Source organism: Geobacter sp. SVR, assembly GCF_016865365.1.
In the GTDB taxonomy this organism is placed as follows: Bacteria; Desulfobacterota; Desulfuromonadia; order Geobacterales; family Pseudopelobacteraceae; genus Pelotalea.
The window spans coordinates 2,183,187-2,644,559 of the sequence record NZ_AP024469.1; the positions used below are offsets into that span (position 1 = coordinate 2,183,187).

Consider the following 461,373-nt stretch of genomic DNA (forward strand, 5'->3'; position numbering starts at 1 on the left):
ATCGAGGAGATCGCCCGCCAGACCAACCTTCTGGCACTGAACGCCGCCATTGAAGCGGCCCGTGCTGGCGAGCACGGCAAGGGTTTTGCCGTGGTCGCCTCGGAGGTGCGCAAGCTGGCGGAGCGGAGCCAGGCTGCCGCCGGCGAAATCAGTACCCTTTCCACACGCAGCGTCCAGGTGGCGGAGACTGCTGGTGAGATGCTGAACAAGATGGTGCCTGACATCCAGAAGACGGCCGAGCTTGTGCAGGAGATATCTGCCTCCAGCCGGGAGCAGGACAGCGGTGCCGAGCAGATCAGCAAGGCCATCCAGCAACTGGACAGCGTCATTCAGCAGAACGCCTCCGCCTCCGAGGAGATGGCCTCCACCTCGGAAGAACTTTCGGGGCAGGCTGAGCAGCTCAAGGATGCTATCGGCTTTTTCCGCATCGACAGCAGAATGCAGGTTGCCGCTGCGCGCCGTCCCGTGCGGACGGCGGTGCGGATCGCGTCGGTGGTGAAGGGTTCGGACAGGTCCTCCGGGAGGGAATTTTCGGGGATTGCCCTGGATATGGGGAGCGGCCGGGACCATCTGGACGACGAATTCGAAAGATTTTAACGGCTTTTGAAGTAAAATTTTATTACTGGTCAGGCTTTGCCATGATAATGTGTCGAAACCGGATCGTCACCCGCAATAGCCCGTCATGGGCGGATTGGTGATGCATCTGTTGATATCTAATTATGATGGGATGTCAGGAGCATACCAGTGACGGCTGCCAGTCAAACTATTCTTCTTGTTGAGGACGATCCCGGACACGTTGAACTAGTCCGTTACGCATTCGCAACATCTCCGGATGTGATGGAGCTTGTCGTGGCCGGTTCTGTTGCTTCCGCCTGCGAACATCTGGAAGTATCGATGCCGGCCGTGATCCTCTGCGACTACCGGTTGCCCGACGGTACCGGTCTGGAAATTCTGCGGCGTCATGCCGTGCCTGCCGAAAGGTATTTGCCCAGGCCCCCTTTTGTCCTGCTGACGAGCCATGGCGACGAAGTTATTGCCGTGGAGGCGATGAAGGCCGGTGCGACCGATTATATCGTGAAAAGCGATGTGTCGCTTTCCTCGCTTCCCGGTCTGTGCCGCGCACTTGTCCGCGAACATTGCCTGAGAGTGGAAAAGGACCGGGCGCAGGAAGAATTGCGCGAATCCGAAGCCCGCTTCAGATCGATCACTGAAACCGCTGCCGATGCCATCATCTCCGTGGATGAAGATGGCAGGATCATCTTCTGCAACCGGTCAGCCGCTGACATGTTCGGGTACGAGCACACTGATCTGCCCGGGCGGTTATTGGAGGTACTGATACCGGAGAAATCGAGAAAAGCACACCGCGCCGGTGTTGCTGCCTGGAAAGCGGCCGGGGGGGGCTGCTCGGCTGGTCAGATCAGCACAATGGCTCTGAGGAGTGACGGCAGGGAATTTCCGGTACAGTTCTCCCTGTCGAGCTGGACCGGCCAGGATGGCGCCTACTGCTACACCGCCATAATCCGCGACATTACCACACTGAAGCATGCTGAGCAGATGCGGCAACTCTCGGAACAGCGGTTCCGGGAGGTACTCAAGAATATCAACCTGGTCGCAGTGATACTTGATCCCCTCGGGAACATCGAATTCTGTAACGATTTCCTTCTCGATCTCACGGGCTGGAAACATGACGAGGTGATCGGGACGGACTGGTTCGAGCGATTCGTTTCTACCGACATGCGGGCCACCCGTAAAGGGCTTTTCACGTCGGGCATCCTGAACGGGGATTTGTCGTACAACCTGGAGTACCCGATCCTGTGCCGCTCCGGGGCCAGCCGCACGATCGTATGGAACAGAACCTTGCTGCGCAATGCGGATAACGTTGTTGCAGGTGTTGCCAGCATCGGTATCGACATAACGGACAAGCAGCAGTTGGAAATTCAGTTGCGACATGCCCAAAAGATGGAGGCAATCGGGCAGTTGGCCGGCGGTGTTGCTCACGACTTCAACAACATTCTCACCGTCATTCTCGGGTACTGTACCCTGATGAGGCAGAATGCCGTTGCCGATTCTGAAACGCGTTTCAATCTGGACCAGGTCATCGTCTCGGCCGAACGTGCCGCCAACCTGACCCAGGGGTTGCTGGCCTTCAGCAGGAAGGAAACCCTGAATTCCCAGCCCCACAACCTCAATGAAATCGTGCGAAATCTTCAGCGATTCCTGATCCGGATCATCGGCGAGGATATCCGGCTTGAGTCGGTCTGCTGCGATAAGCCGCTCAGGGTGTTCGTCGATCAGGCGCAAATCGACCAGGTCCTGATGAACCTGGCGACCAATGCCCGTGATGCGATGCCCAAAGGGGGATTGCTGAACATAACCACGTCGGAGTGTGATCTCGATGCCGCCTTTGTGGAACGCCACGGTGAAGGGGTGCCGGGACGCTATGCCCTGATAACCGTTGTGGACACCGGCAGCGGCATGGATGAAGAGATCCGCAAAAGGATCTTCGAACCTTTCTACACTACCAAGGATGTGGGCAAAGGGACCGGTCTGGGGCTCTCCATCGCTTACGGCGTCATAAAACAGCACAACGGCTTCATCACCGTGTCCAGCGAACCCGGCCGGGGCACGACCTTTAAAATCTATCTGCCTCTTCTGGGGCAGGAACCGGTGGCGCACGGGAGGGATTATTCAGCACCCAGTCTCGGCCCGGGGGGGGAAACCATACTGGTGGTCGAGGATGAACCTGCGGTCCGCAAAATTGTGGAAACGGTCCTCAGGCAATTCAATTTCGAGGTTATCCTGGCAGTGGACGGTCAGGATGGCATCGAAAAATTTAAAGCCAACCGCGAGAAGGTCGAGCTGGTTCTGATGGACATCATCATGCCCGGGCTCAACGGTCGCGAGGCGGCCGAGAAAATCCAACAGCTCAAGCCGGGGGTGAAAATTCTGTTCATCAGCGGTTACACATCCGACATCATCCGGCATCGCGGAGATATGGACGATGGTGCCAACATCCTCATGAAACCGGTTCAGCCGATTGCGCTTCTGCGAAAGATCAGAGAGATACTAGGTAGTTGATGACGGTTGTTTGAAGAATCACACGAAGAGCACGATCCGGCGCCCTGAGTGCCGAAATGCCGCAACCGGTGTGGTTTTCGGACGTTGACAGATTTGTTGCGGTGCATGGTAGAAGTGCCTATCGAAGAACGGAGTGCCGTCTCCGTGGTGCCGGTTCGCCCCGCACTCCTCCCGGCACTCCGGCGGCAGAGCGACAGAAAAAAAGATCGGAGGACTAATTATTATGAAGAAGATACTGATTTCCTGCGCGACCACACTCGCACTGCTCCCTTCCCTGGTTGTGGCGGCTGCGTCCCCCCCCCTTCCGAAGGGTTACGTGCAATGGCAGAAAAGCGAGCGTAAGGTGGTAACCGAGAAAAGCTCGCTCTTCTATGGCATTCACTACATCTATGCCGATAAAAAGGCCATGCAGGGCTATCGGGCAGGTAACCGCTTCCCGGAAGGAAGCACGATCGTCGTGGACTTTTACAACATCAAGGATGGTTCTCCGGAGGATGGCGCCAAAAACATGGTCGTCCTGATGCGCAAGGATAAGCGCGTGAAAGAAACCGGAGGGTGGCTGTTCGCGGGATACGGTGCAGACGGAAAACCGAGCGGAATGAATCCGGTCACCACCTGCTTCGGTTGCCATAAGAAGGATGCCGCCGAGAAGGACTACGTCATTTCCACCATCAAAGATTTCAAAGTCAAATAGTGAAGGCCGGAGCAGGCATGACGGACGGTATCAGGTCACTGAACGGCGAACCGGCCAGGATCCTTGTCGTGGATGATGAAGAGGGGATTCTCTGCATACTTGCCCATCACCTCGGTAAATATGGCGCCCCGGTCCGCACGGCCTCCTGTCCGGCCGAAGCCTATGACGTCATAAGCGAAAGCGAATTCGACGTCATTCTGACCGATGTGACCATGCCGGGTGAAGACGGCATCACCTTTCTGGGAAAGGTGCACGAACGCTTGCCTGATGTGCCGGTCATCATCATGACCGGATACGCCAAACTTCAGTATGCTGTCGATGCCATCAAGAACGGCGCTTTTGATTTTATTCATAAACCGTTCGATTTTGCCCATCTCGACTCAGTGATTGCCAAGGCCATCAAATTCAGCTATTTGCGGCGCCTCGAGAGAAACTACAATGCAGAGCTTGAAAAGACCGTTATCCGGCGCACCAATGAACTGAAAGAAACCCTTGCGGAACTGGATGCCGCCAGGGAGGCGCTGTTCACGGCAACCCAGCAGAAAAACCGTTTCATGTCAACGATCACCCACGAGATGCGGACCCCCATGAACGGAGTTATCGGTGCGCTGGAACTGTTGATGGATGAAGAGCTGACAGGCTCCCGGCGCGAGTATGCCGTGCTTGCGCGGCAGGCCTCCGACAACATGCTTGACCTGATCGACCGGCTGCTTTCCTTTGCCGATGGTACGACGCGTTCCCCTGTCGTGCCGAATGCCTGGATGGATATCGCCGGCACCATCGGGGCGGTGGCACGTGAGCATCGCCCGCAGTTCGCCGCCAAGGGGCTGGCATTCGACGTGCTGATTGACTCCGCGTTGCCGGAGCGGATCATGTGCGACCGGGAAAAGTTGTCGCGTCTGCTGGATATCCTGCTGGGGAATTCCCTCAAATTCACCGAGCAGGGCTTCGTCCGGCTGGATGTTTCGGAGCAGAACAAGGACGGGAGGGGCGCCGTCCGTTTCTGCGTGAGCGACAGCGGTATAGGCATACCTGAGGACATGCTTGAGCGCATCTTCGATCCCTTTACCCAGGTGGACAGTTCGCTGACACGCCGGTACGGCGGTGCCGGGCTCGGACTCAGCATCGCGCGCCAGATCTCGCTGCTACTCAATGGCGACCTCAGCGCCACCAGCGTTGAGGGACAGGGTAGCAGTTTCCATTTCCTGATGCATGTTTGACGAATCTGCACAGTGGCTGTTCAAAGGAGAAGCATGTGAAATGCCTGATAGCAGAGGATGACTTCATTTCCCGCCGAATACTGAAAGACCTCCTGAGCGGTCATTTCGACTGCGACATCGCCATCAACGGGGAAGAGGCCGTGGCCTCCTTCCGCCTGTCCCACGAGGGCAGGCGCCCCTACGACCTGATCTGCATGGATATCATGATGCCCTCCATGGATGGACAGGAAGCCCTGCGTCAGATCCGGCAGTTCGAGGTTGAAATGGGAGTTCCCCAGCCCCATGAGGTCAAGGTGATCATGACCACTGCCCTGGATGACCCCCATAGCGTGATCTCTTCCTATTACCGGGGGGGAGCGACCTCATATCTGGTGAAGCCCATCACGAGACAAAAATTGATGCAGGAATTGCGGCAACTCCAACTCATTACCTGAAACCCTACAGGAATCCGAAATGTCTTCAACGCCCCTACAATTCTCTACCGGTTCCCCTTCATCCCAGCCCGATCATACCGATGTGCTGGCTTCGTGGAAGATGAAGGTTTTGCCTTCCATCGATACTCTTCGCATGGTAGCAGGAACGACTGAAGATGAATTCCTGCAGATCGGTTCCCAGTTACAGGAATTTTATCTCCGCTCATCGGAGATCGCTTCGATGGCCAATCAACTGGTTGAAACCGTCTCGGGTGAAAGAGCCCATTCGGTTGTTGCCAGGCTCCGTGAAATGATCGCGGACATGGGGGCCTACTTGGCCGGCGAGCGCGAACAAAGCCAGGCCAATTATGCTGTTCTGGAGAAGATCTCCGGACTGCTTGACCAGGTGTCCCAGCCACTGGAGGGATTCCAGAAGATGTACAAGGTGCTGCGGATGCTGAGTACCTCCACCAAGATCGAGAGCGCCCGCATTGGCGAGAAGGGCAGCGGTTTCCTCACGCTTGCGATGGATGTGGAAAAACTCTCCCACTTGGTCAATGACAAATCGGGAAATATCCTCGCTCATCGCCAGGGACTGATAACCATCATCAACGACGACCTGCGTATTGTACGATCGACTGAATCCTCCCAAGGCAGCGAGGTCAATTCCGTTCTGAACAATATTTCGGCCTGTCTCGAGCAGTTGAGCGCGGTCAACGAACAGTGCAGCCGCTCCGGGGAACTCATCTCCTCCGTTTCCGGCGAAATTTCGCGGAACATAGGCGAAGTGGTGGCTTCCCTGCAGGCGCACGATATGACCAGGCAGCAGATCGAGCATATTGTCGAAGCGCTGGAGGTGTTGACCGCCGATTATGAGGCCCAGGGGGAGCGTACGGCAGAGGCTGGACAATACCGCGGCCTGGTAGTTGAAACAGGCGATGTATGCGAACTCCAGGCAGCTCAGCTGAGTCATGCCTCTGCGGAGCTGTCCGCGGCGGTCGATTCGGTGAGGGAAAATCTGCTCGATATCGCCAGCAAGCAGTCGCACATGACGACACAAACCCTGTCCGTTACCGGTGCGGCAGGTTCTTCGGGACATTCTTTCATCGAGGAGATGCGCCGCGGACTTTCGGCCGTAACAGCGGTGCTTGCCCGATGCGCTCAGTCGGACCGTGACATGTCGGCTACTATGAAGAGCGTTGCGGAAACCATCGGACAAATTACCGGCTTTGTCACTGATATCGAAGACATCGGTTCCGAAATCGACCTGATCGCACTCAATTCGCAGATAAAAGCAGCCCACACGGGCACCGAAGGGGCGGCCCTGGGGGTGCTGGCCGAGGCGATCAAGCGGCTGTCGGTGGATGCGGTTGCCCAGACCGAATCGGTTTCGCAGATACTGATCAGAATCAACGAGGAAACCGGTCATCTTTTTGAGGACGCCGGGGACGACGATCAGATTTCCGCAGCACGGATAACCGCTCTGGAAGAGGATCTGACGAAGGTTCTGGTAACCCTTGAACACATGAATGCCGAGCAGGAAGAACAGCTTTCCGCTCTGAACGGGAAGGTCCTGAGCCTGGGCAGGGATATTGAAAGAACGACCTCCGGCATCAATGCCCACGAAAAGGCCGCGGCCATGACGGGAGAAGTACTTGCCACCCTGGAGGAAATCAAGGTCCAGGCCAGGGAGCGTGAGCCGGCCAGCACCGAATTCAAGAACAACCTGCGCCACTTGCAGGAGCGTTACACCATGCAGAGCGAACGGCATATCCACGAAGCCATCGCTAAAAGCCGGGCCGGTGGGGCAGGCAGGGAGCCTGTCGCGGTGCAACGGACCGAGCCGAACGGCAGCGAAGCGGAATTTGGTGATAATGTGGACCTTTTTTAGGAATTGGCTGAAGGGATGCAGCTTTTTGATTTTCTGTGACTTGCACAGGCGCGGGAGAAGATGATGAAAGATCACAAGATCGTTAAGCATTCGGCAGCCGACGGATCATCTGTGACCGTATCCCTGAACGGCACCCTGAATATCGAGGATGCGGCCGAATTCCGAGAGGTGCTGACTGCGGCCCTTCGCGATGCCCCGACGGTCCTTCTGGATGCCCGGCAGCTCGTCCAGGTGGATATATCCATTCTTCAGATTATCTGTTCCGCCTGCAGGACGGCGGCCGAAGGGCGTCTTGCGTTTCAGCCGGAAGACGGACTGCCCGACAGCATACGGACATTTGTCGGCAATATCGGCGCGCGGATGGGATCAGTCTGCAGCCGGAACAACAATGAACCCTGTACATGGTTTGGAGGAGGGAAGCAATGAGTAAGGTTATCATGACGGCCGATGACTCGGCCAGTGTGCGTCAGATGGTGTGTTTCACGCTCAAGCAGAACGGTTACGATGTCGTCGAGGCGGTGGATGGCAGGGATGCGCTTGCCAAACTGGCCGGTCAGAAGGTCGACATGCTGATTACTGACCTCAACATGCCCAACGCGAACGGCCTCGACCTGATCAAAGGCGTGCGCTCCGGCGGGATCAACAAGTTTATCCCCATCATCATGCTCACCACGGAATCCCAGGACGCGAAGAAAAGCGAGGGCAAGGCGGCCGGGGCAACGGGCTGGATCGTCAAACCTTTCAAACCCGAACAGTTGATCGCCGTGGTCAAAAAAGTTCTCGGTTGAGCGAGCGTACCACCTCGAAAGCTGTACTTTGAAAGGCTGCCATGATTGAACAGCACATCGCCACGTATCGTGAAGAGGCCGATGAACTCCTGTCCGAATTGGAAACATCGCTTCTTGAGCTTGAAGACACTCCCGAGGACATGGAGCTGATCGGACGGGTTTTCAGGGCCATGCATACGATCAAGGGATCGGGGGCCATGTTCGGCTTCGACGAGATAGCAGCCTTTACCCACGAGGTTGAGACCGTCTTCGATCTGGTGCGCAACGGAAAGATGGCGGTGTCCAAACACCTGCTCAACCTGACTCTGCGCGCCCGTGACCATATCAAGACCCTTCTGGATTCTTCAGCGGATCAGAATGGGGTGGACCGTGACGAAGGCGCGGCGATCATCGATGGTCTGCGGCACCTTGTACCGCCGAGTGTCGTCGATGCGCCAGTGGATGCCAGGCACGAAGTGTCCGGAGGCGAACAGCCCGGAGATCTGCAGACCTGGCGCATCCGTTTCAGGCCGAATCCGGAAGTGCTTCTGTGTGGCGCCAATCCGGCAGGGCTCCTGGAGGAACTGTCCGCGCTGGGCAGCTGCCATTTTGTTGCGCATCTGGATAATGTCCCCTCCCTGGAAGACCTCAACCCGGAACATTGCTATATTTACTGGGATATCATCCTGACCTCCGCATGCGGAATCGATGCCATCAGGGACGTGTTTATCTTCATCGAGGACGACTGTGATCTGAAGATCGACATGGTGGATGACGGCGGTTGCACCGACAGCGACGACAGTTACAAGAAACTGGGCGATATCCTGGTGGAACGGGGGGATCTGAGTCGGGCGGAGATGCAGAAGATCCTGGGCATGCAGAAACGCTTCGGAGAACTGGCGGTTGCCGCCGGCATCGTGACCCCCGACAAGGTCGAATCGGCACTGGTCGAGCAACAGCATGTCAAGAGTGTACGTCAGGAACGTGCCATTCAGGAGTCTGCCGGCAGCATCCGCGTGCCGGCAGACAAGCTGGACCAGTTGGTGAACCTCGTGGGAGAAATGGTGACGGTACAGGCCCGTCTCAGCCAGGTTGCCGCACAGCAGAGCAATTCCGATTTCATATCCATTGCCGAGGAGGTTGAGCGGCTGACCAATGAGCTGCGCGATACTGCGCTCAATATCCGCATGCTTCCGATCGGGAGCACCTTCAGCAAATTCAAACGGCTGGTGCGGGATCTCTCCCAGGAATTGGGCAAAGAGATCGAGATGGAAACGGAAGGGGCCGACACCGAACTCGATAAAACGGTCATTGAGAGGTTGAACGATCCGCTGGTGCATCTCATCCGCAACAGTATCGACCACGGTATCGAGATGCCCGAGGTCCGCAGCGCACTCGGCAAGCCGACCCAAGGAACCGTGCACCTGGGAGCGATCCATTCCGGCGACAGTGTATTGATCACCATTCGTGACGATGGAGCCGGACTGGACCGGGATGCAATCCGTGCCAAAGCGGTCGAGCGCGGGCTGATTTCAGCTGCGGCCGAACTGAGCGACAATGAAATCTACAACCTGATCTTTGCCCCGGGATTCTCCACAGCAGCCAGGATCACCAGTGTATCAGGACGCGGAGTCGGGATGGATGTGGTCAAAAAGGCCATCGAATCCCTGCGGGGAACCATCGATATCACCAGTGTCAAAGGGCTCGGGAGCACCATCACTCTCAAGATCCCCCTGACTCTGGCCATTATCGAATGTCTGCTGGTTCGGATCGAAGACAGCTACTTCGTTATGCCGCTTGCGATGGTCGAGGAGTGCGTCGAGCTGACGAGGGAGGATATCAGGAACTCCCATGGCCGCAATCTGGCCAATGTGCGCGGCGAAATCGTCCCCTACATTCTGTTGCGGGAGCAGTTCGAAATCGGGCAGGATCGGCCGGACATCGAGCAGATCGTGATCGTCAGGATCAACGGAGCGAAAGCCGGATTTGTGGTGGATAGCGTCGTGGGTGAGCACCAGACGGTGATCAAGACGCTGGGACGCATGTACCGTGATGTCAAGGGAATCTCCGGCGCCACCATCCTGGGTGACGGAACCGTGGCGCTGATCCTTGATATGGGGATGCTGTTGCGTTTGGCTGAGATGTTTGAACAATCGTTATCAAGGTAGAGTCCAGCATGCCTGCTTCCCTTTTTCACTCGTGTGCGATATGACCTTTCACGGTAAATCTTCCGCAAGCCCCGGATTGCCAGCGACGCTCAAGGACCGTGAGTTCAAGCTGTTCAGCAGGTTTATCTATGAAGAGGCCGGTATACGGATGCCTCCGGCAAAGCAGACGATGCTGGAGGCGAGGCTGCAGAAACGGCTCAAGGCGCTGGGACTCGGTTCGTTCGAGGCCTACGCGGATCATGTCTTCAGTGGTGGGGGCAGGGGAGACGAGCTGATACATCTGATCGACGTGGTTACCACCAATAAAACCGATTTTTTCCGGGAATCGGCACACTTCGATTATCTGGTGAAATCGGCGATTCCTGCCCTCATGGAAACCCGCGGATCGGGAATGCACTCGCCGTTCAGGATCTGGAGTGCCGGATGTTCCACCGGCGAGGAGCCCTACACCCTGGCCATGGTTCTGTCGGAATTCTCCGTGGCCGCCCCCGGTTTCCGCTCCTCGATACTGGCCACCGACATATCGACCGTCGTCCTTTCCAAGGCGCGTGACGCTATCTATGCCGAAGACCGGGTCGATACGATCCCGCTGAATCTCAAGAAGAAATATCTGCTGAAAAGCCGGGACCGGCAGAAATCGCTCGTGAGGATCGGACCCCAGTTAAGAGCGATGGTGGAGTTCAAGCGTTTGAACTTCATGGAGGATTTTGGTCTCCCTGAACAGATGGACGTCATTTTCTGCCGCAATGTCATCATCTATTTCGACAAACCGACCCAGGAACGGCTTTTGAACAGGTTCAGCCAGCAGCTTGTCAAGGGGGGCTACCTGTTCCTGGGGCATTCGGAAACCCTCAACGGCCTGAATGTACCGTTGCAGCCGGTGGCTTCGACCGTGTACCGCAAGACATGACGCAATCAACCGGCCGGAATTGCAGAGGCCGATGGAGCCGGCCGGGCAGAGCGACCGCCCGCAGATTTGCAGTGTGATGGATGCATATGCACCCTAAGATAAAAGTTCTCATTGTGGACGACTCGGCCCTGGTCCGGCAGGCCCTGACCGAAATCCTCTCGTCGGATGCCCGGATCGAGGTCATGGCCGCTGCACCTGATCCGTTCGTTGCCGCCGAGAAGATCCGGACCTGCGTTCCGGACGTGATCACGCTGGATGTGGAGATGCCCCGCATGGATGGCCTCACTTTCCTGCAGAAGATCATGTCGCAACATCCGATTCCGGTGGTGATGTGCTCGACCCTGACCGGGGCAGGCAGCGAATCCGCGCTGAAGGCCCTTGAATATGGTGCCGTCGACATCATCGTCAAGCCCAAGCTCGGTACCAGGCAGTTCATCGAGGAATCCCGGGTCAGTATCTGCGACACCGTCAGGGCCGCTGCCATGACCAAAGGCAGGATCAGGCCGGTGCACAGGCGTGAAATTTCACCCAAACTCACGGCCGATGTCATCATTGAAAAACCGAGCAGCAAGGCAATGATCCAGACAACGGAAAAGGTGGTTGTCGTGGGGGCATCGACCGGCGGGACCGAAGCGTTGAAGTTGTTTCTGGAAATGCTGCCCGAGGATGCGCCCGGCACCGTGATCGTGCAGCATATGCCGGAACATTTTACGGCCGCCTTTGCCAGGCGATTGGACGGTCTCTGCCGTGTGAGCGTCAAGGAAGCTGCCGACAATGACTCTGTTGTCCGCGGCCGGGTACTCATCGCTCCGGGTAACCATCATGTTTTGCTCAAGCGCAGCGGAGCCAGGTATTATACGGAGATAAAAGAGGGGCCGCTCGTATCGCGGCATCGCCCCTCGGTGGATGTACTCTTCCGCTCCGCCGCCCGCTATGCGGGCAAGAATGCGGTTGGCGTCATCATGACGGGCATGGGGGACGACGGCGCCCGCGGCATGAAGGAAATGTTCGATGCCGGCGCCATTACTCTTGCGCAGGACGAAGCGAGTTGTGTAGTCTATGGAATGCCGCACGAGGCGGTCAAACTGGGAGGGGTCCATAAGATTATGCCCTTGCAGGATATTGCCGCCGAAGTATTGCGCTGCTGTTGCTGAAATCCCCTGAACTCGCGACGCCGGAGCGCGTTCCCTTGATTCCACCGGGAGAATGATGAAAGACTCGCAGGATAAATTCTTTATCGGTCGCCAGCCGATTCTGGACCGCAAGCAGGAGATCGTGGGGTTCGAACTCCTGTTCCGGTCGGCGGACGTGAATTTTGCCGAATTCCAGAGCTACTCCCATGCCAGCGCCAGTGTGATTACCGGTGCGCTGGCGACCTTCGGCATGCAGGAGGTACTGGGGGGAAAGCTCGGTTTCATCAACGTTCACCTCGGCCTGCTTCTTTCCGAGATGCTGGAGTTGTTGCCGGTCGACCGGATCGTTCTCGAACTCCTGGAAATCATCGAGCTGGACGACGAAGTGGTCAAGCGCTGCCGCGAGCTCAAGAAGCTCGGGTTCAGGCTCGCCCTGGACGACCACAGCTATTGCCCCGAGTATGAAGAGATCTATGGCATCGTCGATATCGTCAAGATCGACATTCTGCAGACCTCCCTGAAAGAACTGCCCGAGATCGTGAGCAAGCTGCGCCGCTGGCCGGTGCAGATCCTTGCCGAAAAGGTCGAAACCGTGCAGCAGTTCGAAGCCTGCTTCGAGATGGGATTCGACCTGTTCCAGGGCTACTTCTTCGAGCGCCCGGTAGTCCTGAACAAACGGCGCATCGATGCATCCTCCATCGCCATGCTGAAGCTCCTGCAGCAGCTCACCCTGGAAGCTACGCTGGCCGAGATAGAGCAGACTTTCAAGGAGAACCCGGGTCTTTCCTATAACCTGCTGCACTTGGTCAATTCGGTGTTTATGGGGATGCGGGAAAAGATAAAGACGCTGCGTCATGCCATCGTAATGCTCGGCACCAGTCACTTGCGGCGATGGATCCAACTTTCGCTTTTTGCGGGGAACGACTCGCGGGGGATCAATCATCCCCTCCTGGAGATGGCGGCGGTGCGCGGGCGCCTGCTGGAGATACTCGTGATGCAGAAAGGCTTTCCGGTCGAGTATGCCGAGGCTGCTTTCATGACCGGCATTCTGTCGCTTCTGGATGTGTTGTTCGAGATGCCAATGCAGGAGTTGGTCGAGAGCCTGAATCTGACGGACGAGGTTGGCAATGCCCTGCTGCGGCGAAAAGGGCCTTTGGGGGGATTGCTGGACCTGGTTGAGAAGGTGGAAGTCACCGATTTCAGGGCCGTGACACCGCTGCTCGTACGCTGCCAGGTAACGCTCGACCAGTTGGTGGCTGCCCAGTTGGAGGCCTTCAGCTGGCGTGCAAAGGTGCTGGCCGGCTGGACTTTGGCAGAATGATCCTGTAAATCCCGCTCCATTTCCCCCTCCGCTTCCCGACTTTTCCTGCCTTGACACCCCCAGGCTTTTGATGTAGCTTAACACGTCCTACCGCAGGACGATCTGTTGGTTCTATGAGAATGCTTCTTCACTCTCTTCACAGGTAATTATCCACATGGACATCACTGCAGTAATCCCCGCCCGGTACGCTTCGACGCGTTTCCCGGGCAAGGCACTGGCGGAAATCGCCGGTAAGCCGATGATCCAGCACGTGTACGAGCGTGCCTGTTCTGCTTCCCTGGTCAGCAGGGTCATTGTTGCCACGGACGATCAGCGCATTCAGCAGGTGGTAACCGACTTTGGCGGATTGTGTCTGATGACGCGGCCGGACCACGAAACCGGCACCGACCGGCTGGCTGAAGTCGCACAAGGGCTGAATGCCGACATCATCGTCAATGTTCAGGGGGATGAGCCGCTGATCGCCCCGGAAATGATCGAGCAGGCCATCCGTCCGTTTCTGGACGACAGCACCCTGCGCATGAGCACGCTCAAGACCCGCATCAAATGTCTGCATGATTTTTTGAGTCCCAACGTTGTCAAGGTCGTCACCGACCAGCAGGGGGATGCGCTGTATTTCTCACGTTCTCCGCTGCCGTTTTTCCGGGACAAGTGGCAGGACCTGAAGGACGAATCTTTTGCCAGCGGAAAACTGCTCTGCTACAAACACGTCGGCCTGTACGTCTATCGCCGTGACTTTCTGATCGAATTCGCGGCCATGAAGCCGACCTTCCTGGAAATATCGGAGAAGCTGGAACAGTTGCGCGCCGTAGAAAACGGGGTGCGCATACGCGTGGTAGAGACGGAATTCGAATCCATCGGCGTCGATACTCCCGATGACCTGGTCAAGGCCAGGGAACGCTTCAAGGCAGGTTTTTAAAATTTTTTCGCAACAGGAGCAGTCAGCATGAAAACCAAATTCATCTTCATCACCGGCGGAGTCGTATCCTCCATCGGAAAAGGGCTGGCGGCCGCATCGCTGGGAGCGCTGCTGGAGGCGCGCGGACTGCGGGTCACCATGCAGAAGCTCGACCCCTACATAAACGTCGATCCGGGGACCATGTCCCCCTTCCAGCACGGCGAGGTTTTCGTAACCGACGACGGAGCCGAAACAGACCTCGACCTGGGGCATTACGAGCGCTACACCAGTGCCCGGCTTTCCAAGAAAAGCAACTTCACCACCGGACAGGTCTACTTCTCGGTTATCGACAAGGAGCGCCGCGGCGATTACCTGGGGGGGACCGTCCAGGTGATTCCCCACATCACCGATGAAATGAAGTCCAAGATCATCGATAACGCCAAGGGGGCAGACGTCGCTATCATCGAAGTCGGCGGCACTGTAGGCGACATCGAATCGCTCCCTTTCCTTGAGGCTATCCGTCAGTTCCGTCACGATCTGGGCGCCGGCAACACCCTTTATATCCATGTCACACTGGTACCGTACATCCGTTCGGCCAGCGAACTGAAGACGAAGCCGACTCAGCATTCGGTCATGGAGCTGCGCAAGATCGGCATTCAGCCAGATATCCTGCTGTGCCGCTGCGAGCGCGAGCTGCCGCATGAGATGAAGAAGAAGATCTCCCTGTTCTGCAATGTCGAGGAGGAAGATGTCATCCCCTGTGTGGATTCCGAGCACATCTATGCGGTGCCCCTGGCATTGAACAAGGAAAAACTCGACGACCGCGTAGTAGAAAAACTCAACATCTGGACCAAGGCGCCCGACCTGACCCAGTGGCAGGACGTGGTGGAAACGCTGCGCCATCCCAGCCATGGCGAGGTGCGCATCGCAGTGGTCGGCAAATACGTCAATCTGACCGAATCCTACAAATCCCTGGCTGAAGCCCTGACCCACGGCGGCATTGCCAACGATTGCCGCGTCTACCTGAAGTATATCGATTCCGAAAAGATGGAACGGGACGGCATCGACGGCCATCTGGACGATGTCGATGGCGTGCTCGTGCCGGGCGGCTTCGGAGAGCGGGGCACCGAGGGAAAAATCAAGGCGATCGAGTATGCCCGCACCAACAAGATTCCGTTCTTCGGCATCTGTCTCGGCATGCAGATGGCAGTGGTGGAGTTCGCCCGCAACGTGTGCGGCCTGAAAGAAGCCTGCTCCAGCGAGTTCAAACCTGACGGCGCCGCTCCGCTGATCCACCTGATGGAAGAACAGAAAAGCGTCAGCAAGAAGGGGGGCACCATGCGCTTGGGAGCAAACCCCTGCTCGCTCACCAAAGGGACCGTGGCGTACGAGGCATACAACAGCACCGAAATTTCGGAGCGCCATCGCCACCGTTACGAATTCAACAACAAGTATCGCGAACTGCTGACCGGCAACGGGCTTGTCCTGTCGGGCGTTTACAAGGACAAGGATCTGGTCGAGGTGGTCGAGATCAGCGATCATCCCTGGTTCCTGGGATGCCAGTTCCATCCTGAATTCAAGTCCAAGCCGCTGGTTCCCCATCCATTGTTCAAGGCCTTCATCGGTGCGGCTCTGACGCATCGCAACACGAGGTAAACCGTGACCCGCGAGATTGTAATCGGAAATGCGAAGATTGGCGGAAACCGCCCCCTGGCACTGATTGCCGGGCCCTGCGTGATAGAATCGGAAGAGGCCACCCTGAGGCATGCCGAACGGCTGATGGCCATCTGCAACGGCGTGTCCATGCCGCTGATCTTCAAGGCGTCCTATGACAAGGCCAACCGTACCTCCATCGGGGCCTTCCGGGGCCCCGGCCTGCACGAAGGGCTGCGGATCCTGGCCCGGGTCAAGGAGTCCCTGGGGCTGCCGGTACTCTCAGATATCCACTCCATTGAGCAGGTCGCTCCTGCCGCGCAGGTGCTGGATGTGCTGCAGATCCCCGCTTTTCTCTGCCGCCAGACCGACCTGCTGGTGGCGGCCGCCAACAGCGGACGGGTCGTGAATGTCAAGAAGGGGCAGTTCCTGGCCCCTTGGGATATGAAGAATGTGGCTGGCAAATTGGCTGCTTCGGGCAATGAGAACATCATCCTCACCGAGCGCGGCGTATCGTTCGGCTATAACAACCTGGTGGTGGACATGCGCAGCTTCCCGGTCATGCGCTCCAGCGGCTATCCGGTGGTGTTCGACGCAACCCACAGCGTGCAGTTGCCCGGTGGCCAGGGGGCAAGCTCCGGCGGGCAGCGCGAATATGTAGAATACCTTTCGCGGGCTGCGGTGGCCACCGGCATTGACGGTATCTTCATGGAGGTGCACGAAAATCCGGAGCAGGCTCTGTGCGATGGCCCCAATTCGATCGCGCTGGACGATCTGCCGGCGCTGCTCAAGACTCTCAAGGCCATCGATGCTGCCATCAAATGATTCCATCTCCGCACAGCAGGGGCACCCCTGAAAAAACGGGACATCGTCTTCACGGCGATGTCCCGTTTTGTTTTGTATGCCCTGCACGCTTCAGTGCCTGCCGCATTCTGGTATAATGCTATCGGCTGCATAATGGGTTTTTTCGCATCCCACCCGTGACTTCTAGGGGTTCAGCAGATATCTCGAAAACGGTAAACCGGCATGAAGAAGAAACCTGACAATTCTGCGGCTGCCATACTGTCCCGACGCCTGGACTCGCTGCTCGACGCCAGGAAGGCCTGCCTGAAACACGACGATCTCGAAACCGTGCATGATCTCCGTGTGGCCACGCGCCGGATGCGTGCCGCTCTGCAGCTGTTCGAGCCATTTTCGCCCGAGCCTGTCAGGGAGATCTACCTGCCGGTCCGGGAACTGACCCGGGAAATAGGACAACTTCGCAATCTGGACGAGGCTTTGCTCTTTTTTCTGGATGAGATCGGCCTGCCGGGAGAGGGGAAGGAGTGTCCGGATCTTGTGAAAAGGCTGCGGGCACAGCGCATGCAGGAAGCGGCCCGAGTGCGGAAACAGCTGAAGGGACTGGGTCTGGCTGCGCTGAAGCACGACCTGGAACTGGTCGCTGCCCGGTTGCCGCTTCCGGAATCCTGCAATGGTGGTTCCCGCAAAGGCGCGACCTCTTTGGCGGGGTTTCTTTCGCAGTCGGGCGTCGCCCTTTTTGAGGACATTCATCACCTGTTGCCGATGTCGGTCATGGCCGAGGCTGTCGAGGTCCGCCACAGGCTGAGAATTGCGATCAAGCGCTGGCGGTATTTCCTGGAGATCGTGGCAGAGTTGACCCGGATCGATTATGCCACTGTTCTGGAAACGCTGAAGGAATACCAGACCCTGTTGGGCCGGCTCAATGACCTGTCGGTATTTGCCGCGCTTGTCCGGGAAGGGGGGCTCGACAGCCGTGAACAGTCCAGGTTCGACAGCGTCAAAGACGGTTGGAGCACCCGGCTTTTTGAAGATTTCCAGGAATTGCTGGAGCGGAAGCCGCTTCGGTACGTATTCCTCTACCAGTGAGGCCCGAGATGAAAAAGACACGGCTGGCAGCCATAGATATAGGTACCAACTCGATCCGCTGTATCGTGGTGGAAGTCGATCAGCAGGGCAGGTTCACGGTGCTGGATGACGAAAAGGCCACGGTCCGCCTGGGGGAGAATCTGGGCAGGAGCGGGGCTATTTCGCCTGCGGCCTGCGGCCGGGCCGTGGAAGCTATCTCCCGCATGCGCATGCTGATCGACGGATTCAAGGTCAGCGAGGTGGAAGCCATTGCCACCAGCGCCATCAGGAACGCCTCCAACGGACGCGACTTGGTGGAAGAACTGAGCCGCCTGCTGGGCCGGGAGATAAAGGTCATCTCCGGCCAGGAGGAGGCGGAACTGGCAGCCATTTCGGCCCTGCACAATTTCGAGATGAGCGGCAAACGCTACGTCATGATCGATATCGGCGGCGGCAGTGTCGAGCTGGTGACGGCGCTGGGAAGCCACATCGAGGAGTGTTTTTCCGTGGATCTGGGGGCGGTGCTGATGACGGAGCAATTCTTCACCAGCGACCCGATCAGGAGCAGCGATTACCAGAAATTCCGGCGGCATGTCAGAACCGTGCTCAAGAAGACCTTCAGCGGCGAGAAGATCAGCGCCCAGAACATAATCGGCTCCGGCGGGACCATCACCTCGCTGGGGAACATGGTCATGAGCATGCGCCGCCAGACTTTTTCCTCGGTGCACGGCTACGAAGTGCTGCGGTCCGAGGTGGTGCATCTGCTGGCAATGCTGATGCGCAAGGATCTCAAGGCCAGAAGGAGCCTGCCGGGGCTCAATCCGGACCGTGCCGACATCATTGTGGCAGGCTGCGCCGTGGTGGACGAGCTGATGCGCTTTTTCGGCGCCAACCAGCTCAGGGTCAACGAGCGCGGTATCCGCGAGGGGCTGATCATCAGGACCATCAAGCGGCTGGGACTGATACCGGACAGTACCCCGGCGCGCACGTGGCGCGATTCGGTGCTGGAATTCGCCAGGTCCTGCCATTACGATGAACCGCATTCGCGGCACGTGGCTTCATTGTCCCTGGCGATCTTCGATCGGCTGGCACAGGAGAACGGCCTGAAAAAGACCGAGCGCAGGCTGCTGGAGGCAGCTGCCCTGCTGCACGACAGCGGCTATTTCATCGGTTACACCAGCCACCACAAGCATTCCTATCACCTGATCCGTCATGCCGAACTGTTCGGACTGACCCCGCGCGAGCGTGAGATCATCGCCCAGGTTGCCCGCTATCACCGCAAGGCCCTGCCAAAGAAAAAACACCTCGAATTCAGTAAGCTCAGTGAAAAAGACCAGCTCATTGTCAGCCGTCTGGGGGGCATTCTGCGGCTGGCCGACGGTCTGGACCGCCGCCGGAGCGGCCTGGTCGAGGTGGTGGATCTGAGCCGGTGCGGCAGCACTTACACCTTCAGATTGTCGGGTACTGAGGATATTACGGTTGAGATCTTCGGAGGCAATGCCAAACGTGACCTTTTCGAAAAGGCCTTCGGCGGAGCGGTGGTCTTTGTCACCGGCTGAAGAGACAGGGGGGCAGCAAAATTGAAAAGGCTGAAATGGGGTGCCATTTCAGCCTTTTTTGCGTCTGTTGTTCGAGCCTTGCTTCAGGTTATTGTTTTGTGGCCAGCTCCAGCCGGGCAAGATATTCCAAGGCTTCCTGATCGTTCGTGCCGCACATCTCCGCCGCAGGTTGCAGACTGAGGCAGACTGCCGGGCGTTCCGCCCGGCCGAACAGCCAGCAACGGTTGTCCGGGCTCAACTGGACGCAACGCATGCCGGCCGGTTTGCCGCTGCTCATGCCCGGGATCGCCGACGAGATCGACGGGGCGATGCAGCAGGCGGCACAGCCGACGCGGCAATTCATGGTGCAACTATTCTGATAACGTTGTTGTTGCTGTCCGACACGTACAGGTTGGTGCCGTCGGTGGTGATGCCGGTCGGGCTGTAAAAAATTCCGAGACCACTGTCGCTATAGCCATTCGTGCCTTTCGTGCCGGCGATCGTCACGACTTCGCCGGACGCCTTGTCGATCCTGCGGATGGTGTTGCCGGCGGATGCGCCGCCGATCAGATTGCCGTCCGTCACATACAGGAAGGTCCCGTCCGTGGTGATGCCGTTGGGTTGCGTGAAGGTCGCCACATTTTTTGCGCCATCCTGTTCGCCGACATGGCCGGCAAGGCCCGTGAGAGTTGTAACGATGCCCGTGGCAATTTCGATTTTGCGGATAGTGCTGTTGTTGAAGTCCGCGACAAAGAGATAGGAACCATCGGTGGTGATGTGGGACGGCAGGTTGAAACGGGCGCTGGAACTGGTGCCATCCGCGTACCCCGCAGTGTGTGGAGAACCCGCTAGGGTGCTGACCGTATAGTTGGATGCCGATACGGATGTTGCGGTCGGAAGTACGATCTTGCGAATGGTGTGGTTGAAGGTGTCGGCCACATAGAGATTGGTGCCGTCGCTGGTAATGCCGCCGGGCGATGCAAAGGTTGCCACGTCGCCGGTGCCGTCCGTTGTTCCGGCGCTCCTGGTGGTCCCGGCTATGGTTATGACCGCATGATTAGAAGTTTTGATTTCGATCCTGCGGATGTCGTTGCTTCCGGAATCGGTGACGTAAAGATAATCGCCGTTGACGGTTATTCCTGTGGGATAACTGAACTGAGCCTGAAGCCCCGTGTTCGAGTCGCCATATCCGGCTTGTCCGATCTTGCTGCCGGCGATGGTCTCCGTTTCAAGGGTGACGATGTTTATCCGGCGGATGCAGTGGTTGTTGTAGTCGGCTACGTAGAGGTAAGTCCTGTCGGTTGTGATGCCGACCGGGTGGTTGAATTTGACGGGACCTTCGGATGTGTCGGACAATCCCGTATTTGGAGGCGGAACTGTTGAGTTGGGCGGGACGGTGCCTATCGTTGCAAGGGTGGAAGAGTTATTAGCGAACGCAAGTGTGGTTCCCTGGATTGCCCCCCCTAGCTGAAGCTTATTGCTGTCGGGAATACCGTCAAGATAGGCTTGCGCGGTGCTCTGGTCAAAGAAGAACCGGGTGACGGTACTGGTGGTGTTGCCAGTAGGATTTTTTTCCGAAACTAGCCAGTAGGTATCACTCCTTTGTATCAGAAAGAAATGGTGAGTCGGTGTCCCGTCCTCGCTGAGGACCAGGCTTCCGTTCAAAAGCTGCCAACTGCCGGTCTTACCTTGGGGGATATTATCCCAGGTCGCGCTGCCGGTGCCGTCTCCAGACAATTGGTAGGCGGTATAGCTATGGCTGGTCGCGGATGTGCTGTATAATGTTTTACCGCTGAGGTCGGCGTTTGTGAAACTGACGGTGGAAGTAAAAGTTGCATTGCTCGTGTTCGATCCGCCGCAACCGGCAAGCAAGCCCATAAACAGTAGCGCAAATACGGCCGTTAAACATCTTTGCATGTAGCCCCCCTTGTTCTTCTTCCGGGCCTGCCCGGAAATTCGCCTACTATACACGCTTCACCGGCCTATTCCAATACTTTTGCCGCTGCCGACAATGTCGTCGTGTCTTGAAAAGCATTGGAAACTGCTGCAAACTTGGTAGAAGCGACGTATTTAGGTAACCCATACTGCCTTGTATGACACGGTGGGCATGGTGCTGCGAGATCGGATATGACTTCATCGGCTGATAGACACGGACATGGATCGGTAGCCGGATTGCGCGTGGTGGCGTTGCTCGAAGGGGCCAAGGGTGTATTGGTCCTGCTGGCGGGGTTCGGGTTGTTGGCGCTGGTCCACCAGGACCTTCATCAGGCTGCGGTGGAGCTGGTACGGCATATCCATCTCAATCCGGCGCGGCACTATCCGACGGTTTTCATCGACCTGGCCGGACGTGTAACGGATGGGCAACTCTGGGCAGCGGCCTTTGCGGCCATGAGCTATGCCGTTATTCGTTTTGCAGAAGCGGTCGGCCTGTGGCTGCAGCGCCGCTGGGCCGAGTGGTTCGGAGTCCTGACCGGCGGAATGTATATCCCCATCGAGATCTACGAGGTGTTCCGCAAGGTGAGCTGGCCCAAGCTGACCGTACTGATCGTCAATGTGGCAATCGTCCTTTATCTGCTGCTGGTGCTGGCGTTGACCCGAGACCGCTGAAGCGGATCAGGGACAAGTTTCCGCGGCTGAAGGCATCCTGAACCGATGCACTGTCCACAGTTTCGGTCCGCAGGATGGGCACGGAGTTTGCGGAACCTAAATGAAAATGCCTGTGTAAAGCGGTTGACGTCTTTCCCATTCATCTGTATAAACAAAAAAAACTTCTATTTCCCAGAAGGAAGGGTGGAATGATGGACAGACACCGTGCAGGTGCTATCCTCAAGGAATTGCAGCTCAAAACAACTCCCAAAAGGGTGGAGGTAATGCGCCTTCTGGCGGCGGAACCCTCCTTCCTGTCGGCCGATGATGTCTGGCAGCGCCTCAAGTCGTCTTTTACCCATATCGGGCTTCCAACGGTCTACCGCATCCTGGACGAGCTGACCGGGGCAGGCGTCATCACCCGCATCTTCCTTCCGGACCGCAAGCAGTATTATTTTCTCTGCACCAACCAGGAGCATCATCACCATTTCGTGTGCGAATCGTGCCGCCGGGTGGAGGATGTGGAGCAGGAGCAATGCGGACTGGATGGGCTCGCACGTGAGATTAGCCGGCGTTCCGGTGCCCGCGTTACCTCCCATATACTTCAGATCAACGGCGTGTGCGGAACCTGCCTGAAAGAAGGAGCAGCGGTATGAAGAAAACTTCCGCTAAAAGAGAAAGCAGCCGCATGTATCCGGTTGCCGGACTGTTGCTGTGCGTGGCCCTTCTGCTGATCGTCGCATCCGGCTGCTCCCGCAGGGAGTCCGCCGAACCGGCGGGAGCGCCCGGCCGGCTGAGGGTCGTGACAACCCTTTTCCCGCTCTACGATTTTGCCAGGACCATTGCCGGCGATAAAGCCGAGGTAAAACTGCTGCTGCCACCGGGCGTTGAGCCGCACAGTTTCGAGCCCCGGCCTGACGACGTGGTGCGCATTGCCAAATCCGGACTGTTCATCTACACCAACCCTTACATGGAGCCGTGGGCCGCGACGGTGCTCAAGAGTGTCGACCAGCAGAAGCTGAGGGTTGTGGATGCCGGCGCCAACGTGAGCTACCTGAAGGCCTCCGGGGAAGCAGAAGCTGAACATGAACGGGACGGACACGCACACGTAGGTTCGCTGGACCCCCATGTCTGGCTCGATTTCGAAAACGCCCGCAAGATGGTTGACACAATACTGGCGGGTTTCGAGGTTGCGGACCCTGCCAATGCGGTTTATTACCGGCAGAATGCCACCGGGCTGAAGGAACGCCTGGCCGACCTCGACAAACGATACCTCGCTGGCCTGGCGAACTGCGCCACCAGGACCTTCCTGCATGGCGGCCATTTTACCTTCGGCTATCTCGCCCATCGCTACGGACTTCGGTATTCCGCCCTCAGCGGCCTTTCGTCCGAGTCGGAACCATCCGGAGCGAGAATGTCCGCCATGGTGCAGCAGATCAGGAAAGCGGGGGTACATTACCTGTTTGCCGAAGAGCTGCTTTCGCCGCGCATGAGCGAAACCCTGGCCGCCGAAGCGGGGGTACAGGTGCTCAAGCTGCATGGCGTCCATAATCTGGGGCGGGAGGAGTTTCAGCGCGGAGCGACCTTCATCGGACTGATGGATGAAAACCTCGTCAATCTGCAAAAGGGGCTGGGATGTCGAGTGCAGTAGTCGCCACGGAAGGGCTCAGTTGCAGCTACCGTATCGGCCGGGTGCTGGAGGATATATCTTTCACGGTCGCTGCCGGGGACTATGTGGGTATCGTGGGGCCTAACGGTTCCGGGAAGAGTACCCTGGTGCGCGCCCTGATGGGGTTCTGCGCGGTAAGCGAGGGCAAGGCATCACTGTTCGGCATGCCGTGCGGACGCTTCACCCAATGGGGCAGGATCGGCTATCTGCCTCAGACCCTGGGCGTGTTCAATCCTGTTTTCCCTGCCACAGTGGCTGAGACGGTCAGTCTCGGCCTGTTGTCGCTCAAACGCTTTCCGCGCAGGTTGTCGCGGGCCGACCGGGAAAAGGTGGCCGACACATTGGAGGAACTGGGTGTGCATGACCTGCATGACAAACTGATCGGCGAGCTCTCCGGCGGGCAGCAGCAGCGGGTCATGTTGGCCAGGGCGCTGGTGAACGCCCCGGAACTGCTCATTTTGGACGAACCCACGGCGGCCTTGGACCCTGAAACCAGGGAACGTTTCTACCGCATCATTGGCGATCTGAACCGTAACAAAGGGGTTACCGTGCTGCTGGTGACTCACGATACCGGAACAATCGGCGGGCATGCCTCGAAGATGCTGTACCTGGACAAGCGGCTACTATTTTACGGAGGGTTCGACGAGTTCTGCCAGTCGCCTGCCATGTCGGACCTCTTCGGAGAGCATTCCCAGCACCTGATGTGCCACCGTCATTGAATATGAGTCTGACAGAGATCCTATCATACGGTTTTATCCAGCGTGCGCTTCTGGCAGGGACGCTGATCGCCCTGCTGTGCTCGGTGCTGGGGGTGTTTCTCGTGCTGAGAAGACTGTCCCTGATCGGCGACGGCCTTGCCCATGTCACCTTTGGCAGCACCGCCATCGCCCTGGCAATGAAACTTTATTCAGCCTCCTCGCTCCTGGTGTCTCTTCCCGTGGTGCTGCTCTCGTCGCTGGGTATCCTCAAGCTGACTGAAAAGGCGCGTCTGAACGGCGATGCGGCCATCGGCATCGTCTCGGCCCTGGGGATTTCCGCCGGGATCATACTGGCAAGCGTGGGGGGAGGGTACAACGTCGATCTGCTGAGCTATCTGTTCGGCAACATTCTTTCCATCAGCCGGGCCGAGGTCTTTATCGCTGCGGGATTGTCCTGCATGGTAATGGTGCTGTTGTCGCTTTTTTACCATGAACTCCTGGCGATTACCTTCAGCGAGGAACTGGCCGCCACATCCGGCATACGCTCCAACGTCATCAACGCCGTACTGGTCCTTTTGACCGCGCTTTCGGTGGTGCTGGCCATGAAGCTGGTCGGCATCATGTTGATCTCATCGCTGCTGATCCTGCCAGCCGCTTCGGCCCTGCAACTGGCCCGCAGCTTCAGGGCCTGTCTGCTGCTGGCCGCCCTCCAGGGATGCTGCTCGGTGGTGGCCGGCATCTTCGTCTCGTTCGTCACCAATCTTCCCACCAGCGCCACGGTGGTCATGATCAATCTCGTCTGCTTCGGAAGCGCGTTTCTGGCCCGGCGACTGCTGAGCCCTGCCGGGAGCAATTGACTCCGTCCCATCCCGCAACGATGACACTCAACATCCGGCCTGCAGAAGAAAGCCTCTGCCTTCTCCCCTTGGAGTTCTTCAGGGCAGGTGGCGTCCTCTGCGCCGATCCGTCTGCGCAGCGCCCCTCCGGGGCATAACGGCGATGCAGCGGATCAGGCAGGTTTCAGGGGAACAGGTCAGCCTCCCGGAAGAGGCGTCCCTGGCTGTCTTTGGCCGACAGGGAGGGAGTTCCCTGCAAAGGCCATTCGATGGCCAGGTCCGGGTCGTTCCATGCGATGCAGCGCTCGTGTTCCGGAAACCAGAAGTCGGTGGTAAGGTACAGGAATTCGGCATATTCGGACGTGACGCAGAAACCATGGGCAAAGCCGGGTGGCACCCACAGTTGGCGCTTGTTCTCGGCCGAAAGAAACGCCCCGAACCATTGGCCGAAGGTCGGAGAACTGCGGCGGATATCCACGGCCACATCGAATACCTCGCCCAAAATTACCCTCACCAGTTTGCCTTGGGGATGCTGGATCTGGTAATGCAGTCCGCGCAGAACCCCGCCGGCCGAACGTGAGTGGTTGTGCTGCACGAAATCCACATCCAGGCCGGTGGCTGCCTGCAATGATTTCCGGTTATAACTCTCGAAAAAGAACCCGCGCTCGTCGCCGAATACCTTCGGTTCGATGATGAGCACATCGGGTATGGTGGTCGGGGTGATGTTCATTGCAGGAAACTTCCCTTTGAATTTTTTCTCTGGCTGTTCCGGTGCCATTGTGGAGCAATGCCGGGTAAAAAACCGGGCTGCAGCCATTTCGACGTCCCAGAGCCCGTTCCCTGAAAAGCTGCCGCAGCAAACCGGGCAACGGCACTGACGGACCGGACCCCGAAAGAGTCCCACTTTTCTAGCAAATAAGAGCCGAATGCCGCAAGAGATTCTTTTCGGCTAAATACAGACCAGAGTTGGATTTTTGAAAAAAGCGGAGTATATTAGTTACCATGATTAAATCGACTATTCTTACCAACGGTGTCAGGGTCATCACCCATCGCGTCGAGCATATGCATACCGTTTCCATTGGCATCTGGGTGGCCAACGGTACCCGTCATGAGTCCCTCGAACACAACGGCATCGCCCACTTCATCGAACACCTTCTCTTCAAAGGAACGGCCCGGCGCACGGCCCGGCAGATCTCACTGGAGATCGATTCCATGGGGGGCATTCTCAACGCCTTTACCGGGCACGAATACGTCTGTTACTACGCCAAGGTCCTGGCAAAATTTCTCCCCCGCGTCACTGATCTCCTGACGGACATATTTCTCGCCTCAACCTTCCCGGCAGAGGAGCTGGAGCGGGAACGCAAGGTGATCCTGCAGGAAATCAAGATGCGTGACGATCTGCCTGACGAATACATTCACGACCGCTTCCATCAGAGCTTCTGGAACGGTCATCCGCTGGGGCTGTCGATCCTCGGCAGCGAGGAGACCGTAGGGGGCATGTCCCGCCAGGACATCATGGACTACAAGGAGAGCCGCTACCGCCCGGAAGACATCATCATCTCGGCTGCAGGCAATATCGGGCATGAGGAACTGGTCGGGCTGATGGAAAGGGCCTTTTCCACCGTGACTTCGAACTGGTCGCCCCAGGAGCATGACTTTGTGCAGCCGTGCGGCCGCCAGGTCAATCTCTGTCAGCGCGACCTGGAGCAGACACTGATCTGCCTGGGGACGCGCGGGCTTTCACAGGACCATCCCGACCGGTTCGCCCTGTTCCTGCTCAACACCATATTGGGTGGCGGCATGAGTTCGCGGCTGTTCCAAGAGGTGCGCGAGAAGAAGGGGTTGGCCTATTCGGTCTACTCATATGTCATTTCCCATGCTGATACCGGCTCGCTGGTCGTGCATGCCGGAACCGAAAAAGAGCATTGTCGGGAAACCATCGCCATTGCACTGGAAGAGATGGGACGCCTCAAGCGGGAGCCCGTTCCGCACGATGAACTCGATTCGGCCCGGGAACAGCTGAAGGGCAAACTGCTCATGTCTCTGGAAAGCAGCGACAGCCTGATGACACGCCTGGCGAAAAACGAGATCTACCTGAAGCGGCACCAGTCGGTGGAGGAAATTCTGGCCGGATTCGACAAGGTGACCTCAGAGGACATTCAGCGCTTGGGAAGCGAGTTGTTCGATGGAGAGTGCCTCAACCTGGAAGTGATGGGCAAAACCGATGAGATGGGCCTGACGGTCGACATTCTGCAGCTCTGATCGGACTGCGGCGCCGTCTGCGGACAAGCGGCAACTGGATCGCAAAGCCTCCCCTGGCAGAACCGGGGGAGGCTTTGCTTTTCACCCCCGCCCGGTATGACCGAACCCTCCTGCGCCCCGGGCGCTCTCCTGGCTGAATTCCTCCACCACCTCCAGGGCAACCTGGGTCACCGGCACGAACATCATCTGGCAGACGCGTTCGCCTGGCTCGATCGTGTAGGGTTGGTGTCCGCGGTTGTGAATGCCTATTCCGATCTCCCCCTGATAATCGGAATCGATCACGCCGACGGTATTGGCCAAGACAATGCCGTGCTTGATGCCAAGGCCCGAACGGGGCACCAGGAGCGCCACCAGCCCTGGATCGTGAATGCTGATGGCTATGCCGCTGGGGATCATACAGGTCTCTCCCGGCTGCAGGGTGTGCGGTTCGCTCAGGCAGGCGCGCAGGTCCATGGCAGCCGCCCCACCGGTGGCGTAGGTTGGAAGCGGAATCTGCGTACCCACCAGCGGGTTCATGATTTTGGTTTCAATTTTATGCCTGTTCATGTAGATTTCCATAGTTGCGGTGGCGGTGAGTGATGCCGCGACAGAGTAACAAAGAACTGTGAAATTGACACCCGAAATCTGGATCGAAGAAGGAATCGGTGGGGAGGCTGCACTGAAAATTCTCCGGTCCGGTCGGAAGGAACTGAATGAGAGATCCGCGCATTGTCCAATTCGCCGAGGTGCTTGTCGATTATTCCACTCGCGTCAAAAAAGGAGATGTGGTCCTGATCAACGCCGCCGGGCTGGAAGCGGCGCCCCTGGTGAAGGAACTCCATGCGCTCTGCCTGAAACGCGGCGCCCGGTATGTCGAGTACACATTTTCCGTTCCGGAGATCGACCGCACTTTCTACAATCTGGCCACAAAGCAGCAACTGGCCTATTTCCCGCAGCATAAGCTGGACTTCTTCAAAACGGTGACCGTGTACATCGGCATCGCTGCCGGCAATAACTCCATGGTGATGGCCAATGCCCGCCAGGATGCCATGGTGGCCTACCAGAAGGTCGTCAAGCCCCTGATCGACCAGCGCGTCAAGCATACCCGCTGGGTTGTCACCCGCTTTCCGACCCACGCCGCTGCCCAGGAAGCCAGGATGAGCCTGGATGAGTACGAGGACTATCTCTTTTCCGCCTGCTGCATCGACTGGGTGAAAGAGTCACGCAAGCAGGACAAGCTCAAGAAGCTGATGGACAGGACCGATCAGGTCCGCATTGTGGCGCCCGATACCGACCTGCGCTTCAGCATCGCCGGCCTGCCGGGCATCAAGTGCGACGGTCGCCTCAACATGCCGGACGGCGAGGTGTTCTCGGCACCGGTGAAGGATTCGGTTCAGGGCCATATCACCTACAACTGTCCCAGCATTTATCAGGGCAAGGAATTCAATGCCGTCCATTTCAAATTCAAGGATGGCAGGATTGTCGAAGCCACAGCCGACGGCGGGATGACCGGTCCGCTCAACAAGATTCTCGATACCGATGCCGGCGCCCGTTACATCGGCGAATTCTCTCTGGGGATCAATCCCGGTATCCGTCAGCCGATGCGCAACATCCTGTTCGACGAGAAGATCTTCGGCTCGATCCACTTCACTCCCGGCGAGGCCTACGATGAATGCGACAACGGCAACCGTTCCGCAGTCCATTGGGACCTGGTCAGGCTGTTGACCGATGGGGGCGAGATCTGGTTCGACGGTGTCCTGATACAGAAAAACGGCCTGTTTGTGCACAAAGACCTGCTGGAGCTGAATCCGCTGTAAAGAGACCGATACATGACCGATCAGAAAAATCCGATAATTGAATTCGAGCACGACGATTTCGAGTTTGCCTCCATGGAGGAAGAACTCCAGGTTGACGAACGCTGCCAATCGCTGCTCTACAGCTTCTACCAGTACCTTCAGGCCAGTGGCATGGCCCCGGAGGCAGCCTCGGAACTGGCCTTCAGCGCCGACTATTACCTGCGGGATTACCTGCTCGACTTTGCCCGGCAGAACGTGATGCGCCCCAAGCCAGGCATTGTCAGGCTCTTTGCGGCCACCTGGTTCGTGACCCATACTCTCGACCCGGAAATGAAGGTGCTCGAACGTCATCTGGAGGCGATTCGCCAATTCTACCGCTTTCTGCACGGCCAGCATTTCATCTCGGTCGAGGAATTGGCCGGTATCGAGCACGAGGCGGCGCAGTTGGACTATTACCGCCAGCGCATCGAAAGTTTCCTGGCGATCCATGGTGACGGTTATTTCGCCTGGGAGGCCGAGTGTCCGCTGCAGGCCGATTTCCTGAAACAGGATGTGCAAAACCATGGCTAAGACATCCAAGCAGATGACAGTGACGATCCTGGACCAGGAGCATGTCAGGAAAGACTGGTTTTTCGACTTTGCCGGAGAACCCTTCGAGCTCTTCTTCAGCGGCTTGGCCAAGGAAATGCGGAAGATGGGGGTGCTCCTGCAGAAGGTCCACAACCAGGACGTCCGGATCACCGTCAACAGTTACGCCGACCTCCTGAACGCGGTCAAGATTTCCTCTCCCGAAGACGGCCACACCAACCAGTGCGTCGGGCATATCGTCGGCAAGAGCGAAAAGCTGGATATCATGGATGATATCCGCACGGCTGTGCGCCGCGTTGCGTTTGCCCCGGAAACCATAGCCCCGGCCAGCGAATTCAGAAAGGTATGCCACAACTGTGGTTGCGGGTGTTGAGCCGGTATGAACGTCTCTACCGATAAATTCGATGCCCTGGTGGAAAAGATCGAACGTCTCATCGATCGGCTGGCGCCCGATACAGCCGTTTCCCCTGATTTCGACAACTGCTTCGCTTTTCGCTGGGAAGGCTCGGGAGAAACGGGGGGACTCATTGGGGTTGCCAACCCCCATCTCTACGACCTGAACGATCTGGTGGGGGTCGATGACATCCGCGACGAAGTGGTCCGCAATACGGCCCAATTCGTCGCTGGAGTGCCGGCCAACAATGTACTGCTGTGGGGCGAGCGGGGCTGCGGTAAATCGTCGCTGGTCAAGGGGCTGTTGAAACCTTTTGCCCCCGGCGGCTTGCGGATCGTGGAGCTGAAACGTTGGGACATCATGTCGCTGCCCCGGATCGTTTCGCAGTTGAGAGGCGTTCCCCGCTACTTCATCCTCTTTTGCGACGACCTCTCTTTTGACGAAGGGGAGGGGGATTTCCGGGCCCTGAAGACGCTGCTGGATGGCGATATCGAAGAACGCCCGGCCAACGTCCTGATCTATGCCACCTCAAATCGCCGTCACCTGATGCCTGAGCTGACGCGCGATACCCGTGGAGACAGCGAAATCCATCCCGAGGAGGCGGAGGGGGAAAAACTGGCCCTGTCCGACCGCTTCGGCCTCTCTTTCGGCTTTTACCGTTTGAGCCAGGACGAATATCTCTCCATTGTCCGGCATTACGCCGAACGGCGAAACCTTCCATTGACAGATGAAGAACTGTGCGATAAGGCCTTGATGTGGTCGCTGGATAGTGCCAGGCGAAGCGGCCGCTCCGCGCGGCAGTTCATCGATGACCTGGAAGGCCGGCTCCGCGTGCGGGAGCTGAACCTGTCCGTTGATTCACGCGGAACTGTCCGTTCTCCAACGGCGAAGAAGAAATCGCTGTAAACCCCTGCGCCATTTTCCGAAGGAGACAGTACGCATGTCCACTGCCATCATACCGGAAACCGTCAGGAAGCTGCTGGCCTCCCAACCCATCGAGCTGCCCATTTTCCATCCGGTGGCCCTCAAGCTGCAACAGATGCTGTCCACCTGCGATTTTACCATCGACGAAGTTGCCCTGGTCGCCAATGAAGACATGGCCCTGGCCAGCCAGATGCTCAAGATGGCCAACTCCCCCATGTACATGGGGCGCACCCGGGTCGCCACCATCAAGGAAGCGGTCATCCGCCTGGGGGCCCAATCCGTCACCAATATCGCCCTGGCAGCCTCTCAGGCGACTGCGCATGCTTCCGGCAATCCAGCCCTTGACCGGTACATGAAGGCTCTTTGGCAGCACAGCCACGGCTGCGCCCTTGGCGCCCGCTGGGTTGCCCTGAATTGCGGAATGCGCGGCACTGCCGATGAGAATTACCTGGCAGCGCTCTTGCACGATGTCGGAAAGCTCTACCTTCTCAAGTCGATCGAGCGTCTGGTGGATGCCGGGGTTATCAGTTCCCTGTTCGACGATGAACTGATAATGGAGATTTTCGAAGCCATGCATGTTGAACAGGGATTGCGGCTGGTACAGCACTGGAATTTCCCCGGCATGTACTGCGACGTCATTATGTCGCATCACGCCGAGGAATGGGATGCGGCAAACAGGATGCTGGCCATGGTCCGTTTCGTCAATCTGGCCTGCCGCAGAATGGGCCTGGGGCTCAAACATGAGCCGGGGCTGGCGCTGATTGAAACGCAGGAAGCACGGATCCTGGGCATCGGCGAGTTTCAGATTGCCGAGTTGCTGGAGCTGCTGGAAGAAAGCAGGGATGCGGAAGTATAGTTTCAGGTAGGCTGATGCCTGTCGGCAATGTGGGTTGGATTTTGTCAGACTTCAAATCGTTCATACAGCTTCTGCGGCCGCGTCAATGGCTGAAGAACCTGATGCTGTACTTCCCCCCGTTTCTGGGGGGAACTCTGCTACAGCCCGGAACGGCTTTCCGCGGAATACTTCCCTTTGTCGCGTTCAGCATGGTTTCGAGCGCAACCTACATCGTCAACGATACCTTTGATTATCGCAACGACCGCCATCATCCGGAAAAATGCAAGCGCCCGCTGCCTTCGGGCCGTGTTTCGATCCCGGCCGCGCTTGTATTGGCGGCATGCCTCGCCTCAGGCGGCATCGGCCTGGCCAGTCTGTCATACTCTCCCGCCTTTCTGATCATCCTCTGTCTCTATCTCGGCATTTCAGTGGCGTATTCGTTCCGGCTGAAGGACATTCCGCTGGTCGACATCTTCTGCATCTCTGCCGGTTTTCTGCTGAGGCTCGAAGCGGGAGGCGCCGTTTTCGGCCTCGCCATCTCGCAATGGCTGTTTCTGAGCGTGTTTCTGCTCTCGATTTTTCTCAGTTCCGGCAAGCGTATTGCCGAGAAGCAGAAGTTGGCCGGCGGCGCTGTACTGCATCGCAAGGCGTTGGATGGATATCCTGCTGGACTACTGGATGCGATCATGCAGATGAGCGGCGGGGCTGTGCTGGTCACGTACACCATGTATGCCATTTCCCGTCATTCCTCTCTTTTGGTGTACACCGTCCCCTTGTGCTGCTTCGGCTTGTTCAGGTACTTGCTGCGCATCCGGAGAGGGGAGGGGGGAGACCCGACCGAGTCCCTGACAAAGGATGTCCCCTTGTTTCTCGTGGGTCTGATCTGGGCTATCATGGTGGGATGGGGGATTTACGGCCGATGAGAGATGCCTTTCTGCGCACGCTGTACCGTCTGTTCCCGTTCGATTTGCGTGGCGACTGCCCGGTGCCTCCATCGCGTGAGGGAATACGGATTTCCTGCATTATCAATTTTTACGGCCGTCTCGATCTTTTGAACGGCATCCTTCATTCCCTTGCCCAGCAGCAGTATGACAGAGAGCTCTTTGAAGTCGTGCTGGTCGAGGATCGTAATGGAACCGAAGCCGGACGACACCTTGCGAAAGATTTTAGCTCCTCACTGCAAACGGTCTATCTGCCGCTGGACAAGAATTTCGGGAACATGGGCTATTCAAGGAACTATGGTCTGCGTCATTCCCGGGGCGAGATAGTTCTTTTTCTCGACGACGACACGGTCCTGCTGCAGCAAGATTTTCTTGAAGTACTCGATGATGAATTCAGACGTAAACCAAGGGCAGACGCGATAATTCCTCATGGTCACGCCAGCTTTGCCTTGATCGAGGGGCAGTATGACCATCATGATCCCTACTTCATGACCAGTCGTTGTACTGCGTATCGACGGCAGGTCCTTGCGGAGCTGGGAGGATTTGTGTCGCACTTCGTGGGTCAGGAGGATGTGGAGTTCGTTGTCAGGTTTCTGCTGGCGGGTAAAATTTCCATCTGTGCAGCTGGCTTGAATTACTTTCATCCCCCCTTGTTGGTCCCCAATTTTCGCAAGCCCAAAGCTGTAGGCCACTCCTTCTATCGCCTGAAAGCGCGTTATCCGGTCTTGCTGTGGCTGCTGGTCCTGATCAATTGTTCACGCCATGCGCCGCTGTATCTCCTGCCTGCCAGGCGCTGCCGGGAGATGGGACGGTTTGGGATCGGGTTTCTGGCGGGGGTGCTTGTTTCGCTTTTCAAAAAAGAAGGGTTTCACTACAATTAACGCATGGAACAGATGGAGATTCTGATAAAACCCGACATGGGGGCGCGTAACTACTGGCGGGACATCTGGCGCTACCGCGAGCTTTTTTTCTTCCTGGCCTGGCGCGACATTCTGGTGCGCTACAAGCAGACCGCCATCGGCATTGCCTGGAGTGTGCTGCGTCCGCTCCTGACCATGCTGGTCTTCACCATCGTCTTCGGAAAGCTGGCCAAGCTCCCCTCCAACGGCGTGCCATACCCGATCATGGTTTATACGGCCATGCTGCCATGGCAGTTCTTTGCCAACTCCCTTACCGAGAGCAGCAACTCGCTGATCGACAATGCCAATCTGCTGAGCAAGGTTTACTTTCCCCGCCTGATTGTCCCGGCCGGCTCGGTTATCGTCAGTATGGTGGATTTTCTAATCTCCGCGGCCATCCTGAGTGGGCTGATGGCATGGTATCGTTTCATCCCCGATGCGAGGATCCTGTTTTTGCCCGTATTCTTCATGATGGCATTCATGGCCTCCTTTGGCGCTGGTTTGTGGCTCTCGGCCCTCAACGTCACATACCGTGATTTCCGCTATGTCGTCCCGTTTCTGGTGCAGTTCGGGCTCTACATCTCGCCGGTCGGCTTCTCCAGCGCCATCGTACCCGAAGAGTGGCGCCTCCTTTATTTCCTCAACCCCATGGTCGGTGTTATCGATGGGTTCCGCTGGGCTCTGCTCGGGGATGCCTTTCCGGTGAACTGGCCCGGCCTGGGTCTTTCCTTCCTGCTGGTGATGCTGATCCTAATGGGCGGCGTATGCTATTTCCGCCGAATGGAACGCAGCTTTGCGGACGTGGTGTAGCGCATGTCCACTGTTATCACCGTAGAAAACCTGGGCAAGAAGTACCTCCTGAACCACCAGTCCGGCCGGCAGCCCTATGTGGCTCTGCGCGACGTGCTCAGTGATGGCATGAGGAGCTTGAGCCGCAAGCTGCTGGGAAGCGGCGCTGGCACCTCACACGGTGCCGGGAGGGAAGAGTTCTGGGCGCTCCGGGACGTCTCCTTCGAGGTCAGGCAAGGAGACCGGATCGGCATCATCGGCAGAAACGGCGCTGGCAAATCCACGCTGCTGAAGATATTAAGCCGCATCACCGAGCCGACCACCGGCAGCATACGGATAAAGGGGAGGGTGGCTAGCCTGCTGGAGGTAGGAACCGGATTTCATCCCGAACTGACCGGCAGGGAGAACATCTACCTCAACGGCGCCATCCTGGGGATGAGCCGGGTCGAGATCAGGAAAAAGTTCGATGAGATCGTTGCTTTTGCCGAGATAGAGAAATTTCTCGATACGCCGGTGAAGCGCTATTCTTCGGGAATGTACGTGCGGCTGGCATTTGCGGTGGCTGCCCATCTGGAGCCGGAGATACTGGTAGTGGACGAGGTTCTGGCGGTTGGGGATGCACAGTTCCAGAAGAAGTGCCTGGGGAAGATGGAAGATGTGTCGGCAAGGGAAGGGCGAACGATCCTCTTCGTCAGCCACAACATGGCGGCAGTCGGCCAACTCTGCGACCGTGGGCTCTGGCTGGAACGCGGCACCATAAAGAGCATGGGGACTGTGTCTAAGGTCGTGGACGCGTATCTTTCAGACGGTGACGCCGCTGCCGGTGTTCGCATCTGGAGCGGCAGCGAATCTGCTCCCGGCAACGAGCGGATTTCACTTCTCGTGGTCCGGGTGCGCGACCATCTCGATGAGGTTTCGGCCCAACTTGATATGGAACATTCTTTCTCGGTGGAACTGGAATACCAGATCCACGCCCCTCATGCCCAACTCCGTACCGGCTTCTGGATCTATACAGCCGAAGGGGTACTGGTCTTCGTAGCCGGCGACAACGAGGATCCGGCCTGGCGGGGAGTGAAGCGTCCGGGAGGACGCTACCTGAGCCGTTGCCGAATTCCGGCCATGCTGCTTAATTCCGGACGCTATTCTGTGACGGTAGCCGCCGATATCCAGGGCTCCGAACTTCTCTTCCTGCAGCACAACGTGCTGAGCTTCCAGGTCGAACAGACAGGACCGACCGTCCTTGACGGCGCTCAGCGTTCACCCGGCATTGTTCGCCCTTCCTTGGCGTGGCGTGTGGAGCGGATGGGCGGAAAGTGAAATGAGCATGCCCAGAATCGTTCTCATCGACGTGGGCGGATGGCAAGGGGGGCTCGGTCGCGGAGTTCACTACCCCAATATCGGCATCGCCTATCTCGCAGCCGCTCTCCAGAGGGCGGGCTACGGCGTGACGGTGCTCGACCTGAATAACGAATATCTAAGCGAAGAGGAGATCCTGACATCCCTGCAGTCGGGCCAAGCGGACTTGGTCGGTCTATCGGTGAAAACCGCCACTATGGGCAGCGCTCGCCGGCTCGGCGCCCTAATCAAGTCCCGCTACCCCCGGCTACCGCTGGTGGTTGGGGGGCCCCATGCCAGCGTCGCCACGACCGAGATTGCAAAAGAACCGTGGGTTGACTACCTTCTCGTGGGGGAGGGGGAGCTTGCCTTGGCGGAGCTTGGCTACCGGGTTGCGGGGGGGATGCTGACCGAGGGGGTGACGGGAGTCGTTTTCTGTCGCACCGACCATCCCTTACCGCCCTCTGTCCCGGCCCGGGTGCCCTGTCTGGATGACCTCGAGTATCCCGACTTCTCGGTTTTCGGCAGCGGCGTGATCGAGGCTGTCCGCCAAAGCTACCCCATCATCACCAGCCGCGGCTGCCCTTACCAATGCACCTACTGCAGCGTGCGCAAGATCAGCGGCTCCACCGTCCGCTACCGCTCTCCCGAGGCGGTAGTGGACGAGCTTGACCGGGCACGGCAGGAGTACGGCATTCGCGGGTTCGAAGTGGTGGACGATTCCTTTAACGTCGACATGACGCGTTCGAAGGATATCTGTCGGCTGTTGATCGAGCGGGGGCTGGTCATGCCCTGGAGCTGTCCAAACGGCATCAGGGCTGACAGGATCGATGCCGAGCTTGCCACCCTGATGGCGCGCTCCGGTTGTCTGGCTGTCATGATCGGCATTGAGAGCGCTGATCACGATGTGTTGGCGGCCGTAAAAAAAGGGGAATCAATCGAGGCCATCGAGAAGGGTATCCGCGTTCTCAAGGAGGCGGGGCTTGGGGTGGGGGGCTTCTTCATCATCGGCCTGCCCGGCGATTCCTACCGGGCGCAGCTGCGTTCGGTCGACTTCGCTCTCAAGCACGGCATCAGCGCCCATTTCAACATGCTGGTCCCCTATCCGGGAACCGAGGTCTACGACTGGGTCGTCTCCCACGGCCGTTTCCTCGAACCTGGCAGCGGGGGGATGCACTTCAGTGACTCGAAAGTACGGCCGGTTTTCGAAACCGACGGTTTCACTGCCCGGGAACGGCAGCGTGCCTACGAGATGGCCCATACCCGCCTGCGGCGTTTCGATATGCTGATCCCGCACACGGTCCCTGTCTGGCGTCGCCGGCTGGAGGTGGCACGGCTCATGCTGCGTTACGACGCCGGCTCGCTCTTGCCTGCGGCCGTCAAGGCCATGGTTCGCGCCGCGATCGGCTCCCGCAACGTCGCTACGCAAAGGGAGGATTGATGATCTACTTGGTGAATCCCCCTTGTCCTCCGGGATCGGTCTCCAACAAGGACACCATGGGAGGGCTGGGACAGCTGTATCCGGCGGGCACCCCGACCATCATGCCCCCCATCGACCTCCCCTATCTCGCTGCCCTTTTCAGAGAGCACCGCCTCTCCTGCGTCACCCTCGACTGTCTCGGCTCCGGGATGGACGCGGGCGACCTGCTCCTGGCCTTGAAAAGAAACCGGCCGCGCCTGGTGGCTCTGCGCACTTCCCTGCCGAGCCTGGAGTGGGACTTGAAGCTGGCCGAACTGATCCGGACGGTTGTTGATACCGAACTGATCATGTTCGGACCCTGCCTGAAGTACCTGGGGGAACTGGCGCTCCGCGACGGTCATGTTGATGCGGTGGTGCCCGGGGAAGCGGAATTGGTCTTGCCCAAACTGGCCGCTGCACCCCCGGGTTCGCCGGTGGCCGGGGTGGTCCGCCGCGGTTCTGCTGTTGTGGACGACGGCGGTCGGATCGAAGACCTGGATGCGCTCCCCTTCCCGGCCTGGGATCTGCTCCCGTACCATAATTACCACTGTCTCGGGCTGGTCCGCAACCTTCGGCCCTTCGTGACCGCGCTCTCCAGCCGGGGCTGTCCGCACGGTTGTGCCTACTGCCCTTATCCGGTCGTGCAGGGGAGGAAGATAAGGCTGAGATCGGCGCAGAACGTGGTGGAAGAGTTGGTCTGGCTGGATCACGGTCTCGGCGTCCGGGCCGTCCTCTTTCGCGACCCAGAGTTCGCTGTCAGCAGGGACCGCGTGGCGGCCATTTGCGAGGGAATGCTTCAGCGCTCCCTTACGCTTTCCTGGCGTTGCGAGACAAGGATCGAGAATCTCGACCCGGAACTCCTCTCCCTTATGGCGCGGGCGGGATGCGTCGGTATCAACCTGGGGGTCGAAAGCGCCAATGAGGAGATCCTGCGCGGGGTTGGCCGCAAATCCTTTCCCTATGAAAAGGCCCGCACCCTGATCGATTGCTGCCACAGACTCGGGATCGAGACGTTCTGTTTCTTCGTGCTGGGTCTCCCCGGCGAGAGCTGGAGGTCGGCGCTTGCCACCATCGATTACGCCCTGGCACTGGCCCCCCGGGCAGTACAGTTCACCGTGGCTACCCCCTATCCCGGAACAGGACTTTGGGAGTGGGCCTCCGGCCACGGTTTCATCGAGGAGGGCAGTTTCAGTGCTCTGACCGGTTACGAGGCGACTATGAGGACGGAGCACCTGCGGATTGACGAACTGGCCTCGCTTAGGGATTACGCTTACCGGGCCTGGAGTATGCGAGGGGCTGCTCCCTGGTTCCGGATCGCGGGGTGCGTAAGAAACCTCAGCCACGAACTGAAAGCAGCTGCCTCATTTCTGAGGGAGCGCCGTGAGGTGAGGGCAAAATCTGTAGCGTGTGGTACGGGAGTTACGAATGGCTAGCAGCCGGGTGGTCGTCATCACCGGTGCCGGCAGCGGCATTGGGCGGGCCACCGCGCTGACCTGCGCTGGAGCGGGGACGGTGGTCGCGGTCTGCGGCCGCTCGATGCTCCCCCTCCGGGAGACAGCATCTCTGGTGGAGACTGCGGGCGGTGCGGCCCGGGCCTATGCCGTTGATGTCAGGGAAACGGAAAGCGTGCGGAAAATGGTCAAGGCGGTGGTCCGCGAATTCGAACGGATAGACGTCCTGGTCAATAACGCCGGCGTCATAGCCGCCAAGCCTTTTCTGGCCTCGAGCGATCAAGAGTGGAACGAGCAGATTGCTATCAACCTGACCGGCACCTACAATTGCTGTCGCGCCGTACTCCCCTCCATGGTGGCCGCTGGGGAGGGAGTGATCGTCAACATCTCTTCCGTCCTCGGCCGGATAGGCATCGCCGGCTATGCAGGCTACAGCGCTTCCAAATTCGGCGTTATCGGTCTCACTCAGTCCCTCGCCGACGAATACCGCGGGTCGGGTATACGGGTCTATGCGGTATGTCCAGGGGGAACCGACACCCCGCTTCACCGTAGTGTGGTCGGTGATGAGGAGGCGAAAAACGCCATGGCCCCTTCGCGTGTCGCCGGGGTGATCGTCGACCTCTTTGATCCCTCCCCGGCACTTCCTTCAGGGAAAGAGGTGGTGGTGGACGACCGGGCGGTCAGGACGCCTTGGATGAAGCGTTTCCTGGAGAAGGTTTGGCACCGGTGAAAGTCCTGGTGGTCTCCAATATCTACCCGCCGTACTTCGTGGGGGGCTACGAACTCGGCTGCTGCAATCTCGTTGAAGCCCTCATCGAGCGGGGGCATGAAGTGCGGGTGCTGACCAGCACCTACGGGGTCAACCGCGAACTTGTCCAGCCCCCCATTTACCGTCTCTTGCGGATCGACTTCGACCGGCTTCCCTCTTTCCCGAAGGTGGTGCGCAAAGAGGCAGCGAACCAGCGCCATTTCCGCCGGCTCTGCGTGGAATTCGTTCCGGATATTGTCTTCTGCTGGAACATGTCCAACATTTCTTTGTCGATCGCCGCCATTGCCGGCGATCTGAAGATCCCGGTCAGGTACTATCTCTTCGACAACTGGCTGGCCACCTGCGAGTTGGACCAGTGGTTCCAGTACTGTCGCTTGTTGGCCCCATTGAGACCTCTGCTTAAGGTACTCCTGCCGCGGTTGAGGTTCCTTGTCCCTGAGGCCCCCTGTCCCCTTGACGGAGCCATCTTTGCCAGCAGCTACCTGAAGGAGGTTGCGCACCTCATGGGTAAGGAGATAACGGCGGCACCTGTTGTCCATTGGGGTGTTCCAGTGCCCGCCCTGCCGGAGGTCACTCACTCCTCGCCGGCTTCCATGCTGTACGTCGGGCAGGTGGTGCCCCTCAAAGGTGTTCACACCGTGGTCGAGGCGGTGGGGATACTGAAAGAGGAACATGGCGTCTCCTCAATCTCCCTCACCGTGGTGGGCGACACCGGCTTCGACCCGGAATACGTTCGCCATCTGGAGAAACTGGCCGAGCGCTATGGTATCTCCGACAGGGTGCGCTTCACCGGGAAGGTCGCTCCGCAAGAGGTGGGGGGATATCTGAACTCGCACGGGCTGTTCGTCTTTCCTTCAGCTTGGGATGAGCCTTTCGGCATCTCACAGGTGGAAGCAATGGCGGCCGGTATGATCGTTCTGGGGACCGCCACAGGCGGCAGCGCCGAGATCATCAAGGATGGGGTAAATGGCCTGCACTTCGAGCGGGAGGATTGCCGGGACTGCGCCCGCCAGATCCTGCGCCTGCTCGAAGACCCGGAACTTTGCAGGCGATTGACAGCTGGGGGGCGCGCGTCGGTAGCCGGAGACTTCAATTTTAGCCGGGTGGTGAATGACCTGGAGCGCCTGCTCGAAGACAGCCGGCGCACTACCACCGGCCGCATGGCCGGTTCCGGGAGGAGCACGACCGGTACCGCCCCGGTTACGAAAGCCGAAGCGGGCGACCTGGTGCAGTGTGCCACGATCACCTTTCACAAGGTTCTTTCCACCCTGATCCTGGCCTGCGTAAGGCTAAGGAGGAAGGGCGCGTCTGAACCGGCGGCGGCAGGCATCACCCTTTTCATCACCCCTGGCGACGCCAGCGACCTCATCCTGGCTCTTCCCTTCCTGCGTGGCTATGCAGAGAGGTTCCCGGACCGGAAGCTCATTGTAGCGGTCAGACCCGAGGTTGTCCCCCTCGTGGCCGGTCTTCCCATCATCGACGAGGTAATTCCCTTCCCGGTGACCGCTCCGGCAGGATGGCAGCGGATGACCCGCGGTCACCTCAGTTGGTGGTGCTATGGGATGAGACTCCCTGCTCTCCTCTCGGGAAAGGTCGGTACGGCCGTCTCCCTCGGATGGAGAAAAGACGCAGCCGGCGCTGCTGGCGCTACCGTGCTGGCGGCGTTGAAGGTCGGACGCAAAATCGGCTTCCGGGATGCCGGTGATGGGCTTGGCAGACAAGTTCTCGATTTCTTCGTCGCTGACGGCCCTGTGCGCCGTTACCCGTGGAGCGGGGTGGCCGCCATGAACGCCCTCTTTGCCTCGCTCGGCGTGACTCTGGACTCCGACTGTCTCACCGCGGTGCCGACCGGCATGGACACCCTGCCTGACGAGGTCGCCGAATTCGTCCGGTCCGCTCCCGGTCCCGTCGTCGTCATCGCCCCGGGAGGTGACTCGTTATGCTGCTGGCCGGTTGAGCGCCATGCCGAAATCGGCCAGTGGCTGCAGACGGAATACGGAGCATCGCTGTTGATTCTGGGCCTCGAGTTCGACCTGAGACGATGTCACGAGTTGCATCGGCAGCTTCCTGCCGGCCGGAAATTCCTGCTCGCGGGCCCCATGTCCGCCGATGAACTCTTTGCAGCCTTGTCTGGAGCATCTGTTGTCATCGGTAATGACAACTGCTTCTTCTACGCCGCTGCTCTCGCCGGGAGGCCGGCGGTTGGCATCTTCGGCCCGACCTCGAACGATCGCCTCGAACTGGGGGGCGGGAGACAGCAAATCGTGCGCACATTCCTCCCCTGCAGTCCCTGCGGTTGCGACTGCCTCTATGACAGGCCTCGCTGCCTGGACGGGGTGGACACCGAGAGAGTTAAAAGGGCCGTGAGAGGCAGGATTTTCGCCGAGCACTACGGCGACACACTCCCTTCCCGCAAAGAAGCGGGATCTGCCGAACCGGGCTACATGCCACCATGCACGGAGAATTAAATGGGAATTTTCACCACCGTTTCAAGGCTGCTTCGAGAACTGAATCGGATGAGATCCTCTGACGGCCGTCCCGACATGAGGCAGCTGTTCCTTCACATGAGGGACATTGAGGTCATGAAGCTGAACATGAAGAACCTCGGCTACCAGTTGGGCCGTACCATGCAGCCGTACCTGGACAACATCCCCTGCGCCGACCAGCCGGCACGGTGGAACTTGGTCAGCAAGGCCTGCACCCAGGGCGATGTCGAAAGCCCCTGGTTCCGTTACTGGTGCAAGGAACTGAAGATCACCCCTTTCTACCACCGGAAACTGTGGGAATTCGCTTTCCTGCTTCAATCCCTGTATGACCAGGACTTCCTGGTACCGGGAAAGAGCGGCATCGGGTTCGGCTGCGGCGAAGAGCCTTTAGCCTCCTATTTTGCCTCCAAGGGGGTTGATGTCCTGGTTACTGATCTGGAACTCGAGAGAGTCCGGGGAGCGGGATGGGTGGAGACCGGCCAGCATGCCAGCAGTCTTGAGAGCAGCTATCATGCGGATCTCTGCAGCCGGGAACTCTTCGACCGGCATGTCCGCCACGCCTACGTTGATATGAATGCAATTCCCGCCGATTACCACGGGTGCTTCGATTTCTGCTGGTCGGTCTGCGCCATGGAGCACCTCGGCTCCATTTGCCAGGGGCTGGACTTCGTCGATAATTCCTTGAAGGTATTGAAGCCGGGCGGCGTCGCCATCCATACCACCGAGTACAACTACCTTTCCAGCGAGAGTACCGTCGACAATATGCCGACCGTCCTGTTCCTGAGGAGACATTTCGAGGAATTGGCACAACGGCTGAACTGCGCCGGGCATCTGTGCTTCGGCCCCTCCTTTGAGATTGGCAATGGTGTTCTCGACCGGTTCATCGATCTCCCCCCTTATGCGTTGGGTGAAGGACTGATCAGGAAGGAACAATGGTCGGAGGTGAACCAGCTCGCCCATCTCAAGCTTGCCATCGAGGGGTATGCCTGTACCTGCTTCGGCATCCTTGTCAGGAAAGGGAACCACGCCGGATGATCGACCGCGGCGTTCGATATTATGTCGACTGCACCGAGACGGTATGCTGTGGACTCAACACCGGTATCCAGCGCACTGTGCGCAACATCATCGCCCGACAGTCCCTGATCCGCGAACGCACCGGTTTGGAAGTGGTACCGGTGGTTTCCTTCGAAGGAACGTTTTATCGATATCACGCCGACCGTGACCGCAGGATCTTTGCGCCGCTGGTGAGCAGGATTCTGGGCGCGGGACGGGATTTCATCGACCGGCTTTTTTTCCGAGAGAAGGTCAACATCGATGGCGTGGCGCCGTTGCCGTCCGCAGGTCCGCAGCACCATCTCGCCCGGGAGCAGGCGCACCGCCGAATCATCGAGTCGTTCCGAAAGGTGATGCCAGTTCTTTTCCACTGTGCCTTCTGGCTTGACAACGGCATCGACTTCCATGGAAAGGCGGAGATTGCGGGTAAAGATGTGATCTTCTACCCCGATGCTTTCTGGTATCGATCTACCCATCTCACCTTCTCCCGCTACCGTGCACTCAAGATATTGCTGCTGCACGACATCATTCCCTTGGCGGCCCCTACCGATTGTGATCCACTTTACTCTTTCTCGTTCCGGAGAAACCTCGCAGGGATCGTGCGCGAGCTTGACGGAATCGTCACCATTTCCCGCTCCGAATTGGTCCACATCGAGCGCTACCTGGACACGATGGATTGCCGGCGCCCCTTGCTCATGTACAACTACTGGGGGGCCGATTTCCTGTCCGCCGGGACGGAACAGGTCGTGAGGGAGGAGTTCCGGCATGCTTTCGCAGCAGCGTCTGTCTTCGTCATGGTCGGAAGTATTGAGCTCCGGAAGAACCACAAGATGGTCCTCGATGCCTTTGATGAATTCTGGCGGCAGGGGGGCGACGCCTCGCTGTGCGTCATCGGGAAAGCAACCTCCCACTGCCGAGACGTCAAACAGCGCATCGATCGTCATGAGCTCCTCGACAGCAAATTATTCCGTTTCGAGAACGTCACCGATGCTGAACTCGCTTACGGGTACCAGAACTGCGCCGCCTTGATCTTTGCCTCGCGGGCGGAGGGGTTTGGGCTGCCCCTGGTCGAGGCGATGTGGTACGGCCGGCCGGTCATCGCCAGCGATATCCCCGTCTTCCGCGAGATCGGTGGGGATTATCCCCGCTATTTCGGCCTGGAGGATGTCCAGGAACTGGTCCGGCAACTCCACGAAACTATTCGGAGTGAGGAGCCCCCGAAGCCGAAGAAATGGCTGACCTGGGATCAGTCGGTGCTTAACCTCTTCGAGAAAATCGCCTCTATGGCGGAACAAGCGGCAGCCGGAAGGACGACGTGAAGATACTGATAAACGCCACCTGCATCGCGACAGCGCGCGCCACAGGCATTGAGCGTTTCGCCCTGCACATCGCGCGTGAGCTCTGCCAGATCGATCCGTCGGTGACGGTGGTGGCTTCGGAGCCGCTGACGGGAATCCCGGATGTGGTGATCCCGAAGGAGTTGGCAGTTTCCCGCTCGCTGCTCGGACGTAGGGAATTCCTTTTCCGCGCGGCGTGGGACCAGACCGTCTTTCGTTCCACGGTCGCCCGCCACAACCCCGACTTGATCTTCTTTCCGATCCAGGACGGCATGCTGGCCCCGCCGGCAAAGCAGGTGGTGACCGTCCATGACTTGCATTACCTCCACTTCCGGCAGATGGGCGATTGCAGCAATGAAATCGGGGAACTCAGGAGACGAGTATTTAGCAGCAAGATGCCGAAGATTTTTGAAGCTTCGGCAGCCATCGTTGCGGTGTCCCAGTCAACCGGCACCGATCTGGTCCAGCATTTCGGCCTGCGGCCGGATCAGGTTACGGTGGTCCACAACGGCTACGACGAGGAGAGGTTCCGGGTTATCCACGAGGTACAGGCGGTATTAAGCCGGCTCGGCCTGCAGGACAAGGCGTACCTGCTCTTCGTGGGGAGCATCCTCAGGCACAAAAATATTGAAAGAGTGGTCGAAGCCGTGGCCAAAGCCAATACCGGACTCGCCCTGGTGGTCGTCGGTGCCAACAAGGACGATGCTTACCTGCGGGCGGTCCAGGCGCGGGCGAGGGAGTGCGGGTTGGACGACAGCATCTTCCGGTATCTCGAATATGTGTCGGACCAGGACCTCCCCGTGCTGTACCGTGGAGCGCTCTCCTTCGTCCTTCCGTCGCTCCACGAGGGATTCGGGGTTCCGATACTGGAGGCTATGGCCTGCGGCACACCGGTTGTTACCTCCAATTGCTCGGCCATGCCCGAGGTCGCAGGGGATGCGGCCGTCTACTGTGATCCCCTCTCCGTCGACAGTATTGCCGATGCTGTTCGTGCCGTGGTATGGAACCAGGAGCTCCGGAACGCCCTTACTACACGCGGCTTTGAGCGAGCCTACATGTTCCGGTGGCGTCGGTCCGCACAGAGGCTGTACCGGTTATTTGAGGAGGTTGTCCACTCGTGAAGATTATCGTTCTAGGCGCCGGCCCCTGCGGCCTGGGCGCCGCCTATCATCTCGATAAACTCGGCCATAACAGCTGGCAGCTCTTTGAGCGCAACTCGAACGTTGGTGGCCTATCTGCCTCGTTCATCGACGATAAAGATTTTACCTGGGACATCGGCGGCCACGTCCTTTTTTCCCACTACACCTATTTCGACAAGGCCGTTGCCGAGGCTTTGGGAGACGCATATTACGAACACCAGCGGGAGAGTTGGATTCGCATCCTGCAGACCTGGGTGCCGTATCCGTTCCAGAACAATGTCCGCCATCTCCCGACCGAGGCCTTGCAGGAATGCGTTGAAGGGCTGCGTAAGCTGCAGGGAGATCCATCACAAACAACCAACTTCCGAGAATGGATGGACACGATCTTCGGCAGCGGCATTGTCAAGTTCTTCATGGAGCCTTACAACCGCAAGGTGTGGGGCGTGGTGCTGGAGACAATGTCGAAGGAGTGGATCGCCGAGCGAGTGAGTGTCGTGGATCTGGGCCGCATCGAGCGTAATATTACCGAGCAGCGTGACGACCTGAGTTGGGGGCCGAACAATACCTTCAAATTTCCGAAACAGGGGGGGACCGGCGCCATCTATGAGGGAATTGCCAGGCCGCTCGGGGACAGGATCCATCTGAACCACGAGATGGTGTCGATCGATCCGGATGCCAAGCGGGTCAGCTTTGCCAATGGACGTGTGGAACCGTACGATGTACTGATCAACACGCCGCCCCTGGATTTGCTCGTCGCAGCATGCTGTGCACTTCCTGAAACGGTACGGGCTGCTGCGGAAAACCTCGTACACAACAGCGGCCTGATCGTGGGATTGGGGATTGAAGAGCGGCGGGATGACAGCAAGTGCTGGATGTACTTTCCTGAAAGTAACTCCCCCTTTTATCGGGTAACGAACTTCCATAATTACTCCCCTTTCAATGTGCCCGGAGGCGATACGAGGCGCTATTCCTCTCTGATGTGCGAAACCACCTATTCCTCTTATAAATCGGTGGATAAGGCAGACATTGTTGATAGAACGGTTCAAGGATTGCACGCCAGCGGCATGATCGATGGGCCGCAGATACAGCGGATCGTCAGCCGCTACCTGATCGATATCCCGTACTCCTACCCGGTGCCGACCCTGGGACGTGACGGTGCGCTCTCCATGATCCAGCCCTGGCTCGAATCAAGGGATATCTATTCCCGTGGACGCTTCGGAGCCTGGAAGTACGAAGTGGGCAACATGGACCATTCCTTTATGCAGGGAGTGGAGGTTGTTGAGCGTCTGTTTGCCGGCGGCAACGAGCCGACCCTGAACGGCCGGGTGTGATGACAAGCCGGATTGCACTGCTCAAGGCTGTTGATGCGCTCCTTGGGCGCCTAGCAGTGCCGCTGGCGACCCTCTGTTCCCCCAGAGCACAACGATCAGAAGCGATCGGTTCCATCCTCCTCATTCGCCCCGGCGGCATAGGCGATGCCGTACTTCTGATCCCTGCGATTCAAGCGATCAGAAAGAAATTTCCCTCAGCTGACATCACGGTATTGGCCGAGCGCCGCAACGCCGCTGCTTTCCAGCTCTGCTCCGAGGTAAACAGGGTCCTCCTTTATGATCGTATTTCCGACTTTCTTGCCGTACTCCGCACCACCTATGACGTGGTCATCGACACTGAGCAGTTGCATCGTCTCTCGGCAGTGGTGGCCCGCCTGACCCGGGCACCGGTCTCGATCGGCTACGGCACCAACCAGCGGTCCCGTCTGTTCACCCATTCCATTCCGTATTCCCACGACACGTACGAAATCGATAGTTTTCTGGGAATGCTGGAGCCGTTGGGGATCGGACTGCATGGGGTTCCGGAACGCTTCCTGGCTGTGCCGGACAATGCCCTCCGGACGGCGGCTTCATTGCTGGAGTCTCTGGCCGGCCGGCCGTTCGCGGCTCTTTTTCCCGGCGCCAGCATTCCGGAACGCAGATGGGGGGCGGACAGGTTCCGGCAGGTAGCGGAGAGGCTGGCCGCCTTCGGGATTCCGGCGGTGGTGGTCGGGGGAAGGGAGGATCGGGAGCAGGGGGAGGAGATTACTGCCGGTGGGATGGGACTGGACCTGGCGGGGCGGACCTCGTTGTCCGAAACCGCGGCGGTGCTTCAGGAGAGCACTTTGCTGGTGAGTGGTGATTCGGGAATATTGCACCTGGCGGTGGGGCTGGGAAAGCCGACCGTGTCACTGTTCGGGCCGGGCAGAGGGAAAAAATGGGCTCCCAGGGGCCATCATATCGTGATCAACAAAGAGCTTCCCTGCTCTCCCTGTACCACCTTCGGCACCACCCCACCGTGCTGGAACAGCGTTCAGTGCATGCGCGATATTGCGGTGGACGAGGTGTTCAACGCGGTGATGATGCTGCTGGCCGCGGAAAGTGCGCTCCCTTCAGCGTGCTGCAAAAAAGAGTGGATCGTGGTTCAGAACAACATCAAGCGCTGATGGGGGCAGGTTCGCAGAGGTTTTCGCTGCAGTTCGCCTCGCCACCACACGTGAAGCAGTAGAATTTCGGGTCACTGTTGACCCTGGCGATCTCCTCCAGCAACCCGTTGCTGCGCAGCATGCACAGGTGTCCGTGATGATCTGCCCCGCATCTGCATTTGACCTGGTTTTCCATGGCTGTTTCTCCTTTCGTTTTGTCGGCATGGCCGGTAAAATTATTCCACCCTAGCAGAAAATGTGGTAGAAAGAAACGTTTGCCATCCCTCACACAAGGATACGACGCGATTTATGGCATTTTCTCCCACATCCATTCTGGTAACCGGCGGCGCAGGCTTCATCGGTGCCAACTTCATCCACTCTTTTATCACCAATAACCCCGCCTGCAACGTCGTAAATCTGGATTGCCTGACCTATGCCGGCAATCTCAAAAATCTGGCGGCGGTCGAAAATCACCCCGGTTACCGTTTCGTCAAGGGGGATATCGGCGATGCAGCCCTGGTGGCAAGCATCCTGGCCGAACACCGTATCGATGCCGTGGTGCATTTTGCCGCCGAGTCCCATGTGGACCGCTCCATCAGCGGGCCCGAGATCTTCGTACGTACCAATGTTCTGGGGAGCCAGGTGCTGCTGGAGGAGAGTCGCAAACACTGGCAGTCGGGCACTGTCGCGGATTTTCGTTTTCTGCAGATTTCCACCGACGAAGTGTATGGTAGTCTGGGGGACACCGGTTACTTCACCGAGGAGACCCCCCTTGCCCCCAACTCCCCCTATTCGGCCAGCAAAGCCGGGGCCGATATGCTGGTGCGGGCCTACCACGAAACCTACGGCATGCCAACCCTCAACACGCGCTGCTCCAACAATTACGGCCCCTATCATTTTCCCGAAAAGCTGATCCCGCTCATGATCCACAACATCATCAACAGGAAGCCGTTGCCGGTCTACGGTGATGGCCTGAATGTGCGCGACTGGCTGCATGTCCGCGATCACGCCGCCGCCGTGGAAACGGTGCTGAAGCAGGCCGCTCCCGGTTCGGTCTACAACATCGGCGGCAACAACGAGTGGAAGAACATCGATATCGTCAACCTGGTCTGCGACCTGCTGGACGGGCGCCTGGGGCGTCCGACAGGGGAAAACCGCAGCCTGATCACCTTTGTCAAGGATCGCCCCGGCCATGACCGGCGTTATGCCATCGATGCCTCGAAACTGAAGCGTGACCTGGGGTGGGAGCCGGCCTATACTTTTGAGCGTGGCATCGCCGAAACCATCGACTGGTACCTGGCCAACCAGGAGTGGGTGAGTGAGGTGACTTCCGGCGCGTACCGGGAGTATTACGCCCGGCATTACGAAGGAGCTGCACAATGATCCTGGTGGTTGGCTGCAACGGCATGCTGGGGCGCGACCTGATGACGCTCCTGGGGGAGAAGGCCCGTGGTGTGGACTTGGGTGAGATCGATATCACCGATCTCGAATCCACCGAGCGCACTCTGACGGCACTGCACCCTTCGGTAGTGATCAACTGCGCCGCCTATACCGATGTGGATGGCTGTGAAACCAATGCTGAAACCGCCATGCAGGTCAATGGCGAAGGTGTGGGGTACCTGGCCATGGCCACCCGCGCCATCGGGGCGAAACTGGTACAGGTCAGCACCGACTATGTCTTTGACGGCGGCAAGGGCACTCCCTATCAGGAAGATGACCTGCCACGCCCCCTGAATGTCTATGGCGAGTCGAAACTGGCCGGCGAGATGAATGCCGCCTTCAATCCCGATCACCTGATCGTGCGCACTCAATGGCTGTATGGCCTGCACGGCAAGAACTTCGTGGAAATCATGCTAAAATTGGCAGGCGAGAAAGACCAGCTCGCGGTGGTGGACGACCAGGTCGGTTCTCCCACCTGGACGGTCGATCTGGCGCGGGCCATCGTGGCCCTGGTCGATAACGGGTGTCAGGGCATCTACCATGCCGCCAATGAGGGTTTCTGCTCGTGGAACGAGTTTGCACGGGCTATTTTCGAGGAGGCCGGTCTGACCGTAACGGTCAACGGCATGACTACCGAGCAGTTGAACCGGCCTGCCCGCAGGCCGCTCTACTCGACGCTGGACTGCAGCAAGCTGCGACAGGATACCGGAATAGCGCTCCGGCCCTGGCGCGAGGCACTCCGTTCGTATATGGCTTCGAGAACAAATAAACACTAGGAGAGAGAGCATGGAACGGGGAGAACGCCCCTGGGGCTCATATCTGGTGCTGGATGAGAATACCAGCTACAAGATCAAGCGGATCGAGGTCAAGCCGGGCGAACGCCTGTCGCTGCAGAAACATCATCACCGCAGCGAGCACTGGATCGTGGTATCCGGTATTGCCAAGGTGACCTGCGGCGAGCAGGAATTTTTCGTCAATGTCAACGAATCCACCTTTATTCCGGTTGGGAAGCAGCACCGCCTCGAGAACCCGGGCAAGATCCCCCTGGTGATCATCGAGGTGCAGAGCGGCGAGTATCTGGGAGAAGACGACATCGTCCGCTTCGACGATGACTACAACCGTTGCGAGGTGCATGCTGAACTGTAGGATGCCCCCGTTTTACCGGCTGAGCTTTTCGCTTATCGGGTTGCTGATCATTTTCACGGCGTTGCTGGCCGGCTGCGCAGCCTCTTCCACCGCTGTCATGGATGAGGAGATCGTTACCAACGAGAAGCCGATGGCGACGTACAAACGGCTGCTTCTGAGCGATTTCGAGCTGGATCCCGAGTTGTACACCGACCTCCCGGAGGCCGGTCCGGGTGAGCGGGAACGCAGATACGCCCAAGTTCCGGCACAGTTGACCGACCAGGTCCAGCGTTATGTGAAATCGCGGCATATCTACGACTCGGTGTCCCGGGATGAGCTGCTTTCCCCCACCACCCTGGTGCTGAAAGGCAGGTTCACCAGGATGGGGCGATTCCGTATTTCCATTGAAGCCATGCTTCTCGATGGAGCTTCCGGTCAGGAGGTGGCCTATTTCCGCCAGACCCTGTGGGATGTCTTTGACACCACCGAAGCGGTCGGGCGGCTGGGGCACGAGATCGCCGATTTCATCGACCGGATTCAGTATAAGTAGAGTTGCCCCCTGCCGGGCCTCGTTCATCAATCGAGACCGGCAATTTCTTCAACGGAGGCTGTCGTGTATATCGTTATTCTCGCAGGCGGATCAGGAACGAGATTCTGGCCATTATCGAGGGCTGCCAGGCCGAAACAGCTGATTTCGATCACCGGCGACAGGACCATGCTTCAACGCACGGTGGAGCGGGTGCTGCCCCTCAAGCCGAAGCGTATTCTGATCGTTACCAATGTGCTCCAGGCAGCAGAGACGGAACGGCAGGTGACCCATTATCGTGGCGTCGCCATCGATGTGATCGCTGAGCCATGCGCCAGAAATACGGCCCCGGCCATCGGCCTGGCAGCGACCATCATCGCTGCCCACGATCCGGCCGGCTTGATGGTCGTGCTGCCGGCCGACCATTTCATCAGGAATGAAGAGGCCCTGCGCGAAACGCTCGAATCCGCGGCCCATGCCGCTCGGAACGGGTACCTGATGACGCTGGGAATCATGCCGTCCCGCCCCGAAACCGGATACGGCTATATCGAGGCCGATATGGACCTTCGCGGGAGCGGACCGTTTCCGGTGCGGCGTTTCGTTGAAAAGCCCCCCCTGGAGCAGGCCATCCGCTATCTGGACGAAGGCAATTTCTTTTGGAATAGCGGCATGTTCGTCTGGCGGGCCGATACCATCCTGAGCGAAATCGCGGCCCACATGCCTGCACTGGGACAGGCACTGGCCGGAATCACCTTCAACGGCGATGTCTGGGAACTGTCGGACCTGGACAACCAGATCGAGGCTGTCTACAGCGGAGTTGAAAACACCTCGATCGATTACGGCGTGATGGAGCGCTCCGAGCGGGTGCAGGTCGTGCCGGTGGAGATGGGCTGGAGCGACGTGGGCAGTTGGAGCGCCCTGCCCGAAGTGGTGGAACCGGATGCCGCAGGAACGGTATGCATCAATGCCGCCGGCATGGTTTCAATCGATTCGAGCGATTGCCTGATATATGCCGATAAACAGATGGTGGCTGCAGTTGGTGTCAATAACCTGATAGTGGTTTCAACCCCCGATGCACTGCTGGTCTGTGAACGAGACCGCGCCCAGGAGGTCAAAAAGGTGGTGGAGGAGCTGAACCTCCGCGGCAGCAGCACCTTTCTGTAATCACGAGATACCGTTCCGCTGAAAAATCCCTCACCCCGGTGACGGATTTTTTAGTGCCATTATTGTCAACTTTCGTCTCATAGTTTGGTTAACCACTGGTGATGCCCATGCGCGATTCCATACATGATGAACTGCAGCAGATACGTAGCCGGGGACTGTACCGGGCGACACGTCTGATTCAGGGGCGGCAAACGGCCCGGGTCACCCTGGAGGGGGGAGAGGTGCTCCTGCTCTGTTCCAACAACTACCTCGGTCTGGCGGAGCATCCCGCGCTTGCGGAGGCCTCCGTCCGGGCGATCCGGAGCTTCGGAGCCTCCGGCGGCGCCTCGCGCCTCGTTTCCGGCACCATGGAACTGCACGAGCAGCTCGAGTCGACCGTGGCCGCTTTCAAGGGGACGGAATCCGCTTTGGTCTTTAACAGCGGCTATGCGGCTAATACCGGTATAATTCCGGCGCTGGTCGGGCGCGGGGACGTGATCTTCAGCGACCGCCTCAATCATGCCAGCATCGTCGATGGTGCTTTGCTCTCCGGAGCCCGGTTGGTGCGGTATCCCCATAATGACGTGAATGCTCTGGCCCGGCTGATGACGAAACATCGCGGTAGCGGGCGCTGCCTGATTGTGACTGACGGCGTGTTCAGCATGGATGGCGATCTGGCTCCGCTCTCCGCTCTGGCTGAACTCAAGCATCGCCACGACGCCCTGCTGATGATCGACGATGCCCATGGCTGCGGCGTGCTGGGGGCAGGGGGCAGGGGCTCTGCCGAGCTTTTGGGGGTGATGGAGGAGACAGACATCCATGTGGGCACCCTCGGCAAAGCCATGGGGAGTTTCGGCGCCTATGCGGCGGTTTCTTCCGAGATGCGCGAGCTGCTGATCAACCGTGCCCGCAGCTTTATCTTTTCAACCTCGCTGCCCCCTGCGGTACTGGCCGCATCCGTGGCCGCACTGGAGATTGTGGCCTCTCCGGAGGGAACGGGCCTGAGGAAGAGGCTTTGTGACAATGCCGTCCTGTTCAGGCAACTGTTGGCCGGGCACGGATTCGCGGTCGGCGACAGCAGTACGCAAATCATTCCGATCATGTGCGGAGATGCGCAGGTTACCATGAGATTTTCAGAGGAACTGCTGCATGAGGGGGTGTTTGTCCAGGGAATTCGTCCTCCCACGGTGCCTGCCAACAGCTGCCGGCTGCGTTGTACGGTCATGGCCACCCATTCCCGCGAAGATCTCACCTGGGCTGCCGGGCGGATTGCAGCGGCAGGCCGGCGTCTGGGGGTTGTCTGATGGCCTGGTTCGCTGCTCGGGACGGAAAAGGCCTGTGGTACGAGGATCACGGCCAGGGACCTGCGGTGGTGCTGCTGCATGGCTGGTGCATGTCATCTGCGATATGGCAGCTTCAAGTGCAGTCCCTTTGCCGTTCGTTCCGTATCATCGCCCCTGATCTGCGCGGCCACGGCAGATCGGAATATGACAGTGGCGACTGCAGTCTGGCGCAATTTTCCGAGGATACGGCCGCGCTGATTCAGTATTTGGATCTGGAGCATGTTTTTCTGGTCGGGTGGTCGCTGGGGGGGCAGGTGGCGCTGGAGGCCACCCGGCTGGTGCGGGAACGCTTGGCCGGCCTGGTACTGGTGGGTGCAACTCCCTGTTTCACCGCCTCGGAGAGTTTTCCACATGGCCTGGGACGGATGGAGGCCGACGGCATGGCGCTCAAGGTCAGGCGCAATATCGTACGGGCGCTGGAAGGGTTCACGGCGCGCATGTTCTCTGCCGGGGAGCTGGACGAGCCGCAGCGTGCCGAGCAGGTACGCCGGGTACTGGACCGGGTGCCTGTCCCCGAGACGAGCGTTGCCCTGGAGAGCCTCCAGTCCCTGGCTGATGCCGATCTGCGGCCGCTGCTTTCTGCAATCGATCTGCCGACGCTGATCATCAACGGCGATATGGATCGGATCTGCCTGCCGGCAGCATCCGATTACCTGGCTCGTCATATTCCTACCAGCCGGCAGGTGATCCTGCCGGGGGTCGCGCATGCGCCCTTCCTGAGCAGGCCGGAGGAGTTCAACGACCACCTGAGCCGGTTCATCTCGGAGGTGCTGTGAACACGGGGGCCGCAAAGGAAAGGGTCGGCAGCTCTTTTCATCGTCAGGCCGCCGAATACGACCGTCATACGGTTGTACAGAAGCGGGTGATTGCCCGCCTTGACGAATTGATTGCACATCATGCGTCCAGAGAGCCCTTGCGGTTGTTGGATATCGGCTGCGGAACCGGCGGCCTGCTGGCTGCCATGCAGAAGCGTTATCCGCTCTCCGGCCTGTGCGGCCTCGATCTGGCCTTCAACATGTCCCATATGGCATCCTCCCGTTTCGACGGGGCTGCCCTGATCGTTAATGGCGATGCTGAACGGCTTCCTTTTTGCGATCAGGCCTTTGACCTGGTCGTCTCCGCCTCCACGCTGCAGTGGGTGCCGCGACTGGACCGCTGTTTTCGGGAGTTCCACCGAGTGTCGAGTGGAGATGGGCTGATATGCGTTGCCTTCTTTGGAGAAAAGACCCTGTGGGAGCTTCAGGCAAGCTACCGGGAAGCGCTGAGGCGCGGCGGCATCGAGGAGCGCAGTAGCAGGCTGCGCCGATTCATGACACGGGACGAAGTGGCGCAGGCGCTCTCGGGACTCGGCTTCAGACAGCTGACAGTGACAAGTGAAATCGAGCTGGAGCAGCATGCCGATGTTCCCGATCTGCTGCGCGCCATCAAGGGGACCGGGGCCGCTACACCGGCAGGGAGCGCTGCGGGGGGCTTGGGATGGCGCAGGGTGCTGAACGATATGGCAGATATCTACCGGTCGAGATTCATGCAGAACGGGAAGATACCGGCCACCTACGAAGTCATCTACGTCATCGCACGCGGCTGAACGGATGAAATTCCGGCTTTTATCAGCCCTGGCAACAGCGTGTGAATTTCAGGTACCCGACAGGTAGAGGGACTCGCTGAAATGGCAGGCGGCATGGTGAGAGGGGAGCTTTTCATCCAGCCCCGGCGTTTGCCGGCGGCAGATATCCTGGGCATAGCGGCAGCGGGGATGAAAGCGGCAGCCGGAAGGTATAGCGAGCGGAGAAGGGATGTCCCCCTGCAGGAGCAGCCCCTTCTCGTCCTGTTTCCGGTTGATCTTGGGAATGGCCGAGATGAGCGCTTCGGTATAGGGGTGCAGACAGCGGCGGAACAGCATCGATGCAGGGGCGCTCTCAACGACGATGCCGAGGTACATGATGATTATCCGGTCGCAGATGTGCCGCAGTACGGAAAGGTCATGGGAAATGATCATCAGCGACAGGTCGTAGGCCGACTTCATCTCCTGCAGCAGATTGATGATCTGGGCCTGGATGGAGACATCCAGCGACGATACCGGCTCGTCGGCGATGATGATTTCGGGGGAGGCGGCCAAAGCGCGTGCGATTCCGATGCGCTGGCGCTGGCCTCCGGAGAATTCGTGCGGAAAACGGTTGATGTGTTCCGCGGGAAGACCGACCTTTGCCATGATGTCCTCGACCGACCCGCGCCGCGATGCGGCATCCCCCGAGCGTGCGATTACCAGCGGCTCGGCAATGATGTCGCCGACGCGCATGCGGGGATTCAGCGAGGAGAACGGGTCCTGAAAGATCATCTGTGTCTGGCGACGGAAGTCTGCCCGTGCTGCGGACGATAACCCCGTAACAGTGGTGCCGTGGTACTGCACCTGCCCACCGTCCATTGTGACCAGCCCTGCCAGGATCTTGCCCAAGGTGGACTTGCCGCAGCCCGATTCCCCGGCTATTCCCAGGATCTCTCCTCGCCGCAATTCAAGAGAAACACCGTCCAGAGCGGTCAGCATGCCGGCGGGCGCCGTCAGCCCGGCTGTCACTTTGTAACGTTTGCGAAGATCTTCTCCGCTGAGTACGCTTTCGTATTCCGTAGTCATGGCAGATTCCAGCAGCGGACATGGTGTCCGGGGGATATCTCCCGGAGTTCGGGCAGTTCCTGCCGGCATTCTGGCAAGGAAACAGGACAGCGGTCGCAGAAACCGCAGCCCCGGGAAGCGGCCGTGATTCCGGGGGGCTGCCCGGCCAGCGTGGCCAGGGGCTTGCCCGGTTCGGCATTCTGGGGAAGGGATGCCAGCAAGGCCCGGGTGTAGGGGTGCCCGGGATGACGGAGCAGTTCCGCGCTGGGGGCAGACTCCACGATGCGCCCCGCGTACATGACGCAGGTGCGGTCGGATCGTTCCGCCACAATCCCGAGATCGTGGGTGATCAGGAGTATTCCCATGTCCACGGAACGGCGCAACGAGTCGATCAGTTCCAGGATCTGGGCCTGGATGGTCACATCCAGGGCGGTGGTCGGCTCATCGGCGATCAGCAGGGCCGGGTCGCAGGCCAGGGCCATGGCGATCATGACCCGCTGGCGCATGCCGCCGCTTAACTGGTGGGGGTAATCCCGCATACGGTCGCCTGCTGCGGGAATGCCGACGACCTGGAGCAATTCCGTGGCTTTTTCGGCGGCTTTGGTACGGTTCAGGGCACGATGCAGTCTGAGCGGTTCCGTAAGCTGGTCTCCGATGCGCAGAACCGGATTCAGCGAGGTCATGGGTTCCTGAAAGACCATGGAGATGCGGCTGCCCCGGATCGAGCGCATGTCCTGATCGGCCAGGGAGAGAAGGTCGCAGCCGTCGAAGGTGATGCTTCCCGACCGGATGAACCCCGGCGGGGGGACCAGACGCATTACAGAGAGAGCGGTCATGGATTTGCCCGATCCCGATTCACCCACCAGCGCAACCGTCTCCCCCTTTTCAATAGAGAAGCTCACTCCGTTGACGGCGGGAAGGGGGCCAGCAGCGGTCCTGAAGCAGGTATGCAGGTTGTCGATGGAAAGCAGGGACATTGTGGGATTCCTGAAAGTCATATCCGCGTGTGTTTTGCCGCTTCAAGCATCCCGGTCGGGAAGATGACCGGCGAATAGTACCACCTTCCGCCGTACCGGGGCAACTCTTACTCGCACGGTAGGTGCGGTGGGTACAGAAGGGCTTTTGCTCCTGCGAGCCGGTCCTGCCCTGCCCGATTCGGCAGACAAGCTGCTTAGCACCCATGGATGAAGCTATCTCAGCGAAGGCACCCTGAGAAACGGATCGTCCTCGGTCGCGAATTCTGCAGTTCTGCGTCTGGCTCACCACTCCGGCATTCCGATAAGGCAACCCGCTGCCAAAACAAAAACATTAATGAAATTAAACCGAGGCAGCCATCAAAAAAATTGACATGATGCCGGTATATGTGATTGTATCACCAAGTTTTGCGGTTATTACTGATGCGTATATCATTGTTGATAATAGTGGCTCTTGCCGTTGTTTTTCTAGGAGGGGATCTGCACCTGCAGGCCGCCGTCGCTCCCAGTGAAACGATACGCGTTGCCATTGTCAAAAATGCAGGCACCGTGGTTGTCGACGGCGACGGCCTGCTGGCTACGCGCGAAACCGGCGAGGCGGTGGCGCTTGTTCCTCCGGTCAGCATCACCGGTGGAAGGGACCAGCTGATTGTCAACGGCACCGCGTTTCGCCAGCTCACCTTTGCTGCATCTTCAGCGGTAAAAATCAACGGCAAGCCTTATCGCGGCATGGTTGAGATTCTTCCCGGCGAGAAGGGACTGCTGGCAGTCAACCAGCTGCCCCTGGAAGATTATCTGGTCGGCCTGATCAACTGCGAGATATCATCGGCATGGCCCATCGAGGCGGTCAAGGCCCAGGCGGTGATTGCCAGAACCTACGCCCTCAACCGCAAGGCGGCTCGTAAGAATGCGGTGTATCATCTTGAATCGTCCGTCATGGACCAGGTGTATGATGGTTGCCTGATCGAAGACAGCCGGGCGCGACGGGCCGTTGAAGAAACTGCCGGAGAAGTGCTGACTTACAACAAATCGATCATTCAGGCCTTCTATCACTCCAGTTGCGGCGGAAAAACGGAAGCTGCGGAGAATGTATGGGGAGCATCGGTGCCATACTTGAAAGGGGTCGAGTGCGAATACTGCCTGACCAACCCCTCGACCTCCTGGGAACAGAAGCTCACCTTGAAGGATATCGACGAGAAGCTCAGAGCCGCCGGCTACAAGGTAACGGGGGTGACCGACCTCAGGCCCGGACCTCGTAACGAACGGGGGCGTTTGCGGAATATCAGGGCAGTATCCGGCCAGGGTGAGGTTGCCATCAGCGGCGATCAGTTCCGCAAGGCCATCGGTTATGGTATCATTAAAAGTACCAATTTCGTGGTGAAGGTCGCCAACGGAGAAGCGGTCTTTTCCGGCTACGGCAACGGCCACGGCGTCGGACTGTGCCAGTGGGGTGCCAAACAGCGCGCCCTGGATGGATTCGGATACGCCGAAATTCTGACGTACTACTATCCCGGCACCCAGCTGAAAAGGTTCTTTGAAATTAGCTGACAGGTATCATTGCATGCTCGTTGCAGAATTTGATTATCATCTCCCGCCGGAGCTGATCGCCCGCGTTCCATCCCCGCAGCGGGGCGCTTCCCGTCTGATGCACCTGGAGCGGCAGAGCGCTGCCGTTGGCCACGACATTTTCACCAACATTCCGTCCTATCTGAGGCCATCGGATCTGCTGGTGATGAACGATACCAGGGTGATTCCTGCCCGCCTTTCCGGCCACAAGGCGACCGGCGGGAAGGTTGAGATCTTTCTCCTGCGCCGCGATGACGGCTTGTCCGAGAGCTGGATATGTCTCATCCGCCCTTCCCGAGGCATCAGGGACGGTCAGGAAATCACATTTGCATCCGGCATGGCAGCCCGTGTGTGCGGGCGCAGAGATGCCGAAACCTGGCGGGTCGAATTCCGGGGAGATGAACCGTTCCCTGCTTGGCTGGAGCGCGAGGGGCAGATACCCTTACCCCCCTATCTTCTGCGGGAAGCCGACCATCTGGACCGGGAGCGTTACCAGACAGTGTTCGCCCAGGTTCCGGGGGCCGTTGCCGCACCCACGGCCGGACTCCATTTTACCCGGGAGCTCTTGAATGATCTTGAACAGACGGGTATCCAATCGGTCTTCCTGACCCTGCATACCGGTTTGGGGACGTTTCAGCCGGTCCGCACCGAGCGTGTGGAAGATCACCGCATCCACACCGAATATTACTCGATTCCCCAAGGCACAGCAGACGCGATCTCCGCGACGCGAGAGCGGGGCGGGCGGGTGATTGCGGTGGGAACCACAACCGCCAGAACCCTGGAATACGCTGCCGACGGTCAGGGGGGCGTCCGAGCCGGCCAAGGCGAGGCTGACATTTTCATCTATCCCGGCTACCGTTTTACTGTTGTCGATGCACTTGTCACCAATTTTCATCTGCCGGAATCCACGCTGCTCATGCTGGTATCGGCTCTGGCCGGCAAAGACTTCGTGCTGGCCGGCTACCGGGAGGCGATCGAGAGAGGGTATCGCTTTTACAGCTACGGCGATGCTATGCTCATCACCTGAACCTCCTTCTCTTATAGGCTACAAACGCTTTACAATTCCCGCTTTCAGCAGGTGATTCTTTGTCTGTTTCAAACTTTACCGTTCTTCATCGCGATGCATCCTGCAGGGCGCGTCTCGGCTCTCTGAAAACCGCTCATGGAGAGATAGAAACCCCGATATTCATGCCGGTAGGGACCAACGCCACGGTCAAGGCCATGACCCCCGAAGATCTGCTGGCGATCAATGCCCAGATCATTCTGGCCAATACCTACCACCTGTACTTGCGGCCCGGGCATAGGTTGGTGGAGAATCTCGGCGGACTGCACCGCTTCATGAACTGGAAGCGCCCGATTCTCACCGACAGCGGTGGATTTCAGGTGTTCAGTCTGGGAGACCTGCGCAAGATCAGCGAGGATGGGGTCAAGTTCCAGTCTCATCTGGATGGTTCCTACCACGTACTGACGCCTGAGTTGGCGACACGCATCCAGGAGGCGCTGGGTGCCGATATTGCCATGTGTTTCGACGAATGCCCTCCCGCCACTGCGGCTTACAACTATGTGGAGCGTTCACTCGAAATGACCACCCGTTGGGCCCGTCGCTGCAAAGAGGCCCATCGGCGCGAGGACCAACAGCTGTTCGGCATCATCCAGGGGGGCATGCACAGTGATCTGCGGGCCCGCAGCCTGGAGCAGATCTGTTCCATCGGTTTCGACGGTTACGCCCTGGGGGGGCTGTCCGTCGGCGAGGAAAAGGAGGCCATGTACGCGGTCATGGACTGCTGCGCTCCCATGATGCCTGATCAGTCTCCCCGATACATCATGGGGATCGGGGCTCCGGAGGACTTGGTCGAGGCAGTGTGGCACGGGTATGACATGTTCGACTGCGTTATGCCGACCCGCAACGCCCGCAATGGCATGCTCTTTACCAGCCGGGGGCGGATCAACATCAAGGCCAAGATCTACGAGGAGGACCAGGGGCCCCTAGACCCCGAGTGCGGCTGTCATGTCTGCCGGACCTACAGCCGCGCTTACCTGCGTCATCTTTACCGTGCCGGTGAAATCCTGGCCTCCAACCTGAACACGTATCACAATCTGTATTTTTACCTGGATCTGATGCGGCGAATGCGGGAGGCCATCCGCAGCAACAGCTTCTCTGAATTCCGAAGGGAATATTACAGGAAACAGCAGGCAGACTAGGATCTTAAAGGAGGATAGTTCTATGTTGGGTTTAGCGTTTGCAATGGCAGGTCCCCCGGGTGGGGCAGCAGGGTCTACCGGCGGTATGGCTGCATTCCAGCAGATCATTCCGTTGGTGTTCATGTTCGCAATTTTCTACTTTCTGCTGATCCGTCCCCAGCAGAAGAAGGCCAAAGAGCACAAGGCGCTGCTTGACGCTATCAAGAAGGGTGATATTGTTATCACCGCCGGCGGCGTTCACGGTAAGGTAACTTCCGTGGATGACAACATCGTTTCCCTTGAAATCGCCACCGGAGTCGTCATCAAGATCAACAAGCCTTATATCGCCTCGATCAAGAGGGATTAGCTTCCCGAGATCCGCCACCATGGCGGCTTCTGACGATGACCTGCACCGCAGGCCTCCTGCGGTGCATTATGATATGCAAACATATTCGAAGGGAGACCGAGGTTCATGCCGAAAGGAACTGGCTGGCGCATTAGCCTGATATTCATCTTCGTTCTACTGTCGTTTCTTTATCTGACACCGACACTGGCGAGCAAACTGCCGACGTGGTGGACGGGGCTGCTGCCCAAAGACAAGATCCATCTGGGTCTCGATCTTCAGGGGGGGACGCACCTGGTGCTTGAAGTCGACACGCAGAAGGCGGTCGAAGGATCTCTGGATCTCGTGGCCACCGATCTGGAAGATACCTTGACCGGTAAAAATCTTCACTTCAAGCGGATTCAGCGCACCGGTGCCGATAAAGTCAGCATCGTGGTGTACGAAAAAGGAACCGGCGAAGCAGTTCAGAAGCTGATCAAGGATAAATACCCCGGTTATGAGCTGAGTCCCCCCCATGATGAAGGTGGTTTCGTGGCCCTGGATCTCCGCATCGGCGAGAAGGATGCCCAGGACCGCAAGGACAAGGCGGTTGCCCAGGCACTGGAAACCATCCGCAACAGGATCGACCAGTTCGGCGTTTCGGAACCGGTTATTCAGCGTGAGGGCATCAACCACATCGTTGTGCAGCTCCCCGGCATCAAGGATCCCCAGCGGGCCATCGATCTGATCGGCAAAACCGCCCGACTGGAGTTCAAGTTGGTTCGGGAGGACGTATCCCCCTCGTCGTCAGCCGTTCCGGAAGATGCCGAGGTTCTCAAGGAAAAAACCGTTGACCCTGCCACCGGCGCTGTCAATGAGGTGCCCTTTGTTCTGCAGAAGAAATCGCTCATAACCGGTGATCTGCTGACCGATGCCCAGGTGCGCATCGATTCCCAGTTCAACCAGCCCTATGTTGCCATCGAATTCAACTCCCTGGGCGCCAAGCTGTTCGATCAGGTTACCGCTGCCAATGTGGGCAAGCGCTTTGCTATCGTACTGGACAACAACATCTACTCCGCCCCGGTTATCAGGGAGCGTATCTCCGGCGGCAGCGCGCAGATTTCGGGCAACTTCACCGAAAAGACCGCCGCCGACCTGGCCATTGTCCTGCGGGCAGGCGCTCTTCCCGCTCCGGTCAAGATCATTCAGAACGTAACGGTCGGCCCCTCCCTGGGACAGGACTCGATCAAGAAGGGCTTGTACGCCGGTCTGATCGGTGTGGTGCTGGTCGTGCTGTTCATGGCCGTGTACTACGGCTTGTCGGGTATGGTGGCCAACTGGGGCATGGTGCTGAACGTCATCTATCTGATGGGAGCGCTGGCCGCTCTGGGTGCCACCCTGACCCTGCCGGGCATTGCCGCCATCGTGCTCTTGATCGGTATGTCGGTTGACGCCAACGTGCTTATCTTCGAGCGCATCCGCGAAGAGCTCAAGCTGGGCAAGAGCCCCAAGGCTGCTCTGGATGCCGGCTACGACAAGGCTTTCCTGACCATCATGGACTCCCACATCACCACACTGATCACCGCGGCAGTGCTGTTTCAGTTCGGTACGGGCCCGGTGAAGGGATTTGCCGTTTCCCTCAGTCTCGGTGTCATCATCAACCTGTTCACCTCGTTGATTGGCACCAAGGTGGTGTTTGACACGGTTCTCTACAAATGGAACGTCAAGAAATTGAGCATATAAGGGGGAACACCGTTCATGGAACTTCTGGGCAAGACCAACATAGATTTCATCGGAAAACGTAAGATCTCTTTTATCATCTCGATCATTATTTCGATCATCGGCATCATCGGCATCATCCAGATCGCCCGCGGCACTGCCAACATGGGGATCGACTTCGCCGGGGGCACCTCCATTCAGCTCAAATTCGCCAAGCCGATGTCGATTGCCGAAGCACGCAAGGCATTGCATGAGAATGGCATTGCCAAAGCCGACCTTCAGGAAATCAAGGAGGGCAACAAGCTGTTGATCAAGATCGACAGGCACGCAGGCGCCGCGGTCGGCAAATCTGCAGACGTTGTCCAGGAAGCTTTCAAAAAGCACTCCCCGGACAATGCCTTTACCGTGGAGAGTTCCACCGAGATCGGTCCTTCCATCGGGGATAAGCTGCGCAAAGATACGCTCGTGGCAGTCGTCATATCGTTGATCTGTATCGTGCTCTACATTGCCTGGCGTTTTGACTTCAAATTCGGCATCGGGGCGACCCTGGCAACCACGCACGACTGCCTTGCCATGTTCGCCGTTTTCTATCTGCTGGACAAAGAGATCAATCTGCTGTTCATTACCGCAGTCCTGACGATTGCCGGCTATTCCCTGACCGATACGGTGGTTGTTTTCGACCGCATCCGCGAGAACCTGCACAAGAATCTCAAGGGGGCCATGGAGAAAATCTTCAACGACAGCATCAATGAGGTGCTTTCTCGTACGATTGTTACCTCCCTGACTGTTCTGCTGGCGTCCGCCTCACTGTTTTTCTTCGGCGGCGAGGTGATCCATGACTTCGCCCTGGCACTGCTGATCGGCCTGCTGGTCGGCACCTATTCCTCGATCTTCGTTGCCAGTCCGATCGTCGTGTTGCTGGAGAATCGCGCCTTGGCCAAACATGGCCAAAAGGCATAACAGCGCAATAGCCCAGAGGGGGAGCTCATATTGAAAAAAGAAACTATTCTGATAGCAGTCGTTGCCCTGGTTGTCGGGCTTTTGGGTGGATACCTGGTATTCAGCATCGGTAGCGCCGGCAAGGTGCAGCAGGGTAGTCCCGCAATTCCGGCAGGGGCGGGCTCGCCCACCGACTATTCCCGCCGCATCGCGGAAGCGGAGAAAATAGTTGCTGCAGATCCCAAGAACCTGAACGCCTGGATTTCGTTGGGAAATGACTACTTTGACACCGAACAGGCCCAGAAGGCGATCAACGCCTATGGCAAGGCCCTGGAAATCCAGCCCAATAACCCCAATGTTCTTACCGATCAGGGGGTCATGTTCCGCAAGGTGGGCTGGTACGACAAGGCTCTGGCAAATTTCGAAAAGGCCCAGAAGATCGAGCCGAACCATCTTCAAAGCCTGTACAACATGGGGGTGGTCTATGCCTCCGACCTGAAGCAGCCGGACAAGGCGATCCAGACATGGAACCGCTACCTCAAGATCGACTCCAACAGTGCCACAGCGGTGCAAATCAAGAGCATGATCGCTCAACTGGGGTCCGGGGGCGCAGCGCCGGGCAAACAATAATCGACCGATCCCCCGCACTCCGGGGGATTTTTTTTTGGGCGCCGGCTGACCTGCAGCTGTTCGCCCTTATGTTTTTAATGCATAAATGGAGGGTTCGGGAGTGCGGAAACGGTGGATACTCAGAAACGGGGCGGGTGATTCAATGGCGGTTTTGGCCGGAACGGCCGGGAGCGGGATCCACCCGCTGCTCTCGGCCATCCTGGCTGCCCGGGCCGTTGTTTCCCCGGAGGATGTCGGCCGTTTTCTTGCCCCGGCCCTGGCGGACATGCATGACCCTGCCCGCATGAAGGGCATGGCGGCAGCCGTTGACCGGCTGCTTGCCGCATGGCGCAAACGCGAAACAGTCTGCATCTACGGCGATTACGATGTGGACGGCATCACCGGTACCGCCTTGCTGGTCTCCTTTCTGCGAGAGGCAGGTTTTATCTGCCACTACCATATCCCCAATCGTTTCGACGACGGCTACGGGATAAACGCTGCGGCTGTCGAGCAGATCGCGGCTGGCGGCGCCCACCTGATCGTCTCCGTGGACTGTGGTATCACGGCAACGGAAGAAGCGGCCCTGTGCCGCCGGCTCGGGATAGACCTGATCATTGTCGATCACCATCTTCCGGGCGAGCAGATTCCCGATGCCGTGGCTGTCATCAATCCGCTTCAACCCGGCTGCGATTATCCCTTCAAATCCCTGGCAGGAGTGGGAGTGGCCTTCAACCTGCTGGTCGCCCTGCGTTCGGCGCTGCGGGAACAGGGGGCCTTCGACGCGGCGAGTGTTCCCGACCTGCGCCGTCGGCTCGATCTCGTGGCCCTTGGCACCATTGCCGATGTGGTGCCGCTGGTCGGCCAGAACCGCATCTATGCCTTTCACGGACTCAAACTGCTTTCCACCACAACGGCGCCCGGGCTCCTGTCACTCAAGCAGGTGGCCGGCATAAAAGGCAGCGTCAGTTGCGGTCAGGTCGGTTTTCGGCTGGCACCGCGCCTGAACGCGGCCGGACGCATGGAATGCGCCGTTCCGGGGGTTGAGCTGCTGCTGGGCAATGACCTGCAGGAGACGCTTAATCTTGCCTCGGATCTCGATGCCGCCAATGCCGAGCGCCAGGCGGTCGAGCGGAGCATGCTCGAAGAAGCGATCGCCATGGTCGAGGATGCCGGCGATTCTTCCGTCCGCCGCAGCATCGTGCTGGCCAGTACGACCTGGCATGAAGGGGTTGTGGGTATTGTTGCATCGCGGCTGGTCGAGCGCTATCATCGTCCTACGGTCCTGATCGCACTTACCGAAGATGGCCACGGGAAAGGATCCGGCCGGAGCATTCCCGGCTTTCATCTGCTCGATGCCCTCACACTCTGCGCTTCCCACCTGAAGCGCTTCGGCGGTCATCGCTACGCCGCGGGCATCGGTCTTGCGGCAGACCAGGTGGCCAGCTTCGCCGATGCCTTCGAGGAAATCGCGTCGCGCCTGCTGGCCGACGAGGATCTTGTTCCACGGCTGGAGATCGATGCCGAGGTGCAGCCCGGTGATGTCACTGCGGAACTTGCCGGCGAATTGAAACGGCTGGAACCTTTTGGCGCGGGCAATCCTGAACCGGTCCTGATGATGCGGGGAGTTACGGTTTTTGAAAGGCGGGAAGTGGGGGAAGGGCATCTGCGCCTGCGTCTGGGACGTGCGGGGCGCTCCTTTGCCGCCATCGGCTTCGGCATGGCGAAACACGAGACAACAGGGTTGGTCGACATCGCTTTCTTTCCGGAAATGAACGTGTGGAACGGCAGTTCGAGCCTTCAGTTGCGGCTCAAGGATCTGCGGCCGGCGGAGTGACCATGCAGCGTGAGGAACGATTCGACAGTGCCGACCGCATCATCAGGATCGGCTTCTGGGTTAACCTGGTATTGATGGTCTGCAAACTTGCCGCCGGGCATTGGGGGCATTCGGATGCCGTTTTTGCCGACGGCATCGAAAGCGCCTGCGATTTTGTGGCCATTTTCTCCACCATGGTTGCGCTCAAGCTGGGGCGCAAGCCCTTCGACGCACAACATCCATACGGGCATGGCCGGGCCGAGAATCTTTCGGCACTGCTGGTTTCCCTTGCAATCATCCTCACCGGCTGCTGGATTCTGGCCGATTCCGTTCATTCGGTTCTTCACCGGAAGTACCAGTCTCCCAATGTCATCGCCGTTGCAGCCGCCTTTCTGACCATCATTACCAAGGAATGGTTGTACCGCTTCACCCTCACCACAGGCAAACACCTGGAGAGCCCGTCCCTGCAGGCGCTTGCCAAGGACCACCGCAAGGACGCCATCACATCGGTCGCCACCCTGATCGGGGTTGCCGGCGCCTTTTGCGGGTACGGTGTCATGGACCCGCTAGCCGCCGGACTGACCTCCTTCGTGATCCTCTATATCGGCTACCAGGCCTTTCGCGAGGCGTCCCACGACCTGATGGACGGCAGCGTTCCTCCCGATTTCATCACCGAAGTGAGCCGGCTGGCGGAAAGCGTGGAGGGGGTGGAGCAAGTCCACGACATTCGTGCCCGGCGTTCGGGACAGTACATGATCATCGATCTCAAGCTGGACATGGACCCTGACATGACGGTCAAACATTCCCACGCCATCGCGACCCACGTAAAGAAGCTGATTTTCGACGGTTTCCCCAACGTTGGCGACGTCATGATTCATATCAATCCGCATGATGAAGAACACGAAGACCTGATCCGGCTGTGAAGGCCATTACCCCTTGCCCATGAACCATAAGCTCCCCATCGATGAAGTTCTGCCCGAACTGCTGAGTACCTTGCGAAGCCGCACCGCCTGCGTGCTGCAGGCGCCCCCCGGGGCCGGCAAGACCACCCGGGTGCCGCTGGCGCTGCTCGACCTGATTCCACCCGAAGCGGGACGCATCGTCATGCTCGAACCGCGCCGGCTCGCTGCCGTCAACGCTGCCGGGTGGATGGCCAGCTTCCTTGGGGAGCGGGTAGGGGAGACCGTCGGGTACTCGATCCGCTTTGACAGCCGGGTATCGACATCCACGCGGATCGAGGTGGTCACCGAAGGAATTCTTACGCGCCGGATCCAGAGCGATCCGCTGCTGGAGGGGGTGGCGGCCGTCATATTCGACGAATTCCACGAGCGCAGCTTTCAGGCGGATCTGGGGCTGGCGCTCTGCCTGGATGTGCAGCGCCAGGTCAGGGACGATCTCAGGATACTGGTCATGTCGGCCACGCTCGAGTGCGAGCCGTTGGCGCGGCTGCTGGGGAATGCTCCGGTGATCACTTCCAAGGGGCGTACCTTTCCGGTGGAGGAGGTTTTTCTGGAGGACCAGCCTCGCGGTCCCCTGCCTCCAAGAATGGCGGCAGCCATAGGGAGAGCCCTGGCCGAGACAGGCGGTGACATTCTGGCGTTTTTGCCCGGTGCGGGTGAGATCCGCTCCTGTGCCTTGCGTCTGGAGGAGATGGGGCTGCCGGGGAGAGGTATTGCGGTGCTGCCCCTGTACGGAGATCTTCCCTTTGACCGGCAGCAGGCTGCCATCCAGCCCGGTCCACAGCGTCGGGTGGTGCTGGCCACCAGCATCGCCGAAACCAGCCTGACCATCGAGGGCATTGAAACGGTCGTCGACAGCGGCCTTTCCCGGCGCCTGCGCCACGACCTGAGTAGCGGCATCAATCGTCTCGTGACGGTGCGTGAATCGCGGGCTTCAGCCGAGCAGCGCAAGGGCAGGGCGGGGCGTCTGGCTCCGGGCGTCTGCTATCGGCTGTTCAGCCGCCATACCTACAGCGCCATGGTGCCCCAGACCCCGGCGGAGATCCTGGAGATGGATCTCGCCCCCTTGGTGCTGGAGCTGTCTGCCTGGGGCATGACGGAACCGTCGCAGCTCTCTTGGCTCGATCCTCCGCCGGCAGCGGCACTGGCGGCGGCGCGTCGGCTGCTGAGCGAACTTTCTGCCGTGGACGAGGCGGGACGGATTACCGCCACGGGCCGTGCCATGGCCGGGTTGCCGCTGCATCCGCGTCTGGCCAGGCTGCTGGTGCGCTCGAAGGAAATCGGTTGTCCGGAGTTGGGATGCGATCTGGCCGCCCTGCTCTCCGAACGGGATATTGTCCGGCGCGGGCCGGCAGGCCTGTACGCTTCGGGGCATATGCCGGACATCGGCGAGCGGCTGAGGTTGCTGAGAGAATGGCGCAGCAGCGGCCGGGGGCCCTCAATCGCGGACAGCGGAGCGCTGGCGGCAGTTGAGCGTGTATCGCGTCAGCTGCTGAAGCTACAGGGAAACATATCCCGACAACCCGTGGGCAATGAGCAGGATGGACCTGTCAGCCGCCTGCTGCTGTCCGCCTATCCCGACCGGGTGGGAATGCTGCGTGCGAACGACGGCACACGCTATCTGATGGCCAATGGCCGCGGTGCCCGTCTGGCCGACGCGCTCTCCGCCATTCCCGAAATACTGTTGGTCGCGGTGGCGGTCGATGGGGGGGAGCAGGGGGAGCAGGGGGAGGGGCTGATACATCTTGCTGCACCGGTTTCAGAGGAAGTGCTGCGAAGCGAGCTGGCAGACCGGATCGAGCGGAAGGACTCGGTTTCGTGGGACAGCCGCGAAGGACGGGTGATTGCGGTCAGGCAGGAGTGTCTCGGTGCGCTGCAGCTCTCTTCCCGGGCCTTCGCCCCCCCTGCCGAATCGCTGGTGCCGGTAATTGTCGAAGTGGTACGCGCCTCATTGCTGGGCCTGCTGACACGAGCAGACGGTTTCTATCAGTTTCAGGCACGGGTAATGATGCTACGGCGCATGTTTCCGGCGGATGGCTGGCCCGACCTGTCCGATACCGCTCTACTGGATACGCTCGACATCTGGCTTGCTCCGGCGCTTGGCGGCATCCGTACGGCCCAGCAACTGGCAGCCGTGGACTGCACGACAGCGCTGGGTACAGCGCTGGACTACCGGCAGCGTCAGGCATTGGAACAACTGGCTCCGACCCACCTGACCGTGCCGAGCGGGTCACGCATCAGGATCGATTATTGCGCAGGGGAACTGCCGGTGTTGGCGGTGAAGCTGCAGGAATTGTTCGGCCTGGCCGAAACGCCCACCGTGGCGGCCGGCAGGGTGGCTGTTCTGCTGCACCTGCTTTCGCCGGCCGGCCGGCCGCTGCAGGTGACAGGAGATTTGAAGGGATTCTGGGACGGCTCCTATCACCAGGTCAAAAAGGAGATGAAGGGGCGCTACCCCAAGCACCCCTGGCCCGATGACCCCTGGAGCGCCCCTCCCACACGGCGCGCGAAGCCGCGCGGATAAACGAAACGTTTTTACAGGGATATACAGGATCGACAGGATGAAAAAAACACTGCCTGTCCGTATAACACCGAAAAAATGGTAGCCCGGAAGGCGAATACCCGTCTCTCTTGCTGGTTCTTCGTATATCCACGATCCCTTCTATCCTGTTCATCCCTGTTAACCGGTCTTCAATCCGAATTTCCACTCCCTGGCATATTTACCCTGTATCGCCTCCACAGCCCGGTCGGGATTGGCGGACAGGTGCCGCAAAATGGCGAAGACGGATTCACCGGCCTGTGGCTTGTCGAGAGCTGCGGCGACTTCGTCGGCAGACAGGGAGTGCTTCTCCCGCGCCAGGGTGGCTACAACCTCGCTCTGCAGTGAGATGACCGCACCGGCAGCTTTCTTGCCGGCTTCGACACCGGGCTGGTGGTAGGCATTGATGTTGATCAGGCTGGCATAGAGGCCGACGCTGCGCTCGAACAGGGCGATCAGGACACCGATGGTCCTGGCGTCGATCGTGTCCACGGTAATCGTCATCGATTCGCGCCCTTTCTCGTACAAGGCAGTGCGTGTACCCTGCAGGAACCCGAACAGGTAGTCGCCGCTGGTGATTCCCTCCTCTACCTCGATCGAGGCCTCTTCCCGGTCCCGCAGAACTTCGATGAAGGTGACAAAGAAGTTTGCCACCCCTTCGCGCAGTTGCTGCACGTAGGCATGCTGATCGGTGGAGCCTTTGTTGCCGTAGACGCTCAGCCCCTGGCAGACCCGGTTGCCCTGCAGGTCGAGTTCCTTGCCGAGGGATTCCATGATCAGCTGCTGCAGATAGCGGGAGAAGAGCAGCAGGCGGTCCTTGTAGGGCAGCATGACCATGTCCTTGTCCCCTCTGCCGTTGGTGGCATGATGCCACATCAGCGCCATCAGGGCTGCCGGATTGCTCCGAGTTTCCTGCCTGCGGGTGATCTCGTCGCAAAGCCGGGCACCCTCCAGCAGAGCGGTGATATCGATACCCTGCAGCGCGGCAGGCAACAATCCCACGGCCGAGGTGACCGAGGTGCGGCCGCCGACCCAGTCCCACATCGGGAAACGCTCCAGCCATCCCCCAGAGCGGGCCAGGCTGTCGAGCTCGCTGCCCTCACCGGTCACAGCCACGGCGTGGCGCGCAAAATCAAGCCCAGCCTTGCGATAGGCGGCCTGTGCCTCCAGCATGCCGTTGCGGGTCTCCTTGGTGGAACCGCTCTTGGAGATGACGATCGTCAGCGTCCGTGCCAGGCTGGAGCCCAACTCGCCAAAGACGCGATCAATGCCGTCCGGATCGGTATTGTCAAGAAAACGGGGCTCCATCCGGTTGTTGCCGTTCGAGAGCGCATCAGCCACGAACTGGGGGCCGAGGGCCGAACCGCCGATTCCGACCACCAGCAGGCGGGAAAAGGACTGACCATCGGCAGCCGTGATGCGGCCGGCATGGACATCCTGGGCAAAGGTCCGTATCTTGCGTACGGTAGCCTCGATCTCTTCCCGGATGGAGGCGTCGGGCGCCAGGGAGGGATTTCTCAGCCAGTAGTGCCCCACCATGCGGTTTTCATCCGGGTTGGCAACGGCTCCCCCCTCGAGTGCCGCCATGTCGGCGAAGGCACGCTGCATGGCGGATTCCCTGTCGCCAAGAAAACCGTCGGAGAAATTAATTCTGCTGATATCGAGCGCAAGTCCGATGTCAGTGCAATCGCAAAGATATTCGTTGTAACGGTCCCATAGATCCGTTTTTCCCATCGGGCGCCTCCAGGGCATGGTGTTGTGTACCGTCATAGCTCCAGTCGCTGAATCGGTAAAAAAAAGGCGGGGTTGCCCCCGCCTTTGTGGTGAACCACAGCAGTTATTTCTTGATGTTGTAGAAGACGTCGTGTCCCTTGAAAAGGGCGCAGGTATCGAGCTCGTCCTCGATGCGCAGCAGCTGGTTGTACTTTGCGACGCGATCGGTGCGGCAGAGCGAACCTGTCTTGATCTGGCCGGCATTGACCGCCACTGCCAGGTCGGCCAGGGTGGTGTCCTCGGTTTCGCCCGAACGGTGGGAGATGACCGTGGTATATCCGGCACGTTTGGCCATTTCGATCGCCTCCAGGGTTTCGGTCAGAGTACCGATCTGATTCAGCTTGATCAGGATCGAATTGGCAATGCCCTGGGAGATGCCTTCCTTGAGGATTTTCGGGTTGGTGACAAACAGGTCGTCACCCACGATCTGAATGCGCTTGCCGAGACGTTCGGTGAGTTTCTTCCAGCCCTCCCAGTCGTTTTCCGCCATGCCGTCCTCGATCGAGACGATCGGGTACTTGTTGACCAGGTTCTCATAGAAGCTGACCATCTCGTCGGCGGTCTTGATTTTCTGGGCCTCGTTCTCCAGTGTATATTTACCGTCCTTGAACAGTTCGGACGAAGCCACATCCAGCGCCAGAACCACATCTTCTCCCGGCTTGTATCCGGCCTTGACAATGGCTTCCATGATCACTTCCAGGGCTTCCTCGTTGGATTTGAGGTCAGGGGCGAAACCGCCTTCGTCGCCCACGGCGGTGTTGTAGCCCTTGCCCTTGAGCACGCTCTTCAGGGCATGGAAGATCTCGGCACCGATGCGTAGCGCTTCGGCGAAACTTTTCGCACCGGCAGGCATGATCATGAACTCCTGGATGTCCACGTTGTTGTCGGCATGGGCGCCGCCATTGATGATGTTCATCATCGGCAGCGGCAGTTCCCGTGCGCCGGCTCCGCCGATGTACTTGTAGAGCGGCTGGCCTGCCTCGTCGGCGGCAGCCTTGGCCACGGCCAGGGATACCCCGAGGATGGCATTGGCACCGAGTTTGCTTTTATATTCGGTGCCGTCCATCTCCAGCATCTTCATGTCGATGCCGACCTGATCGTCGGCGTCCATGCCGATCAGCTCGTCGGCAATCACATTATTGACATTATCGACAGCCTTGAGAACTCCCTTGCCCAGATAGCGGGACTTGTCGCCATCGCGCAGCTCGAGCGCCTCGCGTTCGCCGGTGGATGCCCCGGAGGGAACGGCGGCCCGTCCGAAAGCTCCGGACTCGAGGAAAACCTCAACCTCGAGGGTCGGATTGCCGCGGGAATCGAGGATTTCTCTGGCATAGACATCTACAATTTCACTCATTACTGCCCCCTTGCATGGAATTATCTGGAGTGGTCCAAACCTGGAGTCACCGACCAAATCACTCTGTTGTATATCACAGAAATGGCAAAAAATCACCACGCCGATTAAAAATAATCAAGTAGATACGACGAATGAATGTCCCTGTATGTATGGGGATTGGAGTGATGAGCACCTGAGGCGGCAAGCTGGATGGATGGACGGACCCGAGGAGGCTGTTCTTTGCGAGATGTGCTGAGAAATATTGTTTATTGGTCTGCTCGGCTGTATAATCGATCCTGTTTAAGGTTTTGCATTAATATGTATATCATAAGTATTTGTAATATTGCTTGTTTATATATATAATCCACCGATTGAAGAAGTCCGATTTATCTTTGAAGCAGAGGATGTCGAATACATGATACCCAGAATACTGGTCGTCGATGATGAATTGAGCATGCGGGAATTTCTCTGCATATTGCTGGAGCGCGAAGGATATGAAGCCGTTGTGGCGCCGGATGCCGCAGAGGCGCTGTTGCTATTGGAAAACAACCTGTTCGACCTGATCATCTCGGATGTTCAGATGCCCGCCTTGAACGGCATCGAGCTCTTGGCCCGGGTCAAGGCCATGTCTCCCGATACGGCCGTATTGATGATGACCGCCTTCTCTGCTGCCGAGCAGGCGGTGGAGGCCATGAAACTGGGGGCTTACGATTACATTGCCAAGCCCTTCAAGGTCGAGGAAATCAAGGTCCTGATCCGGAATGCGCTGGAGAAGACCACTCTGAAGCGCGAGAATTTCGTTCTCAAGCAGACCGTTCTGCAGCGCGACAACTTTTGCGGCATCATCGGCTCCAGCCCCAGGATGAAGGAGATATTCGCCTTGACCCAGAAGGTGGCTCCCAGCAGCAGTTCGGTCATGATACAGGGAGAGAGCGGCACCGGTAAGGAACTGGTGGCCCGTGCCATCCATGACAGCAGTCCGCGCAGTGCCAAGCCTTTCGTGGCGGTCAACTGCGGAGCTATTCCCGAAACCCTGATGGAAAGCGAACTGTTCGGCCATAAAAAAGGGGCCTTTACCGGCGCGGTCAGCGACCGGCCCGGGCTGTTCGAACAGGCCCAGGGGGGCACGCTATTTCTGGACGAGATCGGCGAGCTGCCGCTGCTGATGCAAACCAAGCTGCTGCGGGTCCTCCAGGAACGGGAATTCAGGCGGGTAGGGGGGACCGAGGTGCAGAAGTCGGATGTCCGCATCCTGACCGCCTCGAATCGCGATTTGCAGGGACAGATCAAGGAGGGGGGCTTTCGCGAGGATCTGTTCTATCGCATCAATGTGGTGCAGATCTTCCTGCCCCCCTTACGGGAGCGGATCGAGGATATCCCGATCCTGGTGGATCATTTTTTCCACAAGTTCGCCGGTGCCGCCCCATCGGGAGACATTATCACCCCGGCAGCGCTCAAGGCGCTGATGAACTATCAATTTCCCGGGAATATCCGCGAACTGGAAAACATAATCGAGCGCAGCCTGATCCTCGATCCGTCCATTGTTGCCGAGGGAAACCTGCCGAAACAGGTATTCTCCGGCCAGGGTGCCGATGCCACTTCCGGGGTGGATATCCCGGCGGAAGGCATGCAACTGGAACCGCTTCTGGAAGATATCGAAAAGCAATACCTGCTGAAGGCGCTCGAAAAGACCGCCGGAGCCAAGAAAAAGGCGGCGGAGCTACTGGGCATGTCGTTCCGCTCCTTCCGCTACCGCCTCGCAAAATTCGGGCTGGATGCGGGCGAAGAGTGACAAAAACCGTCAGTGGGAGTGACGCTATTATGTACCAGATCACCGACAGGTTTTGTGAGACAGTGGTAGAGGGCTAACTATTTCAGGTACTTGAAATGTGGTCAGCGGTTGGTCTGCTTATTGCTCTAATAATCGAAGAAACTGTTTTAATGCAGTTGAAAAGGCTCTTCATGCAAGAGAAACCATTGAAAGGAGAAAGACATGCTTAACAAACTCAGGAACAAAAAAGGCTTCACCCTGATTGAGCTCTTGATCGTCGTTGCGATCATCGGCATCCTGGCCGCCGTGGCCATCCCGCAGTTCTCGGCTTACCGTCAAAAGGGGTATGACTCCGCCGCCCAAAGCGATCTGAGGAACCTCAAAACTCAGATGGAAGCATCCTACGCCGACAACAATGGCTATCCGGGTGGCCTGTAATTCCGTGTAGTGATTTTTTAGATGGTTTAAAAAAATATGAAAGGAGTTTCATTATGAAAAAAATTGCTGTTTTTACGGCGTTGAGTATGCTTGCGGCATCCTCGGCTTTCGCTTTGGAAATTACCTCAGCCGGTACCTCGATCGGCGGTGGTCTCTACAAACCTTCCAACGGCGTGAGCGTGAAAGTGTTTACCAACGGCACTGCCTCGGCTATGGACGGCACAGCCTACGCCGCTGGCTCCGCCAATGTGAAGGGTAAGAAGGAATACGCAACTAACAATACCGATCCCAAGCTCTATTCAAAAGATGCTGCCACTGCCGGTACTTCCTCCATAACCGTATCCACCTGGACAGCAGACAATTCTTGGACAGCCCAATAATTTAAAAGAGTTTGCAGGCTAACGAAAGGGGGCTTTTGAAGCCCCCTTTTTCATACAGAACCCAATGCCACCTAAGTCTCCATACCCAATTGCCACGTATCTCCAGTGCCTGTTCATTACCTTGGTGGTCCTGACGTTTTTCTCCCCCACCATATTTGCTGAGTTCAGCAATATTGATGACCTTGAGATGATCAATGGCATAAGGAGTATCAAACATTTCGATCTTGCATCGGTTCTTGTTCCCCGGGCGGATGGGGGCCTCTATTACCGTCCTGTCATACTCCTGAGTTTTCTCTTCGATCGCTTTGTATTCAATCTCAGCGCCCTTTTGATGCATCTGCACAATGTCTTGATCCACCTGGTAAACTCTCTACTGCTCTTCTTTATCTCCCGCCGCGTTTTAGGGAGGGAAGTGGCAGAAACATCGTTGTTGCCATTGGCTGTTACATTGCTGTTCGGGCTCCATCCTCTGTCAACAGAATCCGTCAATTGGGTCTCAGGCCGCACCGATCTGCTTTCCGGCTTTTTCCTGTTGTTGGCAACGCTTTGCCTGCTGTGTTACCGCGAGACAAGCTTCCGATTGCACGTATATGCTGCCATGCTGTGCATCGTATTGGCCACCCTAACGAAAGAGTTCGCCCTGGCGTTTCTTCCTGGCGCAGCGTTTGTGCTCGCCGCCCACGACTCTGCAGACAATAAGACCGGGGCGTTGCAGCGTAATGTCCGCCGGATAATTCTGACCACAGTGATCATAACTACGTCTGTCGCGGCACTGTTCTTTGCCTTGCGTCTGGTGGCGTTTTCTACCAACTCGTCCCGCATCGCTATGACGCTCAGGTTTATTCTGGTCGATCCGCTGCACACGGCCAAGGTTTTTATGGGTGCCTTCGCCTTTTACCTTAAAAAAATATTCATTCCCTGGCCGCTCAATTTTGCCATCGTCGAAATCGACCCACTATACGAGCTTCTTGCAATTCCGCTTCTGGTCATTTGCCTGTTTGTACTTATCAAGCGGAATATGGCATCGTCTCTCTTTCTGACGGGGGTGCTCCTCTTCACTCCATCCTTTGTGATCGCATTCAACCAGATCGCCTGGACTCCCTATGCCGAGCGCTATGCCTATCTATCAACGGCTTATGTTGTTCTAAGCGTGGCGTTATATAGTGTGAACCGGTGGGGGGAACAGCTCAAGCAACTCATGATTCCTGTCGTTGCCTTTCTGTTATGTATTGGGGGGGGAACGACCTTGGTAAGAAACATCACTTGGCAGACAAATTCTTCATTGATACATGATACGGTAGTAAAATCCCCCGATGTCGCAAACATTCGGCTTCTCTATGGTGCGCAACTTGCCGAGCGCGGGCAGTTAGATGAAGCGTTGAACCAGTTCGAACAGGGGAAACGCCTGCCTGGCTTGGGGTATGACGAGCGATTCGATCTGAACATTGCCGCAATCCTGCTGGAACGTCATCAGAGAGATGAGGCCATTGCACTGCTTGAGGAGGCCGTGAAACGATCGAAAGGGAGGTCCGAACGACCGATGCGGGAGCTGCTGACACTGCTGGACAAGAAATTGGTCAGGTCGCGGGATGTCATGGAGCGAGATATGCTTGGAAAGCGCATCATATTATTACGTAAGGATATCTACCGTCTTACCCATGATGCTACAGAATTTGATGGCATGCGCGATACGGCGCACCTCATTGGCGATACTGAGCTTGAACGCCGGTTTGCAAAGCTGTCTGAACGTTCGCCGAACAAACAACCATAATGTGGAGGTCTGGGCCGGATGATTGAAGTTATCAAAATCAGCCTCAAGGGTATTTTCCGCGACCGTATTTTTCATGGCATCATGGCATTGGCCGTGCTCTTCCTGTTCATCCCGTCTGCCGCCTCGCTCTCCATGCGCCAAGTGACGGAACTCTCCATCACCCTTTCGCTGTCGTTAATGTCTTTCATAATGCTACTTTTGGCCGTTTTTTTGGGGGCGACTTCCATCTGGAGGGACATCGAGCGACGCTACACCTTCAGTGTGCTGAGTCTGCCGATTAGCCGCAGTGCCTACTTCGTAGGACGATTCTGCAGCATTGCTCTATTTTTGCTGTTGACCGCGCTGATTCTGGGCTGTGCCACCTTTTTGGTGGTTACGGTTGCTTCGTCTATCTATCCTCCAACGAAACCTTTGTCGTGGTATGCCCTTGCTACGGGTGTCGTTTTCAGTTCGCTCAAGTACATTTTGTTGATTGCTGTCGCCATGCTACTGTCCACCATCAGCACTTCCTTTTTTCTGCCGGTATTCGGAACGCTCTGTGCCTATCTGGCAGGCTCTATCACTCAGCAGGTCTATGACTTCCTCCAGACACCTTCCGCGATGAAGGCGATTTCGCCGTTTGTGAAACAGGCTGCTTTGTTCTTTTACTACCTGCTACCGAACCTCAGTGCATTTGACTTTAAGGTTAACGCCATCTACTCCCTTCCGCTAAATGCCGGAGGACTGCTGGTAACGGTGCTCTATTTTGCCATCTACACAGCGGTTCTGTTGGCGGCAGGCGCGATCCTCCTGGGGCAGAGAGAGCTGAAATGAGCAATATGCTCCGCCCTTCAATTATCCTGCTGTTTGCACTGGCATGTTACGGGACCGTTCTGGGACCCTTCAGCACCTATATGAAACAAAAACCGGTGGAGGAGAAGCTGGGCTATGTGCCCAGTGCCCAACTGCTCCGTTATCTTAGCGCCGACCACGAGGAGTTTTTGGGGGCGTCGCTGGTCATGAAGGCAACCATGTACTTCGGGGGAATAGTTGAGAAGCAGCAGGCCAAGGTCATTGTTGCTCCCCCGGATTATCAGGGCATGTCACGTCTGCTCCATGGTGCCGTGCAGTTGGACCCCTACAACATGGATGCCTACTATTTTGCCCAGTCTTTTCTTACCTGGGATGCAAAACAGTACAAGCTTGCCAACGAGCTGCTGGATTACGGCATGAAATACCGCACCTGGGACTGGTATCTTCCCTTTTTCGCCGGTTTCAACAACGCCTATTTCCTGAAGGATTATGCCGCGGCAGCCAAATATTATAAACTTGCCGGAGAGCTTTCCGGCTCTGACCTGTCGAAGCTTCTGGCTGGCCGCTACATGCAGGAGTCCGGGCAGACCGAGCTTGCCATCGGCTATCTTGCGGCCATGGAAAAGGGGGAGAAGAACGAGGCCCTGAAACGGAATTATCAGGTGCGGCTGAACGCGTTCCGTGAGGTGCGCCGGATCGAACAGGCGCGGGACAAATTCAAGGAGATAAAGGGCAGGCGGCCGGCAACGATCGAACAATTGACGCAGGAAGGCTTTCTCGTTCCCCGGCCGGTTGATCCGTACGGCGGACAGTTCTACCTCGAACCAGACGGTAAGGTGGCGACCACCAGCAAGTTCGCCTTCGTAGGACAGAAAAAGGCAATCAACGAAAATCCCGGGGAATCAGATGAACGCCATTGAGATAAACGGACTTTGCAAGCAGTTCATTGCCAAACGCAGGGCCGAGGTCGATGCCCTGAAGGAGCTCTCTCTGTCCATGGAGGAAGGAGAAATTTTCGGCTTCCTCGGTCCCAACGGCGCCGGTAAAAGCACTACCATCAAGTGCCTGATGGGGCTGATCCGGCCGACTGCCGGCACCGCAACGGTCATGGGGGAGCGGATCGGAACCGTTGAATCCCGGCAAAAGGTGGGTTTCCTGCCGGAGAACCCGGCCTTTTACGATTACCTCTCGGCCGAGGAGTACCTCCGGTTTGTCGGCAGGACCTTCAAAATGCCTGAGGAGCTGCTGGCGCGCAGGATGGACGAAACGATCAGGCTGCTGGAGCTGTGGGATGCCCGCAAACGCCCCATGCGCGGCTACAGCAAAGGGATGGTGCAGCGGGTGGGGCTGGCCCAGACGCTGATCCATGATCCCGAAGTGTACATTCTGGATGAACCCATGAGCGGCCTGGATCCCCTCGGCCGTGCGCTGGTAAAAGAGATCATTCTTGACCTGAAAAAACGGGGCAAAAGCGTCTTTTTCAGCACGCACATCACCGATGACGTGGAGAAGGTGTGTGACCGGGTAGGGGTGATCGTTCAGGGGAGACTGATGGCTCTGGACAGCGTTGAAAACATCATGCGCAGCGGCATTGAGGGATACATCGTCCAAACAAGGGCTGACCGGGGAAATCACCAGGTATTGGCAGGATTTGAGCGTCTGCGGGGCAGCGACCTGTTTCTCGAATACCTCGTGCCGGCCTCGCAGTTCAACCGTTTTGTCGAGCTGACGGGACAGAATTCTGTGGAGATCACGCTGATAGAAACGAAGCGGAAGGATCTGGAAGCGTTCTTCCTGGAAATAGTGGAAAAAGAAAAAGGGAAGGCTTGAAGCGCCTTCCCTTTCCCTGCTTGAATCGAATTAACTCTCTATTCGCGGAAACAACGCCTCTGCCTTGGTAATGGTGCATCCTGCCTGCAAGCCACCCCACACCAGACCCGTCTTGTCGATCTCTCCCCCGCAGCCCAGACTCTGCAAGGCCTTTGCGGCTGTGCCGGGCATGAATGCCGAAACAAGGGTGTGCACGATCCGTTGTGACTCCAGCAGGCAGTACATGACCGTTGCCAGACGCCCCCGCTGTGCCGGGTCCTTGGCCAGGACCCAGGGGGCCGACTCGTCGATATACTTGTTGCCTGCCGAAACCACCTCCCAGATCGCCTGGAGCGCCTTGCTGAAGGCCAGATCGTCCAGGCAGCCGTTGACGGTAGTCAGCATCTCCTCGGTCTTCTGTTTCAGGGCAGTATCGATCTCCGTCAGGGCTTCCGGGGCAGGCAGGACACCATCGAAATACTTGACCGCCATGGCGGTGGAGCGGCTGAGCAGGTTGCCCAGATCGTTGGCCAGGTCGGAATTCAGCCTCTGCACCAGTGCAGTGTGGGAGAAGTCGCCGTCCAGGCCGAAGGGTACCTCGCGCAGCAGGAAGTACCTGACAACGTCCACACCGTACTTGTCGATCAGCATGTTCGGCTCGACCACGTTCTGCAGGCTCTTGCTCATCTTCTGCCCCTCGACAGTCCACCAGCCGTGGGCAAAGACCTTCTCCGGCAGGGGCAGACCGGCCGCCATCAGGAAGGTGGGCCAGTAGACTGCGTGAAAGCGCAGGATATCCTTGCCGATCAGATGCACATTTGCCGGCCAGAAACGCTCATATTCGGTGGTCTGGTTCGGATAACCCAGGGCGCTCATGTAGTTGGTCAGAGCATCGAACCAGACGTAGATCACGTGCTTCTCGTTGCCCGGCACCGGGATACCCCAGGTGAAGGTGGTACGCGATACCGACAGGTCGCGCAGCCCTTCCTTCACGAAGGAGATGATCTCGTTGCGTTTGCTTTTGGGCTGGATGAATTCGGGATTGGCCTCGATGTGCGCCAGCAGGGCTTCCTGATATTTGCTCATCCTGAAAAAGTACGATTCTTCCTTCAGCTTTTCCACCGGCCGGTTGCAGTCGGGACAGCGGTCTTCGATCAGCTGGGTTTCGGTCCAGAAGGTTTCGCAGGGGGTGCAGTACCAGTCCTCGTATTCCCCCAGGTAGATGTCCCCCTTCTCCATGATGTCAGAGAATATGTGCACCACCCCTTTTTTATGCCGCTCCTGGGTGGTCCTGATGAAATCGGTGTTGGAAATCTCCAGGCGCTCCCAGAGGGCCTGAAAGCGCTTTACTACCCGGTCCGCCAACTCCAGCGGAGTCTCGCCGGCAGTGGTGGCAGCCTTTTCCACCTTCTGCCCGTGCTCGTCGCTGCCAGTCAGAAAGTAGACGTCGAAACCCATCATCCGCTTGTAGCGGGCCAATACGTCTGCTGCCACGGTAGTATAGGCGTGGCCGATGTGGGGAACGTCGTTGACGTAGTAGATAGGCGTGGTGACGTAGAATGCAGGCTTCATGGTAAACTCCCGGGAAATAATATGGAATAAAGTGTAGTGTTATGGCTTCCGATTGGGGGTGCTGCCATCCGAAGGGGCTCCCCCGCCGCCGGGCTTGCGGTGCCCATGTTTGCGGGACCGTTTTTTCCGTCCCTGTTTGGGCTGTGTCTCGGCCGGTTGGGCAGCTCCTTCGGCAGGAGCGGCCGCTGCAGCCGGTTTCTGCTCTTCGCGCTGGACAGGCGCTGCCGCGGGGCGCTCCGTGCGGCGGTCACGCCCTTTTTGCTGGCCACGTCCGCCGGAAGCGGCTTCGCTGCGCTGGGGGGGAACATCGGCAGCCGCAGCCTCTCCGACGACCTCTCCCTTTTTGACGGTGACGAGTTTGCCGTCGTCCAGCTTGAGGGTGATAGTGCCGGTCAGTATGTTCATCTTGTCCACCACGCCGGCAACGGATTCGGTCCTGACCCGTTTTCCGCATTTGGGGAGGGTCTTGCGCAGGCAGCAATACGTCTCGTATTCGTAGTCCAGGCAGCAGAGCAGGCGCCCGCACTGGCCCGAGATCTTGTTCGGATTGAGCGCCAGGTTCTGTTCCTTGGCCATCTTCACCGAAACCGGCTGGAAATCCCGCAGCCATGAGCAACAGCACAACTCGCGGCCGCAGATGCCGATGCCGCCGACCATCTTGGACTCGTCCCGTACGCCGATCTGGCGCATTTCAATGCGGGTATGGAAGGTATGGGCCAAGTCCTTGACGAGATCCCTGAAATCGACCCGGCCATCGGCGGTAAAGTAAAAGATCGCCTTGCTGCCGTCGAAAAGATACTCCACCCGGACCAGCTTCATTTGCATGTTGCGTTCCATGATGCGTCTGTTGCAGAAGGCGTATGCCTCCTTTTCCTTGCGACTGTTCTGCTCGAGGAGACTGATGTCTTCCGGGGTGGCTATGCGTTTTATGCTGAGCAGGCCGGCAGCGTCTTCAACCGGGCGCTCCACCGGAGCGCCGACCACCGAGGCGATGCCGAGCCCTTTCTCGGTCTCCACGATCACCTTGTCGCGCGGAGCGATATCGAGATCACCGGCGTTGAAGTCGTACAGCTTGCCGGCAGCGGTGAATTGTATGGTAACTATGCGTGGCAATGATTCCTCCTTGGATTGGGCTGCAACCAGCCGAAAGCGGAATCCGGTCAGGCGGCAGTGGCCCCGGCCATTTTCATCATGAGATGATCCAGGGCGAGTTTGGCGTTGGCATTGCGCTGCACGGAGCGGCGTGTTGCCAGGATGTCGTCTGCAAGTTGCATGGTCTTCTTCAGTCCCATGCGGCCTGCAAGATTCTGCAGGGCCGGACGGACAGCGCTATTGGTGATCTCCTGCTGTCCGGCCGCTAGATAGATCATGTCCCTGGCAAAGGAAAGCAGCATGTCGAGCATCTCGAGGGTGCCTTCGCGGTTCCCGCTCAATTCCTCGGATGCGTCGAAGACCGTCGCTATCCGCTCAAGGGAGATGCCGCACAGGTGTTTCAGAACCAGTTCCCTCCGTGCGGTGAGCGCATCATTGTCGAACCCCTGTGCCCGCTGCATGCTCCCTTCGGCCAGCGGAGCCAGGAGCGAGGCCGAGGCGGCATCCATGCCCTGTTGTTCCAGCAGCAGCCTGACATGTTCCGGGGACAGCGGGGCGAAGCGTATCAACTGGCAGCGTGACCGGATGGTCGGCAGCAGCATGTCGGCATTTTCGGTCAACAGGATGATGATCGCGTTACCCGGAGGCTCTTCCAGGGTTTTCAAAAAAGAGTTGGCCGAACTGACGTTCATCCGGTCGGCCGGCTCCAGAATGCAGGCCTTGCGAGGAGCTTCATAGGGCCTCAGGGCCAGGTCGCGCTGCAGGTCCCGCAGTTGGGCGATACTGATGTCACGCTTGTCGGGTAACGGCTCGATCAGGTGAATGTCCGCGTGATTGCCGGCAGCTACCTTTCGGCAGGAAGGGCAGACACCGCAGGCATCGTCGTCAACCGCACCGCAAAACAGGGCCTGGATCAGGGCCAGGGCGGTCTTTCTGCGGCCGCAGCCGGACGGTCCTTCGAAGACATAGGCGTGGGAAGCTTTGCCGGTGCGGATGGCCCGGCGGAATATCTCCACAACCCTTTCATGTCCGACGATGTCAGCGAATGGCATGAGCGAGCACTTCCAGCTTGTTGCGTACCTGCCCGACGATTGATTCGGAAATGGCGGCGATGGTGCCGCTGCCGTCGATTTTCAGGACACGCGACGGTTCCAGGCGGGCCAGCTCCAGGTAACCGTTGCGGACCCGCCGGTGGAATTCCAGCGATTCCAGTTCGAATCGTTCCTCCCGGGGGCCGGCTGATGCCTCTATCCTCTGGCGGGCCCGTTCGAGACCGGTCTGCGGATCGCAGTCAATCAGCACTGTCAGGGCCGGAACCAGGGACTGGCAGGCCAGATCGTTGAGAAGGTCGATGGTTGTGCGATCGATGCCGCGCCCGGCGCTCTGGTAGGCGATAGTGGCGTCGGTAAAACGGTCGCACAGCACGATGCTGCCCTCGGCCAGGGCCGGCTTGATCACCAGGGAAACATGCTGTGCCCGTGCGGCGGCATACAGGAGGAGTTCGGCCAGAGGGAGCAGTTCACGGTTGTCGGCATCCAGCAGTATCGCGCGGATTTTATCGGCAATGGCGCAGCCTCCCGGCTCCCGCGTCATGACGACCCGGTACCCCAAGGATTCGAGGTATTCCCCCAGCAGCCTGATCTGAGTCGTCTTGCCACACCCTTCGATGCCTTCGAACGTGATGAAAAAGCCCACTGATAGCTCCGGATGGTTTTCTTTAAACGATTAATTATAGGGCAAGCAATGCTGGCTTGGCAACTGATTTCAGGTGCAACGCATCGGGGCAGAGAAACGCGATGCGAATGCCCCGGCGAGTTTAGATTGCCAAATTTTTGGGGCATGACTATAGTCGCACTCTTGGAGGTACATGATGGAGATCGACTTCGACAATCTCGAACAGCTCCTCGAACACAGATTCTCGGATCGCCGGCTGGCCAGCCAGGCGCTGACGCATCCCTCGTTCCAGCACGAACAGAGCGGAGCAGGGGAGGGAGACTATCAGCGCCTCGAATTTCTGGGGGACTCGGTCCTTGGCATGGTGCTGGCCGAAACGCTCTATCTGCGCCTGCCGGATCGCAGCGAGGGGGATCTTTCCCGCAGCAGGTCCAGGATGGCTGACCAGGACTCGCTGGCTTCCGTTGCCAGAGGGGCCGGAGTGGGGATGTTCATCCGGCTCGGGCGGGGCGAGGAACAGACCGCGGGGCGCGATAAGGACTCCATTCTGGCCGACGTACTCGAAGCGCTGATCGGAGCGGTTTATCTGGACGGCGGTCTGGAGGCGGCACGCCGGCTGGTTCTCCGCTTGTTCGGTGACCAGCTCGAAAAACCGGGCGATGCCCTGAAAATAAACGATGCCAAGAGCGAACTCCAGGAAGTGCTGTCTGCCCGGCAGTTGCCGGCGCCATGTTATCGGTTGGTGGGTGAGTCCGGTCCCCCCCATTGCCGCCAATTCCGTTTCCAGGTGTGGCTGGGTGAATCCGTTGCAGGGGAAGGAAGCGGCCGGTCCAAGAAGGCGGCCCAGCAGGCCGCGGCTGTCCAGGCATTGGAGAAGCTGCTGACGCCGGACAATGGGCAAGCATGAGCAGGATCACGGTTCCTTTTTTCATCAGCCATCAGGGATGTCGGCATGCCTGTGTTTTCTGCGATCAGAGGACCATTTCCGGCAGTCAGGGAGCTCTTCCGAACCGCGATGAAATGCTGTGCCGGATAGCAGCCTGGCGCTGTTCCGGGGGAGACCGGCCGCTGGAGGTCGCCTTTTTCGGCGGTTCATTTTCCGCGCTGGACCGTGCCGACCAGTGGCGCCTGCTGGAGCCTCTGCAGTCGCTGATCGAAAACGGTGCTGTTAGCGGGGTCAGGATCTCCACCCGCCCCGATGCGGTCGACGCCGAAACCGTTGTTTGGCTGGCCGAACGGGGGGTCACGACCATTGAGCTGGGTGTCCAGTCCATGGATGACGGGGTGCTTGAGGCTGCCGGCCGCGGTCATCGGGCGGAAGCTTCCGAGGCTGCTATCCGCTGCGTCAGGGCCGGTGGACTCGCTGCTGGGGCGCAGCTCATGCCGGGGTTGCCGGGGGACACCCCCGCACTGGCGCTGAGTTCGCTGGAAAAGGTAATGGCAGCCGGTGCCGGCTTTGTCCGTCTGTATCCGGTGGTGGTGCTGAAAGGAACGGAACTGGCCCGCCGCTATCTGGCCGGAGAGTATCGTCCCCTCAGTGCCAGCGAAGGGATAAGCTGCTGCAAAGTGCTGCTCTGGACAGCCATGAAACGCGGAATCGAGATAATCAGGATCGGGCTGCAGGCCGATCAGGGGCTGAATGCCGAGACCGTGCTGGCCGGCTGCTGGCATCCTGCCCTGGGGCAGTTGGTGCGCTCCGAGCTTTACTTCGATCTACTGGTCCGATTGGCGTCCGGTCTGGACCGCAGCCAGCCGATCACGGTGAAATGCCACCCTTCGCGAGTGTCGGACGTGATCGGTCAAGGGCGGTCGAACGTGATCCGGCTACGGCAGCAGGGACTCGACGTCCGCACCGTTCTGCCCGAACCGGCTTTGACTCCGCCTGAAATCGAACTTTTGAGTAAACAACCCAAGAAAGGTTCCCTACTGCATGATTTGGTCTATTGATTACGAACGCGGGCCGCGGGAGGCAAACCATGCCTGAACTGCCCGAGGTGGAGAGTACCGCCCAGGCTCTGCGGGAGAGCCGGCCCGGTCTGTCGGATCGCCGGATAGAGGAGGTGCAGGTTCTGTGGCCTGGAGTACTGCAGGATGTTTCTGTTCACGATTTCGAGCGGCGACTGCTGCATGCCCGGTTCACCTCCGTCGGCCGGCATGGCAAATACCTGCTCCTGGGGCTGCGGAGCAAGGAGGGAAACGACTCCTTTCTCGTCGTCCACCTGCGCATGACCGGCAGGCTTTACCTGGTTGCGGCTTCCGAGGCGATCGCACGCCATACCCGCCTTGCCATTCTGCTGGATCAGGATATGGCATTGCGTTTCGACGATCCGCGTAAATTTGGCAGGGTTTGGCTGGTGGAGAATGCCTCCGCTGTGGTGAGCGGACTGGGACCCGACGCCCTGACGGTCAGCTTCGATGACTTTGCCGCCAGGATGGAGGCCTGCCGGCGGCAGATCAAGCCGCTGCTGCTGGACCAGTCCGTCCTGGCAGGCATTGGCAACATCTATGCCGATGAGATCCTGTTTCGTGCCGGCCTGCACCCGCTCACTAACTCCGGAGAGCTTACCCGTGAACAGGTACGGCTTCTGTACGAGATGATCATCGCGGTACTGCAGGAAGCGGTGGCAGCCCAGGGGGCCAACATCGACGGCGTATTCAAGGCGGGACAGTTCGTGGTGAACGTTTACGGCCGGCACGGTTCGGAGTGCCGGATCTGCGGGAACAGGATCGTCAAGCTCAAGGTAGGGCAGCGCGGGACCCATATCTGCACCCACTGTCAGGGGCATGGCAAACCACGTTGACTTTAGGGCCAATGGTTGCTACATGGAAGTGGAAATTTCCGGAATAAACGCGCGATCATCATTCATCCTGCTGACAAGGAGGGGGCTATGAGGTTACGGATTCTGGGCAGCGCCGGTGCTGAACTTCCCGACTTCAGGCCTCCGGCCTTTCTGATCGACGAGCATCTGCTGCTGGATGCCGGGACGATCGGCTCGGTGCTGACCGAGGAAGATCAGTTGAAGCTTCGGAATATCTTCATCACCCATTCCCATCTCGACCATATCCGCGGTATCCCGGCGCTGGCGGACAACATCATCATCAGGAACCTCGATCGCACCGTCAACATTTTTAGCACCCAACCGGTCATTTCCGCCCTGCGCGACCACCTGTTCAATGGTGTCATCTGGCCTGATTTCACCAGGATTCCCACTCCTGAACATCCGGTGCTGTGCTTCAATATGATCGTTCCCGGGCAGGGCAATGATGTCGCGGGCTATTCGATCACTGCTGTAGAGGTGCACCATACCGTTCCGGCTGTCGGTTACATTGTTGCCAAGGATGGCGTTAGCTTGGCCTACACTGGCGATACTGGTCCGACCGACATTTTCTGGCGCCATGTTTCCGGTGCCGATGCCCTGATAGTCGAGGTATCCTTTCCGGACAACATGGAAGAGCTGGCCTTGCTGACACAGCACCTGACCTGCTCGTTGCTGCGCCGGGAACTGAAAAAGATCGGAACGCTGCCGCGCCGCGTACTGATTACGCATCCGAAACCCCAGTATTACGACACCATCAAGCGCGAGATCGAAAACCTGGGGATGCCGGAAATCGAGCTGCTCCACGACGGCGCGGTTTTCGACCTCTGATGTCCGCCTCCGGCCGGGGCGCCCGGCCGTCAACCGGTTGTTCAGGCGATCGCCATGATCCTGCCGCAGATTCACTCCTCTCCTGTTGGGATCGGAAGTTAGTTTTTTCAGCCTTGCTAAAATGGCTGATTGGCTGTAAAATTTGTAAGTTTTGAATGACTTGACGTGGAGGGATTGTAATGTTCAGTGAAGCGGGTAAGACAAAATTCCAGGTTGACCTCCGCCAGCACTTGCGCGACCAGAACATCAGCGGCAACCTCGTTCATCTGATCTGCGAGATTGCCGAGGCCAGCAAGTACGTGATCAATGCGGTGCGTACCGGTGATCTCGGTGTGGCCGGCACCTCGAATCTCTATGGTGAGGAACAGCTCGCGCTGGATGTTCTTTCCGACCGCATCATGCGCAAGCGTCTGCAGCACTCCGGAGTCGTCTGCAATATCGCCTCGGAGGAGATGGAGGAGATTTTCCAGGTTTCCAGCAACCCCCAGGGAATGTTTTCCGTAGCATACGATCCCCTCGACGGTTCATCGTTGGTGGACGTCAATCTCGCGGTTGGCACCATCGTCGGCATCTACCAGGGCTGCGACCTGCTCCAGCCCGGCCGCAAGATGGTCGGGGCCATGTATATTCTGTACGGACCGCGGGTTTCGCTGGTCTATTCGGTCGGCAAGGGGGTCTACGAATTCACCATGAACCAGCTGATGGAGTACACCCTGACCCGCGAGCAGATCCAGATGAGGCCTTCCGGCGATATCTACTCCCCCGGCGGGCTGCGCAAGAAGTATAGCGAACCCAATGAACTCTTCATTCGCTACTTGGAGGAGAAGGGTTCAAAGCTGCGGTATTCCGGCGGTTTTGTTCCCGATATCAATCAGATACTGATGAAGGGCAAGGGGCTTTTCATGTATCCGGCCCTGAATGACAGCCCCCATGGAAAGTTGCGGCTGCTGTTCGAACTCAATCCGATGGCATTTCTGCTGGAGCAGGCCGGCGGCATGGCAACCAACGGCGAAGTGCCGATACTCGACATCGTACCGAATGGCCTTGACCAGCGCTGTCCGATCTATATCGGTTGCCGGGAGGATGTGCAGAAGGCGGCTGAGTTCCTGAACGGTCATGGCTAGGCAACCAAAGGAACCGGGAATGGAAGAAAGAAACGAGATGGAGACGCCTGTCAGTCAGGCGCAGCGGCTTTGCAGCGAGATACAACTTTTTGATCTGTGCGAGCTTGAGCGGTGCGGCCATAAAAACGGAAGGTTCTGCACGGATACGAACCTACTGGCCAAATTCGAACGCATTTCGGAAGAGGAGACATACAGGATCGAACCCGGCCAGGAGCAATCCGACGACGATGATTGCAGCGGTGACTATGATGACGATTTTGATGCCAGCTGCGAAGGAGACGATGAGGACCGGTGGGAAGAGTGATGTGCTGACAACGGAAAGATACGGAAAAGGGGAGCGGATAATCCGCTCCCCTTTTTTTGTGCCCTGAAATTCTCCCTCAGGAAGTCCGGCTTGGATCAGTCGAACTTCTTGCCGGCGCATTCCTCCCAGCGCGAGCGAGGAACCGATAAAAAGAGTTCGGCGATTGCGGGATCGAACTGGCTGCCGCTGAATTTGCGGACCTCGCTGATAACGGCGTCGAAGGGAAGCGCCTGGCGGTAGGGACGATCGGACGTCATGGCATCCAGCGTGTCGACCAGTACGAAAATGCGGGATCCCAGCGGTATCTGTTCTCCCTTGAGCCCCTTGGGATAACCGGAGCCGTCGAAGCGTTCGTGGTGGCTGAGGATGATCTCCGCAGGTGTTTTCAAAAAGTCGATCTCGGAGAGAATGGCGTACCCGATCAGAGGGTGCCTGCGCATTTCGCGCCATTCATCTTCGTCCAGCTTGCCCGGTTTCAGCAGGATATTGTCGGAAATGCCTATTTTTCCGATATCGTGAAGCAGCGCTCCCTTGGCCAACTGCTCGAGCTCAATTCCGGAAATGCCGAGCATGGACCCCATCAGCTTGGAATAGTTCATGACCCGTTCGGAATGGGAGCCGACCTCCTTTTCGCGCGCATCGAGCGCCTTGACCAGGGCGGTCAGGGTGTTGTCATAGGCAAGGTGGAGATCATGCATCGTCTGCCGCAACTGTTCGGTCTGCTCTAATACCTTGAATTCCAGGCCGATCTGATAGTTTTTCTTTTCTATCGACAGGTTGCGCTTGTCGAGCATGTTTCTGACCGTCAAAATGACCCGGGTGATGTTGAACGGCTTGGAGATGTAGTCGTCCGCCCCAAGATGGATGCACTCCATCGCGGTATTCATATCTGACAGGCCGGTGATCATCAGTACGGCAATTTCGGAATCCACCTTCTTGAGGTCCCGGAGAAGTTCCACTCCGCTTCTTCCCGGCATCATGATATCCGAGATGACAAGATCGATATCCTTTTGGCCCAGGATGGAAAAGGCCTCGTCGACGTTTGCTGCCAGATGGCAGATATACCCTTCCTGAAAGAGTGCTGAAGCAAGCAGCTCCCTGATCATCTCTTCATCATCTACTATCAGGATCTGTTCGCGCATGGGCGGCTCCGTGAATTGGGGATCGATGAGTCGATCGTAAGGTGGCGTTCAGACTGAATGTTCGTTGTCGCAGCGGTCCTATCTTTAGCATTCAATTGACCTGTTTTCAAGTAGCTTTAGATGTGTTATACCGCTTCCAGTGCTGACCGGCACATGCGGCTGCAAGCCCTTTCCGCTCATTGATTCGGGAGGCGGTATGATTAGGCATTCGTGCGTCGTTCTGAGCCACAGTATCCTCGGTGCGGTGCTGTTCCATAGAGCCGCTGCTCGAATGCCGGCTGCATCGGCATCAGCAGGGGCATCGGACCGCGGTTGACATATGCTTCCGGAATGGCCGCTGCTCATTCCGTTCCTGGCCCTGACCGCCGGGCTCTGCACGAGCGATGCCTTCGGCATCCTGCTTCCTTTTGCCCCTGTGGCAGCATCATTGTGCTGCTTGGTACTATCCTGCTTTATCCGTTCCCGCCTGGCACTTGCCTCATGCACCTTCGTCTTCTTTTTCGCCTGCGGTTTGCATGCCCTGGTTCCCTACAACACGCCTGAACCGTCATCCGTTGCCATCCGTGAACATGCCTCCCGTTCCCCGGTAGTGGTCGAAGGGGTCATCAGCGATCGCCCGGTTGCAACAGCAACCGCCGGCAGTTTCGTAATGCGTACGGAGCGTGTTTTTCGGGATGGGCTGTCGCTTCCCGCCAGTGGCAACCTGATGGTCCGGATCGTGTCCGGTGAGACGGAACTGATGCGGGGCGACAGGGTCCGCCTGTCAACCGCGATTACGATACCACACCGTCTGGGGTTGCCGGGGGAGTTCGATTATCCCCGTTTCCTGGCTTTTCATGAAATTGCCGCTGTTGGCCGTGTTGCCACGCCTGAAGAAATCGTACTGATCCGTGGAGCTGAAGAGGATTCGCTGCTGCGCCGGATCGATCAGGCATCACGTCGTCTGGGTGATTTCATCCGCAGCTCCGTAACGGACAGCAGCGTTTCATCGATCCTGACCGCGCTGCTGACAGGAGACCAGAGACGGATCCCGCAGCCGTTGGCCGACGCCTACACGCGTGCCGGCGTCAATCATATACTCTCCATTTCGGGCTTTCATATCGGGATCATCGTCCTGTTCATGGTGCAGGTCTTCCTGTGGCTGGCCACCCGCTGGGAGATCCCGCCCCTGTACTGCAACCTGAGGCGTGCCGTGCTGTTGCTGACGCTGCCTGCCATGGTTGCGTACCTTCTGCTGACCGGCTCCGCACCTGCCACGGCCCGGGCGGTGGTCATGCTGGCGGTTTTTGCGCTGGCCCTGCATGTCGAACGGGAGTCGGATCCACTCAATGCATTGCTGATTGCGGCCATGCTGCTGGTAACGGCACATCCCCCCAGTGTGTTCGATATCTCGTTCCAGCTCTCGTTTCTGGCGCTGTGGGGCATCGTCCTTGCCCTTCCTCCGGTCATGGCCCGCCTGGACGGCATCAAGCCGGGCTGGCTGCGGGCCTTGATCCAGTTCGTGGCAGCCTCCTGCGCCGCGTGCGGTGCCACTGCGGTGCCGGTGCTGTTTACCTTCCACCAGGCCTCACTGAACGGTATCGTCTCCAATTTCCTGATCGTTCCGCTTCTGGGGTATGGCGCCGTATTGGGCGGTTTCTGCGCCCTGCCGCTCGTGCCGGTTTGCGCACCCGCTGCGGACCTGCTGTTGTGGCTGGCCGGAAAGCTGGTGCTGCTTTCCAACAGCCTGGTCCTGATGTTCGCCAAATTGCCGCTGCTGCATTTTTACGGCATCACGCGGCTGGACATGGTTCTGTTCCTGGCATGCATGTCCGTGATGAGCTTCCTGCACTCGGTGCGCGTCCGGCTGGTCGCGTGCTCATCTCTGATTTTCATGGCTGTCACGGGCCATATGCTGGCCCCCTCGCCGTACGATGGCCGCCTGCACGTCACCATGCTCAGCGTGGGGCAGGGGGAGGCACTGCTGATCCGTTTCCCCGACGGTGGCACCATGCTGATGGATGGAGGGGGGTATCTGCGCGACGACGGGCCTGACTTCGGAGAGCGTGCCCTGGTTCCGGCCCTCTTCAAGCTGGGGGTGACACGTATCGATCGCATGGTGATGAGCCACAGCCATCCCGATCACATCGGCGGCCTGGCTGCAGTGGTCGGTACGATGCCGGTGGGTGAATTCTGGGAAGCGGTCAGGGGAGGGGCCGGTGCTCAATATGAGCGATTGCGCGAGATCCTGGCCTCCCGGCAGGTGCCGCTGCGGCGTCTGGCTGCCGGCAATGAGGTCACCCTTCCGGGCCATGTTTCGATACAGGTCCTGTCGCCGCCGGCTTCTCTTCCGTCTTATACTCTCCAAGAGCCCGACGACCGGGACCTGAACGAGGATTCACTGGTACTCAGGCTTCGCTACCGCGCCGTCAGCATACTGTTGACCGGCGATGCCGGCTTCGCCGCAGAAGAAGGCATGCTCCGCAGCAATGCCGACCTGGCTGCCACGGTGCTGAAAGTGGGCCATCACGGCAGCCGTTTCTCCACCTCGGAAAGGTTTCTGAATCGGGTAGCCCCGGGCCTGGCACTGATCTCCGCCGGAAGGAACAACACTTTCGGGTTGCCTGCACCGCGAACGACCGAACTGCTTCGGAAGCGCGGTATCCCCACCTACCGCACCGACCGGGACGGCACCATCGAACTGGTCAGCGACGGAGCCGGCTGGCAGGTTGCCACGCCATACCGTCCGGATTGAGCATTCCCCTGGCAATGGAATCGTCGGATCCTTGGGAACCCCGTTTCGGGCGGCTGAGGCTGTGCCGTCTGCAAGGATTCAGATTTGACACCGCCTGTCCAAATGGGGTACAAACACGGGAAAAGACCAATGTTACAGCCTGAACGAGTTTGCCTGATGGATAGAATCCTGGTTGTCGAGGAAGACAGGTTTTTTCGGGAGAGATACGCACAGCTGCTCGAGAGCCATGGCTACGGCTTCGATTGCGCCGCGTGCGGAAGCGATGCCCTGAAAATGCTGTCATGCCACCGCTACGGTCTCGTGATCATGGAGCTGGCCATGCCGGATTACAGCGGGCTGGAATTCCTCTCCATCGTCAAGGGAAGCGACCCTTCCACTGACGTCATCATAGTTACCGGCAACGCCAATCTCGAATCGGCCATTTTTGCCCTCAAGCACGGCGCCCGTGACTACCTGATCAAGCCGGTCAACAGCGACGAGTTCCTCCATTCCGTGGCGCTCTGCATGGAGCAGCGCCGTATACTGGATGAAAACGAAGAACTCAAGAGCATGCTGCACCTGTTTCAGACCAGCCAGACCATTGCCGGATGCCTGGAGATCGAACGGGTGTACCATCTCGTGTTGGAAGCGATTGCCCGGGAAATCGGCGTCTGCCGCGGTTTCGGGCTCTTTCTGGGACGGCACGGCCTCGAATTGATCGAGTCGAAAGGCATTTCGGAAACGGTTGCCGAGCATTTCCGGGATATTATTGTTCCCACTATCTCCAAGTGCCCTGCCGAGAATCATGTCCTGACCCGGTTGCGCTTCGATGAACCGCCCGAACTGCGACTGGCTGAAACCGGCATCGAGGAGGCCTACCTGATTTTCCTGTGCAGCAAGGAGGTGCTGCACGGGATCATAGTCGTGTTCAACGATCCCGCTACCCCTTTGCCAGGCGTGGCGGGGAAGAAAAAGAACATCCTGTTTCTGCAGGAACAATCCCTGCGCGCCTTCGAAAACGCCAGCAGCTATTCACTGGCCAAGGACATGCTGTTTATCGACGATCTCAGCGGACTGTTCAACCAGCGCTATTTCGAAGTGGCCCTGGACCGCGAGCTGAAGAGGATCGAGCGATACAAGTCGCAGCTTGCCGTGCTCTTTCTGGATGTCGATTGCTTCAAGCTGGTCAACGATACCCACGGTCATCCGGTCGGAAGCCGCATTCTGAAGGAGATGGGGGCCCTTTTGAAGAGATCGGTCCGCGACGTGGATGTGGTCATCCGCTATGGGGGAGATGAATTCACCATCATCCTGGTGGAGACCTCCCCGGAAGCCGCCGGTATCGTGGCCGAACGCATCCGCAGCCTGATCGCCTCCCATGAGTTCACGGTGGATGGGGAGCGACGGATTCGGCTGACCTGCAGCATCGGCTACTCCTGTTGCCCCGACGATACCACCAGCAAGCAGGACCTGCTGAGGATGGCCGACGATGCCATGTATGTCGGCAAGAAGATCGGCAAAAACTGCGTTACCCGCTATACCGGAACCCCCTGACATACTGATCCCACCGTTGCGAGGAGCATATGGCCATAACGGCAATCAAAGGTTTTAACGACATTCTGCCGGAAAATACCGGCAGATGGCAGTATATCGAGCAGGCAGCACGCCGGGTTTTCGAGTTGAACGGCTTTTCGGAGATCCGCGTTCCGATCATGGAAAAGACCGAGCTGTTCTGCCGTTCGATCGGTGATGCGACCGACATCGTCGAGAAGGAGATGTACACCTTTACCGACAAAGGGGACAACAGCGTCACCCTTCGCCCGGAAGGCACGGCCGGGGTGATGCGGGCACTGATCGAGCACAAGCTCTACGCCCAGGACCCGGTGACGAAGCTGTATTACCTGGGGCCGATGTTCCGCTACGAGCGCCCGCAGAAGGGGCGCTATCGCCAGTTCCACCAGATCGGGGCCGAAGTGACCGGTGTCAACGACCCGCTGGTGGATGCCCAGGTTCTGAACATGCTGTGCGCATTTTTCAGTGAAATCGGATTGCACGAGCCCACGCTGCAGATCAACTCGCTCGGGTGCCCCGAGTGCCGTCCCGCCTATCGCGCCGCGCTGCTGGCCTTCCTCGAGGGGCGTCTGGACCAGCTCTGCGCCGATTGCCGGAGACGTTTCGTCACCAATCCGCTCCGTACCCTGGACTGCAAGGTGCCGGGCTGCGCCGAGGCGACCCAGGGGGCGCCCGCGATGCTCGATCATCTGTGCGGCAATTGCGGCGATCACTTCGGAAGCGTGCGGCATTACCTCGATTCCACCGGCACCCGTTACAGCATCAACCCCCGTATGGTGCGGGGGCTCGACTACTATACCCGCACCACCTTCGAGCTCGTGACCTCCCAGCTCGGTTCGCAATCGGCCGTGGCTGCCGGCGGGCGTTATGACGGCCTGATCTCGCAATTGGGCGGGCCGGCTATCCCCGGTATCGGCTTTGCGATCGGTATCGAGCGCGTGGCGCTGCTTTTGGGGGAGAGGGATTTTTCGCGCCGCCCCGACCTGTTTATCGCCACCATGGGGAGTGGAGAGCGGTTCGCTGCATTCGGGTTGATGACAGGCCTGCAGAAGCTGGGAGTCCGGGTGGAGATGGATTACGAAGGCAAGAGCCTCAAGAGCCAGATGCGGCGGGCGGACAAGCTCGGGGCGCGTTACAGTGTCGTGCTGGGTGAGAATGAGATTGCTTCCGGCAAGGCCTCCTTCAAGCTGATGGAGACCGGGGAACAATTTGAGGCTGCCCTGACGGCCGAGGCGGTCAGGCAGATCATACGTTAGCCCGCCTTGGGCCTGCTGGTTCGTAAAAAACGGGCTGCTTCCGACGGAGGCAGCCCGTTTTTCTGTTTTGGTTTCAACTACGGAGAAAAGAGAAAGCCAAGTACGTTCCCTACGCGATTCCCTTCAACTCTTCGATCAATCCTGCCAGGAAATCATAGCCCTTCTGCCAGAAGCCCCCTTCCGTGATGTCGATGCCGGCGATCCGGGCCGTATCGGCAGGGGAGAGCGATCCTCCGGACTCCAGCAGGCGCCGGTAACCGGGCTTGAAGGCGTCTCCTTCTTCGCGGTACTTCTGGTACAGCGCCAGAACCAGCAGCTCAGCAAAGGTGTAGGAGTAACAGTAGAAACGGCTGTGAATGAAATGGCTGATGTAGCTCCAGCCCCAGCGGTAAGCGGGGATCATTTCGACCGACTCGCCGAAAAGCTTGCCGTTTTCCTCGAGCCAGATCGCGGCCACCCGGTCATTGGAGAGCAGTCCGGCCTTGCGCTCGTTGTGCAGACGCAACTCGAAGCGGGTCAGCACGGTCTGGCGGAAGGTGGTGGCGATGATGTCCTCGATCTTGGCGCATAAGAGCGACCTGCGCACCAACTGGTCGCTCTCCCGGTCCAAAAGCCAGCGGGTCAGCAGCATTTCACCGAAGACGGAGGCTGTTTCCGCCAGCGGCAGGGGGGCGTGATAGTTTAGCATGGTCTGCTTCTGAGAGAGAACGAAATGCAGGCCATGGCCGGCTTCGTGGGCGATGGTCGCCAGGTCCCGCAGCGTACCGGTGTAGTTCAACAGCAGAAATGGGGGCGCTTCGGGAGAGATGCCCATGGCAAAGGCGCCGCCGGTTTTACCGGTGCGGGGCAGGATATCCACTCGCCGTTCATCGAAAAAATCGGAGACGATCCGGCCGAAGTCCCGATCATAACCGGCGTAGGAGGCCGCCACCATTTCTCGTGCCTCTTCAAAGGGGTACTTCCTCTCGCTCTCCGCCACCGGAGCATAGATATCGCAGTTGCGGATCTTGTCCATTCCCAGCATGCCTGCCTTCAGGCGGAAGTACTCCTGGGCCAGTCCGTAGTTGGCTTCGGTCACCGACATCAGGTGTTCCACCGCCTCGTCCGGAATTTCATTGCCGATGTTGGTCGGCTGGATCGGCGTCCGATAGCCGCGCAGCTCCATGTCCTGCCCATGATCGAGCGCCATGTTGTTGAAGACCGAGTTATAGACGATGCCGTGTTCGCCGTGCCGCTCCAGGAACAGCGTCAGGGCACGGAAGCGGACATCGGGAGAGGTGTGGTGCAGCAGGGCCAGCAGCTCTTCGCCGGTAAACTCCCGCTCCTCGCCGTCCAGTTCCATCCGATAGGTGAACGATGCCGACAGTTCATCGAACAGCTTGGTGAAGGCGTTCACGCCGGTCAGATCCTTGCGGGTCAGCAGCCGTTCCTCGTTTTCCTTCAGCATGTAGGGACGGAATTTGCGGATGCCGCGCAGAAAGTGGACGTAGTTGGCAGCCTCCGGCAGGGCGCACAGCGATTCAAAGGCATTTTCTTCCAGGTTCATCAGCTCCAGATCGAAAAACAGCAACTGCTGCGACAGGCTGCTGCTCAGCTCTGAACAGCGCTGGGAAAGGGCGCGGTTGGTATCGCTGGCCGAGTCGGCGGCAAACAGCAGATGGGCGTAACAGAAAGGTTTCGACATGCGTACCTGCAACGCCTCGTACTCCTGCACGGCAGCCAGTATCTCCCTGCTGCCGAGAGTGGCGATCCGCTCGAAGTGGCGCGAGCGGAAATCCGCAGCCAGTCCCGGGAAAGAGGCGAGCTCGGATTCCAGTTCGGGAGAGTCGGGTGCAGGGTAGAGCAGGGCGGTGTTCCATGTTGGATCAGTGATGGGCATGGTGATAGTCTCCGTGAAGTATGGTGGCAGCGGGATTTTCTCTTGATGAGGGTACTACAGGTCCCGGAGGGCGTCAAGACTGCCTCCGGAGGCTGTCCGGCCATTGGGCAGGTTCAGGCGTTTCCTGACTTTGACAGCAGATGCCGTGAAAAGGAGTCCCGGCTGTTCCGGCGCACCAGCATAGGCACAAGATATCGTTTCCCGGGCCTGTTTCTTCGGTTATCAGTAATTTTTTGTTGCATCTCGGGGCGTCGATTCATACAGTAACGATCACTTCTATCGAAAAAACCACTGAAGGTGATTGTTGTGACATTGAAACAGCTCGAAGTATTTCTTGCCGTTGCCGAGACCCGCAGTTTCTCTAAGGGGGCGGAACGGTCCTGCATTACGCAATCCACTGCCAGCCAGCATATCCTTGCCCTTGAGGACGAATTGCAGATCAGGCTTTTCGACCGCGGCCGGGGAGGGGTCCATCTGACCGAAGCGGGCAAGCTGTTTTTCGAGCGGGCCGACAGAATCCTGGCTGAGTGCGAAAACTCCCGGCTGGCGATCAGTCGGTTTCGCGGCATGGAGGATGTGGTGCTGAAAGTCGGAGCCAGCAACATTCCCGCAACCTGTCTGATACCGGGTATGCTGAGCCGCTTCCAGGAGGCCTGCCCCCGGGTTCGCCTGGAGGTGATGCAGGGGGACAGCCGCTGGGTTGCGCGTCAACTTGTCGAGGAGACCATCGAGCTCGGTTTTACTGGTGCGCGATCCGATGACGAGCGACTTCAGTTCGAACCGATAGGGGAGGATTCCGTCATATGTGCCGTTTCGCCTTGTATGGCGGAGTCTGCCGGCTATGGCCTGAGCCAGTCGGAACTGTGTCAGGTACCGTTGGTTGTACGGGAACAGGGATCCGGAACACAGCAGGCGGTATATGAAGCGCTGGCCGATGCCGGCATCCGGCGCGAAGCGTTGCGGACAGTTGCCGTGCTCGGCAGCAACGAGGCTGTCAGGCGGGCTGCTCTGAACGGTACCGGCTACGCTTTTGTATCCAGCATCTCGGTTGCCGAAGATATTGCCAGAGGAGTGCTGGTTACGGTCACCATCCCAGGGCTTTCCATTACCAGAAAATTCTACGCAGCGCGCCGCGCCGGCAGGGAACTGTCGCCTGCCGCTGCAGCACTCTGGCAGTTGATGCTGGCATAGATAAAGGTTAGCGGAAATATCGATAGAAATGTTTTTTTGATTCGATACTACCAATTTGACTGCAGTTGACATTGCTGTAGACTTACCGGGTCGGTATCTCATGAGGAGGAGATCTAATGACGGATATCACTCGGGAGGATTTTATCAAGACAATGGGAGTCGGGCTCGGAGCTGCCGTCCTCGGTGGGATGACGGCCATTCCCGGTCAGGCGGCCCAGGGGGAAGCGAAAAAGTACATCGTGACCGTTACCAGCGGCGGCAATAATCCCAATCGGGCCATTCTGGCGCTCTTGATGGCCTGGACGGCTCTTGACAAGGGTTATGGTTCTGTCCATGTCTGGATGACCCTGGAAGGGGCCGAACTGGCTGTAAAGGGCAAGGCTGAAAGGATTGAATCCCCGATCTTCAAAAAATTCGGCAGCGCCGCAGAACTGATGCAGAAACTTAAAGGCAAGGGGGCAACCTTCGGTGTCTGTCCCCCCTGTGCCGAATACGCGGGGGCTGTTGGCGCAGAAAAATTCGATTTCATCGAAAAACAGGGAGCCGACTGGCTGATGAAGAATGCTGCCGAGGCTGTGGTTGCCTGGATGTAATTACCGTACCGTTTATCACTGGCGCCGTTATCAACCGGGGCATGGGATGAAATTCCCATGCCCCGGTTGGTTTCCGGCTGTGCTTTTCGTATTGCATCAATAGTCGAAGACAATGGCATTGACCTGTGCAGCAATGCGGATCATGCTGCAGTTCTGTCGCGCAATTGCCGATAGGTATGAAAGGAGGTCACGGCCATGGAACTATCCCGCATTGTACAGCAGTATGCTCCTGCCTTGAACCAGTCCGAACGTGGCCTGGTTTCCGCTTTGGACGACGCCCCCTCGTCGGTTGCGGCAGAGCGTTACGAGCAGCAGATAAAGGCGCTGGCCGATGCCCGCACCATCATCAAACAGATGCCGGACAAGAAAAGCGCCGACCGCCAGAACAAGGCCGAAAAGATCCGGATGCTCAAGGAACGTCTGAAGATGCTGAAACAGATGATTCCGTTCATGAGTCCTGCGGCTGCCAAGTCGCTGAAGGCTGAACTGCAACAAATCGCCGCCCAGTTGTCGTCGCTGGCAGCGGATGGCAGCGGCGGCACCGGCGGCACCGGCGAGCTTGTCACGGGAGTTTCGGGAGATTCCGGTACCATGACGGCGGTCGCGCAAACCGGCGCATCCGAGGCGGCAGATGCCGGAGAGGGTGCAGCTGTCGAAGACGCCCCCGCGGGTGAAGATGCCGCTGTGGACGATGACGGACAGCAGCCGGAAGAGACTGCCGGTGAGACCGGCAACGGCGAACCGGCCAGAACAGCGGGCGGAAGCCGTCAGATGCAGGAGGAGATGGAAGAGTTGAAGCGGCTGTACCGCTCGGTACGGAACATGGTGCAACGCAAGTTGCAGCAGGCCGGTGATAAGGGCGGGCCGCTGCCAAACGGCCCACCCCCGCTTCAGGCCTACGCACCCCTGCCGGAAGCCGGCAGCACCGTCCGGATCAGGGCATAGCATCTGCTCACTGGCGGATGGGGCACCGCTGACGGCCCTCTTCGGCCGCTTCGTGGCGCGGGAAAGCCCGAATTTCTTCCCTTGGCAAAGCCGTAACCGCGGTGATAGAGTGGGCAGAAAATGACGGCGAGGAAACCATGAACGAATTGATCTTCATGCTGCTGTTTTTCGGAACCCCCGGCATCATTGGTTTCGTAATGGCAAAAAGGCGGGGCAAGAATCCGTTTTTGTGGGGTGTGCTGTGCGGGGTACTGCCTTTTTTTCTGATGGTGCTCAAGATGCAGTTCAAACTGCTGGATAAGCCCAAAGGCCCCCAGTCTCCATGAGCGGCAACCTCCCGCCGCTTCCGGCAGTTATTTGATGCAGACCCTCCGCACTTCCTTCAAGTCGGTCAGGCCCTGCAGGCTTTTGAGAATGCCATCCTGTTTCAGGGTCGTCATTCCGTCCGCAACAGCCTGACGTCTGATCAATTCAATTTCCGCCTTGCGTTTGACGAGCGTCTTCATCGCCTCGGTCCCTTCCAGCAGTTCGTGCAGGCCAAGGCGCCCCTTGTAGCCCGATTCCCCGCATTTGGAACATCCGACCGCCCGATGCAGCCTGATCCCGCCCGGATCGATACCGGTGTTCCTGAATTCTTCGACGCCATATTCCGTGATCAGCTCTTCCAGCTCGGCCTTCTCCGGTATGTACTCACGTTTGCAGGCAGTGCAGAGCCGGCGGGCCAGCCGCTGGGCCAGGATACAGAGGATCGCGTCTGAAAAGCTGAAAGGGTCCAGGTCCATGTCCAGCAGCCGGGTGACGGTTTCGGGAGCCGAGTTGGTGTGCAGCGTTGAAAAGACCAGATGACCGGTGAGTGAGGCTTCTACGCCGATCTCGGCCGTCTCCCGGTCACGCATCTCGCCTACCATGATTACATCGGGATCTGCCCGCAGAAAGGAGCGCAGGGCCGCGGCAAAGGTGAAGCCGATCCGGGGATGTACCTGTACCTGACGCAATCCGCGCTGGGTGATCTCCACCGGATCCTCAGCAGTCCAGATCTTTGTCTCCGGGGTATTGATGACCGATATGGCCGAATGAAGCGTGGTGGTTTTGCCGGAACCGGTTGGACCGACCACCAGAATCAGGCCGTAGGGCTGATTGATGCAAGCTTCAAGAACGCGGGCATTGCGCCCGGTCAGCCCCAGTTTGTCGAACGGGAGCGCCTCGCCCGATGCCAGCACCCGCATGACCACATCCTCCAGCTGACCGGCGGTGGGTACCGTGGCTACCCGCAGTTCAACATCGAGCGGTCCGAACTTCTTGAAATCGATTTTGCCGTCCTGGGGTTTGCGGCGTTCGGATATGTCCAGCCCGCACATGATCTTGATGCGCGAGGGCAGGGCATACTTGTACTTGTAAGGGATGTACTGATAGACCTTGCAGCGTCCATCGATGCGCATCCTCACACGCACGTCCTCCCTGCCGGGAAACGGTTCGATGTGGATATCCGAGACACGGTTGTGGACCGCGTCCATAATGATCTTGTTGACCAGTTGAACGATGACGCTGTCCTGTTCCGATACCTTCTGTGATTCCGATTCCATTTCCGGTTCATCGCCGGCATCCAGTTTGTTGAGCAGATCGTTGATGCTGCTGCCAGTCCCCGCTGCCCCCTGGTATCGGTAAAACAGGTTGATATAGCTCTGTATATCGTCCCGGAATGCGCCGATATAACTGATCCGCTTATATTCAGGGTATACGAACTTGATCGTATCCTGGCGGCCGAGGTCGGTAGGGTCTTCCATGATGACGTGCAGGATGCCGTTTTCGATCCGGTAGGGCATCCACAGCTCTTTGACCAGCCGCTCAGGTTTGACCCGTTTGAGCAGATTGTCCTCCAGCGGAGGCGATGCAGGGTCGTAAACGACGAATTCGGTGCCGAAATAAAAGGAGAGGTTTTTGGCCATATCCTCCCGGGAAACGCCGAATTCGCGCATCAGCACGGAATCCGTCCCGGTCTTGGCGGTTTCTGGGTTGGCCGCCGCTTTCTCCAAGGTCCTGTCATCCACCAGGTTTTTGTCCAGCAGGTAATTGTAGCGGGCTTTCTGGCGGGCAACTTTGGTGGTCACCGAGAGGCGGTAGATGTTGTGGACGGCAATGGAAAGCGAGGTGGCCAGTTCCGTTGCATAGCTGATATCGGTGTCGTTGAAGAAGGAGCCGTCATTCTTGTTGATGATCTGGATAACCCCGATCAGCATCTGCTGGAACTTCATCGGTACACACAGCACCTGTCTGGTGGTGAACCCGCTTTTTTTGTCCCAGCTGTCGTCGAATTTCAGATTGCTGCCGATCATCCTGAGTTCGTGAAGATCGTAGGCGTTTTTGACGTTTACCACCGTGCCGGTGGTGGCGCAGTAGCCGGAAAGGCTGGTGTCGCTGATCGGCACCACGATCTGCCGCACCTCCGGTCCGGTCTTGACCTTCGAGATCAGCAGGTTGCGCTGGTTGTCGGAAAGATAGATCGTGATCCGCTCGGCACGGAAAAGAGGGGCGATGCTGTCCTTGATGGTGATCAGAATGGTATTGAGGTTGTCAGCGGAATGGATTTCGTTGATCTTGTCCATCAGCCGTTTACGATATTCGAGCTGCTGTCTGAGAATATCCGTTTCCTGAGCCATGGCACGTCCCCGTTACCCGAAGTAATCAGAAAAGTTTCGACAGATTAGCAGATTTGGACCAATTAACAAGTGCAAATGAGTGTGCCGGGCCGGGATTCCGCGTGAAACGGACGCAATTAGTGCCCGGAATCGATGATTTTTTCAGCCCTCGGGCTGCGACGGTGTTTACATCTGCCCGGAGCAGATGGTAATCTGAAGCCCTAGCCCTACGGCGAATACCACCGCTTCGCTGAAGCGCTGCACAGAGAGATGATTCCGGAAAACCTCTTCGGACGGATAGCATACAGGGCGAAAAAACAAACTGAAATGAAAGGTATAAAAAATGCGGAAAGAGTCATTGAAATTTCTGGAAAAACTGCTTGATGCTCCCAGCCCTTCCGGTTACGAACAGCCGGCTCAGCGGGTCTTCCGTGAGTATGTCACTCCTTTCTGCGATGAAGTCACCACCGATGTCATGGGCAATGTCTTTGCGCGTGTTGCGGGCAAGGGCAAAAACCTGCCGCGGGTAATGGTGGTGGGGCATACCGACGAGATCGGGCTGCAGGTCAAGTACATCGATGACAAGGGTTTTCTGTTTTTTGCCGCCGTGGGAGGGGTGGATGCCCATCTTACCCCCGGCAAACGGGTTGCCATTCACACAGCTACCGGCCCCCTGGCAGGGGTGATCGGCAAAAAACCGATTCACCTGATGGATGCCAAGGACCGGGAAACGGTGGTCAAGTTGGAATCCCAGTACATCGACATCGGTGCCACGGATAAAAAGGAAGCCCAAAAACTGGTCAGGGTCGGAGATGCTGTCACGTTCGAAAGTTCCTTTACCCGTTTGCACGGCGACCGGGTGGCTTCGCGCGGTTTTGACGACAAAGCGGGGTGTTTCATCGTGGCCGAGGTGCTGCGCCTGGTGAAGGGGAGCGGGAAAAAGCTGAACGTCGATCTGTACGGCGTTTCCTCCGTGCAGGAGGAGATTGGTCTGCGCGGCGGCACCACCAGCAGTTACAGCGTCAACCCCGATGTGGGCATTTGCGTGGAGGTGGATTTTGCCACGGATCAGCCGGATGTCGAAAAGAAGCACAACGGAGAGGTGGCGCTCGGCAAGGGACCGATTCTTCCCCGGGGCGCAAACATCAATCCCCGGTTGTTCGACCTGCTGAATACCACTGCCGAACGCGAGAAAATAGCTGTGCAGCATACCGCCATTCCGCGTGCCACCGGAACCGATGCCAACGTGATGCAGATCACCAGGGGAGGGGTCGCTACGGCGCTGGTCAAGATTCCTCTTCGCTATATGCATACTCCGGTGGAAACCATTTCACTGGCCGACCTGGAAAATGCCGCCCGTTTGATCGCGGCAGCTCTGGAGCAGATCTTGTCGCGCGAAGAATTCATTCCGCAGTAGTCCGGAAAAGGAGCATGCCGGACCAGGCAGCAGTGAAAAGCCGGTGGCCTGCCGCGGCCGGAAAGGTGCTGGCAAAATTCCTTTTGTAAGTCCATTTTAACTTGACTGGTCGGCGTCGCTGTACTAACTTCTGAAAAATTATCCAGTTGCAAGGAGTTTGTAAAATGCCCTACGAGAAGCTGCAGGAAGGTCTGACCTTTGACGATGTTCTCCTTGTACCGGCCCACTCGATGATTCTTCCGCGCGACGCCAACCTGGCTACCCGCCTCACCCGCAACATCCTGCTGAATATCCCGCTGTTAAGTGCCGCCATGGACACCGTCACCGAGGCACGCACCGCCATCTGCATGGCACGTGAGGGGGGTATCGGCATCATTCACAAGAACCTGTCGATCCAGGAACAGGCTTTCGAGGTGGACAAGGTCAAAAAGAGCGAGTCCGGGATGATCGTCGACCCGATCACCATGAGGCCCAACCAGAAGATCAGCGAAGCGCTGGACATCATGCAGCGCTACCGTATCTCCGGCGTACCGGTCACCAAGCCCAACGGCAAGCTGGTCGGCATTCTGACCAACCGCGACTTGCGTTTCGAGACCGACTACGAACTGCCCATCTCGGCCCGCATGACCAAACGCAACCTGGTGACCGTTGCGGTCGGCACCACCTTGGAACAGGCCCGTGAACACCTCAAGCACACCCGGGTCGAAAAACTTTTGGTGGTGGACGATGAACGCAACCTGAAAGGGTTGATCACCATCAAGGACATCGAAAAGGTCAAAAAGTATCCCAACTCCTGCAAAGACAGTCTCGGGCGCCTGCGGGTCGGCGCTGCCGTGGGGCCCACGGCCGAGATGGAAGCTCGCATGGATGCCCTGATCAAGGCCGGGGTCGACGTGATCGTTATCGATACTGCACACGGCCATTCCCAAGGAGTGATCGATGCCGTGGCGCGTGCCAAGAGCACTTTCCCGAACTGTGAGATCATCGCCGGCAACATCGCCACGGCCGAGGCGGCCGAGGCCCTGATCAAGGCCAAGGTCGACGGCATCAAGGTCGGCATCGGTCCCGGATCGATCTGCACTACCCGTGTTGTTGCCGGGGTCGGGGTGCCGCAGATAACCGCCATTCACGAATGTTCCCGTATGGCCCACAAGCATGGCATACCGGTGATCGCCGACGGCGGCGTCAAGTACTCGGGAGATCTGCCCAAGGCCATCACGGCCGGAGCCGACAGTATCATGATCGGCTCACTGTTTGCCGGAACCGAGGAATCTCCCGGGGACACCGTGCTCTACCAGGGGCGTACCTACAAGACCTATCGCGGCATGGGCTCCATCGGGGCCATGAAGGACGGCAGCAAGGACCGCTATTTCCAGTCCGAGGTCGGCGATGATGTCAAGCTGGTGCCGGAAGGGATCGAGGGGATGGTTCCGCTGCGCGGACCGCTGTCGGCCAACATCCACCAGTTGCTGGGGGGGCTGCGTTCCGGCATGGGCTACACCGGCTGCGCCACGATTCAGGAGTTGCAGGAAAAGGGGCGCTTCATTCGCATTACCGGCGCCGGCCTGAAAGAGTCCCATGTGCATGATGTGACGATCACCAAGGAAGCGCCGAACTATCGCGTAGGGAATTAGAAAGATAGATTTAAACCACTGAAAATCGAGAGCAATGGAACGCAGAAAAAGCCGGATCTTGGCGGATACCCGCGGATAAATATACCGAGTTGATGGAAATCCGCGTAAATCCGCCGTTCCATCATGAAAGTTAACAATGACCGACATACACCGTGAAAAGATCCTGATCCTCGATTTCGGTTCCCAGTATACCCAATTGATTGCCCGGCGTGTTCGCGAAGCGCATGTCTACTGCGAACTACACCCCTTTGACATGGACCTGGACGCCATCCGCGCCTTTTCACCGTCCGGCATCATCCTGTCCGGCGGCCCCAAATCGGTCTACGAGCCGGGAGCGCCGAGCGTGGCGGAAGAGCTGTTCGAGCTGGGAGTGCCGGTGCTGGGAATCTGCTACGGCATGCAGCTGATGAGCCGGCACTTTGGCGGCGAGGTCGTGCCGGCCGGCAAGCGCGAGTTCGGCCACGCCGACCTGCTTGCCGCCGGACAGCCAGGGCCATTGTTTGACGGCTTCTTTGCCGAGGGCAAGAGTCCGGTCTGGATGAGCCACGGTGATCACGTTGCCCGCGTGCCTGCCGGTTTCGAGGTTGTTGCGGCCACCGCCAACGCGCCGGTTTGTGCCATCCAGGATGCATCCCGGCGCTTGTATGGCGTTCAGTTCCACCCGGAGGTCAACCACACTCCCCGCGGCGAGCTGTTGATCGACACCTTTGTCCGTAAGATCTGCGGCTGCGGCGGACTCTGGACCCCGGGACAGATCATCGAAGATGCCGTTACCCGTATCCGGCAGCAAGTCGGCCACCAGCGGGTCATTCTCGGACTTTCCGGCGGCGTGGATTCTTCAGTGGCAGCCGCCCTGATTCACCGCGCCATCGGGGATCAATTGACCTGCGTCTTTGTCGACAATGGACTTCTGCGGCTGGCCGAGGGTGATCAGGTTATGGCCACCTTTGCCGAAAATCTGGGTGTCAAGGTGATCCGGGTGGATGCCGAGGAGCGTTTCCTGGCCGCTCTGGCCGGAGAGAGCGATCCCGAGAAAAAGCGTAAGATCATCGGCGGCCTGTTCGTGGAGATCTTTGACGAAGAGGCGAGCCGGATCGCGGACGCCAGCTGGCTGGCACAGGGGACCATCTATCCCGACGTGATCGAGTCGGCCGGAGCAAAGACCGGCAAGGCCCACAACATCAAGAGCCATCACAACGTCGGCGGTCTTCCCGAACACATGAAACTCAAACTGCTGGAGCCGCTGCGCGAACTGTTCAAGGACGAGGTGCGTGCCATCGGTGAAGAGTTGGGGCTGCCGCACCAGATGGTATGGCGCCATCCCTTCCCGGGACCGGGGCTGGGTGTACGCATCCTGGGAGAGGTCAGGAAAGAATACGCCGATATCCTGCGCCGCGCCGATGCCATTTATATCGAAGAGCTGTATGCGGCCGGACATTACCACAAGATCAGCCAGGCCTTTGCCGTATTCCTGCCGGTCAAGAGCGTCGGGGTCATGGGGGATGGCCGCACCTATGAATACGTGATCGCACTGCGGGCTGTGGAAACCAAGGATTTCATGACCGCCGGCTGGTATCCGCTGCCTTACGAGGATATGGCGCGGATCAGCGGCAGGATCATCAACGAGGTCAAAGGGGTCAACCGGGTTGTCTACGATATCTCCAGTAAACCCCCTGCCACGATCGAGTGGGAATAGCGGATCGTTGAAGGTTTCGGAGTCCCGAATCCGATTCATTACTGCTGAGCGTACCGGGAATGGCCGAGGCAACACCTGCTGTCTGCCGCGACTTTTCCGCGCGCTCCATGCCGTGAAAGACGTCCGGTGGTCTGATTGCAGCGCCGGCGGGCGCATGTGCCAAATTGAAGGGGGGAAGCAGATGAAGCGCTTTGTCATCGAATGTGCCATAGCCGTACCGCCTGCCGCGAGCTTAGCCCCCACGTTTCGATCCGGCTTTCACGCCGGAACCGTTTGTCACCTCACCGATCATCTTTCCATCAGTTTCAATCATCAGCCGGTCCATCCGATAAAAGCTATATGCCGCCTTGACGGCAGTCTCCTGAACGTATCCCGGAGCGGTTTGAACGCTCCGCACCTATCCGAAGGAGTGGACAATGGAAGTTAAGCCGCGGTACGTCGACAACCCGGTGACGGGCTTCATTACCTGGAGTATCGTCTGGGGAGTTGTGGCTGTCCTGGTCGGTGTCCTGATTTCGCTGCAATTGATTTGGCCGCAGCTCAACGTCCCCCCCTATCTGACCTATGGACGTCTGCGCCCGATCCACACCAATGCCGGCATCTTCGGCTGGGGCATCGGCAGCTTCATCGCCCTGTTCTTCTACATCACCCAGCGCCTGACCCGCACTCCGTTATGGAGCCCCAAACTGGCCAGATTCACGCTCTGGCTGTTCAATATCGGCATCGCCTCCGCCGCGGTGACCCTGGCCATGGGCATGAACCGGACCAAGGAATACGCCGAGTTGGAATGGCCTCTGGCGATCGTGGTGGCCATCATCTGGGTGCTCTTTTCGGTCAATGTGTTCATGACCATCTACAAGCGCAAGGAAGAGCAGATGTACATCTCGCTCTGGTACATCATGGCCACGCTGGTCGGTGTTACGGTGCTGTACGTGATCAACAACCTGGGGATGCCGCTCAATCTGTTCAAATCCTACTCGGCCTTTGCCGGCACCAATGATGCCAACGTGCAGTGGTGGTACGGCCATAATGCCGTGGCCATGGTGCTGACCACTCCCCCACTGGCGATCTTCTACTACTTTCTGCCCAAGGTCACCGGCAATCCCATTTACAGCCACCGCATGGGCATTATCGCCTTCTGGAGCCTGATCTTCATGTATCTCTGGACCGGTGCCCACCATCTGCTCTGGACCCCGGTACCCGACTGGATCCAGACCCTGGCAATGGCTTTTTCGATCATGCTGATCGCCCCTTCCTGGGGAGCGGTTTTCAATGGCTACCTGACCATGAACGGGCAATGGCAGCAATTGAAGGACAACTACCTGGTCAAGTTCCTGATTGCCGGCATCACCTTCTACGGTTTGCAGACCCTCCAGGGCCCCATGCAGTCGGTTCGAAGCTTCTCCGCCTTCATCCACTACACGGACTGGGTGCCGGGCCATGTCCATATGGGGGCGCTGGGCTGGGTTTCCATGGTGTTGTTCGCAGCCATCTATTACGTGGTCACCAGGGTGAACGAAACGGAGATCTACAGCGAGAAACTGGTCAGCGTGCATTTCTGGCTCGTCTTGGCCGGACAGCTGGGATTCTCCATAACCATGTGGATCGCCGGCGTGCAGCAGGGAAGCATGTTGCTGGCAACCAACCCCGATGGCACGCTGCACTACAGTTTCATGGAGACGTTGATTGCAACCTATCCCTACTACAAGATGCGCTCTCTGAGCGGCTTGATCTACCTGGCGGGTCTGGCAGTATTCGTTTACAACATCTGCATGACTGCCAGGAAGGGCGCACGGGCCGCCTTACCGGCTTCAACCACTGAATCGGGCATCAGCACCGTTTCTTCATCCTGAAACGAGCGGGGGACACCACCATGCTGGAAAAGAACCCTGTTGTCTTCATCATACTGGCTTTTGCCGTGATCATGGTCGGCACGATCGTCACCATGATCGCCCCCTTCAAGTGGATCAACGGCCCCGGTGACAGCATCGCCGAGGTCAAGGCCTACACTCCGCTACAGCAGGAGGGGCGCGATATCTACATGAGGGAAGGGTGCAACAATTGCCATTCCCAGACTGTCCGCACGCTGGCCTCCGATGTGGAGCGGTACGGAAACGGCGCCGGTTATTCCCGGTCAGGGGAATTCGCTTACGACCGGCCCTTCCTGTGGGGATCGCGCCGCACCGGGCCGGACCTGGCGCGCATCGGGCTCAAGTACCCCGATGCCAAGGGGGCCTGGCACCGCAAACATATGGAGAACCCCCAGTCAGTGGTGCCGGCCTCCAATATGCCTGCGTATGCCCATTTGAACGTGCCGCTCGACACCACCTATTCCGAACGGAAGATGAAGCTGCTGGGATTTCCCTACACCCAGGCGGATCTGGACGAACTCAAAGGCAAGACCGAGATGGATGCCATTGTCGCTTACATGCGTAAACTCGGTACGGACGTGCCGGTCAAGACCAAGACGGCTGCTGCCGCGGCGACCGGCGAAAACCCGTACCGCGAGCTGAAACCGATCGAGGCTGAGGCGAAAAGTCTCTATGCCAGGGAGTGTTCGGCCTGCCACGGTGAGAAGATGGAGGGGGTAGTAGGACCGAAATTGAAGGGAATTCGCCTGGGCGATCCCGAGTTGTTTGCAGTCATTGCCAACGGCAGAACCGACAAGGGCATGCCGGGCTTTCAAGGAACGCTGGGCGAGCAGCAGGTCTGGAAACTGGTTACCCTGATCCGGCAGGGACGCGACTGATGGCCGGGGTCGGGCTGCTTTCCATCACTGCTTTTTTGCTGGCTGTCTTGCTGGTGATTGTTGTGATGTCGCTGCGGAAGGAAAGCAAAAAACGTCTGGAAGCCCCGAAGTACCGCATGCTCGAAGAGGAATAAACGGAGGAGTCGCAGCCATGTCCGAACAGCACGATTATGATGGCATCAGGTATAGGGAGGAACAGCGTTCGCCCGCGGTATTCCGGGTGCTTTTCGTTGTCCTGGTACTGTGGGGAGCTGCCTTCATCGGGTATTACCTTTTCAGCGGGTGGAGTTCCCAGGCCGAGGCCGAAGCCGATCGTACTGCCCGTGAAGCGCGCAAAAAAGGGGCAGCCGCCAGCCCGGACAACAAAGCTGCTCAGGGAAAACAGCTGTACGCAGCCAACTGCGCCGCGTGCCACGGAGAAACTGCCAAGGGGAGCGTGGGGCCCGATCTGACCGCGGCTGCCTACAAATATGGAAAATCAAAAACAGAGATCTCCCGTTCGATCGGCGAAGGGCGCCCCGGTGGCATGCCCGGTTTCGGCAGCCAACTCGATAAGGAGCAGATTGAAGCCCTGGCTGAATATCTGTTGTCTCTGAAATAAAAAGAGGGGATTTTTGAGCATGGATATCATATCGTTCGAAGAAATCATGTTTACCATCATGTCTGCAACCCAGGACACCTTCAAAAGCTACATGAACATCGATCTGTTGGCCGGAAAGGTCGAGCGGCGCGTTGATCCGGTTGATTCCGACGTGACCGGGATCGTCGGAGTGGCGGGTGGCCGCGTCGGGTACATTATCGTAGCCACGGACAAGAAAAGCGCACAACTCGTTGCCAAGGAACTGCTGATGGTGGACGAGGCCGACGACGAGTGCATCCGGGATGCGGTAGGGGAACTGGCCAACAACGTGGCCGGGGCCTTCAAGACCAAGTACCACGAACATTACGGCAACGTGGCCTTGGGTTTTCCCTTGGTCATCTCCGGTCAGCTGCGCACCATTTCAGAACCTCCTGACCCCGACGAGGGGGCCAGCATCAACGTGCAGTGCAAGGGGGTTACCATTCCCTTTACCACTGCCAATGGCAGCGTTACGCTGAAAGTCATGGTGTACATGTAGGATCGCCGGCGGTCTGCGCCGCGGGTGGGACAAGGAATCATTCGTGCAGGAAATTCTGGAACGTTACGGGATGTTGCTGCAGGAGGTGGACAACTGGCTGGCCACCTGCCTGGCAACACAGGGAGGGTCGATCGCCTGTCGGAGCGGATGTTCCGCCTGCTGCCGCGGGCTTTTCGACATTACCATACTGGATGCACTGTATCTGAAAGCCGGCTTCGACCGTCTGCCTCCTGACCGGCAGAGCAGCATCAGGCTGAAGGCGAAGGCGCGTCTGGATGCCATCCAGGCCGGGTGGCCCGCTTTCAGTCCGCCCTGGGTGTTGAACACCCTGCCGGAGCCGGAATGGGACCTGATCATGCCGGATGACGACGAAACTCCGTGTGTGATGCTGTCGGAAGAGGGGCAATGTCTTGTCTATGCCCACCGCCCCATGACCTGCCGTCTCAACGGCATCCCTTTGATCGACGTCAGTGGTGAAGAGCTGTTCGATGAATGGTGCACGCTCAATTTTACCGATATCGATCCGCGTACGCTGGAGGAATTGCGTCATCCGTTCAGGGAACTCTTTGCCCAGGAACTGCTGCTGTTTCGCGAGTTGACCAAGCGATTGCTGGGCAGGCCGGTCAATGAACTGGACACCGTCATTCCCGCCGCAGCTTTCCTCGAATCCAACATGCTGAGCAGGCTGAGCGGCGACCTGCCTGCGGACAAGGATCAATAGGCGACACCGTACTCCTTCATGCAGGTGATGAATCGGAAAGCCCTTTTTACCCGTGATACGATCCGCATCGGTTTCAGGGGTTTGGGAATGAAATCGATGCAGTCCGATTCCACTGCCTTTTTCTCGTCCTCGCCGGTGGCCAGCGAGGTCAGCATGATCACCGGCAGCTGCTCGGTCCGGAAATCGGCTTTGAGTGTTCTCAGGACTCCGAAGCCATCCAGGCGGGGCATGATGGAATCGCAGATCACCAGATCCGGTTCGAACTCCACCGCCAGGTTGAATGCCTTGAGCGGATCGCTGGTGGACTTGATGTTGAAGCCTTCGGTCAGGAGCGCCAGTTCGATGATCTGGGCATCTTTCTCATCGTCGTCCACCACGAGGATCTTGCGGCGCGGATCCGCATCAGAGCCTGTTTTTCGGTAGTAAAAGGAAATGGCAGCCATCAGGTCGTCACGGGTTGCCAGTACCGGGACGATCTTCAGGTTGTTCCTCTTGGACAGAAGGTCCATAGTCTCCAGGTCGAACGGGTCGTTTACCGCCAGGTACAGGACGTTTTCCGCCAGCTTGAGCGGGAATGCAAGTTTCATGAGCGCAATTTCGGCGGGAACGAGATCAAGCAGGGTCTTGCTGAAGTGGTGACTGACAATCCTGGCAACCTTTTTGAACCCGAACTGGCGGGAAAGCGACTGGATCAACTCCTCCTGGTTTATGACCCCCATCTCTTCCAGGATCTCACCCAGTCTACCGCCGATGTTCTTCTGGCGCTCCAGAGCCCGTCCAAGGGTAACCGGCGTAATGATGCCGGCCTCGACCAACAGGTCTCCCAGATGTTTCCTGATGTCCATACGCCCACCTCTCGTGGCGCTTAGAATCTGCCGCACCGGCATATTGCCGTACATTTTTTAATTTACCCCATTTTTATCACCTGTCTAATTGCCCGGTCATTTTATCGAACCGGCCGACACGATTTCGGATCATATGGAACAGCAGGAATATCAGGCGTTGAAACCCATGGTACTCAGGTGGGGCGGCAGACTGGCAATGGTGAGTGCCATTCTGACGCTCCCGCTGTTCGTAATCTCCCTGCAACTCGATGCGAGAGGGGGACGATCCATCCTGATCGCCCAGTTGTTGATGCAGATTTCAAGCACCCTGATTTTTGTGGTGCTGACCGGCCTGCTGCGCAGTTTTCTCGTGAGAAACTGTTTGTTTCGGGGAGCCGACCGGCCGTTGTTTTTTCTGATACTCTTGAATTGTGTCTATGCCGCCTTTTCTTCGATGGCGTTGCTTGATCCCCAGAGCAAGGAACAGTTCCAAACCGTTTTGATGACGCTTGTGGTGGCGCTTGGAATGCTCCAGGCGCTGTTCGGCTATCTGCTGAGGCGGATGGAAAACGATCTGGGGGGCTTTAAGCGCGCATTTTCCAGTCTGAATGTATTTACCGGGGTCTGTCTGGCATCGCTGGTGCTGATTCCAGTCGGCGTCCTGGCCAGCGCGGTTGCCGATGTCATGCTTGCAACGATCTTCTTCCGGGAGGTCGACCGACAGGGGCATCTGCCGGAAGATTCTCCCGAGCCATGAGTAGCTTGATGAGTAGATTGATCCTTGAATCTAACGGAGGTTGATATGGACCAGAAGGCCTGGACACCTGCAGATCTGTTGCAACTTTCAGGGGGATACTGGAGCATCTGCGCTCTCCACACCGGTGTGAAACTGGATCTCTTTACCAGACTGACGGATCGTCCCCTTGGTGCCGCCGAACTGGCAGGCCAGCTCGAAGTCGATGCGCGCGGACTGGGGATGCTGCTCGATGCGCTGTCTGCCATGGCCCTGCTGGAGAAGAGGGGAGGCTCCTATGGTGCGTCACCTTCTGCCGCCGAGTACCTCAGCCGTTCCTCCTCCAAGTACCTGGGCCATATCATCATGCATCACCACCACCTGATGGATGGCTGGCTGCATCTCGATCAGGCCGTGAGAAAAGGGGGGGCTGTTCGGGAGAGCGTATCGCGTTGCGGAGACGAGAGCTACCGCGAGAGTTTCCTGATGGGCATGTTCAATCTGGCCATGCAGCTGGCTCCCCTGGTGGTGAAAGCAGTCGATCTCGGCGGACGGCGGCGCCTGCTGGATCTGGGGGGAGGTCCCGGGACCTACGCCATCCATTTTTGCCTGCAGAATCCCGCCCTGACGGCAGTTGTCTATGATCTCCCCTCAACCCGCAGGTTCGCCGAAGAGACCATTGCCCGTTTCGGGCTTGGCGAGCGGATCGCCTTCAACGACGGTGACTTCATCAACAGCGGCATCGAAGGACGCTACGACGTGGCCTGGCTGTCGCATATCCTGCACGGGGAAAGCCCTGACAGCTGTGCCGTGATACTGAGGAAGGCGATTTCGGCCTTGGAACCGGGGGGCATCATCCTGGTGCAGGAATTCATCCTCGAAGATACCAAGGATGGCCCCCTGTTCCCTGCGCTTTTCTCACTGAACATGCTGCTGGGGACACCTGCCGGGCAGGCCTATTCCCAGGCAGAGCTGCTGGACATGCTGGCCGCGGCCGGTGCCGTCGACCTCCGCCGGTTGCCGGTCGACTTGCCGAACGGTGCCGGGATCATCGCCGGCAGCGTACCGGCAGCCTGACGATCGATATACGGTTATATCCATGAAAAAACAGAGGCCCGTGGAACAAGGTTCCACGGGCCTCTGAACGCCGTATATCGAATTTTCTATCGGGCGGCCTTGACCATCAGGTCGCTTACCAGGCGTGTGAAGCGCAGCGGGTCTTTGATGGGGGACCCTTCGGTCAACAGGGCCTGGTCATAGAGCAGTTCGGCATAGTCATTCAGACGGCTGTCCTGCTGGTTGCCCTTGAAGATATCCGCCATGACCCGTATGATCGGGTGATTCGGGTTCAGCTCAAGTACGCGCTTCGACTCGGGCACCGGCTGGTTCATGGCCTTGAGAATGCGCTCCATGTTGGCGTTCATGCCGTATTCATCGGCCACCAGGCAGCAGGCGCTGTCGGTCAGACGCTTGGAGAGCCGCACGTCCTTGAGGCTGCTTTCCAGCTGCCCTTTGATGAACGAGAGCAGGTCGCCGTATTCCTTGCGGGCTTCCTCCTGTTTGGCCTCCTTTTCCTTTTTTTCCTCTTCGCTGTCCAGATCCAGGTCGCCCCGGTCAACCGCCTTGAGCTTCTTCTCCTTGTATTCCTGCAGGCTCTGAACGACCCATTCGTCCACCGGATCGGTCATGAACAGTACTTCGTATCCCTTGGCCTTGAAAACCTCCAGGTGCGGTGAGGTTTCGAGCGCAGCCCGATTGTCGCCGGTGATATAGTAGATCTCCTGCTGGGACGCCGGCATGCGCTCGGCATACTCCTTCAGCGAGGTGTAGGCGCCCGCCTCGGTGGCAGTGCTCTCGAACAGCACCAGTTCCTGCAGTTTCTCCTTGTTGGCATAATCGAAATGCAGCCCTTCCTTGAGAACCGGCCCGAACTCCTTCCAGAAGGTCACATAGTCGTTAAAGCTCTTTTCCTTGGATTCAGCCAGCGTCGAGAGCACCTTGCCGACCAGGTTTTTCTGGATGCGCTTGATCTGCACATCCTCCTGAAGGATTTCGCGGGAGACGTTCAGCGGCAGGTCGCTGGAATCGACCACACCCTTCACGAAACGCAGGTAGTCGGGAATCAGCTCTTCGCAGTGGTCGGTGATGAAGACCCGTTTGACATAGAGCTGCAGCCCCTTTTTACGGTCCGACATGAACAGGTCGAACGGCTTCTTGGCAGGCAGGTAGAGCAGGGCCTTGAATTCGCTGATTCCCTCGGCCGAGAAGTGGATCGTGCTAAAGGGATTCTCGAAATCATGAGAGATATGTTTGTAGAATTCCTGGTATTCTTCTTCGGTAACCTCGCTCTTCGGCCTGGTCCAGATCGCCTTCATGGAGTTGAGGGTCTGTTCCTCGGTCTTTTCGATGGTTCCGGCGCCTTCGATCTCCTTCCCGTCCACACCTTTGGGGGTCTCGCTGCGGGTGATGTCCATCACGACCGGATACTGGATGTAGTCGGAGTATTTTTTGACGATGGAACGGATCTTCCACTCATCGAGATACTCCTTGAACTCCTCTTTCAGATGAAGCGTGATCTCGGTGCCGCGCTGCTCTTTCGTGATTTCCTCGACAGTATAGCTGCCGTCGCCGATCGATTCCCAGCGGCAGCCTGCCTCGGGTGCCCCCGGCTTGCGGGTTTCCAGCACCACCCGGTCGGCCACCATGAAGGAGGCATAGAAGCCTACGCCGAACTGGCCGATCAGTTCCGGGCTGTCGCCGGCGGACTTGTCCTTGAGCGCCTGCATGAAGGCCTTGGTGCCGGAGCGGGCGATGGTGCCGATATTTTCCTCCACCTCGGCCATGCCCATGCCGATGCCGTTGTCACGGATGGTGAGGGTGCCGGCGTCCTTGTCCGGGATCAGCTTGATCTTCCAGTCGCTGTTGCCCTCCAGCAGGTTTTCGTTCGAATGCGATTCGAAGCGGATCTTGTCGATGGCGTCGGAAGCATTGGAGATCAGCTCACGCAGAAAGATGTCGCGATTGGAATAGAGCGAGTGGATCACAAGATCGAGAAGCTGTTGAACCTCGGTCTGGAACTGTTTGGTGGTCTTGGACATGCCGCAGGTTTCTCCTTGATGGTATGAATTTGAATTTCCATAATTTAAGCACTGCCAGATCATTTTTCAAGGGGGGTGGAGTGAATGGCGGAAAATCACCCGCTATCGTTCGTGCCGCTGTTCAATTTACGGCCAAATGGGGATGCAGAGAGGGAAGGGGATGTGCGGCCGCGGGGCGGACTGTCTGCCCCGCAGCCGGAAGAGTAGCGTGCCGAAGGTTTTACTTGCTCAGTTTCTTTCTGATGGCCTCCACCACATGATAGGCATCGTTAATGGCGGTGTAGATCAGGTTGGGATGCCGCTCTTCGGTGATGGCTCCTTCGCTGATTTTCATGTACGAAGGGGATATGGCCCCCCCGATTACGTACACTCCCTTGCGGGTCGACTCGAATTCGGAGGTCAGAAGCGCCAGGCGCTCCCCTTCCTTGGCGATTTTGCACACCCCGGCGGTGCAGGCGATCATCTGGATGCCGATCTTGTCAAAGATCGGCATCGGCCCTTGGGAGCCGATACAGGCAATGACGTTCTGCATCGGAAAGCTCATGGCATGGTAGAGATCAATGCCGTCGGCCTGCTTGAACTCGTTGATCCGGATCACCAGCCGGTCGACCCCCTCTTCGTCGACTTCGCCGATACGAGGCATGGCCCCGGGCAGCAGGCGGATGTTGCCCCCCAGCAGGATCTCTTCACCCAGGCGCTGGGCTGTTTCCTTGTTGACGTCGAAGGTTTCGGCCTTGTGAGCCCAGTATACGGGCTGGGTATCATTGACCTCGCGTTTGGCTTTGAGAATGCCGGTTATCACGTCGGCAGCCGTGTTGCCCCCGCCGATCACCAGGGTCTTGATGCCGATATATTTGCTGGCATCTTCGACATTTTTGGCAACCATCTTGGCATCCCCATATACCGAAAGTTCCCGGGGAATACTGCTGCCGAATGCCAGCACAACCTTCTTACCCTTGAAGTTGCCCTTGGAAGTATGAACGGTCAATCCGTCCCGCCCATCCTTGATCTCCTCGAATACCGCTTCGGTCTGTATATTCAGGTTCTCGTGCTGGACAAAATGCTGCACGTACTGCAGGTAGCTTTCAACCGTAACAGGTTTGTCAGGCGGTCTCAACTCCTCGACCAGAAAGGGCTCCGGAGCGTCCTTGGGTTTGGAGGCATACACCAGCTTTCCTTCGGGATACGTATTGGCTATACCCTGGAAAGCCGCCTTGCCCGACTCCAGCACCAGATAGGACAGGCCATTTTTGTGGCAGAGATACGCAGTGGCAAGCCCTGCCGGACCGCCACCAATGATCAAAACATCATAGATAGTGCTCATGTTTCCTTTTCCTTCTGTGAGTGAAATACTGCTTAGTTCATAGCATGCCGGCGGATAAAGATAAAGAGTCTAATGACGCGGACCCCTCCGGCATAAAGTGGTTTTTGTTTTCCGGAGGTTGGGGTAGAATATGACAATAATCTAAGGAGGTTTCCATGAGAGATAAAAACTGCAAAATGGCTGCGGCAGCTTTTCTGATGGTGGCAGGGGGGATAATCGGAGCGGGTCTGGCTCTTGTGCTGGCACCGCAATCCGGCGAGCGCACCCGTCGCGACTTGGCCCGTGCTGCCCGCAAGGTCAGGCGCAAGACGGATCAAACGGCGGACGAGCTGGCTGAAAACATCAACGAACTGGTGGATTCCATCGGTAATAAGGCCGATGATCTGGTGGGAAAAGGGAAAGATGTCGCCGGTACGGCGCGCAAGGAGCTGATCAGGTTGATCGAGGAGGGGGCATCGCGGCTGGAGAAGTTCCGCACCAAGCTGAGCAGGATGTGATCAGGGTCTGGACAAGGGAGAAACCGACCCTTCGGGAATCGCCGGAGACGGGAAGGGAGTGGCATGGCCTTTCGTCTCCCGGGAACGTTGCTCGGCCGGATCAACCGGTTTTTGTTGCGGTTCCCGGGGGATGGACTCTTTGTTTTTCGTTTCATCAGGTTTGGCCGGTCGCAGGAACGAAATGTCGCCGTAGTAGCCTGCCGTTGATTCGCCGGTGTTGTCCGTGTCGGTCATCAATGCGACTGCGCCGATCCTGGGGGGCTCTTCTCCGAAAAATTTCCTGTAGTCCTGGTAAACATTGCGTTGATGGGAAATCCAGCGCCCGATGGCTTCGTCTCCGGAATCAACGGCAACAGTGATGATGTTCTTGGTGAACGGGCTGGCAACATGTTCTCCCTTTGTCAGTTTGTTGGCCCAGACATAGCAGATTGCGCGGGTTTCGGAGAATATCCCGCGCGGGAAAAGTACATAGATTCTGGCGGAAAAATCGTCCCCTTCCTTTGTCCTCTCGTCCCCTTTTGCAATGGTGTGATCGACCTTCCAGGACCATTTGAGGAGCGGGTACTCCTTCGGATCGAGCTTCAGCTTGTAGAGCATACCTGAGGCCGATTTCGCGCTGTGTGCCGCCAGGAAGGAGCGTTCGTTGTCTTTTGCGAGGCGATACACGGTCTTCGGCTTGAAAATGCCGATGGTCTGCTCTTTCCAGCCCTCCATATCGCCGCTGCTGAATTTTCCGAGATGGATTTCACTTTCAAGTGCACCGACCGTAAAAGACAGCTGAAGGAAGAGTATGCAAAGCAGCGCGATTTTCATTCGGCCCTTGAGGAGAGAGAACCGGTATCACCCGGGGCTGGCATCAGCTGGCTGAAATACTCGATCGACAGGAACCGCTCCGATGCCCGGGGCTGGATGGCGGAGCTGAAGCGGCTCACGTACACCAGGTACCTGATGCCGAAGCGTTCCGCGGTCGAAAGATTGGTTTCGCTGTCCTCGCCCAGCATGGTGCGGTTCGGTTCGTAGGTGACATGCCGTTGAAGCGCTGCCCAGAAACGGTCGTCTTCCTTGGGAAGCCCCACTTGGTGCGCCGAGATGACCCCGTCAAAATAGGGGCCGAGCAGTGTCTTCTTCATCTTCAGGTTCAGGGTTTTGGAATGGGCATTGGTGACCAGCCAGACCTGCTTGCGGTGTTGCTTCAGAAACAGCAGGAATTCAACCACAAAGGGATGCACGGCGATCAGGTGCTGGACCTCCTCCTTGAGCAGGGGGATATCGAGGTGCAGGCGGTCCGACCAGTAGTCGAGGTCGGTCCAGTTGAGCGTATTTTCCTGGGACCTGAACATGGCATAGAGGTGCTGGCGCGCATATTCCAGCGTGACGTTATGCCGGGCTGCCCAACGTTTTGGCACATGTTCCAGCCAGAAGTGATCGTCGAAATGCCTGTCCAGCAGCGTGCCATCCATATCCAGCAGCACGGTGTCGATCGTGTTCCAGTCAAGCGGCATGTATTCCCCTTGCAGAGTCGGATAAGCTCCCGCCAATTATTGCAGGCTAAAGCGTCCGTTCAACAATACGCAAGTCATGAAATTTGTCAAGACGGGGGTGGAGGTATCCCTTCAGCCTCATCCTGCCGGGTAGTCCGATCTGAACGGCATCACACGGCCGACGGCCCGGTGGCGGAATTTCCCTCTTTTGTTGACTTTCCGTTTGCCGGGCAGGTATAATTAAAAATTTCGTTATGACAAAGAAACGACTCTACATAGAAACGTTCGGATGCCAGATGAACGTGAACGATACCGAACGGATCGTCGCCATGCTGGCCGATATCGATTATCTGTCCACCGATGCCGTCTCCGAAGCGGATCTGATCCTCTTGAACACCTGCAGCGTGCGCGGTGGAGCAGAGGAAAAGGTCTACCGGCGGCTGGAAAACCTGCGCGTATTCAAGAGGTCCAAGCAGGGCCTGGTCATCGGCGTGGGGGGCTGCGTGGCCCAGCAGGAGGGGGACGAACTGCTCCGGAAGCTTCCCTGGGTGGACCTTGTGTTCGGAACGCACAACCTGCACCTGCTGCCCGATCTGGTGCGCGCCGCCGAAAACGGTGAGCGCCGCTGCGAAACTTCCTTCATCGACAATGAACAGCGGCTGGACCTGTTTCCCCCGGTCGGGGGCGTTTCGCGCCACAGCAGCTTCGTTACGGTCATGCAGGGCTGCGATAACTTCTGCTCCTACTGCATCGTTCCCTATGTGCGCGGCCGCGAGATCAGCCGCCGTTCCGGCGAGATTATCGAGGAGGTCGAGCGGTTGAGCGCTGCCGGTGTGCAGGAGGTCGTGCTGCTGGGGCAGAATGTCAACTCCTACGGCCTGAAGACAGAGGGGGAGCCGAGCTTCGCCGGTCTGATCCGGCGCATTGCAGCCATCGACGGCATCCGGCGCATCCGCTTCACCACCTCCCATCCCAAGGATATGTCAGCAGAACTGATCGCCTGTTTCAGCGATGTTCCCAAGCTGTGCGGTCAGGTACAATTGCCGGCGCAATCGGGCAGCAACGCGGTCTTGAAGCGCATGAACCGCGGATATACCCGGGAACAGTACCTTGAAAGGATCGCAGCGCTCAAGTCGGCCCGGCCCGGCATTGCCATCACCGGCGACATGATTGTCGGCTTTCCCGGCGAAAGCGAGGCCGATTTCGAAGAGACACTGAGCCTGATGGAGGAGGTGCGCTACATTGACCTGTTCTCCTTCGTCTATTCGCCTCGCCCCGGCACCAAAGCCGCGGAGCTGACCGAGGAGATCGGCCGGGAGGAAAAGCTGCGGCGGCTGGATCGGCTCCAGGAGCTTCAGCGCCGGATCACCAACGAGATTCAGGAGACCTTTCGGGGCAGCCTTCAGACCGTGTTGATCGAAGGGGAGGGTAAGCGTGCCGGGCAGGTTTCGGGCAAGACCGAAAGCGGCAGGACCGTGAATCTTGCCGGCGAACGCAGCCTGATCGGCAGATTCGCCGACGTACGCATTATCGAGGTATATCAGAACTCGCTTCTGGGTGAACTGCTGCAGTGCCGCGAACCCTGATATTTCCCTGAATCGATGCCGTCGCATCCGAAATGCTTCGCTCCGCCACACTCAGGCAAAGCCTCTCAGACAGGCGGAGGTTTGAAACGTCACTGATTCAGGATTTTTTCCGAGAGGGAAGTCATGTCAATCGAAACCACAACACCGGCAGCACCGTCCAATTTTCTCCGCACCATCATCGAGGATGATCTCGACACGGGCAAGCACCAGAATGTGGTGACGCGCTTTCCGCCGGAGCCGAACGGCTACCTCCATATCGGCCATGCCAAGTCGATTTGCCTCAATTTCGGCCTGGCCCGGGATTTCGGTGGACGGTGCCATCTCCGCTTCGACGATACCAATCCGGTCAAGGAAGAGGTGGAGTACATCGAATCGATCAAGGAGAGCGTCCGCTGGCTGGGCTTCGACTGGGGCGAACACCTCTATTATGCTTCGGACTATTTCGAGCAGCTCTACCAGTGGGCCGAATACCTGATCGGGCAGAGCAAGGCCTATGTTGACGATCTGTCTGCTGATGAAATGCGGACCTATCGCGGCACCCTGACTGAACCGGGCACGGAAAGCCCCTTTCGCAATCGCAGCGTCGCAGAAAATCTGGACCTGTTCCGCCGCATGCGGGCCGGCGAGTTTCCGGACGGCGCCAAGGTTCTCAGGGCCAAAATCGACATGGCCTCTCCCAACCTGAACCTGCGCGACCCGGTCCTGTACCGCATCAGCCATGTTCCCCATCCGCACGTGGGGGATGCCTGGTGCATCTATCCGATGTATGATTTCGCCCATGGACAGTCCGATGCCATCGAAGGCATCACCCATTCCATCTGTACGCTGGAGTTCGAGGATCACAAGCCGCTCTACGAATGGTTCCTGGACAATCTGCCGGTGCCGGCCCGGCCGCGGCAGTACGAGTTTGCCCGACTCAACCTTACTTATGCAGTGATGAGCAAGCGCAAGCTGCACGAGCTGGTCACCAGCGGGACCGTCAGCGGATGGGACGATCCCCGCATGCCGACCCTGATGGGCCTCAGGCGGCGCGGCTACACCCCCGAATCGATCCGTGCCTTCTGCGAGCGCATCGGTGTTGGCCGGAGCGACTCCTGGATCGACATGGCCATCCTTGAGGAGGCTGTGCGGGAGGATCTGAACGAGCGGGCGCCGCGTGCCTTGGCTGTTTTACGGCCGCTCAAGGTGGTGATCGACAATTATCCCGCCGGAGAGGTGGAGGAGTTCGAGGCAGCCAACCATCCCCAGAAGCCGGAGATGGGCAGCCGCACGGTCACCTTTTCGCGTGAGCTGTTCATTGAGCAGGACGATTTCTGCGAACAGCCCCCCAAGGGTTTCTTCCGCATGACTCCCGGTGCGGAGGTGCGTCTGCGCTATGCCTACATCGTGCGCTGCACGAGCGTCGTGAAGGATGAAAACGGCGCAGTGACCGAGGTACACTGCGAATACGATCCGGCCTCCCGGGGAGGTTCGGCGGCTGATGGCAGGAAAATCAAGGGCACCATTCACTGGGTTTCCGCTTCGCACTCCCTGGAGGCGGAGGTGCGGCTGTTCGACCGTCTCTTCACCGATCCCAATCCCGACCGGGGTGGGGCGGACTACAAACAGTTTCTCAATCCGCAGTCGGTGGAGGTTGTTTCCTCCGCCCGGCTGGAGGCAGGCCTGGCTTCCGTTGACGGCGATGTCCGCCTCCAGTTCGAGCGCCAGGGCTATTTCTGCCTCGACTGCAAGGATTCCCGGCCCGGAAGCCCGGTTTTCAACCGCATCGCAACCCTGAAGGATACCTGGACCAAGAAGTAGAACTTAAGGAATTCGAGTGTAAAACCATGAAAAACAATGTATTCAAATCCGGCTTCGTGTCGATCGTGGGGCGACCCAACGTGGGAAAATCCACGCTGCTCAACAGCATCATCGGCGAGAAGATCGTCATCACCTCGGACAAGCCCCAGACCACCCGCAACCGCATCCAGGGTATTCACAACATCCCGGAAGGGCAGATCGTCTTCATCGACACTCCCGGCATCCATACCAGCCGGTCGCGACTGAACAGGAGCATGGTTGATGCCGCCCTTTCGGCCATCAGCGGAGTCGACCTGCTGCTGCTGGTGGTGGAGGCTACGACCCCGGTCGACTCGCCGCTGGTCAAGGAGGTGCTGTCCGGCGTCAGGACGCCGGTTGTGCTGGCGCTCAACAAAATCGACCTGCTGCCCGAGAAGGACGTTCTGCTGGAAAAGATCTCCGCCTGGTCCGGCGTCCATCCTTTCCGCGAGATCGTGCCGATCTCGGCCGGAGTAGGGGATGGCGTCGAACATCTGGTCAAGACCATCACATCATACCTGCCCGAAGGACCGGCGCTTTTCCCGGATGACATCCTGACCGACATGCCGGAGAAGTTCATCTGCGGCGAAATGATCCGCGAGAAGGTCTTCCGGCTGACCCATGCCGAGATACCCTATTCGACCGCCGTCGAGGTGGAGAGCTTCAAGGAACGCGAAAACGGCGTGGTAGCCATTACGGCCGCCATCATCCTGGAGCGTGAAACCCAGAAGGGCATCATCATCGGGCGAAAAGGGGAAATGCTCAAGCGCATCGGTACCCAGGCCCGGCAGGATATCGAACGTCTGCTCGGCACACGGGTTTTCCTGGAACTGTTCGTAAAGGTGGTCGAAAACTGGAGCGAGCGCACCTCCAAACTGAGGGAGCTGGGGTACGAATGAAACCGATTGTAGCCATTGTCGGACGCCCGAACGTGGGGAAGTCCACCCTGTTCAACCGCCTGCTGGGGCATCGCCGCGCCATTGTGGACGATACGCCCGGTGTGACACGCGACCGCAACTACGCTGTCATCACCCGTTTTGAAAAGCCTTTCATACTGGTCGACACCGGCGGTTTCGAGCCTGTCACCGAGGACAGGCTTCTCCAGCAGATGCGCGAGCAGTCCCGATTGGCCATGGACGAAGCGGATGTCATCATTTTCATGATGGATGCCCGTACCGGCCTGACGCCGGCCGACGTGGAAGTGGCCACCATGCTGCGCCGGGTGAAAAAGCCGGTCTTCTACGTCGTCAACAAGGTGGACGGCGACAAGTTGGAAAATGAATCGGCCGAGTTTTACTCCCTGGGCGTTGGCCAGCTTTTCACGATTTCAGCCGAACATAACCGCGGAGTCACCGATCTGGTGGAAAACCTGCAGGAACTGTTTCCTGCTGCTGCTTCCTCCGGGGACGATCAGGAGATTACCCGCATCGCCGTGGTGGGACGCCCCAATGTGGGCAAGTCCTCCCTGGTCAACCGGCTGCTCGGTTTCGAACGGGTGGTGGCAAATCCTACAGCCGGCACCACCAGGGATTCGATCGACACCCTCTTTACCTGCAATTCCAAGCCCTACCTGCTGATCGACACCGCCGGCATCCGCCGCAAGGGCAAAACGACCCAGAAGCTGGAAAAATACAGCGTGGTGGATGCCCTGCGCAGCATCGAGCGGGCCGATGTCGTGCTGGTGGTTCTGAACGCTGAAGAAGGGGTCACGGAGCAGGACGAGCGGATTGCGGGGTATGTTCATGAGGCCGGGAAGGGCTGCGTCTTTGTGATCAACAAATGGGATACCGTCGCCAAGGACAATTCCACCTTCGGCCGCTACGTGGAGAAGGTCAGAACCGGCTTCAAGTACCTGGCCTATGCCCCCATGGTTTTCGTTTCAGCCCTGACCGGACAGCGCACCGGCAAGATCATCGAATCGGTGGATGACGTCATGGAGCAGTACAGTCGCCGCGTTACCACCTCGGATCTCAATCGCGTGTTTTCGGAGGCTACCGAAAGCCACCATGCCCCTCTGGCTCACGGCAGAAGGGTCAAATTCTATTTTGCCACCCAGGTGGCCACCCGCCCCCCATCTTTCGTGATATTCACCAACCAGCCCGATGCAATCCATTTTTCGTACGAACGCTATCTGGTAAACAAGTTTCGGGAGGCCTTCGGTTTCGATGGAACCCCCCTGCGCCTGATCTTCAGGGGACGGGACAGGGAAGGTGCTGCCAGAAACCCGCGCAAAGCTGCATAAGGGCTTTACTTGCCGCGGTTGATCGGCTATTATTTCCGAGTTTTACGCAGCGGTTGACGCGCGTAACGGACATCCGGCCGCGATCCCGGGATCAACACCAGGAGAGCGGCGCAGCTACGATTGTCAGCGGCCGGATACCGGCACGTGAAAGCCGGCACTCCCAGGAAAGGTCCACCGCACGTATGAAGACAATTTTGATCGCCGACGACTCCAAGGCCATGCGGGCCTTGCTGGTCTCCAGCATCGAATCACTGGGCGATTTCAATATCGTGGAAGCATCCAACGGTTTCGAAGCCTTGAGGCTTCTGCCGCGCGAGAATGTCGACCTTATTCTCACCGACATCAACATGCCGGACATAAATGGCCTGGAACTGATCAGCTACCTGCGCACCAACTCAAATTACCTCGATATTCCCGTAATCATCATTTCCACCGAGGGCAGCCAGAAGGATATCGACAAGGGCAAGCTCCTCGGGGCCAACGAGTATGTCGTCAAGCCCTTTGACCCCGCCAGGATCCAGGAATTGGTGAAGGGATTCCTGTGCCCCGGCACGTGACCTGTTTCCGTTCGCGGGGACAGGCTTGAGCAATCCTGTTTCATAAACTCCGGCCGTTTGACTGGTTTACCTCCATGACTCTGGGCTCATCAGCACATAAAGCGGTCAAGGACTTCCTGGCAGAGGCCGAGGAAATCACGGACCAACTGGGCAGCGAGCTGGCCGATCTGGCTGACAGGGCCGACAGCGGAGACTTCAATCCTGACCTGCTCAATTCCATATTTCGCGGAGCCCATTCCCTCAAGGGGCTGGCGGGCATGTTCGGCTTCAGCGAAATCTCGGAGTTGTCCCACAACATGGAAAACCTGCTGGACTGGCTGCGTCTCGGGAAGCTGAAGCTCGAGCCGCCGGTGATTTCCGTTCTTTTCGAATCCCACGAGTTGCTCAATTCCATCATCCGCAGCCTTGCGGATCAAAAACCGGATACCCATGCCGACGGGATAGCTGCCTGTGTGGCCAGAATCAATGCCTGCCTGTCTCCCCCCGAACAGCAGCCCGAAGCGTCGCCCCTCCTGCAGCTCGGTCTGTCCGAACGGGTGCTTGCTTCGCTGACAGAGTATGAGGAACACCGCCTTCTGGACAACTACGACAGGGGCCGGAACATCTTCCGCATTCACACATCCTTCGATCTGACCACGTTCGACGTCGATCTGTCCCTGGTTTCGGAGAAGCTCAAGTCCTGCGGGGAAATCATCAGCACCCTTCCCAGCACCGATGGCACCATGGACACCAGCATCGATTTCGACCTGCTGTACGGTACGACCGGGGAAGCCGAAGAGCTGGAACAGCTGGTTGAAAATTACAGCATCAACATCGTGTTATTAGGCAAAAAACCGCTGGCGGAACCGGAAACGATTCCGCCGGAGCCGAACCTGTCATTGCCTGTGGTGTCCCCGGCAGAACAGACCATGGCTCCGCCGCCCGCTTCAATCAATCCGCCGCCTGCTCCGGCAGGGGGGGATGACTCCTCGTCGGCAAAAAGCATGAGCCGCACCGTACGTGTGGATATCGGCAAGCTGGACGATCTGATGAACATCGTCGGTGAACTGGTGCTGGCCCATTCGTCGATCGCTTCCCTTGCCACCCGGATGCGCAACGAGGGTTTTTCCCGTATGGCGATCGAACTGGGCAAATCTGCCAAGGGGCTTGAGCGTAAACTGACCGACCTGCAGAAAGGGGTCATGGAGATCCGGATGATTCCGGTCGGCCAGTTGTATGAAAAAATGTCCCGCATCGTGCGCAAGATCTCCCGTGAGCAGGGCAAGAAGGTGGAGCTGAAGTTCCACGGCGCTGAGACCGAGCTCGACAAACTGATCGTGGAGGATATTTCCGACCCGATGATGCATATCATCCGGAACGCCATCGATCACGGGATCGAGCCCCCCGAACAGCGCCTGGCCCTGGGCAAGGACGAGAAGGGCACCATTACCATCGCCTCCTACTCCAAAGGCAACCATGTCGTGATCGAGGTCCAGGACGACGGCGGCGGTATCGACGTTCAAAAGATCAAAACAAAGGCGCTGCAGAAGGGGCTTGTACACGATGTCGGCACCGTCTCGGACAAGGAAGCACTGGATTTCATCTTCCTGCCCGGTTTCTCCACCACCGATCAGATCAGCGAGGTGTCGGGACGCGGGGTCGGAATGGATGTCGTCAGGAACAACATCACCTCCATTTCGGGCATGGTCGACATCGAAACCAGCCAGGGGGCAGGGACCCGCTTCATCATCACCTTGCCGATCACCCTGGCCATCATCAAGGTGCTGATCATCTCCTGTGCCGGGAGGACCTATGCCCTGCCGATCACCTCGGTGCTCGAATCGCTGATCCTCCACGAACGGGATATAAAGTCGGTCGAGCGCAAAGAGGTCATCCAACTGCGGGAAACGACCCTTCCACTGCTCAGGCTCGATGCCTTTTTCGGCATCGGACGCCAGGAGAGGCGTCCGGACGAATTTTACGTGGTGGTGGTAGGGGTCGCCGAAAAACGGCTGGGTATCGTCGTGGATGACCTGCTGGGGCAGCAGGATATCGTCATCAAGTCCCTGGGCGAATCGTTCAAGAAATTCCGCGGCATTTCGGGGGCTGCCGACCTGGGTGACCAGCGTACCATCCTGGTGCTCGATGTGGGGGGGATGATTGCCGAAGCCATGAAGAGCGGTACCTGATCATGTACAAACGTTACTTCGGGTTTACGGAAAAGCCTTTCAGCAAAACGCCTGACCCTCGTTTCCTGTTTTTCAGCAGAGGCCATGAAGAGGCCCTGGCCAGACTGGAATTCGTTGTGGAGGAACGGGAGATCGCCGTTCTGACCGGTGATATCGGCTGCGGCAAGACCACCATTTCCCGTGCCCTGATGGATAGGCTCGGTGACAGGTACCGCTTCTGTTACATCGTCAACCCGCGTCTGAATGCGCTCGAATTCCTGCGCGCCACGGCCCGGCTGCTGGACGTTGAAAGGCCGGCCGCCTCCAAGAACGAGGTGCTGGAGCAGATAAATGCCGTTATCTACGATCACTATCTGAAAGGTATCTGTCCGGTCATAGTGGTCGATGAGGCCCAGATGATCGCAGATGCGGAAGTATTCGACGAGATCAGGCTTCTGACCAACTTTCAGCTGGATGCCCATAATCTCCTGGCCGTGGTTATCATGGGGCAGCCCGAACTGCGCAGCATGCTTTCATCGCCGCGTTTCGAGCCGCTTCGTCAGCGAATCGCACTCCATTACCACCTCTGCCCGCTTTCGCTGGAGGAAACCATGGAATACCTCGATTTCAGGCTGGAGATGGCTGGCGGGGAGGCGGGCCTGTTCACCCCCGATGCCGTGCAGAAGGTTTACGAGCTGACCGGCGGAGTGCCGCGCAAGATCAATTCAGTGGCCACCAATGCCTTGCTGGTGGCATACGGAAATGATGCCGCCCTGATCGACTCCGCCATCATAAACGAAATCAAAGATGAAATGATGATGTAGGCAGGGGATAATGGATCTGGCCAAAATAAGAAAAAAAGCCCGCCAGCAGGAACGGGCGCCGCTGCCGGAACGTCCCGCCCTTTGCCAGCCGGAGGTGTCGGAACTCCTGCCGCTGCCCGAGCCGAGGGAGATGCCCGTACCGGTACCGGAGATGGCGTTTGTCAATGTCAATACGCCCGCCGTGCCCGACGCTCCGGCCGTTGCGAAAAAGCCTCGCAGAAGAACGGTATCCGATCCGGTTGCGCTCCTGCTTGCCGGGAGGGAGGCTGCCGGCTGCGATGAGGATCTGCAGGCTGTTTCCAGTGAATTATCCAACGCACCGATCGAAGAATACGAAGAATTTCTCTGCATCCGGGTGGCTGACGAAACGTACGGCATCAACATCATGCAGATCAAGGAGATCATAAAACCGAGGCCGGTAACCGAAGTGCCCCGGTCCCCCTCCTTTGTGTCCGGGGTGATTTCCCTGAGAGGCGTGATTACCCCGATCATCGATCTGCTCGTCCGTCTCGGACTCGACAGGGAATCCGCCACCGGGAAAGAGCGGGTGGTGGTGGTCAAAAACGGCAACGAACTCTGCGGCCTGATGGTGGATGAGGTCACCAAGGTGGTCCGCATCCCGAAGAACAGCTTTGAAGCCGCTCCGGCCGTTCTCGAAGGTATTGACCGCGATTTCGTCAAGGGAATCGGCCGTGCAGAGGGGCTGATGATCATACTGCTCCATATCGAGGCGATCGCCGATATAGACCTGATGTAGCCACTGACGAGGGCGCTTTCCGAATGGAGAGACCGGCGGGAACGCCTTTGGGACATGACCACGTTCATTTCGCTAGCAACCAACTGAAGATGGGCCGGAGCATCTGCCAAGGCATGAACAAAGAACTCACGGAAATACAGCTGGCCTGTTTCAGTCTGGGTGAGACCCTCTTTGCCGTGGATATCATGCGCATCAGGGAGATCGTACAGCCCCAGAGGTTGTCATGCCTGCCCGGTTCCTCCAGCATGGTGGAAGGGGTCATCAATCTCCGCGGAAACATCATTCCGGTCATGAACCTGCGCCGGCGTTTCGGCCTGCCCCCGGTCCCGGAAGACAAGCCGGCCAAGTTTCTGATCGTGTCGCTCGCACGGCAGGCCCTGGCGCTGGTGGTTGACGAAGTGCTGGAAGTCATCGCGGTGCCGGCCGGCGATATAAAGCCCCCCCCCGATGTGGACGAGGGGGTCGGCGCCGAATGGCTGCTGGGAGTCTGCCTGTCGCAGGAGCGCCTGTTCATGATTCTGGACATCGATTCGCTCCTGGGATAATGGGACCAGGTTACGGTGTCCCGGCAGACGCTGGTTGATTTTTCAGGACATTTTGCGAATCCGTGGCTCTGACCGTGTCACGGATTCGGCGGTATTCTGCAAGGGAGCATTCTGGTGGAGAGTCACGCGGATATACGACAGGCCCTGAGATCGTCGGATGAAGAAACCCGGCGGGAGGCTGTGCATGCCCTGAGGGGAAAATCCTTGTCTGAATCCCGGGATGCCCTGTTTGTCGGCTTGGCCGATGTCAGTTGGAGAGTCCGCAAGGAAGCGGTCGACGTATTCGTTGCTGCCGACCCGGAAGAGGCCTGCATAACCGATCTGTTGGAGTTCCTGCGTAACGGCGACAACGCCGGCCTGAGGAATTCCGCCGCGGAAGCCATCATCAGGCTGGGGCTCCGCGCTGCAACACCGCTGATCGGGATGGTGCACGATGATGAGGCGGATGTCCGCAAATTCGTGGTCGATGTCATGGGAACAATCGCCGACGCCGGTTTTGTGCCCGTTCTGCTTGCCACCCTTTCGGACCCCGATGTCAACGTGGCTGCCGCAGCTGCCGAGCATCTGGGCAACATCGGCGATTCGAGCGTGGTCCCCGCGCTGATCGACAGCATTATCGGCAACGATGCACTCATTTTCCGCTTCAGTGCTCTGACCGCCCTGGGAAAGCTCTCCTCGCACCTGGCAGTCCCGGCAGAGATCATTGCGCTGGCGAAACAGGATATTCTCCGCGCCAGTGTCTACGAATGCCTCGGAAGCATCGGCGACGATTCGGTCGCGCCTATCCTTCTGAAAGGCTTCCGGTCCCGTCAGAAAAGCAGCCGCAGATCAGCCATCACGGCCTGGTATCGGATATTTTCACGTTCAAGCGTTACCGCGCGCGCAGTCATGGAGAATTCCCTGCTGAATCTGAAGGGAAGCACCGTGCTGCCCTTGCTGATCGAGTCATTCGATGCCGAGGACGCCGGCCTGGCCGAGGCGGTGACGGCTATATTGGGAATAACGGGCGACACGAGAAGCGCCACCACGCTGCTGAACGCCTTTGCAAACGAGCGTTATACCGGCATCGCCCTGACTTCATTGAAACGGCTGGGTGAGGACGGCCTGGCTGCACTCCTGACGCTGTACCAGGAGGCGGACGAGGTTTCCCGTTCCGCCATCTGTACCGTGGTGGGCGAGTTGGCGTGTCCGACCGGCAGCGACGTTATCCAGGAGGCATTGGGCGATGCCTCCCCCATGGTCCGCAAGGCTGCGGCCTCGGCAGCCGGCAGGCTCGGCATGACCGATTGCATTTCGACCGTCGTATCTCTGCTGGAGGATTCGGACCCAGAGGTCACCTCCGTCGCCATTGCCTGTCTCAAGCATCTGGCCGCTCTCGACCGAAACGCCATTCAGAACGTAGTCAGGGAACTGGGGGTATCCGATCAGGCTGAAAAGCGCCGCAATGCTGCCGTTCTGAGCGCCACGCTGGGTGACGGCGATACCCTTTCCCTGCTGGTAAAGGATGAAGATCCCGGCGTGCGGCAGATAGCGGTATCGGCGATCGGCTCCCTGCATCTGCCGGTGCATTGCAGCGTTCTTCTGCTCGCATTGGTCGACGAAGACCCGGATGTCCGCATTGCGGCCGCGGAAGCGTTGGGGGAGGTCGGTGGGACCGAGGTCGTGGAACCCCTCGTCCATGCCATGGAAGACGAAGACTGCTGGGTGCAGTGTGCGGTGCTGAGAGCCATTGCCGGAATCGAGCAGGACCGCGCCTTTTCGGTGATGGAATCTCTGGTTCCGCATGCCGAAGAGCTATTGATGGTCACCTGCCTGGAACTGCTGGAATCGATCGGAAATCGCGCGGCATTCGAGTTGGTAGAAACGGTGCTCGACCATCCCGATCATGAGATCATGATGCAGGCGGTCGGAATTCTTACCCGCCAAGGTGGAGAGTGGCTCGGTTCCAACGCGGAACGGCTTTTATCGCACCCCAATCATGCAGTCAGAGCCGCCTGGATAGATCTGGTGGCCGGTCTCCCCGCTGAGGATGCCCGGCATTTTCTCTCACGTGCCGAAAAGATAGAAAACGATCCCCAGCTCAGACTCCGGATCGTACGCCTGCTGGAAAGCCTCACATGACACTCGCTCCGTGCACGGCACAACTGATGAGTGACGAAGAGTTCCTGCTGTTTCGCGACAGCATCTACAAACATTGCGGCATCTACTTTGACGAGGATTCTAAATACCTGCTGGAAAAGCGGCTCTCCCGGCGCCTGACGGCTCTCAACATTGCAACCTATCGGGAATATTATCAGTTCTTGAAGTACAACCGCAGAAAAGATCAGGAAATGATGGATATCATGGATATCCTCACCACCAATGAAACCTATTTCTTTCGCGAATCGTACCAACTCAAGGCTTTTACCGATGAAATCATCCCGGAGTTGATCAAGACGAAGTCAGCCAAGGGAGATCATACCCTGCGCATCTGGAGCGCCGGCTGTTCCACCGGCGAAGAACCCTATACGATTGCCATGCTGATCCGCGATATTTCGGCGCTGCACGGCTGGAACATAGAAATTATCGGTACCGACATCAGCCAGCGCGTATTGCAGCACGCCCGGCGCGGGGTCTACGGCAAGACTTCGTTTCGCGCAACCGATGACTGGTACCTGAAGCGCTTCTTTCAACAGCAGGATGACGGCCAGAGGGTGACTGATGAAATCCGGGAGCTGGTGACCATCAGCCATCTCAACCTGTTCGATACGCACCGTATGATGATGCTCGGCAAAATGGATTTGATTTTCTGCAGGAATGTCATAATTTATTTCGATCTGGCAGCTAAAAAAAAGGTAGTCGAATCATTTCATAAAACCCTCTTTGATGGAGGTTTTCTACTTCTTGGGCACTCCGAGTCACTGATGAACATTTCCACACAATTCACACTGCGTCATTTCAAGAATGACATGATCTATCAAAAGCCCGAAAGGTCCGCACCCGGGGGGCTGTCGTGAAGAATATCAGGGTCGTGGTCGTCGACGATTCGGCCTTCAGCAGGCGCACCATCACCAAGATGCTCGACCGCATCGAAGGGGTCGAGGTGGTGGGGTATGCCATCAATGGGGAAGAGGGCATCCAGAAGGTGATCGCCCTCAAGCCTGACTTGGTTACCCTTGATCTGCAGATGCCCAAGATGGATGGCTTCACGCTGCTGCGGATTTTGACGGCCAGGTTTTCGGTCCCGGTCATTGTGATCAGTGCGCTCAGCGGGGCTGAAGAGGTGTTCAAGGCGCTGGAACTGGGAGCCTTCGATTTCATTGCCAAGCCGTCCAGCAGTGCCTCCACCGATCTTCTGACGATCCGCGGGGACCTGCAGCAGAAAGTCCTGCAGGTACTGAACCTCAAGCCCGGACGCCTCCGCCAGCACCAAGTACCCCTTCCCGAGGGTGAACAGCCTGAGCAGCGTCAAGACTTTCATCCCGCCCGCAGTGTGGAGAACAAGCGTCCGGTCAGTGTTGTTGCCATAGGTGCTTCAACGGGGGGGCCTCCTGCCTTGCAGGGCATTTTTTCCTCGTTTGAAAAGCATTACCCCTTTGCAGTCGTTGTTTCGCAGCATATGCCGGCCGGCTTCACCCGTGCCTTTGCCGAACGTCTCAACCGGAACTGCGCCTTTACGGTGAAAGAGGCGGAAGATGGCGATCCGGTGCTGCCCGGTCATGTTCTTATCGCTCCCGGGGGAAAGAACCTCCTTTTCGAACACCGTGGAGGAGAGGTGACGGCCAGGGTAGTGTCTCCCACGCCGGCCGACCGCTTTATCCCGTCCGTGGATGTCATGTTCGAGTCCTGCGCCTCGATCTTTCGCGACCGCCTGGTGGCCGTGGTCCTGACCGGCATGGGAAACGACGGCAGCAAGGGCATTCTGTCGGTCAAGCAGCAGGGAGGGTACGTTATTTCAGAATCAGAGGAAAGCGCCGTGGTTTTCGGGATGCCGCGCGAGGCTATCGCCACCGGCGTTGTCGACCGGGTGGCGCCGCTGCGGCATGTAGCCCGCGAAATCCTGGCCAAATGCGTAGTGGAATGATCAGGCTGCCGCGACCGGCTCTGCCGAGCCCGAGCAGCGTGAAAGTGTGATATGTTCTTATGAAAACAGAAAGGAAGGATACAGCTGTGGAGCAGAAGTACAATCCGTCTGAAGTGGAACAGAAGTGGCAGCAGCAATGGGAGCAGGCTTCGACCTTTACCGTCGGCGAGGATCCCGGCAAGAAGAAATACTACCTGCTGGAGATGTTTCCCTATCCCTCCGGCAGGATCCATATGGGGCATGTCCGCAATTATTCCATCGGTGATGTAGTCGGCCGCTTCAAGCGCATGCGGGGATTCAACGTCCTGCACCCGATGGGATGGGATGCCTTCGGCATGCCGGCGGAAAATGCCGCCATTCAGAACAAGAGTCATCCCGCCAAGTGGACCTATGAAAACATCGCCTATATGCGGGGCCAGCTGAAGAAGATGGGGCTTTCCTACGATTGGAACCGTGAACTGGCCACGTGCGATCTGGACTATTATCGCTGGGAACAGAAGATCTTCCTGGAGATGTTCGAGAAAGGGCTCGCATACAAAAAAACCTCCTTCGTGAACTGGTGTCCCAAGTGCGAAACCGTGCTGGCCAACGAGCAGGTGGAGGATGGTGCATGCTGGCGCTGCGACAACGAAGTTGTACAGAAGGAACTGGATCAGTGGTTCTTCCGCATTACCGACTACGCCGAGGAGCTGCTGAGTTTCACCGATCAGCTTCCCGGATGGCCCGAACGGGTGCTGGTGATGCAGCGCAACTGGATCGGCAAAAGCTTCGGGTGCGAAATCGATTTCCCTCTGGAAGGCATGAGTGATGCCATCAAGGTTTTCACCACCCGGCAGGACACCGTGTTCGGTGCCACCTTCATGTCCCTGGCCCCCGAACACCCCCTGGCCATGGAACTGACCACCCCTGACAGAAAGGCGGCGGTGGAACGCTTCATCGAATCGGTTGCCAAGACCGATCGCATGAAGAGGACCGCCGAGGACTTCGAGAAAGAGGGGGTCTTCACCGGTACCTACTGCATCAACCCGCTTACCAAAACCCGCATGCCGGTGTACCTGGCCAACTTCGTCCTGATGGACTACGGTACCGGCGCGGTCATGGCGGTTCCCACCCATGATCAGCGCGATTTCGAATTCGCCAGGAAATACTCCCTGCCCCTTCAGATCGTCATTCAGCCGGGCGAAGGCCAGGAACTGGAGACCGCCTCAATGACCGCGGCCTTCACCGAACCCGGGATCATGGTGAACTCCGGCACGTTCGACGGCATGCGCAGTGAACAGGCCAAAGAGGCCATTGCCGATTTCCTGGAACAGCAGGGGCTCGGAAAGAAGACGGTGAACTTCCGCCTGCGCGATTGGGGCATCTCACGCCAGCGGTACTGGGGCAATCCTATTCCGGTCATCTATTGCGATTGCTGCGGAGTCGTGCCGGTGCCGGAAAATGATCTGCCGGTCCGGCTTCCGATGGATGTGGAATTCAGCGGGGAAGGGGGCAGCCCCCTGGCAAAGCTGGACTCCTTCGTCAATGTGCCTTGCCCGCGCTGTGGCATGCCTGCCCGCCGGGAAACCGACACCATGGACACCTTCGTGCAGTCTTCCTGGTATTTCCTGCGCTACTGCTGCCCCGATTTTAAGGAAGGCCCCCTTGACCGCAAGCGGGTCGATTACTGGATGTCGGTCGACCAGTACATCGGCGGCATCGAGCATGCGGTTCTTCATCTGCTGTACGCCCGTTTCTTCACCAAGGTGCTGCGCGATCTCGGCTACATTACCTGCTCCGAACCGTTCACCAACCTGTTGACCCAGGGAATGGTCATCAAGGATGGGGCAAAGATGAGCAAATCCAAGGGCAATGTCGTCGATCCCAATGCCCTGATCGAGCGTTATGGCGCCGACACGGCCCGGCTGTTCTCGCTGTTTGCGGCACCGCCGGAAAAGGATCTCGATTGGAGCGATCAGGGGGTCGATGGCTCTTTCCGCTTTCTCAACCGCGTCTGGAGGCTGGTCCACGACCGGCTGGACCTGATCCGCAATGCCGGACCGGTCGATGTGAATACCCTCGCTGCCGAGGAACGCACCCTGCGGCGTGCGGTGCACAAGACGATCCGCAAGGTGACCGAAGACATCGAGGAGCGTTTCCATTTCAACACCGCCATCGCTTCGGTCATGGAGCTGCTGAATACCCTGCAGGGTTCGGAACTTGCGACGCCGCAGGCCGGGTCCGTGATGAAAGAAGCGCTGGACAGCATGGTCATGCTGCTGGCACCTTTTGTTCCCCACATCACCGAAGAGCTATGGCAGCGCCTCGGCCATGCCACGCCGCTGTCTGAAACTGCCTGGCCGGAGTACGACCGTTCTGCCGTTGTGGATGAAGAAGTGCTGGTGGTTGTCCAGGTCAACGGCAAGCTGCGTTCGAAAATCACCGTTGCCGCCGGGACCGATGAGGAAGCCTTGAAGGCCCTGGCGCTTGCCGACGAAAAGGTGCAGCCGTTCCTGCAGGGTGTCCAGGTTCGCAAGGTGATCTGCGTTCCCGGAAAACTGGTCAATATCGTGGTAGGGTAGGGCCGGCATGTCTGCGGGAAGAGTTACGTCCGCTTTGGCCATCTGCAGAGTCCTGCTGGTGCTGTGCGTTGTCATGGGATGCTCGGGGTGCGGTTACCGGTTTATCGGATCCACCGATCAGCGACTGGCCCCCGATCAGTCCCTGTGGGTAGCCTTCATCGGCAATGACACTGTCAGCCCTACGGCCCAGACCGTCATCCGCCGCGCACTTCTTGATGTCTCCCATGCCCAGCGGGGGATGAAGCCCGCCGGCAGCGAGTCTGAGGCCATGATCGTTGTAACCGGCGCCTTGCGTTCCTATACCACGACTGCCATATCCTATACGGCTGCCGACAGGGCCAGGGAATACCGGTTGTTGATCAATGTGGAGCTGGAAGTGCGTCGCAAGGGCACTGCCGCTCCGCTCTGGAAAGGCATGCTCCAGGCTTTCCAGGACTACCCTGCCAACGACAATCTCGCTCTGCAGAGAAACTCGGAAGAGGCCGCGCTGGCTGCGGCCTCGACCGTGCTTGCCCAGAGGTTTCTCGTTACGGTGGAACAATCCTACTGATATGACTGCTCAGGAACTTGAATCAGCCATCCAGAAGGACAGACTTCCCGCGGTCTGTTATCTGTACGGGGAGGAGTCCTTCCTGATCGAGAGGATGGCCCGCAAACTGCTCGAACGGGCCATCGACCCCTCGCTCAAAGACTTCAACTGCAATGTCTATTACGGCAACGAGTCCAAGGGCATCGAGATTGTCGATGCCGCCCAGACTCTGCCGATGTTCGCCGAGCGCAGGGCCGTGCTGGTAAAACGGGCAGAGCTGTTGAAGGCCGATGCACTGGAGACTTTGCTCCCGTATGTTCGCAATCCCGTTGCCAGCACCTGCCTGATATTTACCGGTCTCAAAATCGACCAGCGCAAGAAATTCTTCCTCGAACTGAAGAAACTGGGGGCGCTGGTGGAGTTCAAGCGCCTGTACGACAACAAGCTGCCCGGCTTTATCGCTGCCGAAGCGGTTGCCCTCGGCAAGCCGATTGAACCGGCGGCGGCTGAACTGCTGGCGCTCCTGATCGGCAACAATCTCCAGGAACTCTCCTCTCAGATTGAAAAACTGGTTGTCTATTGCGGTAACAGGCAGAAGATCACCCTGGATGACGTTCGCAGCATTGCCAGCAGCAGCAAGGCTTTTGACGCTTTTGAGCTGGCTCGCTTCCTCGGAACGAAGGATCTCAGGAATGCGCTGAAGAGCCTGGATGCCCTTTTTCGCAACGGCGAGGAGATTCCCCTGGTGATCGGGGCGCTTGCCCGGCATTTCAGGCAATTGTGGCGGGTGAGGGAGTTGTTGGATCGCAGGGTAGCCCAAGCGGAGATCGGCCGCGAAGTGGGAATAAATGCCTATTTTATCGGAGAGTACCTGCAGCAGGCGAAGAACTTCAGGAAAGACGAGCTGAAGAACGTCTTTGAAGGGCTCTACAATTGCGATATTTCGTCAAAGACGGGGGGCAATGCCTACACGCTCATGCATGCCCTGGTAGTGACGATTTGCACCAGAGCGGGAGCATAGGGACGCAACGGCTTTTAAAGCGTGCCGGTTTCGGAGTGGCAAACACAGCTGGCAGAACTGAAAAAGGGGACATCCTCAGTGGAAGTCCCCTTTTTGTATTCAATCGAATTGAAGGCTGTTAGCCGAGGGTGTTGACCAGTTTGGTCAGGCGCGATACGTTGCGCGAGGCGGTGGAAGCGTGGATAACGCCTTTGGATGCAGTTTTGTCGATAACGGGGATTGCTGCGTTCAGTGCTGCGACTGCGGCCTCCTTGTTCTTGGCTTCGACCGCTTCGCGTACCCGCTTGATATATGTTTTCAGTGTCGAGGAAACGTGCCGGTTACGGGCATTTTTCTTGGCATTCTGCTTGATCCTTTTGATTGCCGACTTGTGATGTGCCAAACTGCACCTCCAGTAAACGCAATTGCGTTGATTTGATTGAGTTAAAGTAGTTTTATTACCCTAATAGCCGAGGCATGTCAAGGAAATTTATGACGGGATTCGCACCTGTCGTCCCTCCACGCTGATTCTGTCGTCAGCGAAGAGTCCAATGGCTTCGGGGAAGATGCGATGCTCTTCCCGTTGAATGCGTGCAGACAGGGTCTCCTCGGTATCGTCCTGTTCGACCGGGACGACCGACTGAAGGATCACCGGTCCGGTGTCGGTGCCGCAGTCGACAAAATGCACCGTGCAGCCGCTGAATTTCACACCGTAATCGAGGGCCTGTTTCTGGGCATGAAGACCGGGGAAAGAGGGCAGCAGGGCAGGGTGGAGATTCATGATGGCATGGGGGAAAGCGCTCACCATAACCTCGGACAGAATCCGCATGAAACCGGCCAGCACGACGAGCCGGACCCCGTGTTCCCGCAGGATCGCGACCAGGGCTGCATCATATTCCCGACGATTTGCAAAGCCGCGGTTGTCGTGGATTATGGTCGCTATGCCGTGATTGGCGGCACGCGTCAGGGCAAAGGCCTCGGGATTGTTGCTGATCACGCAAACGATCCTGGCGTTCAGTTCGCCAGCCTCGATACGGTCGATGATGGCCTGGAGATTGGATCCGTTCCCGGATACCAGAACGGCCAGCTTGAGGGGCTCTCTGGCAACCATCACGATTCCACCAGTTTGGTGCTCTCGCTACCTGCGGAACAGGGGGTGATCTGTCCGATTACCCATGCCTGCTCTCCCAATCCGTGCAGCCGGTCGATCATATCCTCCGCATCATGCTCGGCCACCGCCAGCACCATGCCGATGCCCATATTGAAGGTGCGGTACATCTCCTCAAGTTCGACGTTGCCTGCGTCGCGCAGAATGTCGAACAGTTGGGGGCGTTGCCAGCTTGAGAGGCGGATGGATGCACAGCAGCCTTTCGGCAGGATGCGCGGGATATTTTCGAGAAGCCCGCCACCGGTGATATGGGCGATGCCGTTGATGGTGAAGTCCTTGAGCAGGTTCAGTATGGAACGTACGTAGATCCTGGTCGGCCTGAGCAGCTCTTCGGCAACCGAGTGTGTTGTTCCGGGAAAGGTATCGTCAATGGAGAGTCCCAGGCGCTCGAAAACCAGCTTGCGGGCGAGCGAATAGCCATTGCTGTGGAGGCCGCTGGAGGCGATGCCGATCAAGCGGTTGCCCACGGCAATGCCGGAGCCGTCGATGATGCTGTCGCGATCTGCCACCCCAACGGTGAATCCGGCGATGTCGTATTCGCCGTCCTGATAAAAACCGGGCATTTCAGCGGTTTCTCCGCCGATCAGGGCGCACCCGGCCTGCCGGCAGCCTTCGGCGATGCCTTTGACGATGTCGGCGGCCTTTTCGGGGAGCAGGTGCCCGGTGGCCAGATAATCGAGGAAAAAGAGCGGTTCAGCGCCCTGGACGATGATATCGTTGACGCACATGGCGACCAGGTCAATTCCGACCGTGTCATGTTTGTCTGCCAGGAATGCGATTTTCAGCTTGGTGCCGACGCCATCGGTTCCGGAGACGAGCACCGGGTTCTTGTACTTGGAGGTATTCAGCGAGAAGAGCCCTCCGAAGCCACCCAGGTCGGTCATGACCTCCGGTCTGAACGTCGACTTGACCAGCGGCTTGATCATGTTGACGAAGCTGTTGCCGGCAGCGATATCCACTCCGGCGTCTTTATAGGTAATTCTCTGATCGTTCAAGGTGATACCTCCGCTTTAGGAAAGAATCTTTGTAAAACATGGTGCTGTAAAAGTCAATTTCAAACTGCCCTCTTACTCCGGAGGACAGGAATAAACTTGACAAAATATGCTGTTTTGGGATTATTGAGGCACTATGCGTTCACACCTCGCGGGTACTGCCATACGTCTGTTCATGGTTATCCAGGCACTGCTGGTGCTGTCTCCCCCGGAAGGTTGTGCCGACATCTACAAATACGAGGACAGCGAAGGTGTTCTTCATTTTACGGATGCCCCTACCGACAAGCGTTTCGTGATTTTCATGCGGGACATCAAGAAGGACAGGGAACTGCGCACCCGTTTGAAGCTCTCCCAGAATGCCAATCCCGCAGAATACGAACAAATCATCAAGACCTGCTCGGAGAAATACGGTGTCAGCGCCCCGCTCATCAAGGCCGTCATTCACGCCGAGTCAGGCTATAACCCCAATGCCGTTTCGCACAAAGGAGCCAGCGGCCTGATGCAGCTCATGCCCGGCACCGCCAAGTCACTCAAGGTGAGCAACAGCTTCAATCCCCGGGACAATGTCGAAGGGGGGGTAAAATACCTTCGTTTTCTGCTGGATACCTTTCGGGGAGATGTCTCCCTGGCCCTGGCAGCTTACAATGCCGGGCTGAACAAGGTGGCCAAGTTCGGCGGGATACCTCCCTATGCCGAAACCCGCACCTATGTGGACCGGGTACTGTCCTACATGCAATCATACCAGGCAAACTGAACGATGACACCACGACAAAACCACCCCATTCTCAACCTTCCCAACATTCTGACCATGATGAGGATTGCCGCCATTCCCCTGATGGCCGGGCTTCTCATGTCCCCGAGCAGGCAGGCCGGATTCTGGGCGGCAGCAGTCTTTGCCCTGGCTTCGATTACCGATTGGCTGGACGGATACTTGGCTCGCAGAATGGGCATCGTAACTGTCTTCGGAAAGTTTCTCGATCCTATCGCGGACAAGCTGATCGTGATGGCTGCCCTGATCATGATCTTGCCGTATGGACGGGTGCCGGCCTGGATGGTGCTGGTCATTCTGGGGAGGGAAATCATTATCACCGGCCTGCGGGGAATCGCCTCCAGCGAGGGCATTGTCATTCAGGCCAGCGATTTGGGGAAGTATAAGACAATATTCCAGATCGTCGCCATTCTGGGATTGCTGCTGCATTACAACTACAACTGGCTGTTCGGCATCGGGCATCCGCTGCTGCAGGTGGACATGCACAATGTCGGCATGTTCTACCTCGCGATTGCGACGTTGCTGACGATCTGGTCGGGGGTAGATTACCTGGCAAAGTTCTTCAAAGTAATCATTCGCTGACAAAGCGGAGGCTAACGGTTCGACCTGCCCAGGGGAATTTCGAATTTTTCCGTCCCGAACATGAACTGAACGCGGTCGCGGTAGATATTCTCCACTCTCACCCCCTCAATCAAAGAGCCCCTCGAAACCGGAACATTGTTGATCATCGCCACACTGTCGATGCCATCCTGAAAAGCGATGCCATTGACCTTCAGTGCCGGTACCTGTCCGGTCATTGCGGAACGGATTTCAACCGGTGGCTTTACCGTCAGGGGGCGGGGCCCGGCCGAGGATGGTGCACCCTTTTCAGCAGGTGCCTGCTCCGCCCGGACCGGTTTCGCCTGCGCTGTTCTTTTGCCTGTATCCCGGGAGCCGGGGATGTGAGATATCTCTGCGGCGCCCGTCACCGTGCCGGCAGGTACAATCACCGGGTCAGGTTGTATGCGTTCTACCGGCACCGTCTGTGCCGAGCGATCCGAGTTTCCGGCGCCCTTCCGATTCGGCGCGGGTGGCGATACAGCGGGTTCCACAGGAACACCTTTCAGATGCAGATAGGTGACAGCACCGCCGCAGCCGAACAGGAACATGGCGATCAGGCCAAGTTTGAGGGGCGAGAGGCGGGGCCGTTCAGCGGTGCGCAGGATTTCCGCGTCGATCCTGAGGGAATCGGCCTGGCGCAGGGCTTTTTCGTCTTCCAGTTTTTTTAGCGCCTTCAGGATTGAGCTCATGGTTTCGGCGCACCTCTTTTCAGTGATGGGATCGCGTGAGCCGAGTCGTATATCGAGAGCGCTGCCAGCGTCAGCTCGCCGACGGAATCGTTGGCAGGAATACCCCGGGAACGCTGGAACTCGCGTACCGCAGCGATGGTGGCGCTGCTGTAGTCTCCGTCGATCGGATGGCGGTAAAAGCCGGCCTGCTTCAGCAGCCGCTGCAGGGCGCGTATTTCGAACTGTTTCTCCCCAGGCTCTATGATGTTGGGTATTTGCCCGTAATTTCTCCAGAGCAGGTAGTAGGTGCCACCGGCAATCCGTGCCAGATCTTCTTTTCTGATCGTACCGCCCGATGAAGGTTGTGGCGAGGTGGCCAGTGAATCCCTGTCCACGGATGTCACCGCCAGGCAGTAGTTGCCGAATTCACCGGGAATCCTGGTGGTTGCCAGCACGGGAAGGTCGAAGCGCAGGGCATCCTCCAGTTCACCTTTGAAGGGGGTGAGCTGCAGGTTTCTTTTGGCGGCAAGGCGGGCGAACATGCCCGGAACGCTCAAATGCCCTTTCATTACTTTGATGGGGGGGGCGTCCCAGCGCGCCATAAGGGCATTGAATGCGAGGATATGCGCATCGTTCTGGTTGCCGGCCAGCAGCTCCTTTTCCAGATTTGTGGAGGAAGTGACCACTGAGGCGGGTGCAGGGGGCGGTCCTGCCGGACTGCCGGTCAAAACGGCCGGAGTGACCGGCATGGTTGCACCAGCCGTCTCTTTTTTGCCTGATCCGGCCGTGGTGGAAGCGTACTCAAACAAGGGGCGGCCAGCAAACCAGCCCATGGCCGACACGGTCAGAAGCAGCGCCACGATGCCGGCACATGCCAGGGACAGGCGCCGGCTCCGGCCGGGATGGAGATTTTCCCAGATGGCCCGGGCAACGGTAGCTGCGGAAATGGTCCGGCGCTCATCACCATAAGCGACCAGAAGAGACCTGTCACAGACGATGTTGATCATCCGTGGAACGCCGCGGGTGTAGAAATAGATCAACTTGAGGCCTGCTCGACTGAAAGCCACGCCACCGGTTTCCCCGGCCACTTCCATGCGATGCCTGATATAGGCCCGCGTCTCGTCCTCGGTCATGGATTGGAGCTTGTAGCGGACCGCTATGCGTTGATTGAGCTGGCGAAGTTCGGGGCGCTCCAGAAGATGTTCCAGTTCCGGCTGGCCGGCCAGAATAATCTGTATGAGCTTGTCGTCTTCGGTTTCCAGATTGGAGATCAGGCGGACCTGTTCCAGCACCTCGGCCTGCAGGTTCTGGGCTTCGTCTATCACCAGGACCACGGTCTGTCCTTCGCGGTTCTCTGCCAGCAGGAAACGGTTGAGGGATGCGATCAGCTCGTTGGAGTGTTCGCTGCCTGAGTCGATGCCGAACTCCTGGTTGATGCTGCGCAGCAGCTCGGTACCGGTCATGCAGGGGTTCAAAATCAGGGCGCTGCGGTAATGATCGTCCTGCAACTGCCCCAGCAGGGTTCTCAATGCCGTGGTCTTGCCGGTACCGATTTCGCCGATCAGCTCTATGAACCCGTAGTGGTTGTTGATGCCGTACAGCAGGTGGGCAAAAGCTTCCTTGTGGTTTTTACTGAGGAAAATAAAGCGGGGATTGGGCGTCAGCGTAAACGGTTTTTCGTTGAATCCGAAGTATTTGGTATACATTGGTTACCGTTCTGGCTCAGATTGCCTGACACTATAAGATGGATATACTCCAATAAAATCTTTTTGTTTTCAAGACAAAAGCTTGTACATTTGGCAGCCGCTCCAGATACGGGGCGGGACCAGTGACAGCCCCGGGAAACTCATAATCCATGCGATATATAGCATTCAAGCCGGCAATACCCGACAGCATGATCCAAAACAGTCTGGATTCATCCGACCTGCGGAGGGTGGTTGCAACCTACCCCTTCCGCATTTCCGGTTACTATGCCGGCCTGATCCGGTACCAGGATGATCCGATCTGGCGTCAGTGCATCCCGGATGTCCGCGAACTGGACGATGGGCAACACCCTGATCCGCTTGCCGAGACTGCCCTCAGTCCGGTGCCCAAGCTCATCCACCGCTATCCGGACCGTGTCGTGGTGCTCGTCTCGAACCGATGCCCGGTATATTGCCGTTTCTGCATGCGCAAACGCCATGTGGGAAGGGAAGATACACCCCTCAGTCTGCCGGAGTTCGAACAGATCCTTGCCTATATCGCGGCCAGGCCTGCCATCCGGGACGTCATTCTTTCGGGCGGGGACCCGCTCATGCTCGACGACGGCTCCCTGCGGTACCTGCTGACGAGGCTGCGTGCCATCAGCCATGTGGGCGTGATCCGTCTCGGCACCCGCATTCCCGTTACCCTGCCGGAACGCGTGACCCCGGAATTGTGCGGCATCCTCAGGCAGTTTCACCCGCTGTATATCAACACCCACTTCAATCATCCGGCGGAGATGACGACCGCATCGGCCGAAGCCTGCCGGCTGCTGGCGGATGCCGGCATTCCGCTGGGAAACCAGACGGTGCTGCTGCGCGGGGTAAACGACACGGTTGAAACGATGAGGGAGTTGATGACCGGACTGCTGCAGCTCAGAGTCAGACCCTATTATATCCATCAGATGGACCTGGTCAAGGGAACCGGCCATTTTCGGACACCTCTATCGACGGGACTTGAGATAATGAAAGGCTTGCGCGGGCATGTTTCCGGGCTGGCAGTGCCGTACTACGTGATCGATCTGCCGGACGGCAAGGGGAAAGTGCCGGTGCTGCCCGATGCTGCCGAGAGGGAAGGGGATATGTGGACGCTGACGACCTATCAGGGTGAGCGGGTACGTTATCGCGATCTTACAGCTCTTCCGGGGTAAATGCCACCACATCGTCGATCGTGTCCGTATCTGCCAGCAGCATCACCAGGCGATCGACGCCGAGTGCGATCCCGGCCGAAGGGGGCATGGCGGCCAATTCATCGAGAAACGGTTCCGGAAGGGGCAGGCGGGGCATGCCGTTCGACAGCCGCGTGCAGTTCGCCTGCAGGAACCGTTCACGCTGCTCAGGGGGGTCGTTGAGCTCGCTGAATCCGTTGGCCAGTTCCAGTCCGCCGGCGTACAGTTCGAATCGTTCGGCCACGCTCCGATCTTCAGGCTTCAGACGGGCAAGGGCCGCCATCTCGGTCGGGTAATCCTTCAGGATAACCGGGACGTTGCGCGGCAGTCCCGGCTCGATGCAGGTCACCATGAGTTCGTCAAAACTGCCGTCCTTCACGGCCTCTTCCATCCTTTTCGAACAGTAGCGCGCAAAGGCCTCCCGAACCGTCAGGTGCTCCGCTTTCCGGTCCAGGGCGATCGATTCTCCCTGATAGATCATGGAGCCCGTTCTCCTGCATTCAGATACCACCCGGCTCAACAGGTTCTCACAGTCCCTCATCAGGTCCCGATAGTCGCCGTTGCTGCGATACCATTCCAGCATGGTGAACTCGGGGCAGTGTCGGCGGCCCCGTTCCTCGCCGCGCCAGCAGCGGCTGATCTGGAATATTCTGTCATGCCCGCGGCACAGAAGCCGTTTCATACAGACCTCGGGAGAGGTTTGCAGGTACCAGTGCGCCGTCGGCAGAGGTTCGATGTGTTCCTCGACGGCATTGGCCGGTATCCGGAGAGGGGTCTCCACCTCCAGAAATCCCTGGTCTTCGAAGAAAGACCTGATGGCCCGGATTATGGCTGCGCGCAGGTGCAGGTTGTGGATTCGATGCGGCATGTGTATCCCTGAAAAAAAGAGGGGGCGAGCCGCTGCGACTCGCCCCCTCGGTAGTACTCGATGTTTGCTGCTTACCCCTTGACCCGGGTGGAGTACTCGCCGGTGCGGGTATCGATGGTGATCAGTTCACCTTCTTCGATGAAGGGAGGGACTCTCAGCACGTAGCCGGTTTCAACGGTGGCCGGTTTCGAATCGTTGCCGGAGGTGTCCCCCTTGGCCCACGGATCGGTCTGGGTAACCCGCAGATTCACGAAATTGGGCAGGGTGACCCCGATGGCCTTTTCGCCGAACAGCAGCACATCCACCTTCAGGTTTTCCAGCAGAAAATTTTTGGCGTCACCCAGCGTCTCCTCTTCCATCATAACCTGCTCATAGGTCTGCTGGTCCATGAACGTGTAGTGGGTGTCCTCCTTGTAGAGGTATTCCATCTGGCGTTCTTCCAGGCTGGCTGGATCGAAGGTTTCGCCGGAGCGGTAGGTCCGGTCGAGGATGGTGCCGTTGATCATGTTGCGCATTTTTGTGCGATAAAGAGCCTGGCCTTTGCCGGGCTTGGTGAAATCGAAGGCGATAACGACGTAGGGGTCGCCGTCGAGTATGATTTTGAGACCTTTTTTCAAATCCGCTACGCTGTACATTGGTTCCTCACTGAATTGTTTTTAAATGCGACAAGCCCATTGATAGCTGAATGGGCCTGTTGTCGTGAATGCGGAAAGACTGATTTATTTGGCGCGATAGGTAATACGGCCGCGGCTCAAGTCGTAGGGGGAAAGTTCGACGGTAACTTTATCGCCGGGAAGTATCTTGATGAAATATTTGCGCATTTTGCCGGAGATATGGGCCAATACCACATGGTCGTTTTCGAGTTTGACCCGAAACATGGCATTGGGGAGTGGTTCGATTACCGTTCCTTCGACTTCAATGGCCTCTTCTTTACTCATGCAGGAAAATGCTCCTTAGATTGGGAGGTTAAAATAAATCCACCGACTAGAATACAATAATTATTGAAAAATGCAAGGTTTATTACTTTGCGCAGGGGCTGTGCAGGGGCACTCGACCAGGTCAGGCCGGGAATCAGCAAGGCCGGACTTCTGTGTCTGCAGAGCGGGAATGGTTCAGGTATCCGATTTTACGATCATTTCTTTCAGCCAGGTTTCAACCGTTTCCCTATGGTATTTGACGGAACCTCCCAGTTTTATCCGGCCGGGCAGTTTTCCTCCGTTGTCCATTCTAATGAGCGTTGCCCTCGATACCCCCAGGAGTGCGCACATGTCCGCCACCGATAGCAGCAGCGCCTCTTTGTTGACCGGTTTTGGCGCACGCGGCTGCGATGCCGATCGACCCGGTTTGGCAGCTTTTTTTCTGGGGGATTTTCCTGTGGTCGGAGGCTTTTTTTTGCCCGTCTTTGGGGTCTTGTCTGTAGCGGCTTTGGGTTTCGTCACAAATGGGGCGCCGAACTCGGCAAACAGCGGCGCATCGTGATACATATCCTCGCTGGTGCGGGTATCCTTCTTTTTCAAGGGAGAATCCATGCGGTGTGTGCTCCATTGCCCGAGGTTTTGTCCACCATCAAAATGTTCCAGACTTTATCGCACTGTATCAAATGGTGTCAAGTCGAAGCAACTGGTGCAGAACAGAGAGGGGCGCACAGACAGCAAATAGCGGGAGTGGATTCGCGGATACAGAAGGTTGTCAGGGAAATGGACAAACAGGGGATGTGCCCTGAGTCCCAGGCCGGGGGCGGGTGGTATTATATGAAATGGAGCAGAGGTAACGGTGTAGTGATCATCCCAGTCCGGTCCACCTGAGGCTCAATTCCCTCAGGCGCCTGCGGGAATCTTCGTCATAGGCCTGTTCCTGGACTCTGGATGGCTTGTCCTGGTCGAAGTAGATTCCGTTCACTCCGGCCAGTTCTTTCGAAACTGCCAGGAGTTCCACATGGCGTGCGCCCTCTTCCACGGTCGTTCGCGGGGTGCCGAACCATTCGCGCACCATCCTGGTATCCATCAGCGATGCCGGGTGCAGGGCGGTGGCTGTCACCCCGGTGCCAGCCAATTGCTCGGCCAGATCGAAGGTCAGCATCACCAGTGCCAGTTTGCTCTGGCTGTAGGCGCGCATGCCGTCGTAGGAGCGTTCCAGCATGACATCGTCGAAATCGATGCTTCGCTGGGCGACCGAGGCCACATTGACGATGCGCGACTCTCCGGCCTTTTCCGCTGTCGCACGCAGCAGCGGCAGGAGCAGGCGGGTGAGCAGGAAGGGGGCCAGGTAGTTGACTCCCCACCTCAATTCGAAGCCGTCGGTGCTGGTCTCCCGTTGTGCGGGCCTTGAACCGGCCCCAAGGCCGGCATTGTTGATCAGTACGTCGAGACGGGGGCGGCTGCCGGAGACCTCCGCGGCCAGACGGCGCACCTCGTCCAGGGAAGCCAGATCGGCATTGAGATAGTGCAACCGTTCGTTGCCCGTGGTCTCCCGGATCCCGGCCAGCACCCGCCGCCCTTTCTCCGGATTCCTGCCATGGAGCAGCAGCGTCATGCCGCCTCGGGCAAGGTCTGTTGCCACCTTTTCTCCCAATCCGTCCGTAGCGCCGGTTATGAGAATGGTTGTGTCTTCCGTGCGTTCCATCGAACATCCTCCTCAACAGGATGTGAAGCGGAAAGAACCGGCCTCATAGAAAAAGTTTCCCACGTTTCTGCAGGATGTACAGGCTGGGTCATTGCTTCATCCACGAGGTTTTTGTCTCAAGCAGCATCCCATCTTCCCGTGTGGCCTGGGAAAGGCTCCCCGCTTCGGCTTGAATACAGATGAAATACAGGTCTTCAGTGCCGGCCTTCCACGCCCGTTCCCCTTCGGGCGCCACACGGATCAGACTGCCTTCGCCGATCGGGAATTCTTCGCCGTCGATGTAGAAAATCCCGCTGCCTCGCAGCACGATGTACAGCTCTTCGTTCTTCTTGTGGCTGTGGACAAAGGGCATTCCCTTGCCGGCCGGCAGACGGTTGAGCGACACCTCACAACCAGTCAGCCCCAGGTTTTCGCCGACGAAATACTTGCCGTGGAACCCGAGAAAATCCCGCTCCAGCAGGGTTGCGAATGAACCGAGGTGCTCGGCGCTGTGGTTTTTGCCTTGAACGATCATGATTTCCTCCTCCATGGTTATATGGACCGCTTAGTCCAGAAATCTTCAAAAAAAATCAGTCGAGCGCTCTCAGAATAACGGCAACGATATCGCGAACCTGCTGTTCATCAGCTCCCCCTTTGACCACGGTCTTCAGGCCTCCCAGGCTGCTGAGAAGGTAATTGGCCGCCTTGTCCGGATCCAGATCGGCAGCGATGTCCTGTTCGGACTGGCCGCGCCGTATCGCTGCGCCCAGGATGGCCCGCAAGCTTTCAAAGCCGTTGTTCACCTGAAGCGCCACCTCGCTGTCCTTGAGAGCAAATTCCGTGGCGGTATTCATCAGCAGGCAGCCGCGCCGCAATGCCAGCGGCTGCCGCGACTCGTTAGCCGCAGAGAGCAGGATCTGCTCGATGAAGGCACGTGCGGAGCGTGAAGCCGCAAATTTTTCGCGCAGCAGTTCATCGACCCTTCCCCGGTAGCGTTCCACACAGCGCAGAAACAGTTCCTTCTTCCCTCCAAAAGCCTGGTAGAAACTACTTTTGGACAGCCTCATGGCAGTCAGCAGATCGTTCAGCGAGGTCGCCTCATAGCCCTGGGACCAGAACAGCTCCAGCGCGGCGTTCAGGACCGTGTCAGGGTTGTATGTCAAAGGTCTGCCGAGCGACATGCCCCGTATTTGTACCAATTGGTCCGAAATGTCAAAACAAAAAAACAGGATACGGTCGACGACCTGCTGAGAGGCCGCCCGATTTTGACGTGCATGAATTACAACCTGCCTGAATCCCGTCTTTAATGTACTACGGCATCACGGCTGATATCGCACATGATGCAGCGCCACCCGTAAAATACCGTGCTGTAATAGATGCTGTTGCCATATCCCAGATGAAGGCCGATACCTGCAATGTCCCAGATACCTTTCCTGCCACAGCGGGGGCATCTGCCCGCCTGGCCGTCGTGAATCGGGCATTTGCAGGCGACCTTCAGGGCGGCAACCTCCTTTGCAACGATATCCCGATATTGTTTGGCATTTTCGTACATGACCGTTCTCCTTCCGGCGACCCATACGAAAGAGAAAGCCCCGTTCCAGTGGAATGACGGGGCTTACCATGATGTATCGGATCGACTTTGTGAGATGGGCTTTCGTCATCACCTCCCGGGTGTGCGTCTTCGGGCTTGAACCCAGGGTATTCTTTCGCATCTCTGGTTTTATGGTAGCAACCCCCTGTATTTTTCACAAGAGTGCCGGGCGATAGAGAAAATGCGGTGCCGAGACATGCTTCTGAAAGCGGCTCACACTCTCACAAATCCTCCTCCGTTTCGGTTGTGCAAGCCACCGTTCACATTGCATAGAACGGGGAGGGGAGTACACTTTTGAAAGAGGAACGAGCATGAATCGTGGCAATTCCAGTGTCTCATTCGTGTGATGCTGACGGGCACATGGTGTCGTTCCGAGCACTGTGCCGGCAGGGGTGAAAAAGAGATGTCCGGCGGACAAATGGAACAGGAAATGGAAAAGGGGGGCGTTCTTCTGACGCGGCTCGTGCCGCCGGAACAGTGGGCCGTTTATGATCCCGTGTTCGCAGAGGGGGCCAGGCGCGGTATAAGCTTCGTCATCGGCGGTGGCCTGGCTGTTTCCGTCTATTCTGGGCACCCCCGCAATACCAAGGACCTGGACCTCTTTGTGCGGCAGGAGCAAAGCGGAGCGCTCCTGGACATGCTCCGGGGGCTGGGCTTCGATGAGTATACCGAGCTCCCCTATGACCGGACCTGGAGCTATCGCGCGTTCCGGCAGGGGGCTATTGTGGACGTGCTCTGGAAAACGCTGAACGGCAAGTCTGCGGTGGATGAACAGTGGCTGACCGAAGGCTGGGAGGTGACGGTCAGGGGGACCCGGGTGCGGCTGATTCCGCTGGAAGAGCTGATCGTGAGCAAGCTGTATATCCTGAAGCCGGACCGGACCGACTGGCCGGATATCCTGAATCTGCTATACACCCGGGTGAACGGTCTCCGATGGTCACGCCTGCTGGAGATGCTGGGGGATGACCGCCTGCTCCTGGGAGGGGTGATGAGCGTCTTTCGCTGGCTCTGCCCCGGCCGGGCAGCGCTGGTGCCGGCTCATCTCTGGGAGCAACTGGGGCTGCCGCCACCCCATTTCGGCCCGCCGGCGGACCAGGACAAAATAGCCCTGCTTGCGGCCGGGCAGTGGTTCTGCGGAGCAGAGTCATGAAGATCGGCGCCATGAACCATCCCGCAGCGGACCCGGTGAACGAGATCCGCAGATTTGCCGCCCTGGGGCTCGATTTCGTCGACCTGACCCTGGAGCCGCCGGGAGCGGGATGGTGGCAGTGCGATCCGCTGACGGTCAGGCAGGCCCTGGACGACCATGGTCTGGGCGTTGTCGGACATACCGCCTATTACCTCCCCCTTGGCCATCCCTTCGAGGAGGTGCGCCGGGGGGCAGTGGAGGCCTTCCGCCGTTCGCTGGAGTTCTTTGCCGGAATCGGAGCGGCCTGGATGAACATCCATCCCGATCGGCACGCACCGATGCACAGCCGCACGTTCGTGATCCGGCAGAACCTGAAGAGCCTTGCCGAACTGCTCCAGGTCGCCGAGGGGAGTGGGGTGGGGATCATGATCGAAAACCTGCCCGGCGACTTCAACAGTGCCGATCAACTGGGCCAGCTGCTCGATCCGCAGCCCCAACTGGGGCTGCACCTGGACATCGGCCACACCGAGCTGATGGTTGAACGGTGTACGCTGGAGGGCATTCTGGCCCGCTTTGCCGAGCGGGTCCGGCATGTCCACCTCCACGACAACAAGGGGGGCACTGCCGATCTTCATCTCCCGCTGGGGGCCGGCACCATCGATGTGGCCAGTCACGTGCGGGCAGTCAAGCAGGCCGGCTATGACGGCACCATCACCCTGGAGGTCTTCACCCCCGATCCTGACTACCTCAGCCTGAGCGCCGAAAAGCTGCGGGCCATGTGGGATGGCGCCTGACGCATGCCAACGGAGGAACAGGGGTGCCGGTTTCGCTCCCATCGTCTTGCTTACCGGGCGTGCGTTTGCATACAAAAAAGGAGGGCAGGGTGCCTCCCTGTCCTCCTTCTTCGAATTGACGCATCTTTTTTCCGAGTTGTCCGTTCTATCTCCCGGTGGCGCACATCTGCGGGTAGGGCCAGCCTTCAATGCCTTTCTCCAGAATGTACATGCGCTTCTCGTCCACACCTTTCGACTTCAGGTATTCGTAGGTGTTCTTGGCTCCACCACCCCCCCGGGGGCAGACGATGACCACATCGTCACGGGAGCTGCCGATCGTTGCCAGCACATTTTCCAGGCGCTTTTTCTCCTCGTCGCTCTTGACCGGAAACGCGTTGGTTTCCACCGATCCCGGCAGATGACGCTTCGCAAATTCGGCCGGAACCTGAATATCCACCACGATTACCGGCTTTTTCGTTTCGAGCCACGTCTTCATCGTCTCGGGCTTCACGTAATTGTACGACTCGGCCAGCACCGTACCGGCCATCAGTGTTGCCAGGATCACTACCATACAAACAGTTCTGAACATCCTTTCCTCCCATGCGGTAAATGGTGAAAATTGTTCCATACCACACGGCAGTGGTCAAATTGGTATTTTCGTTGAATATGTTGCCAGCTATCGTCGTAACCGATGAAACGTGCCCCTCACGTCCCCAGAAACTCGAGCAGGGCCCGGTTCACCTCCTCGTAATGGGTCCAGTTCAGGCCATGCGGGGCCCCCGGCACGACCATCAGCGTGCTTCCCTCGGCGAACCGGCTCATCTGCGCCGCCGATGCCGCCAGCGGCACGGTCCTGTCGCTGTCGCCATGGATGACCAGTACCGGAATACGGATTTTCTTGAGATCGCTGCGGAAATCGGTCAGCCAGGCCCGCACGCAGTCGTGGGTACCGACCGGCGATGCGCCGGAGGCCATGTTCCAGCTGAGGCGGACCGCTTCCTCGCTGATCCGCTTTCCTCCGAGAATGTCGACATTGTAGAAGTTGGCGAAAAATGAGGCCAGAAATGCCGGACGGTCGTCTCTGATCGCTTTCTGGATGCCGATGAATACGCTTTCGTCCACCCCCTCCGGATTGTCGGGGGTTTTCAGCAGAAAGGGGGGAATGGCAGCCATGAAGACCGCTTTGCTGATGCGTTCGGAGCCGTGGGTCCCGAGATAGCGGGCAACTTCGCCTCCCCCCATGGAGAAGCCAACCAGCGCGACGTCGCGTAGATCGAGCTTCGTTACGATCTCGTGCAGGTCATTGGAGAGGGTGTCGTAATCGTAGCCGGATACCGGTTTCGATGAACGGCCGAAGCCCCTCCGGTCGTAGGTGATCACCCGGTAGCCCGCCTGGACCAGGACCGGCACCTGCCGCTCCCAGGATGCGCCGCTCAAGGGCCATCCATGAATCAGCACCACCGGCTGCCCGGAACCGTGGTCTTCGTAATAAAGGTCAATGGTGCCGGAATTTTCCCGGCCGACGGTAATGAAATTCATAGACATCTCCTTTCTTGCATCTTCGTGTTCCTGAGTGAAGGGTATCACTTCAGGGGGTGATTTCAAACGGGCGGCGGGATATCCCAAGTGTTTCAATTCCACCGGCGTAGCCTGTCTTTTCCCATTACTGCCGGCGGGAGCGGCCAGGGTCACAGGAGACGGTCCAAGTCCCGATGGACCTGTCGGAGCATCGTGCACTGCTATGATTTGATAGATATTGATACAGCATTGATGCGTGCTGTGACTCTGCTGACAGGATGAACAGGACAAGTGCTTTAGGTGTACGACTGAATTGAGGCTCTTTGCTTTGTTTTGATAGGTATTGACACAAAATGAGACATTAAAACGGAAACGTTTATAAATGTATCAAAAAGCCTCGGCAGCCGCGACCGACTCACCCTGGTGCCGGCTGTTTCGAGGCGGGCTAACTTGACAAGGGGTGAGTGGGGGGTGAGACTTTACACAGAAATGTACACCCAAGGAGGTGCCGAATGGCAGGCAGACCGATTGCAGCGATTGTGGTGGCGGGATTGCTGTGCGCGATGCTGGCCGCACTGGCAGGCTGCAGTACGCTGCCGCCGAATGCCGACGTACCGGCACCGGTGGCCCGGGACCCGCTGATGGAATATGCCCGGCTGGCCGATCAACCCACCGGCATTGCCATTTCGTCCGATGCCCGTATTTTCATCTCCTTCCCCCGATGGGACAAAGCCCCCGCCTATTCGGTAGCAGAGCTGCTTACGGACGGTTCCCTGCGCCCGTATCCCGATAGCTCGTGGAACCGCTGGGTGGGGCAGGCCGGCGACCCGCAGCTGTCGCAGCATTTCATCTGCGTGCAGAGCGTGGTTGTGGACAAGGCCAATAACCTCTGGATCCTTGATCCCGCCTCCCCCTCCTTCAAAGGGGTCATCAGGGGAGGGGCGAAGCTGGTCAAGGTGAACCTGGCGTCCGACCGGGTGGAACAGGTGATTCTGTTCGATGACAGCGTCATTCAGCCGAACAGCTACCTCAACGACGTCCGCATCGATACTGCCAGGGGAGTGGCCTACATCACCGATTCAGGAGCAGGGGCCATTGTGGTCACCAACCTGAAGGACGGTACCAGCAGGCGGGTTCTGGCGAGAAGTCCTTCCACCAAGGCCGAGGCCGGGTATGTGTCCGAAATAGACGGGAAGCCGCTGCTGCAGGAGAACGGACGGCCGCCACAGATCCATGCGGATGGCATTGCCCTGGATTCCGGCGGGGACTATCTCTACTATCACGCCCTGAACGCCAGGGGGCTCTATCGGATCGGGACAAAGTACCTCACGGATCCGGCCCTGTCTGCCGAGCAGATGGCCGCCCGGGTTGAAAAGGTCATGGAGACGAGTCTGGTGGACGGGATGCTGATGGATGAGGAGGGCAATCTGTACCTGACCCTTCCGGTGGAAAAGGGGATCAAGCGCCTGGGCAAAGACGGCAACTATACGACGGTGGTGCGCGACCCGCGCCTGCAGTGGCCCGACAGCCTTGCCCTCTCTCCCGACAAGGTGCTCTACATGACCGACTCGCAGATCAACAAGATGCCGCGCTTCAATGGGGGCAAGGACCGGCGGGTGCTCCCCTACCGGGTGTACAAGATTCTGCTGCCGATGTTCTGAAAGCGGCAGGTGCCGCTTTTCAGCCGTGAGTTCAGGTTTCCGGGGGATGCATCATGGACAATATCCTGGCCGCCCGCGCCCTGATGGGGATTTCGCTCGGGTTTCACATCATTTACGCCACCATCGGCATCGGATTGCCGTTCATGCTGATGCTGGCCGAATGGCTGGCCCTGCGCACCGGAAACGATGAATATCACCGGCTCGCCCGCTGCTGGATACGCCCGGCCGGGTTGCTGTTCGCCATCGGCGCCGTCTCCGGCACCATACTCTCCTTTGAGCTGGGATTGCTCTGGCCCCGTTTCATGGAGGCGAGTGGTCCCCTGATCGGGCTGGCCTTCTCAATCGAGGGTTTCGCCTTCTTTACCGAGGCCATCTTTCTGGCGCTCTACATCTACGGAGAGCGGAGGCTGTCGCGCCGGTCACTCTTCCTGTGCACCATCCCGCTCGCCGTTTCAGCTGCGGCCTCGGCAGTCTTTGTCATCAGCGCCAATGCCTGGATGAATATGCCCACCGGCTTTCGCGTCGTGGATGGCGCGTTTACCGACATCCAGCCGTTCCGGGTGCTGGCCAACCCGGTGCTGGCCTATCAGGCTTTTCACGGCACCATGGCGGCCCACGTTGCCACCGGCTTCGCCATGGCGGGCATCTACGCCCTGGCCATGCTGCGCGGTCGGACCAGCGTCGAGAACAGGCGCGCACTGACCCTGTCGCTGGCCGTGGCCGGCGCCTGCCTGCCGCTGATGTTTCTGTCCGGCGATTTTTCGGCGGCTTTCCTTGCCACGCACGAAAAGCCGAAACTGGCCGCTATGGAGGCCCATTTTCGCACCACGGCCGGCGCACCGCTCATCATCGGCGGCTGGCCCGACCCGGCCACGCAACAGGTGCGTTACGGGATCGAGATTCCCCGGCTCCTCAGCCTGCTGGCCCACAGAGATCCCGATTCCGTGGTGGAGGGGCTGGACGCCTTTCCCGCCGGCACCACTCCGGACCCGCGCCTGGTGCATCCCTTTTTCGATCTGATGGTGGGCTCGTTCTTCATCATGGTTGCCGTGGCCGCCCTGTTCTGGTGGCTGCGCTGGCGGAGGAGATCGGTCCCCGAGGACAGATGGGTGCTGCGGGCGATCCTGTCGGCATCCCCCTTCGGTATGGTCGCCCTGGAGAGCGGCTGGCTGGTGACGGAGTTCGGGCGCCAGCCCTGGATCATCCAGGGGCACATGCGCGTTGCGGAAGGGGCCACCACGAACAGCGGCATCGGCATCGTGCTGTTCCTGTTCCTGATCGTCTACCTCGCGCTTACCGCCGGACTTCTGAAGATGCTGCTCAAGCGGTCGGAAACTAAAGGCATCGATGCCGGGCAGGAGGGACAGCGTGTCGATACTTGAATTTCTTGCAGCGTCGGCCCTGCTGCTCGGGCTGGTGATGTATGCCGTGTTCGCCGGGGCGGATTTCGGCGGCGGCATCTGGACCGCCCTGGCCTCGGGACCCCGGGCCCGCGAACAGCGTGAAGCGCTGTTCCATGCCATCGGGCCGGTCTGGGAAACAAATCACGTCTGGCTGATCTTCGTGGTGGTGGTGCTGTTCACCGCCTTTCCCAAAGGATTCGCCCCCCTTTTCACCGCTCTTCTGACGCCACTGGTGATTGCCCTGGTCGGCATCAACCTGCGGGGGGCGGCTTTCGCGTTCAGGCATTACGGCCGGGAGACCGGCAGGGACGTGCCCCTGATCGCCAGGACCTTCGAGATATCCAGCGTGCTTACCCCCTTTGCCCTCGGTGTGGCGGTGACTGCCACGGCAACCGGCAGGATTACGGTGCACTACGCCGCCGAAGCGGGAGCGACCCAGTGGCTGACCCCCTTTACGGTGGTGGGGGGAGTGACCGGCATGGCCATCTGCGCCTACCTGGCACCCATCTACATGACGGTTCGCACGACAGGAGGGCTGCAGGAGGATTTCAGGCGCTACGGCATGATCGCCGGCCTCGTCCTGGGGATGGTGACGGCTGCAGCAATCCCCTTGGCCAGGGCGGATGCGCCGCTGTTCGCCAGCCGTCTCCTCGGCGGCTGGCCCCTGGCCTGCGTGGCCCTGGCAGTTGTTGCCGGCAGCACCACCGAGACGATGCTCTGGCGTCGCAGATACCTGCTGGGGCAGATTAGCGCGGCCGCCACGGTCACTCTGACGATTGCCGGCTTCTGCGCCGCCATGTTCCCTGACCTGCTGACCGGCCAACTCTCCCTGTCGGCAGCCGCGGCGCCCCGATCAACGCTGATCGCCTTCTTATCCGTGCTCCCCTTCGGCATCGTCGTCCTGGCACCTTCGCTGATACTCTTGTATCGGGTGTTCCGCGGCCAGCCGGACCCGCAGCTCGGTCCGGAGCTTTAAAAGGTTGTTAAAAAACGGGCATCTCGCCGCCATCCTCGTCAGCCACCTTGTGCGGCGCAGCGCTGTTTATACTCTCCATAGCACCACCGGTCCGCGGGGAGTCGCTTTAATCCTGTTACAGATCGTGTCTGATCGATAAGGGGAGGTGCCATGGATACTGTGGAAGGGATTCTCGTCATCAACCGGTTGACGCAGTATAGCCGGGATGTTTTGCTCCAAGGGGTGAAGCTGGCCCGGAAGTACGACGCCCGGCTCAGCGTTCTGCGTCTGGTCTCCGATCCGATAGATATGAAGGCTGTCAATGCCCCGGGTCTGTTCATCAAGGGAGAGGAATACAAGAACTACCTGTCGAGCAGGCAGCAGTACCAGGAGGAACTGGACCAGACGGTCCGCCAGGTCACCAGGGACGGCTTCCCCATCAAGGAGTTCGTCAGCGACAAGGAGCCGCTTTCCGAAATAGTGCGGATCGTGGCCGAGGAGAAGATCGATCTGATTCTTGTCCTGGCACATGAGGAATGGCGCCTGGAGCACCTTCTGTTCGGCGGCGAAAACGATGCGCTGATCCGCACGCTGCCCTGTTCGATACTGCTGCTGAAGCATGAACCGGGCCCGGTGTCCTAGTGCCCTCCGAGGCCGATGGGGGACTGCATGCAGGCATCGGAATGAACATCTGAACATCGCAGCACGGAGGGGCACATGAACGAGATGAGTCGATCGTTGCCCGCCAGCCTGTCATTTCTTCGGGACCTCCTGCCCGATCTGCAGGACACCCCCTTTGCCCTGCGGTTGTGGGATGGTACCGTCTGGAACTCACGGCCCTCTGACAGGGCGCTTTTTACCCTGGTCGTCAACAGCCATGACGGTCTGCGCAGGTTGTTCACGGCACCCGACGAACTGAGGCTCGGCGAAGCCTTCATCTTCGGTGAGCTGGATATCGAAGGGGACATCGTGGCCGCCTTCCGGCTGGCGGACCGGCTGTTTGACAGGCGGTGGAGCACCCTGGACAGAATTCGCCATGGCTGGAATTTACTCAATTCCGAGAGGGGGATGCCGGAGGAGGAGGGGCGGGGAGCGAGTCTGAGGGGGAATTACCACAGCCGCAAGCGGGACAGGGAGGCGGTCCGGTTCCATTACGATATGGGCAACGACTTTTACCGCCTGTGGCTGGATAAGCGGATGGTATATTCCTGCGCCTATTTCACCGAACAGGACGACGACCTCGATAATGCACAACTGCAGAAGCTCGACTATATCTGCCGCAAGCTGCGGCTCAAGCCGGGGGAGCGGCTCCTGGACATAGGCTGCGGCTGGGGAGGGCTCGTAATCCATGCGGCTCAACGATTCGGTGCCGAGGTCATCGGCATTACCCTGAGCCCGCCGCAGGCTGAACTGGCCGGCGAACGGATACGGGAAGCCGGCCTGCAGGGGCGCTGCCGCGTGGAGGTGTGCGATTACCGGGAACTGGAGGGGCAGGGGCGATTCGACAAGGCGGTCAGCGTCGGGATGTTCGAACATGTGGGGGAGAAACGCTTGCCGGAGTATTTCAGGCGCGTATGGGACCTTCTGCATCCCGGCGGCATTTTCCTGAATCACGGCATTGCAGCCAGTCTGGACCATCGCTCGCGCAAGGGGGGCTCGTTCATCGACCGGTACGTATTCCCGGACGGGGAGCTGCTGTTGATCAGCGACACCCTGCGGGCGGCGGAAGCCAGCGGGTTCGAGGTACGCGACCTCGAATCGCTGCGGGAGCATTATGCCCTGACGCTCAGGCACTGGGTGCAGCGCCTGGAGCAAGCCAGGGAAGAGGCCTGCCGCCTTACGGACGATATAACCTACCGCATCTGGCGCATCTACATGGCCGGTTCGGCACACGGCTTCGATATTGCCAGGCTCAACCTCTACCAGACGCTCCTGGTAAAGCCGGCAGAGGGAAGATCCTGTCTGCCGCTGACCAGGGGGGACTGGTACGAACAAGAGGAGGGGAAACCGTCGGGATAGAGGAACAGTAGGAAAAATTCCGTTCAAAAAACAAGCCGCCCAACAGGCGGCTTATTTCGGCTATGTGCCGAATGTTAATATATGAAAGGAAGAGAATTCCTTTATTTGTTGAGTTTTCTTTCCGCTTTACCTACGTTTTTCTGTATTTTTCCGGCTACTTTTTCGTCACGTCCTTCAAGTGCCGTTTTAGGGCTGTTGACAAGTTCTCCTGTTGCTTCTTTGATTTTGCCTTTTACCTCATGAAACTTGCCTTTCGCGGTATCCTTGATTCCGGATCTCACTGTTATCACCACCTCTCTGCATTCAATTATATCCATTTTCCGTAATAAATACACTGTCAGATAGCTTCTCAACCCTTTTGCAACATTATATTCCGCTCATGGCTTAGCGCAATTACGGACGGATGCCGAATGGCAATTCAACATGGCGCCAGTAGAGTAGTAGCAAGATATTGAAAGAACCATATTGAAAGAACCAGGACAGTGAAAGGAGGACACGATGGAGCGACACGGAAAAGCGGCGGTGACCCTGCTGGTGGCAGGGGGGCTGACCTTTGTCTGCAGCGAATCGTGGACACAGCCTAAAAAGGAACCGAAGAACACGGCACCCTATGACGCGGTCATGGATGCCCAGACCCCCAAAGATGTGCCGGTGAAGCGCCCCGAGCAGAAAAAGACATCCCATGACCAACCGGAAAATTTCAGCGCCACCAAGGCGGAACCGTCATCGACCGAATTTACCAAACAGCCCGAAGAGGGGAAAATATCAGGTTTCGATTTCTACCGCGATCCGCTCAATGCCAAAAAACCGATGACCACCACCTTCGAGGAGGTCTACAAGGCCGACCTGGCGGAGAAACAGAAAGTGGCCGACCAGCAGCGCCGGTATCTGGAGTCGCATTACAACCTGACCCCGAACCTCTCTCCGGACGTTACAATGACCCGCGGAAAGCCGATTGCCGTGGGCCCGACCGCCCGGCTGCCGCAGGGGACCACCTGGGAGCAACTGGCAGTCACTTCTCCCGAGGCGATGCGCCAGAATAACCTCTTCCCTTATCCGCCATTGCCGCATCCCAAGCAGGTAGCGGGGGGACAGGTTTTCCCCCAGATGCAGATCGACATGTTTCCGCGGCTGCAGCGCTTTGATGTTGATTTCGACATCCCGGACGCCTTTCTGCCCGAGTTTCCACCGGCCATTTTCCTGCAGAACCGGCCCGAGCTGGGTGACGTCTCCCAGGGCGAGGTGGTGTCGATCAACAACTACTACCGTCTCTTCAAGGACCTGTTGACGCCGGTGCAGCTCGACGGTCTGCGCATGCTGCTGACCCCCTTCCCCCAGGAGGAGTTCAACCCGACCGATGACCGCAAGAGCCCGCAGCCGAGCCTGGGGGTGGCCTGTCTCGACTGCCACGTCAACGGCCACACCACCGGCCAATTCCACCTCAGTCCCGACATCCGCCCGCAGGAGCGCCGCTTCCGGCTCGACACCACGAGCCTCAGGGGGCTTTTCAACCAGCAGATCCACGGTTCCAAGCGCAGCCTGCGCTCGGTGGAGGATTTCACCGAGTTCGAACAGCGCACCGCCTACTTCAACGGCGACGAGATCCATGCCGCCAAGAAGGGCATGAACATCATCAGCCGCGTCCAGGTGGCGCACATGGCACAGATGCAGAACATGTTCGGCGTGCCCCCGGCACCCAAGCTGGACACGAGCGGCCGGCTGGACCCTAAAAAGGCGACTCCTGCAGAATTAGCGGGCCAAAAGGTGTTCTTTGAAAAGGGCAAGTGCGGCAACTGCCACATCCCCCCCTTCTACATGGACCAGCAGATGCACGACCTGAAAATGGAGCGCTTCACACGCGAGCCGGGGGACGGACCAATCAAGACCTTCACCCTGCGGGGCATCAAGGAGAGCCCCCCCTACATGCACGACGGCCGCTGCCTGACTCTGGAGGATACGGTGGAGTTCTTCAACCTGGTGCTGGAGCTGAAGCTGACCAAAGAGGAGAAAGCGAACCTGGTGGCATTCATGCGGGTACTGTAACCGGCAGCGGCATTGTTCCGCTAGGACTCACGGAAGCTTTATCAAGCCTAGCCGTTGGAGGAGAACGACATGGCAATCGAAACGGTGCTCAAATCCCATCCCCGGAAAACCCTGATCGAACTGCACAGTTTCGTCTCCTGCATAGAGGCGTGCATTCAATGCGCCGAAACCTGCACCAGTTGTGCCGATGCCTGCCTGGCAGAGGAACGGGTGCAGACGTTGCGGAAATGCATCCGGCTGGATCTGGACTGCGCCGACATCTGCCGGACAACGGCCCGCATTCTCACCAGGCAGACCGAACCGGAACCGCAGTTCATGCGTATCCTGCTGGATGTGTGTGTCACCATGTGCGGTCTGTGCGCCCGGGAGTGCGAAACCCATGCGGAGATGCACCGCCATTGCAGGATCTGTGCGGAAGCCTGCCGCGAGTGCGAACGGAACTCCCGGCAGCTTCTGGCGGAACTGCCGGGAGGGGCGGGGCTTGCCCACTGAGTCATCGTTCCGGTGCGAACGATGAAATCGGTTCCGGAAGGAAAAGGGGCATCAGCCATGCAGGGCTGATAGCTCACTGCTTTCAGGGATCGCGAACACAGGATGGAGGCCGTTCTGGTAGCCGTCGGACGGGCGCGGAACGACCTCCATCCTTCAATCCTGTCGACGGTGCCACCCCGGCTCTGGTATAGTCTGACTGTTGCCATCCCCTTTCAATCGTGGTCCCATGAGTATCCCCCGCACCATCATTCATGTCGACATGAACGCCTTTTTCGCTTCGGTGGAACAACAGGACAACCCCGATCTGCGCGGTAAACCGATTGCCGTGGTGGGGCGCGGCAACCGCGCGATCGTCACCACCGCCTCCTATGAGGCCCGGGCCTTCGGGGTCAGGACCGGCATGGCCAAATGGGAAGCCCTGCGCTGCTGTCCGGAGCTGATCATGGTAGTGGGGAACAACCGCCGATACGCTGCGGTTTCCACCGGCATCAATCGCATCTTCCTCGACTACACCCCTGACGTGGAAGCCTTCAGCATCGACGAGTCCTGGCTGGATGTCACCGGTTCGCTTGCGCTGTTTGGAGGTGCGGAACGGATCGCCCGCCAGATCAAGGCTCGCATCAGACAGGAGTTCGGGCTGACCTGTTCGATCGGCATCGCCCCCAACAAGCTGCTGGCAAAGCTGGCCAGCGAAATGCAGAAGCCGGACGGCCTGACCGTAATCCCCCCTGCAGAGGTGGCCCGGGTCCTGGAACGGCTGCCTATCGGCGAATTGTGCGGTATCGGCAAAAAGATGCAGCGCCACCTGAATATGATGTCGATCCATACCTGCGGCGAGCTGGGGCGTTGCGACGAAGAGCGTTTGATCCGCAAGTTCGGCATCGTGGGGAGCCGCCTGAAGCGGATGGGGCAGGGGATCGACGATGCACCGGTAGTCCCTCACGGCGAGGACGACGACGTCAAGAGCGTCGGGCATTCCATGACCCTGGAGCGCGACGTGGAGAGGCGGGAGGATATCCTGCGCTTTCTGCTGCAGCTCTCCGAACGGGTGGGGAGCCGCGCCAGGCGCTACGGCCTGAGCGGCAAGACCGTCACGCTCTACGTGCGGTATGCCGACTTCTTCAGCAGCTTCGGCAAGCAGACCTCGCTGGGGCGGCACATCAACCTGAGCGGCGACATTTACCGCACCGTGGTGAGCATCCTTGACACCGTTACCCTGGAACAGCCGGTGCGGCTCCTGGGGGTGCGGCTCTCGAATCTGAAGCACGAGGGGGAGCAGCTGCCGCTGTTCGCTGAAGAGCGCAAGCGGCTGTTCGCGGCCAGGGCCATGGACGTCCTGAATGAGCGCTTCGGCGCCCGGTCGGTGACCCTGGGGAGCCTGCTGGCCGGGGAGGAAGAGAAAGGGCAGGGGGTGATTCCCCCCAGTTGGAGGCCGGAAGGGATCAAGAAGGTAGAGTAGATTCCGCTGGCCGGCGCGATGAATCCGTAACCTCCATGCCTCCGCCCCTGAAAGGCCTCTGCCCTTGCCTTTCCGCGGCATGGAGCGCTTCCGCGGAGGGCCGGCTGACAGGGCAATTGCTGCTGCACATGCGACGTTGGGGCCCCGGCTCTTCCAGGCGCTCCGGCATTCCGGCGTCACGAATTCATCTCCTAACCCCAGCTTTGTTACTTGTAAACCTGCCCGTGAGGCATGGAAGCCGAAGTGAACGTCATGCCGGAGTTTCTGTGGGTGCGACGATCTGCTCATTTGCTGAACAACTGGGAATTACACAACCTCTTAAAGCTATGAATAAAATCATCACGATTCCGCTACGCGATTTTGCCGTGCCGAGCCCACGCTCCGGCAGCCTCGACCCCCATTCCGGCTATGGCCGGCAGGCGGCCGAAGGGCAAGAGATCCACCAGCGCGTGCAGAAACGGCGCGCCAAGGCCGATCCCGCTTACCGGGCCGAGGTACCGCTCAGCCGTACCTTCGATCGGGGAAGCTTCAGTTTCCGGGTGGACGGCCGCATGGACGGCATCTTCCTGCATGATCAGCCGCGGATCGAGGAGATCAAGAGCGCCTTCAACCTGGCCGAGCTGATCCGGCGGCTGGACAACAGCCCCTTCGGACACCCGTATTCCCTGCAACTGCTGACCTACGGTTATTTCTATTGGTGCGAGTACGGCGTGATCCCGGACCTGAGCCTGCATCTGGTTTCATCCCGCAACGGCCGGTCAATCGACAGGGAACTGTCTCTCGACCTCTCCTCCTACGAAGAGTGGCTGTCGCTGCGTCTGGACGAGCTGGCGCAGGAGGCGCGGCAGGCCGAAAAACGCGCCCTCCGGCGCCGGAGGATGGCAGCCTTTTTTGCCTTCCCGTTTGCGAACCCGCGCGCCGGCCAAATCGAGCTGATGGAGGAGATCGAGCAGGGCATGCGGTTGGGGCAGGCCATGCTGCTCCAGGCCCCCACCGGCCTCGGCAAGACCGTGGGGGTGCTGCATCCGGTGCTGAAGGAGGCCCTCTCGCGCGGGCAGCGGGTGGTCTATGTTACCCCCAAAAACAGCCAGCATGGCGTGGCCGAAGACGCGGTGGCCCGTTTTCAGGAGACCGGCGCCAGGCTCAAGTCCCTGACCGTGACGGCCAAGGGCAAAATCTGCTTTCAGGACGAGCCGCTCTGCAATCCCGAGGTCTGTGAGTATGCCCGGGATTACTACACCAAGTTGCAGCGCTTCCGCCTGCCGGAGATCCTGGCCCGCAAGCGGCGCCTGAAGGCCAGTCTGTTCCGGGAGCTGGGGCGTGAATACCGGGTCTGCCCCTTTGAGCTGCAGTTCGATTGCGCCCACGAGGCGGATGTGGTGATCTGCGATTATAACTACGTCTTTGCCCCGCGCTCGGCCTTGGGGCGCACTGTTCCACTGGCAGTGGACCAGACCGGCAAGCCCAACCTGGTGATCGATGAGGCCCACAACCTGCCGGGCCGCGCCATGGAGTACTATTCACCGGCACTCTCGTCACTGGCGCTGGAAGGGATGCGGGGGGCAATCCGAGGAATTGCGGAGCGCTTCCGTTCGGAGGCGGAGCAGTTTCTGGATGGTTGCCTCGGCACCGTGACTGCCTGCCGTACCTCCGGCAGCTCGCGGTCGATGCGCATCGATCCTCCGCTTGCCCCGTTTCTGGAGCAGGATGCCCGCCTGCGCGCCTTTCTGTCAGGCTATCTGGAAGCGGATATCGAGCTTGGACCGCAGGACCCGGTGCTGCGGCTGTGCTTCTCATGGGCCGAGTTCAGTGCCATGCTGGAGCTGGCGCTCGATCCGGAGCGGGACGAATTTTTCACGACCTTTCATCCTCACCCGGCCGGCGGCACGCTCAGGATTACCTGCTGCGATGCCTCGGCCATGCTGAAGGACAGGTACGAGGATTACCAGCAGGTGGTGGCCTTCTCGGCTACGCTGAAGCCATTCGAGTATTACGCGAGGTTATCAGGTTTAACTGTTGATAGTGTAAAGATAAATGAATTCGACAGCCCTTTTCCCCGAGAGCGCAGGAAGCTGCTGGTCATCCCACAGGTCTCCACCCGCTATGACCGGCGGGAGCGCAACTACGTTCGCATTGCGGATGCCATCACGCGCATCGCAGCCTTGCGCCGCGGCAATTATTTTGTCTTCCTGCCCAGTTTTGAATTTTTGGAACAGGTGGCAGCCCTGTTCACCCCACCGGAGGGTTTCGCGGTACTCAGGCAGGAACGCGGCATGCGCGGCGCGCAGGTCGATGAGGTGCTGGAACGGCTTCGCAGTCCGTCCGGGCCGACCATCGTATTTGCCGTACAGGGGGGCTCCTTTTCCGAGGGGGTCGATTATGCCGGCGAGATGGTGATCGGCGCTTTCGTGGTAGGTCCGCCGCTGCCGAACTTCGACCTGGAGCGGGACCAGATGCGCGCGTATTACCAGCGCCGCTATGGCGCGGGATTCGAGTATGCCTATACGATTCCCGCCATGGCAAAGGCGATCCAAGCTGCCGGCCGGGTGATCCGGTCCGAGCGGGACCGCGGTTTGATCGTGCTGATGGACAGCCGCTTCACGGAAGAGAGCTACAGCCGCGCCATGCCGGCGGACTGGTTCGAAACGGAAGTCACGGAGCTGGTTTCAGAGAGTATTCTCGCGGACGTGGCCGCCTTCTGGGCCAGCTCTCAATGAAGGGTGCGGAAGTATTATTTTTAAAACATGTGAATAGTATAATTGTACCGATGGGACCATAAGGAGGAAGTAAGTCTTATTGACTGATTTCTTCCGGTTATGAGGATTCAAAAGATTCCTTTAATAAATTTATAATTATTGTGTGGTCGTACGTCGACGTGCGCACTGATGCAGGCCGGAAAATCGGATTGACAGACCGTTTCCCGCCCTGTACTTTGCAGTCACAATTGCAGCTCGATATACGACAAGACTCAACCATCCGTGAGGGTGGGGCGGAAAGCCTAGGATCTTAACGGAACTTTTTCATACGTTCTCAAGCTAAGACAGCCGGGATGCCGAAATATCAATCATTGATTCGGCTCCCGGCTTTTTTGCGTTTTGCACAGGTAAAACCGATATACATAAAACCGATATACGATAATACTCAACCATCCGTGAGGGTGGGGCGGAAAGCCTAGGGTCTTTGGATCGAAGACAGCCGGGATGCCGAAATATCAAACGATATGAGGTTCCCGGCTGTCTTTTTATCCGCTCTTCCGTCAGCGGGGGAAGCCGGCAACCTGATTGTTATGAGCAGGCGAAAGGAGTCCCCATGACCGGCATTATCCGCACCGCATGTCTCTGTATTCTGTGTCTGGTTGGCTTGTGTATTGTCACCCCTGCGGTTGAAGCGAAGGAGAAAAAAGGCGGGGCAGCCGTGCGGTCCACGTCGAAAAACACCGCACGGCAGTCACCCCGCAAAGAGCGGGGGCGCACTACAAAAGGGAAAGAGGGGAAAACGTCGCTGGCGCAATCCCACCGGCAGCGGAGCGGTAAACCGCGGCGCACTCCGGAGCGGGATACTAAAAAACGCTCGGCAAAAAAACCGGCGGAAAAGCTGATCTCGTTACAAGCCCGGCAGGGGGAACTCAAGCCGGCGCGGGTTTCGATAACGGAGCGGCTTGCCCCCCAGGAAGTACCGGAAGAGATTCTCACGGCTGAGCTTGGGGACGAGGTGCGGCCCCTGGAAGAGGCTGCCTTCCGTCTGGTCGGTACCCGCTACCGGTTCGGCGGTAACAGCGTCAGGGGCATGGACTGCTCGGCCTTTGTACAGCGGGTCTATTCAGGCCTGAAAATACCGATACCGCGCACCGCCCGGGAGCAGTTCGGCATCGGTACGGAAATACCGCCGGACGAGGTGAAGAAAGGGGATCTGGTATTTTTCCATACCTATGCCCGCTATCCCTCCCATGTTGCCATTTACCTGGGGGACAACCGCATGATCCATGCCTCGTCCGGAAGCGGCCGCGTCGTGATCTCCAACATGGATACCCCCTATTACCGCAGCAGATACGTGGGGGCGCGGCGGTTGCCGGCTGCAGAAGGGGAGCCGCTGCCGCAACTGCTGGCAGGGTTGTAGGCGTTGCAATGTCCGGGCAATGCCGTTTTCTTATGGTACCATGTACCGATGAGGAGCAGGCCATGCCGAAAAAGAGCGCCGGGATACTGATGTACCGCTTCAGGAATGAGCAATTGGAGGTATTCCTGGTCCATCCGGGGGGACCGTTCTGGGCGAAGAAGGATGCAGGCAGTTGGTCGATCCCCAAGGGGGAATACGGGGCCGGGGAGGATGCTCTCGCGGTTGCCAGACGGGAATTCCGGGAGGAGACCGGCTTCGAGGTGCAGGGCTTGTTTCTGGAACTTGGGACGGTACGCCAGCCCGGGGGGAAGCTGGTAACGGCCTGGGCAGTTCAGGGGGAGTGCGATCCGGCCGGCATCAGGAGCAATTGCTTCGTACTGGAATGGCCCCCTGGAACGGGAATCTCAAAGGAGTTTCCCGAGGTTGACCGGGCGGAGTGGTTCACGATAGCCGTGGCCGGGGAGAAACTGCTCACAGGGCAGGTCCCCCTTCTCGACCGGCTGTGTGACGCATTGAAATGGCGAAGATGGGAACGGTGAGAAAAGGGTGGGGCAAACATCTGTCCGGATGAGCTATCTTCACATTTGAGGACACACCTTATATCCTAACGGACCAGGAGGGTGTGTCATGAGAATGAACCGAAAATACGATGCCGAGTTTAAAGCTGAAGCGGTGAAGCTGGTTTTGGAAGACAACCGCACCATTCGCGAAGTTGAAAGCAGTCTCGGGATCACGCATGGAGTCTTAAAAGGATGGATCCGGAAACACCGTGACCAGCAGGATCCGGCTATAGCCAGTCAAATATCTGCCGAAGCAGAGCTTAAGCAACTCCGCAAAGAGAACGAGCAACTCCGTCGGGAGCGTGAAATCCTAAAAAAAGCTGTGGCCATCTTCTCAACGGATCCGCATCGTTATTCGGGTTCATAACCGAGCACCGCTCCGAATTCGGAGTGAAGGAGATGTGCCGAGTTCTGGGAGTGACTCGGAGTTGGTACTACGCCCATGCGGCCGGCCGAGTAACGAATCGGCAGCGCGAAGACCAGGCGTTGTTGCCAACGATCAAATCAGCCTTCGAAGAGAGCGACAAAACATATGGCGCGAAACGGATTACCCATAACCTACGGCAGTTAGGGCGGCGCGTCGGTAAAAACCGCATCTGGCGCCTGATGCGAGAAAATGGCCTTAAAGTCAAGACGACGCGGAAGTTCAAGGTTACAACGAATTCAGATCACAAGCGTCCTGTAGCGGACAATCTGGTGAAGCGTCAATTCTCCGCTGACGCTCCCAATCGGCTCTGGACCGGCGACATAACGTACATTGAAACGGTCCAGGGCTGGCTGTACTTGGCAGTGGTCCTCGATGTATTCTCCCGCCGGATCGTGGGCTGGAGCATGAACAAACGCATGACGGATGATCTTGTTATAGCTGCCCTTACCAATGCGATAGTCAGGCGTCGGCCGTCACCAGGATTCATCTTTCACACGGATCGTGGTTCGCAATATTGCAGCAAACGGTTTCGTGCCGTGGTCGGGAAAGCAGCTGGCATCCAAAGCATGAGCGGAACCGGATGCTGCTATGACAATGCAATTACGGAGACCTTTTTCTCCACATTGAAGAGAGAACTGATTTACCACTGCTCCTTCACGACCCGGCAAGAAGCACAGAGCCGGATATTTCGTTACATCGAAGGTTTCTACAACCGCAAGAGGATTCACTCTGCGATTGGCTATCTCACTCCTGAACAGTTTGAGCAGCAGGAGCTAAAGATGGCAGCATAGAATTTTGAGTGTGTCCTCTATTGCGAAGACAGGTCAGGATCAGAACGCCTTCCCTTCATTAATGGCCGCCGGTATCAGTTCCAGGACCTCCTCTCCGTTCAAACGGCCCCGTTCCAGGAGGGCATCGGCCACTCTGCGGATCGTTTCCCATATGCCGCTGTCAAAGTAGTGTTTGAGCGCCCCGCCGATATCAATGATCACGCTCTGGATCTCCCCGTCCGAAAGTCCCTCCGAATGAAGCAGGGCATGGTAGCTGTCGATGTCGTGGGCAGCCTGCTCCCGCAACTGCGGCAGCAGCGGCCCCAGATCGATGCCGCTGCGGAACAGGTTTTCGCACTCGGCGAAGAAGCCGCTGTAGGCGATCAGGCCGTTTTCGAATACCGTGGTCTGCATGCGGTGGAAACGGACCCCTCCGGTGAGGCCGTGGACCGTGACATTCAGTTCGTCGTAGGCCTCATCGATGTCCACGGCCGTGTCGCTGATGAACACCTCCTCAACGATGCCCCGACGGACCATGGTGGCCACGACGGTATGTGCGGCCTCGTGTATGGCAGACTGTTCGCGCTTTGAGGGGACCGCTTCCTCGTGCATGCGGCTATTCCTCCTCCCGCCGGGAGACGAAATACTGCCGGAAAATCTGTTTGGGATCGTTTTCCACATCCAGCGATTCGGCGTTGCTGCTGGCAAGATAGAACATCACCGTAACCAGCATTTCCATGCCATGCTCCCGGATGATGCCTTCAATGACCGAGCGCTTGGCCTCGCTGAAGGCGTTCAGCATGGTGGCTATCTGTTCCGGGTTGGCATCCATGTGGGACCCCATGAATACCCCCCCCCCTTTGATACCGACGAAAACCGCTGCCGATCCTATCTCCGCATCCTCGGGAACAGCGGCCAGAAGTTTTGCCATTGCCATTGAACAGGTCAGTTCGCCTTTTTTCATGGCCCGCCTCCTTCCAGTAATTCTTTTTATTATATCCCAGGATATGCACATGCTACAAGTAGCTGAAATACCGGGGTAATTGAGGGTGGAGATGTTCCCGGTATCGACGGACTGCCTGCCGAAAAGGGGCGTTTCCACAGCTTACCCGCCTATCCGGCAGGATTTCCCGTGTGAGGTATACGGCTACCTGTAATTATAGAGGGTGATGCAATATCCGCAACGGAAGGCCATCAGCAATTGCAGAACGGTATTCCGCGCGACCTTCCTTTTTCCCCGAATCTGCTAAAGTATTAGACAGGTACGTTCGATACCGGGAGGGCCTGCCATGAAGAAGCCGATCAGGATAGCCGGAATCGTTTGCGCGGTAGTGGCGGCGCTGCTGTTGGGGATGTTTGTAGTGGCCAAAGTCGTCATAACTCCCGAGCGTGTCAAAGCGACGCTGACCGAAGCCGCGGAGAGAAGACTGCACCGTCCGGTACGGATAGGGGAGATCGATGTGCGCATCTTCTCCGGAATTGTCGTACAAGGGCTGACCATCATGGAAAAGGATGGGGCGCAGACATTCGTGAAGGTGGAACAGGTCAAGCTCAACTACCAGTTCTGGCCGTTGTTCTCGAAGCGGATCGTGGTGGATGAGATCCGGCTCGACGCCCCCCACATCAGGGTGGTGCGCATGCCGGACAACAGTTTCAATTACTCCGATATCATGGCCGAAAAGCCGACGGCACCACCGGAGAAACCGAAGCAAAAAGGGGGGATCGATCTGCTGGTATCCAAGGCATCCCTCTCCAAAGGTGAAGTGTCATACGAAGACCGTACCGGAAAATTCGGCTCTCCCTTTGTCTACACCATCAGGGATATCGAATTTTCAGCCAAAGACATCGCCCCGGAAAAACCCCTCCCCTTCAGCGCCGGTGCCGGCATCCCCGGGGCCCGGCTGGAGGCGGAGGGCACCTTAACCGGTGCCGCAACAAAACCGGCTATCGATGCCGTTATCCGCGTGGCAGAGGGGGATCTGAAGAAACTGATCGCCGGCCTGCCGGCCGGACTTGCCGCCAAGGCAAAAGGCTACGATCCCGGCGGAGTCATCAAAGCCAGACTGCATTGTGCCGGGCCGGTGGCGGCACCGAAAGGGCTGCTCAAGGATGGGGAGCTTCAACTGGAAAACGTCCAGGTTTCGGCAGCAGGTCAGCGTCCGTCTCTGACAGGAAAACTGGAGCTGAAGGGAGATGCCCTCTCGTCGCGGGACCTGGTGTTGAACATGGGGGCGAACAAGCTGCAGATTGCCCTGGCCGTGACGCACCTCTCTGCCAAGCCGGTTTCGATCACGAGCGAGATCAAGGCCGAACGCCTTGACCTGGCGCCGGTGACGGCCAAGCAGGAGCCGACCTCGCCGGCCGGTGGGGCCGCAGCAAAACCGGAGCCGGGACCGCTCGACCTGCCGGTTCGGGCGTCCGGGACGGTGCAACTGGGGCAGGTACTGTACAAGGGAGTGACGGTCAGCAACGTTCTGCTGAAGTATCGATTGATCGACAACATTCTGACTATCGATCAGTTTTCCGGAAATGCCGCGGGCGGCACCTTTGCGGACACGGCCAGGATCGATCTGCGCCAAAATGGATTCGGATGGTCGACCCGGCTGACCGTGCGGGGGATGCAGGCCGAGCAGCTCGCTGCCGCCTTTGCACCGAAAGCGTCCGGCACCTTGTACGGGAAACTCGCCCTGAACGCCGAACTGGCCGGTATGGGAACTTCGTCTGCTGCGATAAGGAAAAGCCTGGGCGGCCGGGGAGACTTCAAATTTACCGAAGGCAGGTTGACCGGGCCGGGGCTGGTGCAGCATCTGGCGCTGTTCCTGAACCTGGAGCAACTGCGCTCGATTGCATTCGACACCTTCTCCGGAACGTTCCGGATCGAAAGCGGCAGGGCCAGGATCGAGAGCGGCATATCCGGTCGGGATGTTCAGATCACCCAGAAGGGGACAGCCGGGCTGGATGGAAGCCTGGACCTGTCACTGGTCACGCGCCTTTCCCCCCAGCTGACCGGCAGGGTGGCGCAGGGGGATATCAAGAGGTTTTTGACCGACGACAAAGGCTGGGGCCTGTTGCCGCTCAAGGTCGGTGGAACCGCATCATCCCCCAGATTCGGGATCGATGCATCCGTAGCGGGACAGCAGCTCAAAACCAGGGCCAGGGAAAAACTGCAGCAGACGATCGAGGAGAAATTCCTGAAGAAGCAGGAAGGAGAACCGAAGCGCCCTGAGCAGGAGCTTCTTGAAAAGGGACTGAAGGGAATTTTCGGTAGATAGCGGCGTTTACGGATGCGCAGGCGGTTCGAGAGGACGTGCTGCCGCGGGACCGGTCCGGTCTTCATCGTAAAGATGAAAACACGCACCGGTCCCGCCGGATGTGAAGAAATCAGCCGATAACGGACTGTACTGCCGAAAGCGCCTTGGCAGCCACTTCGTTTTCGTTCCCTTCCAGGGGGATGATGCTCAGGCTTTCGGCCGGCAATTTTGCCAGCTCCTGGTGATAGTATTTTTTCTGCAACTCTATGTCGGCGGGGGTAAAAAATCCGTTCATCCTTGCGCCGAGCTCTCTCACTGCCATTTCGGGCGCAACATCGATGAAGATGGTGTGATCGGGAGCAATTTCGCCATTGAACTGCAGACCGCGTGCGCGTGCTTCGAGACAGTTCAGGTCCTCCCGGAACCAGTCGTGGCCTTTAAGGCGCGCATACACGATCGAGGAAAGCGTAAAGTTCTTGCAGATGACCACCTTGCCTTGGGTCAGTTCCTGTCTGATGACGGAGCATGCGCGAGCCCTTGATGCGAGCTCGAAGAAGAAGTCGGGCTTGAAAATGCCATAGCGCCAGCCGCAGTCGAGTTCCTGGGCACCCATAAGCTGTGCGCGCCCGCAATCGGGGCTGTCGATCTCGTATACCTCTCTCCCCTGGCTTACCAGTGCCGTGCGCACCTTCTCGACCACTTCCGCTATCAGTCTGCCCGAGCCATAAATGCCTTCGATGATGATCAGTTTGCCTGGCGTCATGCGACCCTCCTTGAAGTTGTATACGTACATTAAATTACTCCGAAATGTCTTGCTTGGCTACATATAATTTAGAGGCTGCTCGGGCACCGGCCGGTCCGGACGCTCATTGCAGAGCGGCCTCCACCCGGTTGCGGCCATTGCGTTTGGCTTCGTACAATGCGGCGTCCGAGATCTTGATCAGGGTGGTCGCATCCAGCCTCCCGTCTCGGCAACTGTGGGCCACGCCGAGGCTGATCGTGATCGATATGTCCGCTTCCTGGGTCCGGATCAGGCTCCGGTCGACGCCGGAGCGGATCCTTTCCGCAAAGGAAAGCGCGCAGGTTCGGTTGCATTCGGGCAGAATCAGCAGAAATTCCTCGCCGCCGTAACGTCCGACAAAATCGTAGGAGCGGACATTGGACCTGATTTTCTGCGCGGTCTGCCGGAGCACCTCATCTCCGGACATATGCCCATAGGTGTCGTTGACCTGTTTGAAAAAGTCGATGTCTGCCATGATCGTACTCACGCAGGAGCCATCCCTTTCGGCCCGGGCCAGCTCGTGGTTCAGAATCTCGATGATCTCCTCATGGTTCCAGAGGCCGGTCAGAGCATCGTGGGTGGCTTTTATCTCCAGTTCGGCTGCCTTGGCCGCCAGCTCGCGATTGAGGGACACTATCTCCAGTTCAGCCCGTTTCTGAGCGCTTATGTCGCGCATCGTAAGAACCGCCAGCATCGCCTTGCCTTCCCGGTCATGGGCGACGGTGCCGTTGTAGCAAAAGGGGCGTGGATGGGTAGCCCCCTTACGGCGAACGTACATTTCGTAGTCGACGAATTGTTCCTTGCGCAGAGCGCGGGCCAGCGGCCATTTCTCCAACGGCACCGGCTCGCCGGCAGTGTCCAGCAGCTCGAACTGTCCATGGTATTCAAGCAGCGTTTGGCGCGCCTGTCGAATCGCTTCCAGGCCATGAAAGCCGAGGGCCGCCCGATTCATGGTCAGGATGCGCCCCTCCAGATCCGAGATGATGACCCCCTCGTTGATGCTTTCCAGAACAGCCTCAAGCTGGAGTCTCCAGCGCTCGCGTTCCTGTTCCGCTTTCTTTTGCTCGGTAACATCCCTGGTCAGGGTCAGCAGGCATTCCTGCCCCCGAATAGTGACCAGTACCGTAGATACGAGACCGATAATGCTTCTGCCGTACCTGTCGCGCAGACGGAGTTCCAGGTTCCGTATGGTTCCTTTCTGTTGCAGGATCGCTATCTGTCTGTCTCGCTCGGCCGGATCTCCCCATATGCCGAGTTCCTGTACGGTGCTTCCGACAATTTCATCACGGCGGTAGTGCAGGGTAGATAAAAGGGTCTCGTTGACATCCAGATACCTTCCCTCCAGTGTGCTGATCAGAAACATCGATGGCGCCGCCTGAAAGGCCTTTGAAAATTTTTCCTCGGATTCCCGCAGTGATTCCTCGGTCTGCTTGCGCTCGGTGATGTCCATGGCAATACCGGACATGCTGGTCGGCCGGCCTTCCCCGTCGTAAAAGCCCCGTCCTTTGCCCATTACCCAGCGCAGGCTGCCGTCTGCCTGCATGATCCGCATCTCGACCATATAATCGGTCCGCTCCCGCAACGAGCCCTGAACGGCATCATCGACGCGCTGGCGGTCTTCCGGGCTGATTCTCTTCAGGAAACCCTCGTAGGAAAGTGCTTCATCGTCCCTATAACCGTACAATTGTCCGCATCTGGCATCCCAGTTCACCCTGTTATTGATCAGGTCCCAATGCCAGATGCCGATATCCGCTGCCTGAACGGCAAACTGAAGCATTTCCAGGGAAGCATGGGCTGCGCACCTGCTGCTCGGGCTCTGATTAACTGGTTGATGGTCGGCTGTATCATCCATGCTGCGCTCCGCCACTCATGCCGGTTCGAGAGGCTGTCGTCAATCCGGCTTCCCGGTCAGATATTCCATCCCTTTGGGCCATAACCCGGTTATCTGCCTGAGCACGGCCAGCTCGCCGATATGGTAGGAGTTATGCGCCGCAGCTGTCAGGACTTCGCGAAGAATGGTGTATTCCGGGGCGTGGGGCAGGGGGGCCAGCAGGTCGCTTTCAGGATTCTGTACCAGTTGTTTCAGGGCATCCAGATCGGCCAGCACGGCTGTTACGGTCTGTTCCCATTTTTCCGGCGTGGCCTGCTCCGCCACCGGCGGCCGGTAGCCCATAGGGTAGTCGGGCGAGATGTGGTCCGGATTGCGAATGAATTCCAGAATGTCCCATTGGGCGATACGGATGTGCTCGGCAAAGTGCCAGAACGAATAAGGGGTATGGGGTGGGCACAACGCAGCCTGCTCCACGGGAAAACGGGCGACCACCTGGGCGAAATCCATGTGGGCATTGCCACCATCCAGTTGTGTCAGCAACTCCCGGCGCAGAGCCTCCTGTTTGTGACCATGGCTGTTCATCGTGCACCTCCCGAAGGGATTCCGCTTTCCTATCAAGTTTAGCAGAGAAGCGGATTGGCGCAGGCTGTTTGTCATCCTTTCTTCGCAGGCACTTTCGGCTTCCGGGCGGTTGCTGTAGAATCGACGTATGGGGGCAGACGGTGAGATGCTGCGGCAGCCGGGCCGCATTGCCCCGGAGGATCCCGTGAATACCAATGAGAAGGAAGAGCTCCGACTGCGGTTGGCACGCCTGGCATGGCTGATGGACAACTCCATTCCGATTCCGGGAGGCGCGAAGATCGGCATCGATCCGCTGATCGGCCTGATACCCTGGGTGGGGGACCTGCTCGGTGCGCTGGTGTCGAGCTTTATCCTCAGCGAAGCGGCCCGACTCGGCATCCCGAAGTCGGTTCTGCTGAAGATGGCCTTCAATACCGCCCTGGACGCGCTGATCGGTGCCGTGCCTTTCCTGGGCGATCTGTTCGATTTTGCCTGGAAGGCCAATATGCGCAATGTCCGGCTGCTGGAGCACTACCTGGAGCACCCCCGCGCCACCGTGATGACCAGCCGTCTGTTTGTGGCGCTTCTCTGCCTGCTGGTGATCGCCCTTGTCGTCCTGATCGGCTTGCTTGGGTTCCTGCTGGTGCGCGCATTGTGGCAGGCTGTCAGCCAGTACACGTAGACTTATACGGCCTTGCACATGATTGCGTCTTCGGTCCATACCAGTCTCTAGCGCGGATTTACTCTCCCTGCGTCCCACTGCGCTCCATCCGATTTTGACTTGAGCTGAATGCCGTTAATCAGTATGGTGTAGGGGATATCTCTCTGTTTTCCACGAAAAGGACACCATGACAATTTCAACGTTGCTCTGCTTCCTGGCCGCGTCCATGGCCCTTACCATTGCTCCCGGCCCGGACAACATCTTTGTCATGACCCAGGGCATCACGCGCGGAAGAAAACCGGCAATCGTAACCGCCCTCGGCATGTGCAGCGGCATCACCGTTCATACCACTGCAGCGGCATTCGGAATTTCGGCGGTCTTTTACTCGTCGGTCGTCGCCTTCAATGTCGTTAAGTTTGCGGGTGCTTTTTACTTGCTGTACTTGGCCTTCAAAACACTGCAGAACCGGTCCGGTCTCAGACTCTCGCACGTCGATGATCTCCCCCTGTCCGCTCTGTTCAGGCGCGGATTCATCATGAATGTGCTCAATCCGAAGGTGGCCATGTTTTTTCTGGCGTTTCTGCCGCAATTCATAAAGCCCGATTCCCCTTATTTCCCGCTTCAGATGCTGCTCCTCGGTTTCATCTTCATGGTGCAGTCCGTGATTATTTTCTGCATGATCGGCTATTTTTCAGCTAACATCGGCACATATCTCTTTGCCAAGCCCACGATTGCCAAGTACTTCGACTGGTTGACCGCAGGGGTCTTCGGCTCTTTGGGTATCAGGCTGGTTTTGGCTGAGAGATGATTCGCAAAGCAGACAGAAGACAGATTTCGAAAATGCTGTACTGTCCGCACCGGCGAAATAGGGTGGCGGCGACAAACTCATACGGATGGAGGTGAATCAAGATGGCAACGTGGAAATGCGCCTGTGGATTTTCCAAGGAAGGACGCTGCAAACCTCAGAAATGCGAGAAATGCGGTGAAAAAGGGCAGTTTGTTAAAGCCGAATAGGCAATACGATGTGATCCTGAAGTATGAAAGGGCGGGGTGCTGTTTCCCCGCCCTTTCTGTATCAGCCCTCCAGGTTCATTGCAGGACTTGTGTTCTGGGTGCCGGGTCCGGCTGTCCCGAGCGTGCCGGTTTCAGCGGTTTTGTCCATGTAAACCAAAACAAAAAAGCCTATACTGAAATATCTATTGGTTATGATAGTACGCCACTGTGTGCCCCGTCTTTTCCGGGGGTGATGGTTCTCGCAGGGAGTATCTGCATGGAAAGGGAAAATGGGAAGGCGCATGTTTCAAGCAGCGGGGATTGGCCGCTCGGGCGAATTCCGGCTGAAAAAAGGCCGGCAATGAAATCTTCACCCACGCGGCGGGATCGTCTGGCTGCCCTGAAAATCGTCAGTGCTTATGCGCTGTTCGGTGGGCTGTGGATCTTTTTTTCCGACACGGTTCTGAAAATGCTTAACAACGACCTGTCGGTCATGACCAATATTTCTCTCATCAAGGGGAATATCTTCATTCTTTTGACCTCGCTGCTGCTCTACAAGCTCATAATCCGCCATATTCTGCAGTCACGGGATGCCATCAGCTCCCTTGAGCACACGGAACAGGCGTTGCAGAGCAACCGGCAGGAGCTCGCGTCACTCGTGGAAACCCTGGAAGAGCGCGTCAGGCAGACTGTTGACGAACTGAGGCAGAAAGACCAGCTTCTGATACAACAGAACCGTATGGCTGCCATGGGAGAGATGCTGTGTAACATCGCCCATCACTGGCGGCAACCGTTGAACGTTTTGGGCCTCAAACTTCAGGACCTGGTATTGAGTCACGAACACGGGGTATTCAGCAAGGAGCTTCTCGAAAGCAACATACCTGTCTCAGATCATCGACGATTTCAGGCGGTTTTCGATGCCGGACCGGGCCAAGCAACTCTTCAGGGTCGACCAGATCATCACCAAAACAGTCCAGCTAGTCGAAGAAAGTTTCAGTGAGCAGCACATCACGGTGGAATTCGAAGCACGTGGCGAGCCGCAGATTAACGGTTATCCCAATGAGTTTTCCCAAGCGCTCATCAACATCCTCATGAATGCCAGGGATGCCTTGCAGGAGCGGGGCAACGGCAATGGCCGGATCGTTGTGCGCTCATACAGCGACAATGGTAGAGCAGTGGTGACTATCACCGATGATGCGGGCGGTGTCGATGAAGAGGTTATGCAAAAGATATTCGATGCCTTTTTCACCACCAAGCCGCTGGGAAAAGGGAGCGGCATAGGTCTGTTCATGTCGAAAAACATCATCGAGAACAACATGGGGGGAAGCTTGACAGTGCGCAATACGGGGATGGGTGCCGAGTTCAGGATCGAGGTATAGGTCGAAGGACAAAATATGACATCTAGTGCATCGTACGGGCGTGCTGATCAGTTAACAAAAGACGTCACTGAATTTTTGTGATGAGCGCCGGTAAAATCGGGCTCTGAATTTTGGTTCTGAGGGCCGAACGACGTCAAGAAAGGGTTCTTAGAACCGGGTGTGTTCTGCGGGTAAATGTGGGGCAATCGTAAGACCCGGTGTTCAGGGGCAACCGAAAAGTGTCCGAATGTGCCGGGCTGCGGCTATAGTGCAGCCTTGACTTGTAAGTCAAATCCGAAAATTGAATATAAATGTTACTTTAGGATATTGTTGCTATATATAAGTTGTTGTAATTTATAAATAAATAATCAATTATTTAATCATAATTGCTTGTATTGATTTTATTTCCTTTTTTGTTGCACGTAAAGATCTCGCACATGCAACATCCCAATGTGCAAGCGTCCCTTATATTCTGCGCAGAATTCCTATCCGTGTTGCGTCACCAATTCACTCTATTGAAATATTTGTTTTTACATATAGTTAGACCGCATAACGAGGCACGAAAGATGTGTATGTTAGCGATAAAGCTGTCTCGGACGATCAGAGCATTTGACGCATATTTATAATTAATGGTATATTTTTCGTAATTACGCTTCACTTACTGATAATAGTACTCCGTCTCTTCGGAGGATGATAACATGATTCAAGAGAACTATTTTGAAGGCCCCGCGTTCCAATAACTGAACCGGGGCCTTTTTGTTGGTGGAGCATCCTTCATGGTAGATCTGTGAGTCCATTTGAAACATTTCTATGAATTATGTATCCGTGAAAAAGCAAAGCGAAAAAGTGTGCGGTCCTTGAGAAGTCCTTACTTAATTACTGAGAGGAGATGAGCCTATGCGAGTATACTATTTGACAGGTGCACAATATGCCCTAAGCAATATCGCACTACGGCGCATTAAAATCTCTAGATTTGCCGACCTAAATGACCCGTTTGAGTTACTTGGCGTTGACTTAACCAATAAAGCTCATCGCCCAGCATTCCGCGCTACTAAACGAGAGATAAATGAAAACAGAGGGCTCATATGTTTCAGTAAATCATGGAAAAACCCGCTTCTTTGGGGCCATTACGCCGAAAAACACACAGGGATGGCTTTAGGTTTTGACATACCTGATGAGCTTCTGGCTTCTGTTATTTATGCCACTGACCTCATTAAATTTAAAATTAATCAAAAAACCAAGAAACCCATGATCAATGAAAAAATCATAGATGAACTGCTTCGAACAAAGTTCTCCGACTGGGCATATGAAAATGAGATGCGCTTATTTGTGAGACTGGATCACGACAAAGTAGAATCAGGTATGTATTTCTACCCCTTCAGCCAAAAATTTGTACTTCGAGAGGTTATCCTGGGTCCACGTTGCGAACTACCGATAGATGGCGTACGTAACCATGTTTCCAACTTTAGTGCAGAAGTGGAAGTCATTAAGTCGAGGATTGCTTTTAGCCGATTTGAAGTTCTGAAAAATAAAGTGGCTTCGCGTGTCAGAGTAAAATCTAAATAAGTTGCTGGCCAACACTTAGTAAGAAAGATTGATAATCTATGACAGATGTAATTAAATATGGGAAATTGTTATCAATATGTTGCATTTCGTATGTTTGTGTTCACGTTAGCGTGACACCGTATCGGTGATATTCACGTTTGACAAGCAGCCCGGGCATTGCATGGAGTTTGAGATCTGCCCGCTTTTTAGTCCTTGACTCCTTGTCTTCGCATCATTAAGTTAACAGTATGGAATTTCGATTGGGGACAGATTTTGCAGAAAACGCAAAAAAAATACTTCAGGAGATGAATCCTCAAGTGGCGGATGTTACAGGCACACTTGTGACTATTGCCCAACAGCAGTCGGACGGAAAATTAACAATCATTCGTCAAGACGTAAGAGCGAATTCTTATGAGTCAGGGTATTGGAAAACGAAGTCCGATGGCGAATATGAGCTTTATGTGACCCAAGGTGGCATCCGTAACCGGGAGATTCCACGTGAGGAAAAAGAAGGGTTAGTGCGGTTTCTCAGGCCCCACCTCGTTAGAGGTCAAGAAGGCAATACTATCTCAACTGCTGTTTTTAAACTTGTTGTTTTTAAAGGAGCAATAACACAGATACGAGTCGAATTTAAATCATCACTTTAATTAACTGGTGCGACCCCTTTCAGTGACCCGGCACTTGCTGGTGAGGATGGACCACTCGATATCAGATAGCTAGCAACAGGAATGACCCCGGCCATTGACCCCATATCACACGGTGAGGCCGGACTACTCATAACCCTGTGCTGGATTCAGAGCAATTGCTTTGGATCTGGCACAGGGTTTTTTTGTTGCTTCGGCAAAGGGAGGCACTATGGGAAGGAAGGGAAAAAGACTAGGGCGTGATGTCGCCAAGAACGGATCTCAATCGAGAATAGATGATTTTTCAGGGGCGATTATGAAGCGCGCGCTGATTGAGATTGTGATAAGCATTTTTAGGTGGATCTTCAAATTGTTATTGGCCCATCTAAGATTAGACTAAACGCTTCGCTTTTGTCGGTGTTGAGCCGATAGTTTCCCGCAGTTCTGACATATTGTGTAAGAAACCTGTCGGCTCACGCACTGTTCGCACTCAAACTAAAAGTTCTAGAATTTCCGATATCCCACCGACATGAGTATGTTCTAGAGCGTCGATCTTAGCGTATTGCATTGGGACGACGCCGCTGCAAACTAGACAAGATACAATCTGCGGATCTTTAACCCCAGTAAAACGCTGGACCTGCCTGCCATGTTCATGGAGAAGCGAGAAGCGATCGAGGTGTTTTTTGAGATTATCAGCTTTCCCTGATATTTCTGCGCCTTGATAGCCCGAGAGCAGCGCTGCTATCTCCGAATAGTTACGCGCCAATGATAGATCTTTGCACTCGATTACCAGCACCTCTTTGCGATCAGTTCGCCAGGCAAAAACATCGACATCCCCAAAATTCCGCTCTATTTTACGATTGAGAAGCTCAGGTAGTCCGATGTTTTGGCGAACTTGCCATCCAGCATCCGACAGTGCCTTCGAAACCTCTGCATTGAAGGTGTGACCTTCGCTGGCTTTGCCCCACCAGGTATCTCTCATTTCCTTGGTGCGGAAGAAGTCTTGCTCAAGCTGTCCATAGTAGGCGCCATTTAGGACGTAAATGAAGCCCGTTCTCAGGGCGCCGGGGGCGATGATCAGCAGAGGATCATCACTATCATCTACTATTAGAATAGGGCGGGTTGCAAAAGACAATCGTCTGCCAAAACGCCAGGGATAGATATCTTTGCCGCTAAAGCCTTTTGGCGGTTTATCCCAGTACGGTCGCGTAGAGAGAGAAAACTGATCAAGAAATTTTCTTGCTGCGTCTTCATGGACTTTGTCTGAACAGACAAGAGCCAGATACTCTCTCTTCTTGATCATAAATATTGCAGCGTGGTCATTTATGCCTTTATCCTCCAACTCGTCGATTATATTTCGGGCTTCATCCAGATCAAAACCCATCTCAATTTTCCAGATATTTAAAAATTCATCACTCATATGCCCTTTGGTCTGAGGCACAATTTGGGGATTTTCATAGTTTCCTCTCTGCAGAGGGGCATTTGTAATGAACCTGTTCCCTATCTCACGTGTCAGCATAGGTTCAACCACCGATTGTCCAAATTCATCGCGAAAAAGTAAGTCTCCCAAAGGCGAGATTGTGAGTTCAGGAGCGAGCGCGTTATAATATATTGCGTCAGAGAGGCCTCCAATACCTACCACAAACGCGGCTCGTACTATCAATTTACTTAGCTCGATATCTGAAAGTGGGATCCCGCCTTCAGTCGGGCATGCGCACAAGGATATCTCCGTCAGAATACGGCTTGCGATATTGGCGCCTGCAAACTTTGACATCTGCTCGACATAGCGATCAACAGTGCCTGGCTCATCGCCATGCAGGCCGAGGACAGCTGCAGATGTCCGCTTCCAATGGTCTTCTTCAGTATTTGCTTTCTCACAATTGGCTACAAGACGCCTTAGAGCTGAAATTCGGTCAAATGTTTTGAGCAACTCGATGATTTCTGACAACAAAACATCGACGACCTTTCCAAGAAAATCTGTGCAGGCTTCTTTTCCTTCGATCTTGTTGCTTTGCCCTTTTTTAAGTACGCGCCAACCAAGGCCGATTTTCATAGCTGCATCATCGACCGAATCGATAGCAATTAGTTTTTTTGGTAGCGTATCCCTAACATAATCCATGAATTGTTGCGCATAAAAGAGATGAAAGTTACGCGCCTCGTTGTTCGGGACAACTAGGGCTTCAATCACCTCGGCCTCACCACAGCAATTCTCTACATCGAGGAGAGTCAGATAAGCCCGTGCTAGCGTGCGAACAAAGAGGCGCTCGGCTACGTTATCGGCGATTCGAAAGGCAGCCAGAAAACCGGTCTGAAAAATGGCTTTATAAGCATTAGGTTCACTGTGGGGCTCGATCATACAGAGCCGGAAAAGATCTTCGTGAGCCAGTATCACGTCACCTTCCTTTGTCGGATCGTCATCACGGAACTCAACATAGACTTTGAGATTATGCTCTTTCGCAACTTCTCTGTGCTTGTCTAGAGCGTTGCCGATACGATGCAGCCATTCACTGGCCATTTCCCAAAGCCGGTACGCGACATTTCTTTCGGAAGCGTTGGGTGTAGACACGGACACCCAGAGTTTGATCGCTCCTTCGTACACGGACGTAAGGGTTCCTCCTCGAATGTCGTTCATGGAAGCATAGACGCACCGTGCGCTTTCGCTGCTAAAAAACGGGTTCGGCGATACATGTTGGACTTCGTGCCTTGTTCCGACATTATCAAGTGCGCTATGGCGGTCGTAACCACGATCAGAATCAGCACGAACTTCCCGCAGAAGGTTGAGAGGGGGGGCGAGCATCAGGGGCCGCTCTGGCGAAATTTCGCCTTGAGGGAGCTGTGCATGTGATACGAAGTGGCCATTGTTACTTCGTACCCAACCGATTAGGTTCAATATACCATTCGGATTGACGATCTGGACTCCAGCCTTCCCGACAGCCTCCAATCCGTCTTGAATACGCCAAAAATAGCCGGGATTCATGTCGCTAAGCCAACTGAGTCGCACTAAGTCAGCGGCCGACATGCTTTCGAAACGCCAATGTGGGTGATTCATCTCGATCCACTGGGTTTCATAGCCTTTACCCCAGCCGCAGCCGACTAGAACGACGAGTCCCTTTTTGAAATCATCTTTACCTTCGAAATACATGAGAGCTTCGTTGATAGAGGCTTGCAGTACTTCGGTAATGGAGCCTTCATCTCGATAAACCTCTTTAAAGCCACCATCCTGATGCGCCCGCACTGAAGGTAAAAATAAGTGGAGTGAGATTACGTAACCCTTATCAATTTCAAGAAATAAATGCGACCATCGGTGAGCACTTGACTTCTTCCAATGGACCGGCGCTTGTATTGGGCCACCAAGCAAAGGTGTGTCAAAAAATAGTTTTGAATAATTCTGTGCAAGTATGCCATCAAAGGTTTCAGTCAATCCGCCTTTGATGATACTGGTGATCGCATAGTCACGCACGGCAACGGATAGTGTTTGGGGGAGTACAACCGTTAGATGTTTCTCGCCAAACACTATTAACGGGCATCGATCTAAATAGCTGAGGCCAATTTGCTGCGCAGGCAAATCCTCCCGCATTTGAGGATAAAATAGAAAAGGCTTGATATCTTTGAGTGTGATGTTGTTCTCTTCGAGCTCAGAAAAGGTGATCGACACACGAGATATTAGAGTGTTGCGCCCTAAAAGTTTCGGAAGTGATAACTCTGTATAATGTTCAGCAGAGCCAAGCTGATAACGGTGCACCCCGGCTTTCTCGCAGACTATATCGGAAATGACGAGTAATGCACGGACGCTCTTTTTGATTTGGCCGAATTGTCCAGTATCGGGCATCGTCGCAATTACGTCGAGAACACGCTGAGTATAGAAGCCTGCTGCTTCCCAGACGCCTTCGAGAAGCCGATAGTTTCCAGCACTATCTTGCACTAAGGAGACGAAGACATCTTCAGCTGGATCTTCACCCAGCATACATTGCGATTTACCGATCAGGGAGAACCAACGAACAGCTTGGCTAATATTCGCCTTTTTTCGACCACGGCAATGCGTCACGGCTAAAGTAACAAGAACTTCAAATCGCATACAATGCGACTGATATTCCGGAAGTGTTAGGAGGCTTGCCAGGAGGGGAACGGCAATGGTTGGATCATATCTAGAAAGATCGTGGATAAGTCGCTTGTTTTCTTTTGTAATCTCTTCGATGGTTACAGACAGATTCGCCCATCGAGTACGTTCGGTAAAAATAGCATTCAGCTTTTCAAAATCTGGCTCAATGAATTCGTGAGACAATTTACGATCCTTTTCATGTAGAATGAGGATATCAGAGCTGAGATACATGCAATATTTTATTAAATATCCTCTTTTTGTGTCCAATGGGACCGGATACTTTTGTAAGTCTCATCGGAATAATCTACTGCCGTGGCCTCAACTTGGTAAGCTCATCACGAACCATTCTGTACTTATCATAAAACTGAGCCCATTTGAGAAATCCTCCCATTTCACCTACCGCTCGCAGCATCGCAACATGCGATGCTGTCAACATGGCGACCCGTCTTTCAAGCTCGGCAATTTGAATATCTTTTTCTGCCAATGCAGAAGCTGTCTTAGCTTGGGAGTTTTTTTTCAGCCGGCCTTTCCAGGTTCTGAATTCAGTTTGACGTTTTTGATATCGTTCTAGCAAGTCCGAGCGATGTTTGCTCCGCGTGATTGAGGATGCCGCTTTGATCGACGGATGCAGCCTTGCTACAGCACGTGCTGTTATATTCTCATCACGCTCCAGGAGCTCATCAAGAATCTTCACTATATCAGGATCAATTGGTGTATCAGTTAATTCTCTGATATAAATAGTACTATTCATCTAGCACACTCCCGGGCTGAGGTGACAATGAAAAATCTGGACCGTCTGGGAAAACCTTCTCACCGTCGGGTGTGGCCAACAAGGCGTGGACTGCATCAAGACGATCCTGTGCATGCCGTATCTGATTATCCCTGCCGATGCTTTTAGAAGATCTGGATTTAGCAGCTTCCAAAGCAGTAGAAAACCTTTCCTCCAGTTTCAGAAGATATTTTCTGTTGCTGGGAAGATTGGTGGCAGTGAGATGCCTGCAGCCGGCAAAACATTCCAGATTTTTGGGACAGGGATCAACCGTAAAGCTGTTAAAGCAGTGTCCGAACGGCGTCGCATGAAAACCGTCTGCCTCACCCCGCAGATACTGGAACGCGGCATCGTCGCCCTCCAACTGCTGAATCCTCTTGAAGGCCTCAACTATGGGGCCAGTCGCCTTGCCCGCCTTAATCATCTTTGCAGCAATCGTAGCCTTCTCGCCCAAGCTGATTTCAATATTAGGCGGTAGTTCAATCTGGTCCAACTCTTCGGCAAGGCTGCGATGATCATACTCATAGCTCTGAGCCACACTGCGCCTGTTATACCGCTTGGTGATAATGGTGTCGGCGACTCCAAGGCGGAATAGCTCCGTATTCTGCAGATGTCGCAGCGAATGGGACTTCAAAGTGAGCTTTCGGTCATCCTCAGTTTCCCCATACCTCTCAAAAATGGATTCAAATGTAACCTTGTCTCCCAGTGCACAATCCAAGAATACGGGGTCTGGAATCCCAACTGAAAAATATCTTGTAACATCGCAGATCCTACCATCACGTTCTTCTGCCACTGATCGCTTGGGCATAAGAAACATAAACTCCCATGGCTGAAATATTCCATTTTCCAGTTTAAGGGGCAGGGTATCGGGGATTTTGGTTGGAGTATCCCTCTGTATATGCCCTTCCAACTCACCGATATTAAGACATACTTCTCCCCAAAGCATACGACTCTTAATCGGCATTATTGAACCGTCAGGTCTATAAAAGCGAATGGCGGTTTTTCCATCTTTTATATTACTACGTAGTCGATGGAGATATGCATACAGCGCCGTACTAAGAGTAATTTCAGATCCTTCTTTATATTGTAGTGTCTGTTTTTCTCTCAGGTTGTGCAAGACTTCAGGGGAAAAATCATCTCGGTAAGCGTTCACTATGGAACTGATATAGTCAGCCTCCAGCGTAAGCCAAAAAGGATTCCCGGTCAGCCGCGGATACAGATCAGTAACTCGAACGAACTCTTTTTTGTCGTACCACGGTAAGGTGCGACCGGTTTCTACTTGCAATCTCAGAGTCTCACGGAAAGGCTGGGAAATCCTGACAGCTCGATCCAAGGCTTCAGTCAGCAAATCAGTAAACATCTCCGGCACATACTGAAATGACTCAACTAATATAGCACTATCATCAGTTTTTTGCTTTTCAGCAAAATGACGCAGCATCAAAGTTGAAGAATATCCCCCAAGTTCTCCAGCCGGTCGTCCCCGATGGTCAAAGTGCTCTTTAGTTCGCTTCCAGTCCGCTGGAAGTAAAACTGCTTCACCAATTCTGAGTCCGCAGGTCAAAAGTACTTTAAGTGCCGTAAACCTGAATTCGTCAGTTAATGTCTTGGGCTTCTCCGTAAAAATAATTCTCACCAACTCCCAGAAAGCTCGTCGTTCTGGGAGACGTTCAGCTCTCTTCCTTGTTCCGAGATCATTGAGGAGTTCATCCACCGACTTGGTGCACCGTGCACGATTATTAGTTATAAGCAGCCTATTCATTGGAAGAGAAGGGTAAAGCGGGCATGCGTCTGCGATGTGTTCCACGTCGATGATTGTCTTCACGATACCTTTGATGAGATCGCCAAGCTTCCCTGACGCCTGGATTTTAGTCCCTATTTTTATTGCAAACACAAGATCATTAAGGCCAAGGGCCCAGGGCTCAGTATTGAAGGCGCACGTTGCAATAACCTTAAGAGGGCGAATGATATTGTTCGAAACGTGTGTTGGGCTATTCTTCCGGTAAAATAACTGATTGGCCACGGCAGCTTTGACAAGGTCTTGCCAAGCTTTAGACAGTACTAGAAATGGTAGGAGAAAGTTTTCATTGCTCATCTCTTCCTGCTTCAGAATCTCTACAGTCCTCTTGTCTGAGGTAAAATCACGGAGGTAGTAACTCGGAGGAGGCGTATCTCCCGCCGCAATGGTCAAATTCCATCCGATACCATCAGCGGCCATTCCATCAGAGTCAAGCGGGATGTCCCAATTGATGCCGCGATCTTCGGCCAACTTGCGACCATGTTTGATAAATTCTAGATAGAACATATTCATTGGCTATTATCACCTTCAATCTCAGCAATTACAGCTTGAACACAGGTTATTGTTCTTTTTAGCTGTAGATATGTCGGGGAATGCTCCTCACCTTGAGAAAAGTTATAGAACAATTTCACAACATTCCGCATATCTTCCAGCACCTGTTGATGAATTGCCAGGTCGTTTATCGGCATGAATTTCCGACAACCGTAGCAAGAGGTGATAGGGTTGAACGGGCAGTTCGGCTGACCGCTCGAGCATCCGCCAATTCCAGCGATGGGAATCCCATGTGGCACCCCTGCGATCTGTTGGTCTCCCTTCAGCAGTGACAACTCCTCGCGACTGATGAAACGATCATGGGCTATTTTGGCAACAGTCAGGTAGATGCTTGATATGCCAAGAGCCTTATTGATCCGTTCTGCTTGGCTCGCAGAAGATTGGAAGTAAGCCAGACAGGTATTGATATCGGAATGGCCTAGGAATTCGGCGACCTCCTCCTGACTAGCTCCTGCATCGACCAAGCGTTGTGCTGCCGTGTGTCTCAAATCCATTGCTGTTGTGGGTGAACCTGTAACTGCCGATGCCAACATGCTTATTCTTGTTGCCGCTTCATGGCTAGAACTGACTTGAAACAATCTCGATTCTCCTGGTAATCCAATTGCTTTTGATCGACTAATTAATTCCTCCAACATCAGAACCCATTCTCGTTTTACACGACGTGTCATTGGGATACAGGCAGATGAGCGGAGTTGTTTGACCTTCCTGAACGTCAGGTGAATTGAAGGCAGACCTTCGTCAGAATCTTGCCAGATCCGAACATCTCGTAGGGTCACCATTGCAATCTGTAACGGTCTCATACCGAACTGATAGGAACAAAGCAACATACAGTCATTCTGCAGCTCGTTATTTTTAATCAGTAAGGAGCATTCGGCTAGTGAGGCAACCTTATTATCTAGATAGTTGACTATTGCTGACTCTTCAGCTGCTGTTAGGAATGCCTCACCACTCCTCACTGTACGATGTTTAGCTGCAGTAGGGTAGGGCAATGCTTCAGCAATGAACTGATGATACTCTCTCGACCAGCCATAAAGTGTATATTCACACAAAAGCATTAATAAGTACTTAATAGTCATAAAAAAGCCACTTGAACTTGAAAAGTATTTTGATGTTATTTGCTCCCATGGGAATTTAATACGCGTTGGGCCAGCAGAGAGTAGACTACTTAGATCATTTGCATCGATATTAACTATAGCTACGGAACTATTGTAAACTGATTGTGGTAGTAAATTACGGCCGAATAGAAAAACAATCAGCTGTTTCATGATAGTTCCCAGCCACTCTCCATAACGGGAAAAATTTACTAACGTTTTACTTCCATTATAATTAAATTCAAATACATTAATTTTACTCGGATTATTAATAGAGCGAGTTTTGTTATCAAAGTCATCGTAATATCTGATAACTGGCGGCAACGGTGGCAGATTTAGGGCGATTTTTTTGAAAACTAAATAACTCTGTAAGTGGGTATCTGGGAAAATGGTAGAAAGGTCGCTTTGCGCGTTAGATTTCTTACTCATAATCAAAGCCCTCTCGGGATAGCCCGTAGAATTTCAACCTGATCAGCGAATATCTTTGACCAGACATTCGCCAGTCGGTCCTCAAATACTGCTCTGGCATATCTGACAGGCATATCAGATGATGGTGACCAGCCAAAGAAGCAACGCATTTTCACGAGAGCTTCATCCATGGAGTCTCCCATCGTTAACAACTGATTGAGGAACACCACGGCGCAGGTATGCCTTAAGTCATGGGGTGTTATGTTCGTCTTGCCAGTTCGGTCTTCCAATTCCTTTAAGGTTGCTTTGGACAAGTGCTTACTGATTTTCGAGAAGAGCTTTGTCAACGCCTCGTGGCTCATGGGCAAATTAAATTGCGAGTTTATAAGAAAGGAGTGCTCAGGACGGCCACGACAATTCTCGATGTAAGACTGAACCAGGATAGCTGTAGATTCGCTGACCGGTATCTGACGATACGAGTGGGCGGTCTTTATCGACGGTTTGTTATATCGTACATCATCAAGCTCATAGGGATTTTCAGTAACATTAAGCCAATAGCGTGTCCGCTGATCTCGATTGTCAAACGAACTCTTAACTGTGTCGACCGGCAGAATCAAAAGCTCGCCACGCCTTAATCCCATATTGAGCAGGATGGTAAAAATGACAAACACGCGCCAGCGTGTTTTTTCACCTTTGCGCTTCAAGTACATTCGCCGGCAAAGAGCGGATAAAATTGGACTGTCTGGGCTTTGCAATCCTTAATTGGCTATAGAGCGTTTCCAAATAATTCAGTTTTTGCTGGATCCTTCGAAATTTCGTGTTTGAGAAGATTTCGCCTTTGGATCGCCACCCAAGTATGCCGGAAACAAAATTTAACGCCGTGCGCCATTTCTGTTCGCTGTTGAAATCTAAGGATCGGTTGCGAATTGAAACAAAAAAGGCCTCAAGCACTTGCCCGAGGCCAACTATATCGAGATTGCCCAGCATATCGTCCAGCGAGCCAGGGCCATTCATTTCATCGGCGAAAGAGTATAGTAATTCTATGAACCGCAATTTTTGAGTTTGAGTTGAATGCTCAAGATTTGAAAGGAACAGAGTGGTCCATACCGTAGACCAGTAACGAGGTAATCCGAGTTCGTCAACCAACAACGGACCGGATAATGCAGAAGGAATATCCTGACCACCGAGGAATCGATACATCATTACCTCGCAACATTTATTATGACTATTTATAATCTAACAATGTTGCGGACCTAATGACTCATTTTTATCTAAAATGCAACACAAAAAAAATGACGTCTGGCGCCCATAAGCTATATTATGTCAAGTTGGCTTATGGAGTAAGTCTAGTGATCCATTTTATATTTTGTAATCTATTCCTTTTCTCCCTTCAGAAGTTGCACCACTCATTTCTTCAACTCCCTTCCTTTTTTTTGAAAATCCTTGGAAGTAAAAGTTACTCGCTAGCCTTTTCCTTTTCTAGCCGGTCGTCCCGGCGTCATCAACCTTGTTTTCCATGTAATGATCCGTCCGTTGTGGCCGTTGCTTTCCCTCCCGTGCGTTCCAGCTCACCCCACATCTCAAAACTAAACTAAGGCTGAAGGTGCAATTACTATGAAAGTCACTTGTAACCCTACTCCTAATCTAATTCGTGTAGACCATCGTCGTTGGTTCGGTCTCGGTTCATTCCGTCCGATTTGTCACTGTTATACGTGTTGTGGCCCTTTTGGTGTTCTTGAGGTTGAGGAGCTTGATGATTTCTTTGCCCGCTGTCGGTCTTGCGGTCAATTTTATGATTATTCTCCCCCTGGCCATGTTCGGCCACCTCTTCCAGCCGTTTCTAAGGTCGTTTCTCGGCTTCGTCCTAATGGGACCCTTTCTCGGCACGTTTGTCCTCTCACAGAGGCTGATAATCAGCTTGATTTCAATTTCGAGGAAAATTTATGAAAACTGCGTATTGCGATGTTTGCGGGGGTGTCGTTTTTCTGCCGGAAAATGGCGCTTTTGGTGATTGTCTTCTTTGGGCGGTGTTCCTGATCGGAGGTATCCTTTGAGCGAATTTCCTTGCAACGAAATTCCCGGCCTTTCTCGTCGTGGTCGTCGCCGTCAACCTGATTCAAAACGTTCGTCCGGTATCGCTCTCCGTCCTGATCAATGGGCTTATTTAGAACTCTGGTTCCCGGGTGGCAAACCTACTGCTCAGGTTGAGTCACTTCTTGATAGGGCTATGCTTTTTTGGCCCGCTGGTCCTAATGCCTTTGGTCATGCTACGAAAAAAGGGAGTGCAAAATGAACATGCCCCCGGTCAATGACAAGGGGGCGGAAACTATCTCCGCTCCCTCTTCGAATCGGATTCTAATAGATTTTTGCTCTTGGACTCTGAAGGTGGATGATCCTTTGAAAGCCTTGGAATTGTCTGGTTTTGACGTGGGATTATTCACTGATACCAGTATTGGGGGCATGGGCTATAGAAAATCGCTTCGTTATCAAAACATTGTCGTCTTTTACGATGGCAATGAAGGCATGGGGTGTCATATATCCATGACTGGTAAGGGCTGTCGTCAGTATGAACAGCTTATGGGGGGTAAACCTCATTTATGGGACTATCTTTTTAAAGATGTAATCCACGCTGGTGGTACCTTCACACGTCTTGACCTTGCTATTGACAATGTTGATGGTCGCCTGTCTCTTGCCCGTCTTCGTCATGCTGTCGAAACTAAGTCTATCCGTACTCGGTTCAAGCGTTATCGTGAATTTAGGGAGGGTACTTTATCCCGGACCAGTAAAGAAAAAACCAGTGAAACAATTCAGCTTGGCTCTGTTGAGTCCCGCCTTCTTATCCGCTTCTATGACAAGGCTACCGAACAGGAAAAGAAGCACGATCTTGAACCCGGTTCCCTTGGCCGTTGGGTCCGTTGTGAATTGCTTCTCCGTGCTGAACGCGCACAAGAGGCTGTTCGTCATGTCTTGAATGGTGTTGAAATACCCCGCCTTGCTGTCTCTGCTCTGAATACCTATATGGCCGTTGTTAAAGTCACCAGTGAAAACCTATCTCAGTGCAAAATGCGCCGTTGGTGGTCTTCTTGGCTCAACTGTACCGAAAAAATAAAACTTACCTGCGACAAGGCCGTTAAATATGTCCTTGATATCATGCAACATGTCGAACGTCAGTATTCTGCGACATTCGCTATGTTTAAGAAGCATCTTGGTGTTGCTTCGTTTCATGACTTCGTTGGTAACTTGGTTGATATCGGTAAAGATAAAATGACAAAAAAGCATCAACTTATATTGTCTCAATCCTCATATTTTGGCGGTGAACTTCCATTTTGATCTACTTTATATATACTGATTTAATATAAAATATATATGTAGTTCATATTGAATATATAACTATATGTCGTGTTATTGTATCTCCATAAGATGTTAATTCATTCGGAGGTACATAAAATGCTTTTCCCCACTCCCGTAAAATTCATCAAGTCGGAAACGAAATCCGGCGTTTCCAAAAAGAACGACAGGCCTTACGAGATAGTCGAGGCAACAATTTTTGTTCCTGATCTCGGTCGCGTCAAAGTTCCTGTCGTCGGCTCTCCCAAGCTCCCCGACCCCGGTACAACAATCCAGCTTTCCCTTTCCGTCGAACAGGGTTCGTTCCAGTCGCTTCGCGTTGTGTGGGACTCTTCTTCTCAGTTCAAAGCTGCTTAACCGGTTCCCGCTCGGAGGTTGCCGAAATGCTTATGCTTGTCTCTCGATATGTCGCCTTTGCCCTTACCGGCTCTCGGTTCGTTCTTACATGGGTTTCGTTTGTGGTCGTTGGTTTGATCGCTCTTGGAAAATATGCGTTTGCGGATGTTGGTACCTGGACTCCGCTGGTCACGTCCACCATGTTTGACGGTATCCATGCGGACATGCTTACAACTTCCGGCGGGATTCTTTCCGTTCTTCTGATCATTCTCGGTATTGGTCTGATCGTTAAGGTTCTTGCCCGTTAGGGGCGTATTCTATGAAAGGAGGTAAGGTCCATGACACCTGTAACTATCGATGACATGTTCACGGCCGTCAACATTTCCGGTGTGTCGAGCAACGTGGGTACCCTGCTCATTAGTTTCATCGGCATTAATCTGTTGTTCCTTGGTGCCTACTACGTCAACAAGACTATGACCAAAGGCCGCGCATAACCTACATCCGGGCGGGGGTTGGGGTTGGGGGCTTCATGCCCCCTCCCCTTCCCCCGCCCCGGTGTCCTCTCTACTTCCCTCATTCGAGGTTTATATATGGACCCGATGAAAATTCTTTTTACCTCTGTTTCTAACCTTACGGGTGGTCTTATTAATGACATGACCACGCTGCTCGTTGCTTTCGTCTGCCTACAATTCGTTATTTTTGGTTCCCGTTGGGTTCTCGATGCTTTCGAATCTCATATGGATAAGAAGGCTTCTGAAAAAGCTCTTGATGATGCCAGATATTATCACTCACGTTTATCTGAAAGGACCGGTGACGTGTTTTCGAGGGACTTTTGTAGAGCCAAATATAGGGACGCCATAAGGAGGGCCGTTCGGTGAGTTTTGACGTTTCGTGGTTCGGTTATGGTGCTGGCCTTGTCATGGCTGGTTGGATGATCGGTCAGGTTGTCAGCTATGTCTTTTCCGCTATACGGAGTGTTCGATAATGTCCGCTTATTTAGTTGGCTATTGTGTCGGTCTTGCTCTTGGTTGCTGGTTCGCGGTTTGGGTCTTCGGCGGTATCTCTCGTATTCTTGATAAGGAAGGTGGGTTAATGCATCGAATTGTCTTTGTTTCTCTGTTCTTTGCTCTTTGTTCTGGCTGTGCTGGCCGTTCTCCTGCTCCGTATATACCAGACCCATGGAGCCATGAACAAATCATTCGTTGGCAGCAATCGAAATTTTACTTTTGAGGCAGACCGTGAAACGTCAGAACAGCATAAAACGTTACGTCATTACAGCATATGTCGCCTTCACGGTCTGTTTTTTTCTTTCTTCTGTATCTTCAGCAATGCCAGTTTTACCGTCAGGGAATAGTGTTTTGTATGATTGGCCCCTCTCTAATCCATATCAGATTTGGGCTCAGGATGGTGAATTTACCGAATGGCTGACGCCTACGTACTCTATTAATGTTGAATCATCTAATCCTTTACCTTGGCGGAATTCCAGTTTTTTGGGTGGAAATGGTCCTGATAGTTTTAGTAATTACCATATGTATGCTTCTAATAGGATTAGTTCTGCTTTTATTCTTCGGAATCAGGAAATTTTGCGAACTACTTACCTTGACCCCGCAAAATCTTCTTTTTCAAATATAAGTACGAAACTTTCAAAACTTGATCAAAAGGTAGATAATTTGCAACCTCAAGTGATTACGCAATCAATATCTTTTCTTCTTGGTGCTTTCGTTGCTATTGCATTTGTGGTGTCCGCATCAAGGCGTCTGTGAGGTTATTACAGTGATAACTCTTCCTCCGGGATTTAATATAAATCTTCTTTTCAGTGATTTTCTCAAGCTTTCTCTCCCATTCGTTGGCATTGCTTTGATGTTTGCCGCTGGTTATTACATTCGCCGTATTATGAGGTCTTTCAGGTGAACATTTCCTTTAACAAAATTCGTCTTTACGCTCTGGCCGCTGGCTTTCTCGTCCTGTTTTTTCTGATAGGACTTGTAAAACAGGTGCTTTTCCATGCGTAAATTCCTTGCTGCTATTGTTCTCGTTTTGTGCTGTTCTTCTGTTGCGCTTTCTTCTTTTTCGTATCTGAATATCCCCACTTGGTATCTCGTTGCTGCTGTTGCTTTTCCTCCTTTGTTTGTAAGTGCGCCGGGGCTTGCTCTTGCTATGAAACAGGGTGAGTCCGGTTCTGTTACTACTGTTGGCGATATTCTTCGTCCTTCTAAGGCTGCTTGGATCGACCTTACATTGCCAGTTCCTGCCGTAGTTGAAAAGAATGTAACAGCGAAAAAAAATCATGATCAGGTCAAGGGTACTGTTAATAAGAATCCTTCTCAGTATCCTAATTTAAAGTCAGCTTTACAAACTCAACAGGGTCTTGTTTCCAATGATACTGGCGGGGCTACTACTGCTTTGGTTGGAAAAATAGTCTGTTTTGGATCTACATATTATCAGCTTGATTCATACGTAGCTACTTATATTTCTTATGTAACTAATACTGCTACTCCTGATAAATTAACAACTCCTATTTTTATATCAGGTAGAATCGCGCTTCCTAAGATGTCAAGTTTAGTTCCTTATTATAGTCAATGGGTTGTTGATATGGCGCAATATACATATCATATCGTTATCGCTCCACCCTTTGTTGATACAACTCCTTCTCAATTTGCTGCAAATATTTCTCAAACTGGTTTTGGCGGTCTTGTTAAAAGCGTGTATCAGCCTGAACTTGATAAAATGATGCAAGACCCTGATTACGTTCCTACGTTTACCGATGATTCAACTGGTGGTGCTTTTTCCTCTCCCACAAATGTTGCTACTCCCGCTCAGGTTGCCGCTTACAATGCGAATGGTCAGGCTTTGAGTGATGCACAAAGGGCTGCCGATAATGCAAAGCAGGCTTATATGAATAGTGGCGGTGATCCTGCTACCGGTACGGGTGGTGATGCTTCTCTTTATCAAGCATATCTTGGTGCTCAGTCTCATGCCTCTGGTGTGCAGGCACAACAGGCTCAGGCTGCTGCCGATCAGGAAAAAGAAGAAGAGTCTGTTACAACTCCTTCCGGTCCTTCTAACCCATACGGCTCTGATTCTTCTTACGACTTTGGCGCTCGTCTGAACACTTTCATTACGTCTATGAAAGTATCCCCTCTGTTTTCCCTTCCCTCTCGGATGATCGGCACAATTCCCGGTGGCGGTACTTCGGTTATGGTCGTCAACTGTGGCCGGTTCGGTCAATTCAGTTACGACTTCTCTTCATCATTTGGAAGTGGCCTGAATGTGCTTAAATTTCTGGTCATGCTGGCGTTTACTGCCGCCGCTGTTCGAATCGTAACGCTTGGTAAGGGGTAATCATGCAATCCGTTGTTAACGCAATCTGTAGCTTCCTCATGATTGCTCTGAAATGGCTTCTTGACGGCGCTGTCGTCGTTATTAAGAGCGTTCTCTATTTCATCTTTGACGGACTTCTTACGGTCATTCTTGCGATATTTCAAGCGATTGATTTGTCCGCTTTGCTGACGACTTCGGCGCTGTCTTGGGCTGGTCTTCCCGATCAGCTTATATGGTTTCTCAATGCTGTAAATGTTCCTCAAGGTCTTACTATTCTGCTTAGTTCTATTGGTATCAGGATGGCGATAAACCTTATTCCTGCCGAGTTTACGAGGTTGTAGCTATGATAATTGCTTTTGTTGGTACTCCGGGAAGCGGAAAGACATATGAAGCTGTCAAAAAGATAGTAGACAACCTCAAACTAGGACGGAAGGTCTATACAAATATTGATGGATTGGAGCAGGATGCTTGCCGTGAAATGATTAAGAATCTTACCGGCATGGATGATTATACGCTCTCACATCATCTTCATCATTTAACCAAAGCTGAAACATTTGAATTTTGGAACGTTGCTCCAAATAAGTCACTAATCGTTCTTGATGAGGTTCATAAATGGTTTAGTAACCGTGAATGGGATAGCAAGAAGAATAAAGAAATGGCGGATTGGGCTTCAACACATCGTCATTATGGTTATGATGTCGTTCTGATAACTCAGGCTGTCAATAAGATTGATAGCCATGTAAGGAGCCTTATCGAATGGTCATATGTTTATAGAAAGGTTAACTTTCTCGGTGGTGCCGTCAGTCAAAAATATATTTGTTATTCATATTCAGGCGATGAGACTACGGGGCAGCCTCTCTCAAAGAATGTTCGTACCTATGATTCTTCTATTTTCCGCTGTTATAAGAGCTATGCCGCCGATGATGTGAAAGAGTTGAAAATCATGAAGGGTGTGAATATCCTCAGGCATCCTGTGTTCTTTGCAATCCCGCTGGTTCTAGCGTTCACCATATATATGATCTTTGGTAAGTCGTCCTTTGCTTCCGGTGATCTGTTCGGAGCCAATAAAACACTTCATCGAAACGATAAAAAGCCGGCTGCAGCATCAAAACCTTCTGCTTCCTTGCTTCCAGCTCCCCCTTCCCCTCCTGTTCAGCGTCCATTGTCGTCTTCGGTTCAGTCTGTCCATGCTGCATCACTTCCGGCTACTACTATGCCTGTGATACCTTTTCGTTCTATGTCGAGTAATTTGGTTAGGCAGGATCCGAAAGCAAAGTTTGCCTTCGGAAAAGGTGGGTATATGTGGACCGATAAGACGGGTATGGTACATCTCACGAATCAGCCGGATTTAATACCGCCTGGGACAAAGTTCCGAGAACTGTAAATAAATATCTGATAACGGAATGCTGCGGCTTCGGAACGTAACGAAGTGGAGTGGAGAAACGTAAAGCATGGAGTGTCGCTGCTGCGATCGATGAGTTCTGAATATTCACCTGAAATTTTTATGCCACTACTGTTTTAGAACCATGTCTGCTCTCTGTATGGTTCATAAGTTTTACAGTTTGGAAACATTGAGCACACCCAGAATCTTTTCCCTTTTTCGTCTCCTGATAGCTTTTCCTTGATTTTCATTTCATTCCCGCATGATGAGCAGGTTTTTATAAATTCATCTTCTCTTAACGCTTGTTTCCTTCTTTCTGTATAATTAATAGATTCGTTTCCGATGTATTGCTTTTTTTCTCCTGATATATAAGATATTACTTGGTATTGCCCTATTATTATATATAGCAGCGATCCTAATGGCGGTATTACGAGTAGAATAAGAATCCAAATTAATTTATTATTATTTTTGAAATCATTTTTAATAGCATGTGCTATGCTGTAAATCCACGCTGCTATAAACAAAATTCCTATTATTATTATTGTTATTCCGAATCCTGCAATAGTAGCCATTGCTTTTCCTGTTATTCGTTTTTATGCCGCTTTTCTTTTTATAAGTTCCTGCGCGAATTTCGTGTCTTGAACATTTCTGAATACTCGTTCCCTCGATTCTTTGTCCATATCTTCAAGCATTTCTTCAATAGCTGCTATTGTTTTGTCTTTGTGTTTCTCTCGTCTTTCTCCGAAAACCATTTCTGCAAGTATTGTTAGTGTTTTGCTTGGCTTGTTACTGCCTCTTAGTAGTCCGGATACATGGCTTTGGTCAATCCCCAATTTTTCTGCAATTTCGCGCTGTTTTATCGTTTTCTGTTTCACCATTTCTGCAAGTTTTTCGAAAATTAGACTCATTCATTATCTCCTTGCAAAATATGACTCATTCATATATATGTCTTATACATTAATTTTCTTTGTGAGGTTTTCCTGTGAAGCGAACTAATCAGCTTATTGTCCTGCTTTCCGATGATGAACTTGCACGTCTTGAGCGGTTGGTTGAGAGTCACCGATTGACCGGTGATAATGCCTCTAAGTCTTCTGTTGTTCGTCGTGCTCTCTTTACGCTTCCCGTCCAGTCGCCACTTCCTTTTTCTTCTCCTGGCATTGTTAATGGCCTCTAGCCTTTTTAAATATCAAATTACTTCGCATAGTGACGGTCTTGTCTCTATGTCGGTCAGCTTTCCGGAAGTGATGCTTACATCATTCCTGTCTTTCTTGGGAATCAAGGAGCGTCAATCCCCCTCCTTATCACGCGAGGAAATGGTCGCTCGTTCTAAGAAAATATTTCAACAAAACGTTGATCTCGTTTCGTCAGTTTATGACCGTCTTCTTCCTTCTTGTGATTCTCCTCGTGCCGCAATTTCTGCAACACTCTCTAGTTTGCGTAAAAACTACTCTTATTTTTCATATGAAAGTGTCAAGATTTCCCTTCGTTATGCTGGTCGTCTTAAAGGTACAGGTCTTTAGTCTTTTTAACATTGTATTGGTTTGTTGTCTACCTTCGTCTCATAGCTATATTATGTCAAGTCATCAGATACACCAGCGCCCTGCTGCTGCCAGCAGCAGAAAAAAACAGGGGCGCACCGCATCATCGGTACACCCCTCTTTTGAAACCGGAAGTAAAATCAGATTACCCCAGCCGCTTATCGATCACCCTGGCGGCTTTGCCCTCTTGGCGCGGAATACTGTTCGGCTCGACCAGCTTGACGGTGACGCCGACTCCCAGGACCGAGTCGATTTTCTTTTCGACCATCTCCAGAAACGCACGCTGGCGCTTCATCTCGTCGAAGAAGATGTTTTCGGTCACTTCGATGCAGACCTCAAGGACATCCATTGCCCCCTTGCGGTCCACCACCAGCTGATAATGCGGTTCGCATCCCTCTATGGCTATCAGTACCTCTTCAATCTGCGACGGGAAGACGTTGACACCTTTGATGATCAACATGTCATCGCTGCGCCCCATGGTCTTCTTCATCCTCACCATGGTGCGCCCACAGGCGCATGTGGCATAATCGAGACTGGTGATGTCCCGCGTGCGGTAACGGATCATCGGAAAGGCTTCCTTGCTGATGGTCGTCAGCACCAGCTCGCCTACACTACCCGGCGGAAGGACCTCGCAGGTATCCGGATCGATGATCTCGGCGATGAAGGCATCCTCGGAGATGTGCATGCCGCACTTGTGCTGGCATTCTCCCGCCACGCCCGGCCCGATGATTTCGGAAAGCCCGTAATTGTCCGTGGCGCTGATCAGCAGGCGCGCTTCGATTTCGCGGCGCATGGCCTCCGACCAGGGCTCGCCGCCGAACAGCCCCACCTTGAGCGAGAGCGTCTTGGGGTCGATCCCCTGCTTTTCGATCCTGTCGGCGATCGTGATGGCGTAGCTGGGGGTACAGACCAGAGCGCTGGTTTTGTAATCCTGCATGATCATGATCTGCTTGTCGGTATTGCCGCCGCTCATCGGTATGACCGCCGCTCCGATGGTCTCGGAACCGTAATGCAGGCCGAAAGCGCCGGTGAACATGCCGTAGCCGAAGGCGATTTGCACCACGTCGTCATGGGTGACGCCCGCTGCCGTCATGAAGCGCGCAACCAGATTAGACCACATTCTGAGGTCGTTTCTGGTGTATCCGACCACGGTCGGTTTGCCGGTGGTACCGGATGAGGAATGGATGCGGACCACTTCCCTGAGCGGCACGGCGAACATGCCGTAGGGATAGTTGAGGCGCAGGTCCTCCTTGTAGGTAAACGGCAATTTTGCAAGGTCTGCAAGCGAGGTGACATCCTCGGGAACAATCCCCAGCTCGTTGAACTTGCTCCGATAACAGGTCACGTTTTTATAGGCACGGTTCAGAGTGGCCTGAAGCCGCTCGAGTTGGAGCTGTTCCAGCTCCTCCCGGGGCATTGTCTCGTGCTGCGGATCCCAGATCGGTCTTTGCATACGCTGCTCAGTTCCCGCAACCCAGGGCATCCGCCACCAGTTGCCGTACCTGCTCGATGGCCGCCTCGATCGGCAGCTGCAATACTTCCCCGGTTTTCCGCACTTTAAGCTCGATCTTGCCTTCGGCCAGCCCCTTGCTGCCGACAACCAACCGCAACGGAATGCCGATCAGGTCATTATCCTTGAATTTTACTCCCGGGCGCTCGTCGCGATCGTCGAACAACACTTCGATGCCCAGTTTTTCGAGCTTGAAATAGATTTCTTCCGCGGCAGCCATGACCCCGGCGTCCTTGGCGTTGACCGCGACCACTGAACAGTGGAACGGTGCGATCGGCAGCGGAAAAATGATGCCGTTCTCATCGTGGTTCTGTTCGATTGCGGCAGCCACGGTGCGGCCGATGCCGATGCCGTAGCACCCCATGAAGATGGTCTGCTCCTTGCCGTCCGCATCTAGGTAGGTGGCATTCAGGGCCTGGGAGTATTTTGTCCCCAGTTTGAAGACATGCCCCACCTCGATGCCGCGCCACATTTCCAGCTTGCCGTTCTCGCAGCGGGGGCACGCGTCGCCGGATTGGACGTTGCGAAGGTCGATGTAGCGATCCGGAGCGAAATCGCGGCCGGGGTTGGCATTGATATAATGCATGTCCTTCTCGTTGGCGCCGATCACCGTATTGGCCAAAGACTGCACCGCCAGGTCGGCCAGTACCGGCACCGGCCGCTTCAGCCCCAGCGGCCCCAGGAATCCGATCGGCGAGCCGGTAATTTGGAGGATCTCTTCCTCGGTCGCCATGCGGATCTCATCCCACCCCATGCTGTTCTTCAGCTTGATCTCGTTGAGTTCGTGATCGCCACGCAGGATCGCCATGACGAATTCGCCGGCATCCGAGGCGTACACCAGTGTCTTGATGGTCTTATCGGTGCTCATACCGAGGAAGGCCGCTACATCGACAATGGTCTTCATCTCCGGAGTGGCCTTCTTTTCCAGCGACAGCAGTTCCACGCCGACGGTCGGCTGCAGCGGACGCGCTTCGGCCTTCTCCACATTGGCGGCATAGCGGCAGGCATCGCAGGAAACGATGGCATCTTCGCCCGAATCGGCCAGCACCATGAATTCATGGGAGGAAGAACCGCCAATGCTGCCGGTGTCGGCTTCAACTGCCCGGAAATTCAGGCCGCAGCGTTCGAAAATGCGGTGATAGGCGTTGAACATCTTGTTGTATGAACCGTCTGCCGCAGCGCTGTCCACATCAAAGGAATAGGCATCCTTCATGATGAATTCCCGGCCGCGCATCAGGCCGAAACGGGGACGGATCTCGTCGCGGAACTTGGTCTGGATCTGGTAGAAATTGATCGGCATCTGGCGGTAGCTCTTGATCTCGCGCCGCACCATATCGGTAATGACCTCTTCATGGGTGGGCCCCATGCAAAAGTCATTGTCCTTGCGATCCTTGAAACGGAGCAGCTCCTTGCCGTAGAACGTCCAGCGCCCGGACTCCTGCCACAGTTCGGCCGGCTGCACGCTCGGCATCAGCATTTCGATGGCATCGGCCCTGTTCATTTCCTCGCGCACGATTGCCTCGAATTTGCGGATCGAACGCAGCCCCAGCGGAAGATAATTGTAGATGCCGGCGGCCAGTTTGCGGATCATGCCGGCGCGCAGCATCAGTTGATGCGAAATGACTTCGGCGTCGGAAGGAGTTTCCTTGACGGTGGGGATAAAATAGCGGGAATAAAACATTGCTACCTCTTTCGTATGTAATGCTCCGGGGCTGCTAGAGCTTTTCTATCTCCTCCAGGAGTGCCTCAGCCAGCTTGTCTTCCGGCACCTTGCGGACGATCTCGCCGTTGCGGAACAGGAGCCCCTCCCCTTTTCCGCCGGCAATACCAACATCGGCCTCGCGGGCCTCGCCGGGACCATTGACCGCACAGCCCATGACTGCAACCGTGATCCGTTTGTCGACACCCTGCAGGCGGCGCTCCACATCTTCCGCCACCTTGATCAGGTTGATCTGGCACCTGCCGCAGGTGGGGCAGGAAACGAAATTGACGCCGCGCTGGCGCAGCCCCAGGCTTTTCAGGATTTCGTACCCTACCCTGACCTCGTCCAGCACCTCGCCGGTCAGGGAGACCCGCATGGTGTCGCCGATACCGTCGGCCAGCAGGATACCCAGGCCGACCGAGGACTTGATCGTGCCGGAAAAGATCGTGCCAGCCTCGGTAATGCCGATGTGCAGGGGATAGTCGACCCGTTCCGCCAGCAGCCGGTAGGCCGAAACGGTCTTGAGTACATCCGAGGCTTTGAGGGAGATCTTGATCTCCTGGTAGCCAAGGTCTTCCAGGATGCGGATATGTCCCATGGCCGATTCAACCATGGCTTCGGCCGTGGGATGGCCGTAACGCTGCAACAGCTCCTTTTCCAGTGAGCCGGCATTGACGCCGATCCGGATCGGTACCTGGCGTTCCGCAGCGGCCTTGACCACTTCGGCCACTTTCCAGTGTTCTCCGATATTGCCGGGATTCAGGCGCAGACCGTCAATGCCCCCCTCCAGCACTTTCAGGGCCAGCTTGTAGTCGAAATGGATGTCGGCGATGACCGGAATGGGGCTGCCCTGCTTGACCTGTGACAAGGCCAGCGCGGCATCCATGTCCGGAACGGCGCAGCGCACGATTTCACAGCCGGCGCCGGCCAGAGAGGTGATCTGGTTCAAGGTGGCGGACACGTCGCGCGTGTCGGTGGAACACATCGATTGCACCGAGCAGGGTGCTCCCCCGCCAACCAGGACATTGCCTACTTTTATCTGTCGTGTCGTTTTTCTCATAGAAGCGGCATAGTAGCCAAAGAGAGGCTGAAAAGTCAAGAAAGACAAGCCGTGACGGCCCCGAAACAGGTGCGGCGCTGCCGGTCAACAGCAGCGCCGCACGTAAGGCTGGCAGTTCGCTTTCGGTCTCAGGCGAGCCGGTGGGCGTAGAGCGGGAAGCGTTTCATCAACTCGTTCACTTTACCCTTGATCTCGACCAGTTTATCGTCATTACCGATATTGGCAACTGCATCGGCAATGAATCCAGCCACCAGATCCATCTCGGTTTCCTTGAGGCCGTGGGAGGTGGCAGCCGGGGTGCCGATGCGGATGCCGGAGGTCACGAACGGAGAACGGGTCTCGAAGGGCACGGTATTTTTGTTGACCGTGATGCCAGCCTTGTCCAGAGCCTCTTCGGCTGCCTTGCCGGTAATCTCCGTGCCGGAGAAGTCGATCAGCATCAGGTGATTGTCGGTGCCTCCGCTGGTGAGCTTGAAGCCACGCTGCATCAGAGCTTCGGAAAGGGCCTTGGCATTCTTGACGATCTGCTGCTGGTAGACCTTGAATTCGGGCTGCAGCGCCTCCTTGAAGGCAACCGCCTTGGCCGCGATGACATGCATCAGCGGTCCACCCTGAATACCGGGGAAGATCTGCGAATTGACGGCCTTGGCGAATTCTTCACGGCAGAGGATCATACCGCCGCGCGGGCCGCGCAGGGTTTTGTGGGTGGTGGTGGTAACGAATTCGGCGTACGGCACCGGGCTGGGGTGCAGGCCGGCTGCCACCAGTCCGGCGATATGGGCCATGTCGACCATAACCACGGCGCCTACCTTGTCGGCAATGGTACGGAAGGCGGCGAAGTCGATGATGCGCGGATAGGCGCTGGCGCCGACCACGATCATGCGAGGCTTGTGTTCCAGGGCAAGGCGCTCAACCTCGGCGTAGTCGATGGTCTGGGTTTCAGCGGAGACACCGTATGGCACGATGTTGAAGAAGCGGCCGGAGAAGTTGACCGGGCTGCCATGGGTGAGGTGCCCTCCATGGGAAAGATTCATTCCCAGGATCGTGTCACCCGGCTTGCAGGCGGCGAAATAGACCGCCATGTTGGCCTGGGAGCCGGAATGGGGCTGCACGTTGGCATGCTCGGCGCCGAAGAGCTGCTTGGCCCGCTCAATGGCAAGGGTTTCGACAACATCGACCTGATGGCAGCCGCCGTAATAGCGCTTGCCGGGATAGCCTTCGGCATACTTGTTGGTCAGCACCGACCCCTGGGCCTCGAGTACCACTTCCGACACGAAGTTCTCGGAGGCGATCAGTTCAAGATTGTATTCCTGGCGTTCGGTCTCCAGGCGTATGGAGGCGGCGACTTCCGGATCAAACTGTGAAAGAATCGACATGAAGGAGCTCCTTGAAAGATTTTTTGTTTCTGAAAGAGAAACGGGACTTTTTCAAGTCCCGCTCAATGAATCATAGTATAAACTTCTTATTTTGAATACTTTTTCTCGATATCCGAGATCAGGTCGAGACGTCCCTGATGGCGTCCCCCTTCAAAGGAGGCGTCCAGCCAGGCGCCGACCAGTTCACAGGCTTGCTGTTCGGTCAGTACACGGCCACCCAGCACCAGGATATTGGCGTTGTTATGCTCCTTTGCCATACGTGCCATGAAGGGATCGGTCACCAGTGCCGCCCTGATGCCGGGCACCTTGTTGGCGGCAATGGACATGCCGATTCCGGTTCCACAGACGAGAATGCCGCGCTCGGCAGAACCGCTGACCACCATCTCGGCCACCTTGAGGCCGAACTCGGGATAATCGACCGAGTCGTTAGTCTGGGTGCCCGCGTCAGCCACTTCAACTTTCCGTTGCGCGAGGTATTCTTTCAACGCTGCCTTGAGGTTCAGGCCGCCGTGATCGCTGCCGATGACAAGCATGTTCGGTCTCCGTCCTTTAAAAGATTGTTGAAAAACGGGCATCTCGCCGCCGTCCTCGTCAGTCACCTTGTGCGGTGTAGCGCTGCTACGCCTCCGCGGGACTTCCTGCGGGGATGCGACGATCTACCCATTTTTGAACAACCTGAAAATTTCAACAATCACTTAAATCTTCCTGAACAACAGGGTGGCGTTGGTACCGCCGAAGCCGAAGTTGTTGCTCATGGCATATTCGATCTTTGCTTCGCGGGCCGTATTGGGCACGTAATCGAGATCGCATTCGGGATCGGGTTCGCTGTAGTTGATGGTCGGCGGCACGATACCCTTATCCATGGCCATCAGGGTGAAGACCGCTTCCACACCACCGGCGGCACCCAGCAAATGGCCGGTCATGGACTTGGTCGATGAAACCAGCATGTTTTTGGCATGGTCGCCGAACACGGTCTTGATTGCCTGCGTTTCGTACATATCCCCCAGCGGAGTGGATGTGCCGTGGGCGTTGACGTAGGAGACCAGTTCAGGATTGACTCCGGCGTTCTTGAGGGCCATCTTCATGCAGCGGGCAGCCCCTTCGCCACCCGGGGCCGGAGCAGTCAGATGGTAGGCATCGCCGGTCAGGCCATATCCTACTATCTCGCCGTAGATCTTGGCACCGCGTGCCTTGGCAGCTTCGTATTCCTCAAGCACGAGGATACCGGCCCCCTCCCCCATGACAAAACCATCCCGATTTTTGTCGAACGGACGGGAAGCTGCTGCGGGATCGTCATTGCGGTCCGAGAGCGCCTTCATGACGGAAAATCCGCCGATGCCGAGCGGCGTCACGGTCGATTCGGTGCCGCCGGCGATCATGGCGTCGGCATCGCCCCGCTTGATGATGTGATAGGCGTCGCCGATGGAGTGAGTTGCTGTTGCACAGGCCGAAACCGATGAAACGTTGGGACCCTTGGCACCGTATTTGATGGAGATGTGCCCCGGCGCAAGGTTGATGATCAGCATCGGGATGAAGAACGGCGAGATCTTCTTGTAGCCACCCTCCTGCAGCGCCTGGTGATATTTCTCGATGGCCGGAAGACCGCCCAGACCGGCACCGACCAAAACGCCGACGCGTTCCGCGTTGTTCTCGTCAATGACGAGACCGGAATCGGCCATGGCAAAATGCGCGGCACCGAGAGCATATTGGATGAAGAGATCCATTTTCTTGATCTCTTTTTTGTCGATGAAGTCTTCGGGATTAAAGCCTTTGACTTCGCCGGCTATCCTGACCGGCATTTCGGTCGCGTCGAAACGGGTGATTGTGCCGATACCGGAGGTGCCGCTGATCAGTGCATCCCAGTTGGCAGCGTTTCCTGTTCCAAGCGGCGACACTGCGCCGACGCCAGTAACTACGACTCTTCTCATGATCTGTGACTCCCGGACTGATGTTTAAGGGTAGAAATGGAAAGAGGGGAGTAGCTCCCCCCTCCCATTCTGACTGGCACGCCGTTTTCTCAGCTGTGCTCGGTGATGTATTCGATGGCGTCGTTTACCGACTGGATCTTTTCGGCATCCTCATCCGGAATCTCAATGTCGAATTCTTCTTCAAGGGCCATTACCAGTTCGACGGTATCCAGAGAGTCGGCGCCCAGATCGTCCATAAAGGAGGCCTCGGGTACGACCAGAGATTCTTCCACACCCAGCTGCTCGGCTACAATTTCCTTAACGCGTTTTGCAATGTCAGACATCTTTCACCTCCGTGTGATGTAAACCCTGTTCAGGTTTCTCAGTCGATAGACGTTTAGCTAATTAAGTCATGAAACAATCAAAAGTCAATTGATATTTTCAGTGCCGCGGAGAGCCAAAGTCCGTACCAGAGCTGCAAAGGCAAAGCAGCGGTACGATCCGGACCCGCATTACATGTACATTCCACCGTTGACCGAAAGTATCTGTCCGGTCACATAGGAAGACAGCGGTGAAACCAGGTAGAACACCGCATTGGCGATGTCCTCGGTTGCGCCGAATCGCTCAAGCGGGATCTGCTGCAGAAGCGATTCGCGCACCTTTTCCGGCAGTTCCGCCGTCATGTCGGTTTCGATGAAGCCGGGGGCCACGGCATTGACCGTGACATTGCGCTTGGCCAGTTCACGTGCGGCGGACTTGGTCATGCCGAACATGCCGGCCTTGCTGGCGCAGTAGTTGACCTGGCCCGGATTGCCCATCTCTCCGACCACGGAGCTGATGTTGACGATCCGGCCGTAGCGGGCCTTGGTCATGACCTTGGATGCCTCACGGGTACAGAGAAAGGCACCCTTGAGATTCGTATCGAGTACGGCATCCCAGTCTTCTTCCTTCATGCGCATCAGCAGACCGTCCCTGGTGATCCCGGCATTGTTGACCAGGATGTCGATCCGGCCGAAATCAGTGACGATCTTCTTGAAAAGCGCTTCAACCTCCGCTGCGGAAGCCACATCGAGCTTTTCGGCCCTGCCTGCACCACCTTGGGCGATAATCGCCTCCACCGTGCCTGCTGCCCCGCTTTCCGAGGTGGCGGTGGCAATGACGAAGGCTCCCTCGGCAGCCAGTTTCAGCGCAACGGCTTGGCCGATGCCGCGTGAGGCGCCGGTAACGAGCGCAACTCTTTCCTTGAGCATCATGCCCTCCCCTCCGCTGCCTTGATGCCTGCGATATCTTCGATGTTGGAAATGGAAACGTCCTTGGTGATGCGTTTCACCAGGCCGCCCAATACCTTGCCCGGGCCGATCTCGACAAACGAGGTGATGCCTGCGGCAGCCATGGCAACGACCGACTGTTCCCAGCGCACCGGAGCGCAAACCTGGGTCACCAGCAGCGGCCGCACTTGCGTTGTGTCCGCATTGGCTGTTGCAGTGGCATTGGCGATTACCGGCAGTTTCATGTCGCTGACCGTAATGCTGTCGAGCACGCCGGCCAGGCGGTCGGCAGCAGGCTGCATCAGGGCGCAGTGGAAGGGGGCGCTGACCGGCAGCAGCATGGCCTTCCTGAAGCCGCGTGCCTTGGCGATTTCAATGGCCCGATTGACCGCACTGGTATGGCCGGCAATGACAATCTGTCCCGGAGAATTGAAGTTGGCGGGGGAGACGACCTCTCCCTGTGCCGCTTCCCGGCAGATATCTTCTAGCACATCCTGCTCGATGCTTAGCATGGCTGCCATGGTGCCGGTGCCGACCGGCACCGCTTCCTGCATAAAGGTGCCGCGCGCCCGAACCGTACGGACTGCATCGGCAAAGGCCAGTGCGCCGGAGCAGACCAGCGCGGAATATTCGCCCAGGGAATGCCCGGCAAGACAGGCAGCTTTCAGGCCGGTTTCCTGTTCCACAACCTTGAGGACGGCAATGCTGGTTGTCAGGATGGCGGGCTGGGTATTGGCGGTCAGCTTCAGCTCTTCCTCGCTGCCGCCAAAGCAGATGGCGGAAAGTTTCAGCCCGAGTGCGTCGTCGGCTTCCTCGAAGATCTGGCGGGCTGCCGGGAAGGCGTCGGCGAGTTCCTTGCCCATGCCGGGGTATTGGGACCCCTGCCCGGGGAAAATAAATGCTGTGCTCATTTCACGTTCCTTCCGTGCCGCTGAATAGTAATATTTACGTTCGCTGCCGCTTTTACCACCGCATCAGGGCCGAACCGTAGGTGAAGCCGCCGCCAAAGGCATCCAGCAGGACAAGGTCCCCCTTCTTGATGCGATTGGCGCGATTGGCTTCGTCCAGGGCGATCGGAATGGACGCGGCAGACGTATTGCCGTAGTTGTGCAGATTCACGAATACCTTGTCCTCGGACAATCCCAGGCGTTTGCTGGTGGCATCGATGATCCGGCGATTGGCTTGATGGGGAATGAACAGGGAAATATCGGCGGCAGACATGCCGTTCGCGGCCAGGGCGGCACTGGCCGCTTCGTCCATGCCGCGGACAGCGTGCTTGAACACGTCATTCCCGTCCATTTTGATGAAGAACAGACGATCCTCGATGGTACGGTCGTTGCCGGCCGGGTTCCTGCTCCCGCATCCCGGCTGATAGAGCGTGTTCCAGAACGAGCCGTTGCTGAAAATGTGGGTCGACAGGATGCCGTTGTCATCGTCCGTGTTGGCCGCGACAATCGCAGCGCCGGCCCCGTCTCCGAACAGAATGCAGGTATTGCGGTCGGTCCAGTCGACAACGCGGGACAGCACTTCGGCGCCGATCACCAGCGCTTTCCGGGCCATGCCCATGCGGATGTACTTGTCAGCAATGGAGAGGCCGTAGACAAAGCCGGAACAGGCTGCGGAAAGGTCAAAGGCAGCGGCCCTGACAGCGCCGATTTCGTGCTGAACAATGCAGGCAGTGGCTGGAAAGGGGAAATCGGGGGTAACGGTACCCAGTACGATCAGGTCGAGCTCTGCGGCATCGACACCTGCCATGGCTAGGGCACGCCGTGAGGCCTCAACGGCGAAGGTCGAGGTAAATTGCCCTTCGGCAGCAATGCGGCGCTGCTTTATGCCGGTCCGGGTAGTGATCCACTCGTCGTTGGTATCGAGCGTCCGTTCGAGATCGTGGTTGGTGAGGATCCGTTCGGGCAGTGCCGAACCGGTGCCGATGATCCGTGCACGTGGCATGGGTGTGTTCATGTTATACAGCCGCCTGCGAGTTGAGATGGTCGCGTTGCCCCGAAACAGCGATGTTTTCGGTGAGTTTTTCCGCAACATGCTCGGTCACGCCGCTCCGGGCATATTCATGCGCAAAACGGACGGCATTCTTGATGGCTTTCACATTGGAGCCGCCATGACAGATCATGCCGACACCGTTGATCCCCAGCAGCGGCGCTCCGCCATATTCGGCATAGTCGACGATCTTTTTGAAACGGTTGAAGGCACCGCGCACAAAAAGGTATCCCAGCTTGGAAACCCAGCTTTTGAGGATTTCCTGCTTCAGCATGTGGCCAGCGGCATCGGCCAGACCTTCCGAGGACTTGAGGACAACGTTCCCCACAAAGCCGTCGCAGACCACCACCTCCACCGAGCCCTTGAAGATGTCGCGCCCTTCCACATACCCGGCGTAATTCAGTGAGGTATTACGCAGAATGGCATTGGTTTCCCGGGTCAGTTCATTGCCCTTGGAATCCTCCTCGCCGTTGGAGAGCAGCCCCACCGAAGGATTGGCGATTCCCATGGCATACCGGGCATAGACCTCGCCCATGATGGCGAACTGGACCAGGTGCAGCGGCTTGCAATCGACATTGCCGCCGACATCGAGCACCAGTGTCTGTCCCTTGAGGGTGGGAAAAATCTGCGCGATGGCGGGCCGCTCGATGCCCTGGATGCGCTTGAGCACGAACATTCCTGCTGCCATGGTGGCGCCGGAGTTGCCGGCGCTGACAGCGGCGCAGGCCTTGCCCTCCTTGACCAGGTCAAAGGCCACACGCACGGAGGAGTTCTTTTTCTTGCGCACCGCGTCCGACGCCGAATCGTGCATGCCGATCACTTCGCTGGCATGAAAGATATCGATGTCGAGCTTGTCCGCAGCGTGCCGGGACAGCTCCTGCTCGAGCCGCGACCGGTCCCCCACCAGTGTTACGGGAATGCCGAATTCACGACAGGCCGCGACAGCGCCACCGACCTCTACGGCCGGGGCATTGTCGCCGCCCATAGCGTCGACAGCAACTCTCATCACCTCTCGTAAAGACACGGAGACGCTGATTTATTGAGCTTGGGAGAGATCGAGAACGGTTTTACCCTTATAGGTGCCACAGCTCGGGCAGACGCGGTGCGGCAGCTTGGGGGACTTGCACTGGGGGCAGACCGAAACTGACTGGGCTGTCAGGAAGTCGTGTGCTCTTCTCATGTTCTTGCGTGACTTGGAGGTCTTTTTCTTGGGTACCGCCATGGTATTTCTCCTTTTTCGGTGGATCGACGCAGGCCGCCACCCTGTTGTGTTATCTGGTTACCGGGATACTTTGAAATCTTTGAGCGCGCTGAATTTGAAATTTATCTGTTCGCGGGAGCAGGTGCAACTGCCGCGATTGAGATCGGTCCCGCAGGTTGAGCATAACCCTTTGCAATTCTCGCTGCACAACGGCTTGAGAGGAATCTCCATGGCGACCTGCTCCTCGATTTCATGGGTCAGGTCGATTTCATCGCCGCTGTAGGTTCCGGAGATCAGGTCCTGTTCGTTGAGCTCGACCTCATCCTCGACTGGAACTTCTTCGGGAGTTCCCTTGCGGAAGAAGATCGAGAAATTCGAGTCAACGGCAGAATCGTACGCTTCAAGACACCGCGAGCAGGTCAGTCTGATCGGGGCGGAAACCCGGCCCGCGATCCGGATATGGTCATATTCCCGGCTTACCGTGATATCGGAGCGCACCGGGCCGGTGAAGGTACAGTCACCATCAGACTGCAGCCTGTCAAGCACGGGAAATGCCTGGATATCATCCTCGTTTTTGAGGACAAGCGGTTTTTCCTTGATATGATCGACAACTATCTTCATCGCTGCGCATCCGTTTAAATAAAATACAAAGCACACAAGTATATTCAATGCATGTTATTTGTCAATAGTTTTGAATTCCTAGGATTTCAAGCGGCCGTACCGCTCCAGCATCTCGGCCAGAGAAGGTCCCAGATGGCGGGGAACGATGCCCCAGGAAAAGCGCCAGCCCCAGTTGCCGCTGGAGGTGCCGGGCAGGTTCATGCGGGCCTCCGAGGGGAGGCCGAGCAGGTCCTGGAACGGAAGGATGACGGTGTTCGCGACCGACATCAGCGCCAGGCGCAGGATGGCTCCCACGGCTTCGTGACCGGAGCTGCCGATATACTCGCACACGTCGTGGCGCTGCGTCGGGGAAAGGCTGTCGAACCATCCCAGGGTGGTGTCGTTGTCGTGGGTGCCGGTGTAGACGATACAGTTGCGGATATGGTTATGGGGCAGATAGTAATTGTCCGGTCCCGAATCAAAGGCGAACTGGAGGATCTTCATCCCCGGATAGTCGCATCTGTCACGCAATGCCTCCACCTCGGGAGTGATAACTCCCAGATCCTCGGCAATGATGCTGACGCGACCCAGGGCGGCGTGAACCGCTTCGAAAAAGGGATACCCCGGCCCTTTGACCCATGTCCCCTGCTCTGCGGTCTTGTGGTCCGCCGGAACATGCCAGGCTGCCTCGAAGCCGCGAAAATGATCCACCCGTACCCCATCGAACTGGGAGAACAGATGCCGGAAGCGGTCGATCCACCAATCATAACCCTGCTGCTCCAGCCGGTCCCAGTCATAGAGCGGATTGCCCCAGAGCTGGCCCGTTGTGCTGAAATAATCCGGCGGTACACCCGCCACGACCGTCGGCCGCCCCTTGGCGTCGAGCAGGAAGATGCTGCGGTTGCGCCACACATCGACTGAATCGTAGGCCACGAAGATGGGAATATCCCCGATGAAGGAGATGTGCCGGTCAGCGGCATAGTCCCGCAATGACTGCCATTGCCGGTAAAACTGCCACTGCATGTATTTCTGCACCCCGATCTCAGGGCCCAACTCCACTGAAGCGGCTTCGTATGCCCCCGGTTTGAGCAGGGCTACGTCGGAGGGCCACTTATGCCAGCTCACGCCGTGATGGTGGTGCTTCAGTGCCATGAAAAGGGCGTAGTCGTGCAGCCAGGGGGTGGTATCGCAAAAATGCCAGAACTCCTTCATCCTGACGGTTTCGCCTGCGGCAAAGAAGGCTGCGGCCGCTTGCCTGAGCGCGGCAAATTTGAACGAACATACCTTATCGAACTGCACGACATCGTCGGAGAAGGTCTTGTTGCGGAAGCCGCGCGGCAGATCCCCCTCGGCGACGAGTTGGCTCAGATCGATCAGCAGCGGGTTGCCCGCGAAGGCCGAAAATGCGGAGTACGGGGAATTGCCGCAGGCAGGGGGAGTCAGGGGAAGAAGTTGCCAGAACGACATGCCCATGGCGGACAGCAGATCCACAAACCGCCGCGCATCGGCACCCAGCGTGCCAATGCCGCCGGCTCCCGGAAGCGATGTGGGATGAAGCAGAACGCCGCAACTTCGTCGCTGTAACATCTGATGCCTCCCCGGACCAGTGTGAGTCTTCAGTCCGTTGTTTAAACATACCTCATAGCGGCATTGCAATCAAATTCATCGCCTCTTTTGACTGTGTGGGCGTCCTGCATCCGTGCTGCCTCCCTGCCGGGACGCCTGAAAGGCCTCTGCCTTTGCATTTCCCCGGCATGAAGCCTCTCAGCGGAGGGCCGGCGGATTAAGCAACCGCCGCAGCCCGGCGACGGTCGGGCCCCGGCTTCTTTCAGGCGTCCCTACAGTCCGGCAGCACAGATGCAGGACGTAGCGAACCTTGACTTTGCTTGGCGCGGTGCTTATCTAGAAAAATAAGGCACATTATTTAAAGCGGGGAAAACCATATGGACTTCAACAGACTGACGCAGAAATCCCAGGAAGCGTTTGCCGAGGCGCAAAACAAGGCGGTCACCTACGGACATGTGGAGGTGGACGGTGAACACCTGCTGTGGGCGTTGCTGGAGCAGGCCGAAGGGCTGGTGCCGCGCCTGCTGGCGCGCATGGACATACACCCCGAGGCGCTGAAAAACGAGGTCGAAAAGGAGCTGGAGCGCCTGCCCCGGGTTTCCGGCCCCGGCGCCGAGCCCGGCAAGATCTACGTTTCCCAGAGACTCTCGCGAATTCTCGTGGCTGCCGAAAATGAGGCTAAACGGCTCAAGGACGAATATGTCTCGGTCGAACATCTGTTGATTGCACTGCTGGCCCAGGGAGAGAAGACCCCTGTGGGCCGCATTCTGAAACAGGCCGGGGTCGACCGGGAGAAGCTGCTGGCCGCCCTGACCGACGTGCGCGGCAACCAGCGGGTCACTTCCGCCACTCCGGAGGCCAGTTACGAAGCCCTGGAAAAGTACGGCCGGGACCTGGTAAAGATGGCCCACAGCGGCAAGCTCGATCCGGTCATCGGCCGCGATGAGGACATCCGCCGGGTGATCCGCATCCTTTCCCGCAAAACAAAGAACAACCCGGTGCTGATCGGCGAGCCAGGCGTAGGCAAGACCGCCATCGTGGAGGGGCTGGCCCAGAGGATCGTACGCGGCGACGTGCCCGAGGGGCTGAAGGACAAGACCGTCTTTGCCCTTGATATGGGGGCCCTGGTTGCCGGCGCCAAGTACCGCGGAGAATTCGAGGAACGCCTCAAGGCGGTGCTGAACGAGGTCAAGCAGGGAGAAGGGCGCATCATCCTCTTTATCGACGAATTGCACACAATTGTAGGTGCCGGCAAGGCCGAGGGGGCCATGGATGCCGGCAACATGCTCAAACCGATGTTGGCCAGGGGGGAGCTGCACTGCATTGGCGCAACCACCCTGGACGAATACCGCAAGCACATCGAAAAAGATGCCGCCCTGGAGCGCCGTTTTCAGCCGGTGCTGGTGGAACAGCCCACCGTGGAGGATACCGTCTCGATCCTGCGGGGCCTGAGAGAACGCTTCGAGGTCCATCACGGCGTCAAGATCCAGGACAATGCACTGGTGGCGGCTGCCGGCCTTTCCAACCGCTACATAACCGACCGTTTCCTGCCTGACAAGGCCATCGACCTGGTGGACGAAGCCTGCGCCATGCTGCGCACCGACATCGATTCCCTACCGGCCGAGCTGGATGCCATCTCCCGCCGGGTGATGCAATTGGAGATCGAGGAGCAGGCCCTTAAAAAGGAAAAGGATCCGGCCAGTCAAGAGCGACTGGAGACCTTGCGCCGGGAGCTGGCAACCGACAAGGAAAAGGCTGCCGCCATGCGGGCCCAGTACGACACCGAAAAGGTAGCCATCCAGCGCGTCCAGGCCCTGAGAGAGCAGATCGAGAAGACCCGCCGCGATATCGAACAGGCCGAGCGCACCTATAATTTGGAGCAGGCCTCGAAATTGAAGTACTCCGAACTGCCCGGTCTGGAAACCGCCCTCAGGAACGAGGAGGAGGCCCTGGCAGCCAAACAGGGGGGGCATAAGCTGCTGCGCGAAGAGGTTACGGAGGAGGAAATCGCCGAGATCGTGTCCCGCTGGACCGGCATCCCGGTCACCAGGCTGGTGGAAGGCGAGCGCGAGAAGCTCCTGAGGCTGGAGGATATCCTGCATCAACGGGTGATCGGCCAGGACGAGGCGGTGCAATTGGTGGCCGATGCCGTCCTGAGGGCGCGCTCGGGCATCAAGGACCCCAACCGCCCCATCGGCTCGTTCATATTCCTCGGTCCCACCGGAGTCGGCAAGACCGAGTTGGCGCGCACCCTCTCCTCTTCCCTGTTCGACTCTGAGGAGAACATGGTACGCATCGACATGTCCGAATACATGGAGAAGTTCGCCGTTTCGCGGCTGATCGGCGCCCCTCCCGGTTATGTCGGCTACGAGGAGGGGGGGCAGCTGACCGAAGCGGTGCGCCGCAAACCTTACTGCGTCCTGCTGTTCGACGAGATTGAAAAGGCCCATCCCGACGTGTTCAACATCCTGCTGCAGATCCTGGATGACGGCCGGGTGACCGACAGCCAGGGGCGTACGGTCAACTTCAAGAATACGGTCGTCATCATGACCTCCAACATCGGCGCCCCGTATCTGATCGAAGGGATCACCCCTTCGGGCGAAATCCGCGAGGAGGCGCGCCACAACGTCATGCGAGAACTGCGGGGCGCTTTCCGTCCCGAGTTCCTCAACCGGGTGGACGATATCGTGCTGTTCAAGCCGCTGAACCTTGACCAGATCGTACGGATCGCGGAGCTGATGATCGGACAGCTCAGAAACCGGCTCATGGACCGGCGCATCAATCTGGAGATCAGTGAAGAGGCCCTGCGTTTCATCGCGGAGGCAGGGTACGACCCGGTCTACGGTGCCCGGCCGCTCAAGCGTTACCTGCAACGTGAGTTGGAAACCCGCGTGGCAAGGGCAATCATAGCGGGCAATGTTCCCGAGGGATCGACGCTGCAGGTCGAGTTGCAGAATGGAGGTCTCGTGATCCACGTCAACTGATGCCGTGGATCACCGCCTGTCCTTTCCTGGCATGTCCAATCCACTCCGGGCCACGCGGCCGTTGCATCCGCGCCCGCGGTCCGGAGCTTCACCCCTTTCCCCGAGTCGTTTCCGAATCAAGGAACTCTTCGACCATCACTCGCACACCTGTTCAGATCCAGCGTTCGAGGCATGAGAGACAGTGTGTCCGGCCTGATGTATGGAAACAGCCTGCAGCGACCGCACACTACCATGACACTCCCTGGCTGCCATGCTTACCTGATTCAGGCGAGAAACATCATAAATCCTGACGGGAAGCCTCTCTGCTTGACAATCAATCCGCCGGGGACAATAATCCACCAATTATACGCGACTCAGAAGGGACGTTCTCATGCGCATTGACAGCGATTTTCTGGTCATCGGCAGCGGTATCGCCGGACTTTCCTATGCCCTCCAGGCAGCCGACCATGGCAGCGTAGCCATTGTCACCAAACGTGAGATAACTGAATCTGCCACCAAGTATGCCCAGGGAGGCATTGCCTCGGTCTTTTCGGCCGAAGATTCCTTTGATGCCCACATGGAAGATACCATGGTGGCCGGTGCCGGCATCTGCCATGAGGACGTAGTGCGCATGGTGGTGGAGGAAGGCCCCCAGACCATCAAAAACCTGATCGAATGGGGGGTCAAATTCACCACCAGCGGCGAAAGCTACGATCTGACCCGCGAGGGGGGACACAGCGCCCGCCGCATCCTGCATGCCGAAGACATCACCGGCCGCGAAATAGAACGCGCCTTGGTGGAGGCGGTCCGCAACCACCGGAATATTCAGATCTATGAACATCATATTGCCATTGATCTGATCACCTCCGCCAAGGTCAGCAAGACAGCCGAAGACAATCGCTGCCTGGGAGCCTATGTCCTGGACATCAAGGACAGCGGCCGGGTAAAGACCTTTGCGGCCAAAGTGACCCTCCTGGCCAGCGGGGGCGCCGGCAAGGTCTACCTGTACACCTGCAATCCCGATGTCGCTTCAGGGGACGGCGTTGCCATGGCATACCGGGCCGGAGCGACCATTGCAAACATGGAATTCATGCAGTTTCACCCCACTACCCTGTTCCATCCCCTGGCCAGGTCGTTCCTGATCTCCGAGGCGGTGCGCGGTGAGGGTGCCATCCTGCGGCGCCGCGACGGCACGGCCTTCATGGAGAAGTATCACAAGCTGAAAGACCTGGCACCGCGCGACATCGTGGCGCGTGCCATCGACAACGAGATGAAGACCAGCGGCGACGACTGCGTCTTTCTGGACATCACCCATGAGCCGGCCGATTTCGTACGCAGCCGCTTTCCCAACATTTACCAGACTTGCATGGAATTCGGCCTGGATATGACCAAGGAATGGCTGCCGGTGGTACCGGCCGCCCATTACCTGTGCGGCGGCGTTGCGGTCAACATGGACGCCGAAACCGACATCCCCGGTCTGTATGCCATCGGGGAGACTGCCTTTACCGGGCTGCACGGCGCCAACCGGCTGGCCAGCAACTCGCTGCTTGAGGCCGCGGTCTATGCCGGCCGTGCCTACCGTCATTCGGTCCAGGCGCTCCAGTTGCTGAAGAACGAACGGCCGGCACTGCCGGAGTGGGATTCGGGCACTGCCACCAACAGCGACGAAATGGTCGTGGTTTCCCAGAACTGGGACGAAATCCGCAGAAGCATGTGGAATTATGTCGGCATCGTACGGTCCGATAAACGCCTGGCGCGCGCCATGCGCCGCATCAAGCTGATTCAGGACGAGATCGAGGAATATTACTGGAACTTCATCATCACCTCCGATCTGGTGGAGCTGCGTAACATTGCCACCGTTGCGGAACTGATCGTTACCTGCGCCCAGATGCGTAAGGAATCCCGGGGGCTGCACTACACCATCGATCACCCCGAGCGTGACGATGTTTCCGGCAAAAAAGACACCTTCATAAAGAAACGTTTTTGAAACCCATACCCGGGAGCCGACTGTGGATATCAACGAAACAAGAAAACGAATCGACCTGCTGGATGATGTGCTGCTGCGGATCTTCAACGAGCGGGCACGTCTGGCTTTGGAGATCGGCCATCTCAAGAAGGGACTCAATCTTCCGGTGTTCGATCCGGCGCGGGAGAAACGGATTTTTGCGCGTATGAAGGAAGAGAATCCCGGTCCGCTGGATGACGGCGCCATTGTCCGTCTGTTCGAGCGTGTGGTCGACGAATCGCGCCGGCTGGAGCGCATCATGTCTCATGCCGACGAGGAAGCCCAGTAAAGGCCGAGGCCCTGGTTCCTTTCAGGGGAAGGTTTGGTCGAAATTTTTTAAAAGTTATGGATCAGGGAGGGCTATACAAGATGTTGATCATAATGAAGAAACATGCTCCGGAAGAGGCGTTGGACCGGATCAAAGAATACCTGATTACCCGCGACTTTGACATCCATCAGTCTACGGGAGCCAACCGCACCATCATCGGGGTCATCGGCGATACTGAAACGCTGAACGACCAGGAAATCGAGGCAATGTCCGGGGTGAGCCAGGTGGTGAGAATCAAAAAGGATGATTGAGCCGTGGGGCATTTCCTCTTTTCAGAAAGCACCGATCTGGCGCTGCCGTCCGTACCGCTCCCCGATATGGAATCCCCCGGCAGCGCCCTCCCCTCCCTAACCCGCGGGCCGTGCGTCCGCTCCCACCAAGCATAAGTCACGTACCTCACCATACCCGAGGCTTTCCCCCTGTCAGCACACCTGCGGGTCAGGATGCTCGATCATCGGATTCATCCGCACCGCCAGGGAGAACAGATAGGGATAGTCCTGCTTGAGATGCTTCATATACAGGACCCAGGCGTGTGAAAGATAGCCGAAGGCGCGTTTGATGTCGCCGTTGATGTGTTCCACATCGGTGTGGGGCATGCCGTCGAAAGAACGTCTGGCCTCCAGTTCTTCCATCAGGTGGAAGACCGCCCACAGCAGTTCGGTGAACTGCTCGTGTTCCAGCAGATTCTGGTTCTCCAGCAGACCGACCATAAAGCTGCGTTTGGACATCAGGAACTCCTTGAGATCCCCAATGTCGCAGCACCTGCAGTCCATCTGCAGGTCGTGGGATGTGAGAAACGCCAGTGCCCGCCGGAAATCCGCCTCTCCCCACTGCCCGCTCACCAGCAGTTCCTGTCGCACCTGTCCGCTGATGCTGACGCAGGCCGACAGCTCTTTCAGCAGATGGTTGCCCGCTTCGCTGAAGAATACGCCGATCACCATGTTCAGCTTGCGCATGATGGTCTGACGTTCCCTTTCACGCATGATCCGCTCGACCATCATGGTCACCAGCATCACGTACAGCGGCAGGAAGGCCAGGTTTCCGATGAAACTGGCTGCCAGATCGCGGGCATTGCCAATGATGAAATAGTCGATCAGGTAGAGACCGGTCGACACGACCGCCAGAGAAAGCAGCAGAATGTTTCTTGTGCGAAAACCGTCCCGCATGGAACCCCCTTGGCATCAAAGTGCACGGATACAGTAGTTGGAACATTGCAGTTGACATAGATCATGCCGGGGCTCGATCCTCCGCTTCCTGCGGCCGGGCCGTGCCATCTGCGGCGCCATCCGGCATCAGGCGGGCAGCATGATCGTGAAGCGGCAGCCGCCGGCAAGGGGCGATTCGACCTTGATGCAACCGCCATGGCCTTCGATGATGCGATAGATAATGGCCAGGCCCAGGCCGGTGCCGGAGGGCTTTGTGGTCCAGAACGGTTCGAACAGGTGAAGCATCGCTTCATCGGACAACCCCGGACCGTTGTCGGTGACCGAGATCCGGGTGACCGGGGCCTCTGCGCCCAGGCCGCCGTTCTGCAGAGAAGCCTCTATTTCGACGCTGCCGTCATGCCGGCTCGCTTCAGCGGCATTGTGCAACAGGTTGATCAGCACCTGGCGCACCTGGTTTTCGTCGGCATGTACGGTTAGGGCGGCCGGGACCAGGTTGGCGATGGCAACACCGCCGAAGCGCCGGTCAGCAGCGAGCAGCAGCCTCAGATCCTCGATCAGTTCTCGCAGTTCGATCGGCTGCTTGTGCGGGGGGGCCGGGCGTGCGTAACTCAGAAATTCATCGATGAGCAGGTTTAACCGGTCCGCCTCCCTGAGAATGATCGCCAGGAGCCGCTGATCGCTTTCCACGATGGAACCGTGCTCGACCAGCAGTTGGACTGAACCGGTCATGGCTGCCAGCGGATTGCGGATTTCATGGGCCATTCTGGCGGAAAGCTCACCCAGGGTCGCTAATCTTTCCCTGCGCTTCAAGGCCTGTTCCATCTCCTTGATCGAGGTAAGATCCTTGAAATTCAGGATGGTTCCTGCCCTCTCCCCCAGCAGGCCATTGAAAGGGACGGCACTGTAGCCCAGGATCATGTTCCCACCCCGGGGGCCTTCGCAGGCGAACTCGCCATTGCTGACTCCGCTGGCGTCTTCGATGACGCTGGCCATGGCAGGCAGGACCTCCTGCAGGGGAAGGTCGTAGACATCTGCCTGGGATTTGCCGGTCAGTTCCTCTGCGTAACGGTTGAAGACCCGGATCCTGCCTTCCGGAGTAACCGTCAGGAGGCCGCTCTCAACATTGGAGACAATCGTGCTGCTCAACTGCTCCAGTTCGTCATAATTGATGCTTTTGGCACGAAAGGCCTCTTCGCTCTCTTCGGCAAGAACGGACAGGTATCCGGTGATGAAGGCTGCCAGATAGAATCCCATCAGATTCAGGAAGATGTTGTAAAAGAGGCGCATGGGGCCGAGCTGCAGGGCAGCGGCCTGGCTGAGCCCGATCGGAGCGAGCAGCCCGAAGTACTGGAAATCGACGATTGCGCCGTACAGAATGCCGCACAGAGAGGCGGTCTGAATGGCATCCTTGCGGCGCAGCATGACACCGGCGCTCATGATCGAGAGCAGGTAGAGAAAGGAGTAAGGGCTGGTGACACCGCCGGTAAACAGCAGCAGCACCGTCACGAACAGAAGATCCCAGATCGTCTGCAAATGGGTAATAAAAAGGCGGAACCGCTGGAACTTGAGGAAAAAGTAGGAGAGAGCCGAGAACAGAAAGGAAAAGCCCACCAGCCGTACCATCGCTACATAGGACGAATCGTCGACGGCCTTGGGCTCGTTCAGGTTGAGAAAGACGGTGGAAGCCAGGAACAGGAATGCCACCAGGATCCTGGCGTATATGAAGAGGCGGAGCCTCCGTTCAGGACCCATGCTTATCCGCCGACAGCCCCCGCCAGCTTGAATATCGGCAGGTACATGGCAATCACCAGCCCACCGACGGTAGTGCCGAGAAATACCATCAGCAGCGGCTCCATCATGGAGGTCATGGCAGAGACGGCATCATCCACCTCGTCATCGTAGAAATCGGCGATCTTGTTGAGCATGGCATCCATGGCACCGGTTGCCTCGCCGACGGAGATCATCTGCACCACCATCGGGGGAAACACGCCGCAGGCCGCCAGCGGTTCGGCCATGGTCTTACCCTCCGAGATGGCGCTGCGCACTCCGTAGATGGCCTCCTCGACGACCTTGTTGCCCGCAGTTTTGGCAACGATCTCCAGACCGTCCATGATCGGCACCCCGGAGCTGACCATGGTACCCAGCGTTCTGGTGAATTTCGCTACGGAAACCTTTCTGATCAACGGACCGGCAATGGGGGTCTTGAGGGCCAGCCGGTCGATGTTCTTGCGGCCGATGGCGGTGGAGTAGTACTTTTTGATCATAAAAGCCAGGCCGTAAAGAACGGCGACGATCACGATGATGTACTTGGACAGGAAGCTGCTGAGCCCGATGACGAACTTGGTGGGTGCCGGAAGTTCCCCTCCGAATTCGGCAAACATCTTGGCAAAGGTCGGAATGACGAAAACCAGGATGACACCGACGACAATCACGGCGATCGACATGATGGTGATGGGATACACCATGGCACCCTTGATCTGTTTTTTCAGTTTCTGGGCCTTTTCGATGTAGGCTGCCAGGCGCTGCAGGATCGTGTCGAGAATGCCGCCGATCTCGCCGGCGGCCACCAGATTGACGAATAGTTCGTCGAAGGCTTTGGGATGCTTGGCCAGGGCCTCGGCAAAGGTGGAGCCGCTTTCCACGCTCTCCTTCACCTTTACGAGGATATCCTTGAAGGTCTTGTTCTCCTGTTGGCTGGACAGGATTTCGAGACATTGCACGAGTGGAAGTCCGGAATCGATCATGGTCGCGAATTGCCGCGTAAACACGACCAGTTCCTTGGTTTCGACCTTTCCTCCCCTGCTGAAGGAGAGGCGCTTGAACTGCAGGCCTCGGGCCGTTTCAGTGACGGTGATGCTCGAAAATCCGAATCTCCTGAGCTGTGCCTCGACGATTTCGCCGCTGGCAGCTTCCATGACACCCTTCTGGGCCCCTCCTGTCCTGGTGCGGGCTTCCCAGTTGTACTTAGGCATTGCAGTTCTCCTTGATCACTTCATTTGGCAGGGGGGCGGCGCATGCCGGCTGCCGGATTGCTCAGCATCTGTTTCAGTTCCTCGGGGTCCTGGGACCGTCCGATGGCCTCTTCCAGAGAGATCATTCTCCGCTGGAACAGGTTGAAAAGCGACTGGTTCATGGTCTGCATGCCGAACTTTTCCTGGCCGACCTGCATCTGGGAATAGATCTGGTGGATCTTGTCCTCGCGGATCAGGTTGCGGATGGCCGGGTTCGGCACCATGATCTCCAGCGCCAGTACCCTGCCTTTGGTGTTGGACCGGGGAATCAGCATCTGGGACATCACCCCCTCCAGCACGAAGGAAAGCTGGGCCCTGATCTGGGTCTGCTGGTAGGGGGGGAAAACATCGACGATGCGGTTGATGGTCTGGACGCAGGAGTTGGTGTGCAGCGTTGCCAGACAGAGATGGCCGGTCTCGGCCAGGGTCAGGGCAGCCTCGATGGTCTCCAGGTCACGCAGTTCCCCCACCAGTATCACGTCCGGGTCCTGACGCAGAACGTACTTGAGCGCCTTTTTGAATCCCTGGGTATCGGCCCCCACCTCCCGCTGGTTCACCAGGCAGCCCTTGTGCGGATGCAGGTATTCGATCGGGTCCTCGATCGTCACGATGTGGTCGTGGCGATTGATGTTGATATAGTCGATCATCGAGGCCAGGGTGGTCGATTTGCCGCTGCCGGTGGGACCGGTGACCAGGATCAGTCCGCGGGCCTTGGAAGCCAGCTCCGGGACTATCGGCGGGAGTGCAAGTTCTTCGAAGGTAAGAATCCGGTAGGGAATGACGCGGAACACTCCGGCCACCGCTCCCCGCTGGATGAAGACATTGCCCCTGAAACGGGAGAGCCCTTTTACGCCGAAGGAGAGGTCCAGCTCGTTCTCTTCCTCGAATTTATGTTTCTGCGCATCGGTCAGGACGCTGTAGCACAGCTGTTTGGTTTCCACCTGGTTCATCGGCGGGAAATCCAGCGGCGTCAGCTTTCCGTCCACCCTGATCTGCGGCGGCGAATTGGTGGTTATATGCAGGTCCGAGCCATTGGATTCCACCAGAATTTTCAAAAGCTGATGAAGGTTCAGCATAAGCGCTCCTTTCCGGCTCTTTTCAAGAAGGTGCCCCCTTGAGGGTCACCCGGCGGTCAGTCGTCGGCAATGGACACACGCAGGACTTCCTCGAACGATGTAACGCCTTCCTTGAGTTTGGTGAGTCCCGACTGGCGGATCGTTTTAATGCCCAGGCGCATCGATTCGCGCTTGATTTCGGCAGTGTTGGCCCCGTTGAGGATCAATTCCCGGATCTCCTCCAGCATCGGCATAACCTGATAGAAACCCACCCTCCCCTTGTAGCCGGTATTGTTGCAGACGGAGCAGCCTTTTCCCCTCATGCAGACATACGATTCCGCCTCGTCAGCCGGAACCCCCGCATCGATCAGGGCCTGCACCGGAATATCCTCGGCCTCCCCGCATGCGGCGCAGACGCGGCGGGCCAGCCGCTGGGCCGTGATCAGGTTGACTGCAGAGGCGACCAGAAACGGTTCGATGCCCATGTTGAGCAGCCGGTTGATGGTGGACGGGGCATCGTTGGTATGCAGGGTCGACAGCACCAGGTGTCCGGTCAGTGCCGCCTTGACCGCGATCTCGGCCGTCTCGAAGTCGCGGATTTCACCGATCATGATGATATCCGGGTCCTGCCGCAAGAACGAACGCAGGGCAGCGGCGAAGTTGAGCCCGATATCCTCGTGCATCTGCACCTGGTTGATGCCGGCGAAGTTGAACTCAACCGGGTCCTCGGCAGTGGAGATGTTCTCCGAAACCTTGTTCAGCTCCGACAGGGCCGAGTAGAGGGAAACGGTCTTCCCGCTGCCGGTGGGGCCGGTTACCAGCACCATCCCGAAGGGCTTGTGGATCTCGCGCATGAAATTCGCCAGGGCTTCCGGCTCATAGCCCAGCTTGGTCAGGTCGGTCTGGAGGCTGGATTTGTCCAGCAGACGCAGGCAGATCTTTTCGCCGAACAGCGTCGGCAGGACCGAAACACGGAAATCCATGTCCTTCCCGCCCCCCAGCTTGATCTTTATACGGCCGTCCTGCGGCAGGCGCCGCTCGGCTATGTCCAGCTCGGCCATGATCTTTATACGCGAGGTGATGGCATTTTTCAGCTTGAGCGGGGGTTTCATCACCTCATAAAGTATGCCATCGATACGGAATCGTACACGAAATGTTTTTTCATAGGGTTCGATATGGATGTCGCTGGCCTTTTTCCTGATGGCATCCTGCAGGATCGCGTTGACCATCTTCACGACCGGAGCGTCCTCGGTAGCGCGCTCCAGGGTCCCCATGTCCACATCGTTTTCTTCGCCCACGATTTCGAGATCTTCGACATCGAGATCGCTCATGACATCGGCCAGGGAGGCGGACTGATCGTAATGCTTGTCGATGGCGGCCTTGATATCGCTTTCCGAAGCCACCACAGTTTCCACATTGTAGCCGGTCATGAACTTGATGTCTTCGATCGCGAAGAGATTGGAGGGATCGCTGACAGCCACGACCAGGGTGGAACCTGACCGGTTTAGCGGTACAAGCTGGTATTTCTGGGCCACATCGGCGTGAATGATTTTGGTGACAGTCGAATCGATGTCGTAATCGGCGAGATTTACGGTGGGAATGCCGTACTGCTTGGAGAGAAAAGAGGTCAGATCGAATTCGGTGATCAGGTTCTGCTTGATGAGTATCGTGCCGAGGCGCGGCTGGCCGCCGGATGTTCTCTGTTCTTCGAGCGCTTTGTCTAATTGTTCCTTGGTGATCAGATTGTGTTTAACCAGGATTTCTCCTAGCCTGCTTGGCTGCATAGAGGCCCCTGAAGAATGAGATCGAAAAGGATTCTATGCGGATTACCCGATGATGTCAAGGCGTTGTTGTGCCTGAAAACATTAGTAAAATCGCACATTATGGCTCCATTTCGTCTCTCTGTATTCTATCGGAAACGGGCCATGATCTGCTGCACTGCCGTTTTCATCTCAGGCGAGATCTGCTCCGCTTTTCCGAGCATCGCAGCCCCTTCGAGGGTCCTGCCGATACTCATCATGAACTCCCCTGCTTCGAGATAGCTGTTGGCGTAGATCTGGATCGCCTTGCCGGTATCGAGATCAAGGAAGCTGATTTTTTCCGCTATGCCGCGGTTATTGTAGTTTTCCCATACCGCGGGATCGATCAGCCCCCCCGGTTCGCTGGCGCGGCGCATGCGGTAGACGATCCCCTTCTGTACGGGGGCGAAGTCCTGGAAAGCAACGGAATAACGGGTGGAAAAGTCGATATAGGTCGGTCTGCGGCCGATCACTTCATTGATCGAGAACTGCAGGCACGCCTCTGCCCCGGAGGCGGAAACGCCGTACCGTTTCAGTTTGCTGTTCCCGAACAGCCGCGGCATGGAGTCCAGGTACCAGTCGAACACGAGATGGGGCGTATGGGGAAGATCGACATCCTCGCGCATCCGCTCGACCCCCTGGAGATACCACAGAGGAAATGCGCCGCTGTCGCCCCAGGTGTACATGACCGCGTTTTGCGGCAGTGACCTGAGGGAATTGGTGGCGTAATCGAAGGCGATGTAATTGTTATGCTGGTCGTTTTCGTAGTAATTGCCGGCACACAGGGCCAGCGACAGCGAGAAAAACATGACCGCAACCAGGCCGTACACCTGCGGAGTAAGGCGTTCGGCCACCTGTGATTTTCTCACAGCCAGCACCAGCAGGTGAAAAAGGCCGATGCCGATCAGCACGGCGGCAAACAGGTACAGCGGCGTAAAAAACTCTTCGGTGAGAAAGATCATATCCGGAAGGGTATTGAAATACCCGGCTATTACCAGCAGGAAGGTACCCACCCCTGCCAGCCAGGCAATTACCACGTCGCGCTGTTTCTTCCAGAGACAGACCAGGGCATAGACAACCAGGAGGGCACCCAGCCAGCCGAATTCGTGGGGGATATTGAAGGCCTTGACCTGGGCCCACAGCAGGGAGGCATCGCGAGGGTGCGGTTCGCTATAGTAGCCCTTGCGCAGAAAATGCCAGAGAAACTGCGGGTAGGTCTTCGGATCGCCCCAGTTGAGGAGCGGATTCTGAGTTGCGCGCAGGGGCAGGTAGAGGTTGACGGAAAAACCGAGCATGGCAAAGGCGGTCGCCAGGATAAGTTCCTTTATGCGGGTGACCATCCGCCAGTCCGCCAGAACGATCAGCAGCACCCAGGCCGGCAGCAGCAGCACGATGGTCTGATGTACGGCCATGGCCAAACCGGCCAGAAAGGTGCAGGCGTAGATGTAGCCGGGCGCTTCGTGTCCGTTTTTGTAGTGCTCGCGCCACTTCAGCAGGAGATAAAAGATCACGGCAGTGATGAATGACAGCAGGGGGTACGGCTTGTCGTGGTTGGACTGCAGCCAGAGGCGCGGCGTGAAGCTGAAGGCCAGGGCGGCAGCCAGCCCTGCGGTCTTGACGGCAAAGGAATCGAACCGCTGATTGCCGGTCGGCCGTTCGTAGCGCAGCAGATAAACTGTCAGCAGATAGACCGCCATGCAGGCCAGCGACGAGGAAAAGGCGGTTGCCATATTGATGCGGAAGGCGATATTTCCCAGCGGAATCCAGGTAAAGGGCTTGGCGTACATTAGAAACAGGGGATAACCGGGGGAATGGGCGGAACCGAGCGACGAAATGGCGGTAAGGAACTCTCCGCTGTCGAAAAAGGTCACCGAAGGGGCCAGGGTCAGCATGTAGATGAAGAACGGCACCGTACAGGAAAGGATCAGGTAAGGATCGATGCCCCTGGTTATGCTCGCTAAACGTTTCACGTCCTCTCCTTTTTCGATGCGGCGGCCTCTGGTGCCGAACACTGAAACCATTTCACGATCCCTTTCAATCCTTCAGCGCACCGCCGGCCGTCCACAGTCCGCCAAAGCTCAGCTTGCTCCTCCAGAGGTAGTAAAAACCGGCCAGGATGACCGGGAAGAAGGACATGCCGTGGATGATCAGGGCAATGCTGACTGAAACCGATTCTTCGATGCCGAAGGCCGAAAGTCCCTTGAAGCAGGCATAGTGGTAGGTGCCGATGAAACCGGGGGAAGCCGGCACCATCACGGCAAATACCAGCAGCACCATGATGAACATCGATGCGGTGATGGGGAGCTGGATGCCGAAGCCTTGCAGGATTGCATCGACCGAAAGCACGGCAAAGGTCCAGATCAAGATCGAGGAACCCAACAAGGCCGACACGTGTCCACCGCGGGCGGAAAGCCTGATGCCACCGATGAAGGAACCGAGCATGGGGATCAACCGCTCAGAGACGCGCGGGAACGGCTTCAGCAGACGCCCCATGAGCGACAGGGTCCTGACGGTCTGGCGTTTGAGCAGATACAAAAATGCGAGCACTCCGCAGTACAGCAGAAACGTCACCACGCCCCCGGCTTTGAGCGCTGTTTCCGCCTCCGACATTCCGGCCGGCAGATGCAGCGTAAAGAGGGTTACCAGGAGCATCACGATCACCGTGAATCCGTCAAAGAGACGGTCAATGACCAATGACGCGAAAACGGAGGCGGTTTGGAGTCCTTCGCGCTGAGCCAGCACATAAGCCCGGACGAATTCACCCAAACGGGCCGGCAGCAGGTTGTTGGCCATGTAGCCGATGATGGTGGCGGGATAGAGCGACGAAATCGGGATCCGTTTTTCGGAGATGAGCAGGTAATACCAGCGCACGGCGCGCAGGTAGTAGGATGCAAAGGTGTACACCAGCGCCAGGAAGATGAAGCGGTAGTCAACGGTGCGCAACGCTGCCAGCAATCGGTTGAAATCGATCTTCCTGAAGAGCAGGACCAGGAAAAACATGCTGATCCCGATGCCGAGCCAGAATTTGATATCCAGCCCTTTTTTCACGCCGCTCCCCTGTCTGAAAAGCCTGGAATGAGCGGAGCGATCAGATGGCCCTCCACCTCGGCCAGAATTGCCCGGGTGGCGCTCACATCGGCACCGATGGCACGGATCAATGCCTCCGCATCGGGGAACTTGATCATGTCCCGCAGGCGCTGGACAAAGCAGAGGGCTATTTCCGTGTCGTAGAGCTCTCCCGAGAAATCGAGCAGAAACACCTCGATGGAGCGCTCTTTGCCGTCAAAGGTCGGATTGGTGCCGATACTGCAGGCACCCTGATAGAGCCCGCCGTTGGCAGCCACCATCACGGCGTAGATCCCGTCCGGCGGAACCAGTTCGTTCGGGGTTGCGATATTGGCGGTAGGAAAGCCGAGCTTGTGACCCATTTCGCGGCCATGCACCACCCGACCCGAGATGACGTGATAGCGCCCCAGGATGGCCGAGGCTCCGGCCATGTCGCCTGCGGAGATCAAGCGCCGGGCCAGGCTGCTGCTGAAGACATCCTTACCCTGCCCCACCGGGTCGAGATCCTCCAGCAGGAAGCCGCATTCAGTTCTCAAGTGCGCCAGCGTTTCGAAATTGCCCTGACGATCGCGGCCAAAGGCATAATCGTGCCCGATGATGATGTGGCGCATGCCGAGGGACCGGCAGAGAATCTCCCGAACAAAGCTGTCGGCGGGCATGCGTGAGAATTCGGCGGTAAACGGAATCACCGCCAGACAATCGATACCGGCGGCGGCAATCAGGGCGGCTTTTTGATTGAACGTCGTAATGAGCTGCGGAGCGAGTTCCGGCGCCACCACCTTCAAGGGGTGAGGCTCGAAGGTTACCACCACCGATGATAGCCCCTGTCTGGCGCCCTCCGATGTGACGCGATTGAAGATCGCCGCATGCCCGCGATGAACACCGTCGAAGTTTCCGATGGTTATAATCGATTTATGTATGTTTTGATTGAATGTTCGGGGGTCTTTTAATATCTGCATACCGATACGCCATTATGATTTTGCCACTGCATTGGCACTCATCCTATCGAACCGAGTTCGAGCCGTTGGCCCCAACGGCTGACCAGTTCTTCACGCAGCCGCACATGATCGGAACCGGACAGTTCCGGATCGGCGGCCAGCAATTCAAAGGCGGCTTTACGGGCCGTTTCAAGTATCTGTCCATCCCGCAGGATGTTGGCAATTCTGAAGTCGGGCATGCCGGACTGACGCGTGCCGAGGAAATCGCCGGGCCCCCGTATCTCGAGATCCGCCTCGGCTATGCGAAAGCCGTCGTTGGTCTTTTCCATTTCGTGCAGCCGCTTTTCGCCATCCTCGGAGAGCTTGCCCGAGGTCAGAAGAATGCAGTACGACCGGGCCTGGCCCCGGCCGACCCTGCCCCTGAGCTGATGCAGCTGGGACAGGCCGAAACGCTCGGCATGTTCGATAACCATCACCGTGGCATTGGGGACATCGATGCCCACCTCGATCACCGTGGTGGCTACCAGTATATCCGTTTCCCGAGCCTTGAAGGAGCCCATCACCGCCTCCTTCTCCTCCGGGCTCATGCGGCCGTGGAGCAGCGCCACCCGCAGACCGGGAAAGATATCGGTCCGCAGATGCTCCGCCATTTGGGCGGCAGCGCGCAGATCGGATTTTTCGGTCTCTTCGACCAGCGGATAGATCAGGTATGCCTGACGCCCCTGCCCGATCTCCCGGCGGATCATGTCGTACACCTGCGCCCGCCGCGACTCGAAATAAACACGCGTCTCGACCGGCGTCCGCCCCGGCGGCAGCTCGTCGATCACCGAGAGTGACAGGTCGCCGAACAGCGTCATGGCCAGGGTGCGCGGTATCGGTGTGGCGGTCATCACCAGGATATCGGGATTGCTTCCCTTTTTCTTCAGAATGCCGCGCTGCAGCACCCCGAAACGATGCTGTTCGTCGATGATGCCCAGCCCGAGGCGTTTAAACTCGACTTTGTCCTGGATCACGGCATGGGTGCCGATCACGATGCGGGCACTGCCCTCGGTCACTCGCGCCATGGCGTCGCTTTTGGCCCTGCCTTTCATGCCAGCGGTCAGGAGGACCGTTTCGATGCCGAGTTCGGCACACCAGCGATGAATCGTCAGCCAGTGCTGTTCCGCCAGGATCTCGGTGGGGGCCATGATGGCCACCTGGTAATCGTTCTCGACCGCCACCAGGGCAGCCATCAGTGCCACCAGGGTCTTGCCGCACCCCACGTCCCCCTGCACCAGGCGGTGCATCGGATGAGGCGCCATCATGTCGGCCTTGATCTCGGACAACACCCGGCGCTGGGCCGCGGTCAGTTCAAAGGGCAGTAACCTGGCAAGCTGCTTAGTATAGCGGTGGGTAACCTGAAAGGCAATACCTTCCTCAAGCGTAATGCCGCGCCGTTTCAGGGCCAGCCCCAATTCCCAGAAGAAAAATTCCTCGAAGGCAAGCGAGCGGTGGGCCTGGGAACGCCCTTCGTTCAGCCCGGCGAGATCGGCGTCGGCCGGCGGCATATGCACCTGTCTGAGGGCTGCCGGCACCGGCATGAAATCATGCGGCGTCAAAAGGGAGGCGGGCAGATGGTTTTCCACATCATCGAGAAAGCGGGCAACGACCTCGCGCATCACCTTGCGCATCGGTTTCTGCTGCAGCCCCTCGGTCAGGGGATATACCGGCACGATGCGGCCGAAATTGGCCGGGTCGGCTGCCATGATCTCCCGCACGTCCGTCCCTTCCTCCAGCCATTCCACGTCCGGGTGGTGCACCTCGCGCTGATGTCCGAAAACACTCACTTCCCCGGTAAAAATACCCTCCCTGCCGACCTTCCAGGTGCGTTTCATCCAGACGGCATTGGCGTTGAACCACTTGAGGGCGATCTGGCCGCTGGCATCCCCGACCATCGCCTCAAAGACGCGCCGCCCTCCTCGGGTGGTCACGCTATCCGCCGCCAGTATCCTCCCTTGGAAAACCTGGGAGGTCCCGGGGCGTAACCGCGCGACCGGGATCAGCTCCCGGCGATCTTCGTAACGCAGGGGCAGCAAATAGAGTGCATCCCCGACCGTTTTGATGCCCCGTTTTTCAAGCAGTTCTGCCATTTTGGGGCCGATCCCCTTGATGAACTGCATCGGCGTCTGGAGATTCTTGCGTGCAATGGCATGCCTGACGGCAACGGGGGGATCACCCGGCTTCTCCGGGGCTGCAGGGGAGGCCTTCTGGCGTGCCGGGGAAGTCGGTTGGATAACCAGAGCCCCGTCGCGCAGTTCAAGGGCCAGGGAGTCCCCCGGTTTCAGGCCCAGCTTTGCAAGCATTTCGGTGGGGATGGTGATGCGGCCGGATTTGTCGAGGCTCAGAGCGGTCATAAAATGTTCTACAACCTGTCGGGTTATTTTGGCCCCATGATACCCGTATAAAGACGAGCGGAAAAGGATTTTGTCATTTCGGCGGCCGGTTATTCAAGCGGTGGGTCGAGCAGACCAAAACTTCTGATAGCCGTATGGATGGCACCGGATGATGTCAAGCGGCTTTCGAAGAGGGTAAATTCCCGTACCGGTACGGAGGATATAGCTACGGGGCCGTCCGGAAAGCCGGCAATGCTGGCGGGAGCCCTGAGGCGGGCCAGGGTGATATGGGGCGAAAAGGGGCGCTCCTCCTGAGGGATGCCGGAAGCCAGCACTGCCGCACGAACCAGGGCAGCCAATTTCTGCAGCAGCGGTTCGGGCTCGAATCCGATCCATACTACCCGCGGCCTGCGCTTGTCGGGAAAGCAACCGGTACTGCCGAAACGGAGATCGAACCCCCTGGCCTGGATATCTGCCAGCTTGGTTGTCAGGCTTTGGGCAGTCTCCTGGTCGGTTTCTCCAAGAAATGCAAGGGTCAGATGAAGCTGGTCCGGCACGACCCACCGAGCCCCCGGGATCTCCGTGCGCAACCGGCCGAGAGTCTGTTTGACCGCATCGGGAAGTTCGATGGCAATGAAAAGTCTCATGCTCTATACTCCTCCCGCAAGTATACCGCAGGCACACGATCGCCCAAAAAAACAGGCCCCGGACGGAAACCATCGGGGGCCTGAATGCTGTCTGCTATGCCGGGATTGTGCTACGCAACGGCGGCGTTGAGATCCTTGACAAGGGTCTCGGCATCGATGCCATGGGCATTGGCGCCCTGCTCAAGGCTTTCGTTCTGGGCGCCCATGCAGCCGATGCAGCCCAGGTTGTATTTCTGCAGTACCTTGACCGATTCGGGGTAGGTACGCATCACTTCGAAAAAGGTCATGTCCTTGGTGATTTTGTCGCTCATATCCATTCTCCTCTCGTTTCGCCGTGCTCAGCGATTACTCGTACTTGATGTCAATGATCTCGTATTCCTTTGTTCCGGAAGGCACGCTGACCCTGACCGAGTCATCCAGCTTGTGACCGATCAGCGCCTTGCCGACCGGTGAGGTACAGGAGATCTTGCCCTGCTTGATATCGGCCTCGTCCTCGCCGACGATGCGGTAGGTAACCTCTTCCTCCGAGGCGGTATCGTACAGCGTAACGGTTGCGCCGAACACGACTTTGTCCGGGGTAAGGCCCCGCAGGTCCACCACATGTGCACGCGCCAGCTTGCCGTTGATCTCCTGGATGCGCCCTTCGATGAATCCCTGGCGGTTTTTGGCTGCATCGTATTCCGCGTTTTCAGACAGATCCCCGTGGGAACGGGCTTCCGCTATGTCCTGAATCACCCTGGGGCGCTCTTCGCGGATCAGCCGCTTGAGCTCCTCCTGCAAGGCCTCATAGCTTTCTTTGGTCAATGGGATTGTATGAGACATCGAACTACGACTCCTTATGAGGAATTCTTGTTACTACCTGCCTGCTTTCGCCTTCAGGTGTTACCGGAGATAATCCTGCAGCGCCTTGACTCCCAACTCATGCTCCTTGAGGTCGATGATGCTGTCGACCGCCGCTTTGGCGCCGGCAACGGTCGTATAGTAGGCGACGTTGTGCATCAGTGCTTCACGCCGGATCGAGAACGAATCGGCAACCGCCTGGGCGCCGTGGGTGGTGTTGACGACCAGGCTTACCTCGCCGTTCTTGATGGCATCGACGATATGCGGCCTGCCTTCCAGCACCTTGTTGACTCGTTTGACCGGAATGCCCTTTTCCGCCAGGAAGGTGGCGGTGCCGCCGGTTGCCAGGATGCCGAATCCAGCTTTATACAGTTTTTCCGCCGCATTTACAACATGTTTCTTGTCGGCGTCCCGTACGCTGATGAAGACATTGCCGGTCAGGGGCAGCTTGACGTTGGCACCCATCTGCGCCTTGGCAAAGGCCTCGGCAAAGGTGTCGCCGATCCCCATCACCTCGCCGGTGGACTTCATTTCCGGTCCCAGCAGTGTGTCGACCCCCGGAAACTTCACAAAGGGGAAGACCGATTCCTTGACCGAAATATGCTGCGGCACGATATCGCCGGAAACGCCCAATTCCTTCAGGGACTTTCCGGCCATGATCCGGGCCGCGATCTTGGCCAGCGGCCGGCCGGTGGCCTTGGAAACGAACGGCGATGTGCGCGAGGCGCGCGGGTTGACCTCCAGGATGTAGATCACGCCATCCTTGACCGCGTACTGCACGTTCATCAGCCCCTTGACGTTCAGTTCCAGGGCCATCAGGGCGGTTTGCCGGCGGATTTCGGCCACGATATCGGCGGAGACCGAATACGGTGGCAGCGAACAGGCCGAATCGCCGGAGTGGATGCCAGCCTCTTCTATATGTTCCATGATGCCGCCGATCACCACCTCTGTACCGTCGCACAGGGCATCCACATCTATCTCGATGGCCTGGTCCAGGAACTTGTCGATCAGGATCGGATGCTCGGGCGAGGCCTGTACGGCGGTGGTCATGTAACGGCGCAGGTTTTCGTCGTCGTAGACGATCTCCATGGCCCGGCCCCCCAGTACGTAGGAGGGGCGCACCACCACCGGATAGCCGATGCGGTTGGCAACCTTTTCCGCCTCTTCGGCGGAACGGGCCGTGCCGTTTTCCGGCTGGCGCAGCTCCAGTTTGTGCAGCATCTCTTGGAAACGCTCGCGGTCTTCGGCCCGGTCGATGGCATCCGGCGAGGTGCCTATGATCGGTACGCCGGCTTTCTCCAGCGCCACAGCCAGCTTGAGCGGGGTCTGTCCGCCGAACTGCACGATCACGCCGGTGGGCTTCTCCTTGGCGACGATCTCCAGCACATCCTCCAGGGTCAGCGGCTCGAAATAGAGTCGGTCGGAGGTATCGTAATCAGTCGAGACGGTCTCGGGATTGCAGTTGACCATTATGGTTTCGTAGCCGTCCTCGGCCAGAGCAAAGACACCGTGCACGCAGCAGTAGTCGAACTCGATCCCCTGACCGATCCGGTTGGGTCCGCCACCCAGGATCATGATCTTCTTGCGGTCGCTCGGTTCAGCCTCGCACTCCTCCTCATAGGTGGAGTAGAGATACGGGGTGTAGGCCTCGAATTCGGCGGCGCAGGTATCGACCCGCTTGTAGACCGGGCGGACATTGAGCCTGTGGCGCAGGTCGCGGACCGCGTCTTCGGTGGTGCGCCAGAGCTTGGCCAGCATCTTGTCCGAGAAGCCCATCTGCTTGGCTTCGCGGATGATGCCCTTCAGGTTTTCCTCAGCCTCAACCTCTACCTTAACCTGCTTAAGGTTCTCCTCAAGCGCAATGATCTGGCGGATGTTGTGCAGGAACCAGGGATCGATGGCGGTGCACTGGAAGATCTCCTCCACCGTCATACCGCTGCGCAGCGCATCTCCCAGGTACCACAGCCGGTCGCAATTGGGAGTGCGCAGCTTCTCCGACAGGAGCTGCTGCTCCTTGGCGCTCAGGGCCCGGCGAGTTTCCTCCCCCAGATCGAAGAGCTTGGAGTCGAATCCGCACACGCCGATTTCCAGCGACCGCAGGGCCTTCTGGAACGACTCTTTGAAGGTGCGCCCGATGGACATCACCTCTCCCACCGATTTCATCTGGGTGGTCAGGGTGGCATCGGCAGCCGGGAACTTCTCGAAGGTGAAGCGCGGGATCTTGGTGACCACGTAGTCGATGGTCGGCTCAAAGCAGGCCGGGGTCTCGCGGGTAATATCGTTGGTGACCTCGTCCAGGGTGTAGCCCACGGCCAGCTTGGCCGCAATCTTGGCGATCGGGAAGCCGGTTGCCTTGGAAGCCAGGGCCGAAGAGCGCGACACGCGCGGATTCATCTCGATCACCACCAGCCGGCCGTTGCGGGGATTGATGCCGAACTGGATGTTGGAGCCGCCGGTATCGACCCCGATCTCGCGGATGATCTTGAGCGCAGCGTCCCGCAGGATCTGGTACTCCTTGTCGGTCAGGGTCTGGGCCGGTGCAACGGTGATGGAATCGCCGGTGTGAACTCCCATGGGGTCGAAGTTCTCGATCGAACAGATGATCACGACGTTGTCGGCCGTGTCGCGCATGACCTCCAGCTCGTACTCCTTCCAGCCGATGACCGACTCCTCCACCAGGATCTCATCGGTCGGCGAGGCGTCGATGCCGGCCATGGACATCCTTTCGTACTCTTCCATGTTGTAGGCGATGCCGCCGCCGGTGCCTCCCAGGGTGAAGGAGGGACGGATAATGGCCGGAAAGCCGACCTCCTTGATTACCTGCATGGCCTCGTTGTGATTGTGGGCCAGACCGGAGCGGGGAACCGACAGCCCGATCTTCTCCATGGCGGCCTTGAACAGGGTACGGTCCTCGGCCTTTTTGATGGCGGGCAGCTTGGCTCCGATCAGTTCCACGCCGAATTTGTCCAGCACCCCCATTTCCGCTACGGACACGGCCGTGTTGAGGGCCGTCTGCCCCCCCAGGGTCGGCAGGACCGCGTCGGGGCGCTCCTTTTCGATGATTTTGGCCAGGATATCGGGGGTGACCGGTTCGATGTAGGTGCGGTCGGCAAAATCGGGATCGGTCATGATGGTGGCGGGGTTGCTGTTCAGCAGCACCACCTCGTAGCCCTCTTCCTTGAGGGCCTTGCAGGCCTGGGTCCCGGAGTAGTCGAACTCGCAGGCCTGGCCGATGACGATCGGGCCGGCACCAATGATCAGGATCTTGTTGAGGTCTGTTCTTTTAGGCATGTGTTTGTTTTCCTGTTATCTTTTTGTGATATAACTTTAGCTTAGCAACTAACTCTTTAATTGTTTTATGATTTATTCCGATTAGAAACAAAAATATCAATAATGCATCAAGAATAGTAATCTTATTTAATGTACCGATCAATAATATTCTAAAGCTTATGATGGAAAAAGTTAGTGCTAATAACTCATGTAATTTTAAATACTCATCTCTATCAATATATAAGTTAATAACTATAAAAAGACAAAAAATAAATAATGTTACTGTTATAACCACAATAAAATAAGATCGTTTAATGTCAAAACTAATAAAGTTATTTTTCAATTTAATATTAGTTCTAAAGTTTTCAGTATCTTTAAAAATTAACGTTGAAGTATTATCAATATTCGCAAATTCGGTGGTATTTTCAGTTATATATTTAATTCTGTAGGATATTTCAGTTAGATATCTATCAAAAGGAAAGTTCTTAAGCTTACCCTTCATTTCTATGATAATTGGTTCCCGATTAACCCAAATAACTTCAGTTGGATTTCCAAACCTATTCTGTGGAACTAAAAAAATAATTTTTTCATTTGGTATTATAGAGTTATTCTCTTGTATTAAGAGTATTAAAGAGGTTTTAGCATCATTTTTATCTATTTTGAGCAGTCCATTAGGAATTAAAGCAACATCTAAATACAGGTTACTATTGTCTATTTTATTTACTTTTATATTAAAAGGATAAAGATGATTGCCTTCACAACTAAAGTGGCTTTCCTGTGTTTGCTGAAAAGAAAAAAATAAGCTAACAGCTAATATGATTGATATTATGAAAACTGTATATCTCATCCCTTACCTAAATATAAAAAAAACGGCTCCGGCCAGGCAGCACCCGGCCCAGAGATAATTCCATGTCAGGGAGGTTCCCATGTAGAAAACCGCAAACGGCACGAACACCGTCAGGGTGATGACCTCCTGGATGATCTTCAGTTGCGCCAGGCTGAAAGTCCCGTAGCCCATGCGGTTGGCCGGCACCTGCAGCAGATACTCGAAAAAGGCGATACTCCACGACACCAGGACCGCGATCAGCCAATGCCGGGAACTGAGATTCTTGAGATGGGCATACCAGGCAAAGGTCATGAACACGTTGGATAGGATCAGCAAGACTATCGTTCTCATACCGCTCCCCGCTCCTCGTCCAGTTCTTGCACCCAGCCGTTTTCAAGGGATGCCTCCTCCAGGGCCTCGACTGCGGCATCGTACTCGTCGCCGGTCAGGGTGCGGTCGATGCCAGGGGTGTCCATGGCCCGATGGGCGGGAAAATACTGGCTCATCAACGCCACGTGGGTCTCGGTGCCCAGGTTGCGGGCGATCCAGCTCAGCGTATCCCTGCTGCCCCCCTTGCCCTCCGGCAGTACCAGATGTCGGACGATCAGGCCGCTGAGGGCGATGTCCTCCTCATCGGTGCGCAAATGCCCTACCTGACGGAGCATCTCTGCCACAGCGTCGCGGTTGGTTTCCGAATAGCCGGGGGCACCGGATACGGCGACCGCCGATTCATTGGAGGCATACTTCATATCCGGCAGGTAAACGGCCACCACACCATCCAGGAGCCTCAGCGCATCAACCTTCTCATAGCCGCTGGAATTCCAGACGATCGGGAGACGGAAACCCTGCGGAATAGCAAGATACAGGGCTGCCAGAATCTGGGGCAGGTAGTGGGTCGGCGTAACGAAGTTGATGTTGTGCACCCGCTGCCGCTGCAGCTTGAGCATCCGCTGCGCCAGCCCGGCCGCCGTGGTGTCCTCGCCGTTGCCCAACTGGCTGATGGGGAAGTTCTGGCAAAAGCGGCATTTCAAGGAACAGCCGGACAGGAAGATCGTGCCGGAACCTCGCGTGCCGGAGATGGGGGGTTCCTCGCCGCGGTGCACATTGGCCGAGGCGATGCGCGGATGGGCGCCGGCACCGCAGAGGCCCGTTTCCCCGGCAATACGGTTCACGCCGCAATCGTGGGGACACAGGTCGCAGGCCGCCAGCCGTCGGTAGGCCTCCCGGACACGCTGCAGCAATTCGCCTGATTGATAAAGATCTAAGTAATGCATAGGGACCGGGGATTGGGGGCTGGGGACCGGGAAATCTTGTTTAACTGATCCCCGGCTCCTGATCCCTGATCACCGATTTTTCTCCATCAGTTCCACGAACCGTCCGAACAGATAATGCGAATCGTGCGGACCGGGCGAGGCCTCGGGATGATGCTGCACCGAGAAGATCGGCAGCGAACAGTGACTGATACCCTCCACGGTCTGGTCGTTCAGATTCTCGTGCCCCAGGCAGGCTGCATCGCCCAGTGAATCGAGATCAACGGCAAAGCCGTGATTCTGTGAGGTGATTTCGACCTTACGGGTGGCCATGTCCATGACCGGCAGGTTGGAGCCGTGGTTGCCGAAGGGGAGTTTCATGGTCTTGCCCCCCAGGGCCAACCCCAGCAACTGGTGCCCCAGGCAGATGCCGAACACCGGCTTTTTGCCGATGAATTTGCGGATCTCCGCCTGCACCTGTGCCAGCGGTTCGGGATCGCCGGGGCCGTTGCTGAGGAAAATGCCGTCCGGATTCATGGCCAGGGCCTCTTCGGCCGGGAAATTGGCCGGTACCACGGTCACGTCACAACCGGCATCCACCAGGCAGCGCAGGATGTTGTACTTGATGCCGAAATCGTAGGCCACCACCTTGTACTTCAGACCGGAGCGGTCCACCTCGGGATAGCCCCCTTCCAGGTCCCACAGCCCCTGGGTCCAGTGGTAGGGCTGATCGCAGGAGACACCGCTGGCCAGATCAAGGCCGGACATGCTGGGAATGGCGCGCGCTTTGGCGATCAGGCTTTCATGGTTGAAATCAATGGTGGAGATGATGCCGTTCTGGGCTCCCTTGTCGCGCAGATGGCGGGTCAGGGCACGGGTGTCCAGGCCATGGATGCCGACCACGCCGTTCTCCTTCAGGTAGGCGTCCAGGCTCATGGTGGCGCGCCAGTTGGAGTAACAGTCCTGGTATTCACGGACGATGAAGCCGGACAGGAACAGCCCGCGGCTCTCGATGTCCTCGGGGTTTATGCCGGTGTTGCCGATCTGGGTATAGGTCATGGTAACCATCTGGCCCTTGTAGGAGGGATCGGTCAACACTTCCTGGTACCCGGACATGGCGGTATTGAACACGACTTCGCCGGTGGCCTCGCCGCCGGCGCCAAATGATCTGCCTTCAAAGATGCGCCCGTCAGCGAGCGCCAGAACTGCTTTCATGCGGTTGACTCCTGTATAAGTAAAAAGCTTTTACCACGGAGGACATTTCTTCCACGTCCTCTATGGGAAATAAGGTTTCCTTGGTTTTATTGCCGTGAGAACGTGATCTTCCCACCGACAACGGTACAGGCGGCAGCCCCTTGAAGCTCCCAGCCCAGGAAGGGAGAGTTCTTGGACTTGCTGGCCAGTTTGTCCTTCTCCACGGTCCAGGCGGCTGCGGGATCGATGAGGGTGATATCGGCAATGCTGCCGCTCTTCAGGCTGCCGCGTTGAAGTCCCAGGATTTTCGAAGAGTTGACTGACATTTTCTCAACCAACTGATCAAGTGTCAACACCCCTTCTTCAACCAGCCTGAGCGACAACGGCAGCGATGTTTCCAGGCCGATAATGCCGTTCAGGGCCGCGTTGAACTCCACATCCTTCTCGTCCAGGTGATGGGGGGCATGGTCGGTGGCGATGCAGTCGATGGTACCGTCCCGGAGCCCTTCCTTGATGGCCGCCACATCACCGGCTTCGCGCAGCGGCGGATTCATCTTGGCATTGGTGTTATACCCGCGCACCGCATCATCAGTCAGGGTAAAGTAGTGCGGAGCGGTCTCGCAGGTCACTTGGACCCCGCGCGCCTTGGCCTCGCGGATGATGCGCACCGAACCGCTGGTGGAGACGTGGGCGATGTGGATCGGGGAATTGGTGTATTCGGCCAGCATCACGTCACGGGCCGTGGCGATGTCTTCGGCCACCCGGGGAATGCCCTTCAGACCGATCTCGGTGGAGGTGAAGCCTTCGTTCATGGTCCCCTCTCCCACCAGCGCCAGGTCTTCGGCATGGCTGATCACCAGGATGCCCATGCCCCGGGCATACTCCAGGGCCCGGCGCATCAGTTCGCTGTTGGTCACCGGCCGGCCATCGTCCGATACCGCCACACAGCCTGACTCTTTCAGTTCACCCATTTCGGAGAGCCGGTCGCCGTTCATGCCGCAGGTAATGGTGCCGACCGGGAACACGTTACAGAAGCCTTCGCTCTTGGCCTTGTTGATGATGTAGCTGGCAATGGCCTTGTTGTCGATGGCCGGCTTGGTGTTGGGCATGCAGACAACGGAGGTGAAGCCGCCGGCTGCGGCCGCACGCGTACCGCTGACGATGTCTTCCTTGTACTCCAGGCCGGGATCGCGCAGGTGCACGTGCATGTCAATCAGTCCCGGTACCACGTATTTACCGGTTGCATCAACGGTTTCGGTACCTGCCTGAGCAGCCAGACCTTTGCCGATCTCCTTGATCAGTCCGTTTTCAACCAGCACATCCAGCGTATCGTCCAGCCCCTGGGAGGGGTCGATCACCCTGCCCCCTTTGATCAGAAGATTCATATAATCACCTCGTCACTTGTAATTAGGAATTGCTGCATAACCGGCAATTTTTCGCCAGATCAAGGCTGTCGAGGGAGAGCGCGGAGGCGTAGCACCCAACAGGGCATAAACAGCGCTACGCCGCACAAGCGAACCCGAAAGCTGGCGGAAAAGCGGCCGGTTCACTCAAGTTCGCCGCCGCAGACGTGGTAGAGCATCGCCATCCTCACCGCCACACCGTTCTCTACCTGCTTGAGGATGTGCGACTGGGGACCGTCCACCACGTAGGAGGACATCTCAACCCCGCGGTTGATCGGGCCGGGGTGCATGACCATGGCATCCGGTCTGGCCAGCTTGAGGTTTTCGGGATTGAGCCCGAAGTAGCGCGAGTATTCCCGGGCATTGGGCATCAAGGTCTTGCCCTGGCGCTCCTGCTGGATGCGCAGCATCATGACCACATCCGCATCCTGAACTGCCTCCTTCATGGTGGCGCAGACCGTGACGTTGCCCAGCCGTTCAGCACCGGGGGGCACCATAGTCGGAGGGCCGGCCAGGAAGACCTGCGACCCCATCTTGGTCAGCCCCTGGATGTTGGAGCGGGCCACGCGGCTGTGGGTTATGTCGCCGATGATGGCCACCTTGAGCCCATCCAGCCGGCCGAAGCGGTCCTTCATGGTCAGCATGTCCAAAAGCCCCTGGGAAGGGTGTTCGTGGGTACCGTCTCCGGCATTGACGATCGAGCAGTTCGGCAGCTTGCCGGACAGAAAATAGTGCGAACCGGATACGGCGTGGCGCATGACGATGATGTCAGGTTTCATGGCCAGCAGGTTGAGGGCAGTATCCGCCAGGGTTTCGCCTTTGGTGGCGGAGCTGGAAGAAGGGGTGATGTTGACGGTATCTGCCGAAAGCCGCTTGCCGGCAATTTCGAAGGAGGTGCGCGTGCGGGTTGAAGACTCGTAGAACAGATTGATGATCGTTTTGCCCCGCAAGGTGGGCACTTTTTTGATGTCCCGGCTGTTGATCTCGCGCATGCTCTCGGCCGTGGACAGGAGCAGTTCTATCTCCTCCTTGGTAAGATCACGCAGCGCAATAATGTTCTTATGCTTGAATTCCGCCATGCCCCCCTCCTCTCCTATTTTTCCAGAACAACCCGGACAGGCTGATTCCTGTCGTCGAAGATGACTTGTACGTTTTCCTTCAGGCTGGTCGGCACGTTGCGGCCCACGAAATCGGCCCGGATCGGCAGCTCGCGATGGCCGCGGTCGATCAGCACGGCCAATTGGATGCACTGGGGCCGGCCGTGGTCCATCAGGGCATCCATGGCAGCACGGATGGTCCGTCCGGTGAACAGGACATCATCCACCAGCACCACCTTTTTCCCTTCCAGGGAGAAGGGAATCTCGGTCTTGCCGACCGGGTGATGGGGAAGCTGGTTGCTGACGTCATCGCGATACAGGGTAATGTCCACAGCGCCCACCGGGGCCTTGTCCCCTTCGATCACTTCCAGCGCGGCCCCGATCTGGGAAGCCAGGAAGTCTCCCCCCGAGCGGATGCCGACCAGCACCACATCGGTCAGCCCTTTGTTGCGTTCCAGAATCTCGTGCGAAATACGTGTCAACGCCCGCTTGATGCCGGGACCATCCAGAATCACCGTCATTTCGTCAGTCATGTCGTCACCTCGTTTCGGCATAAAAAAAGAGCCTCACCGTGCGCACGGCAAGACCCTTCTCGGTATGGATCGCTTGAAATCATGATTACCCTTGTCGGCCTCTCGGACCGGATTAAAAGGCAGTAAAATGTATTGGAGGCACCTTATCACTCTCCGGCGATCAGGTCAAGGGAGATTTGACCTCTAGGCAGGTTGTTCAACAGTCTGCTAGTCGTCATCCATCATGCGGTGTTTGGGCTTCTCCACATCGTCGAATTCTCCCTTTTTCACGGCCCACATGAAGCACAGCCAGCACCCTCCCCCCAGGCAGAGCGACAGAACCATCAGAGTGACAATGCTTTCATCCATCGATTCGGACCTTCATTAATCTCAGAGAATTGAGTGAAACGGTCAATGAGCTGACCGTCATGGCTGCGGCGGCGTACGCCGGAGTCAGCATACCACACATTGCCAGCGGTATGCCGATCAGGTTGTAGAGAAAGGCCCAGGCCAAGTTCTGCCGGATGACCCGCATGGCAGCCCTGGCCAGGGCATGCGCTGCGGTGAGCTGAGACAGATTAGTTCCGGTGATCACCATATCGGCGTTTTCCAGGGCGATGTCGCTGGATCCGGAGATCGAGCAGCCTACCTGTGCCGCAGCCAGGGCCGGTGCGTCGTTGATGCCATCCCCTGCCAGCAGCACCTGCCTCCCCGCAGCCTGCAGTTCGCGCACCAGATCAAGTTTGTTGTCCGGCGTCAGCTCCGATCTGGCGTGGCTCAGTTCCAGGGAGCGGGCCGTGCGGTCGACCACGGCCTCCGCATCGCCGCTGACCAGCCAGGTCTCGATCCTGCGCCGCCTGAACAGGAGACTGGCTTCCCGGGCACCGTGCCGGACCGAATCGGAGATCACGAAATATCCGGCAGCGCACCCGGCTACGGCCAGCACCACGACCGTTCCCGCCGCATTCTCCAGCTCAGACAGGGAGTCGAGCGCAACGCCATGTTCCCGCAAAAAGAGGGGACTTCCGCAGATGATCACGGTCCCATCGTCCAGGCTGGCCGAAACGCCTCGTCCCGGAATGGCGTCGAAGTCGCGGCATTCGCCCGCCAGGCAGCCTTGTTCCGCTGCAAAGCGTTCGATGGCCCTGGCCAGCGGATGCGTCGCGACCCGCTCCACGGTGGCTGCCAGGTACAGCAGGCGCTTCTCCTCGAAATCGCCCAAAACATCCCATCGGATTACCTCGGGCCTCCCCTGGGTCACGGTGCCGGTTTTGTCGAACAAGACGGTGTCGATCCGGGCCAGGCGTTCGATGACATCCCCTCCGCGCAAGATGATGCCGAGTTTCGCAAAACGGCTGCAGGCGCTCGTCACGGCAGTCGGTACTGCCAGCCCGAAGGCGCAGGGGCAGGCGATCAGCACTACGGTCAGTGCCGTCATGACGGACTGATCGAGTGCAACGCCCAAGAAGAGGTGAAGTAAAAGCAATGTCCCCCCTGCCAGGGCGAGAACGGCCGGTACGAAGCGGGAGGCAACACGATCCGCCAGGCGCTGGATATCCGGTTTTGCGGCCTGGGCCATACGTACCAGGGCTGCCACGCGCATCATGTAGCTCTGGCCCGCCGGCCTGAGAGCACGGGCCGTGACCGGTGCGGCAGCGTTCAGGCTGCCCCCCTTGACCTCGTCCCCCGGAAGTGCCATCACCGGCATGCTCTCCCCCGTGACCAGCGACTGGTCGACCTCGGTCTCCCCCCGCTCGATCCTGACGTCGACCGGAAAGCGTTCCCCCTGCCTGATCAGCAGCAGATCACCCGCCTGAACGTCGCCAGCGTCGATCTCGCGGGGATGCTCTGCATCGAAGATGGTGGCCCGTTGGGGAGCTCCTTCGTACAGCGCTTCCAGCCCGGAGGTTGCCTTCTGTCTCACGACCGACTCCAGCAGTCGCCCCACCAGAACGAAGGTGACGATCATGGCCGCGCTTTCGAAATAGGTCTCATGCCCCTGCAAGGCTGCCAGCGCACTGAAGGCCCAGGCAGAGCCGGCCCCTACGGCGATCAGCATGTCCATGCCGACCGCACGCGTCCTGATGCCCCGCCATGCCCCCCTGAAAACGGGCCAGCCGCAGTAGAAGACGACCGGTGTGGCCACTGCGAAGGAAAACATCTGGAGGATCTGTTTCATGAACGGCGACATGCCCTGGAAAAACCCGGCATACAGGGCAAAGGAATAGGCCATCAGCTGCATGCTCAGGAACAGGCTGGTACCGAAACGTATCAGCAGGTCGCGATACTCCTGTCTGGCGGTTCTGGCCGAGAGATCGGGGGAGTATGGGCGAGGTGAGTACCCCAGCGCCGCAATCGTCGCAAAGATGTCCTCGGGTGCGACCAGGCCCGGATCGAAGCGAACCGAAGCTGTTCCCTCGCAGTGGACCAGGCTGACCGTCAGCACTCCTTCCCGTTGGCCGATTACCCGTTCAAGCAGCCAGATGCACGATGAACAGCTGATCCCGGCAATGAGGATATCGATACGGCTTACCGGCCCGTCCTGCCGGACCGAAGCTGCCACGTCACGTGCGCTGTAATCGGGGGTATCCCTGCCCACCGTTGGGGTCGACCGGTCGCTGCGCAGGTAATATGCATCCAGCCCCGCCCCCCGGATCAGCAGATACGCACCGAGGCACCCCCGGCAGCAGAACCTGCGGGAGCCTTCCGCGTCTTCCAGAGGTTTCCAGCGGAAAACGATGCCGCAATGATGGCAGGTTTGCGTGTCGGTGCTAGTCATGGGGTATCCAGGCCCGTGCCACGCGTTCGCCTGCCCTGGTCAGGCGCAGCTCGAACCTGCCCGGCTGCCGTCCGCTTGCGGGGGGAATGCGCAGGGAAAAGGTGACTGTCATGCTTTCGTTGGGTTCCACACGAATGTCGCTGACCGGCCCGCCCAGAATCGCTCCCGACATCGGTGGGACCTGCAGGGAAAATGAGGTCGGCTCCTGCCGGCGATTACCGATGACCGCCTGCCAGACCTGAATCCGGGAGCCGTCCGGCAACTGGTCCGGTGCACCGCTCACCACCCGCCGGATAGCAAAGGTGGCATCGCTTCGGCTGCGGACATCCCAGACGAGAGTTGCAGCCAGAATCAGTACTGCCGCCGCCACAGTGACGGTTTTGTATCCAAGGCGTACTCCGCTGGCGCCGTCACCGCTGCGATAGCCGATCAATCCGCGCTCGGCCTGATGCAGGCGGTTGGCGCAGGCATCGATGCAGCGGCCGCAGTTGATGCATTCGATCTGAAAACCCTGCCGGATGTCAACGCCCATGGGGCAGGCCCTAACGCAGGCACCGCAATGCAGGCATTCCCTCCGTCTTTCTTCATCAAAGGAGAGCGTAAGGGTTCCCCGGTCCATGAGCACCGCCTGAAATCTGCCGTAGGGACAGAAGCTTCGGCAGAAGCTCCTTCTGACCAGCGTCAGGTCGATGAAGAGGAAAAGTGCGACTGCCGTGAAAGCGATTGACGCGGACAGGTTGTCGCCCGGATGTGACAGCGCCCATACGACATCCGAAGGGGGCATGAACAGCGTGAGCAGGAATCCCGGCAGCACGAGCGAGATGATCGCAGCGGCTGCCGGATAGGCGATCCTGCCGGCACGCTTCGTAGCGAAGGGGCGCTCCAGCAGAGAAGCCAGCAGCAGGGTCAGGTCGTTCAGTACGGTTTGGGGACAGCCCCACCCACACCATACCCGGCCCAGCACGATGGTCAGCAGCGAAAAGAGCGCCACAGCCAGTAGACCGAGCAGCAGAAGCAGGAATGATTCGTCGATTCTAAGTGCTGTTCCGGCCAGAAAGAGAGTACTGAGGCGCACATCCAGGCGCAGGAATGGCTGCTCACCCACCATGCAAAAGGGAATACCCAGGGCGACAGCGGCGAGGGTGATCTGGAGCAGAGTGCGACGAGCGGAGATGGAGGCAGGTTTCATCGAGAAAGAAACATTTCGGTTCTGGCAAAAGATTCTGACATTGACAGCTCTGCCGGCGGCGTTGTCACGGCATTGTTTTTACTTTTCAAGATGCTTCTCTCAGACCCCGCAGAAACATTGCTTGAAAAGCGAAGCCGGCGCTTATCCGGCCTTTCGCTTCTTAACCGGCTCATCCAGCACGACCAGATATCCGTCCGGATCAAAGCACCACATCTCTTTGATGCCGTATGGCTTGATCTCCAGAGGATAGAGGATTTCAAGATCCTCCTCCTGGATCGCGTCGCTGATCCCTTCGATGTCTTCGACCTCGAAATGCAGGGTGACGCCGGTGCCCCGTGGAAACAGGCCCAGACGATGTTCGAGCACCGGATGGGTTCTGACGACATCCCCCTCCTCGACAAACACGATGGCAACGCCCCCCAGATCCAGCACAAGATGATCGGGCGCCCCGGGTGAGGTGAATGGCCTCTGGACGGGCAGTTCAAGAATACCGGCGTAAAAGGCTTCGGTCACAACCAGGTCGGCGACAACCAATTGGATGGAGTGCCGTGCGCGATAGGCCTTCATTGGTTGAAGAGCATGTTCGAATAGGCGGAAAGACGCGACAGCCAGTTGAAGAAGAGCAGGATACCCACCCCCATCAGGAACAGACCGGTAATGATCTCGAACACGCGAATGAATTTTTTGAAGCGATTGAACACTACCAGAAACTGGTGCAGGGCCAGGGACGAGATCAGGAAGGGCAGACCGAGCCCGAGGGAGTAGAGCAGCAGCAGGGTTATGCCCTCGCGCATGTTGCCTTCGGTGGCGGCAACCATCAGAATGGATGCCAGGATCGGACCGATGCAGGGGGTCCAACCGGCCGCGAACACCAGACCAACCAGGAAACTGCCGGCATAACCGGCAGGCTTGTGCTTGATAGATACCCGTTTCTCGCCCAGCAGCGCTCCGATGGGGATCAGACCGGTCACGTGCAGGCCGAAGAAAAAGATCAGCAGGCCGCCAACCCTTCTGATCGCCACCACATGTTCCTGCAGAAAGGTCCCGATCAGTGTGGCCGAGGCTCCCAGGAACACGAACACCACCGTAAAACCGGCTATGAAGCAGAGGGAATGGAAGATCGTCTTGCGACGGACAAGGTTGGAGGGGTGTTCAGCCTGCAGATCGCTGAAGGAAAGACCGGTGATGTAGGTTATGAAGGAAGGGATCAACGGCAGCACGCAGGGCGACAGGAACGACAGCAGGCCAGCCAGGATGGCGCCCAGATATGTGACTTGTTGACTCGGCATGGATAGTATCCGCTGCTATTTTGTCAGTCCTTCCAGAAAGGCATGTGCCTCGGGACTGTCCCACGAAAGGGCCCCGATCACCTTCTTCACAAGTATACCACGCTTATCGATGATGAAGGTTTCCGGAACACCGGTGATGCCGTAGATCTTGCCGGCCTTGCCCTCCGGATCGGTATAGGCCGGAAGTTTGAAACCGCTGGTCTGAAAGAAGGATTCAACAGCCTGCTTACCCCCTTCGTCGATCGACACCGCTACCATCTGGAACGGTTTACCGGACATGGACTTTTCGAGAGCCATCATGGAGGGGATTTCTTCGCGGCAGGGGGGACACCAGGTGGCCCAGAAGTTGAGCAGCACCACCTTGCCCCGAAGATCGGAAAGCTTGAGCGTGCTTCCGTCAAGGGCCGTCACCTGCACATCGGGAGCAGGACTGTTTTCGGAGGGCGCCTGCTTCGCGGCCGTCTGCTCCTTGCGGGTACAGCCCGACAGCGAAACCGCAGCAGTCATGAGCAGCAGCATCACCAGACACAGAAGTCGTCTCATTTTTCCTCCAGGTGCTTGTTTTCAGCCGACAAGGGGGGAGCGAAGGGAAGCTATCTGCTACGGGTCACCACATAGCCGGCCAGATCGAGCAACGCCTCCCGTACGGGTCCGGCTTCGAACAGTTCGAGATGGGCGGAGCAGGCGTCGATGTAACGTCGTGCGGAGGCAATACTATACTCTATGCCGCCGTACCGCTTCACCAGGCCTGAAACCTCGCGGAACTCATCCAGCGACATTTCGTCCTTTTCAACGACAGCGGCAATCACATCCCGTTCTTTCTGATTGCACTGGCGCAGGGTGTGGATCAGGGGCAGGGTTATCTTACCCTCTTCCAGGTCGTGGCCGATGCTTTTGCCGAACTCTTCTTCCGACGCGATATAGTCCAGCGTGTCGTCCATCAATTGGAATGCGATGCCAAGGTCCATGCCGAAATTGGCCAGAGCCTGCTGTTTCTCAGGGCTGACAGCTCCGAGAATGGCTCCGGCCTCGCAGGCGGCCGACATCAGAATGGCGGTCTTCGAGCGGACCACGCCCACATACTGCTCCTCCGTCAGGTCAAGCTCGCCGGTACAGAGCAGTTGCAGAACTTCCCCTTCGGCAATGACGGTGGTGGCATTGGAAAGTACCCGCAGGACATCCATGCTGCCGACGGCAACCATCAGCGAGAAGGATTTGGAAAAGAGGAAGTCTCCGACAAGCACCGAGGCCTCGTTGCCCCACAGGGTATTGGCAGAGGCGATGCCGCGCCGCAGCGTTGCGCTGTCCACGACATCGTCGTGAAGCAGGGTGGCGGTATGGATGAATTCAATGACGCTTGCCAGGGGAACGGCCTGATTGCCCTGGTATCCGCAGAGGTGCGCGGCCAGCAACAGCAGTGCAGGACGGATGCGTTTACCGCCGCTGGAGAGCACATATTCGCCGACCTTGCGGATCAGGGGGACATCCGATTCGAGGTCTTTCACAAATTGCTGCTCGACGCTCTTCATTTCGGCGCCGATAATGTTCAAAGCAGCCTGCATCAAAGGTATCCTTGGGGTAAAGTTTCAACATACTAAAAGATTAAAATGTGATTTGTCAACCTTTCTGGCCGTACCACCAGCGGCAAAAAGCGGCTGCCGGAAGGTTTCCATTGCCAGATAAGTACCCTGCGGTATATGGTATACCCTGATGTCTTCAATACATACCGTTACGCACCTATTCGAGGAATAAATGAAATTTGATGCTCTTATGCTGCCCGAGTCGCTCCGGAGAGGAATCGCCGAAGCCGGGTTTATTGAATGTACACCGATTCAGCAGAGTACCCTGCCGATTTCGCTGACGGGCAAAGATGTGGCCGGCCAAGCCCAGACCGGCACCGGCAAGACAGCCGCCTTCCTGGTGACCCTGTTTTCCCGGTTGCTGTCCGGCACCGGCAACACCGGCGGCCATCCCCGTGCCCTGATCCTGGCCCCCACCCGCGAGCTGGTGGTGCAGATCGAGCAGGATGCCCAGCTCCTGGGCAAGTATTGCGGTCTCACCATCCAGGCCATCTACGGCGGCGTGGATTACATGAAGCAGCGCGACGCCCTTCGGGAGGGAGCCGACGTGGTGATCGGCACGCCGGGGCGATTGATCGACTATCTCAAGCAGAAAGTCTACAGTCTCAAGCAGATCGAAATGCTGGTGATCGACGAGGCCGATCGCATGTTCGATATGGGATTCATTGCGGATCTGCGCTTCATTCTGCGCCGCCTGCCCCCGTTCGACAAGCGCCAGAACCTGATGTTTTCGGCCACACTCAATCAGCGCGTCATGGAGTTGGCGTACGAATTCATGAACATGCCCGAAAAGGTGTCGGTGACCCCTGAAAAAATGACCGCCGAAAGAATCGAGCAGGTCATCTACCACGTCTCCCGCAAGGAGAAATTCCCGCTCCTGCTCGGACTGTTGCGGCGCGACGGCATGGCGCGCACCATGATATTCATCAATACCAAGCGCGAGGGGGAGTACCTGCACGATCGCCTGAACGCCAACGGCTTTCCCTGCCGCATTATTTCGGGCGATGTCGAACAGAAGAAACGCCTGCGTATCCTGGAGGATTTCAAAGAGGGCAAGCTGCCGATTCTGATCGCCACCGATGTCGCTTCACGCGGCCTGCACATCGACGGCGTTTCGCACGTCATCAATTACGATTTACCCCAGGATTGCGAGGACTACGTCCATCGGATCGGCCGGACCGCGCGAGCCGGAGCCGAAGGCAAGGCGATCTCCCTGGCGGACGAGGATGGCGCCTTTTACCTGGAAGCCATCGAAGGCTACATCCGGCACAAGATCCCGGCCGAATGGGCCGAGGACGACCTGTTTGTGCACGACTTCATCCGGGTGGCCAAGCCGGAACGCAAAAAGGAATTTCCCAGGGAACGCGCCGGCGAAAAACGCTCCGGCAGCAGGACCCGCAAAAAGCCCTCTGAAAAGAAAGCGGCCGCCGTACAACCTGCAACACCTGACCAGGCTGCTGCTCCCCCTGTAACGGGTGAGCCTGCCAAAAAGAAACGCAGGCGCAGAAGAAAACCTGCAGGCGCAGGTACTCCCCCTACGGAAAACTCGGCGGAATAATCTCAAATATCCAGAACGACCGTCGCCTTCCAGATGGTGCCGTCAAAAGCCACCCCGAACCGGTGAAGCGTAACCGCTTTTACGTCCACCAGCAGCGGATGCCGGTCATAGTCGATCTCTTCCCCCCGTGCAACCGCTTCGAGCTGAAAGCTGCCATCTCGTTCGGTTATCTGCAGCCTGTCCGCATGCAGCAGCAGTCTGCGGGCATCCTTGTAGAAGACCAGCTCCGCCAGAAATGCATACAGCAGCAGATCCAGCTCCTCGTGGGAAACTGCGATAGGCTGCTCCAGCAACGGTTTTACCAGCTGCGGATCATGGACCATGGTGGCCAGCAGCGCAGCCGCCGAAGAGATGAACATCTCCTCTTTTGTCCCGCCCCATGCCTCAAAGGCCACGTCGGCTGTCACCAAGTCTTCAAGAAATCGATACGGCATGCTGATTCCCTTCGGGAGCAGGCTGTTGTATCAGCCCTTGATATTTCCGATCGGCACCAGTTTGACCACCCGCCGGCTGAGTCCCGCCTCCTCGGTGGCCGCTGTGACCAGATCGATGTCCTTGTAGGCGAACCCCGCCTCCTCGGCCAGGCCGCCGTACGAATCGCTGCGAACGTAGATGCCGCGCTGCTCCATCTCTCCCAGAAGTTTCTGTCCCTTGACCATCTTCCTGGCCTGATGACGGCTCATGGTGCGGCCGCTGCCGTGGGCGGTGGTGCAGAACGTGGCCTCGGCACCTTTTTCCCCTGCCAGAAGGTAGGACCCCGTCTCCATACTGCCGCCGATGATCACCGGCTGGCCCGTCTCCTGATAACATTCGGGAATGCCGGCCATGCCGGGGCCGAAAGAACGGGTGGCTCCCTTGCGGTGCACCAGCACTTCCCGTCTTTGCCCTTCGATCTGATGGGTTTCCAGCTTGGCGGTGTTATGGGCCACGTCATAGACCATGCGCATGCCTAGATCTTCGGGCGATCTATGAAAGACCCGCGAGAAGACCTCCCGCAGGCGGTGCAGGATCACCTGGCGGTTGGCGAATCCCATATTCACGGCGCATTTCATCGCGGCGAAATAGGCCTGCCCTTCGGGGGAACGGAACGGGGCGCAGGAGAGCTCGCGGTCGTGGATCCTGATGCCGTACTTGGTGGTCATGACCCTGAGAAAGGTCTGCAGATAATCGGTAGCCACCTGATGCCCGAAGCCGCGGCTGCCGCAGTGGAACATGACCACCACCTGGTTCGGGATGGTAATGCCGAAAGCCTCGGCGGTTTTCCTGTCGTAGATGTTCTCTGGCCTGACCACCTGTATCTCGCAGTAATGGTTGCCCGACCCCAAGGTACCGATCTGGTCGTATCCCCGCTCGATAGCCTTCTCGCTCACCGCATCCGCATTGGCCCCGCCGAAACAGCCGTGTTCTTCGGTCATCTCCAGATCTTCAGGCCAGGCATATCCTTTGTCGAGACACCAGCGTGATCCCTGTTCGATGACCGTGCGGAATTCGGTGCGGGAACAGCGCACAAACCCGGTACAGCCAACTCCGGTGGGAATGCGGGTAAACATCAGGTCCACCAGCTGCCGGAGATGGGGGGTAACCTGTTCCTCGGTCAGATTTGTCAGCACCAGCCGCATGCCGCAATTGATGTCAAAACCGATCCCGCCGGGGGAGATTACCCCGGTGTTGGGATCCATGGCCGCCACGCCGCCGATGGGAAAGCCGTAGCCCCAGTGTCCATCCGGCATGCAGTAGGAATACCTGAGGATGCCGGGCAGACAGGCCACGTTGGCGGTCTGCTCGAACACCCCCGCTTCCATTGCCTCCAGAAGCGCTTCAGTGGCTATGATCCTGCCCGGAACCCGCATGCCCTCCTTGTAGGAAACGGGAAGTTCCCACACGGTGGGGGAGATCCGGCGAAGCTGGTGAGGAACCGGCATGCAACAATCCTCCGGAAGAAGTCGTTGTTTTCTTAGACTATAGCATACCGGCAATTCACTGCAGAGCACAACAGGCGTATGGGGCCGCCCATCAGTCGCTCGGATCCGAATGCTGTGTGCATTCACAAACACGCGCACTGTCGGCGTTTCTAAAAATTAAATGCTTGATCATTCACCTTTTTGTATGATTTTATCGGATAAAACCACGTGAGAGGCTGGTGTCCATGTCCTTTGCAGGCGACCTGGAACATTTTCCGATAATCGATATCATTCAACTGCTGCACTCCACCAGAAAGACCGGCACCCTTCGCCTGAACGGCCCCGGCGGAGAAAGCCAGCTGGCCTTCAGCGATGGGTACATCGTCAGCGCCAATCATGCAAATAACCACATTCGCATCGGCCAGATCCTGGTGGAAATGAACGCTGTCAGCCGTGAAGACCTGGACCGGGCCGTCGGGCTGCAACAGAGCGCCGGAAACCGGCGCAAACCGTTGATAGCCACCCTGATCGAAAGCGGTCTGCTCGGGAAGGAGGCTGCCTTTTCAGGCCTGGCAACACTGATCGAAATGACCATCGTCGATATCCTCACCTGGAGCGAAGGAAGTTTCGCCCTTGATGTCACCTCCACGGTCATCAGCGACGAATACCGCTATTTCCCCGAAACCCTCAGGCAGGAGATCCATCTCAATACGCAGAATGTACTGATGGATGCGCTCCGTATCTATGACGAGAAGATGCACGACGGCACCCTTGCCTCCGGTGCTTTCCCGTGCGAATCCGACGGAACTCCTTTTGATGAAACCCAGCCGTGGCAGATTACGGTGGACGATCTGGGACTTGAGGCGCTCGATTCTGTCGAGAAAAAGATACCGGATCATTTCGGCGGTCTGAAGGATCACGACGGTACCGAGAACCACCGCCGTAAGATAAAGGCCGTGCAGGGTCTGGCGGATGCGGAACAGGAAAAGCTGCTTTCCTTTCTGACGGAACTGTCTGCCGTGCCCGTTGCAGGCGGGGGGCGCCTGCCGAGTTCCGGAGGCGCTGCGCTGGCAGTGATCGTTTACAGCCGGGACGAGTTTCTCCGGCACATCGTGTTCACCGTTTGCAAGGCTGAAAATGTGCTGTTCGTTTCCGCCGAGGATGAAGAGAGCCTCGATCACCTCCTGGAACAGACACTTTCCCGGGAGCTGGTGCCGCTGCTGGTTTTCGATGCCCCGCAGCAATCCCCCTCCCCCTTTTCGGAAGATGCGCTTGCGCAGTTGATGCTCCGGGAAATGGAGAACCATCCTCAGGCCTCGATCGTCCAACTGGTAGCCCAGCGCGATTTCGATTTTTCGCTGCGTGCCTTGCAGGAAGGAGCACGGTACGTCCTTTCCCGTCCCGATCCCTTTGAACGCCGTGACTCCTTTGCCGATGACACCATCAAATTTCTGAAGGCCTTCCAGGCTTACATCGAAAGATCATTGAACGCATCCAATCACCTGATGCTGCGCCTTTTCAAGGAATCCATCCACAAACTCGGAGAAGCGCGTGAAATTCCCGAGGTTGCCTTCATTCCCCTGCAATTTGCATCTGCCATGTTCCGGCGCTGCATCACCTTTGTCGTCGGCACATCCGAACTGGTTGCGGAAAAGAGCTTCGGTATCGCACAGGATACAGGTTCCGGGGCAAGCGCCCCGCTCCTCTTCCGAATTCCGCTGACGCATCCTTCGGTTTTTCAGGACGTCATCCGCAGCGGCCGCTTGCATGCCGGTCCGGCCGACGATCCCTTTTTGCGCAACCATCTGTTCGACAAAATCGGCGAACCGGCCGATCCGGCAATACTGCTGATGCCGATAAAAACCTTCGGCAGGACAATAGCCGTGATTTACGCTGATTCCGGCATCAAGACCGGCTGGCCCGCACAGATCGACCTGCTCGATATTGTGGCGCGTCACGCCGGGCTGGTGCTGGACAACAACCTGTACCGAAAAAAGCACCCGGACACCTGACCTGTCATCTCTCCAACAAGAAGGACCGCTATGGACGCGAACATCCTCAATCAGATTCTCGAAATCGCCTTTCAGAAAAAGGTTTCGGATCTTCACTTCGAAGTCGACAACCCCCCTTTTTTTCGGGGACGGGGCCAGCTTATCCGTTCAAAGATGCCGAATCTTACCCCGAAGGATACGGAATTCATTGCGGCCACCATTCTCGCGTACAACAACCGCCAACTCAGTGACGACCTGAAAGAGCTGGACGCCTCCTACGCGCTGGCCAGCGGCGGACGGTTCCGGGTCAGCATCTTTCGCCAGCGCGGACACTTCGGCATCATCATGCGCGTCATCCCCCCCCATATCGGCACCTTCCAGGATCTGAACCTGCCCCCCGTGCTGGCCGAGATCGCCCAAGCCCCCAACGGGCTGATACTGGTGACCGGCCCCACCGGCAACGGCAAATCGACCACCCTGGCCTCCATGCTGAGATTCCTCAATGAAAACCAGAGTTACAACATCATCACGATTGAAGACCCGATCGAGTTTCTGTTCACGTCGCTGAAGAGCTGCATCATCCAGAGGGAAGTCGGCATCGACACCCACTGCTTCAATACCGCCCTGAAAGCGGCACTGCGGATGGACCCGGATGTCATCATGGTCGGCGAAATGCGTGACCGCGAAACGATCGACTCCTGCATCAAGGCAGCTGAAACCGGGCATCTGGTTCTGTCGACCCTGCACACCCAGGGTGCCGTTTCCACGATCAACCGCATCATCGGCAACTTCCCCCCGGAATCGCAGGAGATCGTCCGCCAGCGACTGGCCGACGTCCTGGTTGCAATCGTTTCGCTGCGACTGGTGAAGGATAAATCAGGTGAAGGTATCCTGCCGGTCGTGGAAATCATGCGCTCCACCACCACGATCATGTCCTGCATCCGCGAGGGGCGGCTCGATGAGATCGAAAAACATATCGAGAACGGCAGCTCCCAGTATCGCATGCAGAGCCTGGACCAGCATCTTCTGGCGCTCTACAGGCAGGGCAGGATATCGATCGAAGATGCGAAGCGGCTGACGCACTCCATGGACTTCGAGCGCAAACTGATGTTCGATTGACATGCGGCATCAGACGCAGCGAGAGCCCGCTTCACACCGGGCTCTCGTATCACGGCCGCTTGAAATTCTTTCCTGTGATTTGGATCGGGATGGCCTATGCGGCCAATGGCAGATGCTGCGTCTCGAAAATGGTATGAAGCCCCATGCGGACGAGCATTTCCCTCATCGCAGCGGAAATGTTGGTGAGTTTGGTACGGAAACCTTTGAGGTTCATGCACTGCAGCCACACGTACAGCAACTGCAGCCCGCTCACATCTATCTTTTCAATGCCGCTGCAGTCGATGTTAACCACAAGCCCCTGCAGGACAACCTCGGATTGCTGTGTCGAGAATTCCATCAGAGAGTTCGCCCGCTGGGTAATAGTCGAAATCGTCCAATCACCCTCAAGATGCGTTGAAATCTCTTCCTTCATCTTCATACGTTCTCCTTTGATTTTTTAAGATGTTTTTCGCTACTGGGCCTGCTGTTTTCTGCAGTCCTCCCGCCACAGGCAATCGGTTTGGCCGCAACCGCTGACGGCAGGTGTGCCGAAACACTCCTGATAACCTTCGCTGTGCTGGATCAGCCTTACCAGGTCTATCTTTTTCAAACTTCCGGGACTCAGCAGATGCGCCAGGGCCATCTTTTTGATTTCAACCATATTCATGAAAGCAACCTCCTGAAAATGCTCGATCACGGGGATCGGTATATTCTCAGCAGAAAATATGCCAGTCGTTCCGGCGGCCGTAATGCCGTGAAAAACCAAATGAACGGCCGATAGGGGATCAGTTGCCGCCCGGCATTTTTTTGCCGGGCGGACACCGGAATACGGCCCATCTGCTTACTTTGAAAGAGGGGTAATTTTTTTGGGAGGGGTAATTTTTTGAAGAACCACGAAAGAACAGCAGGATATGTACAGCACGTTTTTTTACAGCAGGGATACCTCGCTGACCCGGACAATCAGGACCTCCTGCCTGAACAGGCTGGCCAGTTTTTCACGGTATGCCCGCCACCAGTCGCGATCGAGCTGCCCGACCATGACTTCGTAAATCACGATGTCATCATGAATAGTCATGCTGCTGCTTTCCTTCCATAAGCCTTTGGCCGGCGAACGGACGTAGGTGGTGATACCGCCGTACAGTTCTGTCAGTTCGTCGCGCACCCGTTCGTATTCATGCGGCGGAAACGGTTTTCCATCATTATCCAGCAGCGGCAGCAGGATCTGGATGAGATACATCGGCGCTCCTTTTCGAAGGTGATTTACCGACCGTCAATGCCTGCAATTCCCTTTGTGATATACTTGAGAATGGCAGGGCAATCACTTTCGGTGTACCGGTTCGATGTTCGGTACGGGGGTATGTCATGACAGCAGCAAAGATCGATGAGGCTATCGAGTGTTACATGAAGGAGCGCAAAAAAAGTGAGCGCAAGGCCGCCGAGACGAGGTTTCTGAGCTATGCCTACCTTTGCGGTACGAGCGACACCGCTGCCTTCATGCAAAGAACACGCAGCCTGATCTGTTACTATATCGATTTCCTGTCCGTGCTGGAAAATCCGATGCGCGGACCGCAGGCAGCATGGCTGGCATTGATGATGCTGATCGGAGCCTTCGGGTGCTACCTGCTGGCTGACGGAAAAATGAGCATCGGGCTGTTTATCATCGCAGGGATGCTGGTCAACGGTATCTCCCTTGGCCGTGCAGTCATTGCAAAATGGATTCAGACCTCCATCACGATTGCTCTCTACCAGGAGATCATCGAACTGATCGACAGGACCCTGCCGGGCGAATGTTGAGCGCCTCTACAGGTGGAGCTCCGGCTTGATGTTGCCGGACATGAAACTGGTGGCGATGCGCCAGCCCCTGTTCCCGACCAGCACCGGCTGCAGCCGGTTGTCGATATAACCGATCAGACTGGCATGGACCGGCAGCTCCGTGGCGATCCTGACGATGCGGAAGCTCACCAGGTCGCCCACGTCCGGATGCGCCGGCGCATCGGCCAGGGTGCATCCCCAGATTTCGAGAGGTTCCTGTTGACTCGCCAGATGCAGCAGAAAACAGCGTTCACCCGCGCTGCCGCGGTGTCCCTCTTCCAGCACCAGCGCCGGGATTCTGGCATTGATGAGCAGAGGATATCCGCAGGTACAGGCATGGGCGAACGCGGAAGCATTGTCCGGAAATTCCAGCACCGCTGTATCTTTCCTGCGTAACCAGTTGAACATGCACGGCCACCGTTTCCAAAGCCTTACGTCAGTGAAGTATCCGTCAGGCGCAGCCGGGGAATCAATTCCGCAGGCAGCTCCGACATCCGTTCCCGCCCCAGTTGGCCCAAGGTTTCCCTGACCTTGTCGCTCTCCGCGATCAGGGCGGCTACATCGATCCTCTGGCAGACGCCGGAAACACGTCTCAAGTAACGGGCACCCCCTTCGAGAAGGCTGACCGCACCGCCAAAGTTCCCGTTGCGCCAATGATGGAGGGCCACCGCGATCTGTAAAATCCCCTGATAGAAATCACGCAACTCCCCCTGTTCACCCACCCACAGCTCCTCAAGGGTTTCGTGACACTCGAACCAGCAGCCGCGATTAAACTCACCGAGGGCCTGCAGCAACAGGCGTGACGGCGATGAACTGCACTCCGGCATGAGCGCTCTCACCTCTTCTCTTTCCCACAGATTATATCCCCCTTGCGCCAAATGAAAACAGGCCGGCGGTATGGGGATGAAGCGCCGGAGCTGCGTCTCCGAAAACGGATATGCCTCCCCTCTTACAACGCAAAATTTTCCGCAGCGTGATCGGCTATTGTCCGGCCGATGCTGATCGAGGCGGTCGCAGCCGGTGAAGGGGCATTCAGCACGTGAATCATGCCGGCGCCGGAGGCAATATGGAAATCGTCCAGCAGACGCCCGTCACGGTCGACCGCCTGGGCCCTGACCCCCGCCCCACCCCGCCTGATATCAGCCGGGCCCACTTCCGGAACCAGGCGCATCAGATCATTGACAAAGATACGCCTGCTAAAGGAACGGCGGTACTCCTGCACCCCCATCCGCCAGTAGCGGCGGACGAGTTTGCGGAATCCCGGAAAGCGCACCATATCCAGGGTGTCGCGCAGGGAAAAACTCAGGCGACTGTATCCCTCCCGCTTCAGGGCGAGAACCGCATTGGGACCGGCCTCCACCTCGCCGTTGATCATGCGCGTGAAGTGCACCCCCAAAAAAGGGAAGGCCGGGTCCGGTACCGGATAGATCAGGTTTCTGACCAGCATGCGGCGAGCCGCCTGGATCACGTAATATTCGCCCCGAAACGGTACGATGCGCACATCGGTCTCCACCCCGCACAGGCGCGCCAGGATATCGCTGTGCAACCCGGCGCAGTTGATCAGGTAGCGGCAGACAAGCTCGCCCCGGGACGTTCCGAGTACGAAGCCCTCCCCCTGCCGGTCGACCTGCGCCACGGCGCAGTGGGTATGCACCCGGCCTCCGCGGCTGCGGATGACGTCGGCATAGGCTTCCGTCACCAGGGGATAATCGACGATGCCGGTCTGCGGCACAAACAGGCCGGCAATCCCCGCCACATGCGGTTCGTAATGGCGCAGCCCCCGACTGTCGAGCCGCTCCAGCCCCTCCAATCCATTGTCCCTGCCCCGCTGCTCCAGCGCATCCAGCGCTGCCAGCTCGCTTTCGTCGGTAGCGACCACGACCTTGCCACAGCGTTCATGGGCAATGTTGTGCTCGGCGCAGAAGCTATACAGGGCATCCCGTCCGCTGATGCACGTGCGTGCCTTGAGCGATCCCGGCCGGTAGTAGAGGCCGGAATGGATCACACCGCTGTTGTGTCCGCTCTGATGAGAGGCGAGACATGCCTCTTTCTCGACTACAGCCACCTCCAGACCGGGGTGGCGCTCCAGCAGGGCCATGGCCGTAGCTGTTCCGACCACTCCTCCGCCGACCACGACTATATCTGTAGTACGCATATCACCTCCCCTGTCTGGAAAACCGGAGACTACAGTGGCTCCGCCATGAAACGGAGTGGGGGCTTAGAAGTCCGGTCTTAGGAGTTGTTTCAGCTGCCATTCTTTGATCAATGATAACACGAAGGGAGTATTTGGACCTGAGAGTTCCGAAGAACATATTCGGGAGCACGATCAGGAATTGGTAGGAGAAAAAGGTATTTCAGGCGCGGGAACTTCATCGGGATGTGCCGGCTTGGTGGCCGCTGAGCACACATGATCTACGGCACCTCGAACCGCTCCTTGATAAACACCACCATTTCCCGGTCGTAATTTTTAATGTGTCGGATCATCCACTGCAGGAGTTTTTTATAGACGACCAGCGAGAGCGTATGGGTTTCACCTTCCCGGTTGATTTTGGCTTCCAGATCTTTTATCTCGTTCAGGAAATCGACATGCAGATTCCTGTGTTCCTGAAGTTTGGGATAATTATGGCGTTCCATGATCTCTTCTTCAACGGGAAAATGATCTTTCAAATAGGTGTTGACGTAATCCAGCAGGTCTCTCAGGCCGTGGGTGCGGTCACCGTTAGCAAAGGACTGGGACAAGGCATTGAAGCGATCGAAAAGTTCCCTGTGCTGACTGTCGATTTCATCGATTCCAAGGGTCAGAGTGTCATCCCAGGCAAGCGACATCTTCAACTCTCCTTTTATTGCAGTAGACATGATTTGAGATTGTTTCGGTACAGCCCTCAGGCCAGCCCGGAACGGGCATATACTACGCCATCGCCATTCCCGCCTCAAGTATTTTTAGGTGTACACCTGCTTCCCCCTGCCCATTCCTCTCGATACGCTTGGCGGTTTTTCCCCGCTGCGTTCATCATTTCATCGCAATTACAACGAATTAATGTAGTTTCCCCCTCCGATGTTAGACTTTTAGGCATGGATCCCACCTGGGTGGGACAGCATCTGGTCGATTCTTACACACGTCACGGAGATACTAGGAACGGCTGCAATCGGAAGGAGGCACACCCAGGCTCGCAAAGGAGGTACCATGGACATAAAATCGAAGGTTTGTAGTGCGTTTGCTGTGGTCATGCTGTCGCTTACCGCCCTGATTGCGCTGCTTGCCGGCTGCAACGGCAGTGGCGGCGGCTCTCCGGCGTCGGCCGCTGAGAAGAAGGCCGACAGCCAGAATCAGATGGTTGTTGACGGGCAAAAGACATTCCGCTTCGACACATTCGGCGATGAGACATTCTGGGGCGACACGCTGAAACTGCACCAGGCGATCGCTGGAATTGGTCCGAAGACTGTACTTTCCCTGGGACTCAAGGTGGATGTGGAGGCACTCCCGGCTGACTTGACACAACAGATCAAGGAGGGGGACATAAATCTCGACGATCCGGCCAGTACGATTGCACTGCTCAAGCTCAATGCCGTTGTCGGTGTCACCGGTTTCTTCAATGAAGACGGCAGCCTCAGGTCAATTGGCATCCAGTGCGCCCTCTGCCACTCGACCGTTGACGATTCGTTCTCCGGCGGCATCGGCCACCGCCTGGATGGCTGGGCAAACAGGGACCTCGACATCGGGGCGATCGTGGCTCTTGCTCCGAATCTCAAACCGCTCGCAGACCTGCTGGGGAGCGATGTGCCGACAGTGAAAGCGGTCCTCAACGGGTGGGGTCCGGGAAAATTCGACGCTGAGCTGTTTCTGGACGGCAAGACTGCCAAACCGGGGGGCATGCCCGGATCATCCGCAGCGCTCATACCCCCCGCCTTCGGGTTGTCGGGAGTCAACCTTCATACCTGGACCGGATGGGGATCCGTGACCTACTGGAATGCCTTTGTGGCCAATATCGAGATGCACGGCAAAGGCACTTTCTACGATCCTCGCCTGAACGATGCGGTCAAGTTCCCGGTAGCAGCCAGGAACGGCTTCTTCAATGTGCGTCAGCCGACCCGGGAAGAGGATCTGATCACTCCGAAGCTGGCCTCCCTACACCTGTTCCAGTTGTCATTGCCGGCTCCAGCTCCGCCGGCAGGTTCTTTCGATGCAGCTGCCGCAGATCGCGGCAAGGCTCTTTTCTCGGACAAGGCCAAATGCGCCACCTGTCATGTTCCCCCGCTCTTCACCGAGCCGGGCTGGAATATGCATACCGCGGCCGAAGTGGGCATCGATGATTTCCAGGCCAAGCGCTCGCCTGACGAACGCTACCGCACTTCTCCGCTAAAGGGGCTCTGGACCCATACCAAGGGGGGATTTTATCACGACGGCAGGTTCGCCACCCTGTTGGACGTGATCAACCATTATGACAGTTTCCTGACCCTCAGGCTCTCCGATGGCGAAAAAAACGATCTTGTGGAATATCTGAAGTCGCTCTGAGCAGACTGAAACAGGCATGTAACAAAGGTCACCGATGGCGGGGTGGCCTTTGTTACATCTGCGAAAAAAAAGTAGGAGAGTAAAACAGGACTAGAACGATCTTAATTGTTGTCTACAGGGGGTGCATGCTGTATATTCCAACATCGTATTGATCCGAGCGCATGAGGAAGGATCGGCCGAAGGTTTTGACCATTTTCAAGGAGGCAATCCAATGAATGTATCCCTCTCCGGTATCAGCTTCAAGGCAAAGATCCTGCTGCTGGTGCTCACCAGCTGTTTCGTCCTCGGCGCTCCCACCGGCACCATTGCCCTGAAAGAGTTCCTCAACAGTCACCATACCTTCATGGATTCCTACCGGAAATCGCTGTTCCGCGATTTCGATACCCAGGCCAAGAGCCAGGTGGAGCTTGCCGTCAGCATCCTGCAGCGGATCAACGAGCGGCACCAGAAAGGCGAACTGTCCCTGGATGACGCCAAGACGATCGGGGCCGACGTGATCCGCAACCTGCATTTCGGGGACAACGGCTACATATGGGCGGACACCTCCGCGGGAGTCAATGTGGCGATGCTGGGCAAGGCAGAGGTGGAAGGCAAGAGCCGCATCGACATGAAGGACGTACGCGGAAAATACATGATGCAGGAAATCATCAAGAACGGCATGCAGCCCGGAGGGGGGTATACCGACTACTGGTTCCCAAAGCCGGGGAATGACCAGCCGCTGCCGAAACGGAGCTACTCCCTGTACTTCAAACCGTTCGACTGGGTCATCGGTACCGGCAACTATGTCGATGACCTGGAAGCACTGGTCAAGAAGGCTTCCGATGAAAATCGCGCTCGTATCAAGCAGGGAATTTACCTGATCCTGGGAGCCACGCTCCTCATTCTTATCATCGTCAGCCTCATGGCTGTTATGGTGACGAAACTGCTGCTCAGGAACATCGGTGCCGAACCAAAGGAGATGGAGGAGATTGCCGTCCGGGTCGCTGAAGGAGATCTGACCCTGCAGATGAAAGAAGACAGCAGCGGTATTTACGGCGCCATGCGCCGGATGGTGCACGGCCTGCGGCAGGTCATGGACAAGGTCAACCAGAGCTCCCGGGAGGTTTCCACCGCTGCGTCGCAGCTCAATTCACATGCCGAAAATACTGCCGACGGTTCGCACCGGGTGGTGGGCCAGGCGGCAGCCGTGGCCACAGCCAGCGAGGAGATGTCGGCCACCAGCTCGGATATTGCCAACAACTGCCATATGGCTGCCGAGAGTTCCAATCGGGCAAGCGTCACGGCACAGAACGGCGCGGTTATTGTCAGGGAGACCGTAGACGGCATGAACCGCATTGCCGACAAGGTGCGCAGTTCTGCCGGAGCGGTCGAACTGCTGGGCTCCCGTTCCGAACAGATCGGCAATATCGTCGGCACCATCGAGGACATTGCCGACCAGACCAACCTGCTGGCTCTCAATGCCGCCATAGAGGCTGCCCGCGCCGGAGAACAGGGGCGTGGATTCGCCGTTGTCGCCGATGAGGTCAGGGCGCTGGCCGAGCGCACCACCAAGGCTACCCGCGAGATCGGCGAGATGATCAAGAGCATCCAGAGCGATACCAGGCTGGCGGTCAAGGCAATGGAGGAAGGGGTTGTGGAGGTAGAGCGGGGAACGGTGGGGGCCGCCAAATCGGGTCAGGCGCTGGAGTCGATCCTGGAGCAGATCAACGACGTAACGCTCCAGATCAACCAGATCGCCACGGCGGCCGAGGAACAGACCGCCACCACCAGGGAGATCACCAACAACATCCACGCCATTTCCGAAACTGTCCAGATGAGCGCGGAAAGCTCCCGCGAGATCTCCGTTTCTTCCTCTCGGCTTTCCCAGCTCTCGGGCGAATTGCAGGATATGGTCCGGCGCTTCAGCCTGTAGGAGCATTTCTGGGCAAGCAGGATCAGCGGGAGCGGGAGACACCTTCCGTGTAAATGACTCCCTGAGTCACATCTCACTCCGATAAGATTTCAAAAACAAGAAGGCCCGCCGGTTAATTCCGGCGGGCCTTCTTGCATGGAAGCGGGTTTCGCTTACTTGTACTCGGGCATTTCGTCGAACTGGAGGTACTTGTAGATCTTCTCCTTGTTCGGCTCGACCTTCTCCTTGTACACCTTCAGATATTCGGCCGGGGTGGGCAGCTTGCCCAACAGCGCGGCAACCGCGCCGAGTTCTGCCGAACCGAGGAATACCTTGGCACCGTCGCCCATGCGGTCATCGAAGTTGCGGGTCGAAGTGGAGAAGACCGTGACGCCGTCGGGCACGCGGGCCTGGTTGCCCATGCAGAGCGAACAACCGGCGATCTCGATGCGGGCACCAAAGGCGCTGTAGACCGAGAAGTAGGCCTCGTCCTTGAGCTGGGTCTGGTCCATGCGGGTCGGCGGGCAGATCCAGGTGCGGACACCGGGGTTGAACTTGTTACCCCTCCAGATCTCGGCCGCGGCGCGGAAGTGGCCGATGTTGGTCATGCAGGAGCCGAGGAAGACATCCTGAATCGCGGTGCCCTTGACCTGGGACAACAGCTTGACATCGTCGGGATCGTTCGGGCAGGCCAGGATCGGCTCGGTGATCTCCTTCAGATCGATTTCTATCACGGCCGCATACTGGGCCCCTTTGTCGGCCTTCAGCAGGGTCGGCTTCTTCAGCCAGGCTTCGGCGTCCTTGATGCGCTTTTTCAGCGTATTGGGGTCGGAGTAGCCCTCGGCAATCATCTTCTTCATCAGCGCCACGTTGGATTTGAGGTAGGTGGCGACGCTCTGCTCGGAGAGCTGGATGCAGCCGGCAGCGGCAGAACGCTCGGCAGCGGCGTCGGTCAGCTCGAATGCCTGCTCTACGGTCAGGTCGGGCAGACCTTCCATCTCGAGGATGCGGCCGTTGAAGATGTTGACTTTGTTTTTCTTGGGCACGGTCAGGTGCCCCTGCTTGATAGCCCAGTAAGGGATGGCGTTGACGGCGTCACGCAGGGTGATGCCGGGGTTGAACTTGCCTTTGAAGCGTACCAGTACGCTCTCCGGCATGTCCAGCGGCATGAAGCCCATGGCGCCGGCAAAGGCCACCAGACCGGAACCGGCCGGGAAGCTGATGCCGATCGGGAAACGGGTATGGGAGTCGCCGCCGGTGCCGACCGTGTCGGGCAGGAGTAGGCGGTTCAGCCAGGAGTGGATCACGCCGTCGCCGGGACGCAGGGCAACACCGCCCCGCTCGGCAACGAAACCGGGCAGGTTCTTGTGCATCTTGACGTCGGCCGGTTTGGGATAGGCGGCAGTGTGACAGAAGGACTGCATGAACATCGGTGCCTGGAACTTGAGGCAGGCCAGTTCCTTGAGCTCGTCGGCGGTCATCGGGCCAGTGGTGTCCTGGGAACCGACCGTAGTCATCTTGGGTTCGCAGGCAGTGCCGGGCAGGATGCCGGCCACGCCGCAGGCGGCGCCCACCATCTTCTGGGCCAGGGAGTAGGCCTGCTTGGCCTTGGGCTTGGGGTTGACCGGCAGGGTGAACGCGGTGGAAGGCTTGAGACCCAGAGCCTTCCTGGCCTTGTCGGTCACGGCCCGACCGATGATCAGCGGAATGCGGCCGCCGGCGCGGAACTCGTCGGCAACGGTGTTGGGGGAGATGGTGAACTTGGAGAGCTCCTTCTTGCCTTTCTCGTCGGTAATGACCCCCTTCTTTGTGTCGATCACGATCACGTCGCCGGTCTTCATGCCGGTCACATCGGCCTTGATCGGCAGTGCGCCCGAATCCTGGGCGGTGTTGAAGAAGATCGGGGCAATGACGCCGCCGATGATCACTCCGGCAGTCTTCTTGTTGGGCACGCAGGGGATCTCTTCACCGATTGCCCACAATACGCTGTTGCAGGCCGACTTGCGGGAAGAACCGGTACCGACCACGTCGCCCACAAAGGCTACTTGGTACCCTTCCTGGCGGAACTTGGCAATGGTGGCCAGGCCGTCCTTGAAGCGGGTTTTACCCATGGCCAGTGCGTGCAGCGGAATGTCGGGACGGCTCCAGGCGTCGCCGGCCGGAGAGAAGTCGTCGGTGTTGATTTCGCCATCAACCTTGTAGACCTTGACCTTGATGGTTTCGGGCACGCCGGGACGATTGGTGAACCACTCGGCGTCAGCCCAGGATTTCAACACTTGGGCGGCAGCGGCGTTCTTGCCGCCTGCGGCCAGCTTGGCGACTTCGTCGAAAGCGTCGTACACCAGGGTAATGCCGGAAAGGGCTTTGGCGGCCTCGTCAGCCAGTTTCTTGTCTTTCAGTGCGGCAACCAGCGGTGTCACGTTATAGCCGCCGATCATGGTGCCGAGCATCTGGATGGCAGCCACCGGATCGATCAGCGGGGACTTTTTCTTGCCGGTCACGATCTCTGCCAGGAACTCGGCCTTGACCTTGGCAGCCGGATCGACACCTGGAGAAACGCGGTTCTTGATCAGGTCGAGCAGGAAGGCTTCTTTGCCTTTGGGCGGTTTTACCAGCAGCTTGCACAGGTCGGCGGTCTGCTCCGGAGTCAGGGGCAGCGCGGGAATGCCCTGCTTGGCGCGTTCGGCTTCATGTTGGAGATACGCTTCGATCATCTCAGTTCCTCCCTTGGTGTATGGTTATCCTGATTGGATTGTCCACCTTAAATGCATACTGTATACACTTTTGCGCACCACCTGTCAATTGCTTATAAGAGGTTAGAAACAGCGGATATTCGCGGGGATGAAGCTGCAGACGGCTTTCGGGTTCAGGAGACGGTCACGGCAGCGTAGCCCACCACCTGTCGGTCGTCGCCGGTAACGTCGCCGCTGGTGCCGTAGGCGATCACCTGGGCCCGGGTGGCTCCCAGCCGGGCTGCCGCTACCATCATGATCGCAGCCGGCACGACACCGCACATGGTGATGCGTTCCGTACGGCAGACGCGCAGCAGCCCTTCCGGATCGAAGGCCGTTATCCGTTCCAAAGCGAGACCGTCCTTGGCACGGGCGGAAGCCGCGGATTCGTAATGGCTCATATCGGAACTGGCAACGATCAGCACATCACCGCCAAAAGCGGTAATGGCCGAAGCCAGCCCCCTGCCGATCTCTTCGAGCACGGAAAAATCGCCATAGCCGAGGCACAGGGCAGCAATGGAGACATCAGGGCGCAGCATCTGCAAAAACGGCAGCTGCACTTCAAGCGAATGTTCCTGCCGGTGGGCCTGGGTATCGGTTTGCACCAAGGGGATGTGTTGCAGAATCAGGGCATTCAGGCGTGAGTCGAGCGGCACCGGCCCCAGGGGGGTCTGCCATTGGCCGTCGGGGAACAGGGCAGCCGGTTTTCCGGCGCCGTGATGATTGGGGCCGATGATCAGTACCGTGGCAGGAATTTCGATCCCGCCGTACACGGCGCCGGCGATGGCCCCGGAATACAGATAGCCGGCATGGGGGGCCATGATGCCCAGGACTTTGTCCGGCCGATCGGAGCGGACCAGCAGGTTTTCGAGATCGTTGCGCAGTTTTTCGGGTGTACCGGGATAGAACTGCCCGGCAACCGCCGGTGGTCGCAGCATGTCTTCCTCCGCTCGAGCTTTCGGTTCGTGTTCACGCTCAGGGACGAATTTCTACTCCCCCTCAACCACACCATCGGTCTTACCGAGCGGCAATTCCTCTTGCTGCTCGAAGTGCGGTTCCTCTCCCAGCGCCTGGATTTCCTTGAGAGTCGGCAGACTCTTCAGATCCTTGAGTCCGAATACTTCGAGGAATTCCCGGGAGGTACCGTAGATCAGTGGCCGTCCCGGTATATCCTTCTTCCCCAGGATTCTGACCAGTTTTTTTTCGAGCAGGGTCTTGAGTACACCGCCGCAGTCAACCCCGCGCAGATGTTCCACTTCGATGCGGGTTACCGGTTGGCGGTAGGCAATGATAGCCAGGGTTTCAAGTGCGGAGGGGGAGAATTTGACCGCTTTGGATCTGACCTGTCTGAGCACGTATTCCTGCAGCTCGGGCCTGGTCCTGAACTGCCAGCCGCCGCCCACCTCGACCAGATGGAAACCCCCTGCCCGGCCCTGATGCAGTTCCTCCAGTTCGGACAGCGCTGCCTTGATATCGACGCGTTGATACTCCTGTAGCAGGTCGGCCATCCGATCGATCGACAGAGGAGAATCTGCCGCAAAAATGATACTTTCGACTATGGCAGTTAATGTCATGATTCACCTGCGAAGCCGGGCTCGGCTTCAGGCTCCTGGGTCACGGCAGGCACAAACCAGATGCTGCCGTACGGTTCTGACTGGAAAATCCTGATCAGCTTGAGGCGGCATAATTCGAGCAAGGCCAGAAAGGTAACGATCAATCGTTCCCGGGTCGGTTCATCCCGCACCAGGTCTTCAAAGCGTACGGTCTCCGACTCCTGCAGCAGGGAAAGGATCTCGTTGATGCAATCGGCGATGCTGAGCGATTCCACCGGCGCCACATCGTGAAAGGTTTCCACCGGAAGACGGGCCAGCAAGGAGCGAAAGGCATCAACCAGGTCGAACAGCTCCAGTTCCAGCGGCCCATCGTCATACTGGACAGAGGCAAGGGCTTGGTCCGGGCAGGAACGGACAAAAACCTCGCGCCCCAACAGTGCCCTGGCACCGATCACTTCGCCCGCCTCCTTATACTGCTGGTACTCCAGCAGGCGGCGTACCAGCTCGGCCCGCGGATCGACCTCCTCGGCCTCCCCCTCCTCCGGCTCGAGCTGTGGCAGCAGCATGCGCGACTTGATGTGCAGCAGCGTGGAGGCCATCAGCAGAAAATCGCCGGCCACCTCCAGGTTCAACTCTTTCATCAGTTTGATGTAATCGAGATACTGGCGGGTGATGACTGCAATCGGAATATCGCAGATGTCGAGTTCGTTCTTCTTGATGAGGTGCAGCAGCAGGTCGAGCGGCCCGTCGAACGTGTCGAGATGGACGCTGTAGGCTTCCGGGAAGCTCCGCAGCAGGGAGAGATTCTCTTCCTGCTGGCCGGTGACGGTTTCCGGTGCCGTGGCGGACATCATGATCAGATCTTGAGGGCTTCGCGCGCCTCGGCCATGACGGCATCGGAAATCAGGGAGGCGCGGCGGCTGCCGTCCAGCAGCAGCTCATCCACCAGCGCCGGATCTGCAGCCAGTTCCTCCCGCTTGGCGCGGAAAGGCGCCAGGCGCTCGTTCATGCACTCGGCCAGGATGCGCTTGCACTCCACGCATCCGATTGTGGCGGTGCGGCAGGCGGGAATGATCTGATCCAGCTTTTCCTGCGGCACGTAGATGCGGTGCAGGTTGAAAGCCACGCAGACGTCCGGTTCCCCCGGATCGGAGCGCCGCACCCGGGCCGGGTCGGTCATCATGGACAGGACCTTTTTGGTGGTTTCTTCGGCTGTATCGGAAAGATAGATCGAGTTGCCGTAGGATTTGCTCATCTTGCGGCCGTCCAGGCCGAGCAGCTTGGGCGTTTCGGTCAGGAGCGCCTCAGGCTCGGGAAAGACATTGCCGTAGAAATTGTTGAAACGTCGGGTAATCTCCCGGGTGATCTCCAGGTGCGGCAGTTGGTCGTGGCCGACCGGCACACGGGTGCCCTTGTACAGGATGATATCGGCCGCCATCAGCACCGGATAGCCGAGGAAACCGAACGTAGAGAGATCGCGATGCTCGATGTTGTCCTGCATCTCCTTGTAGGTCGGATTGCGCTCCAGCCAGGAGACCGGGGTGATCATCGACAGGATCAGGTTCAGTTCCGCGTGGTGGGGCACCAGGCTCTGTCGGAAGATGACCGATTTTTGCGGATCAAGACCAAACGAGACCCAATCCAGCACCATCTCGCGGATGTTCTCCCTGATGGCAGAGGTGTCGGCATATTCGGTGGTCAGCGAATGCCAGTCGGCAACGAAGAAGAAACACTCGAACCGGTCCTGAATCTTGACCCAGTTTTCAAGAACGCCGTGGTAATGACCGATATGCAGCCGGCCGGTGGGCCTCATGCCGCTGACAACGCGCTGATTCATCGAAAGTACTCCCTTGATAGGTAAATGCAATGGAACACGGATGACGCGGATCGAGCGAATTTGAGCGGATTAGAGACTTTAAAAGGCCTATGATTCCATCCCGTGTAGATCCGCTTAAATCTAGATGTGATCCGCCGGTCTTTCTTGGTTACGACTTTGTGCCTACCTCATCATCAAGCGCGTGACACCAAGTACCAGGTTGCTCTGCGGCCCTGCCAGCAGATGGACTCCCACCTGGAGCAGCGGGGAGATGACGTACGAAAAAACATTGGTAAAGAACACCAGCAGGATGATGATTACCATGCCATAGGGCTCGATCCTGGACCAGGCGGCTGCCTGGCGGTACGGCAAAAGCCCCACCATTACCCTTCCACCATCCAGGGGGGGCACCGGTATCATGTTGAAAATCGCCAGCAGCAGGTTGATGTAGACCGAAAACGCCAGCATCATCACCACGGGTTCGGCGACCATGGCCAGCGGAGTTGCCGACGAGGCCAGGTTGCTCATGGCCAGCACCCCGCGCAGTACAAAGGCGGAAAGGGTGGCCAACAGAATGTTGGTAATCGGCCCGGCCGCCGCCACCCAGATCATGTCCCGCTTGGGATTGTGCAGGTTTTCGTACACGACCGGAACCGGTTTGGCCCAGCCGATGCCGATGATGAAAATCATCAGCGTACCGATGATGTCGATGTGCTTGATCGGATTGAGGGTCAGCCGTCCCATCATACGCGCGGTGGGGTCCCCGAACCGCCAGGCAATGAAACCGTGCGAAACCTCGTGGCAGACAACGGCCAGCATCCCCGGCACCAACATTACTGAAAGTTTGAAAAGCAAGTCTTCCATGCGGATCCTTTTTAGAGATGAAACAGGTCTCTAAAAGTAGCAGAGAGCAGTGTCAAAGTCAATTGCGGGGGGATGGTCTGAAAATGGCAAATCTGGAGTCCTCCCTGCATCAAATTGGGTTCTGGAGAGATGCGGGCCTGGTCCCATCTTTTCCTCTTATGTAAAGAGCACTTGTCAAATCGTCGGTGTCGCTTACAAGTTCTCTCGGTAAATAGGAAAACCGTCTCGGTTGTATTTGTTTTTCAACCGGTTATCCATATGGAATACCTCTTGCGTAATCCAGGTTACTACCTAAGAGGAGGTTCAACCATGAGAGCGTTTCCCAATGCCGTGCGTAATTCAGCATCATTGACAGTGATTCTGGCGATGGTTCTGAATATCATGCTGGTGAGCAGTGCCAGTGCACTTACCGTCATCAACGGCGATTTTTCGTCCGGCAACTCTAGTGGTTGGAATTCCTCGGGTAATTTCAGCATCGATACGGTAAGTAACCTGCCCACAATCTCGCAGGGCAAATGGGATCTTTCTTCCTGGAATAGCGTCATGGACGGGAATTTTGCCCTGATGCAGACCAGCCCGGAAGATCACATATCCAGATGGTTCTCTACCAGCGTGCAACTGCCTGTGGCTGCGGTTCCGCTCTCCCTTTCGTTCGATTATGCGGTGGCCTATGAACTGACCAACCGTAGTTCAAACCCCGCTGATGTGGGCTACTTTCGGGCCGAGGTATACGGCAAGAACGGTCAGTCGTATTACCCTGAGTTGACCGAGCGTGAAATAATGTGGTCATCAAGGGAACCGGAAAAGAATGTATTTACAGGGCACATCAGCCTGCCACCAGAATACTTCATACCACGCTCGCCGGATTACAACGATTTTTCCATTAATTTTATTTTTTTCACCAGTCTATTTGACACAATCATCGGAATCGACAATATCCAGCTTGAGGCTGCACCGGTGGAGCCAGGGCCAGCTCCCGTTCCCGAGCCGGCCACATGCCTGTTGCTTGCCAGCGGCTTGGCCGGGATAGGTGCGTATGCCAGGAAAAAACGTCTGGGAGATAAGCTTGCCTGAATAACTACAGCAATACCCTCGTAGTGCGAGTAACTTACGACAAATCACTGTAGTGCAGAAACGACGAAAGGCGGGATTGCTCCCGCCTTTCGCGTACTGAATATGCAGCTGCCGCAGACTAGATGTCGTAGTACAGTTCGAACTCCAGCGGTACCGGACGCATGCGGACCGGATTGACTTCCGCCTCGGTTTTGTACTCGATCCACTTCTCGATGACATCGGGGGTGAAAACGTCGCCCTTGAGCAGGAACTCGTGGTCGTCCTGGAGGCACTTGAGCGCTTCTTCCAGGCTGCCCGGAGCGGACGGGATGTCCTTGAGCTCTTCGGGGGTAAGCCCGTAAATGTCCTTGTCCAGCGGCTGACCCGGATCGATCTTGTTCTCGATGCCGTCCAGGCCGGCCATCAGCATGGCGGCGAAGGCGAGGTAGCCGTTGCAGGAAGGATCCGGCGTACGGTACTCGATGCGCTTGGCTTTGGGGTTGCTCGAGAACATCGGGATACGGATCGAAGCGGAGCGGTTGCGGGCCGAGTAGGCCATGTTGACCGGAGCTTCGAAGCCCGGCACCAAGCGCTTGTAAGAGTTGGTGGTCGGGTTGGTGAAGGCGCACAGGGCCTTGGCGTGCTTGATGATGCCGCCGATGTACCACAGGGCCTGCTGGGAGAGCCCGCCGTATTTGTCGCCGGCGAACAGGTTGACGCCACCTTTCCAGATCGACATATGGCAGTGCATGCCGGAACCGTTGTCGCCGTAGAGCGGCTTGGGCATGAAGGTGACGGTCTTGCCGTTGCGATTGGCAACGTTCTTGATCACGTATTTGAACCACTGGAGCTGGTCAGCCATGTCGACCAGCGAGGAGAAGCGCATATCGATCTCGGCCTGGCCGCCGGTGGCAACTTCGTGGTGCTGGCACTCAACGCGAATGCCGACTTTCTGGAGTTCCAGAACCATTTCGTTACGCAGGTCGTTCTGGGAGTCGGTCGGGGAGACCGGGAAGTAGCCTTCCTTGTGGCGCGGCTTGTAGCCCAGGTTGGGGAACTCTTCACGGCCGGTGTTCCAGGCGCCTTCGACGGAATCTACCGCATAAAAGGACTGGTTGGCGCTGGAATCGTAGCGCACGTCGTCAAAGATGAAGAATTCGGCTTCAGGACCGAAAAAGGCAGTGTCGCCGATACCGGTGGACTTGAGGTACGATTCGGCCTTCAGAGCGATGTTGCGCGGATCGCGGGTGTAGCCTTCCTTGGTGATCGGATCGAAGATGTTGCAGATCAGCGACAGGGTCGGCACGGCAACAAAGGGATCCATTTTTGCGGAAGCCGGATCGGGAACAATGATCATGTCGGAAGCGTGAATCGGCTGCCAGCCACGGATGGAGGAACCGTCGAAACCCTGGCCCTCTTCGAAGGTGTCTTCACCGAACTCACTGATTGGCACCGAAAAATGCTGCCAGATACCTACGAAGTCCATGAATTTGAAGTCAACCATCAGCGCGCCGTTTTCTTTGGCAAATTCTACTACCTGTTTCGGGGTCATGCATTTTCTCCTTTCGGGGGTATGTCAAACAGTGACATTACAGCGCGTCTTCGCCGGTTTCACCGGTCCTGATCCGGACAACGGCTTCGACGGGGGTGACAAAAATCTTGCCGTCACCGATTCGGCCGGTTTTGGCAGATTTCTCTATTGCTTCGACTACCTTGGGCAGTATGTCGTCTGCCACGATAATCTCGAGTTTGATTTTGGGGATGAAGTCGACCACGTATTCGGCACCGCGGTACAGTTCGGTATGCCCTTTCTGACGGCCGAAGCCTTTCACCTCACTGACGGTGATCCCCTGAATTCCGATTTCGTTCAGGGCTTCCTTGACCTCATCCAGCTTGAACGGCTTGATTATGGCATCTACTTTCTTCAAAGTGCTCCTCCCTTGTATTGATTTGAGCAGGGGCGATTATATAGGTTATAGGTCAAATTGCAAGCGACATTTCCCGATTATTCTGCAAGTAACTTGCCAAAGGAGGGTTATTTTTTTTGCTCGTGAATTCATATTGTTATGAATTTGACAGATGATTGGGTTGCAGGACATGCCAATTAATAAGGCACGCCACAAGGATAATTGCTGCTAATTTGTGCAACAAAGGAATTAACTGTTCAATTCCTTCAATTCCTTGATGATCTCAACCTGACGTTGGTTGATAAAATAGGCAATTTGCTGTTGGGAATGTTTTTCGGGCTGGAACTGCAGATAGCAGGTAAATGAGGGGGATTCTCCAAAGATCCTGACAACCGTGGCGGTCACCCCCACTTCGGTGATCCGTCCGCTGGAAATATCAGGCAGTTTGAGGATGATGTTCAACTCGTTGCCCCCATGCAGGAGATCGCAGGACGCCACCGTCATTGCCGCGCCTCCCAGGGAGAGGTCGCTTATATGACCGTTCAGAATATCGTCCTCGACGAACAGATCGACATCGAGCGGCTTGTCGAGGATGACCCGGACGAAACGACGCATGCCCGAGCATATTTTTGCATAGGCGAATTTGCAGAGTATGACGCGTTTTTTGGCAACATTGACGTAGAAGGCTTCCGCAAAGATGTCCTCGGTAAATGGGGCCTTTTCAGGAGCATGGATCAGGACCGTACGCTCGATGTTCACAACCTTCGCCTGGTATTCATGCACCTCGAACTCCGCCATTTCGTTTTCGACGCTCAACAGAGTGGCATCGTACGAAACCGGCAATTCCTTGTAATATCCGAGAAAGGAAAAGCGCTGGCCCACCTTGTCCTTGAAAAATTGGACAAGCATCAGCATGTCCTCGTGCTCCGTACCGCGTACCACCTTGTCGTAATAAGAAGACATTTGAAATTCCCGAAATATCATGAATTGCGCAAACTGTGCGCTTGTTGTATATAAATAGGACTCATTTTTCTATCAGAAATACTACAGTCATACAACAAGTATTAAGAGTTTCCCCTATGCACATTCCCCCCTGCGAGCCCCGCTTCCTTGTCCGATTAGCCGCCATGGTCGCGTCGATCTGCATCCCGCTTGTTTTCACCGTTGAAACCCGGGCTGACATTTACCGCTTCGTGACCGTCGACGGCGTTGAAACCTTCACGGATGCCCCGGTCAACAAACAGGCACGGGTTGTAATCAAGGACTCGGCAAAAAAAGGGGCATCGAAATACAAGAACAGAAAGGGCTCCCAAACGCACGACGTATCGCTGGACGAGATCGCCGAGAAAACGGTGCGGACCTCCCTGAATCCCCAGCAAACAACCGGCTCGATCATTCAGCGCCTGCCGTCGGTGGGGGGCAGCATCACATCCGGCGTCGGCATGCGCATCGATCCGATTGACGGGAAGTGGCGCCATCACAACGGCATCGACATCGCCATACCGGAAGGGACCCCGGTAACTCCGGCAGCTGCCGGGGTCGTGATCTACAGCGGACACAGATCCGGTTACGGCAACACCCTTGTGGTAGAACACGAAAACGGCATGATCACCCTTTACGGCCACAACAGCCGGCTGACCGCTTCGGCGGGTCAGGCGGTCGGCACCGACACGGTGATCGCCCTGTCGGGCAATACCGGTCGCTCCACCGGTCCCCATCTGCATTTCGAGGCCTGGCAGGCCGGGGTCAATGTTACGCCCGCCTTCATGCCGGGCAGCACCATGCCGCTTCCAACAGTGAAACTGGCCTCCAGCAAACAGAAATCCACCTTCCGCAAAGAGGTCATGTCGGACGGCACGATCCTGTTCACCAACCTTCCCCCTACGGCCCCCTGATGCTCGACCAGATTGCCAAATACACCGCCAAAATGGTTGCAGACCGCTCCGCTCTGGCCGGCTCGATCGCCTTTGCAGCGCAGGACGATACGCTGATAGCCGCCGGTGATGCCGCACTCTCGGACCTGGCCGGCGAAGTGCTGTCACGGCTCAATTGCCTGGCCCTGACCGTTGCCGGCCCTGCCCTCCCCTTTGCCGATTTCCTGATCCAACGGGCGGAGCGGACCGAGCACGAGATCCTGCCGCGCGATACCGAAACCCGCACCTTCCTGCACGATATCCCGTTCCTGCGGGCCGATGAACTGGGCAGCGACCCGGCCGCAGCCATAGCCGGACTGCTGGGCAACCGCAAGGGGATTGTGGTGGAGGGAATCGGCATCATTGCCAATGGCGCCCTGACGGTCGAGCAGGCCTACATCAACTGGTCGTCGGTCTTCCACTCCACCTTCATCAAATACCTGGAGGACCTGCTCGCCGACGGATTCAAACTAAAGGGCGAAGAGGAGGCTTTCAGACGTTTCCGCCATGAATGGCTGACGGAACTGACTCCCGCTGGTCTCGAATTCCGGCGGGGTTCTTTTGACGATAAATCGGCAATCCTGGTGGAAATGGCCCGGGTGGGGCGTTACACGGTCCAGCGCGGCCTGGTGGATTCCTTCTTCGGCAACATCTCCTACAGAAGCGGCGAGCTGCTGTACATCTCCCAGACCGCTTCCAGCCTTGATGAACTGGAGGGATGCATTGACCCGGTTCCCTTCGAGAACAGCTCCACCGTCGGCATCACCGCCTCCAGTGAATTGGTGGCACACCGGCGCATCTTCGAGGTGACTGGCTGCCGGGCTATCCTGCATGGGCATCCGCGTTTTGCCGTGGTGATGAGCATGGTGTGCGAGGAACAGGAAATGTGTTCGATAACGGATTGCTGGAAGGATTGCGGCAGAGTCCGTTTCCTTGGGGATACTCCGGTGGTGGCAGGCGAGATCGGCGCCGGGGGGATTGCCAAAAACGTCCCGCCGGTGATCGGGCAAACCGGACAGGCCATCGTGTACGGACATGGGATTTTCAGCATCGGCGCAGACGACTTCGACGAGGCTTTCAAGGGTATGGTGGCGGTGGAAAACCGGTGCCGGGAGGAGTATTTCAGAAGATTCGACGAAAAATGGCAAAACAGCCTGGCCACAGAGGACACAGAGAGCACAGAGAACGTCAAAAGCAGGTAACATGGATGAACAGGATAACCCAAAAATCAAACCCTCTCCTGTGTTTACATCCCGTTTATCCCCTTCATTCCTGTAAATAAGACTTTGTTTTTCCGCCTTTCTCCGTGTCCTCTGTGATCTCTGTGGCAAATGTTTTTTTACGGTTTTTCCCGCAGTCCCCGCGCCACCTCGAACAGCGCGATCCCTCCTGCCACCGAGGCATTCAGGGAGGCTACCCCGCCGAATTGCGGAATCGACATGATTACGTCGCACTGCTTGCGCACCAGCGGCCTGATCCCCTCTCCCTCGCTTCCGATCACCAGTGCCACTTTTCCGGAAAAGGTCAGATCATAGACCGATTGCCCCGCCTCCCCGGCCAAGCCGTAGACCCAGTAACCCGCTTTTTTCAGAGTCTCCAGCGTCTTGGCCACATTGGTAACCTGCGCCACGGGGATGGTTTCGACCGCCCCGGCCGAAGATTTTTCGGCAACCGGGGTAATGCCGCAGGCACGGTCTTTGGGAATGATTACGCCATGCGCGCCGGCGCAGGCGGCACTGCGGATCAGAGCACCCAGGTTGTGGGGGTCCTGGATGCCATCCAGTACCAGCAGTACGTCGGAGGCTTCCGATCCGGCAGCGGCAACCATGTCCTCCAGTTCCGCGTAGGGGAAAGAGGCCACCCGCAGGGCCATTCCCTGGTGGTGGGACGAACCGCACATGCGAGTCAGGTCCTCCCGCTCGCGTTTGCAGACCTTGACTCCCCGCTCCTTGGCCAAGGCCAGGATCTTTTCCATGCGGTGGTCGCTGGAGCTGGCCTGCACGAACAGCTCGTGCACCTCGCGCGTGCCGCGTAGGGCCTCTCTGACCGGATTGACGCCAAAAACCAGTTCGTCTTTCATTGCCCACCCGCCACGATTTCATCCACGATCAGATCGGCCGCTTTGGACGGATCGTCGGCCTTGGCGATGGGGCGCCCGATCACCAGATAATCGGCCCCGGCCGCTACGGCCTCGCCAGGTGTCATGATCCGCTTCTGGTCGTCCACGGAGGCAAAGGCAGGGCGCACCCCGGGGGTGACGATCAGAAAGTCGGGACCGCAGGCCTCGCGGATCAGGCCGATCTCCAGGGGAGAGGCCACCACACCGTCCATGCCGGAATCCTGGGCCAGCTTGGCCAGCCTGACCACCATCTGCTCCACCGGATGGTCGATGCCCACACCGCGCAGGGTCTCGGCCGTGGAGGAGGTCAGGATGGTCACGGCCAGAAGCCGGGGGCGCTGATCGCCGAACTCTTTACGCACCGCTGTTGCGGCGGTCTCCATCATCTCGGCGCCTCCTAGGGCATGCAGGTTGGCCAGTTGCACCCCCATGCGGGTCGCCTCGACCATGGCCTTGGCCACCGTGTTGGGGATGTCGTGGTACTTCAGATCCAGGAAGACCTCGCCCCCCCGGCGCTGCACGGTGGTCACCGCCTCGCGGCCGCAGGAGGTGAACAGCTCCTTGCCGACCTTGAACATCCCCACCTTGCCGGAAAGCAATTCGGCGTAGCGGTCGATCTCTGCCAACCCGTTTACATCCAGGGCGAATAGTATCTTCTTGCGTGCTTCGTCACGTGTCATTGAAATATCCTTTTGCCACAGAGGACACAGAGAACATAGAGGGTCGGGCAAAGAAGCAAAACTTCAGAAACAGGCATCTAACAGCTTGATTCTGATTTACTTTCTCTGTGACTTCTGTGACTTCTGTGACTTCTGTGGCGAACGTTTTTTTACCGCTCCCAAATTTCCTTCTTATCCTTGCCCAGATAGGCCCGCTTGACCTCGGCATTCTCCATCAGTTCGTCTGCCGGTCCCTCCAGGATCACCTTGCCAGTTTCGAGCACATAGCCCCGGTCGGCCAGCTTGAGGGCCGCCTTGGCGTTCTGCTCAACCAACAGGATGGTGGTGCCGTTTTCCTGCCGTAGTTGCTCCAGCACGCGGAAGATCTCCTGCACCACCAGCGGCGCCAGCCCCATGGAGGGCTCATCCAGCAGGAGCAGGCGCGGCTTGGCCATCAGGGCCCGGCCAATGGCCAGCATCTGCTGTTCGCCGCCGGACATGGTGCCGGACAACTGGCGCCGCCGCTCTTCCAGGCGCGGAAACAGAGCGTACACCTGCTCCATGTCGCGATGGATGGCCGTCTTTGGTTCTCGGCTGCGATAGCGCAGATAGGCTCCCATTTCCAGGTTGTCCTCCACCGAAAGCGGTTTGAACACCTGACGCCCTTCCGGCACCTGGGAGATGCCGGCCTTGACGATCCGGTCGGGGGAGAGCGTCTGGATCTGCTCCTTGCCGAGCAGGATTTCGCCGGCCGAAGCAGGGGTGATGCCCGAAATGGTGTTGAGGATAGTGGTCTTGCCGGCGCCGTTGGCACCGATCAGGGTCACGATCTCGCCCTCCTGCAGGTGCAGGGAGATGTTCTTCAGGGCATGGACCTTGCCGTAGTACGTATTGATATTCTTAAGCCTCAGCATCAGTCGTCGCCTCCCAGGTACGCGGCAACCACCTCGGGATTTTCCTGGATCGCGCGCGGCGTCCCTTCGGCTAGTTTCTTGCCCAGATTGAGCACTACGATCCGGTCGCAGATATCCATCACCAGCTCCATGTCGTGTTCCACCAGCACCACGGTGATGCCCAGATCGCGGATGCGCTCGATCAAGCGGGCCAGCGCCAGAGTCTCCTGGCTATTGAGACCGGCGGCTGGTTCGTCCATCAAGATCAGACACGGCTCCACCGCCAGTGCCCGGGCAATCTCCAGCAGGCGCCCCTTGCCGAACGGCAGATTGGCGGCAATAACATCGGCCAGGTCATTGATGCCGACGAAGTCGATCCACTTCATGGCCCCGGCCCGGATGCGGCGTTCCTCGGCCATCGCCCAGGGGGCCTTGAGCGAGCAGGCCAGCAGACCGCTTCTGCTTTTGGTGTGCAGCCCGACCATCACATTCTCAAGTACGCTCATCTGGCCGAACAGCTCGATATTCTGGAAGGTGCGCACCATGCCGTAGCGGGCCAGCTTTTCCGGCGGCAGGCCGGACACGTCCCGTCCCTCCAGCGTGACTGTGCCGCGGGTCTGGCGGTAGATGCCGGTAATGATGTTGAACAGGGTTGTCTTGCCGGCGCCGTTGGGGCCGATCACACCGGTGATGTCCCCCTGTCGGATGGCAAAGGAGACCTCTTCCAGGGCGGTTACGCCACCGAAGACCTGGGTGATGCCGTGTACCTCAAGCATGGCCGGCCCTCCCCCGTTTGGCGAATCTGCGCAGCAGATCGGGAATGCCCCGCACCAGACCGCCCGGCATGAACATGATCATCGCCATCAACAGCCCGCCGTAGATCACGATATCGTAGTCATGGGCGGCGCGCAGGAATTCCGGCAGCAGCGTCAGCAGGGCCGCCCCCAGAAACGAGCCGTAGATGCTGCCCAGGCCGCCGATCACCACCATGGTCAGGAGCTCGACCGAAAAATTGAACCCAAAGGAAGACGGTGCCAGAAAGGTCATGGTGTGGGCGTACAGACTGCCGGCCAGGGCAGAGATCACGGCCGAAAGTGCAAAGATCTGCACCTTGAGCAGGCGGGCATTGACCCCCATCACCCGCGCCGCCACCTCGGAATCGTGCACCGCCCTGAGGGCCCGCCCCACCCGGGAAGCGGCCAGATTGAGGGACAGCAGCACCGTGCCGAGCGTGAACGACCAGACCAGATAGTAGTTCCTGATGTCGGAGTCGAACTTAAAATCGCCCAGAGACAGGTTGGGAATGCCCGAAAGGCCGGAAGGGCCGCCGGTCAGTTCGATGGTCTCGTTGAAGACGATGAAAATGATGATGCCCAGGCCCAGGGTCGCCATGGCCAGATAATGCCCTTTGAGCTTGAGGATCGGGAAACCGATCAGGAAGGCTAGCAGACCGACCGTTACAGCGGCCAGAGGCATGGCGATCCAGGGGTTCCAGCCGTAGGTGGCGGTCAGGATGCCGGAGAGATAGGCCCCCAGGCCGAAGAAGCCGGCATGTCCCAGCGAGATTTGTCCGGCGTAGCCCAGGAGCAGGTTCAGGGCAATGGCCAGCATGGTGTTGATACCCACGAACACCAGCACGTTCATCAGGTAGCCCCCCTGAAAAAGCAGGGGAGCCAGCAGAACCAGCAGGCTGAAAACCAGGAATTTGAGCAGTTCTCGATTCACCCTCAGACCCTCTCGCTTTCGGCCTTGCCGAACAGTCCCTGCGGCCGGATGAACAGGATCAGCAGCAGGATGATGAAGGCAATGGCGTCCTTGTAGCCCGAGGAGATCAAGCCGGCCCCCAAGGATTCCAGTATCCCCAGGATCAGCCCCCCTACGACCGTGGCCAGACCGCTGGACATCCCGCCGATGATGGCGGCGCAGAAGCCTTTCAGCCCCAGCATGACTCCCACGTCATAGGCTGTCATGGTCAAGGGGGCCACGATGATGCCGGCAATCGCCCCCATGGCGGAACTGATCATAAAGGAGAACAACACCATCCGCTGCACATCGATGCCGACCAGGCCGGCTGCCGTGCGGTTGTAGGAACAGGCTCGCATGGCCTTGCCGCTGATGGTGTGGTAGAAATAAAACCGGTTGATGACCACGATCACCAGTGTAATCGCCAGTATCCAGAGATGCTGCGGCAGAATGGTTGCCCCGCCCACTGCAATCGGCTCGTCTCCACTGAATGGCGGGATGGAATGGGTATCCTTGCCCCACACCAGCATGGCAAGCCCCCGGATCAGGATGCTGCCGCCGATGGTGATGATGACGAGACTGATCGGCGTCGGCTTGCGCAACGGGCGAATGGCCAAACGCTCGAACAGCAGACCGATGACAGTGGCGGCAGCCACGGCGCAGGGCACCGCTGCCCATGGCGGCAATTGGAGCAGGTTCAGGCACGACAGGGTCAAGAGCCCCCCCAGCATGACGAATTCACCCTGGGCAAAGTTGATGATTCCGGTGGCATTGTAGATGATCGAAAAGCCGATGCCGATCAGGGCATAGATGGCACCGGTGGAAAGGCCGGAGAGGACGTATTGGAGTAGCTGATCGAGCTGCATTGTACCTCTGTCTACAAACCGAGAGACACGGCGAACCGTGTCTCTCCGGGAAATTGAATATGTCAGGTAATCAGGCGAATGTGAAAAAAGCACCAAATGCAAGGTATGCGATTTCCGAGGAATGAGGCGTAACGCGGCAGATGGACTTTTTTCGCATTCGCTTCTATTTCACGAGCACCCAGTCCCTGTTCCTGATTTCCACCAGCACAAAGGCATCCTTGCCGAGTCCGGCATGATCCTGGGCCGAATAGGTGAAGGTACCGCCGATGCCGTGGAACTGCCGGGTCTTTTCCAACTGTTCACGAATCGCATCGGGAGTAGCGGCACCATGCTCCAGGGAGCCCTTCAGCAGCATGACCGCATCCCAGGCATGGCCGCCGAAATGGTCCCCTTCAGCCTTGTAATGGTTCTGGTAGTCCTTGACAAATGCCAGGAGCGATTTCTTTTGCGAGTCCGAGGCAGGCAACACGTCGGCAACGATTACTTTTCCGGAAGGAAGCCTGATACCTTCGGCAGCGTCTCCGGCCAGCTCGATGAATTTTTTGGACGAAACGCCGTGGCTCATGTAGAGCGGCAGCTTGAGACCGAGCTGGCGGGCATTCTTGGCAATTACCGCCGGGCCGGGATTGGTGCCCCAGACGATCAGCGCCTGGGCCTGGGATCCGCGGATTTTGGTCAACTGGGCGGTCATGTCGGTGTCCTTGGGACCATAGGTATCGTCGGACGCGATGGTCATACCGTACTTCGCGGCCTGAGCTTTCAACTGCTCGCGCCCGGACGAGCCGAATCCGTCGGACACGCTCAGGATCGCCACTTTGGTCTGCTTCTGCTTTTGGAGGTATTCGAAGATCCTGCCGACTGCCAGGGCATCGTTCTGGGCGGTCTTGAAAACCCACTTCTTGACCGGATCGGTAATCTTACTGCCGGCTGACAACGAAATCAGGGGAATCTGCTCCCTCTCCACCACCGGGATGACCGCCATGGTTTCGCCGGTGGTGCTGGGACCAATAATGGCGGCCACCTTATCGTCCTTGATCAGCTTGGTGGCCAGTTGCACCGCCTTTGTGGCATCGCCGGCTGTGTCGTACACGACCAGTTCGAGCTTGCGCCCTTTGACTCCGCCCGCCTTGTTGATCTCATCGATCACCATCCTGGCAGTGTTGCGTTCCGGCTCCCCCAGGAAAGCGGCCGGGCCGGTGACTGCAAACAGGCCGCCGATCTTGAGCGGCGGAGCGGCGAAAACAGCCGTCGAAACCAGCAGCGTGAATGCCGCGACAAAAAGCGGAACTATCCGGATGCCCATGGATATCCTCCTGATATCGAAATTGAATGGAATTATTTCACCAGTTGCCAGTCGCCCTTAGTCACCCGCACAATCTCGAAGGCCGACAGGTCAAGGCCGTTATGATCCTTGGCAGACATGCTGAAGACGCCGGAAACGCTGACCAGTTTGCTGGCCTGTTCGATCCCGTCGCGGAGCTTCTCAGGCGCAGAGCTGCCGGTTTTCTTGACGGCATTGGCGATCAGCAGGAAGGCATCGTAGGCATATCCGCCGAAGGTGGAAGCTTCGGCGCCATAAGCCTTTCTGTAGGCGGCGTCATACTCCTTGAGCAGCTTGGCCTGGGCATCGGACTTGGGCAGGACATCGTACACGGCCAGTTTACCGGCCGGCAGGACCACCCCTTCGGCTGCGTCGGCTCCGGCCAGTTCGATGTATTTTTTGGAAGCAACGCCGTGGCTCATGTAGAGCGGGATCTTGAGTCCGAGCTGTTTGACGTTCTTGGTGATCACGGCCGGTCCGGGATTGGTGCCCCAGCAGATGACGGCATCCGGCTTGATGCCGCGGATCTTGGTCAACTGGGCGGTCATGTCGGTGTCCTTGGGACCGTAGACCTCGTCCGCCACGACCTTGAAGCCCTTCTGAGCGGCCAGGGCCTTGATCTGTTCGCGCCCGGAGGAGCCGAAACCGTCGGTTACCGTCAGCAGGGCGATGTTCTTCTGTTTATGTTTCGCCATGTAGTCGAGGATCTTCTCGGCTGCCACATGATCGTTGGCCGGTGTCTTGAAAACCCACTTCTTGACCGGTTCGGTGATCTTGATGCCTGCTGCACAGGAGATCAGCGGGATTTTCTCCCTTTCAGCCACCGGAATAACCGCCATGGACTCCCCGGTCGTACTGGGCCCCACGATCACCGACACTTTGTCGTCCTTGATCAGCTTGGTGGCCAGTTGAACCGCCTTGGTTGCGTCACCGGCAGTGTCATAGATGACCGCCTCCAGCTTCATGCCGGCGATACCCCCCTTTTCGTTGGCATCTTTGACCAGCATTTCCAGCGTTTTCTTTTCAGGCTCCCCGAGAAACGAGGCAGGACCGGTCACTGCGAACAGACCGCCGATCTTGAGCGTACCTGCGGCAAACGCCGCTGTCGACGAAAACACTGCCGTAACCGCAGCTGCCACGACCATCATCTTTTTCAGCATGATACCCTCCTTATATCCATCAATGCATTGAATGATCACTGCCGGGGGCCGGAAACCGGCTATATGCTGTAGAGGCGCTCCCCTTCCAGTACGACGAAATTGCTGTTTCTGAGCACGGTAATGGCCTTGTCGGTCTCATCGAAACGGAAAATGATGACTGCATTGCCACCGCAGCGCTCCACAAAAGCGTACATGTACTCCACGTTGATCTGCTCGGTATCCAGGGTTTGCAGGATGGTGGACAGCCCGCCGGGACGGTCCGGCACCTCCACCGCAACGACCTCAGTCTTGTTGACGGTGAAACCTCTCTCCTTGAGCACCCGTTTGGCGGTTTCCACGTCATTTACGATCAGGCGCAGAATGCCGAAATCGGAGGTATCGGCCAGAGACAGGGCCCGGATATTGATGCCGGCATCACCCAAGATGCGTGTGATCTCGGCCAACCGGCCCGACTTGTTTTCGATGAAGATGGATATCTGTTCGACTTTCATAGTGAACCTCCTGGGAGAAAACCTGGCTTCTGCCGCAGAGACGCAGAGGCACGGAGAACTTCAAACTCTTTTCAACGAGACAGCCCCTTTGGGTTAAACTTACGAGATTTTGCCCTTTTCCTGCTTTTCCTCTGTCAGTGTCTCCGTGGTAGATTGACGTGTAGAACTACAGCTTCCTGTTGTCGATCACCCGTTTGGCCTTGCCCTCGCTGCGCTGGATGGTTTTGGGTTCCACCAGTTTGGCGGTGCAGGTGATCCCCAGCATGTCCTTGATTTCCTTCTCGATCCGGCGGGAAAGTTTCTGCAGCACCTTGATCTCGTCCGAAAAGAGCCGTTCGTCCACCTCGACCTGCACTTCCAGCGTGTCGAGGTTGTCCCGACGATCCACGATCAGCAGATAATGGGGCTCGACCCCCTCGATGCCGACCAGGATCGATTCGATCTGGGAGGGGAAGACATTGACACCGCGGATAATGAGCATGTCGTCGGAACGGCCGCTCATGCGGGTGATGCGGGCATGGGTGCGGCCGCACACGCAGGGTTCGTAGGTAATGCTGGTGATGTCGCGGGTACGGTAACGGATCAGCGGTATGCCCTGCTTGGTGATGGTGGTGATGACCAGTTCGCCCCGCTCCCCTTCTCCCAGGCGCTGCCCGGTGTCGGGATCGATGATCTCGGGGATGAAGTGGTCCTCCCAGATGTGCAGTCCGTTTTTGGCCTGGATGCACTCGATCGCCACACCCGGCCCCATGATCTCGGACAGGCCGTAGATATCGATGGCCGCCAGGTTGAGCTTGTCCTCGATCTCGCCGCGCATGGATTCGGACCAGGGCTCGGCCCCGAAGATCCCCACCCGCAGTTTGAGATCGCGGAAGTCGACCCCTTCCTCGTGGGCCGCTTCGGCCATGAACAGGGAATAGGAGGGGGTACAGGTCAGGACTGTGGAACCGAAGTCCTGCATGATCATGATCTGCTTCTTGGTGTTGCCCCCGGACATCGGTATGACCGATGCGCCCAGGAGTTCGGCGCCGTAATGGGCACCCAGGCCGCCGGTGAACAAACCGTAACCGTAGGCGTTGTGGATGATGTCACCCTTGTGGGCGCCGGCCGAAACGAAGGAGCGCGCCATCAGTTCTGCCCAGGTCCGGATGTCCTTGGCTGTGTATCCCACCACGGTCGGCTTGCCGGTGGTGCCGCTGGAGGCGTGGATCCGGACGATCTCTTCCATGGGGGCGGCGAACAGGCCGTAGGGATAGGAATCGCGCATGTCCTGCTTGGTGGTGAATGGCAGCGCCTGCAGGTCTTCCAGGCTCTTGACGTCCCCCGGCTTGACGCCGGCCTTCTCGAAAGAGGCCTGATAAAACGGCACGTTGGCATGCACACGTTCCATCACCGACTGAAGGCGCTTGAGCTGCACCGCCTCCAGTGCCGACCGGGGAAGGGTTTCGTATTCCTCGTTGAAAAACATGCTAAGACCTCATGATACGATAGTAGCGCTGCTTGCCGCCGCCACAAGGGGGCAGCCCCGTGGAACGACAACCTGAACGTGTTCGTGGATGCTACAGAGAACGCCCCATCAAAAAGGCTTTCCTGTTTATTTCCAATGCCTTGGGTGGTACCATTTTCTGCAACGCTTCAAGCCAGAATTTCTCGTCGATATCCAGACGCTTGGACACCGCTCCCAAGAGGACCGTGTTGGCCGCCCGCGCATTGCCCGCCTCGCTGGCCAGCTTATGGCCGTCCACCAGCAGAAAATCGGGGAATTGCTCCCGGATGCCCTCGACCAGCCCCTCAGGATAGCTCTCCTTGCCCATTAGGATCGAAGGGGAGGCAATGCGCAGGTCGTTGGCCACCACCGTTCCCCCGGGTTTCAGCAGCGACAGGTAACGGCTGGTTTCCATCAGCTCGAAGCCGAACAGGATGTCCCCCTGCCCTTCCGGCACGATCGGAGAGAAGACCTCCTTGCCGTAGCGTACATGGGACACGACACTACCGCCGCGCTGGGACATGCCGTGAATCTCGCTCTTTTTGACGTCGAAGCCGGCCAGCATGAAGGTCTCGGACAGGATTTCCGACGCCAGCAGGATGCCCTGCCCCCCTACGCCTACCAGCAGGATATTGGTGATTCCCCCGCTCATTTGCTCCTCCCGATGGCGTTGAACTTGCACAACTGGCGGCAGACGTCGCAGCCGGTGCACAGCAGCGGCTCGATATAAGCCTTGCCCCTTTGCCCTTCACCCGGGCGCCATTCGATGGCAGGACAGCCGATCTTGAGGCAGGCCCGGCACCCAACACAGCCCTCCTCGTCGACCTCCAGGACGATGCCCTTTTCGAAGACCCCTTCGCGCTTGATCAGCACGCAGGGCTTGTCGGTGATGATCACCGAAGGCTCGGGACGGTTCATCTCCTCCTGTATCACTTTACGGGTCTGCTCCAGATCAAAGGGATCGATCAGGCGGATGTGCTGTACCCCCACCGCCTTGCAGAGCAGAGGTAGATCGACGCGGTGGGTCGGATCGTCCATCAGCGTGAAACCGGAGGCCGGATTGTCCTGGCGCCCGGTCATGGCGGTGATGCGGTTATCGAGGATGATCAGCGTGGCCGGGGACTGGTTGTAGACCATGTCCATCAGACCGTTGATGCCGGTATGCAGGAAGGTGGAATCACCGATCACTGCCACCACCTTTTTCTGCTCCTCGCTCGAGACCACCTTGGTGACTCCGGTGGCCATCCCGACCGACGCCCCCATGCAGACGCAGGTGTCCATGGCCGAGAGCGGCGGCATGAAACCGAGCGTGTAGCAGCCGATGTCGCCGGTCACGTAGGCCTTGAGCTGGTTAAGAGTATAGAACACGCCGCGGTGCGGGCAGCCCGGACACATATTGGGGGGGCGCGGCGGCAGTTTCGCGGGCTCCGCCGTTGAGGATGAAGCGACAATAGCCCCCTGGATGCCGGCTGCGGCAAAGGCCTTCTGAATCCTCTCGGGTGTCAGCTCGCCGCAGATCGGCAGGATCTCCTTGCCGGTTATGGCAAGGCCCATGGCCTTGACCTGGTCCTCGATGAACGGGTCCAGTTCCTCGACCACGAAGAGCCGTTCCACACGGGAGGCGAAATCCCGGATCAGGGTCTGCGGCAGCGGATGAACCATGCCCAGCTTGAGGGTCGAAGCCTCGGGAAAGACTTCGCGTACATACTGGTAGCAGGCGCCGGAGGTGATGATGCCGATGGAGGTATCACGCAGTTCCAGGCGATTGATGGCCATGCTTGCCCCTGCCTCGGCCAGTTTGGACATGCGCTCTTCGACCAGCGGGTGGCGGACCCGGGCATTGCCCGGCAGCATCACCAGCTTGGCGGCATTGCGCACCAGCTGCGGCTGCGGCAGACCGGTCACCGGCTCAGCCAGTTCCACCACCGACTTGCTGTGGGAGATACGGGTGGTGGTCCGCAGCATGACCGGCGTGTCGTACTGTTCGGACAGCTCGAAGGCCAGTCGCGTAAACTGCAGACACTCCTCGGAATCGGACGGCTCCAGCATCGGCACCTTGGCGAACTTGGCGTAATTGCGGTTGTCCTGTTCGTTCTGGGACGAATGCATTTCCGGGTCGTCGGCCGTCACCAGCACCAGGCCGCCATTGACGCCGGTATAGGACAGGGTGAACAGCGGATCGGCCGCCACGTTCACCCCGACATGCTTCATGGTGCACAAAGCGCGCCCGCCGCCAAAGGAGGCGCCGATGGCAACCTCCAGGGCAACCTTCTCATTGGGGGCCCAGGAGGAGTTGATCTCTTTGTAATTAATCGTATTTTCAAGAATTTCCGTGGATGGAGTACCCGGATAGGCACAGGCGACGCGGCAACCCGCCTCGTAAGCGCCACGGGCTATGGCCTCGTTGCCGGAGAGAATTTCTTTCATGACCGCTTTCCCACTGATTGAGGTTTTGTGCAAAGTTTTGGCACTATACTAAAAGGACATGGAGAATGCAATCGTTTGACATGCTTTCAACAGCATTCAGTTTAATGAAAAAAGCGTTCAACACTGCGGAAATACACAAATCGAAGAAACCGGGGACAGGGACTGACAGAGGAGAGCAACCAGGGCGAATGGAGGCATGGTGAGCCTGTGAGGCAGCGGGCTGTGCGACACCAGCGGGGATTGCGCAAGACTGCAGAGTCGGGGAAGGAGCACCGGCAACCCTTTCACGGAGAATAGGTTGCCGGTGCCATTTCAATCCACGGAGTTGACAGGGTCAGCGGGAAGCTCGTCAGTGACCACCAGCCCTTCCAAAAGGCCGTAGTCGCTGACCTTCATGCTCCCGATGCCGAACATCTCCATCGTGTGCAGGGTGATCAGACTGCCGGCGATGATCAGGTCTTCCCTGCCCCGCTCCAGGCCGGGTATCCCGAGCCGCTGGTCGGGTGCAAGAGGGAGCAGGCGCCGGTAGATCGCCTGTATCTCATCCTGTGCGATGATGTAGTTGTTGACCAGGCGGTAGTCGTACTGTTCCATCCTGAGGTTGATGGCTGCCAGCGTGGTGGCGGTACCTGCCGTGCCGATCAGCACGGTGTCGCGGTCGACAGAGCAGGAACTACCCTTCATCTCCTGCATTAACGCGCCAAGTTCCTTGCGGATTTTCCGTTCCATGGCCTCCGGTGTACCCTTGCCTTCTGTCAGACGCACCACCCCCAGCGGCAGGCTGCTGATGAAACACGCTTCGCCGTTTCTCACCAGGGTATATTCGGTGCTCCCGCCCCCCACGTCGAACAGCAGGATATGCTCGTGTCTGCGATCCAGACCGGCAAGAACGCCCGCCAGGGTCAGCCGTCCCTCCTGGATCCCGTCGATGACCCTGAGCGGTATGCCTGCACGGCGTTGTGCCGCCTGCAGGAAATCCCCCCCATTGACGGCATCCCGGACCGCACTCGTGGCCACGGCACGTATATGGCTGGCCTTGTGCCGCCGGATCAGATCAGAAAATCTTTCCAGACAGGAGAGCCCCCTCTGGATCGCCTCTTCCGAAAGGCCGCGCTCACGGCAAAAACCGCCCCCCATCCGCACGATCTCCCGCTCCAGGCAGACCGGGGCAAAATTGCCGCCGTTCCGGTCAGCGATCAGCAGGCGTGCGGTATTGGTTCCCAGATCAATAGCGGCGATTCTGTCGTTCATGCCGATTTCCTTCCGTATATTGCCATCAGGTTCCAGCAGAGCTCGGCAATCCGTTCCAGGTCGGCCATCAGCTCGTTGAACAGCATGGCTGCCCGCGGAGGGCAGACCCCCGAGCAGATCCTGTCGAAGTGCAGCTCCTTTATTTCGTCGTCGGCGGCCCGTGCAGCCTCCTTCAAGCGGCGGCGTGCATCGTTTTCCGGGGTCAGCCCTTCCTTGACCATCGTCTCCACAAAGGACATGTTTTCCGCAACAGCCGCGGCCATGCGCCTGAGATCGTCCATTGCCTCATCGGAAAAGAAAATGGACGCTTCCTTGCGGTCAATGATGCAGTCGAGAATATCCTCGCAGCGATCCCCGATATGTTCCAGATCGGTGACCGTCTGGAGCAGCCCTGGTATTTCGTAGCTGATGTCCGGATTGGTGCTGGAGCGGGCCAGAGACGCCAGGAACCCGGTAATCTCATGGTTGAGCGAATCGAGCACCTGTTCGTGCCGTCTGATAGTGTCGGCCCTGCGGGCATCGTAGTCGAACAGCATCTCCCGCACATCGGCAAACATGTACCCTGTCACCGACACCATCCTGACGATCTCCTTGCGGGCCTGCTCAATGGCCAGGGTGGGAGTGTTGATGATGCGCATGTCCAGGTAGCCGGCCCGGGGCTGGGGCATGGCGCCATTACCGCCATGATCGTCATAGGCCCCGATGATACGTGAAACGAGCCCGCTGGCGGCTGTTGCGATCAGGGCCGCCACGATGCCGGCAACGGTGTGCAGCCAGGCCAGGCGGCTGAAAAGCTCCCCCCGCTGCAGCGAACCGGAGGCCATGTCCGCCAGACTGCTGGAGGCGACTATGTCTGCCAGATACGGGGCGAACACCGCCAGGGGAAGTATCGCCACAACCGTGACCAGAAAAAACGAGATGGCTATCCGCCGCGACACGAACGTTCCGCCGATGGAGGCCAGCAGGCCGATGGCTGCCACCCCCGCCACACTCCCCAGCATCATGAGGTTGCCCATGGAAGCGGGCACCTGTTGACTCAGCACCAGGGAGGTGATCACCTGGGTCGCGGAGAGTGCCGACTGCACGAAGCAGGAGATAACCGCTCCGAAGACCATCGCCGGAACGGGATAGTTGAAAAAGGCCCCCCTGAAGGCCCCGTAGAAGGGATGACTTTCATAGGGCCGGAAACTTCCTTCCAGCAGGCTCAGACCCAGAAAGAGCAAGCCGGCCCCCAGCAGCAGGTCCCCGGCATTGGCGAGCCTCCGCCGGTGGGCGAAGAACTTGAGCAGCACTCCCGCAAATACCAGCGGAGCGGCAACCAGGCTATAGGGAATGCCCTGCAGGTGCAGGCTCAGCGAGGCGCCCACCAGCGCCCCGGCCAGCACGCTCATGGCCTGAAAGGCGGTCAATACCCCTCCGTTGGCCAGTCCGATCGTAAAAATGACCGCAGCCCCGGCGGAATTGAGCGAGAACGACAGGACCATGCCGAACAGCAGGGAGTACAGGCGGTTGGAGGTTATCGCAGCAAAAACGGCGCGAATGCGCGCATCAGCCACGGTGCGAATCCCGTTGGACATGATCCGCATGCCCAGCAGAAACAGGCCGATGCCGCCCAGGGCGCCCTCGAGCAGATTAAGAGACATCGAAAACTCCCGGAACTGTTTCAGAATTTCGAAAGGAAGGATTGTGGTTGACTGATTGAATGTGTAAGTGAGGTATGAATGCCATGTGATATGTCTGGATGCCTTGCCCGAGATGGTTGGAGCAGCGGGAATCGGGCGCCCATGCCGGCACGGACGCCCGATTTTCCTCTCAACTGCTGCATCGTTCGTTTCCGGCAGGCTCCAGCGGCGGCGAAGGAGAACACTCTTGTTTCCCCGTGCCGCATTGGTGCCGCTTACCCGATGACCATTTCCTTCAGTTCCTTGCCGACCTTGAAGAAAGGCAGCTTCTTGGGGCGCACCGTTATGGGCTCTCCGGTCTTCGGGTTTCTGCCGGTATAGGTATCGTATTCCTTGATTACGAAACTTCCCAGGCCGCGGATCTCGATACGCTCTCCCCCAACCATGGCATCCGCCATGGAGTTGAAAATGATGTTGACGATCTCTTCAGCGCGTTTGTTGGAGATATCTTTCTTAGCTGCCAGATGTTCGATGAGTTCCGACCTGTTCATTGCTTTCCCCCCACAGTATACCGATAGACTTGTTCTAATGCCACATTCAATGGCAACATCCGCCGAGATATTGCTTGAAAACCCGCGCCGCTTCCTGCTGCCGGCCGCACTGCATGAGTGCCGCATACAGCTTTTCGGCGGCAGGTTTGGCGACCGGTGTTGTCAGCAGTTTTGCGAACCGGTCAATGGCTCCCTGGGAATCGCCCGACAGGAGCGACACCTCGCCCCGCAGCATGAGCGCCTGTATCGGGAGGATGTCGTTGGCCGCCATATGGTCGAGATGACCGGCAGCTTCGTCCAGTCGGCCGGCATCGATCAGAAGCAGGGCCAGCCCCTGGTAGGGAAGCGGGTTGTCCCGGTTGTGCCCGATGGATTCCCTCAGGCAGGCTTCCGCGTCGTCCACCCGGCCGAGCCGGTACAGAATCATCCCCTTTTCATAGCTGTAAATGTCGCTATGGGAGCCCTGGTACCATTCTTCCAGCATCTTCAGGGCAGCGTGGTGCTCATCCTGGCTGACAGCCAGATACATGCAAGCAAATTTCTCTCCCAATGTTGCATAGCGCTCGTAATTTTCTTCAGGAAGCTGCCGAATGAGAAGATCGTAATAGTCTTCGGGAGACATGTCCGGGTGATCATGCGCTGAATCCGGCGCTGCATCGTGGCAGGAGGACGAACTGCAGGAGCTGCATCCCCCTCCGGCTTCCGGTTTGGGCGAAATGGCGGTCTCTTCCCGAATAAACGAGAGCAGATTTTCCGCCTTTTCCCGTAGGGCCGGGTCGTTGGTCAGCGTTTTTGCCAGTTCGAGATGTTCGGCTGCCTTGGCGCCGTTGCCGTGCTGGAGGGCAGCCTCCGCCTCCTCGATATTCAGGGCCGCCAGGGAGGTATTGGCAGCGGCTATCTTTGCAGCGAACTGCTCCACTGTTTCGCGATTGCCGGTCCCGCACGATTCCAACCCCTGCTCGTACACGCTGCGGGCATCGAAAAAACGTCCGGACTCGAAAAGACGGTCCCCTTTGGACAGGTAATCGTCGGTGCTTTTGGAAAACAGTCGCGAAAAAAGGCTCACGTGGTTACCTCCCGTTTATACCCGCTGCAGCAGGGTTACGCTTTCCAGATGATAGGTCTGCGGGAACATGTCGACCGGCACGCTTGCCAGAACCTGATACCCGCTGCCCGACAGATGGCCGCAGTCCCGCGCCAGCGTGCTGGGATCGCAGGAAACATAAATAATTTTCTCCGCCCCGCTCCGGACAAGTGCGCCAACCGCGTCGGCAGCTCCGCTGCGGGGGGGATCAAGGATAACCGTATCAAACACGCCGCGCCCCTCCCCGGCCAGCCGCGTGATGCCGGCAGTGGCGTCGGAGCAAAGGAATTCCGCATTCTGTATCCCATTGCGGCGGGCATTGTCAACAGCAGCGGCAATGGAATCGGGATACTCTTCGATGCCGGTCAGGTGGGCTACCTCACCCGCCAAGGGCAGGGAAAAATTGCCGTTGCCGCAGTAGAGATCCAGAATGCGCTCGTGCCCGCCGAATGCCGCGAATTGTCTGATCAAAGCCAGGATGGCGCGGTTCTGCAAGCCGTTGACCTGGGAAAAACCGCCGGGCCTGAATCCGAGAGAACACTCACCACCATGACCGTCCGGCAGACCGTAGACCAGCAGATCATCTCCGCAGACCCTGCACAGGGTGGCCTTGCGGCCGGTTTGCAGGTACAGGCCGGTCAGCGGGGACAGGCTGCTGAATTTTTTTTTGAAAAATGCGGCGGTACGATCGGCATCGCGGCCGATGTAATTGACGATAGCCACCGCCCCGTGGTCGCCGCAGTCGATATTGATCTGGGGAATCATGTCCGGTTCGGGAAACTCCGCCAGGACCTCCCGCAGGCGCTGCAAGGCCTGATTGATCACCGGCAGGGCGATCGGGCACCCCGCGGGCGCATCTTCGACGAAATGGGACCCCTGCCGAAAAAACCCGATCTGCAGACGCTGCGACCGTCCGTGCAGCTTGAACTGGACCCGGCTGCGATAGCCGTACCGGAGCGGAGAGGCTATCGTCTCGCGCACCAGTTCGACCGGCACCCTGGCTCCCCGCCAGAGTGCATCGGCCAGGATGCTGCGCTTTGCTTCGAGTTGGCAGTCATAGTCCACATGCTGCCAGTCGCAACCGCCGCACCTGCCGAACAGGGGGCAGGAAGGGGTGACGCGCCGGCTGGAGGGGATGATGATATCGATGATGGAGGCGTTCAGATAGGAGCGTTTTTCGGCGGTGATGCGCACCAGAAGTTCATCGCCGGGGCAGCTGTAGGGAACAAAGCAGACCTTGCCGTCAATACGGCCGACACCGCTGCCTCCGAAAGCCAGTTTCTCGATGCTGACACGGGCCTCAGACATGGACGCCATTCCGGAAAAAGGCTGTGGGCCGGGATTTTCCCGCCTTGGCATGTTCGCTCAGCACGAAGCGGCGGGCAAAATCGGGGCGTGAGAGATAGGGCTGAACATTGACCTCAAAGCTCTGCAGCAGCGCCTGGCGCACATCCTCGATCTCGTTCTCCGGCACTGCCATCTTTTCAAGGCTCCTCTCGAAACGCACCGACGCCCCCAGGCGCTCCAGCGCATCCCGGTAATCGGAGGTACTGTCGAACCAGCTCGCCGAGAGCGGCACCTCCGCCTCGACACGCAGCCTGACATGATAATACCCGCCGAAATAGTGGCAGGTGGCATCAAGGATCGCGGCGGTCACGCCGTCGGACAATTTCATCGTCCGGATCACGGTTTCAGGTGTCATGGCCACACCTTTCCAGGGCACGTACCAGCTCGATTAATTTTTGGACCACCAGTTCCTCCAGCTTGGCACCCTTTTCAGCCGAAGCCTTGCCGGGATCGCCCCAGACTCCGCCCGGCCAGTAACGCCGCTTGTCGCGTACCAGAATGCCGCCTGGAAAGGCGGGAAACTCGCGTGGAGCGCTCCCCTTCACCAGATGGGGATGGCTGTGCATGATCCGTGAGGTTTCGATCTCGCCGGCATGGGCATCACCCGCGGTTTCGATCAGCCCTTTCCCCTCGTTCCGGGCCAGGTCGTACTCGCTCACCACCGCGATTTCGATATCATCGAATTCGGCGATCAACTCTTCCCCGGCATCCTGAAGCGCCATGCAATGGGCGCTGCCGGCATGTCCCGAAAGTGCGACGAAACAGCGCAGCCCCTGGCTACGCAGCGAACGGACGATATCCTTGAAGAGCAGCCTGAGCGTAGTGGTGGTGATCGACACAGTGCCGGGATGGCGCGCCGTGGAACGGCAGTTGCCGTAATGGACCGGCGGAGCGACGAAGAGAGGGATCCGCTCGGCAGCGCGCCGGCCTACGGCATAGGCCTCCAGCGTGTCGGTGGAAAGCGGCAGGTGCGGCCCGTGCTCCTCCACCGAACCGAAGGGGATCAGGACGGTGCGGGTCCGCTCAAGTCCCGCTTCGAATTCAGTCATCGTCATTTCTTCGATGATCACATGACCCCCAGCAGTTTATGCATCTGCGGAATCACCCTCACATCGGGCAGACGGGAGGCGGCTGTTTCCTGCAGGTGCAACAGATGTACGGCAGTGATGCCGACTTCGCCGCCGGCCAGCGTCAGCGGCTGGAGAAACAGCGGCACCGCCGGGTCAAGGGAGGTGATGATGCCGCACACCCGTTCGATCTCTTCCACGGAAGAGCGTTCAGATACCACCACTTTGACCGTCACCGTCTTGCCCAGCGAGACCTGAAGAAAACGGCGGTGCAGATCCCACAGCCCCTCACATCCCGAGGTGGAGGGGAGCTTGATGTCCATGCTGACATAGTCGATATGCCGGATCACCTGTTCCAGTGCGGCCGGCAGGGTGCCGTTGGTTTCCAGGTGCAGCGGAAGAACATCGTGCAGCGCAGCCAGCCAGTCCGACAGAACGGCCGCAGCGAGCAGCGGTTCCCCCCCGGTGATGCTCACCGAATGATGCGCACCGGGCAGTTTGGCGGTCCAGGCGGTCAGGATTTCCCGGCAGGTCTCCAGCGCCAGCGGCTGGGGCAGCTGCCGGAAGGTATTGGAGCCCGGCTCGGTTTCGACGTGACAGACGGCACCCTTGTCGTAGCTGGTGTCGCAGTAGCTGCAGTTCAGATTGCAGTCCGTCAGGCGGACGAAAATCTGCCGTCTGCCGGCCAGCAGCCCCTCCCCCTGAATGGAAGAGAAGATTTCGCCGATGTGCAGCGGCTCACTCATAATAGCTGGCCGAGGCGTTGTCCGACTCCCATACGGTGACCGAATCCACGGTGATGTTGCCGTCGTTGAGACGTTCCGAGAGGCGCTGGTAGAGATAGCGGGAAATATGCTCGGAGGAGGGAGAGACCTCCTTGAAGACGGGGTTCTCGTTGAGATACTTGTGGTCGAGTTCGTTGATGATGGCACCGGCCTCGCGCTTGAGCACCTTGAAGTCGATCCCCAGACCGGCCTTGTCCAGCTCTCGGGCAGTCACGGCCACATCCACCTTCCAGTTGTGGCCGTGCAGGTTCTCGCAGTCCCCCTGATAGTTGATCAGGTTGTGGGCTGCGGCAAAGGCGGTGCGAATGGTCAGTTTATACATTGAAGACTCCTGGCGGAAGATAACGTTTTTGCAAAGACTGATTTTACACAGAAAGAAGGGCAACCACAAGAGTTGCCCTTCTTCGGGACGAAAAGCTGCTCTGACGGGATGGCTACTTCTGTGACGCCTCCAGCGCCTGATTGATGTCAGCGATGATGTCGTCCACATTCTCGAGCCCGATGGAGAGGCGGATAAAATCGGGCGACACGCCGCTGGCGAGCTGTTCCTCCTCGCTCAACTGCTGGTGCGTGGTGGAGGCGGGATGGATCACCAGCGACTTGGCATCGCCGATGTTGGCCAGGTGCGACAGGAGCTTGACGTTGTCGATGAACTTCTTGCCCGCTTCGATGCCCCCCTTGATGCCGAAGCCGATGATGGCCCCCTCCCCTTTGGGGAGGTACTTGCGCGCCTTGGCATTGTCCTTGTGGCTGGACAGTCCCGGGTAGTTGACCCAGGAGACCAGGGGATGCTTTTCGAGCGTTTCTGCCACCCGGCGGGCGTTCTCTACGTGGCGCGGCATGCGCACGTGCAGCGTTTCCAGTCCCTGCAGGAACTGGAAGGCATTGAAGGGGGAAAGGCAGGCCCCCATGTCGCGCAGGAGCGTTACCCGCATCTTGATGATGTAGGAAAGTCCCCCCAGGGCCTCATAGTAACGCAGACCGTGATAGGAGGGATCCGGCTCGGTCAGCTCCGGGAATTTGCCGCTGTTCCAGGGGAAGCGGCCGCTGTCCACCACGGCCCCGCCGATGCTGGTGCCGTGGCCGCCGATGAACTTGGTCAGGGAGTAGACCACGATGTCGGCTCCATGGTCCAGGGGACGGAACAGGACCGGCGTGGTCACGGTATTGTCGACCACAAAGGGGATGCCGGCGTCGTGGGCGATTTTTGCGATGGCTTCGAAATCGTCCACGTTGTTCTTGGGATTGCCGACCGATTCGGTGTAGACCAGCCGCGTGTTCTCGTCGATGGCGGCGCGAACGTTGTCGGGATTGGAGGTGTCCACGAACTTGACCGTGATGCCCAGCTTGGGCAGGGTGTAGTGGAACAGGTTATAGGTACCGCCGTACAGGTAGTTGGTGGAAACGATATTCTGGCCGGCCTGGGCGATATTGAGCACCGCGTTGGTGATGGCGGCCTGGCCCGAGGCGAGACACAGGGCGCCGATGCCGCCGTCCAGGGCTGCCAGACGCTGCTCGAGCACGTCCGTGGTCGGGTTCATCAGGCGGGTGTAGATATTGCCGAACTCCTTGAGCCCGAACAGGTTGGCGGCATGCTCGGAACTCTTGAACACATAGGAACTGGTCTGGTAGATCGGAACCGCACGGGAAAGGGTGGCGGAATCGGGAGATTGTCCGGCGTGCAGCAGAAGCGTCTCGATCGAAGGCTGTTTGGGTTCCATGATGTCTCCTTAAAAAGGGATAAATGAGAAAGGAAAGTACCGTGTAGCACAGGTCAAGTCAAGCATTCCTTACCAAATCGATTGGCAATATCCATTAGCCAGTAAAATGTGAAAAAACACGGTGACACCGGCGGGTTACGGCTCAAATGGTGATCGTCGATCCCGGCTGCATACGCTCTTCCGGCGGCGAGGTTATCGACGAGACCAGCAGGTAGAAAAAGAGCGCCACCACGCATACGATCACCAGCAGAAGCGGTGTTATGCGTACGCCGGCATCGCGGTGACCCGGGGAGAGCACCAGCCCGAAGGCGGCCAGCACCACACCGTAGCCCCCCACGGCAGCGGCCCAGAAGATGCCCAGGCTGTAGAAGCGCTGCTCCGCCCCCCAGGAGAGCGACAGCAGCTCGGCCAGGCCGGCGTGGTAAAAACTGGCCAGCATGATCATCAGCAACGCCGCCAGCAGGAGACGCAGGCCGTTGCGGACCGTACGCTTACGCATGAGCATTTCCTTTCGCGCAAGCCGTCAGGAGCACCATGACACGTCTCCCAAGCCCGCCCTAAGGACCTCGGGCGTATCCCGGACCAGGCTGACCACCGAACTGACATCCGTGGAGAGCAGGCCGCCGTCGACGATGATATCGAGCTGGTGCCCGAACACATCTTCGATGGACCGGGGATCGCCGCACGGTTCCTCGCCCGACAGGTTGGCGCTGGTGGTCACGATCGGATTGCCCAGCAACTGGACGATTTCGATGCAGATGCGGTTGTCGGGAATGCGGATACCGACCGTTTTCTGGCGGGTCACCAGCAGGTCCGGCACATCCCGCGTGGCATCGAGCACAAAGGTATATGGCCCGGGAAGGTAGCGCTTCAGGATCTTGTAGGCCATGTTGCTGACCCTGCAATAACGGGCTATTTCCGAGATATTGGGGCAGATGAAGGAAAAGGGCTTTTTGTGCTCGCGCCGCTTCATCTGGTATATCCGCTCAATGCCTTTCTTGTTGAAAATCGAGCACCCGATGCCGTAGGTGGTGTCGGTGGGATAGGCGATGATGCCCCCCTGCCGCAGGCATTCGACGACGCGGGCGATGTAGCGGGGCTGAGGATGTTCGGGATGAATCTCTAACAGCATCTGAAATTAACTTTCCCTGGCGGCTTTTCCATGGTGAGCATACTCATATACCTGTGTTGTTCCTTATTTTCAAACACAATTCGCATGTTTCCCTCCCCTGCGGGCGGCTTTACAAATCAGTGCCGGGGGGTATACTGGGATTGGCATGGATCGGCGCCGGCATTTTCGCGGGATTTCCCGCCCCATCCGTCTGGCCGCCAGCACTTCCGCATCTCTTTCACCAGTTCGTATGCACGCGCTGTCTCCGTTCGTGACGGTTTTCCGCCTTCACGTGCACAACTCTTATTATATACGACTGTTTCCACACTGCACCATACGCCGCGCCATACCGCACCATGGCACACGTCTCAGACAAGCGGGGGAACCGATATGCACATGCCATCGCGGCCAAGCAGGAGAGTTGCCTGCCAGACACGCTGCATCCTGGACCACGAGGGAGTCGTATATTCCGGAGTGATCGAAAACGTCTCCCTGAGCGGCACCCTGGTCAAGCTGCAGGATCTGCCCCCCGGCATCAGGCCGGGTGACACCTGCGGATTACTGGTGTGCGATAACCCGGATGTTCCGCATCTCATGCACAGTTGCCGGGTAATCAGGCTCGACCTCCCCCACATCGGCCTGGAGCTGCTGGAACTGGGCTGCTGATTTCGTCGCCGGCCGTTGCCGGCTCACTCCCTGCCGATCTCCGCGCAATCGCGCCCGTTCCTGCACGCCTGCCCCAATTCTCCCCGATGTAATCCGCATCACATCAGAATCGCTCCGACCGGTGCATACTACCAGCAACGACACCCGCTCCATCGCAATCAACGACTGCACGAGGTATCAATGAAAAAATCAAGACCAGTCCGTCCGCTCAAAGCATGGGCCATTATCGTTTCCGTCATACTGCTGCTGTGCGGTGCATACGCCTGGCGCCAACACCAGGCCGATCAGCGCAGCCGTATCAGTTACACGGCCTTTATCGACCGGGTCAATGCCGGTGAAATCAAATCTGTCAGGACCGAAGGGGACGAAATCATCGCCCTGGCTGCATCAGGGGTGAAATACAAGCTGTATCGCCCTGCCGATGCCGAACTCTCCCAACTGTTACTGGCAAAACACATAGAATTTTCGGCCAATGCCCCGGCCGCACGTTCCTTGTGGATCGAGCTCTGTTTTCTGCTGGTGCTGCTGGTTCCGCTTTTCTTCGTCTTCAAGCGCCTGGCGGTATTCGGCCGCAGCTCGGCCCGGCTCACCGACGGGTCGCGTTCCACCACGCTTTTCACCGATGTGGCCGGCGCCGACGAAGCCAAGATCGACCTGCAGGAAACGGTCGAATTCCTGAAGGACCCGCAGAAGTTCGCCAAACTGGGGGGCAAGATGCCGACCGGGGTGCTGCTGGTCGGTCCCCCGGGAACCGGCAAGACCCTGCTGGCGCGCGCCGTTGCCGGAGAGGCCGGTGTGCCGTTCTATGCCATGTCCGGCTCCGAATTCGTCGAGATGTACGTGGGGGTGGGCGCGTCCCGCGTCAGGGACCTGTTTGCCCGTGCAAAAAAAGTGGCCCCCTGCATCATCTTCATCGATGAGCTGGATGCTGTGGGACGGCGGCGCGATGCCGGCGGCAACGGAGCCAGCGACGAGCGGGACCAGACCCTGAACCAGCTGCTGGTGGAGATGGACGGCTTTACCGTCAATTCCGGAATCGTCATCATCGCCGCCACCAACCGTCCCGAGGTCCTGGACCCGGCCCTGCTCCGCCCGGGACGCTTCGACCGTCAGGTCATGGTGGGCAATCCGGACATCCGCGGGCGGGAGGAAATCCTCAAGGTACACACCCGTTCCATCCCCCTGGCAGCGGAGGTGGATCTGCTGGTGATCGCCCGGGGAACGCCCGGCTTTTCCGGGGCGGATCTGGCCAATGTCGTCAATGAAGCCGCCATTCTGGCAGCCAGGCAGGACAAGTCCGTTCTGGAGATGGTCGACTTCGACATGGCGCGTGACAAGATATTGATGGGAGCCGAAAAGAAATCAATGGTGCTGTCCGAGAAGTCTAAGCTGAGCACCGCCTATCACGAGGCGGGGCATGTGATGGTGGCCAAGCTGGTTCCTGGATGCGACCCGGTCCACAAGGTCTCGATCATTCCACGGGGACGCGCCCTGGGGGTCACGGTGCAGATCCCGGAAGAAGACATCCATTGCTATACCAGAGACATGCTGATCGGTCACATCAAGATGCTGATGGGGGGACGTGCGGCAGAAGAACTGGTTTTCAGCACAACCACCACCGGGGCGGGCAACGACCTGGCCCGGGCCACCGACATGGCCCGCAGGATGGTCTGCGAGTGGGGCATGTCGGAAGCCTTTGGCCCGGTCGCTTTCGGGCACCGGGAATCCACGCCCCAGAGCGACGGTAGCACCCCGGGGAACACGTTCAGCGACACAACCGCCCTGGAAATCGACTCCCAGATCCGGTCGATCGTAACCACGGCCTACAACGAGGTCCGGGACCTCTTGCAGACCAACCGTACGGCGCTCGACCTGCTCTCTACAGAACTGGTGGCCCATGAAACCCTGGGCAGCCGCGAAATAGACGCCATCCTGACAACGGTGTCGGCACAGGACCGCTCTGCGGAGGGATACGCGGCCGCGGCCTGACATCGCCCGTCACGAAGCCGGGATATCAGTGGGATTGCAGCATGGCCACGCCCAATTTCGGCATCAACTGCATCAGGGAGGTGGGCGTCGGGGTCGGTAGCGGGGTGAAGGTCGGCACCGGCGAAGAAATCGAGATCGGTGTCGGCGTCGGAAATGGCGTGAAAGTCGCAATCGGCGTTGCCAACGGGGTAAAGGTCGGCACCGGAGAAGAAATCGTGAGCGGGGTCGGCAGCGGCGTAAAGGTCGGTCCCGGTGAAGAAACCGTAAAGGGGGTCGGCGTCGGGAAGGGGGTGAAGGTCGGCACCGGAGTGACTGCCGAGGTCGGGAACGGCGTCACCAGCGGTGTCGGCGTCGGGGTAGCTGACGCAAGCGGCGTCAAGGTGGGCAGCGGCGTTGAAACGATCGGCCCGGTACCGCCACCCTCGTTTTGACTGGAGCCACACCCGCTGATCAGGACCAGCAGGACCAGGAGGAACCTTTTCACCATACTGCACCCCCTGCAACCATGATCGGGCAGTACCTGAACGGCCATACTCCCATTTCTCCCTCCCCGCTGTGCGGGCGGATCGGACTACTAAAAGCGTACAACGGATCGGGTTGCAGTCAACCGGACACGGGAAAGCCCGGGCACAGGCGGCCTCTCCCTTCCAGCGGACCGGCAGGCGTTGATTCTCCACGATTGGAGGCTATACTGTAAAGGTAGCCGAGAGCTCATTTCGACCGACGAAAGGAGAAGGATCAATGAAGCCGAGATATGCCATGGCTGCCATCATGGCAGCCTCCGCACTGCTGATGTCCGGTCTGCCAGTCCACGCTGCCGATTCGGATGCCAAGAAGGATCAGACAATGGGACAGGAGTTCGATGACGCCACCATCACGACCAAAGTGAAAATGGAGCTGATGGGCAACCGCTCGACCAGTGCCATGCACACCGATGTAACCACCAACGGCGGCGTGGTGACTCTGACCGGCAAGGCCCGCAGCCAGGCGGAAAAGGATCTGGCTACCGCTGTTGCCAAAAACGTGAAAGGGGTCGCCAGCGTCAACAACCAGATGATCATCGACACGACAAAATAGGGCACAACAGGATAAGGGACAAGGGGCTGCGGGCTATCGGACGCAGCCTTTTTCTTTGGGGCGGGAAGCCGGTTGCAGCGTGGATGGTCTCGCCCCCCGGCTTGACAGCACCTGCTTATGGTTCAGAATTTAAGCAGGCGGTGCGCAAGCACCGGCATAGTCAGGAGAGCAGGGCTCGGGAAGGAGATTCCGATGACGGAAAAAGGACTGCTGGTCACAATACAGGCACAGTCGGGAAAGGACGACCAGGTCGAGCAGTTTCTCCATACCGCCGGAGGGATGGTGCGCCAGGAACCTGCCACAACCGCCTGGTTTGCAATCCGCTTCGGCCATTCAGAATACGGCATTTTCGATGCCTTCGAGGATGAAGCGGGCCGCGAGGCCCATCTGACGGGAATCGTGGCCAAGGCCCTCCGGGAGATGACTCCTGCGCTGTTTACCAGGGCGCCGGAAATCAGAAAGCTGGAGGTGCTGGCGGACAAGCTTCCGCTCATGCCGACGATCGAACCGGTGACCAAGGGACTGCTGCTGACCTTCCGGGCCAAAGCCGGCCACGAAACCGATGTGCAGCAATTTTTGCGCGAAGCCAAGCCGTATGTCCTGGACGAACCAAAGACCACCGCCTGGTTCGCGCTGCACTTCGACGATGGCACGTACGGTATTTTCGACGTGTTTCCCGACGCAGCGGGGCGTTTTTCGCACCTGACCGGCCACGTGCCGAGAGAACTGGCCAAGCATGCCCTGACACTCATGGGGAGCGTGCCGGACCTGGACATGCTGAACGTCGTGGCGGAAAACCTCTTCCGCTGAACATCCGGGCGCAGGTCCATCCCGTATCGTCGCCGGTTTCATCAGGTGAAAAGGTATAGGCCATGTCATACGACCGTCCCTCAGACGCCGTCGTGGTAGGCTCGGGACCCAACGGGCTGGCTGCCGCCATAGCGCTGGCCCGCGCCGGCATGACGGTCACCGTTTTCGAAAAGGCAGATACCATCGGCGGCGGAACCCGTACCGAACCCCTGACCCTGCCCGGTTTTCTCCACGATGTCTGTTCGGCCGTCCATCCTCTGGGAGCGGCCTCTCCTTTCCTGCAAACGCTCCCCCTTCAGGCATATGGCCTCGAATGGATCCACCCCGAGGTCCAGCTCGCCCATCCCCTGCCCGACGGCACTGCCGTTCTGCTGCATCGGAACCTCCTGGAAACGGCGGCCGGTCTGGGCCAGGATGCCGCCAATTACCGGTGCCTGATGGAACCGCTGGTCAGGAACTGGCCGGCCCTGGCGCGCGACCTGCTGGCACCACTGCATGTTCCCCGCCATCCACTGCTGGTGGCCGGTTTCGGGCTAAGGGGCGTACTCTCGGCCGATTTTCTGGGACGGCAGGCCTTTGGCACCCCTTCGGCCCGGGCCCTCTTTGCCGGTATGGCGGCCCACTCCTTCCTGCCGCTCGATACTCCTCTCTCCGCCGCTTTCGGGCTGATCCTGGCCACGCTCGGCCATGTTGCCGGATGGCCTTTAGCCAAAGGGGGGTCCGCCTCCATCACTACGGCCATGGCCTCCTATTTCGGTTCCCTGGGGGGAAAGATCGTGCTGTCGCGGGAAATCACCTCTCTGGGAGAGCTTCCGCCGGCACCGATCGCGATCCTGGACATCACCCCCCGTCAGTTGCTGCGCATGGGGGGGCACAGCTTCAAGGCGTCGTACCGCCGCAGCCTGGAACGCTACCGCTATGGCCCCGGCGTCTTCAAAGTCGATTGGGCTCTGGATGGCCCGATTCCCTGGAGGGCGGCCGGGTGCAGACGGGCTGCAACGGTCCACGTGGGGGGTACGGCGGTCCAGATCGCCGCGGGTGAGCGGGAGGTATGGCAACGGATCCATCCGGAGCTCCCCTTTGTCCTGGTGGTGCAGCCGAGCCTGTTCGACCCTTCACGGGCGCCGGCCGGCAAGGAGACCGCCTGGGCCTACTGCCACGTACCCAACGGATCGACCGCGGACATGACCGAACGGATCGAAACGCAGGTGGAGCGTTTTGCCCCCGGGTTCCGCGACCTGATCCTGGCCCGGCACACGCGCACCTGCGAGGAATACGAACAGTACAATCCGAACTTCATCGGCGGGGACATCAACGGCGGAGTTCAGGACCTGCGCCAGTTTCTGGCCCGTCCGACCCTCTTTTCCCCTTACCGTACTCCGCTCAGGGGGGTCTATCTCTGCTCGTCCGGGACCCCGCCCGGCGGCGGGGTTCACGGCATGTGCGGCTTCCATGCCGCCATGCAGGCCCTGAGCGACATCGGCCTCGGAAGGAACGGGCATGGACGCTGACGGCTACTGGGTCATCCGGCTGTTGCTCCAGCGGGGCCTGGGGCTGATCTACCTGATGGCCTTCCTGGTGGCCCTGAACCAGTTTCGGGCGCTGTGCGGAGACCGGGGACTGCTGTCGGCCCGGAACTTCATGCGCGATGTCCCCTTCCGTTCCGCCCCCAGCCTGTTCTACCTGTGGGGAGGCGATGCCGTCTATCGGGCCTGCGCCCTGGCGGGCATCCTTCTGGCACTCCTGGCGCTGAGCGGGCTGTCGGAGGCTTACGGCACCCTTTTCTCGATGCTGGTCTGGTTTCTGCTCTGGGTGCTGTACCTCTCCTTCGTCAATATCGGCCAGACCTTTTATGCCTTCGGGTGGGAATCGCTGCTGCTGGAGAGCGGTTTTCTGGCGATCTTCCTGGGTCCCACCGACATGGCGCCGCACTGGGTCGTGATCTGGCTTTTCCGCTGGCTGGCGTTCCGGGTGATGTTCGGCGCAGGGCTGATCAAGTGGCGCGGCGATCCCTGCTGGCACGACCTGACCTGCCTGGACTACCACTTCGAATCACAGCCGATGCCGAACCCGCTCAGCGCCTTTTTCCACCGGCTCCCCCCCAGGGTGCACAAAGCAGGGGTACTCTTCAATCATGCTGCCGAGTTGGGCGCTCCGGTGCTGTTCTTTGCGCCGCAGCCGCTGGCCGGGATTGGCGGTGCCTTCAGTCTGCTGTTCCTGCTGTCGATCATTGTCAGCGGCAATTTCGCCTGGCTGAACTGGCTCACCGCGATCCTCTGCCTCAGTACGCTGGATGGAGCGCTGATCGCCAAGATGGCATCGCTGCAGCCGCCGCCGCTTCATGCAGCGCCGCCGCTGTTCACGGCTCTGATCTGGGGGCTGGCGCTGGTGGTGGCGCTGAAGAGCGTGCAGCCGGTCCGAAACCTGTTCTCCAAACGGCAGATCATGAACACCTCCTTTGATCCGTTCCACCTGGTCAACACCTACGGAGCCTTTGGCAGCATCACGCGCCTGCGCTACGAAATCGTGCTCGAAGGGACCGATGAAGAACGGGTAACGGAGCGGACGCACTGGAAGGAGTATGAGTTCCGCGGCAAGCCGGGAAATCCGCTGCGCATGCCCCCGCTGATCGCCCCCTATCACCTGCGCCTGGACTGGCTGATGTGGTTCGAGGCCATGCCGTCGCGGGGGGTGTCGTCCTGGTTCATCCATCTGGTGATCAAACTGCTGGAAGGGGACCGCCAGACACTGGCGCTGCTGGCGGGCAACCCGTTCCCCGACCACCCGCCCCGCTTTGTCCGGGCGCTCTACTACCGTTATACCTTCGCTAAAAAGGGGTGGTGGCAACGAAGACTGGTCGGGATCTACCTGGAGCCGCATGCCGCCGGCGACAAGGAGCTCAGACGGATCATGGAAGCCTACGAGTGGTAAGGGAATACATTCCTACAGCCCCAGCACATCAAGGGTTTTGCGTACCACCAGTGCACTTTCGCGCAGCGCCTGCTGTTCCACCTGGTCAAGGGCCGGAGGGAAGCTTTCCAGCACCCCTTGACGTCCCAGCAGGTGCGGCAGCGAGATGGTGACCCGCCCGATCTCGTCGAAGGATTTGAGGGGAGTACAGACGGTCTGGATCGAACGGCGGTCGTTGACGATGATATCGACGATCTTGGCCAGGGCGCTGCCGATCCCGTAATAGCTGGCCTGCTTGCCGGCGATGATTTCGTAGGAGGCCCGCCGCACCTGCCGGTCGATCGAGGCGGTCAGTCCGCTGACCAGGGGGGTGCCGCGGCGCAGGGCGAACGTATCCAGCGGCATCCCACCCACCGTTACCAGGGACCAGCCCAGCACTTCGGAATCGCCGTGCTCGCCCAGCACATAGGCATGCACGTGCCGGGGATCGATGCCCAGGGCCGAACTGAGCAGACTGCGGAACAGGGCAGTGTCGAGGGTCGTGCCGGTGCCTATGATCCGCGACGGGGGAACGTCGAAGGGTTCCGCCAGGAAAGCCGCCAAGTGGGTCATGGCATCCACCGGATGGGTGGCCACCAGCAGGACCGCATCCCTGGCGCTGTGCAGTACGGCAGGGACCACATCCCGGAATACCCGCGCATTGCGTTCCAGCAGTTGCGGACGCGTCTCTCCCGGCTTCTGCCCCACTCCCGCCGCTATCACCACCACCGCAGCCCCTCTCAGATCGGGGTATTCACCGGCGGTCACTTCAACCCGGTGCGCAAATGGCACGGCATGGGCTATGTCGGCCGCCTCGGCCCGCGCGCGTCGCTCATCGGCATCCACCAGCACGATCGATTGCCCCACCCCCCGCATCACCATCGCATACGCTGCAGTGGACCCGACAAATCCGCACCCGACAATCCCGATTTTCATGGATGCCTCCGGACGAAAACGATTGAGTCTCCTGTTGAAGTATACCATCCCCGGCCTCTTTTCTCAGAAGCCCGAATCCGCGGGCACCGGCTGACAAGCGGGACGCTTCTGGTACAATTTGGTGGGAATGTTTCAATGAAACGAATGCCTGAGGCGTTCCAAAAGGAAAGCACCCCTGCCCGCGAGAGGTCGCCATGAAGTCAATAGTACCTGTCATGATTCTGGTCCTTGTGATCGTAGCCGCCATCCTGGGGTATGTCTGGGGCACGTCCGCCCCATCGATCGAACTGAAGCCGTCAGAAGGGGCGGTTTCCGTCACCACCCCCCTGACTCTGAGTTTCAAGGCGTCCCGGGGGAGCCTGAAACAGCTGGCCGTGACAGTTCTTCAGGGGGACAGGGCCGTGCCGGTGCTGCTGAAAAGCTATGCCACCGGGACCCGCGAGAGCAGGGAAAGCCTCAATCTGGCACGTGGCGGTCTCAACGAAGGCCCCTTTACCCTGAAAATCGCCATCGGCGGATCGTTGTCAGGTTTCAGCGGCAGGAGCACAACCCGCACCTACACCATGACCCTGGACAACACGCCCCCGTCGATCTCGGTCCTGACAACGGCACATAACATCATCCGCGGCGGCTCGGGCCTGGTGGTGTACACGGTGAACGAAGAAACCCAGCGAACCGGGGTGGTCATTGCCGACCGTTTTTTCCCCGGATACCGCCAGGGGGGGGAGATGTATGCCTGCCTGTTTCCCTTCCCCTACGACCTGGAGCCGGACCGCTATGTACCCCGCGTGATCGCGGTCGACAAGGCCGGCAACGAACGCACCGCCGGCATCAACTACCACCTGATCATGAAGTCGTTCTCCACTGACCGCCTCAACCTGAGCGACTCGTTCCTCGAAAAGATCGCGGCCGAGTTCAAGAACAAGTTCCCCCAGGCCCTGACTCCTCTGGAGATATTCCAGAAGGCCAATGGCGACCTGCGCCGGCAGAACGTGGCCTCGCTCTATGACTTTGGCCGGCGCACCTCCCCCACCCCCCTCTGGCAGGGAGTGTTCCTGCGCATGCCCAATGCCGCTCCGCTGGGGGGCTTTGCCCAGACACGCTTTTATCTCTACAAGGGACAGCAGGTGGATCGGCAGACCCATCTCGGGTTTGATCTGGCCTCGCTGGTGCATGCGCCGGTGCCGGCTGCCAACAGCGGCACGGTCGTGTTCGCCGGAGACCTGGGCATCTACGGCCAGTGCGTGATCATCGACCACGGTCTCGGCCTGCAGACCCTGTACGGCCACATGAGCCGCATGACGGTCAAGGCGGGGGACAAGGTGGAAAAAGGGGAGATCATCGGCAATACCGGGGCCACCGGCATGGCTGCCGGCGATCACCTGCATTTCGGCGTGACGGTTTCCGGACAGGAGGTCAATCCGGTCGAGTGGTGGGATGCTTCCTGGATCATGAACAACATTACCGGCAAGCTGGAGCAGACCAGGGGGCTTGAACCGAAGGCGAAATAACGCGCCACGTCTTACCCCCCAGCTAAAATTGCTACCTGGGCATTATCCGGCCCAACCGCACCAGGAAGCTGGCCTTTTACACCATTCAGCGGCTGGTAGCCCTGTTTGGACACCGGCTAGCTGACCGTGGCCGATGGGGAATATCGACGGAAGTGACGGCAGGCAGGCGGGGCGAGTCAGAATCTTCGAGATCCGCTGAGGAGGTGATCTATCAGAGGTTCAACTCTGAAAAAAAACAATGCGCACGCTCTCCCGAAAGTTGTGATCCTGATCACAGAATTGTGCCGCCCGGAACCCTATAGTAGCACTCACGACACGACTACAACATCCGCCAGGACCCCGCGGTCTTTGGAAGACAGCCGGGTCGCCACGTTATCATCGGCATCGATATCGAGCGACCCGGTTTTTTTGCGGGCACGGCAGAAGGAATCATCATGTGGGGAATGGGCATTGGCAGTATCCTGTTGTTGGCGGTTTCAGCGGCATTATCGTGCTGCGAGGTGGGCGCCTCCTCCGAGCGCAGCGCCGACCAGCCCGGCGCGAGCATTGCCACGGACGTCAGCAGCGGCAGCCGGCAGGGGAACGACGCTTTCGGCGTTTTACCGGCCAAACCCGCCACTGCCGGAATACGCTGAGCAACGGCTCACCGTGATAGCCGGCACCTCGCCGGGATATTGCCGCACTGCCGCTCGCCGGCATAAGAAACCATTTCGGGCCACCTCATGAAAATCACCTTCCCGTCACGTCCGTCTCAGGCACGCCGCTTCCTGCCGGCAGTCTTCCGCCGGAACATCGTCATTGCAGGCTCGCTTGCACTGTTTATCGGCAGCGCACTGGCCTGGGGACACATCCCCTCATCCACCCCGTCGCCCAATCATGCCGCGCCGCAGCCTGCATTCGACTATTCCGCTGCCACCGGTCTCGGTCTTTTCCGCCAGATCTGCACCACCACCGCCATACCCACCTCAAGCAGCAGCGCCTACCAGCTCAGCGACGGGAACCTGGCGCACCTTTCCCTGGACCGGAGCCTGCAAACCGGCGTGCGGGCCTTTCTGGAACGGAAGAAAGTTCCCTATGCGGTCTTTGTTGCCATAGAACCGAAGACCGGCCGCGTGCTGGCCAATGTCTCCTATTCGGCACAGGATCATGGCTGGGAACCGCGCGCCGCCTTCACTGCCTATCCCATGGCGTCGCTCTTCAAACTGATCACGGCTGCGGCAGCCTTCGAATCCGGTGCGGCAACGGCGCAGACATCACTGCATTTCCGCGGCGCCCCCTGTTCGGAAAGTCCCGGGCTCTGGGGCAAGCCGGGCAGGTCGCGGGATGCCAGCATGCCGCTCTCCAATGCCATGGCCCACTCCGTCAATCCCGCTTTCGGCCGGCTGGCCGGGGACAAGCTCGGCAAGCCGCTGTTAGTAAACACAGCCCAGCGCTTCGGCCTGGGGTGCGATATCTACGGCAGCCGGGAGATCGCCAGCGGCACGCTCACCTCTCCCGATACCATTGGTGAGCTGATGAGAATGGCTGCCGGCCTGGACCATGGCGTCAGGACCTCCCCCTTTCACGCCGCCATGCTGCTGGCCGCCATTGCAAACGGCGGCGTCATGCCGGTGCCCTCGTTCGTCGATGCCGTCGCCGATCCGGCCGGCACGCATCTGTACAGTTTCCGGGCCGCGCCGCTCGCCACCGTCACATCCCCTGCCGCAGCCGGTGAGCTGATCCGCTCCATGTCCGAAACCGTCATCACCGGCACGGCCCGCCGGGCCTTCAATGACCGGTCGGGGCACCGCTTCGGCAGCGAACTGAAGGTGGCCGGGAAAACCGGCTCCATCTGCGGAACCGCCCCGAAAGGCTATTATAACTGGTTTGCCGGACTCGCTCCGGCCGACAACCCGAAAATTGCCTTTGCGGCGCTGGTGATCAACAACGGCCGCATCCGGCTGCGCGCTCCCGCCCTCGGGCGTGCCGCACTGGATATATTTTTCTCCGAAAATCTGCTACAGTTGGCCGGCACGCAGCAAAAATAACCTCACGCAAAGAAGCATGCGGGTTCCCCAGGGGGCAATCATGTCGATCTGCAACAAAACACAGGAAAGGATTCATCCGAATGTCCGTACGTCTGCTGTTGGTTCTCCTCTCTCTCCTCGTCTGCACTGTTTCCGTCCAGGCCGCACCTCCCCAGTCTAAAAACAATCCCCCAGCCGCCGCCAGTACGGGTGTGGACGTGCCGATCCTGCTGTACCATCGCATTGGTCCCACCGTGGCCGACGGCATGACCATCAAGACCAGCCTGTTCGAAGAACACCTGAAGTATCTCAGGGACAACGGCTATACCGTGATCCCCCTGCGGCACCTGATCGACTACTACCAGAAAAAAGGACCTGCGCCGGCCCCGAAATCGGTTGTAATCGTCGAGGACGATGCTCACAAGTCGGTCTACAGCGACATGTTTCCGCTGGTCAAAAAATACAAGGTGCCGGTCACGGTATTCGTCTATCCTTCTGCCGTCTCCAATGCCAAGTACGCCCTGACCTGGGATCAGATCAGGGAACTGAAGAAAAGCGGGCTGTTCGACTTCCAGTCGCACACCTACTGGCATCCCAACTTCAAGAAGGACCGCAGAAAGATGAGCCCGGCGGAATTCGAGAAATCGGTCACCATGCAGCTTGCCAAATCAAAGGCCAGGATCGAGAAGGAGGTCGGCGGCACGGTGGACATGCTGGCTTGGCCGTTCGGCATCTACGACGATTACCTGCTGAAAAAGGCTGCCGAGGCCGGTTACGTCACCACCTTCACGATCGAGGCCCGCAATGCCACTGCTTCGGAAAAGCTCAACAAGCTGCCGCGCTACCTGCTGATCAACTCCGATCAGGGCAAGGCCTTTACCCAGATCCTGAGCGGTTCGGCCGGCAAGCGCAACATCGTCTTCTGACGCACCGGACTTCAACGACCCTGTCGTAAAAAAGACCGGCTCCCCGAATAGGGAGCCGGTCTTTTTGCATCTGTCGGACCCGGTCGTCTAGCTGCCGCGGATGGACAACCTTCTGCCGCAAAAGATGTCGAGGGCGGTCACCCCCGCCACGGCAGCCGCCGCCAGGGCGGCATTCCTGCGTTTTTTCCTCGTGGCCGTGCCTGCAATGCCGATGGTCGCCAGATCAACCACATCTCCTGCCACCCGCGCCCAGAGCCAGGGGGATTTCTTCCTGAGCGTCAGGATGCCGGCCCCGGTCGCCATTTCCCTGATGCCGAAGATCCGGAAGATCCCGCACTGTTTTCTTTTCATGCCCAATGTCTTCGCGATCCGGTGAGGGGCCAGCAGTTCCGCCATGCCCAGGCCTATGCTGAAAAGTCCCAGGCCGAGTGCCAGTTTCCGCTCCTTCATGGTGTCCTCCTCCGGTAGATTATGGTGCTTATGAAAGTATACCCCGGATCCCCTGATGGAACAGCAGCGGTATTTTTTTACTCCCGGTCGCGCGGATGGATGACCAGGCAGCGGTTCGGCTCGCGCCCCGTGCTCTGGGCCAGCAGCCCGCGACCGGAGATGATGCGGTGCTGCATCTTGCGCAGAAGCGGCGGACGCGGCGCCAGCGCAACGTCCACATGCTCGTTCTCCACCCGCCGGATGGCATCTTCGATCTCCTCCACCAGTTCCAGCGCCTCGTTTTCCGCCGCCCCCTCCAACACGTTGAAGAACCGCTCGACGAAACGGCGCATCTCGTTGGCAGTATTGCGCTTGATGAAGTGCACCGGAACGCCGCTGCCGGCAGTCATCCGTTTCAGACGCAGGTCATCGCTGCGGGAACGCAGCGCCAGCATCACGTCCGCCTGATCCGGGTCCCCCACGCTCCTGGCGTCCAGATGCAGACTCCTGATCACCCGCTCCAGCAGGTCCCGTGATAATGCATAGGGAAATATCCGCATTGGACCGTTGCGCTCCCGCGTTTCCGGCCGCACCGGCGGCGCAAAGGGGGCCCGCTCCGGTTCCGGTGCCGGTTCGCGCACATGGATATGACCGTTGGCGGATTGTTCGCGGTGCTCGCCCGGCAGGGCAAAGCCGCGCAGGATCGCATCCACTGCTGCGGCGGTGTCGCGATGCACGATCAGTTCGTTGCGGTCGACCATCTCCACCAGAATTTCGAAGGTCGGCGGGGCGCGACGCTCGCTGACGGTCTTGGTAGTGCGCCGGCGGCGGGCCTCCTCATCGGACAGGGTCACCACCTGTACCCCGCCCACCAGGTCGGACAGGGTCGGATTCTTGATCAGGTTCTCCAGGGCGCTGCCGTGGGCGGTGCCGATCAACTGGACACCCCGCTCGGCGATGGTCCTGGCTGCCGCCGCCTCCGCCTCGGTGCCGATCTCGTCGATCACGATCGCCTCCGGCATGTGGTTCTCCACCGCCTCGATCATCACCGCATGCTGGCGCTCGGGGCGCGGCACCTGCATGCGCCTGGCAGCGCCGATGCCGGGATGCGGGATATCGCCGTCTCCGGCGATCTCGTTGGAGGTGTCGATCACGATCACCCGCTTGTTGAAGTCGTCCGCCAGCACGCGGGCCATCTCGCGCAGCTTGGTGGTCTTGCCCACTCCGGGGCGCCCCAGGATCAGGATACTCTGGCCGGTCTCGATCAGGTCGCGCAGCAGCTCGATGCCGCCGTAGATGGCCCTGCCGACCCGCAGGGTCAATCCGACGATCTGCCCCTTGCGGTTGCGGATGGCCGAGATGCGGTGCAGGGTACGCTCGATCCCGGCCCGGTTGTCGCCGCCGAATTCCCCCACATGGGCCGTGACATGGGCCAGGTCCTCCTGGCTGACCGTGCGTTCCGAAAGCCGTGAAACCTCGTCCGGGAAACGTGCCTCCGGCAGGCGCCCCAGGTCCATCACCACTTCGACCAGATGTTCCAGCGGTAGCCGGTGCAGGGCAGCCTGCAACTCCGCCGGCAGGGTTGCCACCAGCAGCAGGGTATCGTCATGCTCGACACCTGCGTGTCTGCGCCCGTTTTTCATGGTCATACCTCTGATGCAAAAGGGGTGGGTTCAATCAGCTCCCCCTTTTCACCGCTTAAGAAAATCATGCTCCGCTTCTGCCCCAAAAGATGTATCACCTCACATCCATATGTCTCGTTTTGTATCAATATGTATCTAAAACATCTTCTGCACGGCTTCCGAATGCTGGTCAAAGTATAACATCATTCATCCTGAAACCCCACCCGGCGCACCCAGCAGGGTGGGTCGTTGCGGTACGCCGTGAACGTCCCCATTTTCAAGTCACTTCCTCTTGCTTCAGACAGGCTCGGATGGCGCATTCGAAGCATCATTTGAGGCGTTTTGACACTGTTTCAAACTATTCTATACTTTTAAAAACGCCCGCGGAGCCCGCTTTGGCGGCTGCGACCGACCGTGACGGCGACCGGATGGCGGGGCCCCGGCTCTTTCACCCCGGCGTCATGGATCCCCGGAAAGAAGCAAAGGAGGAGTGCACAGTATGGCCGGAAAAATGAAAACCATGGACGGCAACACGGCCACGGCCCATGTGGCATATGCCATGAGCGAGACTGCCGCGATCTATCCCATCACCCCCTCCTCCACCATGGGAGAGGTTGCCGACGAGTGGGCGGCACAGGGGCGCAGGAACATCTTCGGCCAGGTCCTGCATATCAAGGAGCTGCAGTCCGAGGCCGGCGCGGCCGGTTCGGTGCACGGCTCGCTGGTGGCCGGCGCCCTGACCACCACCTTTACCGCCTCCCAGGGGCTTTTGCTGATGATCCCGAACATGTACAAGATCTCCGGCGAGCTGCTACCGGGGGTCTTCCACGTCTCGGCCCGGGCCGTGGCGGCTCACGCCCTGTCGATCTTCGGCGACCATCAGGATGTCATGGCAGCCCGTCAGACCGGCTTTGCCCTGCTCTGCTCCTCCTCGGTGCAGGAGTGCATGGACCTGGCCCTGGTGGCGCATCTGGCGGCCATCGAGTCCAGTGTGCCGTTCCTGCATTTCTTCGATGGTTTCCGCACCTCCCACGAGGTCCAGAAGATCGAGACCATCGACTACGAGGATATGGCCAAGCTGGTCAACCGCGAGAAGCTGGCCGAGTTCCGCAGAAAGGCCATGAACCCGGAACACCCGGAGCTGCGCGGCACGGCCCAGAACCCCGATATCTACTTCCAGGGACGGGAGCGGGCCAACCCTTGGTATCTGGCTGTTCCGGAAACGGTCACTGCCTGCATGGACAGGGTGGGAGAACTGACCGGCCGGCGCTACAAACTGTTCGACTATGTGGGCGACCCGCAGGCCGAACAGGTGATCATTGCCATGGGATCGGCCTGCGAAACCATCGAAGAGGTGATCCGCTCCCAAAACGGCGCCGGTGAAAAGCTGGGTCTGGTAAAGGTGCGCCTCTACCGCCCATTTGACGCCCAGGCGCTGCTGGAGGCTATTCCAGCCACTGCCGTCAAAGTCACGGTGCTCGACCGCACCAAGGAACCGGGGGCGCTGGGGGAACCGCTCTACACCGACGTCTGCGCAGCCTATGTCGAACGGGGGGGCACCATTCCCGAGCTGTATGCCGGACGCTATGGCCTGGGTTCCAAGGAATTCCGGCCCGTACACGTCAAGAGCGTGTTCGACAATATGAACGGTGAGCCGGGCCGGCGCCACTTCACCGTGGGCATCGAGGACGACGTGACCGGCCTGTCGCTGCCGGTGGGGGGGACACTCGACACCACCCCGGAAGGAACGATCCAGTGCCGCTTCTGGGGCATGGGGGCCGACGGCACCGTGGGGGCCAACAAGGCAGCCATCAAGATCATCGGCGACAACACCGACCTGTATGTGCAGGCCTACTTCGCCTACGATTCCAAGAAGTCCGGCGGCATCACGGTCTCGCACCTGCGCTTCGGCAAGCACCCCATCCGATCCACCTACCTGGTGGATGCGGCCGATTACGTCGCCTGCCACACCGCCCCCTATGTCCAGGTCTATGACGTGCTGGAGGGGATCAAAGATGGAGGCATCTTTGTCCTGAACTCGGCCTGGAACAGCGTGGAGGAGATGGAGGCCAACCTGCCGGCTGCCATGCGCCGCACCATTGCAGCCAAGAAGATCAAATTCTACAACGTGGATGCGGTCAAAATTGCGACCGAGGCCGGGCTGGGTGGGCGCATCAACATGATCATGCAGACCGCCTTCTTCAAGCTTTCCGGCGTGCTCCCCTTCGAGCAGGCCGTCAGCCTGCTCAAGGATTCGATCCGCCAGGAGTACGGCCGCAAGGGGGAGAAAATCGTCGAGATGAACACCCGGGCCGTGGACATGGCCATGGAAAGTCTGGTGGAGATCCCCTCCCCCCCCGAGTGGGCACAGGCCTCCGACTCCCGCGTGATCGACTTCCGTCTGGAGCAGGAGATGCCGGACTACATGCGCGAGGTGATCTTCCCGATCCTGCGGCAAAAGGGGGATACCCTGCCGGTCTCGGCCTTTGCGCCGGACGGCGCCTTCCCCTTCGGCACCTCGCGCTACGAGAAACGCGGCGTGGCAATCAACGTGCCGGAATGGATCAAGGAGAACTGCATCCAGTGCAACCAGTGCGCCTATATCTGCCCGCACGCCACCATCCGGCCGTTCCTGATGACCGAGGAGGAAATGGCCAATGCACCGGCATCCTTCGGCACCCTGCCCGCCATGGGCAAGGAGCTGCAGGGGCACGCCTTCCGCATCCAGGTCTTTCCGCTGGACTGCATGGGCTGTGGCAACTGCGCCGACATCTGCCCGGCCAAGGTCTCGGCCCTGGTGATGAAACCGATCGAGACTCAGGCCGAGGTGCAGGAGATCAACCGTACCTTTGCAGAATCGCTTCCCATCAAGGACTCGCTCATGAAACGCGAGACCCTGAAGGGGAGCCAGTTCCAGCAGCCGCTGCTGGAGTTCCACGGCGCCTGCTCCGGCTGCGGCGAGAGCCCCTACGTGCGGCTGGTGACGCAGCTTTTCGGCGAGCGCATGATGATCGCCAATGCCACCGGCTGCACCTCGATCTGGGGCGCCTCGGCCCCCACCAGTCCCTACCGGGAAAACAGCGAAGGCTTCGGCCCGGTCTGGAACAACTCGCTGTTCGAGGATGCCGCGGAATTCGGCTTCGGCTACTGGATGGCGGTCTCCCAGCGCCGTGCCTGGCTGGCGGACCAGGTCAGCCGGGTGCTCCCCTCCGCTCAGGGGGAGCTGAAGGAGGCACTGGCCGGCTGGCTGGAGAACATGAGCGATCCCCGGCTGTCGCGCGAGCATGGCGACCGGCTGAAACGCCTGCTGCCGCAGGGCAACGGCCAGTTTGCCGATATCGCCGCCTCGGCCGACCTGTTCACCAAGAAGTCGATCTGGATCATGGGCGGCGACGGCTGGGCCTACGACATCGGTTTCGGCGGTCTGGACCATGTCATCTCCACCGGTGAGGATGTCAACATCCTGGTGCTGGACACGGAGGTCTACTCCAATACCGGTGGCCAGTGCTCCAAGGCCACGCCGCTCGGCTCCATCGCCAAGTTTGCCGCAGCCGGCAAGCGCAGCGCCAAGAAGGACCTGGGCAGGATGGCCATGACCTACAACAACGTCTACGTCGCCTCCATCGCCATGGGGGCCGACAAGAACCAGACCATGAAGGCGCTGGTGGAGGCCGAAGCCTATCCCGGTCCGTCGCTGGTCATTGCCTACGCCACCTGCATCAACCAGGGGCTGCGGCGGGGTATGGGCAAATCGATCGAGGAGCAGCAGCTGGCGGTACGCTCCGGCTACTGGCCGCTCTACCGCTACAATCCCCTGCTGAAGCGGGATGGCAAAAATCCCTTCATCTACGAATCCAAAGATCCGGATGGCTCGCTGCAGGCCTTTCTTTCGGGAGAGGTGCGCTATTCCGCCCTGGAGCGGACCCATCCCGATGTGTCGGCCGAGCTTCGCGCGCAACTGGAGCGGGAGATTGCCGAGCGGCATTCGATCTACCGCAACATGGCCGACTGGCAGCCCACCAGCGGCGATGTGCCGCCCGAGGGGGGGCGCGACCATACCCGCATCCCTGCTGCTGACGGAGCCCGGGAAGAGCAGGCACCGGTCTGCGTCACCGCCACCAGCGACGCCCGTTACAGCCGCCCCGGCGAGCCGGAGGATGTCTGCGACGACGGCCGGGCCGGGATCGACAAGAAGATTGATGGCGACCAGGACCATATCGGACCGGATGTGAAGGGATCGTGACGGGGTGCTCGGCGCGGTTTTTACTGGCAGGAATCTTCATTGAGCAGGTATAATCCGCACTAAAAGGATGCGGATGCTCCCCTATTCCTGCATCTGCGCTGAGCAATGATCCTGCACTGTCAAGGAGGCCGTCACCATGAGCACACTCTTCACCCCGTTCGAGCTGAGGTCCGTCACCTTCCGCAACCGGATTTTTGTTTCCCCCATGTGTCAATACTCCAGCCGCGACGGTTTCCCGACCGACTGGCATCTTGTCCATCTCGGCAGCCGCGCGGTCGGCGGCGCCGGGCTGGTCATGGTCGAGGCGACCGCCGTAAGCCCTGAAGGGCGCATCAGTCCGGACGACAGCGGCATCTGGAGCAACTCCCACGCCGACGCCTTCGTGCCCATCACCCGCTTCATACAAGAGCATGGCGCCGTACCCGGCATCCAGCTCGCCCATGCCGGCCGCAAGGGTTCATGCTCGCTGCCCTGGCTCGGCGGCGGTCCACTGGGGCCGGAAGCATGCGGCTGGCAGCCGCTGGGACCGAGTGCCGAACCGTTCGACGAAGGGCATCCGGTGCCGCGCGCCCTGACGCTGGAGGAGATGGACGAGGTGGAAGCCCAGTTCCGCGCCGCCACCAGCCGGGCCCATGCCGCCGGATTCCAGGTGGTTGAAGTCCATATGGCGCATGGCTACCTGTTACATGAATTTCTGTCGCCGCTGGCGAACCAGCGGGAGGACGAATACGGCGGCAGCCTGGAAAACCGGCTCCGCTTCCCTTTACGGGTGGCACAAGCGGTGCGTGAGGAATGGCCGGCTAATCTGCCGCTGTTTGTCCGCATCTCGGCCACTGATTGGGTAGAGGGGGGCTGGGACATCGACCAGTCGGTGGAATTGTCCCGCAGGCTGAAAGAGATCGGCGTGGATCTGATCGACTGTTCTTCCGGATTCGTGGTGCCGAACGAGCCGGTGCCCTTTGGGCCAGGCTTCCAGGTACCCTTTGCCGCCCGGATCAGGACAGAAACCGGGCTTGCCAGCGGCGCGGTCGGCTGCATCACGGAACCGGCCCAGGCGGAGCAGATCATTGCCACCGGCCAGGCCGACGTGGTGCTACTGGCGCGCCAGATGCTGAACGATCCCTACTGGCCGCTCCACGCGGCCAGGACTCTCCGTGCGGATGTCGCCTGGCCGAACCAGTATTTGCGGGCCGGATAGACGGCATTCGTCATGGCATCGTTGTTCGGCGTTCACACAGAGAACGCTGCCAGACCGGATTAAGACCATATTTTTTCAGTACCTCCGGCACGGCAGGCGTTCGGAAAGGAGGACACCATGAAAAAGGTCAAAATAAAAATTCCCCAACTGGCAATGATTGCAGGTACCCGCGTCTTGCTCGGCAGTGGTCTGGGATTGCTGCTGGCCGACAGGCTGGAGAAAAAACAGCGCACATGCACCGGGTGGACGCTGTTGGGGGTCGGCATCGCGAGCACCATTCCGCTGGGAATGATGGTCCTTTGCAAAAAATCCCGCTTCAGCCGGTTTTTGCAGTACCGTCCCAAGTTTGATTTTCTGAAAGTTGCAGGATTATAAGGCGGCTCCGAAGCACGCAAGAGTCCTGCATATGCCGTGCAGCAGCATGTATATGAGCGGCAGCTCGCCTTTCCAGTTGACAAACCGCTCATCTCTTGGCATATATACAGGCTCATTGCGGGAATAACTCAGTGGTAGAGTGTCAGCTTCCCAAGCTGAAGGTCGCGGGTTCGAATCCCGTTTCCCGCTCCAAAGAAATCACGGGGTTAGGTCAAAAGGCCTAACCCCTTTTTCTTTTTGAGTACCGATTTGAGTACCGGAATTTTGAGTACCGTTTTCGTTGTCATAGTGCAGTTTTTGGGGAATTGAAGAAAAATGGGGAGCAAGGCGCTCCACATTTAGAAAAGGTGGGGTAATTTATGCGAAAGGAGATCGTTCTCCTTGGATCTGGTAACGTGTCCGGCTATGCTTTCGTGGTGGAATCTTTCCACGAGGTAGATCAATCCGTTGCTTGATGCACCTACGTATGGATTGCCGATCTGTAGGGCCCATCAGTGAATACCAGCTTCCCCTTCGCTTGCGCGGGTGACGATAATTTTGACTTTGTGAGGCGTCGGGTTCTGTGTCTCGTCCACGCCCGGGTACTGATTGGGTATCAACCTACCGCAGATACACTGAAGAGGTTCAACATCCATGATCTCGGCGTTCACCAATTCAAGGTGTCCCTAGCTCATGCCTCCCTGCTCTTTTTCTTGCTGAGCCAGGAAAGCCCCCCCCTCTCTGCCTTGGATAGCCCTTTAGGCGTATTATCTTGGGTGTGACATAACCTGCCATCAGGTACTCTCGATGTTGTCGTAGATAGGCTGCATGTACGGGGCCAGCTTTTCGTCTATGTCGCCTCGATGTCCTTACTCCATCGCACAACGCTGTTCATCGTTCCTCGGAGATAGCTATCAGAACTCTAAATTTGCCCTCAGAACCACGAAGCCACCCACGCCCTTGATAACTCCAGAAAGGTCACCATTAGAGGAACAATAGACCGTCATAAACTCGTGGGCGGACATGTCGTTCTGTGTGGGATGTACCTATCAGCAGGTGCTGCAGATTCCGGGGTACAGATCCTCTAATTCGATCCTGACATTTTCGTAAGTTCGGCGTCCAGAGCGAGTATGTTCGCTTGATACGCACACTGGTATCCTGGGATACCAGGACGTTTTTTGCGCCGATACTCTTCTTGCAGTAGAGAGCGGTGGCAATATTCTATTGTCGTCTACTTCCGGTTGCAGGAGTTTTATTACCTTATATGAGCAAGAGGCTATCAACAGCATTGTTTACCACTTAATAGAGCCTTGCTTTCTTAAATCATCTACAATATGAGATAAGTATCTCACACAACACTTAACTATATATGAATAGTTGATATTATCAGTTGACTCATCACAATCTTTATGTGCTATGTAAACTTTACAAATAGATAATTGACAAATACTAGTTTTATGATAATATACTATTTTTAATTATTGTTTTATGCGAGGCTAGCTAATGCAACAGATAACACCTGAAAAAGTAAAGCGTGATAATTCCAATATTCGTAAATACTCGGATACTTTTTGGCGTGAACTGAGAAAGCTTAACAAGCTTAATCGCAAAACGATCAATCCTGATCCTTACACTAACGAGATGATGTCAGAGATCATGCGCTTATCCATGAACCCCAATTCTGACTTCAATATTGACGTAGGCAACTTCGTAGAGAAAAAGCTGTCTGAGCGGGAAGCGTTCATCTTCAAGATGTTTCTGTACGGTGGCAACATTAAGCAGCAGGACATTGCCAATAGCTGGATAGGCACGCAGAAGGACTGCGATGGAAATCTGAAGAGCGTCAGCCAATCTCTAGTCAACATAGAGCTAAAACGAATCTTGAAGATGTTCAAAGAATATTACTATGACGGGGAAAAAAGATGTGCTGGAAACTGTAACGGGAACAGATGAACTTGCTCCCTTCGAGACGGAATATGTAGCTGTGCTGCGATTCCTGTCAGATGGTCGATAGAGAAGTACAAAGCGGCACAGGTGCTCACTTTGAAAGAAGGCAGTGGCGAAGGAGCTGGGCCTTTAGCTTGGATACAAGTGGATGGAGAATGCAGAGTTCCTTGCTACAGCTGTCCAAACAGCATGTCAGGCATATGGGGAGAAGTACCCTGCCCCGCAATACAGGATGTGAGAACAAGAGTTTGCAGCCCCCCCCTTTTACCAAGGAAAGGACCGACAAACAAGCTGACAGTTTAGCTGCGACCAAACTATTTATATGCAAATACCTGTCAAGTAGAGTTCAAGAGTATTTATCAATTCAAAGAATAAATCACAGCCCCAGGCTTCATTAACCTGCTGAATAGTAGTCCGAACAAGAAGATCCATTGGCATCCGTACGATGGCCAGAGGAAGATCATCGAGGCATATGAGGAACGGATAGCAGCAAGTGAGGAGTCTCAGCAGAGGGGGCCTTAAATTCGATTACAGGTACAACTGCCTGGTTGCGGCCTGCGGTTGTTATTTTGGAAAGTTCCTATTATTGGTATCCAGGAGCTGCTGGTGCTTCATGCAAAGGTTCTTATCTGTTCCTATCGCCTGGACAACTGTAAGGTTATCTGCAACAACATCGGCGCTACATTACAGGCCTGGGGATTGAGCTTACTATGGACCGTCAGCAGGACTTGGAGATGACGCTTATCAACAGCAGTTGCCTCGAACGATGAACATAGAGGCACGCCCGGGCACCAGCATCATGCTATTGGCACTAGATGAAGCAAAGCTGTTCGCTCGACCGTCTCAATCCCAAGAATAAGATTAAAGAGTACCACTACTACATCGACGGCCAGTTCGTTGTTTATAAGCCCATCAAGTGTTCCGCTGCGACGATCATACTTCAGTACTCCCTCCTTTGACGGCTGCGTCGGATATTCTGACGTTCGAAAATTACAAACCCAGTTTGCCAACAACTTCTTTAAGAACGGGGCCATCCCAGTTGGTATCCTGGAAACAGAGCAGGCTCTTGGCGACAGCCTGCTGCGGAAACTTCGTGGAGAGCGGACTAATATTCATGGTGATATCGTCAACGTTCATGAGGTGGCCGTGCCACAGGGCGGTTTGTCATACAAGCCAGTGGCTTCTCAGCTCAAAGAACTGGATCTGAGCGGTCTGAAGCAAGGAGACATCCAGATCCTCTTTAAGGTACCTGATCCGATCCTCGGTTCTCTTGAGGGTACAGAAGGGAAAGAGGATAAAGATGCACTGACCGCCTTCTGGCCCACCGCCTGATTCCTCACGTTCGTAGGATTGAAAGTGGCCTAAATCGTGGCCTGAAGATGGGCATGTTCAAGGGTGGTAAGCTGGTTCTCAGGTTAACTTAAAGGCTGTGGTCGTTAAATCGATATAATCCCGTCAACAGATCCGAATGCTGACAAACTGTACATATACAACTCGCAGTTCGGCAACCGGCTTATTGCTCGGGAGTAGCCGGTCCTGGAGCAGAGAAGCCTACGCTTAAGCCCGTGAAAGTAATGACTCCAGCACAAAAGCCCACACAATAACTATTTATTTACAAATAATCTGTAATAATTTTTCAGATTTTTACGTATAGAATAATACTAGATAAAACTGAAATGACCAAAACAATATAAAAGAGACAATTTATAATTTGTCACCAAATACTTTAAAATATACTTTCCCTTTGTAAATAAGGCAGTATGTTGTCTAACATGTGGCAATGATCATTGTACTTGTGACAGTGAATAAGGCAAAGTCAAGGTTATTAAAATAGCAAAATGCCTAAAACGAGGAAGAAATAATGTCATTCACCACAATAGCCAGTGCCTGTGCTTCACTGAATAAAGATCCTGCCGATCTGTCTCCCCTGGAGACTACGCAGGTGTCCATGCTCATCACGCAGATCGATGGTGTCATTATTAACTACTGTGGCTGGCACCTACTTGCGAGAGACTATACGGACAAAAGATACGATGGGGACGGGACGGCGCTGCTTGATCTTCGCGTCTATCCTGTCAACTCTGTCACTGGTCTGCGTATGCGGGACTCAGGCGGCACGTTTACCGACTACGATCCGTCAACTCTTGAAATTCTCGATGGAGGGCTGCTCCAGTTCGATCCTGCGACTGCTTCAGGCTCAACGTTTACTACTGGCAAAAACAACATCTTTATATCCTTTAACGCTGGGTTCACCACTGCTCCCAGCGACCTGGAATATGCAGCAAACTACCTGATCGCTCTACACTTCAATCGCATAGTAAATGATGCAATGGGCGTGCAGTCTCTCAAAAATATGGGAGCAGAAGTTGTTTTCTCAGATTTGGAATTGCCCATAATGGTTAAACGGGTGCTTGATCGTTACCAAATACCATCTATTTCCTGAATATTGCCATGAGATTAGACAAGATAATCCATAATTTTGAAAAAAATACCGTTGGAATGCTCCAAGGTAAGCCACGAATGCTGAATCTGGACAAAACAGATGCAGATCATCCAGACGGCTTACACATAGTAGGGCACGTAAAGGCAAACACCATGGCTACTGCACCATGGTCACGAGTAAAAGTACATAAGGGTTACTTTTACGGGGTAACTGATTCGGCTATTTCAAATGGTGACCTAGTACTGGACCGCTCTGATAATTACTACTATTTGGTGATGTCAGTAAAAGCAGAGCGCCTTGGGGGGTATGTTACGTACCTGGATGGCACCTTGTTTCTATGCGACAGCCAGATCGAAATTTCCCGCTTCGAGGAAGGAGAGAGGGACAATTTTGGGCGAGTCCTGACGCCTGGTTTGACAGTGAAAGTGCCATTCGCATACGCGACCACTAATTTAAAAAACTTCGACGTGCTTGAGCAGAAAGACCGTTTGGTGCCGCAGGAAAAATTAATCATCTACGTACAGCCTAAGACCGGGGTACAGGTAGCTGACAGAATTATTATGCTGGACACTATGGATAGATATCGAGTTGTCAGTATAGACAAAAAATCGATTATTGGCCTGTGGTCTTGCCAGGTAGACGTGGATGACAGGTAAACTGTTATGAATATCAACTCAATAGAATCAAGCCTTTATAAGCTGCTGTACGACACATTTGAAGCTACGGACGGTATCAGAATCTTTGAAAACGTCTATTACGTGGATTTCAAAAATCACGATCAGTGGATCGTGATCGACAGTCAGACGAACACTGCCGGCGCGATTCCAAAAGCTACTTTCAACCTTCACATCTCGATAAAGAATGGCCTTATGAATGAGAAGGTTGTGCTGAACAAGCTGCTTGACAAAGTACTGAAGGTAATGACCCCTGGCTACAGATTTGACGTTTTGGATGGAGATACCGCGGATCTCATTGGTGAAGCGGAAATAACTGAAACTTCCTTATTGCCGGTCATGCAGCATCAAGGCGGTGGAAGTTTCAGGAGCCTAACGATTGGGGTTGTTTACGCAGGAGAGATTCCAGCGTAGGGATGCGCTGGATAATGAAGATAAATTTGAACAGGAGAAATAAAAATGGCATTGGATAGAAGTACACAACCTATTGTTAAAGATGCTTCCGGCGTTCTCGTTGGCGTTGCCCAGATTCGCGTTGGTAAGCCGTCTATTCGTGAAGCGGGGACTGCTGTGGTTGCCCCTAAAATTGTTGCTGTTGGGAAGAGTCAGAAGGCTATGGCCGTCTCCAACAACAGCGTGTGTCTGGTAAAGCCGAACGTCGTGTGGTCTGCTAATGGCCTTGCTGCCGCTCCGAACGCTACCATTGATGGAGAATACACTGGCAAGATCGATGGCTGCATCATCCTGAGGGCCGCTGCCGTAACCGGTAACGTGGCGGAGACCTCCAGCTCCAGCACAGCTTCCGCTATCGAGTGTTTCGATACCTATGGTCGCAGAACCATTGCTACAGGCAGCTACCCTGCCGGCGTTACTGCTACTATCCAGGGTGTGACCATCACTGCTGATTTTACTGGTGCAAATGTCGGTGATACGTGGGTTCTCCCCGTCTGGACCGGGGCTGCCATCAGCATCCAGCAGACAGGTATCGTGTCCCCGTTCTCTATGTTTTACGACGCAACAGACTCCATTGGTGGCCTGAAATCTGCTTCCTTTCAGCCTAAGATTGACTCGGTCAAGAAGCTTCAGTCTGGTTTTCCCAGTTACGTGGCTGACCAGATTGTTGACTCCGTCTCGGTAGAAGTGCAATGGAACGGGTACGAATACACCAACAGCAAACTGGCTCTTCTGAAGCAGATGATCGCTCGTGTCATCAACACTGGCGAACTGTCCGCTATTTCAGTTGAGATGGTCATGCGTACTCGTGGCGGCTCGCTTGTTCGAATGTGGCTTCCGACCTGTACTTTTATGGCTCTGCCTACGTATGCGCCGACCAACGACTACTCGGACGTTCAGTTCCATATGTCTGCTCTGAAACAGACTGAGTTCTCCACGATCACTACTGCCATGGGTCTTGACTCTCTTGTCACTACGGGTGCCCCGTCTGAGCTGCAGATTTATAACGCATGGCTCAGCGATGCCCCGATCTACCAAGAGCTGGCGTATTAAGACCGAGTCAATGCACTACCAAAACACCCGCCTCTGGCGGGTGTTTTGGTTTGAGTAATAAAAATGATTCGCTACGCGTATATAAGTAGTCAGGTATTTTTCAATCTAGGAGGCTAGAGAATGGCAGAAGTACAAGAAAAACCTTTCAGACAGGTTAGTCCTACTGAGTACGAGATCAAGATCGGTGACCAGACTCGTATCATCAAAGCACCTTTCGCCGTAACTGAGGCGGTATTCAAAGAATTCATCACTTCTGGCGGCGTTATAGATCCAGAAACCGGACTAGTACAGCAGAACATTGTTCAGTTGATCACCTCATTCCGCAATGTAGGGGATCTTCTTCTTAGCGAGTACGACGATGAGGGCCACGAAACTAAAAGAGGTAATTGTGCAGCCCTGAGTGCTTCTGACGTAGTAGTGCTGTTTCAGCTTGCCACCCATCTTGTAGAGTCTTTTATTCAGATACTGGCCCAACTGAAGGAACCTCAGGGTCAGCCGAAAACAGAGGACACAAGGGAAAAAACGAATGCCTAACAATACATCAGCTTATTCATAGCCTGGCCGACTTCGATCCTTACCGTGTCCGATTCTACCGGTGGAACTACTCCTGGATTCAGATCAAGGAACTGTACATTCAGAAGAACCAGGAGACAGCCGAGCGGACGAATGCCTTCTGCAGCTTTCTGGTGGAGCTGACTTCCGCTGTTCTCGGTGGCAAGAAGGGTGACGACGGAATAGGCTTAGACAATGGGGAAGGCATGGACGAGCTGACTGACGAGCAGATAACCACCATGAAGGCAGTCCTCGGCGAGGCTGACTTCTCAAAGATGTATCCAGACTATCTATGAATGAATAAACGGCCAGCCCTACCCCGGCTGGCCGTTTTGGTAAGCAGATGATCTCACTGAAACTCAATCAAGGTGACCTAAACCGAATACGTGGCAAGCTGCAGGCCATAGAGCAGGCTGTACCTACCTATCAATGGGGCTTTCGCGTCGATCTGTTCAGCAGCTATGCCACGACCGTCGCCACTGCAATAGGCACCGTAAACGGTCGTGGTGGGTATCCGGTGCTTAATTTTGAAGGAATCCCCGGTAGTGTTCACTGGAGTCCCCTCAGCCCATGGGCTGTCGCATTGCAAAGTGGTGCCAAGACTAAAGCGGAGCTGGAGAGTGTGGGCCACGACGAGGCAGCAAGCTTGTACGAGAAGTACGCCGACACTGTATCTGTCTGGTTGTACCCCGGCGCCACGGTGCAGGATGTGCTGAGTCAACTAATCGAAGTTGGAGTGTCTTCAAATTTTGTCGGAATTACCGGGAGCGCCTATGCAAGCACCCTTGAGAACGGCGGGGAAATCGACGGGCACCCTATACCCAAACGCCCTCTTTTTGCAGTCGTCAACTCTCTTGTGGAGCAGTACCTGAAACGCGAGTTGGCCAACCCGGAAAGCACATTGGCACAGCGCATAAAAGCCGATTTTTATCAGCTGGCAGCCTCAGCCGGTTGGGGCAGCAATTATAGATAGGAGAATGAAATGTCAGAAGCAGGTTCTTACGAACAACTAGGGATTCAAATCAACGTTGAAATGGGAGCTAATGAAGCTACCAGCTTTCTGAACAAGCTGGAAAATTCCCTATCGGAGTTGAGCAAGATTCTGCAGAATATCGACCTGTCCAAGCTGGAGGCGGGCGCGAATAACTCTGCAGCAGGGTTTGAGAGGGCGGCGCAGGCGGCGGAAAAACTGGCTGGTCAGCAAAAGGCTACGAAAGGTGCAGTGGATACCCAGAGTAAATCTGCAGACTCCAAGGGTACTACGCAAGAACCGGAGGATGACTCCTTTTGGGGTAATTTTACTAAAGGTATAGCGGATGCTTTGAAAAAGACTGGAGACTTCAAGAGTGATACGAAGGCTATGGGAACTTCGATATTCAACACCCTCTCCACTGGCCTTCCCAAAGCGTTGAACACGTTCATGCATCCGGATACTCAGAAGATAGATGCTCTCAAACTTGAAATGGCCACAACGCAGCAAAAAAAGACGCAATTGCAGCAAGAGATCAGTAATCTTTCTTCATTTACAAACAAGACTCCGCAAGAAATCGCAGCCTTAAATCAAAAACAGGCTGCCCTAGCCAAGATTAACAGCACTCTTAAGCAGCAGCAGGATCAGATGGGTCAAATGACCAATGCCTGGGCTAGATTCGCCGCATCCTTGAAGCCTATCATGCAAAGCATTTTGCAGGAGCTGCAAAAGTATATTACTAAGCTGATTGCAACTTGGTTGATCCAGCAAGCAGTGGGTATAGTGAAAAGCTTCATAGCGCCAACCACCACTAGTCCTGACAGCCTCGGCAGTTCGGGGACGCCGGGACAGTTGGCTGGGGGCGAGTATTCTGCTGCCACCGGAGGACTGGTGAGTAAATCAGGGGTCCGAAGATATGCAGATGGGGGCGTGGTAGACGGTACAGGTGGAGGGGGCGTTCCTCTCAGTATGGGTAAGGCGGGTGTGGACTCTGTGCATACCCTCCTCATGCCTGGAGAGGTGGTTATCCGTAAGTCTGCGGTTGATTATTATGGCGCAGATCGATTGTTGGCTCTCAATGATCAGAAGATCCAGAAGTTCGCTAATGGGGGCTTAGTAGGAGGTGTCGACCCTATGGGCAAAACAACGAAGCGAGGGGATCAAATACTGCAGATCGTCAACGTAGCCGACCCCTCGCAAATTCCACAGCAGCCGGTCGATGCCCAGCAGGTAATCAACGTCATTACCTTAGATGCGGCAAAGCGCGGTCCGGTCTATAAGACCATCAGGGCAGTTTCCGGCTCTTAAGTAATAAATAAACTTGAAACTCTGTATATAATAAGGGTGAGTAAATCTCACCCTTTATTTATACGGAGTGCAAATGCTTTATTTTGATTCCTACCCAACAATGACCCCTTCCGGCAAACCAATGACGTTGCCTACCCGCCCGATAACTTACGGGGTGAAGTCCAATACCATTTCATTTACTTCAGACTCAGGACATGAACAACGTAGAGTTCGCGGTCAAGCCAAAATGACTTTTGATCTCAACTACCCTATCCTTTCCTTGGAAGAATACAAAGTTCTGCGAGATTTCTACCTCAAGATGCTGAATGTTACTGCTTTCTACTGGACGGACCCTATAGAGAAAATCAAGTATCTGGTGCGGTTTGACATGGATACCTTCTCAGGTCAGCAAAAATACCACGGCCCCGCAGGCCCTCACTACGAACTGCAGGTAAAACTGATACAGACTTGGAACTGAGAATGCTTTCAGAAGATGTACTCAACCAACTTAAACGAATCGCCCAACAGAGTCCGAAATTCGAGGCCTGCGGGCTTGTAGATGATCAAAACAGGGTTCACCCTGTAAAAAACGCTTCTAGCACTCCTGCACAGAATTTTGTTTTCGATAAGCGGGAGTATTTTACTTTTCTGCGCCGGCTTCATGAAGAGGGCGCGAAGATCGTCTGCGTCTACCATACACACCCTAGCGGAAGTACCCTGCCGTCCAAAGCCGATAAAGAGTTTGCTTCCAGGTTCCCGCATCCGTCACTGATAGTGACCAAAGATTCTCATAGGTGGGTTAAATAATGCCGAGACTTTCCCCATATACTGATGACGCTAAGCTGGCCCCACTGTTCGCAGAGGAAACAGCGCAGGCCAGCCAATCCCGACTGTTCCAGCTGATTACCTTGTACATCACAACTGCGGATGGGGATATAGAGGAATTCAATATAGCAGATAGCAACTTCCCGATAGCATACACCCACAAAACAGCATCGGGAGAGTATACCGTTACCTATGCAGCTTTCCCGGTCAAGTTTGCCGGTGCGACCATCAGTTCGGACGGGACTATTGACAAAGCTACTATAAGCGTAGCCAACGTGTCGCGGGAAATAATGTCCTACATTGAAGATTCCAAGGGGTTACAAGGCAGCAAGGTAGCCGTTAAAACCGTCTACGAAAAGTTCTTGGACTTTATCTATACTGTCAATCCTGATGGGACTGTAGACGAAGTGGAAAACTCCGAAGCCAATAGCAGCGCCTACCTGGAGGAAGAATATCAGATTGATACCTATCAGGCGACCGAGCAGTTAGTCAACTTCACTTTGGACCCTATTATCGACCTGGAAATCAAGGTTCCTCGCCGCAGGTTCATGGTGGATACCTGCTATTGGACGTACATGGACCCGCATACCTGCAAATATGAAGGGCAAACCGTCTTAGGCAATGTAACCGTATATGGCGGATCGTCCTTCAGTGTCAACGCAGTAAACGGGGTCAAGTGGCAACCTGTGATCGGTACAAAGTTCAGTTTCGAGGACGATCCTTCTGCCGTGTTTACAGTGTCGTCAGTAACATACAAGGGCGGCACACGCTCTGCAACCGTCACAACAGGAGGCAAGACCGTTTATAAGCCTGTTGTATCAGCAGACGGGTTACTGACAGGGCCTAATGTCACGAGAAGCGGAGACGTTATCCTGCATACCAGTTCCGAAAAAGTCTGCGAGAAGACTTTGGCTGCGTGCCAACTCCGAAAAAATGAAGCAAACTTTGGAGGCTTCCCTGGTATTTCAGGCTCACGGAGGATCTTTCTGTGACCATCATAGACTATTTACAGATTCCTTACCGGCACCAGGGCCGCGACACCAAGGGGGCGGATTGTTTCGGCCTCATTCGGATCTTCTACGAACAAGAGTTGGGGTTGTTACTACCGGACTTCACGGAAGACTACACGCAGGAGTGGTGGAAGGAAAAAAACTACTTTATCGACCTGTACCGGCAATGGAATTTCGCGCAGACATCAGAGAGGAAAAGAGGCAACGTAATCCTTTTCAAGAACACAAACAGCACTCCAGGGCATGTTGGAGTGATCCTCAATGATGAAAGTTTCCTGCACATGTCGCGGGAAGGCTGCGAGACACACTCTTACACTTACGGGGTGTGGGCACGACAGATACACAGCGTTTATAGGCATGTAGGTGAGTAATGAAGTTCATCTTTGATCCGTCCTTTCATAGATTTGTTGACAACCATACAGAGTGCGAGATCGATGAGCCCACGCTCGGCAAAGCATTGGCGCGATTGTTCGATAAGTTCCCGCAATTGTACGTACATCTGCTGATCGATGAAGGGAAGGTCGCCAAGGAAACTTACTTTATACTGAATGGCGATGAGATTCTCTACGAATTGGAGAGTGTGGACAGAGAGCTGTCTTCGAGTGACGTAATTCATTTCAGTTCGGAGATACCTCAAGGGGCTGGCGCTGTAGGGAAGATAATCGCTGGTGTCCTCCTTATCATTGTCGGTGTCGTAGTGTGCATTGTTGCCGAATGGACGGGTATAGGTGCTTATGTAGGCGGAATGCTTATATCTATGGGAATAGGTCAGTTAGTCGGCGGCGTGCTTGAAATGATACTTACCCCCGATTTACCCCTGATGGGTGGCGGATCATTATCCAATTCTGCCACCTACACCTTTGACGGCATTCACAACACCACCGCCACAGGTACCCCCATTTCAATTGTGTATGGGGAGCATAGAGTAGGAGGTCACGTTCTAAACATCTACTCCAAACCGGATGAAACCGTGCCTCCTGCTGATAGCGGCGTTATAGCCGACCAAACGTACCTTTATGCTCAGATTGGCTTGTGTGAGGGGCCGATAGATTCCATAACAGAAATGCGAGTCAACGGATTCCCTTTGTATTTTTACAATGCCGTGACCACCTACCCCGATCCTGACTACTTCCGTTTGGGGGAGGAGACTCAGGAGATCATGCCTGATTTTTCTCAGGCTGAGAATACTACAACGATCAATAAAAAAGTTACCGAGGCGACTCCCAAGATTGTCGTAGGCCATCAGACATACAATGAATACACCCCTGTTTACGGGGTAGTGAAAGGTCCTTGGGGAGACGGCCTGGCCCTGGGACCTTACACCGTAGAATGGATTGATGATCCAGTGGATAGCGGCGGTGGAGATGGCGGTGGAGATGGCGGTGGAGATGGCGGTGGAGACGGCGGTGGAGACGGCGGTGGAGACGGCGGTGGAGAATAGCAAATGCGAGTGATCTTTGATACTCCCTATCAAAAATATACTGAAGCAGAAGAGGTTGATGTCGCAGGTACCAGCATAAGATCCGTCTTAGGGGCCCTGTTCAACAGATTTCCGCAGCTTTATGTCGCGGTGGCTGAAGGGGAGCTATCTAAACGTACTGCAGTCATCATCGACGATGAAGAATTCCTTTCCATCGAAACAGTGGGAGGAGAAGCAGCAACCTTACATTTCCTCGCCATAATACCAGCAGGAGCAGATCCCGTATCTATCGGGACGTTCATTGGGGAGACAATAGCTTATTACGCGGCAGCAGGCAGTGCGCTGGAAACCATAGGCGTAGCTATAGCTAATTCGGCTATCCTTGCCGGTGTGGTGGGTTCCATTGCAGTAACAGGCTTGATGGTAGCTTTGCAATTCGCAATGGGTGCCCTTTCCGGCAATCTGTCTATACCAGATGCTGGAGGAGGTTTGGATAACTCTACAGTCTATACCTTCGAAGGTATCCGAAATACCACCGCTTCCGGTACAGCTATCCCGATAATCTACGGTACCCACCGCACAGGTGGAATGATACTGAACATTTTCACTAAAAGCATCGACACCGATACTGAGAAGAGTATTGACGCCACCGAAATTGTCAGTGCCACCGAACTTTACTACCATCTAGGGCTTTGTGAGGGGGAAGTGGAAGCAATAACCGATGTAGAAATAGATAAAATGCCATACACCTTCTATAATGCCGTACAATTTGAGGGACGGTACGGTGAGGAGACACAGGGAATAATCCAGGATTTCAATGAAATAACTGATACTATTACCGTCAACAGAAAAGTAATTGAAACGGCAGAGCCAATTAAATATGAGGAGTTGGCAAGTACTTTTGGAGATTACTTGACAATTCCAGGATACGTAGATGATGCATACCACTATGCTAATCGGCTTGTTTTAGGACCCTACACAGTGGAGTGGGTTGATGATCCAGTGAGTAGCAGCGGTGGTGACGGTGGTGGCGACGGAGGTGGGCTATGATTTCGGAGGCTGAATACCAGGACTTGTGGCACTCCACAAAGGCATATATCAATCAGCACTGTATTGAACGACGTGATCGTTCGAATCCGTTGCCTGGCAAGCTGCCGGGAAGCACGTATACGTGGATGTTTTATCTTCGGAGATGTCTGTATAACCCGGAAATCGCAATGAATATATCAAAAATGTTTCTGTATCTCACGGCCCGCTCCTGTCCAGATCACAATTACCAGTTGGCGGGTTTGGAAAGTGGAGCGGTACCGCTTTTAACGGGAATAAGTCAGGCAGCGAAGATTCTGGGGCAACGGGACTTGAACGTTTTTTCGGTGAGAAAGGAGAGAAAAGCCTATGGGTTGCGAAATGTCACAGAGGGACTGCCCAATGGAGCACCAGTTATGATTGTCGATGACTTGTGCAATTCAAGCGCGAGCATGAAGCGATGCCATGACATGTGTATTTCAGAAGGAATGTCGATATATCCGTATGCCTTTTGTGTGGTAAACAAGGTTAATAAGGCAGTGCATGCTCCACGCAGGCGTGTCACTGACATGTATCTACCTGACAATATAAAGATAATTTACCTGTATGATCTGGATGATTTTGGATTGAGTAATCCATCTCATTGAGAGGTTTATGATGACAAATGTCACAATATCAGAAGAACTGTTTCACCTAACTGTTGCGTAATCAACATAGATACTTTCTGCGATTAGCACTTGGAGAAATAAATGGGAATCGTTTTTGTACAAACTACGCCAGACAAGGCGCTTCCGCTGTTATGGGACGGAAATAGAAATGCGCTTAAAGCAGATCCTGCTTGGGCTCCGTTCGCAGACTACTGGTATTACCAGAATCTAGGCCTTAGCGCCCTTTATTCCAGTATCGAGCAGTTCACGAAAATACCGGATTGCATCATTCAGAACAATCGTGTACTGCAGCCAAATCTGTCAACCAATAACACGACTTTAACCATATCGTCGCTGGGAGGTACACGTCTACTCACCACTAAAGAAGTAGAAGCATTTAGACTTACACTGTCACTTCCTGGACTTTATGCCATTAATGATAAAACTGGTTATTTATCAACGACAGTATCTGTTGGGATATATTGTAGAGTATACAATCCAGCAGATCCAAATAACACAACAAATCCTTGGCATGTAGTTAATGCAAACTACGCTATTTCTGGGAAACAAAGGGCAGAAATTCTCAAGACCATCGATAGCGGAGATTTGAGAAACGTCGGGTTACTCAGCAAGCCTGAATATCTGGATATTCTCATCGTAAGGAATACTCCCTCGCACACAGGGAACATGAAGATCATTGATGAGGTGTATGTCAAGGAGCTGACCGAGATAAACTACGCACAGATAGCCTACAACAATACCGCGCTTCTTGGAGTAAAGATCAGGGCTACCGATCAGCTATCAGGACAGCCGCCTACCATAACCACCCTGGTCAAAGGCACCAAGATTGCTATCCCTAGTAACATGGAGGGTGTGGAGCGTTATAACGCAGACGGCTCGTACAACGCTGCCGGTATACAGGCAGCGTATGCAGCAGGATGGACAGACGGCAAGCTGACCTGGGATGAGGTGTCGCATACCGGGACGAAATATTGGTCCGACAATCCCGTGTGGTGCCTCTACGACCTTTTGACCAATCGGCGCTATGGATTAGGCCAATATTATCCTATCAACCCCGATAAGCTTGGGCTGATGCAGGCACAGTTTTATCTGATGGCTAAGTACTGCGACGAACCGGTCGAATACATCGATTCTACCGGAGCAACTGATGTGGTGAAGTATCGCCCACGGTTTGCGCTGAACATCGTCCTCGACCAGACCAAATCCGCTGCAGAGTGGGTTTCGCAGATCTGCACTTGTATGCGGGCGGTGCCGTTCTATTCGGAGGGCATCTTCTGGATAGACATTGATCGCCCCAAATTACCGACACAGATTTTCAATATGTCGAACATCAAGGACTACTCCCAGGCAGGAACCTCTTACCGACAGATCCCGAACTGCATGGAGGTACAGTACATAAACCCTCTTCAGAACTACGAGATCGATTCCTTCAGACTGGAGTCCAAGGAACTGCAGAACAACCCCCAGCTTGAGGAACGGACCAAGGCTCTGATGCTTGTGGGGGTGACCAACTTCGATCAGGCCAAAGCATTGACGAAGTTCACCCTTCTTGCTGCACAAAACAGGGCGAAAATGGTAACCTTTAAGGCCGGCTCGGATGTAATACGCAGTATGGTTACTGACGTTATAGGTATTCAGCATGATGTGCCCCAAAACGGCTATGGAGGTAAGGTTGTCGCGGTGGAGGAAGATGGCACTGTCACGCTGAGTGAGCCTGTCACGTTTGACTCACTGATGTCGTACTATATCACGCTCAGTGATGCTGCGGCCGTCTCCGAAACCGTTCAGATTTATCCGACCGAATACGGAGTGCCATGCTCAACTATTTCTCCTATTTCGGTAACGTCCAATACTGGGGAACCCTACGTAGCCAATCCTGGCAATAACTACATCATAGGTATCGCCTCCAACAGTGTGGCTTTGTATAGGATAGCGTCCCTGAAACGGGATCAGGATGCTATGTGTGAGGTAACAGCCGTAGATTACTATGAGGATCTCTACACGGCTGCTGATTCCACTAAGGATATGGGTATATTGGTTATCCCCAACTACTCACTTCTCCAGAACCCTCTCCGTAGCTCAGTTACCGGAGTTACGGCATCTCCGAAGATTTACCAGGATTCGACCGGAAGTTGGAAGGTAGGGGTTGACGTGTTTTACGACCCGCCGAAGAACAACAGTTTCTGGAAAGGGGCGATGCTGTACTATGCAAAGTCTGGCACTACGAACTACCAAGTTCTGCCCGAGAATTCCAAAGGTAGTTTTCTCATTCCTGATATAACAGACCCAGGACAATACACCTTTATTGTTACGTCTACGTACACATCCGGCAAACAGACTGTAGACGATGCTTTGAACGATATGCAGCGCCATCCTTGGACTACTGAGTATATAAACATATACCTGCCGAATGATGCCTTCCTGGAGGGTGTCATAGCCCTCGGTATTGAGAACCAAGCAAACGATGGGACATTCTTAGGAAAAGATTGCATTGTTACCTGGAAACGCCCCGCTGCAATCGACGCCATTCTATCGACTTCCGCTGGAGACGAAACTTTGGGAGCGGGAGTAGACTCGGCAGGAGAGTGGTTCAAAGAGTACCAAATTGAAGTGAGGGGCCTCGATGGGACCACGCGAAGAACTTTGCGCCAATTATCGGAACGCTTTGTTTATACCCATGAGATGAACTACGAGGACGGAATCACCCGTAGTTTCACGGTCACGGTCATAGCATATGACCGTCTAGGGAGGTCGTCTGCTCCCAAGACCATCACCTGTAGTAACCCTGCACCTCCCGCAATTTCCTAAAGGAGAAGTAATGATCACCCTGACGCCGTACATAAAGTCCTTTATGGTTGATTTTGCTCCTGCCCAGGATTTGGACTTGGCGGGGTATCGAACCCACGTAGCCCACGAATCGGAACTGGTAAACGGGGATTTCACCCCCACAGCCAACAATTTGGTCAATCACGGTCCAGACACGAACTTCGTAGTCAAAGTTGACCGGGGAGGTGCCTGGTTTGTCAAGATCGGCGCATACGATACATTTGGGGAAGAGGTGTTGAATTATTCAGCTCTTCATTCAGTAGTCGTAGCAACCACAGACCCTTTGGACGTAGTTCCGCCTGAGACTCCGGTACTTGATACGTCTAAGACGGTATCCGACTTAGAAGGTACTGGTGTCTTCCAAACAGCTTATATTCTCTTAGCCTGGACATTAATCCCGGTACCTAACGACTTTTCCAATTACCTCATAAGGCAGAAGAAACATACGGAATCCTCTTGGACGGAGATTCAGCTTGACCAATCCCCCACGTACAAGGCGTCCAATCTCATTCCCGGCGTCAGCTACGATTTTCAAATCTGCGCTGTAGACCAGTGGATTAACGCTTCCTCTTGGAGTGATACATACACGGTGACTGCTCACGCGGATACCGTAGCACCTGTCGTACCTACGAGCCCATCCGTTGTCACTGCTATGCGAACCGTTTTCATCAAATGGGATGCGAATGTAGAAGCAGATCTGGACGAGTATGTGGTGGAGGTAGCAGAAAATCCTACCTTTACGCTCAATAAGCAAACCTTCCATACCGCAAACAACAGCCTGACTTTTAATGGTTCTCAAGGTGTAACCTACTACATCCGGGTGTCAGCTGTGGACTACTCAGGTAACAATTCAGGGCCGAGCGCTACAGTATCTGCGATGCCTGGATTAGTGGTATCTGCAGATATTGATACTAATGCTTTGGAAGCATCCAACCGTTTCACCAATGTTCCGGTAATCAAGGAAGCCTCTTATTCGGTTTGGAGGGCGAACACACCTGCTGGCGGGATCTCTTGGAATTCGCACCATGCCTACTACCAAGGCAAGCAGTTTACCGTGAATGCCGGTAGTACCACCCAACCTTATGTCCAGGGTACGTTCGCTGGTGCGGATGGTAGTACGATCAGCTACACTGGAGTTCCCGATCAAACCGCCAAAAATGACACTACTGCTACGTTTATAATGGCGAAGAACACCAATGGCAACCTGGAGGTCATTTGGAACTCCGAGGCCAACATGGTGATCGGCTCAGCCTATATCATGGACGGGGCGATCACCAATGCAAAGATAACATCTTTGACCGCTGATAAGATAAAGGCCGGCACCTTGGACTGTGGACTTCTGACGATAGAGAACTTGAATTTCTCTGATATCGGAGGCAGTATTTCGTGGGGCGACGGCACAATTACGAATAAGCCCTCTAAGCTTTCGGACCTGGACTCAGCAGCAAGCACTAAGCTTTCCGGCATAGCAGACGGGGCAACTAAAGGGGCGGATTGGGCTACAAACGTAAGTGGTAAACCTATGTCGCTGTCCGAACTTAACTCGACAGACGGCACTACCCTTTCTAATGCGTCTTCCAACGCCAGCAGCGCTGTAAATCAACTGAACACTCTTACTACCAACGGCGGCAAGCTAACCTATATTGACAGCCAGGGGGCCTATCTCGGTACCTTGAACGCCAGCAAAATCACTGCCGGAACTTTTGCAGGAGGTGGTATCGGGTTTAGCACAGGGGCCACCGTAAATTTAGACGGTAACGCTGCGAGGATTACGGTTAATGATGGTACTCGTGACAGGATTTACATTGGTAAGCTAGGCACTGGAGACTATGGGATCGACATTAAAGACGCTTTGGGTTCGTCGGTTGTCAAGGTATCCAATGGTAGTGGGGCCATCCTCCAGAACGCTACGGTCGGCAATCTGGTGGTCAGTGGTCAGGGCATCCTGTGTGGTTCGGGCAACAGCGCCTTCAAGGTGTGGGATGCCGGTTCTGGCAGTGTGAACATGTACCTGGGCGATTACTTGGGGAGCAAAACCAACTACCTGTACTGGAACGGTAGCAAATTGGAAATCGCCGCCAAAGTCGTCATGTCCTCGGACTCGTTGATCCAATGGAGTAATCTTTCTCCTGAGACTCAAACAAATCTTCGAGGCCCTCAAGGAATCCAAGGTCTTCCTGGTGCTACGGGTGCAACTGGCGCTACCGGACCTAAAGGTGACCCGGGAGTTACCCCCGATATGTCCGCCTACATGGATAAAGGTTCATTCATGACCACCATAGGGGCTGACTATGTTTTCACTCAGAAAATAGCCTGCGATAAACTGGTAGGTAATGTCATTACCGGGAAGACATTTCAAACCGCAGACTCAGGGCAGCGATTCGTGGTTGACTATACCACCAACGATGCAAAGTTTTACGATTCATCCGGTACCAAGCGGGTAAAGATAGGGGTCACGACAGGCACAGGTGAGCACGGCTCTAGCTCCGCATATCTGGACATGTACATGCCCACCGACGCAACAGGCATCAGCTGCGTCGGTATGACCTATTCGGACACCGCTATGGCGTACTTCCAGAACGGCGGTTTCAGTATTGGTGGATGGATCTGCTACGGGCCGGGAATTTCTGCGCTCGGTACTTATGGCGTGTATGGGTACGGTGTCTCAGCGGGTATTTACGGCACCGGGTATTATGGTGTGCTTGGTACGAACAAAGGACGCGGCGAGTCACCCAAAAGTACTGCCGCAGGGCAGATAGGAGTTCGGTCGGAGGTTTCCGGTACCGGGGCGGTAGCTTACAAAGCAGTAGCTTCCAACGGAGCCTCTGCCGTTTACTCCACTTTTACCGGCGCTCACGAGATGCTCATTCCGAATACGGAAACTGCAATTATCGGTGATATAGTGTCTGATACGGCGATTTTATTCAAGGAATCCGTCTCAGATGCCTTCGGAACTGTTGAGGTGACTTCGCGCAGCAAAGATAAGACGGTTTTGGGGGTGTTAGCCTGTGAACCTTTCGATCTTGATAAAGTGCCTGAAGACTGGAAGGCGTGGGAAGGTATTGAAGAGCTGCTAAAAGCGCACAAAGTAATATTCGTGAACGCAGTGGGTGAAGGCCAAATCAACGTCTGCAAGGATGGCGGCAACATCTATGCGGGGGATTTGATCTGCTCCTCTACGCGCCCAGGTAAGGGAATGCGCCAAGAGGATGATCTCTTGTTTAGTTACACTGTAGCCAAGGCAAGGGAAGACTGTATCTGGGAAGAAGGAGAAGATGATATCAGGATGATTGCCTGTATTTATCATTGTGGATCACTACTGTCCGGTTAATAATTGAATAAGTTCAACTGGTTATAGTCGAGAGTGCCAGCTTTCTGCTTGAGACCCTCTGTAACCAGTGATGAAATGGGCTTTTTCTCGAATAAGTTGACCTCAAGAATCTGTAGAAAAGTGTATAGCGAGCACGGAATACCGAGTCGTTTTTTGGCGATAGCCACGAGCAGGTACATGCAGAGCCCGACCCATATCTGGCTTTTAACAGCATTTTCGGATGTTCCGTAAAACTTCTTGAATCGCAGGTGCTGCTTGATCCACTTGAAGAACAGCTCCACCTGCCACCTCTGCTTGTAGACGTCAGCAACTGTCTTTGCCGGGATGTCAAAGTTGTTGGTTAGAAATACCAGACGTTTGTTTCGCTCTTTGTCAACATAGCTGACCCGGCGTAGCCGTTCTGGATATCCCTTCTTCGATTTTATCGTTACCAAGGTGATAACCTGGTCGGCCCGTATACCTGTTTCCTTATCTTTTGGTGCAGAGTAGAGGCGCTTGAATTTCAGGTTGTCTTTGGCCCTTATGACGAAGAATGCGCCCTGCTTATGAATTGCGAACAAGCGTGCATAATCAACATAGCCGCGATCCATGGTATAGATGGCATCTTCTTGAACCGGCATTCTGTCCAGCAACTTTACATCATTCACTTTGCCGGTGGTAATTGCTACGAATGTCGGGATTATTCCACGCAGGTCAATCAGCGTGTGCATCTTGACCGCTGCCTTGGTTTTCCGGAATTCGGCCCACGGAAACAACGTCAGGCAGAGATCAATAGTCGTAGAGTCAAAAGCAAATAGTGGTTGCTTCAATTCGATGGCAAGCGGATCACCCTTGTAAAGCTCTTGGGCAAGACCGATCAGGATCTGGCCAAAATCCTGAAAGATCCGCCAATCCCTGCGCTCGTTCGCATCGGCAAGCGTCGTGCGGGAGACATCACCACGAAATCCAATGTGGTAGAGTTTCTCCTGATGAGAGTTCAGACAGGTTTCAATGTCCCGCAAACTCTCACGCCCGGTCATCTGGGCATACGCCAGACAAAGAAACTGGTCGAATGTGGAAAAACTCTTGGCCCAGTACTCACCGCGATATCGGTGAACGCAGACATTGAACTCATGTCGTGGAAGATACTGAAGCAGTTGCCGAAAGACGGTATGGCCAGAGTTCATTGGTACCCTCCTGAGCTGTCAGGAAGGTACCACCCCGGAGCCCCGGGATGAATTCAAATCGAAAAAAGAACAATCGTGTCAAAGAACATTAATAATCAGGTGGTTAAGCCAGTACATTCGAAATTAACCGGACAGTAGTGATTGTGGATAAACAATATCCAGATAGCACTTCAAGTATTATCATCATAATAATGACTTTTATATTAATAATTTAAGTAGTAATTAACCATCAAAGGAACAACTAATGCAGTATCCTATTGGAGCCACAAACTTAGTAAGAACTAATATTTCAAAAGCGTCCGATTTTAAAGTTCAGGACAATCCACCTCCTATCAATAGATCTAGACATCTTTGCAGGCCAATTCAAAGTTACTGTTCACAATGAATCTTCGCTCACTTGCAGTTTTACGGTCACTGTCATCGCATATGACCGTCTAGGTTGCCTGCTCCCAAGACCATCACCTGTAGTAACCCTGCACATCCAGTAGTTTCCTAAAGGAGAAGTAATGATCACCCTAACGCCATACATAAAGTCTTTTATGGTTGATTTTACCCCTGCCCAGGATTTGGATCTGTCGGGGTATCGAACCCATGTAGTTCACGAATCAGACCTTACTGACGGAGATTTTACCCCTTCAGATAGCAACTTGGTCAACCACGGCCCTGACACAAATTTTGTAGTCAAAGTTAACCGAGGAGGTGCCTGGTTTGTCAAGATCGGCGCATACGATACTTTTGGGGAAGAGGTACTGAATTATTCTGATCTTCATTCAGTAGTCGTAGCCTCCACAGACCCTTTGGACGTAGTGCCGCCTGAGACTCCGGTATTTGATACGTCTAAGACGGTATCCGACTTAGAAGGCACAGGTGTCTTCCAAACAGCTTATATCCTCTTAGCCTGGGCATTAACCCCGGTACCCAGCGACTTCTCCAATTACCTCATAAGGCAGAAGAAGCGTACGGAATCCTCTTGGACAGAGATTCAGCTCGACCAATCCCCCACATACAAGGCGTCAAACCTCGTCCCCGGCGTCAGCTATGATTTCCAGATCTGCGCGGTGGATATGTGGGTCAACGCCAGTGCTTGGAGCGCCACATACACGGTGGCCGCAGCGATCGATACTGCTGCGCCTGCAACTGTAGGTAGCATAAGCGCCTCCGCAGCATTCAAGACGGTCTTCATCAAGTGGGCTGCGGTGGCCGATCTTGATCTGGACTATTACGAATTACAGATTTCCCAAGCGAGCAACTTCACTGCCGCCGAGACATATGAGTGTGGTACCAACAGCTTCAACTATACAGCAGAGCCAGATAAAACCTACTATTGCCGTGTTCGCGCCGTGGACTACTCGGGTAACATAGCCGCTTGGAGTGCAACCGCCTCTGCGACCACCTCCTTGGTAACCACCGTTGACATTGCCGCTTTAACCATTGATGCAACCAAGATAAAGGATGGCAGCATCGACTTAGGAGGAGCCAAGATTACGGGCCTGTTGGCAAATACCAACATGGAACAGATCACCGACCCCACCAAGATAGCAGACAGCTTAATCAAGAATGAGAAGCTGGCGGATTTGGCGGTTGATGCCAAAAAACTAGCCAATAGCAGCGTCACCTCTGACAAGATTGCCAACGCAGCAGTTGGAACGGCTGCTATCCAAGATGCAGCGATTACTAATGCCTTGATTGCAAATCTAGCTGTGGGCTCGGCTCAAATAAAAGACGCAGCTATTACAAATGCAAAGATTGGGCTCTTAGCGGTAAATTCTGCCCAAATAGCGGACGCAGCTATTACAAATGCAAAGATTGGTGACGCTCAGATCAACACGGCTAAAATAGCCGATGCTGCCATAACCGATGCCAAGATCAACGACTTAAAGGCTGACAAAATTACGGCAGGTATCTTGGACTGCGACTTGCTCACGGTGAAAAATCTAAAGTTTTCAGACGTAGGCGGAAGCATATCCTGGACCGACGCGAAGATCACCAATAAACCTGCGTCGCTGGCAGATCTTAACTCCACAGACAACACTAAGCTCTCCAACGCAGACTCTAATGCGACCAGTGCTATAAGCCAGTTGACCACGCTTACTACCAACGGCGGCAAGCTGACCTACATCGACGGCACTGGTGCATATCTTGGCACTCTGAACGCCAGCAAAATCACTGCCGGTACTTTCGTAGGAGGTGGGATCGGAATTAACGCAACAAATACTCCCACGGTAAATCTGGACGGCGGTGCTGCTCGGATTACAGTCAATGATGGTACTCGTGACCGGATTTACATGGGTAAGTTGGCTACCGGAGACTACGGCATCGATATCAAAGACGCTTCCGGTGCTTCGGTAGTCAAAGTTTCCAACAGTAACGGTGCGGTTATTCAAAATGCAACGGTGGGTAATTTGACGGTCAGTGGTCAAGGGATCCTCTGCGGTACCGGCAACAGCGCCTTTAAGGTGTGGGATGCCGGTTCGGGCAACATGAACATGTACCTGGGCGACTACCTGGGCACTAAGGCCAACTACCTGTACTGGAACGGGTCTTCTCTCGAAATCAAAGCCAAGGTATTGATGGCCCCGGGATCTTCTATCGCATGGTCTGACGTGAATAAGACCGGCGCATCCTTGTCTTCGATAGACAGTACCGCAAGTGACAAGCTGGCCGGTATAACGGCAGGAGCCACTGTAGGGGCGGATTGGACTACTAACATAGGTAATAAACCTACCACCTTATCAGGGATCAACTCCTCCGAAGGTACCAAGCTGGCCGGTATTGCAGCAGGAGCAACTGTAGGAGCGGACGCCAGCAACCTTAGTGTCGGAGTGTCCTCAAATATCCTCCGAAATGCCGGATTTAGTAACGGTAGTCTCGACGGTTGGACAACTGCTACCAACGGCACCACCAACACCGTTGTAGGTGCAAACCTCAGTGGTTGGTACCCTACTGGCGGTAATGCTGGCTACATCCACCAAACTGATGCGAACAGCGGCGGTACGTACTATGATCTCGCTTCCAGCCCGTTCTTGGTTATCCCAGGCGAACGGTACGAGTTTTATGTCTATTCTGGGGCGCATCGAGCAAATGCAATGGCGTTCATCTATTGGTATGACTCCAATGGCGGTTACGTAGGTGCCGGTGTAGGCAGTTGGAACTCTCAAGAAGCGTCGGGCGGGGTCGCTTTATCCGGTTACAAGCAGATTGGAGGTTTCACCACTGTCCCTGCTGGGGCTGCGTATGGCCAGTTCATGCTGAGAAAGTACCCCACTCAATCGGGCGGAGACTCCTGGTTTTTCTTCACTCAAGCTTTTGTTGGGAAGGCCAACGCAGGCCAGACTACGTTCAGCCCGTGGGTACCCGGTACAGAGTCTGCGGGTAGTGCAGGGGCTATCAGTAGCACTTACATAGACGGCTCGAACGTGTTCACCTGTAATGTCTACGCCAACAAGATTGTAGGTGACACCATCACAGGCAAGACAATCCAAACGTCTTCGGTCAGTACCGCGCCTCGGGTCATGATGAATACTACGACCAACGCATTTGAGATTTATGCAGATGCTGGGTCGGGGTCGGTTGGGGCCACTCCGGTTGCCAAATTCGGATTGGATACGTCTAACGACCTCACGCTGCTACAATTCAGCCGCAAGAACACTACTAGTTCTAACCTAGTCGACGGCAAATCCTATGCGGTCACGAACATCCGCTCGAACATCAAGCGGGGCTTTTCGATTGCCGGTAAGTGCCAGGACACCCTAGAAGCCATGATTACCTACTCGATCAATGACTTGATGCGTATCGGTGGGTTCTTCTCAGTGACTGATGAGGACGCCACCAGCACCGGGATCGGGGTTGTTGGCATAGGTCAGACTAACAATATCAGCCTGGTCGGTTATCGGGGGATTGGTGTTGCTGGGGCCGGTAAGAACTTCGGTGTTGTCGGTATAACCAACACTCTGACAACAGGTGCAGACTTCTTAGCTTTAGGTAACGGCATATGGCTGAGCAACGTGAACGTAGCGTACCCCGCCAAGCTACCAGATCCGGCTACGATCTGCATGGGTACGCCGAACATGTGCGCAATGGGTTGGTACAAACATTCTAACGGGAATTATTACCCGGTCTACGCATCTAACTGTGGTGGGGCTTGGCACTGGAGATGGATGCACGACAATAGCATTGGACATGCCGAAGGCTGTCCGACACCATAAGAGGAGAAAAAATGGCTCAATTGAACCAAGTACATCCGGATGATCCAAGGGATGACGTTTATACCGGGGCCGTTGGCTATCTTGAACTAGATAGTCAAGGGATTCCTACAGGGATCTGGACTGATAAATGGCACGGGGTTAAAGGTACTCCTGGGAGCCTTGTGCCTGCTGACACTGTTGAGGTGGATGAGGAGGATCTCCGGGCCTTTGCTACTGAGCACGGCAGGTGGAAGTGGGATGGTTCGGCTAGAGTAGCTTATGAGACTTCTGCGGAATACAGCCTGCAGAAAGCCAAGAGTGCCAGACGCAGTGAGATCACCGACGCGAGAAACGAAGAGGAAGTAGCCCCCGTTATGTACCTGGGCAAGACTTTCGATGCTGACACAACCTCGATCATGCGGATGATGGTCGTTGTGCAAGCCGCGCAGATGTCTCTCGCAGCAGGCCAACCGTTTGAGGTCACCTGGACCTGCGCCGATAACACCACAACCGATCTGGATGCGGCTCAGATGATAGGACTCATGAATGTGATAATGTTAAGGGGCGAAACCCTGCATAATAAGGCGCGAGATCTCAAGTCACGTATTGACGAAGCCTCTACTCTGGAGGATGTGAAGTCAATTGGTTGGTAATAAAGAACTACAAAACCTTCCGATCAAATCCCGGTGGCCTTTAAAGGCCATCGGGATTTGATTTTCGTATTCACTAATAAAACCTGGCATTTTTACGTATATACAGTAGTGATAACTATTCAAAGGAGCTACTAATGCAGTACTCACAATACACAGTTTCTGTGACAAAAGGATCAGCTACTGTCATCGGACAGCCAGGATGTAAATTTTTAGCAAACGTGGCTCCTGGTAATGCCTTTAAGGTGAAAGGTTCACCTGTCGTTTACACTGTGTCAGAAGTAACAGATGATACTACATTTATTCTTAGCGTGCCTTTTGCTGAGGCTTCTACATCCTCTATCCAGTACCAGGTCACAAGAGATTATACTCCGAATTTTGGTCTTGCCGAGATAAACGTAGGCGATCAGGATTGGCCTACCCATCTGACTCAGCAGACCATTCGTAAGATCGATGCTGCTCTCGGCGCGATCTTCATCGGAGCTGGTAGCGGTAACGTAGTGACTAATGGTTCCAGTACTACTGTAACGGCTACCGTGGCGGGAGACTTCAGGGAGATAAAGGTAGGCTCATATCTTACTGCCAACGGCGTTTCTCGCACTGTTGTAGACAAAGATTTTGAAACCAATAGTACGATTACCGTCAACGCCCCTGTGGATTGGTCGAACAACGGTAACGGGTATTCCTGGACCTATAGCCTGGGCAATGCGTTTCGTGATGCCGAAATCAATGTAGGGTTGGCCAAGACGAGCGCTGAGACTGCCGTCGTTGCGGCAGAAACGGCCACTGATGCTGCGGGTACTGCAACTACCAAGGCCGATATTGCTACGGACAAGGCTGGGGAAGCCTCGGATGCGGCTGTTGCTGCTGCCGATTCCGCTCATGATGCCGAAATCAGCGAACAGGCTGCAAGCGCAAGCAAGACTAATGCTGCCGCTTCCGCTCATGATGCCGGTGTATCGGCTGCTACTGCCGTAGACCGCGCCGAGGCTGCGAAAAACAGCGAAGATACGGCTAAATGCAGTGAGGATAGTGCTGCAGCCAGTGCCCAGGCTGCAAAGGATAGCAAGGACGCTGCTCATTTATCGGAAGTGGCTGCTGCTGGCAGCTCTCAAGCTGCGAAGGATAGCAAGGACGCTGCTCATTTGTCGGAAGTGGCTGCCGCTGGCAGCGCTCAAGACGCGGACGAATCTGCTACTGACGCAGCTTCGAGTGCACGGGATGCCGCGTCGTCCGCTTTGTCTCTGTCATCTGCCTTGTACTCATTCCGGGAAACTTTTCTCGGTGAACTTGCAACCGACCCATTTGTCGATGGGAATGGTAACCCTATCAAGGACGGGGCCACCTACAGCAACACTGTCTCAGGCAAAATCCGGGTATACATCGCTGAAACCATGACCTGGGATGACTATGATAAAGCTGCCCAGGCTGCTTCCAGTAATGCAAACCTGAGTGCGCTGTCTGCGGCCGGCTCTGCCGGTGACGCTTTAAACAGTAAGAGGGATGCAGAAGCTGCTGCTGCGACCGCAACTTCTAAGGCTGGAGATGCCGCAGGGTCTGCCCTGGCAGCTGCGGGATCTGCTGTAGCCGCTGATGGTGCCGCTGCTACCGCAACTTCTAAGGCTGGAGATGCCGTGGGGTCTGCCCAGGCTGCTGCTGGGTCGGCTGTGGCCGCTGGTCAGTCTGCCCAGGCTGCTGCTCAGAGTGCAGTTGAGGCCGCTACCGTGGTCGCGGCCGGTATCCCTGTAGCTTCGCAGACTGTACGTGGTGGTGTGAAGGTTGACGGTATTACGATCACCATCACCAATGAGACGATCAGTGCGGCCGTGCCTGCAGTATCGAGCCTTGTTCAGGATACTACTCACAGGTTTGTGACGGATACTGAAAAAACCACATGGAATGCCAAACAGAATAGCTTGACTGCTGGAGTTGACTACCTAACGCCTTCCGGCCAAGTGCAGCCGGACTGGAATGCGTCAACCGGCAAGGGGGCGATCCTCAACAAGCCCTCCTTTGCGATTGTAGCTACCAGCGGTTCATATACCGATCTGTCGAACAAGCCGACGATCCCTGCAGCACAGGTGCAGTCTGATTGGAATGCTGTAGCGGGTATGGGGACTATTCTCAATAAACCGACTCTGGCCACCGTAGCGACGAGTGGATCTTACAACGACTTGGTGAACAGGCCTTCCCTGGCGACCGTCGCTACCACTGGTTCCTATACCGACCTGTCGAACAAGCCGGTAATACCGGCAGCACAGGTGCAGTCTGACTGGAATGCTGTAGCGGGTATGGGGACGATTCTAAACAAACCGACTCTGGCCACCGTAGCGACGAGTGGATCTTACAGCGACTTGGCTAATAGGCCCTCCTTGGCGGCCGTCGCTACCACTGGTTCCTATACCGACCTGTCGAACAAGCCGGTAATACCGGCAGCACAGGTGCAGTCTGACTGGAATGCTGTAGCTGGTATGGGGCAAATTCTGAACAAACCCACACTTGGCACGGCTGCGGCTAAAGACGTGGCTCCATCGGGGAATGCTTCGGTATCTCAGGTCGTTTTGGGCAATGACACGAGGCTTTCGGATTCCCGTCCCGCTTCGGATGTGCAGGCTTGGGCCAAGACGGCATCAAAGCCGACTTATACTTACTCTGAGGTCGGTGCCGCTGCCTCCTCCCACAGCCACGATTATGCTACACATCGAGGTGAAGGCAGCAACTTCATCGACAATGCCTACGCAGTCTATGACGCCTATCGTGGAGGGTGGAGGGCATCCAACGACCTGTACGTGGCCTACGCTTATAGTTCTGGAGCAGTTCCCGCGTCGGGGATCAGCGGCCAAAACGGTATGTGGACCTCAGGTGCCCGTCCCGGCGCTTACAAGTTGTACCGCAATGACAATGACTCTGCCTACAACGTGCAGACTACGTGGGAAGCCAATAAAGGCGGGTACTGGTCTTTGAGGGGGTATAACGGAGACTCTTTTCACGCCGATTGTTATGTTGCCTACGCTGGGCAGGCTGACTACGCCGGCCAGGGGCGCACCGTGTACGACAATGGCGCTTATTCTGGCGCGGCTGCGTGGCGCGAACCTTCTGGAATGTACGTATATTACTCCGCTAGATCGTCTAGGGCAAACGGCAACTTTTACATAGATGACAACTACGGATGCAGCGTCGTAGGAGTATATAACGCTTCCAAATTCCAAGGCGTGTTTGCTATGGGTGATGCCTACAAACTCCCGGCAGACGGCTCCTCTCCTGGAGGCATGTACGGTATAGCGTGGTCACACCCCAATGCCGGTGGAATCGCTGGGTACCTGTCATCCCACGGTGCCTTGTACTGTCAAGGCGGCAACTTCATGGCCGCGATATCCACCAATATTGTCTGCGCTGGCGTATTTAATAACTTGTCCGACGAACGTCTCAAGACAAACTGGAGAAGCCTGCCGGATAATTTCGTAGAGCGACTTGCCAAGGTTAAATACGGCGTATATGACCGCACAGACATTGGCGTTACCCAAGTAGGTGCTTCAGCTCAATCTCTCCAGATCCTGCTGCCGGAAGCAGTTGAAACTGCCTCTAACGAGGACCAGACACTTTCCATCTCTTACGGTAATGCCGCACTGGTATCAGCCATCAAGCTGGCTGAAGAGGTAGTCGAATTAAAAGATCGAGTGACACAGCTTGAGCGAATAATTGCAGGAAAGCTAGGGGGAATATAATGGCAAGGAAAAAAACAACTTCCAAAGATCGCTTGATTGCAGCGGCAGACCCTATGAAGGTGCCGGATAATCTGCTTGAAATCCATTTCCCCAACAGACCTTCCGCTGATACACCAGTGATCCTCGATTGCCCTGTTCCCTGGTCGGACGTTGAAGATGAAGAGATCGGAAAGCCGAGGTAATTAGATGGGATCTGGGTTTTTAAAAAACAGTGTGGACCTCGACTCGGTCTTTGAGCAGAGGTCCACTGCAGCAATAGCCAATGTCGGACATCAGGTAGCTGGAACTGACCTCGCTCAGAGATATGAGAAATTAGCATCCGGGACTGCTGCCGCTGCCACCGGGTTCAAATCGAACAATAATGATTTAAACACACTTTTTGCTGCTAAAGGAACAGTAGGTAGTGGAGGGGGGTATCAGTACGGGTTTGAGGATGGTCTTACTACTGGTCTATGTGGGGCGGATGGTGCTGCAAATTATGGTGGGGGTGGACACGCTGGCTCACGCTACGGAAGTACCGCAACAACGGCTAGTGCTGGACCTTATTACCAACTATATAGTTGGACTGGGACTACTGGTGCTGGTGCTGGAAGCTTTTGGGCAGCTAATGATAATGGCCCCAGTAACAGATTTTGGAACAACGAGGTAATTGTCAGACAAGATGGAGTTCAAATAGGGTATGCCACGTGGGCATCCGATTGGCTCAACAGGTCAGGATGGGTGAAAGTCAATTTTAATACATCAGCAAAAAGTAGCTCGACCATAACCTTCTGGGTGCGGTCTATTTATGATGCTAATGCTAAGTGTGATCGAGCTGCCCTCGACATTGACGACATCTATATCCCAGGTTCGAATAGTATCTATTCTTACGGTAGGACGTCCAATTTTACCTCAAATGCTGACGGCTGGTATGCGTATGATGATGGTGGAATGGTATCCGGAGGCTGGTCTTCGTCGGGAGGTCACAATGACCCCGGCTGTATTGCGACTCAAATACAATCATTTGAGTATTTTGACAACTCCTTAAAGAATTGGTATCGGTCGGGAGGTCAGGCGGGACCTAGACGTAACTTTACTACATATAAGCCATTAGTATTTGGAGATAAGTTTTCTTTCTGGCTCAGATGTAATGTAATTGGCGGGACTTACTCTGGAATGAGCGCCGAGTTTTGGGATGGTACTAAGCGCCTTACAACCGATAGCGGTGGCGGTCTTGCAGTTTCTACTACTTTTATACCCAATAATACATGGCAAAACATCGAGCTTACTGTAAATGGGACTGGTTCGCCCAACGGTGGCAATTCTGGATTATTACTCGTAAGGTGCGCCTGTAGTTGGGAAGATGGAAATAATATACAGTTATGGTGGGATGAAATAAAGACTCCAGCAGGATGGACTGCATAAAGGAAGAATTATGACACAAAAATTTGCAATACTAAAGGATGGTCAAGTCTGGTACATAGCTCAAGATCGTCCCCCTGAGATAGATACACCTGATGGAATTGTAATCATTCCTCCCGAGATGTCCCACGAGGGTATGCAGGAGTATGGCATTTACCAGTACGAGGAGGTCGGCATTCCTTCCTTTGATCTTTATCATACGAACAATATCTCTTATGAAATATTATCAGATAAGGTAGTAGGTACCTGGACTTCGACATGGACTACTGTTGAGCAGATGAAGATAGCTAAAAGAGAAGAGATTGATAATGCCTGGAAACAGAGCATACAGGCCGGATCTTTTATGTCTGAGGTAGCTGGCATTCGAGTAGATGCCAGGCGTAATGATATAGACAATGACAAAGATAACCTAGAAGAGATTATCAATCTTGGTGAAGCAGGGTTAATTGCTTTCCCGTTTCAGTGGAAAGGTGTATCGGATACCGTCTCTCTTACTCTCGATGATTTAAAGATACTTCGACTGGAGATAGGGGCATACGGACTCCAGATGTATCAACAGAAGTTCGAGGCGTTTGGTTTGCTTGAGGCTGCTACTACGCCTGAAGAAGTTATGGAGGTGTCATTTTGAAACGAGTAATACTCAATAGTGGCGGGATCGATTCACTGGCACTTGCGATAAAATGCAAGGATGATGAACTACACAGTCTTCATGTGCATATAGGTGTTCCTTCGTCTGATGCACAAGCAGAAGCAGCAGAGAAAATTGCCAATGAGTTCTGCGCGTCACATAAAGTAATTGAAGTTCACGGACTCCTTACGCCGCCGCCTGAAGGCGGCCCCCTGAAGCCGCTGTCGTACAATACCCCTACATTAGCAATGCTTGGAAGTTCCTACGCTATGATTATGGGGATTGTGTCTGTTATCTCTGGGAATCGCAATGAGCGTGTGAACAAAGATTTCGAGAAGTATTTCACCAGGATGCTGCAAACACATGTACGAGATGAGCGGGTGTATTCGCGGCCTTTAGGCTCACTCAAACTCGAAGATGTCTACCAGATAGTCAAAGAACATCCTCTGTTTCCACAAACTGTTTCATGTTTGTCCTATCCGCCTTGCGGAACATGTCCAAAGTGTCAAATACGGAAAAATTATGGAATTGATGTTTAAACACTACTACTAATCCGACAACAGAAGAAAATCTAAAGGAAGATTACAAAATGAAAAAGCTGTTAGTTGCTGTACTGTTGGTTATGTCTGTAGTTTGCTCCTCTGCATTTGCACTGGAGACTGGCGACTTCAAAAGCAGAACCGCAGTGAACCTTATCCGTTCTAACGAGGATAACTACGAGAACCGGATCAACATCATCTCGGATGCCGAGTACAAGCGCCTGATCTACAAGGGAGACTACAACCTGGACTTCAACGACGATCGGGAGATGGCACGCACACAGCAGAAGACCCTCGTAGGAGTAAAACTAGTAGACGAGCTTTCGTTTCGTTACCAGTATGAGAACTACGACGCCTTCAAGTACACGAACGTTCCTGCTTCGCTCAAGAATGGCAAACTGATCCCTGCCTCCGTGAAGATCAAGGAGACGCAGTGGAAAGACAACCGCTACGGCTTGGGCTACAAGTATTCCTTTGGCCTGTTCGACAACACTGCATACAAGACCAAGGTGATTCTCGATGCGATGGTTCTCAAAGAAGAGCGCAACGACTTCCGCACAGAGTATAGCGTTACATTTGATAACAAATACTTCAGGATTCGCAACCAGACCTACTTCGACTACAACAGTCTGAACATGCAGAAATATTACAACAGAGTGATTGTCAATTACAAGATCACTCAGAACTTCAGCCTCAATGCTCAGACTATCTGGCAGACTGACAAGACTGTGGCTCACAGACTTGGCATCTCGGTAAGCTTCTAAGGAGTCTAAAGTGGAAACTGCAATTACTTCAACAAGAATATCTACAGTAGCCATGAAGGCGCTAGCGGTTACCATAATTGTAGCCGCTGTCTACTGGGCTATCTGCATGGTCAGCCCGGAGCTGGCCAAATCGTCAGTAGCGGGTCTTTATTTCGGTAAAACGCTGAAATTCGCCAACATGCTGAGAGCTGCAATCCTCGTTTCCCCCTACGCTGTGATCGGCACAGGTGTCGGGGCCTGGATGTTCAACTTGACCACGGGCACTGCCGGAATGAGCGCCTATCCGATATTGCCCTTTGTGATTACGTTGATCGGTCTAGGATTCCACAGGCTGTCCATGAAGATTGGCCGCAACACGGTGAAAGACTTGGCACTGCTTACAGTATTCGGAGTCATAACCGGGGCGATCATAGCCCTGAATCTGACTTCATTCGCGGTCTTGGCTGGAGGTCTATCCCTGGCGGCACTCAAAGGCCCGATCATCTTCAAGATCGTCGGCAATACGCTCACGGTTCTGGCCGGGTATCCTCTGGTAAAAGTGTTTGATCGCTACTTCACGAAGAGGGAATAGTCACAATGTTCAAAAGCTTTATGACACAGCTCAGTAGAATAACCCACGAGCTGACAATTTCGGCGGCTCTCTTGGTTTTCTTGCTGTCAGGAACGTATGCTCACTTCCCCAACAACATTCAGACCATCGCACTCAAGGCTACCCTGGCCAGCCTGGGGTTTCTCCATGCCCATGCAACCACCAAGCTGACGTTCCCTGCCATCGATTGGGCAAACGATAACACGGACAAAATGGAGAAGATCCTGCGTATCGTTCTCTACGCCAGCTTCATGTACGCCTATTCGCACGGCGGCTAAGAATGCGCTTCCTCATTATCCTCCTGATCCTCGTGCTACCCCTCTCCTGTTTCGCCTCTGAACGGTGCAAGAATTTGGCGCAGGAGGTCCGGACGGCACACTACCAATACTTTGGTATAGACTACCCCTATTGGTATTCTGTAGGGCAGCTAGAGCAGGAGTCTAGCTGTAGAAATGTAATCTCGCGTGATGGGGTCGGATCGGAAGGTCCGGCCCAGGTCACGTACAGAGTCTGGGCACCTGCCCTGCAGAAGCAGGGAATCACTGAGGTCAAGACCACCAAGAACAATCTTCGCGCCCAGGCGTACATCAACAAGGTGGCACACAACGAGAACCCGCACAAGAAACTGTGGATTACCTATCAGATATACAACGGCGGCGGGCTGGTGCTGAAGGAGATCAACAAGGCCGGTGAGGTGGATTGGGCGGCGGCGTATGCCAAGTGTTCACGGAAGGTAGTCCATTTCAAAGACGGATCTACTGAGAAGGCGTGCGACATCAACTACTACTATAGCAAGCATGTTTTCAAATTTGGGGAGACGTATAGGACAGGATCCGACAGTGCGACCTACTCCTTCTGGTAGCTCGAATACTCAACGGAAATGAAATGCGTTTGTTATGGGTATAGCTACTGTGACAATTTAAGCAATTTGTTTGTATACAGGTAGTGAAAATTACGTGGCGGTTTGGAGTACCCCCATGCAAGCAGTAGACGAATTTAAGCAACTACCGGCAAGAACTAAAGCACTGCTTCTCTTTTTGGTACTGGCTATCATATCGATGCTTTTCACATGGTACTCTCCGGAAGTACCGGCCTCGCGCACGTACGCACAAGCCCCCGCCATAAAAGGTACTGCAAACCTGCCCAAAACTGCTGTTCCGGTGGTTGGTGGAACAGTTAAGGTCCTGCCTAAAAAACTGGTCAACAAAGTCACTCCGCTTCCTGACGAGGTTATCAATGACGATGAAAAAGAGGTAACCGCTACAGGAGAAATTCCGCCTTCAGAGAACGGATCGAAGGTCGTCTCAGTTATAGACACCAAGACGGGAGATACCGTCCTTATTACCAAGGTAAATCCCCCTCCCCTATTCGCCTTTGAGAACAAGCGCAGGATCGGCGTTGGTTACGGTATCGGTACGGCAGGCCCGACTGCGAAGTTGTTTGGAGAATACACGTTCCTTCGGGTAGGTAACTTCCACCTCAGTGCAGAAGCAGAGATCAACGCTACGGCCACCCGTCAGACAGAAGCTAAGGCAATGGCGCAGATAGACTACAGATGGTAAGTCATGAGGATTGCGGCCTTAGACTGTGAGTCTCAATTAGCATTTACAGGGCAATGCTGAAAAGGCACGAAGTCATCACCTTCAATGGTCCCGATACTCTTAGACTCTGACTATTGGCTAACCCTGTCCAAAAAGGATGCCTGTATTTGTCCGTATGTGGGATCTGTGAACGCCCAATTTCTGCTGATGACCCCGTTGTTCCAATTTGACGAAATAACATTGGCATCATCAGTGGTGACGTTTGCAATAGCACCAGGTATCAATATCCACAAGTTGGAACAGCAGATGCCTGATAACCCCACCCCTTTTATAAGCTTAGTAATATTTTAATCGAATAACACGTATATAACTTTACAGCTACATTAACCAAGGAGAACCTGAATGCAGTATTCACAATACACTGTTTCTGTGACAAAAGGATCAGCCACTGTCATCGGACAGCCAGGATGTAAGTTTTTAGCAAACGTAGCTCCTGGTAATGCCTTTAAGGTGAAAGGTTCACCTGTCGTTTACACTGTGTCCGAAGTAACAGATGATACTACATTTATTCTCAGCGTACCTTTTACTGAGGCTTCTACATCCTCTATCCAGTACCAGGTCACAAGAGACTATACTCCGAATTTTGGTCTTGCCGAGATAAACGTAGGCGATCAGGATTGGCCTACCCATCTGACTCAGCAGACTATTCGAAAGATCGATGCTGCTCTCGGTGCGATCTTTATCGGAGCTGGTGGCGGCAACGTAGTGACCAATGGTTCCAGTACTACTGTAACGGCTACCGTGACGGGAGACTTCTGGGAGATAAAGGTAGGCTCCTACGTCACTGCCAACGGCGTTTCTCGCACTGTCGTAGACAAAGACTTTGAAACCAATAGCACCATTACCGTCAACGCCCCTGTGGATTGGTCGAACAACGGTAATGGATATTCCTGGACCTATAGCCTGGGCAATGCGTTCCGTGATGCCGAAATAAATGTAGGGTTGGCCAAGACGAGCGCTGAGACTGCCGTCGTTGCGGCAGCCGGGGCTACTGATGCTGCGGATACTGCAACTACTAAGGCCGATATTGCTACGGATAAGGCAACGGAAGCTTCCGATTCCGCAAGCTCCGCTGCTGTAAGCGCTGTGGATGCGGCAGCTAGTGAGCAGGCCGCAAAGGCCAGCGAGACTAATGCTGCTGCTTCTGCTCATGATGCGGATGAATCGGCTGTTGCTGCCGCAGTCAGCGAACAGGTCGCAAAAGAGAGCAAGGACGCGGCAAAATACAGCGAGGATAATGCCGCAGCCAGTGCTAGAGCCGCAGAAGAGGGCAAGGACGCTGCACATCTGTCAGAATTGGCAGCTGCAGCCAGCGCCGGGGCTGCAGAAGAGAGCAAGGACGCTGCACATCTGTCGGAGTTGGCAGCAGCATCCAGCGCCCAAGCCGCTGACAGTTCGGCCTCTGATGCCGCTTCAAGTGCGCACGATGCAGCATCGTCCGCTTTGTCTCTGGCATCTGCCCTGTACTCATTCAGGGAGACGTTCTTGGGTGAGCTTGCCGAAGACCCGGCCGTTGATGGTAACGGTCACCCGATCAAGGACGGGGCGACCTATAGCAATACCACCACAGGTAAAATTCGCGTATACAGCATTGAAACCGGCATTTGGAGGAACTACGACGAGGATGCCCAGGCTGCAACTACTAGCGCGAACCTGAGCGCGCTCTCTGCGGCCGGGTCTGCTGGTGAAGCTTTAAATAGCAAGGAGGACGCAGAAGCAGCAGCCGCTGTAGCATCTCAGAAAGCGCAGGCTGCGGATGCGTCTGCCCAGGCTGCTGCAGGTTCTGCTGTCAGCGCAAATGACGCTGCCACTGAAGCATCTCAAAAAGCGCAAGCTGCGAATACGTCTGCCCAATCCGCCTCGGAGTCGGCCAACGCTGCCGACCTATCCGCACAGGCTGCTGCTCAGAGTGCAGTCGAAGCTACTAATGTAGTTGCTGCAGGTACTCCAGTAGCCTCTCAAACTGTACGCGGTGGTGTGAAGGTTGACGGCAGTACAATTACCATCACCAATGAGATAATCAGTGCGTCTGTTCCCACAGTAACTAGCCTAGTTCAGGACTCCAATCATCGGTTCGTGACCGATGCTGAAAAAACAATCTGGAACGGTAAGCAGAATGCGTTGACTGCCGGAGTAGATTACTTGACCCCGGCGGGGCAGGTGCAGCCGGACTGGAATGCGTCAACAGGCAAGGGTACTATCCTTAACAAGCCCTCCTTTGCAGTTGTTGCTACAAGTGGTTCATATACCGACCTGTCGAATAAGCCTTCATTCGCTGCACCTAATCAAACTATGTATATCGGTACCACCGCGGTAGCTATCAATCGTAGTTCAGGTGCCTTAAACCTTACAGGTGTAAATATCGATGGAAGTGCAGGAAGTGTAGCCGCCGGAAGCATAACCCAACAGGTAGGTATGTGGACTTCTGGCACTCGCCCCGGCCCGTATAGGTTGTATAGAAGGGATGTTGATAGCAACTATTCTGTTCAAACCTATTGGGACGCATCGCGGTCTTATTGGATACTGGGTGGGTATAATTCAGATGATTCCTTTCATGCCGGATGTAGCGTGACCCATGCCGATAATGCAGATGTAACAAAAGTTATTAGTCAATCTTCGGACAGTTCCATTTATAACAATCAATTAAATCAATTGTTTTCAGATACCACTCCAGGCGTTACTACAAATGTCGAGTTAAATCAAGGTGGGCCTACTTCTGGTTGGCATTTTATTGAAACCATGCGCCACACAAATGCAGCTAATCTGTGGGGCAAGCAGTATGCTCATGGATGGGAACAAAATGCTGATAGAATGTGGTCACGTAACTGTAGTTCTGGAACTTGGGGTAATTGGGTAGAATTCATTACCTCTGCAAATATAGGAAACCAATCAGTCGCTTATGCTGCACTTGCCAACAGAGTAACCTATTCACCCAGTCGGAATGACAGCTCTTTATACCCTGTATTGTGGGGTGCCGATGAAGGCGGCAAGACTATAGCTTATTCCTGTGATGCTGTTAGAATTCAATCATCAACCGGTTTATTAAGTGCCAATGGATTCCTTGCTTATACTGATTTCGGAGTAATGAATGCACAAACTGGATCAGGAACGCAGTGGGTTGGCAGGGTAGGCTCTAAAAATACTACAACTGATATCGCAGTATTTATGGGAAACTACAATGGACTATCGGTACTAGCCTCGCACAATAGTGCACTTAGTGCTTGGAAGGATTTGTATATAAATTCTGTTGATGGTCTTAGTGGAGGCAATGTCAGATTACCATCAGGGACTTACATCAATGGACAAGCAGCTCTCCACATGGGGAACTTCACCTCTCAGATAGGATTTAATCTTCCATCAACATCTACTGTTGGTGGATCTGTATGGCCTGCATTGGTAGCAACCAAAGCTGACGGCGTTACTGAACTGGGACATTACATTGATCTTCATCTAACATCTGGAGAAAGTGCTGATTCCACAGTAAGACTTGAAGCAATAAATTCCTCAACGATAACTCTCGCAGGGAATTCTTTACTACATGCTAGTAACTTTACTACTGTTACAGGCATTGCTCATCAAGAACGCTCTGGCGGAGATGTTAATACATGGATTACTCCAGGGTTTTATGGTCTTGGCAATACTGAAACAAATCGACCTAGCTCTTGGGGTGCTGGTTTTGTGTCGAGAAGTGCTGATTGCGTGCTCCAATTATTTCACGATTGGGAATATGGAAATGGACTCATATACAGAACTGGAAATCCGCCTGTATCTGGAGGGGTTGGCTCGTGGGGGTCTTGGAAACAAATATTTGACACTACCAACCTCACCAACCTCAATCAGCTCACAAACGGTCCTGGATACATAACATCCAGCGGATCATGTGCCGCCGCTGCAAAATTAACTGGCCCTGCTGCTACCAACGGCAATGATGGTTGGTTTCGTTCAACAGGGTCTTGTGGGTGGTACAACTCAGATTACGCTACTGGCATATGGAGTCAGGGGGCTGGGCTCGTAGAGACATATAACAATTCGTCCTTCAAAGTGAACGGCACTCTCTATGCCACTGGTAACGTAGTCGCCTACTACTCCGATGAACGCCTCAAGGAGCGCATTGGCAGTATAGAGAACGCATTGGATAAGGTTTGTTCTCTCGACGGATTTTATTATCGCAACAACGCACTTGCAAGAGAATTGGGGTATTCCAGTGATGAGCTTCAGGTAGGTTTATCCGCTCAAAGCACCGAAAAAGTTCTTCCCGAGATCGTGCATCCTGCTCCGTTTGACATGGCCGGGGAAATAACCAATCCCGTCTCCAAGTCTGGTAAAGATTTCAAGACCGTGGATTATGCACGCATGGCACCGTTGTTTGTCGAAGCATTCAAAGAACAGCGCAATGAAGTTGACAGTCTGCGAGCAGAAGTTGCGAGCCTTCGTAGTCAAATCCAAGAACTCACCTCAGCTTTATATAAGTAAGGGACAACATGGCTCTGAACTCTTCAGGACAAATAAGCTTAGGCGGCTCGACTGTCGGACAGTCCGTTAATCTTGAGCTAGGTCTAAGCTCTACAGCACAGATCTCGTTAAATGATACGACTGTCCGCACTCTTGCTGGTATTTCAGGTGGGCAAATAGGTTTATCAAACCTATTGGGCAAATCTAAAGGAACTGGCGGCGGGTTTTACACAGCAAGCCCTGGTTGGGTAGGTGGCATTACTAGACCTTTTTACCAGACAGTTTATAGTATTACCTATAATGGAAATTATTATGGGTCTGGATCTGTAGTTGCAAAATCAATAATAGATACTCAATATTTATATGTCATTGAAGCAGGTATGTGGATAGGTAGTTTTACGTTTACTAACGCATCCCCTCAAACTAAAAACATGACATTCATATATACTGGGCAAAATCCTACTCAATTGGATGTACTTGTGACAGGAAACATGTATAACAATGTTACAATCGACAACAGAATCAATATTAGCAGCATAACTATCCCAGGAGTCGGTACTGTTTATCCTGGCACACTAGGAACTACTTACACAACACATTATAATTTGATATGGAGCTATACAGCCAATTTCGCTACGGGTCCTGGTTACATTGATGTTTATGTAGGTGACGAAGACGGAGCAAATTATTCAGCATTTAATCGCTGTCTCAACGCAGGCGATCTCGATGTTATCGTTTATCAAGATGGCATAAATATAGGAAGCATCGTTGGTAACGGAAGAATAAATTTCACTATGATGCAAGCCAATAATTCTACATTTTCAGTATATACAAGAGACACAATAACAATTGCTAATACTTGTGGAGACCTTGGTGGTGAATTTTCATCTAGTACAAATATAAGTTTTGTTTATCTACCAATACAATAATAATGCAAGGAACTACTATGAGATATGCAGTCGTATGTAATGGTAACATTCAAAACATATTACCAGATAAGCCGGTAGTATGGCATACATCCGATGGACCTATTAACTTCACAGACCAAACTACAGATGAAGAATTACTGCCATATGGTATTTATCCATACGAAGAAAACTATGTAGAGTTTGTACAAGATAAATACCACTTAAATGTATTCAACTACGATATTCAAGACGCCAAGGTTGTAGGAACACGAACGGTAGAACAAGTACCGCTGGACTTGGCGAAGCACACTAAGAAGACTGATATCACCCAGGAGTGGACCCGGAGGATTAAATCAGGATCTTTCATGTCGAGTGCTTTAAACACAAGAGTAGACGCCAGGCGTAATGACATTGACAACGATGCTCAGAATCTGGCCGAGATCATAAATGCTGGAGAAGCTAATCCTGGGATGTTCCCTATACTGTGGAAATGCACCGACACTACCAAGGAAGTAACTCTCGATGATCTAAAGGCCTTAAGGTTAGAAATGGCCCAGTATGCAATGAATCTTTATAGCGACAAATTTACTACCTACGCTGCAATCGATGCAGCAACGACTTTAGAAGAAGTAATGGGGATCGAACTGGAATGAAAAGGGTATTTTTGAATAGCGGGGGAATGGATAGCTTGGCCGTGGCCGTCAAGCTAAAGGATGATGAACTGCACAGCCTATATGTGCATACCGGCGTCCCTGCGGCAGACGCCCAAGCCGAAGCGGCACGTAAGATAGCAGATAAGTATTGTGCCAGTCATAAGATGATTGTTCTGCATGACATTCTGGTGCCTCCGACCGAGACAGGCAGAATCCGTCCGATGTATTACAACACCCCGATACTGGCAATACTAGGGGCAGCTCATGCTGCATCCCTGGATATAGTATCGGTCGTATCTGGTAATAAAATTGAAGTATTTGATTCCAATTTCGAAAAGTACATGGCGAAACTCTTGTCTACCACAAAACTACGCGGAGAAAGAATGTATTCAAGGCCGCTGGGGAAGGCATCATTCGATGATATCTATCAGATTGTTAAGGACGATGAGCTACTCGATCAGACAGTCTCGTGCCTATCCGTTCCTCCTTGCGGGATCTGCGCTAAATGCAAAAACAGACAAAAATATAATATAGGAGTCACAGCGCAATGAGAGCACTGGCTGCGGAAGTTAAACCTTCAACTATCACTATGGGCATTACAACGGCAATTAGCATTGCCGTTTTATACTGCTTAATTTGTCTGGCTACTCCAAGTTTGTCTTGCACAGTACTTGGAATAACTCCAAGTTTCAGAATTGCAAACGCACTAAAGTCTTTGTTGTTTATATCTCCATATGCTGCGGCTGGCTCTGCGCTGGGGGCCTGGATGTATAACATTATCACAGGCAAGGTGGCAATAGGGGCCTATTCGGTTATCGGGCTTATTCACGTAGGCTTGGGAGTGTTGTTTTACAATATCACCGAAAAAGTTGGTCGCTCTACTATGAAAGATATTGTGGTACTTTTAGTATTTGCTATCCTTTCCAGTCTGATAACAATATCAAACATATCATTGTTGGCCGCATTAACAGGAAACGTCATGGCTTTAAAATTGGTAGTCGGCAAGTTACTTTCTGACGTAGCAATAATATTGAGTGGATATGTGTTATTTAGCTCTATCGGTATAATTAAAATATCTGAAAAATAGAAGTAATTTTAAAGTTGTATTTGGTTGGCCAGAATTTCAAAAGTAGGACTGTAAATTTTCCGTTCAAATGAAGTGGCTTATGAAAGCAGTACGAAAGCTCCAACCGCAAAAGATATTCGGAGAGTACACGCTCCTGCGGATAGGTAGTTTCCATTTGAGCGCTGAAGCGCAGAGCAATGAGCAAAGGCAATGGCTCAAATTGACTACAGGTGGTAAGTCATGCGAATTGCGGCTTTAGATGACTGTAAGTCCCAATTGGCCTTCTATAGCATGATGCTAAAGGGGCATGAGGTTATCGCTTTCAGCGATCCTGACGCGTTTCTAGAGAGAGTAGAAGAGCTACATCCTGATTTTGTAGTCTTGGATCTCGTCATGCCATACATGACCGGTATCGAAGTAGTCGAAAAGTTAAAGCAGCAGGAAGGCACGAAGGACATCCCTGTGGTTCTCTGTAGCGGAATGCAAGGAGAAGAGTACAGCATCCTGGCCAAGAAGTGCAAAGCTGCTGAGTTTGTCTGTAAAGAGCACATCGACAGATTAAAGGAGATTGCGGACCAATGGTCCTTGAAGAGCTAGTCTCAAAAGCAATATCAGATTATGCCGGAACTGCAGTGAGAGTAGCAGGCCTGGAGGAATCGGTTAAGGATTTACGCAAGCAGATTGCAAAGGCATTGGACAGCATTCAGGACACCCTGCGGCAGCAGGCTACCATCCTGGAGAGGCTGAGCGCCAACGTAGAAGATCATAAGAACCTTCACCGCAGGCTTGACGAAGTGGAAGAGGATCACAGTGAGCTGGCTAAGCAGGTTGAAGGTATGGATCGGAACTGCGTCAGAGACGATTACGACGCATTGGCGAAAAGGGTTCAGGTTGCGGAGGGTCAGGCTACACTAGTATTTAAGAGGTTGGATCGCCTCAAGGACCTGCCGAGCGCACCTGAGATGCAGGCCCTTATCGATCTAAAGGTCAAAGAGGCGGTGGACAAGCACGCAGAGACACTCGATGAGCGCTTTGGGCGGTTAATGGCCATTTACAAAATCGCTTCCAGTAAACCGGGCATCTGGTCGATAGGCATTTTCTCGGTCCTATCCGTATTTGGTATTTATTCCGACCTATATGACCACTGGGGGTGGATCAAGGCATTGTTCAAGGTGTGGAACGGGAACTGATATGCAGATCGCGTTTTATAAAGGAAAAGGCAATCTGTGGGATTGGGTGGTTCGGAAATGGACCGGTTCTCCCTACTCCCACTGCGAGCTGGTATTCAGCGACGGCCCGTTCTTCAGTGCCGATCCTCGATCAAATGGGGTCCGCTACCTGACTATCGAACCTGATCCTGCCAAGTGGGACTTCATTGATATCGAGATTTCTTTGGGAGAAGAAAAATGGCTTCGCAGGTGGAGTGATGTAAAAGTAGGCTGTGGGTATGATTGGGTGGGGCTGTTTTTCGGAACGGTGCTCCATCTTGGTCTTGAGGATATTGAACGGTACTTCTGCTCGGAGATCTGCAGTGCAGCTCTCCAGGCCCTTGGCAGAATACCTGAGGCACTGCCTAGCAAAACCAACCCCGGCGAGCTGTACGAACTGTTACGCAGCTAGTTTCCCTCCTTTTCTAGCTGCACGCCCCACCGGGTTACCTCCGCTCGGTGGGGCTTTTTTGCGTAGTATCTCAGTTTGAAATTTAGATCCCGTTGCAATCCCTGAGCGGTTATGTTCGCCTTTAAGGCAAACGACCACTCGACATAACCCAGCATGCCAAATTCAGGCTACCAACGAAGATAAGGCCCAGGCTCAGCGGTGGTTGCTATCATGTGTGGACGTTGGCGGAAATAACAGAATTAATCTAATGGTTATCTACTGGACATATTTTATGATTGCGCTCGTACCAAATCATAAAAAAATGGTGCTGCAGCCGTATCCCCCAAATTCTTTTTTTGTCTCCCAACCGCAATCTGAATAAGGTTTCAAATTCGGCTAAACCTTCTAATTCGCCCCATCTTGTTTGCGCTTCGCCGCACAATGAATCTAAAGGTTGATATTTATTAAGCAATTTTCGGTACTTAAATCTACCACTATACGTTTTTGTTTCTACCTCATTCCATGAATCATTACGATGTGCATCCATATGGGGTTTGATAGTTTCACTATACTCTTGATCGGTCCATAGGCGCGATTCATTCCAGCCCCAATCGCCAGCAGTGTCTGAACGTGTGTGGCACCAGGAAAAATAACATGTTTTGTAATTGTCTGGATTAGTTGAACGGGGATTCTTTTCTAGCGAAGGCGCTTCGGACACTCTGATATACTTATCTTCAATCCTGATATTTTCGGAGAGCCTAACATTTTTATCCCTGGTTTTTGCTAGTTTCTCAATATTTCTTTGAATACGGGCTTCAGCCTTACTAAGCTTCTTCACTATTCCAAATCCCTGAATAATATTCAGCAATAGAGGCTGTAGTAATCACTTCATTAGAACGCGCTGTAGGTGGCAAGCCATTCCTAGCATCTATCCAAGGGGATTCTTGGTGGTTGATATCGCTTAATTGTTGGGCAGTATATTTCCCATAAAATTCTAAAACATGGTCAACAGTTTCTTTCTGTGGCCCCGTTAAATTGCGAGAATCCCCATAGGGAAAAGTAGAAGTCATTACTTTAAACATGCCCCTATGTCTATCATATAATGCAGGCGATACAGCCCCTCCAGCCCAAGCCTCAAAATGCTCAGGAAACATTTCTTCCTCATCCCACACCAAACCCCAAGCTTTAGAATAGAAACAAAGCTTTTGCAGTTTCATTACGGTGATTTCACCGGTCTTTTCAAGGATGTATTTAGCCACATCAAAGACGGTTGCCATAACATCCTCCCTTCTGTATTCCGTATACAATTCTCGCGCTGTATATCACGATTTGCCGTTAAAGTATATTTATTTTATATCATATCATACAGCAGACATGCGACAGGATATTTCACGGCGTAAGCGAAAACCGCCTATTTTGTTTGGCCCTGGATCATTACATTTCAAGCCGAGACACTACCGAACTGTTACGCAGCTAGTTTCCCTCCTTTTCTAGCTGCACGCCCCACCGAGTTACCTCCGCTCGGCGGGGATTTTTTGTCACACATTGAAACAAATTGATACAGATCAATACAATTTTAAATTGCTTGCTACGGCCTAAAATCGCGGCTGTCGCTTGACAGGAATCTTAGCCCTGAAAAATAGAGCCAGCAATAACCTGTGATTCACATAATCAACGGCAATCCCGATATCTCCAGGGCCTCCAGAAGTTTTGTCGAGCGACAGAACCACACCGGCCATGGAAGCGGGTGTATCAAGCCATGCTTGATCGCTCGAAATGATTGCTAGACTTTCCAATTAAATCTAATTTATGCTACCAAAAGTATTTAATCCTAATGTAATAATGCTGGAGGAAACATGTCAAAGCCTGCTTTTAGTCCCACCTTAAAAACTAACAATAACAGCATATTACAGGGAAAATCAGGTCAATTGGTCCCACCCCAAATTCATATACAGGGCGACCTATTCCACGTTGAAAAACAGGTTGAGTTCGATGGGATTGAAATGGGTGTGCTAGAAAATGGTGTGCCATATCTTTCAGAGAGCGGACTTGCCAGAATTTGTGGGGTCGATCGTAAGGTACTTAATCGATTAGCTATTAACTGGAAAGACGAAAAAGATAAAGACCGTGGTATGGCAATAAATGAGATGTTAGAAAAATCTGGATACTTTGAAGATGAATTGTTTCTTAAGTCAGAACTCAACGGCACAATTATTAATGCGTATACAGAACCAGTCTGCTTGGCAATACTTGAATATTATGCTTTCGTTGCTAGGGAAAAAAGAGACGAAGCAATAAATGCTTTCAGAACTTTAGCAAGAACTACATTTAGGCTGTTTATTTATGAAGCGACCGGATACTCCCCAAGTCAAAAAATATTAGATAGCTGGAAACACTTCCATGACCGTGTTGATATGATTTTGGACTCTGTGCCGCTGGGCTATTTCAGTGTGTTTCGTGAAATAGCTTCTATGATAGTTCCGATGATTCGTTCTGGAATCATGATAAGTGATAAAGTGGTACCCGATATTTCAGTAGGCAAAGCATGGAGTTCTTATTGGAAAGATAATAATTTAGCTAATGTTCACGGCGACAGAACAAAATACGACCACGAATATCCGCTATATTACCCCCAATCAAAAAGCAACCCGCAGCCTGCGTATGCATATCCTGATTCAGCATTAGGTCTGTTTAGGTCATGGCTTCGTCAAAATTACATAACGAACAAATTTCCTGATTACATAATTCGTCAGGCAAAACAAGGCAATATCACTGCGCCAGTAGCCAATAAGGCCATTGAAACATTCATTAACAAACAACTTCCGTCTGAATCCAAGTAAATATGCTTAAATAGTTTGAGCAAGAAAAAGGGCCTCAAAAAATTTTGAGGCCCTTTGACGTACCTCTTAACAAGGTGTTAGCCCTGTGCCCAGCGTCGTGACCGTCAGCTTCTGGAGTTCCGGGATATCGAGTCGCTTCAGTTCTAGATCTGAGTTACCGCATTACGGCCTTGGTCGTGCAGGAAGCCGTGGGTAAAGGTTGCTTGATGGTTTTGTCTTCATACTGCACCCCCTGCACCCCCTGCACCCCCTGCACCGACAACCAAGCTATCCGGCATATTCAAAAGGTTGAATATGCCGAGGATAGCCATGATGTTGATGCCGAGGTAGATAAAGAGAGTCCATGTAGCCCTCATTTTCTCTCCCCTTATAATTCACAGTTCCCACCGCTACAGGCCAATTCAGTCCGCCCCGTGGTGTTGTCATCCTGCTCGAATTGATTCAGCTCACAGTCGAAGTCAATCTCGATCCCTTGGTACAGTTTACAGAGTTCCTGGTACTCCGTCCGCGTGATCTCCTCGTAGGGGGCCAGGGGATAGTTTCCTCCGTCATAGGGAAGGAAACTCAGGCCGCAGACCGAATCCCAATTCTTGTAGACCCAGGCGCTAACTTCGATCCACTCGTCCTCTTTCACGTAGATCGTGACCGAAGGGTTGCCGTCGCACCAGTTATCGTTGAACATCTTCCAGTACTCCAACTGCTCGATTGCAGAGAAATCGGACCTATTCAGCGAACCTCTCGGAGACTTCATCGGAAACTCGAAGACCAACGTAGAGTGCTCTTCCCAGGATTGCCCGACTTCGGGATTGCAGGGCACGCCTTTGCTGAGAAGCAGATAGGCGATAGGATCTTTGGCATTAACCCTGACCCTGCGAATGTAGTAGTCAGAGTACCGAGGATGCAGACCGCTGGCGCTGTTGCAGAGCTGCGACACCGTACCGGACGGCTTGGTGAGCGTAATTTGCTTGGGAGTGGCGATGCCCAACTCCTTCGCAAATTCAGCGGCGCAGTCATGCGCATACTTACGCAGTTCCCGCAGGAGTTTGCCGGTCTTGTCGTTCACCTTCTTAAACAGAGGAGAATCACATACGCCGGTCAACGAGACTCCGATCAGACGCTCGGCTTCGGCATTCTTCTTCCAATCAGGGTGGACGTTATGGAAGTTGACTTCCAGAGACTGCACACACCCAAGAAGGACGGCTGCGCGGATCTTGGCCTCAAGAACTTCCCTGATGTCGTCGGGCCGCACAACAACTTCGGACAGATTGCAAAGCTGGCGATCCATCAGGAGAGCTTCGCAGCACGGATTCGACCGCACATTGCCAGGCATGCGCCCGAATTTATCCGCCTTGTCCCTGGCGGTCTGCACGTTGAAGATGCCGCGTTCACCGGAACCGGAGCGAGTAAGGTTCAACCACTCTTCCATGAAGTGTGCCACAACAGGCTTCTCCGTATAGGCGATGCTGTTGTTAGCCAAGGCCCGGTGCGGATTCTCAAGCCAGAACTGCCCATCTTTGGCGTGCTTCAGGCGCTGATCCGAGAGATTGCTGAAAGAGATTCCTGCGCTCCTACGCACACCACCGACCACCACGCAATCGCACGTCTTGGTTACAACGTCGTGAACTTCCAGGGAGTTGAGTTTTCTGCCCTTGGCCCCTTGAAAAACGCCGATAGTGAACTGGAGCAATTGGCGCAGCGGCTCAGGGCCGGAAGCCCGTCCTCCGAATGTGTTGAGGCGTGCCCCTTTGGGCCTTACGGCGGAGTAGTCGAACACAGGGATCACACCAGCATACAGGCAGGAGATGCAATGCCCGAAGGCATTCTTCCATCCCAGTTTGGAGTCCTCCACGACGTGGGCCTCTTCAGCCTTGGCAAACTCTCCCGGCACTTCAGGCAATCTGCCGGTGAACTGCCGCTCGACCGAAAAACCCATACCTGTTCCGTGCATCAGTATGTAAAGGATCTCGCTGAATTTATCGGGCGAATCCAGAGCGACAAAGGCACAGTTAAACGCGGCGAAACTGTTCTCCTCCAGGGCGGGTCCGGCAGACCACAAGGCCCTCATGGAACCTACGGTTTCCTTGAGGATCATAAAGGCGATTGCCTTGTCGAAATCATCCCGTAAAGACTCAGGCACGTAGCGCAGGAAGTAGTCCTCGTACCGCAGACAGGCTTCCTTCCAAGACTCCCTGCGCTGCAAGCCGACCAACCAGCGGGTGTAGGTGCGCTTGGCGATAAATGTAGAATACAGCTCTTCTATTTTTGCTTGCAGCATGTATCAATCTCCAGATTCAGCCAGCTATTCGTAAAGTACAAAGCGCCGGATGGTTGGCCGGTGCTTTGTACTGTTTATTATTCCTCTTCAATCGCTTCACCGTCTTCGGACGGCACTTCAGCGGAATTGAGGTCAAGCGGCCACAGGCCGTCGATAACCTCCAACTCCATCGCCTCCACGACATTCATGTACCAGTCGGACTTGCGCTGGTGACAATCCTCCAGGGCCTCCTCGGTGATGAGGGAATTGGTAGTGACAAAATCGGTAATCATCTTTTGCAGTTCGTCCAGATGTTCGCTGTATTCCCGAACGTCTGCGGCCTTGCCGATACTTCCACTGCCTAACTCGTGATACATGAGCCATGCAAACGGCATCGCATACCGCTCATGACCCGCCAGCAGGATCAGAAAACCGCCCGACATGGCCTCACCGAGCGCCACGGTACGCACAGGGGTCTTGCTCGTTTTGATGGCCGAAACCACCGCAAAGCTCTCAAATACCCTTCCGCCTGGGGAGTTGATGTAGACCGTGATCGGCTCCCGCCCGTAGTTCAGCACCTGGGTCTCCAGCATGTCATCGCGCCGGTTTATATTCTGAATCTGAGCAACCACCTTCTCGATCACGTTGTTGTTGATCTCGCCGTTGAGGTAAATCTCCCTGAAATTTTCGAGCTGAGCCTTCCAGATCTGCTCTTGCAGCGTCAAAGGGCCAACGGACTCTTCACCTTTTTCGCAGTCCTCGCATGCCTTGACGAACATTTTGTATTTCATGTACTGGTGACTCCTTGAGTTTTAAGTTTCCATCCTACTGATTTGTCGAGCCAAAACCGCCCGTTCCACGTTCTGATTCCGATAGGTCGAAGACCTCCTCCAAGGTGGCCTTCGGGTAGGGAAGGATTATCAATTGGCCGCAGGCATCCCCCACGGCATAGAGGTGTGGGATAAGCTTCCTGATGCCGTGATGGGTAACGATCTTGAAGCGCAGGGCGATCTCCCCGCGATACCCGCTGTCGATGACGCCGACCGCATTGCACAGCAGCAAGTCCTTTTTGCTGTTGCCCGAACGAGCAAACAGCAAACCGACATATCCTTCAGGGATTTCCACAGCGATTCCAGTGCGGTACTCGATATAGTCCCGGTCTGAAACTATGGCGGTACAGAACACGTCCACACCGGCATCCCCAGGCTTTGCGCAGCGGGGAGCCTTCGCGTCTTCGTGAAGCTTCTTGAACTTAACCTTGAGCGACTGCTGCGGCATCCGCATCCTCCGAATAGACCGGAATGACTGTGTCCAGGAGCAAATCCGTCTCGGAGTCAACAAGGACGAATTCGTTGTCCTTTTGGAACTCTTTGTAGAGTTTGTAGACGCGCCGGACACTCTTCTTGATCAGCTCGTTGTTGTAAGCAAAGGTTGCAAACGCCTCTTTGATCTCGACTACAATCTCTTTTTTGTCTGCTTCACATTTCTGCTGCTCTTCAAAGAAGGCAAGCAGGAGCGCTTTATCGATACTCATTTCACCTCCTTTTCTTTGGCCAGCTCAAGCATGATCTCAAGCTTTGTGATAGTAGTAATCAGCTGAGCACGTGCATTCCCCACCTTGGCGAGCTGCTTTTGGAGAGAGTGGATCGTGTAGCGTAATTCGTCCTGCGTCAGTGAGTAGTCTTGCTCTGGCATTACCGTGTCAAACCTTTCTGCGTAAATGAAATCTCCACAAAAGGAGCAATGGTATGCGGCCCCGTCCGCACGCTCGTAACAGGTGAGCGGTGCGAGTTTGCGGAGGCGTAGCCAGCATTTTCTGCAATACGTGTCTTTATTCATGAGTCATCCGATCAACGATGTTTCAAGGAAGTTAAACCTGACCTCAGGGCGGCTTGCCACCATATCGGCTATATGGACGAGTTGCCCGATTTTGCCGAAGTCGTCCGGAAAGATCTTGGACGGATCACAAACGGCCCATCTACCCTGGTGGAACGCTATAGCGGTGTAGATTTGCTCGTTCAGCGCATTCGGGTAGTTCAACCTGTCTGCTACACGCTTAAAGAAAATGGCTCCTTCGGACTCGTGCGTTTTGGAGGTGTGAGGACCGCATCCGAAGCCGTATTTGACTGCGTCGTGGAACAGCGCAGCAATCAACGCTGCATCATGTTCCCGGTCGTCCAGCATATAGGCGTCGGACAAACTGTGCGTCATATACGCCACTGCGAGTGTATGCGCCCTCAGACCGCCCTTCATATTGGACCACGTGGCGTGGTACTTTCCGGTACTGGAAGCAGGCTTCTCAGCGAAGTATGGCGGAAACATGTCCACTGCTTTCCGCACAAAGTCTGCGTTGACTTGAAATTTGAACCACGCGTAACTTGGCTCGAAGTATTCGCTATTCGTCTGCATCACGTGCCTCTCTAACTGCCTCGATCCGCTGGAGCGACCACCAACAGGTCGCACCGGCGTTCTCCAACAATGCAAACCCCAGCGGATCTAAAGCCCGTAGCGTAAACTCACCGTTTAGCTCTGCCTCGTAACGATCCCTCAGTTTCACCTTCTTGCCGATAAGGGAGCTGAGTGAAAGACCCTTTGATTTTCTGTTTGTTGCCATTACGCAATCACTTTCTCTACGCGGACTACGTTGCCGTTTTCAACGTGGATTTCAAGCCAGCCGATTTCGCTCGGCTCATAACCGGCCACCTCTCCGTAGCTGATGGCATAGCTCCCTGGTTCACTGTACAGCTTCAAGAAGCTACCGGAGCATCCGTACCATCTGCTGTCGGCAGGGATGAACGGCATGTTCTGCTCTGCCAGTACATGGTAATGCTGCTTGATGCCGTGGCCGTCATCGGTCAGATACAGCTTGTTTTCGATGGTCGGCTCAACCACCAGGAGCTGGTGAGTGTGCCCACAGCTCATGTAGATGCAGTCGGAGAAGCCCGATTTGCAGAGTTTGTGCTTCAGCGAAGCCTTGCGGTTCGCCATCTTCTGGATATCGTCCTTCGCGTTACTGTTGATGCTGCCGTAGCCGTGCGTGAAGAACATCTTGTGCATGGGCCGTTTATTACGGTCAGTCGCCGTGAACTTGAAGGCGTAGGTCCCATACGGCACCTGGAGTTGGGCTGCGATGTACCGTCCAAAATCCATAGTGTTCATCAGTTTGTATTCGTGATTGCCGAAGCCCCAGGCAACGATCTTGTCGCGGATCGGCATGAAGTCTCTGACAACCGCGTCTGCCTGATCTGCAGGAGTCATGAGGCGCTCTTTCACGTCCAGACCGCAGCTTGCGTACCTCTTGTCGCTGGGCAGAATGGCCTCTATGGAATCCCCTTTATTGACCAGGAAGTAGTTCTTCTTGGTGGCAACCTTGTCGATCATGCTGCGGATCTTGTCTCTGGCGCAGTTCAGGCTACCGTAGTGATAGTCTGAGGAATCGATTAAAACGTAATCTCGCGGCATTCGCCTCTGAATCAGTTCCAAACCTCTCTCCTTTTACCATTTGAAAATAAATGTTTGTTCAGTGCAGTTCCGACAGCACTTTGCAGTTTCTTGCATCATGAGGGTATTGCCACATAAGAGACAGCGGCCTAAATCTACACGTTTTTGCTTTCTGCGTTTTTCGTTCACCGAACAAATACTGCAATAAGCCTTGGGGAGCCGGTCATTCACCCTTCCGCAATTAGGGCAACTGCCTTCTCTTACCCGTCTTTCCGTAAGTACCTTGCGAGGCAACGCAAACCTCCAACGTATTATGTATGGCTCCAAACCATCAGAAATCCTCAGTACCGCAGCATAGTTCCCGATTCATCCACCAGACACAGCCGGTCGAACGCTTTGACTGGTCGATCCCCAGGAAGCTCACCCTACCCTACCCTTCAGGATCATCTGAATCACTTCCTTCTCGACGGCAGGCAAGGTCGAGTCCTCCAAGACCATCAACAGCGTCTTGTTCGTGCAGTTGGCATATTTCGCATATGCCTCTTGTTTCGCCTGATCGCTCATTTATAGCTCCTCGTTTTTCTTGAAACGCAGCAAACCTTATCAGTTATCTTTGGGATCATGGAACAGGACCTTTTCAGCCCGACCGTAGTCACATGCGGGATAGTTGACGGTGCCTTCTGCGAAGCTGCACCATTTGTGTGTCCAGTCCGTCAGGAGCATGGCCTTGCATTGGGGACAGCGCTCGTCAATAAAATTGACACTTACCTCGTTGTGCATTGAAATACCCTTGTAGTTCCGTCATTCAGTTTCTCTGCCGCTATAACAGAGTCGTACACCAGATCCAGAGCCAACTCCGAATGGGCAATGGTGTACAGTGCCTTATTCTTTCCTTTAAGGTACTCAAGAACGTTGAACAGTCCGGCCTTGCCGTCCTGATCCAGCGCATCGAAAATCTCATCCAGACAAAGTACGTTGAAGCTGGTAGCCCCCGTAACCTCAAGCAGCTCCAGCACTGCAAACAGGCAGACGATCTTGATCCTGGCCGTTTCGCCGCCAGACCACAGCACAATGTCCATAGCCTTTGCGTCGTCAGTGATGGAGAAGTCGATCTCTCCTGCCTCGTTGATGAAGAAGAGGCACTTGATGCGCCCGTCACACATCAGGCGGGCATACGTGCTCATGGTCTTGTTGAGGGATTGCAGGAAGCGGTTTACCATCACCGTCCTGTATCCCTTTGGGCCAAGGATGCCGACCCAGCTCTTGAGCAAATCCAACCTGCGCTCACTATCGGCCAACTGTTGCGCGTGCTGGTCGATTTGAATGTGCAGTTTGGCGTTGTTCTCCCGAATATTCGCATTCAGATCCTTGACGGCCGCTACTGTGGCGTTATGCTTTATCGCTTCGTCGTACTTCGCTTGGACTTCTTGCTGCTCTGCTTTCAGCCCGGAGATTTCATCCTGAACCTGCCGCAGCTCGTACTGCAGTCTCGACTCTTCTTGTTTCAGCGCCTCGGCATCGCACTCATACGGGACCGCATTGGTCAGTCGTGCTATCTCCTGCTCCAGCCTGTGTATCTCTTCCCAGGTGTTGATCCGGGAAGCGTATTTCACCCCTCCGCTCTTGCAACGCTCCAAAAACTCGTTGGCCTCTGCGATGTGAGTTTGAATCTGCGTAACCTGGACATCGAACTGCTTGGCCTCCACTTCATGACCGCAGGCGTGGCATTTACCGGTTGCTGCGGCCTTCTTCAACATCTCCAGTTCTTTATTCCATAGAGCTACCATTGTGGTGCGCTTTGATTCTGCCTGCTGGATCCTGGAGAGCTGATCCCGACACTCGGCCAGATCCTTGTCAGGGGCGGAAAGCAGGGCTAACTCATCCTGTTTTCCTTTCAGGTGCAGCATCTGCTGTGCGTAGTTGGCGGATCGGGACAGATCCGTCTGCAGCCGTCCCAGATCAGCCTCGATCCGCACTTTGCGGCCTTGCCAATCTTCAAGAAGTTCTGAAAACACCTTCATGCGGCCTTGCAACTCCGCCGTGGGCAGCGGTGCCATTTCACATGCCTCGCTGGACAGCGAGGCTTTCAAGGTTTCCAACGATTCGGACAGCAGGGCGATTGTGCCCCGCTTCCCTTCCAGCTCTTTCCGGTAAGCATCCATCCTGCCGAGTTGCTGATCCAGCTCCGCTAATTTCAGCGTTCTGTTGGCAAACTCGCTGCGCCCTTTGTTGGTGGAACTGTCAAGCAGGTTAAGGGTTGACTCTTTGGACTGGTACGTCAGATCGCAGAAAGTCTGGAAGTCGCACTCCAGAATCTCTTCGATCAGTTTCAGATTGTCAGGAATCCTTTTGAGGCTGATGTCCACGCCATTGTGGTAAATCTCGATGCAGCCCTTTTTCTTGCTGTTCACGATATGGTAGGCATTGGCACCTTTCGTGAAGGTTACTTCGATCTCGTAAGGCTTTCCTGTGATCTTGTTGTTGACATCCTCGATCTTGCAGCCCTTGGCGTTCTTGTTGTAAAGACACTGCTGCAGGACTAGAAAGATCGACGTTTTACTGCTGCCGTTCATTCCTGAGATGGAGTGAAGGCCGGTTTGAAAATTGAATTCCAGGTTGGTGTAGGAGAAACAGTCCTGGGCTTTCAACGTTTGGAAAACAATCATGCCGCTCCCTCTTATGAGGCCCTGCAGTTGAAGTAGTCAACCAGGTCCAACAGACTGCGGAACCATTCTTTACCGCGTTTCCACCGTTCCAAAGACCGGCTGGGGGCCAGGTTGTTTATCTGAAACAAGAGTTGCTGAAATAGCAGTCACCATTTCCGGTATCAATGAACGTCCAATACGTCTGCTTTTTGGGTTTCTTCGTAGATGCCATTCTGAAACCTCCCTACATTCACAACAATAGGCCCGACGTGGCATAAAATGCCGTAGTTGCACGGGATCTTCAGCTCAATCACGCTCCAGTCGTTCAACCAGCCGAACACCATGACCGCGAAATCAATGCCGAGGAAGCGGGTCATGAAGCCGAACGTACGTTCATCTTTGTCTACTATGCCTTTGAATCTGAACATTCTGCCTCCTCAGCTACGTCTACGTGTTTCAGGGCGGTGAGTACTTCCGCCTGCCGCCGAAGTGCCAGAATTCGTTTCTGGTGGCGGCGGAAAGGAGATTTGGCAAGCATTTCTGCATACGCCGCAGGGTCATGCTTCACCTGTCCCAGCTTAGCCTCGTAACGATCTCTGTTCAGAGACTTACGTGCCATGATAGACCTCCATCATCTGTTGAATTTTGCCTTGGTCGTAACCAAGTTCCTGCATGTAACCTATTAACGAATCTTCCAGGCTGGTTATGATGCCTACCGTGTCGTCTTTGACCTCGGTGTACGTTTCAACGACTTCCGGTACTTTGAGTAACGTGACGTGCGTATTGCTGGAGGAAATCTTCCTCAATTCCTCCGGCGTGCCGGTCACTTCCACGCGGTAGAAGTGATAGTCAGCCACGATCTCCTTGTAGTCTGCCGCGTCTACCGTGACCTGGACGAGGTTTGGAAGATCGAGCGGGATTCTGGTTGTCGATAAGGAACCGTTGGTGCACGTGACAAGCAGACAACCGCATGTGGGATCAGGCTCAAAATGGTTATTAAGAGGGCTATTGGTGAAAAAGATGCGCCCGCCAATAGTAAGATCAGTGTGAATGTCAGAAGCAAGGACGAGGTCGTAACCATCAGTAAACGCAGCAACGTCGATCTCCTCTTTGATGTACTCATTCACATCCGGCCGGAAGTGGCTGACCAGGACGGTGGTCCTGTCTTTTGAAGGGACAAGACTGCAGTCCCTGATGCGGGAATGCCCTACAAAGGCGAACTCGCAATCCCTAAATTGAACGGTAGTATGGTTTACATAGCGAACCGCCCCACAAGGCGTATTGAAGCTTTTGGAATTCAGGCTGTCGAAGAACGACCTGAAATGTTCCAACGTCGTGTTGTTGGGGTCAGAGTAGTCGTGATTGCCGTCGATTACCCATATGTCGATTCCGGCCCTGGAAACCAAGGTGCAGAGCTCCAGGAACAGTTGCATCTCTCTGGTGTTGATTTTGTGGTTATCGAAAATGTCGCCTGACAGGATCAGCATGGCGTCGTGTTCCAGGCAGAGGTTTATGTAGGTTTGCCAGAGCAGTCTGTAACGGTTTAGCTGCCACTCCAGGGGCAGGTCGGGTTTTATTCTCAGGTGGATGTCGCCGGAGACTATCCACGATTGTTTGGACATACGCTCCTCACATACAAAGAAAGGAGCCTGTCGATCAGGCTCCTTTCATTGTTTCACCATGTAACGTGCGGGATTACTGCGCGGCTTTGAAGCCCATCTTGGTGCTGGCCGGGATTTCAGTGGCAGCGCCGGTCTGCGGGTTGCGGCCTTTACACCTTGTCCTTGTGAGAGGGCGTGACATGTCACGCTTAGTTTTTGTAATGGCGGGCCGCCAGGGATTCGAACCCTAACCCCAACGCTTTGGAGGCGTGGATGCTACCGTTACACCAACGACCCGATGGTACCCCTGGAAGGATTCCAACCTTCACTGAGCGGGGCTTAAACCCGCTGCCTCTGGCAATTGGGCTACAAGGGTAAACTATGGTGCGAGGGGAGACTCGAACTCCTGATACCAAGTTCAAAGCCTGGTGTCACCTCTACACAACTTTCCTCCTTGCAGATGGTGACGTACTCTCACGGCTCTTCTCTACGCTGGCTCGCCCCCCTCTTCCTGCACAGAATGAGAAGCCTGGGCAGCGTCTACTTGCTGCTGTGCCTGATGACGGATATTACCGAGCAGATCAGCTACTTGCTCGTACGGCAGTTTGGCGAGTGCTCCAAGCACTGTGTTCACTTGATCAATTGTCAGTTTAATGCTTATTTCCATTTTCTCTCCTTAGTCGTCGAAGACGATATCATCATCTTCGCGGAATAGTACGTCCATACTGACCGGCTTTGCGCCAGATCCGGCAGATTTGTCTACGATCTGGGCTACTGCCGTCTTCTGCATCTGAGACTTTTTGAAGTCGTCCAAGGCCTTGACAGCGTCCTTGGCAGTCTTCATGTTTTCCCTCGCTTCAAGCTGCGGGAACGGCGACTCTTTCAAAAGTTCGAAGCTGGAAACGTAGTACGTCACGCTGCCCTGCTTCTCCATCTTGTTCGTCAGACGGGTCGGTGCGAAGAACAGCGGGAAGCTGCCGACACCCTTGAGGTAGTCTCCGAAAGAGATGAACGACTTGCCCTTCACGTACATCATGGCAGGCTTGATTTCATCACCGATACGGACCTGACACATCACGACATACTGACACGCGCACTTCTCTTTTTTGTCGATCCCTTCTGCACGGCGGGGGCACTTGCCGGAGCGGCACTCGTACTTCAGCGTGCTGCCGACCGGGATCTCGCCCTGGCCGAAGATCTGGCTGGAACAGCGCTGCTTCGGATCATCGCTGTAGTAGGCGTACTGCTGGCGGTACGCCAGCACAGTGATCTTAGGGGCCTTGCCCAGATCGATACCGATGTACTCGACCCTGATAGTGCCATCGCCTTCGGCGGAAACTTCCTTCGAGTTCTGGTTGTAAACGAAGTTGCCTTTTTTGATGCTGTTGCCGTCGCGGTCTTCCAGGTCGCAGTAGTTGACCTTGATGACCGGCACTTTCTCCCCCTTCAGGTTGGCATTCTGGCCGGTAAGAGCCAGAAGTTCTGCTTTCTCCTCGTCAGAAAACCCTGCAAAGAGGTCATCAGTGTTTACTGAGGTGGCTGTTGCGTTCTTTGCTGCGGATGTTGCTCGTGCCATTTTGAAATTTCCCTTCGTTTGAAATGTGTGTCTGAAACAAACATGAAATTGGAGGCGGGTTTGGGATGCAGCCTCAAGCACCGAGGAGACGTCTCCTCCTCATATCAATCATCTAAAATTATTTATAAGCAAATAGTTTTAACAAAATGCTCACATTTTGATCGCATGACTTTAGCGTGCGGAGCCAGTGACTGCCGTATTTTATCGAACTTTCCTTCGTTCGACTCTATAAAATATCCTACTCAATAATTATTTACCTGTCAATAATTATTTACCATAAAAAGCTAGCAGCCATTCTGGATTGTCTACGAAATCGATCCAGCCGTTATCATAGCACAGCTCCGTAAACGCGGTGGTGCGAACGGCATTCGGGGCCATCAGCCCACCATCTGCAAGCACGTCTACGGGGACGGTATTCAACCCGACTACCTGTTTCCACTGCTCTGGAGTCCACCGTAGGTTCATGAGCTGGTACCCCAGTTTCAGAACAGCCTCGCTGTCCGCCAATCCGGCCTTTGCCTTCGCGGAAAGACGGGGAACGTCGAGAGATTCCCTAGTGTCGAGGATCTCACGCAAAGAGCCGTATTTTCCCAGCAGCCTGGTAGCTCCCGTCTCCCCCAACCCATCGATGCCGGGGATATTGTCGGACGCATCGCCGGTCAGCATCTTTTTCTCGAACCACTGGTCCGGCGTCAAGCCTTTGGCCACGTAAAAGGAATTGTACGTGGACCACTGGCTTTTGGTCAGAAGCGGGATCGTCTTTGCCATCGTCTTGTAACTGCCCTGAACGGTATTTTTACGGGACAGCAGCTGGCTCCAGTCGCTGTCCTCCGACATCAGCAGGATCTGGTACTCCTGCGTGGGGAGAATGGCACACAGATACCCTGCAAGGTCGTCTGCTTCGGCCCCGAAAACCTGCAGTTTATGGACCCCCAGGACTTCCAGGCAGATCGCCAAGGTTTCGGTAGCATCCAGGAACTTCTGAAATGCGGCCCTGTCTGCATCCGACTGTTTCTCACGACGCTGCCTGCGCGCCAGCTTGTAGTCGGGAAGCAGATTTTTACGATACGCGGAGCCGCCTTCGAGCAAGATAACGGTTTTGTCTACCTTGTACGCTTGGAGAATGAGCTGCAGATTGCGTATAAAGTTCATCACCAGATTGCCGTCTTGCGCGTGGTGGTGGTAGAAGGCGCTCCCCATGAAGTCGATCAGCAGTACTCGTTTCATACGATCCCTTCCGTGTTGGTCGTGCACTTTCTCTTACCCATACCAACCGCCTCCTTTACGATACAACGTGTACTATCACTCCCCGACTTGCCCACTCAGAGAGTTTGACGCATCGTTCTTTTACGTATGAGTAGTAGTCGTTTCGCGGTTTTCCTCGCAACTCGTTTTCCAACGAATCCAAGTAGTATTGCAGTTCGTCCGCACTAAATATGTACGGAATGGGAAGGGCATAAAGGGTAGGAGAAATACCCAGTTTGTCCAGCGCTACGTAGAACTGGCTGGCGCCTACCCAGGCCCTTTCATTGTCGAGAAGGAACCTCATGCAGCTTCCTCCTCATCTTCGTTATCGTCGTAATTATCCGCGGATGTCGCAATTCCAAAGTCCTCACTAAAGGAACTCCAGTCGTACCCCCATTCAGCCGAGGCTTCCATCCTGATGTGGGGAATTACCTTTTTCCCGGAGAGCGGATCAATCAGATCAAGCGGCAGCGTAGTTAGATGCCGCAGGATGATGTCCTTGCCTTCTTGCAAGAACTCTTCTTTGATCAAGCAATAAATCGCGTCATGGATCACGTTGATGATCTTGATCGGATGATCGTACTCTTCGATTTCATCCTGCAGGTTGCAGGCGGCTATCAACAAGCCGTCAGAAGAAACGGACTGGATGGTGGCATTTTTAGCGACCCTTAACTCCTTCTCGTACACCATGCTTTCGTCTTGGGTCAGCTCTCCTACTGTTTCGCGGCGTTTGACCAGATACGGTACGTTAAGGTGTCGATTTCTGCGGCCAAGCAGCGATTGGGAATACCCATTGAGATCAACAAAAGCCTGGGTTTTATCGAGGAAGTCACGTACCCCCGCATACGTCTCAAAATACGTATCCAGAATTCCCTGTGCCATTTCGACTGATATACCTGCACCTGCGGACAAAGCGTCAGCCTGCCCGCCGTAGACGGAGAGGAACTGACACATTTTTGCGATCTGCCGTTCGTCAGGATGCTTGTCTTTGACGTCGTTCGGATGACAGTCCAGGCCGAAGATCTCCTTGGCAATGATGCCGTGGGAATCCAGGCCGGAATTGAACATCTCGATCAACTTGGGATCGCCGGAGGCGATGGTCACCCAGCGCATCTCGGCAGCACTAAGGTCGGAACCTACAAGAACCCACCCCTCCGGTGCCTTGGTGATCCGCTTGATCTTCTTGGACTCTTCGGAGTGGGCCGGTATATTCTGGTAGTTGGGATCTTTACAGCTCAGTCGTCCCGACCGAGCGCCGATGACGTTGAAGCTCGGATGAATCCATCCCTCTACCTGCTTGTCCAGGATAGAGAAGATGTACGTGTTGCGGATCTTGGACAGCTCGGAGAACCGCTTCAGCATCCCCATGAATTCAACGATTTGAGGATCTTTGGTGGTCGATTCCCATTCCTTGATGGCTCGTTTGTCTACTGCACCTTTGAGCCGCAGGTAATGCGCCTTTGTCTCCTCAGGGACAAATTCCCGTTTGCCGTTTTTAAACAACGGCCTGCCCAGGTTTTGGCCCTGCTCTTTGGCAATTTTTCGGATCAGGTTGTCCATCCGAAGAGCGGTCATGGTGGTAAGCTTGTTCTTCACGCCGGTAGCAAAGACAATCGGCATGCCGATTATGTCGAAGAACAGCACCCGCTTCTGATCGACGGAGTTGACGTTGAACTCGACCCACTTGTAGCTCTTGGTGGGTTTACCGGCAGCAAGCAGCTTTTGGATATTGCGGTCGTTGATGGCCTGCTCTGCCTGCTTCACGAAGCTGAAGCTGGACAGATCGACCCGCATCGTGGCCAACTGCTCGTCTACTTCCGCAAGGTACTTCTCGGTGTAGTCCGTATCCACCGGAGAGCCGGTGATCTCCATGCGGCTGAGAAGATACTGGAACCGCATGACCATTTTCATCGTCTCGGTCTGCTGTTCTTCGATCAGCTTCTGAGAGAAGATGTTGTAGAGGCGCATGGTGCAGTCGGCATCGGCCAAAGCATACTTGGCCAGGATGTCGAACGGGATCAAGGCATAGGAGAAGTCGCCTACCTTGAGCTTATTTTCTTTGCAATACTGCTTCTTGAACGCATCCAGGTCGGCTTCGTAATCACCCATGTCCGTGTACTGGCAGGCCAGCTCTTTCAGGCCACTGGGAGTCGTTTCGTCGCACAGGAACTTGGCGATCATCGTGTCGAAAACGTTGTGCTTGCGAACCGGGATATTCCAGTGATGCTCGATGAAGCGATTGTCGAACTTGATGTTGTGGCCGATCAGCGTTTTCGTATCGTCTGCAAACAGATCGTACAGGCCGCTCCGGATCTCGTTCCACTCCTGATCGGTCCATTTCCCGTAGAAGTCGGTCGGTATAAGGTAGCTGGAACGCGCCTTGTGGGAGAACTGAATCGTCAGAATCCGGTCTAGATTGAACCGCAAGCCTTCCGTCTCAAGGTCGTATGCAAATGCCATTACCTTCTCAGACTTAAAGTATTCGATGAACTTTCTGAACTTCTGAATGTTGTCGATGATGTTGTAGTTGACCTTGGCTTCTTCAACATGCAACTGCTTCGTGTGCATCTCGTATTTCAGAGTCGCCATGCTTTGCTGGAACGACTTTTCAACTAGCGGATCTCCGTACAACAGCTGCGCCGGATGGACGGTCGGTATGACCTTGCACTGCAAGATGTCCGACCAGAGCGCTTTGCCGTAAAACCTGGTGATGCCTTTGTAGCCCATCACCCGCTCGAATGCATCGGCTCCCATGACGATGACCGCATTGTAGCCTTTGGTTGCTACCCACTCTTTGGCCTGCTCCACGCCTGCTTTCAGATCCGCCGTTTTCGGCTTTGATTTGCTGCCCATGATATAGTCCTCAGCCGTCAGCGTGATCCGGTCAAAGTCCTGGTACTCATGCCCCCCCTTCTCGATATGCTGGTGAAGTATCGAAATCAGGCGCATATCGCTGTCTTTGATAACGCGATCCAGAATGATCGCGCATTTGGCCCCCTTTACTGCTGGAAAAAACTTCGCCACTGGTCTGCTCCTTTATATCTATTTACACATAAATAGTTTTAAATAAATAGAGGTTTACGCACCATTACCGCCGCATTAAATCTCCCCCCATCGAAGGTGCCCATGTCACCAGCACAGCACCGTGTCCTTGGTCCGGTTGTGGCGGCAGGTACTTGTCGAACAACCATGTAATTCCAGAACTCCACGTGGAAGTCAGAAACCAGTTTTGCTTTCATTTCCATCTCTTTTTCCGATTCAGAAAGCCTTCGATCTCGTCCTTGCTGAAGTCCGCCAGATCGGGGCCTTCAGGCAAGATTGCGGGAGGGATGAAATACACGTCCATCCACTGGCGCAAGGTCGGGCAGATCTCATCCATTGCCTTGATTCCCGCAGCGTCGTTATCCGGCCAGAAGACTACGTGATCGAGGCCCATTTCCAACAACAGCAAGGTCTTGTGTTCCGACCAGTTGTTGGAGCCGAAGTAGCACAAAGCTTCCGGTTCGCCCATTTTGTCCAGATAGTTGACCGCGTGAAAGATCCCCTCGCAGAGAATTGCCCTGCGTACTTTTCTGGCCTTTGCCAAATCAAACGGATAGAGCCACTCTTTGGCATTGCATTTCGAGGGGCGAAGGTACTTGGGTTTGTCATCCCCCAAGGCCCGACCGTCTACGCCGATGAATGCCCCATGCTGCGTGATCGAAAAGCAGATCCTGTTTTCGTACCTGCCGGCCGTGCATTTGATCGCCTCCAGCATCTTGAATGTAGCAGGGGAAATGCCTCGGTACTCTTCAGGGTAGATTTCCCCAGGCGGCATGACAAAACAGCCGACTCCATCTTTTGTGTAGATGGTGGCGTCCTGCTCTTTGATCCTCTTCAGGCGACTGCGGAGGGAGATGGACTGCATCTGCACGTCGTCTATCTTACCGCCCAGCAACCACGTCGTCATGCCTACCTGGGACAGAGAAAAACCGCAGGCAAAGCAATGCCCGACTTCTTTACTTAAGTTGATATTGAAGCTGGCGTTGGAATCCACACCGTCAGAATGGGTAGCCTGATTCGGACAGATGATTGCTATTTCATCACCGGTCTTTTGTACGTAACGTATGCCTTTTTCATCGAGCAGTGCCAGGATGTTCATGTTAGATACTCACTTTGTTTCTCGAGCTGAAGCGGTTTACCGAGCTTTGCAATCCCGCTGTGATAGCCGTACTGATTGACTGCATACACTATCCGGGGATTCATTTCACGTCCCTCTCAGGCTTTTGGCCAGATCTTTCAAGGTCACCGTGATCCTGTTGTCGGTAAAAGGAATGCTGATTCCTTCCGGCGCTCGACCGTACCGTTGTTCGTACTCTTGCGGGGTCAAGTGACTGACCACGATGGTCATTTTGCCATTCATGCGGCGATCATCGACCAGCCCTACGAGCTGATTGGCGGCATAGCCGTTTCCCACGAACTCGCTGCCTACCGCATACAGCATCAGGACTTCGGCATTGTGCAGCTGTTGCTCATAGGGATCGTCGACTCCGTCCCAGGAAGCCTTCTTCGCTTCCAGAACATTCGGGTACGCCGCGCAGAAGGTTCGGAGGTTTACTGCGATGGCCTCTTTGACGAGTTTGGTACCGGCGACCATGGCCCCATCGCTCTGTAGTGAGTACAGGTAAAGGGCAATCCCCTGTTCGCTCAGTTTTCGAATGTTGGGGCCCAGAATGTCGAAGTTGTCTTGGTCGGTTTTCCGTTCACAAACAGCTACTCTGTTATCGAAATACGTGACGGGTATATGAGCCGCGGCCCACCTGCGCTCAGTCATTGTCGGTTGTTGCTGACTCACCAGTCGCTCCCATAAATGCTTGTGGTACTTGGTTAAAAAGTTCGGCAATCTGAAAATTGCCTCCCGAATGTTCGGGTAGTTTTTCAAAAGCAGCCGCAGGTATGGAAACGGCAGCCGCAGATGGTCTTTGTAGTATCTGTAGTCCGTCAAGGTGTACTGACTGCCAAGCACGTTTAACGGGTTGTTTCTGTGGCGCACGGTTCGAATATCCTTTCAAAACGCTCCTTAGACATGATGTCCTCGGAACCGGAGACGCCTCTGAAGAAGTAGTCACCGATGTTCACGTCAGTAAACTTTCGTTCCCACTCCAATAAGCGCTTCCATTCTGCATCGATCTCTACGGCCTCGATGATGTTTTTCATCCGGTACGGCCCCATCTGTCTAGTCACTGATTGCTCTCCTTCTGCGGCGTTTTCTCAAGGCTACAGGAACCAAGATGTTAGGATCCCCGTAACGGTCGATATAGAACTGCTCTATCGGGTAATTGACAAGTTCAGGGTAGAGCAGCGTGTATTCCTTGCATTTGATAAGTCGTCCCTTCGGACACTTGTAAATGCAGTAGACAATATGCCTACTGCCACCCCCTTTAAGGAGAGGACAGTAGACTTTAAGGGAGGGCTTACCCTCTTCAGCACCATGAGCGGCCATAGCCAGCACATGCTCTTTGCTTTTTCGCATTAGAACTCCTGATATACGAAGCGCGACTTGTTCAGCTCCTTTATCAGCTTGAACGGCTCCGGGAATGACGGTGCGCCTTTGATTGTCAGAAAGTTTCGGATGGCTTTGAACGTGACCGTCACCGTGCCCAAGGTTTTGTCCTCTTCGGACTCCGTGAGGAAGAGGGCCAAGTCGCAATCATTGATTGCGTTGCTGACGAACCGCAGTCGCGGATCGTCGCCCTTCTTGCCCTGATCGAGCTGGGCAGGAGTAATGACGTTGGCCCCGTATTTGTGTGAGAATGTCTTCAGGTTCTTGGACTGCAGCAGGTTGTACTCCCACGAAGCAAGCTGTGCATCCGCTCTGCCGCGTGGGACCAGGAACGGGTAATCCACGATGAAGGTGGTAACGCCCTTGGTCGTTGCCAGCAAGTTCATTTTGATGAACAGGTCATCCCAATCCAGCCGCTCGTCGAAAATGTAGAACTTGTTCTGCCGCTGCGGGAAGGTCTGGAAAAGCTTCTCGAAGAAGAGTTCTTTCGGCAGCCCCTGATGCTCTTTACAGAACCGGATAACTGCTTTGCCCTCCCCTTCCCCGCAATAGAAGATCGCCTCGTAGGTACGCAGCTTCAAGGCTTCCAATGGACTCAGAGTATCGGACATGATCGCCCCCAAATCCACATCCGCGAAGTTACTCAGAATCCTGGCCCGAACCTCGGACATACCCATCTCATAACTGAAATAGGCTACAGAGCCGACTTCGTGGAGATAGTGGTGAACTCCGAACATACCGGCCAACGTACTCTTACCCATTTTGGCCGGTGCCGCGATGATCGTCAGACCACCGCGGATCAAGCCGCCCCGCATATCGATAGGCTTGACGCCGGTCGTGCGAAAATCGAATTTGACGGTCTTACCGGCTGACGCAGCCATATCAGCCTCTTCCAGCCGGTACTCTGCATTTACGAAGACCGAATCGTGCAGCTCCTTCAACCGGCCCAACGTGTTGTCTATATCTTTTGACTCGACCGCTTCGATCAGCTGCTCCGTCTTGGTCAATACGAGGCGGAACTTGTGATAGTTCCGAAGATCATTCAGTAACAACTCGCTGGTCAGCCCTTCGATATCCCGCTCCTGGATCTGGGCGAGAAGGGACAGTATGAACTTGGCCTTATCAGCGGAGGTACACTTGTCCGCTATAGCAGAGCGGAGTACGTCCCACCCCATGAACGTGCCGTTGTCCACGTAGAATTTCCTGATAATCAGGAACATCTTCCGCAGTTCGGCGTTGCCGAAGTATTCTGGACTAACAGCAACAAGAAGCTCAGGCCCTTTCTCCTCCATGAGCTTCTTGATTGCGTTGCACTCTACGTGATGGTTACCAGGCATGTGTTACCTCGGCTAGCAACGCCCGTACAATTTCGAGATAACTCACCAACGAACCGTTATTCTCGATCTGGTTAGTCCAGCCTTTGTAGGTGGCCAGGGCATTTTCGCTAGAATGCGAAGCATTGGTGATACCAGGGCAATTGGCCCTGGTTACCTTTATTCTCAGCCCTCCCAATGACTCGACACCTGCCGCTTCGTTCGGAAAGCGCATGTCAGACAGCAGGTAAAGCTTGTCTTCGCTACACTGACGGAGCGCCTTCTTGACCCAATAGTCGGGGTCCTGCGCACGACGATACTCTGTTCCCCAATACTGCATCAGCGTCCTGGGCTTGAAATACCAGTAGCCATTCGAATACCCGCCGTACTTGGCCAGGTAGTCCTTAAAAAACTGCGGCTTGCCGGGGTTGTGCCGGATACGCAGAATCGCTTCTTTGTCTTCATTGGTCCCCCACAGATTTCGGTGATGCCAGACTACATCGTTTGCATCGAGGAACCTGCCTACTTCATCTTTCAAAGGTGCTGCAAAGGAAAGTTGGATAACACCGAACTCCCGTACGGCTACCCCGGCAAACGTGTCCTTTCCTGACTGCGCTGCACCGTTAATCCCGATCACCTTCACCCAAATCCTCCTTGTGTTTAGCGCTGCCCTTGCGAGTGATTCCACACTTACGCTAACGGACGTGCCATCAATGGCTTTTGCCTCCCCAGATCAGAGGAATCGAACCTCTCTATGTCGTTCCAAACCTCGACAAACGAGCATGAGTCGAATCGGCATTGTCTTTCAATCTTATTTATATAAAAATAATTATCTATATATAAATAAAATTACATAAAAGAAAAAACGTCACTCGTTTTGAGCTGGTACCCCAGTTTCTGGTACCATCTCGTTCTGTTGGTAGCAAATCTTTTAGCAAGATCTCCTTTATCTACGAGGTCAACGATAAGTGGTGTAGGCTTCCCATCCAGCCTGCGAACTATTCTACCGGACAATTGCTCAACGAATGACTGGTTATTTGAAGGTCTTCCATTGACGAGGGCATCGAGGGCCGGAAGATCCAATCCTTTATCTGCTTTACGGACGGTCAGAATCGCGTCAATCATACCATGTGCCAGCTTGTCCCTAAGCGCCAGATCCTGGGCCAAGGTGGTGCTGCCGGTGTACAGGACGTGCTTTATGCCGCTCTTTTTCAGGTACATCGCTACCTGCTTCAAGGTGCCCACGGTAACGCCTACGGTCAAGACTTTGCGTCCCTGCTGCACCAACGAAATGGTGAGATCAGCCATGAGTTTATTTCTGGCCAAGTCTTTGCCTAAAGCACTTTGAATCTTGCCCCAATCGTCGGGGTTTTCACTGTAGAATTTGGTTTCGGTCGGTAGGAAAACAACGTCTGCTTTCAAGGCAGACTCGTCTATCATAACGATCCTCTGATCTGAAACCATATCGGTCAGCACGTCATTTGCATACCCCTTCTTCATTAGCGTAGCCGTGCAGCCAAGACGGTACTCATTATCCATCTTCATCAGGATCTCTCTGCGAGTATCAGATGCAGTGCTGTGAAACTCGTCCAGTAGCAGGCATCCATATTCCTTGCGGATTCTAAGGGTCAACTCGGGATTGGCATGGAGCAATTGAAAGGTCGCAACTGCTACGTCATCAAATAGTTTGGCGTTGCGCTCGACAATCTGCACCTGCCGTTTCCAAACTATGTCAAAGGCTGCTTGCCATTGTGTTTGCAGAGAACCCATGTCGACAAGAATCAGCACCTTGCTGCCGAGCTGCCCCGCTACCCAAGTCATCGTGACTGTCTTCCCGCACCCGCAGTCCGCTTCCAATACCCCGTATTTCTCACGAAGAGTAAACTCTAAAAGAGCGTGGGCCGGATCGACTTGATGAGGTCTAAACGTGAAGTCGGGATTCAACTCAAAAGGCTTGCTAAGAGGCAAGCCTTTCGACCTGCAGTCGATGATGTCAGTCCCTAGCAGGGTTGCTACCGCCTTCAACTTTGTTATGTTAGGGGGCAGGTAAGCAACGCCATCTTTATATCTGTAAGTTCTAATGCAGTCTGCGGCGCTGTTGTAGTGCACAAACATGCGGAGGACCTCACGTTTGAGGTCCTCCGGGAGTTGTACCTTCGCCATGTTACGAAGAACAATTGGCATTTGTTATTTTTTCAACTCGGCAACCACCGCTTTGCCGTGCTCACTTACAAACAGGCGCTGGCGGTGCCGGTAGTGCGGATCGGGGGCAGTGACGATGAGGTCCAGGCCGTCCGATTCCTTCTTGTGGTGGTTGTAAAACCTGGACAGTATCTTCACTATCCGGGAGGCGTTGCCCTGAGACATGCCCAGCTCCCCAATCAACTCTTGCGTGGTTACACCTGCCTCACCGTGTTGTACTACAGCAATAAAAAACTCAAGCCACACGGCGGGAATATCGTCCTTTCCGACAGCACGCCGCAGCGTACCAAGGGCCTTAGCAAAGGCGTACAATCTATCATCCATGTCGTTCCCCCCAAGGTATATACATGGGGATAGTTATACACCCTTAAATAGTTCTGTCAAGCTTTAGTTGACAAGCAAACTGACACACAACCTTGGCAATACTTCCCCAAGTATATGCTTTGTTCCAGGTCTGTCGGCGTTTCGAGAGTACCGGACTCAATAGCCTCTATCAACGCCACGTTGTTTACGTAGACTTCATGCTGATCGATAGAACTACCACAAATTTGGCACCTTTCCATTTAACGGCCCCCTCCCATTTGGGCCAAATCATCGAAGAATAAGGAATGGCTTTGGGGGATCAGTGCCAACACTTCGTTAGCCAGGGTTTTAATCTCCCAATAAGCACGTTTGTCTAACCCGGAGCATCAAGAAGTTCCTCACGCTTCTTGCATCAATTGCCCAAATTCAACTCGCCTCTGGTAAGCAGTGTTTGGATTAATCTTAGACACTTTCAACGTAGCAAGGGGCCTGCACGTCGGCCAGCGATCTGCAGGCGGTAAGTCCACCTGCATTTTACCGAAAGGTTTGCAATACGGTGACTTGCCAGCTCTTGCAGACACCCGCGGGAAATCCCGAATATCGAAGGTCAGCGAAATGTGTAGATTGTTGTACCATGACCGGCTGTCAAGATATGTCGCAACAGGGTCACAGTCCTTATCACCAAGCAAAAAGATTCCGTCTGCTGCCATGCTGCTGTCGCTGCGGCCCTCTTTTTCATAACTTTGCTCATTACCCTAATAGCGACACTCTGCGGGTTGTAGAGAATCAACTCTCCTCGCACGGCGCACCTCGCTGCCACTAGGAAACACCTTCGCAAACACGTAGTTTTTGAACAGCTTGCACAAGGACTCATCGCAGACATGACCGTAGTCGTTTGACAGCAACTTCTTGGCAATCATGTCGTTGCTTATACCGAACAACTTGCGCTTCTTGCTTTCCCCCAGGTCTGCAAGAAGATTTGGGTAGCCGTACATCTCTTTGATCTGAGTTCGATATTCGTCTACAAACTCACTGACGCTGACTTGCATTACAGGTTTCCCTCCCAGCGGCTGCGTATTCCATCCAGGCGGGGGCCGACCTTTACTGCTTGGCCGATCAAGATCGGCTGCAGCAGACTGACGGTGGAGGTAAAGCCTTTACGTTCCAGTCTTTCGGAGATCTGACGATAGCGATCGATGACGATGCTGTCTCCGACGTAACTCAAGTTGAACGTGTAGAAGTCGTTCTGTCGACCTGTTCTCGAATAAGACATGTAGAGAATGTGCAATTTGATACTGTTGAACGGGAATGTAGTGTCCAGATGCTGCTTGAGGATGAAGAGGTCACATAAGGCTTGGTCAGTCTTATACCGCAATGCTACGACTGAGGGAGAAGTAATGGTAAAGCTATTGACATCACTGTTGTTTTCTGCATTTGTGATTTTTCTGGATACTACCTTATTTCCGTCTTTATGTAGCACATGGCCTCCTAGAGTTTTGGTGTGATTGTATAGACTTTCTTGCCGTGAAGCATCGCACCAGTCTGAACTACTTCATCCATGCGGGTGTTGTAATACTTGTGACAAACGTAGATTCCTACACCGATACCGAGCAAAGTGAAGATCATGGCAATCAAAATACTGTTGTAACAGGAGCAAATAAAACCTTTCAATGCTGCCAGCTTATCTGACGTAGACTTCTCTTCTACAATGGGCTTGTATGTAGCCATGTCATGGACACTCATGCTGCCTCCTTTATCCTTGCGGAAACTTGTTTATATAAATCAAATACCTTATCCGCTTCTTTCTTGGCGGCAGGGTTACGGCCTCCCTTATAAAGCATCATCGCGTGTTGCATGTCCCCCTTAGCGAGAGTTCGTTTTTCGTCTAAAATACATGCAGCCACCATCAAGTCGGCGGTGTCGTAGCCGAAGCGCATTATCGCGTCCGGGGTCTGTCCCAGGCCCTTGTGGCCCTTTATGGACTTCGCAGTCCGCTTGAAACGGCTCTCGCAGTAGATGTTGCAGGCCCATAACACCGGATCAATGTTCTTGGCGGTCGCTGTGACGAACACGTCTTTGGCAAAACGTGGATCAACCTCCAACAACCATAGTGTTTTTCTTGTATCGGCCAGTCGCGGATCTTCGTGCATGATCTGTACTGGCTGCGGCAGGTTCGCCTGAAAATCATTGGCCACTGTCATGAGCCCCATTGTGCCTACTATCAGAAGAGTCAAAGTTGTTTTTATCATTCAGAATCCTTTCTCGCTCCCAGGGCGGTTTATTGGGTATTGTCCTCCCTTGGCACAAGCTGGTGTTTATATTCCTTCTCGATCAGATGTGAAACGATTGCTGACTTGTTCTTCGTGTGTAGAAAGTCCTTCAGTTTTTCCAGCTTTTCGATGACAGAGGGGGCCATCGAAAAGGTTACTATCGTAGCTGCCATTACTCCTCCCAAATCAATTTTACGCTACAGGTAGGGCAGTAGGTGAAACCGCCCAAATACTACAATCGCGGCAAGATGGTCATACATAGTGTTTCCGTTCAAGGTATCAATCTGGTGCGCTTTGTCCTTTGTTACTGTTCGATATCCCAAAACCGCTCCTTCATTTATTATCTATCATACCTTTTCACTTTTTTGCCTGTCAATAATTATTTATTTATTGATAACTATTGACAAACAAAAGCAGGGTTTCCCCTGCCCTACGGTTACTTCGGATCCCTCACGGGCTAACAAACAAGCCTCCAGTTGATCGGAGATCAACTGAAGGATGTCACATCGTGACGCCCAGAAAGCAACTGGTCGGTCCCCTTACTGAGTCGACTACTCCACTCTCAGAGTGTCCGTGCCCCCTTCTGACGGGAAGCATTTACCTCACTTTCTCAGCCTTGCTCTCATCATTCCGTACACCACACCTTTAAGATACTCAGGGGAAACCTGCGATTTCGGTCCAGCCAGGTCCATCAGTTCCCTGAGATCATCGTCCAGGTCGAGCTTCTCAACGCGAATCTTGAGCTTAGGCTCTTCGACCGGACTCGCTTGTGCTTCCTGAGCTGGCAGGAAAGGCGGCTGCGCCTCGACCGGAGCTGCGACCTCAGGGATTGGAACACTCTTCACAGAACAGGCTGGGCACAATTTCAGTTTAGACCCGGGTCGATACTGCGTAACGCCCGAATCCTCCGGTACGAACATCTGCGCCCTGGTTGGAACACCGTCTCTGTAACTGATCGGCCTACGCCCCTTCAGCTCCTTACCGCACCCGTAACATGTCACGCTCCAGTTAATGTAAGCGCCGGTCGCGTCTTTGATGATCGGCTTGCCTTCGTAGGTCGTGATTTCGGGGCGGTTGATACTCTGCTGTCGCGCACGCTCAAAAGCAACGTGTATAGCATCGGCAAAGTCTTTTGGATCGACTCCAGGAAATTCATCGTAGACGTGCAGCTTCTTATGAAAGGTAAGCGCCTTCCCGTCTGTCTCGGTATTGTCAGGCAAGCGAATAGTGCCTTCGGAGGCCAGCTTGTAGCCTTGCAGTCGAACGATATTCTGGTGCATACCCAGCATAACGTCTTCGAAGTTATCTACGTTGACATCACTTGGAATAGCTACATAATAGGAGTTTCCTTCTTTGTCCACCAGCCGCCTGAATAATTCACGAGCCACGACGCTGCCTCCTAAAAAGATTTTCTTAAAAGACTAGCACCGAGTCTACGAACAGACAAGTAGAAAATGTTTAATCGGCAGTCCCTTTGCAAGTTGGGCACATGGTAAAAAGTACGATATTCTTGCCTGTTGTGAACTTGTAGCTGAGATCTCCGGTGCGTTTACAGCTCTTCGAGATATCCTTTTTTACATAACAACATGATCAAAAAGTTTTATATACAAATTATTATTTACAAACAAATAAACAAATAAACAAAAGCTACCTTAGGACCATGTCGTGGGGAAAATCCAAACTTTTTTGTCTGCAGCACAGTTTGTGAGAGCAATTTTGAGAGAGAAGAAATACTGCATCAGCTCATGCCATCTCTCTTTCGAGTAGTCCTGTAGTAGCCTCTTTGCTTGCCAACCCTAATCTCTTTCAAGGCTAAGTCTACGAAAGATCCGCAACACTTAACTGATCGGGTGTTTACACTACCAAGCATTGCTGAAATTTTGCAGGATAGAGTCATGCTGGCCACGATAGGTCTTTGTCGTCTTCAATTTCCTGATACTAGTCGGCTACTCTTTCGCCTGTTTCCGGCAGATCGCAAAGCACATCTCCGCCATCGAACAAGAAAGTAAAGGTGTTCTCTCCATCCAGGTCTATAGCACCCATACCGAGTGAGTTGTATTCATCCAACAGGATACGGAAATCTTTTAGCTTGCTACAGCCACGGCTGCATTTTGTCTTGTCTACGTGCATATGCTCACACCCGAATCTTTCGTGGCATGGGGAAACAATAAGGTCGGCGTAAGCGCTGTAATTCATGGACATCTCAGCTAATCTCCTTTCTTCCTGTTTTGGTTATTTTCTACTGGAGTACTATAACTAGGTGCCTTGGACGTGGCATTTCACGCAGGCACCTTGCCCGGCGAACATCTACAAGAGAGATGAAAATACACCTTTGGGCCGCTGATCTCTTGCCGTGTCGCTTCGGCGTTGGAGGGAACGTCATTCAACGGCCCAAGCTAATGCCCTATAAGCTGCTGTCCTTGAGACCGGTCGAGTTTTTGCCGACTTCGGGAGCACCACGGGTAAACGGAAGAACCAACAGTAACGATCTGAGTCATTTCGAATCTCCTTTTTTAATTACGCCGCGGGACGGACAAGATTATTTCACTTGCAAATAAATATTTACATACAAATACATCTAGACACACAATGGCCTTCTTCATGCATTACAGGTGAGGCAAGTTTTTTTTGCATTTGCACCCTGACACGCACATAGTCATACCTCCTCCCATTACTGCTCTTGTGTAGGAGGACGCAGGCACCTCATCACGTACCTGATGACTTGTCAGTCATAACGTAGGGCTCTGGCCCCCTTAGTGTCATGCTTTTATTTTATACTTCTACCTAGTATCGATATTGTAGTTTTCCTTTCGAGTGGTGACATGTTACCGAGCAAACCGAGACACAGGCATATTCTGCATTCTTCCTAGCGGAGTCATAAAGGTGCCGATGTTGTTTTTAACAGCAGGCTTACTTAGACTTTCTCGCTTTGACGCACGAGCCATCAACAATCCGCACTCAACAGCTTCGTCCCATATCTGCTGGAGTTGTTCTACTACCGGCACAGGGAGTCTACTTCTTGCCACATCACATAGCCACAGCTTACAAAGCAGGGATTTTACGCGACAGCCAGTCTGATCGTTCAGATGTCGGCATCGGATGCAGCACCCTTTCTTGCTTGCTGCAAACAGGCCTGCATTCGGGTCCCAGCCGCAGGTATTATGCTGTTCCAGAAGGGACTTTGCCCGGTCATACATTTGATCGTACATTGCGCTGGTTGACATGATTTCTCCTAGTTTAGCTTGCATATCGGTGGCAGCAGTTCCTATGCTGCCATCCCTGCCCTTACTGTTCTCTACAAACCGAAGTGCATACTCACGAGGGACCTGGCGGGTACTTGAAACGACAATCGCACGTTCCACTCTCCCCCACCTATCCAACCTCCCGTAATGTCAACAAATCCCCGAATCTCTTCTACATGAACCAACAGCCTTCCATAGCAGTTTTATTTTACATAAAGATAGCTATATATATATAAATAATTTAAGTCAAGAAAAAACAAATTACCACGTCTACACAGACTGTAGTGTTGGTATCCTACGCCGCGATACGTTGGTTGACTCGGTCTTTCGCGGGTCAATTGCATAGCACAGTGTAGTAGTCGCGTTCGTCCTTCCGCGGCTACGGCGTGGAGATCCATTTTAAAAAATCAAAGGCTGCTGCATTGCTCTCAGTAAAGAAGATACCAATTCATTGCGCATTGGGGAGGGACGAAATGAAAGCACGTGTAATCATGGAAGACCGTTTTGTTATGACGGCATAAAACGAAACTGAAATTTTGGCCCTGCATAGCGGATGAGGCAGGCCGTGGCTTAAAGGGAGGACATCATGCGAAGAAAGAAATGCCACTACTGTGACAACCATATCGACGTGGAGAATTACTATGCTCCCCTTGCGGGTGTGGCAGGAAGAATACAGAAAAGACAATCAAGACGATGTAATCAGCCTGGATGATCTCGGAGCAGTGTTCAAGGCAGGCTACTTTCCTTGCAATGTTCGATCGCCTGAAAATAGAGCGAAGAGAAGCGTGCACTGGCGTATGCGGAATGGAGGCACTACTATGCGATTGTTGAAATCTGATGCGTAAGGACACTATAGATGATCTGGTAGCTCTGGCAGAAACGATTACCGACATAGGGTTGGAGTTTATTGCCGTACAGCAGACTACGTTGCCGCCTCAAAATCTATGGACAAAAAAAACCATGAGCCTTAGTACTCCGCAGGCTTGACTACATAATTCACGAGGTACCCAGCTAGAACAAGAACGTAGCAGTTCCATTAAAAGCGGCTGCTACGCTCTATTCTAGACGCAAGACGAATAGTTTTATGTCAAAGATAGCGCCTCCTTTTGATGTTTTATAGACTCCGAAATTCTGTCCAAGACTATATGTATCTGGTCTACTGTTGCCTGCTCCCAGTCCAAATACACGTCTCCCAGTAAAACATATGCACCTGCATACATCTCCATTGTTTCCCCTCTGCAGTTCATTGCGACGTACATTTTGCTTCTCCTTTTCACAGTTTTTGAGGATCGTTTACTAGAAGAATTGGTACGACCATAGTAGTCTCAATAAATCACACTGAATTTGACTTGTAAACATAATTTTCTATTTTTTTTTAAATAATGAATACCAACTTATGTGTAAAAAACCAATGAGGATTCTGGAGGCAATCCAGGTGAAATTTTACTCTTGACAACTCATTTACGAAGAAATACTATTTATATACAAATAATTATGGAGACACAAATATGTATTTATTGATCGAAGTTCCAGCCGCGGGTATGGATTGTCTGGACTGCTTGTTCGAATCGACTACGGTAGAGGAAGGTATCGCGATAGGCTGGTGTGAAGCATTTCAGCAGATGACTGAGCTTGGTAAACGGTGTGAGAGGTGCCTTGCTAGCGAGGTAGAGGAAGTATCAACTGAAGCCCTCTAAAAAATGACAAACGCGCCCCGCACTCTCGACAAAAACGGTTTAAATTTTCCAACGAACATGGTTCTAGGGTAGCATATTTTTAAGTACTTGCCAATAATTATTTATATGTAAATAAAAATAATTTCAAAGGAGCTGCACATGGCTGTAGAAGCAGAGTTTTTCACCGTTCAGGAAATCATTGTGAAGTACAAACTGTCGGAGAGTACCATCTACCGAAAAGAGAAGGCCGGTACATTTCCCAAGAAGGTGAAGCTGAGTGAGCGCCGGGTAGGTTTTCGAGCGCATGAGGTGCTTGCTTGGGCGGCGGCTTTGAATTGATTCGAAGGCCAAACGAGAAACGGCCAGGGAGAATTCCCCTGGCCCTCTTTTGGGTTATGGTCTATTCCTGCACCGTCAGTGGTCTGAGCTATCTTCACATTTGAGGACACACCTTATATCCTAACGGACCAGGAGGGTGTGTCATGAGAATGAACCGAAAATACGATGCCGAGTTTAAAGCTGAAGCGGTGAAGCTGGTTTTGGAAGACAACCGCACCATTCGCGAAGTTGAAAGCAGTCTCGGGATCACGCATGGAGTCTTAAAAGGATGGATCCGGAAACACCGTGACCAGCAGGATCCGGCTATAGCCAGTCAAATATCTGCCGAAGCAGAGCTTAAGCAACTCCGCAAAGAGAACGAGCAACTCCGTCGGGAGCGTGAAATCCTAAAAAAAGCTGTGGCCATCTTCTCAACGGATCCGCATCGTTATTCGGGTTCATAACCGAGCACCGCTCCGAATTCGGAGTGAAGGAGATGTGCCGAGTTCTGGGAGTGACTCGGAGTTGGTACTACGCCCATGCGGCCGGCCGAGTAACGAATCGGCAGCGCGAAGACCAGGCGTTGTTGCCAACGATCAAATCAGCCTTCGAAGAGAGCGACAAAACATATGGCGCGAAACGGATTACCCATAACCTACGGCAGTTAGGGCGGCGCGTCGGTAAAAACCGCATCTGGCGCCTGATGCGAGAAAACGGCCTTAAAGTCAAGACGACGCGGAAGTTCAAGGTTACAACGAATTCAGATCACAAGCGTCCTGTAGCGGACAATCTGGTGAAGCGTCAATTCTCCGCTGACGCTCCCAATCGGCTCTGGACCGGCGACATAACGTACATTGAAACGGTCCAGGGCTGGCTGTACTTGGCAGTGGTCCTCGATGTATTCTCCCGCCGGATCGTGGGCTGGAGCATGAACAAACGCATGACGGATGATCTTGTTATAGCTGCCCTTACCAATGCGATAGTCAGGCGTCGGCCGTCACCAGGATTCATCTTTCACACGGATCGTGGTTCGCAATATTGCAGCAAACGGTTTCGTGCCGTGGTCGGGAAAGCAGCTGGCATCCAAAGCATGAGCGGAACCGGATGCTGCTATGACAATGCAATTACGGAGACCTTTTTCTCCACATTGAAGAGAGAACTGATTTACCACTGCTCCTTCACGACCCGGCAAGAAGCACAGAGCCGGATATTTCGTTACATCGAAGGTTTCTACAACCGCAAGAGGATTCACTCTGCGATTGGCTATCTCACTCCTGAACAGTTTGAGCAGCAGGAGCTAAAGATGGCAGCATAGAATTTTGAGTGTGTCCTCTATTGCGAAGACAGGTCAGTCTGACCGGTAGATCCCCCAACAGCTCCTTCAGTTTTTCCTCCCATTTCAGCAGCGCCTGCTTCTTCTCCTCCGCATATCCATATAGGTTATATGTCCCTTCCACGACCGGCAGGGCGTGGTTTAGGACCATATCTACATGGCGCTCACTGATGCCGAGCGAGTTCATCATGGTGGAGGCGGTCCTGCGGAGATCGTGGGGTGTCCACCTGGGCATTCCGTAGTACTCCTCCTTTACAATCCCCTTATCTTTGTGTGCCACCTCTTTACGGACCAGTTTGTTCATGGCTGACTCCTTGATCGGAATCGCCTTCTTGATAGCCCCCTTCCGCACATTACCGGATCTGGCAGTCGGGAAGGCCACGCCGCTGAGCCAGGATTTCGGATCTCCCATGATCACCTTGGCCAGCGGCGTCAGGTAGACCAAATGAGGTCGTGGCTGGCGCTTCATCCCTTTCTTCTTCTCCGTCTTGATCTTTTCCGGTGGGATGATCCACCAATCCCCATCGATGTCTATCGCCTCGATGGTGGCAACCTCCCCAGGCCGCTGGGCGGTAACGAGGGTCAGGAGCAGGGCCTTCCTTACGGCATCACTCCCAGGACCATAACATATTCGTTTCCAGGCTGCCGGTATTTCGGTTTGAGAGAGGTATCTGTCCCTGGACACCTGGACCACTTCGGGAACGTAGCTGGCGAATCCGCCAAGAAAAGGGTTGAAATCTACCCATTCATGGATCAGGGCGTAGCCGAACATCCTTCTGGCGGCTTTGATAAGGTTTCTGGATGCGCCAGGGGACTCTTTCGCCACCGCAGCGATAAGCTTGTGGGCATGCCTCGGCTTGAAATCCTTAGGGTCCATGTGTCCGTGGGTGGGAACGAGGTGCTTGTTGAGAGCGCTCTTGTTAGTGCCGTACCATTCGGCAGAGTGGTACCGTTTGGACCACTTCTCCAGAAATGTATAGGCCAGCTCTGCTATGGTCGCAGGGACTCCATCCTCACTAATGACTGCCGTGGATTCTGGAGCTGCGACTGCAGGGAAGGTAGTAGGGACAGCCTTTGCTATCTCTGCCGGATCTTCTCCGGCTTGCACCCGCTTATATAGTTCCCCGTATTCAACCCTAGCCTGTGCCAGAGTAATTGTGCCATAAATACCAAGATTGATCCGACGCTCTCGTTTATTGATGGTATAACGATAGGTAAAGGATATGCTCCCTGTTGTATAGACGGTGACTATAAATCCGCCCCGCCCTTCGCTGACGATATATTTCTTGTTTCTGGGTTTAAGGCTCTTTAAAAATCTGTCTGTGAAATTTGGCATAGGCAACCTTCCTTTCTGAAACGCATTTACGTCTTCACACTATATCGTGGCACTCACCTCGCCCCCTTTGAGTACCGACTGAGTACCGAAAATTGTGCTGGCAATGTATGACGACTCGTGATTACTTATAGTGCCATACAATAGTTTAAATAATTGAATTTGTAAATATTTTTCTTCAAAAGGTGAAGGCTATTGGGTACCTATGACAACCTATAAAAAGACTGCAGTCTCATCTTCCCAAGCTGAAGGTCGCGGGTTCGAATCCCGTTTCAAAGAAATCAAGGGGCTAGCTCGAAAGACCTGGCCCCTTGATTTCTTTTTGTGGTTCCCGCCCCAAATAAACACTCGTGCCGTGACTCCTGCTACCGGTGAGATTTCAGAAAGGGGAAACGAGAGTAGAGCGCATCAAACCCGACTCTGCGCAGAGATCAATGCGGCTTGGTTTAGACACGCACAATCCGAAGTGGGCATGTCAAACTCAAGGAGTTCTAGCAGCCTGCCATCTCCTTCATGCCAGAGGGGCAGAGAAGTTTACTGGCATATGACATTGGGAGAAATGCCGGGCCTTGGAGATGGCAAGGCAAAGGTGATACCCAATAAATTGCAGATGGAAAACGACAGTTTGGCAGTTCGCCGTGGGGGAGATGCAAGAAGATACGGTCAATTGGCGGGCTTCTTATCTTGGGCAGTTTGTTTTAGTGTTAAGGTCTTGGCAGGTTTTTTTCCAATTATTGTCCCAATGAACAAAGAGTCCCAGATCGAGGGAGTCCAGACCGCAAAGAAAAAACTGGAAATGTTCAGCAGGTGGGTTTTGCGCATGGTGTGTCACAGGTGGCGCCATGCAGAAAGAGGGCTCCGCCACCCCGCTAGGGAGGCCCTCAATTGACAGAGGCTTCACCTTTAATGGCAGTACGAATATGTTGAATTCTGGCTTTATCGAGTTGGGTAATAGATCACTTTTAGAGATTATCAATCATAATTTTGACGAACATGTAGCAAACTTCTTCGTTAAGTGGAAAGATGAGTGACCGAGTCTTAATTGTCATTTTAGGGGTAATCTTAGTTAAAGGCAATGTCCAACTTACATTGGAAGGCGGACCTTGAAAGTAAAATGTGTTCCAGATAGCTCATATTTACTTTTGGGCATCCAACGCGCGACGGCACACAGTCTTCGCTTCGCTCAGCCGGTGCGCCTTGTGACGTTGTAATGAAGTTTGCTCTATCCAGCGCCTCGTTTTATCCGCATCGGGGAGCTAGTAATCACTCGAAAAGGCGTTCCTGTTTCTATGAAGCCTGAATTTATCATACCCGAAAAGATTGGTAATTGTTCTAAATTATTGTTGTGCTTGATTTTGTTATTGCAACACATGATTTTTATTGTTTTTTCAAATCAGTTTCCGTTCCAAAAAATCAAGCGTTTACAAGTGTTTTTTTGAGTGTGACGGATTCTATGCCTCACTTCGTTCCATATTTGTTCTTAAGTATAGGAGAGCACCAGCTATCTTCCGGGAATAATCGCTCCGATCAAATCCTCCACCAACCTCAGTCCTCCCCGATATCCGGTATAGCCGCGATCCAGAACGGCCCGGTTTGAAACCGGGAAGCTGACTGAGAGCTGCGGCGCACCCAATTCCGCTGCCAGCTCGCGTTCCAGTGAGGTTCCAACGACAAAAGCAGGAGCAAAGACGTTCCGATAGCTGCCAACAGGCCACTGTTCACGCAGATGGGAAATGACCCGGCTACCGTCGGTCTCGAAAACCAGCTGCACGGGATACTGCGATCGCAGCTGCGCTATCTGTGCATGCAGATGCTGTCCCTCTTCTTCAGTCCTGAAGGGGTCGGTGCACACCGTCAACTCCGGCAGCCAGCCAAGGTCGTCGGCCAGGAACCTGGTCAGGGAGCCGGCGTAGTTGGCATCTCCGACCACCACGGCATAGCGCTGCAGGTCCAGATCGTTGAAACAGTCGGTCAGCGGCTCCAGGTAGCGGTAGTAGCGCCGGTGCTCCGTGTCGATCACCGCAGAAACTCTCCTGGCACTGACCCTGGCTGCAGCGCCGACGGCACGCAGGAACGGTTCCGTGGCGCCGGCACCGACCGGCAGCGGTAGACTCAGATACGGCGTAGCGTGCAACTCCTCGAACAGCCGGGCAGCGCCGAGACCATAGGCCTGGGATATGACGATATTCAGCGAGGCGGACCCTGCCTGACGGATGGTATCGATCGAGTCTTCAGCCAGGAAAAACGAATTGACCTCCAGCCCGAGCGCTTCCAGCAGACGACGCACCTCCTCGAGGTTGCCGCGCCAGAACGGGTCATAGTACGGGACCACCCCCCAGAGATTGACCCGTTTTCTCCGCTTGGCTACCCCTCGCTCCAGAAAATCCCGAAACAGAGCCTGCAGCACCAGGTCATAGCCGTCATAGGAGGTTCCCCGGAATCCGCCGGTCTCTGCGCCGATGATCGGCACCCCCTGAGCGCGAAAATCCCCCACCACCGCCTGGATGTCGTCGCCGATTACCTCGGTTACGCAACTGGTCAACACAGCATAGATGCTCCCCTCGATGACCTTGAGCGTGTTCTCGATCTGCTCCCGGAGGCGGCTGTCGCCGCCAAAGACCACGTCGCGCTCACCGATACTCGAGCTCGGTATGGCCAGGGTCCCGCAGTAACCACCCACCTGCAGCGCCGAGCCACCGTTCTGGGTCCAGGCAAAGTTGCCGGCACAGCCCGACGGGGAATGCAGGATCGGGATGCCGCCCGGCAGGGCGGTAACGGTAGCGGCAGCCCCCCCCTGGGCACAGGTATAGCGGGGGCGTTCGATGAAATGCTCACTCATGCTTCGGTACCTCCGGAGGCGATGTAGGCAAAGGGATTGGCACCGTACCACTCGCTGCGATACGGGAGCCGGACGTTTTCAGCCAGGTTCCGGTTGTAGATCGGGTTCTTAAGCTGGCGATACAGCCGGCGAGCCAGCTCGTAGACGCCTTTGTAGCCGATATAGGCCAGACCGGTGTTGTAGATGACATGGGTGGGTATGCCGAGCTTGGCGGCAGTGCCGTTGCCGTTGGCATGCCCCAGGAACAGGTCCGGCTTGAGACGCCTGAGCAGGTTGGCCTCCTCGAAGGGCTGCACATTGGCGATATCGACCACGTAATCTTCTTCGGTCGATTGCGCCAACTTCCGATATTCCACATCGGCGAACTCGTCGTGGTGGAACGAACGGATGCCGACCACCCGGAAGCCGAGCTCCTCCAGCAGCCGGGCGGTCGCCAGTGCGCGGAACTCGCCGGCACTGATAAAGACCGTTTTTCCCTCAAACAGCGGCCTGAATTCCCTCAGGGCATCCCGAAGCTCCCGCTCTTCCCGGGCGATAATGCCATCCGCCGCCGTCTCGAAACCGAAGCGGGCCGCCACGTCCCTGAGCCACAGGCCGGTGTTTTCGATGCCGATAGGCATGTGCTGGATCAACGCCGGCACGCCGAAGCGCTCCTCCAGGTAGGACAGGAAATAGTCGTCGTGCGTCGGGCAGGTGCTGATCGAAAGCGCCGCCTGGGTGGCCTTGACCATGCTCTCGGGATGGCTGAAAACCGGAAAGACATTCACATCCAGACCCAGTTCCTTCAGGAGCCGCTCCAGTTCCAGTTCGTCGACCCTCCCCATGGAGGAAACATTCATCAGGTTGACGGTACGCGGCAGTCGTTCCAGCCCCTTGAAGGGGGCCAGACCGTTGTCGCCGGCCTCCTGCTCCCCGGGCCGCAGCAGGGTCCGACCGATGCCGTGATAAACGGCATCATAGGCAGTGGCCCAGATTTTGGTCTTGAAGCCCTCACAATGCACCGGCAGCAGCCGGGCATTGACTTCCGGCTGAAGCCGCTGGATCACCCCGTCGATGTCATCACCGATGATGCCCGGCACACAACCGGAGACCACGGTGATCGAATAGGGCTTGTAGCGCTGATCCGCTTCGATGATGGCCTGCTCCAGCTTTTCCTCACCCCCGGTAATGACATCGGTCTCGTTCATGGCGGTGCTCAGCCAGCGGGCATCGGTGGCCTTACCCTGCCGAACGGTGCTGCCGAAACGTACATTGGCATTCTGTGAGTGGCTGCAGCTCCCGCAGCCGACGGCGCTGTGCAGCAGCACCACGTTATCCGGCAGGGAGTTGAGCATGGCCAAAGCCGGCAGGAGCAGACAGATCGAACCCTGGGTAAAGCTGCGCTCGCCGTCGTTCTGCAGGCACGATTTCTTGCCGCTCCTGCCAGCCAGCTCGCAGATGCTTCCGCCGTGGGCGATGCAGGCCTTGAGCCGGTCCTCGCGCTTGGGGGGTGTCTTCAGATCGATGTGACTCATGGTTCTCCTTTCGACAGACATCGGAAACAAAAAGGTAACAATGGTTCAGAGCTTCCGATCTTCCGCCAGCCGCTTGTAGTAGGAATGGCTGGTGTAGAGCGCGCCCACGGGGTTGTGGGCCAGCACCCGGTCCTTGACCACCAGGTAGGTGACCGGTGCCGCGGAATACTTGATGAACATGGAGTCGTGGCCGACGCACAGGCCAATGATCACGTTCAGGTCGGTCTTTTCCCTGGCCAGGATGCGGGCCTGGAGCACCGGGTTGCAGGCCGACTCGTGCGTGCCCTTGTTGATCTTGTGTTCTTCGGGAATGCCCAGCTCGGTCTTGTCCACCGAGCCCACCTTGCAGGCCACGGTATAGCTCTTCACCCCCTGGGCGTCCAGGAACTTGATGAAGTTCCTGGTTTCGTTGATCAGGCCGACGCAGGTGGCGACCCCCACCTTCTTGGCCCCGATGCGGCGGGCAAAAGCTGCCACCTCCTCCACCCGGGTCAGCCGGCCGTAATAGGTCCCCTCGATCTCGGCGGCAGAGCAGGATATCTTCGACACCAGCGGGTCTTCGCGGTAGATGCGGTTGACCTCCTCGATCTCCCGCTGCTCCTCGGCCTCGGTCAGACAGAATGGGGGAAAGGTGGAGGTACGCGAGTTACAGTTGACCGTGGCGCAGTCGCCGCAGGTCAGGATTCTTTTTCTGGTTGTCATGTCCGGTCGTTCCTTTGTGCGATGGTATTCCGATCTCACGTCGAAGATGTGGTCAGTTTCTCCAGCGCAGCAGATGCCGCTCCAGGCGCTCCGTGCCCCACGTGATGGCCGTTACGACAATGCTGATGAAAATGATGCCGACGATCACCCGCTGATAGTCGGCGAAGTCCGCGAAGTTCTTGATGTACCAGCCCACCCCGGAATTGGCGCCGATCAGTTCGGCCGCAGCCAGCAGCACAAAGGCAAAGACCAGCGCCAGGGTCGCCCCGGTACAGATGGAGGGCATGGCCCCGGGCAGGATGATGCGCAGCAACAGGGTGCGTTCCTTCAGGTTGAGCACCCGGGCCGAGTCCAGCAGCCCCTTGGGGATGTTGAAGACGCCGTTGACGGTGTTGATGAAGATCGGCCAGAAGGCGCCTATGAAGATCACGAAGATCGAAGCCAGCCGGAAGGTGGGCAAAAGCGCGATTGCGTAGGGGATGTAGACGATGGGCGGAATCGGCCCCAACACCTTGGTCAGCGGGTTGACCGCATGGTACATGCGGGTGCGCCAGCCGACCAGCAGCCCCAGCGGCAGCGCCGTGCCCAGCGCCAGCAGGTACCCGCTGACCAGCAGGATCAGCGAATTGACCAGCCCCTTGAGCATGTCCGGCAGTTCGGCCACGAACAGCTTCAGCACCGCTTCCGGCTGCGGAAAGAGCATCTTGTCCAGCACCGGAAAACGGGTTGTGGACAGGTACCAGGCCAGCAGCAGCGCCAGGATGATGGCACTCACATCGGCGGCACCCCGGCGCGCATGTTCACAGGTGGCAGTAGCCTGCCGCAGTTGGGCAATCGCCATGATAACGATGGAAACGGTTAATAAATGTAAGGGCACTTGCCCTGTCGACGGCCACAGCAGGGCCGTCAGCAGAGCTATGAACAGCAGATTGGTAGCGGTGGCTACGCTTTTTATAGTCATTCCTGTAGCACTCCTGCTGCGGTGAGATTGCCGTCAGATCGGCACCGGCCCGCAGGAACCCGCGGAGGCGTAGTACCCAAAGGGTATAAACAGCGCTACGCCGCACAAGAGGTTCCGAGGACACGGTGTCGAGATGGCGTGCATATCGCCTCCGCCTTAGTTGTTCTTTTTGTAGAAGGTGAGCATCTCCTGATAAACCTTCTCCTTGGGATATCGCTTGACGACGGAATCCAGGGCCTGCTTGTAGATGTCGGTGTTGATATGCTTGTCAATCGCGTAATCCTGGGGGATATAACCGGCGTCCCGAATGTGCTGCCAGAAATCCAGGATCCCCTTGCGCAACGGATCGGGGTTGGATTCGGCCACCTTGTTGACGTAGGTCTCGTTACGCACGATCTCTTCGTCGATCTTCAGCGACTTGGTGTAAATCTGGACCGTTTCCTCCGGATTGGTCTTGTAGAACTTGTAGGCCCGGATCAGCGCCGCCAGGAAACGGCGATGGACATCCTTGTTTTCGTTCAGGCTCTTGGTCGGGGCCACGATGCGGCAGCAGGTGTACTTGGGATAGAATTCCTCGATATAATGGGCAACCTTGAGGCCGCTGTTCTTCTCGGCCAGGGAAAAATGGGGCGGCCACAGGAGCCCCGCATCCACGGCCCCCTTCTTGACCGCCTCCGCCACGGCCGCGGCCGAGCCGAACTCCACGAAGGTCACATCCTTCTTGTAGTCGATGCCGGCTTTCTTCAGGGCTCCCTTGAAGACCACATCGCCGGTGGAAAGCTTGACCAGGCCGATCTTTTTGCCCTTGAAGATCTTGAGATCATTGCCGGACAGCTCGGCCAGGCGCTCCGGACGGGCCACGATGGCCTGGCCGCCGATCATCATGCCGCCGAAGAAGGTGAAGTCGCTTCCCTTGCTGATGAACAGGAGCGGAGCCGTGGTGCCGAAGGTGCCTACATCCAGTTTCTCGGCCTTGAGAGCGGCCATTCCCTCGGCGGCGCTCCCGAACTGGAACAGTTCAACATCAACCCCTTCTTCCTTGAAATACCCCTTTTCCTTGGCTACGAAATACAGCCCGTGAGCCGGTTCCGGCACATAGCCGACCTTGAGTTTGGGCAGATCTGCGGCCATGGCTGTGCCAGCCAGAAGCATCAGTGAGACAAGCAGTGCGGACAATCGTTTCATGTTTGTGTTCCTCCTTTTGAGTGTGGATCGATTACTGTGCTGCCGCTGCCGGTGGCTGGGAAAACAGGGCTCCCGAGTTGGCGGGACAGCAGTTGGGGGTACAGACCGCCTTGCTGAAGAGGTTCTGCAGGGCGCTGTCGATCGGTCCCAGCAGCAGACGGTCAAGGGCATCGCAATAGATTTCCTCATACACATGACCGGCCAGAAAATCGCGTTTCATCTCCGGCTGCTGCAAGCCTGACAGTCGCCAGATCCGCTCCAGTTTCCAATAGTCCGGATTGGGGTCATACCACTGTGCCGGACGAATCCCGGCAATGACCTCGGGGTGGTTATGGACGGTGCGGTAGGCGCGTATCAGGGCCGCGGTCAACTGGATCAGCAGCCCCTTTTCCGATCCGGGCCATGACGGCGGAACAAGCACCACAACGCCACGGCCATCCTCTTCGGCGCGGATGCTTTCGTCGAGTTCGGCCAACGTGTTCGTGCTGATGGGGGTGCCCCCACCCGCGACGATCCTGAAGCCCTTGCCGGCTGCTATGGCGCGCAGGGTATCGGCCGTCGCGAAGGCCCCCACGTCGATGGTCCCGGCCTCGAGCGCGGCCAACCCGCCGGCGGAATCGGCGAATCTGACCAGGGTTACTGCCACCCCTTCCTTCGCAAAATGCCCCTTTGCCGCCGCAATCCGGCACAGGGCGCTCCCCGGATGGTCGAGATATCCCAGCCTGATGGTCCTGGCGGCACCGTCGCTCACCGTGGCAAGAACGATCCCGGCCATCAGCGCCAGCATGGCCGCCAGGTGGAGAAGCTCGGCGTTCATATGCTGTCTCCCTCCGAGCGCACGATCCTCCCCTCGTCCAGTTCCGAGAGGATGTTCTCGTGCAGCAGGGTGACCAGCCTGTCCCGCAGGCCGAGGAAGGAATCCCTGAGATACAGCTCCTGACGGATGCGGGGACGTGGCAGATCGACCTCGAAGACCCCCTTGATCGTGCCCGGGTTGAGTCCCAGCACAACGATCCGGTTGGCCAGCAGGATGGCCTCCTCGACATCATGGGTAACGAAGAAGACCGTCTTGCGTTCCCCCTCCTTCTGCTGCCAGAGCTGCAGCAGCAGGTCCTGGAGCTTGGCTCGGGTAATGGCGTCCAGGGCTCCGAAGGGTTCATCCATCAGCAGCACCGGAGAATTGATCGCAAAGGCACGGGCAATGGCGGCCCGCTGCCGCATGCCGCCGGACATCTGCCCCGGCAGCTTTTCGCTCGCTCCCCCCAGGCCGACCAGCTCCAGATAGCCGACGGCTGCCTCGCGGTACTCGCCCCTGCTCTTGCCGGGGAAGGCCTGCTCCAGGGCCAGGACGATGTTCTGGCCGGCGGTCATCCAGGGAAACAGGGAGTAGTCCTGAAACACGACGCCCCGGTCCAGACCCGGCCCGCTGATCGCGGCGCCATCCAGGGTGATGCTGCCCGAGGTCGGCAGTGACAGGCCGGCCAGCAGTCGCAACAAGGTACTCTTGCCGCAGCCCGAGGGCCCCAGCAGACAGATGAAATCCCCCGCCTCGGCGGTAAGCGTGATATCCCGCAGAACCTGATGGCTGCCGTAGGCATAACTGACATTGTCTATGGTTACCTCATGCATTGGTACTCCAGTGGGAAGTATTAGTCCTAAGGTTGCTCAAAAATAGTCAGATCGTCGCACCCGCAGGAAGCCCCGCGGAGGCGTAGCAGCGCTACGCCGCACAAGAGGGCTTTCGAGGACGGCGGCGAGATGGCTGTTTTTGAGCAACCTTCTCAGATGCTCTGGCCGGTGCTGCGGACCTCTCCCGTCTCCACCGCCACTATCTGATCGGACCATCCGGCGGCCCAGCGGCGCAGTTCGTGGACATCCAGCGGCTCGGGCACCTTGGACTCGGTGTGGGCTGCAATCCTGGCCGCCAGAGTTTTGTAGACAGCAGCCTGCTCGGAATCCGGGAAGGCCTCGATGGTGGTCTTGCCCTGCAGCTCGGCCTGGGTGACGGTGATCGAACGGGGCACGTATTCCACTACCTGCGTGTTGGTGCGGGCCACAAAGTCGTCGATGATGTGGCGCGCATAGGGGGCGTTGATCGAATTGGCGATCACCCCTCCCAGCAGGGCACCGCCGTTGTTGGAGTACTTCTTGATGCCGGTGAACAGGTTGTTGGCCGCGTAGATGGCCATGAAATCCGAAGAGGATACGGTGAAGACATGCTCGGCAATGCCCTCGCGCACCGGCACGGCAAACCCGCCGCAGACGACGTCGCCGAGCACGTCGTAGATGACGAAATCCAGGTCCAGCAGCTCGAAGATCCGCTGCTGCTTGAGCAGCTCCACGGCGGTGATGATGCCGCGTCCCGCGCAGCCGACCCCCGGGGCCGGCCCTCCGGCTTCGACGCAGTAGACGCCGTTGAAGCCCTGGAAGATCAGATCCTCCGCCTTGGCGTTCTTCTTCTCGCGCAGCGTGTCGAGGATGGTGGGGATATATTCGCCGCCGCGCAGCGTCACGGTCGAATCGCTCTTCGGGTCGCAGCCGATCTGCATCACCTTGTAGCCTGCCACCGACAGGGCAGCGCTGATATTGGACGTGGTGGTCGATTTGCCGATGCCACCCTTGCCATAGATGGCGATCTGTTTCGGTTTTTTTGCCATGTATTCCTCGTTTTATTTCAGATAGTTGAAGCGTTTCCCACGAATCAGGGTCTCGATCGCCTCTGAGATCGGCCCGGGCAGTGCAAAGGCCATGATGCGATGGTTGATCAGGGCGTCGATGGCCCCCGGTCCGATCTGGGCTGCGACGACTCCGCGGCAGTCCGCCAGTGCGGCCGCGGTCCTGGCAAGGGCATCCGCATCATGCTGGTGGCCGGAACAGGGCGGGCTGACCTGCCTCGTTTCGAGCAGTCGGCTTTCGCTGCCGCGCAGCTGGTAGATGTCGAACGAATCCGCCCGTCCGAAATGCGCATCCACCGTAACGCCATCATTGGTTGCCACCGCTATTTTGACGTCCATCGCCGTGCTCCGTCGGAAAATCCTGAGTCCGTGACGCCTCCCTGTCTGCACGCCTGAAAGGCCTCCGCCTTTGCAGTGCGGCGGCTTGGAGCGTTACGGCAGAGGACCGGCCCGCTCCAGCGACCGCAGCAGCCTGGCGAGGTTCGGGCCCCGGCTTCTTTCAAGCTCACAGACAGTCCGGGCCACGGATCCAGGAAAACGAAAAAAGGCCAAGGCCGGACGTGCTCAGTCCTGCCTTGACCTCCAGTTTGTCTGGTCGGTCCCGGTTGTTCCTCTCCGGCAAACTCCGGGGATCAAATGCTGTAGTCGAACTCCACGTACTGGTCCATGAGCTTGCTCGGCTGAGGTCCCCCCGGCTTGCCCACCACCCGGGCCGGAATGCCGGCCACGGTGCAATTCGGCGGCACCTCGTTCAGCACGACGCTGCCGGCGGCGATCTTGGAACCGGCGCCGATTTTGATGTTGCCGAGGATCTTGGCCCCGGCGCCGATCAGGACCCCCTTGCCGACCTTGGGATGGCGATCCCCCGCCTCTTTCCCGGTGCCGCCGAGCGTTACCTCATGCAGCATGGAGACGTCGTCCTCCACCACGGCGGTCTCGCCGATAACCACGCTGGTTCCGTGATCGATCAGGATACCCGTGCCGATCCGGGCCGCCGGATGGATATCCACGTCAAAGGCCTCGGAGATCCTGCTTTGCAGGTGGAGCGCCAGGGCATGACGCTCCTGCCGCCAGAGCCAGTGGGCCGCGCGATAGGACTGCAGCGCCTGGAATCCCTTGAAGTTGAGATACGGCAGGGCCAGGCTTTTTGCGGCCGGGTCCCGCTCCACGACCGCCGACAGATCGCGGCGCAGGGCCCTGCGGATCTCCTCGGAGGAGGTCATTGCTTCGTAGAGCACATCCCGCAGAGACGTGGTCGTCAGATAGGAAGAGGACAACTTGCCGGCCAGCAGATACGACAAGGATGCTTCAAGGGAGCCGTGCTTGAGAACGGAATCGTGCAGATATCCCGCCAGCATCGGTTCGGATTTGGCCGTTATGAAGACATCCTGGCGCAGCCGTGTCCAGATCTGATCGGACGTGTCCGGCTTTCCGTCGTGCCGATTCCGTTCCCGATTGATCCGGCTCAATGTCATAGTTTCGGAATAAGTCGGCATCATGGGCCTCCTCGTGTTACCGGATCTGCCTCAGGGCGTACACCAGGCGATCGATCTCTTCGAAGGTGTTGTAAAAGGAGTACGACGGCCGCACGGTCGCCTCCAGACCGAAGCGGCGTAGCGACGGCTGGGCGCAGTGGTGCCCGGCACGTACGGCAATGCCGTGCTGGTCGAGGTACCGGCCGACCTCCGGCACGGAGCGGTCCTTCAGGACAAAGGAGGTAACCGCCACCTTGTCGCGGGCATTTCCTACCAGGGTCAGGCTGTTAACGTATTTCAACTGCTCGGTCGCGTATTCCAGCAGCCGGTGCTCGTGGGCGGCAATAGGGCCGAGGCCGATCCGGGTAACGTAATCGAGCGCCAGCCCCAGTCCGTAGGCATCGGCCACGTTGGGGGTGCCGGCCTCGAACCTGGCCGGAACATCGCTGTACACGGTCTCCTCGAAGGTGACATCCTTGATCATGTTGCCTCCCCCTTGCCAGGGAGGAAGCGCTTCCAGCAGTTCCCTGCGGCCATAAACCGCACCGATGCCGGTGGGGCCGAAGATCTTGTGGCCGGAGAAGACGAAGAAATCAACCCCCAGGGCCTGTACGTCCACCGGCAGATGGGCCACCGATTGGGCGCCGTCGATCAGCACATGCGAACCGTTGCGCTTGGCAAGATGGGTCATCTCGGCGATGGGAAGCACGGTGCCGAGGCTGTTGTTGGCCTGGGCCAGGCCCACGATCCTGGTGCGCGGCCCCAACAGGCGCTGGTATTCATCCAGCCTGATTTCGCCGTTATCGTTGATCGGGATGACCCTGATGACCGCCCCCCGTTCTTTGGCCACGATCTGCCAGGGGACGATGTTGGCGTGATGTTCCAGTTCCGACAGCAGGATTTCGTCCCCCTGCTGGAGAAAGCGCTGGCCGTAGGCATGTGCCACCAGGTTGATCCCCTCGGTGGTGCCGCGCACAAAGACGATCTCTTCGCTGGAACCGGCCTTCAGGTAATCGCGCACCGTGTCCCTGGCCCCCTCGAAGGCATCGGTGGCCCGGGCCGCCAGGCTATGGGCGCCGCGGTGGATGTTGGAGTTGTCCTCTTCGTAGAAACGTTTCAGCCCGTCGATGACCTGACGCGGCTTCTGGGTGGTGGCGGCATTGTCGAACCAGACCAGCGGCTTGCCGTGCACCTGCTGGTGCAGGATCGGGAAATCCTGGCGGATGGCAGCCACGTTGAAAGCCGGGGAACCGGTCAGCTTGCCCTGCTTCGGCAGGCTCGCCTCCAGCAGACGGCTGAACGGGTCGGCATAGTGCCCCTGTCGGTCGGTGCTGCCGCGCAGGTCGTGACGGCATGACTGGATATTGGCCACAAACCCCTTCAGGCTGCCGTGTTGGGAGACATTGTCCGTATAGGTCTGCTGCCGCACCAGGTTGTCGGCGTGCCGTCCCAGCGGGACCGCAGTCGGTCCGCCCGTTGCGGGCACCTCGAACGCTGCGGGGATGGGGGCGCCCGACCGGTTGCTGCCGGCCCTGATGGCCTCGAACGCCTGGGCGACCAGGGCCAGTCCGGCATCACCGGACGCCAACGAATCAAGGCTGCCGACGTTACCGGGGAGCGTGACCGACGTGGCCGCGGTTTCCTGTTGGGCCCGCTCGATCAGTTCCCGGGCAATGCCGAGCGAATCAACTCCAGGTACTGATGACGCCGGTAACCCCGCGGCAGTCTGGTTATAGAGCCTGGTGGCCACCTGGGCCACCAGCTCGGGAGTGATATCTGACATGGCGTTTGTCCTTTGAGAGGTTAGAGGCAAATCCCCCTGAATCCCCTTTAGGCCCTTTGGGTCCTTTGCTAAAGGGGGACTTTAAAACTCCCCCCTTTGAAAAAGGGGGGCTGGGGGGGATTTAAATCCCCGCCCCGGAGTTATAGGCCACCGGTATGCTATGCTCGTAATGGTGGTAATAGCCGACCTCCACATTCTCAAGCACGCCAATGGCGTCGTCGGTGAGTACCGCGGCCGAGAAATAGAGCGACAGCAGGTACGAAGCGACCCCCAGGTTGTCCAGCCCCATCAGGCGCGCCGACAGGCTCGGCGAAATCTCGCCCGGAATGCCCTGCTGGTGAAGCCCGACCACCCCCTGGTCTTCTTCGCCGACCCGCAGCAGCAGGATGTTGGTGGTGCCGAGCCACTGGTTGAAGGAATAGCGGCTCTTGACCTCCAGCTTGTCGGTCGGGACCAGCGGCACGCCGCGCCACAGGATGACCGGCGACCCGAACAGGTTGGTGGTGACGGGCGGCACGCCGCGCCAGGTGCACTCCCGCTCAAAGGCGGCAATGGCCTTGGGATGGGCCAGGAAGAAGGAGGGTTTCTTCCAGACCAGGGCCAGGAGTTCGTCCAGGTCATCGGGGGTTGGTGCACCGTAGCGGGCGCTGATGCGGTGCTTGGGGTGCACCGAGTGGAGCAGGCCGAACGCCTTGTTGTTGATCAGCTCCCACTCCTGGCGCTCCTTGATCCCCTCGATGGTGAGACGGAGCTGTTCTTCCAGCTGATTGTAGGGATTGTTGTACAGGTCGGACACCCTGGTATGCACGCGTACCACCGTCTGCACGGCGGACAGGGAATATTCGCGGGGGTTTTCCGAGTAATCCACAAAGGTCTCGGGAATGATCACATTCTCCGCCAGGCCCGAAACCAGGTCGATATTGCGCTCGCCGTACTTGTTGACGGTTGCCAGCAGTTCCAGGTGTTCATCTACCGCCTTGGTGAACTCGCTCTTCAAGGCCGCATTGCTGTCGAGAACAGTCTGCAGGTCGGTGCGGGACAGGGTCAGCAGCACACAGGGATTGATGGTGCGGATGGTGACATCCGACGGCTTTTCCGAGGCCAGGTCGGCCTCCCCGAAATACTCCCCCTCGGTCAACAAGGCAATGCGCAGATCGCTGCCGTGGACCCCCTTGCTGAGCACTTCCACCTGCCCTTGGGCAATGATGAAAAACTTGTTGCGATCCTTTCCTTCGACAACGAGCGTATTGCCGAGGGTAACCCTCTCCGTCTTGAAACTGGTGGCGATCTTTTCCAGAATGCCGTCGGAGAGCTTGGCAAAAAGCGGTACGCTGCGCAGCGCCTGGGGCTCGAAGGAAGCCGCGCCATTGACAAGGGTGAACTCGACCCGCTCCGCGTTCGGCAGCTCGACGCGGGTCCGGTTGACGCGGTAGGTGCCCCCTTCCACATGCACCCAGGGAAGCAGGTTGAGCAGGTGGCGCGGCGTGATGGAGGCAAGCTGCGGCGGCGTCTTGGTGGTGTTCGCGAGGTTGCGGGCCACGGATGTGGTAACACTGCGCTGCACAAGGCTGTCTGACATAATGCTGGCTCCTTTGATTAGTGATTCGGCTTCCTGATGACCACTTTATGGATGGTATCCTTGACATGAATTGTCTCAAGAACCTCGTATCCCTGCTCTGTTACCGTTCGCGGCACATTGTCCAGCGGTTCGCCGGCCATGAGCAGGATTTCCGTCAGATCGCCCGGCTGCAGTTGTTCCAGGTGAAGCTTGGTCTTGACAAAGGTCATGGGGCAGCGTTCCCCGGTGATGTCGAGATGATGAATGCTCATATGAATAGCGTCTGCCCCCCTTTGGAAAGTTCCAGAAAGGAAGCGACGCCGAGTACGTCCTTCACCTCCGGTATGAAATCGTCCCTGGTCAGTTCCAGAACATGCATGGCCATTTCACAGGCGTAAAAATTGACCCCCAGTGCCTTGGATGCCCCGAACAGTTCTTCCAGCGTTGCCACGTTCTTGCCCTTCATCATGCCGTTCATCAGGATCGGGCTGAGCCCCCCGAAGTTAAGCCGGCTGAGCGGCAGTTTTTTCCGACCGCCCAGGAGAAAGTTGAACAGGCGTGCCAGCCCTCCCTGACCGAGAAAACTGCGTCCGGTCTGCTTCTTGATACTGTTCAGCCCCCAGAACGTGAAGAAGATGTTGACCTCGTAACCGACTGCCGCGGCCCCCGAAGCGAGCGTAAAAACGGCAATGACCTTGTCGAAGTCGCCGCTCATGCTGATCAGGGAAAGTTTCTTGCTTTCGGCCATAGCGATTCCTTGTGGTGCAGGTAAAAAAAAGGAGGTCAAGGATGGGGCGTACGCCACTCGTTCCTTGACCTCCAGTAGTTCTGGTCAGTCATTGATGTATCGGTACCGGGGACTACTGATGCCGATGTTGCAAAGACTAGCAGATTGTTTTCCGGACGTCAAACAAAAAATATTATCTCTACAGATTTTGTATTTATTATTGCCGCGGCACATGCTGCCGCACTACTCCGGCTGTTCAGACAGTTGCGTCGTAATGTAACGCTCTCCCGAATCCGGCAGGATCACGACCACCAGTTTACCGGCATACTCCTGCCGGCCGGCCACCTGCAGGGCCGCCCAGACCGCGGCACCGGACGAGATGCCGCACAGGATTCCCTCCTCCAGCGCCACGCGCCGGGCAGTATTGAAGGCCGCCTCGTTGGTGACCTGAACGACTTCGTCGATGATCTTCCGGTTCAGGATACCGGGGATGAAGCCGGCTCCGATCCCCTGGATGCGGTGCGGCCCTGGCCTGCCGCCGGACAGGACCGGCGAGGCTTCGGGCTCTACCGCCACCGAGCGGAACGAAGGCTTGCGGCTTTTCAGCACCTCGGAGACCCCGGTGATGGTACCGCCGGTGCCTACGCCTGCCACCAGGATGTCGGCCTGACCGGCCGTATCGGCCCAGATTTCCTCGGCGGTCGTTTCCCGGTGCACCTGCGGATTGGCCGGATTCTCGAACTGGAGCGGAATGAAGCTGCCGGGGATCACCCGCGCCAGTTCTTTGGCCTTGTTGACCGAACCGGTCATACCGTCCGGCCCCGGCGTCAGCACCAGTTCGGCACCCAGCATCTGCATCAGCTTGCGGCGCTCGATCGACATGGTCTCCGGCATGGTTATCACCAGACGGTAGCCCTTGGCCCGACAGGCAAAGGCCAGACCGATGCCGGTATTGCCGGAGGTCGGCTCGATCACCGTCATGCCCGGCTTGAGCTTCCCTTCCCGTTCGGCCGCCTCGATCATGGCTGCACCGATACGGCACTTGACGCTGTTGAGCGGATTGAAGGACTCCACCTTGGCGACAATGCTTGCCGGCAGCCCCGCGGAGAGGGTGCGCAGGCGCACCAGAGGGGTACGGCCGATGGCGCCGATGATGTCGTCGTAGATGGTATTGCGGAAGGAGGTATGTGACATGGTCCAGATCCCTTTAATTTCAAATGGTCTAAAAAACAGAACTGCAATGGAACACGGATTACACGGATTAAGCGGATGTACGCGGATTTTGAAATCTTTTGTTTTTGAATCCGTGAAAATCCGTTACATCCGCGTCATCCGTGTCCCATTGCCTTTGATTTTTAAATCACGTAATCCGCTTCGTGCAGGATGTCGTACTTGTACATCGCCAAAAGCCGCTCCTTGAGCGCCACCAGTTCCGGCGCCGCCCGCCGCCGGGGGCGGGGAACATCCACCGTGATCCGGTTGCGGATGCTGCCCGGCAGCGGGGAAAACACCACAATCTCGTCCGAAAGGTATACCGCCTCGTCCACGTCGTGGGTGACGAGCACGATGGTTTTGCCGGTCTCCTGCCAGAGCCGCAGCAGATCCTCCTGCAGACGTTCGCGGGTCAGGGCGTCCACGGCCGCGAACGGCTCGTCCATCAGGATGATGCGCGGCTCCACCGACAGGGCCCTGGCAAGGGCCAGACGCTGGCGCATGCCGCCGGAGAGCTGCGAGGGGTATTTGTTTTCGGAGCCGGTCAGTCCCACCAGCCGCAGGTAATGGCCGGCAGCTCCCTCCCGTTCGCTTTTAGGCACGCCGCGCAGCTTGAGGGTGAAAAGCACGTTCTGACGGGCGGTCATCCAGGGGAAAACGGCATAATCCTGGAATATCATGGCAATGTCGTGCTTGGGATTGTCCCGGAACAGGCTGTTGGCAATGGGGGAAAGAAAGCGGTATTTCCTGCGGTACTCCTCCATGTCCCTGCGGGTAGCGGGCAGAGGCTCCAGCACCAGTTTGTCGTCGATCCACACCTGGCCGTCGCTGGGGGCCTGGAGACCGGCCAGGATCTCCAGGAAGGTGGACTTGCCGCAGCCGGACGGGCCGAGCAGCGACACGAAGGAGCCGCTCTCGATGCTCAGTGAAACGGAGTTGAGCGCCGTGAACCCCTCGGCAGTGCGGTCGTCGTTGATCACCGAAAAGAATTTGCTGATGCGCCTCGCCTCGATCATGCCGTCACCTCCCGACCCGCCAGACAGCCAGTTTCAGCTCGACGTACTTCATCACCTCGATCAGAAACCAGCCGATGAAGCCGAGCAGCAGCATGCAGACCACCATCCGGTCGATCTGGAAGTATTCCTTGGCTTCCAGCAGCAGAAAGCCGATGCCGCTGCGGCCGCCGTACATCTCGGCAATGACCAGCATGATCAGCCCCAGGGCGATGCCGATCTTGATCCCCATGATCACCGAGCCCAGGGCATGCCAGATGTAGACCCGGGTGATCAGGGTGAATTCGCTGGCGCCAAAGACCCGCGCGGAGGCCAGGTAGCGCGGATCGGTCTCCTTGACCCCCTGGTAGGTGTTGAACAGGATCGGATAGAAGACGCCCAGGAATATCAGGAAGACCTGCATCGGCAGGCCAACCCCCAGCACGATGATGGTTATCGGCACCCAGGCCGGCGGCGGCACCGGTGCCAGGATCTGGAACAGGGGCAGGCAGTGCTTGCGGATGAACAGGTTCCACCCCATCAGGACGCCGATGGGGAAGCCGGTTGCCAGGGCGATCGCAAAACCGAGACCGAAGCGGAGCGCGCTGGAACGGATGTGTTCGCCGAGATTGAGGGTCAGCAACATCTCCTTGAAGGTTATCAGTGTCACCGTCGGAGTCGGCACCAGGGTCTTCGGCACCACCCCCAGGCGCGGCAGAAGCTCCCAGAGCAGGAGCAGCGGCACCAGCACGGTCAGGAACTCCCGGGAAAAGATGCTGCCGAACGAGGCGCGGCAAAATGCCCCGGCCTCCCGTACCAGCAGGTTCCACCAGCGCAATGGCCGGGAACCGTACAAGGTGCCGTATGTCACTTTGTCAGCAGGCATCGCTGTTCTCCCAGCATCTTTTTCAGATCCTCGCTGACCGCCGCAAAGGTGGAGGTCGGATACTGTTCGAGCGCTGCCACCGGGTACCCGAGATTGGCGGCAATGGCCTGCCTGAGCGACGACGGCGGCAGGTCGTTGGTTGTCGTCAGGGCGGCCACCAGAGGTTTGACCCTCTCCACGGCCTGCTCCCGCACCACCAGGAAATACTCGGCCTGGGCAATGGCCGGCGGGCAGCAGTCATCGGCTCCGGCCTTGATCTCCCAGTTCTGGTAGAGGATCTTGTGCCCCGCCAGTTCCGCCAGCACCCCATGGGCCCCCTTGACAAGGGCTCCGTCGATGGATTTCGACTCCAGGGCCGGCAGCATGTCGGCAAAGGGCATATAGCTGTAACGGATCGATTTCGGATCCAGCCCGTGCTTGCGGGCATCCTTGTTGAACTGGTGATTGATGATGCAGTCGGCCTCCAGGGCAGCCAGGTGCTTTCCTTTGAGATCGCCCAGACGCAGCTTCAGATCCTTGCGCACCACCAGGGTGGCGCCGTAGGGAAACTGGATCACCCCGGCCACCTTGAGCCTTTCGCCGCCGGGGGCCTTGATCAGCTTGAGCGCCTTCTCGGTATCCACGAAACCGGCCTCCACCTCGCCGGACAGCAGGGAATAGCCGACATCCCCGCCGGTGCCGAAGGTGACGAGTTTCCAGCCGGAGCCCTTGCCGTTCACCGCGTAGAGCGGCCCGAGCAGCGGATTGGGGTGATAGCCGATTTTCACGGGCCGTTCCGCTGCCGCGCTTCCGGCCGTGGGCCGGTCCTGGCACGCGGCAAGTAAAAAGCAGGCAACCGCCAGGAGAAGTACAGCCAGGTGTCGCTTGAATATCTGCATGGTCAATGTCCTCGGCAGTGTATGAACAAAGCGGTTCCGCCCGTGAGTAGTGCTGGCGGAACCGCCGTGTCGTTATTCAGCTTCCATCCTGATGCGGAGAAAGCTTACTTGCCCCAGGTGATACCTTTGAATTCGGCCGCGTACAGCTTGCTGCCCGGGTTCTCCCTGATGTTCTTGAGGGCCACCAGTTCGTCGGCCAGAGCCGAGAGCCCCTTTTCCTGAATAACCGTGGTGAACTTGAGCCGGTCGTTGCCCTGCCTGATGGCATCCTCCGGCGCGCCGGTGTACTTCTTGGCGATCTCCACCACCTGTTTGCCCTTGGGGTCCTTCAGGATAAAGGCATTGGCCTCCTTGATCGCCTCGACAAAGCGCTTGAGCGCCTCGGGATTCTCCTTGAGGTAGCTGCTGCGGGCATTGATGGTCCGGCAGGGGATCTGGGACGCGGCATCGCGCAGCACCACCTTGTAACCCTTCAGCTCGGCGATGCTGACGTGCGGTTCCTCCAGAATGGCGCCGTCCACCTTGCCCGCTTCCAGGGCGGCGATGGCCGGGCCGCCGGCCAGTTTTTCCAGGATGTACTCGCCGCCGTTCTCCCGGGCCTTCTTCTCATAGGCGATGACCGCCTCGCAGGTGGGGGAGATACCGGCGATGTGCTTCCCTTTCAGATCCTTCCAGGCTGCGATCGGCGCGCCGTTGGCCACGGCGGCGATGGCCACGGTCGGGCATGACCAGAACACGTCGGCCTGGCCGGAGACGACTGCGTCGCGGGCTGCGGTAAGCTCCTTGGCTTCGACGATGCTGACATCGAGGTTGTGTTTCTTGAACAGCCCCAGTTCCTGCGCCACATACAGGTTCAGGTGGTGGGTGGTCTTGGCATCGGATACGACGATCCTGGCCGGCGCCTCTTCTTTTTTGGCCGTGGCCACACCGGCTATGCCCACCGTGAGAGCGGCAACCGCGGCAATGCTCCCTGCAATCAGCCTTGCGTTCTTCATATCTGCCTCCTTGTCATGGATATCCAGAGGCAATGCCTCATGGAAGGTCTTTTCCTGGCCCTATTTGCCTGTCCCTGAACCGGCAGGAACGGCAGCAGGCCCGCTGGCAATGGGAAGTCGCGTGTCCTTGGACCATCCGATCCAGGAACTGTCGTAGTTATGCAGCCGTTCCACCGGCCAGCCTGCCAGATAGAGAGCAAAAAGGGCCTGCGTGGAACGCACCCCTGACTGGCAGTAGAAATACTGGTCCTTGCTGGGGTCAAAGCCGAGCCTGCTCAGCAAATTGTTCAATGTCGCGGCATCTACCCATTCGGACTGGTTTTCCGGGCGTTTCAACAGCTCCCAGGAGCTGTGCCTGCTACCCGGGATCCTGCCGGCGCGATAGGCCCCCTTCTTCAGCTCGTCACCGGTAAATTCCTTCAGGTCGCGCGTATCCCACAGCTGGGCCGATGGATTAGCGTGCAGACCTGCAATCTCGGGGGTGTCGACCCGCAGGCGGGGGCTGACGATCCGGGCTGCAAAACTGCCGGGGCGTGCCGGCAGGGGGGGTGCCAGCAGGTCTACCGGGTAGCCGGCTGCCCTCCAGGCCTTGATTCCGCCATCCAGCACCCTGACATCGCCCTTGCCGTAGTAGTCAAAGGCCCACCATAGCCGCGTGGCATCGTATTTACTGTCGTAGACCACCACCGTTGAGTCCTGATCGATGCCAAGCTGCCGGGCCAGTTTGGTGAAACTGTCGGCAGCGATGATATTGCCGCTGACACCGTCCTGCGTCTCCGCTGGCGCCTCGATGGCCGGACGATCCACCTGAAAAGCGCCGGGTATGTGTCCCAGACGGTACTCCAGGCTGTTCTCCGCTGCCAGAATCACCAGCTTCGAATCCCGGGCATCGACCAGCCGTTTCAGTTCATGGACGTCAATCAGAGCAGACCCACGCGGGTAGCCCTTGTAATCTGTCTGTCCTGCTGTAGCTCCCGAGACCATCGTGGTCGTTAAAAGGATGCAAAGCAGGGCCTGGCGAATCAATGTAGCTTTCATGAGCGACTCCTTGGGGAATAAAAAAAGGCCAGGCAGGGAAATTCCCATGCCTGGCCTCCAGTGTTTCTGGTCAGCCTGCATCTGTACGTACTGCCCTCAGTCGAAGGTATCGTGTCAGTAGCACACCGCCGAACCGGTGTCAACGAAATAATATTAAATCTATCAATTTAGTTCCATATCGTCATCCTGAATGACTGCGGCAGGCAGTCATCTGGTAGATGGCGGCAACGGCGTGGCTGCGGTAATAATGACTGATGCGCCGTAACCCGTGCGGCGCCATGACGGCGTCCAGTTCCTGGTGGGTTAGCGTTTTCGAGCATTCGGCACAGGCGAAGTAATCCCCGCAGGTGACATCGCAGCGCTCCTGCGGCTGGCGGCAGCGGACCTCCATCAGCAGGTAGCCTCCCGGCCTGAGATTGGCCGTGACATTCTCCAGATAGCGGTCACGCCCGCTGCTGTCCATGATGATGTTGAACACGTAGGTGGAAAGCACCACATCCACGTTCAGCCTGCTCTGGGGCAGTTCCTCGGTCGACAGCAGCCGCTCGATATGCCGCCGGGCCGGACAGCCATGCAGTTTTTCGACCTGGCCGGGAAGGTCGGCGGCATAGACGCTGAAGCCTTCCCGGGCCAGGTATACCGCATTGCGCATGGTGCCGGTTCCGTAATCCAGAACCGCCCGGGCCTGCTGAATCTTGAAAAACCGACTGTACCGCTTCACACTCTCGGCAACTGCTGCCATGTCGACTCCTTCCGGGGAACTCAGATGGCTGCGCCATCGGTGACCAATCCATTATCCAGGGCATGCAGACGATTGCCCCAGGCGCGTGCCCACTCCCGCAGCTGTTCGGGCCGCATCGGCTGCGGCAGCCCGTTGCCCCTGCGCCCGTTGCATTCGTCCACGATCTGGTTTGCCAGGCGGCGATAGAAGTAGGACTGGTTTGACAGGGGCGATGCCTCGATCACGGTCCTGCCGTGCAGTTCACACTGGCGGACGACCAGGGAACGCGGTATTGGCGCCAGCGTGCGGGTGTGTGTGTTCCGGGCGAAATCCGAGATAAAGGACTCCTCGAACGAGCAGGTGATGCTGTTGGGCAGCAGACCTCCCACAGGAACGGGGACATGAGAGTCCCGGAAGCGCTCCAACTGGACCAGAATATCGTTGACCGCAGCGAGCGACATAAAGTCAGCCGTTGTTACGGCAAAGATGCGTTTCACGGTGATCTTCTCGGCCAATGCGTGCAGGAAGCCGTCATGATCACCGGAAATATCGTACAGCACGAAATCAGGCAGCAGTGCCGTAATCAGGCCATGTTCCAGCAGTTGGTCGAGCGCCAGGGCTGCCGCGGACTCCTTTTTAATCCGGGGCCGTCCGAATTCAATGCAAAAGGCCCCCTTGAAGCCGCGCGTGACAACGGAATCGAACGTGACACGGCCCGTTCCGGCATACTCGTCCCAGACCGTCGGAACCGGACAGCCCTTGTTGAGCATGCTGCAGGAATCGGCTTTCGGTCCGCAGCCGATCTGCAGAACACGGAAGCCGGCCTCAACAAGGGCTGCGGTTATATTGGAGGTCAAGGTCGAACTGCCGACACCACCTTTGCCATAGAGCACGATATGTTCAGTCATGGTCGCCTCGTTCGCGTACGTGCTGCATACTTCCTCTCTCTGTCGCCGGGGATTCTGGCGACGTTCTTCAACAGCCTGTTAATGTGCCTTTATGTGCAGGTCTGCGTCGCCGCTCCTGAATTCCTTGTCCAGCTTCTTCCACAGCCCTTCCTTGGGTTCGTTCCGGGCCAACGTGGCCAGGGCGTTGCCGTACAGGCGGACATTGATCCGGTTGTCGATCGATTCGTTGGAAGTGATATAGTCCGCCTTCTTCATGAACTCCCAGAACTGGAGTACCGATTTTCGGTGCGGATCCGGGCTGACCAGGAGGTGCCCGCCGTAGATATCCTTGTACAGGTCGGTCTTGTCGATCGGGACATACTTGGCCACCACGTCAACGGTACCGTTCTTGTCCTCCAGGTAGAACTTGTAGGCGCGCAGTAGGGCCACCAGGAACTTTTCCAGGTCGGCCTGGCGCTCCTTGATGGTGGAGGTCAGTGCCACCTGGCGGCAGCAGGTATGGGACTTGATCACGTCGCCGGAGTACTTGACCACCTTCAGGCCCTGCTTCTCAGCCAGGGTGAAATACGGGATCCAGACCAGGCCTGCGTCCAGCGATCCCTTCTTGACCGCCTCCAACACGGCTGCGGGCGAATCGAACTCCTTGATCGTCAGATCCTTCTTCCAGTCCACCCCCGCCTCGTGCAGCGCGGCGCGGAAGACCACGTCCCCGGTCGCCAACCGCACCGCCCCGATCGTGGCCCCCTTGAAGTTCTTCAGCTCCTTGAACCGTTCGGCCTTCTCCGGCTTGGCGATCAGGCCGTGCCCCTCACCCATCTGGCCGCCGAACACGGTGAAGTCGGCCCCCTTGGCGATAAAGGCCAGCGGCGCCGAAGTGCCGAAGGAGCCGATATCCAGCTTGCCCGTCTTGAGTGCCGTCAGCCCCTCACCCGAATTGGTGAAGCGCGCCAGTTCCACATCCAGCCCCTCCTGCTGAAAAAAGCCTTTTTCCTTGGCCACGAAATAGAGCAGGTGTCCCGAAGTCGGCAGGTAGCCCGCCTTCAGTTTCTTCAGGTCAGCCGCCTGGCTGACGGATACGCCCAGCGCCACAGCGATCAGGGCCAGTAGCATCGTTTTCCATCGCATCATCTTCATCTCCTTGTTTGTAATGTAGTGTCTCTACTCAAACTGTACCCGGATCGACACCCCAGCGGCCGTACTCCCGGGCGGCGGCCATCAGGGCATGGATGTTTTCCGGCGGCGTGTTGATCGGCAGGGCGCAGCCCATGCCGAGGATATAGCCCTTGGGATTGCCGACCCCCTTGGCGAGGCATTCGCGCACATTGGCGCGCACCGTCTCCGGTGTACCCATCACCATGCTGGCGGTCGGCCGGACATTGCCGACCAGCGCCACCCGATCGCCGACAACCGAGCGCGCCTCGGCCAGGTCGACCTCGTCATCCAGGCTCAGCACGCCGGCTCCGCTGTCGGCCATGTCCCACCAGATCCGCGAACTGTTGCCGCAGATATGCAGCGAGGGGGGCGCTCCCGCCACTTCGGCAATGACTGCTATCAGTTCCTTCAGATACGGCAGGGCGAATTCCCGGAACTGCGCCGGGCTGATCAGCGTGCCGGAAGCGACCGGTTCGGCCAGACCGATGCGGGCACCCATACCGATAACCGCGCGGGCAAAGGGGATAATGCTGTCGGTGGCAAAGCGCAGCAGGCGGTGGATGAAGTCGGGATCGCGGCGCAGGTCGCGCAGGAAATGCTCGGTGCCCCTGATGTTGGCGGCCGTGGTAAAAGGACCGGCCGTGGTCAGCGACACCGGCACCTGATTGCCGACCTCCTTGAGTACGATCCCGGTCGCTTCCAGGAACAGCGGCAGGCGTCCGTCAGCCTGCGGGTCGGGAACGCTCAGCCGGTCCAGGTCGCGCTTCTCCTTGAGGGCATAGTCGATCACATAGGCGGTATTGTCGGGAAAAGCCAGGCGGCTGCCGACCGCCTCGGCAATGCCGGTCAACCCCGGCCCGATGTTGATCAGGTCCATGCCGTATTCGCGCCAGGCCTTGAGCTGTCCGGCGGCCAGCAGCGCTGCCGAAGTCTGGTATTCCCCCACCGTCACCCCGATCGTCCGCGCCGCATAGTCGCTCATCAGCAGCAAGACCGGGATACGGTCATAGGGCTGTCCGCTCAGCGCCGCGACCGTCCGTTCACGGGAGGTCATGGTCTCCTTGAAGGTGCTCATGCCGCTGCGTCCACCTCGATTGATTCGATTTCATCGTGGACAAAAACACGGGTACGATAATACGCATCTGCTGCGGTTACCCGTGCCACGGGACTTCCGTACCAGACATGCAGTTCCGGCGTGCCGATCACCCGCATGATCTCGCTTCCTGCCACGACCAGACTTCCTTCCTTCAACAGCAAGGCCTTCTCTTTCCGCATGACGCCACCTCCTTCCCCAGTTGTTATCCCTGGTTGCCGGTTGTCGATCCGCCTCTTCCCTACCTGAATCCGTGAAGCCTGGAAGCCGAAGCGAGCGTCATGCCGGGGCTCGATCGTCGCCGGCTCCGTTTCATGCCGGCATTGCGGCCTCATCGACGACGACATGCTTCTTATGCCGGAAATGCACGAGCAGAGGCATGGGTAGCGAGTGAAGGCTGGAAGGATTCACGGACTCAGGGCATATTTCTCAGGCCCTCGCGCCGTTTTTCAACGGACCGCCAGGCGGACTGGTGCTGCCGGTATAGCGTTCCAGCGCGTGCCGCATGATGTCCGAAACATTGATTGCCTGCCGGTGCGCGATCTCCTGGAGTGTTCTGCGCTCCCCCTCGCTGACCCTCATCGAAATCACCTGTGAGCGGGGCTTCCTTGCTGCTTTTCCTTTTCCCATACGAATTCTCCCTTGATGTACCTGGCTAAAAAAACGAGGCCGGAAACCCCGTACGGGAAATCCGGCCTCCAGTGTCACTGGTCAGCCACCGTGGGTGCAAAGAGTCACCCCGGATCTGCCATCGCATTGCAACACACCATCGTATCTGAGCCAGTGCTGTTCAAAGTGTCCCGGGCAGGATCGCCACCCGTGGGCGCATCGTAAAAAAAAGAGGCCAAGGAAAAAACTCCTTGGCCTCCAGTGTGTCCGGTCAGCTCAACGGCAATCAGCGTAATCACGTTTTGGATACAATAAATGATTCCTGTGCCGCAGGTCAAGCAAAAAATACTTTATCTATAAATTTAATAGTTAATATTGATCAGTTCTTGAAATAGGCATACCCTTCCCTGGTCTGCAGCCGGATGATTTCGTTCACCGCGCCCGGCACCACAACGGCCGCGGGTATCACGGCGTCGGCACCAAGCGTGCGGGCTTTGAGGGTATTGTTGCAGGCCTTGAAGGCAACACCCTTGTCCTTCAGGGCCTGCACCTGGTCGGCATAGGGTTTGCCATCGGAATCCACGGCCCCTTTCAGCATGAAATCCAGTCCCTCGCCGTAGCCCACCACTGCCACCTCGGCGGTTGGCTCGGCCTTGAGGTAGTTCGTGACATAGCGTAGAACAACGGGGACATCGTCATCATCATTGATCTGGAATACGACCTTGGGATGCCAGTTCGATGCGGCCGGATTGCCGGCTTTGGCGGCAGACGCGGGAGTCCGGTCCCCCGGACCGGCCTGTGAGGACGGCGCAGGGGTGTTGGCGGACTCGGCGGCAATGCCGGTGCCGGTCCCGACGATGAGCGAGATCCACAAAACCAGGGCAGTGACTGTCGTTCTGTTCATTTCGTCTTCCTCCACGGTCGATGATTTCCCTATAAGTATACCAGGGGTTGCAAAGCTTCCTTCTTCAGAGAACCTCAGAAAATAAAAAGGAGGCCAAGGTTGAGAGCGGCTGCTCTGCCTTGACCTCCAGTCTGTCTGGTCGGCCGGTATAGTTCGGCTCTCAATCGATGAGCGTTTTCAGGAGCTCAAGGCCCTGTGGCCAACTCCCCAGGCCGCTCTCCGCATTGATATGCCCGGCCTCGCCGACGGTCAGGAAACGGCTGCCCCAGTCAGCGGCGCATTGGCTGTTGAATGCGACGCTTCCGAAGGGGTCGTTGGTGCTTGCCACTACAATGCTCGGAAAGGGCAAACGGGTACGGGGAAGCGGAGAGAATCCGGTTGCCTCCCGGGGAAAGACCGGACCGTCGGGATCAGCCGCCGCCACCAGCAGCGCGCCGCGGACAGTCCGTGCGGAAACGGCGGCCCAATGGGCCACCAGCAGACAGGCCATACTATGGGCGACCAGCACGGTATCCGGGCCGGCCTGTGCCACGGCATGTTCGAGTGATACGATCCAGTCGGAGCAGACCGGTCTGTGCCAGTCATGCTGGTTGACGCGGATGAAAGAGGGGTCTGCCTTCTCCCAAAGGGTCTGCCAGTGCCGGGGGCCGGAACCTCCGAAACCTGGCAGAACAAGGATCTTGGGAGACCCGTTTATTGCAGGCGCTGCGATGATATCTGACGTAGTCATGGCTTCCTTTCTACGATTCATGCGTTGGCCGATGGTTTCCTGTCATCGGGGCACGACGTGCATTGCTGTCCGGTATCGGCTATGCAGGCTTTACAGCAGTAGCGCCGGGGCGTCTTTTGAAACCGGGACAGACAGGTTCTGCAGCAGAAATAGTAGAGTTTCCCCTGGTAGTTGATTACGGCCGCCTTTTGCCAATCCAGCGACTCGCCGCATACCGGATCCTGTACTATGTAGTGCATGAACAGTCCTCCTTTGTGCATGAGACAACATGTTGCTGCAGATAAAGAGAAGCTTGGAGCGTGAGCGTGGTGTTTAAAAAGCCAAGGCCGGATTCATGGCAACGAATCCGGCCTCCAGTCTCACTGGTCAGCCACCCTAGCCTAAGGGTGTAATCAATCTAGCACTCGAAAAATCTGATGTCAATCGTACAAATATATTTTATCTATCAATTTAATATTTAATACAATATCATCCAGGCGAACCATCAAGAAAACCAAGAGAATTATTAAAAAACAGGATTCAATACGAGTAAACTTAAAACTTCATAGCCGCCATGAAAGCCCGTTCAAACGTGGGATCGCCCGCCAAGTCGACCACTGTGACCCGCTCGACCACATCCTGGAGCTGCGGCCGCAGGCGATGGTCCAGGAGCAGCATTTCTCCTCCGCTGCGTGAGGTATTGCCGAGGAAAGCCACCTTCCCTTCCGCCTCGGGGGGCAGCAGTCCGATGCTGATCAGACTGCGCTCCCGCAGGTGGTAGCCGAACGAACCGGCAATTAACACTCGGTCCAGATCGCCGGGACCGAGGCCGGCGCGCTCCAGCAGCAGTTCGATCCCGGCCCGGATGGCCCCCTTGGACAATTGCACCTGACGCACATCCTTCTGACTGAACGCCACTCGTCGGCTCAGCCGAAAGACACTGCCGGCATCGGTCTTCTCGATCAGGTCGGCAAACAGTGTGCCGCTGCCATTCAGCTTGCCACTGGGCAGGATCGCACCCTGCTCGACCAACACCGCCACCAGATCCATCAATCCGCTCCCGCAGATCCCGGCCGGCTCCACGGCGCCGATCACGCCCAGCTCAAGCTCGCCGTCAGGTGCGAGTTCCACGCGTTCTATGGCGCCAACGGCAGCCCGCATGCCGCAGGAGATGTTCATCCCCTCGAAGGCAGGGCCGGCCGCGGTGGCCGAGGCGAGCAGAACACCGTCCGCCGCCAGCGCCAGCTCGCCGTTCGTGCCGATGTCGATGAAAAGCGTGTTTCCGGGCAGGTCCGCCAGGCCGGAAGCGAGCATGCCGGCGCTGATGTCGGCCCCCACATAGGCCGAGATCACCGGGGGGAGGTAGACGATGCCGGCCGGAGCGATCGCCAGCCCGATGTCGGAGGCCCCGATATGGCAGCCGCCTCTGATGACCAGGGTAAAGGGGTGCCTGCCCAGCGGCGCCGGATCGATCCCGGCCGCCAGGTGCAGCATGCAGGTATTGCCGCTGAAGACCGCCTCGTAGATCCGATCAGCGGGGATTGTTGCTGCAGAGGCGGCCTCGGCGATAATTGCGTTCAATTCCCGGATCAACTCCCGGTGCAGCACCTCAAGACCGCCATCAGCGGCAAACCTGATTCTCGACAGAACATCCTGGGCATGCAGGCTCTGCGGATTGAGACGGGAGGCGCCGGCCAGTTCGGCTCCGCTGTTCAGATCCACCACTGCGGCAACCAGCGTGGTTGTGCCGATATCGACGACCAGCCCGTACGTAGCTGTCGTGGTATCGCCCTGTTCGAAACCCAGCAACCGGTCGCCTGCCAGGACTGCCGTACGATCGGCTCCGGCATGATAATTCTTGGTGATGTACGGCAGCAAATCAACGTCCCCGGCCTGCCCGGCACACTGCACCTGCAGGCCGGTCTCCTCCCTCTGCACCGTTTCCACGGTTACGTCACCGAAGACATGGCTGTGACAAGCCAGCACCATATCAGGACCCGCATCAACAGGGGCGTCGACATGCACCACCACATTGGCCAGGTCGTCGCCCGGCAGGCGCACCAGGCACTTGGCACAGTGCCCCGCTCCGTTGCAGGGTGCCTCGATCAGGACACCTGCCTGACGGGCAGCCTCCAGAATCGTGGAGCCCTGCTCGATGGACGCAGATCTGTTGTCTGGCAAAAACCGTACGGTTACCACTACTTCGCCCCTTCTTTCACAACGGATGTCATGGCCCTGATGGCCTCCAGCGAAGTGGAGGTGGAGAGGCCGCAGGCTGGCGAGATGATGTCGATGCCCTCCCTGACCAGGGTTTCTGTACGGCGGGCCACCTTTTCCGGGTCGCCGCTCTCCAGCAGAATCGTGCTCACATTGCCCATAGTGGTGAGCTGCGGGTACTCCTGCTTGAGCATCCTCAGGTTGACAAAGGCGTCGGTGCTGACGGCATCGGCGTGCAGCAGCGGGATGGAGGGCTTGACCGCCTTCATCTCGCCGCAGATGTGCACCATGACCGGCACGCCGGCGGCGTGGATGCCGTCGATGACCTTGTTGAGGTATTTCACGGCATATTCATCGAACATTTTAGGGCCGAGGATCTCACCGGTGGCGGTCGGGTCGCCGATACAGATGGCGGTGGCACCGCTCTCCACCAGCACGTGGGCAAAGCCGATCAGGAAATCGCTGACATACTCCAGCACCCGGTGGGCCTGCTCCCGTTCCTTGCGCAGCTCCTTCAGAAACTGCATTGGATCGACCAGCGAGGCGGCAGTGCTGATCGGGCCGGTCAGGCTGCCGATCACCGGCTGATCCGGATGAAGGCGCGCCAGGCGCTCAGCCGCGCCAGCCACCTGTCCGATCCGCCCTTGGCCGAGCATGGCCTTGACATCCTTAAACACCACATCTCGGGTGCCGGCAAACGATTCCCGGGCGATCTTCGGTTCGCAGGCCAGGGAGCCGAAATCGATCTCGCTCCCCAGCACTTCGGCCTCCACGGTCATGCAGAAGGGAATGCCCAGGTTCTCGAAGCCGGTTTCGGCATGGATATCCCCTGCCAGCGCGGACATGCGTCCGGCCTGAAAGTGGGCCTCGGGCAAGGTGTTGCCGGTCCTGGTCATGACATCAACGATGGCTGCGTTCATCATGCCGCCGGTGCAGATCACCGGCGGACGGTCCACCTGTCTGCCGTTCAGGACGTTCAGCAGTCGCTCTTTCGGACTCAGCATCTGTGCACTCCATGTACTCCGGGAAGTAATTGAAACCAGTCATGATCAAAGGCAATGACACGCGGATCACATCTAATGTGAGCGGACTTCACGGATCAGGTAAAAACAGAGGCAATTCAAAATCCGCGTAAATCCGTTCAATCCGCGTTCCATTATCCTGGACGTTGTAACCGGGGCGGCCAACCGATCTCGGCCACGGCATCCATCATGGCCTGAATATTCTCAAAAGGGGTCTCGGTCGGCAGGCTGCAGCCCGAAGCGACGATATAGCCCCGCGGCGAATCGCCGGCCGTGGCGACGCACTCGCGGACCGCCTGCCGCACATCGGCCGGGCTGCCCAGCAGCATAACCTCAGAGGGCTTGATATTGCCCATGATGCGTACCCGACTGCCAACGTCGTGCCGTGCCTGCGCAAGGCTGGCATCATTGTCGATACTGATGCAGTCCGCTCCGGCATCGGCCATCAGACCCCAGATCTTCTCGGTTTTGCCGCAGATATGCAGGGTCACGCTCTTGCCGTGCAGGTGAATGAACTCGATCAGCCGCTTCAGATAGGGGTAGGAGAACTCCCGGAACTGGCGCGGACCTATGACGGTGCTGGATGACATCGGATCGGTCAGGCTCGGCGCACAGCCGCAGTCGATAATGGCCTCGGCATAGCGGATACCGGATTCCAGCGCCAGCTGGCAGAGCCGGTGGACCGCCTCCGGCCTTTTCAGCATCAGGCGCACCAGATTTTCGGTGCCGATCAGAAACGAGGCCGTGGTAAAGGGGCAGGTCAGCGCACCGGTGACCGGCACCTCACGGCCGACAGCCTCTACCACCCGCTGCATCGCCTCCAGGTGGGCGGGAAGGTTACCGTCGGTAGCAGGGTTGACCGGCTTCAAACGCGCAATCTCATCGAGACTGGCAATGGCCGGCGCCTCCAGATAGGCGGTTTCGTTCTCCGGATAGTGCACGCGGGCCCCCATGGCTTCGGCCAGGGTGTAAAGATCGGTGAAAACCCGGATGACATCATAGCCGAAGCGCCGGTAGGCGGCGATCTGCGCCTCGGCGATCAGCAGGCCATTGCCGCGGAACTGGGAAACCTTGGCGCCGATCACCCGCGCGGCCGTGTTGCCAACGATGGGTACGCAGGGTAACCGGTCGATAGCCTCACCTTTGGCATAGGCGGCGAAACGCTCCAATGGGGTCATGGTACTGTTTCCAGTTTTTTCAATAAACATAGGCATTTGCATTTAATTTACCCATTGGACAGACAGAAAGAGCTGAACTATACTTTTCGAAATGTGGGCATATAGCTTAGCTGGTAGAGCAGCCGACTCTTAATCGGCAGGTCCTTGGTTCGATCCCAAGTATGCCCACCATTTCCTTTCTCCCCCCGTTTTTCACGCGCTCCCCACCAATTCTTTCGCCACCTTGACCGCTTCGGCCGCATTGACCGCATAGCCGTCCGCACCGATGCGTTTGGCGAATCCTGGAGAGATCGGTCCGCCGCCGACCATGACCTTGATCCCATCCCGGATGCGGGCTTCCTCCAGGAGCCGTACCACCGTACCCATGCCTTCCATGGTGGTGGTCATCAGCGTCGAAAGGGCAATGATGTCCGCCTTCACTTCGCGGGCAGCATCGACAAAACGCTGGGGTGGCACATCCCGCCCCAGGTCGACCACATGGAAGCCGCCGGTCTCGAACATGATCCGCACCATGTTCTTGCCGATATCGTGGGTATCCCCCTCCACCACGCCGATCACGACCGTGCCCCTGGCCTCGCCGGTTGTCTTCAGGTGCGGCTTGAGCACCTCCAGCCCGGCGTACATGGCGTCGGAACACATCAGCAGCTCGGGGATGAAGTATTCCTCCTCCTCGAACAGTTGCCCGGCCCGGGCCATGCCCTCCGAGAGCCCCTGCTGGATGGCGTCGTAGGCTTCCACGCCATCCTCCAGGGCCGCGTGCGCCGCTGCAACGGCCCGTTCCTCGTCCATTTCCACCACTGCGTTGGACAGCTCTTTGAAATGGGATTCGTCGTGTGCTGACATTCCGTTTCTCCTCTCGGGCCTTCTGTTGATAAAAACCGCAACGTTATCCGTTGGGCTGATTTCAGTGAGGCTGACACCCTGCCTTATCCCCTCACCCTGAGCTATCTTCACATTTGAGGACACACCTTATATCCTAACGGACCAGGAGGGTGTGTCATGAGAATGAACCGAAAATACGATGCCGAGTTTAAAGCTGAAGCGGTGAAGCTGGTTTTGGAAGACAACCGCACCATTCGCGAAGTTGAAAGCAGTCTCGGGATCACGCATGGAGTCTTAAAAGGATGGATCCGGAAACACCGTGACCAGCAGGATCCGGCTATAGCCAGTCAAATATCTGCCGAAGCAGAGCTTAAGCAACTCCGCAAAGAGAACGAGCAACTCCGTCGGGAGCGTGAAATCCTAAAAAAAGCTGTGGCCATCTTCTCAACGGATCCGCATCGTTATTCGGGTTCATAACCGAGCACCGCTCCGAATTCGGAGTGAAGGAGATGTGCCGAGTTCTGGGAGTGACTCGGAGTTGGTACTACGCCCATGCGGCCGGCCGAGTAACGAATCGGCAGCGCGAAGACCAGGCGTTGTTGCCAACGATCAAATCAGCCTTCGAAGAGAGCGACAAAACATATGGCGCGAAACGGATTACCCATAACCTACGGCAGTTAGGGCGGCGCGTCGGTAAAAACCGCATCTGGCGCCTGATGCGAGAAAACGGCCTTAAAGTCAAGACGACGCGGAAGTTCAAGGTTACAACGAATTCAGATCACAAGCGTCCTGTAGCGGACAATCTGGTGAAGCGTCAATTCTCCGCTGACGCTCCCAATCGGCTCTGGACCGGCGACATAACGTACATTGAAACGGTCCAGGGCTGGCTGTACTTGGCAGTGGTCCTCGATGTATTCTCCCGCCGGATCGTGGGCTGGAGCATGAACAAACGCATGACGGATGATCTTGTTATAGCTGCCCTTACCAATGCGATAGTCAGGCGTCGGCCGTCACCAGGATTCATCTTTCACACGGATCGTGGTTCGCAATATTGCAGCAAACGGTTTCGTGCCGTGGTCGGGAAAGCAGCTGGCATCCAAAGCATGAGCGGAACCGGATGCTGCTATGACAATGCAATTACGGAGACCTTTTTCTCCACATTGAAGAGAGAACTGATTTACCACTGCTCCTTCACGACCCGGCAAGAAGCACAGAGCCGGATATTTCGTTACATCGAAGGTTTCTACAACCGCAAGAGGATTCACTCTGCGATTGGCTATCTCACTCCTGAACAGTTTGAGCAGCAGGAGCTAAAGATGGCAGCATAGAATTTTGAGTGTGTCCTCTATTGCGAAGACAGGTCACCCGGCCTTCGACCACCCTCTCCCGGCGGGAGAGGGAAAGATTTATTATCCCTTCTCCCTTGGGGAGAAGGTGCCCCGAAGGGGCGGATGAGGGAATTTTTGATGTGCCACGAAAAATTAGCCGGACATCGCTCAAAACGAAAAAAGGCCAGGCATCGGGGGAATATCCCTTTCAACCTGGCCTCCGGTCTTTCCGGTCAGCCCTCCCCTGCTCGTGCAGGGGGCGCATGTGTTGTCATATCAGGGTGCAGCACACCGGTTCAAACAAAATTATTGATTACTATCCCTGGCCGCTGCCTGACGGTGCACCAGATGGAATTCCTCGAACAGCTCACGGCGGAAGGCCGCAAACCCGTCGTCGGTCCGCTCCCGCGGATAGGGCAGCGTCACATCCAGGACACTGCGGACCCGGCCGGGATCAGGGGCCATCAGCACCACCCTTTGCCCCAGGGCAATAGCCTCGTCGAGGTCATGGGTCACGAACACCACGGTCGGCCGCTTTTCGTTCCAAATCCGCAGCAACTCGTCCTGCAGGTACAGGCGGGTGAAGGCATCCAGCGCGGCAAACGGCTCATCCATGAACAGGACGCTCGGTTCAACGGCAAGGGCCCGGGCAATGGAAACCCGCTGCTTCATGCCCCCGGACAGTTCATGGGGGTGTTTGTCGGCCGCCTGCCGCAGCCCTACCAACTCCAGCGCCGCCAGGGCCTTTTCACGCGCTTCGCCGGGCGGCAGCCTGCGGGCCTGCAGACCGAAGAGCACATTGCCCAGGACTGTTCGCCAGGGAAAGAGGCCGTAATCCTGGAAGATCATGACATGGTCCGGATCAGGCCCGCTCACGGCCTTGCCGTCGATCAACACAGAGCCCTGGCTGGGACGCTCGAACCCGGCCATCAGGTTGATCAGGGTGGTCTTGCCGCAACCGCTGGGGCCCACCAGGCAGACGAACTCCCCGGCCTTGATCTCCAGGTCCAGGCGGCTCAAGGCGACCTGTTCCTCGCCGCGGGCCGAGCGGAACGTTTTGCCGACCCCTTCCATGCGTATCTTCACCGTAGTATCCGTGCTCATGCCGAGATACCCCAGCGCCGGCCGATCACCTTCTCGGCCGCTTTCATGCCCTTGTAGATGGCGAGCCCCAGCACCCCGACCAGCAGCATGCCTGCCATGATCTGATCGGTGCGCAGGAAGTTCCTGGCATCCACGATCATGAAGCCGAGGCCGGACTGGGCTCCGAGCATCTCGCCGGCCACCAGGTGGATCCAGGCGGTGCCCACGGCGATGTGCAGACCCACCATGATGCCCGGGAACGCGGCCGGGACAATCACGCGCACAAAGGTCAGAAAGGGCGCGGCGCCGAAGTTGGCCGCCACCTTGAGGTAAATGGCCGGAACGGCTCTCACGGCGCTGATCGTCGTCAAAAGAACCGGGTAAAAGGCGGCCAGGAAAATGATGAACACCGCCGGCGCATTGCCGATGCCGAACCACAGCACTGCCAGCGGAAACCAGGCGATCGGCGAAATCGGCCGCAGCACCTGGATCAAAGGATCGATGGCGGCATGACAGCGGCTGAAGCGTCCCAGGAAAAGCCCCAGCGGGATGGCGACGGCCACGGCCAGCAGGTAGGCGCCGGCAAAGCGGGCCAGGCTGATGGAGATGTGCCCCCACAGCACGCCGCTGTCAGACAGCTCTTTGATCGCCTTCAGCACATCGGTGGGGGCCGGCAACTGCTCCGGGGTGTAGCGGCCGGCCGCCAGTTGCCAGAGGATCGTAAACACAACCAGCGAACAGACTGGCAAAAGTATGTGAGAGGATTTTGTCTTCATGATTTCCTAGAATATCTGCCTGAATAGAACGAGATTTTTTCGTCATGGCAAGGCTGTCGAGGGATTGCGCGGAGGCGTAGCACCGAGGGTGTAAACAGCGCTACGCCGCACAAGGAATCCCGAAGACTTACGCAGCCAGGACAAAAAAGGCTCGTTCTATGCTTTTTTCGCGAACCTGTCGTCCAGGTAGCCCGCCAGATCCACCTTCTCCTTGGCAACGCCGAACTTGATCATGTAGTCCTGGGTGGCGCTGAAATCGGCCCGGTTCGGCACCAGGTTGAGAAAGCTCAGACGGTCGCGCGGGCTTGTCAGCACCTTTTCGACGATCTCCGCCCTTTGCCCGATGATCTTGGTGGAACCTTTGGCAGCCTGGACCGGATTGGCCTCGATAAAGGCGGCGGTGCGGATGAAGCCCGAAACCATCTCCTGGACCGCCTCGGGATGGCTGGCCACGATGTTCTCACGCAGGTTCAGCACGCAGCAGATATGGTCGTGCCAGATGTCCTTGGACAGGACCAGGATCTTGCCGACCTTCTGGGCTTCGGCCTGGGCGCCGAACGGCTCGGCCACGATGTAGCCGTGAATGCGGCCGGTGGCCAGGGCATTGACCATCTCGGGCGGGGCCATGTCGATGATCTTCAAGTCCCGGGCCGGGTCGATGTGCCGCTCGGTCAGTACCTTGCGCAGCAACAGGTTGTGTGTCGAAAAGGGGCTGGGAATGGCGATGGTCTTGCCCTTCAGGTCTTCGATGCGGTTGATCTCGCCGCTGTTCTTGACGGTGATCACGCTGCCGTTGCGGTGCCCCAGCAGCACCACCTTTACCGGCACCCCTTTCTGGCGCAGGGTCAGGCCGATCGGGGTCAGCAGGAAGGCGCCGTCTATGGCACCCGCCTTGAGCGCTTCGGCAATCTCGGGCCAGGAGGAAAATTTGACCGGCTGGATGCCGACCGTCTTGAACTGCTCGCGTTCGGCCGCAATCATCAGCAGATGGTCGGTGATCGGCAGGTAACCGATCTTGAGATTGACCTTGGCCCCTCCGGCCCAGGCGAAGCGGGTGATCGGCGTTGTGGCGGCAGTGGCCAGGGCCAGTCCGGATGTCTTCAAAAAGTCGCGTCTATTCATGGTGATGTCCCTCCTCATGATCGTGGGTATGGTCGTGTCCGTGGGCATGGGCCCAGTCGTGGGCGGCTTGAGCGTTGATTGCCATCAGCCGGGGCAGAGCGGCCGGGGCGGCCGGAGTCCATCCCAGGCGGGCCCGGCGCTGGTCGAAGTCGTCCACAATTCGCCGGGCCAGGGCGACCGGGTCCTGGTCGACCACCATCACGCCCCCCAGCAACTGCTGCGTATCCTCGTAAAAGAAGCGGGCCACCTTGTCGGAACCGGCCACCGGCGGCGCAATGCAGTGATAGGAGTTGAGCCCCAGCAGGCGGAAGCCCAGGGCCGCGCCGATCCCTTTTTCGTTGGACCATTCCGGGCTGGAAAAGGCCAGCGGAAGCGCTGGAAGCGCCTGTTCCGAAGCAACGGCGATCGTGCGGAAAAAGGCGGAGGCGCGGGCATTGTCGAGACATTCGCCCATATGCCAGACCGGCGGCAGATCGTGCGGTTTCAGGGCCGCGTTCAGGCCCGGGCCGGCCCCTTCGAGCCCCTCGGGCAGGCAGAAGCCCATCCGCAGCAGGGCAAAGGCGGCGCAGCCGTTCGTCAACAGCAGGACATCGTGGGCGATCAGTTCCTCGGCCACTGTGACGATGGCCTCCTCAAAGACCACCTTGGGATTGTTGCACCCGACCAGGTTGACCACCCCGCGGATGCGGCCGCTCTTGAGATGGTCGAGCAGCACCTCGGCGCCGCCGAAGGTCTGCAGAATGTTTTCCACGGAAAAACCGACCTCGGCTTCCATGCTGGCCGGAGGGACGAATACCTTGCCCTCCTGGCGCTCGCCATAGGCGGTGATCCCGCGCCGTACGATCCGTTCTGCGAGTTGGTCGGCCTGATCGAGATTGCTGTGGTGATGGTCGAAGGCAATGTGTTCGGCCCCCGGCAGCCGGGCCGAATCGCTGGTTGTTACGACGCGGGTGTGGAAACAGGCCGCCACATCCATGATCCCCGGGAACACGTCCTGCACGTCCGCCACCCACAGGTCGAGGGCCCCGGTGGCCAGGGTCAGCTCGGCCCCGAGCGCATTGGCCAGCGGCGTTATGTCGCCGAATTTTGCCAGGGCCGAATGGCCGGAGCAGCAGATTCCGTACAGCCTGATCGTTTCAGCGCCGGCGGCCCGGGCCTCCCGGATCAGGTCGTCTCTGCGGGCCGCCTTGACGATGGCCGCCACCAGGACCGGAGAGTGGCCGTGCACCGCGATATTGACGGTATCCAGGGTTATGGCCCCCAGATTGGTGGTGATCCGGCTGCGTTTGGGCAGACCGTAGAGGCAATCCATGGCGATGCTGGAGCCGACCACGCTGCTCCAGGCAAAAGCCAGGCCGCAGCGCAGGACCTGCCGGGCAATGTTCTCCCAGTCGCCGTCCGTTCCGGTCGTGGTGCGGTGCAGCGACTCGAACACCTCGTGGTAGGCGCCCACCGGCAGGATATCCAGTTCCTTCCATTTTGCCAGCCGCTCCGGCGGCGCCGTGGCCTCCAGGGTCCGGTGCGGCCCCGGCAGGGTGCGGCACAGGTCCTCCAGCAGGATCAGGGCGATCTCCCCGGCCATTGCTTCGGTGGATTTCGTCTCGTGGTAGATGCCGAAGGCCTTGGCCGTGGCAGCGACCTTTTCCGGCCCCAGGATGGGCAGATCGAGCGATCCGTCGGCCGCCCCCTTGAGCGCCAGCATGACCTCGCGCCCCCGCGCCCCGTGGGCCGCCACACCGGCGGCGGTCCAGCGCAGGATATTGCGGGCAACGATGAGATGGGCGTCGGCTCCGCACACGCCGCGGGGGCTCTTGGGGGTAATCCTGCAGGGCCCCATGTGACAGTTCTTGCAGCAGGTGCCGTTCAGGCCGAAACCGCAGTGCGGTTTCTGGGCGTCGAAACGGTCAAAGGGGGTTTCGATTCCGGCTTGCTCGAGGTGGCGGAGCATCTCGCGCACCGCCGGATCGGGTGTGCGGGCGAGGACTTCTGATTTGGTGGGAAACACGGATTTCTTCTCTAAAAGTAAAATTCGCCTCAGCGAGGCGGGCTATAGATATAGACGACGCAGTAATTCCGCCTCAAGATGCTCATGTGTATACCCGATAAAAACAATCAAAAACAAACTTTCCATCGATAAAACCGTTAAATACGAGGAACGCCGGCCATCCTCATGCTGCGGAATGAAGGGGCCGGACGCCCCTTGTGTACAACCAGTTAAATGCCGCTGCCGTCGATGTGCCCATTCCGATTCAAGCGGATCTTCTCGTTTTTATCCACCTGGATTACCCGTCCATCCTGAACCACCAGCGTAACGGTGCCGAAGCGGATCGAGCCGAGCGCCCGGCGTACAAGCCGTTCCAGTTCCGAGTTCCAAAGATCTGCTGGAGTTGACATGTCAGAACCCCTCGAACAGCGGGGTCGAAAGATAGCGCTCGGCGCCGTCCGGAAGCACCACGACGATAGTCTTTCCTTCGAATTCGTCCTGTTTTGCCAGTCTGACTGCAGCAGCGACCGCAGCCCCGCTGGAGATCCCGGCCAGCAGCCCTTCCTCCTGTGCCAGACGCCGGGCAAACTCGATCGCCTCTTCACTGCTCACCTGTTCGACCCGGTCAACCACCGCCAGATCGAGCGTATCCGGGATGAAACCTGCCCCTATCCCCTGTATCTTGTGCGGTGCCGGCCTGAGTTCCTGACCGGCCAGCTTCTGGGTGATGACCGGGCTTTCCTTCGGCTCCACGGCAACCGACAGGATCTTCTTGCCCTTGGTGTTCTTGATGAAACGGGAAACCCCGCTGATTGTCCCGCCGGTGCCGACGCCCGAAACAAGCACATCGATTGCCCCTGCCGAATCTTCCCAGATTTCCGGTCCGGTGGTTTCCTGGTGTATTTCAGGATTTGCCTGGTTTTTGAACTGCTGGGGGATGAAGTATTTTTCCGGCTCTGCGGCGGCGATATCCTCGGCCCGCTTGATAGCCCCTTTCATCCCCTCTGCCCCCGGCGTCAGTATCAGGGTGGCACCAAGCGCTGCAAGCACACGGCGTCGTTCGATGCTCATGGTTTCCGGCATGGTCAGGGTCAGCTTGTAGCCACGGGCGGCGGCGACATATGCCAAGGCGATACCGGTGTTGCCGCTGGTCGGCTCGATGATTTCCACCCCCGGTTTCAGGACGCCACGCTTCTCGGCATCCCAGATCATATTGGCGCCGATGCGGCACTTGACTGAATATGACGGGTTGCGGGCCTCGACCTTTGCCAGAATGGTGGCCTTTGCCCCGTCGGCAATATGATTGAGGCGGACCAGGGGTGTTCTGCCGATCGACTGTGAATTGTCCTGATAAACGGTGCTCATTATTACTCTCCTTTTTTCGGTTTTGACGTGTGCTGCGGTTGCTGACGTTCAGATACTGTAATCGATAGTATTTGCACGGTGTAATTGTGCGGCTTGACTGCGCCTGATCATGTCGGACAGGGTTGTTTTATCCATCACGGATGAGATGGCGCTCTTGACATCCAGCATGACAAACTTTATCCCGCAGCTTTCCAGGTCACAGCACTCGTCCAGGTATCCGGGGCCGTTCTTCCCCAGGCACTGGACCGGAGAGAAATCACCCTCCAGGACCCTGACCACCATGCCGATGGTGATTTCCCCCGGAGAGAACGCCAACTGGTACCCTCCCCCCTTGCCTATCCTGCTTTTCAGAATGTTTCCTTTGCGCAGGGCAAGCAGGATCGTTTCGAGAAACTTCTTCGGGATGTTTTCCGCAGTGGCCAGATCCGAAATGAGAACAGGTCCTCGACCGTGACATTTCGCCAGATATGTCAGTGCCTTCAACGCATATTCGGTCTTCCGCGAGATCATGCGCATGCTCCATAGTGAAAAATTGCGGTTTGAAAATAAAAAAAGGCCAAAGGATATCGATCCTTTGGCCTCCGGTAGCTCCGGTCAGCCGGCAGTGCCAGGCAGACTTACTGATAAAGTCTATATAGTTTGTATTTAATACCGTCTCTTCCGTTTGCTGTCAACTCCTTTTTCGGCTTGTCGTGGAAATTGGGGGCGGCCAGCGCTTCGATTCCCGAAAGAGCATCTGGTCCAAAGCTTAATGCTCTAGCTTTTTCTGTAAGCTTGAGGCGCAACATCCCGGCACTTTTGCTCAATCTGATGGGCAATTCTTTGGATCATTTCAGCGGTAAGTGGTGTTTCAGTGCTTATCTTGGAAAGAAACTGGGGATTCTTACCATTGAAAATCAAAAAATCCGGTCTCTTTCGATCAACATACCATCCGGGCAGCGCAAGTACGGGTTTTACCGCGACCTGAGCACCTACTGCCTTATTGAGCCAGTTAGACAACCAGGCTGCTTGACGCTTCGCCTGTTCAAGAGGTTCCGGTTCTTTCCAGGTTGGAAAGTGCAAGGTCTGTCCGTCATAAGTTACTCTGGCATCTTCCTGACCATTGCCTCTGTCCGGTTTAGCCCGTCCCTTGGTCTCGATAGCGAAAACTCCATTCCCTCCTACGACAATATGATCGATATTGAAGCTGTCTACCTGAAAATCGTGATATACGCGGAATCCATCAAGCATGAGTTGATTCAGTTCTTGCCCGACCGCCCGTTCACAATCAAGCCCTAACTGTTCTTTATGTCTTTGCCGTGTCGCTCTGTTCAGCCGCACACCGAAATATGCTGTAAAGCAAAGGGCCAATACTATGAAGATCACCGGAGAACCCTTTGTATTAGCAACATAACGTGTTGTGAGGTACGAAGAGTAACAGAGTAGAGGAATAATCCCTGAGAAAGTCAGATACTGACCGATATCATCGTTCAACTGCTCAATCCGCTTGTTAATAGATTCTCCGGGAGCGCGCAGCATCTGGGAGGTCAGTGGAGTTCTTCTATGCTTGCGCTGATGGCGAATCCATAGAGCGATACCAATTGGTACGCACAAGGGTATAAGGAATATTGCTGCTGGTAAGAGTTGAATGAAGAATGTGTTCATGTAGTTACCATTAGTGAAAGGTCAACTGGTTATAACCGCCATTCCTTGCGGTGTTCAGACAAATACTCTTGAGCCGGCCAGAGGTCGCGATCGATCGGTGGGATGATGCCACGACCGGAGAGCATGGTAAGCAAGCCGGGGAAGTTGGGATCGATGCCAATGTATCGTGATGTAATGACGGTGTAGTTGTCGGAGACGCCGAGCATCCCCTCATCAAATCCCCAGTGGCAGGTGCAACAGAGGGCCATGCCGTTACGGATGTCGTCGTTTTGGCTTTTGCTCCATGGCACGATGTGGGCCGCCTCCACCACCGTGTGGCCGTCGGGAGTGACAATGCGGATACCGCACAGGGCGCAACGATGGTCGTAGGCCTTGGTCACTACTTTGCGGAATGCTTGGTCCCGCACGTCAGCCCGGTAGGTGCCCGCTTCCACGATCTCCCTCACCAGTGGCAGGTGGGCCTGCTCTTCCAACACTCGGCTGTAGTAAAACGCCTCCCGGTTGATCAGCGACTGTTCCCTGAGCTGCGCCGCCGCCTCTGATGAGAAACAGGAGAGGAGTAGCGCTTCCCTCAGAGCCTCACGCCCTTCCCCGCTCTGCATGACCTGAAACAGCCCTTCGTTCAGCTTGGCACCCAGAGCATATTTGCGCAGGTAGCTGACGGAGGAAGTGTTGTTAATGACCGCATCGGTGACGGCTTTGCCCGGCTGGGGGACCAGTTCCCAGAACGGCCCGCGGGACAAGCGAGAAAAAGGAAAGGCGATGCTGCTGGTCTGGCCCAGCGGCACGACCCGCCGCCAATAGAGGTTGAACAGTTCGTTCAGTTCCACCAGATCGGCGGTGACAGAGATGAACGGCGTGGTGATGACGCCGCGATGCACCAAGTCCAGCACTGCCAGGAGCAGCAGCGGCTTGTGTGGCGCACGGCGTTTGGTTGCGTCGGTCCAGACCGCACCGGGGGCACGGGAGAGGGAGGAGAAATATTTTGTAAAGTCCTGATAAATATTAATTATTTTATCTTTTATTCCTATCAAAAGCTAATCGTCCCTATGATTGTTGATTACACAATTACAAAAATTGAAACCAATAAAAGAGGGTTACCGGAGCTGTGCTCCCACCATGTCGTCAGACATACAGACTCGAAAAATTTACCAAATCTACCGTGGTAGGTCCTTCACTTAAGCTTTGCATTTGGATATTCATCAAACAAAGACGCCAGAGTCGCCATTTCGAATACGACAACTACCCAGCCGTCATGACTCCCCTATCACCGGAAATTACCCGCCCCTTCTATTATCCTCAAACATCTCCACCGGCATCGGATACCTGAGCCGCCAGACCATCTTGATCGGCCGCTCGCTCTCGTAACTCACCATATCCACCGGCCCCAGGTAGGTGAACGGCACTGTCACGTTGTTTCGTCTTTTCTGGCCACGGGCAAAGACCAGAATCGTATACCCCTGTTCCTGATGATGAATCAAATTCTGGCCGTCCATATGGTGCTGGGCGGTGTTGGCCTGGGATTCCCAATGCAGTAGCTCCCGGCTGATGGGGTAATCCACATACATGGTGCTGGGGGAGAACTCCTTTTCCGTCTTCTGGAATGTCACCAGCAGGGCATAAGTCTTTATGTCTGCAAAATGAAACGAACCGACTCCGGTCTGACCGGCGCTCTCCAGGTTTGCCCGGCCAAAGGCAGCTTGAATCTCTTTGTTGCCATACTGAGCGTGTAACTCCAGCGGCACGAAAAACGGCAACTCCGGGGCGGTCCCGGCAACCTCAGTGGTATCCAGCGACCAAGCCAGAATTTCATCCAAGTCGGCGCAAATCGTCGGGTTGGCGGCCAGACGCTGGAAGGCATCTTCCAACGAAGCAATTCTGACCTTTTCCGCCTTATCCCCCCAGATTCGGTAATAGAGCAGCATGGCTGATGATCCGGGCAACGCCAGCGCCTCGGTAACCTGTCCGGCCGCAAGCTTGGCCAGCACCTGGCGCAGCAACTCTGCTTCCTGTGGTCCATTGATGAAGGCAGCCCGGATCAGAGCCTTCTTCAGCCTCGCCAGATCGGGGTCAACAGGGATCGGTGCTAGTTGGGCCTTGGCTTTCCACTCGCTCCACGATTCCTTGGCCAGCAGCACCTCCGGCTCGTAATCGTGGTAACGGATAAAGTTGCCAAAAGTCAGCTCCTGTCCAGTCTCGCTGGTAAAGGTTTGCAACCGGTCCGGCACCTGGACCGCCATCCGGCCGAGATTTTCCCGGATGTTCTCCAATACATATTGACGGGAAAGGCGGTCTAACTGGATGGCACAGCCAGCCGGAAGATGGGGAAAGTCCTGCTCCACTTCTTTGTCGATGGAGAAGCGGTGCCGGGGGAGCAGAGCTTTCAGTTTGGTGTCAATGCGGTAGCGGCGGTGAGCCTGGCCGACAAAGTCGAGCACCGTGAGACAATCCTTCTCCGGGGCATGGCGCAGACCACGGCCGAGTTGCTGAAGAAAGACCGTCAGGCTCTCGGTGGGGCGGAGGAAAAGAACGGTGTTGATCTCCGGCACGTCCACCCCTTCACTCAGTTTGTCCACGGTAAAGAGAAAGGTGATCTGACCGTTTCTGAACTGGTCTAGCAGAGTGGTGCACTGGTCAGTGTCGATACCGGAGACAAAGGGGGCTGACGGAATACCCCGCTGGGTGAACTGCTCGGCCATGTATTCGGCATGGCGGATAGTGACGCAGAAGCCGATTCCCTTGAGACCTGCCACATCCGGTTCATAACGGTGCAGGGCAGTGATGATGGCCTCCACCCGCTGACGGGCACGGGCTTGATCCAGCACGTAGACATTTTCCAGAGCTGCGGCATCGTACTTGCCATTGCGCCAGAATTGATCGCCGTTGATGGCTATGGGATCGGCAATACCGAAATAGTGGAAGGGGCAGAGGAGCTTTTCTTCCAGCGCCTCGGGAAGGCGGATTTCTGCGGCAAAGCGATTGCCGAAATCGGCGGCGACATTATCGCCGTCCATCCGCTCCGGAGTGGCAGTCAGCCCTAGCAGAATCTGCGGAGTAAAATAGTCGAAGATGGGGCGATAGCTGCTGGCCGTGCCGTGGTGGGCCTCGTCAACCACGATGTAATCATAGAAGTCGCTTCCTACCTGCTCCCACAGCCGGCGGGAGGTAAGCATGCCCACAGAGCAGAACAGGTGCTCCAGGCGGGTGGCTTCATAGGGACCAACTTGCAATTCGCCAAAATTCTGGTCGCGCAGGATATTGCGGAAAGTTGCCTGGGCTTGCTGGAGAATCTCCTGACGGTGTGCCAAGAACAGGATCCGCGCCTGCCTCTGGCGCTGTTCGAAGAAACGCTTGAAGTCGAAAGCAGCCACCACGGTCTTACCGGTGCCAGTGGCGGCGATGACTAGATTGCGCCAGCGGTCATGGGCGCTCCGCTCCCGTTCCAATGCTTCCAGAATCCGTTCCTGAAAGGGATGGGGGCGAAGATCGAAAAAGACTGCTGGGCCGTCCAGGCGGGGATTACGGGCTCGGTTGATGGCGTTACGAAATGCAACCGGATTCTCCGGATCGAATGCTACGAACTCACGGCTGTTCCAGTAGGTCTCGAACTCCACGGAGAATTTTTCGAGGATGTGCCCCATATCCTGGGCTGTGACCTTGAGGTTCCATTCCAGGCCGCTGGTAATGGCGGCATGGGACATATTGGCAGAACCGATGTAGGCGGTGGAAAAACCGCTGTTGCGCCTGAAGTGATACGCCTTGGCATGGAGCCGGGTCCGCTCGGTGTCGTAAGAGACCCGGACCGAGACATTGGGCTGCCGGGCCAGCCATTCCACGGCCGGGGCATCGGAGGCTCCCATGTAGGAGGTAGTGATCAACCGTACCGGTACCTGCCGGTCCCGCAGATCATCAAAGGCCGGAATCAAGAGGCGCAGGCCGGACCATTTGATGAACGAGACGAGGATATCCACATCATCGGCGGAACGCATCTCTTCCAGCAATTCATGGGCGAGCTGTGGTTCTTGGGGGGAGCCAGTGAAGAGACTGCTTTCTGCCAGGGGAGTGTGGGGACGGGAGATGCCTGATTGGCCGTAGCTGGGAGGAGTAATTTCAAGAAGGATGGGCTTTTGTTCCGGAACAAGACGATGCTTTTCGAGGTGGCTTCTGCCAGGTTCTTGAGTCACCTGTCCGAGAATCCGGTTACAGAGCAGCAGGCGTCGTTCCGACTCCGGTTCCTCCCGCAGAGCCTGCTCCAGCACCCTGGCCACGAAGGCGGCATAGCGGGCCGGCTGCTCCTCGGGATCGATCTTGCCAAAGACACGCCGCAATTCAGGGCGCTTTGCCAGTGCCTCTTGTAAGGCTTCGTCTAGAAGTGCTTCATATAGACCATGAGCTAAATGCATTGAACCTCATGCAGGCGGGGAGGGGAAATTCCTGTAGGCTCGGCAGGCCCAGCATATTGGGACGAATAGTACACCAACTGCCAGCAAATAGAATATATTTTTAATGTTTATGATCTCAGTTTGCATAACTCTTTCCTTTTTTCAGCACATAAACCCAAATACCCACACGGCAGCTTGTCCCTGACCTCCACCTCCACATAACCATTCTCGACGCGGCCAATCTGCTTGAAACCACTGGCACTTTCATTTTAAATTTCGGAATCATAGAAGAACAAACGCAAAGGAACACTTTAATTACATAAAAAAACGGCCCCACTTTTTGAAAATGGAGCCGCATCCAACTCGGACTGTCATCCCATTGTATTTCTATCCAACCAACTCACCCTTCCTCAAAGCACTACGAACGCTGCCCAGTTCTGCGTCCATTTGCTCAAAACGCCGCAGGCTGAGCCGTTCCGCTTCGGATGTCTCAATGATTTTCACGATGCCGCCGTTTCCGAACACCAGACGGCGCTGTCCCATCAGCGCCAGGATCGGATCATGGGTAGCCATGAGTACGATCTTGTTCTTGCCGGTCAGAAGCGCCAGGGCCCGCTTTCGGTCAATACCGGCATTCTCGATCTCGTCGATCAGGACGATCGGCGAACTGCTCAGGCAGGCCACATCGGCGATCATGAGCGCCCGGGACTGGCCGCCCGAGAGAGCGGTGACTGGAGTATCCGCAGCCAAGCATTCGCCTGCCAGGGTATTGGCCAGATCGATAACCGTTGCCGCAACATCCGCCACATTTCCGATCATCCGGCTCTCGGCGTGCATCACGATAAATTCTTCAACAGTCAGATCCATGACGAAATTCATGTTCTGGGAAAGCTGCGCCACCAGTTTTTTGTCCACTGCATACCGCATATGCGGTTCAGGTGCGGTGCCATTGATCAGTATCCGTCGGCCGGTGGGACTGTCACCTTGGGCCAGCCACTCGATATCGGCCAAAAAACGGCTTTTTCCGGAGCCGGTGGGACCGACAATGCAGGTGACCTCGCCCGGGCGCAGGTCAATGGCAAAGGATTCCGCGTTTCCCGACTTGGTTTTGCCACCGATGACCGTGATCGAATGGAGCGTTTCCGACTGGTCTATATGCCCACGCGATTTCTCTGTCAGGTGGGCCTCAAACCGGTCTAACAGCTCTTGGCGGGTAAGGCCGATATCCTCAAGCACTTCATCCTGCAGCGCGGCTATGCTGGCGGCAACCGTCGGGGCCGGAGGCAACTCGCGCACTCCCATTACCCGGAAATAATCCAGCGCATCGGGATGCATGCGCACTAGTTCCGGCACTGCTATTTCAGAGTATGGCTCAGTCATTGTTTAGCATTCAAGTCGATCTTGCGGACATTGCCCATCTGGAAGTCGGCACCGATGCGCCGCTGGCCGAGACAGTAGGAGCAGAGGGCCGCCGGCATGGAAAACCGGAGCAGTTTCCCCCGCAGTTCGTCCACAGGGGGGGCGTTTTGCAGCAGGCGCCCCAGCTCCTGGGCCCCCTGCCCTGTCAGGCCATTGACGTGGATGATGGTAGCACCGGCATTCACCTGCCGCACCCGGTGGGCAAAGACCTCCCGCTCGGCCTGGGAAACAATGTCCCCCTTGGTGATTACGACGATATCGGCCATTTTGAGCATCGGGCCGATCTTGCGCGGCGTATCGACGCCGCTCAGGTTGTCCACCACGCAGACGGCGCAGACATCCTTCACATGGGGTGCGCACCGGTTGCACAAACCGGCACTCTCGCTCATCAACAGATCAAACCCCTCCTGGTGTCCCCACGCAAGACACTCCTCGATATTGCTGACGAAATAATGGTCGGGACAGAGATTGCCGGAGAACCCGGTGCGGGAGATTATCCCGTGGCGCTCGTACACGGCCTGGTCGCTGGAGGAGAGGCAATCGAACTTGATTACGCCGAGCGAGACCTGCGCGGCGTGCAGTGATGCTGCGGTCTTGCAGATGACGGCGGTCTTGCCGGACGACGGCGGGCCGGCGAAGGTTACCAGGCGCATGTCAGCGCTGTTCCCGACCGCTGCGGAAGGCGGCGTTGGCGGTTGCGATCAGCTCTTTGATGTCCTGCCCGGTGATGTAGTCCCACCCGATCCACTTGAAGGAGGCATTGTCCGGCAGGTGATTGTCCACGTCGGGGTGCACCGCCGGAAAGAAGGCATCGGCAAAGATAGCCGACACCTGCGGTCCGGTCAGAAAAGCGATCAGGTCCGCCAACGCTTCAGTTTTATCCGTTTTGACCAGCATGGTGACCGGGCTGATCAGGGCGCCGTCTTCGGGCCAGATGACCTCGATATCATCCCGTCCTTTCAGGTTTTGGGCGAAAAAGAGCGGCATGACGCTGATTGCCGGGGAATCGGCATTGCTCCCCACGGCTGCCTTCACCATCTGTGACGGATGCCAGCCATGCCGGACATTGCGCCCAAGCGCCTGCAGCCCTTCCGGACCGGCATCCTTGAAAATCGTCATCAGGAGCGTTTCGCAGAAGGTGCCGTCCTTGTGACCGCGGATGGCCATGCTGTCGGCATATTCCGGTGCGAGCAGGTCCTGCCAGCGTTTCGGAACGGGACGGTTCCCGAGCCGTTTGAGATCGACGACCGGCACCAGCAGGTTCATGGCCAGCATGGTGTAGCATCCGTTCGGATCGCATACGCCCAGCCGGGAGAGATGCCGGTCACCGGCATAGTGGTTGACGCTGCTGAAAAGACGGGTGTCGATGAAGCGCGACACAAAGGCGGGTTCGAAAAAGCTGTTGAAACCGGGGGAGATGACGATATCCGGCAGCTCGTCGAGGGAGGTGATGGACTCTACCGTATCGTAATACTCTGATTCGATATTGGCGTTACCTTCCAGGCAGTACGTGAGACCCGCAGAATGCTGCGGATCGAGCGACGCCAGGAAATCCTCGAATGCCTGTTCCAGCGGAACCTTGACCGGACAGGGCAGCAGGGCCAGCAGGTTCAGGCCGGCGCCGTTCACTGGACACACTCTGTAGTCTCTGTAGTCGATGCCGAACAGGACTGAAGGTCATCGTGACGCTCCAGCGCCGCCGGGGTGACACCGATCCAGGAGTTGATCTCATCCAGATCAAAGCCGCACTTTCTGCGGACGCCTACCTGCAGTAATGGCCTTCGGATGAGAAGATGGTCCTGGAGCATGGCTGCAAGCGCAGATTCCCTGTCGTATTCGTCAGGATTTACCTCGCCAGTCTTGATACGTGGGGCGTTCTTATTGAACCATTGCTTGAACTGCAGCTCACCGAAATACGACAAGAGCTCGTCGGCAGTCCAGGGATGCTCGAGTATATTGCGGACTTCAACCGTGTGGCCGGCCTCTTTCAAGGTTTCAATCTGTTTCAGACCGGTCAGGCATCCCGGCTTGGTGAAAAAGATGACGTGCGACATAGTGGTCCTCGCTTGATTGAAGTACTCGCCCTGTTGTTTTATACACGACACGTGCCAAGCAAAAACATCAATGACTATCGTACGTTATGTGATCATGCGTAAAACGATAGCATCCCTGATGACAACTATTAGGGCAGAGCTGCTACAAAATCGGTCGGACGCGGCATGACCTTGCAGAAGGGTAATGGTCGGCGGGAAAGACGCTTATCACTCGTAGGCTCCCTGTCTCCGATGATCGGTGCACGGAGAAAATGCACAATACTGTTGACAACAAAACGCACAAGTTGTATATGCAACCTATGCGAGAAACCATGGACAAAGACCGTGCGACAGATGTTGCAGAGCTCATTGCCAGCCAATGCCTGGCCGGCAGGGTACGGCGGCTGAACCGGGTTGTCACGAACCTGTATGACCGGGCTTTGCAGCCGTACGGGATCAAGATAAACCAGGCAAACATACTGATCAGCCTTCTGGTGCAGGGGGAAACCCGCCCTGGTGAGATCGGCTCACGGCTGCAGATGGAGAAGTCGACGGTGAGCCGCACACTCGACCGGATGAAAAAGAGCGGCTGGATAGAGACCAACGGGACCGGTCCGGGACAAACCGTCCGGATCACCGAAGCAGGCCGGCAATTGATGGTTGATACGCACGACGCGTGGCAGCATGCTCAACGCAAGGCAACGGAGCTGTTGGGCGAAGACGGAGCCCAAGCGATCCTCGCAATCGTGAAGCGCCTGCGGCAGGCACGATAATTTTTTTATCCCCAAAGTTGCATATACAACCACATCAGGAGGCACTGATGAAAGAGCTGATCAGGGAAGCAGTTCAGCGTTTGATTGTCGAGAACAAGGGCAACTGGTCCGATTCGCTGTCGGAGCGCTATTTCGATGAACCGCTGGTTAATTTTGCCTCGGGCGATGACCCGCTGTTCGAGGACTTCAAACAGATCATCGGACCGTGGCACCGCACCCCCAGGGAGGCGTTCGAGGCCGCCTACGGCGAGGGCAGCTGGCGAGGCGGCACCGTGATCAGTTGGGTCATGCCCTGGAGCAAAGGCCTGCGTGACAGCAACCGCATCTGCAAGGAGCGGCCGTCGCTCGAATGGACCCAGGCTTATTTTCTGAGTTCCAAAATGCTGCAGAAGCAGGTGCGTACGTCACTGCTGGCTGAACTGGCAGAATACGGTCATCGCGGAGTGGCGCCGGCCGATGCCGATTGGTTCAGCATCGTTGACTCCCCTTCCGGCAAATCGTCCACTTGGTCGGAACGGCATGCAGGGTATGTTGCCGGACTCGGCACCTTTGGCCTGAACGACGCTTTCATCAGTGAAAAAGGGATGGCCGTTGTGCTCAATTCGGTGGTGATCGATGCCGTTCTGCCGTCGGACAGCCGGGCTGCCGCTTCTCATCAGGCCAATTGCCTGTTCTATGCCACCGGCGGCTGCGGCGCCTGTATCGCACGCTGCCCGGTCAATGCCATATCCCGCAGCACTGGACACGACAAGAACATCTGCATGATGTTCGGATATGGCCCGGAATCCAACCAACTCGCCGCGGAGCGTGGAGTGCAGGGGCCTGCCGGCTGCGCGCTCTGTCAGGTCGGCGTACCGTGCGAGAGCAGAAACCCATCACACTCTTTGAAGCAGCACACCACCCCATAAAGGAGAAAACACCATGGCCCGTATCGGCATCATTACCTGTGCCAACATGACCAACGATTTGGCCTGCTCTTCAGCCGGCTGTCTGGAGGACAGCCATGCCGGCAAAGGGAAATTCACACAGTATCAAGAACGCGGAGGTGCGCAGGTTATCGGCATCATAAGCTGTTCCGGCTGCCCCACCTTGCGGGCACCGGAGAAGATTCTGCGTCGCGTGCGGACACTGGCGGCCAGCGGGGTGGAGGCGATTCACTTTGCCTACTGCCTTGAAAGAAACTGCCCATTCAAAAACAAGTATCGGCAGATCCTGCAGGCTGAATTCCCCGAGATCGCGTTTGTGAGCGGCACCCACGAGATACCCGAAGAGAGGGGGGCTGAAGTGGACCAATTCGTGAAAAAAGCGCTTTGTCAGCAGAGCCTGTCCATGGCGGATCTGATAGAGAGGAGAAGGCACGAGGGGGTGTGATCCCTTGTGAAACAGCTGCCAGCCCCACAGCCGCTCGGCAGAGAGCGATGATTCGCAATCCTGGCAGCGTTCATCGGCAGCTAAAGAAAACGGCAAGCACAAAACCCCGGTGCCTACACGGCGACCGGGGTTTTGCATTTCCGGCGGTACCGCCGAATAATCGGGGTATTTTTCGGATCAGCTGCGTGGGAGCCAGGAGCTCATCCCAATAATGCGCCTGCCCGTGTCAGGATAGATAGGGTTGTACCCTCCCCTATTCTTCAGACGAGACCACCATTCGATTTTCTGAATATTCCCTGCAATTTACGATTCTTAAGTCAATCAACATCACAAACACACCATACATGGAGTACCTCAAAATTATCGTCTTGACTTTTCAATCCCAAAAATCAAATAATAATTTGAAATATATGTTTGACTTTCCGGGAGACCATATGGCCAGCAAAAAATCAGAGGCTAAGAAGGAAAGGCTGCTGACGGTGGCAGGCGACGTTTTTATGGAAAAAGGATTCCGCGACGCTACGGTAGCCGAAATCTGCACACGGGCGGCGGCTAATATATCCGCCGTGAATTATCACTTCGGCAGCAAGGAAGCCCTCTATCAGGAGGCATGGCGCCATTCGTTCGCCGAATCCCTCAAGGCCTACCCGATGGATGGGGGGGTCAGTGAAACCGCTCCGGCCGAAGAGCGGTTGCGGGGCCGGCTAACGGCCCTGATCCGGCGCATTGCCGACGAGACCAACAAAGACTTCTTCATTGCCCAGATGGAGATGATGACCCCTACCGGCCTGTTGCGGGAAGTCATGACGACCGAGCTGGTCCCCATGCGACAGCAGACCCTCGCTCTTGTCCGGGAACTGCTGGGACCGAAAGCTTCCGAAGAGCAGGTTCACTATTGCGAAATGAGCATCATCAGCATGTGCATTCATCCCATCGTGATGCAGCGGATTGCCACGCGAAGCAAGGACACGGCCCTGCGGCCGATAATCGAAGACATCACGGCCTTTGCCGATCATGTGGTCATGTTTGCCCTGGCCGGCATCAATGCAATTCGCAGTACAGGAAACACACCATGAAAGCGCCCCAAAAGAAGACCGTCATAGTCGGCATCATTGTCACTCTCCTGGTGACGGCTGGGATTGCTGCTGCCAAGAAGTTTTTTGCACCGCAGAAGATCACCTACATCACCGCACCAACAACACCCATGGACCTGGAGGAAAGCGTGCTCGCCACCGGCATCCTGAAGGCTTTCAAGACCGTAGCGGTCGGGGCCCAGGTCAATGGACAGCTGAAGACCCTCCATGTCGCGTTGGGAGACAAGGTGAAAAAGGGACAACTGCTGGCGGAGATCGACCCGGTTCTCCCGCAGAACACCCTCAAGGATGCCGAGGCGCAGGTGGATAACCTGCAGGCCCAGAAACGATCGAAACAGGCCTTGCTGAAGCAGTACGAGTTTGCCTACCAGCGCCAGAGCCAGATGAATGCCAAGGATGCCGGTTCCAAGGCTGACCTGGAGGTCGCGCAAGCTCAACTGGAGAGCACACGGCACGATATCTCCTCCCTGGAGGCTCAGATCAGGAAAGCGATCATTGCCGTCGATACCGCCAGGGCAAACCTCGGCTACACCCGTATTCATGCTCCCATCGACGGAACGGTTATTTCCATCGACACCGAAGAGGGACAGACCGTGGTATCGAACCAGACGGCCACGACGATTCTGACCCTGGCTACCCTGGACACCATGACAGTGAAGGCCAAAATCTCCGAAGCGGACGTGACCCGAGTCAAGCCGGGCCTGCCGACCTACTTCACCCTGCTAGGTGACGGCGATACCCGCTATTACGGAAAACTGCGGGCCATCGAACCCGCTCCGGTATCGAACGGGACCACGACTGCCGGGACCGGCAGCACCGGCAGCTCCAGCTCGGCCATTTACTACTACGGGCTTTTCGAGGTGCCCAATCCTGACAATACGCTCAAGGTGTCGATGACAACGCAGGTGGCGGTGGTACTGAATCAGGCCAAGCAAACGCTCTGCATACCGGTTTCAGCTCTCGGAGAAAAGCGGAACGATGGGAAGACGACCGTGAGGGTGCTGGTGGGGGAACAGGCGGAGACCCGGACCATCCGCACCGGCATGTCGAACAATGTCCAGATTCAGGTTCTGGATGGACTGAAAGAGGGCGAAAAAGTCATCATTGGCGACAGTTCCAGCCTGCCGAAAACCGATTCGAACAGGATGCCCCCTCCGGGGAGACGGTAATCATGGGAAAGCGGTTACTTGAAATACACGGCCTGGTGCGTCGTTTCCCGACGGGCGACCAAGAAATCGAAGTCCTCAAAGGGATTGATCTATCCATCAATGCCGGCGAGATGGTAGCCATTGTCGGTGCTTCCGGTTCGGGTAAATCGACGCTGATGAATATCCTTGGCTGTCTGGACCGCCCCAGTGAGGGGAGCTACCGGATCGACGGACGGGAGACCGGCAGCCTTTCCGATGAAGAACTGGCCAGCCTCAGGCGGGACTACTTCGGTTTCATCTTCCAGCGCTATCACCTGCTGCCGCACCTGACTGCCACCCAAAATGCCGAGATACCGGCCATATATGCAGGGATCAAAAAACATGCACGCCAGGAACGGGCTCATCAACTTTTAGAACGGCTGGGACTTGCCGACCGGTGCGAGCATCGTCCAAATCAGCTTTCGGGTGGGCAGCAGCAGCGGGTCAGCATTGCCAGGGCGCTGATGAACGGTGGCGACGTCATTCTGGCCGATGAACCGACCGGCGCACTGGATAGCAAGAGCGGCAGGGAAATGATGGCGGTCCTGCATGAATTGCATGCCAGTGGCCACACCATCATCCTGGTCACCCACGATCAGCAGGTGGCACACCATGCCGAACGGATCATCGAGATCAGCGACGGCATGATTGTCCGGGACCAGCTCAACCCGGAACGACAGGCCATCACGACTGCCACGCTACCGGCGAAAGTTTCGGCAGGGCAGTCGACCAACATGCTTCAGGCTTATTGGGGAAGATTTGCCGAGGCTTTCAAGATGGCCCTTATCGCCATGGTGTCGCACCGCATGAGGACCTTGTTGACCATGCTGGGGATCATCATCGGTATCACCTCGGTGGTTTCGGTGGTGGCGCTTGGGCAGGGGGCGCAGCAAAAGGTGATCAAGGACATCAGCGCCATGGGAACGAATGTCATCGACATCAATCCCGGAAAGGACTGGGGAGACGAAGATGCCGCAAGTATCCAGACCCTCGTGCAGTCCGATCTGGACGCGTTGAAGGCCCAGGTGTATGTGGACAGCGCCTCGCCCGCGACCGGAGGAAGCCAGTTGCTTCGTTACCGCAACGCTACCGCCACTGCTTCGGTGAACGGCGTGAGTGAGCAGTACTTCCGCGTCAAAGGATATGAGATCGCCGACGGCGTCGCCTTCAGCACCGATGACGTGAAACAGCAGGCCCAAGTGGTGGTGATCGACCAGAATACCCGCAAGAAGTTCTTCTCCAGTGAAGACCCCATCGGCACGATCCTCTTCATCGGTGAACTCCCCTGCCGAGTCGTCGGCGTCACCAGGGAAAAGGACGGCCCCATGGGGAACAGCTCGAACCTTCAGGTCTGGATACCCTACAGTGCAGCCATGAACCGGTTGCTCGGGCAGCAGTATTTCAGTTCCATCACGGTTCGGGTCAAAGACGGCATCTCCAACCAGATTGCGGAGCAGAGCATCACAAAGCTGGTCACGCAGCGTCACGGCCGCAAGGACTTCTACACCAACAGCAGCGACAGCATCATGAAAACCATCAACAAGACCACCACGACACTGAAGCTGATGATTTCGGCGATTGCCGTCATATCTCTCATCGTCGGCGGCATCGGCGTCATGAACATCATGCTGGTATCGGTCACGGAGCGAACCCACGAGATCGGCATCCGGAGGGCGGTTGGGGCACGCCAGGAGGACATCATGCAGCAATTCCTGATAGAGTCGGTCCTGGTGTGTCTCTTGGGGGGGATGGTCGGCATCGTCTGCTCCTGGGGAGTCGGCAAGGTATTCTCCCTCTTCGTTACCAGCTTCGCCATGCAGTTTTCCCTCATGTCCATTGCCTCGGCATTTCTCTGTTCAACACTGATCGGCGTCATCTTCGGCTTCCTGCCGGCGCGCAATGCGGCGCGGCTGGACCCGATCGAAGCGCTGGCACGGGAGTAGTCACGGTATGACACTATATTCGACCTCCAGGTACATCCTCATATTTGCAGTTTCCCTGGCACTGGGAGGGTGCGGCGGGCTGCTCCCCCGCAGCCGGTATGTCACACCGGACGTATCAGTGCCGCAGCAATGGCAGACGTCATCGGTCACCGGCTCATCCGTTGCCACCAAAGAGCAGTGGTGGCGGGATTTCAATAATCCGACCCTGAGCGGATTGATCGAGCGGGCGCTCAAGACCAACAACGACCTTGCAGCTGCCACAATCAAGGTCAAACGCGCCCAGCTTTCTGCCAAACTCACCAATACCAACCTGACACCAACGGTTTCAGCCAGTGCGAATGGAAGCTATCTGCGCGACCTGAACACCCGAACCGAGACAAAGTCAAGCGGCATTACCGGCACGGCAAGTTACGAAATCGATCTGTGGGGGAAATTGGCAAGCGCTCGTGATGTCAGCACATGGGAAGCCGAAGCAACCGAGTCTGACCGCCGGAGCACCGCCTTGTCTCTGATTGGCACGGTTGCCACCAACTACTGGACCATCGCCTATCTGAACGAACGGATTGCCACCGTTGAAGCGAGTATCGCATACGCCGAAAAGATCCTCGAGCTGGTGGAGGTGAAATATCAGGCCGGCTCTGTTTCTGCCTTGGATAAGGTGCAGGCGCAGCAGACCATTGCCAGTCAAAAAGCACAACAGACGCAACTCCGGCAACAGCGGACCGAAGCGCGTAACGCACTTGCAATTCTCTTTGACCAAGCACCGGAAAACATGCTGGCGGAACTGCAGCGCCTGCCATCCGGATCGCTTCCGCACGTTGATGCAGGTCTGCCGGCCAGCCTTCTGGCCCAACGCCCCGATCTTCAGGCAGCGGAACTCCGGCTAAAAAAATACCTGGCCAGTGTTGATAATACCCGTGCCAGCTATTATCCCAGCTTTACTCTTACCGGTTCCCTGGGAACAAGCAGCACGAGCCTTACCGATGTCATCAGGAATCCGTTTGCAGCATTGGGCGTCGGATTGACGCTGCCGTTCATCCAATGGAACACCATGAAGCTGAACGTAGAGATCGCCAAGACCGACTACGAGGAAGCGGTGGTGAACTTCAGACAGACTCTCTATTCCGCTCTGAGCGATGTCGAGAATGCCCTGTCCGCTCGTATCAATTATGCTGAGGAAGTCAGGCAGACGGAGGAGTCTCTTGTATTGGCACGAAAAGCGGAGGAAATTGCTGAAATCCGCTATCGCTCGGGAGCAACAGCGCTTCAGTCATGGCTGGATGCGCAGGAGAGCCGACGGGATGCCGAAAGGGCGCTGGCGCTAGCCCGGCTGGGCCAGCTCAAAAACTGCATGACGCTTTACCAGGCACTCGGAGGCACCATGAAATTGTAAAAGAGGCTGGGAGGGAGAGCGGGAGTTTTGTGTTCCTATCCCATTGGTGCATACAAGTCGCTTAGGCTAAATAGCTGACATACTGCATTCCGGACAGTTACGGCTGGGGAACGAATCCGTTTATTCCTGAGAGGTGCGGTACCTGAGGCTCAGACAGGGATGCGGAATCCCGAAACGTCAAACCCCGGTAGCCAACAAAGGCAACCGGGGTTTTGCTTTTTCAATGGCGCTGCCGAATGACTCGAACAGCGCCTCCTCGCCATGGCGAATGCTGTTTCTGTTTCAGTACTCCCGGACCGGCTCAGCGATCGGGCAATCGGGATTGCGGTTGATGTGCACGAAGTGCGCGCCGCACCGGTCACCGGCAATGTGCGGACGGACCGGCCTGCCGCATTTCGGGCATTCAAAGGCAAGTGTCCTTCGTTGGGCGGGCGTGTGGGAGTCCCTGATGGCCAGGGCCTTTTCGACCGGGATGATATGCCCGAAAAACTTACACTCTGTTGCCATACTCATTGATTCCCTCCCGTGGAAAACTAAACGGTGTTGCATATCCGATACATTTACCATTATCAGGCGCCCGGGTCCACACCTATTCAATTAGATACACTTGAAACAACAGATCTGCCGGGAACGTTCCGGCACCCTGTTCCGTAAGACTTTTTGCAGGCAGGCGTGAGTCGCAGACGGGGCATATCGCTGCCGCAAAGGCACTGGAATCGACGGAGAACGCCGTTCCTGATGGCCCCTTGTGCCTGGGCGCAGCGTGCAATTGACAGGGGTGAGTCGTTATTCGCCCCCCCAGGTACCGAAACCGCTATCCGGCGGGGACACTGTCTGTCCTGACGAGGGGGGAGATGCTGGGCGGGAGGGCTTGGGAAGCCTGCCCGGAGCTGCCGGCGCGGCAGAGGGTATCTCCGCTGAGCTGGCCTGCGGAGGCTGTTTGGTCATCGGCCGCTTGCCCAGGGGAATGATACCCATCTTCAGGTCGAGGAGCGCGATTTCATCAAACAGGCAGGTATACTCGATCCCGTTCTGGCGCCCTTTCCAGTTGACGTGGAAATGCCCGAAAATCCAGTGCCGCGGCTGTACCAGAGGGCGGAGATCGGCAAGCATATGTTCTGTGGGATCGCTGAGGTCGTTGCGGCTGTGGATCGGCAGGAGGAACTTTATGTCCGGCGGGCAGGTGTGAGTCAGAAACACGTCCACCGGCCCCTGGCCGGCGGCGTTTCGGGTTGCCTGGACATCGGTCCCGGTCGGCACTTCGTCTTCGAACCAGCTTTCACCCGGGACCCTCTTGT

The 461,373-nt window shown here is 56.4% G+C and carries 442 protein-coding genes, 5 tRNA genes and 2 riboswitches (2 of these 449 running past the window's edge); of the genes, 222 read left to right on the top strand and 225 right to left on the bottom strand.

Features of this window, described 5'->3' with window-relative positions; genetic code table 11:
- The 17 genes from GSVR_RS10110 to GSVR_RS10190 form a co-directional block, all read left to right on the top strand.
- Positions 1–597 carry the 3' portion of a methyl-accepting chemotaxis protein gene (locus GSVR_RS10110; RefSeq protein ID WP_173199605.1) on the top strand. 1,071 nt of this gene lie to the left of the window's left edge, so 597 of the gene's 1,668 nt are visible here — the last part of the coding sequence; the start codon falls outside the window, past its left edge; its stop codon occupies positions 595–597.
- 147 nt (positions 598–744) lie between these two features.
- The gene (locus GSVR_RS10115) at positions 745–3,078 is read left to right on the top strand and encodes a PAS domain S-box protein (RefSeq protein ID WP_173199603.1); all 2,334 of its coding nucleotides are present in this window, start codon (positions 745–747) and stop codon (positions 3,076–3,078) included.
- Positions 3,079–3,301: 223 nt separating this feature from the next.
- The gene (locus tag GSVR_RS10120) at positions 3,302–3,772 is read left to right on the top strand and encodes a cytochrome P460 family protein (RefSeq protein WP_173199601.1); all 471 of its coding nucleotides are present in this window, start codon (positions 3,302–3,304) and stop codon (positions 3,770–3,772) included.
- 17 nt (positions 3,773–3,789) lie between these two features.
- The gene (locus tag GSVR_RS10125; RefSeq protein ID WP_173199599.1) at positions 3,790–4,992 is read left to right on the top strand and encodes a hybrid sensor histidine kinase/response regulator; all 1,203 of its coding nucleotides are present in this window, start codon (positions 3,790–3,792) and stop codon (positions 4,990–4,992) included.
- 35 nt (positions 4,993–5,027) lie between these two features.
- Positions 5,028–5,426, top strand: coding sequence for a response regulator (locus GSVR_RS10130; RefSeq protein ID WP_173199597.1), 399 nt, complete (start codon positions 5,028–5,030; stop codon positions 5,424–5,426).
- Positions 5,427–5,445: 19 nt separating this feature from the next.
- Positions 5,446–7,296, top strand: a complete 1,851-nt coding sequence (locus tag GSVR_RS10135) for a methyl-accepting chemotaxis protein (RefSeq protein ID WP_173199595.1) — start codon at positions 5,446–5,448, stop codon at positions 7,294–7,296.
- Between the two features lie 60 nt (positions 7,297–7,356).
- Positions 7,357–7,722, top strand: a complete 366-nt coding sequence (locus GSVR_RS10140) for an STAS domain-containing protein (protein WP_173199593.1) — start codon at positions 7,357–7,359, stop codon at positions 7,720–7,722.
- Positions 7,719–8,084, top strand: coding sequence for a response regulator (locus GSVR_RS10145; protein WP_173199591.1), 366 nt, complete (start codon positions 7,719–7,721; stop codon positions 8,082–8,084). The genes GSVR_RS10140 and GSVR_RS10145 overlap by 4 nt, the downstream gene beginning before the upstream one ends.
- 41 nt (positions 8,085–8,125) lie before the next feature.
- Positions 8,126–10,231 carry a chemotaxis protein CheA gene (locus GSVR_RS10150; protein ID WP_173199589.1) on the top strand — a complete coding sequence of 702 codons (2,106 nt, stop codon included), beginning with the start codon at positions 8,126–8,128 and terminating at the stop codon, positions 10,229–10,231.
- Between the two features lie 40 nt (positions 10,232–10,271).
- Positions 10,272–11,141 carry a protein-glutamate O-methyltransferase CheR gene (locus GSVR_RS10155; RefSeq protein WP_173199587.1) on the top strand — a complete coding sequence of 290 codons (870 nt, stop codon included), beginning with the start codon at positions 10,272–10,274 and terminating at the stop codon, positions 11,139–11,141.
- Positions 11,142–11,227: 86 nt separating this feature from the next.
- Entirely contained in the window at positions 11,228–12,295 is a 1,068-nt protein-coding gene (locus GSVR_RS10160) for a chemotaxis response regulator protein-glutamate methylesterase (RefSeq protein WP_173199585.1), read from the top strand.
- Positions 12,296–12,347: 52 nt separating this feature from the next.
- Positions 12,348–13,595: an EAL and HDOD domain-containing protein gene (locus GSVR_RS10165; RefSeq protein ID WP_305040949.1), complete on the top strand. Its 1,248-nt coding sequence runs from the start codon at positions 12,348–12,350 to the stop codon at positions 13,593–13,595.
- A gap of 154 nt (positions 13,596–13,749) precedes the next feature.
- Complete coding sequence (kdsB, locus tag GSVR_RS10170; protein WP_173199583.1) at positions 13,750–14,511, top strand: 3-deoxy-manno-octulosonate cytidylyltransferase; 762 nt, start codon at positions 13,750–13,752, stop codon at positions 14,509–14,511.
- A 27-nt stretch (positions 14,512–14,538) separates the two neighbouring features.
- Positions 14,539–16,146 (top strand): CTP synthase, encoded by a 1,608-nt coding sequence (locus tag GSVR_RS10175; protein WP_173199581.1) that lies wholly within the window; start codon positions 14,539–14,541, stop codon positions 16,144–16,146.
- Between the two features lie 3 nt (positions 16,147–16,149).
- Positions 16,150–16,968 carry a 3-deoxy-8-phosphooctulonate synthase gene (gene kdsA, locus GSVR_RS10180; protein ID WP_173199579.1) on the top strand — a complete coding sequence of 273 codons (819 nt, stop codon included), beginning with the start codon at positions 16,150–16,152 and terminating at the stop codon, positions 16,966–16,968.
- Between the two features lie 201 nt (positions 16,969–17,169).
- On the top strand, positions 17,170–18,030 hold the full coding sequence (locus tag GSVR_RS10185; protein ID WP_173199577.1) for a CHAD domain-containing protein: 861 nt from the start codon (positions 17,170–17,172) through the stop codon (positions 18,028–18,030).
- Positions 18,031–18,038: 8 nt separating this feature from the next.
- On the top strand, positions 18,039–19,568 hold the full coding sequence (locus GSVR_RS10190; protein WP_173199575.1) for a Ppx/GppA phosphatase family protein: 1,530 nt from the start codon (positions 18,039–18,041) through the stop codon (positions 19,566–19,568).
- Positions 19,569–19,656: 88 nt separating this feature from the next.
- Here the strand turns inward: GSVR_RS10190 and GSVR_RS10195 are convergent, their stop codons facing one another.
- On the bottom strand, positions 19,657–19,911 hold the full coding sequence (locus GSVR_RS10195) for a YkgJ family cysteine cluster protein (RefSeq protein WP_173199574.1): 255 nt from the start codon (positions 19,909–19,911) through the stop codon (positions 19,657–19,659).
- Positions 19,908–21,464, bottom strand: a complete 1,557-nt coding sequence (locus GSVR_RS10200) for a hypothetical protein (protein WP_173199572.1) — start codon at positions 21,462–21,464, stop codon at positions 19,908–19,910. The genes GSVR_RS10195 and GSVR_RS10200 overlap by 4 nt, the downstream gene beginning before the upstream one ends.
- Before the next feature lie 210 nt (positions 21,465–21,674).
- Here GSVR_RS10200 and GSVR_RS10205 point away from each other — a divergent pair, with 210 nt between their 5' ends.
- The 5 genes from GSVR_RS10205 (at position 21,675) to GSVR_RS10225 (ending at position 25,357) form a co-directional block, all read left to right on the top strand.
- Positions 21,675–22,154 carry a DUF2127 domain-containing protein gene (locus tag GSVR_RS10205; RefSeq protein WP_173199570.1) on the top strand — a complete coding sequence of 160 codons (480 nt, stop codon included), beginning with the start codon at positions 21,675–21,677 and terminating at the stop codon, positions 22,152–22,154.
- A gap of 188 nt (positions 22,155–22,342) precedes the next feature.
- Positions 22,343–22,789 (top strand): Fur family transcriptional regulator, encoded by a 447-nt coding sequence (locus GSVR_RS10210; RefSeq protein ID WP_239077512.1) that lies wholly within the window; start codon positions 22,343–22,345, stop codon positions 22,787–22,789.
- On the top strand, positions 22,786–23,784 hold the full coding sequence (locus GSVR_RS10215) for a metal ABC transporter solute-binding protein, Zn/Mn family (RefSeq protein WP_239077513.1): 999 nt from the start codon (positions 22,786–22,788) through the stop codon (positions 23,782–23,784). The genes GSVR_RS10210 and GSVR_RS10215 overlap by 4 nt, the downstream gene beginning before the upstream one ends.
- Positions 23,769–24,521 carry a metal ABC transporter ATP-binding protein gene (locus GSVR_RS10220; RefSeq protein ID WP_173199568.1) on the top strand — a complete coding sequence of 251 codons (753 nt, stop codon included), beginning with the start codon at positions 23,769–23,771 and terminating at the stop codon, positions 24,519–24,521. The genes GSVR_RS10215 and GSVR_RS10220 overlap by 16 nt, the downstream gene beginning before the upstream one ends.
- Before the next feature lie 2 nt (positions 24,522–24,523).
- Positions 24,524–25,357, top strand: coding sequence for a metal ABC transporter permease (locus GSVR_RS10225; protein WP_173199567.1), 834 nt, complete (start codon positions 24,524–24,526; stop codon positions 25,355–25,357).
- A 163-nt stretch (positions 25,358–25,520) separates the two neighbouring features.
- Here the strand turns inward: GSVR_RS10225 and rfbC are convergent, their stop codons facing one another.
- Positions 25,521–26,066 (bottom strand): dTDP-4-dehydrorhamnose 3,5-epimerase, encoded by a 546-nt coding sequence (gene rfbC, locus GSVR_RS10230; RefSeq protein ID WP_173199565.1) that lies wholly within the window; start codon positions 26,064–26,066, stop codon positions 25,521–25,523.
- 272 nt (positions 26,067–26,338) lie between these two features.
- On the opposite strand from rfbC, the gene GSVR_RS10235 reads away from it, so the two are divergent.
- Positions 26,339–27,598, top strand: a complete 1,260-nt coding sequence (locus GSVR_RS10235; RefSeq protein ID WP_173199563.1) for a pitrilysin family protein — start codon at positions 26,339–26,341, stop codon at positions 27,596–27,598.
- 81 nt (positions 27,599–27,679) lie between these two features.
- On the opposite strand, the gene dut is transcribed toward GSVR_RS10235, so the two are convergent.
- Positions 27,680–28,144, bottom strand: a complete 465-nt coding sequence (gene dut / locus GSVR_RS10240) for a dUTP diphosphatase (protein WP_173199561.1) — start codon at positions 28,142–28,144, stop codon at positions 27,680–27,682.
- A gap of 146 nt (positions 28,145–28,290) precedes the next feature.
- Here dut and GSVR_RS10245 point away from each other — a divergent pair, with 146 nt between their 5' ends.
- From GSVR_RS10245 to GSVR_RS10330, 18 genes are all read left to right on the top strand, one after another.
- Positions 28,291–29,394, top strand: a complete 1,104-nt coding sequence (locus GSVR_RS10245; protein ID WP_173199559.1) for an aminopeptidase — start codon at positions 28,291–28,293, stop codon at positions 29,392–29,394.
- Positions 29,395–29,406: 12 nt separating this feature from the next.
- The gene (locus tag GSVR_RS10250) at positions 29,407–29,943 is read left to right on the top strand and encodes a hypothetical protein (protein ID WP_173199557.1); all 537 of its coding nucleotides are present in this window, start codon (positions 29,407–29,409) and stop codon (positions 29,941–29,943) included.
- Positions 29,936–30,334: a hypothetical protein gene (locus GSVR_RS10255; RefSeq protein WP_173199555.1), complete on the top strand. Its 399-nt coding sequence runs from the start codon at positions 29,936–29,938 to the stop codon at positions 30,332–30,334. Before GSVR_RS10250 ends, GSVR_RS10255 begins: the two co-directional genes overlap by 8 nt.
- A gap of 6 nt (positions 30,335–30,340) precedes the next feature.
- On the top strand, positions 30,341–31,261 hold the full coding sequence (locus tag GSVR_RS10260; RefSeq protein ID WP_173199553.1) for an ATP-binding protein: 921 nt from the start codon (positions 30,341–30,343) through the stop codon (positions 31,259–31,261).
- 34 nt (positions 31,262–31,295) lie between these two features.
- Positions 31,296–32,135: an HDOD domain-containing protein gene (locus GSVR_RS10265; protein WP_173199551.1), complete on the top strand. Its 840-nt coding sequence runs from the start codon at positions 31,296–31,298 to the stop codon at positions 32,133–32,135.
- 14 nt (positions 32,136–32,149) lie between these two features.
- Positions 32,150–33,037, top strand: a complete 888-nt coding sequence (locus GSVR_RS10270) for a decaprenyl-phosphate phosphoribosyltransferase (protein ID WP_173199550.1) — start codon at positions 32,150–32,152, stop codon at positions 33,035–33,037.
- Positions 33,034–33,936 carry a glycosyltransferase family A protein gene (locus GSVR_RS10275; RefSeq protein ID WP_173199548.1) on the top strand — a complete coding sequence of 301 codons (903 nt, stop codon included), beginning with the start codon at positions 33,034–33,036 and terminating at the stop codon, positions 33,934–33,936. The genes GSVR_RS10270 and GSVR_RS10275 overlap by 4 nt, the downstream gene beginning before the upstream one ends.
- Before the next feature lie 3 nt (positions 33,937–33,939).
- Positions 33,940–34,764 (top strand): ABC transporter permease, encoded by an 825-nt coding sequence (locus GSVR_RS10280; protein WP_173199546.1) that lies wholly within the window; start codon positions 33,940–33,942, stop codon positions 34,762–34,764.
- A gap of 3 nt (positions 34,765–34,767) precedes the next feature.
- Positions 34,768–36,060: an ABC transporter ATP-binding protein gene (locus tag GSVR_RS10285; protein WP_173199544.1), complete on the top strand. Its 1,293-nt coding sequence runs from the start codon at positions 34,768–34,770 to the stop codon at positions 36,058–36,060.
- 1 nt (position 36,061) lies between these two features.
- Positions 36,062–37,519, top strand: coding sequence for a B12-binding domain-containing radical SAM protein (locus tag GSVR_RS10290; RefSeq protein WP_173199543.1), 1,458 nt, complete (start codon positions 36,062–36,064; stop codon positions 37,517–37,519).
- Entirely contained in the window at positions 37,519–38,970 is a 1,452-nt protein-coding gene (locus GSVR_RS10295; protein WP_173199541.1) for a radical SAM protein, read from the top strand. Before GSVR_RS10290 ends, GSVR_RS10295 begins: the two co-directional genes overlap by 1 nt.
- The gene (locus GSVR_RS10300; RefSeq protein WP_173199539.1) at positions 38,963–39,718 is read left to right on the top strand and encodes an SDR family NAD(P)-dependent oxidoreductase; all 756 of its coding nucleotides are present in this window, start codon (positions 38,963–38,965) and stop codon (positions 39,716–39,718) included. The genes GSVR_RS10295 and GSVR_RS10300 overlap by 8 nt, the downstream gene beginning before the upstream one ends.
- Positions 39,715–42,225 carry a glycosyltransferase gene (locus tag GSVR_RS10305; protein WP_239077541.1) on the top strand — a complete coding sequence of 837 codons (2,511 nt, stop codon included), beginning with the start codon at positions 39,715–39,717 and terminating at the stop codon, positions 42,223–42,225. The genes GSVR_RS10300 and GSVR_RS10305 overlap by 4 nt, the downstream gene beginning before the upstream one ends.
- Before the next feature lie 114 nt (positions 42,226–42,339).
- Positions 42,340–43,278 (top strand): hypothetical protein, encoded by a 939-nt coding sequence (locus GSVR_RS10310; protein ID WP_173199535.1) that lies wholly within the window; start codon positions 42,340–42,342, stop codon positions 43,276–43,278.
- The gene (locus tag GSVR_RS10315; RefSeq protein WP_173199533.1) at positions 43,275–44,615 is read left to right on the top strand and encodes a glycosyltransferase family 1 protein; all 1,341 of its coding nucleotides are present in this window, start codon (positions 43,275–43,277) and stop codon (positions 44,613–44,615) included. The genes GSVR_RS10310 and GSVR_RS10315 overlap by 4 nt, the downstream gene beginning before the upstream one ends.
- Complete coding sequence (locus GSVR_RS10320; protein WP_173199531.1) at positions 44,612–45,754, top strand: glycosyltransferase family 1 protein; 1,143 nt, start codon at positions 44,612–44,614, stop codon at positions 45,752–45,754. The genes GSVR_RS10315 and GSVR_RS10320 overlap by 4 nt, the downstream gene beginning before the upstream one ends.
- Positions 45,751–47,103 (top strand): NAD(P)/FAD-dependent oxidoreductase, encoded by a 1,353-nt coding sequence (locus GSVR_RS10325; RefSeq protein ID WP_173199529.1) that lies wholly within the window; start codon positions 45,751–45,753, stop codon positions 47,101–47,103. Before GSVR_RS10320 ends, GSVR_RS10325 begins: the two co-directional genes overlap by 4 nt.
- Positions 47,103–48,248, top strand: a complete 1,146-nt coding sequence (locus tag GSVR_RS10330) for a glycosyltransferase family 9 protein (protein WP_173199527.1) — start codon at positions 47,103–47,105, stop codon at positions 48,246–48,248. Before GSVR_RS10325 ends, GSVR_RS10330 begins: the two co-directional genes overlap by 1 nt.
- Here GSVR_RS10330 and GSVR_RS10335 read toward each other — a convergent pair.
- Positions 48,238–48,423: a hypothetical protein gene (locus tag GSVR_RS10335; RefSeq protein WP_173199525.1), complete on the bottom strand. Its 186-nt coding sequence runs from the start codon at positions 48,421–48,423 to the stop codon at positions 48,238–48,240. The two genes, GSVR_RS10330 and GSVR_RS10335, sit on opposite strands and share 11 nt — an antisense overlap.
- Positions 48,424–48,536: 113 nt before the next feature.
- Between GSVR_RS10335 and rfbB the strand changes: the two genes are divergently transcribed.
- From rfbB to GSVR_RS10375, 8 genes are all read left to right on the top strand, one after another.
- Positions 48,537–49,610, top strand: a complete 1,074-nt coding sequence (gene rfbB, locus GSVR_RS10340) for a dTDP-glucose 4,6-dehydratase (protein WP_173199523.1) — start codon at positions 48,537–48,539, stop codon at positions 49,608–49,610.
- Positions 49,607–50,443: a dTDP-4-dehydrorhamnose reductase gene (rfbD, locus tag GSVR_RS10345; RefSeq protein ID WP_173199521.1), complete on the top strand. Its 837-nt coding sequence runs from the start codon at positions 49,607–49,609 to the stop codon at positions 50,441–50,443. The genes rfbB and rfbD overlap by 4 nt, the downstream gene beginning before the upstream one ends.
- Positions 50,444–50,453: 10 nt before the next feature.
- Positions 50,454–50,813, top strand: a complete 360-nt coding sequence (locus GSVR_RS10350; protein WP_173199519.1) for a cupin domain-containing protein — start codon at positions 50,454–50,456, stop codon at positions 50,811–50,813.
- Entirely contained in the window at positions 50,800–51,342 is a 543-nt protein-coding gene (locus GSVR_RS10355) for a hypothetical protein (protein ID WP_173199517.1), read from the top strand. The genes GSVR_RS10350 and GSVR_RS10355 overlap by 14 nt, the downstream gene beginning before the upstream one ends.
- A gap of 63 nt (positions 51,343–51,405) precedes the next feature.
- Entirely contained in the window at positions 51,406–52,482 is a 1,077-nt protein-coding gene (locus tag GSVR_RS10360; protein ID WP_173199515.1) for a mannose-1-phosphate guanylyltransferase, read from the top strand.
- A 107-nt stretch (positions 52,483–52,589) separates the two neighbouring features.
- The gene (gene bioF, locus GSVR_RS10365) at positions 52,590–53,765 is read left to right on the top strand and encodes an 8-amino-7-oxononanoate synthase (protein ID WP_173199513.1); all 1,176 of its coding nucleotides are present in this window, start codon (positions 52,590–52,592) and stop codon (positions 53,763–53,765) included.
- Positions 53,765–54,580 carry an alpha/beta fold hydrolase gene (locus GSVR_RS10370; RefSeq protein ID WP_173199511.1) on the top strand — a complete coding sequence of 272 codons (816 nt, stop codon included), beginning with the start codon at positions 53,765–53,767 and terminating at the stop codon, positions 54,578–54,580. The genes bioF and GSVR_RS10370 overlap by 1 nt, the downstream gene beginning before the upstream one ends.
- On the top strand, positions 54,577–55,389 hold the full coding sequence (locus tag GSVR_RS10375) for a methyltransferase domain-containing protein (protein WP_173199509.1): 813 nt from the start codon (positions 54,577–54,579) through the stop codon (positions 55,387–55,389). The genes GSVR_RS10370 and GSVR_RS10375 overlap by 4 nt, the downstream gene beginning before the upstream one ends.
- Positions 55,390–55,437: 48 nt before the next feature.
- Here the strand turns inward: GSVR_RS10375 and GSVR_RS10380 are convergent, their stop codons facing one another.
- On the bottom strand, positions 55,438–56,433 hold the full coding sequence (locus tag GSVR_RS10380) for an ABC transporter ATP-binding protein (RefSeq protein WP_173199507.1): 996 nt from the start codon (positions 56,431–56,433) through the stop codon (positions 55,438–55,440).
- Entirely contained in the window at positions 56,430–57,389 is a 960-nt protein-coding gene (locus tag GSVR_RS10385; protein ID WP_173199505.1) for an ABC transporter ATP-binding protein, read from the bottom strand. Before GSVR_RS10385 ends, GSVR_RS10380 begins: the two co-directional genes overlap by 4 nt.
- A 420-nt stretch (positions 57,390–57,809) precedes the next feature.
- On the opposite strand from GSVR_RS10385, the gene GSVR_RS10390 reads away from it, so the two are divergent.
- The 10 genes from GSVR_RS10390 (at position 57,810) to hrpB (ending at position 70,018) form a co-directional block, all read left to right on the top strand.
- Entirely contained in the window at positions 57,810–58,934 is a 1,125-nt protein-coding gene (locus GSVR_RS10390; RefSeq protein ID WP_173199503.1) for a SpoIID/LytB domain-containing protein, read from the top strand.
- A 13-nt stretch (positions 58,935–58,947) separates the two neighbouring features.
- Positions 58,948–59,979 carry a tRNA preQ1(34) S-adenosylmethionine ribosyltransferase-isomerase QueA gene (gene queA, locus GSVR_RS10395; RefSeq protein ID WP_173199501.1) on the top strand — a complete coding sequence of 344 codons (1,032 nt, stop codon included), beginning with the start codon at positions 58,948–58,950 and terminating at the stop codon, positions 59,977–59,979.
- Positions 59,980–60,038: 59 nt separating this feature from the next.
- Positions 60,039–61,154 (top strand): tRNA guanosine(34) transglycosylase Tgt, encoded by a 1,116-nt coding sequence (tgt, locus tag GSVR_RS10400; RefSeq protein WP_173199499.1) that lies wholly within the window; start codon positions 60,039–60,041, stop codon positions 61,152–61,154.
- A 22-nt stretch (positions 61,155–61,176) separates the two neighbouring features.
- Entirely contained in the window at positions 61,177–61,500 is a 324-nt protein-coding gene (yajC, locus tag GSVR_RS10405; RefSeq protein ID WP_173199497.1) for a preprotein translocase subunit YajC, read from the top strand.
- 105 nt (positions 61,501–61,605) lie between these two features.
- Entirely contained in the window at positions 61,606–63,198 is a 1,593-nt protein-coding gene (gene secD / locus GSVR_RS10410) for a protein translocase subunit SecD (RefSeq protein WP_173199495.1), read from the top strand.
- Between the two features lie 15 nt (positions 63,199–63,213).
- Entirely contained in the window at positions 63,214–64,134 is a 921-nt protein-coding gene (gene secF / locus GSVR_RS10415; protein ID WP_173199493.1) for a protein translocase subunit SecF, read from the top strand.
- Positions 64,135–64,164: 30 nt separating this feature from the next.
- Positions 64,165–64,743, top strand: a complete 579-nt coding sequence (locus GSVR_RS10420; RefSeq protein WP_173199491.1) for a tetratricopeptide repeat protein — start codon at positions 64,165–64,167, stop codon at positions 64,741–64,743.
- Positions 64,744–64,885: 142 nt separating this feature from the next.
- Positions 64,886–66,556, top strand: a complete 1,671-nt coding sequence (gene recJ / locus GSVR_RS10425) for a single-stranded-DNA-specific exonuclease RecJ (RefSeq protein WP_239077515.1) — start codon at positions 64,886–64,888, stop codon at positions 66,554–66,556.
- 2 nt (positions 66,557–66,558) lie between these two features.
- Positions 66,559–67,458 carry a cation diffusion facilitator family transporter gene (locus GSVR_RS10430; RefSeq protein WP_173199487.1) on the top strand — a complete coding sequence of 300 codons (900 nt, stop codon included), beginning with the start codon at positions 66,559–66,561 and terminating at the stop codon, positions 67,456–67,458.
- 19 nt (positions 67,459–67,477) lie between these two features.
- Positions 67,478–70,018 carry an ATP-dependent helicase HrpB gene (gene hrpB, locus GSVR_RS10435; protein WP_173199485.1) on the top strand — a complete coding sequence of 847 codons (2,541 nt, stop codon included), beginning with the start codon at positions 67,478–67,480 and terminating at the stop codon, positions 70,016–70,018.
- 156 nt (positions 70,019–70,174) lie between these two features.
- Here the strand turns inward: hrpB and GSVR_RS10440 are convergent, their stop codons facing one another.
- Entirely contained in the window at positions 70,175–71,767 is a 1,593-nt protein-coding gene (locus GSVR_RS10440) for a glucose-6-phosphate isomerase (RefSeq protein ID WP_173199483.1), read from the bottom strand.
- 103 nt (positions 71,768–71,870) lie between these two features.
- Positions 71,871–73,160 (bottom strand): phosphopyruvate hydratase, encoded by a 1,290-nt coding sequence (eno, locus tag GSVR_RS10445; RefSeq protein WP_173199481.1) that lies wholly within the window; start codon positions 73,158–73,160, stop codon positions 71,871–71,873.
- Positions 73,161–73,554: 394 nt separating this feature from the next.
- Here eno and GSVR_RS10450 point away from each other — a divergent pair, with 394 nt between their 5' ends.
- From GSVR_RS10450 to GSVR_RS10460, 3 genes are all read left to right on the top strand, one after another.
- A complete protein-coding gene (locus GSVR_RS10450) occupies positions 73,555–74,931 on the top strand; it encodes a sigma-54 dependent transcriptional regulator (protein ID WP_173199479.1) in 1,377 nt (458 codons plus the stop codon).
- 201 nt (positions 74,932–75,132) lie between these two features.
- Complete coding sequence (locus GSVR_RS10455) at positions 75,133–75,348, top strand: type IV pilin protein (RefSeq protein WP_173199477.1); 216 nt, start codon at positions 75,133–75,135, stop codon at positions 75,346–75,348.
- 53 nt (positions 75,349–75,401) lie between these two features.
- The gene (locus GSVR_RS10460) at positions 75,402–75,728 is read left to right on the top strand and encodes a hypothetical protein (protein WP_173199475.1); all 327 of its coding nucleotides are present in this window, start codon (positions 75,402–75,404) and stop codon (positions 75,726–75,728) included.
- Between the two features lies 1 nt (position 75,729).
- On the opposite strand, the gene GSVR_RS22055 is transcribed toward GSVR_RS10460, so the two are convergent.
- Positions 75,730–76,086 carry a hypothetical protein gene (locus GSVR_RS22055; RefSeq protein WP_239077516.1) on the bottom strand — a complete coding sequence of 119 codons (357 nt, stop codon included), beginning with the start codon at positions 76,084–76,086 and terminating at the stop codon, positions 75,730–75,732.
- 54 nt (positions 76,087–76,140) lie between these two features.
- On the opposite strand from GSVR_RS22055, the gene GSVR_RS10465 reads away from it, so the two are divergent.
- Genes GSVR_RS10465 through GSVR_RS10480 form a run of 4 tightly spaced genes read left to right on the top strand, consistent with a single transcriptional unit; the run spans position 76,141 to position 80,121 of the window.
- Positions 76,141–77,499, top strand: coding sequence for a hypothetical protein (locus tag GSVR_RS10465; RefSeq protein ID WP_239077517.1), 1,359 nt, complete (start codon positions 76,141–76,143; stop codon positions 77,497–77,499).
- A gap of 18 nt (positions 77,500–77,517) precedes the next feature.
- Positions 77,518–78,312 (top strand): ABC transporter permease, encoded by a 795-nt coding sequence (locus GSVR_RS10470; RefSeq protein ID WP_173199472.1) that lies wholly within the window; start codon positions 77,518–77,520, stop codon positions 78,310–78,312.
- A complete protein-coding gene (locus GSVR_RS10475; RefSeq protein ID WP_173199470.1) occupies positions 78,309–79,211 on the top strand; it encodes a hypothetical protein in 903 nt (300 codons plus the stop codon). Before GSVR_RS10470 ends, GSVR_RS10475 begins: the two co-directional genes overlap by 4 nt.
- On the top strand, positions 79,198–80,121 hold the full coding sequence (locus GSVR_RS10480; RefSeq protein WP_173199468.1) for an ABC transporter ATP-binding protein: 924 nt from the start codon (positions 79,198–79,200) through the stop codon (positions 80,119–80,121). The genes GSVR_RS10475 and GSVR_RS10480 overlap by 14 nt, the downstream gene beginning before the upstream one ends.
- Positions 80,122–80,151: 30 nt before the next feature.
- Here the strand turns inward: GSVR_RS10480 and metG are convergent, their stop codons facing one another.
- From metG to tmk, 4 genes are read right to left on the bottom strand one after another with little or no spacing between them, the layout of a single operon-like run.
- Positions 80,152–81,672, bottom strand: coding sequence for a methionine--tRNA ligase (gene metG / locus GSVR_RS10485; protein ID WP_173199466.1), 1,521 nt, complete (start codon positions 81,670–81,672; stop codon positions 80,152–80,154).
- Positions 81,673–81,711: 39 nt separating this feature from the next.
- Positions 81,712–82,785, bottom strand: a complete 1,074-nt coding sequence (locus GSVR_RS10490; protein ID WP_173199464.1) for a stage 0 sporulation family protein — start codon at positions 82,783–82,785, stop codon at positions 81,712–81,714.
- 47 nt (positions 82,786–82,832) lie between these two features.
- Entirely contained in the window at positions 82,833–83,816 is a 984-nt protein-coding gene (holB, locus tag GSVR_RS10495) for a DNA polymerase III subunit delta' (RefSeq protein WP_173199462.1), read from the bottom strand.
- Entirely contained in the window at positions 83,803–84,459 is a 657-nt protein-coding gene (gene tmk, locus GSVR_RS10500; RefSeq protein ID WP_173199460.1) for a dTMP kinase, read from the bottom strand. Before tmk ends, holB begins: the two co-directional genes overlap by 14 nt.
- A 172-nt stretch (positions 84,460–84,631) precedes the next feature.
- Here tmk and rnc point away from each other — a divergent pair, with 172 nt between their 5' ends.
- The 6 genes from rnc (at position 84,632) to GSVR_RS10530 (ending at position 89,513) form a co-directional block, all read left to right on the top strand.
- Positions 84,632–85,345 (top strand): ribonuclease III, encoded by a 714-nt coding sequence (gene rnc, locus GSVR_RS10505; protein ID WP_173199458.1) that lies wholly within the window; start codon positions 84,632–84,634, stop codon positions 85,343–85,345.
- Entirely contained in the window at positions 85,342–86,385 is a 1,044-nt protein-coding gene (locus tag GSVR_RS10510) for an elongator complex protein 3 (protein WP_173199456.1), read from the top strand. Before rnc ends, GSVR_RS10510 begins: the two co-directional genes overlap by 4 nt.
- 29 nt (positions 86,386–86,414) lie before the next feature.
- Positions 86,415–87,239, top strand: coding sequence for a DNA-formamidopyrimidine glycosylase (mutM, locus tag GSVR_RS10515; protein WP_173199455.1), 825 nt, complete (start codon positions 86,415–86,417; stop codon positions 87,237–87,239).
- A gap of 87 nt (positions 87,240–87,326) precedes the next feature.
- A complete protein-coding gene (locus tag GSVR_RS10520) occupies positions 87,327–88,085 on the top strand; it encodes a 3',5'-cyclic-nucleotide phosphodiesterase (protein WP_173199453.1) in 759 nt (252 codons plus the stop codon).
- Between the two features lie 179 nt (positions 88,086–88,264).
- A complete protein-coding gene (locus tag GSVR_RS10525) occupies positions 88,265–89,209 on the top strand; it encodes a class 1 fructose-bisphosphatase (protein WP_173199451.1) in 945 nt (314 codons plus the stop codon).
- 19 nt (positions 89,210–89,228) lie between these two features.
- A complete protein-coding gene (locus tag GSVR_RS10530; RefSeq protein WP_239077518.1) occupies positions 89,229–89,513 on the top strand; it encodes a hypothetical protein in 285 nt (94 codons plus the stop codon).
- 95 nt (positions 89,514–89,608) lie between these two features.
- On the opposite strand, the gene GSVR_RS10535 is transcribed toward GSVR_RS10530, so the two are convergent.
- On the bottom strand, positions 89,609–90,655 hold the full coding sequence (locus tag GSVR_RS10535; RefSeq protein ID WP_173199449.1) for an HD-GYP domain-containing protein: 1,047 nt from the start codon (positions 90,653–90,655) through the stop codon (positions 89,609–89,611).
- Positions 90,656–90,974: 319 nt separating this feature from the next.
- On the opposite strand from GSVR_RS10535, the gene GSVR_RS10540 reads away from it, so the two are divergent.
- The 3 genes from GSVR_RS10540 (at position 90,975) to hisS (ending at position 96,196) form a co-directional block, all read left to right on the top strand.
- The gene (locus GSVR_RS10540) at positions 90,975–93,389 is read left to right on the top strand and encodes a DNA internalization-related competence protein ComEC/Rec2 (protein ID WP_173199447.1); all 2,415 of its coding nucleotides are present in this window, start codon (positions 90,975–90,977) and stop codon (positions 93,387–93,389) included.
- 156 nt (positions 93,390–93,545) lie between these two features.
- Positions 93,546–94,922, top strand: coding sequence for a diguanylate cyclase (locus GSVR_RS10545; protein WP_173199445.1), 1,377 nt, complete (start codon positions 93,546–93,548; stop codon positions 94,920–94,922).
- 29 nt (positions 94,923–94,951) lie between these two features.
- Entirely contained in the window at positions 94,952–96,196 is a 1,245-nt protein-coding gene (gene hisS / locus GSVR_RS10550; protein WP_173199443.1) for a histidine--tRNA ligase, read from the top strand.
- A 109-nt stretch (positions 96,197–96,305) separates the two neighbouring features.
- Here the strand turns inward: hisS and GSVR_RS10555 are convergent, their stop codons facing one another.
- The gene (locus GSVR_RS10555) at positions 96,306–98,075 is read right to left on the bottom strand and encodes a M3 family oligoendopeptidase (RefSeq protein ID WP_173199441.1); all 1,770 of its coding nucleotides are present in this window, start codon (positions 98,073–98,075) and stop codon (positions 96,306–96,308) included.
- A 306-nt stretch (positions 98,076–98,381) separates the two neighbouring features.
- On the opposite strand from GSVR_RS10555, the gene GSVR_RS10560 reads away from it, so the two are divergent.
- From GSVR_RS10560 to GSVR_RS10575, 4 genes are all read left to right on the top strand, one after another.
- Positions 98,382–99,266 (top strand): selenium metabolism-associated LysR family transcriptional regulator, encoded by an 885-nt coding sequence (locus GSVR_RS10560; RefSeq protein ID WP_173199439.1) that lies wholly within the window; start codon positions 98,382–98,384, stop codon positions 99,264–99,266.
- A 116-nt stretch (positions 99,267–99,382) separates the two neighbouring features.
- Positions 99,383–99,859: a DsrE family protein gene (locus tag GSVR_RS10565; RefSeq protein WP_173199437.1), complete on the top strand. Its 477-nt coding sequence runs from the start codon at positions 99,383–99,385 to the stop codon at positions 99,857–99,859.
- A 195-nt stretch (positions 99,860–100,054) separates the two neighbouring features.
- A complete protein-coding gene (locus GSVR_RS10570) occupies positions 100,055–100,804 on the top strand; it encodes a hypothetical protein (RefSeq protein WP_173199435.1) in 750 nt (249 codons plus the stop codon).
- Positions 100,805–100,941: 137 nt separating this feature from the next.
- Positions 100,942–101,130 (top strand): hypothetical protein, encoded by a 189-nt coding sequence (locus GSVR_RS10575; protein WP_173199433.1) that lies wholly within the window; start codon positions 100,942–100,944, stop codon positions 101,128–101,130.
- Between the two features lie 27 nt (positions 101,131–101,157).
- On the opposite strand, the gene GSVR_RS10580 is transcribed toward GSVR_RS10575, so the two are convergent.
- The gene (locus GSVR_RS10580) at positions 101,158–103,461 is read right to left on the bottom strand and encodes a GspE/PulE family protein (protein WP_173199431.1); all 2,304 of its coding nucleotides are present in this window, start codon (positions 103,459–103,461) and stop codon (positions 101,158–101,160) included.
- A 322-nt stretch (positions 103,462–103,783) separates the two neighbouring features.
- Between GSVR_RS10580 and GSVR_RS10585 the strand changes: the two genes are divergently transcribed.
- The 9 genes from GSVR_RS10585 to GSVR_RS10620 all read left to right on the top strand — a co-directional run bounded on the left by GSVR_RS10585 (position 103,784) and on the right by GSVR_RS10620 (position 112,775).
- Positions 103,784–104,857: a M42 family metallopeptidase gene (locus GSVR_RS10585; RefSeq protein WP_173199430.1), complete on the top strand. Its 1,074-nt coding sequence runs from the start codon at positions 103,784–103,786 to the stop codon at positions 104,855–104,857.
- Between the two features lie 164 nt (positions 104,858–105,021).
- Positions 105,022–106,491 (top strand): IMP dehydrogenase, encoded by a 1,470-nt coding sequence (gene guaB, locus GSVR_RS10590; RefSeq protein ID WP_173199428.1) that lies wholly within the window; start codon positions 105,022–105,024, stop codon positions 106,489–106,491.
- A 136-nt stretch (positions 106,492–106,627) separates the two neighbouring features.
- Entirely contained in the window at positions 106,628–108,187 is a 1,560-nt protein-coding gene (guaA, locus tag GSVR_RS10595) for a glutamine-hydrolyzing GMP synthase (protein WP_173199426.1), read from the top strand.
- A 416-nt stretch (positions 108,188–108,603) separates the two neighbouring features.
- Positions 108,604–110,040 (top strand): cbb3-type cytochrome c oxidase subunit I, encoded by a 1,437-nt coding sequence (locus GSVR_RS10600; RefSeq protein ID WP_173199424.1) that lies wholly within the window; start codon positions 108,604–108,606, stop codon positions 110,038–110,040.
- A 20-nt stretch (positions 110,041–110,060) separates the two neighbouring features.
- A complete protein-coding gene (locus GSVR_RS10605) occupies positions 110,061–110,936 on the top strand; it encodes a cbb3-type cytochrome c oxidase subunit II (protein ID WP_173199422.1) in 876 nt (291 codons plus the stop codon).
- Positions 110,936–111,070 (top strand): CcoQ/FixQ family Cbb3-type cytochrome c oxidase assembly chaperone, encoded by a 135-nt coding sequence (locus GSVR_RS22200; protein WP_173199420.1) that lies wholly within the window; start codon positions 110,936–110,938, stop codon positions 111,068–111,070. Before GSVR_RS10605 ends, GSVR_RS22200 begins: the two co-directional genes overlap by 1 nt.
- Positions 111,071–111,087: 17 nt before the next feature.
- Positions 111,088–111,537 carry a c-type cytochrome gene (locus tag GSVR_RS10610; protein WP_173199418.1) on the top strand — a complete coding sequence of 150 codons (450 nt, stop codon included), beginning with the start codon at positions 111,088–111,090 and terminating at the stop codon, positions 111,535–111,537.
- A gap of 19 nt (positions 111,538–111,556) precedes the next feature.
- Positions 111,557–112,054: a chemotaxis protein CheX gene (locus GSVR_RS10615; RefSeq protein ID WP_173199417.1), complete on the top strand. Its 498-nt coding sequence runs from the start codon at positions 111,557–111,559 to the stop codon at positions 112,052–112,054.
- 43 nt (positions 112,055–112,097) lie between these two features.
- The gene (locus GSVR_RS10620; protein ID WP_173199415.1) at positions 112,098–112,775 is read left to right on the top strand and encodes a YkgJ family cysteine cluster protein; all 678 of its coding nucleotides are present in this window, start codon (positions 112,098–112,100) and stop codon (positions 112,773–112,775) included.
- Here GSVR_RS10620 and GSVR_RS10625 read toward each other — a convergent pair.
- A complete protein-coding gene (locus tag GSVR_RS10625; RefSeq protein ID WP_173199413.1) occupies positions 112,769–113,620 on the bottom strand; it encodes a response regulator in 852 nt (283 codons plus the stop codon). The genes GSVR_RS10620 and GSVR_RS10625 overlap by 7 nt on opposite strands.
- A 133-nt stretch (positions 113,621–113,753) precedes the next feature.
- On the opposite strand from GSVR_RS10625, the gene GSVR_RS10630 reads away from it, so the two are divergent.
- Together GSVR_RS10630 and GSVR_RS10635 are read left to right on the top strand one after the other, a co-directional pair.
- A complete protein-coding gene (locus GSVR_RS10630; RefSeq protein ID WP_173199411.1) occupies positions 113,754–114,356 on the top strand; it encodes a hypothetical protein in 603 nt (200 codons plus the stop codon).
- Positions 114,357–114,401: 45 nt separating this feature from the next.
- Entirely contained in the window at positions 114,402–115,409 is a 1,008-nt protein-coding gene (locus GSVR_RS10635) for a methyltransferase (RefSeq protein ID WP_173199409.1), read from the top strand.
- Positions 115,410–115,495: 86 nt separating this feature from the next.
- Here the strand turns inward: GSVR_RS10635 and htpG are convergent, their stop codons facing one another.
- Both htpG and GSVR_RS10645 read right to left on the bottom strand, forming a co-directional pair.
- A complete protein-coding gene (htpG, locus tag GSVR_RS10640) occupies positions 115,496–117,430 on the bottom strand; it encodes a molecular chaperone HtpG (RefSeq protein ID WP_173199407.1) in 1,935 nt (644 codons plus the stop codon).
- A gap of 220 nt (positions 117,431–117,650) precedes the next feature.
- Positions 117,651–118,754 (bottom strand): NAD(P)-binding domain-containing protein, encoded by a 1,104-nt coding sequence (locus GSVR_RS10645; protein ID WP_173199405.1) that lies wholly within the window; start codon positions 118,752–118,754, stop codon positions 117,651–117,653.
- Positions 118,755–118,909: 155 nt separating this feature from the next.
- On the opposite strand from GSVR_RS10645, the gene GSVR_RS10650 reads away from it, so the two are divergent.
- On the top strand, positions 118,910–119,251 hold the full coding sequence (locus GSVR_RS10650) for a YtxH domain-containing protein (RefSeq protein WP_173199403.1): 342 nt from the start codon (positions 118,910–118,912) through the stop codon (positions 119,249–119,251).
- Here GSVR_RS10650 and GSVR_RS10655 read toward each other — a convergent pair whose 3' ends face one another.
- On the bottom strand, positions 119,252–119,965 hold the full coding sequence (locus GSVR_RS10655) for a DUF3047 domain-containing protein (RefSeq protein WP_239077519.1): 714 nt from the start codon (positions 119,963–119,965) through the stop codon (positions 119,252–119,254).
- A gap of 95 nt (positions 119,966–120,060) precedes the next feature.
- The gene (yrfG, locus tag GSVR_RS10660; RefSeq protein WP_173199399.1) at positions 120,061–120,753 is read right to left on the bottom strand and encodes a GMP/IMP nucleotidase; all 693 of its coding nucleotides are present in this window, start codon (positions 120,751–120,753) and stop codon (positions 120,061–120,063) included.
- 233 nt (positions 120,754–120,986) lie between these two features.
- On the opposite strand from yrfG, the gene miaB reads away from it, so the two are divergent.
- From miaB to holA, 15 genes are all read left to right on the top strand, one after another.
- Positions 120,987–122,318: a tRNA (N6-isopentenyl adenosine(37)-C2)-methylthiotransferase MiaB gene (gene miaB, locus GSVR_RS10665; RefSeq protein ID WP_173199397.1), complete on the top strand. Its 1,332-nt coding sequence runs from the start codon at positions 120,987–120,989 to the stop codon at positions 122,316–122,318.
- A gap of 123 nt (positions 122,319–122,441) precedes the next feature.
- Positions 122,442–124,118, top strand: a complete 1,677-nt coding sequence (locus GSVR_RS10670) for a glutamine--tRNA ligase/YqeY domain fusion protein (RefSeq protein ID WP_173199395.1) — start codon at positions 122,442–122,444, stop codon at positions 124,116–124,118.
- Positions 124,119–124,144: 26 nt separating this feature from the next.
- On the top strand, positions 124,145–125,035 hold the full coding sequence (gene era / locus GSVR_RS10675; protein ID WP_173199393.1) for a GTPase Era: 891 nt from the start codon (positions 124,145–124,147) through the stop codon (positions 125,033–125,035).
- Positions 125,032–126,378, top strand: coding sequence for a ribosome biogenesis GTPase Der (gene der / locus GSVR_RS10680; protein ID WP_173199391.1), 1,347 nt, complete (start codon positions 125,032–125,034; stop codon positions 126,376–126,378). The genes era and der overlap by 4 nt, the downstream gene beginning before the upstream one ends.
- A gap of 182 nt (positions 126,379–126,560) precedes the next feature.
- Positions 126,561–126,935: a response regulator gene (locus GSVR_RS10685; protein ID WP_173199390.1), complete on the top strand. Its 375-nt coding sequence runs from the start codon at positions 126,561–126,563 to the stop codon at positions 126,933–126,935.
- Between the two features lie 74 nt (positions 126,936–127,009).
- The gene (locus GSVR_RS10690) at positions 127,010–129,103 is read left to right on the top strand and encodes a chemotaxis protein CheA (RefSeq protein WP_173199388.1); all 2,094 of its coding nucleotides are present in this window, start codon (positions 127,010–127,012) and stop codon (positions 129,101–129,103) included.
- Between the two features lie 2 nt (positions 129,104–129,105).
- A complete protein-coding gene (locus tag GSVR_RS10695) occupies positions 129,106–129,906 on the top strand; it encodes an ExeA family protein (RefSeq protein WP_173199386.1) in 801 nt (266 codons plus the stop codon).
- A 10-nt stretch (positions 129,907–129,916) separates the two neighbouring features.
- Positions 129,917–130,663: a chemotaxis protein CheW gene (locus GSVR_RS10700; RefSeq protein WP_239077520.1), complete on the top strand. Its 747-nt coding sequence runs from the start codon at positions 129,917–129,919 to the stop codon at positions 130,661–130,663.
- Between the two features lie 113 nt (positions 130,664–130,776).
- On the top strand, positions 130,777–131,208 hold the full coding sequence (locus GSVR_RS10705; RefSeq protein WP_173199384.1) for a chemotaxis protein CheW: 432 nt from the start codon (positions 130,777–130,779) through the stop codon (positions 131,206–131,208).
- A gap of 114 nt (positions 131,209–131,322) precedes the next feature.
- Positions 131,323–133,329, top strand: coding sequence for a HEAT repeat domain-containing protein (locus GSVR_RS10710; RefSeq protein ID WP_173199382.1), 2,007 nt, complete (start codon positions 131,323–131,325; stop codon positions 133,327–133,329).
- Positions 133,326–134,204, top strand: coding sequence for a protein-glutamate O-methyltransferase CheR (locus tag GSVR_RS10715; protein WP_239077521.1), 879 nt, complete (start codon positions 133,326–133,328; stop codon positions 134,202–134,204). Before GSVR_RS10710 ends, GSVR_RS10715 begins: the two co-directional genes overlap by 4 nt.
- On the top strand, positions 134,201–135,271 hold the full coding sequence (locus tag GSVR_RS10720) for a chemotaxis response regulator protein-glutamate methylesterase (protein ID WP_173199380.1): 1,071 nt from the start codon (positions 134,201–134,203) through the stop codon (positions 135,269–135,271). Before GSVR_RS10715 ends, GSVR_RS10720 begins: the two co-directional genes overlap by 4 nt.
- Positions 135,272–135,357: 86 nt before the next feature.
- Entirely contained in the window at positions 135,358–137,832 is a 2,475-nt protein-coding gene (leuS, locus tag GSVR_RS10725; protein WP_173199378.1) for a leucine--tRNA ligase, read from the top strand.
- A gap of 7 nt (positions 137,833–137,839) precedes the next feature.
- On the top strand, positions 137,840–138,382 hold the full coding sequence (gene lptE / locus GSVR_RS10730; protein WP_173199376.1) for an LPS assembly lipoprotein LptE: 543 nt from the start codon (positions 137,840–137,842) through the stop codon (positions 138,380–138,382).
- A 1-nt stretch (position 138,383) separates the two neighbouring features.
- Complete coding sequence (gene holA / locus GSVR_RS10735) at positions 138,384–139,382, top strand: DNA polymerase III subunit delta (protein ID WP_173199374.1); 999 nt, start codon at positions 138,384–138,386, stop codon at positions 139,380–139,382.
- Positions 139,383–139,500: 118 nt separating this feature from the next.
- On the opposite strand, the gene rpsT is transcribed toward holA, so the two are convergent.
- From rpsT to purM, 3 genes are all read right to left on the bottom strand, one after another.
- Positions 139,501–139,764 carry a 30S ribosomal protein S20 gene (gene rpsT / locus GSVR_RS10740; protein WP_173199372.1) on the bottom strand — a complete coding sequence of 88 codons (264 nt, stop codon included), beginning with the start codon at positions 139,762–139,764 and terminating at the stop codon, positions 139,501–139,503.
- Positions 139,765–139,851: 87 nt separating this feature from the next.
- On the bottom strand, positions 139,852–140,472 hold the full coding sequence (gene purN, locus GSVR_RS10745; protein WP_173199678.1) for a phosphoribosylglycinamide formyltransferase: 621 nt from the start codon (positions 140,470–140,472) through the stop codon (positions 139,852–139,854).
- The gene (gene purM, locus GSVR_RS10750; RefSeq protein WP_173199369.1) at positions 140,472–141,524 is read right to left on the bottom strand and encodes a phosphoribosylformylglycinamidine cyclo-ligase; all 1,053 of its coding nucleotides are present in this window, start codon (positions 141,522–141,524) and stop codon (positions 140,472–140,474) included. The genes purN and purM overlap by 1 nt, the downstream gene beginning before the upstream one ends.
- Before the next feature lie 172 nt (positions 141,525–141,696).
- On the opposite strand from purM, the gene GSVR_RS10755 reads away from it, so the two are divergent.
- The gene (locus GSVR_RS10755) at positions 141,697–142,275 is read left to right on the top strand and encodes a lytic transglycosylase domain-containing protein (RefSeq protein WP_173199676.1); all 579 of its coding nucleotides are present in this window, start codon (positions 141,697–141,699) and stop codon (positions 142,273–142,275) included.
- 3 nt (positions 142,276–142,278) lie between these two features.
- Entirely contained in the window at positions 142,279–142,872 is a 594-nt protein-coding gene (pgsA, locus tag GSVR_RS10760) for a CDP-diacylglycerol--glycerol-3-phosphate 3-phosphatidyltransferase (protein ID WP_173199367.1), read from the top strand.
- Between the two features lie 11 nt (positions 142,873–142,883).
- On the opposite strand, the gene GSVR_RS10765 is transcribed toward pgsA, so the two are convergent.
- Together GSVR_RS10765 and GSVR_RS10770 are read right to left on the bottom strand one after the other, a co-directional pair.
- On the bottom strand, positions 142,884–143,579 hold the full coding sequence (locus tag GSVR_RS10765) for a hypothetical protein (protein WP_173199365.1): 696 nt from the start codon (positions 143,577–143,579) through the stop codon (positions 142,884–142,886).
- Positions 143,576–145,264 (bottom strand): ExeA family protein, encoded by a 1,689-nt coding sequence (locus GSVR_RS10770; protein WP_173199363.1) that lies wholly within the window; start codon positions 145,262–145,264, stop codon positions 143,576–143,578. Before GSVR_RS10770 ends, GSVR_RS10765 begins: the two co-directional genes overlap by 4 nt.
- Positions 145,265–145,413: 149 nt before the next feature.
- Here GSVR_RS10770 and GSVR_RS10775 point away from each other — a divergent pair, with 149 nt between their 5' ends.
- Positions 145,414–146,448 (top strand): KamA family radical SAM protein, encoded by a 1,035-nt coding sequence (locus GSVR_RS10775; RefSeq protein WP_173199361.1) that lies wholly within the window; start codon positions 145,414–145,416, stop codon positions 146,446–146,448.
- Here the strand turns inward: GSVR_RS10775 and epmA are convergent.
- The 8 genes from epmA to GSVR_RS10815 all read right to left on the bottom strand — a co-directional run bounded on the left by epmA (position 146,429) and on the right by GSVR_RS10815 (position 151,487).
- A complete protein-coding gene (gene epmA, locus GSVR_RS10780; RefSeq protein WP_173199359.1) occupies positions 146,429–147,334 on the bottom strand; it encodes an EF-P lysine aminoacylase EpmA in 906 nt (301 codons plus the stop codon). The two genes, GSVR_RS10775 and epmA, sit on opposite strands and share 20 nt — an antisense overlap.
- Before the next feature lie 71 nt (positions 147,335–147,405).
- On the bottom strand, positions 147,406–147,969 hold the full coding sequence (gene efp, locus GSVR_RS10785; RefSeq protein ID WP_173199357.1) for an elongation factor P: 564 nt from the start codon (positions 147,967–147,969) through the stop codon (positions 147,406–147,408).
- 84 nt (positions 147,970–148,053) lie between these two features.
- Positions 148,054–148,272, bottom strand: a complete 219-nt coding sequence (gene infA / locus GSVR_RS10790) for a translation initiation factor IF-1 (RefSeq protein WP_149210216.1) — start codon at positions 148,270–148,272, stop codon at positions 148,054–148,056.
- 174 nt (positions 148,273–148,446) lie between these two features.
- Complete coding sequence (locus GSVR_RS10795) at positions 148,447–148,863, bottom strand: AlpA family transcriptional regulator (protein ID WP_173199355.1); 417 nt, start codon at positions 148,861–148,863, stop codon at positions 148,447–148,449.
- Positions 148,864–149,116: 253 nt separating this feature from the next.
- Entirely contained in the window at positions 149,117–149,956 is an 840-nt protein-coding gene (locus GSVR_RS10800; RefSeq protein WP_173199353.1) for an SDR family NAD(P)-dependent oxidoreductase, read from the bottom strand.
- Between the two features lie 88 nt (positions 149,957–150,044).
- Positions 150,045–150,470, bottom strand: coding sequence for a cupin domain-containing protein (locus GSVR_RS10805; RefSeq protein ID WP_173199351.1), 426 nt, complete (start codon positions 150,468–150,470; stop codon positions 150,045–150,047).
- A 55-nt stretch (positions 150,471–150,525) separates the two neighbouring features.
- Complete coding sequence (locus GSVR_RS10810) at positions 150,526–151,098, bottom strand: TetR/AcrR family transcriptional regulator (protein WP_173199349.1); 573 nt, start codon at positions 151,096–151,098, stop codon at positions 150,526–150,528.
- Between the two features lie 140 nt (positions 151,099–151,238).
- The gene (locus GSVR_RS10815; protein WP_173199347.1) at positions 151,239–151,487 is read right to left on the bottom strand and encodes a hypothetical protein; all 249 of its coding nucleotides are present in this window, start codon (positions 151,485–151,487) and stop codon (positions 151,239–151,241) included.
- Positions 151,488–151,929: 442 nt separating this feature from the next.
- On the opposite strand from GSVR_RS10815, the gene GSVR_RS10820 reads away from it, so the two are divergent.
- Both GSVR_RS10820 and GSVR_RS10825 read left to right on the top strand, forming a co-directional pair.
- Entirely contained in the window at positions 151,930–152,676 is a 747-nt protein-coding gene (locus GSVR_RS10820; protein WP_173199345.1) for a nucleotidyltransferase, read from the top strand.
- Complete coding sequence (locus tag GSVR_RS10825; RefSeq protein ID WP_173199343.1) at positions 152,673–153,449, top strand: sugar phosphate isomerase/epimerase; 777 nt, start codon at positions 152,673–152,675, stop codon at positions 153,447–153,449. Before GSVR_RS10820 ends, GSVR_RS10825 begins: the two co-directional genes overlap by 4 nt.
- Before the next feature lie 145 nt (positions 153,450–153,594).
- Here GSVR_RS10825 and GSVR_RS10830 read toward each other — a convergent pair whose 3' ends face one another.
- Together GSVR_RS10830 and GSVR_RS10835 are read right to left on the bottom strand one after the other, a co-directional pair.
- Entirely contained in the window at positions 153,595–154,017 is a 423-nt protein-coding gene (locus GSVR_RS10830; RefSeq protein ID WP_239077522.1) for a rhodanese-like domain-containing protein, read from the bottom strand.
- A gap of 116 nt (positions 154,018–154,133) precedes the next feature.
- Complete coding sequence (locus GSVR_RS10835) at positions 154,134–154,967, bottom strand: alpha/beta fold hydrolase (protein ID WP_173199342.1); 834 nt, start codon at positions 154,965–154,967, stop codon at positions 154,134–154,136.
- A gap of 491 nt (positions 154,968–155,458) precedes the next feature.
- Here GSVR_RS10835 and GSVR_RS10840 point away from each other — a divergent pair, with 491 nt between their 5' ends.
- The 5 genes from GSVR_RS10840 (at position 155,459) to GSVR_RS10860 (ending at position 160,984) form a co-directional block, all read left to right on the top strand.
- Positions 155,459–156,607 (top strand): L-dopachrome tautomerase-related protein, encoded by a 1,149-nt coding sequence (locus tag GSVR_RS10840; protein ID WP_173199340.1) that lies wholly within the window; start codon positions 155,459–155,461, stop codon positions 156,605–156,607.
- Between the two features lie 53 nt (positions 156,608–156,660).
- The gene (locus tag GSVR_RS10845; RefSeq protein WP_173199338.1) at positions 156,661–157,989 is read left to right on the top strand and encodes a cytochrome ubiquinol oxidase subunit I; all 1,329 of its coding nucleotides are present in this window, start codon (positions 156,661–156,663) and stop codon (positions 157,987–157,989) included.
- Positions 157,976–158,986, top strand: coding sequence for a cytochrome d ubiquinol oxidase subunit II (locus GSVR_RS10850; protein ID WP_239077523.1), 1,011 nt, complete (start codon positions 157,976–157,978; stop codon positions 158,984–158,986). Before GSVR_RS10845 ends, GSVR_RS10850 begins: the two co-directional genes overlap by 14 nt.
- 150 nt (positions 158,987–159,136) lie before the next feature.
- Positions 159,137–159,607 carry a universal stress protein gene (locus tag GSVR_RS10855; RefSeq protein ID WP_173199334.1) on the top strand — a complete coding sequence of 157 codons (471 nt, stop codon included), beginning with the start codon at positions 159,137–159,139 and terminating at the stop codon, positions 159,605–159,607.
- A gap of 75 nt (positions 159,608–159,682) precedes the next feature.
- On the top strand, positions 159,683–160,984 hold the full coding sequence (locus GSVR_RS10860; protein WP_173199333.1) for a cyclopropane-fatty-acyl-phospholipid synthase family protein: 1,302 nt from the start codon (positions 159,683–159,685) through the stop codon (positions 160,982–160,984).
- Between the two features lie 101 nt (positions 160,985–161,085).
- Here GSVR_RS10860 and GSVR_RS10865 read toward each other — a convergent pair whose 3' ends face one another.
- Positions 161,086–161,265, bottom strand: coding sequence for a CsbD family protein (locus GSVR_RS10865; protein ID WP_173199331.1), 180 nt, complete (start codon positions 161,263–161,265; stop codon positions 161,086–161,088).
- A gap of 217 nt (positions 161,266–161,482) precedes the next feature.
- Between GSVR_RS10865 and GSVR_RS10870 the strand changes: the two genes are divergently transcribed.
- The 8 genes from GSVR_RS10870 (at position 161,483) to GSVR_RS10905 (ending at position 170,872) form a co-directional block, all read left to right on the top strand.
- The gene (locus tag GSVR_RS10870) at positions 161,483–163,027 is read left to right on the top strand and encodes a cytochrome B6 (RefSeq protein WP_173199329.1); all 1,545 of its coding nucleotides are present in this window, start codon (positions 161,483–161,485) and stop codon (positions 163,025–163,027) included.
- A gap of 69 nt (positions 163,028–163,096) precedes the next feature.
- A complete protein-coding gene (locus tag GSVR_RS10875; RefSeq protein ID WP_173199327.1) occupies positions 163,097–163,519 on the top strand; it encodes a four-helix bundle copper-binding protein in 423 nt (140 codons plus the stop codon).
- A 226-nt stretch (positions 163,520–163,745) separates the two neighbouring features.
- Positions 163,746–164,978 carry a DNA polymerase IV gene (dinB, locus tag GSVR_RS10880; protein WP_173199325.1) on the top strand — a complete coding sequence of 411 codons (1,233 nt, stop codon included), beginning with the start codon at positions 163,746–163,748 and terminating at the stop codon, positions 164,976–164,978.
- A 326-nt stretch (positions 164,979–165,304) separates the two neighbouring features.
- Positions 165,305–167,695 (top strand): ATP-dependent DNA helicase, encoded by a 2,391-nt coding sequence (locus GSVR_RS10885; RefSeq protein ID WP_173199323.1) that lies wholly within the window; start codon positions 165,305–165,307, stop codon positions 167,693–167,695.
- A 239-nt stretch (positions 167,696–167,934) separates the two neighbouring features.
- Positions 167,935–168,035, top strand: a riboswitch (cyclic di-GMP riboswitch).
- A 72-nt stretch (positions 168,036–168,107) separates the two neighbouring features.
- A riboswitch (cyclic di-GMP riboswitch) is annotated at positions 168,108–168,186 on the top strand.
- A 101-nt stretch (positions 168,187–168,287) separates the two neighbouring features.
- On the top strand, positions 168,288–169,094 hold the full coding sequence (locus GSVR_RS10890; RefSeq protein ID WP_173199321.1) for a C40 family peptidase: 807 nt from the start codon (positions 168,288–168,290) through the stop codon (positions 169,092–169,094).
- 62 nt (positions 169,095–169,156) lie between these two features.
- Positions 169,157–169,633 carry an NUDIX domain-containing protein gene (locus tag GSVR_RS10895; protein ID WP_173199319.1) on the top strand — a complete coding sequence of 159 codons (477 nt, stop codon included), beginning with the start codon at positions 169,157–169,159 and terminating at the stop codon, positions 169,631–169,633.
- Positions 169,634–169,721: 88 nt separating this feature from the next.
- Entirely contained in the window at positions 169,722–170,021 is a 300-nt protein-coding gene (locus tag GSVR_RS10900) for a transposase (RefSeq protein WP_173202482.1), read from the top strand.
- Positions 170,018–170,872: an IS3 family transposase gene (locus GSVR_RS10905; RefSeq protein WP_203978876.1), complete on the top strand. Its 855-nt coding sequence runs from the start codon at positions 170,018–170,020 to the stop codon at positions 170,870–170,872. The genes GSVR_RS10900 and GSVR_RS10905 overlap by 4 nt, the downstream gene beginning before the upstream one ends.
- A 39-nt stretch (positions 170,873–170,911) precedes the next feature.
- Here GSVR_RS10905 and GSVR_RS10910 read toward each other — a convergent pair whose 3' ends face one another.
- Together GSVR_RS10910 and GSVR_RS10915 are read right to left on the bottom strand one after the other, a co-directional pair.
- Positions 170,912–171,463 (bottom strand): hypothetical protein, encoded by a 552-nt coding sequence (locus GSVR_RS10910; RefSeq protein ID WP_173200654.1) that lies wholly within the window; start codon positions 171,461–171,463, stop codon positions 170,912–170,914.
- Between the two features lie 4 nt (positions 171,464–171,467).
- Positions 171,468–171,815, bottom strand: a complete 348-nt coding sequence (locus GSVR_RS10915; RefSeq protein WP_173200652.1) for a hypothetical protein — start codon at positions 171,813–171,815, stop codon at positions 171,468–171,470.
- 325 nt (positions 171,816–172,140) lie between these two features.
- On the opposite strand from GSVR_RS10915, the gene GSVR_RS10920 reads away from it, so the two are divergent.
- Positions 172,141–174,123 carry an AsmA family protein gene (locus tag GSVR_RS10920; RefSeq protein ID WP_173200650.1) on the top strand — a complete coding sequence of 661 codons (1,983 nt, stop codon included), beginning with the start codon at positions 172,141–172,143 and terminating at the stop codon, positions 174,121–174,123.
- 109 nt (positions 174,124–174,232) lie between these two features.
- On the opposite strand, the gene GSVR_RS10925 is transcribed toward GSVR_RS10920, so the two are convergent.
- From GSVR_RS10925 to GSVR_RS10935, 3 genes are all read right to left on the bottom strand, one after another.
- Complete coding sequence (locus GSVR_RS10925; RefSeq protein ID WP_173200648.1) at positions 174,233–174,865, bottom strand: hypothetical protein; 633 nt, start codon at positions 174,863–174,865, stop codon at positions 174,233–174,235.
- Between the two features lie 103 nt (positions 174,866–174,968).
- Positions 174,969–176,735: a diguanylate cyclase gene (locus GSVR_RS10930; protein WP_173200646.1), complete on the bottom strand. Its 1,767-nt coding sequence runs from the start codon at positions 176,733–176,735 to the stop codon at positions 174,969–174,971.
- Between the two features lie 39 nt (positions 176,736–176,774).
- Positions 176,775–177,296: a DinB family protein gene (locus GSVR_RS10935; protein ID WP_173200644.1), complete on the bottom strand. Its 522-nt coding sequence runs from the start codon at positions 177,294–177,296 to the stop codon at positions 176,775–176,777.
- 184 nt (positions 177,297–177,480) lie between these two features.
- On the opposite strand from GSVR_RS10935, the gene GSVR_RS10940 reads away from it, so the two are divergent.
- From GSVR_RS10940 to GSVR_RS10960, 7 genes are all read left to right on the top strand, one after another.
- Positions 177,481–177,957 (top strand): DUF4112 domain-containing protein, encoded by a 477-nt coding sequence (locus tag GSVR_RS10940; RefSeq protein ID WP_203978650.1) that lies wholly within the window; start codon positions 177,481–177,483, stop codon positions 177,955–177,957.
- A 166-nt stretch (positions 177,958–178,123) separates the two neighbouring features.
- Complete coding sequence (locus tag GSVR_RS10945) at positions 178,124–178,744, top strand: LysE family translocator (protein ID WP_173200642.1); 621 nt, start codon at positions 178,124–178,126, stop codon at positions 178,742–178,744.
- Between the two features lie 101 nt (positions 178,745–178,845).
- Entirely contained in the window at positions 178,846–178,950 is a 105-nt protein-coding gene (locus GSVR_RS22395; protein WP_308936472.1) for an RCKP-type rubredoxin-like domain-containing protein, read from the top strand.
- 256 nt (positions 178,951–179,206) lie between these two features.
- A complete protein-coding gene (locus GSVR_RS22060; protein ID WP_239077309.1) occupies positions 179,207–179,929 on the top strand; it encodes a hypothetical protein in 723 nt (240 codons plus the stop codon).
- Positions 179,930–179,942: 13 nt separating this feature from the next.
- A complete protein-coding gene (locus tag GSVR_RS22065; protein WP_239077310.1) occupies positions 179,943–180,308 on the top strand; it encodes a sensor histidine kinase in 366 nt (121 codons plus the stop codon).
- 876 nt (positions 180,309–181,184) lie between these two features.
- Positions 181,185–181,853, top strand: coding sequence for a DUF2971 domain-containing protein (locus GSVR_RS10955; RefSeq protein ID WP_173200640.1), 669 nt, complete (start codon positions 181,185–181,187; stop codon positions 181,851–181,853).
- A 227-nt stretch (positions 181,854–182,080) separates the two neighbouring features.
- Positions 182,081–182,479: a hypothetical protein gene (locus GSVR_RS10960; protein ID WP_173200638.1), complete on the top strand. Its 399-nt coding sequence runs from the start codon at positions 182,081–182,083 to the stop codon at positions 182,477–182,479.
- A 466-nt stretch (positions 182,480–182,945) separates the two neighbouring features.
- On the opposite strand, the gene GSVR_RS10965 is transcribed toward GSVR_RS10960, so the two are convergent.
- From GSVR_RS10965 to GSVR_RS10990, 6 genes are all read right to left on the bottom strand, one after another.
- On the bottom strand, positions 182,946–186,737 hold the full coding sequence (locus tag GSVR_RS10965) for a hypothetical protein (RefSeq protein WP_173200636.1): 3,792 nt from the start codon (positions 186,735–186,737) through the stop codon (positions 182,946–182,948).
- Between the two features lie 121 nt (positions 186,738–186,858).
- Positions 186,859–187,305, bottom strand: coding sequence for a hypothetical protein (locus tag GSVR_RS10970; RefSeq protein WP_173200634.1), 447 nt, complete (start codon positions 187,303–187,305; stop codon positions 186,859–186,861).
- Positions 187,298–189,631, bottom strand: a complete 2,334-nt coding sequence (locus tag GSVR_RS10975; RefSeq protein ID WP_173200632.1) for a hypothetical protein — start codon at positions 189,629–189,631, stop codon at positions 187,298–187,300. Before GSVR_RS10975 ends, GSVR_RS10970 begins: the two co-directional genes overlap by 8 nt.
- Positions 189,628–191,190 carry a site-specific integrase gene (locus GSVR_RS10980; protein WP_173200630.1) on the bottom strand — a complete coding sequence of 521 codons (1,563 nt, stop codon included), beginning with the start codon at positions 191,188–191,190 and terminating at the stop codon, positions 189,628–189,630. Before GSVR_RS10980 ends, GSVR_RS10975 begins: the two co-directional genes overlap by 4 nt.
- 2 nt (positions 191,191–191,192) lie before the next feature.
- Positions 191,193–191,873, bottom strand: a complete 681-nt coding sequence (locus GSVR_RS10985; protein ID WP_203978651.1) for a site-specific integrase — start codon at positions 191,871–191,873, stop codon at positions 191,193–191,195.
- The gene (locus tag GSVR_RS10990) at positions 191,857–192,372 is read right to left on the bottom strand and encodes a hypothetical protein (RefSeq protein WP_203978652.1); all 516 of its coding nucleotides are present in this window, start codon (positions 192,370–192,372) and stop codon (positions 191,857–191,859) included. The genes GSVR_RS10985 and GSVR_RS10990 overlap by 17 nt, the downstream gene beginning before the upstream one ends.
- 1,086 nt (positions 192,373–193,458) lie before the next feature.
- On the opposite strand from GSVR_RS10990, the gene GSVR_RS10995 reads away from it, so the two are divergent.
- The 8 genes from GSVR_RS10995 (at position 193,459) to GSVR_RS11030 (ending at position 199,558) form a co-directional block, all read left to right on the top strand.
- Positions 193,459–194,499: a replication initiation factor domain-containing protein gene (locus GSVR_RS10995; protein ID WP_173200628.1), complete on the top strand. Its 1,041-nt coding sequence runs from the start codon at positions 193,459–193,461 to the stop codon at positions 194,497–194,499.
- A 117-nt stretch (positions 194,500–194,616) separates the two neighbouring features.
- Positions 194,617–194,874, top strand: coding sequence for a hypothetical protein (locus GSVR_RS11000; protein WP_173200626.1), 258 nt, complete (start codon positions 194,617–194,619; stop codon positions 194,872–194,874).
- Positions 194,875–194,900: 26 nt separating this feature from the next.
- The gene (locus GSVR_RS11005) at positions 194,901–195,161 is read left to right on the top strand and encodes a hypothetical protein (protein ID WP_173200624.1); all 261 of its coding nucleotides are present in this window, start codon (positions 194,901–194,903) and stop codon (positions 195,159–195,161) included.
- A gap of 30 nt (positions 195,162–195,191) precedes the next feature.
- Positions 195,192–195,347, top strand: coding sequence for a hypothetical protein (locus GSVR_RS11010; RefSeq protein ID WP_173200622.1), 156 nt, complete (start codon positions 195,192–195,194; stop codon positions 195,345–195,347).
- Positions 195,348–196,091: 744 nt separating this feature from the next.
- Positions 196,092–196,616 carry a hypothetical protein gene (locus GSVR_RS11015; RefSeq protein WP_173200620.1) on the top strand — a complete coding sequence of 175 codons (525 nt, stop codon included), beginning with the start codon at positions 196,092–196,094 and terminating at the stop codon, positions 196,614–196,616.
- Positions 196,617–196,857: 241 nt separating this feature from the next.
- Positions 196,858–198,195, top strand: a complete 1,338-nt coding sequence (locus GSVR_RS11020; protein ID WP_173200618.1) for a hypothetical protein — start codon at positions 196,858–196,860, stop codon at positions 198,193–198,195.
- 2 nt (positions 198,196–198,197) lie between these two features.
- Positions 198,198–198,515, top strand: coding sequence for a DUF2523 family protein (locus tag GSVR_RS11025; RefSeq protein ID WP_173200616.1), 318 nt, complete (start codon positions 198,198–198,200; stop codon positions 198,513–198,515).
- A gap of 2 nt (positions 198,516–198,517) precedes the next feature.
- The gene (locus GSVR_RS11030) at positions 198,518–199,558 is read left to right on the top strand and encodes a zonular occludens toxin domain-containing protein (protein WP_173200614.1); all 1,041 of its coding nucleotides are present in this window, start codon (positions 198,518–198,520) and stop codon (positions 199,556–199,558) included.
- Positions 199,559–199,692: 134 nt separating this feature from the next.
- Here GSVR_RS11030 and GSVR_RS11035 read toward each other — a convergent pair whose 3' ends face one another.
- The 16 genes from GSVR_RS11035 to malQ all read right to left on the bottom strand — a co-directional run bounded on the left by GSVR_RS11035 (position 199,693) and on the right by malQ (position 215,299).
- Positions 199,693–200,127 (bottom strand): PLDc N-terminal domain-containing protein, encoded by a 435-nt coding sequence (locus GSVR_RS11035; protein WP_173200612.1) that lies wholly within the window; start codon positions 200,125–200,127, stop codon positions 199,693–199,695.
- Between the two features lie 21 nt (positions 200,128–200,148).
- The gene (locus GSVR_RS11040; RefSeq protein WP_173200610.1) at positions 200,149–200,463 is read right to left on the bottom strand and encodes a helix-turn-helix transcriptional regulator; all 315 of its coding nucleotides are present in this window, start codon (positions 200,461–200,463) and stop codon (positions 200,149–200,151) included.
- 775 nt (positions 200,464–201,238) lie between these two features.
- Entirely contained in the window at positions 201,239–202,546 is a 1,308-nt protein-coding gene (locus tag GSVR_RS11045) for a phenylacetate--CoA ligase family protein (RefSeq protein ID WP_173200608.1), read from the bottom strand.
- 7 nt (positions 202,547–202,553) lie between these two features.
- Positions 202,554–204,284, bottom strand: a complete 1,731-nt coding sequence (locus GSVR_RS11050) for a proline--tRNA ligase (RefSeq protein WP_173200606.1) — start codon at positions 204,282–204,284, stop codon at positions 202,554–202,556.
- Positions 204,285–204,318: 34 nt separating this feature from the next.
- Positions 204,319–205,365 (bottom strand): flavodoxin-dependent (E)-4-hydroxy-3-methylbut-2-enyl-diphosphate synthase, encoded by a 1,047-nt coding sequence (ispG, locus tag GSVR_RS11055; RefSeq protein WP_173200604.1) that lies wholly within the window; start codon positions 205,363–205,365, stop codon positions 204,319–204,321.
- Positions 205,366–205,493: 128 nt separating this feature from the next.
- On the bottom strand, positions 205,494–206,741 hold the full coding sequence (gene glyA / locus GSVR_RS11060) for a serine hydroxymethyltransferase (protein WP_173200602.1): 1,248 nt from the start codon (positions 206,739–206,741) through the stop codon (positions 205,494–205,496).
- Between the two features lie 86 nt (positions 206,742–206,827).
- The gene (gene rpiB / locus GSVR_RS11065) at positions 206,828–207,274 is read right to left on the bottom strand and encodes a ribose 5-phosphate isomerase B (protein WP_173200600.1); all 447 of its coding nucleotides are present in this window, start codon (positions 207,272–207,274) and stop codon (positions 206,828–206,830) included.
- Between the two features lie 162 nt (positions 207,275–207,436).
- On the bottom strand, positions 207,437–208,669 hold the full coding sequence (gene fabF / locus GSVR_RS11070) for a beta-ketoacyl-ACP synthase II (protein WP_173200598.1): 1,233 nt from the start codon (positions 208,667–208,669) through the stop codon (positions 207,437–207,439).
- Positions 208,670–208,758: 89 nt separating this feature from the next.
- Positions 208,759–208,992 carry an acyl carrier protein gene (gene acpP, locus GSVR_RS11075; RefSeq protein ID WP_173200597.1) on the bottom strand — a complete coding sequence of 78 codons (234 nt, stop codon included), beginning with the start codon at positions 208,990–208,992 and terminating at the stop codon, positions 208,759–208,761.
- Between the two features lie 168 nt (positions 208,993–209,160).
- Positions 209,161–209,901 carry a 3-oxoacyl-ACP reductase FabG gene (gene fabG, locus GSVR_RS11080; RefSeq protein WP_173200595.1) on the bottom strand — a complete coding sequence of 247 codons (741 nt, stop codon included), beginning with the start codon at positions 209,899–209,901 and terminating at the stop codon, positions 209,161–209,163.
- A complete protein-coding gene (fabD, locus tag GSVR_RS11085; RefSeq protein WP_173200593.1) occupies positions 209,898–210,827 on the bottom strand; it encodes an ACP S-malonyltransferase in 930 nt (309 codons plus the stop codon). The genes fabG and fabD overlap by 4 nt, the downstream gene beginning before the upstream one ends.
- Before the next feature lie 52 nt (positions 210,828–210,879).
- Positions 210,880–211,866 carry a beta-ketoacyl-ACP synthase III gene (locus GSVR_RS11090; protein WP_173200660.1) on the bottom strand — a complete coding sequence of 329 codons (987 nt, stop codon included), beginning with the start codon at positions 211,864–211,866 and terminating at the stop codon, positions 210,880–210,882.
- A gap of 13 nt (positions 211,867–211,879) precedes the next feature.
- Complete coding sequence (gene plsX, locus GSVR_RS11095; RefSeq protein ID WP_173200591.1) at positions 211,880–212,917, bottom strand: phosphate acyltransferase PlsX; 1,038 nt, start codon at positions 212,915–212,917, stop codon at positions 211,880–211,882.
- A gap of 30 nt (positions 212,918–212,947) precedes the next feature.
- Complete coding sequence (gene rpmF, locus GSVR_RS11100) at positions 212,948–213,133, bottom strand: 50S ribosomal protein L32 (RefSeq protein ID WP_173200589.1); 186 nt, start codon at positions 213,131–213,133, stop codon at positions 212,948–212,950.
- A 57-nt stretch (positions 213,134–213,190) separates the two neighbouring features.
- A complete protein-coding gene (locus tag GSVR_RS11105) occupies positions 213,191–213,733 on the bottom strand; it encodes a DUF177 domain-containing protein (protein ID WP_173200587.1) in 543 nt (180 codons plus the stop codon).
- A 78-nt stretch (positions 213,734–213,811) separates the two neighbouring features.
- Positions 213,812–215,299 carry a 4-alpha-glucanotransferase gene (gene malQ, locus GSVR_RS11110; protein WP_173200585.1) on the bottom strand — a complete coding sequence of 496 codons (1,488 nt, stop codon included), beginning with the start codon at positions 215,297–215,299 and terminating at the stop codon, positions 213,812–213,814.
- A gap of 356 nt (positions 215,300–215,655) precedes the next feature.
- Here malQ and clpB point away from each other — a divergent pair, with 356 nt between their 5' ends.
- From clpB to GSVR_RS11130, 4 genes are all read left to right on the top strand, one after another.
- The gene (clpB, locus tag GSVR_RS11115) at positions 215,656–218,262 is read left to right on the top strand and encodes an ATP-dependent chaperone ClpB (RefSeq protein ID WP_173200583.1); all 2,607 of its coding nucleotides are present in this window, start codon (positions 215,656–215,658) and stop codon (positions 218,260–218,262) included.
- 370 nt (positions 218,263–218,632) lie between these two features.
- On the top strand, positions 218,633–220,228 hold the full coding sequence (nadB, locus tag GSVR_RS11120; RefSeq protein ID WP_173200581.1) for an L-aspartate oxidase: 1,596 nt from the start codon (positions 218,633–218,635) through the stop codon (positions 220,226–220,228).
- A gap of 22 nt (positions 220,229–220,250) precedes the next feature.
- Positions 220,251–220,535 carry a chorismate mutase gene (locus GSVR_RS11125; RefSeq protein ID WP_173200579.1) on the top strand — a complete coding sequence of 95 codons (285 nt, stop codon included), beginning with the start codon at positions 220,251–220,253 and terminating at the stop codon, positions 220,533–220,535.
- Positions 220,536–220,615: 80 nt separating this feature from the next.
- The gene (locus GSVR_RS11130) at positions 220,616–220,825 is read left to right on the top strand and encodes a hypothetical protein (protein ID WP_173200577.1); all 210 of its coding nucleotides are present in this window, start codon (positions 220,616–220,618) and stop codon (positions 220,823–220,825) included.
- Positions 220,826–220,996: 171 nt separating this feature from the next.
- On the opposite strand, the gene GSVR_RS11135 is transcribed toward GSVR_RS11130, so the two are convergent.
- From GSVR_RS11135 to GSVR_RS11265, 27 genes are all read right to left on the bottom strand, one after another.
- The gene (locus GSVR_RS11135) at positions 220,997–221,740 is read right to left on the bottom strand and encodes a hypothetical protein (protein ID WP_173200575.1); all 744 of its coding nucleotides are present in this window, start codon (positions 221,738–221,740) and stop codon (positions 220,997–220,999) included.
- A 126-nt stretch (positions 221,741–221,866) separates the two neighbouring features.
- Positions 221,867–223,492: a nitrogen regulation protein NR(II) gene (locus GSVR_RS11140; RefSeq protein WP_173200573.1), complete on the bottom strand. Its 1,626-nt coding sequence runs from the start codon at positions 223,490–223,492 to the stop codon at positions 221,867–221,869.
- A 2-nt stretch (positions 223,493–223,494) separates the two neighbouring features.
- On the bottom strand, positions 223,495–224,712 hold the full coding sequence (locus tag GSVR_RS11145) for a type II secretion system F family protein (RefSeq protein WP_173200570.1): 1,218 nt from the start codon (positions 224,710–224,712) through the stop codon (positions 223,495–223,497).
- A gap of 20 nt (positions 224,713–224,732) precedes the next feature.
- Positions 224,733–225,827, bottom strand: coding sequence for a type IV pilus twitching motility protein PilT (locus tag GSVR_RS11150; RefSeq protein ID WP_173200568.1), 1,095 nt, complete (start codon positions 225,825–225,827; stop codon positions 224,733–224,735).
- 56 nt (positions 225,828–225,883) lie between these two features.
- A complete protein-coding gene (gene pilB, locus GSVR_RS11155; RefSeq protein ID WP_173200566.1) occupies positions 225,884–227,590 on the bottom strand; it encodes a type IV-A pilus assembly ATPase PilB in 1,707 nt (568 codons plus the stop codon).
- Between the two features lie 125 nt (positions 227,591–227,715).
- Complete coding sequence (locus tag GSVR_RS11160) at positions 227,716–229,575, bottom strand: DUF2723 domain-containing protein (RefSeq protein ID WP_239077311.1); 1,860 nt, start codon at positions 229,573–229,575, stop codon at positions 227,716–227,718.
- Between the two features lie 64 nt (positions 229,576–229,639).
- Positions 229,640–230,653 (bottom strand): lysylphosphatidylglycerol synthase transmembrane domain-containing protein, encoded by a 1,014-nt coding sequence (locus tag GSVR_RS11165; protein WP_173200563.1) that lies wholly within the window; start codon positions 230,651–230,653, stop codon positions 229,640–229,642.
- The gene (locus GSVR_RS11170; protein ID WP_173200561.1) at positions 230,650–231,630 is read right to left on the bottom strand and encodes a bifunctional riboflavin kinase/FAD synthetase; all 981 of its coding nucleotides are present in this window, start codon (positions 231,628–231,630) and stop codon (positions 230,650–230,652) included. The genes GSVR_RS11165 and GSVR_RS11170 overlap by 4 nt, the downstream gene beginning before the upstream one ends.
- Before the next feature lie 38 nt (positions 231,631–231,668).
- The gene (recG, locus tag GSVR_RS11175; RefSeq protein ID WP_173200559.1) at positions 231,669–234,002 is read right to left on the bottom strand and encodes an ATP-dependent DNA helicase RecG; all 2,334 of its coding nucleotides are present in this window, start codon (positions 234,000–234,002) and stop codon (positions 231,669–231,671) included.
- Between the two features lie 89 nt (positions 234,003–234,091).
- Complete coding sequence (thpR, locus tag GSVR_RS11180) at positions 234,092–234,628, bottom strand: RNA 2',3'-cyclic phosphodiesterase (protein WP_173200557.1); 537 nt, start codon at positions 234,626–234,628, stop codon at positions 234,092–234,094.
- A 110-nt stretch (positions 234,629–234,738) separates the two neighbouring features.
- A complete protein-coding gene (locus GSVR_RS11185; RefSeq protein WP_173200555.1) occupies positions 234,739–234,939 on the bottom strand; it encodes a DUF1858 domain-containing protein in 201 nt (66 codons plus the stop codon).
- Positions 234,940–234,973: 34 nt separating this feature from the next.
- A complete protein-coding gene (gene greA / locus GSVR_RS11190; protein ID WP_173200553.1) occupies positions 234,974–235,450 on the bottom strand; it encodes a transcription elongation factor GreA in 477 nt (158 codons plus the stop codon).
- 60 nt (positions 235,451–235,510) lie between these two features.
- Positions 235,511–238,759 (bottom strand): carbamoyl-phosphate synthase large subunit, encoded by a 3,249-nt coding sequence (gene carB / locus GSVR_RS11195; protein ID WP_173200551.1) that lies wholly within the window; start codon positions 238,757–238,759, stop codon positions 235,511–235,513.
- Positions 238,752–239,585 (bottom strand): hypothetical protein, encoded by an 834-nt coding sequence (locus GSVR_RS11200; RefSeq protein WP_173200549.1) that lies wholly within the window; start codon positions 239,583–239,585, stop codon positions 238,752–238,754. Before GSVR_RS11200 ends, carB begins: the two co-directional genes overlap by 8 nt.
- A gap of 3 nt (positions 239,586–239,588) precedes the next feature.
- Positions 239,589–239,915 carry a DMT family protein gene (locus GSVR_RS11205; RefSeq protein WP_173200547.1) on the bottom strand — a complete coding sequence of 109 codons (327 nt, stop codon included), beginning with the start codon at positions 239,913–239,915 and terminating at the stop codon, positions 239,589–239,591.
- The gene (locus GSVR_RS11210; protein ID WP_173200545.1) at positions 239,912–240,838 is read right to left on the bottom strand and encodes a 4Fe-4S cluster-binding domain-containing protein; all 927 of its coding nucleotides are present in this window, start codon (positions 240,836–240,838) and stop codon (positions 239,912–239,914) included. Before GSVR_RS11210 ends, GSVR_RS11205 begins: the two co-directional genes overlap by 4 nt.
- Before the next feature lie 69 nt (positions 240,839–240,907).
- Positions 240,908–242,029 (bottom strand): glutamine-hydrolyzing carbamoyl-phosphate synthase small subunit, encoded by a 1,122-nt coding sequence (gene carA / locus GSVR_RS11215; protein WP_173200543.1) that lies wholly within the window; start codon positions 242,027–242,029, stop codon positions 240,908–240,910.
- 86 nt (positions 242,030–242,115) lie between these two features.
- A complete protein-coding gene (locus GSVR_RS11220) occupies positions 242,116–243,393 on the bottom strand; it encodes a dihydroorotase (RefSeq protein ID WP_173200541.1) in 1,278 nt (425 codons plus the stop codon).
- Between the two features lie 161 nt (positions 243,394–243,554).
- The gene (locus tag GSVR_RS11225) at positions 243,555–244,490 is read right to left on the bottom strand and encodes an aspartate carbamoyltransferase catalytic subunit (RefSeq protein ID WP_173200539.1); all 936 of its coding nucleotides are present in this window, start codon (positions 244,488–244,490) and stop codon (positions 243,555–243,557) included.
- Positions 244,491–244,504: 14 nt separating this feature from the next.
- Complete coding sequence (gene pyrR, locus GSVR_RS11230) at positions 244,505–245,041, bottom strand: bifunctional pyr operon transcriptional regulator/uracil phosphoribosyltransferase PyrR (RefSeq protein WP_173200537.1); 537 nt, start codon at positions 245,039–245,041, stop codon at positions 244,505–244,507.
- Positions 245,042–245,248: 207 nt separating this feature from the next.
- Positions 245,249–245,389: a cbb3-type cytochrome oxidase assembly protein CcoS gene (gene ccoS, locus GSVR_RS11235; protein WP_173200535.1), complete on the bottom strand. Its 141-nt coding sequence runs from the start codon at positions 245,387–245,389 to the stop codon at positions 245,249–245,251.
- Positions 245,382–247,799 carry a heavy metal translocating P-type ATPase gene (locus GSVR_RS11240; protein ID WP_173200533.1) on the bottom strand — a complete coding sequence of 806 codons (2,418 nt, stop codon included), beginning with the start codon at positions 247,797–247,799 and terminating at the stop codon, positions 245,382–245,384. The genes ccoS and GSVR_RS11240 overlap by 8 nt, the downstream gene beginning before the upstream one ends.
- The gene (locus tag GSVR_RS11245) at positions 247,792–248,988 is read right to left on the bottom strand and encodes a 4Fe-4S dicluster domain-containing protein (protein WP_173200531.1); all 1,197 of its coding nucleotides are present in this window, start codon (positions 248,986–248,988) and stop codon (positions 247,792–247,794) included. The genes GSVR_RS11240 and GSVR_RS11245 overlap by 8 nt, the downstream gene beginning before the upstream one ends.
- Positions 248,989–249,129: 141 nt before the next feature.
- Positions 249,130–249,555, bottom strand: a complete 426-nt coding sequence (locus GSVR_RS11250) for a glyoxalase/bleomycin resistance/extradiol dioxygenase family protein (protein WP_173200529.1) — start codon at positions 249,553–249,555, stop codon at positions 249,130–249,132.
- Positions 249,552–250,277, bottom strand: a complete 726-nt coding sequence (locus GSVR_RS11255) for a cytochrome c biogenesis CcdA family protein (protein ID WP_173200527.1) — start codon at positions 250,275–250,277, stop codon at positions 249,552–249,554. Before GSVR_RS11255 ends, GSVR_RS11250 begins: the two co-directional genes overlap by 4 nt.
- 15 nt (positions 250,278–250,292) lie before the next feature.
- Entirely contained in the window at positions 250,293–250,820 is a 528-nt protein-coding gene (locus GSVR_RS11260; RefSeq protein ID WP_173200525.1) for a TlpA disulfide reductase family protein, read from the bottom strand.
- Between the two features lie 50 nt (positions 250,821–250,870).
- Positions 250,871–251,839, bottom strand: coding sequence for a polyprenyl synthetase family protein (locus tag GSVR_RS11265; protein WP_173200523.1), 969 nt, complete (start codon positions 251,837–251,839; stop codon positions 250,871–250,873).
- A 190-nt stretch (positions 251,840–252,029) separates the two neighbouring features.
- Here GSVR_RS11265 and GSVR_RS11270 point away from each other — a divergent pair, with 190 nt between their 5' ends.
- Entirely contained in the window at positions 252,030–253,415 is a 1,386-nt protein-coding gene (locus GSVR_RS11270; protein ID WP_173200521.1) for a DEAD/DEAH box helicase, read from the top strand.
- Positions 253,416–253,417: 2 nt separating this feature from the next.
- Here GSVR_RS11270 and GSVR_RS11275 read toward each other — a convergent pair whose 3' ends face one another.
- A complete protein-coding gene (locus GSVR_RS11275) occupies positions 253,418–253,849 on the bottom strand; it encodes an archease (RefSeq protein ID WP_173200519.1) in 432 nt (143 codons plus the stop codon).
- A 30-nt stretch (positions 253,850–253,879) separates the two neighbouring features.
- Positions 253,880–255,337 carry an RtcB family protein gene (locus GSVR_RS11280; protein ID WP_173200518.1) on the bottom strand — a complete coding sequence of 486 codons (1,458 nt, stop codon included), beginning with the start codon at positions 255,335–255,337 and terminating at the stop codon, positions 253,880–253,882.
- 224 nt (positions 255,338–255,561) lie between these two features.
- Here GSVR_RS11280 and GSVR_RS11285 point away from each other — a divergent pair, with 224 nt between their 5' ends.
- Both GSVR_RS11285 and GSVR_RS11290 read left to right on the top strand, forming a co-directional pair.
- On the top strand, positions 255,562–257,328 hold the full coding sequence (locus GSVR_RS11285; protein WP_173200516.1) for a DUF4388 domain-containing protein: 1,767 nt from the start codon (positions 255,562–255,564) through the stop codon (positions 257,326–257,328).
- A 30-nt stretch (positions 257,329–257,358) separates the two neighbouring features.
- On the top strand, positions 257,359–258,426 hold the full coding sequence (locus tag GSVR_RS11290; RefSeq protein WP_173200514.1) for a type IV pilus twitching motility protein PilT: 1,068 nt from the start codon (positions 257,359–257,361) through the stop codon (positions 258,424–258,426).
- Between the two features lie 94 nt (positions 258,427–258,520).
- Here GSVR_RS11290 and GSVR_RS11295 read toward each other — a convergent pair whose 3' ends face one another.
- The 3 genes from GSVR_RS11295 to GSVR_RS11305 all read right to left on the bottom strand — a co-directional run bounded on the left by GSVR_RS11295 (position 258,521) and on the right by GSVR_RS11305 (position 259,642).
- A complete protein-coding gene (locus tag GSVR_RS11295) occupies positions 258,521–258,844 on the bottom strand; it encodes a lipid asymmetry maintenance protein MlaB (RefSeq protein ID WP_173200512.1) in 324 nt (107 codons plus the stop codon).
- Between the two features lie 33 nt (positions 258,845–258,877).
- Positions 258,878–259,072 (bottom strand): SAP domain-containing protein, encoded by a 195-nt coding sequence (locus GSVR_RS11300; protein WP_173200510.1) that lies wholly within the window; start codon positions 259,070–259,072, stop codon positions 258,878–258,880.
- 261 nt (positions 259,073–259,333) lie between these two features.
- Complete coding sequence (locus tag GSVR_RS11305) at positions 259,334–259,642, bottom strand: hypothetical protein (protein WP_173200508.1); 309 nt, start codon at positions 259,640–259,642, stop codon at positions 259,334–259,336.
- 125 nt (positions 259,643–259,767) lie between these two features.
- On the opposite strand from GSVR_RS11305, the gene GSVR_RS11310 reads away from it, so the two are divergent.
- A complete protein-coding gene (locus GSVR_RS11310) occupies positions 259,768–260,199 on the top strand; it encodes a GSU0071 family protein (RefSeq protein ID WP_173200506.1) in 432 nt (143 codons plus the stop codon).
- Between the two features lie 6 nt (positions 260,200–260,205).
- Here GSVR_RS11310 and GSVR_RS11315 read toward each other — a convergent pair whose 3' ends face one another.
- The 4 genes from GSVR_RS11315 to GSVR_RS11330 form a co-directional block, all read right to left on the bottom strand.
- Positions 260,206–260,625 carry a hypothetical protein gene (locus GSVR_RS11315; RefSeq protein ID WP_173200504.1) on the bottom strand — a complete coding sequence of 140 codons (420 nt, stop codon included), beginning with the start codon at positions 260,623–260,625 and terminating at the stop codon, positions 260,206–260,208.
- Between the two features lie 23 nt (positions 260,626–260,648).
- Positions 260,649–261,044, bottom strand: a complete 396-nt coding sequence (locus GSVR_RS11320) for a DUF309 domain-containing protein (RefSeq protein ID WP_173200658.1) — start codon at positions 261,042–261,044, stop codon at positions 260,649–260,651.
- A 122-nt stretch (positions 261,045–261,166) separates the two neighbouring features.
- Positions 261,167–262,372: an L-2-hydroxyglutarate oxidase gene (gene lhgO / locus GSVR_RS11325; protein ID WP_173200502.1), complete on the bottom strand. Its 1,206-nt coding sequence runs from the start codon at positions 262,370–262,372 to the stop codon at positions 261,167–261,169.
- A gap of 257 nt (positions 262,373–262,629) precedes the next feature.
- Positions 262,630–263,043: a bacteriohemerythrin gene (locus tag GSVR_RS11330; RefSeq protein ID WP_173200500.1), complete on the bottom strand. Its 414-nt coding sequence runs from the start codon at positions 263,041–263,043 to the stop codon at positions 262,630–262,632.
- A gap of 358 nt (positions 263,044–263,401) precedes the next feature.
- Between GSVR_RS11330 and GSVR_RS11335 the strand changes: the two genes are divergently transcribed.
- The gene (locus tag GSVR_RS11335; RefSeq protein ID WP_173200499.1) at positions 263,402–264,730 is read left to right on the top strand and encodes a hypothetical protein; all 1,329 of its coding nucleotides are present in this window, start codon (positions 263,402–263,404) and stop codon (positions 264,728–264,730) included.
- A gap of 211 nt (positions 264,731–264,941) precedes the next feature.
- Positions 264,942–266,642: a methyl-accepting chemotaxis protein gene (locus GSVR_RS11340; protein WP_173200497.1), complete on the top strand. Its 1,701-nt coding sequence runs from the start codon at positions 264,942–264,944 to the stop codon at positions 266,640–266,642.
- Between the two features lie 152 nt (positions 266,643–266,794).
- On the opposite strand, the gene acnB is transcribed toward GSVR_RS11340, so the two are convergent.
- The 6 genes from acnB to GSVR_RS11370 form a co-directional block, all read right to left on the bottom strand.
- Entirely contained in the window at positions 266,795–269,335 is a 2,541-nt protein-coding gene (acnB, locus tag GSVR_RS11345; RefSeq protein WP_173200495.1) for a bifunctional aconitate hydratase 2/2-methylisocitrate dehydratase, read from the bottom strand.
- A 152-nt stretch (positions 269,336–269,487) separates the two neighbouring features.
- On the bottom strand, positions 269,488–270,291 hold the full coding sequence (gene amrB, locus GSVR_RS11350) for an AmmeMemoRadiSam system protein B (RefSeq protein ID WP_173200493.1): 804 nt from the start codon (positions 270,289–270,291) through the stop codon (positions 269,488–269,490).
- Positions 270,292–270,342: 51 nt separating this feature from the next.
- Positions 270,343–270,927: an SMC-Scp complex subunit ScpB gene (gene scpB / locus GSVR_RS11355; RefSeq protein ID WP_173200491.1), complete on the bottom strand. Its 585-nt coding sequence runs from the start codon at positions 270,925–270,927 to the stop codon at positions 270,343–270,345.
- On the bottom strand, positions 270,924–271,760 hold the full coding sequence (locus GSVR_RS11360; protein ID WP_305040924.1) for a ScpA family protein: 837 nt from the start codon (positions 271,758–271,760) through the stop codon (positions 270,924–270,926). The genes scpB and GSVR_RS11360 overlap by 4 nt, the downstream gene beginning before the upstream one ends.
- A gap of 2 nt (positions 271,761–271,762) precedes the next feature.
- Positions 271,763–272,743 (bottom strand): tryptophan--tRNA ligase, encoded by a 981-nt coding sequence (gene trpS / locus GSVR_RS11365; protein WP_173200489.1) that lies wholly within the window; start codon positions 272,741–272,743, stop codon positions 271,763–271,765.
- Between the two features lie 162 nt (positions 272,744–272,905).
- A complete protein-coding gene (locus GSVR_RS11370; protein ID WP_173200487.1) occupies positions 272,906–273,586 on the bottom strand; it encodes a site-2 protease family protein in 681 nt (226 codons plus the stop codon).
- 309 nt (positions 273,587–273,895) lie between these two features.
- Here GSVR_RS11370 and GSVR_RS11375 point away from each other — a divergent pair, with 309 nt between their 5' ends.
- Positions 273,896–274,660, top strand: coding sequence for a PEP-CTERM sorting domain-containing protein (locus tag GSVR_RS11375; protein WP_173200485.1), 765 nt, complete (start codon positions 273,896–273,898; stop codon positions 274,658–274,660).
- 118 nt (positions 274,661–274,778) lie between these two features.
- On the opposite strand, the gene glnA is transcribed toward GSVR_RS11375, so the two are convergent.
- The 3 genes from glnA to GSVR_RS11390 all read right to left on the bottom strand — a co-directional run bounded on the left by glnA (position 274,779) and on the right by GSVR_RS11390 (position 277,509).
- Entirely contained in the window at positions 274,779–276,191 is a 1,413-nt protein-coding gene (gene glnA, locus GSVR_RS11380) for a type I glutamate--ammonia ligase (protein WP_173200484.1), read from the bottom strand.
- Positions 276,192–276,228: 37 nt separating this feature from the next.
- Positions 276,229–276,567, bottom strand: a complete 339-nt coding sequence (locus GSVR_RS11385; protein ID WP_173200482.1) for a P-II family nitrogen regulator — start codon at positions 276,565–276,567, stop codon at positions 276,229–276,231.
- 228 nt (positions 276,568–276,795) lie between these two features.
- Complete coding sequence (locus tag GSVR_RS11390; RefSeq protein ID WP_173200480.1) at positions 276,796–277,509, bottom strand: PilZ domain-containing protein; 714 nt, start codon at positions 277,507–277,509, stop codon at positions 276,796–276,798.
- A gap of 116 nt (positions 277,510–277,625) precedes the next feature.
- On the opposite strand from GSVR_RS11390, the gene GSVR_RS11395 reads away from it, so the two are divergent.
- Together GSVR_RS11395 and GSVR_RS11400 are read left to right on the top strand one after the other, a co-directional pair.
- Entirely contained in the window at positions 277,626–278,441 is an 816-nt protein-coding gene (locus GSVR_RS11395; RefSeq protein WP_173200478.1) for a M23 family metallopeptidase, read from the top strand.
- A complete protein-coding gene (locus tag GSVR_RS11400; RefSeq protein ID WP_173200476.1) occupies positions 278,441–279,661 on the top strand; it encodes a class II aldolase/adducin family protein in 1,221 nt (406 codons plus the stop codon). Before GSVR_RS11395 ends, GSVR_RS11400 begins: the two co-directional genes overlap by 1 nt.
- Positions 279,662–279,798: 137 nt before the next feature.
- On the opposite strand, the gene rlmB is transcribed toward GSVR_RS11400, so the two are convergent.
- The 24 genes from rlmB to GSVR_RS11520 all read right to left on the bottom strand — a co-directional run bounded on the left by rlmB (position 279,799) and on the right by GSVR_RS11520 (position 302,184).
- Positions 279,799–280,539, bottom strand: coding sequence for a 23S rRNA (guanosine(2251)-2'-O)-methyltransferase RlmB (rlmB, locus tag GSVR_RS11405; RefSeq protein WP_173200474.1), 741 nt, complete (start codon positions 280,537–280,539; stop codon positions 279,799–279,801).
- Positions 280,536–281,258 (bottom strand): orotidine-5'-phosphate decarboxylase, encoded by a 723-nt coding sequence (gene pyrF / locus GSVR_RS11410; protein ID WP_173200472.1) that lies wholly within the window; start codon positions 281,256–281,258, stop codon positions 280,536–280,538. Before pyrF ends, rlmB begins: the two co-directional genes overlap by 4 nt.
- A 149-nt stretch (positions 281,259–281,407) precedes the next feature.
- The gene (locus GSVR_RS11415; protein ID WP_173200470.1) at positions 281,408–282,151 is read right to left on the bottom strand and encodes an ABC transporter ATP-binding protein; all 744 of its coding nucleotides are present in this window, start codon (positions 282,149–282,151) and stop codon (positions 281,408–281,410) included.
- Positions 282,151–282,906 (bottom strand): ABC transporter ATP-binding protein, encoded by a 756-nt coding sequence (locus GSVR_RS11420; RefSeq protein ID WP_173200468.1) that lies wholly within the window; start codon positions 282,904–282,906, stop codon positions 282,151–282,153. Before GSVR_RS11420 ends, GSVR_RS11415 begins: the two co-directional genes overlap by 1 nt.
- Positions 282,899–283,855, bottom strand: a complete 957-nt coding sequence (locus GSVR_RS11425; protein ID WP_173200466.1) for a branched-chain amino acid ABC transporter permease — start codon at positions 283,853–283,855, stop codon at positions 282,899–282,901. Before GSVR_RS11425 ends, GSVR_RS11420 begins: the two co-directional genes overlap by 8 nt.
- Positions 283,856–283,857: 2 nt before the next feature.
- Positions 283,858–284,739, bottom strand: coding sequence for a branched-chain amino acid ABC transporter permease (locus GSVR_RS11430; RefSeq protein WP_173200464.1), 882 nt, complete (start codon positions 284,737–284,739; stop codon positions 283,858–283,860).
- 163 nt (positions 284,740–284,902) lie between these two features.
- On the bottom strand, positions 284,903–286,042 hold the full coding sequence (locus tag GSVR_RS11435; RefSeq protein WP_173200462.1) for an ABC transporter substrate-binding protein: 1,140 nt from the start codon (positions 286,040–286,042) through the stop codon (positions 284,903–284,905).
- Positions 286,043–286,074: 32 nt separating this feature from the next.
- The gene (locus GSVR_RS11440) at positions 286,075–287,220 is read right to left on the bottom strand and encodes an ABC transporter substrate-binding protein (protein ID WP_173200460.1); all 1,146 of its coding nucleotides are present in this window, start codon (positions 287,218–287,220) and stop codon (positions 286,075–286,077) included.
- 59 nt (positions 287,221–287,279) lie between these two features.
- Positions 287,280–287,711, bottom strand: a complete 432-nt coding sequence (locus GSVR_RS11445; RefSeq protein WP_173200458.1) for an ACT domain-containing protein — start codon at positions 287,709–287,711, stop codon at positions 287,280–287,282.
- Positions 287,712–287,877: 166 nt separating this feature from the next.
- Positions 287,878–289,179 carry a phenylacetate--CoA ligase family protein gene (locus GSVR_RS11450; protein ID WP_173200456.1) on the bottom strand — a complete coding sequence of 434 codons (1,302 nt, stop codon included), beginning with the start codon at positions 289,177–289,179 and terminating at the stop codon, positions 287,878–287,880.
- A 91-nt stretch (positions 289,180–289,270) separates the two neighbouring features.
- Positions 289,271–289,849: an indolepyruvate oxidoreductase subunit beta gene (locus GSVR_RS11455; RefSeq protein WP_173200454.1), complete on the bottom strand. Its 579-nt coding sequence runs from the start codon at positions 289,847–289,849 to the stop codon at positions 289,271–289,273.
- The gene (gene iorA, locus GSVR_RS11460) at positions 289,846–291,624 is read right to left on the bottom strand and encodes an indolepyruvate ferredoxin oxidoreductase subunit alpha (RefSeq protein ID WP_173200452.1); all 1,779 of its coding nucleotides are present in this window, start codon (positions 291,622–291,624) and stop codon (positions 289,846–289,848) included. The genes GSVR_RS11455 and iorA overlap by 4 nt, the downstream gene beginning before the upstream one ends.
- Positions 291,625–291,936: 312 nt before the next feature.
- A complete protein-coding gene (locus GSVR_RS11465; RefSeq protein ID WP_173200450.1) occupies positions 291,937–292,875 on the bottom strand; it encodes an exopolyphosphatase in 939 nt (312 codons plus the stop codon).
- Positions 292,872–294,518, bottom strand: coding sequence for a Na/Pi cotransporter family protein (locus GSVR_RS11470; RefSeq protein ID WP_173200448.1), 1,647 nt, complete (start codon positions 294,516–294,518; stop codon positions 292,872–292,874). The genes GSVR_RS11465 and GSVR_RS11470 overlap by 4 nt, the downstream gene beginning before the upstream one ends.
- Before the next feature lie 254 nt (positions 294,519–294,772).
- Positions 294,773–295,048 carry an HU family DNA-binding protein gene (locus tag GSVR_RS11475; RefSeq protein ID WP_173200446.1) on the bottom strand — a complete coding sequence of 92 codons (276 nt, stop codon included), beginning with the start codon at positions 295,046–295,048 and terminating at the stop codon, positions 294,773–294,775.
- 46 nt (positions 295,049–295,094) lie between these two features.
- Positions 295,095–296,114 carry a tetratricopeptide repeat protein gene (locus GSVR_RS11480; RefSeq protein ID WP_173200445.1) on the bottom strand — a complete coding sequence of 340 codons (1,020 nt, stop codon included), beginning with the start codon at positions 296,112–296,114 and terminating at the stop codon, positions 295,095–295,097.
- Positions 296,115–296,129: 15 nt separating this feature from the next.
- Positions 296,130–297,440 (bottom strand): class I SAM-dependent RNA methyltransferase, encoded by a 1,311-nt coding sequence (locus GSVR_RS11485; RefSeq protein WP_173200443.1) that lies wholly within the window; start codon positions 297,438–297,440, stop codon positions 296,130–296,132.
- Positions 297,433–297,834, bottom strand: a complete 402-nt coding sequence (locus GSVR_RS11490) for a hypothetical protein (protein WP_173200441.1) — start codon at positions 297,832–297,834, stop codon at positions 297,433–297,435. Before GSVR_RS11490 ends, GSVR_RS11485 begins: the two co-directional genes overlap by 8 nt.
- Positions 297,824–298,549 (bottom strand): creatininase family protein, encoded by a 726-nt coding sequence (locus GSVR_RS11495; RefSeq protein WP_173200440.1) that lies wholly within the window; start codon positions 298,547–298,549, stop codon positions 297,824–297,826. Before GSVR_RS11495 ends, GSVR_RS11490 begins: the two co-directional genes overlap by 11 nt.
- Positions 298,546–299,292 (bottom strand): 7-carboxy-7-deazaguanine synthase QueE, encoded by a 747-nt coding sequence (locus GSVR_RS11500; protein WP_173200438.1) that lies wholly within the window; start codon positions 299,290–299,292, stop codon positions 298,546–298,548. The genes GSVR_RS11495 and GSVR_RS11500 overlap by 4 nt, the downstream gene beginning before the upstream one ends.
- Positions 299,285–299,653 (bottom strand): 6-carboxytetrahydropterin synthase QueD, encoded by a 369-nt coding sequence (gene queD, locus GSVR_RS11505; protein WP_173200436.1) that lies wholly within the window; start codon positions 299,651–299,653, stop codon positions 299,285–299,287. Before queD ends, GSVR_RS11500 begins: the two co-directional genes overlap by 8 nt.
- Positions 299,654–299,765: 112 nt before the next feature.
- On the bottom strand, positions 299,766–301,052 hold the full coding sequence (locus GSVR_RS11510; protein WP_173200434.1) for an O-acetylhomoserine aminocarboxypropyltransferase/cysteine synthase family protein: 1,287 nt from the start codon (positions 301,050–301,052) through the stop codon (positions 299,766–299,768).
- A 142-nt stretch (positions 301,053–301,194) separates the two neighbouring features.
- Complete coding sequence (locus GSVR_RS11515; RefSeq protein ID WP_173200432.1) at positions 301,195–301,551, bottom strand: hypothetical protein; 357 nt, start codon at positions 301,549–301,551, stop codon at positions 301,195–301,197.
- 24 nt (positions 301,552–301,575) lie between these two features.
- The gene (locus GSVR_RS11520) at positions 301,576–302,184 is read right to left on the bottom strand and encodes an L-threonylcarbamoyladenylate synthase (protein ID WP_173200430.1); all 609 of its coding nucleotides are present in this window, start codon (positions 302,182–302,184) and stop codon (positions 301,576–301,578) included.
- A gap of 369 nt (positions 302,185–302,553) precedes the next feature.
- On the opposite strand from GSVR_RS11520, the gene GSVR_RS11525 reads away from it, so the two are divergent.
- From GSVR_RS11525 to GSVR_RS11555, 7 genes are all read left to right on the top strand, one after another.
- Positions 302,554–302,829: a PilZ domain-containing protein gene (locus GSVR_RS11525; RefSeq protein ID WP_173200428.1), complete on the top strand. Its 276-nt coding sequence runs from the start codon at positions 302,554–302,556 to the stop codon at positions 302,827–302,829.
- A gap of 180 nt (positions 302,830–303,009) precedes the next feature.
- Positions 303,010–304,818: an ATP-dependent zinc metalloprotease FtsH gene (gene ftsH, locus GSVR_RS11530; RefSeq protein ID WP_173200426.1), complete on the top strand. Its 1,809-nt coding sequence runs from the start codon at positions 303,010–303,012 to the stop codon at positions 304,816–304,818.
- A 41-nt stretch (positions 304,819–304,859) separates the two neighbouring features.
- Positions 304,860–305,249: a hypothetical protein gene (locus GSVR_RS11535; protein ID WP_173200424.1), complete on the top strand. Its 390-nt coding sequence runs from the start codon at positions 304,860–304,862 to the stop codon at positions 305,247–305,249.
- 310 nt (positions 305,250–305,559) lie between these two features.
- Positions 305,560–305,895: a BON domain-containing protein gene (locus GSVR_RS11540; protein ID WP_173200422.1), complete on the top strand. Its 336-nt coding sequence runs from the start codon at positions 305,560–305,562 to the stop codon at positions 305,893–305,895.
- 192 nt (positions 305,896–306,087) lie between these two features.
- On the top strand, positions 306,088–306,705 hold the full coding sequence (locus GSVR_RS22070; RefSeq protein ID WP_173200420.1) for a hypothetical protein: 618 nt from the start codon (positions 306,088–306,090) through the stop codon (positions 306,703–306,705).
- Between the two features lie 62 nt (positions 306,706–306,767).
- Positions 306,768–308,216 carry an NAD(P)/FAD-dependent oxidoreductase gene (locus GSVR_RS11550; RefSeq protein WP_173200418.1) on the top strand — a complete coding sequence of 483 codons (1,449 nt, stop codon included), beginning with the start codon at positions 306,768–306,770 and terminating at the stop codon, positions 308,214–308,216.
- Entirely contained in the window at positions 308,206–309,636 is a 1,431-nt protein-coding gene (locus tag GSVR_RS11555) for a lipase maturation factor family protein (RefSeq protein WP_173200416.1), read from the top strand. Before GSVR_RS11550 ends, GSVR_RS11555 begins: the two co-directional genes overlap by 11 nt.
- A 12-nt stretch (positions 309,637–309,648) precedes the next feature.
- Here the strand turns inward: GSVR_RS11555 and GSVR_RS11560 are convergent, their stop codons facing one another.
- Positions 309,649–310,590, bottom strand: a complete 942-nt coding sequence (locus tag GSVR_RS11560; protein WP_173200414.1) for an L-lactate dehydrogenase — start codon at positions 310,588–310,590, stop codon at positions 309,649–309,651.
- Positions 310,591–310,784: 194 nt separating this feature from the next.
- Between GSVR_RS11560 and GSVR_RS11565 the strand changes: the two genes are divergently transcribed.
- The 4 genes from GSVR_RS11565 to GSVR_RS11580 all read left to right on the top strand — a co-directional run bounded on the left by GSVR_RS11565 (position 310,785) and on the right by GSVR_RS11580 (position 315,033).
- Positions 310,785–312,101 carry a M23 family metallopeptidase gene (locus tag GSVR_RS11565; protein ID WP_173200412.1) on the top strand — a complete coding sequence of 439 codons (1,317 nt, stop codon included), beginning with the start codon at positions 310,785–310,787 and terminating at the stop codon, positions 312,099–312,101.
- A 434-nt stretch (positions 312,102–312,535) separates the two neighbouring features.
- The gene (locus tag GSVR_RS11570) at positions 312,536–312,736 is read left to right on the top strand and encodes a hypothetical protein (protein WP_173200410.1); all 201 of its coding nucleotides are present in this window, start codon (positions 312,536–312,538) and stop codon (positions 312,734–312,736) included.
- A gap of 87 nt (positions 312,737–312,823) precedes the next feature.
- Positions 312,824–314,128, top strand: a complete 1,305-nt coding sequence (locus GSVR_RS11575) for a penicillin-binding transpeptidase domain-containing protein (protein ID WP_173200408.1) — start codon at positions 312,824–312,826, stop codon at positions 314,126–314,128.
- 80 nt (positions 314,129–314,208) lie between these two features.
- Positions 314,209–315,033 carry a polysaccharide deacetylase family protein gene (locus GSVR_RS11580; RefSeq protein ID WP_173200406.1) on the top strand — a complete coding sequence of 275 codons (825 nt, stop codon included), beginning with the start codon at positions 314,209–314,211 and terminating at the stop codon, positions 315,031–315,033.
- 87 nt (positions 315,034–315,120) lie between these two features.
- Here the strand turns inward: GSVR_RS11580 and GSVR_RS11585 are convergent, their stop codons facing one another.
- A complete protein-coding gene (locus GSVR_RS11585; protein ID WP_173200404.1) occupies positions 315,121–315,483 on the bottom strand; it encodes a hypothetical protein in 363 nt (120 codons plus the stop codon).
- A 77-nt stretch (positions 315,484–315,560) separates the two neighbouring features.
- Entirely contained in the window at positions 315,561–317,105 is a 1,545-nt protein-coding gene (locus GSVR_RS11590; RefSeq protein WP_173200402.1) for a R3H domain-containing nucleic acid-binding protein, read from the bottom strand.
- Between the two features lie 478 nt (positions 317,106–317,583).
- Here GSVR_RS11590 and nifJ point away from each other — a divergent pair, with 478 nt between their 5' ends.
- From nifJ to GSVR_RS11710, 23 genes are all read left to right on the top strand, one after another.
- The gene (gene nifJ / locus GSVR_RS11595; RefSeq protein ID WP_173200400.1) at positions 317,584–321,327 is read left to right on the top strand and encodes a pyruvate:ferredoxin (flavodoxin) oxidoreductase; all 3,744 of its coding nucleotides are present in this window, start codon (positions 317,584–317,586) and stop codon (positions 321,325–321,327) included.
- A gap of 136 nt (positions 321,328–321,463) precedes the next feature.
- A complete protein-coding gene (locus tag GSVR_RS11600) occupies positions 321,464–322,525 on the top strand; it encodes an NADH:flavin oxidoreductase/NADH oxidase (protein WP_173200398.1) in 1,062 nt (353 codons plus the stop codon).
- Between the two features lie 117 nt (positions 322,526–322,642).
- The gene (locus GSVR_RS11605) at positions 322,643–322,900 is read left to right on the top strand and encodes a hypothetical protein (RefSeq protein ID WP_203978653.1); all 258 of its coding nucleotides are present in this window, start codon (positions 322,643–322,645) and stop codon (positions 322,898–322,900) included.
- Between the two features lie 117 nt (positions 322,901–323,017).
- Positions 323,018–323,092, top strand: a tRNA-Gly gene (locus GSVR_RS11610).
- A gap of 1,290 nt (positions 323,093–324,382) precedes the next feature.
- The gene (locus GSVR_RS11620) at positions 324,383–324,832 is read left to right on the top strand and encodes a hypothetical protein (protein ID WP_173200394.1); all 450 of its coding nucleotides are present in this window, start codon (positions 324,383–324,385) and stop codon (positions 324,830–324,832) included.
- 891 nt (positions 324,833–325,723) lie between these two features.
- Positions 325,724–326,158: a phage portal protein gene (locus GSVR_RS11625; protein ID WP_173200392.1), complete on the top strand. Its 435-nt coding sequence runs from the start codon at positions 325,724–325,726 to the stop codon at positions 326,156–326,158.
- 529 nt (positions 326,159–326,687) lie between these two features.
- Positions 326,688–327,269 (top strand): hypothetical protein, encoded by a 582-nt coding sequence (locus tag GSVR_RS11630; protein ID WP_173200390.1) that lies wholly within the window; start codon positions 326,688–326,690, stop codon positions 327,267–327,269.
- Between the two features lie 8 nt (positions 327,270–327,277).
- The gene (locus GSVR_RS11635) at positions 327,278–327,925 is read left to right on the top strand and encodes a hypothetical protein (RefSeq protein WP_173200388.1); all 648 of its coding nucleotides are present in this window, start codon (positions 327,278–327,280) and stop codon (positions 327,923–327,925) included.
- A gap of 6 nt (positions 327,926–327,931) precedes the next feature.
- Positions 327,932–328,357, top strand: coding sequence for a hypothetical protein (locus GSVR_RS11640; protein ID WP_173200386.1), 426 nt, complete (start codon positions 327,932–327,934; stop codon positions 328,355–328,357).
- Between the two features lie 45 nt (positions 328,358–328,402).
- Positions 328,403–329,449 carry a hypothetical protein gene (locus GSVR_RS11645; protein ID WP_173200384.1) on the top strand — a complete coding sequence of 349 codons (1,047 nt, stop codon included), beginning with the start codon at positions 328,403–328,405 and terminating at the stop codon, positions 329,447–329,449.
- Between the two features lie 120 nt (positions 329,450–329,569).
- Entirely contained in the window at positions 329,570–329,983 is a 414-nt protein-coding gene (locus tag GSVR_RS11650) for a hypothetical protein (protein WP_173200382.1), read from the top strand.
- 152 nt (positions 329,984–330,135) lie between these two features.
- Positions 330,136–330,297, top strand: a complete 162-nt coding sequence (locus GSVR_RS11655) for a hypothetical protein (protein WP_173200380.1) — start codon at positions 330,136–330,138, stop codon at positions 330,295–330,297.
- Positions 330,298–330,344: 47 nt separating this feature from the next.
- Positions 330,345–330,974, top strand: coding sequence for a hypothetical protein (locus tag GSVR_RS11660; RefSeq protein WP_173200378.1), 630 nt, complete (start codon positions 330,345–330,347; stop codon positions 330,972–330,974).
- Positions 330,975–330,983: 9 nt separating this feature from the next.
- A complete protein-coding gene (locus GSVR_RS11665; RefSeq protein ID WP_173200375.1) occupies positions 330,984–332,279 on the top strand; it encodes a hypothetical protein in 1,296 nt (431 codons plus the stop codon).
- 73 nt (positions 332,280–332,352) lie between these two features.
- Complete coding sequence (locus GSVR_RS11670) at positions 332,353–332,736, top strand: hypothetical protein (protein ID WP_173200373.1); 384 nt, start codon at positions 332,353–332,355, stop codon at positions 332,734–332,736.
- 2 nt (positions 332,737–332,738) lie between these two features.
- Complete coding sequence (locus GSVR_RS22400; RefSeq protein ID WP_173200371.1) at positions 332,739–333,065, top strand: Mov34/MPN/PAD-1 family protein; 327 nt, start codon at positions 332,739–332,741, stop codon at positions 333,063–333,065.
- On the top strand, positions 333,065–334,075 hold the full coding sequence (locus tag GSVR_RS11680) for a hypothetical protein (RefSeq protein WP_173200369.1): 1,011 nt from the start codon (positions 333,065–333,067) through the stop codon (positions 334,073–334,075). The genes GSVR_RS22400 and GSVR_RS11680 overlap by 1 nt, the downstream gene beginning before the upstream one ends.
- Positions 334,072–334,464 (top strand): C40 family peptidase, encoded by a 393-nt coding sequence (locus GSVR_RS11685; protein WP_173200367.1) that lies wholly within the window; start codon positions 334,072–334,074, stop codon positions 334,462–334,464. Before GSVR_RS11680 ends, GSVR_RS11685 begins: the two co-directional genes overlap by 4 nt.
- Complete coding sequence (locus GSVR_RS11690) at positions 334,464–335,534, top strand: hypothetical protein (protein ID WP_173200365.1); 1,071 nt, start codon at positions 334,464–334,466, stop codon at positions 335,532–335,534. Before GSVR_RS11685 ends, GSVR_RS11690 begins: the two co-directional genes overlap by 1 nt.
- A gap of 3 nt (positions 335,535–335,537) precedes the next feature.
- The gene (locus GSVR_RS11695) at positions 335,538–336,563 is read left to right on the top strand and encodes a hypothetical protein (RefSeq protein WP_173200363.1); all 1,026 of its coding nucleotides are present in this window, start codon (positions 335,538–335,540) and stop codon (positions 336,561–336,563) included.
- A 167-nt stretch (positions 336,564–336,730) separates the two neighbouring features.
- Positions 336,731–337,186 (top strand): phosphoribosyltransferase, encoded by a 456-nt coding sequence (locus GSVR_RS11700; RefSeq protein ID WP_173200361.1) that lies wholly within the window; start codon positions 336,731–336,733, stop codon positions 337,184–337,186.
- 102 nt (positions 337,187–337,288) lie between these two features.
- Positions 337,289–340,015, top strand: a complete 2,727-nt coding sequence (locus tag GSVR_RS11705) for a phage tail protein (RefSeq protein WP_173200359.1) — start codon at positions 337,289–337,291, stop codon at positions 340,013–340,015.
- A 10-nt stretch (positions 340,016–340,025) separates the two neighbouring features.
- The gene (locus GSVR_RS11710; RefSeq protein WP_203978654.1) at positions 340,026–343,364 is read left to right on the top strand and encodes a fibronectin type III domain-containing protein; all 3,339 of its coding nucleotides are present in this window, start codon (positions 340,026–340,028) and stop codon (positions 343,362–343,364) included.
- On the opposite strand, the gene GSVR_RS11715 is transcribed toward GSVR_RS11710, so the two are convergent.
- Complete coding sequence (locus GSVR_RS11715) at positions 343,361–344,530, bottom strand: IS4 family transposase (RefSeq protein WP_173202480.1); 1,170 nt, start codon at positions 344,528–344,530, stop codon at positions 343,361–343,363. The two genes, GSVR_RS11710 and GSVR_RS11715, sit on opposite strands and share 4 nt — an antisense overlap.
- Positions 344,531–345,036: 506 nt before the next feature.
- Between GSVR_RS11715 and GSVR_RS11720 the strand changes: the two genes are divergently transcribed.
- The 20 genes from GSVR_RS11720 to GSVR_RS11815 all read left to right on the top strand — a co-directional run bounded on the left by GSVR_RS11720 (position 345,037) and on the right by GSVR_RS11815 (position 367,310).
- Positions 345,037–348,735, top strand: coding sequence for a fibronectin type III domain-containing protein (locus tag GSVR_RS11720; RefSeq protein ID WP_173202264.1), 3,699 nt, complete (start codon positions 345,037–345,039; stop codon positions 348,733–348,735).
- An 11-nt stretch (positions 348,736–348,746) separates the two neighbouring features.
- Positions 348,747–349,367, top strand: coding sequence for a DUF4376 domain-containing protein (locus GSVR_RS11725; RefSeq protein WP_173202265.1), 621 nt, complete (start codon positions 348,747–348,749; stop codon positions 349,365–349,367).
- A gap of 134 nt (positions 349,368–349,501) precedes the next feature.
- Complete coding sequence (locus GSVR_RS11730) at positions 349,502–353,089, top strand: tail fiber domain-containing protein (RefSeq protein WP_173202266.1); 3,588 nt, start codon at positions 349,502–349,504, stop codon at positions 353,087–353,089.
- Complete coding sequence (locus GSVR_RS11735; RefSeq protein WP_173202267.1) at positions 353,089–353,271, top strand: hypothetical protein; 183 nt, start codon at positions 353,089–353,091, stop codon at positions 353,269–353,271. Before GSVR_RS11730 ends, GSVR_RS11735 begins: the two co-directional genes overlap by 1 nt.
- A gap of 4 nt (positions 353,272–353,275) precedes the next feature.
- Positions 353,276–354,493, top strand: coding sequence for a hypothetical protein (locus GSVR_RS11740; protein WP_173202268.1), 1,218 nt, complete (start codon positions 353,276–353,278; stop codon positions 354,491–354,493).
- A 10-nt stretch (positions 354,494–354,503) separates the two neighbouring features.
- Positions 354,504–355,118: a hypothetical protein gene (locus GSVR_RS11745; RefSeq protein ID WP_173202269.1), complete on the top strand. Its 615-nt coding sequence runs from the start codon at positions 354,504–354,506 to the stop codon at positions 355,116–355,118.
- A complete protein-coding gene (locus GSVR_RS11750; protein WP_173202270.1) occupies positions 355,115–355,657 on the top strand; it encodes a hypothetical protein in 543 nt (180 codons plus the stop codon). The genes GSVR_RS11745 and GSVR_RS11750 overlap by 4 nt, the downstream gene beginning before the upstream one ends.
- Before the next feature lie 146 nt (positions 355,658–355,803).
- Positions 355,804–356,421, top strand: a complete 618-nt coding sequence (locus tag GSVR_RS11755; protein ID WP_173202271.1) for a hypothetical protein — start codon at positions 355,804–355,806, stop codon at positions 356,419–356,421.
- A 10-nt stretch (positions 356,422–356,431) separates the two neighbouring features.
- Positions 356,432–356,992 carry a hypothetical protein gene (locus GSVR_RS11760; RefSeq protein WP_173202272.1) on the top strand — a complete coding sequence of 187 codons (561 nt, stop codon included), beginning with the start codon at positions 356,432–356,434 and terminating at the stop codon, positions 356,990–356,992.
- A gap of 5 nt (positions 356,993–356,997) precedes the next feature.
- Positions 356,998–357,288, top strand: coding sequence for a hypothetical protein (locus tag GSVR_RS11765; protein WP_173202273.1), 291 nt, complete (start codon positions 356,998–357,000; stop codon positions 357,286–357,288).
- A gap of 2 nt (positions 357,289–357,290) precedes the next feature.
- Entirely contained in the window at positions 357,291–357,872 is a 582-nt protein-coding gene (locus GSVR_RS11770; RefSeq protein WP_173202274.1) for a hypothetical protein, read from the top strand.
- Positions 357,873–357,987: 115 nt separating this feature from the next.
- Positions 357,988–358,572 (top strand): hypothetical protein, encoded by a 585-nt coding sequence (locus GSVR_RS11775; protein ID WP_173202275.1) that lies wholly within the window; start codon positions 357,988–357,990, stop codon positions 358,570–358,572.
- Between the two features lie 381 nt (positions 358,573–358,953).
- Positions 358,954–363,084 (top strand): pyocin knob domain-containing S74 family peptidase, encoded by a 4,131-nt coding sequence (locus tag GSVR_RS11780; RefSeq protein ID WP_173202276.1) that lies wholly within the window; start codon positions 358,954–358,956, stop codon positions 363,082–363,084.
- 8 nt (positions 363,085–363,092) lie between these two features.
- A complete protein-coding gene (locus GSVR_RS11785) occupies positions 363,093–363,992 on the top strand; it encodes a hypothetical protein (protein ID WP_173202277.1) in 900 nt (299 codons plus the stop codon).
- A gap of 17 nt (positions 363,993–364,009) precedes the next feature.
- Entirely contained in the window at positions 364,010–364,624 is a 615-nt protein-coding gene (locus GSVR_RS11790; protein ID WP_173202278.1) for a DUF4376 domain-containing protein, read from the top strand.
- Positions 364,621–365,175 (top strand): hypothetical protein, encoded by a 555-nt coding sequence (locus GSVR_RS11795; protein WP_173202279.1) that lies wholly within the window; start codon positions 364,621–364,623, stop codon positions 365,173–365,175. The genes GSVR_RS11790 and GSVR_RS11795 overlap by 4 nt, the downstream gene beginning before the upstream one ends.
- Positions 365,172–365,711, top strand: coding sequence for a hypothetical protein (locus GSVR_RS11800; protein ID WP_173202280.1), 540 nt, complete (start codon positions 365,172–365,174; stop codon positions 365,709–365,711). Before GSVR_RS11795 ends, GSVR_RS11800 begins: the two co-directional genes overlap by 4 nt.
- A 219-nt stretch (positions 365,712–365,930) precedes the next feature.
- Positions 365,931–366,287, top strand: a complete 357-nt coding sequence (locus GSVR_RS11805; protein WP_173202281.1) for a PleD family two-component system response regulator — start codon at positions 365,931–365,933, stop codon at positions 366,285–366,287.
- Positions 366,269–366,880, top strand: coding sequence for a hypothetical protein (locus GSVR_RS11810; protein ID WP_173202282.1), 612 nt, complete (start codon positions 366,269–366,271; stop codon positions 366,878–366,880). The genes GSVR_RS11805 and GSVR_RS11810 overlap by 19 nt, the downstream gene beginning before the upstream one ends.
- Position 366,881: 1 nt before the next feature.
- The gene (locus tag GSVR_RS11815; protein ID WP_173202283.1) at positions 366,882–367,310 is read left to right on the top strand and encodes a hypothetical protein; all 429 of its coding nucleotides are present in this window, start codon (positions 366,882–366,884) and stop codon (positions 367,308–367,310) included.
- Between the two features lie 244 nt (positions 367,311–367,554).
- Here GSVR_RS11815 and GSVR_RS11820 read toward each other — a convergent pair whose 3' ends face one another.
- Complete coding sequence (locus tag GSVR_RS11820; RefSeq protein WP_203978655.1) at positions 367,555–368,127, bottom strand: hypothetical protein; 573 nt, start codon at positions 368,125–368,127, stop codon at positions 367,555–367,557.
- Positions 368,114–368,566, bottom strand: a complete 453-nt coding sequence (locus GSVR_RS11825) for a Panacea domain-containing protein (protein ID WP_173202284.1) — start codon at positions 368,564–368,566, stop codon at positions 368,114–368,116. The genes GSVR_RS11820 and GSVR_RS11825 overlap by 14 nt, the downstream gene beginning before the upstream one ends.
- A gap of 579 nt (positions 368,567–369,145) precedes the next feature.
- Here GSVR_RS11825 and GSVR_RS11830 point away from each other — a divergent pair.
- Positions 369,146–370,129, top strand: coding sequence for a hypothetical protein (locus GSVR_RS11830; protein WP_173202285.1), 984 nt, complete (start codon positions 369,146–369,148; stop codon positions 370,127–370,129).
- Positions 370,130–370,496: 367 nt separating this feature from the next.
- Here GSVR_RS11830 and GSVR_RS11835 read toward each other — a convergent pair whose 3' ends face one another.
- The 35 genes from GSVR_RS11835 to GSVR_RS12005 all read right to left on the bottom strand — a co-directional run bounded on the left by GSVR_RS11835 (position 370,497) and on the right by GSVR_RS12005 (position 397,883).
- Positions 370,497–372,404, bottom strand: coding sequence for a ribonucleoside-triphosphate reductase (locus GSVR_RS11835; RefSeq protein WP_173202286.1), 1,908 nt, complete (start codon positions 372,402–372,404; stop codon positions 370,497–370,499).
- A 77-nt stretch (positions 372,405–372,481) separates the two neighbouring features.
- Positions 372,482–373,174, bottom strand: coding sequence for an ATP-dependent Clp protease proteolytic subunit (locus GSVR_RS11840; RefSeq protein WP_173202287.1), 693 nt, complete (start codon positions 373,172–373,174; stop codon positions 372,482–372,484).
- A gap of 34 nt (positions 373,175–373,208) precedes the next feature.
- Positions 373,209–373,661, bottom strand: a complete 453-nt coding sequence (locus GSVR_RS11845) for a dUTP diphosphatase (RefSeq protein ID WP_173202288.1) — start codon at positions 373,659–373,661, stop codon at positions 373,209–373,211.
- Positions 373,636–373,917, bottom strand: a complete 282-nt coding sequence (locus GSVR_RS11850; RefSeq protein WP_173202289.1) for a hypothetical protein — start codon at positions 373,915–373,917, stop codon at positions 373,636–373,638. The genes GSVR_RS11845 and GSVR_RS11850 overlap by 26 nt, the downstream gene beginning before the upstream one ends.
- On the bottom strand, positions 373,914–374,222 hold the full coding sequence (locus tag GSVR_RS11855) for a hypothetical protein (RefSeq protein ID WP_173202290.1): 309 nt from the start codon (positions 374,220–374,222) through the stop codon (positions 373,914–373,916). Before GSVR_RS11855 ends, GSVR_RS11850 begins: the two co-directional genes overlap by 4 nt.
- A 3-nt stretch (positions 374,223–374,225) precedes the next feature.
- A complete protein-coding gene (locus GSVR_RS11860) occupies positions 374,226–374,792 on the bottom strand; it encodes an HD domain-containing protein (protein ID WP_173202291.1) in 567 nt (188 codons plus the stop codon).
- Between the two features lie 204 nt (positions 374,793–374,996).
- A complete protein-coding gene (locus tag GSVR_RS11865; RefSeq protein ID WP_173202292.1) occupies positions 374,997–375,866 on the bottom strand; it encodes a hypothetical protein in 870 nt (289 codons plus the stop codon).
- A 378-nt stretch (positions 375,867–376,244) separates the two neighbouring features.
- Positions 376,245–376,388 carry a hypothetical protein gene (locus GSVR_RS11870; protein ID WP_173202293.1) on the bottom strand — a complete coding sequence of 48 codons (144 nt, stop codon included), beginning with the start codon at positions 376,386–376,388 and terminating at the stop codon, positions 376,245–376,247.
- 200 nt (positions 376,389–376,588) lie between these two features.
- Positions 376,589–378,490, bottom strand: coding sequence for an AAA family ATPase (locus tag GSVR_RS11875; protein ID WP_173202295.1), 1,902 nt, complete (start codon positions 378,488–378,490; stop codon positions 376,589–376,591).
- Between the two features lie 161 nt (positions 378,491–378,651).
- Positions 378,652–378,897 carry a hypothetical protein gene (locus GSVR_RS11880; RefSeq protein WP_173202296.1) on the bottom strand — a complete coding sequence of 82 codons (246 nt, stop codon included), beginning with the start codon at positions 378,895–378,897 and terminating at the stop codon, positions 378,652–378,654.
- A 180-nt stretch (positions 378,898–379,077) separates the two neighbouring features.
- Entirely contained in the window at positions 379,078–380,091 is a 1,014-nt protein-coding gene (locus GSVR_RS11885) for a metallophosphoesterase (protein ID WP_173202297.1), read from the bottom strand.
- A 73-nt stretch (positions 380,092–380,164) separates the two neighbouring features.
- Positions 380,165–380,272, bottom strand: a complete 108-nt coding sequence (locus GSVR_RS22405) for an HU family DNA-binding protein (protein ID WP_173202298.1) — start codon at positions 380,270–380,272, stop codon at positions 380,165–380,167.
- Positions 380,273–380,292: 20 nt separating this feature from the next.
- A tRNA-Trp gene (locus GSVR_RS11895) sits at positions 380,293–380,367 on the bottom strand.
- 2 nt (positions 380,368–380,369) lie between these two features.
- A tRNA-Leu gene (locus GSVR_RS11900) sits at positions 380,370–380,446 on the bottom strand.
- Between the two features lie 6 nt (positions 380,447–380,452).
- Positions 380,453–380,517 (bottom strand) — tRNA-Gln (locus GSVR_RS11905).
- 40 nt (positions 380,518–380,557) lie between these two features.
- Positions 380,558–380,737, bottom strand: a complete 180-nt coding sequence (locus GSVR_RS11910; protein ID WP_173202299.1) for a hypothetical protein — start codon at positions 380,735–380,737, stop codon at positions 380,558–380,560.
- Positions 380,738–380,746: 9 nt separating this feature from the next.
- On the bottom strand, positions 380,747–381,646 hold the full coding sequence (locus tag GSVR_RS11915; protein WP_173202300.1) for a hypothetical protein: 900 nt from the start codon (positions 381,644–381,646) through the stop codon (positions 380,747–380,749).
- Between the two features lie 267 nt (positions 381,647–381,913).
- Complete coding sequence (locus tag GSVR_RS11920) at positions 381,914–382,873, bottom strand: 5'-3' exonuclease H3TH domain-containing protein (RefSeq protein WP_173202301.1); 960 nt, start codon at positions 382,871–382,873, stop codon at positions 381,914–381,916.
- Positions 382,874–383,191: 318 nt separating this feature from the next.
- Positions 383,192–385,915 (bottom strand): DNA polymerase, encoded by a 2,724-nt coding sequence (locus tag GSVR_RS11925; RefSeq protein WP_173202302.1) that lies wholly within the window; start codon positions 385,913–385,915, stop codon positions 383,192–383,194.
- Positions 385,916–386,126: 211 nt separating this feature from the next.
- A complete protein-coding gene (locus GSVR_RS11930) occupies positions 386,127–387,032 on the bottom strand; it encodes a hypothetical protein (protein ID WP_173202303.1) in 906 nt (301 codons plus the stop codon).
- 105 nt (positions 387,033–387,137) lie between these two features.
- Positions 387,138–387,923, bottom strand: coding sequence for a hypothetical protein (locus GSVR_RS11935; protein WP_173202304.1), 786 nt, complete (start codon positions 387,921–387,923; stop codon positions 387,138–387,140).
- Positions 387,899–388,114, bottom strand: coding sequence for a hypothetical protein (locus GSVR_RS11940; protein WP_173202305.1), 216 nt, complete (start codon positions 388,112–388,114; stop codon positions 387,899–387,901). Before GSVR_RS11940 ends, GSVR_RS11935 begins: the two co-directional genes overlap by 25 nt.
- Positions 388,107–388,403, bottom strand: a complete 297-nt coding sequence (locus tag GSVR_RS11945; protein ID WP_173202306.1) for a hypothetical protein — start codon at positions 388,401–388,403, stop codon at positions 388,107–388,109. Before GSVR_RS11945 ends, GSVR_RS11940 begins: the two co-directional genes overlap by 8 nt.
- Positions 388,403–389,770 (bottom strand): DnaB-like helicase C-terminal domain-containing protein, encoded by a 1,368-nt coding sequence (locus tag GSVR_RS11950; RefSeq protein ID WP_173202307.1) that lies wholly within the window; start codon positions 389,768–389,770, stop codon positions 388,403–388,405. The genes GSVR_RS11945 and GSVR_RS11950 overlap by 1 nt, the downstream gene beginning before the upstream one ends.
- Entirely contained in the window at positions 389,760–390,389 is a 630-nt protein-coding gene (locus tag GSVR_RS11955) for a hypothetical protein (protein WP_173202308.1), read from the bottom strand. The genes GSVR_RS11950 and GSVR_RS11955 overlap by 11 nt, the downstream gene beginning before the upstream one ends.
- A gap of 206 nt (positions 390,390–390,595) precedes the next feature.
- Positions 390,596–391,861, bottom strand: coding sequence for a DEAD/DEAH box helicase (locus GSVR_RS11960; protein WP_173202309.1), 1,266 nt, complete (start codon positions 391,859–391,861; stop codon positions 390,596–390,598).
- Between the two features lie 72 nt (positions 391,862–391,933).
- Complete coding sequence (locus tag GSVR_RS11965) at positions 391,934–392,272, bottom strand: hypothetical protein (RefSeq protein ID WP_173202310.1); 339 nt, start codon at positions 392,270–392,272, stop codon at positions 391,934–391,936.
- 734 nt (positions 392,273–393,006) lie between these two features.
- Positions 393,007–393,300, bottom strand: a complete 294-nt coding sequence (locus tag GSVR_RS11970; RefSeq protein ID WP_173202311.1) for a hypothetical protein — start codon at positions 393,298–393,300, stop codon at positions 393,007–393,009.
- The gene (locus GSVR_RS11975; protein ID WP_173202312.1) at positions 393,300–393,731 is read right to left on the bottom strand and encodes a hypothetical protein; all 432 of its coding nucleotides are present in this window, start codon (positions 393,729–393,731) and stop codon (positions 393,300–393,302) included. Before GSVR_RS11975 ends, GSVR_RS11970 begins: the two co-directional genes overlap by 1 nt.
- Positions 393,732–393,739: 8 nt before the next feature.
- Positions 393,740–393,994, bottom strand: a complete 255-nt coding sequence (locus tag GSVR_RS11980) for a hypothetical protein (protein WP_173202313.1) — start codon at positions 393,992–393,994, stop codon at positions 393,740–393,742.
- The gene (locus tag GSVR_RS11985) at positions 393,991–394,500 is read right to left on the bottom strand and encodes a hypothetical protein (RefSeq protein ID WP_173202314.1); all 510 of its coding nucleotides are present in this window, start codon (positions 394,498–394,500) and stop codon (positions 393,991–393,993) included. The genes GSVR_RS11980 and GSVR_RS11985 overlap by 4 nt, the downstream gene beginning before the upstream one ends.
- Before the next feature lie 29 nt (positions 394,501–394,529).
- On the bottom strand, positions 394,530–394,694 hold the full coding sequence (locus tag GSVR_RS11990; protein ID WP_173202315.1) for a hypothetical protein: 165 nt from the start codon (positions 394,692–394,694) through the stop codon (positions 394,530–394,532).
- Positions 394,695–395,123: 429 nt separating this feature from the next.
- Positions 395,124–395,909 (bottom strand): hypothetical protein, encoded by a 786-nt coding sequence (locus GSVR_RS11995; RefSeq protein ID WP_173202316.1) that lies wholly within the window; start codon positions 395,907–395,909, stop codon positions 395,124–395,126.
- Between the two features lie 550 nt (positions 395,910–396,459).
- Positions 396,460–396,723, bottom strand: coding sequence for a hypothetical protein (locus GSVR_RS12000; protein WP_173202317.1), 264 nt, complete (start codon positions 396,721–396,723; stop codon positions 396,460–396,462).
- Between the two features lie 623 nt (positions 396,724–397,346).
- Positions 397,347–397,883 (bottom strand): hypothetical protein, encoded by a 537-nt coding sequence (locus GSVR_RS12005; protein ID WP_173202318.1) that lies wholly within the window; start codon positions 397,881–397,883, stop codon positions 397,347–397,349.
- A gap of 1,715 nt (positions 397,884–399,598) precedes the next feature.
- On the opposite strand from GSVR_RS12005, the gene GSVR_RS12010 reads away from it, so the two are divergent.
- The 3 genes from GSVR_RS12010 to GSVR_RS12020 all read left to right on the top strand — a co-directional run bounded on the left by GSVR_RS12010 (position 399,599) and on the right by GSVR_RS12020 (position 401,072).
- Positions 399,599–399,778: an AlpA family transcriptional regulator gene (locus GSVR_RS12010; RefSeq protein WP_173202319.1), complete on the top strand. Its 180-nt coding sequence runs from the start codon at positions 399,599–399,601 to the stop codon at positions 399,776–399,778.
- A 143-nt stretch (positions 399,779–399,921) separates the two neighbouring features.
- Complete coding sequence (locus GSVR_RS12015) at positions 399,922–400,221, top strand: transposase (protein WP_173202482.1); 300 nt, start codon at positions 399,922–399,924, stop codon at positions 400,219–400,221.
- Positions 400,218–401,072, top strand: a complete 855-nt coding sequence (locus GSVR_RS12020; protein WP_203978876.1) for an IS3 family transposase — start codon at positions 400,218–400,220, stop codon at positions 401,070–401,072. Before GSVR_RS12015 ends, GSVR_RS12020 begins: the two co-directional genes overlap by 4 nt.
- On the opposite strand, the gene GSVR_RS12025 is transcribed toward GSVR_RS12020, so the two are convergent.
- Entirely contained in the window at positions 401,026–402,426 is a 1,401-nt protein-coding gene (locus GSVR_RS12025; protein WP_203978657.1) for a site-specific integrase, read from the bottom strand. The two genes, GSVR_RS12020 and GSVR_RS12025, sit on opposite strands and share 47 nt — an antisense overlap.
- A 541-nt stretch (positions 402,427–402,967) precedes the next feature.
- Between GSVR_RS12025 and GSVR_RS12030 the strand changes: the two genes are divergently transcribed.
- Positions 402,968–403,312 carry a hypothetical protein gene (locus GSVR_RS12030; RefSeq protein ID WP_173202403.1) on the top strand — a complete coding sequence of 115 codons (345 nt, stop codon included), beginning with the start codon at positions 402,968–402,970 and terminating at the stop codon, positions 403,310–403,312.
- Positions 403,313–403,924: 612 nt separating this feature from the next.
- On the opposite strand, the gene GSVR_RS12035 is transcribed toward GSVR_RS12030, so the two are convergent.
- The 32 genes from GSVR_RS12035 to GSVR_RS12190 form a co-directional block, all read right to left on the bottom strand.
- Positions 403,925–405,262: a nitrogenase component 1 gene (locus GSVR_RS12035; protein ID WP_173202404.1), complete on the bottom strand. Its 1,338-nt coding sequence runs from the start codon at positions 405,260–405,262 to the stop codon at positions 403,925–403,927.
- Positions 405,259–406,776 carry a nitrogenase component 1 gene (locus tag GSVR_RS12040; protein ID WP_173202405.1) on the bottom strand — a complete coding sequence of 506 codons (1,518 nt, stop codon included), beginning with the start codon at positions 406,774–406,776 and terminating at the stop codon, positions 405,259–405,261. Before GSVR_RS12040 ends, GSVR_RS12035 begins: the two co-directional genes overlap by 4 nt.
- A 45-nt stretch (positions 406,777–406,821) precedes the next feature.
- Positions 406,822–407,478 carry a DUF1847 domain-containing protein gene (locus tag GSVR_RS12045; protein ID WP_173202406.1) on the bottom strand — a complete coding sequence of 219 codons (657 nt, stop codon included), beginning with the start codon at positions 407,476–407,478 and terminating at the stop codon, positions 406,822–406,824.
- A 52-nt stretch (positions 407,479–407,530) separates the two neighbouring features.
- Positions 407,531–408,439: an ABC transporter permease gene (locus GSVR_RS12050; protein WP_173202407.1), complete on the bottom strand. Its 909-nt coding sequence runs from the start codon at positions 408,437–408,439 to the stop codon at positions 407,531–407,533.
- A 156-nt stretch (positions 408,440–408,595) separates the two neighbouring features.
- Positions 408,596–409,624, bottom strand: coding sequence for an ABC transporter substrate-binding protein (locus tag GSVR_RS12055; RefSeq protein WP_173202408.1), 1,029 nt, complete (start codon positions 409,622–409,624; stop codon positions 408,596–408,598).
- 31 nt (positions 409,625–409,655) lie between these two features.
- Positions 409,656–410,441: an ABC transporter substrate-binding protein gene (locus GSVR_RS12060; protein ID WP_173202409.1), complete on the bottom strand. Its 786-nt coding sequence runs from the start codon at positions 410,439–410,441 to the stop codon at positions 409,656–409,658.
- On the bottom strand, positions 410,438–411,253 hold the full coding sequence (locus GSVR_RS12065; RefSeq protein WP_173202410.1) for an ABC transporter ATP-binding protein: 816 nt from the start codon (positions 411,251–411,253) through the stop codon (positions 410,438–410,440). The genes GSVR_RS12060 and GSVR_RS12065 overlap by 4 nt, the downstream gene beginning before the upstream one ends.
- Positions 411,254–411,405: 152 nt before the next feature.
- Positions 411,406–412,281 carry a nitrogenase iron protein gene (nifH, locus tag GSVR_RS12070; RefSeq protein ID WP_173202411.1) on the bottom strand — a complete coding sequence of 292 codons (876 nt, stop codon included), beginning with the start codon at positions 412,279–412,281 and terminating at the stop codon, positions 411,406–411,408.
- 12 nt (positions 412,282–412,293) lie between these two features.
- A complete protein-coding gene (locus GSVR_RS12075; RefSeq protein WP_173202412.1) occupies positions 412,294–412,638 on the bottom strand; it encodes a NifB/NifX family molybdenum-iron cluster-binding protein in 345 nt (114 codons plus the stop codon).
- A gap of 293 nt (positions 412,639–412,931) precedes the next feature.
- Complete coding sequence (cysE, locus tag GSVR_RS12080) at positions 412,932–413,774, bottom strand: serine O-acetyltransferase (RefSeq protein ID WP_173202436.1); 843 nt, start codon at positions 413,772–413,774, stop codon at positions 412,932–412,934.
- A gap of 37 nt (positions 413,775–413,811) precedes the next feature.
- Positions 413,812–415,557 carry a cysteine desulfurase gene (locus GSVR_RS12085; RefSeq protein ID WP_173202413.1) on the bottom strand — a complete coding sequence of 582 codons (1,746 nt, stop codon included), beginning with the start codon at positions 415,555–415,557 and terminating at the stop codon, positions 413,812–413,814.
- Between the two features lie 121 nt (positions 415,558–415,678).
- The gene (locus GSVR_RS12090; protein WP_173202414.1) at positions 415,679–417,136 is read right to left on the bottom strand and encodes a family 2B encapsulin nanocompartment shell protein; all 1,458 of its coding nucleotides are present in this window, start codon (positions 417,134–417,136) and stop codon (positions 415,679–415,681) included.
- Between the two features lie 17 nt (positions 417,137–417,153).
- On the bottom strand, positions 417,154–417,387 hold the full coding sequence (locus GSVR_RS12095; RefSeq protein WP_173202415.1) for a sulfurtransferase TusA family protein: 234 nt from the start codon (positions 417,385–417,387) through the stop codon (positions 417,154–417,156).
- Positions 417,384–417,863 (bottom strand): DsrE/DsrF/DrsH-like family protein, encoded by a 480-nt coding sequence (locus tag GSVR_RS12100; protein ID WP_173202416.1) that lies wholly within the window; start codon positions 417,861–417,863, stop codon positions 417,384–417,386. Before GSVR_RS12100 ends, GSVR_RS12095 begins: the two co-directional genes overlap by 4 nt.
- Before the next feature lie 222 nt (positions 417,864–418,085).
- Positions 418,086–419,036: a cysteine synthase A gene (cysK, locus tag GSVR_RS12105; RefSeq protein ID WP_173202417.1), complete on the bottom strand. Its 951-nt coding sequence runs from the start codon at positions 419,034–419,036 to the stop codon at positions 418,086–418,088.
- A gap of 161 nt (positions 419,037–419,197) precedes the next feature.
- Complete coding sequence (locus GSVR_RS12110; protein ID WP_173202418.1) at positions 419,198–420,070, bottom strand: ABC transporter ATP-binding protein; 873 nt, start codon at positions 420,068–420,070, stop codon at positions 419,198–419,200.
- A gap of 4 nt (positions 420,071–420,074) precedes the next feature.
- Positions 420,075–420,932 carry an ABC transporter permease gene (locus tag GSVR_RS12115; protein WP_173202419.1) on the bottom strand — a complete coding sequence of 286 codons (858 nt, stop codon included), beginning with the start codon at positions 420,930–420,932 and terminating at the stop codon, positions 420,075–420,077.
- Complete coding sequence (locus GSVR_RS12120; RefSeq protein ID WP_173202420.1) at positions 420,914–421,810, bottom strand: ABC transporter substrate-binding protein; 897 nt, start codon at positions 421,808–421,810, stop codon at positions 420,914–420,916. The genes GSVR_RS12115 and GSVR_RS12120 overlap by 19 nt, the downstream gene beginning before the upstream one ends.
- 104 nt (positions 421,811–421,914) lie before the next feature.
- On the bottom strand, positions 421,915–422,805 hold the full coding sequence (locus GSVR_RS12125) for an ABC transporter substrate-binding protein (RefSeq protein ID WP_173202421.1): 891 nt from the start codon (positions 422,803–422,805) through the stop codon (positions 421,915–421,917).
- Between the two features lie 60 nt (positions 422,806–422,865).
- Complete coding sequence (locus tag GSVR_RS12130; protein ID WP_173202422.1) at positions 422,866–423,843, bottom strand: sulfurtransferase; 978 nt, start codon at positions 423,841–423,843, stop codon at positions 422,866–422,868.
- A gap of 181 nt (positions 423,844–424,024) precedes the next feature.
- Positions 424,025–424,585 (bottom strand): bifunctional 2-polyprenyl-6-hydroxyphenol methylase/3-demethylubiquinol 3-O-methyltransferase UbiG, encoded by a 561-nt coding sequence (locus tag GSVR_RS12135; RefSeq protein ID WP_173202423.1) that lies wholly within the window; start codon positions 424,583–424,585, stop codon positions 424,025–424,027.
- Between the two features lie 20 nt (positions 424,586–424,605).
- Positions 424,606–425,472, bottom strand: a complete 867-nt coding sequence (locus tag GSVR_RS12140) for a nitrogenase iron protein (RefSeq protein ID WP_173202424.1) — start codon at positions 425,470–425,472, stop codon at positions 424,606–424,608.
- Positions 425,473–425,550: 78 nt separating this feature from the next.
- The gene (locus tag GSVR_RS12145; RefSeq protein ID WP_173202425.1) at positions 425,551–426,600 is read right to left on the bottom strand and encodes an ABC transporter substrate-binding protein; all 1,050 of its coding nucleotides are present in this window, start codon (positions 426,598–426,600) and stop codon (positions 425,551–425,553) included.
- A gap of 34 nt (positions 426,601–426,634) precedes the next feature.
- Positions 426,635–427,699, bottom strand: a complete 1,065-nt coding sequence (locus GSVR_RS12150) for a uroporphyrinogen decarboxylase family protein (protein WP_173202426.1) — start codon at positions 427,697–427,699, stop codon at positions 426,635–426,637.
- Entirely contained in the window at positions 427,696–427,899 is a 204-nt protein-coding gene (locus tag GSVR_RS12155; protein ID WP_173202427.1) for a hypothetical protein, read from the bottom strand. Before GSVR_RS12155 ends, GSVR_RS12150 begins: the two co-directional genes overlap by 4 nt.
- A 247-nt stretch (positions 427,900–428,146) precedes the next feature.
- On the bottom strand, positions 428,147–428,347 hold the full coding sequence (locus GSVR_RS12160; RefSeq protein WP_173202428.1) for a ribbon-helix-helix protein, CopG family: 201 nt from the start codon (positions 428,345–428,347) through the stop codon (positions 428,147–428,149).
- A gap of 358 nt (positions 428,348–428,705) precedes the next feature.
- On the bottom strand, positions 428,706–429,230 hold the full coding sequence (locus GSVR_RS12165; RefSeq protein WP_173202429.1) for a DsrE family protein: 525 nt from the start codon (positions 429,228–429,230) through the stop codon (positions 428,706–428,708).
- Between the two features lie 160 nt (positions 429,231–429,390).
- On the bottom strand, positions 429,391–429,960 hold the full coding sequence (locus GSVR_RS12170; protein ID WP_173202430.1) for an alpha/beta hydrolase: 570 nt from the start codon (positions 429,958–429,960) through the stop codon (positions 429,391–429,393).
- Between the two features lie 17 nt (positions 429,961–429,977).
- The gene (locus tag GSVR_RS12175) at positions 429,978–430,199 is read right to left on the bottom strand and encodes a YHS domain-containing protein (RefSeq protein ID WP_173202431.1); all 222 of its coding nucleotides are present in this window, start codon (positions 430,197–430,199) and stop codon (positions 429,978–429,980) included.
- 295 nt (positions 430,200–430,494) lie between these two features.
- Complete coding sequence (locus tag GSVR_RS12180) at positions 430,495–432,138, bottom strand: ASKHA domain-containing protein (RefSeq protein ID WP_173202432.1); 1,644 nt, start codon at positions 432,136–432,138, stop codon at positions 430,495–430,497.
- A complete protein-coding gene (locus GSVR_RS12185; RefSeq protein ID WP_173202433.1) occupies positions 432,138–433,160 on the bottom strand; it encodes a uroporphyrinogen decarboxylase family protein in 1,023 nt (340 codons plus the stop codon). The genes GSVR_RS12180 and GSVR_RS12185 overlap by 1 nt, the downstream gene beginning before the upstream one ends.
- A gap of 152 nt (positions 433,161–433,312) precedes the next feature.
- On the bottom strand, positions 433,313–434,356 hold the full coding sequence (locus GSVR_RS12190; protein ID WP_173202434.1) for a uroporphyrinogen decarboxylase family protein: 1,044 nt from the start codon (positions 434,354–434,356) through the stop codon (positions 433,313–433,315).
- 95 nt (positions 434,357–434,451) lie between these two features.
- Here GSVR_RS12190 and GSVR_RS12195 point away from each other — a divergent pair.
- Positions 434,452–434,527 (top strand) — tRNA-Lys (locus GSVR_RS12195).
- A gap of 21 nt (positions 434,528–434,548) precedes the next feature.
- On the opposite strand, the gene GSVR_RS12200 is transcribed toward GSVR_RS12195, so the two are convergent.
- On the bottom strand, positions 434,549–435,199 hold the full coding sequence (locus GSVR_RS12200; protein ID WP_173202435.1) for a corrinoid protein: 651 nt from the start codon (positions 435,197–435,199) through the stop codon (positions 434,549–434,551).
- Between the two features lie 156 nt (positions 435,200–435,355).
- Here GSVR_RS12200 and GSVR_RS12205 point away from each other — a divergent pair, with 156 nt between their 5' ends.
- Positions 435,356–435,655, top strand: coding sequence for a transposase (locus GSVR_RS12205; protein WP_173202482.1), 300 nt, complete (start codon positions 435,356–435,358; stop codon positions 435,653–435,655).
- Positions 435,652–436,506: an IS3 family transposase gene (locus GSVR_RS12210; protein ID WP_203978876.1), complete on the top strand. Its 855-nt coding sequence runs from the start codon at positions 435,652–435,654 to the stop codon at positions 436,504–436,506. The genes GSVR_RS12205 and GSVR_RS12210 overlap by 4 nt, the downstream gene beginning before the upstream one ends.
- A 306-nt stretch (positions 436,507–436,812) precedes the next feature.
- Here GSVR_RS12210 and GSVR_RS12215 read toward each other — a convergent pair whose 3' ends face one another.
- The 14 genes from GSVR_RS12215 to GSVR_RS12280 form a co-directional block, all read right to left on the bottom strand.
- Positions 436,813–437,610, bottom strand: a complete 798-nt coding sequence (locus GSVR_RS12215) for an ABC transporter ATP-binding protein (protein ID WP_173200001.1) — start codon at positions 437,608–437,610, stop codon at positions 436,813–436,815.
- Positions 437,607–438,365: an ABC transporter permease gene (locus GSVR_RS12220; protein ID WP_173199999.1), complete on the bottom strand. Its 759-nt coding sequence runs from the start codon at positions 438,363–438,365 to the stop codon at positions 437,607–437,609. The genes GSVR_RS12215 and GSVR_RS12220 overlap by 4 nt, the downstream gene beginning before the upstream one ends.
- Positions 438,366–438,521: 156 nt before the next feature.
- Positions 438,522–439,487 (bottom strand): ABC transporter substrate-binding protein, encoded by a 966-nt coding sequence (locus GSVR_RS12225; protein WP_173199997.1) that lies wholly within the window; start codon positions 439,485–439,487, stop codon positions 438,522–438,524.
- Entirely contained in the window at positions 439,480–441,435 is a 1,956-nt protein-coding gene (cooS, locus tag GSVR_RS12230) for an anaerobic carbon-monoxide dehydrogenase catalytic subunit (RefSeq protein WP_370552078.1), read from the bottom strand. The genes GSVR_RS12225 and cooS overlap by 8 nt, the downstream gene beginning before the upstream one ends.
- A 266-nt stretch (positions 441,436–441,701) precedes the next feature.
- Entirely contained in the window at positions 441,702–441,881 is a 180-nt protein-coding gene (locus GSVR_RS12235) for a YezD family protein (protein ID WP_173199996.1), read from the bottom strand.
- A 1-nt stretch (position 441,882) separates the two neighbouring features.
- Complete coding sequence (gene cysK / locus GSVR_RS12240) at positions 441,883–442,836, bottom strand: cysteine synthase A (RefSeq protein ID WP_173199994.1); 954 nt, start codon at positions 442,834–442,836, stop codon at positions 441,883–441,885.
- Positions 442,837–442,884: 48 nt separating this feature from the next.
- Positions 442,885–443,346: an Rrf2 family transcriptional regulator gene (locus GSVR_RS12245; protein ID WP_173199992.1), complete on the bottom strand. Its 462-nt coding sequence runs from the start codon at positions 443,344–443,346 to the stop codon at positions 442,885–442,887.
- 246 nt (positions 443,347–443,592) lie between these two features.
- Positions 443,593–444,480: a nuclease-related domain-containing protein gene (locus tag GSVR_RS12250; RefSeq protein WP_173199990.1), complete on the bottom strand. Its 888-nt coding sequence runs from the start codon at positions 444,478–444,480 to the stop codon at positions 443,593–443,595.
- 29 nt (positions 444,481–444,509) lie between these two features.
- A complete protein-coding gene (locus GSVR_RS12255; protein ID WP_239077314.1) occupies positions 444,510–445,514 on the bottom strand; it encodes an HNH endonuclease in 1,005 nt (334 codons plus the stop codon).
- A gap of 243 nt (positions 445,515–445,757) precedes the next feature.
- Positions 445,758–448,883, bottom strand: a complete 3,126-nt coding sequence (locus tag GSVR_RS12260) for a DUF3427 domain-containing protein (protein WP_173199988.1) — start codon at positions 448,881–448,883, stop codon at positions 445,758–445,760.
- Positions 448,884–449,249: 366 nt separating this feature from the next.
- Positions 449,250–450,242: an ATP-binding cassette domain-containing protein gene (locus tag GSVR_RS12265; protein WP_173199986.1), complete on the bottom strand. Its 993-nt coding sequence runs from the start codon at positions 450,240–450,242 to the stop codon at positions 449,250–449,252.
- Entirely contained in the window at positions 450,239–450,934 is a 696-nt protein-coding gene (locus tag GSVR_RS12270; RefSeq protein WP_173199984.1) for a GTP-binding protein, read from the bottom strand. The genes GSVR_RS12265 and GSVR_RS12270 overlap by 4 nt, the downstream gene beginning before the upstream one ends.
- Before the next feature lies 1 nt (position 450,935).
- Positions 450,936–451,910: an ABC transporter substrate-binding protein gene (locus GSVR_RS12275; protein ID WP_239077315.1), complete on the bottom strand. Its 975-nt coding sequence runs from the start codon at positions 451,908–451,910 to the stop codon at positions 450,936–450,938.
- Positions 451,907–452,335 (bottom strand): ArsC/Spx/MgsR family protein, encoded by a 429-nt coding sequence (locus GSVR_RS12280; protein ID WP_173199982.1) that lies wholly within the window; start codon positions 452,333–452,335, stop codon positions 451,907–451,909. The genes GSVR_RS12275 and GSVR_RS12280 overlap by 4 nt, the downstream gene beginning before the upstream one ends.
- A gap of 311 nt (positions 452,336–452,646) precedes the next feature.
- Between GSVR_RS12280 and GSVR_RS12285 the strand changes: the two genes are divergently transcribed.
- From GSVR_RS12285 to GSVR_RS12315, 7 genes are all read left to right on the top strand, one after another.
- Positions 452,647–453,087: a MarR family winged helix-turn-helix transcriptional regulator gene (locus GSVR_RS12285; protein WP_173199980.1), complete on the top strand. Its 441-nt coding sequence runs from the start codon at positions 452,647–452,649 to the stop codon at positions 453,085–453,087.
- A gap of 47 nt (positions 453,088–453,134) precedes the next feature.
- Positions 453,135–453,995 (top strand): (Fe-S)-binding protein, encoded by an 861-nt coding sequence (locus GSVR_RS12290; RefSeq protein ID WP_173199978.1) that lies wholly within the window; start codon positions 453,135–453,137, stop codon positions 453,993–453,995.
- Between the two features lie 13 nt (positions 453,996–454,008).
- Positions 454,009–454,458, top strand: coding sequence for a CGGC domain-containing protein (locus GSVR_RS12295; RefSeq protein ID WP_173199976.1), 450 nt, complete (start codon positions 454,009–454,011; stop codon positions 454,456–454,458).
- 434 nt (positions 454,459–454,892) lie between these two features.
- On the top strand, positions 454,893–455,534 hold the full coding sequence (locus tag GSVR_RS12300) for a CerR family C-terminal domain-containing protein (protein WP_173199974.1): 642 nt from the start codon (positions 454,893–454,895) through the stop codon (positions 455,532–455,534).
- A complete protein-coding gene (macA, locus tag GSVR_RS12305; protein WP_173199972.1) occupies positions 455,531–456,721 on the top strand; it encodes a macrolide transporter subunit MacA in 1,191 nt (396 codons plus the stop codon). The genes GSVR_RS12300 and macA overlap by 4 nt, the downstream gene beginning before the upstream one ends.
- A 2-nt stretch (positions 456,722–456,723) precedes the next feature.
- A complete protein-coding gene (locus GSVR_RS12310) occupies positions 456,724–458,682 on the top strand; it encodes a MacB family efflux pump subunit (protein ID WP_173199970.1) in 1,959 nt (652 codons plus the stop codon).
- Positions 458,683–458,689: 7 nt separating this feature from the next.
- A complete protein-coding gene (locus tag GSVR_RS12315; protein ID WP_173199968.1) occupies positions 458,690–460,075 on the top strand; it encodes an efflux transporter outer membrane subunit in 1,386 nt (461 codons plus the stop codon).
- 282 nt (positions 460,076–460,357) lie between these two features.
- Here the strand turns inward: GSVR_RS12315 and GSVR_RS12320 are convergent, their stop codons facing one another.
- Complete coding sequence (locus GSVR_RS12320; protein WP_173199966.1) at positions 460,358–460,588, bottom strand: hypothetical protein; 231 nt, start codon at positions 460,586–460,588, stop codon at positions 460,358–460,360.
- A gap of 273 nt (positions 460,589–460,861) precedes the next feature.
- Positions 460,862–461,373: the 3' portion of a metallophosphoesterase gene (locus tag GSVR_RS12325; protein ID WP_173199963.1), read on the bottom strand. It continues 385 nt past the right edge of the window; the window shows 512 of its 897 coding nt (coding positions 386–897); the start codon falls outside the window, past its right edge — the gene reads right to left on this strand; it ends in the stop codon at positions 460,862–460,864.

Excerpts from the sequence above, each read along its gene's own strand:
- GSVR_RS10120 (WP_173199601.1), top strand. The coding sequence starts at position 3,302 with ATGAAGAAGATACTGATTTCCTGCGCGACCACACTCGCACTGCTCCCT.
- GSVR_RS10125 (WP_173199599.1), top strand. The coding sequence starts at position 3,790 with ATGACGGACGGTATCAGGTCACTGAACGGCGAACCGGCCAGGATCCTT.
- GSVR_RS10135 (WP_173199595.1), top strand. The coding sequence starts at position 5,446 with ATGTCTTCAACGCCCCTACAATTCTCTACCGGTTCCCCTTCATCCCAG.
- GSVR_RS10140 (WP_173199593.1), top strand. The coding sequence starts at position 7,357 with ATGATGAAAGATCACAAGATCGTTAAGCATTCGGCAGCCGACGGATCA.
- GSVR_RS10145 (WP_173199591.1), top strand. The coding sequence starts at position 7,719 with ATGAGTAAGGTTATCATGACGGCCGATGACTCGGCCAGTGTGCGTCAG.
- GSVR_RS10150 (WP_173199589.1), top strand. The coding sequence starts at position 8,126 with ATGATTGAACAGCACATCGCCACGTATCGTGAAGAGGCCGATGAACTC.
- GSVR_RS10155 (WP_173199587.1), top strand. The coding sequence starts at position 10,272 with ATGACCTTTCACGGTAAATCTTCCGCAAGCCCCGGATTGCCAGCGACG.
- GSVR_RS10160 (WP_173199585.1), top strand. The coding sequence starts at position 11,228 with ATGCACCCTAAGATAAAAGTTCTCATTGTGGACGACTCGGCCCTGGTC.
- GSVR_RS10165 (WP_305040949.1), top strand. The coding sequence starts at position 12,348 with ATGATGAAAGACTCGCAGGATAAATTCTTTATCGGTCGCCAGCCGATT.
- kdsB (WP_173199583.1), top strand. The coding sequence starts at position 13,750 with ATGGACATCACTGCAGTAATCCCCGCCCGGTACGCTTCGACGCGTTTC.
- GSVR_RS10175 (WP_173199581.1), top strand. The coding sequence starts at position 14,539 with ATGAAAACCAAATTCATCTTCATCACCGGCGGAGTCGTATCCTCCATC.
- GSVR_RS10185 (WP_173199577.1), top strand. The coding sequence starts at position 17,170 with ATGAAGAAGAAACCTGACAATTCTGCGGCTGCCATACTGTCCCGACGC.
- GSVR_RS10190 (WP_173199575.1), top strand. The coding sequence starts at position 18,039 with ATGAAAAAGACACGGCTGGCAGCCATAGATATAGGTACCAACTCGATC.
- GSVR_RS10195 (WP_173199574.1), bottom strand. The coding sequence starts at position 19,911 with ATGAATTGCCGCGTCGGCTGTGCCGCCTGCTGCATCGCCCCGTCGATC.
- GSVR_RS10200 (WP_173199572.1), bottom strand. The coding sequence starts at position 21,464 with ATGCAAAGATGTTTAACGGCCGTATTTGCGCTACTGTTTATGGGCTTG.
- GSVR_RS10205 (WP_173199570.1), top strand. The coding sequence starts at position 21,675 with ATGACTTCATCGGCTGATAGACACGGACATGGATCGGTAGCCGGATTG.
- GSVR_RS10210 (WP_239077512.1), top strand. The coding sequence starts at position 22,343 with ATGATGGACAGACACCGTGCAGGTGCTATCCTCAAGGAATTGCAGCTC.
- GSVR_RS10215 (WP_239077513.1), top strand. The coding sequence starts at position 22,786 with ATGAAGAAAACTTCCGCTAAAAGAGAAAGCAGCCGCATGTATCCGGTT.
- GSVR_RS10220 (WP_173199568.1), top strand. The coding sequence starts at position 23,769 with ATGTCGAGTGCAGTAGTCGCCACGGAAGGGCTCAGTTGCAGCTACCGT.
- GSVR_RS10225 (WP_173199567.1), top strand. The coding sequence starts at position 24,524 with ATGAGTCTGACAGAGATCCTATCATACGGTTTTATCCAGCGTGCGCTT.
- rfbC (WP_173199565.1), bottom strand. The coding sequence starts at position 26,066 with ATGAACATCACCCCGACCACCATACCCGATGTGCTCATCATCGAACCG.
- GSVR_RS10235 (WP_173199563.1), top strand. The coding sequence starts at position 26,339 with ATGATTAAATCGACTATTCTTACCAACGGTGTCAGGGTCATCACCCAT.
- dut (WP_173199561.1), bottom strand. The coding sequence starts at position 28,144 with ATGAACAGGCATAAAATTGAAACCAAAATCATGAACCCGCTGGTGGGT.
- GSVR_RS10245 (WP_173199559.1), top strand. The coding sequence starts at position 28,291 with ATGAGAGATCCGCGCATTGTCCAATTCGCCGAGGTGCTTGTCGATTAT.
- GSVR_RS10250 (WP_173199557.1), top strand. The coding sequence starts at position 29,407 with ATGACCGATCAGAAAAATCCGATAATTGAATTCGAGCACGACGATTTC.
- GSVR_RS10255 (WP_173199555.1), top strand. The coding sequence starts at position 29,936 with ATGGCTAAGACATCCAAGCAGATGACAGTGACGATCCTGGACCAGGAG.
- GSVR_RS10260 (WP_173199553.1), top strand. The coding sequence starts at position 30,341 with ATGAACGTCTCTACCGATAAATTCGATGCCCTGGTGGAAAAGATCGAA.
- GSVR_RS10265 (WP_173199551.1), top strand. The coding sequence starts at position 31,296 with ATGTCCACTGCCATCATACCGGAAACCGTCAGGAAGCTGCTGGCCTCC.
- GSVR_RS10270 (WP_173199550.1), top strand. The coding sequence starts at position 32,150 with ATGCCTGTCGGCAATGTGGGTTGGATTTTGTCAGACTTCAAATCGTTC.
- GSVR_RS10275 (WP_173199548.1), top strand. The coding sequence starts at position 33,034 with ATGAGAGATGCCTTTCTGCGCACGCTGTACCGTCTGTTCCCGTTCGAT.
- GSVR_RS10280 (WP_173199546.1), top strand. The coding sequence starts at position 33,940 with ATGGAACAGATGGAGATTCTGATAAAACCCGACATGGGGGCGCGTAAC.
- GSVR_RS10285 (WP_173199544.1), top strand. The coding sequence starts at position 34,768 with ATGTCCACTGTTATCACCGTAGAAAACCTGGGCAAGAAGTACCTCCTG.
- GSVR_RS10290 (WP_173199543.1), top strand. The coding sequence starts at position 36,062 with ATGAGCATGCCCAGAATCGTTCTCATCGACGTGGGCGGATGGCAAGGG.
- GSVR_RS10295 (WP_173199541.1), top strand. The coding sequence starts at position 37,519 with ATGATCTACTTGGTGAATCCCCCTTGTCCTCCGGGATCGGTCTCCAAC.
- GSVR_RS10300 (WP_173199539.1), top strand. The coding sequence starts at position 38,963 with ATGGCTAGCAGCCGGGTGGTCGTCATCACCGGTGCCGGCAGCGGCATT.
- GSVR_RS10310 (WP_173199535.1), top strand. The coding sequence starts at position 42,340 with ATGAAGCTGAACATGAAGAACCTCGGCTACCAGTTGGGCCGTACCATG.
- GSVR_RS10315 (WP_173199533.1), top strand. The coding sequence starts at position 43,275 with ATGATCGACCGCGGCGTTCGATATTATGTCGACTGCACCGAGACGGTA.
- GSVR_RS10330 (WP_173199527.1), top strand. The coding sequence starts at position 47,103 with ATGACAAGCCGGATTGCACTGCTCAAGGCTGTTGATGCGCTCCTTGGG.
- GSVR_RS10335 (WP_173199525.1), bottom strand. The coding sequence starts at position 48,423 with ATGGAAAACCAGGTCAAATGCAGATGCGGGGCAGATCATCACGGACAC.
- rfbB (WP_173199523.1), top strand. The coding sequence starts at position 48,537 with ATGGCATTTTCTCCCACATCCATTCTGGTAACCGGCGGCGCAGGCTTC.
- rfbD (WP_173199521.1), top strand. The coding sequence starts at position 49,607 with ATGATCCTGGTGGTTGGCTGCAACGGCATGCTGGGGCGCGACCTGATG.
- GSVR_RS10350 (WP_173199519.1), top strand. The coding sequence starts at position 50,454 with ATGGAACGGGGAGAACGCCCCTGGGGCTCATATCTGGTGCTGGATGAG.
- GSVR_RS10355 (WP_173199517.1), top strand. The coding sequence starts at position 50,800 with ATGCTGAACTGTAGGATGCCCCCGTTTTACCGGCTGAGCTTTTCGCTT.
- bioF (WP_173199513.1), top strand. The coding sequence starts at position 52,590 with ATGCGCGATTCCATACATGATGAACTGCAGCAGATACGTAGCCGGGGA.
- GSVR_RS10370 (WP_173199511.1), top strand. The coding sequence starts at position 53,765 with ATGGCCTGGTTCGCTGCTCGGGACGGAAAAGGCCTGTGGTACGAGGAT.
- GSVR_RS10380 (WP_173199507.1), bottom strand. The coding sequence starts at position 56,433 with ATGACTACGGAATACGAAAGCGTACTCAGCGGAGAAGATCTTCGCAAA.
- GSVR_RS10385 (WP_173199505.1), bottom strand. The coding sequence starts at position 57,389 with ATGTCCCTGCTTTCCATCGACAACCTGCATACCTGCTTCAGGACCGCT.
- GSVR_RS10390 (WP_173199503.1), top strand. The coding sequence starts at position 57,810 with ATGCGTATATCATTGTTGATAATAGTGGCTCTTGCCGTTGTTTTTCTA.
- queA (WP_173199501.1), top strand. The coding sequence starts at position 58,948 with ATGCTCGTTGCAGAATTTGATTATCATCTCCCGCCGGAGCTGATCGCC.
- yajC (WP_173199497.1), top strand. The coding sequence starts at position 61,177 with ATGTTGGGTTTAGCGTTTGCAATGGCAGGTCCCCCGGGTGGGGCAGCA.
- secD (WP_173199495.1), top strand. The coding sequence starts at position 61,606 with ATGCCGAAAGGAACTGGCTGGCGCATTAGCCTGATATTCATCTTCGTT.
- secF (WP_173199493.1), top strand. The coding sequence starts at position 63,214 with ATGGAACTTCTGGGCAAGACCAACATAGATTTCATCGGAAAACGTAAG.
- recJ (WP_239077515.1), top strand. The coding sequence starts at position 64,886 with ATGGCGGTTTTGGCCGGAACGGCCGGGAGCGGGATCCACCCGCTGCTC.
- GSVR_RS10430 (WP_173199487.1), top strand. The coding sequence starts at position 66,559 with ATGCAGCGTGAGGAACGATTCGACAGTGCCGACCGCATCATCAGGATC.
- hrpB (WP_173199485.1), top strand. The coding sequence starts at position 67,478 with ATGAACCATAAGCTCCCCATCGATGAAGTTCTGCCCGAACTGCTGAGT.
- GSVR_RS10440 (WP_173199483.1), bottom strand. The coding sequence starts at position 71,767 with ATGGGAAAAACGGATCTATGGGACCGTTACAACGAATATCTTTGCGAT.
- eno (WP_173199481.1), bottom strand. The coding sequence starts at position 73,160 with ATGAGTGAAATTGTAGATGTCTATGCCAGAGAAATCCTCGATTCCCGC.
- GSVR_RS10450 (WP_173199479.1), top strand. The coding sequence starts at position 73,555 with ATGATACCCAGAATACTGGTCGTCGATGATGAATTGAGCATGCGGGAA.
- GSVR_RS10455 (WP_173199477.1), top strand. The coding sequence starts at position 75,133 with ATGCTTAACAAACTCAGGAACAAAAAAGGCTTCACCCTGATTGAGCTC.
- GSVR_RS10460 (WP_173199475.1), top strand. The coding sequence starts at position 75,402 with ATGAAAAAAATTGCTGTTTTTACGGCGTTGAGTATGCTTGCGGCATCC.
- GSVR_RS10470 (WP_173199472.1), top strand. The coding sequence starts at position 77,518 with ATGATTGAAGTTATCAAAATCAGCCTCAAGGGTATTTTCCGCGACCGT.
- GSVR_RS10475 (WP_173199470.1), top strand. The coding sequence starts at position 78,309 with ATGAGCAATATGCTCCGCCCTTCAATTATCCTGCTGTTTGCACTGGCA.
- GSVR_RS10480 (WP_173199468.1), top strand. The coding sequence starts at position 79,198 with ATGAACGCCATTGAGATAAACGGACTTTGCAAGCAGTTCATTGCCAAA.
- metG (WP_173199466.1), bottom strand. The coding sequence starts at position 81,672 with ATGAAGCCTGCATTCTACGTCACCACGCCTATCTACTACGTCAACGAC.
- holB (WP_173199462.1), bottom strand. The coding sequence starts at position 83,816 with ATGCCATTCGCTGACATCGTCGGACATGAAAGGGTTGTGGAGATATTC.
- rnc (WP_173199458.1), top strand. The coding sequence starts at position 84,632 with ATGATGGAGATCGACTTCGACAATCTCGAACAGCTCCTCGAACACAGA.
- GSVR_RS10510 (WP_173199456.1), top strand. The coding sequence starts at position 85,342 with ATGAGCAGGATCACGGTTCCTTTTTTCATCAGCCATCAGGGATGTCGG.
- mutM (WP_173199455.1), top strand. The coding sequence starts at position 86,415 with ATGCCTGAACTGCCCGAGGTGGAGAGTACCGCCCAGGCTCTGCGGGAG.
- GSVR_RS10520 (WP_173199453.1), top strand. The coding sequence starts at position 87,327 with ATGAGGTTACGGATTCTGGGCAGCGCCGGTGCTGAACTTCCCGACTTC.
- GSVR_RS10525 (WP_173199451.1), top strand. The coding sequence starts at position 88,265 with ATGTTCAGTGAAGCGGGTAAGACAAAATTCCAGGTTGACCTCCGCCAG.
- GSVR_RS10530 (WP_239077518.1), top strand. The coding sequence starts at position 89,229 with ATGGAAGAAAGAAACGAGATGGAGACGCCTGTCAGTCAGGCGCAGCGG.
- GSVR_RS10535 (WP_173199449.1), bottom strand. The coding sequence starts at position 90,655 with ATGCGCGAACAGATCCTGATAGTAGATGATGAAGAGATGATCAGGGAG.
- GSVR_RS10540 (WP_173199447.1), top strand. The coding sequence starts at position 90,975 with ATGCTTCCGGAATGGCCGCTGCTCATTCCGTTCCTGGCCCTGACCGCC.
- GSVR_RS10545 (WP_173199445.1), top strand. The coding sequence starts at position 93,546 with ATGGATAGAATCCTGGTTGTCGAGGAAGACAGGTTTTTTCGGGAGAGA.
- hisS (WP_173199443.1), top strand. The coding sequence starts at position 94,952 with ATGGCCATAACGGCAATCAAAGGTTTTAACGACATTCTGCCGGAAAAT.
- GSVR_RS10555 (WP_173199441.1), bottom strand. The coding sequence starts at position 98,075 with ATGCCCATCACTGATCCAACATGGAACACCGCCCTGCTCTACCCTGCA.
- GSVR_RS10565 (WP_173199437.1), top strand. The coding sequence starts at position 99,383 with ATGACGGATATCACTCGGGAGGATTTTATCAAGACAATGGGAGTCGGG.
- GSVR_RS10570 (WP_173199435.1), top strand. The coding sequence starts at position 100,055 with ATGGAACTATCCCGCATTGTACAGCAGTATGCTCCTGCCTTGAACCAG.
- GSVR_RS10575 (WP_173199433.1), top strand. The coding sequence starts at position 100,942 with ATGAACGAATTGATCTTCATGCTGCTGTTTTTCGGAACCCCCGGCATC.
- GSVR_RS10580 (WP_173199431.1), bottom strand. The coding sequence starts at position 103,461 with ATGGCTCAGGAAACGGATATTCTCAGACAGCAGCTCGAATATCGTAAA.
- GSVR_RS10585 (WP_173199430.1), top strand. The coding sequence starts at position 103,784 with ATGCGGAAAGAGTCATTGAAATTTCTGGAAAAACTGCTTGATGCTCCC.
- guaB (WP_173199428.1), top strand. The coding sequence starts at position 105,022 with ATGCCCTACGAGAAGCTGCAGGAAGGTCTGACCTTTGACGATGTTCTC.
- guaA (WP_173199426.1), top strand. The coding sequence starts at position 106,628 with ATGACCGACATACACCGTGAAAAGATCCTGATCCTCGATTTCGGTTCC.
- GSVR_RS10600 (WP_173199424.1), top strand. The coding sequence starts at position 108,604 with ATGGAAGTTAAGCCGCGGTACGTCGACAACCCGGTGACGGGCTTCATT.
- GSVR_RS10605 (WP_173199422.1), top strand. The coding sequence starts at position 110,061 with ATGCTGGAAAAGAACCCTGTTGTCTTCATCATACTGGCTTTTGCCGTG.
- GSVR_RS22200 (WP_173199420.1), top strand. The coding sequence starts at position 110,936 with ATGGCCGGGGTCGGGCTGCTTTCCATCACTGCTTTTTTGCTGGCTGTC.
- GSVR_RS10610 (WP_173199418.1), top strand. The coding sequence starts at position 111,088 with ATGTCCGAACAGCACGATTATGATGGCATCAGGTATAGGGAGGAACAG.
- GSVR_RS10615 (WP_173199417.1), top strand. The coding sequence starts at position 111,557 with ATGGATATCATATCGTTCGAAGAAATCATGTTTACCATCATGTCTGCA.
- GSVR_RS10625 (WP_173199413.1), bottom strand. The coding sequence starts at position 113,620 with ATGGACATCAGGAAACATCTGGGAGACCTGTTGGTCGAGGCCGGCATC.
- GSVR_RS10630 (WP_173199411.1), top strand. The coding sequence starts at position 113,754 with ATGGAACAGCAGGAATATCAGGCGTTGAAACCCATGGTACTCAGGTGG.
- GSVR_RS10635 (WP_173199409.1), top strand. The coding sequence starts at position 114,402 with ATGGACCAGAAGGCCTGGACACCTGCAGATCTGTTGCAACTTTCAGGG.
- htpG (WP_173199407.1), bottom strand. The coding sequence starts at position 117,430 with ATGTCCAAGACCACCAAACAGTTCCAGACCGAGGTTCAACAGCTTCTC.
- GSVR_RS10645 (WP_173199405.1), bottom strand. The coding sequence starts at position 118,754 with ATGAGCACTATCTATGATGTTTTGATCATTGGTGGCGGTCCGGCAGGG.
- GSVR_RS10650 (WP_173199403.1), top strand. The coding sequence starts at position 118,910 with ATGAGAGATAAAAACTGCAAAATGGCTGCGGCAGCTTTTCTGATGGTG.
- GSVR_RS10655 (WP_239077519.1), bottom strand. The coding sequence starts at position 119,965 with ATGGAGGGCTGGAAAGAGCAGACCATCGGCATTTTCAAGCCGAAGACC.
- yrfG (WP_173199399.1), bottom strand. The coding sequence starts at position 120,753 with ATGCCGCTTGACTGGAACACGATCGACACCGTGCTGCTGGATATGGAT.
- miaB (WP_173199397.1), top strand. The coding sequence starts at position 120,987 with ATGACAAAGAAACGACTCTACATAGAAACGTTCGGATGCCAGATGAAC.
- GSVR_RS10670 (WP_173199395.1), top strand. The coding sequence starts at position 122,442 with ATGTCAATCGAAACCACAACACCGGCAGCACCGTCCAATTTTCTCCGC.
- era (WP_173199393.1), top strand. The coding sequence starts at position 124,145 with ATGAAAAACAATGTATTCAAATCCGGCTTCGTGTCGATCGTGGGGCGA.
- der (WP_173199391.1), top strand. The coding sequence starts at position 125,032 with ATGAAACCGATTGTAGCCATTGTCGGACGCCCGAACGTGGGGAAGTCC.
- GSVR_RS10685 (WP_173199390.1), top strand. The coding sequence starts at position 126,561 with ATGAAGACAATTTTGATCGCCGACGACTCCAAGGCCATGCGGGCCTTG.
- GSVR_RS10690 (WP_173199388.1), top strand. The coding sequence starts at position 127,010 with ATGACTCTGGGCTCATCAGCACATAAAGCGGTCAAGGACTTCCTGGCA.
- GSVR_RS10695 (WP_173199386.1), top strand. The coding sequence starts at position 129,106 with ATGTACAAACGTTACTTCGGGTTTACGGAAAAGCCTTTCAGCAAAACG.
- GSVR_RS10700 (WP_239077520.1), top strand. The coding sequence starts at position 129,917 with ATGGATCTGGCCAAAATAAGAAAAAAAGCCCGCCAGCAGGAACGGGCG.
- GSVR_RS10705 (WP_173199384.1), top strand. The coding sequence starts at position 130,777 with ATGAACAAAGAACTCACGGAAATACAGCTGGCCTGTTTCAGTCTGGGT.
- GSVR_RS10715 (WP_239077521.1), top strand. The coding sequence starts at position 133,326 with ATGACACTCGCTCCGTGCACGGCACAACTGATGAGTGACGAAGAGTTC.
- lptE (WP_173199376.1), top strand. The coding sequence starts at position 137,840 with ATGTCTGCGGGAAGAGTTACGTCCGCTTTGGCCATCTGCAGAGTCCTG.
- holA (WP_173199374.1), top strand. The coding sequence starts at position 138,384 with ATGACTGCTCAGGAACTTGAATCAGCCATCCAGAAGGACAGACTTCCC.
- purN (WP_173199678.1), bottom strand. The coding sequence starts at position 140,472 with ATGGTTGCCAGAGAGCCCCTCAAGCTGGCCGTTCTGGTATCCGGGAAC.
- GSVR_RS10755 (WP_173199676.1), top strand. The coding sequence starts at position 141,697 with ATGGTTATCCAGGCACTGCTGGTGCTGTCTCCCCCGGAAGGTTGTGCC.
- pgsA (WP_173199367.1), top strand. The coding sequence starts at position 142,279 with ATGACACCACGACAAAACCACCCCATTCTCAACCTTCCCAACATTCTG.
- GSVR_RS10765 (WP_173199365.1), bottom strand. The coding sequence starts at position 143,579 with ATGAGCTCAATCCTGAAGGCGCTAAAAAAACTGGAAGACGAAAAAGCC.
- GSVR_RS10770 (WP_173199363.1), bottom strand. The coding sequence starts at position 145,264 with ATGTATACCAAATACTTCGGATTCAACGAAAAACCGTTTACGCTGACG.
- GSVR_RS10775 (WP_173199361.1), top strand. The coding sequence starts at position 145,414 with ATGCGATATATAGCATTCAAGCCGGCAATACCCGACAGCATGATCCAA.
- epmA (WP_173199359.1), bottom strand. The coding sequence starts at position 147,334 with ATGCCGCATCGAATCCACAACCTGCACCTGCGCGCAGCCATAATCCGG.
- efp (WP_173199357.1), bottom strand. The coding sequence starts at position 147,969 with ATGTACAGCGTAGCGGATTTGAAAAAAGGTCTCAAAATCATACTCGAC.
- infA (WP_149210216.1), bottom strand. The coding sequence starts at position 148,272 with ATGAGTAAAGAAGAGGCCATTGAAGTCGAAGGAACGGTAATCGAACCA.
- GSVR_RS10795 (WP_173199355.1), bottom strand. The coding sequence starts at position 148,863 with ATGGATTCTCCCTTGAAAAAGAAGGATACCCGCACCAGCGAGGATATG.
- GSVR_RS10800 (WP_173199353.1), bottom strand. The coding sequence starts at position 149,956 with ATGGAACGCACGGAAGACACAACCATTCTCATAACCGGCGCTACGGAC.
- GSVR_RS10805 (WP_173199351.1), bottom strand. The coding sequence starts at position 150,470 with ATGATCGTTCAAGGCAAAAACCACAGCGCCGAGCACCTCGGTTCATTC.
- GSVR_RS10815 (WP_173199347.1), bottom strand. The coding sequence starts at position 151,487 with ATGTACGAAAATGCCAAACAATATCGGGATATCGTTGCAAAGGAGGTT.
- GSVR_RS10820 (WP_173199345.1), top strand. The coding sequence starts at position 151,930 with ATGTCCGGCGGACAAATGGAACAGGAAATGGAAAAGGGGGGCGTTCTT.
- GSVR_RS10825 (WP_173199343.1), top strand. The coding sequence starts at position 152,673 with ATGAAGATCGGCGCCATGAACCATCCCGCAGCGGACCCGGTGAACGAG.
- GSVR_RS10830 (WP_239077522.1), bottom strand. The coding sequence starts at position 154,017 with ATGTTCAGAACTGTTTGTATGGTAGTGATCCTGGCAACACTGATGGCC.
- GSVR_RS10835 (WP_173199342.1), bottom strand. The coding sequence starts at position 154,967 with ATGAATTTCATTACCGTCGGCCGGGAAAATTCCGGCACCATTGACCTT.
- GSVR_RS10840 (WP_173199340.1), top strand. The coding sequence starts at position 155,459 with ATGGCAGGCAGACCGATTGCAGCGATTGTGGTGGCGGGATTGCTGTGC.
- GSVR_RS10845 (WP_173199338.1), top strand. The coding sequence starts at position 156,661 with ATGGACAATATCCTGGCCGCCCGCGCCCTGATGGGGATTTCGCTCGGG.
- GSVR_RS10855 (WP_173199334.1), top strand. The coding sequence starts at position 159,137 with ATGGATACTGTGGAAGGGATTCTCGTCATCAACCGGTTGACGCAGTAT.
- GSVR_RS10860 (WP_173199333.1), top strand. The coding sequence starts at position 159,683 with ATGAACGAGATGAGTCGATCGTTGCCCGCCAGCCTGTCATTTCTTCGG.
- GSVR_RS10870 (WP_173199329.1), top strand. The coding sequence starts at position 161,483 with ATGGAGCGACACGGAAAAGCGGCGGTGACCCTGCTGGTGGCAGGGGGG.
- GSVR_RS10875 (WP_173199327.1), top strand. The coding sequence starts at position 163,097 with ATGGCAATCGAAACGGTGCTCAAATCCCATCCCCGGAAAACCCTGATC.
- dinB (WP_173199325.1), top strand. The coding sequence starts at position 163,746 with ATGAGTATCCCCCGCACCATCATTCATGTCGACATGAACGCCTTTTTC.
- GSVR_RS10885 (WP_173199323.1), top strand. The coding sequence starts at position 165,305 with ATGAATAAAATCATCACGATTCCGCTACGCGATTTTGCCGTGCCGAGC.
- GSVR_RS10890 (WP_173199321.1), top strand. The coding sequence starts at position 168,288 with ATGACCGGCATTATCCGCACCGCATGTCTCTGTATTCTGTGTCTGGTT.
- GSVR_RS10895 (WP_173199319.1), top strand. The coding sequence starts at position 169,157 with ATGCCGAAAAAGAGCGCCGGGATACTGATGTACCGCTTCAGGAATGAG.
- GSVR_RS10900 (WP_173202482.1), top strand. The coding sequence starts at position 169,722 with ATGAGAATGAACCGAAAATACGATGCCGAGTTTAAAGCTGAAGCGGTG.
- GSVR_RS10910 (WP_173200654.1), bottom strand. The coding sequence starts at position 171,463 with ATGCACGAGGAAGCGGTCCCCTCAAAGCGCGAACAGTCTGCCATACAC.
- GSVR_RS10915 (WP_173200652.1), bottom strand. The coding sequence starts at position 171,815 with ATGAAAAAAGGCGAACTGACCTGTTCAATGGCAATGGCAAAACTTCTG.
- GSVR_RS10920 (WP_173200650.1), top strand. The coding sequence starts at position 172,141 with ATGAAGAAGCCGATCAGGATAGCCGGAATCGTTTGCGCGGTAGTGGCG.
- GSVR_RS10925 (WP_173200648.1), bottom strand. The coding sequence starts at position 174,865 with ATGACGCCAGGCAAACTGATCATCATCGAAGGCATTTATGGCTCGGGC.
- GSVR_RS10930 (WP_173200646.1), bottom strand. The coding sequence starts at position 176,735 with ATGGATGATACAGCCGACCATCAACCAGTTAATCAGAGCCCGAGCAGC.
- GSVR_RS10935 (WP_173200644.1), bottom strand. The coding sequence starts at position 177,296 with ATGAACAGCCATGGTCACAAACAGGAGGCTCTGCGCCGGGAGTTGCTG.
- GSVR_RS10945 (WP_173200642.1), top strand. The coding sequence starts at position 178,124 with ATGACAATTTCAACGTTGCTCTGCTTCCTGGCCGCGTCCATGGCCCTT.
- GSVR_RS22395 (WP_308936472.1), top strand. The coding sequence starts at position 178,846 with ATGGCAACGTGGAAATGCGCCTGTGGATTTTCCAAGGAAGGACGCTGC.
- GSVR_RS22060 (WP_239077309.1), top strand. The coding sequence starts at position 179,207 with ATGGAAAGGGAAAATGGGAAGGCGCATGTTTCAAGCAGCGGGGATTGG.
- GSVR_RS10955 (WP_173200640.1), top strand. The coding sequence starts at position 181,185 with ATGCGAGTATACTATTTGACAGGTGCACAATATGCCCTAAGCAATATC.
- GSVR_RS10960 (WP_173200638.1), top strand. The coding sequence starts at position 182,081 with ATGGAATTTCGATTGGGGACAGATTTTGCAGAAAACGCAAAAAAAATA.
- GSVR_RS10970 (WP_173200634.1), bottom strand. The coding sequence starts at position 187,305 with ATGAATAGTACTATTTATATCAGAGAATTAACTGATACACCAATTGAT.
- GSVR_RS10975 (WP_173200632.1), bottom strand. The coding sequence starts at position 189,631 with ATGAATATGTTCTATCTAGAATTTATCAAACATGGTCGCAAGTTGGCC.
- GSVR_RS10980 (WP_173200630.1), bottom strand. The coding sequence starts at position 191,190 with ATGAGTAAGAAATCTAACGCGCAAAGCGACCTTTCTACCATTTTCCCA.
- GSVR_RS10990 (WP_203978652.1), bottom strand. The coding sequence starts at position 192,372 with ATGATGTATCGATTCCTCGGTGGTCAGGATATTCCTTCTGCATTATCC.
- GSVR_RS10995 (WP_173200628.1), top strand. The coding sequence starts at position 193,459 with ATGAACATGCCCCCGGTCAATGACAAGGGGGCGGAAACTATCTCCGCT.
- GSVR_RS11000 (WP_173200626.1), top strand. The coding sequence starts at position 194,617 with ATGCTTTTCCCCACTCCCGTAAAATTCATCAAGTCGGAAACGAAATCC.
- GSVR_RS11005 (WP_173200624.1), top strand. The coding sequence starts at position 194,901 with ATGCTTATGCTTGTCTCTCGATATGTCGCCTTTGCCCTTACCGGCTCT.
- GSVR_RS11010 (WP_173200622.1), top strand. The coding sequence starts at position 195,192 with ATGACACCTGTAACTATCGATGACATGTTCACGGCCGTCAACATTTCC.
- GSVR_RS11020 (WP_173200618.1), top strand. The coding sequence starts at position 196,858 with ATGCGTAAATTCCTTGCTGCTATTGTTCTCGTTTTGTGCTGTTCTTCT.
- GSVR_RS11025 (WP_173200616.1), top strand. The coding sequence starts at position 198,198 with ATGCAATCCGTTGTTAACGCAATCTGTAGCTTCCTCATGATTGCTCTG.
- GSVR_RS11030 (WP_173200614.1), top strand. The coding sequence starts at position 198,518 with ATGATAATTGCTTTTGTTGGTACTCCGGGAAGCGGAAAGACATATGAA.
- GSVR_RS11035 (WP_173200612.1), bottom strand. The coding sequence starts at position 200,127 with ATGGCTACTATTGCAGGATTCGGAATAACAATAATAATAATAGGAATT.
- GSVR_RS11040 (WP_173200610.1), bottom strand. The coding sequence starts at position 200,463 with ATGAGTCTAATTTTCGAAAAACTTGCAGAAATGGTGAAACAGAAAACG.
- GSVR_RS11045 (WP_173200608.1), bottom strand. The coding sequence starts at position 202,546 with ATGCAAAGACCGATCTGGGATCCGCAGCACGAGACAATGCCCCGGGAG.
- GSVR_RS11050 (WP_173200606.1), bottom strand. The coding sequence starts at position 204,284 with ATGTTTTATTCCCGCTATTTTATCCCCACCGTCAAGGAAACTCCTTCC.
- ispG (WP_173200604.1), bottom strand. The coding sequence starts at position 205,365 with ATGAGAAAAACGACACGACAGATAAAAGTAGGCAATGTCCTGGTTGGC.
- glyA (WP_173200602.1), bottom strand. The coding sequence starts at position 206,741 with ATGTCGATTCTTTCACAGTTTGATCCGGAAGTCGCCGCCTCCATACGC.
- rpiB (WP_173200600.1), bottom strand. The coding sequence starts at position 207,274 with ATGCTTGTCATCGGCAGCGATCACGGCGGCCTGAACCTCAAGGCAGCG.
- fabF (WP_173200598.1), bottom strand. The coding sequence starts at position 208,669 with ATGAGAAGAGTCGTAGTTACTGGCGTCGGCGCAGTGTCGCCGCTTGGA.
- acpP (WP_173200597.1), bottom strand. The coding sequence starts at position 208,992 with ATGTCTGACATTGCAAAACGCGTTAAGGAAATTGTAGCCGAGCAGCTG.
- fabG (WP_173200595.1), bottom strand. The coding sequence starts at position 209,901 with ATGATGCTCAAGGAAAGAGTTGCGCTCGTTACCGGCGCCTCACGCGGC.
- fabD (WP_173200593.1), bottom strand. The coding sequence starts at position 210,827 with ATGAGCACAGCATTTATTTTCCCCGGGCAGGGGTCCCAATACCCCGGC.
- GSVR_RS11090 (WP_173200660.1), bottom strand. The coding sequence starts at position 211,866 with ATGCCACGTGCACGGATCATCGGCACCGGTTCGGCACTGCCCGAACGG.
- plsX (WP_173200591.1), bottom strand. The coding sequence starts at position 212,917 with ATGAGAGTTGCTGTCGACGCTATGGGCGGCGACAATGCCCCGGCCGTA.
- rpmF (WP_173200589.1), bottom strand. The coding sequence starts at position 213,133 with ATGGCGGTACCCAAGAAAAAGACCTCCAAGTCACGCAAGAACATGAGA.
- GSVR_RS11105 (WP_173200587.1), bottom strand. The coding sequence starts at position 213,733 with ATGAAGATAGTTGTCGATCATATCAAGGAAAAACCGCTTGTCCTCAAA.
- malQ (WP_173200585.1), bottom strand. The coding sequence starts at position 215,299 with ATGTTACAGCGACGAAGTTGCGGCGTTCTGCTTCATCCCACATCGCTT.
- clpB (WP_173200583.1), top strand. The coding sequence starts at position 215,656 with ATGGACTTCAACAGACTGACGCAGAAATCCCAGGAAGCGTTTGCCGAG.
- nadB (WP_173200581.1), top strand. The coding sequence starts at position 218,633 with ATGCGCATTGACAGCGATTTTCTGGTCATCGGCAGCGGTATCGCCGGA.
- GSVR_RS11130 (WP_173200577.1), top strand. The coding sequence starts at position 220,616 with ATGTTGATCATAATGAAGAAACATGCTCCGGAAGAGGCGTTGGACCGG.
- GSVR_RS11135 (WP_173200575.1), bottom strand. The coding sequence starts at position 221,740 with ATGCGGGACGGTTTTCGCACAAGAAACATTCTGCTGCTTTCTCTGGCG.
- GSVR_RS11140 (WP_173200573.1), bottom strand. The coding sequence starts at position 223,492 with ATGGGTCCTGAACGGAGGCTCCGCCTCTTCATATACGCCAGGATCCTG.
- GSVR_RS11145 (WP_173200570.1), bottom strand. The coding sequence starts at position 224,712 with ATGCCTAAGTACAACTGGGAAGCCCGCACCAGGACAGGAGGGGCCCAG.
- GSVR_RS11150 (WP_173200568.1), bottom strand. The coding sequence starts at position 225,827 with ATGCTGAACCTTCATCAGCTTTTGAAAATTCTGGTGGAATCCAATGGC.
- pilB (WP_173200566.1), bottom strand. The coding sequence starts at position 227,590 with ATGCAGCCAAGCAGGCTAGGAGAAATCCTGGTTAAACACAATCTGATC.
- GSVR_RS11170 (WP_173200561.1), bottom strand. The coding sequence starts at position 231,630 with ATGCAGATATTAAAAGACCCCCGAACATTCAATCAAAACATACATAAA.
- recG (WP_173200559.1), bottom strand. The coding sequence starts at position 234,002 with ATGACCGCTCTGAGCCTCGACAAATCCGGCCGCATCACCATCCCCACC.
- thpR (WP_173200557.1), bottom strand. The coding sequence starts at position 234,628 with ATGAGACTTTTCATTGCCATCGAACTTCCCGATGCGGTCAAACAGACT.
- GSVR_RS11185 (WP_173200555.1), bottom strand. The coding sequence starts at position 234,939 with ATGAGCGACAAAATCACCAAGGACATGACCTTTTTCGAAGTGATGCGT.
- greA (WP_173200553.1), bottom strand. The coding sequence starts at position 235,450 with ATGTCTCATACAATCCCATTGACCAAAGAAAGCTATGAGGCCTTGCAG.
- carB (WP_173200551.1), bottom strand. The coding sequence starts at position 238,759 with ATGCCTAAAAGAACAGACCTCAACAAGATCCTGATCATTGGTGCCGGC.
- GSVR_RS11200 (WP_173200549.1), bottom strand. The coding sequence starts at position 239,585 with ATGAGATATACAGTTTTCATAATATCAATCATATTAGCTGTTAGCTTA.
- GSVR_RS11205 (WP_173200547.1), bottom strand. The coding sequence starts at position 239,915 with ATGAGAACGATAGTCTTGCTGATCCTATCCAACGTGTTCATGACCTTT.
- GSVR_RS11210 (WP_173200545.1), bottom strand. The coding sequence starts at position 240,838 with ATGCATTACTTAGATCTTTATCAATCAGGCGAATTGCTGCAGCGTGTC.
- carA (WP_173200543.1), bottom strand. The coding sequence starts at position 242,029 with ATGAAAGCAGTTCTGGCGCTCGCTGACGGGCGCATCTTTGAAGGCAGA.
- GSVR_RS11220 (WP_173200541.1), bottom strand. The coding sequence starts at position 243,393 with ATGAATCTTCTGATCAAAGGGGGCAGGGTGATCGACCCCTCCCAGGGG.
- GSVR_RS11225 (WP_173200539.1), bottom strand. The coding sequence starts at position 244,490 with ATGGCGGAATTCAAGCATAAGAACATTATTGCGCTGCGTGATCTTACC.
- pyrR (WP_173200537.1), bottom strand. The coding sequence starts at position 245,041 with ATGACTGACGAAATGACGGTGATTCTGGATGGTCCCGGCATCAAGCGG.
- ccoS (WP_173200535.1), bottom strand. The coding sequence starts at position 245,389 with ATGGATGAAAGCATTGTCACTCTGATGGTTCTGTCGCTCTGCCTGGGG.
- GSVR_RS11240 (WP_173200533.1), bottom strand. The coding sequence starts at position 247,799 with ATGACTAGCACCGACACGCAAACCTGCCATCATTGCGGCATCGTTTTC.
- GSVR_RS11245 (WP_173200531.1), bottom strand. The coding sequence starts at position 248,988 with ATGAAACCTGCCTCCATCTCCGCTCGTCGCACTCTGCTCCAGATCACC.
- GSVR_RS11250 (WP_173200529.1), bottom strand. The coding sequence starts at position 249,555 with ATGAAGGCCTATCGCGCACGGCACTCCATCCAATTGGTTGTCGCCGAC.
- GSVR_RS11255 (WP_173200527.1), bottom strand. The coding sequence starts at position 250,277 with ATGCCGAGTCAACAAGTCACATATCTGGGCGCCATCCTGGCTGGCCTG.
- GSVR_RS11260 (WP_173200525.1), bottom strand. The coding sequence starts at position 250,820 with ATGAGACGACTTCTGTGTCTGGTGATGCTGCTGCTCATGACTGCTGCG.
- GSVR_RS11265 (WP_173200523.1), bottom strand. The coding sequence starts at position 251,839 with ATGCAGGCTGCTTTGAACATTATCGGCGCCGAAATGAAGAGCGTCGAG.
- GSVR_RS11270 (WP_173200521.1), top strand. The coding sequence starts at position 252,030 with ATGAAATTTGATGCTCTTATGCTGCCCGAGTCGCTCCGGAGAGGAATC.
- GSVR_RS11275 (WP_173200519.1), bottom strand. The coding sequence starts at position 253,849 with ATGCCGTATCGATTTCTTGAAGACTTGGTGACAGCCGACGTGGCCTTT.
- GSVR_RS11280 (WP_173200518.1), bottom strand. The coding sequence starts at position 255,337 with ATGCCGGTTCCTCACCAGCTTCGCCGGATCTCCCCCACCGTGTGGGAA.
- GSVR_RS11285 (WP_173200516.1), top strand. The coding sequence starts at position 255,562 with ATGTCCTTTGCAGGCGACCTGGAACATTTTCCGATAATCGATATCATT.
- GSVR_RS11290 (WP_173200514.1), top strand. The coding sequence starts at position 257,359 with ATGGACGCGAACATCCTCAATCAGATTCTCGAAATCGCCTTTCAGAAA.
- GSVR_RS11295 (WP_173200512.1), bottom strand. The coding sequence starts at position 258,844 with ATGAAGATGAAGGAAGAGATTTCAACGCATCTTGAGGGTGATTGGACG.
- GSVR_RS11300 (WP_173200510.1), bottom strand. The coding sequence starts at position 259,072 with ATGAATATGGTTGAAATCAAAAAGATGGCCCTGGCGCATCTGCTGAGT.
- GSVR_RS11305 (WP_173200508.1), bottom strand. The coding sequence starts at position 259,642 with ATGTATCTCATCCAGATCCTGCTGCCGCTGCTGGATAATGATGGAAAA.
- GSVR_RS11310 (WP_173200506.1), top strand. The coding sequence starts at position 259,768 with ATGACAGCAGCAAAGATCGATGAGGCTATCGAGTGTTACATGAAGGAG.
- GSVR_RS11315 (WP_173200504.1), bottom strand. The coding sequence starts at position 260,625 with ATGTTCAACTGGTTACGCAGGAAAGATACAGCGGTGCTGGAATTTCCG.
- GSVR_RS11320 (WP_173200658.1), bottom strand. The coding sequence starts at position 261,044 with ATGCCGGAGTGCAGTTCATCGCCGTCACGCCTGTTGCTGCAGGCCCTC.
- lhgO (WP_173200502.1), bottom strand. The coding sequence starts at position 262,372 with ATGCGTACTACAGATATAGTCGTGGTCGGCGGAGGAGTGGTCGGAACA.
- GSVR_RS11330 (WP_173200500.1), bottom strand. The coding sequence starts at position 263,043 with ATGTCGCTTGCCTGGGATGACACTCTGACCCTTGGAATCGATGAAATC.
- GSVR_RS11335 (WP_173200499.1), top strand. The coding sequence starts at position 263,402 with ATGGACATAAAATCGAAGGTTTGTAGTGCGTTTGCTGTGGTCATGCTG.
- GSVR_RS11340 (WP_173200497.1), top strand. The coding sequence starts at position 264,942 with ATGAATGTATCCCTCTCCGGTATCAGCTTCAAGGCAAAGATCCTGCTG.
- acnB (WP_173200495.1), bottom strand. The coding sequence starts at position 269,335 with ATGATCGAAGCGTATCTCCAACATGAAGCCGAACGCGCCAAGCAGGGC.
- amrB (WP_173200493.1), bottom strand. The coding sequence starts at position 270,291 with ATGCTGCGACCACCGGCGGTTGCCGGGCAGTTCTATCCCGGTACACCC.
- scpB (WP_173200491.1), bottom strand. The coding sequence starts at position 270,927 with ATGACATTAACTGCCATAGTCGAAAGTATCATTTTTGCGGCAGATTCT.
- GSVR_RS11360 (WP_305040924.1), bottom strand. The coding sequence starts at position 271,760 with ATGATGTCCGCCACGGCACCGGAAACCGTCACCGGCCAGCAGGAAGAG.
- trpS (WP_173200489.1), bottom strand. The coding sequence starts at position 272,743 with ATGAATCAGCGCGTTGTCAGCGGCATGAGGCCCACCGGCCGGCTGCAT.
- GSVR_RS11370 (WP_173200487.1), bottom strand. The coding sequence starts at position 273,586 with ATGGAAGACTTGCTTTTCAAACTTTCAGTAATGTTGGTGCCGGGGATG.
- GSVR_RS11375 (WP_173200485.1), top strand. The coding sequence starts at position 273,896 with ATGAGAGCGTTTCCCAATGCCGTGCGTAATTCAGCATCATTGACAGTG.
- glnA (WP_173200484.1), bottom strand. The coding sequence starts at position 276,191 with ATGACCCCGAAACAGGTAGTAGAATTTGCCAAAGAAAACGGCGCGCTG.
- GSVR_RS11390 (WP_173200480.1), bottom strand. The coding sequence starts at position 277,509 with ATGTCTTCTTATTACGACAAGGTGGTACGCGGTACGGAGCACGAGGAC.
- GSVR_RS11395 (WP_173200478.1), top strand. The coding sequence starts at position 277,626 with ATGCACATTCCCCCCTGCGAGCCCCGCTTCCTTGTCCGATTAGCCGCC.
- GSVR_RS11400 (WP_173200476.1), top strand. The coding sequence starts at position 278,441 with ATGCTCGACCAGATTGCCAAATACACCGCCAAAATGGTTGCAGACCGC.
- rlmB (WP_173200474.1), bottom strand. The coding sequence starts at position 280,539 with ATGAAAGACGAACTGGTTTTTGGCGTCAATCCGGTCAGAGAGGCCCTA.
- pyrF (WP_173200472.1), bottom strand. The coding sequence starts at position 281,258 with ATGACACGTGACGAAGCACGCAAGAAGATACTATTCGCCCTGGATGTA.
- GSVR_RS11415 (WP_173200470.1), bottom strand. The coding sequence starts at position 282,151 with ATGCTGAGGCTTAAGAATATCAATACGTACTACGGCAAGGTCCATGCC.
- GSVR_RS11420 (WP_173200468.1), bottom strand. The coding sequence starts at position 282,906 with ATGCTTGAGGTACACGGCATCACCCAGGTCTTCGGTGGCGTAACCGCC.
- GSVR_RS11430 (WP_173200464.1), bottom strand. The coding sequence starts at position 284,739 with ATGCAGCTCGATCAGCTACTCCAATACGTCCTCTCCGGCCTTTCCACC.
- GSVR_RS11435 (WP_173200462.1), bottom strand. The coding sequence starts at position 286,042 with ATGGGCATCCGGATAGTTCCGCTTTTTGTCGCGGCATTCACGCTGCTG.
- GSVR_RS11440 (WP_173200460.1), bottom strand. The coding sequence starts at position 287,220 with ATGCTGAAAAAGATGATGGTCGTGGCAGCTGCGGTTACGGCAGTGTTT.
- GSVR_RS11445 (WP_173200458.1), bottom strand. The coding sequence starts at position 287,711 with ATGAAAGTCGAACAGATATCCATCTTCATCGAAAACAAGTCGGGCCGG.
- GSVR_RS11450 (WP_173200456.1), bottom strand. The coding sequence starts at position 289,179 with ATGTTTTTCAACGAGGAATACGAAACCCTTCCCCGGTCGGCACTGGAG.
- GSVR_RS11455 (WP_173200454.1), bottom strand. The coding sequence starts at position 289,849 with ATGAGCGGGGGAATCACCAATATCCTGCTGGTAGGCGTAGGGGGGCAG.
- iorA (WP_173200452.1), bottom strand. The coding sequence starts at position 291,624 with ATGAAAGAAATTCTCTCCGGCAACGAGGCCATAGCCCGTGGCGCTTAC.
- GSVR_RS11465 (WP_173200450.1), bottom strand. The coding sequence starts at position 292,875 with ATGAACGACAGAATCGCCGCTATTGATCTGGGAACCAATACCGCACGC.
- GSVR_RS11470 (WP_173200448.1), bottom strand. The coding sequence starts at position 294,518 with ATGTCTCTTAATCTGCTCGAGGGCGCCCTGGGCGGCATCGGCCTGTTT.
- GSVR_RS11475 (WP_173200446.1), bottom strand. The coding sequence starts at position 295,048 with ATGAACAGGTCGGAACTCATCGAACATCTGGCAGCTAAGAAAGATATC.
- GSVR_RS11485 (WP_173200443.1), bottom strand. The coding sequence starts at position 297,440 with ATGTCTGAGGCCCGTGTCAGCATCGAGAAACTGGCTTTCGGAGGCAGC.
- GSVR_RS11490 (WP_173200441.1), bottom strand. The coding sequence starts at position 297,834 with ATGACACCTGAAACCGTGATCCGGACGATGAAATTGTCCGACGGCGTG.
- GSVR_RS11500 (WP_173200438.1), bottom strand. The coding sequence starts at position 299,292 with ATGAGTGAGCCGCTGCACATCGGCGAAATCTTCTCTTCCATTCAGGGG.
- queD (WP_173200436.1), bottom strand. The coding sequence starts at position 299,653 with ATGTATAAACTGACCATTCGCACCGCCTTTGCCGCAGCCCACAACCTG.
- GSVR_RS11510 (WP_173200434.1), bottom strand. The coding sequence starts at position 301,052 with ATGGAACCCAAACAGCCTTCGATCGAGACGCTTCTGCTGCACGCCGGA.
- GSVR_RS11515 (WP_173200432.1), bottom strand. The coding sequence starts at position 301,551 with ATGCGTAAGCGTACGGTCCGCAACGGCCTGCGTCTCCTGCTGGCGGCG.
- GSVR_RS11520 (WP_173200430.1), bottom strand. The coding sequence starts at position 302,184 with ATGCTGTTAGAGATTCATCCCGAACATCCTCAGCCCCGCTACATCGCC.
- GSVR_RS11525 (WP_173200428.1), top strand. The coding sequence starts at position 302,554 with ATGCACATGCCATCGCGGCCAAGCAGGAGAGTTGCCTGCCAGACACGC.
- ftsH (WP_173200426.1), top strand. The coding sequence starts at position 303,010 with ATGAAAAAATCAAGACCAGTCCGTCCGCTCAAAGCATGGGCCATTATC.
- GSVR_RS11535 (WP_173200424.1), top strand. The coding sequence starts at position 304,860 with ATGGCCACGCCCAATTTCGGCATCAACTGCATCAGGGAGGTGGGCGTC.
- GSVR_RS11540 (WP_173200422.1), top strand. The coding sequence starts at position 305,560 with ATGAAGCCGAGATATGCCATGGCTGCCATCATGGCAGCCTCCGCACTG.
- GSVR_RS22070 (WP_173200420.1), top strand. The coding sequence starts at position 306,088 with ATGACGGAAAAAGGACTGCTGGTCACAATACAGGCACAGTCGGGAAAG.
- GSVR_RS11550 (WP_173200418.1), top strand. The coding sequence starts at position 306,768 with ATGTCATACGACCGTCCCTCAGACGCCGTCGTGGTAGGCTCGGGACCC.
- GSVR_RS11555 (WP_173200416.1), top strand. The coding sequence starts at position 308,206 with ATGGACGCTGACGGCTACTGGGTCATCCGGCTGTTGCTCCAGCGGGGC.
- GSVR_RS11560 (WP_173200414.1), bottom strand. The coding sequence starts at position 310,590 with ATGAAAATCGGGATTGTCGGGTGCGGATTTGTCGGGTCCACTGCAGCG.
- GSVR_RS11565 (WP_173200412.1), top strand. The coding sequence starts at position 310,785 with ATGAAGTCAATAGTACCTGTCATGATTCTGGTCCTTGTGATCGTAGCC.
- GSVR_RS11570 (WP_173200410.1), top strand. The coding sequence starts at position 312,536 with ATGTGGGGAATGGGCATTGGCAGTATCCTGTTGTTGGCGGTTTCAGCG.
- GSVR_RS11575 (WP_173200408.1), top strand. The coding sequence starts at position 312,824 with ATGAAAATCACCTTCCCGTCACGTCCGTCTCAGGCACGCCGCTTCCTG.
- GSVR_RS11580 (WP_173200406.1), top strand. The coding sequence starts at position 314,209 with ATGTCCGTACGTCTGCTGTTGGTTCTCCTCTCTCTCCTCGTCTGCACT.
- GSVR_RS11585 (WP_173200404.1), bottom strand. The coding sequence starts at position 315,483 with ATGAAGGAGCGGAAACTGGCACTCGGCCTGGGACTTTTCAGCATAGGC.
- GSVR_RS11590 (WP_173200402.1), bottom strand. The coding sequence starts at position 317,105 with ATGAAAAACGGGCGCAGACACGCAGGTGTCGAGCATGACGATACCCTG.
- nifJ (WP_173200400.1), top strand. The coding sequence starts at position 317,584 with ATGGCCGGAAAAATGAAAACCATGGACGGCAACACGGCCACGGCCCAT.
- GSVR_RS11600 (WP_173200398.1), top strand. The coding sequence starts at position 321,464 with ATGAGCACACTCTTCACCCCGTTCGAGCTGAGGTCCGTCACCTTCCGC.
- GSVR_RS11605 (WP_203978653.1), top strand. The coding sequence starts at position 322,643 with ATGAAAAAGGTCAAAATAAAAATTCCCCAACTGGCAATGATTGCAGGT.
- GSVR_RS11620 (WP_173200394.1), top strand. The coding sequence starts at position 324,383 with ATGCAACAGATAACACCTGAAAAAGTAAAGCGTGATAATTCCAATATT.
- GSVR_RS11630 (WP_173200390.1), top strand. The coding sequence starts at position 326,688 with ATGTCATTCACCACAATAGCCAGTGCCTGTGCTTCACTGAATAAAGAT.
- GSVR_RS11635 (WP_173200388.1), top strand. The coding sequence starts at position 327,278 with ATGAGATTAGACAAGATAATCCATAATTTTGAAAAAAATACCGTTGGA.
- GSVR_RS11640 (WP_173200386.1), top strand. The coding sequence starts at position 327,932 with ATGAATATCAACTCAATAGAATCAAGCCTTTATAAGCTGCTGTACGAC.
- GSVR_RS11645 (WP_173200384.1), top strand. The coding sequence starts at position 328,403 with ATGGCATTGGATAGAAGTACACAACCTATTGTTAAAGATGCTTCCGGC.
- GSVR_RS11650 (WP_173200382.1), top strand. The coding sequence starts at position 329,570 with ATGGCAGAAGTACAAGAAAAACCTTTCAGACAGGTTAGTCCTACTGAG.
- GSVR_RS11660 (WP_173200378.1), top strand. The coding sequence starts at position 330,345 with ATGATCTCACTGAAACTCAATCAAGGTGACCTAAACCGAATACGTGGC.
- GSVR_RS11665 (WP_173200375.1), top strand. The coding sequence starts at position 330,984 with ATGTCAGAAGCAGGTTCTTACGAACAACTAGGGATTCAAATCAACGTT.
- GSVR_RS11670 (WP_173200373.1), top strand. The coding sequence starts at position 332,353 with ATGCTTTATTTTGATTCCTACCCAACAATGACCCCTTCCGGCAAACCA.
- GSVR_RS22400 (WP_173200371.1), top strand. The coding sequence starts at position 332,739 with ATGCTTTCAGAAGATGTACTCAACCAACTTAAACGAATCGCCCAACAG.
- GSVR_RS11680 (WP_173200369.1), top strand. The coding sequence starts at position 333,065 with ATGCCGAGACTTTCCCCATATACTGATGACGCTAAGCTGGCCCCACTG.
- GSVR_RS11690 (WP_173200365.1), top strand. The coding sequence starts at position 334,464 with ATGAAGTTCATCTTTGATCCGTCCTTTCATAGATTTGTTGACAACCAT.
- GSVR_RS11695 (WP_173200363.1), top strand. The coding sequence starts at position 335,538 with ATGCGAGTGATCTTTGATACTCCCTATCAAAAATATACTGAAGCAGAA.
- GSVR_RS11700 (WP_173200361.1), top strand. The coding sequence starts at position 336,731 with ATGAATATATCAAAAATGTTTCTGTATCTCACGGCCCGCTCCTGTCCA.
- GSVR_RS11705 (WP_173200359.1), top strand. The coding sequence starts at position 337,289 with ATGGGAATCGTTTTTGTACAAACTACGCCAGACAAGGCGCTTCCGCTG.
- GSVR_RS11710 (WP_203978654.1), top strand. The coding sequence starts at position 340,026 with ATGATCACCCTGACGCCGTACATAAAGTCCTTTATGGTTGATTTTGCT.
- GSVR_RS11715 (WP_173202480.1), bottom strand. The coding sequence starts at position 344,530 with ATGAACTCTGGCCATACCGTCTTTCGGCAACTGCTTCAGTATCTTCCA.
- GSVR_RS11720 (WP_173202264.1), top strand. The coding sequence starts at position 345,037 with ATGATCACCCTAACGCCATACATAAAGTCTTTTATGGTTGATTTTACC.
- GSVR_RS11725 (WP_173202265.1), top strand. The coding sequence starts at position 348,747 with ATGGCTCAATTGAACCAAGTACATCCGGATGATCCAAGGGATGACGTT.
- GSVR_RS11730 (WP_173202266.1), top strand. The coding sequence starts at position 349,502 with ATGCAGTACTCACAATACACAGTTTCTGTGACAAAAGGATCAGCTACT.
- GSVR_RS11735 (WP_173202267.1), top strand. The coding sequence starts at position 353,089 with ATGGCAAGGAAAAAAACAACTTCCAAAGATCGCTTGATTGCAGCGGCA.
- GSVR_RS11740 (WP_173202268.1), top strand. The coding sequence starts at position 353,276 with ATGGGATCTGGGTTTTTAAAAAACAGTGTGGACCTCGACTCGGTCTTT.
- GSVR_RS11745 (WP_173202269.1), top strand. The coding sequence starts at position 354,504 with ATGACACAAAAATTTGCAATACTAAAGGATGGTCAAGTCTGGTACATA.
- GSVR_RS11765 (WP_173202273.1), top strand. The coding sequence starts at position 356,998 with ATGTTCAAAAGCTTTATGACACAGCTCAGTAGAATAACCCACGAGCTG.
- GSVR_RS11770 (WP_173202274.1), top strand. The coding sequence starts at position 357,291 with ATGCGCTTCCTCATTATCCTCCTGATCCTCGTGCTACCCCTCTCCTGT.
- GSVR_RS11775 (WP_173202275.1), top strand. The coding sequence starts at position 357,988 with ATGCAAGCAGTAGACGAATTTAAGCAACTACCGGCAAGAACTAAAGCA.
- GSVR_RS11780 (WP_173202276.1), top strand. The coding sequence starts at position 358,954 with ATGCAGTATTCACAATACACTGTTTCTGTGACAAAAGGATCAGCCACT.
- GSVR_RS11785 (WP_173202277.1), top strand. The coding sequence starts at position 363,093 with ATGGCTCTGAACTCTTCAGGACAAATAAGCTTAGGCGGCTCGACTGTC.
- GSVR_RS11790 (WP_173202278.1), top strand. The coding sequence starts at position 364,010 with ATGAGATATGCAGTCGTATGTAATGGTAACATTCAAAACATATTACCA.
- GSVR_RS11795 (WP_173202279.1), top strand. The coding sequence starts at position 364,621 with ATGAAAAGGGTATTTTTGAATAGCGGGGGAATGGATAGCTTGGCCGTG.
- GSVR_RS11800 (WP_173202280.1), top strand. The coding sequence starts at position 365,172 with ATGAGAGCACTGGCTGCGGAAGTTAAACCTTCAACTATCACTATGGGC.
- GSVR_RS11805 (WP_173202281.1), top strand. The coding sequence starts at position 365,931 with ATGCGAATTGCGGCTTTAGATGACTGTAAGTCCCAATTGGCCTTCTAT.
- GSVR_RS11810 (WP_173202282.1), top strand. The coding sequence starts at position 366,269 with ATGGTCCTTGAAGAGCTAGTCTCAAAAGCAATATCAGATTATGCCGGA.
- GSVR_RS11815 (WP_173202283.1), top strand. The coding sequence starts at position 366,882 with ATGCAGATCGCGTTTTATAAAGGAAAAGGCAATCTGTGGGATTGGGTG.
- GSVR_RS11825 (WP_173202284.1), bottom strand. The coding sequence starts at position 368,566 with ATGGCAACCGTCTTTGATGTGGCTAAATACATCCTTGAAAAGACCGGT.
- GSVR_RS11830 (WP_173202285.1), top strand. The coding sequence starts at position 369,146 with ATGTCAAAGCCTGCTTTTAGTCCCACCTTAAAAACTAACAATAACAGC.
- GSVR_RS11835 (WP_173202286.1), bottom strand. The coding sequence starts at position 372,404 with ATGCTGCAAGCAAAAATAGAAGAGCTGTATTCTACATTTATCGCCAAG.
- GSVR_RS11840 (WP_173202287.1), bottom strand. The coding sequence starts at position 373,174 with ATGAAATACAAAATGTTCGTCAAGGCATGCGAGGACTGCGAAAAAGGT.
- GSVR_RS11845 (WP_173202288.1), bottom strand. The coding sequence starts at position 373,661 with ATGCCGCAGCAGTCGCTCAAGGTTAAGTTCAAGAAGCTTCACGAAGAC.
- GSVR_RS11850 (WP_173202289.1), bottom strand. The coding sequence starts at position 373,917 with ATGAGTATCGATAAAGCGCTCCTGCTTGCCTTCTTTGAAGAGCAGCAG.
- GSVR_RS11855 (WP_173202290.1), bottom strand. The coding sequence starts at position 374,222 with ATGAATAAAGACACGTATTGCAGAAAATGCTGGCTACGCCTCCGCAAA.
- GSVR_RS11860 (WP_173202291.1), bottom strand. The coding sequence starts at position 374,792 with ATGCAGACGAATAGCGAATACTTCGAGCCAAGTTACGCGTGGTTCAAA.
- GSVR_RS11870 (WP_173202293.1), bottom strand. The coding sequence starts at position 376,388 with ATGAGCGATCAGGCGAAACAAGAGGCATATGCGAAATATGCCAACTGC.
- GSVR_RS11875 (WP_173202295.1), bottom strand. The coding sequence starts at position 378,490 with ATGATTGTTTTCCAAACGTTGAAAGCCCAGGACTGTTTCTCCTACACC.
- GSVR_RS11880 (WP_173202296.1), bottom strand. The coding sequence starts at position 378,897 with ATGTTCAGATTCAAAGGCATAGTAGACAAAGATGAACGTACGTTCGGC.
- GSVR_RS11885 (WP_173202297.1), bottom strand. The coding sequence starts at position 380,091 with ATGTCCAAACAATCGTGGATAGTCTCCGGCGACATCCACCTGAGAATA.
- GSVR_RS22405 (WP_173202298.1), bottom strand. The coding sequence starts at position 380,272 with ATGTCACGCCCTCTCACAAGGACAAGGTGTAAAGGCCGCAACCCGCAG.
- GSVR_RS11910 (WP_173202299.1), bottom strand. The coding sequence starts at position 380,737 with ATGGAAATAAGCATTAAACTGACAATTGATCAAGTGAACACAGTGCTT.
- GSVR_RS11915 (WP_173202300.1), bottom strand. The coding sequence starts at position 381,646 with ATGGCACGAGCAACATCCGCAGCAAAGAACGCAACAGCCACCTCAGTA.
- GSVR_RS11920 (WP_173202301.1), bottom strand. The coding sequence starts at position 382,873 with ATGAAACGAGTACTGCTGATCGACTTCATGGGGAGCGCCTTCTACCAC.
- GSVR_RS11930 (WP_173202303.1), bottom strand. The coding sequence starts at position 387,032 with ATGAACATCCTGGCACTGCTCGATGAAAAAGGCATACGTTACGTACAA.
- GSVR_RS11945 (WP_173202306.1), bottom strand. The coding sequence starts at position 388,403 with ATGCGAAAAAGCAAAGAGCATGTGCTGGCTATGGCCGCTCATGGTGCT.
- GSVR_RS11950 (WP_173202307.1), bottom strand. The coding sequence starts at position 389,770 with ATGCCTGGTAACCATCACGTAGAGTGCAACGCAATCAAGAAGCTCATG.
- GSVR_RS11960 (WP_173202309.1), bottom strand. The coding sequence starts at position 391,861 with ATGTTTGTGCACTACAACAGCGCCGCAGACTGCATTAGAACTTACAGA.
- GSVR_RS11965 (WP_173202310.1), bottom strand. The coding sequence starts at position 392,272 with ATGGATGATAGATTGTACGCCTTTGCTAAGGCCCTTGGTACGCTGCGG.
- GSVR_RS11970 (WP_173202311.1), bottom strand. The coding sequence starts at position 393,300 with ATGCAAGTCAGCGTCAGTGAGTTTGTAGACGAATATCGAACTCAGATC.
- GSVR_RS11980 (WP_173202313.1), bottom strand. The coding sequence starts at position 393,994 with ATGAGTGTCCATGACATGGCTACATACAAGCCCATTGTAGAAGAGAAG.
- GSVR_RS11985 (WP_173202314.1), bottom strand. The coding sequence starts at position 394,500 with ATGATAAAAACAACTTTGACTCTTCTGATAGTAGGCACAATGGGGCTC.
- GSVR_RS11990 (WP_173202315.1), bottom strand. The coding sequence starts at position 394,694 with ATGGCAGCTACGATAGTAACCTTTTCGATGGCCCCCTCTGTCATCGAA.
- GSVR_RS12000 (WP_173202317.1), bottom strand. The coding sequence starts at position 396,723 with ATGTCCATGAATTACAGCGCTTACGCCGACCTTATTGTTTCCCCATGC.
- GSVR_RS12010 (WP_173202319.1), top strand. The coding sequence starts at position 399,599 with ATGGCTGTAGAAGCAGAGTTTTTCACCGTTCAGGAAATCATTGTGAAG.
- GSVR_RS12015 (WP_173202482.1), top strand. The coding sequence starts at position 399,922 with ATGAGAATGAACCGAAAATACGATGCCGAGTTTAAAGCTGAAGCGGTG.
- GSVR_RS12025 (WP_203978657.1), bottom strand. The coding sequence starts at position 402,426 with ATGCCAAATTTCACAGACAGATTTTTAAAGAGCCTTAAACCCAGAAAC.
- GSVR_RS12030 (WP_173202403.1), top strand. The coding sequence starts at position 402,968 with ATGACATTGGGAGAAATGCCGGGCCTTGGAGATGGCAAGGCAAAGGTG.
- GSVR_RS12035 (WP_173202404.1), bottom strand. The coding sequence starts at position 405,262 with ATGAGTGAGCATTTCATCGAACGCCCCCGCTATACCTGTGCCCAGGGG.
- GSVR_RS12040 (WP_173202405.1), bottom strand. The coding sequence starts at position 406,776 with ATGAGTCACATCGATCTGAAGACACCCCCCAAGCGCGAGGACCGGCTC.
- GSVR_RS12045 (WP_173202406.1), bottom strand. The coding sequence starts at position 407,478 with ATGACAACCAGAAAAAGAATCCTGACCTGCGGCGACTGCGCCACGGTC.
- GSVR_RS12050 (WP_173202407.1), bottom strand. The coding sequence starts at position 408,439 with ATGACTATAAAAAGCGTAGCCACCGCTACCAATCTGCTGTTCATAGCT.
- GSVR_RS12055 (WP_173202408.1), bottom strand. The coding sequence starts at position 409,624 with ATGAAACGATTGTCCGCACTGCTTGTCTCACTGATGCTTCTGGCTGGC.
- GSVR_RS12060 (WP_173202409.1), bottom strand. The coding sequence starts at position 410,441 with ATGAACGCCGAGCTTCTCCACCTGGCGGCCATGCTGGCGCTGATGGCC.
- GSVR_RS12065 (WP_173202410.1), bottom strand. The coding sequence starts at position 411,253 with ATGCATGAGGTAACCATAGACAATGTCAGTTATGCCTACGGCAGCCAT.
- nifH (WP_173202411.1), bottom strand. The coding sequence starts at position 412,281 with ATGGCAAAAAAACCGAAACAGATCGCCATCTATGGCAAGGGTGGCATC.
- GSVR_RS12075 (WP_173202412.1), bottom strand. The coding sequence starts at position 412,638 with ATGGACGTCAAAATAGCGGTGGCAACCAATGATGGCGTTACGGTGGAT.
- cysE (WP_173202436.1), bottom strand. The coding sequence starts at position 413,774 with ATGACATTGAGCCGGATCAATCGGGAACGGAATCGGCACGACGGAAAG.
- GSVR_RS12085 (WP_173202413.1), bottom strand. The coding sequence starts at position 415,557 with ATGTCAGATATCACTCCCGAGCTGGTGGCCCAGGTGGCCACCAGGCTC.
- GSVR_RS12090 (WP_173202414.1), bottom strand. The coding sequence starts at position 417,136 with ATGTCAGACAGCCTTGTGCAGCGCAGTGTTACCACATCCGTGGCCCGC.
- GSVR_RS12095 (WP_173202415.1), bottom strand. The coding sequence starts at position 417,387 with ATGAGCATTCATCATCTCGACATCACCGGGGAACGCTGCCCCATGACC.
- GSVR_RS12100 (WP_173202416.1), bottom strand. The coding sequence starts at position 417,863 with ATGGCCGAAAGCAAGAAACTTTCCCTGATCAGCATGAGCGGCGACTTC.
- cysK (WP_173202417.1), bottom strand. The coding sequence starts at position 419,036 with ATGTCACATACCTCCTTCCGCAATACCATCTACGACGACATCATCGGC.
- GSVR_RS12110 (WP_173202418.1), bottom strand. The coding sequence starts at position 420,070 with ATGATCGAGGCGAGGCGCATCAGCAAATTCTTTTCGGTGATCAACGAC.
- GSVR_RS12115 (WP_173202419.1), bottom strand. The coding sequence starts at position 420,932 with ATGCCTGCTGACAAAGTGACATACGGCACCTTGTACGGTTCCCGGCCA.
- GSVR_RS12120 (WP_173202420.1), bottom strand. The coding sequence starts at position 421,810 with ATGCAGATATTCAAGCGACACCTGGCTGTACTTCTCCTGGCGGTTGCC.
- GSVR_RS12125 (WP_173202421.1), bottom strand. The coding sequence starts at position 422,805 with ATGAAGAACGCAAGGCTGATTGCAGGGAGCATTGCCGCGGTTGCCGCT.
- GSVR_RS12130 (WP_173202422.1), bottom strand. The coding sequence starts at position 423,843 with ATGAAAGCTACATTGATTCGCCAGGCCCTGCTTTGCATCCTTTTAACG.
- GSVR_RS12135 (WP_173202423.1), bottom strand. The coding sequence starts at position 424,585 with ATGGCAGCAGTTGCCGAGAGTGTGAAGCGGTACAGTCGGTTTTTCAAG.
- GSVR_RS12140 (WP_173202424.1), bottom strand. The coding sequence starts at position 425,472 with ATGACTGAACATATCGTGCTCTATGGCAAAGGTGGTGTCGGCAGTTCG.
- GSVR_RS12145 (WP_173202425.1), bottom strand. The coding sequence starts at position 426,600 with ATGATGCGATGGAAAACGATGCTACTGGCCCTGATCGCTGTGGCGCTG.
- GSVR_RS12150 (WP_173202426.1), bottom strand. The coding sequence starts at position 427,699 with ATGAGCACCTTCAAGGAGACCATGACCTCCCGTGAACGGACGGTCGCG.
- GSVR_RS12155 (WP_173202427.1), bottom strand. The coding sequence starts at position 427,899 with ATGCGGAAAGAGAAGGCCTTGCTGTTGAAGGAAGGAAGTCTGGTCGTG.
- GSVR_RS12160 (WP_173202428.1), bottom strand. The coding sequence starts at position 428,347 with ATGGGAAAAGGAAAAGCAGCAAGGAAGCCCCGCTCACAGGTGATTTCG.
- GSVR_RS12165 (WP_173202429.1), bottom strand. The coding sequence starts at position 429,230 with ATGAACAGAACGACAGTCACTGCCCTGGTTTTGTGGATCTCGCTCATC.
- GSVR_RS12170 (WP_173202430.1), bottom strand. The coding sequence starts at position 429,960 with ATGACTACGTCAGATATCATCGCAGCGCCTGCAATAAACGGGTCTCCC.
- GSVR_RS12175 (WP_173202431.1), bottom strand. The coding sequence starts at position 430,199 with ATGCACTACATAGTACAGGATCCGGTATGCGGCGAGTCGCTGGATTGG.
- GSVR_RS12185 (WP_173202433.1), bottom strand. The coding sequence starts at position 433,160 with ATGCTGAGTCCGAAAGAGCGACTGCTGAACGTCCTGAACGGCAGACAG.
- GSVR_RS12190 (WP_173202434.1), bottom strand. The coding sequence starts at position 434,356 with ATGACCCCATTGGAGCGTTTCGCCGCCTATGCCAAAGGTGAGGCTATC.
- GSVR_RS12200 (WP_173202435.1), bottom strand. The coding sequence starts at position 435,199 with ATGTCAGCACACGACGAATCCCATTTCAAAGAGCTGTCCAACGCAGTG.
- GSVR_RS12205 (WP_173202482.1), top strand. The coding sequence starts at position 435,356 with ATGAGAATGAACCGAAAATACGATGCCGAGTTTAAAGCTGAAGCGGTG.
- GSVR_RS12215 (WP_173200001.1), bottom strand. The coding sequence starts at position 437,610 with ATGAGCACGGATACTACGGTGAAGATACGCATGGAAGGGGTCGGCAAA.
- GSVR_RS12220 (WP_173199999.1), bottom strand. The coding sequence starts at position 438,365 with ATGAAGACAAAATCCTCTCACATACTTTTGCCAGTCTGTTCGCTGGTT.
- GSVR_RS12225 (WP_173199997.1), bottom strand. The coding sequence starts at position 439,487 with ATGAATAGACGCGACTTTTTGAAGACATCCGGACTGGCCCTGGCCACT.
- cooS (WP_370552078.1), bottom strand. The coding sequence starts at position 441,435 with ATGCTCCGCCACCTCGAGCAAGCCGGAATCGAAACCCCCTTTGACCGT.
- GSVR_RS12235 (WP_173199996.1), bottom strand. The coding sequence starts at position 441,881 with ATGTCAACTCCAGCAGATCTTTGGAACTCGGAACTGGAACGGCTTGTA.
- cysK (WP_173199994.1), bottom strand. The coding sequence starts at position 442,836 with ATGAGCACCGTTTATCAGGACAATTCACAGTCGATCGGCAGAACACCC.
- GSVR_RS12245 (WP_173199992.1), bottom strand. The coding sequence starts at position 443,346 with ATGATCTCGCGGAAGACCGAATATGCGTTGAAGGCACTGACATATCTG.
- GSVR_RS12250 (WP_173199990.1), bottom strand. The coding sequence starts at position 444,480 with ATGAACACATTCTTCATTCAACTCTTACCAGCAGCAATATTCCTTATA.
- GSVR_RS12260 (WP_173199988.1), bottom strand. The coding sequence starts at position 448,883 with ATGCATTTAGCTCATGGTCTATATGAAGCACTTCTAGACGAAGCCTTA.
- GSVR_RS12265 (WP_173199986.1), bottom strand. The coding sequence starts at position 450,242 with ATGACTGAGCCATACTCTGAAATAGCAGTGCCGGAACTAGTGCGCATG.
- GSVR_RS12270 (WP_173199984.1), bottom strand. The coding sequence starts at position 450,934 with ATGCGCCTGGTAACCTTCGCCGGCCCGCCGTCGTCCGGCAAGACCGCC.
- GSVR_RS12280 (WP_173199982.1), bottom strand. The coding sequence starts at position 452,335 with ATGTCGCACGTCATCTTTTTCACCAAGCCGGGATGCCTGACCGGTCTG.
- GSVR_RS12285 (WP_173199980.1), top strand. The coding sequence starts at position 452,647 with ATGGACAAAGACCGTGCGACAGATGTTGCAGAGCTCATTGCCAGCCAA.
- GSVR_RS12290 (WP_173199978.1), top strand. The coding sequence starts at position 453,135 with ATGAAAGAGCTGATCAGGGAAGCAGTTCAGCGTTTGATTGTCGAGAAC.
- GSVR_RS12295 (WP_173199976.1), top strand. The coding sequence starts at position 454,009 with ATGGCCCGTATCGGCATCATTACCTGTGCCAACATGACCAACGATTTG.
- GSVR_RS12300 (WP_173199974.1), top strand. The coding sequence starts at position 454,893 with ATGGCCAGCAAAAAATCAGAGGCTAAGAAGGAAAGGCTGCTGACGGTG.
- macA (WP_173199972.1), top strand. The coding sequence starts at position 455,531 with ATGAAAGCGCCCCAAAAGAAGACCGTCATAGTCGGCATCATTGTCACT.
- GSVR_RS12310 (WP_173199970.1), top strand. The coding sequence starts at position 456,724 with ATGGGAAAGCGGTTACTTGAAATACACGGCCTGGTGCGTCGTTTCCCG.
- GSVR_RS12315 (WP_173199968.1), top strand. The coding sequence starts at position 458,690 with ATGACACTATATTCGACCTCCAGGTACATCCTCATATTTGCAGTTTCC.
- GSVR_RS12320 (WP_173199966.1), bottom strand. The coding sequence starts at position 460,588 with ATGAGTATGGCAACAGAGTGTAAGTTTTTCGGGCATATCATCCCGGTC.